The following is a 461,373-nucleotide window of genomic DNA, read 5'->3' on the forward strand; positions in this document are numbered from 1 at the left end:
CCATCGACCCCGCGCTTATCAAGCGCGTGCTCTAACCAACTGAGCTATGAGCCCGAATTGGGAAACTGGCAGTTTATTACCAAATTGGGGTCGCGTTATGCGTGTCGATGGTGGAGCCGACCGGATTCGAACCGGTGACATCCTGCTTGCAAAGCAGGCGCTCTACCAACTGAGCTACGACCCCATCGGTCGAAAATTGTTATATAAAGAACAACACTCTTAAAATTTACTTTGTGCGATCAACCGGGACCCAGAGACGCGAGCGTCTCTTTCGACCATCGGAGGTGCGTTCTCTTTCGAGAAGCCACTCCGTCTCCTTAGAAAGGAGGTGATCCAACCGCAGGTTCCCCTACGGTTACCTTGTTACGACTTCATCCCAATCACCAGCTTCACCTTAGGGCGCCGCCTCCATTGCTGGTTGGCAAACGCACTTCGGGCGAAACCGGCTTTCATGATGTGACGGGCGGTGTGTACAAGGCCCGGGAACGTATTCACGGCGCCGTAGCTGATGCGCCATTACTAGCGATTCCAACTTCATGTAGTCGAGTTGCAGACTACAATCTGAACTGGGCTCGGTTTTTGAGATTTGCATCGCCTCGCGGCGTAGCGTCCCTCTGTACCGAGCATTGTAGTACGTGTGCAGCCCTGGCCGTAAGGGCCATCCTGACTTGACGTCATCCCCACCTTCCCACCCTCAGAGAGGGTTTGTCTCCTTAGAGTGCCCAACTAAATGATGGCAACTAAGGACAGGGGTTGCGCTCGTTGCGCGACTTAACGCAACATCTCACGACACGAGCTGACGACAGCCATGCAGCACCTGTGCTCCGGCTCCGAAGAGAAGGCGCCTTTCAGCGCCGGTCCAAAGCATGTCAAGGCCAGGTAAGGTTCTTCGCGTTGCATCGAATTAAGCCACATACTCCACCGCTTGTGCGGGCCCCCGTCAATTCCTTTGAGTTTTAGCCTTGCGGCCGTAGTCCTCAGGCGGCACACTTAACGCGTTAGCTTGGGCCCTGAAGGGGTCGAATCCTCCAAGACCTAGTGTGCACCGTTTAGGGCGTGGACTACAGGGGTATCTAATCCCTTTCGCTCCCCACGCTTTCGTGCCTGAGCGTCAGTAACTGTCCAGGTAGCTGCCTTCGCCATTGGTGTTCCTCATGATATCTACGCATTTCACTGCTACACCATGAATTCCGCTACCCTCTCCAGTACTCTAGCCATGTAGTTTCCGGCGCAATTTCGGAGTTAAGCCCCGAGATTTCACACCAGACACACATGGCCGCCTGCGCACCCTTTACGCCCAGTGAATCCGAATAACGCTTGCAGTCTCTGTATTACCGCGGCTGCTGGCACAGAGTTAGCCACTGCTTCCTCTCCGGGTTAAGTCAGGCTAAGGGCTATTAACTCTTAGCGTTTCTTCCCCGGTGACAGAGGTTTACAATCCGAAGACCTTCGTCCCTCACGCGGCGTCGCACCATCAGGCTTTCGCCCATTGTGAATGATTCGAAACTGCTGCCACCCGTAGGTGTCTGGACCGTGTCTCAGTTCCAGTGTGGCTGATCGTCCTCTCAGACCAGCTACCCGTCTTAGCCTTGGTGAGCCGTTACCTCGCCAACAAGCTGATAGGCCGCAAACTCCTCTTGAAGCGGCAGGCCTTGCGGTCCCTGCCTTTAGTGAAGCTCTCATGCGAGAGCCTACCACATGCGGTATTAATTCGCCTTTCGACGAGCTATTCCCCACTTCAAGGTAGATTGTTTACGTGTTACGCACCCGTTCGCCACTGAACTTGCAATGTATTGCTACACCGCAAGTCCCGTCCGACTTGCATGTCTTAACCACGCCGCCAGCGTTCATTCTGAGCCAGGATCAAACTCTCCGAAAAGAGTTCTGAACCTAGTGATTCATGAACTACTGACCATGCCGGTTGTGAGAACCGGCATGTCATATGTTTGTATAAGTTGTTGATTGGGGGTCCCAATCAATCGCACAAAGTAAATTTCAAAGAGCTTTAGCGCTTTGCAGCGCGCTTCCCGTTTTTAGAGGGAAAGGGTTCAAAGCAAGTCAGGTTGTTTTGGCTTCGTCAACACCTTTTTAAAAAAATCTTTTAAAAAAGTTTTTGATCAGAAGAACCGGACTCTCAAAGAACTTCCCTTTTCTGGCGGCGTTTTTGACGCGCCCCGTCTGAAGGGAGTGCGGACAATGGCCCTGACGTCCTTTTGCTCAAGAAGTTTTTTTTTAAATCTTCTCATGAATTTCTAAATATTTATAAATCAACGAATTAATATATAAATATTTTTCACACACTGCTCCGACTCACACCCATCGAAATCGCCACAATCGCGCATGTATCCGATTATTGAATACACATTTTCATTCTATGAATGGCCGAAACACATTCAATCGGCAGGTCAGGCGACAGGTTTCCAGGCCGGTATCGTCCGAGAGAGACCATTCGCCCTTGCAGCGTCCACTCGTATACACTGGGAGACACTGCCGCCAACCAAGGGGATTTTTCTTTGCGATACTTGCGTGAAACGATGAGGCGAATCTGCGGTTCGATGCTGGGATCGAGGGACAACATGCCCCACTGTTCGCCTGGAAGCCCCATGGGAAAACGCCCATGTCGCACCCAGCCGTTTCATCTTGAGAGGCGGGGGCATGACGAAGGATTACAGACCACTTGGCCGGCCCAAGTAGAATCACGAAAAACCGCATCGCTGACTCCGAAGCGTTGCGAGCAGCAACGCCCGCCAGTAGCACGTTGCACAACGAGAGAGGATGGGAACATAGAAGCTAGAAGCTAGGAAGCGCGAAGCGTGGGCGAGTTTGTCCAAGTCCAGCTCCGAGCCTTCGCCCAAGACAACTGACATTGGCGCAACCAGCACCCCATCTCGTCGCAGCATAGGCATGTTTTGCAGAGGCGCGATAGATCACTGCGAGAATTGCGATTGGGGAGTGTCTTTCGGTATGGGAATATCACGCGCCGTAAATTTCTCGCGCCCCTCCGAAAATCATGCCCCGCCGTCACGCCCGCACTGGTGTCCGGCCCGTATCAGCACAGCGAATCGCCCCCAAGCTACTCCCCTGCCCCGCTCCACCGAAACATCACACTCACGTTGATTTTTCTACTGGCAAAACGCGCAACTGGGCGCACTTTAGTCCGTAATATGTCCATACATCACTTTCAGAATACCACGCCAACCGCACCAGCCCCGCGCCTCGACGATGAAGACGAAATCGAAGACGCTCTGGCCCGCAAAAATGCCGCTCCCGTGGCCACGCTCATCCAGAAAAAATTCCTCGAGCAGCGCAAAATCTTCCTATGGGGCCCCGTCACCGACGAGTCCGCCAAGGATCTCACCGAAAAACTTCTCTATCTCGAAGCCGACGCCCCGGGCAAGGAAATCACCTTCTATATCAACTCCCCCGGCGGAATCATCACCTCCGGCATGGCCGTCTACGATACGATGAGGCTCATCTCATCGCCCATCACGGTCGTTGTCACGGGCATGGCGGCATCGATGGGCTCAATCCTGTTGTGCGGCGCTCCCAAGGGTCGCCGTTTCATCTATCCGCACGGCCGCGTGCTCATCCATCAGCCGCTCATTTCCGGCCGCATGATCGGCCCGGCCACCGACATCAACATTCAGGCCCAGGAAATGGAAAAGACCCGCGCCGAGCTGAACAAAATCCTCGCTGAGTCCTCCGGCCAATCGCTCGAAAAAATCGACCGCGACACCGACCGCGATTTCTACCTCAACGCCCAGGAAGCCATCGCCTACGGCCTCGTGGATAAAATCGTGGACAAAATCTGATCGGTATAATCCACGGAAATCACTCACGCATTCGCAAAGCGCATCCGAACCGGATGCGCTTTTTTATCAGGCATGCCTCATCTTAACTGAAATGCGATGGGAATGCTCGTCGACGTGCGCACTGGCTCGCCATCATACATTCCCGGATTAAATTTCCACGTGGCGACTCCATCGACGGACTCCTTGGCAAAGTTCCTGGTTGTCGCTCGGATTACATCGATCTGCCTCCGCTCAACAGAGCCGTCTTTAGCCACGATAAACGCAAGAATCGCCAAACCCTGCACATTGGCGCGCTCCTCGGGTTTCGGATAACGCGGCGGGTATTGCCTCACGACGCGCGGCATCACATTTGAGGTCATTTTTGCAGGTATTTCACTTGTGCCAAACGGTTCCTCCACGGCATCAAATAGCACCGGAATAACCGCCCATACGGCGGCTGGCTTGCCATCGGATGTCACCGGGGCCATCCTGCATCTCCCGATGCTATCCATCGCGGTTTTTTGCAAAGCGGGCGGTGCATCAGCGTCGAGCGGCATGCACAAACGCACGATACCTTGCGGATCCACGAGAGCCTTCACACGCACCGTGCATGAAGACCTGGTCTCGAGCGGATTCGCGCACAGTCGCCACGTGGTCTTTTCGATTACCCGCAGCGGGTGATCCAATTCGCCCGACTTGACCACGGGCACTCCGGCATCATTTTGCTTTTTGTCACCGATGTCATTTGAAAACGCGGCAAGGCACGCGCTCGCATTCAACAGCTCGGCGACACGGCGCGCGGACCAATGGTTGTAAGTCGCACTGTTCGCACCCACGCCCATGCGCACAGCGGGAACCGCCACCTCGGGCAAATCAAGACGGATCGCCTCCGTCAGCAACGACTCGGCATGCACGGATGCCGGATCCAATCGCGCCCCGCGCGCCGCCAGCAAACGCGCCATTTCCGCGCAACCATTTGCCAGCGCGACATCCAAAGGTGAAAGCCCGTCATTATCGAGCACATCCACGGCAACCCCCTTTTCGAGCAGGAACCTGGCGGCCTCGGTCGCATTTCCGGCAGCGGCATAATGCAAAGGCCGGCGGCCGCCAAAAAGCGGCGCATCAATCGCACACCCCGCATCCGCAAGTTTGCGCATAAAAACCAGGTTTCCCGCAAGCGCGGCCTCGCCCAATGGCGACGCGTCGCGCCATACCACACTCTCATTGCTTGTTTTCGCTTTCTGTTGCTTGCGCTCGGCCGAGGTTAACTCCGAACACGCTCTAATCAAAAGCCCGGCAAGCCGCTCTTCGTCTTGCCGGGGCGCCATCGCCAGCAGTGCGCGCAAGACAGTGTCCGCCGCAGAAACCGAGTAGGGCAACACGGACGAGGCATACAGATCCTGCTTGTTGCTGACCGGAAGCGCGCGAGCGGAAACCGATGGCATTATCTTGAACCCGCGCTCAAGCATCCATGCGACCATGTCGTAATGTCCCCTGCGCAACAGGAATCGCAGGGGCTCGCCGTTATACAATTCCCCCAGCGTAACGCTATCGATCGATTTTTTGCCGCGCAGCAACGCATCCGCTATTTTCCAATTGCCACCCATGATCGCATAATCGAACGCCATGGGTGATGGGGTTCCCCGTGCACTGGTCCTCGCGCCTCCAGCAAGCAAGATTGAAAGCACCTCCTGGTGCCCGCATTTCACGGCATGCGCTGTCAGGAAAAAATCAGGGTGCCCCGTATCCGCATTCGGATCGGCCCTTGCGGCAAGCAGTCGCTTTGTCGCGCCGACGCGGCCCTTGTCAACAGCCCACCACAGCGGTGTTTCTTTGGGCATGTTGTCGCCGGCTGCGTTTGCCAGTCGAGGGGCCGCGCGCAACAATACATCAAGCGCGCGCAATGAATCCGCCTCCGCCGCAAAATGCGCCAGCGTATAGCCGCCCTTATCACGGGTTTTCAGCGGATTAAATCCCCGCTTCATTAATTCCGACAATGCCTCTGCATCGTCAAAAATCGCCGCAACCATCGCCGCCTGCGCATCCGGCGAATTTGGAAATCGCGGGGCTGGCGGCACAAAGGCGCCTTTTTGCCAAAGCAACAAAACAGCCTGCCCGCGCTGCTCCTCGGTTGTGAGCACGAAATGCGATGTCTTGGAAAAGTTATGCGCGTCTGAAGAGGGAATCACATTGACCTGTGTCTGCACCGCGCGGCCATCCACCATCCAAACCGACACCATCAGCGCGTCCTCTGTGGTGCCCCGCGTCCATGCATCCAAAAACGAACTGGACGGAGGCTTGCCCGGCTGCGAGCTCGCAAGCTCGTGCCTGATTCTCACGCTACCGCGAAATGGCCGCGAAGGATCCCAATCCTTTTGATCAAAACTAGGATGCGCCTCCACGATTAGGTATGAGGGTGAAAGCCAAAGCGCGCTCACATGCGTTCGCAAATCACCCTCCACCCGCCAGCACGCACTCATCGGAGCCTCAACCTCGCGAGCGCCATCGGCAAGCATGACCCTGCCCCGGACGATTCGCACAGGTTCCATTACCCGGCCGTCAACTTCACACACAAGTCTCAATGCAGCGGCTGGCATGTGCGCATAAGCACAGAACACGACGAGCATGATTGCAAACACACCAAGATAGCGGGGATGGTTCATGGGGCTATTTTTCTGATGATCACTTGTATAAGCCTGTATGCATGTTGCTTTCAAGTATTCATCATATCACGATCACTTTATCGCAGGATTGTCGTGTTTTTATCACGTAAAGCCTATCGAAACGCATTCCATTCAGTCGAGGAATACTGCTCGGTCAATCCATCGACCTCGTGCTCCGCGAAATCGGGCCACGGCGTCTCGACGGCCTCCGCGCACATCGTCTTCGCAAGTCTCCCGATAAATTCCATCTCGAACGCATCCCAGTCCAATCCCGCCGATACCGTCGCGCGCGCAATCGACCCTTGAAACAACATGCCCTCCTTCGCGCGCTTTTGCGCCGCGCCCGCGATCTTTGCGCCCGTGTCCAAATGGATCACATCGTAGCGCTCCGGACGCTCGAAGCACACCGTCGGCAGGCCCTCGCCTTCCGCCGCGGCTTCCTTTTTCAGGACAACATTCTCGCCCATCGCCGCCAGCGCATCCGCGATGCACTCGTGGACGACGCGATATGACTCGGGCGCGGGCACCTCGCAAAGCGCGTGCTCGCGCGGAACCACAAGCGCATACGTCCAATCCTCCCGGTGATCGACAACCCCGCCTCCCGTCGCGCGCCGGCAAAGGTCAAACGGCCCCTCTTCCTCCGGCGGCAGTTGCGAGCGCACATATTCGAGCTTCTGGCTGTATCCAAAAGTGAACGCCGCGCTCCGCCAGCCATAATGACGGAACCGCGCATGCCCGCGCTCCGGGTAGCGTTTGAGCAAAAGAAAATCCGCGGCCATGTTTTCGGCCGCGCCGCCCGTGCGCATGGGAAGAATATCCAAGGGAATCGTCATGACGGAATCATGAAAAACTTTTCCCCGGCGTGAAGAGCCAAAACGTCGGGCAACTCGAACAAAAACACATTGCCCAAAACCTCCGTCACGCACACGGTCGTGCCCATGCCTCAACATTTTGCCGTCATCATTGCCGGGGGAAAAGGAGAGCGTTTCTGGCCGCAAAGCCGCGAACGCCGCCCGAAACATCTGCTGCCCATTGTCGGCGACAAGCCCATGCTCGCGCAAACGCTCGATCGCATTCGTCCGGTCGTGCCCCCCAAAAACACGTTCGTCATCACCAGCGCCGCGCAGGAAAAGGCCGTGCGCCAAGTGTGCGGGCAACTGCCCCGGGCAAACATCGTGGCCGAGCCCGTCGGCCGTGACACCGCGCCCGCGGTCGCGCTCGCGGCGGCGCTTGTCGGGGCGCGCGATCCGCGGGGCGTTTTTGCCGTGCTGCCGTCCGACCATGTGATTCCTGACGCGAAGGTGTATCTGCGCGACCTGCGCGCCGCCTTTGCCGCGGCGGAGGCGGAACCCGTCCTTGTGACCATCGGCATCAAGCCGACGATTCCGGAAACAGGCTACGGTTACATTCAGCTCGGCAAGGACTGGAAAAAGTTTGGCGGCGCGAAGTTTTCCCGAGTGAAACAATTCAAGGAAAAACCCCCGCTCAAAACCGCGCGGCGCTACGTCGCGTCGGGCGATTACGCGTGGAACGCGGGCATGTTTGTCTGGAGCGTGCCGGTTGTTGAAACAGCGTTTGAAAAACACGCGCCCGATTATTTCTCCGCGATGAAGCCGGTGCGCGACGCGCTCGCGAAGCGCAAGCCAATCGGCGCCGCGCTGAAAAAAGTTTATTCGAAAATCGAAAAGCTCTCCGTCGATTACGCGCTGCTGGAAAAGGCGGACAACGTCGTCGTGCTGCCCGCGTCGTTTTCGTGGGACGACGTCGGCTCGTGGTCCGCGGTGCAGGCGCACTGCAAGCTCGATGCCGACGGCAACGCCCTGCGCGGCCCCGCGCTCGTTGAGCAGGGGCGCGGCAACATTGTGTTTTCGGAAAGCGGCCACCTCACCGCGTTGCTCGGCGCGGACGACATGATCGTCGTGCACACAAAGGACGCCACGCTCATCGCGCCAAAATCAAAAGCGCAGGAAGTCAAAAAACTGGCCGCCCGCATTGGCAAAATGAAAAACGGCCAAATGTGGCTGTAATCAGATCATGCTTCCTGAAATTCCCGAGAACTGGCGCGACACGCTTGGTGATGTTTCACAAGAGCAGTGGTATCGCGGACTGGATGCGTTTCTTGACGCGGAAACCGCGGCGGGGCGCGCGATTCTGCCCGCGCGCGAGGATGTGTTCAACGCGCTGCGCCTCACGCCCCCCGGCGAGGTAAAGGTGGTGCTGCTCGGGCAGGATCCGTATCCAACTCCCGGGCATGCGCACGGCCTGTGCTTTTCGGTGCGGCCCGACGTGCGCCCGCTGCCTCGCTCACTCAACAATGTCTTCAAGGAACTGCGCTCTGATTTGGGCGGGGAAAATTTTCAGCCGCCCGCGCACGGTTGCCTGGAAAGCTGGGCGAGGCAGGGAGTGCTCATGCTGAACACGGTGCTGACAGTGCGCGCGCGCGAGGCAAACTCACACCAAAAACGCGGCTGGGAAATTTTCACCGATCGTGTGATCGCCGCCGTCAACGCCATGCCAAAAACGGTCGTGTTTGTGCTGTGGGGCAACCAGGCGCGCGCAAAACGAAAGGCGATCACCGGCGCGCAACACCGCATCGTGGAAAGCGCGCACCCATCGCCGCTGTCGGCGAGGCTGTTTTTCGGATGCCGATGTTTTTCAGCGGTCAACCGGCACCTCGCCGAGGCGGGGCGGGCCGCGATTGACTGGCGCCTGCCGGACGCGACGGAAACCGCGAGCAAGGGGTTGCTTCCGGGGTTTTAATGTGCGTGAGATAGCGGACGAAAACCATGCCAAACGAGCCTCACCAGTTCAGCCGCGCCGCACAGGAGTTGATCGGGAGCTTTCGAAAAATTCCCGATGAAACTCCGAGGAGAATGCGCATCCGCCCGACAAAGGACATGGGCGGACTGGTTCAGGACTTGCTCGTGAAATACAAAATCGGAATCGAGTCGGAGGAATCCGTGATCCGCGAGCACTGGGCGGAAGTCGCTGGCCCCGCGAACGCGCACTATTCGCACGTGAGGGATCTCGACCAGCGCGGCTGCCTGACCGTGCTCGCATCGCACGCGGTGGTGCGCAACGAGCTGTTTTTGCATCGCAAGATGCTGCTCCAAAAAATCCAAAAACTGCCCGGCTGCGCGAAAGTGAAGGCACTGACCATCCGCGCGGGCTGACACAATGGCGCGCCCCGCGCCCGCATTCGCCGTCGCGCACTTTTGCGCAAAATCGCAACAGCCGCAGCAAGATCGCGGGCGCGGATTTTTAAATCCGTGTTATTTTGCTGCGCATGAACTCGAACAACATTCACGGCAAAGTCGTTTTAATCACAGGCGCAAGCAGCGGGATCGGTGAAGTCACCGCGCGCCTTCTCGCCAAGCAAGGGGCCGCCGTCGTCCTCGCCGCGCGGCGCAAGGACAAGCTCCAAAAAATCGCGGAGGACATCGCCCGCGACGGCGGCGTTGTCTCCTGCCACGAGGTCGATGTCACACAAAAAGACCAGGTGGAAAAAATGATCGCCGACGCAGCCGCGCAACACGGTCGCATCGACGCGCTCGTCAGCAACGCCGGGCTCATGGCGCTCTCGCCCATCTCGTCGGGCAAGACCGGCGAATGGGACCGCATGATCGACCTCAACATCAAGGGCATGCTCTACGGCATCGCCGCGGTCTGGCCGGTTTTCGAAAAACAAAAATCCGGCCACTTCATAAACATCGCCTCAATCGCCGGCCTCAAGGTCGCGCCCGGCAACACCGCCTATTGCGCGACGAAGCACGCCGTCCGCGCGCTCAGCGAAGGGCTCCGCATGGAGTCGCTCGGGAAGTTCCGCGTCACCGTTGTCTCCCCCGGCTACGTCGAGTCCGAGCTCATGTATGGCACGTCCGATGAGGCCACGCGCAACGGCGTCGTCGAAGCCTACAAACAAAACGCCATTCCCGCCGATTCGATTGCCGGAGCGATCAGCTACGCGATCTCCCAGCCGGACCACACCTCCATCAACGAAATCGTTGTCCGGCCCACCGTGCAGGAATTCTAAAAAACAATTCGACCACCCGCCCGGTTCACCCGCCATGAAACGCACCAGCCGCGTGAAATCGCTCGCGCTCGGAGTCGCCCTAGGCGCGCTCGGGCTCGCGGGCATCACGAAAGCACAAACCATGCAAAACGACGCAACCCATTTGGACGCCAGGCAACGCTCGATCGCCGAAGTCGCCGCGCTCACCGCGAGAGGCGATCTCGAAAAACTGAGCCCCGCCCTCGCCAAGGGACTGGACGCCGGCCTGACCATAAACGAGCTCAAGGAAGTCCTCGTCCAAATGTATGCCTACACCGGATTCCCGCGCAGTTTGAACGGCCTGCAAACGCTCATCACCGTCACGGAAACCCGGCGGCAATCCGGCATCGCGGACAAAACGGGAAAAGACGCCTCGCCCTGCCCGCCGGCTTGGACAGGGACAAATACGGCGAGGCAACCCGTTCGCGACTCTCCGGAAAACCACCCGCGCCCGCGACATCCGGCCCGCAGGCATTCGCGCCGATCATCGACACGTTTCTCAAGGAGCACTTGTTCGCGGACATCTTCGCGCGCGACGTCCTGGGCATGCAAAGCCGCGAAATTGCCACCGTGGCCGCGCTCTGCGCATTGGGCGGCGTGGATTCGCAACTGCAGTTTCACCTCGGCGCCTGCATGAATGTCGGAACAAACCGCGCGCAAATGGAAGACCTGATCGCAACCATCGAGCCCGCCATTGGAAAACCCGCCGCCGACAATGCGCGCCGCATATTGGGCGGCGACACCTCCGGCGGCGTCGCCTCCGGAAACACCGCCGCCATCTTCCCGCCGGGAGACAAGGGCCCGTCGGACTGGTTCACTGGAAACGTCACCGTGCGCCCGCTCGCGAAAGCCGACGGCGCCAACAAATACTCGGCGGGCAACGTCGTGTTTTCGCCCTCCGCGCGCACCAACTGGCACACGCATCCCGACGGGCAAATCCTGCTCGTTACCGCCGGGCGCGGTTGTTACCAGGAACGCGGCAAGCCGGTCCGCTGGCTGAGCGCGGGCGACGTCGTCAACATTCCCGCCGGCGTGGAGCACTGGCACGGCGCCGCGCCCGACAGCGAGTTCACGCACATCGCCCTCAGCAACGAATATCAAAACAGCGTCGTCACTTGGATGAAACCCGTGACAGACGGGGAATACCAAACCGCCACCTCTAAAAAATGAAACGTCTCACAATCCTCATCGCATTTCTTCTTATGACCGCAAGCATTCACGCGCAGGAAAAACCCGCCGAAGACAAAATCCTAATCGCCTACTTCTCATGGAGCGGCAACACGCGCACCGTCGCCGGACAAATCCAAAAAACCGCCGGCGGCGACCTGTTCGAGATAAAAACTACCAAGGCCTACCCGACGGTGTATCGCGAGTGCACCGCCGTCGCCAAAAAGGAGCAGCAGGAAAACGCGCGCCCGGAGTTGTCAACCAAGGTCGCCGGCATGGACGATTACAACATCATCTTCGTCGGTTACCCGAACTGGTGGGGCACCATGCCGATGCCACTGTTCACGTTTTTGGAGTCGTATGATTTTTCCGGAAAAACAATCGTCCCGTTTTGCACGCACGAGGGCGGAAGGCTGGGCCGGAGCGCAAGCGACATTAAAAAACTTTGCCCCAAGGCGACAGTCCACGAGGGCCTCGCCATAAGCGGCAACGTTGCCAGGCGCGCGCAAAAGGAAGTCGACGCATGGCTCCGCAAACTTGAAATAAGCAAATAAGAAACAATGAAACCCTTCATCATCTGCCACATGATCTCGTCCGTTGACGGGAAGATAAACGCCGGCGCCTTCGAAGGCATCGCAAATGACAGCGACTACGAATCAACCGCCGCCAAGCTCAAGGGCGACGCGTGGATTTGCGGGCGCGTCACGATGCAATACTTCGCGCAACGCAAACCCTTCGTCCCCGCGTCGAGCAAACCCGCCGGGCCGCAGCCGGTGTTTGTCGCGCGCCGCGCGAAGTCCCACGCCATCGCCGTCGACACGCGCGGAACGCTGAACTGGCGCGGCGGCGACCTCGACGGCGAGCATCTCATTTGCATCGTGAGCGAGCAGACGCCCGCCGACTACCTCGCCGACCTTCGCAAAAAGAAAATCTCCCACATCGTCGCCGGACGCACGACTGTGGATCTGCCGCGCGCGGTCGGGCTGCTGCGAAAACATTTCGGCATACGCCGCCTGCTCCTCGAAGGCGGCGGCCACATCAACGGCGGATTTCTCGCCGCCGGATTGATTGACGAGCTGAGCCTGCTAGTCGTGCCCGGCATCGACGGCCGCCACGACATACCGACGGTTTTCGACGGCATGAAATCGACAAAAAAGAAAGCCACGCCGCTCAAGTTAAAATCCGTCGAACGCCTCAAACGCGGCACGCTCTGGCTGCGCTACAAAGTCGCGCGCTGACACCCTCGCCGCCGCCCGCGCCAGCGGCTGCGTTGGCTGGATTGTCTTAAAACAGAATCGCCCTCGAAAAGATTATCCGGCGGTCATTTGTATTCTGGACTATTCACGGGGCGAAAATTCGCGCAGTGTTTCAGGTTTCTGAAATGCTGCATCTTTTCATCGTCTCGCTCATCTGGGCGCTGTCCTTCGGCCTCATCAAGGGGCAGCTCGCCGGGCTCGACACGACCGCGCTCGGCGTCGTGCGCACGGGCTTTGCGCTCCTTGTGTTTCTTCCGTTCTGGCGTCCCGGAAAAATCCGCGCGGGCGACGCCGTCCGCCTGGCCTGCATTGGTGCGGTTGAGTTTGGCCTGATGTATGTTTTCTACATGGCCGCGTTTCGGTTTCTGGCAGCCTACGAAGTCGCCATCTTCACCATCTTCACGCCGCTTTGGATTGCGGCGATCGAGTCGTTTCAGCTTCGCCGGATTCCGGCCGGCCTGACCTTCGCGGCGCTGCTCGCAATCGCGGGCGCGGCGGTCATCAGCTGGCAAACGCTCACACCCACGCACAATCTGCTGGCCGGCTTCCTGCTCGTGCAGGGCTCCAATGTCTGCTTCGCCGTCGGCCAGCTCATGTATCGCAAGATCAGGCGGGGCGCGCTCGGCAAAACAAGCGACACCTCGCTGTTTGCCTGGCTCTACATCGGCGCGTTGCTCATCACGCTGCTAGCCTCGGGCGTGACGACAAACTGGTCCGCGTTTCGCCCGGATTTGTCGCAATGGCTCGTGCTCGCCTATCTCGGCGCCATTGCCTCGGGGCTTTGTTTTTTTGGATGGAACCTCGGGGCGATTCGAGTGAGCACGGCCACGCTCGCCGTCTTCAACAATATCAAGATACCGCTCGCCGTCGCCTGCTCGCTGCTGGTTTTCGGCGAGACGGCAAACATTCCCCGCCTGCTCATCGGCGGCGCGTTGCTCATGGTCGCAATCTTTGTTGCGCAACACCGGCCTCGCGGTTGAGTTTGCGGAAATTTCCAGCCCTTCAGCCTTTCCCATGCAACCCATCGCGATACTCACCACCGGCGGCACCATCGACAAAGTGTATTACGACGCGCTCAGCAAATTCTCCGTCGGCGCGCCCACGCTTCCCCGCTGTTTTCAGGAGGCCAATATCAACTACGAAGTTTCCGTGCGGGAAATCTGCCGCAAGGACAGCCTCGACATGACTGACGACGACCGCGCGCGCCTGCGCGCCGCCGCCCTCGCCCGCCCCGAGTCGCGCATCCTCGTCACGCACGGCACCGACACCATGACAAAAAGCGCCGAGGCCTTGCGCGACATTCCCGGCAAAACGATTGTCTTTGTCGGCGCGATGCAACCCGCGCACCTCCGCGAAACCGACGCGCCTTTCAACCTCGGCTTTGCCACCGCCGCCGTGCAACTGCTCCCGCCCGGCGTCTATATCGCGATGAACGGGCAAGTTTTCCCCGCGGGCACCGTCCGCAAAAATCGCGAAGCCAGCCGCTTCGAACCAGCCTGACAAAACAGAACGCTTGCCCCGGGAACGCGGGCATCCTGCCCGCGATCCCTAGAGGGAAAGAGGACGGTTTGCGGTCAGGTTGCCAGTTGATGCGGCAACCATAATGATGAAAACTCATACCGCCTCAAACTTCACGGTCAAACCGTTCAAAAATCGCAATGGCGTCACTTCGTGGCGCGTCAGCGGATGGCTCCACGGCCTCCGCATCCGCAAAAACTTCAAGAACAAGCAGGACGCCTTCGTCGAACGCGGCGCGCTCGACTTGAAACTCATGCAGACCCAATCAAGCCTGCGCCCCGTCACCACCAGCCTGTCCGATGAGCAGGTGCGCGAGGCCGAAATCCTCTTCCAAAAATTCGCCGGCAAGCCGCGCACGCTGGCCTTCTACGCGGACCACGGCCTGACGCACTACAAGGAGCCGGCCTCGCAAATCAGCCTCGCCGACGCGGTGAAGGCCTACCTCGAAATCCGCCGCGACGATGAAAAGCGCAACGTCATCGGCAAACGCCAGCTCAGGACAATCGAAAGCGAGTTCAACGAGCTCCAGCGTCATTTCCCGACGCAAAACCTGTCCGACCTCACCACAGATTTGCTCCGGCCCTACCTCAATCGCGGCAATCTCGCGCGCCCGCAAATCCATCCCGCGCGCAAGACAGTCAATCTGCGCTACGGCCACCTGTTCACCTTTTTCCGGTTCGCCGTCGTCACCAAGGAATGGTTGGTCAAAAATCCGCTCGCGAAAATCAGCCGCCACAAGCTCGAACACAGTCGCGGATCGGCGCCGACGCTCAGCGCGCAGAAGGCCGCCGAGCTGATGGCCCACGTCGAAACCCTCCACGACGGCGCGTTCGTGCCCTATTACGCATTATGCTTGTTCGCCGGCATCCGCCCGAGCGTGCAGGACGGCGAAATCTCCCGCCTGCCCGCGAAGGACGTGCGCCTCGACACGCGCACCATCCACATCGAGCCGGACGTTTCCAAGGTGGACATGAAGCGCAATATCGACATCCAGCCCAATCTCGCCGCGTGGCTCGAAGCCTACCCGCTCGACAAGTTCCCCATCATTCACAAATCGCTCGCGAAATCCCGCGCCACCATCGCCAAGCAATTCGGGCTCTCGCACGACGTGATGCGGCACACGTTCATTTCAATGCACGTCGCAAAGTTCCGCTCGATGGGCGACACGGCGTTGCAGGCTGGCAACTCCGAGCGCATCATCCGCCGTCATTACTTGAACGTGACCACGCCGCAGGAGGCCGAAGCCTTCTTCAATATCATGCCAGCACTGCGCGGCAAACCGCGGACGGAAACCAACGCTGCCATCGCCCCAATAGCCGTTGTTGCTGCGAGCACGCACGGAGCCGAGACACTGCCCGCCGCCGCCTGATCGCAACCGCATCTGTCAACAAGTTGATGCGCAAGCAAGGGCATGAAAACACTCACTAACACACCAATGCAAACGACCACACCGCACACCACGCCCCGCACGATCACCAGCCCGATGACCGACATCACCGGCTTGCGCCTGAGCGGGATTTTTCCCGCCGGGCGCGAGCCTTCCATCCGAACCTTGCGCGAATGGACAAAACGGCGCCGCATCCCCTATCACAAGGTCGGCCACTTTGTTTACTATGACCTCAACGAAGTCATGATGCACATTCGCACCAGGCTAAAAGTTCCCGCCCGCGCCTGACCAGCATGATGATATTCGTCACGCCGTGGCGATTTTCACGAGGCCGCATTTGCGGCCTTTTTTGTCGCTCAAAAACATGATCAAGAAGATCGAAAATGCGGACAAACCACACCGTCTGTCGTCCGCTATTTTGATTCATAAAACGGGAGCATGATGCGCAGCGAACCAAACCACACATCATGAAAACGAATACAAAACACAACAAACCCACCTCCAATAAAGCCGCATCCGTCACGCCTGAAGCCGACGCCTTCTTCGCCGATCCCGTTGACCCGCTTGCCGAGGGCCGTGCGCTTGGGTTGGAAGTCATAACGCATCTGCTTCTCTGGATGTCCGACGCGCCGACACTGGAAAGTCGCGGACTACGCGCCACCGTGGCACTCTATTGCATACGCCCCGACCTGATCGACGGCCTCACGTTCGAACAAATCGGCGAACTCGCCGGCTGCACGCCGCAGGCCGTCCACAAACTCGCGAATGACTTTCGCGAAAACACGGGGATGCAGTCATGACCCCGCCAACATTACCCCCGGATGCCCCCACCAATGCCGTCGTTGCCGCGACATCCGCAGCGAAGGAAATCAATCATTTGCACGCCGAGGCGCAACGCCTCGCGGCAGAGTCCTGTCATTCGCTTGACGGGGCCCTTGCCGCCGCGTGGCACGCGGGCCGGTTGCTCAACGAGGAGAAAAAGCGCGTGCGCCACTCGGCGGGACACGGCGCATGGATGCCGTGGTTGAAGCATTTTTTCACGGGCTCGATGAGCACGGCGCATCGTTACATGCGCCTGGCTCGCGGCACTGGCGACCTCGCGCTTTTGCAGGGACTCAGTTTGCGGCAGGCCTACGCACGACTCGGCATCGCCACCGAGCCGAAACACCACGCGCTTGACGGCAAGCCGTCCCTTCCCAAACCACCGGCGCACGTCTTGCTCGCCGGCAAATTGATCCGGTTCTTGCGGCAGCAAAGCAGACAGCACACCGCGCGCGACGCGACGGATTGCATTCGCGACCTTGCGCCCCTCTACGCGCAACTCCGGCCTTTGTTTGAGCATGCTGCCCGCAATGGGAATTGAGTGAGTCAACGCCCGTGTTTAAACGAGTCCGCGATCGCAACCCTTTCCTTATTTCGGGGTCTGACTGCCTGCAAACACTATACATCCAGCTTGCCTGTTTGTTCAAGGACACTGGTGTGAACGCGCCAGCGGGTTTTGGTCGGATTATTCTCAAATATGGTCCGCCTGTCCAAGACAGGCGGAGGTGTTTTTTGTAAAAACCTTGGCGGGACACCCCGGATTGAAGTCCGCCCGGTCGCCCGCTTCTTTATGCACCCCCTCGCCCCCGCAACACCCCTGCGAAATAAAAAGTGCGCCGCAATACGTGAAAAAGTAGCCGTTGTTTACGGGAAACAACCCGCGTGCCGCCTGCTTGAAAAAGCGGGGGCGCACCACCGGCTTATTGTGATGCCGGAAACCAAATCGGTTGCGCGCATCGACTGGCGCGAGAAACGAGTCGGGGGCAGTTTTCATGTGCGCGGGCAGCATGTGATTTTTGCACGCAAGCAGGCGGACGTTTCCATTTTTTGGAAAAGGGAGGCCGCGCTGCTTTGCCTGTATCTGGATGGGAATTTGTCACAATATCAACCAATTGCCGCGGACAAGCCGCTGGAAACAATGGAGCACAGGGCGCTGTGGAAACTGTCGCGACACGACTGCGGCATCATGGATTTGATACGACTCTTTGTGGATTGCCGCAGTCCCGACTTTGGCACGGCTTATTTCGGGCATCTCGGGTTCGCGCTGGCGTTTCACCTGATCGACGGATTGGCGCGCGACGGGGAAAACGAAACCGCGCCTCCGATGATGGACGAATCACGGCTGCGACGTGTCATTGATTACATCGACGGAAACCTGCACGCCCGCATCGCGGCCCACACGCTAGCGGGCGTCGCCTGTCTTAGCGGAACTCACTTCAACCGACTTTTCAAAAACAGCACCGGCATGACGGCGGGCGAATATGTATTCGAAAAGCGGATACGGTTGGCGCAGGCCCTGATCCGACGGGGCGGAATGCGTATCGCGGAAATCGCGGTGGCGGCGGGTTTCTGTGACCAGAGTCACGTCGACCGGCGCTTCCGTCGCTACTGCCAGTGCTCGCCGGTGGATTTTGCGCAACATGGTTCCTTTGTTCTTGAAAATGGTCGAAACATCCAATCCTCCGAAAACAAAATCGGGCAGAATGGCGGCACACTTTGACCGGATTCCGCATAGCGCGGACCGGGCAAAAACAAAAATCCCGCCATGAAAAAATTATTCACACTTTTCTTTCTGGCGACATCGACCGCGTTAAGCGTGCTCGTTTTTGCCGGTATGCCCGTCATCGACGCAGCCAACATTGCCAACAGCCAGATTTCGCACATCGCAACTATTGCCAAATGGGTTGAAAACATCGCACAGTTGAAGGCGCAGATCACTCAACTCAAGGAACAGGTCAACATTCAAGGCAGTTGCGAAACTGGACTGGCAATCCCGCTGATGCCGTCAAACTCGTTTCGCTGGGGATTCTGACAGAGCGCGATCTGATGCGTGATTTTGGAATGTCGCGCAACGACATCGCCCGCGCCGCGCAAAGCCTCGACACTCTCACGCACACGGACGGCAACACCTACCGTCCCGTTTCCATGCCTGATCTCAATGGCGACGCAGTCCAACACGACCCGCTCACATATCGCCGGCATACGTTAATTGACGCCCGCACGGACAACACACGTCTTGTCACCGATCAAACCCGCGAACGTGAGCGTGAATTGCAGGCGAAAATCGCCCTCACCCTGGCGAACTTCGCAGCGGTTTAACCGACGCACAGGCGCAAAAACTCATTGCCAAGCTCATCGTCCTGAACGGTCAACTCTCGCAGGTTGAAACCGCGCGTCGCCGTCAAGTTGACGAAGTGCTTCTCCAAAAATCGCGAACGACAACCGTCGCGAAATTGAGCAACTTGCCACAGCCGATCTTGCGGCAAAAGACAACTACATCGCCAATCAGCGCGTTGCGACATTCATGCGCTCACTCAATCCACGTAAACGCCTTTAAGGGGGTCCGTTATTTAGATTGGATTGTCTCAGTGTGACAGTTTTTGTGTCCCTTGTGTGCGCCTAAATTAAATAAAATGTCTCGTAATATGCTGATAATAAGTATCTTAAAATACGAATAAGAAGTGTGCCAGAAGCGACGTAAATATTCTTTAAAATGTATTAAGGGCAGTGTGACATTTCTGAATGTCAACGAAACCTAGTAACAGAAAAACAGCCCTTTCCGGCGTGTTGGGCCCTCGTGAAGTTCAAACATCGAGTCAGCTGATAAAGAGCATTGCAGCGTTGGGATACCGGCACCCGCGCAAGGTTTTGGAGCGGCATTTCCGTAGTAAGGATTTTTGGCGTTCTGAACAATTCGTCTTGCCTGCAAAAGCACGTCTGTTTGCACATCGAACCTTTTTGGGGGACGGTGCTTTTTTGGATGCTGTTGAACCGTTAATTCGAAAGTCTAGGCCAGGAATTGCCCGCGTTTTGCACGCCATGAAAAAGTTTGAGGCAATCGACTGCAATACGGTCAAAAAGCTGACAGCCGTTAAATTGGACAAAAAATCAGGTGGTGAAAAATACACCAATGAGATCTCGGCCATCTCTGAAATAAGCATAGGGAATGTTTTGAGCGTTGGCGCGCATTCAATTCTTGCTCGCCTTAAATACAGCGTCAGTGATGTTGAAGCACTCATCAAATTGAGTAATGAATTAGAGGCCGATTCAGAAATCGCCCGGCAGTTTCTAAGTCTGCTAATTAAACATTATCGGCAACAAAGCATCATCGCATGGAATACACCAGAACCAGGTGATGATATTCTCTTTAATGGGCAGCTTTTTTCAGCAGTTGCATATACGCACTTACGTCCGTTGGTGCGATATCAAGGAACAAAACGAATCGCTTGCCCAGTTCTCTTTGAGGTCTTAGCGCGATCCGCCGAATCTTTTGACGTGGAAGGTTTCATTGAGAGACTTCGCCGTGCCGGTGACCATACTCGTTCAAAGCTACGCCTTTTAGGTGTGATGGGAGCAACCTCGCTTAGCCCTGATGCACTTAAGCTTGGTAAAAATCACGGTTTGGTGATGGTCAATTTTCGCGAACTTTTTGGCGAGACTGCCGTTAAGATGATTCAGCAAGCTCGTGAGCTTTTGCTGAGTTTGTCAGCACGTCGCGATGAGGCAAATGCGCAAGACCCTAATGCCTTGGCAGATCAAATGGTGACTTCGATTTCATCCCTTAAGTCCAATCCAATGGTAAATGAGCTCTGTGGCATGGCGTTGGAGATATTTACTGTCGCTGTCTTACGGAGTCGGAACTATGAGGATGTAAAAGCGAGGTTGACGGTGCCTTTTTCAACAAACCGAGAAAACACAGTTCGGGAGATTGATGCGTCGGGACACAATGATGATGTCCATTATATCGTTGAGTGCAAAGCATTGAAAGCAGACAAAGAACTGAAATTGGATCAAATTAAGAAGTTTTTCTGTGAAACAGTTCCCTCATATCTCAAATTTATCGGGAAAGCGGAAATAAGCAAATGCCATGCAGAAATCTGGACAACGGGAAAAGTAACACCAGAAGCATCTGCATATTTGAATAGTTTGAATTTGGATCGCCGGGTGAAACGCGGAATTTTGGCACGCCAGGATATAAAGATTCCAAAAAATATAGCATCGCTATCGCGAATTTTAGAGGTCATTGCGGACTGTTAATATACTATTTGAGATACAGCACACGAAAAACACATACAATGAATAGGGGGCATCAGCGTAATCTTAGAAACTGTCAGTGCAATTATAGCCATTTTAAGCATTGTCGGAATGAGTCGCAGGCAGCACATGAAAGCTTCAAAATTGAATTAATGGCTGCTTTAAGCACATATTGTCACCTTGGATCGGATGAGAGTGCAACCTTTGCGAAAGACAACAACGTAACTAATTATGGCCATATTTAGTCGACGAGAAATCCAAAAACGCCTCGATAAGGCATCATCGCTACTTGCACGCCCGCAACTTGAATCACTAGTTGGTCGGCTAAATCAAACTGGACGTGTTTCAGTTGAAGCAGAATGGGAACTGATTTGGATTACTTCATTAGCAGAAGTTGGACATGTATCGCATGAACCCCGGTTTGACGGCGGCTCTCGCCATCCCGATGTGTATTTTCGATCAGGAACAGTAAAATTTATCGCAGATATAACTGCTGTATCAGATATCGGTTATGATAAGGCAAATCCCATAGATGAATTTGAAGAAGAACTTTATAAACTATATGTGAAGCATGGCCTCTTCGGAGGATTTAGCCTGAATATCGAATCAGAACTTGAAGGACCAAAATATAGAGATCGTCGTGTTCGTCTATTTTTACCAAAACGTAAGGACATTCTTTCTTTTATTCGGAACAATTTTGACAATTTCCTGCGAAATATTGTAGCGAATCCAGAGAAACCATGTTCGCATGTTGCTACTGTTCCAGATGGTGGTAACATTAAGTTGAGTTATGACCCTAAGCAACGACCATATAACCACGGAGGTGGTTATCTTAGCTATAATATTCCGTATTCTCTGCATCGAAATCCGGTTGCGAATACGCTGAAGGGTAAAAAGCGCCAGCTGGCGAAATCTGGATGGACAGGAATGAGCGGCGTAATACTTTGTGATGGAGTTTGTCGCATTCTAACAACTCAGTCAAATGACGGAAGCACGCTTACATTAGATCAGATTGTGCGTGATTTTTTACGCCAGAACCAATCCGTAAGTTTTGTTCTCACGGTCGGTATTAAGACGAAACACAATCTTTATGGTAGTCCAAGAAAGACATTAAGCCTAAGCGCTCGTATCTTTACACAACTATCGTTGAATAAAGATGAAAATAAGACTCTGATTCGTGTTTTTAACGATGCGATAGCTGGGTTTCCCCCTCTGGAAAGAGACGCTTCTCACGCTGTTTGGCTTGCCAATATGACTCGGCCGATACACGTCAATCGCGAGACATTTTGTAGAGGCATGCATATGACCATGGGTAATAAAACACAGACAACTGAGATCAAACTTTCCGCGCGGGCGTTGGCTGCTGTGTTGGGAGGAGAGCTAGATATCGAGGTCTTTCGCAAAAGCTATCAAATCCCGTCGAATACTTATGGGCGTGGCTTCGACGTCTTCCAATCACTTGTTCGAGAGGGGCGAACTATTATTGAAGCTAAAATCGAATCTCTCCCTGACAAAGACGATGATCTCATTGTGTTGCGTTTCGGTTTACCCGATGCTGCCGCGTCGAAATACCGGATGCCTAAAGATATGCATGATAGCGATAGGCCGGGCGGCTAGATATTCGGTGGGCTGGGCATCCCAAACGGTGTCTTTGTGCAATCGCCGCTGTAGGTTCGATCAGTTGGCGAGAGTGTTTATAACAGCGAGCAGACAACCTGAAAAGACATTTGCCAATCTTCTGGGGATAACCAAGAGCGATGAATTGCGGACGCATCATATGAGTGAATCTGACATGTGCCATATTTGATCAGCCCTGCTGTGCGAAATGGTAGCGTCACGATGTGAGTCACCAACAAACTCTTATTCGCGGGACTTTCTTAGAAAGACGACCTAATTTCATTTTTCCGCGTTTTTATTCTCAAAAACACGGAAACGTCCAATACGCGCCCAAACAATCGGGACATACTGGTGGCACGATTTGCCCTGAATTACGATGGCTCGCGTCAACGAGGTTCAGGCATTCGGTAATAAAACCCGAACCATTATGGACCTCGTTCTCCCAGTTCTGGAAAACAAGATCATCGCAATGGTGACGGCGTTCCGCTTCGTCGTCTTCGCAATGCTTGTGGTCGGACTGGTCGCGCACCTCAGCCGGCATCATTATCACAACAGCCAGATCGTGCGACCAATCGCGCGCGCCATCACCATCGTCGCGCTCATCGCCTCGATGCACTGGTGGTTCGCGCTCGCCGAAAACACCATGCTCGCGGCGGCCGATTACATTGATCCGCAATACAACGACAACCCCGCGCGCGCCTCCGAACTGCTGCGCGATGGAACCGCGCAAAACCCGGAGAAAAAGGAATGGTCGTGGCGCAAGCTCAACGAATCGCTCTACAACGCCATCACCGACGTCGTCTCTTGGGTGTTTATACAAATCGGCACGCTCGTCACCGCGCCGATGATAATACTGCAATATATATTGCGCTGGATTTTATATCTGCTCACGCCATTTGCGCTCGCGTGTTTTATGATTCCGGGCGGCTCGCAAATCGGCATTCGATTCTTTCAACAAGTGCTCGCCGTGCTCGCGTGGCCCGTCGGCTTCGCCATCACTAATCTTGTCGCCATCGCCATCTGGCAGGATTTTCGCATGATTGTCGGCGCGGAGGCCGCATCCGCCGACATGGCCGCCTTCTCGCCGTTTCTCACCAATGTCGGCGGCATACTAGCCGCGATCACGCTGCTCATCGGAACGATCAGCACGCCGATCATTTGCCAAAAGATATTCGCGCAGGGCTACGCCTTTACCGGCGAAACCGCAAACCCCGGCGCACTGGGCCGCTCGGGCGTCGATATGCTCTATCGCGCAAATATGATCGGCGGAATGTTGAGCGCGCCATCAGCGGCGACGACAACCGCGATGGCGGCATAGGCAAACGAGGCTCCGCCACCGTCATCTGCTCAGACGACTCCCGGACTTTAACAAATGGAACCCGAGTATACACCAGAACCGCGCGCGCCCTTGCGCGAGACGCCTGTCGATAACGCAAGACAGCTTCCGCCTGCGAAAACGAAACGTGGGTTTTCGCCCGCGCGGCTTTTCGCAGATCATGCCTTTGCCGCGCGCATGTGGATGTTTGTCGCCTGCGGCGCGCTCGTCCTCGTTGTCGCTCAGCCGTTTCTTATTATTGAAGCGTATCGCACTCGCGAGCGCGTCGTCGTTCTTGACGGAGGCGGCAGTTTTTCGATTTCGCCGCTGCTCGGTTTCGAGGAGGCGAAGACACTGCACGAAACACTCTCCATTTGGTCCGCGCTCGCGCTTCTGCAACGCAATCCGAAGAACTTCGACTTTCCTGATTTGCTGCAACGGCTCTTTCTCACCGACGCGGCAACAAAGGCGCAGAACGAATTGCTCGCCTCGCGCGAGGAGTTCGAGGTGAAGCAGATTCACCAGAAACCCGAGGTTTTCAAAATCGACATCCTGCGCACGAGGGAGGATCAGGTGCTTGTGCGCATCGAGGGCCAGCTTGTGCGCACGGGCGTTTTCGAGCGACAGGCTTTCGCTGAATCCCCGCGCTTTTCACTCACACTCACCCTTGTCCGCAACCCGGACATGGTCGCCAACAAACGCTACCCTCTCGCCGCATGGAACTACGAATTCTCACAATATTAAGACAGGAACCGCAGATGAACGCAGATGGACACAGATGGACACAGATTCAATCCACTGTGGCCTCAGTTTATCTGCGTCAATCTGCGTTTATCTGCGGTTAAAATTCTTCTGATTTTCATTTCGATAGCATCCGTGGTTCACGCCCGCGACACCGCTCCCGTCGTGAAACAATTTCCGCTCGATGAGCGCGTCGTCTATGAAATCCCCATCGGCACCAATGTGCCGACGACACTCATGTTTCCTTCCGCACCCTCCGCGCTTGAAAGCGCAGGCATCACCGCAAAACCGGAAACACCCGCGCCCGTGCTTCTCTCGCACGTTCCCGGACGGCATTACCTCAGCGTGCGCGCGCTGAAACCCGATGCGCAAGCAACCCTCAATGTCATCTGGAAAAACCACACTTATATTATTCGTTTCACCGCGTCCGAAAAGCCCTACGGCTCGGTCACGTTTTATGAGGATCGTCTTGCCGGTCGCAGCTCCGCGCTCGCGAAACGTGTCACGCCCGACGCTCTTCTCGGTTTGCTCGACCGTGCGAAAACGTTTCGCCTCGTTCACGAGCAATATCCCGAGGCCGTGCAGCAAATCGAGCACCGCGCGCCGCCTGCTGTTGAGGCCGTCACGCGTTACAAGGATTTTTCCGCGACGGTTGAGGAGGTGTTTCGTTTCGATCCCGAGGACACGTTGGTTTTCAAGCTCCGACTGGAAAACACCGGCGACACCGAGGTTGCCTACCAGCCTCAAAGCCTCGCCGCGCGCATCGGCTCGCGTGTTTACACCGCGTCCATTTCCGACGCGTCCGGCTTGATTCCGCCGCACGCGGTGACGACGGCGTATTTCGCAATCACCGGCACGCCCGACGGCGGACGCGCCAACCTCAGCGTGAAGAATATTTTTAATATCATCGTGCCGCGCGCCACCCGCGACGTGCAGCTCGTCATTCCCCAATGAAGCGTTTGCTGAAATTCATAAAAACACCGGTCGGTAGCCTCACGATGCTCGCCGCGTTCATCGGTGTCGGCGCGCTGCTCATTCACGGCAGCAACAAGCGCGAGCCACGGCCGGAGATTTCCGCGAGCGCGCACGCGGCCACCGCGCCCGTCGAACGTCACACGATTACACGCAGTGGACAGGAATTGAAAATTCCGCAGCCGCACACTCCAACGCCTCAACAAACACGAACGCCGCCTGCCGGTGACGAGGAAGGAATTTCGCGCCCTCGCGCAGCGCGCGTCGAAAAATCAGTCTCACACACAAACGCGCCCGCGCCGTTACCGATCAGTTTGCTATCTGACGAGAACGCGCGCGTGAATGATGTCACGCTCTCGCAAAACTACGCGCCTTATGGCCGGCTTATTTCCTGCGAAACGGTTGTCACGCTTGAGTCCTCGAAAATCGACACGCCAATCATTGGCCTCGTCACCGAGGATGTCTGGCACGACGGACGGCGCATCATTCCAGCCGGCGCGGAGGTTCACGGACGCGCTGCCTCCGATCACGCGCGCGAACGCATCGCCGCCTCCGGCCAGTGGATTGTCGTCTGGCGCGATCACACCACCAACAATGGTGTCGAACTTGTCCTCAATGGCATCGCGCTCGATCGCCAGCGTGACGACACGACCGGCGAATATGGTTTGCGCGATGGCAGCGCAGGACTCGTCGGCGAGATTTTGAAAACCGACGACTGGCAGGAGATAAAACTTTTCGCCTCTACCTTCCTCGCGGGCATGGCGGGTGGTTTGCAGGAAATGCGCGACCAGGCGACCGCATTTGGCGACGTGAGCCAGGTGCCCAAGGCGTCTGCCAAGAACGCCGCGCTGCAAGGCACATCCGACGTGCTCAACGCCTACGCCGCGCGCATCCAGCAAATCATCGCGCAGGACGGCTACTACGTCCGCGTGCCCGCAGGGAAGCAATTCTACATCTACGTCACCCAAACCCTCGATCAGTCCAAGGCCACTCGCGGCAACCTCCGCGCCGACCTGTGGCAAACGAAAGAAACGACATCACAATGAAAACCCGTGCATTTATTATATTCGCAGTCGCTTGCATTCCGCTCGCCGGATGCTCGCTTTTCAAAAAGAAACAACCACTACCCGTTCAAACTATCGCGGCCTCGCCCGTGAGCGGCACCGAACTCGATCCGGCCAACACGGAAAAACTGCGCCACGGCGAAACCATGCGCGCGTATCCGGTAAGCCGATACGTCGATCCCCGCGACCCGAACCTCATGCACGAGGCGCACATCGTTTATCGAAAAGAAAACCCCGCCGCGTGGAACCTCACACCGCACGCGCCGACTGTCGTGCCGCTCGGCCCTGTGCTCGCATTGGCCGATCCCGCCGAGAAACCGCAACTCCTGCCCGCCGAGGTTGAGCAGAAGATGGCCGCGCAAAACCGGCTCATGGCCGCGCTCATCGAGCAAAACGAAACACTCACGGCGGAGCTTTCGCGTCTCAAATCCGAGATCACCAAGTTCCGCGAATCACAAACCACCACATCAAAACCGGAAAAACAATGACCACAGAAACACCTCCTGCACCTCCCGAAACGGACAACAACATCGAAGTCGAACCGCTCGCGATTGGCGTGCATCACCGCGCGAGCTTCGAGCAGGCACACTCGCATCTCGAAAAAACTTACGGTAAGTCACCGCCGCCCGACGACCTCATGCGCCTGTGGCTTGCGTGCGCGACGCCGTGGGACATCACGCGCGAGTTTGAGGAGTCCGTTTTGAACATCGCCGGCAGCGATCTCGTCCCCGACGACAACGGCCACTACGCCCAATCACTCCTCAACCTCTGATTCGTTTTTAACTTTGGGCGGACGTGCCCGAACAAGGTCAATCGCCACTGGCGGCCAGCCGCCTTGCTCAATCAATGGCTGGAGCAACCCAATACAAAAATACCATGTCACTAAAACAAGCTATCGCCGACAAGAAGGCTCGGGAGAACACCGAGCAGCGCATCAACCCCGAGGTCGATGCCAAGCTCACCAAATATATTTCGGACAATCCGAAACTGTATCAATACTACAACGATCTCACGAAGGAGCAGCTTATCCGAAAGCTCATGCTCGGAAAAATGCAGCGCAATGATTACACCCAGCAGCGCGACCAGGAAATTGTCAAATGGGTGGAGCAAAACCCCGACATCAAGGCGAAGGTCGAGGAACGCATCAAAAATGTTCCTGCCGAAAACCGGCAGCGTGCTTTTGTCCGCGTCGCAAAGGATGAGGCTATGCGCCAAACCATGCGCGGCGGCCAAGGTGTGGGAGTCTGACAAACTGACAAACGCGGCGGCAGCCTGTGGATGAGGCTGCCGCCGCAATTTTATATTCCCGAGCAATGCCGGAAACTCCTGATTATTTAAGCGACGAACTATTCGCGCTCTTGGGCGACACGCACGAGACAGCGGCGGTCACGATTTTTCTGCAATTGCTGCGCGAGTCGCCATGTCTGCGCAACTGGCTCGGCACCGCGTTCCTCGAACCGCACACCCGCTCGCGTCTGGCCGCCTATCTGCGAGGCGAGGAACGCCATGCCGGCCGGGGGCGCCATCTGCTCGCATGGTTTGCCCATGCCAGCGATGCGCGCGAATCGTTCATGGCCGCACTCGCGCGCGATCACAGGCCGGCGTCGATTTCAACCTACGGCGGTCTCACTCGCGCGCAGGTAGTCCGGCTCATTCGCCGTTATCAATCGGGCGGTGCAAACGGCACCAATCTGCTCCCGTTTCTGCTCATCCACGCATGGCGGCAGGTTCCAAACACCGCGCGTCCAAACGCCGCGCTCCTGCTCATGGGCGGCATGGTTTTGCAGGAAATGTTTTCCGGAAAACCTTCATCACTGCAACTCATACGACATTTCACGAAAGCAGTGGAGTTTTTCCACGACCAGCCGCGCGGCGCAATTTCCCGGATGCACTTCGGCTACGTCAACTGGTGGAAGCTGTCGGTGCTTCACTACATGCTCAATAATCCCAAGCCGCGCTACCGCACGCGGGATTTTACACGGCACCTCGCCTCAATGAAAATCAACATCGATCCAAAAGACCTGCGCCGCTTTTGCCAGAAGCACGGGATTGTTCGGGATACGCGTCCCGGCAGACCGAAAACATAAGCGTTTCCAACCGAAATTGGTGAAATAGTTATTGCGCCCCATTTCTGCGATTCCGGACGCTTTTTATTCCGGCTGCCGTTTTCTGAGACATGCCCCCCGGACCAACTGATGTTTCGCTTACAAAAGCACCGCCCACGGTATGAACCCGGATGATGTTCACATTGCCGGCACGCGCATATTCATAATGAAAAACGTCATCCTCGCTTAGGACAACCGGAGGGCGGCCAACCGCAATGCCCCGTTTTACAGCGTCACGCGGCATCCACTTATACACTCCCGACGCACCATTGCTCCCAGCCCAACTCGTCAGCAATGCGCCGCCATATTCAAATTGAGTCTGCACGCCAGAGGCATTTTCAATGCGCAAAAGACGATGATCGCGGCTCCATTCAAAACGGCATTCCCTGCCGCCTGAAAACGCCAAGCGTTGAGGCAGTCCGGCCTCGGAGTATTCGACGCCTAACACGGCAACGTGACGACCGCCGCCAACCAGCCTCGACACCTCCAAAATGGCGCCCCTGTCGCTAACGACGGCGAATCGCCCCGCTTGCGCATCAGTGATCATTTCAAGGCTCCCGTCCTTGTAACGCCAAACCGAGCCTTGCCGTGTTTTTATTTCCACACCAGAGCCAAAAACATCCGCCGATGAACCGTCAGACGCCTTGCCAAATTCCGCGTCCTGTCGGGGATATCGCACGCTCTGACCGTTTGGTTTCATCCAAACCAAGTCGCCTTGCCGCTCGAAATAAACGCACGTCCGCAATCCAGTCACGTCCCATTCGCTCTCGGCGCTCCGATCACTGCCTATGCAAATCTTGTGCCCCAGGCGAAAATTAAAACCCAGCCGGGAAATCTCGGATGAGCCGCCCAGCTCCAGCGACAACCGCGGCAGGCCTCTTATGCCAACCTTGCCCATGTTCGACAAGATTTCCGAACGCAAAGCGCGCTGGTCAGCACTAGCCGTCGAAAAAATCACAGGGTTGCTTACAGAAACCGAACGCCCTCCCTGTGACAAATAAACCAATTCCGCTCCCGTCTTTTCCGCCCAAATGCGCCACATGCGATCATATTGGGAGGCATCCGCCAATGGCAGCCAAACCACTACTCCACGGGTGTCCGGCAGGCTTCCCGGAGGGTATGCGGAAGGATACAATACAACGGTTTTCTTCAAACCACCCTCGCCTGCCTGAAGGCGGCTCGCATGAAAACCCGAATAAACACAAACCTCATGCCGCACGCCGGCAGCATGAGTATCCGAACGATACCAAGGCGCATATACAATCAGCGATTCCAACGAAAGAATATCAAGGGATGATGCGGACGTCCGAATGGATTTTCCATAATAGGTGCCAAAGATTGCGCCATCAGCCCACAAGCCTATTGGATTGTCCGGCGATGCGCCGGAGTCACGCCTTGAAACCTTCACCACATCGGCGCCAGCCAGTGGCTTTGCCTGCCAGTCCATTTTTCGAGCCGTGGTATAACCGGCGCCAAGCAAAACTGCCACAATGAACAGCGCCAGGCCGGTGCCGCAGATGAAGCTTCTCAACGCCACCTTGTTTCGGATACCAATAACGAAAAGCGAAATCACCGAAGCACCCGGAAGCACCCACAACGACCATTCATACCAGCAACAAGTCCAGATATTGGCGGTCATCCATGCGATTGCGCACGCGCCGAACGCCACGCACCAACTGCGTTTGCGCATCATAAACGAGATGATTACAGTGGCAAATAAAACGGATAATGACAAAAACAAGGTCAGAACGCCGTGATTGACCGCGAGTTCCAAGTAGCCGTTTACAAAACCTGTCGGCCTAACCGATTGCTCGATGGGCTGATACCAATTGACATACGCCATTCCGCCTTGCTTGAAACCCCACCCCGAAAACGGAGAATCCCAAATCATCGCAAGGCCGCCGCGCCACAGATCCAAACGATTCGACACCGACATGTCCCGGGCCAGATATCCGGGAGACATCCGACCCGCAAATCCAGTGAGCGTGCAAATAAGAAAAATCAACCCCACCCGCACAAGCACATGCAGCCCCCTGCGCCAGAGATCATTCCAATTATCCTGTCTCACTACCGCAAAGAAGCAGAATAATACACACAAGGCTGCAAGCAGCCCGCCCCGCGAGTAAGTTTTCACAAGCACAAACCAGCCGCACAGTTCCAACCCATAAAGCAACGCAAACCCGGCAAAGCGCGCGCGCGGTTTGTTCAAGCGTGCCCAACGAAGTTCCGCCAACCAGAGCCACACAAGCGCGCACGAAATAAAACAAGCCATGAAGTTGGGGTTTTCCCAATACACGCTCCAACGCAAATGACCGTTGTAAAAATACTCGGCGGGCATGTGGCAGACCTTACTAAGTTTCAGCGGACAAAACACAAGTCATGGATTGTGATATGGAGAGCAATGAATTACGGCCGTTGAATATTTATTCCACGAGATATGCCTTTACACGGCATCAGTGCATCGCCAAAAAATGGCTCTAAAGTTTGTTTCACCTCCCGCAACCCCGTTGGTATTCCAAAAGGCGTGGCATAGCAACGTGAACACCCATACGCCGAAGAACCCGACTTATGAACGCTATGAACACTAAAGTTGCAGCCTTTTTGGCCATGTTTTTGACAATATTAGGCCCCCTGTTCGCGGAAATTCAATGGGACCCCAAGGAGCAGTCAATTACGCTGGCCGTCAACCAGCAGCAGGCGGACATTCAATTCGCCTTTAAAAACAATGGAGGGCAGCCAATTGCCATCCTTTCGGCAGTGTCCTCATGCTCATGCCTGAAACTTTCCGAGATTGAAAAAGACTACCAGCCGGGCGAGGAGGGCGTCTTGGCCGCCCGATATACCCGCACCAATCGAGCCGGCCCGCAAAGCTACAAAATTACGATTACCACCACCGATACGGAAAATCCCACGGTCACACTCAGGGTGAACGTGGCGAGCACAACCAGTTATGTTGTCACGCCCAGCAGCGCGCATTGGATCATGGGATCGCAGGCGGGGAGCAAGGCGCTGCTTTTCCGAGACATCAAACAGGCAGGCGTAAGGCCGACGGCCGTGTTTTCGACCGACCCCAATTTTACCGCCGAAATAGGAGAGCCGAACACGGACGGGGCGTATCCGATAGTGATAACGGCGATTTCAACGGAAAAAGCCACCGCTGGTTTTATCTACATTGATGTCACAGCGGAGGACGGCACGGTGGAAAAAGCCCGAATAGTGGCCGCGGTCAGGGATCCCAATTCCCAAAGAGTCATCGTTCGATGATGCGCTCAAGGCGCCCCCCTTCTCCATTAGTTGAATATCTTCAACATCTTGGAAAAGGATCCGAACCCAATCGGCAAAACAAGAACATCACTCAAACAGCATAGCCCCTTACTGACGCGCCAACGCGCAAACATACCGTGTCATCATGAAGCTCCCAAAAACGATTCGGAATCTTTTAATAATCCTCGTCACGGTATTTGTCATCCAGCCTGCGGCGCGATCCGGATATGTCATCCGCTGCCAGACGGATTATGAGGAGTATTGTTGGACCGAATACGATTCCTATATTGTATCATATTACGAGTGCTGGACTGAGTATGAGTGGGTTGAGGATGGAGAGGGCGGCTATTATGTAGCGGATGAGTATTGCGAATGGGTGGAAGAATGGGTCGATGAAGAAAGGGAGGTGTGCGAATTGGTTGAATTTGATGATTGCTGGCAAGAGTGGGTGAACGAACCGCACACGGTTTCGATCAACCCAAATAGCACGGTGACGCTTACGCTTGGGCAGTCGCGCACCTATTCATCGGCGGCGTCAGCAGGATCCTACGAGGCGGAAAACCGCACGCTCACGGCGCATGGCATTGATTGGAAGGCACCGGGAGGGTCATGGGTGTCCGAGTCTGTAAGCATCACTACTCCGGGATCGACAAACTTGGGCGCGCTGACGGGCGGCATGGCAAGAGGCGTTTCCTTGAGCGGAGTGACGCAAAACTCGCGCTCGGTCACGCTCACCCCGACGCAAACGGGCACCTACACGGTGCGGTTCACCGCGCAGGACAACGTCGGCAACATCTGGCATTCAACGTCGCACAATCTGGTGGTGGCCAGTCTTCCCGAGCTTCCCGCTCCCGCAGCGCCTGGGTTTATCGAGCCCCAAGAGGCGAACGATTATGGCTATGTCGATATTCCCTACTCGGAAACGGTCAATTACTTCATCAACGGTCAGGCTGCATCTAGTCACGATCCTCTCATTGCCCCTGGATACACGGTTACTGTCACTGCCGAGCCAGCAGCAGGGTATTCTTTCCCTAGTAACGCCATCACCTCGTGGACGCATACCTTTGGCGCGCTGCCCACCTCCGTTGCACCTCAGTTTATTGAACCTGAAAACGGGAATGCCCATGGCTGCGTCATAATACCGCATTACGCCTCGGAAGCGGGAAGCATTATCTACCGTATCAACGGTAACACGGGCATCTATGAGGGCAACTATTATTTCCCCACTGGCACCACGGTTACCGTTACTGTTGAGCCGGCGCCTGGGTTTTTCTTCCCCGACGGCACCGTCACGACTTGGACGCACACCTTCGGCGCAGGTGAGCCGCCGCCGGCCAATTCCGGCAACAATGCAGTATTCGTCTCCTCAAGTAATATCCCATCAACCATGACGCCAGGGCAAACGGTCACTGTCTCCGTGACTATGCAAAACACCGGGAGCACCACTTGGGGTAATCACTCGTCGCATCCTTACAGCCTTGGCAGTCAAAACCCACAGGACAATACGACATGGAGCTTGAGGCGTGTTAGTGTGGGGGCTTCACCAGTGCCGCCTGGCGACACCAAGACATTCAACTTCGCAATTACCGCGCCTCCCGTGCCGGGCTCTTATAATTTTCAATGGCGCATGGTTCAGGACGGCGTGGAGTGGTTTGGGGCATCGTCAAGCAATGCAACCATAAGCGTGGCCAATGCCGTCGTCGTCCCGCTGCCCGAGCCGCCCGCCAATCTTGCGGCGTCAAACATAACAACCAACTCGGCAACCATAACTTGGACGGCTTCCTCGGGCAGTGTGAGCGTGGCGGATTATCTGGTCTTCCTTGATGGCAGGGAAATCGGTTCGACCGGCAATACATCATATGCGCTCACCGGACTTGAGCCGTCCACGGCGTATGTCATAACCGTGAGGGCGAGGGACGCGGTCGGCAATGTCTCCAACCCAGGCAACAGTCTTACCATTATTACCAATTCAACCGGGGTTACCCTTATGGTAACTTCGTTTTACCTGCCCGCAAGCAATGTGTCATCCTCATTATACAGGCAGCTTGCCAATGCTAGTAATAGTGTTGATGAAATGCATATCGCGACGGCGTGGGAACGGGCAGATGATTTGCCCGGCATGATTGGCAGCGAAGGCGGCTACATCTCCCATTCATTTCAAATGCAGGGAATGACAAAAAACGGGCTGATCCGGGATTTTCTCCTGCAAATTTGGGGAGGCAATCTAACATACGAAGGCATCGTTGACGGCGACCATGGCACAATAACGAAAAATCAGGAGCTTGAGCAGCTTCACAGATGGCTCAAAAACAGCATTCAAAACAGCCTCGAAGGTGACAGCACCGCCGTGGCATACACTGTGTATTATGATTATGTTCGCGACGAGGATTGTGACGAGGATGGGAACTGGTATTACGGGGAGACCACGGCATCTGAGATGGGAATCGACGGATACATGGTGACAATGACGGGATCCGAAATGGTCATTCCGACGCCTCCCCAATTTATTAATCCAGAAACTCCCAACGGCCAGGGTTGCGTTGTCATTCCGTCGGTGGAAAATATCGTTTACAACATTCATATTTCAATTCCGGGGTCTTCAGATGAAGGGGATGATGGATATGACGACTGGTATGAAGATGTGCCGGCTGGCAGTTATTATTATCCCTACGGGACTACTATCACGGTCAGCGCACATCTTCCTTATGATTCTGAAACCGAAAGTTATCATTTCCCCAAAGGGAGTGTCACCACGGAGTGGATAAACACTTTCGTTGTTGACGGCGGTGTTCCGGGGGCACCACAGGAGGTCACGTCATTGAGCATTGTGGCATCGGTGGCGGACGATCTGGTCAAGGCGGCAAATGGCGGAAGTATTACAGTGTATATGGGAGACAGTTTGAAAATAACCAGCGTTGCGACCGCCGCTGGGTGGCTGTCTGCGCATAACATCAAGGGGTATGCGCCCGGCCCCGCGCCTTTCTCCATCCCATACGGAATAAAAACGCTCGCCGCCACGGCCACCACCGCCTCATCCCTGCACGTCACAACGTGGGAGCCGCTTGATCCGGGCACTTATACAATATACACGGAGGCATTCACAGGAACTTCCCCCGGTGATCAGCAACAGGGTGTTTCCGGCTGGCCGGGGTATGAGGGAGGGCCGTTCGGCGGCTCGGCGGACAAGCGGATCACCGTCAACGTCCGCAACAATCCCACCGGCTCCGTCGAACTGCTCGATGCCGGGAAAACCCCCATACCGTTGAAAGACGGCGCGTTTACCGTTACTTATGGGGACACTTTTTATGTTCGTGTCAGCGGCAGTGACTCGGATGGCGACGTGAGCCAATATTATGTATCCTCACCGTTTCCTGCCGGAAGCAGCCCGTGTTACACCGGCGATGGATACAATGGAAGCAAGACGTTTGGCCCTTACACGGCAAAGGCCGACGGCAGCTTTTTGGTGGGAGGACGTGTTTCCGACGCGACGGCATACAACTTGCCGGAGCCAATTCCGTGGGGTGAAAGCCGTTATGGTTGGTATTCGTCGCCACAATATACAGTGCAGGTCACCCCGCCAGTTTTCGATGCAAAATTCGTGTCGCAGAGCGTGCCCTTGGAAATACGGCCCAATGCAAAGGCCGAGGTATGGGTGACGATGAAAAATACAGGCAACCAGCCGTGGGTCGAGGATCACTCTGCCGGTTCCATTTATAGTATCATTCACGGTCTTCGCGCTCAGCCAGCGCATACAACCTGGTCTGTTCAAGGAGTTAGCGTAGGTGACATGCCAGTGATGCCGGGGGAAGAAAGAACCTTTAGGTTCACAATTACCGCGCCGCAAAATCCAGGAAACTATGATTTCCAATGGTGCATGAGTAACAGCCTGAGATCGTGGAACTCCGGAACAAACCCCTACTCCTATTTTGGGGAATCTTCTGATTTTATCTCGATAAATGTGGATCCAAATGCACCTGTTATTCCGCCGCGCGCGCCCAGGGAGCTGGCTGTTTCCGACCTGACAAGCACCACGGCAACAATAACATGGACCGCTCCCCTCGGCGATGTCATTGGCTATGAATTTTTCCGCAACGGCGCGGTTTTTGGCACGACAACCGACACTACAGTTACACTCACGGGACTTGTCCCGTCGACAACCTATGTTATCACTGCGCGAGCGTTGTCTGCGGACGGAACCTTTTCCGAGCTGAGCGCCCCGCTCTCAATCACCACGCTGGATGCCAGCTCAAGTGAGCCACCCATATCTCCACAGGATTGGGCTGCCCAGCATGGCATTATCAGCTACGATCCGCTCGACGGTCCCCTTAATGATGGCCTGACCTACATTACCAAATACAATCTCGATGCCGATCCCAACAACAGCCATGTCGGGAGCAGCGAGACGGGCGGCACGGTTCCCGCCATCATGGATCAAGTTGGAGTCGCCACACAGATTATTGGCTCGGGCACGTATGTTCCCGGATCCACGGCTGGTGAGTTTGCCGTGGATAAGAATGGTTCTGCCACCTATTCCATTCCCATTGCCGTCACGCCCGGCACCGCGGGCGTGCAGCCCTCGATATCACTGGAGTATAGCAGTGCAAACGGATCGGGCATCGCGGGCTTTGGCTGGTCGCTGGCCGGCCTCTCATCCATTGTTCGCGGCGGCCAGTCCGAATTGGTTGACGGGCAGCGTCGCGCGATCGACTTTACCTACGCGGACCGGTATTATTTCGACGGGCAGCGTCTCGTGGCAATTTCCGGGCAGGATGGGCAGAATGGCACGGAATATCGCCTGGAGTCTGATAATTTTACGCGTGTTGTCTCCTACGGCAACGCGGGGCAGGGGCCCGCATGGTTCAAGGCATGGACAAAATCCGGGCTGATTATCGAACTGGGCAATACCACGGATTCCACCCAGAAAATCGGCAACCGCAATGAAATCCTGACGTGGCAGGTGAACAAAATCTCTGACACCGCCGGGAATTATATGACGTTTGAGTATATTTTTGATCCCGTTTCCGGCCAGCAGGTCATTGATAAGATCAAATACACAGGCAATATCAGCGGAGGCGTCACCCCCTATGCTTCCGTGCAGTTTGACTATGGAGACCGTCCGGATGTCAGTTCCGGGTATATCAGGGGCGCAAAGGTGACATCAAACAACCGCCTTGAAACCATCAAGGTGTTCTATGGCTCTGAAATGGTTCGCAAATACGAGCTCGCCTATGTCCAGCGCGATTACAACAACCGCTCGATGCTTGCGTCCGTGACGGAATCGGGCGCCGACGGCATGGCCTACAAGCCGATAACCTTTGAATACTCCAATCCGCCCTATGAATGGGAGGAAATGCCGACGACTAAGCGCCCGCCGGTGATGCTTGGAGACTCCTCGCAGGTTTCGCAAGGAGTGACATTTATAGACCTTGATGGCGACGGGCGGGTGGATTGTGTTCAGAAAACGAAAAGAAAATCGGCAAATCTAAATCTAAGCCAGGCATGGCTCAACAAAGCTGGCAGTTGGATTGAGGCTGACGGTGCCAATGGAGGGCCAGACTATAGGCTGCCAAACGCATGCAATCTTTTTGATGAAACCACGGGCCTGTCCGACACCGGCACGCGTTTTGCCGATTTCAATGGCGATGGATTGATTGATGTGATATCACTCGACGGTAGTGTTTACCTCAATACCGGCAGCAGTTTTGTTTTTAGCACCCGGTATTCTTTGCCCTATAGCACTCCGTATGTTCAGTCGACCCACCTCAAGCGCAGGCGCATTGAGGTGATGGATCTTAACGGCGATGGCAAGCCCGACATCGTTTCGATACTAAATTACAATAGTTCCTATACCAGTGCCACGGACACATGGATCAACAAGGGCGAAGGAACGGATAATGTCCGTGGTTCCGCTTGGCAGTTTACATCCGAGTTTTTTATTCCAGAAAAGAAATATTTTCCGGCAAGTGACGATCCTGGTGTCAGGCATATTGATGTGAACGGAGACGGGCTGGTTGATGTCGTATGCCATACTAGCCGCGACGGAATAATTGAAAAGTATGCATGGATCAATACTGGCAGTCGTTTTGTCAGCGCGCCGGACTACGAGCCGCCCATGCCGCTGGGTGTCGGTAACTTTTTCTATGCCCCCGAACCCAGCAATTCCATTGGGGCGGAATTTGTCGATTTAAATGGCGACGGCCTGCCGGATTATGTCTGCCACTACACCGGCTTTACTGGCCTCAAGAATTTTGTTTATCTCAATACTGGGGCAGGCTGGGTCCAGGGGCCTGATTCGCATCGTGCCCCGGCGGAACTTGCTTATATCAAAGAGACGGGAGGGCTGCACTACTTCACGCAGCGCGGCTGCGCTTTTATCGACATCAACGGTGACGGGCTCCCTGATTTTGTGAACGCGGATAATAACATTCAGGACCAGAACGCGGATAGCACGGTCATGATTAACACAGGCACAAGCTGGACGCCGGCTCCGGCAACCATGAATCTGCCTTACCTTCTTGTCTCCGGGGACAAGAACAATACCGGCGCCACATTAAATGACTTCGACGATGATGGCGCCATCGATCAGGCGTGGCGCTGGGGCACTGGCAACTCAAAAGGCGCCATGTCCAACAAACGGATAAATCCCGACAGGCTCGTCAAGGCCACCAGCAGCCTTGGCGTTTCCGTCCAAGTAACCTACGCCGCGCTGACCGAACGCGACCCGGACACAGATGAACCTGTTGTCTATGACAAAGGCACCGGCGCAGCCTCCCCGCGGATTGATGTCACCATGCCCATGCATGTTGTCAAAACCGTCGCGCATGACGACGGTCGCGGCGGCACCTACGACATTGATTACCGCTACGGCGGTTTGCGTGTGGAACCGAAACGTGGATTGCTTGGTTTCGACCGGATGCAGGTCACCGACATGCGCACCGGTATCAGGACGGAAACCTTCTACAGCCAGGAATACCAGACCGCCGGCATGGTCACCCGCGTCGTTACCACGGCGCCAAACGGCACTCCGGCAGGTGTTGTGCTCAATGAGAGCGCCAATGAGTTCGGTTGTCGCGCTTATGGCCCGGGCGGCAAAGTGTATTTCCCATACGTGGCGAGGACAGACCAGATAACCAACGATCTCACCGGTGCGGAAATATCCACTGTCACGACAAGCTATGAATTTGACGCCTATGGCAACGCCACCTCGATATTTGTCGACACTTCGGATACAACGGGAACCCACACCAAAACCACAACCAGCATTTTTGAGAATTGGACGGGATCGTCACAATCGCCTGACCGCTGGCTGCTCGGACGCCTCATGGTCAGCAGTGTCACCACCGAGGCGCCAGGTGTTCCGAGCCAGACGCGCACCTCCGCATTTGAATACGATCCGGACACCGGCTTGCTCACCAAGGAAATCATCGAGCCGGACAGCATCAATGATCCGTCGCCCGATCCAACGCTGGAGCTTACCACGACCTATGAATATGATGATTTCGGAAACAAAACCAAAGCCACAACCGAAGGCGCCGGCCTTGATGAAGATCGTGTCATCGAGACAACATATGATTCGAAAGGCCGTTTCCCAGAGGAGACTAAGAACGCCAAGGACCACACCGAGACTTACATCTACAATCAAAAACTCGGTGTCATCGAGCAAACCACCGGCCCGAACGACATTAAAACCAGATGGGAATACGATGGCTTTGCCCGCCCTGTGAGGGAAATTCGCGCCTACGGCACTGGCGCCCAAACAGAAACCACCACTGATTACCTGTGGATCACCGACTCCGCCGCCCCCGGATCGACCTATCTGATAAAAACCAAGTCATCCGGCTCCGCGCCTGCCATCACCTTTTACGATTACATGGGGCGCGCCATTGCCAACTGGGCGGTCACCCCCGGTGGTTTGGACAGGCAGCCTCGCGTGTCCGTCACCGAGACAGCCTACGACGAATACGGGCGCGCATGGGCTCAATCCATGCCCCACTACTTCGGCGATTATGTCTCCTGGGCCAAAACCTACTACGATATTCTGAGCCGCCCGGTAACCATTGTCACGCCCGACGAGGACGCGCCCAACCGCGAAGTCATAAGCACGATTGAATACGACGGTCTTGTCACCCGCACCACCAATCCCCTCGGCCAAGTCGAGGAATCGACCAAGAACACCCAGGGGCAGATTGTGAAGCGCATCAACAACGCGGGCGGCATCGGCGTTGAAAAAGGCGAAATCCGCTACACCTACGACGCCTACGGCAATCTCCTCAAAACCGCCGTTCACCGTGAAGGCGGCACACCGGTCGAGACCACTTTCTTTTACGATAATCGAGGGCGCAAAACCAGAATGACCGACCCCGACATGGGCACATGGTCCTATGAATACAACGCCCTCGGCGAACTCATCAAGCAAACCGACGCCAAGAATCAAGTCACCGAAATGGTTTATGATGTGCTCGGGCGCATGACCCGGCGCACCGATGATGACGGCACCGTCACCACGTGGACTTACGACACTGCCGCAAACGGCACGGGCAAACTCGCCTCTCTCTCGGTGACAGACCCCAACGTAACAGATCCCATCTCGACCAATTATTCCGAGTCCTTCACCTACGACACGCTGGGGCGCCTCGCAAGCCACACCAAGACCATAGATGGCATCCCCTACGTTACAGGCCAGGAATATGACCAATACAGCCGCCCGTCCGTGATGACCTATCCGGGCGGTTTCCGTGTGAAAAACTACTATGACACCCTTGGTGTCCTCAGGGAAGTTCGCGCCGACGGCGGCACGATTCCCACAAGCGGCCTCTACCGCGACGTCCTGCCCAACCAGCTCTTCTGGCAGGCCGATTCCCATACCGTTGCCGGCGCCATCGACGGTTCCACCTACGGCAACGGCCTTACCTATGATGCCATTGTCAGCCCGATAACCGGCCGCACAAAAGCCATTGTCGCCAGTGTGAGCGCGGCCGCCGGCGGCCATTATGCCATCAATTACGCCTACCTGCACGACGCCATCGGGCAGGTGACCCTTCGCATGGATTATATTGGCAACCGGAAGGAGTGCTTTGCCTACGACGGGCTCAACCGCCTCGTCTCCCACACTGTGAACGACAACCCCGCGACCGCCGTCTCCTACGACGCCCTAGGCAATATTACCGAAAAGTCCGATGTCGGGAGCTATTATTACACATCAGGCAAACCGCACGCCGTCACCCGGGCGGGCGTGAAAAATTACACCTACGATGCCAACGGAAACCAGACCGCCGGCGCGGATCGCACTCTGGAATGGTCGTCGGCAAACCAAGTCAGGAAAATCACCAAGGGCGGCCTTTCCACCACCTTCCGCTTCGGCGCCGACCGCGAGCGCATCGTGCAGCAGCACAGTGACGGCACAAAAACCGTCTATGTCGGCTCCGCCTACGAGGTTGTCACGCATTCCGGCGGGCTGAAAGAGGAAAAATTCCACATCTTCACCCCGCTTGGCCGCACGGCCACGCGCACCGTGTATAACGACGGCAGGATAGAAACCCGCTATCACCATCAGGACGGCCTCGGCTCCACCGTGGCCGTGAGCGACGAGCACGGTAAAATTGAAAAAAGTTTTGCCTTCGATCCTTGGGGCAACCGCCTGCCGCTGGTCGATCTGCGCACGGAAGCCGGCGGTGAAATCACACGCGGCTTCACCGACCACGAGCATCTGGACGACTTCGGCCTCATCCACATGAACGGGCGTATTTTCGACCCCGTTTTGGCACGCTTCCTCTCGGCGGATCCGTTCATTGGGGATGCGAGCAACGCGCAGACCTTTAATCGTTATAGCTACGTGGAAAACAATCCGCTCAACGCCACCGACCCGAGCGGATATTTTTCGTTTTGGGACGGGTTGCAGATTGTCATGGTTGTGGCTGTTTGTGTCATCGTCTCAATGGCGACATACGGAGCCGCATCCCCATACATGTCCGCATTTGCAGCCACTGTGCTGGCTGGTGCTGCAAGTGGTTTTGCAGGGGCCTATATCAGTGTGAGCATGGCTGGCGGCAGTCCTAGTGCTGCGCTCAAAGCGGGACTGAGAGGCGGAGCTGTAGGTGCGCTGACTGCCGCGGCGACGTTCGGCATAGGCCAATACTTTGATGCCGGACGGGGAATATGGGCAAATGATTATGCAAATTGGACGGGCCGCACGTTGGCCCATGCCACGGTCGGCGGCATATCATCGGAATTGCAGGGGGGTGAATTCCGGCATGGATTCTATTCCTCGGCGGCGTCCAATGGCATCATGCACATGGGCGGACCTCAAAGCGGGAAGCAGGCTGGGTCGGGAGGAGTGATGGGGTTCATGGGCGGAAGCAAGGGAGGTGTGTATGTCGCCGCCAGAACATCCGTTGCCGCCCTTATCGGCGGCACCGCGGCGGCGATAAGCGGAGGGAAATTCGTCAACGGCGCGGTTACCAGCGCGATGCAGCATTTGTTTAACGCGGAGGCAAATAGTGTTGGTGCAGCTAAGAGCGATGATGTAGGAATTGTAAAACAAGAAAAAGACATGGTCGATGTTGCTTTTTATGATGTCACTGCTAAATCTAGACCAGTTACTGATGAATTTGGAGGACCTGTTATGGACTCTAATGGAAACCCAATAATGGAGGCTGGGGCCGAACACTTTAAGCTAGCAGCAGAAAAAAGTGGAAAGAGGGTAGTGGGCGTGAAGTCTGCTTGGGGTATGCGCAAATGGCTGAGAGCCAACAAAGGCACATATGATTCTATCGCATACTTCGGGCATGGCAACAATGAAGGTGCTTATATAAACAATAGACGTATTGGAAACTATACCATAAGGCGAATGTCCTCTAGTCTTTCCAGTAAAGGGAGGTTGTATTTATTTTGTTGCAATGTCTCTATTGTTTCGGTGCGTTATGCTATTGTGATGCAGCCAACGCAAAGATTGTATGCAAACATAGGAATATTAAATATATCGAGCCGAGGCACTATTTACCATACTGACACCATATCTCCGAAAGGGAACATATACATGATGAACTATTACGGGGGAAAAAGAAAATGAAGAAAATAAAAACACTTGTTTTATTGTATACTGTTTTCGTTTTGTGTAAAAGTGTTGGTTTGGGAGGTGCGTCACAGCCGATAAGCTTGCTCGCTGAGGTTGAAGTCAGTCCACAGCCACCTATGCCTGATGACGATATAAATGATCCTTGGGACGACGCTCTTTTGCTAGAATATAGAGTAGAAATAAGGAATATTGGAAAAACAACGGTCAAGTTGCCGACGCGTGGGTTCGAGCGGCATTGGAGTGGAACTGAAAATAGTATTCAATCAGAAATTCAATGGAATCTAGAAAAAACAGGTAGACGGACTATCATTGTGCCTGAATGCGACTACGGTTTTGTTTTATTAAGACCAAACGAAAGCGCTTTTATTCGATGGAAAGAAATTTTATTTAAAGAAGAACGTTTGGCAAAAATCGAAATAATATACCGCGTTGCAAAAGACTTTGGAAAACGATATGAAAGTTGGTATGGAATTAAGCATGTAATATGCGCTGGGACACCCAAGCCTCCGTTAAAAACATGGAGGGCCAAAAAAGAGGGTGCGCTGGAAAAGGAGCCCAAAAGAGAGGGGCAAAAAAAGGGTCAGGTTGATGTTCGTTGATTGTCATTGACGGGGACGAGATTGTTCCCATTGTGCGATGAGCAATGCCCCGCGCCCTGAGAATCCAGCATCCCGGAGCCCGTTACCATGTGATCAATCGTGGCAATTACCGGTTCGGCATCTTCGCAACGGAGGGGGCAGCAAAAGCATTCATCAAGACGCTATTTGAGGCAGTGCGACATTACGGCTGGATACTCCACGCCTACGTGCTGATGAAAAACCATTACCATCTCGCGCTGGAAACGCCACGCCCGAATCTGGTCGAGGGAATGCAATGGCTTCAAGGCACGTTCTCAAACCGGTTCAACCGTTTTCGGAAACAACGCGGGCATGTCTTTCAAGGTCGTTACAAGGCGCTGATTCTTGAGGATACAGCTGTTTTGGCCCGAGTAGTCGATTACATACACCTCAATCCGGTGAGAGCGGGGATTGTCGATCCCGACCACGTGGAGAAATACCCATACAGCAGCTTGGGCGATTTCTTGAAAAAAACGCGCCTGGCTGGCATGGAATGCGAACAATGGCTCCGCGAACGAGGCCAGCACGAAGACAGTGTCAATGCCATCCGCGGCTACATAAAATACTTGAAACAGATGGGCGCTGACAAACAGGAGCAAAAGAGGGCGGGATTGGAAAAACTCTCGCGCGGATGGGCGCTGGGAACCCACGGCTGGAAACAGGCGCTGGCAAGGGAATTGAGCCAGCGAGTGTTTGTGGAGGGCATGAGCGGGGAGGAGGTCGCGGAAATCAAAGAGCACCACCGGCAGGATGAACTGGCAAAGGCGCTTGCTCTCGAAAAAAAGACGCCAATGGATGCGCAAGCCAAGCCGCTTAAGCGGGACTGGAAAATGAGGGTGGCTCGAAAACTAAGGGCTGGGGGAATACCGGTTGGGTGGATATCGAAGAACCTGAATATCGGAAAACCGGCCACACTGCGCAGCTACCTGAGCCGGGACGCGGCAGGCGGACAAACTTACCGACAAGCATCAACCTGATGATTGCCTGCCGCATTTCATTTTTCATAATTATTTTTAATACTAAAAGATGATCACTTGGATACAAAAGACATTTCATGAGCATTTCCGTTTTGTGTTCATCGCGCTGCTTGTTGTTTCAATCATCGCCTTTATATTCATAAATAATACATCAATAGGATTGGGGCTTTTTCGAGCCCAAGTGGAAAAGAGGCCGTTTTTTGGAATTAATTTGGCTGAGAGCAGGGCGCTCGAACGCATCCAGAAGGATGCAATCATAAGCGTTTTTTTTCAATTTGGCAGCATCCCTCCCAAGAACGAGCATCTGCAGCAACTGGCGATGAAGCGCCACGCACTTGTTTATACCGCCAACCAACTGCGCCTGCCGCATCCACCGGGGAACGAAATAAAGAATCGCATCAAAACACTGCGCTACTTCAAGGACGCTCACGGAAAGTATGATGATTCCAGATACCTCCATTTTCAAGTGTCCCCCAAGATCGGCACTGGAATGGATATGACATTTGATGATTTTTTGCGAGTTATGAGCGACGACTTGCGCATCGAACATCTACAAACACTGATTTCTGGGCCGGGCTACGTCATGCCGCGGGAAGTGCGCAACATCATACGACAAAATGAGGCGACATGGACTTTGATTTCAGCCGGTGTCGATTTCAAAAACGCATTGAAACCAGTCGATGCCGATGAAAGCCACATCAAGGGCTACTTCGAGGCAAACCGCCAGAAATACGCCATCGCTCCGCAAGTAAGGGTGGATTACATTGAGTTTCCATCCTCCCTGTTTTTGAGCGCTGTGAGTGTGACCGAGGATGAGGTGCGCGCCTACTACGACGCCAACCCGGCGCGCTTTCCAAAGTCGATGACGATCGCAGGCGCGCCCCAATCCCACGATCAGGGTTACGAACTTGTGCGTCCCAACGCGGAGGCGCTGCTCCGCCAGCAACGCGCCCAAGCGCTTGCGGCCACAAGCGCAAGTGAACTTGCACTCGCACTGGACAGGGGAGGCATTCTTCCCGGCACGCCGGAATTCGACGAGTTTTTGAAAAAGAACCAAGTGTCGGCAAAGCCACTGCCCGCTTTTTCGAGGGAATCCCCGCCCGCGCAGTTTGGCCGTCACGCCGCCGCCATGGCCAAGGAAGGGTTTTCCCTCAACGCGGAAGCCCGGTATTCCAATCCGGTCACAATCAATCAGGGGGCGGCGATTTTAGTGTGGCAGGAATCCATCCCTGGGCGTCCCGCTGAATTCTCCGAAGTCGCTGAAAAGGTTAAGGATGATTACATCAACGAAGAGCAACAAAAACAAATCCAAGTGGTTGGAAAAAGAATAAAACAGCAGGTCGAAACAGACCTCAAGGAGGGATTCCCATTTCAAGTCGCCATCACCAGGGCCGCAGTGGGAGAGGGCGCTGGCGTCACGACAAAAAACCACTCCCCGTTTTCATTACGACAACGTGATGCAAGGCGGCAAGGCGGCCGAAATGCGCCCGGCATTGACCGGGATATCATGAATGCACTCTGGCATTTGGACCAAGGACAATTATCAAACATGACCATCGTTGGTCATGCAGGTAAATTCGTGTATGCTCAAAACGTAAAATACCCTGATCTTACCGAAGCCAACCCTGAATACGTCAGGATTGGAAACGACATGGCCGTCCGCCGCGCCAATTCCGCATTCGATGCCTATGTCCAGGACTTGGTCGATACCGAACTCGAAAAAGCTAACAAGAACTCGAAGCATTAATTACCATGACACTGGGTGTAAAATTGACTACGCTCATTTTGCCCAGTTGGGGCGTTTTTATTTGAGTCCAACAGGAAATTTTCCAAGCATACCGTGCGGTGCCATTTTGCTCCCTCCTCCCTCTCTCCCCGCGACTTCACTGGAAACTAACCCATATACCCGACACCCATGAAACACCCAAATATCACAATCCTCACAGGTTTGCTTCTGGTTCTGCTTGTGGCCTCGTGCTCAAAGGACACAAGCACCGTTGCGCCACCACCAGCGCCCAGTGCTGATGCAAAATTCAAGGAGGCGTTTGCGTTGCCGGTCGCGGATATTTTTTCGGTGGAAAGAGACGGTGAAAAGGTGAAGTGCATTGCGAAAATAGATTTCGCACCGTATAAGGAGGTGAGTTTCATCCGGAACCAAACGGGCGTTGGCACAAAACGGACATTCGTGGCCAGGCTCAAGCCCGGTGTGCTGGCCTCCGAGGATGTCCTTCCCGATGCCAAGCCATATTATTATTGGTTACTCGTGGTTCCGAACAAAGGAAAGCATCACAACTTTGGCCCGATAAGAGTGGCCCCTGACACCGATAACAAGGGAACCTACGTTGACGTGGCGACTGTGTATAAATGGAAAATCGAAAGAACCTATTCGAAAGCAACCATTTCATGGAGTTTCCCGCAGGAAAACATAGAAATAATCAACATTTTCCGCAAGACCAGCATCGCCAATTACGCCAAGCGCAAGTCCGTGTTTCAAACACTGGAGGCGGAAGGCAGCCTGGGCGATCCATTACCTGATCCAGAGGCTGACTATTGGTATTGGATCGAGGTCACGCTTACCAATGGGAGAATCATCGCCCAAGGCCCCATGAGGGCGGAGTTTTCCAGGTAGCGGCGAAGCACGCATGGAACGCGCCTACCGGCGCAAACACCAGCCAGATATAATAAAAATGATCATGCGAAACATGTTCCTCCTCAAATTTTGCGCGGGCATTTTCATGATTTGCTCCGTGTGCTGCACCAAGGCAAACGCCGAATACGACTATGCCATCCCGAAAGACGAAATCCCCGCGTTCGCGCTCAAGGATGAAAGCCGTGATATAAAAAAATATATGAGCTTGGGCGCATGGAGCGCGCCGGGAAGCGCGGACTGGAAAAACACGGTGCGTGTGACGCTCGACTATAACCTGATTCAGGTCGAAGCAAAGGGAAAGCCCCTGGAGGACACCGCAAAGAAATTGATCTCATTGGTGGAGGACATGCGTGCATCCGTCCCGTCCCGAGAAAGTCCCCAAACCTCAATGATCGCATTCGCCGGGATCTCGGAGCGACCCAAGACCATGATATTTGAAATAAACACAAACGCTCGTGTCGCGTTATACAACAACGGGGTGCTTGTGAAAGAACTGCCCGAAGACAACTTGGGCGCATACGACAAAACGGTCAATCTTTACATCCCCGTGCCGCTCGAAAAGGGCGAAAACATCATAGTAATAAAAACGCTATCGAACGGAGCCCCGTCAGCATTGCGAATTACGGCAACGCCCGACTTGGGCAGGGAACTGCAAACGGCGCTGGATGCAAACAAGGGATTGCTATCAAAAAAGGTAACCCGGCAAAACGATCCGCCGCGACTCAAATGGCCGTCCGCATTAAGCCGGCTCTGCGTCACAATAGACGTCGTCGATGCCATGAACGAAAAACCAGTGTTCTCAAAAACGAACATGAGGAACGGATATGCAATCCGAAACACCACAAGCAACCTTGCGAACGGCCTCTACAGAATCACCTACAAGGCGGCGGGAGAATCATTCGAGGAATATTTCCTCATCGGCCCGCCGAGGGCATTGTTTGCAAGTATAAAAAAGCGCATTGGGGAATTGAACATCACCAATGACGATATAAAGCTAAACGTCGATGCCCAGGTCGCACGAGGAGAAATCCTGTTCGACCAAGCCAATTACGATCCGGACGGCGATGAATGGCAGGGAAAGGTTGTTTATACGCTGGGCGCCCTAGCATCCATGAGCAACACGCTGAAAAACAACCAGCAAGACATATTGCATGGCGCTCCCGGACTGCACATCAAGGGGTTCATTTCAAGCGTGGACAAATCAATACAGCACTACCGGCTGTATGTCCCCTCCAATTATAATCCCGATCAAGCCCTCCCATTGATGGTCATTATACCGACTCCCGTTGCGGCCAAGGGAAAACCCTTCATCGAAAGCCCGTTTATTGCAGCCCATCAAAATGCCGTCTTAATAAGCAGAGTCGCGGAGAAGCACGGTTTTGCCGTGCTCTGGCCCGGCTACAAAAGCTCCCTCATGGGCTGGACATACGAATCAGCACATATTGATGAAGCCCTGCGCGCCGTGGAAAAGGACTATGTCATCGATAAAACCAGAACCAGCGTGTATGGATCCTGCGGCGCGGGATTCTTTGCAGGCCGTTTGGTGTCAATATACCCCCAACGCTTTGCCGCAATCGTATTCAACAAGGGCATATTTACCAGAAAGCTCTCAACGCAAGACGATTCGGGGCCGATACGAATGTGGCTTGAAGCCACTAACCCGGATAAACACATCATTGATAACAAGCAAATGAAGGTGCTTCTTATCCATGACGGCTCCCGAAGAATGGGGCACGGAGAGATTGAACTATCAAAGGCTTTTCTCGAAAAAGCCAAAGGAAAAGACGCATCCATCGAAGCGCGCTTGAACCAACCCCTGTATGGAGAACCGGATTGGAACATGATCTTTTCCTGGCTGAAATCATGCCGAAACGCAAATGCGAGCGAAAGGCCGTCCGAGTTTCTCAAGACCGCGGGCTTTGAAGGGCCTGTGTCTGAAATTTTCGCAACCCCCGTCATAATTGTTAGGGGGACGGGAGCCTCGGCAGGCTACATAACCTCGATGGTGGAACACATCAAGACGACCTATGCAAAGCAGTTCTATGGAGCCGAACCGATCGTAAAAAACGACCATGAAGTGACCGACCACGAGATGAACAACTACTCGCTTGTTTTGGTCGGAAATCCGCAAAGCAACCACGTTTGGCACAAGCTTCAAAAGGATATTCCAATCACGACCACGGCATTCGATCTTTTCATAGGCTCCCATACTTTTGATAAAAAATCGGCCTTCGTCTCAATTTTCACACATCCCAAAAATGCGAATAAGTTTATTCTCACAATCGGCGCCTACGATTTGAAAAACCTGGCACTGGCCAAAAAAGCAGACCTGTATAACGCATGGTTTGATGCCCAAATCTTCGAGCCAAGAGGGCGCGGACGCATAATCCCAAAGCTCAACTTGGCCGGCAACTAGGCTGCCAGCCGGTGCGCATCAGGTGCTTATCTCAAACTCCCTTGAGTAGATTCGAGGTAATCTTCTCCTGCAAAAACCGCTCCACCGCGCCGCGCATGGGGCGTGCCCCGAGGGTTTTGTGAACACCCTCGCGTAAGATCGCCTCGATGTCATCCAGCGTGACCTTCAATTCATGCCCGAGTTTTTGCAGGCGTGCCAATTCAGCCGCGATCATTGTTTCGCAAATCTCGCGCTGAACGTCGAAGCCCAAACGGGCGAAAACAATTTTCTCTGTCATACGTCCGACCAATTCGGGGCGGAGTTGCTGGCCGACGCGCGCCATCACCGTGCGTTCGATGCTCGCAAACGGTGCCGACTGCATCCGCATGGCCTCCGACGCGCCGATGTTTGAGGTGAACACCACATAAAACTGCGAAAGATTTTTTCGTTCGCCTGTGGCAAGCGTGATGCTCGCGTCATCGAGTATTTGCAGGAACAAGTCGAGCACGAGCGGATGCGCTTTTTCCACTTCATCGAAGAGCAGCGTTCCGCAGTCCGCTTTCGCGAGCGCACGGCCAAGCAACCCTATGTCGCCGACTTTTTCGCCGATCAATTTTTCGACCGACGATTGGTTCTGGTATTCTGACATGTCGAAGCGGATGGGCTTCGCACCCGCGAAAAGATACCCCGTGAACGCATTTGTGATTTCAGTTTTTCCGACACCAGTCGGTCCGACAAACAGAAACGAACCTTTCGGGCGCCCCGGATGCGCGAGGCCGAGCTCGCCCCGCCGCAGCACGGATTCGACACGCCCAATGACGTGCGCCTGCCCCTTGATATGCTTGTGCAAATGCGCGCCAAGATTGCGAAGTTGTTCGCGGCGCGCCTCAAACCAAGTTTTATCGGTTTCTGTATTCATAGTTTTCATTTTCGAAACCACCCGCTCACGCGCCCATCGGCCTCACGTGGCGGCAGCGTCACCCGCCGGAACCCCATCTCGCAGTGCTGCACGACCGCCTGAAACTTCCGCAACCGCCGAAACTCATGCGGCTCGATGTAATATTTCTCCTCCTCTGAAAACGACGTGGTTCGCTTGCCCGCCGAATATCCATACGTGCGTTTCCGGTATTTCTTTTTGCCAAGCGTGTCGGCGGCGATCTTTGCCGACTCCTCATCGGCGGCCTTGAACATCACGCGGTTTGCCATGTTTGCGATAAACACCTTCGCTTTCTTCTCGTCGCCAATCGGCGGGATGAGCGACGTGTAACTTTGCGTCGCTGCAACGACAGTCGCTTTCGCCTCGCGCATCACGTCCACGACATTGTAATCGCTCGTGCCGTCGTTATTCGCCGTGACGATTTTCTGCGCCTCGTCCGCCCACAGAACGAGCAGGTTGTCGCCCGCGCGCGCCTTCGACGGACGATCAAAACGCAGCAGCACATGCGAATAAAACACGAGCTTGAGCAGCGTGTGAATATATCTCCGCTCCGTTTTGAAGCGTTGCGGAATCGAAATACAAATCACCTTTCCATGGTCGATATCCGAAAACGAAAACGTCGATTTCTTCGAACAAAATACCTTGGCGATGTCCGGCGGCGTGAAGTGTTTCAGTCGGTTCGCGAGCGTGCCGCGCACGCCGCCCAACTGCTCTGCGGGCTGGCTGGCGATTTGCGTGTGGTAATGATCCATCAACTCGCGCGACTCCGGTGTGTTTCTGTCATCCAGCATGTCGATGATGTCCTGCATCTCGTCATCCGATGAGAGCAGATCATAGGCGTTGTTAAGAGTGACGTCCATGCCGGCGCACGCCAGCGCCTGAAACGCAAACCCCATCTGGATTTCCGCCTGCGTCTTGAAAAACGACTGGTCTCCATCCTGCCCGAGCGAGGACGCCACATCGCACACATCCTTCGCCTTCGCGGAGTAGGGCAGCCGCGCATCCTCCAAATAATTAAACGTGTGCGGTGGCTCCCAATCGGCGGGTGCGCCGTCTGGTCGCACTTGCAACAAAATCAAATCCTCCTCGCGTCCCAAATGCCGAAACATCGCCGAGAGGGTTTCCCAATAAAGCCCCTTGTCGTCGATGCAGATACCTCCCCAATTCGGACAATTTTTCGAGACCTGCCAGAGCATCGCGTTGATTGCCGAGAGCGTTTTGCCGCTTCCCGTTTCTCCGGTTACAAGCCACCCGCGGCAAAAATCATTCAGCGACCACGCAAACCCTCCCAGCGTCAAAATCGGTTTCGCGCGCAAACGTCCGGGCCGCGCACTCACGCCGCACGCCACTTGCCAGATTGCAAACACGCCAAACACCGCCGACATTGCCCATGTTGCGCTTGGCGACATGCCGATGCGATGCACGGCAAGCGCGCAACCGAGGCTCACAACAGCGAGGATAAAATGACTCGACATGAATCAAACAATGATGCCCAAAATCGTGATTCCCGGCTTGGATATTTGGCTCATTTTCAGGGACGAACGGCCCATTCGCGTTGTTTCATTGAGTCTTCACATTGATCTCCACGGCTAAAATTACGGGTGTCGTCGCATCGGTGTATTTTTCCGTCGTCTCGCAGAGTTTCCGAAAGGTGTTAGATTCGATGGCGATAACAACACCGACAAGATTGTAACCCCGCACGGCGACTTCATGGCGCGAGAAGACCAGGTGCAGGCGTTCATATTTGGAGTCATCGTCAGCGGACTCGGCACCCGGCGTGAACCCCACTCCGTGAAAGCTCCCCCACGGGAGCTCCCAGCAGCGTTTGTTCATCTTCATAATGCGCAGGAAACGCACCGGCGGTGTTGATGGTTGCTTTTCCGATTTCCCCGGTTTCGCGGACGCGATGCTGCCGTTCGCCGATTGCGCCATGCGGCGTTGTTCGATTTGTTCTCTCAGGCTCATATTCGTATTCCTCTATTTGTTGATTGTTGCTGTTGTTGGGGAAGGGGTGGCGACACCCATTGCCGGACTGATTCGTGCAGGCGTTCCTGCGCTTGCAGCGTCAACCGGTGCTGATGCTCCTCCATAAGTCTTTCGCGCAGGCGCGCAGTGGTCGCCTCGTCGGGCCTGATCGACAGCGCGAGTTCGCGGTCGGATTCGCGCTCCACGTTCAGACGTAGCGCTTCCTTGTCGCCGGTGAACACGACGACTTTCCGACGCCCTCGCGAGATTCCAACATACCATTGCTGGCGGTTGATCGGCGCTTGCTCGGCGTCGTGGGAAACGAGCACGGTGTCGACGGTTTTGCCCTGTGAGGCATACGAAGTCACCGCGTAACCGGGCACGAACATTTTCTGCGCCGACGAGAGTGTTTTTATCGTGCCAACGTCGTCTCGGATACGGATGCTTTTGTCTTTTAACACACGACATATCGTCACCAGTTCGCCGTTCCGTATCGGGGTTCCTTCGATTGAGTATCCATTAAATTTCATCAGCAGCCGATCCCCGCGCGCCAACTCCTGCTGATGCGTCTTCACCACCACAAACCTGTCCGCGTAGCGGTGGCTTACCGTCGTGGTTCGTCCGTCTTTTCTCAAGGCCACGCCGTGCTCATCCGCGCCGGCGACCTCGCAGCAGTCACCGCGTTTGAACCGCCCGTAATCGCGCACAAACCACACCTTCGCATCGGCGGCATAAAACCGGGCATCGCATTTCTGTGCCTCGCTCAAATCAAGTGATTGCAGCGACTCGACTGCCGTGCCCTCACTCAGCTTGCCCTCATTTTTCAAGCGTTCGCGGATCGCCGCATTCGCCGCGCGCACTTCGGCCCAAGTCTGGGCGACGGCGAGCACTTTTTCGCCGCGATAAAGCGCCGCGCAATATTCGCGCGCCAGCTCCGCCATGCGCTCCTTCGCGTCGAGTTCGCGGATGCATCCGAGCGCGTCCAGTTTGTCGAATGAGTCCGACAAACGGCCCTCGGACGTCGCCTTCACAGCCGAGCGGTATTTTTTGATAAACGCCTTTTCTTTTCCCGACTGCGCGGCTTGCGGGTCTTGCCGGCGAATCGAGCGTAGATGCACGGTTTGCAAATTCGTGTGCAGCTCGATTGCGCGCAGCGCGTCCGACGCAGCAACCGCGCCTTGCTGTCGTGTGTCACCCGACAAAATCAGCCGTCCGCCGCACGCCCGCACCCGGTCGGTCAACGCGCGCATGTCGCGCCCGCCGACCTGTCCGGCCTCATCGACAATCACGACCGCGCCGCGCCGCAAATGCGCGTCCGCCCCGCCGACGAGCAACTTCGCAAGCGTGTTTGCCTTTAACCCGTCGCGGCGCAAATCCTCCGCCTGCTGGTGTTGCGGGGTGACAATGAATACCGGATGCCGCGCCGCCTCCAGTCCGCGCACCACCTCGCGCAACGTGAAACTTTTGCCCGTGCCCGCGCCGCCCTGAAACACCGTGATGAAGTCGCGGCTGCGCAAAATGCGCGTGACCGCAGTGCACTGCTCCGCCGAAAGCGCCGGCGCGGCCTGGTGCGTTGTGTTGAACGCGGCGTGTTTACGCATCCCACCTTGCGCGTCGATGACGAGCGACAGTTCGCAGGTCAGCGCCTCGCGCGAGGTCAATTTGCGCGACTTCGCATCGCGGACGTAATCGCGCTCCGACACTTGTTTCTCCAAGTCGGAAAGACCGAAGTTTTCACCGCGACCACGCTCCAGCGCGGCGGACATCAACTCATAGTCGCCGACGACCGAGCGGCGCTCAAACAAGTGTGCGTCCGCCCACGTCACCAATGCGGACAGGTCGGTTTTCTCGGACGGCAGCGGAGGCGGCTGCGCAGTCAACTTTTCCGGGGTGAGATTGGCCAAGGCCGAGCGTTCGGATTCCGGCATTTCCGCGGACCAGCGCGGGCGCAGTTGCTCCGCCGGCAGGTTCTTGATTTTGCGACGTCGCTTGTCGTGCGCCACTTGCTCGCGCAGTGCCTTTTCGTTGCCGCGCAGTCCTTCTTCCTCGATGCGCTTTTTCGTCTCCGCGTCGATCTGTTGATGTCGCTTGGAAAACCGGGCGACCACGCTTTGCGGCACCCCTTGAATTTCAAATCCGGTTGGTGTGTTGGCGATGTCGTAGCCGAGTTGCCGGAGGCCTTTTGCCAACTCGTGATAGTAGAGATTTTCCGCAAACTTTTGCGCGCGATACATGCCCGTCGCATGAAGCGCCTTCCACTTTTCCTCGGCAAAATCATAGGTCGCGTTGAACACCACGCAGTGCGTGTGCAAATGGGGGTCGAGTTCCCGGCTCGTGTCATGCCTGAACAACGCGGCGGCGACTCCGCCGGTCACACGCTCGCCGTTTGCGCCGTCTTTACGCACGCGCGTCTCGGCGAACTTTTCAAGTTCGTCCATCATCACGCGAGTCGCGTGATCGTGGAGTTCAACAATGCGGGCATCTTGATACAGCGCGACAACTGAAACCGACTTCGGCGGACTGATTGTGAAGTCATAAAACACGCGGCGATTCGACACCGTGTGCCCGCTATCGCGGCGCGTCGTATTGTGCCGCATGGTCAGACGCTGGCCCGTGTCGGGATGAAAACCCTGGCACATCGCGAGAAACTTTTCCTCAGTGACAACACCTTTCAAACCGAGCATCGACGCGGCGATGCCACGCCACTGACCGGCGACCACATGACCATCCATGTAGTAATCGCCCGTGGACAAATGCTCGCGAAAATACCCAAGTGCGTTGGCAAGATTTAACTGCGGCTTCGGACTCAGCACGACGGCACCTCCATCGCGACAAGCGCGTGAGTAATGCGGACAGGCCGCGCGCACTCGAAACGCACATGCGTTTTTTGTAGGCAGGACGCCTCTCCCCTTGCGCAAAGGCGCAATGTTTTTTTCAGGGTTTTCATGCACCGCAACATACCGGCGGCGTGCGACGCTAAATAGAGGACGCGCGAGCGGCCGGTTTGTCCTGATTTTTGTATCCTAATTTTGGATGCATCCGACCGACACGAAAACGCGCCTCGTCCCTTCGTCCCAGAGGGACTTGCTTCGCGGCGCGCCATCGTGCGCTGGCGGAATGTGACCACGGCACGCGCGAAGAGATGCGGGCGCGTTCACTCGCACGGCTAACGCCTCCAGTAGCCTCCGCAGTCCGCCTGCGTTCCTTGGCGGCTCTGCTCCGGCCTTCCGGCTCCGCCACGCTCAGAACGACCCGCAACTCCTCGCGGGCCTGATGCGCAATCGCGACCCGCGCCGAAATCAGGACACCGACGCCACGCACCGCCCACTCGCGGTGAGGAAAACCCTCTGCCCTGGGGTTCGTATAGTCTGCCACGCCGTCAAGGTAGTGCGCTCCTTCGTCGCGCCTCCACCACGGCGCGCTTCGACCTGCTCCGCGCGCCTTTGACCTGGCGTGCCCGAGATCGGTGAAATCGGGCAACACCGGATGCCCCGGCACTTCGCCGGAAGCGGACGTTGGACGATTTCGTTTATCATTATGTCAAACGACTCCGCGACCCTGACCCAACCCGAAGTTAAATCCGAACGTGCGAAAGCAATCGAATATCTGCGCAACGACTATCTCAAATCCGGCGACACCGTTTATGTCATCCTCCGGCATGTCAGCCAAAGCGGCATGAGCCGGTTTGTGGATTTGTATGTGGTGAAAAACGGACGCCCGCTCCGCATTACTTGGACTGTCGCGACTGCACTCGCGATGCGCTACAATCGCAAACACGAATCCCTCCATGTGGGAGGCTGTGGATTCGACGCGGCGCACTCCGTGGTTTACGACCTCGCGTGGGCTCTTTTCGGTGATGCCAACGCCCTCAGCCACAGTTGGCTTTGACTTCAATTCATGTCGTTTATCACCAGCGCGGTGGTCATTCCGACTGGCGCGTTTTTTATAGGGAAACTTCAAATGAAAACTCCCTGCCTGCCCTGTGATGCCCGCATTTTACCACACCAGATCAAGGTCGTTCTCGACCTCGACGCGGCTCGGTCTGCGCTCCACCACGGCACGCGTCGCACAGGCTCCATGCGCCTTTGACTTGGTGTGCTCTGCGCGCGGCGAAATCGGGCGGCGCCGAGATCAACCGGCAACGACGCCGGAACCGGACTGCGCCTGATTTCAATTCATAATCATGATCGCAAACGACAATGGTCCATTCGGTGGTGTCATCTATTCCTACACCCGCAAACAAGCCATCAACGACGGTGTGCTTGTTGACTTGAGCAACTACGAAGTCGTCAAACAACATTGGAAACTCCCGATCGCTTGCACCGACACGCTTTGGCAGACGATCGAAGCGGCCATGCGCCAGGATGATTCACAGGACATCAGCGGAATCCTCCATGACATCAGCACAATGGCGAAGCTTCAGATACGCGGAGCCGACACTTCAGACGTGGTGCTCTTCGACGTCAAACTCGGCAAGGAAACCCACAAGCTGAAACTCCACATGGGGCCGGGCGACACGCCCGATCAGGTTCTCACCTTGATGTTCTCTGATGAGGACTGACCGCTGGGGCACACGCCCCTTTTTTGACAATCAGGGATAAATCAGGGCATGCAGCCGTTATGGCTGCCCTCTGTGTGTTCCGTCACGATACCACACCCGTCAATGTAGTCCTGACTCTACATAGCTTGTCAGGCTCCACACCGCCCGCCTCCGCACAGGCTCCGGCGTCCTTTGACTGGGTGTGCTTTCGGAACGGCGTGAATCGGGCATGGCCGAAGACACTCCGACATGTCGCCGGAAACGGACCGCGCCTGATTCCGTCAAACATCATGATTACATGCGAAACGACGTTCGATTTGGAACTTCTCAACCTGCTCAAAGGCTGTAAACGCACGGCACTGCGAATCGAATTGCTCCACAATATCAACCTCGGTGAAACCGCGAATTTTCGCTTTTTGAGAGGCTACCTAACCGCGTCACTTTGGTCGTCAACCGACGACGCGGGCGAACCGCTCGACAATGATTTCGGAATAACCTCAATCGCCACCGAATCCCTCTTGAGCGCATGGGCGAGTGCTCACGGTTCATGCGCGAAAACGAAACCGACCTGACTCATCTCGATGACGAGCACAACGGCCACAACTTCTGGCTTACGAGGTGCCGGCACGGCGCTGGATTTTGGAGCACCTGCACCGACGACGAATCCGCCGAATACGCAATGCAGCAACTCACCCACGCCAGCCACGGCTTTGGGGAGATCGACCTCTACATTGGCGATGACAAGAAACTGCACTTTACGAACGAGCATACCATCGCATAAGGTATCCTGTATGTTTACCGACAAGTTTGGCCCCCACAAACGCGTAACAGCAGACTATTTCCCTAAATTAGGTCAAACACTGATAATGGGGCCCCGTTATTGCCGCACTCGTAGCAAGTTCCCTTGACTACCGTTGACTACCGCAATTCGAACTACACACCTACACCTGCAAGATAATCTGCACCAAAATGTTATTGGCCATTGGCAATCATACGGTTTTTGTGTTGCTTAACCTAAGCTTGATGTATCCGTTTCAATAATTTCATTTGTTAAACCTCAATCCGATCGTAACTATGGAACAGCACAGACTAAAAAGAGACTTCGTCGTGAGTAACGTAAAAATAGTATGAAAACGCCTCCCGGTATTTTCAAAATTTCAGAATTATGGGTAAACCTTTTCGTAGTGAACTAGCCAAACTGCCTGCTAGCATGGAGTGGGCTGCCACCGTTGATACAACTCCAATAGCAGATTTTTTTAATCAAGCACGAGGCCACCTACTTGTAGCAGTTGGGGCAGGAGGATCTTTCACTGCCGCAGAGCTTTTGCGACTTCTCCATGAAAACCGAAATGCCACAGCAGTGGCACATACGCCGTTGTCCTTCATCCAGTCATCAACCGATCTACGGCAAGCTTATGTTGTCATCTACACCGCAAGTGGCAACAATCGTGATGTGTTGGCCACCTACGAAATCGCATTGGCAAAAGAGCCACTCGGTATTCTAATTGTTTGTGGGCGTCGCGGTTCTAAGATCGAAACTAAATCAGCAGACAATGAACGCACTACGATCTTTGCGCACTCGCTTCCATCCGGACGTGATGGTTACTTGGCAACCAACTCACTTGCAATCTTTTGCGCCTTCACTTTACAAGCATTCCAAATTCCGATTGTGGGTCGTATTGACACTCCTAAGTCTGTATTTAAACTACAACAATCAACATCTCATTACATAGTGATCTACAGCGACTGGGCGCGTCCAGCCGCCGTTGACCTAGAATCAAAGTTCAGCGAAGCAGGTTTAGGCGGAGTGATGCTCGCTGACTATCGGCACTTCGCACATGGTCGCCACAACTGGATCGACAAACATAGTAAAGAAACTACGGTAATCGCCCTCATTACGCCTGATAGTGCATGTTTAGCTAAAAAAACCCTCGCCCTTCTCCCGGCGGCGCAAGCCGTTGTAAAACTGGCAACCCAAACAAAAGGGGCTCTGGGTGGATTCGAGCTATTAATGGATGTCTTTAACCTCACTGCGTATGTTGGTACCACAGTGGGTATTGATCCAGGACGCCCAAGCGTGCCGAGTTATGGTAGCAAGATATACCATCTAGGCCCGACAAAAGAAATTGTTGGTCAAGCTATGCCCTCCGACGCTCCAACTCGGCGAAAGCAGGCAGCCCGTGGCACACTTGGTGAGTTACACGATCTTACGATAGTTGAAGCTGCTCAACGGGATTACATCGCAAGTTTAACAGCATCACGGTTTGGTGCCTTAGTTTTGGATTTCGATGGGACGACTATGCGGCCTGGCTCTTCGTCCGAAACAATGCTGCCTCCGCCGGTGCGGGTGTTTCTCGAAAAATTCCTTAAAAACAATATTGTGATTTATTTTGCCACTGGGCGTGGCGATTCGATTCACCAAATAGTTACTAATTCGCTTGTACAATGCCATCACTCGCAAGTGTTCATTTCTTATTACAACGGAGCAGTCACTAGGAAACTGACAGAACCACCACCTGCAAATGGGGACAGCCCCTACCATAGCGAATTTGAGATGCTTCGCGGGCGCATTCTTGCTGATTCATATTTGCGTAAGATTGTCGAACCGAACAACAAAAGCTATCAACTCACAATAAAAACGCCCAAGTCGATAAGCTTTTCGGCAATCGCAACCATCGTGAAGGAACGACTATTCTCCACATTGGATGCGAACAGATTTCGTGTTGTGGAGTCCAGCCACTCACTTGATGTGATTCCATTAGAAAGTACAAAACGTACTGCAATCCGAGCGGCAAAAAAGAGCGTTCCAGATGGCCTGAATGTCCTCGCAATAGGTGATTATGGTGCAATAGGCGGCAATGATTATGAAATGCTGACTCACCCTTATTCGCTCAGTGTAGATACCGTATCGCCCTCGTTAACATCTTGTTGGAACCTTTTGCCTGCCGGCATTCGTAATGTTGCAGGATTACTTACCTACACAAAAAAATGCCATGTTCGCCGCGGCTATTTCACCCTGAAATTACGTTAACCATACAATCCGGACGATTATGAATCAAGGATATGCTCTCCGGCACCTGCGCGATATCATGGGATGGAACTTCGAGGAAGATAATCAAGAAACTCGATGGCTCCGGATGATGGCTGGATTTAAATATGACTCCTATCGTGATTTTTGGGCCGGTGCTCGTTTTGTAGAGTCATTATTGAAATGGCTTCAGCAGTTCGATCCTGATGATCGACGAAAAGCCTATGATCTCATTAGGCATAAACTAATATTTTTGAGCTTTACTGAAATTGAACATCTCGTTCGTCGTACTCGACCGGTCTACGTTCACAATGTTCTCCTAAATAGAGTTTCTCTAAAAACGAGTATTCCAAAATACTTAGTATGGGCAAAACCTGAAACTAAGAAGTATTATGATGACACACTAGCACGAACACTGTTTATTGGTCTTAGCGACGGCGCGAGGATTGACGGTTTCCGGCGGGCAAGTGCTGGTATTATCAGCAATGAACAAGTTGTGTTCAATTATGAGTTATCCGATGACAAATGGAAAGACACGCTTAGTGAGTTGAGAAAACGCACAGGTGATTCCGAAGCAAAATTCGAAGTATTGTTTCTCATAGACGATTTTACTGCTAGCGGGAAAAGTTTATTGCGATGTGAAGAATCCGAATGGAAGGGGAAATTAACAAAATTTGCTGTACGCTTTCGCGAAAAAAATGAAATGTTTTCCGATTCATGTAGTATTGCGGTTCACCATTATATTGGAACTACAAAGGCTAAAGAGAATATTGAGCGTCTACTAAAGGAGGCATCCACGCCTAAAGGTCCTCCAAAATGGTTTCCAACCCCAGTTGTAACAACTTACGATTTGCTTTTAAATCTAGATGTTTCGCTCACACGAACACAAGATAGAGAGCTTGATGCGCTGCTAGATAAATATTATGATCCAGCTATTATAACTAAGAGCCTTGAAGTTGGCGGAACTGACGTAAAATTCGGTTTTGCCAACTGTGGGCTCCCTCTAATATTAGAACACAATACTCCTAATAATTCTATTGGATTACTGTGGGCCGAAACGCCACAAACGTCAGTATCTTCCAACCGAAAAATGCACGCCCTCTTTCGGCGTCGCCAAAGACATTTTTGACATATGGCAAACCCCTTCGCAACACGTGCCACAGAATTCATCCGGACTAACGAAGCGTTTCTTTCAATAGTTGCTCCGGATCCACTCACATATTTTTTTGAGCCCTACGCGAACGATAGTGGTTTGTACCGCCGCCCCATATCGATTCAAGGGCAACCCGGTTCAGGGAAAACTACAATTGCACGATTATTCGAATTTTCGACACTAACTACGTTAATGCGCAGTGGAGATAACGCTTACGCAGAGTTAGTGAATCCATTAAGTAAATGCGGAGCGCTCGCCGATGGGCGAGTACAGGTGCTGGGGTGTAGGCTACCCCTAGAGAGTGACTATCGTGAGCTATCGCAACTACCATATACAGAAAAAATTCGCGCAGAATTGCTTCAGAGACTCATACAGGCTCGCGCTGTGTTAGCGTGGTTTAGCCAATTGAATAAAGCAGAGATAGGGCCAGATGCCGTAACACTACAATTACGAGAAGAGTCTAACGCAGCAATTGCTTTTGTTGGAGGTAAGGAAGGCCACCAAATCTTAAGCCGAGCCAAGAATATTGAATCTGAAATTTATCGGATTGTGGGTGCATTGGTACCGCCTAGCGAGCAAGAGATCGAAGGTGAAATTATCGAGCCGTATAGACTTTTTGACATTATCGATCGTTTTCGTATTAAGACTACAAGTGCAGACCACTCACTCTCGGCAGAACTACTTCGTCCCTTGGTGATTCTTGACGACGCTCACCTTCTGTCTACTGGGCAACTGAATCAACTAAAGACATGGTTAATCAGAAGAGAATTAACACTTGGCCGATGGATACTATCGCGACTTGATGTGCTCCAACCGAAAGAGTTGTTTGATTCGCTCTCGATAATTGACTCTGACGTTAATATGCCAGGCATAACAGCTGAACGCGATCTGATCCGTATTAATCTTCAGAATGCCAAACGTACTGAAGGCCGAAAAACATTCCGGAGCATGGCCAAAGAAATGAGTAGAAAATATCTAAGTCAGATGCCTATTTTTAAACAAAATAACATCACAACATTGGATAGCATGCTCCCAGAAAGTATCACGCCACTACTCCAAACCCAATGTAAAAAATTAAAAGAGGCTGTTGAAAAATTTGCCGACCGTAGCCGAATTTCTGAAACGCGGCTTGCAGAATATGAGAAAATGACTGGGGATTGGCTGGAAAAGCGTCACGAAAATTCCTTTGAGTTACGGTGGGCCATGGTGAGAGTTCTTATTCATCGTCATATCAAGCGTGTCCCTCAAATGAGTCTTCTCCCCGAAGAGGATATTGAGCCAAATCGCCCTATTATACCTGATCTTGGTGTATATGACGGAGCACGAATCCATCTTCTGAGTGAATTTGAGCGCCCCTATTACGTTGGATTGGATGCGTTGAGCGACGCAGCATCTGAAAACGCTGAAACCTTCTTACGTTTAGCATCCCACTTAGTAGATGCATCCGAAAATCTTTTGATTAAACAACGTTCTGGCGCTTTGCAGGCCAAAGACCAACATAAATTGCTAGTTGAACGGGCCAAGCAAATTATAGACTCATGGGCATTTCCTGAACATCGTCGTGTTCGCGCCCTCTCCGAGTGGATTGCTGATCGTTGTATTGGGCGTACCCAAGAACTAAATGCACCACTTGATCATGGAGCTAACGCTTTCGGCATACCACAAGCTGATTTCGACCATATGGACGATAATTATCCCTATCTCGCCACTGTGCTTAAATTCGCTGTAGCCTACAACGCGCTCTCTCTGGTTCCCAACTACGAATGCAAGAAAAAGCAATGGTGCTTAATTGAGCTTGGCGGCGTGTTTATTGTCCGTTCGGGACTGCCTTTCAAACGCGGTGGATTTGTTGAAGGAACTGCTATCGACCTAGAGAAACAATTACAATCAACAAAGCCATGACGCCACGATGGGACCCTTGCGTCGTGCAGGACGGCGCTGACTTTAAGCAATTCATTACGTCACATATCGATCAACCGAGGCGAAAAATTTTATTGATTGGGGGTGCAGGCTTTGACCCACGGGCAACAAAAGGGGCCCATGAATTAGCAACCATACGACGATGCCAGGTGGACGCTGTATTTTTTCGCGAAGAGCGAGTGATGGATCAACCTATCTTACGACCTAGGGCCGACAATACTCAGATTGAATTGTCAAAGTTACTTCCCAATGCAATATTTCCCAAAATAGAGATCATTCCCGATGGGGTAACCGCAGTCGGCGGACGTCGGGCTGTCGAAGAAATCAAACAGAGAGATTTTTCTCAATACACCGACGTTGCTGTCGACATTAGTGCACTCTCCTGTGGGGTATACTTTTCACTAATTGCGTTTTTGATAAATATTTGTCGCCAAAAACATGGCCTTAATCTTCATCTCTTTGTTGTTGAACAACCGCAGATCGATCAAAAAATAAGCGGTATCCCATCCGATCAAGCTTCTATGCTCCATGGATTTAGGGGGACCAAATCATTAGATAGCACGGAGGAACAAGCCCTCCTATGGATTCCGATTCTTTCTCTTGGAAATTCAGACGTTCTCACCAAAATCTATCAATACATACGTAGCAAAAGCAGAAGCACTCCCATTGATGTATGCCCAATTTTGCCGTTTCCTTGCCGAAATCCGAGACTTCCAGACCTTCTATACACGGAATATTTTGAAAATCTTCGCACGTGGGGTGTTGATGATCGCGATTTTCTCTATGCAGCTGAAAGTGACCCCCTCGATTCATATCGCACAATCCATAACCTCGTGTCGGAACGCCACAAATTGTTTGCTGCACTTGGAGGATCCCAAGTGGTGCTTTCACCTCTAGGGAACAAGATGCTCTCTGTTGGAGCAATGTTGGCCGCAATTGATCTGGATTTACCGGTCGTTCTCGTGGAATCCATTGGTTACGATGAACAAATCGATGCAGGAACATCCAGCTATGACCTAGAACTAAGACATGTGTGGTTATGCGGCGAAGCCTATCCCTCGATTTCGATCAAATAGGGCTCGACGCGATTTGATCTTCGGCGCATTAAATGATTCATTCCCCTTTTTTCATGGCTGCTGTAATTCCATCTCGTCCTTCTCCGATATCTGATAACCCGACGCCTACCTCGGTTGGGTCGGGATTCCTTGCCTTGGACTTATTGTTGATTGGTAAGGATCGCATTCGCGCAAATGAACGCTATGCAGGAGGATCGTGTGGAAACGTCTTGAGCATTCTTTCGTATTTTGAGTGGAATTCTTATCCGGTGGCTCGATTAGGAAAAGACCGTTGTGCGCAAAATGTAATTGATGATCTCAGGGAATTTGGGGTCAAAACAGATTTCGTTTTCCGTTCCAGCGCAGCCGTTACACCTGTTGTTATTGTGCGTATCGCACAGCGCCGAGACGGTACCATCGGTCCCCGATTTGAGTGGAAGTATCCCAATTCCGAAAAATGGCTTCCGCGATATCAACCATTCCCTAAGAGGAAGGCCGAAGAAGTTCTTCCTAACTTACCGCACGCAAGCATCTTCTATTTTGACCGTGCAGAAAAAAGCGCATTGGTAATGGCGTCAGCTATGCGTCAAAAAGGAGCCGTTGTCTTTTTCGAGCCATCTTCCTGCAAGCACGATGAACTATTCACAGAATGTCTCGCTGTTTCAGACATTGTTAAATATTCAGCGGATCGAATTGACCGTATCCCGCGTAATCCAGCATCAAAATTGCCAAAATTGGAAATCCAGACACTTGGCCGAGAGGGGCTTCGTTATCGGTTGAAGACAAATTCTACAACGCCAGGCGCATGGCATACAATACCAGCATTTGTGGTAAAGCAATTTGTCGATTCCACTGGATGCGGCGACTGGTGCAGTGCTGGCATTATTCATCAGCTTTGTAAAAACGGTAGAGGCTCTTTCCTCGGGGCGGATCGAACAAAAATCGTTGAATCACTTGAGTATGGACAGGCATTGGCTGCTGTTAATTGCCAGTATCAGGGTGCTCGAGGCCCCATGTATCATTTGTCACTGGATGAACTTAACGAAAAAGTGCGTAGCCTTATCAATGCACAAGACGCATAGTTAAGCTCTGGAAACAGGTATTCAACTGAACGGCAAACGCCGTGACCCGCGCGAGATTGTATCACTGCTGTGCAATCTGTTCTCGGGCTCGACTTTCTCGCCCTGCGCTCCAGATTGACAGCAGTGTTTTTTATGCGCCTATCGGGTCACGCCCGTATGGAATCACAAAGAGGTAGAACTACATGGAGTTACGTCCCGCCCGAAGCCAGCGAATGGTGTTCGCGCGTTTGTGTCCGGCTGTTTTTTTGCGCCTCGTTTTTCGAGAGCCGCGGCGACATGCGCGATGATGCGCAGACGGCGAAGCCGACACGGCGAGCGTGACCGGACACCCCGCCGACGACACCCGAAAATCATTCAGGGCGGAATCGAAAATTTCGCACACCCGGAGGCATTTTGAACAAATTCAAAAATAGGACGTGCAAAACCGGACAAAACACCCATATTGAATGACATGATTAGAGTATTCAATTACTGGATACGCAACGAGATGACTGCCAACCTTGGAAAGAGAGTTTGGTTGCCAGAAAGTTGCCAAAATCGTTGTTTTTAGCTTCACTTCCTGTCCTGTTTATGCTCTTATCTGCATGTTCTAAACCATTAATAATCAACTAAGTCCGTTAAAACTAGCGACTTGATCGTGAACCGAACGCGGGCATCCTGCCCGCAGGTTTTGCGGTTCGCGCGGCGCAGGCACCCTGCGAGCAGGATGCCCTGCGATCCCGGAGGTTTTGTTTTACCAGAGTCTGCGGTAGCCGAGGTTGATGGACCAGGGGCGCTCGTAGGCCTGGGCCTTGGCGTATTCGTAGTCGATGTAGAGTTGCGAGGCAGTGTCGATGCGGTAGCTCGTGCCAAGGCCAAACTCAACGCGGCGGCCGTCGTAGTCGGTGCGGAAGGTTTTGCCGTGCGCCTTGATCGCGCCGCGATCCGAGTCAACCGCCACCCCGGCGAGCTTGCCGTAGGGGTGCCAGCGGCTGTCCTTGATCTGGCGGCCGAAGCGCAACAGCGCGCGGTATTGCGTGTTCATCGAGTCGTTGATCTTCACTTTCATCGCGCGGTGCGTGGCGTTGGCCTCGGTTGTGTAGCTCGCGCCGTCGAGCCAGAGGACGCTCATTTGCACGGTCGGCTCGATCCACCAGCCGTCGGTGCGCTGCAGGCGGCGGCCGGCTTCGAGCGAGAGGCCGAGGGCGTTGTTGTTGTAGCGGCCCTTGGTCGTCGTGCCGTCGTAGGAGCGCGCCTCGAAGCGGTTCGAGTAGCGGTCGGCGCGGGCCGTGATGTCGGCGAACCAGCCGTTGTTTTTGATGAGTGTGAGGTAGGCGCCGATGCCGACGTTGGTGGTGTGGCCGTTGCCGTTGTTGTCGAACTCGCGGTTGATGCCGCCGGCGTCGATGAAGCCGCCGAGCAGGCTGACTCCGGTTTGGGTGCCGAAGGATTTGTCCGCGCCGCCGGTCACTCCCCAGCCATACTGGCGGAAGGACATGCCGGAGAGTTCGTTCGTGGCGTTGAGGCGGTAGCCGCGCGACTTGATCCAGACGCTGCCGAGGGAGGCGTGCTCGAGGCCGAGGCGGATGTCGCCGAGGCGCTGGTGGATCGAGTCGAGCGAGTAGTTCCAGTCGATCGCCAGGGTCGAGGCGGTGTTGATGATCGCGTCGGCGGCGTGGCTGAGGTTGCGGTCGCTCAAATACCACATGTTCGCATTGGGCGTATAGTCGCTGAGGTCGCCACGCACCAGTTCGAAGACAGTGAGGTCATACTCAAGTTTGCCGGCGGCGTTGTTCGCGAGGGTGAAGGTCGCGCTGCTCGCGGCGTCCACGCCGATCAGTTCGATGGAGGCGTTGAGCGCGGAGGGCAGCGTGCCGTTTGTCTCGATGAAGACGTTGTGCGTGCCCGCGCCGGCGTTGGCGATGTCGAGGTAGTTGGCGATGGTGGCGGCGTTGTTGATGCCTTCGCTTAGTGCGGAGAGATCGGCGTTCATCACGATGTTGCCGGTGGAGGCGCCGAGGGTGGCGATGCGGGCGCGGTCGGCGAGGTTGGCGAAGGCGAGCACGCCGTTGTTCATGTTGAGGGTGCCGAAGGCGTAGCCGGTTGCCTCGAGGATGAGCGCGGAGTTCGAGTCGAGCGTGGTGCTGGCGATTGTGTAGTTGAGCGGATCGTTGAGGCGCAGCGTGCTGTTTGTGACCAGGTGCGTGCCTTCGCCGGAGAGGGCGTTTTGCAGCGTGCCGGTGACGTTGAGTTGCTCGAAGCCCGCGCCGGCGGCCACGCCGATCGGCGCGTCGCCGAGCGCGTCGATTTCGGTCGCGGTGAGGCGCCCGGAAGTGACCGTGCCGGTGCCGTGGAAGGAGGCGCTGGAGTTGACCAGGGTGATGTCTCCGCTCGAGGCGTGGAACTGGCCGGAGCCGGCGAGGGTGTTTTGCATCGTGCCGGTGGCGTCAACCTTGAGCACGCCGTCGAGCTGGACGTGCGAGGTGCCAAGCGCCCCGGCGTCGGTGGCGTGCACGGTGGCGGGGGCGCCGATGTTGGTTTGCGCGCTGTAGTCGGCGTTGGCGCTGTTGATGGCGAGGGTGCCCGAGGCGAGGGTGAGCGTGCCCGTGCCGGCGAGGTGGCCGTCGATGCGGCCGCCCTCGGCGATTGTTTGCGCCTTGCCGTTCAGGTCAAAGGTGGCGGGGATTTCCACGAGGATGAGTTTTGTGGAACCGAGCGCGTTGTCCACGCCGGCGACCACCGTGCCGCTGATCAGCGTGCTGGTGCCGGTGTAGGTGTTCGAGCCGGTGAGGGTCATCGCCGAGCCGGTCGTGAAGGTGACGCTGCCGTCGCCGGTGATCGCGGCCGAGAGCGTGTCGTCGGTCGCGCCGGCGTCGGTGAGTTGCAGGGTTTTGTCCTGCTTCACGTTGAGCTCGGTGAGCACGTAGTCGTAGTAGAGGCCGGGGGCGAGGCTGCCGCTGGTGTGGGCGCTGGCGCTGCCGGTGGTTTGCGCGGTGTAGTTGTAGATGGCGTAAACTTCGTCGTGCTCGATTGTCTGGCCGTTGGACAGCGCGGTGCCGTCGGCCTTGTAAATGGCGATTTGGCGCGGCGCGGCCTCGGCGAGCGTGTCGGCGGCGACGAGCAGTGTTGCGTTGTCCGTGAGGTTGTCCTGGTCGAGCCAGTTCTTCTGGACGGTCGAGTCGATGATCGCGGTCGTGCCCCCGGTGTAGTTTTCAAAGACCACCGTGCTGCCGAGGTCGGCGATGGAGAGCGTGCCGACGTTGAGCACCTCGACCGGGTCCACGCCGTTCATCGGCAGCCAGAGCGCGCCGCCGTTGAGCGTCAGCCCGTGGATGCGGCGGGTTTCGCCGTTGGAGTGGAGGATGCCGCCGGTGTTGAGCTGGAGCGTCGCGCTGGCGAGCGCCTCGGTGTTGTGGTTGGTGTTGAGCGTGAGCGCGGTCGCGTCGAGCGTCACCGTGCCCGCGAAGGCGCTGCCGGTTGTCGCCATGAAGTCGAAGGTGCCGCTCACCGAGTTGATGGCGAGGATGCCGTCGCCGGTCAGGTCGTGGATGAAGCTGGTCGCGGTGGTGGCCAGTTTCGCATTGGATGCGATGACGGTGTGCGCGGTGGCGCCGCCGACTTGGTCGTTGTCGGTGATGTCGGCGGTGCCGGTGACGCGCAGCGTTCCGGTGAAGGCGGTGTTGGTTCCGCGCAGGCTCACACTGCCGGAGACGAGGTTCACGCCGGTGCCCGAGATCGTGTTGGCGAAGGTGCCCGTGCCCGCGAGGTCGAGGATCGCGTTGTTGGCGACGGTGCTTGTGCCGACGCCGCCGAGGTCGGCGAGGGTGAGCGTGCCGCTGTCGATTTGCGTCGCTCCGGCGAAGGCGTTCGAGTGGCTGATTGTCAGGTTGCCGGTGTTTTCCTTGGCGAAGGTGCCGCTGCCGCTAAGGTTGTTGGCGAGGGTTTCGTCGGCCGCGTTCTCGAAGCTCAGCAGGCCGTCCAGGAGGATGTCGGCCAGGCCGAGGTTCGCGGTGCTGCTGGCGCGCAGCGCGGTGTCTTGCGCGATGTTCCATTCGCCCGAGAGCGTGTTGGTGCCGGTGAGCGCGACGCTCGAACTGGCGATGAGCGAGACCGTGCCCGTGCCCGCGACTTGCTTGGCGAGCGTGCCGGTGGCGCTGTCGAGGACGAGTTCGCCGGTCACGTTTGCCGTGCCGCTGTTGCCCAGCGCCTGCGTGTTGTTGATTGTCGTCGTGCCGGTGACCCCGACGTTCGCCGCGAAGCCGGCGTTGGTGCTGGTGATGCTCACCAGGCCGCCAAGCCCGAGGCTGCCCGTGATGGCGGCGTGAGTGTGGCTGTTGTAGAGGCCGCCGTCGATTTGCGCGCCATTGGTGATGGTTTGCTTGTGGCCACCCAGGTCGAGCGCGGCGGTGCTGTTGATGTCGAGGCGGCTGGTGTTGCCGAGGGCGTTGTCAACGCCCGCAATGAGCGTGCCGGTGGTGATGGTGCTGGAGCCGTAGTAACTGTTGGAGCCGGTAATGATGAGCGTGCTGCCGGTGGTGTAAACGACGCCGCCCGCGCCGGTGATGTTTGCGCTAAAGGTGTTGTCGTTCGCGCTGGTGGCATCGAGCCAGGCGTGGGTGCCGCTTTTCACGTCGATTTGCGTGAGGACGTAGTCGTAGTAAATGCCGGCCGTGGCGCTGCCGATGTGGGTGAAGGCGGTGCTGCGGGAAACGGTGATGCCAGTGTAGTTGTAGGTGGCGATGACGTTGTCGTAGTCAACAAGCTGGCCGTCGGCGAGCGGACTGCCGTCCTCTTTGACGACGTCGATGTGGAGGTTTTCGTGGCCGTCGACGAGTGTGCCGGTGGCAACGAGGAGAACCGCGGTCGAGGTCGGGCCGTCCTCGTCGAGGAAGTTGACGTGCACCGTCGAGGAGATGACGGGGGTCGTGCCGGTGTAGCCTTCAAATATGATTTTGCTGTCGCTCGGGTTGGTGACGGTGAGCGTGCCGGTTTGCAGCACTTCATGGGGGTGCGTGCCGTCCATCGGGATGGAGATCGCGCCGCCGCCGAGGTCAAGACCGCCGAGGGTGCGCGTTTCGGAGTTGGTCGCGAGGGTCGAGCCGCCGAGGAGTTGCAGGGTGGAGTTGGCGAGCGCCCAGGCGTTGTTTGTGTGCGCCGCGTTTGTCCCGAGGTGCATCGTCGTGTTCGCCAGGCTCACCGTCCCGCTGAAGGCGTTGCCCGCGCTTGCCGCGAAGCCGAAGGTTTTGTTCGCGGTGTCCACGGCGAGCTGGCCGGGGCCGGTCAGCTCGTGGATGAAGCTGGTCGCGCTCGTGGCCAATTTCGCATTGGATGCGATGACGGCTTGCGCCGTGCTTGCGCCGATTTGGTCGTTGTCGGTGATGTCGGCGGTGCCGGTGATGTGGAGCGTTCCGCTGAAGGCGGTGTTGGTTCCGCGCAGGCTCACGGAGCCGGTGACGAGATTCACGCCCGTGCCCGAGATCGTGTTGGCGAAGGTGCCCGTGCCGGCAAGATCGAGAATCGCGTTGTTGGCGACGGTGCTTGTGCCGACGCCGCCGAGGTCGGTAAGGGTGAGCGTGCCGCTGTCAATTTGCGTCGCACCGGTGAAGGCGTTCGAGTGGCTGATTGTCAGGTTGCCGGTGTTTTCCTTGGCGAAGGTGCCGCTGCCGCTGAGGTTGTTGGCGAGGGTTTCGTCTGCCGCGTTCGCGATGGTGATAAGACCGTTGGCGGTGATGTCGGCCGCGCCGAGGTTCGCAGTGCTGCTGGCGCGCAGCGCGGTGTCTTGCGCGATGTTCCATTCGCCCGACAGCGTGTTGGCGCCGGTCAGCGCGACGCTCGAGGTGTTGATGAGCGAGACCGTGCCCGTGCCCGCGACTTGCTTGGCGAGCGCGCCGGTGGCGCTGTCGAGGACGAGTTCGCCGGTTACGTTTGCCGTGCCGCTGTTGCCCAGCGCCTGCGTGTTGTTGATTGTCGTCGTGCCGGTGACCCCGACGCTGGCCGCGAAGGCGGCGTTGGTGCTGGTGATGCTCACGATGCCGCCGAGGCCGAGGCTGCCGGTCGTGCCGAGGAGGTTCCCGGCGATGTTGCCGCCGCCGATGGTTTGGGTGTGGGACGACAGGTCATAGGACCCTTGGGTCCCATAGGACAAGTAGGACGTTTGTCCGAGCGCGTTGCTCGTGCCGCTGATGAGCGTGCCGCTGGTGATAAAGGTCGTGCCGGTGTAGGTGTTGGCGGCGTTGTTGAGCGTGATCGCGTTGGTGGCGTTGATGGCGAGGTTGCCCGCGCCGGTGATTTGGGCGTGCAGTTCCGCGCCGCCGGCGGGTGTCGCAACGTCGCCGGAGAGTGTCGTGGTTTGGTTCGCGACGAGGTCGAGCTGCGTGAGCGCGTAATCGACCGCGAGGCCGCCGGTGTAGTTGAGCGCCTGCGTGTAGGTGGCCGTGGCGGTCGTCACCACGCCGTCGCGGATGTCGGCGGTCGTGGTCGCGCCTCCGGCGAGGGTCAGGTTGGTGTTGCTGACGGTCGTCGCGTTAAGGAGGCGCACGGAGAGGCCCTCGTCCTGCTGCAGGAGCGTGCTTGCGAACAAGCCGGTCGTGCCGGTGGACGGGTTGGTGTTCGAAACGGTGACCGTGCCGCTGATCGCGTCGAACGCGCCGGTGCGGATGATGCCGTCGGCTTGCGTGCCGGTGGCGTAGGTGAAGCCGAGCGCGCCGCCGCTGGCGGTGAGGTTGCCGATGTGCTGCGTGCCGGTGGCCACGGTGGTCGTGTTGCCGGCGTTGAGTTTCGCGGTGGCGTTGGCCAGCGTGTTGTTGTTCAGGAGATACGCGCTGTTGTTGAAGCTCGCCGTGCCGGTGAAGGCGGTGCCGGTGGTGGCGGCGAAGGCAAAGACGTCCGTCGCGTTGGCGAGATCGACTTCAAAGAGACCGGAGCCGGTGAGCGCGTTGGCGAAGGTCATGCTGCCGGTCGCGACGCGCAGCGTGGCGTTGGCGGCGAGGTTCACCGTGTTCGCGCCGAGCGCGTGCTCGTTGGCCATGACGAGCGTGCCGGCGAGAACGCCGGTCGTGCCGGTGTGCGTGTTCGAGCCGGAGAGCACGAGCGTGCCGGTGCCGTCCTTGTTCACGTTGTGCGTGCCGGTGATTTGCGTGGCGATGGTGGCGCTCACATTCAGGTCGGTGTTGAGCACAACCGCGGCGGTGCCGCCGGTCGTGAGCGTGCCGCCGGTGAGCAGGTAGCCGTCCGTGCGGAACTGCGCGCCGGAGAAGGCGATCGTGCCCGAGCCGGAGGTGTTGTCCACCGTCACCGTGCCCGCGGTGCCCTTGAAGATCGCGAAGCCCGCGTCGAGCCATTCGCCGTTGGGAACGCCGGAGTCGTTCCGGGTCCAGGGAAGGTAAACGGCGCTTCCGCTCGACGCGAACCAGGTGCCGCTGCCGCCGTCGATCTTGCCGTTGCTCCAGTTGGTGCCGGTGCCGCCGTCCCAGTAGGTGAAGTAGCCAAAGTCGTAGAGCAGCTTGACGTAGCCGTCCTCGTCGGTGTCGAAGAGATACTTGGCTGGGTCGGTGACCGCGGCGTTGTTGAGCGTGCCCATCGCGAGGTTTGAGGCGTCGCCGGTGAGCGCGCCGGTGTATTTGATCAGGTCATACTCGCCGCGCGCGACGCTTCCAAGGATGTTGAGCGTGCTCGTGCCGACGAGGATCACGTCGCCGGTCACGTCGGTGCGGTCGTTGTTGCCCGCCGCGACTTGGTCGATGTGGCCGGGGTTTGTGTTGGCGTCGAGATCGTATTCGAGCGTGGCGTCGGTGAGTTGGAGCGTGCCGGTGATTGCGGTCAGGCCGGGGCTGTTGCCGGGGGCGAGGACGCCGCCGTTGATGTGGACGTAGCCGGTGATCGCGCCGGTGCCGCTGAGCGTGCCGCCGGAATAGACGTTCAGGCGCGAGGCCGCGGAGCCGAACGCGTTGTTCACGTAGAGGCGGCCCGAGTCGACGCGGGCGAGCCCGCTCCACGCGGAGGCGTTGCCGGTGTAGTTGACGGCGGCGTTGTCAACGACGCGCAGCTCGCCGGAGCCGCTGAGCGCGCTCGAGACCGCGCCGTTGAAGCCGGAGAGCTCGGTCGTGCCGGTGGCGTTGACCGCGAGCTCGGAGGCGCCGAACGCGCCTGCGTTTGTTGCGCGCAGGATGCCCGCGGTGACGAGCGTGGTGCCGCTGTGCGCGCTGCTGCCGGAGAGGGTGAGCGTGGCGTCGGTGGTTTTTTCAAGGTTCGCCGCGCCGTCGAACACGCCGGCGTAGGAGCCGCTTTCAACGGTGAGCGCGCGGGTGAGGCGGGCGGTGCCGCTGCCTTGCAGGGCGCGCAGGCTTTGCGCGTTCGTGCCGGTGTCGAGCACGGCGTTGTTGACGAGCAGCGCGCTCGTGTAAATGGCGTCCGCCGCGCCCAGGAGGAAGGTGCCGCTTGTCGTCGTGGTCGTGCCCGTGTAGGTCGCGCTCGAACTGAGCGTGATCATGTTGCCCGCGATGATTTCGAGGCTGCCGGAGCCGGAGACGAGCGCGTGCAGTTCCGAGCCTTCCGGCGAGCCGTCGTCGCCCGAGAGCGTGCCCGTGCGCCCGAGTTGCAGGACCAGTTCGTCGAGGCCGTAGCGCAGTTCCAGGTTGTTGCCGTTTTGCGCGAGGCTGTTCGAGTAGATTGCGTTTATTGCGCCGGCCTGGATCGCGAGGGTCGATGTCGCGCCGAGGCTCGCCCCGGCGCTGTTCACGAGGCCGAGATTGGAGAGGTTTGCCCCCAGGTGTTGTTGGAGGCGGCGACGAGCGTTTCCGATCGCGCCTCGTCTTGCCGCAGGATTCCGGGCGCGGTGAGCTTGCCCTGGTCCATGAGGACCGAGGCGGGCGCGTCGATGGTGAGGGTTGCCACCGTTGCCGTTCCCGTGAACGCGAGCGTGCCGCCCGCGATGGCGAGGGTGTTTGCGGTTTGCGCGCCCGCGGCGATGTCGGTCCACCCGCCGGTTGTCCGAAGTGTCGCGTTGTTCGCAAGGACGGCGCTCGCGTTGGCGTCCCAGGTGAAGGCGCCTTGGTTTGCGTCCACCTGGCCGGTGAAGGCGGTGCCCATGTTCGCGCCGAGCTTGTGCGTGCCGCTTCCGGCAAATTGCACCGTGCCGCCGCCCGTGAGTGTGTTGGAGAGGGTGATGTTTGCCGTGCCGGTGGTTTGCAGCAGGCCGGCGAGCGCGATATTGCTCGCGGCGCCGGCCGCGTTCGATTCGGCGATGCGCATGGTGTCGTTGACCGCCCAGGTGCCGCTGAAGTCGTCGTTCGCCGCGCCGCCGGTGACAAGCACCGTGCCGGTGACTTCGGCAACGCCCGCGCCGCTTACCGTGTTCGCGAGGCTGCCGGTGTAGGAGAGGTTAACGCGGGCGGCCGAATCGACATGGATTGTCGAGGCGCCGGCGGCGTTGTTCGCGGCGAGCGCGAGCGTGCCCGTGCGCACGAGCATGGTGCCGCTGTGCGTGTTGGCGGCGTTGGTAAGGGTGAGCGCGCCCGTGCCGGCCTTGGTGATGTTGCCCGCGCCGCTGATCACGCCGGCGAGGGTGCCGCTGTGCGCTTGCGTGTCCACCTCTCCGGTGCTGGCGAGGGTGAAATTGTTGGCGAGCGAGAGGTTGTTCGCGTCGAAGCGCAGCGTGCCGCTGGTGAACGGCGCAGAGCCGCTGCCGAGCACCGCCGTGCCGGTGCCGAGTGCGGAGTTGTTGTTGATGCCCGTGATGCCGCCTTGCATTACCACGCCGCCACTGTGCGTGTTTTCCGCGAGCAGCAACAGCGTGCCGGTGCCGGTTTTTATGATCTTTGTCGTGCCGCTGATGACGCCGTCGAGTTCCGTGAGGGAGCCGGAAACGGTCACCTCGGCGAGGTTCAGTTCGGAGACCACCACCGTCTTTCCCTCGCCCTCAAAGACCAGGTTGTTCGTGCCGGAGAGCGTTTGGCCCGCCGCGCCGAGCACAAGCGTGCCGCTCGCCTCAGTCATGTTGACCACGGAGTCCGAGGTTATATTTCCGTTGCCTGACAGCGTCAGTTTCTTTGTGCCCGCGATGCTCACTCCGCCGTCGAGGTTGTAGGTGTTGACGAGCGTGCGTTCCGCATCGATGAGGCCGCTTGCGTCAGTCCCGCGCAGGGTGCCGCTTCTGAATGTCAGCGAGCCCATGCCGAGGGGACCGGCCGCGGCCGTCCCGTCGGCGCCGATGCGCACGTCGCCGGAATTGAGGATGAAGTTGCCGCTGAAGGTGCTGTTTGTTGAGGAAAACACCACCATGCCGGAACCAGCGGAGCCGGACACTTCCACCACAGCCAGGGCCCCTGTTATCTGTCCGCGCATGAACAGGTCTCCCGTGCCGTTTTGTTCGATGGTCAATGTCTTGGGCACACCACCGACGCTGGACGCGAGGCGGATTGGCGTGTCAAGATACACATCCGTGACGCCCGCCTGGGTGATGCGGCCCTTGGCATTCGCGTCGCTTGAGACAAACAGAAGGCCGGCTCCCGAGGTCGCGCTTATGCGGATCGAGCCGCTGGTCGCCGGCGTGCTGCCGCCAAACTCCAGGGCGTTCACCATGTGGAAGGTTTCCGCGGCGGCCACCGGCGTTATCACGACATTGCCCTCGTTATACATGGTGTAATCCGTGTTGAAGCGCACCAAGCCGTCTTTTAGGTTGGGTTCAGTGTTCGGGGCGTGGGTGTGATTGGACAGATTCCAATTCCCCTCTTCCCAGAGTCCGCCGTTGGTGCCGCTCCAGTAAAAGATTCCCTCGAAGGGCAGCAATACGGCGTCACCTTTGTTATTGGTCAGCGAGATCACGGAAGTGGCGGCGTGATCGCCCAGTCGCACTCCCTCGATATAACGGCCCAACTCGATGTCGGTGTAGATGATTGTATTGCCCAGTCCCGTATCAATATTGCCATCCCATCCGGCAAACCACAACGTGCCGCTGTTCACCACGATGTCCTTGATGTTAAGCGTGTAGGCATTGCCCGATGACCCGCCGGAAACATCCACGGTCGAATCGCCGTTCACCAGCAGGTTCAGGCTTTGGTAAGTCGTGCCCAGGGCGAGCGTGCTGCTCGTTGTCAGCGAGATCGTTCCCGCCGAATTGAGCAGGTTGGCTTTCAAGAGGGTCAATGTCTTGCCGGTGTTGATTTCCAGAAGCGGCGCGGAGATTTTGATTCCGAGGGCGTAATTGTTCGACCGAATGTAATCGGCCACCAGCGAGCCTTCCTCCCCCGTATCCGAGGAATAAAAGCGGCCGCCGTCGGCGAGCACCGTGGTGATGTTGGCGCCGGTGATGCGCAAGCGGCCGTTGTCGTTCAGGGTGAAGGGATCGGTGCCCGTGATGGTGACGGTGGCGTCATCATCGGCGGCAATTTCGAAAGCGCCGGCAACGCCCGTGTTGGTCGTCGTCTTGGTGAGCAGTTCGCCGGTGCCGAAGGGTGTGAGCGCCCCGCCGCCTATGGTCACGTTGCTTCCGTGCATCACCGCACGCACCACGCCTGCCTGCGCCTCGATGCCGCCGCTGATTTGGTTTGCCGTGTTGCTCAGGATCAGGGTGCCCGCGCCGGTTTTGGTGAAGCCGCCGGGGTTTCCGTTGTCGTATAGCAGCGACTCGATGGAGAGCGCGTGCGCGGCGGTGCCGATGTTGATCGCCAAGTCCGTTTTGCCGTTGCGCAGGGCAATGCTGCCCGTTTCCAAAATCAAAGTCGTGGCGTTGCCGCCGTTGACAACGATGAGGTCGGATGAGTTCAAGCGAATCTCGTTGCCCACGCGAATCGAGGTTGTCGCCGAATTATCGGAATACGCGCCGATGTAGCCGCCTTGCGAGACAATGATCGTGCCGACGCCAAATGCGCCGCTCACGAGCGTGCCACTGTTCCACACCGAATCGCGCCCCGCCTGAATGCGTCCCTCGGTGATAATGCCGCCCGTGAAGGTATTCTCCCCCAGGAAACGCGCGATGCCGCTAAACCCGTAACTGCCGGCCGATCCAAATCGGAACTGTCCCGAACCCTCAATGACATGGTCCTTGCCAAAAGTAACAAGCGCGCTTCCACCCATGTTGAATGAGCTGCTTGTGATTTGGCTTTTCGCGTTCGTGCCACTGCTATCCAAGTCAAAATTAAACGTCCCTGTCAGAATAATGCCATCACCGGAAAATAAAAACGGATTGGAAAGGGAAACCGTCACATAATTGGAGCCATTATGGCTATATAGATAATTATTATGCCTGGAAGTCGATGAAATTTCGATTGTTCCCGATCCGAGGAAATTATCCCGCGCGCCGTAAATGTGGCCATTGCTCCAGACGTAATTGCCCAGGAATCCCGAATTGTCGCCTAGATAATAAATAGTGCCGTATCCCATTTGCTTGATATTCGCATAACCGGTGATGTTTCCGGTAAAGCGCGTCGTGACATAGGGGCTGCGCACGCCGCTACTTCCGCCGCTCCCGACATTATCAATAATATAAGTGCTGCCGGCCGCGCTCGCATCACCAAAAACACCGTTGCCTGAAAATATAATATTGGACACAACGCCGGCGTATGCATTCGCAACCTTCGAGCCCTTGTCTGTCTGGAACTGGTGATAAAGATTTCCCTGCAATATAAAGTCGGAGCCGATGGTGCGCGTCGTATTGTTCGCCGATGTCGCGCCACCGGTGGCAAGCGCGGCATTATAAGTTTCCAGATAATAATTCGTGTTGCCACCGTTGCCGATGACCAGCGTGCCGGTGCCGAAATAGTTGCCGCCGGTGTTCGCCGTCGATGCGCCGCCGAGCTGGACCACCGAGGAATCCTGCCAAGTGAAGCCGCCGGTGTAATTATTGTTCGCATTATATAATAACAGCGTGCCATCGCCCGTCTTGGTGATGCCGCCGGTGCCGCCGACCGCGCCCGTCCATTTTATATAACTGGTGTTCACCGGCGCGTTGGCCGCGAGCTCTATGCTTGTGTCCAGGCGCGTGGCGTTGCCGATGGTGAGAACGGAGCCGCCCGTGTGCGCGATGCGCGCGCCGGCATAGGTGCCGCTGCGGTTAAACACCAGCGTGCCCGAACCGCCCAGGTTCACCGCGGATTGCGCCGAGTTTACATTCAACCGGCTCAATGTCTGCGCGTCGGTTATGGTGATCGTCCCCGAGGCCAGGCTCTGGTCAATGTCCTTGATGGAGACGCTGATGTCAATGGAGTCGGGCGAGACGCCGCCCAGCCAGTTGGACCCCGTGCCCCAGAGGTTGTTTCCACCCGCGCCCGTCCACTCGATTGTCTTCAAGGCATCCGCGGCAGCGGTCATATAATAATAACTATTTGTATTCGTCACTTGCACCCCGGATTCATAACCGGTCAATGAGATTTGCGCCAGCTGGTCGGTGTGAAAATTGGGGTCGGTCAAAAACCGTATGTATGCGCCGGTGCCATCGGTGAGCCAATCGCCGCTGGTGTTCTGGATGGCAAGCAGTGCGTTGGAATTCCAGTTGGCGCCCGTCCCCGCCGCGCCGAAGGTGATCTGCCCGTTCGCGCCCAAAAGCAGCGAGCCGCCCGCGCCTTGGAGTTGCAACTCGGCAAACTCCTGGCTGGTGCCCGCCACTCCCAGCGCGCCGCCCGAGAGCAGCAAATTGGCCGTGCCGCTGGCGCGGGTGATTTGATTGTCGGCGGTCAGTTGCAAGATGCCGCCGTAGAGACGCACATTCTCGGATATCTCAAAGTTTAGGCCGGAGGCCAGCGTTGTTTGTCCGGAACCCTCCTTGTCGATGTTTCGGAGGCCCTTCACAAGGGCATTGCCATTCGTGCCCAGACTGACGATCGACTCGTCGTCCGTGTTCGTGGTGGTGTCGAAGCGGAGGGTGATATTTTTCGAGAGAGTGGCGCCATTGTCGCCAAATATGCCGCCATCCATCACCAAATCCCCGGACACGTCGAAATGCGCGTTGGCGTTGGAGGCGGTGACGACGCTGTTTGTTCCCAAGGTCACCGCCCCGCCATTCTCGAACGCCATGAAAGCGTCGCCGATGGCGATTGTGGCATTTGATCCGCTTATCGTCGTGGCCTTCCCCCGCGTGTCCACCCGCAGGCTGCCGCCTGTTATGCCAATGGTGCCGGAACCCAGGTAATTATTACCGGCATCAAGTTGCCCGATGGTCAGCCCGCCCGCGCCCACCGTTGTATATAATATTCCGTTGGCAACCTGCAGCCCGCCGGAAAAGGTGTTGTTGCCGCTCAATATTTCCATTTGCGAGCCGCCCGCCTTGATGAGCGCGCCCGTGCCGACAAGGTTGGTGGTGGCGCTAAACGTAACCGAGGCGCGCTCGCCGACCGTGGAAGTGTTGCTGCCGACATTGATTTGTTTTGCGCCCGTGATCTCCACATCCCCCCGTAGTCGAACCAAACCCAATTTGCGCTGAAATTAGAATTAATAACCAGTTTGCTCCGGAGGCTCCGCTTGGCCTGATAGCCGCCCGTTTGTCCGTTAATCGCGCCGCCATTGATAATAAAATTACCACTCCCGAAGCTGGCGGAGGCTCTTTGAATATATATACTACCAGCATTCAAAATAAAGTCGCCCGTAAAACCAGAACTGTTCGAACCCCAGCGAAGATTGCCACCGGGCCTGTTCACTATCATATTATGGCTTCCGGTAATGGCCATCTCCATCACCATGTTGTTGCTGCCGGAAAACAAGAGATTGGATCGTAATGTGCCGGTTCCCGCAATGCTGGGATAATAACCAGTGGTGTTCCTGATTTCCGCAGCCTGGCCGTCCACGCCGCTGTCAAACACCATGACAACGCCCGCCCCGGCGTTAACATTCAGCGCGGAACTGACGACGGTGGAGTAATTGAATATCAGTTTTCCGACAGTCCATGTGCCGCCATCCCCGGCGAAGCCGGCGCCGCTGACGGTTTTGCCGGATATGGAGCCGAAGTTGTCATTAAATGTTATTTCAACACCCGGCGCGTTGGGCAATGCCAGGGGGCCGGTTCTACTCCCCGATGCCGCCAGTGTGCGCCAGTTTTTATAATTGGCCGCGTTCAAGTCGTTATCCGCATTGGTCCACTCGACCTGCAAAAAGTCGGGCGTGTTGGTGCCGCTGCGCAAAGGTGTCAGCAGCTCGCCTGAAACTAAACGCACCCCGGGATTATAGCCGTAAAACCAAACATTATTGCTCAACTGCGCCTGGTTTAGAGAACCACTATAAAAAATCCTGTCGGAGTTTGCCCCCGCCATGTAACCGGCGATGCTGAAAACGCTGCCGGCGCTGCCAAAGCTCAATTCGCCCAAAGCCAGCGTCGTGCTGGTGGTCACGTCCCCGCCCAGTTTTATCAAACCGATCTGGGCCGCGCCGATTGCCACATTGCTGATGGTCTGCGAATAGCCGTTCATCAGCGCAACCCCGCCGCCGGCATAGGTGAGCACTCCCGTGAGTTGATCCGCCTTCCCGAAGGACAACGTGCCGCTGCCAATGGTGACGCCGTCATTGGCGTTCGCCACGAGGTTGCTGGTTCCCAAGTCAAAAACACCGGCGTTCAGTTGCGCGCCCTTGCCAAATGTGAGGCTGGTGAGCGAGCTGTCCAAAACCGTGCGACCCGCGCCCGTCTTGACAACATCCCCGGAGATGACGGTGCCCCCGCTTCCGTTGTGGCTGAGCACTTGCGTGCCGGTGTTGGAAAGCCGGAACAGATGGCTGGCGGTGTCCACGATGCCGGTGTTGTTGGTAAACACGACATCGCCGCCAAGCGCGATACCGTTCGAGGTCAGCGAGGTGCCCTGCAACACGGTGCTGCCCAGCATGACCTTTCCGTCAAACTGGAGCCGCCCGGTCGTCCCGGTGTTGATGGTGCCCGATTGGAGATGCAGCGCGGCGTTGTCCAAGGAGAACAGCGCGCCATTGACCAGCTCGATGTCAGCCCCGGCGCCCAGGGTGAAGATATTCGCGGCGTTGTTGCTGGTGATCCCAAGCACCGTGTCGCCGCCGTCCACGGTCACTTTTCCCGCCCCGAAAATGCTGGAGCCGCCGCCAAGCGTCATGTCCGATCGGATGTCCGCCAGCACGCTGCCCTGCGTGACAACCAGCTCCGCAAACGTGCTGCCCGCCCCGCTCAACCTGAGTATGCCGCCGCCGGTCTTGGCCAGCGTGCCGCCGCTGAAATTCTGGTTCTCGCCAAGCGCCAGGTCGACGAGCTTGCCAACCGTAAGCGTGCCGGACGCGCCGATGTTGCTGGTAAACGCGCTGGAGGGATCCAGCGTCAGCTTGCGGTATGAGGTGGCGCTATCCTCGTCCAGCCGGAACACGTTGAGATCGGTGGTGAGGTCGAGCGCGTTGCGCAGTGAATAATCCGCCGAGCCGGTGATCGCCAATTGCCGCGTGTTGCCGCCCGAGCCAAGCCTGATCACGCCGTCGCCCAGGACATTGTTTCCGTCGATGATAATGCGCCCGGCGTTAAAGTTAATATTGCCAGTCACCGTCGCCGCCGTCGCGGACGAAAAACGAATCGTGCCATCGCCCGTCTTCGTGATGTCGCCGGCGGTCAACGCGCCGTTGACAACAATGCCCGTCCCGTCGGTGAACGCGGTGTTGAAGGTGATGGCGTTGCTCCCCGCATCAAGCGCGCCCAAAAACGAAATGGTCCCCATGTTGTTGCTCCGGTTGTCAACCAGCAGACTGCCGTTCGCGGTGACATTCGCCCCAAAGGCAAGCGACAGCCCCCCGGCAAGGGAAATGGACGCGCCGTTATTGAACGACAGCACTGGCGACACGCCGGAACCGATGGTGAGGAGGCTGCTCACACCCGACCCGCCGGCGGGGCCGACAGCCTGAAACCCGCCGATGGTTTGCGCCGAGCCGAGCGTGATGACGCTCCCCGCAAGAGCGGGATAAGTGCTCGCGTTAAAAACGGCCGTTCCCGTCGGAAGCGCATTGCCGGACCAGTTGCCCGCGGTGCTCCAATTCGAGTCACCGCCGGAACCTGTCCACGTGCGATTTTGCCCGTGGGCGATGGAAACAAACGCGAAGACCGAGGACATGAGCGCGGCCAAAACACGCGGTCTGTTTATGTTTATTTTACGCATGGTGCTTTATGATTAAAATGAATCTCAATTCTGGTGTGAAACGATGCTTGTTGAGCGACAAAAGGGTGCTTCAACAAAAACAGCCGTTGCCCAAAGAAAGTATGTTATCTGACAGGTGAAATGAGCGTCGGTGCGATGGGAAAACTGCCGGGCGAAATGGTCTGGTTCGCGAGCGATGGGCAACAGGGTTTTCATTCATGATTTTTAATGTTAAAATTGTCTCTTTTACTTGATTCACAGCAAATTATAATCTTTTTGAATTCACCCAAAAATGAAGACATGCACTGGCATGAAATGCCAAATCACACTTTCAGGAGTCGTGTTGTGATGACACAATGGTGGGTCATATCATTTCCTGGATTCTCATAAACTGCATATCTTATTGCTGCATATTTAATTACAAATATAACGCGCGATTCTGAATGAATAGTGCCTGCCTAGATTCAGTTTCGTGCCGGAGTTGAGACAGCCATTTGCTGTCATTGATTATGGGGTGTAAGAAATAAAAAGCTAAACCACCTGTCAATTTTATATGTAAATCAACAACAATAAGGACTAGTGTTGTTTTTTAAAATTGACCATCAAAATTATACCTAAATCTATGCTTTAAAGCATGATAGGAAGAAATTGACCATGCAGAAGCATTCGCATCCACATTCATTCATGGTTCAAAGTTTGGTCTCCAAATAAGCTCCAAAGTCGAATTTACGGTTTTTGCAGCACACGCACCGTTCATGATATTCATGCGCGCCTCAACACGCGCGGCGCCATGCGCAGGGTGCGCAGGCGCCGCGTTGATAAAATACCGGCTGTTTTTGGGCATGCCCGCGTTGCCATTTCTGGCCGGGCAGAATCCGCTTACTCCGCGAGCAGCACCGCGTAGCTCTTCTTGCCCTTGCGCAGCAGCACGTATTTGCCGAACAACAAATCCGCGGCGGTCACCACACGGGCGGCCTCGCCGGCGCGGATATTGTTCACATAAATGCCGCCACCCTCGATGTCCTTGCGCGCCTGCCCCTTGGAATTGACGAGCCCGGCGTGCACAAGCAATTCGGTGAGCGGAGCGCCGGCGTCGAGCTTGGCGCGCTCGACCGGCTTGGTCGGAACCTCGCCAACGACATCGCGAAATGTCGCCTCGCTGGTGTCGCCGATCTCCGCGCCGAACAAAATCTCGCTGGCCTTGAGCGCCGCGTCGAGCGCGGCCTGGCCGTGCACCGTGCGTGTGACCTCGCGGGCCAGCGCGCGATGCGCCTCGCGCGCCCCGGGATTGGCGGCGTGCTTCGCCTCGAGTTCCTCGATTTCGGGACGGCTGAGAAACGTGAATCGCCGCAGATATTCGCAAACCTTCACATCCTCGGTGTTGACGAAAAACTGGTAGAATTTGTAGGGGCTCGTTTTTTCGGGATCGAGCCACACCGCGCCGCCCACCGACTTGCCGAACTTGCTGCCGTCGGCCTTCGTGATGAGCGGGAACGTCATGCCGTGGGCGGTGATGCCGAGCTTGCGGCGGATGAAGTCGACGCCCGATGCGATGTTGCCCCACTGGTCGGAGCCGCCGATCTGGAGCTCGCAGTTGTGGTCGCGGCGCAGGATGTAGAAGTCGTGCGCCTGGAGGAGCTGGTAACTGAACTCGGTGTAGCTGATGCCGCCGTCGCCCTCCATGCGCGAGCGCACGGAATCCTTGGCAAGCATCACGTTGAGCGAAAAGTGCTTTCCGACATCGCGCAGGAAATCCAGGAAGGTGATGTTGCGAGTCCAGTCGGCGTTATCAATGATGCGCGCCGGATTCGGGCAGCTCGCCGGGTCAAAATCGAGCAGGCGCATGAGCTGTTTTTTGATGCAGTCCACATTGTGCGCGAGCTGCTCGGGCGTGAGCAAATTGCGCTCGGAGGAACGCCCGGAAGGATCGCCTATCATGCCCGTGGCGCCGCCGGCGAGCGGCAGGACATTGTGGCCGGCGAGCTGGAAACGGCGCAGCGTGAGCTGCCCCATGAGGTGCCCGACGTGGAGCGAATCGCCCGTGGGATCGAAGCCAATATACACCGTGACCGGCCCCTCATTAAGGCGCTTGGTGAGCGCATCAAGGTCGGTGCAGTCGGCCATCAGGCCGCGCCACTTCAGGTCTTCGATCAGATTTGTCATAGCGGTGCGAAGAAAAGCCCCCGCGCGCGCAAGCGCAAGTTTTGCGTTTGGCTCTTTCCCCACTTTTGGGGCGCGGAGGAAGAGTCCGCGGAGTGGTCGCGCCACTTTTTGCAATCTCATGGTTCTCTTATCAGTCCATGTTTTCCCGCTAGTCCCGCCCGCAAAGGCGTCGCAATTTCGCTCCTGCCCTCAACACACCAAAACCATGATCCCGATTTTCAAAACGGCAAAATCCCTGCTCCTCGCGCAATGCGCACTGCTCGCGCTGTTCATCGCGGCCCCCGTCACTTCCGCCCAGCCCAAGGAGCACTACGCGCACATGGAGCATTCCGTGCTCTTCGAAACCGGCAGGGGCAACAAATACAAATCCATCCGCATCCCGTGCGTGCTCGCCCTGCCCGACAACACCGTGCTCGCAGTCGCCTCGGGGCGTAGCAAGGTGTCCGACTGGGCGGACATCGACATGATCATGCGCCGCAGCACCAACGGCGGGAAAAACTGGGAGCCCATGCGGGTGCTGGCCGACCACGGCAACGGAGTCGCCGACAACCCCGTGCTGATTTGGGACGGCCAAACCCAAACCACGCACTTCCTTTATCAAGTGAACTACGAGCGCGTTCTCCACATGACGAGCACCGACAGCGGTAAAACATGGACAAAACCCGCCGATATCACACCCCAGCTCGGCGACTTCAAAAAATGCGTCGACTGGAACGTGATCGCTCCCGGGCCCGGACACGGCATTCAGCTCAAAAACGGCCGGCTCCTCGCGCCCACCTGGCTCGCCCATGGAAAAGTGCGCGCGGACGGGACGCGCGCGCACGGCCCCTCGGTTATCACATCCATCTACAGCGACGACCACGGAAAAACATGGCACTGTGGCGAACTGCTGCCGCGCATCAGCAAGCACATGAACGAAACCACCGCCGTGACCACGGACGACGACCGCGTCATGTTTATCACGCGCACACACAATTCATACAAAACCATCGCCCTCAGCCCCGACGGAGCCACGCAATGGACAAAGCCGGAAATCAACGAGGACCTTTTTACGCCAAATTGTTTTGGCAGTTCGCTGCGCATTTCGGGATCGCCCGACAAAAGCCGCATCCTCTTCTGCAATCCGGACAGCCGCCACAACATGCGCCCCAATAAATCCGGCCAATGGCGCGCTCGCACAAACCTCACTGTGAAACTCAGCTACGACGACGGAAAAACATGGCCCGTCTCGAAGGTGATCGACCCGGGCCGCAGCTCGTATTCCGACCTCGCCATGCTGCCCGACGGCACAATCCTCTGCCTCTACGAACATGGCGACAAATACATTTCCATCGCCCGCTTCAGCCTCGAATGGCTGACCGACTGCAAGGACACCCTGGGCAAGGCCGACGCCGCGCGATGACGGCGCGAGCGGTGCATTCGCCCCACCCTCCTGAGCAGCCTCAGAAACGCGCGGCATTGAAACCCAAGATTGCTGTGGCGAAGCCAAAGCCATTTCAGGCCATGTTGCGGCGCACCTTTGGCGCCTCCACGCCTCCGCTCAATCCGGCTGCTTGAGTTCGCGCGGGATTTCGTTGTTGGTGCGGAGCATGAGCACGGGCACCTTGGTCTTCACCCAAAGCTCGGCCTCCTTGAAGATTTTTGCGGGCACCTGCTCGATCGCCTCGCCGACGGTTTTCACCGGATACTGCCGGCCCTTGCGCGTGTCGTTGTAATCGTAGGCACCGCGAAAGATGCGCTCCTCAACCGTCGCCACGCTTTCGGTCTCGGGAAGCTGAAGCACCCAGCCGGCAAGCTCCTCCTTGGGCAGCACGCCGTTGGGATCGGAAACCAGGATTGCGAATTGTTTTTTCACAGGGGGAAGTTTTTCGCCGTCTTCCTCGGCCTGTGTGATGGCGTTCATCTCCTCGACAATTTGACGGAGGAGTTTCGGGTCCAATTGGTTTTTTTTGAGGATTTCGGCGACTTTGTTGATATCGATTTTGGCCATGATGCGAAATTGGTAAGTGATGCTCGGGTGCGGTTGGATTTGAAAAATTCTGTTTCCACAAGAGCACACACTTCGCCAAGGTGCGACAAGCCAGATATGCAAAAACAAAACACTCCCTCCCCCGGCGCCCCGGCGCAACGCGACGACGAGATTTTCGACGTGGTAAACGAGCACGACGAGGTCGTGGGCCGCGCCATGCGCCGCGAGGTTCACGCGCGAGGCCTCATGCATCGCGCCACGCACGTGATCATCGGCGACGCGCAAGGGCGTGTGTTTTTGCAAAAACGCTCGATGGCAAAGGACATCGCGCCCGGCCGCTGGGATTCCGCCTGCTCCGGCCACGTCGATTCCGGCGAGACCTACGAGGCCGCCGCCGTGCGCGAACTCCGCGAGGAAACCGGGATGGACGCGTTCGCGCTTGGCGGGGCGAATCCGTTCGAAACGCTTTTCACCCTCGACCCCTGCGAGGCGAACGGCTGGGAATTCCTGCGCGTGTTCCGCCTGCGCTCGCACGGGCCGTTCGACTTCAAGCTCAACCCCGCCGAAATCGAGCGCGGCGAATGGTGGACAAAATCCGACCTGTCGCGCGCGCTCGCCGAACACCCGAAAGATTTCACATACGCCCTGCGGATGCTGTGGGAAAAACTAAACGCGTAGAGACGTTCCACGCACCCCCTACGGCCTCGCCATCCGTCGCCGCAGCAACATCACACCAACCGCGCCGAGCCAAAGCAGGCTTGGCGCGCCGCCGCCACCTCCGCCGGAGCTTTCATCGTTGTTGTCATCATTTACGTTTCCGTCGTTATTATTCCCATTACCAGCGCTACTGCCAGCGGTGACGGTAAGCATGGCGGGATAGCTGGTGACTGAACCGTAAACATTGCTCACGATAACCGTGTGACTTCCCGCGTGTGTTTGTTGCACATTTGAGACCGTGTGAGTGGCACCCGAGGCACCGGAAATATCAGCGCCGTTTTTTCGCCATTGATAGGTTAGGTTTGATCCGGTGGCCACAACCCCGAATGTCACAAGGCCTCCGGCGGAGACATTCTGGCTAACGGGTTGCGTGGTGATTGCGGGCGCACCGGTGGGCAGGCTGTCGCCGGCAATATGCACGGACGTGCTTCGGTCCGTATCAGTTCCGTCGCCCAACTGGCTGAATCCGTTCCATCCCGTGCCCCAAAGCGTGCCGTCATTTTTCACAATTAAGCTGTGGGCGGATCCCTCGCCAGCGGACGCGGCAAGGACGCCGGTGGCGACTTGCACGGGCGTGCGTTGATCCGTGGTTGAGCCATTACCCAACTGGCCGCGATAGTTTGCCCCCATGGCCCAAAGCGATCCGTCGCTCTTCACAAACAAACTATGCGTATTCCCAGCGGCCACAGACACAACGCCGGCAGCCACTTGCATGGGGATGTTCCTATATTCAGCAGGAGTTCCATCACCCAACTCACCGTTTAAGTTCGTCCCCATGGTCCAAAGCGTGCCGTCACTCTTAACAAAGAGACTATGCGCATTTCCGGCAGCCACGGCAATGACATCGGCGGCCACTTGCACCGGTGTGCGTCGATAATAGGCGGCAGAGCCATCACCCAACTGGCCAAAATCGTTATTTCCCATGGCCCAAAGTGTGCCGTCGTTTTTTATAAACAGGCTGTGATAACTTCCCGCGGACGCGGCGACAACGCCAGTGGTTATTTTCACGGGAGGGCTTCGGCTTGTGTCTGTGCCGTCACCCAATTGGCCGTGTTTGTTAAATCCCATGGCCCAAAGCGAACCGTCGCTTTTTATAAACAGGCTGTGTCGATCTCCGGCAGTCACGGCTATGACGCCGGTGGCTATTTGCACGGGAATGCTTCGACTTACAATCGTGCCATCGCCCAACTGGCCGGCATAGTTCCCTCCCATGGCCCAAAGCGTGCCGTCATTCTTTATGAAAAAACTATGGCGATTTCCGGCGGCCACGGCACGAACGTCATTGGTTATTTGCGCGGGTGTGCGATGATACATGTCACTGCCGGGATTGCCATCGCCCAACTGGCCATTGTCATTCCACCCCATGACCCAAAGCGCGCCGTCATCAGTCAAATAAAGGCTATGGTATCCGCCTGCGGCGGCTGTGGTAACGCTGGCGGCATCCGCTTGTGGCGCGAGGCCAGTCGCTGACAAAAGACAGAGGATAAACACCGTGTTGCACAGGAGGAAGGAAGCGGTCGGGATGTTGGCGGGCATTGGAGATTTCATATGCGTGCAAGGAATGAGTAGATCGCTTCCGGCTCCCGGCATGTCTTGTTATTTTGTCATTTGTGATTTGCGCATCCTGCGCAACAAAAGCATCGAACCAACGACACCGAGCCAAAGGAGGCTTGGCGCGCCGCCGCCAGCGGCGGAACCGCCGACCATGACAACGCCGCCATCGTCGCCAATACCATCGCTGGTTTTGACGACAAGCGCGGCAGCATGGCTGATGGTGGAGCCGACGGTGTTGCTCACGGTGACGCGATAACTGCCCGCGTGGGATTGCTGCGCATTTGTTATTGTGTAACTGGCGCTCGTGGCCCCGGGGATATCCGTGTCATCCTTATGCCACTGGTAGGTCAGGTTTGAGCCGGTGGCGACGACTCCGAAAGTCACCAGGTCCCCGACATAAAGGGTTTGGCTGGCGGGTTGCGTGGTGATTGCGGGCGCGCCAGTCGGCGAGTTGCCGCCGGCAATATACACGGGGAGGTAGCGATCCGCAGTCGCGCCGTCACCCAACTGGCCGTATCTATTGCGACCCATGGCCCAGAGCGAGCCGTCGGTTTTTATAAACAGACTGTGATCTTCTCCTGCAGCCATGGCAACGACGCCGGAAGTTATTTGAGCGGGAGTCATTCGATAATAAGTGCCGGTGTCATCACCCAACTGGCCGCGGTAATTTAGTCCCGTGCCCCAAAGCGAGCCGTCGCTTTTAATAAGCAGGCTGTGTGATTTTCCGGCAGTTACAGCAATAACGTCGACAGCCATTTGAGCGGGTATTCTTTGATTCATGATAGTGCCACCGTCCCAATAGTAGCCCAACTGACCCCAGTCATTGAAACCCATAGCCCAAAGCGAGCCATCGTTTTTCACAAACAGGCTGTGGTTTCTTCCTGCGGCCACAGCATCAACACCAGTGCCCACCTGCATGGGAAAAACTCGGTTCGCGGCAGAGCCATCTCCCAACTGACCATAGCCGTTCCATCCCATAACCCAAAGTGTGCCGTCGCTTTTTACAAACAAACTATGACTACCACCAGCGGCTATGGTATCAACGTCAGTGGCTATTTGCATGGGTATTCTTCGATTTGCAATGTCGGGATAATCCTCGCTGCCAGATGCGCCATCACCCAATTGGCCGTATCTATTGTTGCCCATGGTCCAAAGCGAACCATCGGTTTTCAAAAACAGGCTGTGCGAATATCCGGCGGCCACAGCGATGACGCCTGTGGCCACTTGCACAGGAACACGGCGATTCGTGGTAGTGCCATCACCCAATTGGCCAAAGTGGTTCGCCCCCACGGCCCAAAGCGAACCATCGCTTTTTATAAACAGGCTGTGCGAAACTCCGGCAGCCATGGCGGTGACGTCGGTGGCCACTCGCGCAGGTGTGATATGATATGTTTGATACCCGGTGCCGGTATAGCCACGCGCATCACCCAACTGGCCATACCAGCTGTGCCCCATACCCCAGAGCGTGCCATCATCGGTCAAAAACAAGCTGTGCTCGCCACCAGCGGCCACTTTGATGACACTGGCCGCGTATGTCCGCGAAGAGATTGCTGCCGCCAACAAAAGGCAGATGATAAATGTTAGAGGATAGCGGAGAGCCGAGAGAAAAAGACGGGAGGCGGAGAACCTGAGCGTCTTGGTTGATACCGGGTGTTTTGTGTGTTTGTGACGCATGGCAGTTGATGTTGGTTGCTGCGCCAGACGGCGAATTGCCTCAAAAGATTCGCGAAAGGTGTGTTTTATGATCAGGAAAAACACCGGCGTTTTAAAATCAAAATGCGGATGAGTGTTTTTCGTCCAATCACGCTTTCACGATGAATCCTAATCTTTCGCGTGTTTAAAAAAACAAAGTATTGAATCGATTTGTAGATGATCCGTCCACGAACCGTTATTTGCGGCCATGCAATGGCGCCTTGAAAAACACCTTCGAATTCGCCGCTTTGTGCGGGCGCCACACGCGCAGTCAGGCGCGCAGATTGACTAGAAAAACATCGCCTCGCCGAGGGCGGCTTCGGGAGTGAGGAGCGAGACGGGGACGCTCACTTGCATGGGACCGTGGCACAGCATGGAGTCAATGCCCGACGTGCCGGCATGCGGATCGCCGCGCCAGCGAAAATGACGCGAGGGTGTTTTGTATTCAAAATTCAATGACAACGGCGGCTCGCCATCGGCGGAGGATGTCAGCTCGGCGGGAGTGTTCTTGTCCATGCCGCAGGCGATGAGGCGGTCGCGCGCCCACTTGAGGAGCGCGGCGGCCTCGGCGGCGTATTGCGGGGCGCGCGCGATGCGGATGGCCGAGATGCCGTCAACCAGCCCGGCGGGCGGGCACGCGCTGAGGAATTGCCCAATGCTTTGGCGGATGGGCAGCGTGCGCGCGTGGGCGAGGTCTCGCACCGCCTCGGGTCGAGGCCAGGCGTAGTCGCCAAATCCCTCCGGCATGACCGCGCTGTCGAGAATGACGCGCTCGGACTTGACGAGGAGGTATTGATAATCGTTGAGGCGGCGCGACGAGGCGAAGCGGTGCACCCAATAATAAAGCGGCAGGTCGGTGGAGAGGCAGATCGAGACCTGGCTTTCCAGGTAGCGTCGCGCGCTCATGGGATACGCGAGCATGACAAACTCGCAGCAGCGCGTGTCGCCCTTGGTTTTGCCGAGGTGGCATTCGCCGTAAATCTTGGCGCGGATTCGGTTGGTCGAGTTGTCGTCGAGCGAATACGGGCAGAGCACAACGACGCGGCAGGGATAGCGGCGCGAAAAATTGATCGTGGTCTGAAACTGCGCAACCGCGTCGTCATGCGTGGTGCCGAAGCCGAGGTGCAGGACGAGGTTGATTTGCGTGGCCTTCGCGTCGTCGCCGGTTGGTGAGGGACGTCCGTCCGCCGCCGCGCTGGTCCACATGTCGGCGAAACTTTTGTTGATGGCATCGGCCGGCACTTCGAGCCCGGGCAGGGAGGAGAATACGGTGGACATGGTGTGAAAGGGTGAAGAGTGAATGGTGAAGAGTGAAAAACGAACCCCGGCGGGGAACGGTGGATTGGTGGTTTGAGTGGTTTGGTTTTCACTCTTCACCATTCACCTTTCACTCTTCTTTAGCTCATGGTTTTCTCCAGGCGTCGCGGGTTTGGGCGATGAGGGCTTCGGCGGATTTCGGCCCCCAGGTGCCGGCGTCGTAGGTGTCGAGTCCTTCGTGTCCGGCCTCGGCCCAGTTTTCGAGGACGGGTGTGTAAAGTTTCCACGACGCCTCGGCCTCGTCGCCGCGGATGAAGAGCGTGCCGTCGCCAACCATGGCGTCGAGCACGAGGCGCTCGTAGGCCTCGGGTGTGTTGGAACCGAACGTCGTGGAATAACGGAAGTTCATTTTCACCGGCTGCGTGCGGGTTTCGAGTCCGGGAACCTTGCCGTTGAGAATGAGGCCGAGCCCCTCGTCGGGTTGGATTTGAAACGCGAGGGTGTTGGGCGCGATGTTGTAGAGCGCGCTGTCGGAGAAGAGCGTGCCGGGAGGGCGTTTAAATTGTATCGCAATTTCGGATACACGATGCGGCATGCGCTTGCCGGAGCGCAGGTAAAAGGGCACGCCCTGCCAGCGCCAGTTGTTGATGGAGAGGCGGATGGCGGCGTGGGTTTCTGTTGATGAGTTTTTATCGATGCCCGGTTCGTCGAGGTAGCCGGGCACTTGTTTGCCGCCGATCATGCCGGAAGTGTATTGCGCGCGGGCGGTGTCGCCCCCGGGACCGAGGCGGAGCGGCTGGATCGCCTTGAGGACTTTCACTTTTTCGTCGCGGACATCCTCGGCGGAAAGCGACACGGGCGGCTCCATCGCGGTGAGCGCGACGAGCTGCATGGTGTGATTCTGGATCATGTCGCGGAGCGCGCCGCTGGTTTCGTAATAACCGCCGCGCGTGCCGACGCCGACCTCCTCGGCGACGGTGATCTGCACATGGTCGATGAAGTTGCGATTCCAAAGCGGCTCGAAAATGGCGTTGCCGAAACGCTGCACGAGCAGGTCCTGCACCGTTTCTTTTCCGAGGTAGTGGTCGATGCGATAAACTTGGTGCTCCTCGAAAACCGAGCGGATGGTGGCGTTGAGTTCGAGCGCGGAGGCGAGGTCGCGTCCAAAGGGTTTTTCGATGACAACCTTGGCGTGATGCGGCTTGCCGAGGTATTTCGACGCGAGCCCCGAGGCGCCAAGATTTTTGAGGATGGGCGCAAACACGGTCGGCGGCGTGGAGATGTAGAACAGCGACTGCATCTCGCGTGAGATTTTTTTCTCGATGCCGGATATGTGCCCTGCGAGGCGGCGAAACGCCTCCGGCTCGTCATAGTCCCCGGCGACGTAGGACACGTTTTGCCTGATGCTCTGCCAGACCGCGGGATCGAACTCGCGCCGGGAAAACTCGCGTATTGCCTTTGCGGCAATGTCGCGAAATTCCTCGTCGGGGATCGCCTTGCGCCCGTAGCCGACGAGATAAAAATCGGCGGGCAGGAGGCTGTCGCAAGCGAGATTGTAAACCGCGGGGATGAGTTTGCGCGCGGTGAGATCGCCCGAGGCCCCGAAGATGACGACCACCGTGGGCGGCGCGCCGCGATGCTTGCTAAGACCCTCGAGAAACGGATGGCGTGCGGTGTCGGCGTTCATGGTTTTGGTGTAACAATGCAACATGTGCGCCGAGGTTGCAAGCGGGCGCGCGCATTTAAACCGGCCGCATTTTCGCGGGTTTATTTTTGCACACCACGAATTTTAAAACACGCCCGGCGCCCAAAACGCGCTTATCTTTTCGTTCGCCCATGCCGGATTTTCCTCTTTGTCTTCCGGTTTTTCACATGACGAGCCACGTTTCATCGAACCCTGACGGGATTCCCATGTTGCGCCACATTCCATTGGAAGGTGCTTATAATTTCCGCGACATCGGCGGGTATGAAACAGCGGACGGGCGCCGCGTGCGCTGGCACCGCATTTACCGCGCGGGGCAAATCGACAAACTCACCGACGCCGACGTGGAGACACTCGCCAGGCGCCGGATTTTGACCGTCGTCGATTTGCGCGAAAAAGTGGAATACGATCACGCACCCGACCGCCTGCCGGCGGGCGCGACGATTGTGAGATGCTCCGGAGGCAAAACCGACCCGATGGAAAACTGGACGCACATGCTGGCCGGCGCCACATCGGGCGTGCCGTTCATGAAGGCGTTTTATTCCGACATCCAGGGGCTGGCCGCGCGCTTCAAGCCGTTTTTTCAAACGCTGCTCGACCTGCCCGACGACCACGCGCTGCTGCTGCATTGCATGGCGGGCAAGGATCGCACGGGCATCGGCATCGCGCTTCTAATGATCGCGCTCGGGGTGCGGCGCGAGACCATCGTCGAGGACTACCTGCTGACCAATCAATACGGCCTGAGGTCGCTCAACGAGGACGTGCGCATGAAACCGCTGGGATTGTCCGAGCCGGTCATGCGCGACTTGCTCGCGGCCAAGGAAGAGTATCTGCAGGCGTTTTTTTCCACACTGGAGGAACACCACGGATCGGACATGCAATTCCTCGCGCAAGCCATCGGACTTTCCCCTGAAAAAATCAGCCGCCTGCGCGAAAAGTTCACCGAATAGGAAACGCGCGCGAGCGAATTAATACGAATGGCGGACAACGACAAACGGATCGAAAACGCCGGGGGCGTCAAACGCCTGCTGCCCATCATGCTCACGCAGGCGGTGGGGCTTGTGTGCGGGGTGGCGGGTATCACGATCACGTCGAGGCTAGTCGCGCCCGAGGCGTATGGCGCCTACGGCATTTTCCTCACGCTCACGCCGTTGGGCATTGCCGTCATTCACGCGGGGCTGGTCAAATTTGTCGCCCGGCACTGGGCGGAGTCGAACAACCGCGCCGCGTTGTTGCGCGAAGTCACCCGGGCCGCCGCGCGCAAACTGCCCTGGCTCGCGGCGGCGACCCTGGCCGCCGTGTGGCTCGTTCCCGGATTACGCGCGAACGGCGCGCCTTGGTGGGGCACCTGGCTGTTGTTGTTTGCGGGCGCGTCGTTGATGACGGCGGCGTGGCTCAGGCAGACGGCGTTGCAGGCCGGGCGCGAGCACTGGCGTGATTGCGGCGTGTCGGCGGCGGGCTCGGTGACGCGGTCGTTCGTGCCACCGCTGTTGTATGCCGCCGCGGGCGGAACGCTGCTGGCGTTGCAAGCCGGCTTTGTCATCCACGCGCTCGTGCTCGCAACCGCCGCGATTCTCGCCGTGCGCAAAAACAGTGCCGCGCAAAATGAATCGCAACCGCCCCCGAAACAACTGAGCGCGATCTACGACGGCCCGCTGTTCGTCGTGCTTGCCGTGGCGGCGTGGATGCTGACCGCGGTCAACCGCTGGGTCGTCGCCGGATTTTTCGGAACCGAAACCGCGGGGTATTTCACACTCGCGGGAAACGTGGCCGTGATCGTGACGAGCATGCTGGCCGTGATGTTCACGCAATACTGGCAGCCGGTGGTTTTTGCGATGCCCTCGCGCACCGCGGAGGAACGGCGCGCGCTCGCCAATTCCGTCGACATCGTGTCGCTCACGTATGCGCTGTGCGGGCTCGCGGGCATCGGTTTTTTGCACGCCTTCGCACCATTTCTCATCGGCTCCGTGATCGACGCGAAATACACGGGCGCGCTCGGCATGATCGCGCCCGTGGGTTGCTTCGGCGTGGCCGTGGCGACGGGACAGTTTTCCCACATGCTCCTGCTCGCCGGCCACAAGGAAAGCGCGTGCGCCCGCGTGGATTTGAGCGGAGCCGCGGTGCTTGTCGCCGGAAGCGTGATCGCCGCGGCCGCCGGAGGCGAAACCTGGTTCTGGCGTTGGCTGCTCGTCTCGCCAATCGTGCCCTGGCTTTTGCAACGCACCCTGGCGCGGCGCGTGTTGCTGGGGTAACGCAAATGCACGCGGCTCACACCGCGCCGACTTCGCGCCATGTTTCCTCGACCAGCGCGCCCGGCACATCGGAGCGCGTGGCCGAGTCGCCAATCGAGTTGAGCACGACAAAACGCAGCGTGCCGGAGCGCACTTTTTTGTCGCGAGCCATCGCGGTCATGAGCGCGTCCAGCGGAAGCGATTCGCGAAGGCGAACCGGCAGCGCGTGCGCCGCGACAACACGCTCCACGCGCGCCGTGTCACCGCCGGAAATATTTCCGAGTTTTTCCGAAAGGCGCGCGGCGGCGGCCAGGCCAATCGCGACCGCCTCGCCGTGCAAATACGCGCCGTAACCCGTGACTTGCTCAATGGCGTGCCCGAAAGTGTGCCCGAGATTGAGAAGCGCGCGGCCGCCCTCGCGGGCGAGCTCGCGTTCATCCGCCTCGACAATCCGCGCCTTGATTTCGCAGCACCGGCGAATCACCGATGCCAGCGGCGGGCTGGAGGCGGTGAGCGGACTGCTTTCGAGCTGGGCAAAAAGTGAGGCGTCGGCGAGCATCCCGTATTTGATGACCTCGGCCATGCCCGCGGCGAATTCGCGCGGCGGCAAAGTCGCCAGCATGTCGGTGGCGATATAAACCGCGCGAGGCTGGTGAAACGCGCCGACGAGGTTTTTACCCGCCTTGAGATTGAGGCCCGTCTTGCCGCCCACGGAGCTGTCCACCATCGCGAGCAGCGTCGTCGGCACCTGCACAAAATCGATGCCGCGTTGATAAGCCGCCGCGGCGAATCCGGCCAGATCGCCAATGACACCGCCGCCGGCGGCAACAAGCACGCTGGTGCGGTCAAGCCGCTGCGCCGCCATGAAATCGAGCACGCGGCCAAACTCGCCGAGCGATTTGGTCTCCTCGCCCGGCGCGAGTTCAAACATGGGAGTGTCGCCAAAAAGAACCTTGAGCACGGGAGCCTGTGCGCGGGCGAGATTGCCATCCGTGATCACGGCCATGGAGCGACCGGCGCGGGCAAACGCCTCGACATCGGCGCGCGCGATCCCGGCGAGATCACCGCCGAAGTGAATTGGATAACTGCGTTCGCCGAGACGGACGGTCAATGAGTCAGTGGTGTCGCTCATGTTGTGTGTTCAAAAGAGTGCGTTGTTGAAAAATCGCCCAAAGTGCAACCCTCCCGCCGCCACAGCGCAACAGTTTTGAAAAATGGAAAAGCACCCACCGCGCCCTCCCGTGCAATGTCGTCACCATCAAGTGCGCCGCGCTTGGCCGCAGAGGTGATTTTTATCCGGCAGGCCCAATCAGGAGCCGCCGGTTTATTTTTTCACAGAGCGCAACAAATCCTTGCGTTTGGTGAGCCATTCCAAATTGAAACGAGCAATCGAGATATAACTGTTGTCGTGCTCGAACAGGCAAAGGATTGTTCCGTCGCCCAGCAGTGTAAGGTCAGAATACGAGCCGCGCAACGGCTCAAGCACGCGCACCACCGGCCAGGTTTTACCCTCGTCGTAACTCATGCGGAGAGTCAGGTTTTCACGGGCACGCCATGGGTTTCCCTTGTTTCTTCTCGGATTTTTGCGGCTGTCGGGATTGCAAAAAAGGATTCGGCTTTTATCCGGCGCACCGGAAAGCCTGAGCACGCTTGAAAAACAAATCGGCTGATAAAGATCATCATGCAGTTCCGCCTTCGTCCAGTTGGTGGCGCCGTCCTTGCTGTAAGCAACGCCGATTTTGAACGCGGGGATTTCCTCGTTGCGAATATACAGCCACACACCGCCATCCTCCGCGGGCACGGCAACGGTTTCGTTCATATTTTTCAGCACATCCGGCAATATGTCACCGCATTGCCAGGTCTTGCCGTGATCGTCGCTATACATGACGGTTGTCACCGAGGGGCGGTGCACGATGCCTTTGCCAGAGGGTTCAGGCGCGCCATTCGCCAGCCAAACGGGAACGATAAGACGCCCGTTCTTCAACTGAATGCCGTGCCCCGGTCCGGGCGCGATGACATTCCACTTGTAGAGCTCCTGAAAACGGGCCAGCTGGGGCGTAATATCAACCGGCTTGGTCCAAGTCTTCCCGCTGTCAGTGCTCGCCATGTGATAGATGCGCTCATAATTAACCTGGTGCAGGAAGTGCACCGTTTTTGCCGGCTCGTCCCAGATCAGCACGGGATTGTCGGCAACATTCTGGCCCCGGTCTATAAGGATGGTGAGCGGCTCCCATGTTTTTCCGCCATCGGTGCTGCGGCGCATTATCATGCGAATATCCGCCCAATCCGAAACACGGCTGCGCCCAGCGGCCACGGCCAGCACGGTGTTGTCTGGCAACGCGAGAACACAGGGAATGCGTATCGACCTGTATTCACAATCCGGCCCGGCCTCAAAGAGAATCTGGCGCTCAAACACCGCCATGCCGTCGCCCGTGCCAGCACGCGCAAATCCGGCGGACATAACAAATGCAACGACAGCCAATAATGCATATATCGGTTTCATATTTTTTATTTTGATGATTTTATTAATAGTTTCTCCAAGTCGCCAGCCTTCAGCTCAAGCTCCGGATTAAATGACTCACCTCCCGCGTATTGCAGCAAACTGTTGCGAAGCTGGCGCGCCACGGGACGCTTCGCCAGGTCCGTTGTTATATCAATGGATACAAACAGAAGGCTTCCGCGCCCCACTTTTGCCTCGAAAATATTCGCGAGCGAATGATTGCGCGCAAAATTGTCGATCACCCGGACAATCGGCGTCACGGGCAGGTTATCAATAATCACGCTCTTTGAACGCAGCGCCGGATCCCACCACTGCCAATCCGAATGCGCGGATGTCGGAAACCGTGCGAGCGCCGGATGCGCCGGATCGCACAAAATACCCATTGTGCCGGGCTGTTTCGGAAAATGAACCGGACTCCAAAAGACCGGCACAAATTTCCCGTCAATGCCGCTCAGTTGTTTTATTGGAGGATTGAACAACACTCGTTTTCCCTCCGCCAGGGCGGGCAGCGCCTCCTCCAATGTTGTTGCAAAAACCACATTATCCGGGATCCGCGCCAGGGGCTTCGGGTAGACCCAAATGTTCCAGTGGTTCTTGTAATCAGTGCCCGCAAAGCCAATCGCCAAACGCCAGCAAGCCGCTTGCCTGGACGCACTCACAGGCACTTCAATCGCACCGCAGGCAATCAGTCGCCCGGAAGGAATATTGCGCGGCCCAAACTGTCCCGAGCCAACCTCGCGGCCATTATTATCCAGCATTCGCCATTCGACGATCGCGGAGGACAAATCCCCGCCGAAATTGGACACCTCGACCTGGGCACGGATTACTTCGCCATGTTCATAAACAACCTTTGGCAGGCGAACCAGGGGCACAGTGGCATTGCAAAACTCGCGCCACTCCTTTGCCTGCATAAAGCCCTTTTCCTCCCAGAACACGTTGAGCATGCCCACAAGCGCGGTGCCCTGGCCTGGAAAATCCTGAAGCTGCAACAACTGGAACCCATCAAGCGAGGGCGTGCGCAACGAGCGTTCGATTTCCTCTTTATAAAGCAACGCCGCGAAACGCCCTGTCGCGGCCGTAAAATCAGGGGCCAGTTGCAACATGCCTTTTCTTTTCAAATCATCACGAATGGCGATGAAATTGAGCGGCGTGAGATTGCCCTTGTATTTGCCTATTTCACTCAAGTCAGGATACACCGCGTATTGTCCGACCTCGTGCGTCACCAGCGGAATATCTATATAGGAACTGACCGCGGTGTAATCTATATCAAACGCGGGAGGCACCTCGTTGAAAATCCCCTGCCCCCTCACCCAGCCGGCTTGTGTGTATTGTGTGATAAAATACTCGTCCGCCGGCTCCGGTTTTCGACCGTGCCCCTTCGCAAAAGTAAAAGTTGTCGTCGTATAAAGATGCCTCGGATCTTTTTCACGCAAACGGGAAACCAATGCGTTGTGCCGCTCAAAATCCCCGCGCAATTCGTTGCCAAGAGAAAGGAGCATAAATGACGGATGGTTGCCGTATTCCTCAACAATGCGATCCGCCTCGGCTTCCAAGTAAGCCCAACTCGCGGCATCGTGGCCCTCGCCCTTTCTAGTTTCCCACCAATGCGGCAGCTCAACCTGATAATAAAAACCCAGCTCGTCCGCCGCCTCAAATGCCGCCTTTGGCGGGCACCATGAGTGAAACCTGAAATGATTCATTCCCCACGCTTTCGCGATTCTTATAATTCTCCGCCAAGCGTTCGTGTCCGCGGGGGATATCCCGTCAGTGGAAACTCGGCGCAGTTAAGTGTTCCTCGCAAAAAAATCCGCCGCCCGTTCAACCAAAACGCTCCATCCTGAGCCGTCAGTTCCCTGAATCCAAAGGTTACCCGCACCGGATCCGCCTTTGAATTCTCCACACCCAGCTCGATTTCATATAGCGCTGGCGAAAATTCATCCCACCGTTCGATCTTCACATGCCCGGGCACTGACCATGAAATACTCTCGTTGCCACTCCCCGGCTTTATATCAATTGGGTGCGAATACCGGGCAATAATCCCGGAATCATTGCGGCGGCGCAACACGGCTTTAATATTTTGTCTTCCCGAAAAATTGTCCGAAAACAATTTTATGCTCACGTTTAATGCCCCGCCCTTTGTCGCAACTGAAACACCGTCTATGCGAACGGCATCCGTCGCATACAGGCGCAGCCCGCCCAAAACGCCATTCCACATGATTTGCGTATGATTCGTGTAGGCATGCCCCACATTCATGTTTTCCGGAAACTGGTAACGCGGAATCTTGTGACTCACATTGCTGTAGATTTCACGATTATCGATTTTCAGCGTCACCGTATGCTTGCCAGGAGTTAGAACTTTGCCCAAGTCGAAGCGATGCGGCGTGGCCAAGCTCTCTTGAGAGCCGCACTCACGACCATCAACAAACACTGTCGATTTCCACAAAACACGTTCCAACTCGAGAATGATCGAACGCCCCGCCCACTCATCCGGAATTACAACCTCCCGGCTATACCACGCCGGACCAACATAATTAACCTTGCGCTGCAAACGCGTGAGCACCCGGAAATTCAGTTCTGGCGTCAGCCCCAACGGCTCGCCAATACTGGCGTCATCAAGCGTTCCTGGCAGCCGAACATCCCGCCACTTGCAGCCGACGGTGTCGGCATAAGGATCATCCAAGCTTACCCGCCAGTCTCCCGCCAGCGAAAGACCGGCGCCGTGAACCCAAGGCTGAAGGATGAAAAACAATAAACAGAGGAAGCAGGTTTTATTGATCATGATTAAGCTGTTTTAAGAGTCTCATTTTAAGCCATCAGGGTGAAGTGACTTTGCATGGATTTTTGCGCATACCAATGCGATGTCCCGTTCCGCATTGGCCCCAGAAAAAAGAATTGCTTCACGGATCCCATGTCGTGTGCGGCGGGGCGAAAAGCCACTCCAGGTTGAAGCGGACAAAGTGTAGCGAATCCCAATATTTGACCGAGCCTTTTTCGCCGCGCTCGTAGATCATCCCGATGCTGCCGTCGGCAAGCACAGTGAGGTCGGTGTAGGAACCGGTGTGGGGATATATCGGACGCCCCGCGCTCCACGTCGCGCCGTTGTCTCGGCTCCAGCGCACCGTGATATTGTAGCGGCCGTAGGGGTGTTTCTCCTGACGAAAGGGCGACGCGGGATTTGCAAACAAAACAAGCCCGTTGTTCGCGGAGTTTTCATGGCGATATGTCAATATGGACGCCTCGCAGGGCAGGCTCACCAAACCCTCGTCCTTATACACAACCGGCCATGTGTTTCCGCCATCACGGCTGATCGCAACAAGCCGCCGATGATTGTCCGGTCCGGAGGCCGCGTGCCCGCTGCGCGCATTTATCATGAGGTCGCCGTTTGCCAATTCAACCAGCCTGCTCTCATTGCCATATTTGATGATATTGGACGCGCCCAACCGCCACGTTTTTCCATGGTCATCCGAATGGAACACATGCGTGAACCCGACAAGCGATTTGCCGACTTGCTCGTTGTGGCGGGCGGGAACAATCAGCCGGCCCTTTAGCGGGCCGGTTCGCAATTGTGTCGCCGCGCTTCCGGGACCGATGCCGTAGCGCTGCATCCAATTGCGCTTCCATTCGGCGGCCTTGGACGTTTTTCCGGTTTTGCGATCCACACTGGAATCGCGCGCCCGGCCGGGTTTTAATCCCACGGTTTCCCATTCCGGTTTGGTCACGGAAGCGTGTATGTCAACCATGCCGGACCACGTTTTTCCGGAATCTTCCGAATATATATAACAAAACCGTTTCTTGTCCCTCAGGAAAAATACATACAAGCGCTTTGTGTCCCAATCCACGCACGGTGTAATGTCGCCGCAGGTGTTCGGACCGTCGTCGAGAATGACTCGAATTCCGGACCATGTTTTCCCCAAGTCGGAACTGGAGCGCATGACAATATCCGTGTTGCCCACGTCGCCGATGCCGTGATTGCGTTTTTCCACAATGGCAAGCGTGTCACCATTCGGCGCGCGGATGATGGATGGAATCCGGTAATTCGGCTTGTTGTCAGGCGCGCTCGGGAAAATCTCCCGCGTCTCAAAACCCGGCGCGGCGACCATACCGTGGATCAGAATCATCCACGATATGAATATGAGCGCTCTGCGTAATCCCGGCATGGTTTATGGACGAACGGAGTCGAAGAATCCGATTTTTTCCAAGTCCGCCTTCATCGCCGCAATCTTGTCTTTCGTTATGGGCGTCATCGGCGGGCGAACGGGGCCGCAATCCATGCCAAGCAGTCCAAGGATGGCTTTGTTTGCGTTCATTCCGCCGTGCTTGCAGAAGGCCTGGATGAATTTCATGGACTCGAGCTGCCATGCCGCCGCGGCCTTCATATCACCCGCATTGTAGGCGGCGATCACGCGATTATATAATGCGGAGGCATAATTATAAGTGCTGCCGACCGCGCCCTTCGCGCCCATTACAAGCGCGGAAAGCAGGATTTCATCGCGGCCAAAAAGAATGTCATACTTGTCCCCGGCGGCGGCCAGCGTGAGCCCGTAGTCCATTATGTTTTCGTGCGTAAACTTGATGCCACCGAATGTCCGGATGTTTTTTGCGGCAAGCGGAAGGAAGTCCGCCGTGGCAACATTCACGCCGGACATCGATGGCATGTGATAATAATAAAATGGCGTCTTGGGCGCGGCAGTCGCGACTTTCTTGCACCACTCTACAAGCCCGTCCACACCCTCGGGGCGGAAAAAAGACGGGGCGATTGTGGCGATGGCGTCCGCGCCGATTTTCTCGGCATGCGCGGCGAGCGCGCAACTTTCCGGCAGGCTGTTGTGCCCCACGTGGACGATCAGCTTGAGCCCCGAGCCCTTCATGGCCGCGCCCCACGCCTCCGCCACCGCGAAGCGCTCCTCGTTGGACATGGAGGCGCCCTCCCCTGTCGTGCCGCAAACAAACGCGCCGCTCACGCCGGTCGCCTTGTAATATTTTACCAGCTTGGGAATGACGCCCAGTTTCAGCCGTCCCTTGGCGTCAAAAGGCGTGAAGGGCGCGGCAATTAATCCGGTTATATGAAATGAGGGATTGTTGTTACTCATGGTTGGAAATTTATATAATGATATTAAGTAATTTTATTAAAACGCCTCTGGAAGCACGGATCGCGCGACCTTGCCGATTTCCCAGGCCATGTCATCCGGCATGCTCTTGTAGGGCCAGCGCAACCGGGTGGTCATCGTGGGGAGCCAGTTGCCTGCGACCGCTGCGGTCTTGTCCGCGGCCATGTTGCTGCGCCCGTATTTCGTGATGACGGGCGCGATGTTTTCCTCCCAGAATTTCATGACACGCGCGCCTAGCGCACTCCCGGCCATGGGGTCCGACACACAAAGTTCATACCAAGACTGCGCGAACTTCGGGCTGAGGCAGGCCACGTTGGAATACGCGCCGTGCGCTCCGCGCGCCAGCCCCATGTGCAAATGATGCCCCGGTATGAATATGGAAAAACGCTCCATGAGCGGCTTCATTTCCGCATACCACGCCTCATCGCCCCCGGGCACCTTCATGCCCGCCACTCCCGGCACTTGCTCCGCGATAATCGCCCACTCGGCGGGCGAGAGTTTTCGTTTTGCGTGCGGCGGATTATAAACAATCAGCGGAATGGGCGCGGCTTCCGCGGCCATCACTTGGATAAAATCTATTACCTCCTCGATTGTAGGCGGAAACCAGTCGGGGAGCGTCACCTGATATGCGGACGGGGCGAGCGATTTCGCGCGGCGGATGCGCTCCCTCGCGATCTGCGCGCATGGATGCGCCGCGCCAATTTGGAAAGGCATCCCGGCGGCATTGCATTTTTCGGCAAGCAGCGCGTTTATCCGATCAAATTCATCCTCCGTTTGTGTATAAAACTCCCCCGCGCTTCCGTTGGAATACACGCCGCTCACCCGCGCGTTTATAAAATAGTCCAGTTCGGCGCCGAGCAAATCATAGTCGATGGAGTCATCAGGCAATATCGGCAGCAACAGCGTCGCCCAGTTGCCTCGAATTTCTTTTGCTGAAAGGGGTTTCATAAGTCGGTTTCGGGTCAGTTGTTTTTCATAACCGTGTTAAGCAACGGCTGCCCCGCCTTGAAGCGTTTGATGTTCTCAATGACAAGGTCCGCCAGTCGCTCGTGCTCCCTCACGGAACGTCCGCTGCAATGCGGCGTGATCAGGCAGTTCGGCGCAGTCCATAGCGGACTGCCTGGATTCAAAGGCTCCTCGGTAAACACATCCAATCCGGCAAAACCGAGCCGGCCGTTTTTCAGCGCCCCGACAACATCATCCACCACGTAATGCGCGCCGCGTGCGAGCGCGTAGAGGCAGGTGCCGGGACGCATCGCGTCGAATATTCTTTTATTAAAACATCCCGTGGTTTGTTCGGTAAGCGGAAGTGTAATAAAAACATGATCGGCCTTTGCGACGGCACGGTCGAGTTGCTCGAGGGGAAAAATCTCCTTTGCAATCGGATGCTCCTTGAGGACATCAACGCCGATTACCCTCATGCCAAGTCCGTTGCAAAGGCGCGCAACCTCGGAGCCGATGCGCCCGAGTCCGCAAACGCAGGCGGTGGCCTCAAAAACCTCCCTGTATGGCGGCTGGCGCTCGAAACGCTTTTGAACAGTGTCAACCGCATGGCGGTGCAGATTGCGCGTGCCCGCGAGCATCATCGCAATGCCGTGCTCGGCGACGGGCACCGACATCGTGCCGGCGGAATTGCACATCACAAAACGCGCCTTCGTCTCAAGTCCCCTGCCCGTATATTTTTCGTAGCCCGTGCTGCCGCATTGAAAATACGCGAGATTGCTTTCCAAAACCCATTCAGGGGCGGGCCAGCCAATGGCAATGGTGCTTTGGTTGAGAACCGCACGGGCCTCACGCTCTGGCGTGTTTTGCGGAAGCCATGTCAACTCGGCGTCAAGCCCGGCGCACACCTTTTCAAAACGCGCGCGCGGAACCGCGTCGTCAAAAAACGCATCGTGGCTGCAGTATATTTTCAGTTTCGAGGACATGTTGCTTATTTATTAAAAGCCCCAAGGTTTTTCTTCGGATAACCAACCGTGCTATAAAATGATCCCGGGCGATACGGATAGCGCTTTTCCACATCCTCGGGCAGCCTCACGCCAAGGCCGGGCTCGGTCGGCGCGCTTATGCGACCATCAACGAGCGTGAGCGGCTTTATTAAAAACTCCTCGCGAAGCGGATACGGATTGTTTGGCAGTTCGAGCAGGGTGCAGTTTGGCGTCGCAAAAGCCGCGTGATAGTTCCCCATGATGCCGACGCCGCCCGCCCATGTGTGCACGGCGATTTTTATAAACTTGCGCTCGCACATTTGGGCCACGCGCCGGAAAGCGCCTAAGCCGCCGATAAGCGCGGCGTCGGGCTGGAACAAGTCGAGCGCGCCGGCCTCAAGATAATTTTCCGCCTCCACCAAACTGGAAACCGTTTCGCCGCCGGCAATGACGCACTCGGTTTCCGCGCGGATTTTGGCGAACCCCTTGTAGTCAGTGACCTCGCAGGGCTCCTCCACAAAGAGAAGATCATAAGGCTCCAGCGAACGCACGATGCCAATGGCCTCCTTATAATTCCAAGCCTTCGGATTAACACCCTGGCATGCGTCAACACCAAGGCCGGTGTCCCTGCCCAGCACCTCGCGGCAGAAGGCGACCTTCTCAACGATCTCATGCGGCTGGAGATAGTTGATGCGGATCTTCACCGCGCCAAAACCGAGCTTTTGATACTCCAGCATCTCGGCCTTCAGCTCGGGAAACGGCTTGTTGTTTCCGCCGCTCGCGTAGGCGGGAATATGATCATGCACCTTGCCGCCAAGCAATTGATGCACGGGAACGCCAAGCGCCTTGCCCTTTATATCCCACAGAGCCATTTCGATTCCGCCCGCAATGCTCGCGGACATGCCAAAACGCCCCCAGTAATAGGTTGCGAGTTTTAATATATTCGCAATGCCGGCGATATTCATCGGATCACGGCCGATAAGATCAACCTCAAGCTGCTGAACAACGGCCCTGGTCGCCTCGGGCGCAAAAACGCCGATATACGTTTCGCCAAGTCCGTAAATGCCCTCGTCCGTTTCAATCTTTATGACCGAAATTGTGCGATACCCGTCGGCAAAGCAAAACTCACGCTCCAAATCGCCCGGAATCGCATACGGCGCGGAAAGCAGCAGGCATTTGACGGACGTGATTTTCATAATGATATAAAATATATTATTATTTCTTCAGCGTCTTAAACGTCAGTCCGTCAATGGGCTTGTTGGAGGGGAATATCAAACTCGCCAGATATCCGACGATGACACAGGTCAGGATACCCGTCGCCGCATAAAGGAAGAAGTGCAGGTTAGTGAGCCGTTGCACGAGGAACAGGACGAGCGCACTGCACACGACCCCGATCGCCGCGCCGGTTCCGCTTGCGCGTTTCGAGAAAATACCCAGCGCGAACAAACCCGCCAGCCCGCTCGCAGTAAGTCCCAGTATGCTGTTATACGCATCCCAGAGCGATGTCAGGTTCAGCTCCGCCAGCACCAGCGCCGTCACGGTGGCAAACACGCCGACAATGGCGGTCAGAACACGCGCAAGACGCAACCCCGCCGCGCCGGTCGCCTTGCCTCCAAGGCGCGTATAAAAATCCGTCATGCCCGCCGTGACGACACTGTTCAGACTGCCGGAAACCGTGGACTGCGCCGCGGCGAAGACGCCGGCGATCACAAGGCCCGCAATCCCAACCGGCAAACTCTGCACAATATACACGGGGAATATGGAGTCCGTGGCCTGCGTGGGATCAAGCTGCGCGGGATTGTTTTTATAATATACAAAGAGCGCCGTGCCGATTGCAAAAAACAGAATGCTCGAGGGCAGCGCGAGGATTGCGTTGAACCAGATGGAACGCGCGGCCTTCTTCTCGCTCTGTGTCGTCATGTAGCGCTGCACGACGGCCTGGTCGCTGGTGTAGGGCACGAGGTTGGCAAAAATATTGCCTATAAAAATAACCCAAAACGCGTTCGCCGTGACCGACGGGCTGAGCGTCCAGTTGAACATGTGGAATTTATTGTTATCAGCCGCCGTCTTGAAGAATCCGGCGACACCGCCATCCGTGCCGCCGATGATCAGCACCAGCGTTATCAATGCCGCGCCGAGGAGAACGACCGTCTGCACGACATCAGTCCAGATGACAGCCTCCATGCCGCCCATCACCGTGTAGACGACGCACAGCACACCCATCAAAATAATACAAGTGGAGACGTTGAGATCGCACACCGCGGAAAGTGCCAGAGCCGGCAGCAGCAAAACCACCGCCTGCCTGCCGAGCTGGAATAATATAAACGCAGCGCTTCCATAAAGACGGACGGGAAGGTTGAAGCGTTTTTCCAAATATTCATAGGCCGACGTCACATTCAAACGCCGGTAGAAAGGCAAATATACTCCGATAAGAATCGGGGCGATTAGCAGAATAGAAACGTTCGCCCACAAAAACGTCCAGTCGGTCGCATAGGACTTCGCGGGAATCGCCATGAATGTCATCGAGCTGAGCATTGTGGCGTATATGGCCATGCCCGCCGCCCACCACGGGATGCGCCCGCCCGCGCGAAAATAATCATCGGTGCTTTTGTTGCGACGCGAGCACCACCACCCGATCAGCACCATGCCGGCCAAGTAGGCAATGACGGTCGCGTAGTTTATCCAGCCGAAAGTCGCCTTTCGCCCGGCGATGGTCGCCTTCCAAACGGCGGGCGAGCGAATACCGGGTTCGCGCTCGCCGCTCGTTATGACAAAACCGCCTTCCCACGGCGTCATGCTCGTCGTCACCAGCGAGAACGGAACCTCCCCCATCGCGACCCAAGTGTCCGTGATTGTGTGATAGGCGAGGATCGTGCGCGGAAAGCCCTTGTGATTTGGCGCGGTGACGCCCCACTGGGAACCGTCGTCGCCGCCCACAAGCAGCAAGTGCGTCTGCCCCACCGGAATCGCCTGCGGCGGCGCGGCCGCGACCGAATGCGGCAAATCGGCGAGCTGTTTCCAGCCGTGATCGTGATGATAAGACCACGCATCGGTCAGCCACACGCGCTTGGCCTGCGTGCCATCGGGACGAACCCCGCCAAACAAATAGAACGTGTCTCCAACCGCCCCGGCCTGCGCAAGAAAACGCCCGCCGCCCGGACAGGGCGCGAGCGTCTCCCAACCGGTGCCGGTGTTGTTCATGTTAAGGCGATACAACACATTCGCAGCCTCGTTGCTTGCTGGCGTTTCGAGACCGCCCGCGACATAAATATAATTTTTCACCACCGCCCCAGCGGGCATGGCCAGCGACTTCGGCAGATCCGGAAGCGGCGCAAATTTCACGGGACCGCCGGCAGGGCGAGTGACGTGCAAAACAGTCTTGAAATTCTGCCGCGCATCACCGCCGCCGATCATGACAAAACCGTCCCTCCACGGCAGCGACAACCCGTAGCCGTTTGCCCGCGGCAAGCGCCCCTCCTCACGCCACTCCGCCGCGCCGGGCTCGAGCACGAAGACCTTGTCATACCACGTTTTGGTGCCGCCCTCCCAAGGACGTTTGTCGGGGAAATTGGCGCCCCCCGCGGCAACGAGCGCCCGGCCTGCCACGCCCGAAAAGCCGCCCGCGAAACCTTCCTTGTCGGGAAGCGCCGGAAGCTGTTCCCAGTCCAGCACGGTGTGCGTCACGGCCCGGCCGTCCGCTGCGCCATCCCCCGCCGCCTGTCCTCTCATCGTCGCGGCAAAAAGGAATGCCAGCAGTCCGGCAAAAAGTGCAAAATGTTTTTTATGAAGGGTCATGTTAAAGAGTATTGATCGCGTGGATGTATGCTTATGGGGCTGCGGGTATTTGGGATGCTGGGCCGCCGACAAGGCCCAGCCAAAATTCGAACGCCCGAAATCACAAGAACAGTGCCATGGTTCGTTTCGTATACCATTTTCGTCGGGTGGTATCCGGCGCAATTGGAGTGCTGAACGTCATATCATTTCATTTGCAAGCCGCGTGAGGGTAAGTGTGCCTCCGTGGAAACAGAAAAAATTGACAAACTTCATGATAGATAAGCCGAGGCGGACACAATGCGCGTCATGGCACTTTTTTTGTAATCATGGCGGCATGACTGCGGACGAGGTCGGCATTACCGGGATGAGCGACAATATTTTCAGTTTCGAAAAGTTGGTCGCCTTTGTATGCGTAAAGCTCGCGCTCCACGACCTCGAGAGTGCCGAATTTTCTCCATTCGACATAGCGATGTGTCGCGGAGCGAACAGCGTAACCCATGACGGACGGAACGCCGTCCTTCCTATATTGCCACGGACGAGGAAACTGGCTGCATGCTCCGTCAAGCCCTTTGGCATTCGGATTGCCGAGATTGGACACAAGGCTGCGCCCTTCAAGTTTATCCCGGGAGGGAAGGTTGCAGAGTTCAATAAGCGTTGGATAAATGTCCAGAAGCTCGACAAGCGCGTCCGTGCGCACACCGCGCGGGCGACCATCCGGCGTGGCAATAATAAAGGGCACGCGGGTGTCGGCTTCGTAGCAGGTGGTCTTGCACCACAAACCATGCTCGCCAAGATGATATCCGTGGTCGCTCCAGAGAACTATGATTGTGTTTTTATCGAGTCCCGTTTGCTTGAGCGCATCCAGCACACGCCCGATTTGCGCATCGGTAAAGCTGGTTGCCGCATAATAACCATGGCGCAAGCGGGCGATTTGTTCCGGAGTGAAGGCATCGACCTTGGGCATGTCGGAATAACCGCGAAGCTCCACGGAATTATGCAAGGCGAGCGTGGGCGCCCCCATGGGCGGGGCCGCCTGTTCCAATGGTGGAATTTTTTTCGGATCGTAGAGATCCCAATAGCGTTTTGGCGCGGTAAAGGGCGCATGGGGCTTGCGGAATCCCACGGCGAGAAAAAACGGAAGCGCGCCCGGCTCGCGCCCGGCCAGTTGTTTCAATGAAGCGACGGCATCCCGCGCCGTCTTGCCATCCGCATATTCTTCATCGGGTGCGTCCACAAACTCCGTGGCGGCCGCCTTCCCTCCCTTGTGTGGTTTGCGATTCTCCTCCAGATGATAGTCGTCGCGCTTTGGCGCGCGCAACTGTTGCTCGACATCGCTCCAAGACTGGGGGTCGCGTTTGCCGTCGTGGTATATTTTTCCAATGCTATGCGTGTAATACCCATTGAGTTTAAAATGCTCCGGCATCGGCACGGCATCGGGCGTGGTTTTGCGGAAATCGGCGCGCAAATCCCACACCCGTAGGGAGTCGGGACGGCGACCCGTGAGCACCGACTGGCGCGAAGGATTGCAAACCGCCTGCTGGGTGTAGGCCCGCGCAAACAGGGTGCCTTGCGTGGCAAGGCGATCTATATTCGGCGTGATGGCCGAGGAATCGCCATAACAACCGAGGTTCAGACGCAGATCGTCGCAAACAATAAAAAGAACATTCGGGCGCGCCACAGGCTGCCTGGTCGCGGGAGAGGAAGGGGCTGCAGCAAAACCCGCGGTGACAGTCAGTGCCGCGAGGGAAGTGAGCGTTTTAGTTTTCATATGAAAATTCAGGATTCATCCGGCAAGCCTTAGGGAGCGGCCAACTCAATCATTGATATTTCGAATATTCCACTTCTATAGGCTCCCTTAACCGGAAAATCCATGCCGATCTCCATCAAGTAACTGCCTTTGAAGTTTCCTTTTACACCCTTTATCCGGTAGGTGGCGTCGGGCAGCAGGTTGCAAAGACGCACCAGCGGACTGCGCTGTTTGTCCGGCACTGTATTGCCTGGGTATTCTGCCAGATTGTATACAAAAACCAGAGCCGCCCTTTTTGTCCTGTCCGTATATTGAAGGACATTTCTGTTCTCGTCGTGAGGCGACACAAGCCGGCTGACATCGCCTTGCTGCACTATATTTCGTATTTTTTTATATTGCGCGATTTTTTCCCGGGCGATTTTTCTCTGCCCGCCGCTCCACTTGGCGATGTCGCAGCCGATGCCCAGCACGCCGGCCATGCTGACATCGAACTTGTATTCGAGCGGAAGGCTGCGCCGGTGCCAGTCCTTTTCGGAAACCCACGAAACCATTGTGTTGGCGGGGAACAGCGCCAAGTATGAATCGTGCATGAATATGCGGTCAACCGGATCGGAAATATCGCTTGGCCAAGTGCAATCGAAACGAGCCATCATGCCCAAATCAAGGCGGCCTCCGCCGCTCGAACAATTTTCGAACCACACATCCGGAAACTCGGAACGCAAGGTTTCCACCAGGCGGTATAGATTTTCCACATAACGAACGCGCACCGCGCGCTGCTCGCCGGCGGGAGCCGACGGGAAGCCGGGATCGCTGAGTGTTTTGTTCGCATCCCATTTAACATATTTTATGTTATGGTTCTTGAGGAGATCATGTATGCTTTTATGCAAATATTGATACACATCCTCGCGGGCCAGGTTTAGCATGCATTGGGGACGTTTTGTCCGGTGGAGTTCACGGTTGGGGAAATGGAAAACCCAGTCGGGATGCGCCCTGTAAAGATCGCTGTCGGGATTGACCATCTCCGGCTCAATCCAAATGCCGAAGTCGAGCCCCATTGCGTTTATCTTTTCTATCATGGGCGAAAGCCCGTTGGGAAATTTTTCCTTGTCCACGGTCCAGTCCCCGAGCCCCGCGTTGGCATTTTTGCGTCCCTTGAACCAACCGTCGTCTATGACAAACATCTCCACGCCCAACTCGGCGGCCACTTTGGCCAGGGCCAGTTGCTGATCCTCGTTGATATCGAATGTGGTGGCATACCAGCTATTATATAAAACCGGCCTTATTTTTTCACGCAAGGGGGCGGGAAGCGTTTTTTCCCTTATATAAGACGCCATGGATGCGGTTGCTCCGTTTGCGCCTTGTTCAGTATATCCAAAAAGCATCTTTGGCGTGGCAAAGGTTTGTCCGGGGCGAAGATTGATCTCCTGATCCCAAAAATTAATGCCTCCGGCAATCTGCACCAAACCGGGGAAAAATTTCTCGAAATCCACCCGCCAATTGCCGCTGTAACACAAAGTGCCGAACCACACCCTTCCATCATTCATTCCCGTTTCTCCCTCGGGGCGAACCATAAACGACGAGGCTCCATGCGATTTGAATGCCTTAACCTGCAGCGTTTTTATTCCCTGCGTAAGTTTTGTGGTATGCGGCACCAGTTCATGGCCCCAAGCTCCCGAGTAATGGGTTAATTCATAGACATCCTTTGGAAGGAACACAGAACCAGAGAGCATATTTTCCACGCGTATATTGTCTTTTGAACCGGTATTTATTGCCTCAACCCATTTCTCGATCACGTCATATTCAGGAAGAACACGAATGTATGAGGCGACTTCCAGGGGGTAATGCTTGTCACGCTGGACGATCTTGAGCACCGGATATCCGTCCATGCTTAATATCTCATGGTCTTTATATTCCAGTTCGATATCGCGAACGCCGTCTGCGAAGACGACTTCGAGCATGGGCATCTCAAACACATTTCCGCCTCGCACGGGAACCTCTTGCCCCTGCATCTTGACTTTATCCATCCGTTGCAGGCGGTTTCCAAAATAGAGGACATTGACGGGTCCCTTGCCCGACACCGCCAGATGATACACCGCGGATCTGGTTTGAATGCTCCAGCTCTTGCCGGAGGGGCCAACAGTTATGGCGCTCTCTTGAGCCGGCAGGCACGCGCCAAGGAACATCGCGCCGCATGCCAGCGCAAAGACAAAATATTTTCCAAAGTTCATAAATCAAAGATCCTGTTGTTTTTTGTTTCCACCAAGACGGACTCCGACGAAGACAAGCATGGTGACGATGAAATACCAGGACAGGCCGCCACCGCCGCCGCCACCGGAATCAGGCGAGGGAGCGGGGGGAGTGTTCGTGCCGGTGTATTCCATAAGCGGAAGTGTGGTAACGTTGTCATCGCCGTCGATGCGACGGATGACTGCATTGCCGGTGTCGGCCACGTAGAGATTGCCATCCTCGGCGAGGACAAGCGCGGTCGGGTTGGCGAACCATGCGTTGGTTCCCGAACCGTCCTTGAACCCGGCGATGCCTGGAGTCTGGCCTGCGATTGTGTATACAGTGCCGGAATGGATTTCCCGAATGAGGGAATTACCCGTGTCGCACACAAAGACATCGCCGTTTGAGTCAACTGCCACGCCCTGCGGCGCCCTGAATGTGGCGGCGGAAACCGCGCCATCAACCGCGCCGGCCGCGTTGGGTTTACCCGCGAGAGTGGTCACGCTGCCAGTGACGGCCGAGAGGTAGCGGATGGCATTATTACCGGTGTCGGCAATATAGAGGTTGCCGGCGACATCGATCGCGATGCCGGACGGGGCGTTGAATAGCACGCCGGGACCGACACCATTGGCGTAACCTGGAATGCCTGCGCCAGCGAGGAGGGTGACAGTGCCATCGGGGGCGATTTTTTTGATGAGGTGATTGCTAGTGTCGGCGATGTAAACATCCCCCGTCGCATCGTGCGCGACAGTCGCGCGGGGATGATTGAATGTTGTGGCAGTGGTTGTCACAACACCATCGGCGGAGATGGTGCGGATGAGGGAGTTGCCCGTGTCCGCGATGATCATGTCGCCCGCAGTATTTATGGCGACGCCTCGGGGGCTGCGAAAGAGCGCTTCAGTGGCGGCACCATCCGCATTGCCAGCCGAGCCAGACTGGCCGGCGAAAGCAGCAACCTGCCAGTCAGTTTGTGTGATTTTTTGGACAGTGTGCGACTGGATGTCGGTGATATAGAGGTCGGGGTTGGCGGTGCCGGAGGTCGCCGTGATGCCGGCGGGAGCGGGAAGCGTCTCGGCGAGGAGCCGCAGCGTCATTTCGTTGCTGTAAACGTCCTCCGTGTGGTTCATCGCGACATAACGATATTGCCAGCCGTTTTTCCCCGCAGTGTTGACAATGGTGAGATGATCGCCGGCCGCACCCTGATAATCTGACGAGCCGCCAACATCGGCCCAGTCAGCGGAACTATTTGGGCGATACTGCCATTTGAAAGAAGGATCGGGAATGCCTGTGCCGGAGGCAACCAGATCAAGAGGATGGTATCCAGTGACGGCAGACTGCGAAGAAACAAGCTCGCCCAGATTGAATGGTTTAACCGCCGCTTTGTATTCGCCATTATTTGGAGGCGTCCCGATGCCACCGGGCGCGCGCACTGAAATGGAACCGTCAGTGACGCCCTCGGGGACAATCACAACGATTTGCCCATCGGTTTGGGAAACAAACGAAGAAACCTCAATGTTACCAAAAAACACCTTGTTTACCGATGTGAGATTAGTGCCGGTAATGGTAACGGTATTCCCGGGCCAGACGGCTTGGCAGGAAACGGAATCAACCACAGGCGCCGGATGGGTCATGCCAGAGGTGGCGGAAGTGATGCCATTGTCAGTGCGCACGATAATTTTGTCACCAACCTTCACTCCTCCACGAATGGAAATTTTGATTTCAGTGTCAGTGCTAGAAGCAATCAGCGCCGGAACATCGGCGATGAGCACCTCCTTGAGATCTGTAAAATTGGAACCAATAATGGTGACATGATTATCGGCGTCGGGTTCGGACACACTTGTGATCACCGGCGCCGGCAGCGCCGGCAAACCACAAGCAACGCGGAAAGCGTAAGTATCAAGCGGACGGCTGATGCGGTAGGCGCTGGCGTATTGCGTGTAAATACCAACATACACAAAGATGTGCTGCTTGCCAGCGGCCTCGTCCACAATGGAACCGCCGGGATGGAAGCCGTCCTTGTTGCCCTTATCACCATATATCGAGGAATCCCATCCTCCGAGAATAATGCCCTGGCGTTCCACGATGTTTCCATCAAAACGCCACGTTGCACCTCCATTAAGCAGATCAACGGGATCAATGCTCCAGATGTTGAGCGAGTTGTTGACGGTGTCCACATTGGACGGATCGGCGGGGAGCGGATCCTCCGCGCCGTTGCCCCAGCGGGAGCTTTGGATCATTTCAATGCGGCCTGTGACGGGATTGTATATAACTTCGGCGGTGTCATGCGCCTCGTATGCATTCTTGCCCTTGGCTGTGGGAGTCTGTCCATTACCCGCAATATTGGTGCGGGCGGTGGTGAACGAAATACTGGAGAAGGCCGCGCCAGGGGTGTGCGCATACACATGCTGCGTATAATAGTATTTTCCAGAGACTGAATCGTAACCGTAGGCGTTGGTGCGTTCGCGCCCGATCATCACCATATGCCCAGATCCCCATGTGGCGAGAGCGGGCTCAATGCTGCGGGAGTCGGCCGTGTTAGCCCAAGATCTGACCTGCCAAGTTTCGCCGGCATTGGAACTGCTCGCGAGATAATTTGCCTTGCCGGTGCCGCTACCCGTTACCTGGCCGAAAGGCACAACAAGACCAAACTCCGGATGGCGAATCATATTCGGGCCGGAATGGACGGCCGCAGTCGGCAAGGCGGAAAGCGCGTCGGTTTGCTCGCGCCAAGTCACGCCGCGATCATCGGAAAGATACACGCGGAAGAGTTTTCCCGCCGTCAATGTGGTGTCATCGCTATCATGCTTTCCCGTGACGGCCACAAGCCGCGGATTATCAGATCCCGTCGGGTAAGCCCAGGACAAGGCATGCATTCCCTTGTAGTCATATTTGCCAAGCGAAGCGACATTCCCCTCCGCGTTGATACCCAATGCGGGCGAAGCGCTCAACACATCAGCGGGCTGCCACGCGACCATGTCATCGGAATATATTACACGACGGGCGTTGTCTGGATAGCTGTCGTATCCCGAGTGGTTCCGGAGGTTTCGGATCAACACCACCGTGCGCCCGTCGGGCAGTCGCGTCGCGACGGGCCAGCCCACGTGGCGATAACCGGTGTCCGGTGCGGCAAGCACGCGCTCCAGCTGCAGCGTGCCGTTGTCTATCAACGCCTGCGTGCGCGCTTTTTGCGCGTCACTAAAATCGAAGTCTGCAAGCGTGGTGCTGTCCATCGGCGCCGCGGTGAGCGAGGAGGCAAGCATGACAATAAATAACAAGGCGTTTAGTTTCATGGCGAATACAGGAATGGTTGTTGGCGGGTTGTTTTTGGTTTTCATAAAAGTTGGGCTTGTCGGTTCTTTTCGTTCGGTAAATTATGCTAATTGGTTTGTTTTCCGGCGTCTTAGTATTCATCAACATGCAGTTTCTCGCGAAGCTCCCCCAATGCGAGGCGCATGCGTTTCTCAATTCCGGCATAGTGTTTGTCTCCAGCCAGATTGCGCATCTCCGCGGGATCACTTTTCAGGTCATATAGCTCGTCGCATCCAGCCTTTGCGCCATCGCCTCCGCCGGTCTCATAAAAATGAATGTATTTGTATCTTCCGTCCGTCACGCCGTCATGTCGTGCCACTTGATGCCCGGATGGATGATCGTAATAATGATAATATAAATATTCGCGCCAGCTTCGCGCATTCCCCCCCTGAAAAGAGGAGTCAGCGAACGCCCTGAGAGATTGCCCGGGAGGGGCGCGCCGGCGGCCTCCAGATAGGTGGGCGCAAAGTCGATGTTCTGCACCAGTGCGTCGCACACGCTTCCCGGCGCGATTTTTCCGCGCCAGGAGACAATCAGCGGGGTGCGGAACGACTCCTCATACATGAAACGCTTGTCGAACCATCCATGTTCCCCCAAATAAAATCCCTGGTCCGATGTGTATACAATGATGGTATTTTCCATCAATCCCTCCTTTTCGAGGTAATCCAGCAAACGCCCCACTTGATCATCAACCGACTTTATGCAACGCAGGTAATCCCTCATGTAGCATTGGTATTTCCACTCCGCCAACTCACGGCCCTTGGGATTTTTTGCCAGAAAATCCCCGGTCCTCGACGCATAGGCTTTGCGCCACGTGTTCCGCTGCGCGTCGGTGAAACGCGCCATGTTCCTACTCCAGCCTTTGCTATGAGCCTCCTTATCGAAAGGGTGCGTCCCTTTCAGGCCGTCCATCTTTAAATCGTAAACCATCGTCATGTCCCCGGCCACGGACATTTTTTGGGTGCGGGCGGCTTTGCCTCGGCTTGCGTAATCGTCAAAATAATTATCCGGAATGGGAAACTCGGTGTTTTTATACAAATCCAGATATTTTTCCTCTGGCATCCAGTTCCGATGCGGGGCTTTGTGGTGAACGAGGAGGCAGAAGGGCTTGGATTTGTTCCTCCTCCTCAAAAATTCGATCGAGTGGTCGCCAATCAAAGTGGTGACATATCCCTCCTCCCTCACAAATGAGCCGTTGCTGTCCCGGGTTTTGAAACCGGGGTTGTAGTATTCTCCCTGGCCGGCAAGCAGGCGATAATAATCAAAGCCTTTGGGCTCGCACGAGAGATGCCATTTCCCGACAACGCCGGTTTGGTAGCCAAGCCCCCGCAGTATCTCGGAAAAAAACGGTTTTGACGCATCAATTCCTCGCCCCAGCCTGCGCTGTCCGTTCTGGTGGCTATACAGTCCCGTCAAAAGCGCGGCGCGGCTTGGTGCGCAAAGGGAATTTTCCACATACGCTTTATTAAAAATCATCCCCTCGCGGGCCAGCCGGTCGATATTCGGCGTCGGGGCGAGTTTCGAGACCGGGTGCCCGTAAGCGCCAATCGCTTGAAATGCGTGATCATCGGCCATGATGTGGATGATATTCGGAGGAGCGAGCGGGGCGGCAGGGACGGCAAATGCACCGCTTGCGGCAACCGCCGCAAACGACACGGCAGCGCATGAAAGTTTTCCACGCGCAATGCCTCCGGGCAACATGATGTTTTCGTTTTTTATATGCATCAATAGCGCGCTATTTTTTCCGGCCCCTTGTCAAAGGCCTCAATCGAGGCATCATAGCTTTGCCTTATCAATTTCATGAGAACTTGCTGGTGCGCGGGATCATCCCACAGGTTGGTGAATTCATCGGGATCGTTTTCCATGTCGAAAAGCTCGCCCTTGGCATGGCCATGATAAAGCGCCAGCTTGTATTTCTTGGTTCGAAACATGGTCCCGCCGGCGATTTTCCCACCCTCATTCGAGCTTTTGTCATAATATTCACAGCGGACATGTTCCTTGTGAAAATCCGCCGAGGCCTCGCCGGTCAATATGGGCAACAAGCTTTTCCCCTGAATCTTCCCCGAAACAGGCAGACCAGCCAGTTCCAACAGCGTCGGCACAACATCAATCAGCTCGACCAATGCGTCGCTCCGCAAGTTTTGCATTAGCTTTTTCGGATGCCAAAACACCAGCGGCACCCTGACCAAACCGTTGTAGAAACGGCATCCCTTGTTGATCAACCCGTGATCCCCAAGCATGTCACCGTGGTCGGACATGAATATAATCAACGTGTTTTCAAGCTGTCCGCTCTCCTCCAACGCTTTCATCAGACGTCCGATGTTTTCATCAATCATGTCGATTTGAGCCAGATATCTGGCCGTGCGCCGCCGGTTCTCAGCTCCCGGGTATTTTTTCGGCCTGGACTGAAAGACCACATTATTGAAGGCGCTTTTTTCCTTCAAGTCCGACTCCTTGAATCGCGGTGCGGGCAGTTCGTCGATATTATAACGATCAATATACTCCTGAGGAGGGTCGAGGGGATTGTGCGGATCGTATACATTCAAGCTGAACTGCCACGGCCACTCCCGCCTCTCTTTTATGAAATCAATGGCCCGATCCACGCACCAAGTCGTCTGATGGTATTTCGCCGGCACGTAGCCATTTTGCTTTTTAAGCGCATTGATATCAATGCCCCGGTCGAGCCAGTATTTTAGATAGTCGTTTTTTGAACCGCCTTGATACGGGCTGTGGCTGTAATGATAGGTTGTGTAACCATCGTCGGCGGGACGAATCTCCGGACGGCGGGCCATGGCGGTTGAAAGATGGAACTTCCCCGCAAGTCCGCACTCATAACCGGCGTCCTTCAGCAATTTGGTCACCAGTGGCGCGGCTTCCGGCCAGACTGCGTTGCCGTTGCGAGTGACCCGGACCGCCGAAGGATACATGCCTGTAAGAAAACTGGCCCGGCTCGGCGCGCTGACAGGCGACTGGCAATGCGCATTGGTGAAGCTGACGCCCTCCCTCACAAGCCGGTCGATGTTCGGGGTTTTCACATATTTGTTTCCCAAAGCGCCAATAGTGTCCCAACGCTGTTGGTCGGTGCATATCCACAGAATGTTGGGCGCGTCACCTCTGGCTTTGATAAACGGCGCTTTCCAGCCCCCGGGTTTCTGCGCGTTTGCGTCCAACACGCCCCCTGCGACCATGACGGCGGGCAGCAAACCAGCAGTCACATACTTTGTAATATGTGCATGCGCCAGTTCGACAACCGGGCTCCTTTTGACCATGTCGCGATTCTTTTTCATATTATGATACTTCGGAACGTTCCATTTGATATTAATTTATATAAAAACTCGGTTTCCATGGAACCGGACCGCCAGGTTTGGGCTGTAAAAAACGAGCTCCGGTTTCTTTATACCAAGCGTGCAACTGCGAACGCATTTTGGCGACACGCTCAGGCTCTTGCGCGGCCAGATCGTTTTTTTCGCCGACGTCTGTGCTTAAATTATACAAGTGCACCCGGCCGTCCTCCAACCGCTCAATCAGTTTCCAGTCGCCCATGCGAATGGCCGAGGCGGGAAACCCTCCTTGGTTACCGTAGTGGGGATAATGCCAGTAAAGCGCATCCCGCTCCGGCACATTGCCGTTTTCCAACAGCGCCATCAGGCTAACACCGTCGATCTCGCGGTCAGCCGGCAACGACACTCCGGCAAACGCAAGCGCGGTTGGCAGCATGTCGATGCTGCTTATCGGCGTGCGACAGACGCGTCCACCATGCACCGCCCCGGGTAGTCTCGCTATACAAGGAACTCTCAACCCGCCTTCATACAGCCACCCCTTGCCTCCGCGATAAGGCAAATTGCACGTGGGATGTCCCTCACTGGTGCTCAGGCCGCCGTTGTCGGACGTAAAAATAACAAGGGTGCTTTCCAGCAGGCCTTGTCTGGCGAGTTCGTCCAGAATCCGCCCAACCGCGGCGTCCATGCTTTCCACCATGGCCGCATAGACGGCATGATTTTGCCGAATACGCACACGACGGGGTTGCGTGCTCTGCCACGCCTGCTCCTCTTCGCCAAAATTTTCCCCGTGATCGAGGCCGAGTTTTATCGCCTTTGCCTTATACTTTTCAACCAGTGCGGCCGGAGCCTGCAACGGCGTGTGCACTTGATAAAAACTATGATACAACAAAAATGGCCGTGTCTTGTCCCTGTTTCGCAATAGCGAAATACTTTCGGTCGCGAGCCTGTCGGTGAGATGCTCGCCCTCGGGACCATCAGGAAGGCGTGGGTTTTTATAAGGAGAAAAATAACTCGCCGGGCTGCCGCGCCGCCAGCCCGCGACATTCTTGTCGAACCCCTGGTGCTCGGGCCAGTATTTTTCGTCCTCGCCCAAGTGCCACTTGCCGACAAAAAACGTCTGATAACCAGTCTCCCGCAAACGCTCGGCAAGGGTAACCTCTTCCGACGGCATGTAATGAATCATTTGCGCCTGCAGAAATCTGCCATTGCGTTTGGCGCCAAACCAATTTGTGGCGCCGGCGCGCGTGGCATAGCGCCCGGTCATCAAACTGAAACGCGAGGGACTGCAAACCGGGCAAGACGCATAACCATCGGTAAATCGCACTCCTTGCGCGGCAAGTTTGTCCAAGTTGGGGGTCTCATAAAAAGTATTTTTATTATAACATCCCAAATCCATGACACCCAGATCGTCGGCCAGAATCACAAGGATATTTTTCGCGACCGGCTCAGCCTGCGCGAACAAGGGAACCGCAAGAACGAACGCGCTTGTTTTTAGCATATTGCGTGTTTTCATGCGGATTTAGTCCTCAAGGTTTTGATAAAATGCCGGCTTTCAACGCGGTTCATTGAAATGCAGCGTGCCTCCAAAATTCCAACTTCACCTCGCCCAGCAAACCGGCGTCCAGCAGTGCTGACTTTTCAGTGAAGTAATTCCATGTCGAAAACGCCTGCCGCTGCGCCGAAGGGCGGGGCTTCCCTTCGATCAACCACGCGGGAAACATTCGCAAGGGGCGCCCCTCCTTGGCGTTTCCCCAGCCCCATTCGCAATCGTCAGGATATTGGCCGTCGCCAATCAACCGGTTGGCCCAAGTGTTGGTCACCGAAATGGAAATTTCGTTCACCCCCGGCTTTATATATTGAGTGACATCAATTTCAAATGGCGCATGCCAAAGCGTTCCCACCTGGCGCCCATTGATTGAGACGGACGCCATTTCCCTGACGTCCCCCAGTTTAAGCAACACGGACAAATCATTAGCGATATTGCCTTTGGGAATGGTGAATGTGTTTGTATAAATTGCCGTTCCGGAAAAATATTTTATGCGCTTGTCCCCGGAGCACGTCCACGACTCAAGCGTGGTCAATTTGCTTGAAAAAGACCCGCCGGCAGGCGGCTCGAACTTCACCTTCCATTCTCCGGAAATCGCCATACTCTCTGGCGCGGATGCAACAGTGGCGCGCAATGTTTTTCCCGCAGCCGTCTGCAATATGTAATCGCCCGCTTCCGGCGCCTTCACAATCCATCCAGCATCCGCTCGCGCCTCCATGGCATACGAGACGCCGGATTCAGGAGAAATGACATTGGCGGCAAAATCCTTCCGCGCGACAGGTTTTCTGAAAACCACAAACAGCGCTTCATTTGCCTTTAGCGGCAGTGACACGCCTACGCCTGCGTCCGTTGGATGCCAGACCGCCAGCGGCGAAACACTGCCGGTTTCAGGATTCCAAATTTCCGGAGTTTTGTTTTCAGACCTTAAAACAAGATTCAAGAGCTTCGGTTTCGCCTCTATATTCGAAAAATAAAAAATGTCCGTGTCACCTGCCTTACGATGCTGCCAGCAAATGGAATCATCGACAGCGCCGTTGAATTTTACACTGGGAGAAACGCCCAATCCCCGCAAAGCCTCCTCGACGGAACCTCCCCACAAGACCTTTCCGCTTCCGCAAATGTTTTCCCCCTTGGAAGAAGGCGTCCCCTCGCCCCAAAGTCGGTCGGCCAGCTTCTTGAATCGCTTTGCGGCGGCTGGAAAATCCCGGCATGGAGCAGGGGTTGTCGGTTTCGGGCCGAAAATAACAGCGCCTTGCTCCACGACTTCCCCGATCTTCTCCAAAGTCTCCAATTCCAGCGTCCCTTGATTGGGCACGGCCAGCAATTTATAAGTCCGCCCGGTTGGACTGACGACATTTCCGTCTTTTATGGTGACGTGATTTAATAATGTTTTTCGGGAAATCACATCTCCACCCGGCATGTAAACATCCAGTGAAACGAAGTCTGATACTTTTTCCCCCTGTTGCAGCAAATATTGCGAGCGCGCCAGATAGGAGAGCCATGCCTTGCCCGGTTCATACCAGGTTTGATTGCGCCCAAAATGCGTGCCCCAAGGACCCATGCACATGCCGGGCTTCAGGTGATCGGGGAAAGGCTGGTGCACCCAATGATGCAATATCATGCGATTCACGCCGCGCGAAAACGCAATGTCGCCGCTAAATTTGAGACGCGCGGGCGTCTCGTTCCAACTACTGTGCTCTCCGCGCCCCGAAAATGCCTCCGCGCTCAAAACAGTTTTCCCAAAAAATGGAAGCGCCGCGTTAACTTGCCATATGTCCAACTCGTCCCTGCGCCTGTGAAACCAAAATTCCGTTGTGGGTCTGTCCACAACCGGGGCTGCATCGAATGTATTAAACGGCTTGGGGTGATGGCCCGGCCCCGTCATATAGGGCTCGCTTTGCATTTCCAGCCCCATCTCATTGATCATTTTCTTTGGAAGCCGGAAACTGTATTCAAGATACATGTCGGCAATTACCGTTTTCAAGTCCCTCTGAAAGCCTTCCGACGCTTCCTTGCTCTCGATAATGCGCCCCGCCAGAACAGGCAGCCACGGAATGATGTCATAACCTTTGCGCGCTTGAAATTCAGTCCGCATCAAGGGAGTCCAGTTTTGTGCGCCAGCCTCATAACTATCGAAGTTAATGATTTTGAATGATCGGCCAAAATAGTCGCCGAGGTTTTTTTTCAGAGGCTTCAGCACATTTTTCATGTGAAGCCGCATGGCATGAGCGCTCATCTTGTCGGCTTCCAGCGCATTGGTGTTTTTCGGCGCGGCACTTGGTTTTGACCCTGTGGGCGTGTGTCCGAAGCGATAGATTGTATACTTCCCCTTGGGAATCTCGCAAATAAGTCTTCCGTCCGGCCGCATCTTGTCGGTTACATCAATAATCTTCCCCGGCGAAGGCTCGCCGCTTCTTGGCACAAGCAGCACCGCGATATCCTTATAGTAATTCAATTTACTCGCGGGTTGTGCGAGAAACTTGTCATACGCAATGGGACCGGTGATGCCCGCCTCGGACCAAACGACCTGCATCATGGTGTTTTCCGGTGTTATCCATGAACCGCCGCTGACCGACCAGCCGATGCAATTATGCAGACCCAGCTCCAGTCCAAGTCGGTCGGCCTCGGCGGCGGCATGCCTTAGCAGGGCGAACCATTTGTCATTATAATATTCGATTCCCGGCGTATAGACATTGGCAAGCGAAGTGAAACGACTCGTGCCGGCGGAGGTGATTTGAAAAATTAGCGCACCCGCAATGCCGGCGTTTTTCATGGATTCCAGATCCTTGGTAATCCCCTCCTTTGTGACATTATATCCGACCCAGTGCCACATGACCTGCGGACGCGCCCATGCCGGCGGCGATAGAAATGCGCCAGCCTTAATGTCATCACCACGCGGCGGGCCTCCAGCGCAAACGCAGCCCAGGAGAGCAACGCTTGCAAGAAATAGAAACCTGCGCCAATATTTTTTCATATACCGCTTTTATAAATTTTATAAGTCCCGAAGCATATAAGGCTTCGTTTTGTTTTCATCCGGAAGGCTCACCAGCTTTGCCGGATTGAGGCCATGAAGGTGTCGCGCCTTGTGGCGTTTTTGTGGTCTCCAAATGGAATATATTCATATTCGTAGGAGAATGCAAAAAGCGTTGTTTTGCTTAGCATCATCCGGAGTCCAATGCGAGCCATGAGGCTATTCTCGTCGTATTTGTCACCGCGGATCCGCAGCTTTGCCGCCGGATATTCTATCAGTGTGGCCTGCACATCGGTGGCGTCATTGAGAAGCTCCTGCCGCCAGCCGATACTGACATCCACCATTCCTGCCCGTCCCTGCTTTTGCAAAAAGCTTCGACTGAGGCCGAGCCGCACTTGGGCGTGGAGAGAATCGGCGCTGAAATCATCCATGCGAACAGCACCCTTGCCAGTCTCCGAATAGTCGCTGAAGGAGATGTTTGTATACTGGAGTCCAATGGAAGGCCTGAGCGTGGCTTTCGTAAAGACAGGCCATACATAGCCCGCCTCAATCCCGCCTCCCAAGCTTCTAAAATCATAAGTGCCCTTCACAAAGTTATTATGCTCCTCGCAACGCTCGGTGTCTGCGCTCCCCGGCGAAAACGAGGCGTTTCCACTTGTGTAGAAATTACCTTTTCGAACCGCTCCGTATGCGCCAAAAACCGGCGCGTCCATCTCGGTGGTGGCGCCATTGGCTGTCTCCAACCTCGTGTTGGTGTAGGCAATACAGGCGCCGAACATGTAGTTTTTGGAGGAGGCCCAATCAAAGCCCACGGCGCCCACGCTGCTGTTGTCCTTGTAGCCGAGGAAGGTTGCGTTGCTTTCATGCTCGGCAAACGAACCCGCCATGCGCAGCCACAGACTGCGCTTCGGGACGGCGCGATCCCGCTCAATCAGGGGAAGAATGAAATCCTCGTTGATGTGCGAGAACACGGCATTGGTGGAGGCCCGCATCGCATCAAGGCCAGCGACAATGTCTTTGCCTGGTTGAAGCGCCTTGTTGTAGGCGGTGATCTGCAATCTGTAACCGTCCACAATATCGACCACCATGAGCATATCGCCTTGATTGGGATCGTAGGTTGGCATGTTCGCGATGCCGCCATAGGCGATCGCAGCAGTATAAATGCCGGTGTAAAGCGCTCCACCCAGGCGGATTTCGCCCCCGTTGGCAAAATTCATCGTCCCTGTGAGGCCAAGCGAACCCATCAAGTAATCGGAACCAAATACGATGGTGCCGCCGTCCACGGTCACATTGTGGGCCAGTGTGGAGGGATTGCTTATTTTCAGCCAACCCCCGTCGCGCACAACGACATCAGCACTGAGACCGCCAAGCGCCTCCGTGGATATGGCCGTGAGGCGTGTTCCCGCTCCGACAACGAAATTTTTCAAGGTATTCTGTCCTGTCAACGACAACGTGCTGTTGGTGAAGAGCACGCGATCTCCGGATATGTTGGACGCCACCTGTCCCAATGCGATATCACGGTATTCCAGCGTGGAGCCAGTGGCGACGTTCACGTCCACTCCGATAGCCCCGCTCCGTGCAATCGTAAGCGGTGTGTTTAAATCCAACCTGCTGATGGAGTTGTTGCCTGCGAGGGTAAACGTGCCGGTGCCTTCGAGTATGAGCGTGCCGGCGCCGCCGATTTTCCCAGGGAGCTCGGCATTATGTCCGGCAGATTCGATGGTGAGCGTTTTTCCCGGCTCCACCTCAATGTCATTGGGCAGAGTCAGATCGTCGACGTTCAAATGGATTTTCCCATTATTGGTGCCAACTCTCACCAAGCTGGAGCCGAATGCGGCATTGCTTGCCAAACCGATCTCTCCGGCCATGAAAACGAATTCGCCTGACATGCTGCTTGATCCGGAAAGTGTCAGTTTGCCCGCACCGTCCTTAATGACCGTGCCGGCGCCGATGAATTTTCCGGCAAACTCAATGCTCTCGCCGGTTGCCACAGCGTAGGCCAGTGTGGCGTCACTAAGATTGACCGCGCCCAATCCGGTCAGGTTGACCACCGATTGGTTGTGGCCACCGAGGTCGAGTATCGCCCCGTCGTCCACTACGATTGCCGCTGGTTTGCCAAATGAAAATGTCTCCTCGGCTCCTGCTTGCAACGTCCCGCGGCGCACGGCCAGCGTGCCGCTATATCCACCGAGGCTGGCATCAAGCAGCAACGTGCCCGCACCGTCCTTGACAAATGTTGTGTTGACCCCGCCGACAAGGCTTCCGCTAAGAATCATGTTATGGCCGTTGCTATCCAGGATGCCGGTTTTGCCCGCGCCAATGGCAACAGTGTCATCAATGACAAGATCGGCCGTCGCTCGCAAGGTGGCATCGCCAGTAAACGTGATGCCTGCGGTGTCGGATGTGGTGAGCTGGTTGCCGTTGCTTATGGCGATCACACCTCCGCCAATTTCGACACCGTTGACGAATGTGTTTTTCCCGTTCTCGAATGTGAGAATACCGTCGCCGGCCTTGGTCAGCTTGCCGCTGCCAGAGAACAGGGTCCCGCCCATGCCGTCATCCTGCACGTTATCAGCGGAAGCGTGAATGCCGCCACCGGTGAACGTATAGTCAGCATCACCGCTCACCGTCATATCGGCAACATGCACCTCGCTTGCGTCGATTAATATAGTCCGGTGGGCAGGAGCCCCGGCATCCGAACTGCTGTCAAAAATCACGCGGTCGCCGTAGCTGTAATTATTTACCGCGCCGGAATCGGTCCAGTTGGTCCCGGTGAGATTCCAAGTGGCGTCAGCACCGCCTGTCCACGCGAGCACACGCGACTGATCCGCCGACATGGTGAGGGACAGGATCCCTCCATCATTTTCGAGCGTTGCCAAAATGCGCCCGCCCGAGGCAAGCGCCATGCCATTGAGCGTGACACGCGAGTTTGCCACGAGGTCTGTGATATCTCCAAGGTTGAACGTGCCTGTAGCAAAGGTTGTAATATCGATAAAATTGGTTCCGCTAATCGACGATGTGCCTGCCTCGTGCAATCGATCGCTTTCCTGGTAGGCGCCATCCGCGGTTTTAAACAAATCGAATTTAAAAATCGCGCCACCACTTGCCGTTAGGTTGTGAACCGTCAGGGTGCCCGACTGCACATTACCCTCGCCCGCTTCCAAGATTCCGCCCGACGCCACTTTAACTTGACCGTAATTGCCTGCCGAGCCCGCGCCGCCAAGCGAGGCGCCTGTTCCCACTGTTATGTTTCCGCCGAGCGCCGAAGAAGGGGTGCCCAGCGTCAACGAGCCCGCCTCGATCTCGATCCCGACGGTGTTGGCTGAGTTATCATTGGTGAGAAGAACGGAGCCCTCTCCGGTCTTGCGCAACACAGCGCCCGCTCCGCCGGCGGCGAGTGTCCCGTCATAAACAAGCGAGCCCCCTTCATTGACCATAAGCTCGGCTGTTTTGCCGGCCGCGACGGTCAGGCGCTCAGCCAGCGTGCCGCTAACGGTTTCCGTTGCGCGCAGCGTGCCTGAATCGGAAAACAGAATGCCCCCGGTTCCCGAGCCAAGCTGCGCCGCGCGATCAAAGGTGATCATGCCGCCCTCCACATCAATACCACTGGCAAATGTATTTGCAGCCGTGTTGGCGAAAATCAATTCGCCCGATCCGCTCTTTTTCAATTTGTCGGTTGGCGTAAAACTGGCGTTGCCGATCGCCCCTGCGTCGGACGTGATTCCGCCCTCCCCTCGAAATTCATAACGGGCGCTTCCCGTGACTTCCATGCCGGATACGACCACGCCGCCGGCGGCGATGTTGATAATACGATTGTCTGGATTTGCCGAATCGGCGTCTCCGTCAAACAACACACTGTCGGCGTTAAAAAATCGATTTTCGGCGCTCCCATCCGCATCCGCCCAATTGCGTTGCACATCGGCGGTGCGGCGTGTCCATACGTTGCCGTTCGCCCCCGTCCACTTCATGATGAGATTGTTGACGGTGCTGGTCACGACGAGTGTCTTTCCGACCACGGACAACGAGGCATTGCTGCGGGCACTCTCGGCCACACCGTCGACAGTGAGGCGGATTTTGGAGTTGGTGCCGGTGAGGTCGAGGTCGCTGGAGGAAAGCCCCGAGCCCGTCCACTCCATCAACGTGAAGCTGCCATTTGCGAGCAGGCCGAGGTTGACGATGACGGCGTCGGCAGAGGTGCCCGTGAGGATAAGATTGCCAGTCACGGAAAGTTTGCTGGCCGAGCCGCTTTCAAACAAATCGTGGTTGAAAATGGCGCCAGCGGTGGCGGTTACATTGCCCCCGACATAAAGTGTTTCCGCCTCCGTGGCCGCATCAGTGCCCAATGAGAGACGCGCGCCGCTTGCGAGTGTGAGACTGGTGCGGCCCGAGGCGATGGAGTCATCTTGTTTGTGTGTGACAAGCGTGCCCGAACCACCAAGCGTCGCGCCTGTATTCACAGTGACCGCGCCGCCCAATGAAGCATTCTGGTTGCCGAGGATCAGCGATCCGCCCTGAACACTAACCGACCCTTGGTAATATGAATTGTCCGCATGCAAAATCAACCGCCCCGCCCCCGACAGCTCCAGCTTCGCCGTGCTCCCCGGACCGGTGGTGCCGACGCGGTCCATGGTGGCGATGGAATCCCATGCGCTGGGATTGCCCGCCTTGCCAATGGACACTGTCACACCCTCCACGATGTCGAAAGCCAGACGGGGGTTTGCGTTGTTGGCAGAAATGGTGCCGGTCCAGTAAAAACCGCCGCCCTTGGCGCTCGGCGTGAAGGGGATGCTTCCGCTCAACAGTGCTGCGATATCGGTTTTTGCCGTCATATAAGCACCGTTCGCCACATTGCCGGAATACACAAAATCGGTGATGCCGGTCGTGCCGGTGTATTTGAAGGTAATGCCATCAACATTTTTCGCAGTCGAGTTGTTGGCGTCGGCAATTGCGCCGCCGAAACTGGCGTAATTGTTGCTGATGTCCTTAATGTCAAATAGCTCCAGTGTATTATTGCCATGAGCCGCGATCGCGCCGCCCGCCCACAGGGCCCGGTTGCCGACAAAAGACGATTCGCGAATGATGGTCAGCTTGGCGCCCTTGGCCTGTATCGCCCCACCCGTCCCGTTTGCGTTGGCGCGCACAAAGTTGCCGGCTGTATTCGAGGAATGCGCGATGTTGTTTACAAACACCGAGTCGGTGATGCGTGCATTGCCGTAGTAGGTGATAGCTCCGCCCGAACGTCCGCTGTTCCCGTCAAAGATGACATTATTCAGCCTGATCTCGGCGGTTGAATTTCCTTTCATCGCGCCGCCGCCCTCGGTGCTTGTCGTGCTTTTATTATTAATAAAGGAGGCGTTGGTGATGTCCCATAGGGTGCCGTTGCCGGGATTGAACACACCGCCGGGCCCAGCGTTGAGATTATTTTCAAACACAACCCACCCCGTTTTATTCAGGGGCGCGATTATGAATTCCACATTGGTGGCTATGGCAAAGGCCCCGCCGTGGTTGCTGTTGTTCACTGTGAAAAACCGGTCTTTCACCGTCACGGTAACTCCGTCTGCGATAAGCCATGAGGTATCCAGATTGACGGCCTGGCGCAGGGGCGCCCCGAATCCCGCATATGTAGTGTCTTGATAAAATGAGAAAGTGCCGTCGACAGGCGCCGCTTCAGGCGCCTGCGCAGGGAGTGCTTGTGGAAATGTCGCGGCGACCAGCGCAAGCGCACCAAAGATGATTCCTGTGCGAGGGGATGTGTAAACAGGGTGTTTCATAAAATCAGAGTGGAGAAGTTCGGTTGGAGTTTTTGCGTCGGAAACGCGGTCAATATTTGATCCGGCTTGGAGGGAATCCTTGTATTATTCCTGCTAGAAGGTGCCTTTTACACCGATTGTAATGTAGGCGGGATTGGAGCGGCGTGTGTATTTTTGGGCATAAGCCGGAGTGTCGGACGCGCGGCGGTAGATTATGAGATCCTTGCCAAACACATCGCTGCAATTTGCGAATATAGTCAGAGCCCTCGAAAAACTATACTCGGCCGTCACGCTCCAGCGGGTGTAGGCTGCCTGATAATTTGCAGCGTAAGGGGGAACGTTCTCATTCGTGCTTGATTTCTCGATCCACGCCTTTGTTTCGCCTTGATAGGCGCAAGCGATGCGAAGCGAGAAACGAGGGCGAATGTAGTTGATGCCGGCGGACAGGCTGTCGGGAGTGAACCCCGTAAACTCATCCGCTTTCTCACCATCAATCGCAATGTGAGTATAGTTCACCCAAAGCTGCACCTTGCGCAACCACGCAGGAAGGAAGAATAAGTCCTGACGATAACTCATTTCGAAACCGGTAAGCTCCGCGTTGCCGATATTTTCCTTGCGGGAAAGAAATATGGCGCCTTCTCCCTCCGCCAGATTTTTGGCCTCGGCTTCAGGGACTCCATAGGCGCGCAAAATCGCCTCATCCGCAAGGAAGCGGTAGTTGCCTATGAATTTGGAGATTTTTTTCTTATATACTCCGATGGAACCGAAGCCGCCCTTTATGTAATAGGAATCAAGCGAGAGGTGGAAACTGTCCGCCGTCCAGGGTTCCAAGCCCGGGTTTGCAACGCTAATGGTCACGCTTGAGGCTATTCCCGCACTGTCGGGAATTCTGAAACCGGCCACGATATCGTTGACATTGGGACGCCCGATAGTGCGCGCGTAGGCGGCGCGGGCCACAAAATTGGGCGTAATGGAAAAATTCATATTCACGCTCGGATAGATGCCATCGTAGCTCTTCTCATCATTAAATCCGCGCTCCTTGTAAATATATCTGGTTTGTTGGGACGGATCGTCGGTCACCATTAGAAAGCCGCCGCCGGGTTTGGGGATGCGGTTTCCATTTTCATCGTATTGATAGACAGCAGTCTGATCCTCAAGCCCTGCCCAGCCCTCAACCCTGGTGCGTTCATAGCGAGCCCCGAAAACCGTGTGCAGACGATTGCCAAAGAGCCGCAAATCGAAGCGCAAATAACCGGCGGTAATATCTTCGACCATCCGCTTGGAGTTATTCGCCTTCATTTGGTAATATTCAGAGCTGCTGTTTAGCTCGAAAAACTCAGGCCGCTGCTTGAAGAGATCATAAACTTTCACCGGGTTGAGCCAGCGAACGGATCTGCCGTTCATCTTGATATCTATGGAGTCGTCGACAAAGTCGTAGAGGGAAACGCTTTGTGCCTGCATTCCCGTGGCACTGGCGAGGGCGGCGTCACCATTAAAATTATATTGAGGCATCATTCGCTGGTTGTCGCGATCCTGCCGGGTGAAGGCTGCGCCGGTCTTAAACGAGAGAAACCGGTTGAATATGCGCTCCGCGTCGATGCGCCCCTCCATATTTTTTGTTTCGTAACGGGCATATTCCTCCCTCAGCCCGGTGAGCCTGTAGGTTTCTCCATCGTAAGGGTCAATCGGTGTTTGATCAGGATGGTAGATGGCTTCATAGGAAGTTGGTAAAATACTGTCGGTTGTATTCATGCCGTAACCGGTCATGTTTAGGTCTCGAAGCTCGGCAATATAGGAGGCGGCGTAACCTCGGACACGACTGTCGCGTTTACGCACGGCGGAGGAATAGACGCCTTGCGCATCGACACGCCACTTGGGACCGGTGTGCTTGTAGCGCAGTGTCAGGTGGGTGGTGTCGGTGCCCTCATAGTAATTTAGCGGAGCGGCTTGCCCCATGGTGATTGTTGCGTTGCCAAACCCAGGGCTTTGAGTGGTTGTCGCGGGATCGGCCCCGGCGGGGACAACGGGATACCGTTGCTGCGCACCGGTAAATTGCCAGCGCATCCGGCTGCTCACCTGCTCGGAGGATACCTCGCGATGCTGGATGGTAAGCGCCAAGGTGTCGTTTCGAGACAAACGGAACTCCATGCCGGCTTGTATGTTTTCCGTGCTGGTGATTTGCGCCAGTTGCGACCATGTTGCGTAGCGAAGCGCGATATCCTTCGGACCCAAGTTCCCTTCGATTTTGGGAGTGCTGTTGCTGATGCCTTCGTGCCGAAGATTCCAATCCGCATACTCAACCGGGGTGTCATCAGCGGGACGCTGCCTCCATGATTTTGAATACCCCACACTGAAAACCACCCGTCTGCTAGCGGGAAGCACCGCGGTGAAACTGTAAGACGGCTGCTTGGCGCTTGGGGAAAGTTGGGGGATGGCCTGTTTGTCTCCCCCCTTAAAGGTAAGACCATCATTGGTGTTGAGCGTCATGTAGAGCTGCCAGTTAAGGCGCGCTTTCTTGATGCCCAGCATCCCCTTGGTCACTAGGTTCATAGAGCCGCCCAAGCCCGAGGCAGGCTTGTCGGGCGTGGGAACTTTGGTTATCTCCACGCGCTCTATGTTAACCATGGGCACATCTCTCAGGGACATTGTGCGCCCGCCGCCTTCTGTCAGGGCGCCGTCAGATGTGCCGCCTGCCCCAGTGCTGGCTATGCCGCCACCATCAAGGGAGATGTTCGACTTGTCCGAGGGGAACCCCCGAGAGCAAGTGTGCCGGGATTCTCTCCGTCATCCATGATGGCCACTCCGGGAAGGAAGCGTATGTAGTCGCCGATATTTTCGGAACCCTGCCCGGGCAATTCATCAAGAGCGATGACGTTTGTGATGCTGGCCGCATGACGCTGCTCGTTCATGGCGATGGCTTGGGCGCTCATCATCTGGTCGGCCACAACCGTAAAACGGTCCAATTCGACCACATCATCATCGCCCGCGCCTCTTTTCACGGATGAACCCTCGCGGCGAATTTTGAATTCAAACGTGGTGCTCTTCCCCGCGGTGACGGGCACCGTGGAGGTTTGCGAATCGAAACCCAGATAGGAAACCTCCAGCGTGGCCGCCCCCGCCGGCAAATCGGCAAAATAAAACCCGCCATTATCGTCGGTGAGCGTTTCCCGTTGAGTGCCCTTGATCGTAACGCGCGCCCTGGCGACAGGAGTGCCGCTGGCGGAATTATACACAGTTCCCTCGACAATGCCGGTGCCCGCCCCGGCCGCGGGGACGGTGTTATCAGCACGCATTGGTGCGAAAACCGGCAAAATAAAAATAAACACGGCAAGCCTGCCTATAAGCGTCTTCATATTGTATAGCATGGGGGTTAATATTTTGGTTGTAGTTATTAAATTATTTACAGCCCTGCTCCATCCACTGCGCATCAGGCGCTTTATTGGCGTCACGAATCTCGGCTTTCCACGCCGACGACATTGACTTATATGGGGAAAGATACAGGGGCATGCTGACGATCCAAAGAAAACAAAGGCTGGAGTATTTTTATAATGATAGGTTTTTCCAAATATGCTTGGTGGAGCTAGAAAACAGGGAGGTGTATAACTGGGCGGATGGTTGATTGGGTTGAATAAAGCCTCAAGGCCAAGGTCATGGTATTTTTGCCATACCTTGTATTGGCGCAACTGAAACAGGGACGCGCCCGCAAACCCGGCACGCATTTCGCCTGCGCAAGAAACCTTCCGCATCAAAAAGATTTTTGCGTTGCCCCTGTTTGCCGCTTGCCTCGCTGCAAAAAACGAACCGGCGCGCCGTAACCAAAGCCAGTCTCAAGGCCCCGGGAGCCGGGGCTGCTAACTTCCCCGTCCCCGAAACAAACGCAAAGATTTGATTGCCTTCCCCCTTCAGCACCGTATTTGATCAACCCTTTTCCACTACGCCTGCCTCCGATTCCCGGGGTGACCAGGGGGAACGAAACCATGAAACAACAATACAAAATAACAGCCGCCACACGCGAGCAAACAGGCCGCAGCGCATCCCGCCGCGTCCGCAAAGAAAACAAGGTGCCCGCCGTCCTCTACGGAAAGCACACCCAGCCCGAAACCATCTCGGTGGACGGTCCCGAATTCACACGCCTGCTCAAGGCCATCGGAGGCTCATCCTCCCTCGTTGAAATCGAACGCAAGGACAAACCCGCCGCGCTTTCCTTCATTCAAGAGGTCCAGCGCGACCCCATCACGGACCGGTTCCTCCACATCGACTTCCAGGAAGTGAAAGCCGACGAAAAGATGGAAATCCACGTGCGCGTTGTCTCGGTCGGCGAGGCCTACGGCGTCAAGACCCAGAACGGCGTTCTCGAAATGCCCAATCCTTACCTGCGCATCCGCTGCCTGCCCAAGGATCTCCCCTCTTTCATCGAAGTGGACGTCACCAATATCAAGATCGGCGAAACTCTCCACGTCGGCGCACTCAAAACCATCTCCGGCGTTGAGTTCCGCGACGACAAGAACCTTCCCGTCTTCTCGTGCGTCGCTCCAGTGGAGGAAGTTGCCTCCGCGACATCCGGTGCCGCAGCCGCCGCTCCCGCAGCCGCCGCCGCTCCCGCCGCGGGCGCAAAACCCGCCGCCGGTGCCGCCGCGCCCGCAGCCGCTCCCGCCAAGAAATAAGTTTTCCCGTTCGGGGCCGCGGCTTGACCGCCACGGCTCCGGGCGATTGTTCTTTGAGACATGTCCATTTTGCTTGTTGCCGGACTCGGCAACCCGGGTCGCGAGTATGCCAATACCCGCCACAACCTGGGCTTCATCATCCTCGACGCGCTTGCCCGCCGGCACGCGCTCTCGTGGAAAATGCAAGCCGCCCGCCACGCCGAGATCACCCGCTGGGACAACCCTCCCGGCGGCACACCGCTCCTGCTCGCCAAACCGCAGACCTACATGAACGAAAGCGGCGTCGCGCTCCAGTCGCTCGCCCGCTATTATAAAATCCCGGTCGCCCAAATCGCCGTCATCTACGACGACATTAACATCGACCTCGGACTTGTGAAAGTCTCGCTCACCGGCTCGGCCGGCGGCCACAACGGCATCGCCAGCATCCTTCAGCACCTCGGCGACGGATTCATCCGCTACCGCATAGGCATCGGCCCGAAACGGCCCCCGAAAATGGACCTCAAAGACTTCGTCCTCGGAAACCTTGACACCGACCAACAGACAATCGTCGCAAACACACTTCCACACTATCTCAAAGGCCTCGACACCCTCCTCGAACACGGAGCCGACCGGGCCATGAACACACTTAACAGAAGAGAAAAAAACACATGACAACGACCAAACGCAACTACCGCGGCACATTCATCATCGACAACCGCGGCCAAGAAGAATCCATCGACAAGCTCATCGAGGACGTGAAAACCGAAATCGCCGCCGTCCAAGGCGAAGTCACCGCCGTCGAAAACCTCGGCAAGCGCGACTTCGTCCGCGTGACCGACAAGAAATTCACCAGCGGCGTCTACGTGCAAATCGCCTTCGACGCCCCCGCCGAAGGCCCGGCGCAGCTCAAGGAACGCTTCCGCCTCAACAACACCGTCTACCGCATCTTCATCGAGACGCTCTAACAAAACTTCGCGCGGTGGCTTGCAGCCCAATCGACTGCAAACCGCAAACTGCAAACCCTCCAACCAGCCCACATCCCCATGGCCTCATTCAATCAAGTCATCCTCATCGGAAACCTCACGCGCGATCCCGAACTCCGGGTCACGCCGAGGGGAACCTCCATCTGCCAGTTTGGCATCGCCGTCAACCGCACCTACAAGGACGAGTCCGGCAACAGCAAGGAAGAGGTCAACTTTTTCGACATCGAAGCCTGGGGCAAGCAGGGCGAAGTCATCTCCAAGTTCATGAGCAAGGGCCGCCCGATCTTCGTGCAAGGCCGGCTCAAACAGGACTCGTGGGAGGACAAGGCGACGGGACAAAAACGCAGCAAAGTCAAAATCGTCCTCGAAGGCTTCCAATTCATCGGCAGCCGCGATGGCGGGCAACAAGGCGGCGGCTCCAGCGAGGAAAATTTCGACCAGGCATCGCCTGTCGAGCGCAACTCGCCCCCTCCCCGTCCGCCCATGCGCAACAACCCGCCTCCCGCGCAGGACAACATCGACGAAGACGTGCCGTTCTAAACCGCGCCACGCACACCACACTCACAACAATTAACATCAAACAAAAAAACCAACATGGCTCACACAGAAGTCCTCCTCCTTAAACCTCTCGAAAACCTCGGCGCCGAAGGCGACCAGGTCAAAGTTCGCACCGGCTACGCGCGCAACTATCTCTTCCCGCAAAAACTCGCGGCTCCGCTCACGCAAGCCAACCGCAAGCACGTCGAGGCGCTCAAGAAACGCCGCGCCGAGCGCGAAATCAAGGAGTTCGAAGGCGCGCAGCAAGTCGCCAAGCAGCTCGAAAAACTCAGCGTCGCGTTTGCCGTCAAGACCGGCGAGGGCGGCAAGATGTTCGGCGCCGTCACCGCGGCCGACCTCCACCAGAAGATCGAGGAGGCCGGCATCATCCTCGACAAGCGCAAGATTCACCTCCACACGCCGGTGAAGACCCTCGGCAAGCACGACGTCAAAATCAAGCTCCACGCCGACGTCTCCATCGACTTCAGCTTCGACGTCGTTTCGGAAAACCCGATCGAGACAGCCGCGGAAGAAGCCCCCGCCGGCGAAGTCCGCAAGACCGAGAAAAAATCAGCCCGCCGCAAAACCGCCGCGGACGAAGAAGCAGCCGGCGAGGAAAAACCCGCCAAGAAGACGGCCAAGAAAAAGGCCGAATAATCACGGCTCATCTTTTCGTTTAACAAAAAACGCCTCCGGTTTCGGAGGCGTTTTTTTTTGCGGCAGGGCGAACCGTCCCGGTGGGCCGCAATATCCCCGGCTCACCGGGACGGTTCGCCCTACCAAAGTATAATTTGGCCCAAATCGAATCATGCCGAGTTTTCGTCAATCACGCAGCGACGAGTTGGGCACGCTCAGGGAGTGAATTGCATTGGGATCACGCCCAGCGCGCGCACTGGAACACCATCTTTTTTGGCGGGCCTGAAACGCCAGAGTTTGACCGCGGCAACTGCCGACGATGCAAAATCCGGCGTGGCCTTGATCACATCGACCATTTCGACACGCCCTTTTTCATTGAGCACAAATGCCAGAAGAACATGGCCCGGTATCTTCTTCTGCTTGGCCAGCAGCGGATATCCGGGCGCGGCTCGCGGCTCTTGAATCACAAACATCTCGTCGATTTCGTCCGTTGAATTAACCGGCGTATCGCCAAGCGCGGGAAACTTGCAGGTAAACGACACCCAATACGCCGGCAGTGATCCACCCGACTGGCCTCGAGGGAATCTGTGTTTTTCCAGCGCGTGTCTTGCCGCGTTTTGCAATGCCAGCGGCGGCATCGATCCGTCAGGAAGCGGCTCCACCGTGCAAAAACGCGCGCGTCCCGATTTGTCCACCACCGCCTTGATTTCAACGGTTGTTTCAGGCCGGACAAGAAAGGGATTGCGCGGATCGTCCACCTCGTCCGGCGAAGCCTTTCCTGCTGTCATGGCAAGCTTATGGGTGTAGTTTTCCGGTTCAATAGAGGTTGGGCGTTTCCGGCGGGTTTTGCCCTTGGCGGCCGGCTGCTCATTGAGCGCCCGCAGGCAGGCCCGCGCCTGATAGTGCTCGGCGGCGCGGCGCAATGTCCACGTGCGATACAGTTTGCCGTCCGAGGGAAACCCAGCGTCAACCATGGGCATGACGATCTCAGTCATATCCATGCGCAGTGCGGCATTGAGGGATTTCTGAGCCGATTTGTATTCGGGATCAAGACGCGCGCCCTTTTCAACAAGCAGGCGCGCGGCATCGATGGCGTCTTCCGCAAGCGCCCGGTCGAGCGCGCTCGCGCCGTTTGAGTCGGTGGCGTTGATTGACGCTCCATGCTCGAGCAGCACGCGCATGGACTCGACCGCATTGGTCGCGGCCGCGGCGTGGAGGGCGGAGGCTCCGATTGAATCGGTTTCGTCGAGCGAAAAACCGGCGGCGACCAGCTCCCGAACAAGCAGCGGATAATCCGCACGGGCGGCCTCAATGAGCGCGTTTGCCGGCCGTGGATTGGGAGTCGATGAGGTTACGGCGAGCGGGGTGTTGAGGAGATCGGGACCAATGGTGGATTGCGCGGTCGCACCCGCATTGCCTCCGGCATCGGACTCCGGCGGTTTCACCACCTTTGTTATCAGCCGGGCAAAAGAAGCGTCGTTTTGGCGGTCCGCCGTTTCGAGCAGTGTTCTGAGTGTCGTCTCGTCGTTGTTTGGCGACAGGCCTTGTTCGATCAACCAGAGCGCCATTTCGACTTGGCCCAAGCGCAGTTGAAAGCGCAGCACGTCGGAATCCTTGTAATCGGCGAGCAATTCCGGCGACGGCGGTTTGCCGCCGAGCAGCGTTTTCATGAGGCCAACATCACCGCCTATCACCGCGGTATCGAAGGCGGAATAACTGGCGCTCCTCGGGCCAAATAGATCCGCGCCCGCTTCGATCAAAGCGCGCACAATGCCAGTGTGTCCCGATGCCACTGCCGCGCTGAGCGGCGTGCTCGCATACGACCGGGTCATCGGCCTGAGATTGACCGAGGCCTTGGCGCGCAAAAGGCGCTCGACGGCTTCGGCGCGGCTTTTCTCGATGGCCAACTCCAGCGGGGTGGCTCTTTGGGATTTTTCATTCGCCTCGGCTCGCACGAGTTTCGGAGCGGCCTTGATCAGCACGTCCATCGCGCGCACCGACCCCGCCCGCGCCGCGAGGTGCATCAGCGTCAGGCCGCCGTCTTTTGCAGCAGTCATCGGCTTGATGCGCCTGGAAGAGATGAGTTTTTGAAGACGCACGGCATCGTCAAAAATCACCGCATGAACCGCCTCCTTGTCGAGACCATGGAACTCGCGCTGCCTTGGTTCGAAAAAGCGCCCGTCCTTCCAAAGAAGCAGCACAGCCTGCCCGGCCGCGGCCTGTTCGCGGGTGAGGTCGAACGTGGCGTTGCGAATGAACGCGCTGCCCTGCGTCGGCGGGACAATGCGCACGCGCGCATCCGCCGCGCGGCCGTCGAGCATCCACACCACGACGAGCAGCGCACGGCTTGTCGAAACACCATCCGGCCATTGCCGCAAAAACTCACTCTCGCCGCCTTGGGAATGCGAAATACCGGCCTTGGCGCGCATGGGATATTTTTCACCGGGCACACGATGGCGAAAACCCCGTTGGTAAATTGTGTAGTTCGGCGACATGCGCAGGAACGCCGCATTTGCCCGCAGATCACCCTCAAGCCGCCAAGTTGCATCGGCCCCGGTCTGGCGCGTTTCGGTTCCGTCGGTGACTTCGATGGTGTTGCCGGAAATCGACCGCGGGGCGAAGGCTTTGCCGTCGATTTCGCAGACTAGCCGAAGGTCGGCGCGCGCGGTCGACATTGCGAACAATACGCACGCAATCACAAACGTGAGCCGTAGCCGCAACGGGAATTTCATGGGGTATGAATATGTGGCAATTTCGACCGGCGTTTATTCTTCCTGCGCGCTTGCCGACCACTTGAAGATCGTCGTGCTCAGCGGGGGAAGTTGCAGCACAATGCTTTGCGGGTGGCCGTCGCAGGGCACGGGGTCGCTCATGCGCCCGCCGTCGTTGCCGAGGCCGTTGCCGCCGTAATAGGTGCTGTTTGTGTTGAGAACTTCCTTCCAGAAGCCCGCGCGCGGCACGCCCATGCGGTAGTCCTTGCGCAACACCGGCGTGAAGTGGCCGACGACCGCAAAGAGATCCTGGCCGTATGCGTCCATGCGCTGGAATGAGAGCACGCTCGCGTCGGAATCGTTGCAATTGATCCAGCGGAAACCTTGCGGGTTGAAGTCGTTCAGGCTGAGCACGGGTTCGTCGCGATAGAGTTTGTTGAGGTCGCGCACGAGCAGGCGGATGCCTTCGTGATCCATGTATTGGCGCAGGTGCCAGTCGAGGCTCGTGGTGTAATTCCATTCGCCGGACTGGCCGAACTCGCTGCCCATGAAGATGAGTTTTTTGCCCGGCCACGTCCACATGTGCGCGTAAAGCGCGCGCAGGTTGGCGGCTTTTTCGGGGATGTGCCACGCGCCCATTTTGAAGAGCATCGAGGCCTTGCCGTGCGTGACTTCGTCGTGCGAAAAAACCGAGATAAAGTTTTCCGCGTATTGGTAGAGCATGCCGAACGTGAGGTCGTTCTGGTGCCACTTGCGGTGCACGGGCTCCTTTTGGAAAAAGCGCAGGGTGTCGTGCATCCAGCCCATGTTCCATTTGTAGTCGAAGCCGAGTCCGCCGTCGCTCGTGGGTTTGCTCACGCCGCCAAACGAGGTCGACTCCTCGGCGATCATCACCGCTCCGGGATAATACTGGTGCACGAGGTCGTTGACCTGGCGGATAAACGCAATGGCCTCGAGGTTTTCGCGCCCGCCGAATTTGTTGGGAATCCATTCGCCCTCCTTGCGCGAGTAGTCGAGGTAGAGCATTGAGGCGACGGCATCCACGCGCAGCCCGTCGATGTGGTAGCGGTCAAGCCACGAGAGGGCGTTGGCGGCGAGGAAACAGCGCACTTCGTTGCGCCCGTAGTTAAAGATGAGCGTGCCCCAGTCCATGTGCGCGCCCTGGCGCGGGTCGGCGTGCTCGTAGAGGTGCGTGCCGTCGAACTCGGCGAGCGCGAACTGGTCGCGCGGGAAGTGCGCGGGCACCCAGTCGAGGATGACGCCGATGCCGTGCTGGTGCATGTAATCGACGAAGTAGGCAAAATCCTCCGGACTGCCGTAGCGGTGCGTGGGCGCAAAAAAACCGGTGACTTGATAACCCCACGAGCCGTCGAACGGATGCTCGGCGAGCGGCATCACCTCGATGTGCGTGAAACCCATGTCGCCCACATATTCGGCAAGCATGGGCGCGAGTTCGCGGTAGCTGAAGATGCGGTTGCCGTCCTCAACCTTGCGTTTCCACGAGCCGAGGTGCACCTCGTAAATCGAAATGGGCTGGTCGCGCTGGCCGGCGTTGGCCTTGCGTTTTTCAAGCCAGGCGTCGTCGCCCCATTTGTGACGGCGCGTGTCGCAAACGATGGAGGCGTTGCCGGGGGCGCCTCGAAATATGTGCCGTAGGGGTCGGTTTTGAGATGGAGGTGCCCCTGCTGGTCGTAGATTTCGTATTTGTAGAGTTCGCCCTCGCGCAGGCCGGGAATAAAAATTTCCCACACGCCTGACGCGCCGAGCGGACGCATCGGGTAGTAGCGCCCGTCCCAGTGGTTGAAGTTGCCGACGAGCGAAACGCGCGCCGCGCTCGGCGCCCACACCGCGAAGGAAACACCGGGCACGCCCTGGTTTTCGATGAGATGCGCGCCGAGTTTTTTGTAGATGAAATGGTCGTTGCCCTCGTTGAAGAGATAAAGGTCGAGGTCTCCGATTGTCGGCGCGAACGAATAGGGATCCCAAAACTGGCGCATCTCGCCGCCGTGCGTCGTGGCGCGCAACTGGTATTTGAAGAGCTCGGTGCGCTTGGGGATGAACAGCTCGAAAAAACCCTCGGGCGCGAGCTGCTCCATCTCGTAGCGAACCGCGGCGGCGCGCTTGCCGGACTTGGCGCGGGTCGGGCTGGAAGCGTCCATGTCGACCACCTCGCATCGCGCGGCCTCGCGGACAAACGCGCGCACCACAATCCCCGACGTCCTGCCTCTCTTGGCGTGATGCATGCCGAGGAACGTATGCGGATTGGCATTCTTTGCGGCGAGGAACGAGTCGAGTTCGGCTTTGGTGAGCAGCATGGAATAAATGGATTGTGCGCGCCAAGATATGTTCCTTTCGCCCAAGGTCGAGAGTAGAGAGTGGGCGTTTTCTAAAACCTCAAGGGGCGGCGTCGGCTAAAAAGCACGCCCGGCTTTTCCACAAGCGAACCGGCGGGCATTTGGCGGGCGGGTATTTCTTTGATTGCAACAACCGCGCGCATTCGCGTGCATGTGCGACTCAAAAAATTCCGAATGATGCGACCCAGAGACATTCCCGTTTGCGGCTCCGCCTCGGTGACGGCGCTTTTTAAGCAAAATCCCGATTCGATCAAACGCCTCTTTTTCGACGCGCCCGCCTCCTCGCGCCTCGGCAAAATGGCGAGCTACCTCGCGCAAAACAAACGCCCCTATCGCATGGTGCAACCCGCCGAACTCCAGAAAATCTCCGGCACCATTCACCACGGCGGCGTTGTCGCCATCATCGCCGCGCCCGAACTCCGCGAACCCACCCTCGACGAAGTCGCCGACTGGGGCAAGGCGCGCGAAGGCGTCCTGGTCCTCGACCGCATCGGCAACGCGCACAACCTCGGCGCGCTCGTGCGCACCGCCGCGTTTTTTGGCATTCGCAAAATCGTCCTCGCCGACGACCAGCAGCAGGCGCTCCCCGGCGAGTCCGCCTACCGCATCGCCGAGGGCGGCATGCAATACGTGGATGTTTTCCGCGTGTGGGATCTGCCCGGCCTGTGCCGCGCGCTCGCCGACACCGGTTACGATGTCGCCGGCGCGGCCGTTGCCTCAAAATCGCCCGTCTCCAAGGCCATGCGCGAAATCGGCCCCAACCGCCCCGTCGCGCTCGTGCTCGGAAACGAGGAAACCGGACTCTCCGCCAATGTTGCCGCCGCGTGCACGCGCTTCGTCACAATTCCCGGCACGGGTAATGTCGAGTCGCTCAACGTCTCCGCCGCCGCGGCAGTCCTCATGTGGGCGCTTTGGCCCGGACGCAAAACCCTCGCCGACGGCGAATAAGGCGCGCATCGACGGCATTGCGTTCACGTTCGCGCGCGCGACAAAATGCGTCAAAATTTGCGCGGACTACATATTCGAATAAATAACCGGAAAACTAAGACTTGCGCGATAGTTGCCCCGTTTTTTTTACTCACCGCTTAATCATGTCTTCAGCAGCCGAAACAGCCTCCGCCTTCACAAAGGACAACCCTTTCCACGCCAAAGTTGTGGAAAACCGGCGGCTTAATCGCGTCGGCTCCGCAAAGGAAACCCGGCATGTCGCCATCAGCATCGAAGGCAGCAACCTCGTGTATAAGGCGGGCGATTCGCTCGGCGTTTACCCGCAAAACCGCCCGCAGGATGTCGCCGAGATCATCAACCTGCTCGGCGCAAACGGCGACGAGCCCGTCTCGCCCGCGCTCCTCAAACTCCCCGCGCCCGTTTCCCTGCACGAGGCGCTGCTCTCGAAACTTTCGCTCACCCGCCCGACAGGCAAAATACTCGAAGCCCTCGCCGCCCGCGTCACCGACGCCGGCGAAAAAACACGCCTCGCCGGGCTGCTCGCCCCGGAAGCCAAGGAACAGCTCGCCGCCTACCTCGCCGAGCGCGAATACGTCGACATCCTCGGCGAGTTCCGCAGCGCCAGGCTCGCGCCGCAAGAGTTTGTCGATCACCTGCGCAAACTCATGCCCAGGCTTTATTCCATCGCGTCCTCGTCAAAACAGCACCCCGACGAAATCCACCTCACCGTCGCAGTCCTTCGCTACATGATGAACAATCGCGAACGTGTCGGCGTGTGCTCCACGTTTCTTGCCGATCGCGCGGGGCTCGGCACGGCGTCCGTCCCCATTTTTATCTCCAACTCGCACTTCGCCCCGCCGCAGGACGCGTCCAAGGACATCATCATGGTCGGCCCCGGCACCGGCATCGCGCCCTTCCGCGCATTCATGCAGGATCGCGTCGCATCCCAGTGCAAGGGCCGCAACTGGCTCTTCTTTGGCGACCAGCACAAAAACACCGACTTCCTCTACGAACTGGAATGGCAGAACTACCTCGCCAAGGGCCTGCTCTCCAAGCTCACACTCGCGTGGTCGCGCGACCAGCAACAAAAAATCTACGTTCAGGACAAAATGCGGGAAAACGCCGCCGAACTCTGGGAGTGGATTAAAAACGGCGCGCATTTCTACATTTGCGGCGACGCCAAGCGCATGGCCAAGGATGTCGAAGCCGCCCTGCTCGAAATCATCGCCCAACAAGGAAACATGGACGCCGCCGCGACCGCCGATTACGTCAAGGAGCTGAAAAAAGACAAACGCTACCAGCGGGATGTCTATTGAGCGCGGACGACGCGCCGCTTAAAAAAATGTCCGCAAAAAAAGCCCTCCCGAGCAGATGGGAGGGCTATTGGAAATTGGGTGCAGGGGTTGGATTTGAACCAACGACCTTCAGGTTATGAGCCTGACGAGCTACCAGGCTGCTCCACCCTGCAACAAATCAAGAGTCGTTAAAGCTGTGAGGCGTGAACGCGGGTGTCAATGGCTTTTTGGGACTTTTCGGCTGAATGATTTCTGACAATTTGCACATATCCTTTGCATGGAGCCGAAGATGTGCCGTGCGGACGGATGGTGTCGCCTCCTTACCCTGCTCGTTTATCATTTTATTTTTGATTCAAGATAACTTGGGTCTTTTTTGGCTTTTCGGCGTATATGGAAAACATTCACAATATCCATAAGTAGTGAGAAGGTGCTGACAGAGAGTAGGAGAATAGTCACCCAATTCGTCCATATGATTGTCACCAGCCCGGCAGCGCCAACAAATAGAAGGGCAACTGGGATGCTGCGTCTACTAGCTTTGAGGGCAGACTTGATTTTCATTTTTCAAGATGCTGTCGGTGGATGGGTTACGATCAGTCAATGGGTTTAATTGGGGCAATCGTTTGTGCGTATGACTTTTTGAGCAGATATGGCACGCTCGCAGTAACGGCGTCCTATTATAAAGCGCCCCGCCCTACCCTTTCTTCTCCGCGACCAGGCCGCGAAGGAAGCTTATGATCGACGGAATCGCCTCGACCATCTCGTCGCGGCTGGCCTCGTAAACCTTGATCGGGCCACCGAAGGGATCGGCGATTTCGCGGCTCGCGCTTCCCGGCAAAAACTCGCGAAACAAATACAGGTGCTTGGGCGGCGGGTCGAAGTTCATCAGAATCGCCGCGCGGTGCGACTCGGTCATGCAAAAGATCGCCAGCGCGTCCTCGACCAGTTCCCGCGTGAGCGGCTGCGCGCGATGCCCCGACAGGTCGATGCCCACTTTTTTGAGCGCGACGACCGAGTTTTCCGAAACCGGCTCGCCCCTGTGCGCCACGATGCCGGCGGAAACGACCTTGAGCGATTTCAACGGCTCGGGCTGTCCGCGCAAGGCGTGTTGCAACAGCGCCTCGGCCATCGGGCTTCGGCAAATATTGGCGGTGCAAATGGTGAGGATGTGGCCGGACATTTGTTTATGTGCGCCGGATTAAGAACATAAATTGCGCGCGGTGCCAGCGTGTTTGCATCGCCTCCCCGCATAAAGCGCCTCGGCGCACGAAGATTTCTTGAAATATCCGGTTAAAATGACTGTTTTGCAAAATGGTTCTTTCCGAGGCTGGCCGGGTGCTGTAACAACGCGCATCCATAGAAATTCAACCGGTATTTTAACCTTCAATTCTTTCTCATCATGTCCAAAGAAGCTCCCAAAAAGAAAAAAAGCCTGCTCGTTAAATTGATCATCGGGCTTGTGTCGTTGCTCGTCGCCGTCGTGGCGGCGGTCGCGATCGTGTGCATCTTCTGCCTGAAGCCGATCGTGCGAAAACAGATCGAGGGGCGCACGGGCTACACGGTCAAAATCGAAAAACTTTCGCTCAATCCGTTCACCGCGAACCTCGTCATCGACGGATTTGTGATCACAAATCCCTCAAGCGATTTCAAGACGCCGGGCTTCGTCGACCTGCATGCGCTGCACGGCAAGGTATCGGTCTTTTCGCTGATGTCGGATCGCATCGTGGTGGAGAGCGCCACGCTCGACCTGCCCACGGTCACGCTCGTGCGCCGCGCCAATGACGCGCCCTCGAACGCCGCGCTTTTTGCCGAGCGGCTCATGGGCGAGTCGACCGCGCCCGCCACCAAGGATCCCGACAAAAAACCCGCCGAGCCCTCGAAGCCGGTAAACTTCCTCATCAAGAAGCTCGACGTGAATGTCGGCAAGGTTGTCGTCGCCACCGAGGCCGCCGACGGCGCGACCTCCAGCCGCGATTACACGATCAACTACAAGCATTCCTACGAAAATATCACCGAGCCGAAGCAGTTCATGACGACCGACCTTGCCAAGAGCCTGCTCGGCGTGGGCAGCCAGCTCAGCGACCTGATTCCGGGCGAGTTTGGCCAGAGCGTGGACTCGGTGCTCAAGGGCGGCATCAAGGTGCTCGACAACCCCGAGGAGGCTGCCAGCGGCGCGGTCCAGAGTTTGCTCGACAAACTCAAGTCGAAGAAAAAGGAATAGCGCGTCACGCATTCAGGCTTGCGCAAAGGGGCTTCGCTTGCGAAGCCCTTATGCTTTGGCAATCTCGCATACTGCCAAAGCAACACGCGGCGGCATGCGTTGCCGCCCATCACCAATTTTAATCATGTCAGAACACAAAGAGACTTCTCAAAACCCAGCCGAAGCCGCCGGGACGGAACCCAACGCCGCCGCCCCCGCTTCGCAAGCGGAACCCGCCGCTGAAAACACAGGCGCGAAAACACAGGCCGCATCGGTTGAGGACCAGGTTGCCGCCGCAAAAAAAGAGGCCGCCGCAAACTACGACCGCTACGTGCGCGCCGTCGCCGACCTCGAAAACTTCCGCCGCCGCACGCTGCGCGAAAAAGACGAGCTCCGCCAATACGCCGCCAGCCGCGTGCTCGAGGACATGTTTCCAATAATAGAAGCCCTTGCGCTTGGCCTCGACGCGGCAAAAAAGCCCGGCACCGAAATCGTGAGCGTGATCGAGGGCATGGACATGGTGCTCAACCAGATCAAGACCACGCTCGGCAAGCACGGCCTCAAGGAAATCAATCCCGGGGCCGGCGCGAAATTTGATCCGCACCAGGAGGAGGCCATCGCCATGCAACCCAGCGCGGACATCGCCGAGGGCCACGTGCTGCAAGTGTTCCGCGCCGGCTACTCGCTCAACGGCCGCGTGCTGCGGCCCGCGTCGGTGGTTGTCTCCAGCGGCAAACCCGACGAAAAAAACGAGCCCGCGCAAAGCAAGGATTGAGGCGCCCTCCGACCGTCACCCACCATTTTTCATTTCACATTATTCACTAGGCGCGAAGCGCCGTCACCATGTCCAAGGAAGATTATTACAGTTTGCTCGGCGTTGAAAAAAGCGCCTCCGAGGAAGACCTGAAAAAGGCCTACCGCAAAAAGGCCGTCCAATATCATCCTGACAAAAACCCGGGAAACAAGGAGGCGGAGGAGATGTTCAAGAAAGTCTCCGAGGCCTACGAAGTGCTCAAGGACCCGCAAAAACGCGCGGCCTACGATCGCTACGGCCACGCCGCGTTCCAGCAGGGCGGCGGAGGCGGAGGAGGCGGGTTTGGCTCGGGCGGCTTCGGCGGATTCCACGACGCGCGCGACATCTTCAACGAAGTTTTCGGCGGCATGGGCGGCGGCATGGGTGGGGATGTGTTCGAGACGTTCTTCGGCGGCGGCGGACGCAGGCGCGGACAGGACGACGGCAGGCGAGACGGCTCCGACCTGCGCTACGAACTCGAAATCACGCTCGAGGACGCAGCGCGCGGCGTTGAAAAAGACATCACATTTCGCAAGGCCATGCGCTGCGAGCATTGCAGCGGCACCGGCGCCGAGCCGGGCTCGAAGCGTGTCACATGCCCGACATGCGGCGGCGCGGGCCAGGTGCGGCGCTCCGGCGGCATCTTCACCTTCACGCAAACCTGCCCGACATGCGGCGGCTCCGGCTCGAAAATCGAAAAACCGTGCAACGTTTGCCGGGGCGAGGGTCGCGTGCCGAAAAACACCACCGTGCACATGAAAATCCCGGCCGGCGTGGACAACGGCACCCGCCTGTGCTCATACGGCCACGGCGAGGATGGAGTCAACGGAGGCAAGCCTGGCGATCTCTACGTGGATATTTCGGTGGCCGAGCACGACCACTTCCAGCGCGAAGGCGACGACCTGTATTGCGAAATTCCGATCAAGTTCACGCTCGCCGCGCTCGGCGGCTCCATCGAGGTGCCGACACTTTTTGGCAAAGTCTCGCTGAAAATCCCCGCCGGCACGCAAACCGGAAAGGTTTTCCGAGTCAGGGGACAGGGCATGCCCAACCTCCGCCACAACAGCAGCCACGGCGACCTGCTCGTGCGCGTGCAAGTGGAAGTGCCCACCTCCCTCAACTCGGAACAGCGCAAAAAGCTGGAGGAATTCGCGCAAGCCATGGGCGACCCGCACGAGCCCTCCAAGAGTTTCTTCGACAAGGCGAAGAAGTTTTTCTGACGGAATGCGCGCCCCGGCAAGTCCCCGAGAAATAGCTTTGCCATCCGCCTTTCCGTCCTGCATCCAAGCTCAAATCACGGCTCCAAAAGAAAAAGCCGTCATCCATTCACTCCTCACAGAATTCAACCTGCATGAAATTAAAACACCTCCTAATCCTCCCCGCGCTGGCCATTGCACTTGCTGCCGGACTCCACGCGCAAGAACCCGCGACTGCCGCTCCGGCCGCCGCCCCTGAAGCCGCCCCCGCGCCGCAATTCACCGATGCGCAAGTATTCGAGATGCTCGGCTGGTATGTGGCCTCGAACATGCCCGTCAACGAGCTCGAGCCCTCGCCCGAACTCGTCGAGGCAATGATCAAGGGCACGCGCAGCGGTTTCGAAGGCAAGCCCGCTCCTTACGACCAGGAAAAAATCCAGGCCGACATGCAGCGCGTCATCATGACCCGCCAAATGGCCTATCAAGCCAAGGCAAAGGCGAAGGCGGACGAAACCGCCGCGAAGTTTTTCGGCGATCTCAAGGCCAAGGCCGGCGTGGTCGCGCTGCCCAGCGGCGTGATGTATGAAGTCGTCAAGCCCGGCGAAGGCGCCTATCCGACCGCCACGGACACCGTGAAGATCAACTATGCGGGCACGCTGGTTGACGGCACCGAGTTCGACAGCTCCTACAAGCGCGGCGAACCCGCCGAGTTTTCACTGGCCGGCGTCATCCCCGGCATGGCCGAGGGGCTTCAAAAAATCAACAAAGGCGGCAAAATCAAAATCTACATCCCATCCGAGCTCGGCTACGGCGAGCGTCCGCCCCCGTCGATTCCCCCGTATGCGATATTGGTTTTCGAAGTCGAGCTGCTCGAAATCACCCCGCCGCAAGCCCCCGAGCCCGCCGCCGCAGTTCCAGCCGCCCCGGCCGCACAGTAAGGCGTGCAAAACACGCGCATTTGAAATTTCAACTGATGCAAAAACCGCCGCGATTTTCGCGGCGGTTTTTTTGACTCAATCATCCCCGGATGCCGTGGCTGCGTTGGCTTGACGGGCTGGTTCTCAACCGGGTTTGGCGTTTCCGTGTTCATTATTTTACCGGCGGCCGTTTTTCTGCGGACGCTGTTTTTTGCTTATTGCGAAACTCAAGACGCGCGCGAGTCATGCGCTCGCGAATGCCCCCTTCCGAGACGAAGGTTTTTTCGAGGCTGCTGATCTGGCGTCCCAGCAAATACCGCGCCTGATGAATGAGGCAGATGAGAATATTGGCGACGACCTCCGAGGAACGGGTTTCAAGAAACCCGCGGTATGTTCCATAGTCGTCGTTGCGAACGCGCCCGAGCTTGCGCACGAAAAGGGCCTCCCTGCTGTTTTTGTCCCAGAGCGTGAGGTCACGGGTGCGAAGGAAGTCTTCGTAATCCTCAAGCAATTCGCGCAAGCTGGCACGCGCAACATTGGTAAGTTTGATTTCAGTTTCCTTGGATGTGCCGGAAGCGTCACTGCCCTCCACGATATTTTGTTTTCCGGAGCGTGCCGCCTGCACCATCTGGTCAGTAGTGCGCCAATCCCTGTCTAGGAAACGCCTGCAAAAAAGCACGGTGCCATCGTAAATGATGACCGTTTTCGAATAACTCTTCAGGTTTTTATAGCCACCGTGTGGCGGCAAAAAGCCATCGGAATCGGCATCGGGGCAAGCGGTCATGGGGAAATGGGATAATAAGACCTCTACGACCAATAAGACCCGTGGGACAACAGAAAACGTGTCACCACCGCATCTTATCGGTCTTATGCGTCCTATTTGTCCTACCCCAAGTCCTATCGTCGCTCTCAAAACAGCGTCAGTGCGCGCACGCTTTCGACGATCACCCATGTGCCGCCCGCGCCCAGCGCCAGATACGCGACCACCTTGGCAAAACGCAACCGCCTCATGCGCGACTCGTGATGATCCGTGCTTTTGCGCGTCACACAGCCGTTTTCCGAGATAAAACTCACAAAGCCCGAATTGCGAATCGCAGTCCTCCGAATCCGCGAATTATCCACACGACCCATGCGGATCGCTGGACGGCGGAAAAGGTTTCTGAGCATTCGGAAAATCATTGCGGCGAAGACCCATTAGTAATGGACGCCTTGAGTTCATTTTTTCAACAGCAAAACTGCAAATTTTTCACTTTTTATTCAGCCTCGCTTTTGCGCATCGCCACGCGCCCGCAAAACAGCCAAACATTCCTTCCTTTTTCACGATTCAAAGGACGCAAATGCACCACTTTTCCTACACCGGATCAAACCTCCACTGCGAGTCCGTCGACCTTGCCGCCGTCGCCCAGCTCTACGGCACGCCCACCTACGTTTACAGCGCCGCCACAATGGCGGACAACTACAACCGCATCATCAACGGCCTCGGCGATCTCGACGTCCATGTGTGCTATGCCGTCAAGGCCAACTCCAGCATCGCCGTGCTCCGCCATTTCGCCAACCTCGGAGCGGGCTTCGACCTCGTCAGCGGGGGCGAACTGCGCCGCGTGCTCGCCGCCGGGGCCGGCCTCACCCACAGCGTCTTCGCCGGCGTCGGCAAATCAGAGGCCGAAATCCGCCTCGCGCTCGAATCGGGCATCCGCGCATTCCACGTTGAAAGCGAACCCGAGCTCATCCGCATCAATCACGTCGCCGGCAAACTCGGCGTAAAGGCGGCGATTTCGTTTCGCATCAATCCCGACGTTGACGCGCTCACCCACGCCAAAACCAACACCGGCAAGGCCGACAATAAATTCGGCATCCCCATCGCGCAAGCCGCGGCCGCCTACGCCGCCGCCGCCGAATATCCCAACATCGCCATCCGCGGCGTGCAAATGCACATCGGCTCGCAGCTCACCTCCATCGCCCCGTTCGTCGAGGCCACCGAAAAGCTCGCCGCGCTCGCCGAAGAACTCAAGGCGCGCCACGACATCGAATACATTTCCGTCGGCGGCGGCATCGGCATCGTCTATCAAGACGCGCTCGAAAGCGGCGCGAGCAAATGGTGGGACGACCAGCCCGAGGCCACGCGCCCCATCACGCCCGAATCCTACGGCGCCGCGCTCGCGCCGATCTTGAAGCCGCTCGGCCTGAAAGTCCTCGTCGAACCCGGGCGCTTCATGGTGGGCAACGCCGGCGTGCTCCTCGCCCAGGTCGAATACCTCAAGCGCGGCCAGGGGAAAAACTTCCTCATCCTCGACGCCGGCATGAACGACCTCATGCGCCCCGCGATGTATGACAGCTACCACCAAGTCGTCCCGCTCCGCCGCAACACATCGCGCCCCGCCATCACCGCCGATATCGTCGGCCCCATTTGCGAAACCGGCGACTGCTTCGCCAAAGACCGCGACATCCAACAACTCGGCGAAGGCGAGCACGTCGCCTTCATGAGCGCCGGCGCCTACGGTTACACGATGGCCAGCCGCTACAACTCGCGCTGCATGCCCGCCGAGGTCCTCGTGCACGGCGCGACGTTCGACCTCATCAACGCCCGCGAAACTTTCGACAACATGATCGCCGGCGAAAACATCCCGGCATTCCTGAAGTAAGCCGCGCACGGCTCCCGCCGCTTGCGTCCTTGTTCGCAATTTGTAATCCGTAGCCTGTAACTTTCACACCGATGCCGAAACTCACCACGCACACACTTCGCAAACTCAAGGGCAAACAACCCATCGTCGCCGTCACTGCCTACGACGCGATCACGGCGCGCTACGCCAGCGAAGCCGGGGTGGACATCATCCTCATCGGCGACTCCGTGGGCAACACCATGCTCGGCTTTGAAACCACGGTGCCGGTGACGCTCGACATGATGTGCCATCACGCCGCCGCCGTCACACGCGCGCGCCCCGAGGCGCTCGTCGCCGTCGACCTCCCCTTCGCCGAGGCGCACTACGGGCACGACCGCCTGCTCGCCTCATGCCAGCGCCTCATGCAGGAAACCGGGGTCGATGCCATAAAAATCGAAGGCGGCGCCGAGCTCGCCCCCGCCGTCGCGCGCATCATCGCAGCCGGCATTCCCGTGTGGGGTCACATCGGCCTCAAGCCGCAGCAAGTCCTCGCGCTTGGCCGCTACAAGAAATTCGGATCCACCCCCGAAGAAACCGAATCGCTAATCGCCGACGCGCGCGCGCTCGAAAAAGCGGGCGCGTTCGCGCTCCTTCTCGAACTCACCGACCACGAAGCCGCGCGCAAAATCACCGAGGCCGTCGGCATCCCCATCATCGGAATCGGAGCCGGGCCGCACTGCGACGGGCAAGTCCTCGTCGCGCCCGATCTCCTCGGGCTCACGCCCGGCTATGTGCCCTCGTTCGCGCATAAATTCGCCGACGCCGCCGCGCAATACCGCCAGGGTTTCGCCGACTACGCCGCCGCCGTCCGCGGGAAAAAATTCCCGCAATAAACATCCCGGGCGGCACCTTTTTGTTGCCGTTTCCATTTCCGCGTCCTGAACTCACGTTTTCACTTTTCTCAATCCGCACGCCGCCCTGTCCCACACGATGTCCTCCACCTACCAAGTCATAGCCCGCAAGTGGCGCCCGCAGACATTCGACGATGTCGTCGGGCAGGACCATGTCGTGCGAACCCTCAAAAACGCCATCGCGCGCAATCGCATCGCGCACGCCTACCTCTTTGTCGGCCCCCGCGGCACGGGCAAGACATCCACCGCGCGCATCTTCGCCAAGGCCCTCAACTGCACCGACGGCCCGAAGGCCGACTTTGATCCCAACGATCCCGCGTGCAAATCCATCGCCGACGGCTCGCACCTCGACGTCATTGAAATCGACGGCGCCTCAAACAACGGCGTGGACCAGGTCCGCGATCTTCGCGAAACCGTGCAATACGCGCCCGCGCAGGGAAAATTCAAAATCTACATCATCGACGAGGTGCACATGCTCTCGACCGCCGCGTTCAACGCGCTGCTCAAAACCCTCGAGGAGCCGCCGCCGCACGTCAAATTTGTCTTTGCCACCACCGACCCGCAAAAAGTTCTCCCCACCATCGTCTCCCGCTGCCAGCGCTTCGACCTGAAGCCCATCCCGAACGACCTCATCATCCAGCGTCTCAAACAAATCGGCGACGAGGAAAAAATTAAAGCCTCCGACGCCGCCTACGAGTGCATCGCCCGCATGGCCGACGGCGGCATGCGCGACGCGCAATCCATCTTTGACCAGATGATTTCCTTTTGCGGCAACGACATCGAGGAATCGGATGTGCTCGACGTTTACGGCCTCGTCTCGGGCGAAAAAATCGCCGCGCTTGCCGCCGCGCTCGCCGCCGGCGACCACCAAAAACTCATCGCCATCATCGACGAGTGCGACCATCAGGGCCGCGACCTCGTGCGCCTCCTCAGCGACCTGCAAGCCGTCGTCCGCAACGCCCTCATCGACGCCATCGCCAAAGGCGGTTACAGCGAGCAACTCGGCGGCGTCAAAATGACCACCGAGCAAATCACCCGCCTCCTCGACGGACTCCGCGAGGGCGAGGGCGCGGTCAAGCTCGGCCTCGCTGAAAAAATCAATTTCGAAGTCACCCTCCTCAAGGCGATCGAGGCGAGCCGCGCGCGCGCAATCGATTCGCTCATCAAGGAACTCACCGAGCTCGCGGGGAAAAGCCCCGCCCCGGAAACGCCCGCCTCAAGCGCGGCCGATTCCAACAGCGAAAAAAAAAAGACCTGATTGAGACGCTTGAGTCGCGCCTCGCCGTCGCGCTCGCGGATTACAACGAAAAGGCGCGCCGCGACCGCGAAAAAAGCGCCGCCATGCCCTTCATCGCCGGCAACCTCGGGGGCGGCACCCTTGCAAACAAAGTCGCAAACCAAATCGAGGAAACCCGCGCCGCGTCCGAACTCGCCGACGCCGAGGACGCCGCGCCGCCCTACGCGCAGGAAAACACCGGCGATTATGCGACCGCGACCGACGCCGGCAATTATGACGACGACGCCCCGCCGTGGCTCGACACCGCGGCCGAGCAAGCCTACCTCGCCGATCAAGCAGCCGCCGCATCCGCGATGTCCTCCGCAAACTCCGGCGAAGACCCTGATGAGCAGGACGCATCCGGACTTCCCTCGCTCGACAGCCTCAAGGCGCGCATTCCCGCCGAAACACTCGAGGTGCTCGAAACATTCTTCCGCGCCAAGTTCACAACCGTGCGCAAAATCCCCAAGAAGCTGATCAAGTGAATTGCGCTTGCGCCCGGGAGCGCGGGCATCCTGCCCGCAATACGCCGCGCCGGACAAAACTCCTTTAAGCCTGCGGGCAAGATGCCCGCGCCCCCGGGCGCAATGCGTTCTTCTAACTCTGCAAAATTCTGGGATGCGTCCCGGTCGCACTCGTGTTTTATTTCCGCATTGCGGCACGGGGCGGATTTGTCAGCATTTCAAATTCTTTTCCCATGAGAACCCTCGCCAAAACACTCTCCCTTGTTGCCGCGCTGTGCGTGTTTGCAGCCACCGCAGCCACGCTCTCCGCGCAGGACATCGCCCTTCCCTCCCCGCAAAAAACCGGCGGCATGCCGCTCATGGACGCGCTCGCGAAGCGCTCCACTTCGCGCAGCTTCGATTCCAAGCGCGAGCTTTCGCAGCAACAACTTTCCAACCTCCTCTGGGCCGCGTGGGGCGTCAACCGCGGTGACGGCAGGCGCACCGCGCCCTCGGCAAACAACAAGCAGGAAATCGACATCTACGTGCTCCTCAAGCAGGGCGCGTATCGCTACGACGCCAAGGCCCACTCGCTCGTCGCCGTCGCCGCCGGCAAGGACGTTCGCGAGCTCGGCGGCTCGCAAGCCTTTGTAAAGGACGCGCCCGTCACGCTCGTGCTCGTCGCCGACCTCTCGAAACTTTCGCAAAAAACCGAGGCCGCGAAACGCGAAGTCGCCGCGGCCAACGCCGGATTCATTTCCCAAAACATCTGCCTCCACTGCGCCTCCGAGGGACTTGCCACCGGGGCGCGCATGTCGATCGACCGCGAAAAACTCGCCCCCGCGATTTCCCTCAAAAAAACGCAATGGGCCGTCATCGCCAACTCTGTCGGCTACGCGAAAAAATAAATCTCAACAAAACAATCCACCCATCATTTCCATGAAAAAAAACTCCGCAAAATCCGCATCCAAAACCCAATCCGCCGCGCCCGCGACGAATGACTCAAACGCCTCGCCAAAGGTAAAGTTCTTCAGCGGCGAGCACATTCCGCTCGAGCTGCACAAGGTGCGCGTCGTGCAAAAGCTCCACCTCGTGCCCGTCGAGCGCCGCCTCGCCGCCATGCAGGAGGCCGGCTTCAACACCTTCCAGCTTCAAACCAAGGACGTCTTCCTCGACATGCTCACCGACTCCGGTGTGAACGCCATGAGCGACAACCAGATCGCCGCCATGATGCAGGCCGACGACGCCTACGCCGGCTCGCAAAGCTTCGCCCGCCTCCAGTCCGCCGTCGAGGAGGTGTTCGGCAAAAAATACCTTCTTCCCGCGCACCAGGGCCGCGCCTGCGAAAACATCCTCGCGCAACATTTCGTGAAACCCAACAGCGTCATCCCGATGAACTACCACTTCACGACGACGCTCGCGCACATCACGCGCAACGGCGGGCGCATCGTGGAAATCCTCAGCGACGACGCGCTCAAAATCAAAAGCACAAACCCGTTCAAGGGAAACATCGACATCGCCAAGCTCGAGGCGTCCATCGCCACGCACGGCGCGGGCAACATCCCCTTCATCCGCATGGAGGCCTCGACCAATCTCATCGGCGGCCAGCCCTTCTCAATCGCCAACATGCGCGCCGTGCGCGCCATCGCGAAGAAGCACGGCATCCTGCTCGTGCTCGACGCGAGCCTCATCGGTGAGAACGCCTATTTCGTCAAGCAGCGCGAGGCGGAGTTCAAGAACGCCAGCGTCGCAAAAATCCTCCTCACAATGTGCGACCTCGCCGACATCGTTTATTTCTCGGCGCGCAAAGTCAGCTCGTCGCGCGGCGGCGGCATCTGCTCGAACAACAAGGAAATCATCGACCAGATGAAAAACCTCGTCGTGCTCTTCGAGGGCTTCCTCACCTACGGCGGCATCTCGGTGCGCGAAATCGAGTCGATGGCGGTCGGCCTGCGCGAGACGACCGACGAGACGGTCATGTCGCAAAGCCCGCTCTTCATCGAGTATCTCGTGGGCCGCCTTGAGAAGCTCGGCATCCCCGTGGTCACGCCCGCCGGCGGCCTCGGCTGCCACGTCGACGCGATGGGTTTCGTGCCGCACATCCCGCAAAAGGATTATCCCGCCGGCGCGCTCGCCACCGCGTTCTACATCGCCTCCGGCGTGCGCGGCATGGAGCGCGGCACGATGTCCAGCGTGCGCGATGTGCACGGCCACGACATCCTCGCCGACGCCGAGCTGCTGCGCCTCGCTATGCCGCGCCGCGTCTTCACGCTCTCGCAAGTGAAGTATGTCGAGGACCGTCTCGCCTGGCTCTACAAGAACCGCAACCTGATCGGCGGAATCCATTTCGTTGAGGAGCCGACGGTGCTGCGTTTCTTCAACGGCCGCCTCGCCGCCAACAGCGACTGGCCGCAAAAACTCGCCGCCAAGTTCCGCCAAGATTTCGGCGACAGCTTGTAACACCTTTTACGAGTGAGTTTCAGGCCTTAGCGGATAAGGCGCGCTCGCCGGGCGCGCCGGGAACCGCGGGAATCAAACACGGCGGTTGGCGACATTCTGCCAGCCGCCCTGCCTAAAAATGCGGCAGAAACTGTTACTCCGCGTAAAACTTATACACGCATTCCTGCGTGTAGATTTCTCCGGGACGCAGCACGGTGGAGGGGAAATTTTTCTGGTTCGGGCTGTCGGGGAAATGTTGCGTTTCAAAACAAAACGCGGTGCGCGCATCATACGTTTTGCCACCCTTGCCCTTGAGCGAGGCGTTCAGAAAATTGCCGCCGTAGAATTGCATGCCGGGCTCGGTCGTGCGCACTTCGAGCACGCGGCCGCTTTTGGGCTCGGTGATTTTGGCCGCGAATTGGAGGCCGTCGCCTGATTTTTTCAGCACCCAGTTGTGGTCGTAACCGGCGCCGTTTTTGAGCTGCTCAAAGTCGGCGTCGACACGCGCGCCGATGACGGTCGGCTGGCGAAAATCCATCGGCGTGCCGGCGACCGAAGCAATCTCCCCCGTGGGAATCAACGCACTGCTCACGGGAGTGTAGTTGTCGGCGTTGATTGTGAGGATGTGGTCGTTGACGCTGCCGTTGCCCGCGCCGTGCAAGTTGAAGAACGAGTGATGCGTGAGGTTGATGACCGTGGGTTTGTCGGTGGTGGCGCGATAGCTGATTTTGAGTTCGTCGTCGTCCGTGAGCGCGTAGGTCATCGTCACGTCGAGATTGCCGGGGAAGCCCTGGTCGCCGTCTTTCGAGAGCAGGCGAAATTCAACCGTGGCCGGATTGACCTGCCGCGCATCCCATACGATGGACTGAAACCCGCCCGGCCCGCCATGGAGGGCGTTGGGGGCGTTGTTGATCGGGATGGTGTATTCGACGCCGTCGAGTGTGAATTTACCGTTGGCAATGCGGTTGCCGAAACGGCCGATGGCCGCGCCGAAATACGGCTCCTTCGAGTCGATGTAATCCTGCACGCTTTCGTAGCCGAGGACGATGTCCTCCATGTTGCCGCCGCGATCGGGCACGAGCCACGACACAATGCGCGCACCGTAATTCATGGCGCATATTTCGACGCCCTTATTGTTGCGCATGACAAACAGGTCCGCCTGTTTGCCGCCGATTTGTTTTTGAAAGTTGGAGCGTTGCAATGCCGGCATGGGAATGAGGGATTAAAGGAAGTGAATGGGCGGCTGGCAGTTGCGCCGGCCGTAAAGAATTATCAGCGGCATGATCGCGTTTTTCATGGTGTCACGGCAATAGCGTTTATGCGTTCACGCGGTTCTGCCGTTTCGGGAAAAACTGTGCGCCCGCTCCGACCGCTGGCTTTCCGATCCGCTCAGTTTTTCAACCCCTCGGCCTTTTTCACTTTGCGGCGGGCGAGTTCGCGCATGTCGACGGCGACGTCGTCTTTTTCGAAAATCTCGTGGCCGAGGATGTGCTCCATGATGTCCTCCATCGTCACGACGCCGGCGGTGGAGCCGAACTCATCAACGACGACGAGAAGTTGCTGGTGGACTTTGAGGATGGTTTGGAGGGCGCTGGAGGCGGTGACGGTTTCGGGGACAAAGTGCGCCTCCTGCATGAGGCGTCCGACGAGTTCGCTGTCCTGGTCGGCGGCCTTGGCCTTGAGGAGGTCGCGGCGGCGGATGATGCCGACGATGTCGTCGATGTTTTTGTCGTAGACGGGCATGCGGCCGAAAGGGATGTTGGAGCGGGTCTTGAAGACTTCGCCAACGGTGGCGTCGCGGGGAAGCATGGCGACGACGGTGCGCGGAGTCATGATTTCGCCGACGCGCACTTCGTCGAGCGAAAGGGTGTTGGCGATGATGTCGGACTCGTGATGGGTGATCGCGCCCTGTTGCGCGCCACGCTCGGCGAGGAGGATGATCTCGTCGTCCGACGTTCTGCTGGGCGCGGGTTTTTTGATAAAGAGCCGGAGGACAAGGTTGCAGAAATAGGTGACGGGGCGCAGCACGCGGCAGAGCGTGAGCAGCGGATAAACCATGACCGGCTGGAGTTTTACGCGATGAATAACGCCGATGTTTTTGGGAATGACCTCGGAAAAGATGAGGATGCAGATGGTGAGGAGGACGGAGACGACGCCGACGACGGTGCTGTTGAAGAGGTGCGCGGCGAGACCGCCCACGATGACGGAACCGAGGGTGTTGGCGATGGTGTTGAGGGAGAGGATTGCGGAGATGGTTTCGTCGGAGTTTTTGAGTTTCTCAAGGGTTTCGCCGTGGCGGGGGCTTTTGGCTTTGAGCGCCTCGATTTCGATGACGTTGGTGCTGAGAATCATCGCTTCAAGCATGGAGCAAAAAAAGGAGATGCCTATGGTGAGAACGATGGCGGTTATAAACCAGATCATGCGGGCAACTGAAACAACCTTGGTGTGCCGCGCCAAGATCGTTTCGGCGCGCCGCGGGTTTATGTTGGGGGACCGTGCGTGAAAATTTGAAAAATCGCGGCGAACGGCCGGCTTGTTTGACTTGTTTGATAGAGTGGCATTTCCTTCCTTTTGAAGCAATGAATCCCGCAATTAACGATGTTTCCAATGTGATCGAGGCAGCCCCTCTTTTCGCCAACGCGCCAGCGGCGTTGGGCGGAACGGGAAGCGAAGAGCCCGGCGAGTTTTTGCCCGCCGCGCTGGAGACCGAAATCCGCAGGATTTACGAACGCAGCCCGCTTTACGGGAGGCGGTTCGCGCTGGGCGGGGACCCGTTGTCGTGGGAGTGGTATCGGGACGTGCCGGCGCTTTCCAAGCAGGAGATCGTGCGGCACGGGCACGAGGCGTTTTTCGAGGACTACCGTGTGATTGAGCGGGGGTTGCAGGAGAAAAAATTTGAATACGAATCGACCTCCGGCACGACCGCCGGGCCGATGACCGTCATCATGGAGGACGGTTGGTGGAACGAGCAGACGCGGCGCGCGTATCGGGCGCATCCGCTGCTCGCGCCGTTCGCCGACACGCCGCATCGCAAGTGCGTGCTGGCGCCGGTTGGATGCTCGTCGAATCTGTGCCCGTATGAGGATCATCCGTTTCCGAACCGGTATTTCGACGGCACGGTTTACCTGAATCTTTCGAGCGATCCGTTTGTGTTTCCCGAGGCGGAATGGGACCGGATCGTCACGGAGTTGCAGGCGGTGAAACCCGACATCATCGAGGGAGAGCCGATTTATTTGTCGCTGCTGGCGCGCGCGGTGAAAAAACGCCAGGTGTCGGTGCCGAGCGTGAAAGTGGTCATCCTCACCTACGGCAAGGCGAGCCTGCAGCACAGTCGCCGCGTCGCGGAGGCGTTTCCCGCGCCGCAGGTCGATCTCTACGGCTCGACTGAGGCGGGTTATATTTTTGTCGGCACGGCGTTCAAGGACGACTCGCGCGTGATCGATGAAAACGCATTCGTGGAGCTGGCGCCGTATCGCGGCACGCCGGATGTTTTCCAGATTTACGTGACGACGCGCGGGCGCGAGGCGATGCCGCTGTTGCGCTACCACACGGGCGACATCGTGCGGCGTTGCGCGCAAGGCTACCGGCTGCTGGGGCGCGAGGGCGGGCTGTATTTCCGCGAAAGCGACGGCGCGATCATTTCGCCGACGGAAATCGACGCGGCCATACCGGCGGATTTCGAGTGCTGGCACTACAGCCTCGTGCAAACGGGCGACGCGCGCTGGGATTTCCACTACGTGGCGGACGGCCACGCGCCGAAAGACCTCGACACGGCGCTCGCGGCGGCGCTGGGCGGCGGTGCTCGAGTGAATTTGTTCCGCCGCCGCACGATAACACCCGCCGCAAGCGGGAAATTCGCCCTGCTGAAACCCCTGGCGAGGTAGGAAAATTTCCAAAACGCAAGATTGACCGCAGTGGGCGGGTGGTCGTTATTCTCGCGCGTCCCGGCTTTTATTTGCAACGACACGACAACACACACATGGATGCGCGCAACACACCTGAAATCATAATCCATGGCATCGCCGCGTCACCAGGCATCGCCCACGGGCAGATACTCCTCCACATCCAAAGCGACTTGGAGCTGCCGGAATACCAGATAAGCCCCGAACAGCGCGCGGAGGAGATGGAGCGTTTCGACAGGGCGCTGGTCGCCACGCGCCAGCAGATCCAGCAAATCAGGAACGAGGTTGAAAAAAACCTGGGGACGGACGAGGCGCGCATATTCGACGCGCACCTGCTCGTGCTCGAGGACGTGGCCCTGATCGGCGAAACCGAGCGCGAGTTCGAGACGAGCTCAAAAAACATCGAGTGGTGCTTCAACAATGTCGTGCAGCGCTACATCAAGGCATTTTCGGAAATCGACGACGAATACCTGGGCGAGCGCGCGGGCGACATACGCGACGTGGCGCAGCGCGTCCTGCAAAACCTGCTCGGCCGCGCGCAACAGACACTGAACAATTTTCCCGGCAACCGCGTCGTGGTTGCCAACGACGTTTCTCCGTCGGACGCCGTCGGCATGGATCGCGACAAAGTCCTCGCCATCGTCACCGACTCGGGCAGCCGCACGAGCCACGCGGTGATCGTGGCCCGCACGATGCGCGTGCCGGCGGTCGTGGCCACGCGCGACCTGACCAAGCGCATCGTCGAGGGCGACTCCGTGCTGGTCGACGGTTATGAGGGCACGGTCATCATCAACCCTTCCGACAAGACGCTGTATCGCTACGGAAAAATCCAGGTCACGCGGAAAAGCGTGGAGCAGCGCATGCTCGACGCGGTCAGCCTTCCGTCGGTCACACAGGACGGCGTGGAAGTGATTTTGCGCGCAAACATCGAGGGCATTAACAGCGCCGAGCTGGACATGGCCCGCCGCTATTCCGCGCAGGGCGTCGGACTTTATCGCACGGAGTTTCTGTATATGCAGGAATCGCGAATGCCCAGCGAGGAGGAGCAATACCGCGCATACAAGGCCGTGGTCGAAAACATGGCCGGCGAGATTGTGACCATCCGCACGCTCGACCTCGGCGGCGACAAGCTGATGAACGGGAAATCGGGGCTGTTTCCGATGGAGGCGAACCCATTCCTCGGGATGCGCGCCATCCGATTCTGCCTCGAGCACAAGGAGATTTTCAAAAATCAGCTGCGCGCGATCCTGCGGGCGAGCGCGCACGGCAGGGTGCTGCTCATGTATCCCATGATCAGCGGCACCGGGGAACTCGACGACGCGAACAAGTTGCTCGACGAATGCCGCGCGGAGCTGCGGGAAAAGGGAGTCGCCTTCGATGAAAAAATGCCCGTCGGCACGATGATCGAGGTTCCGAGCGCGGCGACCACGGCGGACATACTCGCGCCCAAGGCGGACTTTTTCAGCATCGGCACGAACGACCTGATTCAATACCTGCTCGCGATCGACCGCAGCAACGAGCGCATCGCGCACCTATACAAACCCGCGCATCCATCGGTGCTGCGGATGCTGAGCTACGTTGTCGAACAGGCGCACAAGGCGAAAATCAAGGTGAGCGTGTGCGGCGAAATGGCGGGCGACCCCCTTTATGTGCCGCTCCTGCTCGGCATCGGCGTGGACGAATTGAGCATGGCCTCGTCGCTGATCCCGGCGGTGAAATACCTCGTGCGCGCGATGAAAATGTCGGACGCGAAAAAACTCGTCCACGAGGCGTCGAAAATGGACAACGCCGCCAAGATCACCGCGCTCTGCAACGCCTTCTACAACGCGCGCATGGCGGAGGCGTGACGGGGCGGGGCGGCCCGCAAGCACGGAGGATTCCGCCGCCCGGGCGGCATCCGGAGCCCCGGACAGCACCGCTCCCCGCGCCCCCCCGCCCGATTTGGCGCGGCAACTACGCGGTTGTATTATTCGAATGTTTTCAAACAATACCGGTTTCTCACGCTATTTGTTTCGCACTGCAAAGAAAACCTTCGAGCACTATTTGTCATGCCAGAGAACATCACCGATTCCAACCAACTGCACCACGCGATCAATCTGCGGCTCTCGCTGCTCGGCTGCCCGCCCGTTGACGAGGCCGACATTGCCATGACCGATCTCGCCGCGCCGATCGTCGCGCGCTTTCGCGAAACCACGCGCCAAATTTCCGATCCGCTTTCCCCGGTCGACCATCGCATCCAGGCCTGGCTCGACTCGTATCTTTCCGATGTCGGCGGCGTTCCCAAGCTGCCCAACCGCACGTTCATCCTCGACCAGCCCGGCCTCGCGCGCGCGCTTTCGCTGCCGGCCGATGGCGACGAATTCAGCTCCCCGCTCGTCAAAAGCTATCGCGTTCGTCAGGGCGTGCTTCACAACCCGGCCAACGACCGCCGCACCACAAAGGGCGTGTTCCACGTCGCCGAGGGCGGACTGCCGATCCCCGACGACAAGTTTGCCGTGCCGAAAAGCGTCTTTGGCAAAATGCTCGCGCTCGCCTTCGAGCCGCCGCGCGAACTCATGCGCCTGCCGTTCACCGCAAACCGCGTGCGCGAGGCGGGGTGTTTTGTCTCGTTGCACCTGCGCCCGCTCGTGTGCCCCGCCGTGCACGGGTTCATAGACGAGAAACGCATGGAAATGCGCTTCTTCGCGCCCGGCTCGCTCGTCAGCAACCTCGATTTTGTCGAGGGCATTTTCGGCAACGCCGGCGATCCCTACCTTCCCGAAAACGACGCCGGGCTCGATATCGACCACTGGATCGGGCACACCGGCTGCGTCATCCTCGCGCCGCACCTCACGCAAATCCCGAAACACGCCGCCGGTCTGCCGCACTACGACCTCGCCACCGAGCGCCAGCGCCGCGACGGCATGTGCTGGAAGGACGAAAAGGAACTCTACAACAACGGCTCCGCGTTCAAGCTCACCGCTCGCAATCACAAGGGCGTGATGGTCACCATCATCGCCGACAACTACTACGGTTACTGCAAGAAGGAGGTCAAAACGCAGATCAGTTTTTCCTCCAACCTCTACGGCCTCACCGAGGAGGAGCACGCAGGCGGCGCGCTCGTGTTTCCGAGCTACGACCTCGGCGACAGATTCTCATCCTACACCGACGAGCACGCGCAAAACGTGGCCGATGTCATCGCAAAATTCCCGGGCCGCTTCACGCTCCAGCCCGAGGGCCACGCGTTCGATCTCGAGCATCCGGAAATCATCATCATCCCCGAGGTCACCACTTTCGACCTGCGCGCGGGCACGATCACCTGGATTGCCGCCGACGGCGAGCTTCACACCATCAAGCTCCTCGCCGGAAAAATCTACATGCGCCCCAGCGGCTACCGCGTCCACATGGAGCAAATCACCGGCACCGGCGAGCGCTCGACATGGCGGCTCGTGGGCACCCTCGCCGAGGGCGTGCTCTGCCACAAGCCCAGCACGGTTTCAGGCGGCGGAAAATCGGAAATCTCCAAGTCCATCTCCTACGCAATCCTGCCCGGAAATGTTTTTGTGGCCGATTTCGACCGCGACTTCGACCAGGTTTCCACACTGCTCAAGCACGACTACTCGCAACGTTTTCGCGACCCCGCGCGCCGCGGCAAGGACACACGCCCCATCCTCAGCTCGCATCGCTCGCTCGGCTCCGTCATCAAGCTCCTCACTCCCTCGCGCCGCGACTACACCGACGAATACAACAACTGGCTCCGCACGATTCCGCAGCACATCAAGCAGCTCATCTTCGTCCTCAAGCGCTACTACAAACCCGAGTGGAGCGACAAGTGGCTCAGCCATTTCTCGGTGGACACAATCAACGGCATGCCCGGCTACGAGCTCAAACTCGACGGCCATAAAATCGTGACCAACAACATGCGCGTCGGATTCGAGGAGGACGGCTCGTGGCGCGTGTTCGGCCTGCGCAACGACTTCCACCCCGTCGCAAAAGTGCAGGTTGAGGACGACATCACCGCGTCCGTCGTCGCGCCCGCATCCGCGATCAAGGACCTGCCCGAGCAGTGCGCCGGCGCCACTTCGGTGAAGTTTGTCAAAAACTGCGAGGCCCTCCTCTTCCAGCGCCCCGACGACGCCATCCATCGCGGCTACGACCGCCAGGCCGAGGCCGACATCGCCTCGCCCGGCACCTTCCTCTCCAACTACGAGCCGCTCATGCAATCAGACGCGCGCAAGCTCCTGGAGGACGCCATCGGATTCCGCGCCTACACCAAACCCATGCGCGACATCATCCGCGGCGCGATCGCTTCAAACACGCCCGCGTATTTCGTGTCGTCCGCGCACCCGCGCGTCATCGACGGCAAGCCCTCGAAAAACCCGCGCTACCTGCAAGTGCGCCCCGACATCCTGCATCCGCTCGACACCGCGCTCGCCGACCTCGCCGCGCGCCTGCACCGCCGCCTCACCTCCCACGCACCGCTGCCGACACCCGTTGACATCCTCGTGCCCGGCCGCCGCAACAATCCCCCCGACGGCAAAATCCGCCCGCTCGCGGTTTACAATCCCATTCACCACATGGAACTGCCCGAGCTCTTCATGGAGTTCATCAGCTCCATGACCGGCAAGTCGCCTTCGACCACCGGCGCCGGCTCCGAGGGCGCGCTCACCAAGGGCCCGTTCAACACGCTGCGCCCGATCGTCGACCTGAACGCGTCGCTCATCTCGCTCATCCTCACCGGGCACGATGTGTTCCTTTCCGCCGCCGGCTACGTCGGCCCGAAGGCGCGCGTCGACCACGACATATCGATGCTTGTGCCCGAGGTGTTTTCGCGCATGTCGCTCGCCGAGCGCAGCGCCAAGGCGCTCATTGCCGACGGCTGCTTGGAAAAAGTGCCCGACATGGAGCACAACGGCAAACCCGTGCTCTCAAGCCGGCTCGGCTACCGCATCACCACGCGTTTCGTGCGCATTTATTTCGGGCGCGTGTTCAACCATCCGCACTCCGTCTTCACCGACGAAATGCTCCATCCCGAGCAGCAGGACATGGACATCTTTGCCGACGGCATGGACAACATCTGCGTCACCCACAAGCGCGTTGCCGACAGCTATTTCGCCGACGGCGGAATCGACCTTGCCGTCCCGCCGCTCAAGGCGCTCCTGCACATCATGGCGCACGGCCACTACGAGGGCAAGGGGCTCGACGCGCCGGAAGTCCGCGAACTCTTCACAAAAGAGCACATGCTCGAAAGCGACTGGTATGCCGAGCGCCTCACCGCGAAACAGCGCTACGAAGTCGCGCTCTGGCGCCGCCATGTCGCCTACCTCGAGTCGTATCTCGAACGCCCCAACACAAAGGATGTGATCGACGACCTCGACATCAAGGGCCGCCTTGCCCACGCGCTGAAACGCCTGGATCACGTCTATTCCCCCGCGTATCTGGAAAGCATCAAATACACAATCGGCGTGCAACCGATCGCGGAAGCGTAAGGACGCCGCTCAAGATTTCGCAGTTATAAAAAACTCTATTCCGGAAACCAGTTCCGCGCGGCAGCCTGTTTGCCAAGGACGGTGTTTGGACAGCGAATCACCAGCGCCCGATAAAACCGGTTGGCCTCCCCCGGATCGCGTTTTTTGATCCAGCCGCCGGCGGTGTTGAGCATGCGCGCGGTCTCGTCGGAGTCATTCGGCATGAGCGACGCCGCCCACCACCCGAGATCCGCCGCGCGATATCGATAGTGAAAACGCTTCCGCGGAACCGCGTGCGCCTCGACACGCTGGAGCTCATCCGCGGTCGGCGCGCCAAGGCCGCCCTCGCGTCGCAACTTATCACGTCGCGCCCCGGCTATCGGACTCCACTCGAAATTGCCGCCCCAAATGGAATAGTCCGGCGCCAGTTCCGTGCCGAGCAACGCCATGCCATTTTCGTGCAGGCTCGCAGCCGCGTTCCAAAATGCCTTCGCGCGCTCGCCGGGCGCGCGCTCGCCGTTAAACCCGGCGCGCACATCATCCACATAAGCGGCATAGATTTGCCGCAACTTTTCGGGGAAATACGCCCTCGCATCCTCCGGCTTGTTCGCCCGCGCCAGTCGCCGCGCGAGCAGGTGGCGGAGTTCGTTGCGCAGAGCTTTCTCATCCTGTTCCTCGCGCTCTTCGGCGACCGAGAAAAATTGCCGCTCATCTGTTCCGGTTTGTTGCGGACAATGTTTATCCACGAACGCCACCAACTCGTCGAGCACGAGCACGCGCTCGGCGATATAGGCGCAGTCCTGCCAGTGCCCGCCGCGCAAAAACGCATCAAGCGCCCCGGCATATTTGCCCGCGCCCATGCGAACGCGCCCCAAATCCGCCCATGCAACCGGGCGAGCCCCGCCGGTCAGCTCGGGGCTGGACGTGACTTTTTCGAGAAGCCCGCCGGCACGCGCCGCGTCGCCCGAGCGCAACGCGAGCTTGGCGCGTATCCAGTTTGCGGGCACGGAGGAGGCGGAGGCGCTCTTGAGCCATTGCGCGGCAAGATCGAAATAACCGGCCTGATAGGCGAGCCACGCGAGGCGGTCGGTGTCGGGCACATCGCGAAGTTCCGCCTCGTCCAAAATCCCCGCCCAGATGCGGGATTGGCGGTCCAGTTTTTTTCCGGCCTCATCATCGAACCACGGGAAAAGGCCAAAACGGGCGAGCAGATAAAGTGTCAGCACGCGGCGGGATTTTTCGTCCCGCGCGAGCTGGCGAAGATGCTTGGCGCCATCCTCGGATTCCGCGGATTCAAATGCGTCGCGGGCGACGGCGCGCAGGGAAAGCACGGCGCCGCGGCGATCCCCCGCGGCGTGCTGTCGGAGGTAAAGGTGAATGGCCTCGGTGCTGTAACCGTTGAAGAAATGCGCGCGCGCCTCCCAGCCGAGACTCGCTTGAGCGAGATCCGAAATGTCGTCAAATCCGGCTTCGGCGGCATCGCGGGTTTGTTGAAACCACTTCACGCCGTGAAGCATTTCGCGCATGGCCTCCACGGGCATCGACTGGCGCTCGGGAATGCCTTCCCCTTGCGCGTCGGGCACGCAGAGACGTCCAAGCATGTAGGCGGCGTTGACAGTGTAGTGGCGGCGTTCGTCAGCGGGAAGCGCGAGCAGGGTTTTCCAACGGTTATCCGCGGTTTCATGGTCGCCCTTCCAGTATGCGAAAGCGCCGTTCAAATAGAGGGCGAACTCCGCGGGCATGTCGCCGGAAAACACCGGCGGGCTGGCCCAGTCCTTCGCAAAGATGACCGCGCGCGCGGACTCCAGCTCGCCGGCCAGTGCGTCGATGCGTTCCTGCGCGTAACCGCGCCTGGCAAGCTCAATGCGGAGGACACCGGTTTCGGTGAGCTCGTTTTCGCGCTTGGCCTTGTTGGCCGCAATGACAAGGGCGGCTCCCGAGTCGGCGGCGGCGGCTTTTTTGCGCGGCGCGATTTTTTCAATCTCCGCGGCAAAATATCCCTCGGGCGCCGACAGCAGGCTCACGCTGCCCTCGGCGAGATAGGCGTTGGGAAAATCGGGGCCGCAGGCGCGAGCGTGCGGGATGAGGAAGCAGGCGGCGGCAATAACGACGGCCCGCATGCGATGGTGTTGCTCAAGGAATCGTGGCATTGATGGAAATATTGGTGATTGGTTTTTTGTCGGGAGAATCGAAGCGAACCCAGCCGATGACACGACTATGCCCGGGGGCGATTTCTGTCGACGCAAGCGATCTCATGCCGACGAGCGCGCGGGGATCGTCGCGGTCATAATAAAAACTATATCCGCCAAGCCCGTCCCGCGACTCCAGACTGGCATCGCCGCTCCATGTGATTTTCACCCGCTGCGGAAGCGGCTCGGTCGTGTGCCCGCGATTGATGATGACGATTTCCGCAAGGCCGGGTTTGGCGCGATGGATTTCAACTGCGAGATGCGAGATTATCTCCCCGCCTTCAATGACAGCGGAAAATGTTTTCCCGGTCCATGCGAGCCGGTCGTTTTCGGCGGGCAGTCGAAACCAGATGATGCCGGTGGCGCGGGGCAGTTTTTCCGCGGCGAGTGTTTGCGCGAGCGCCTGCATCGCGCGGGGATCGGAACGCACGGTGCGCAGTTGCGCGCCAGGCGGCCAGTCGCGAGGGGTTTCCGCGGCGAGCCCGATGAAGCGGCCCTTGTCATCAAACCCGAGCGTGTAGCCGTAGGTGGGCAGCGCGACGCGAAAGCGGGTGCCTGCGCGCGCCGCGAGCCCGTCGGCGCCACGGCACCAGTGCAGGGCCGCGCCAGGCTCGCAGAGCGTGAATGTGTCGTCGATTGCGCGGGGTTTGTGGAGCGAGTGGACTTGCAGCACAAAGCCGTCCGCCGTCCGTGCGAGGTCGACAAACTCCCGCTCATGCTGGAGCCAGCAGGGCAATGCGGTGAAGGTAAGCGGAGTTTCACCCGCGGCGGTTTTGAGCGCGGCGAGCCAGCCGCGGTAAAGGCCGAGTTTCGACTCGGGGCAATCGAAGTCGATTTGAAGCTCGGACGGCGCGAGTCCGGCGTTGCGCACGGATTCGAGAAGCGCGGAGGCCTCGGCGACAATTTGAGGCAGGGCGTCCGCGAATTGTTTTTCCGAGTTTCGCGTGCCAATGCGAAGCGCGAGGCCGATTGGTTTTCCAAGCGCGGCGAGCCCGGCGTAATCAAAACGAGGACGAACGATTTTCGGGGACGCCTTATCCCACGAAATCTCCGAGGCCAGAACGCAGTAGCCGTTGACCTGGCCGCTTGATGCGCGGAGCGCGTCATCGACTTGGGCGGCCGGCTTGCGCTGCCAGATGTAGGCATCGTGTGTCCACGCCGCCCCGGCCGCGGCGCGGGCGCATGTTGCAAGCAAAAGCAAAACGATGATGCGGCGAAGTTTGTCCATGGGCGGTTGAGGGTGCATTCGGGATGTGAAGCGAGTGTGAAGCGTGCATGAAATCCATGAGAAATAAAAAACGCTCGCGAAGGCGGATTTTTTGCGCGAATTGTTGGGAATTGTGGCTTCCCAGACTTTGCATTTCCCATCGGCGCGGCACCTTCACCAGCTTTTCGGCGGACGTGAGGGCAATCTCACCTACGCCGAGCAAAAGCTGAAGGTCACGCTCGTCTCGCGCGAGGACTGGCTCAAGATCAGCGGGCCGGCGGAGGCGGTCGCGCAAACGGAATCGCTGTTCGGTTTTCTCAATGAGGCGCGGGCGCAGGGGCTCGTGATTCGCACGCCGGATTTTCACCGGTTCGTCGACACGGTGGCGAGGGGCGAGCTCGAGCAGTTGCGAGGCCTGTTTGAAAAGCCGCTCGTCATCTCCACCAACCGCAAAAGCATCGTGCCGAAGACGCTCGGGCAAAAAGTATACTTGCAGGCGATTCAGGAAAACCCGGTCGTGTTCGGCATCGGGCCGGCGGGCACGGGCAAGACTTATCTCGCGATGGCCGCGGCGGTGTCGGCCTTACTGAAAAACAAAGTGGAGCGAATCATCCTGACGCGCCCCGCGGTGGAGGCGGGCGAGGCGCTCGGGTTTTTGCCGGGTGATTTGCGCGAAAAAATCCTGCCTTATTTGCGCCCGCTCTACGACGCGCTGCACGACATGCTCGACAACGACGATGTGGCGAGCCTCACGGAAAAGGGCGTGATCGAAATCGCGCCGCTCGCCTACATGCGCGGCCGCACGCTGAGCAATGCATTTGTCGTTCTCGACGAGGCGCAAAACACGACGCCGGAGCAGATGATGATGTTCCTGACGCGCCTCGGCGAAAACTCACGCATGATCGTGACCGGCGACGTAACCCAGATCGACCTGCCCCGCGTGAAACAATCCGGCTTGGTGGAAGTGTCGCGCATCCTGGAGGGAATCGAGGGAATCGACTTCCACTATTTCAGCGGCGCCGACGTGGTGCGCCACCCGCTTGTGCAAAAAATAATCGAGGCCTACGATCAATACAAAAACCCGATGGGCGGGCAGCAGTGATTCTTTTGCCCCCCGGATTGCCGGGATGAAAGCCCCGATTGCCGGACGGATGCGTCGCGCCAGGTGATCCCGGGCAAAAAAACAAATCGTGAACATTAAGAATTCGCGCTGTCTCACGTATTTGATCAAATAGGTTTCGCTCCCGCCAATAAACCCATTCCCCGCCATGCGCCCCTTGCCCGTCATCCTTGCCCTGTCAATCGCAGCCAATGTTGGATTTGCCGTCGTCTGCATCGTCGCGCCGCGCGATTCCGCCCGGCAATCGCGCGCCACGCAAACGAACGCCCAGGCGGCAAGCAGCATCCCCAAGTCCGATCCCGCGCGCCTCGCGGAGGCGCTCAAGACAAATGACGCAAAAACGATCTTCGACCAGCTCCGCGCGCTCGGGTTCACGGACGCCAACGCGCACGACCTCGCGCGACGGTTCATCTGGATGAAGTATTACAACCGCCAGCGCGAGATCCTCGCCGCCAAGCGCAGCGCAACCGGCCCCTACTGGCGCGGCCCCGACCAAGGCACCAGAAACTACACCGCCGAGGAGCGCAAGGAACTGCGCGAACTCGCCAACCAGGCCAACCGCGAAACAATCGCCATGCTCGGCTCGAACGTGACTGACGAGACCGCCGCGCGCTACGCATTTTTGCCCCAGGAAAAAGTTGCCCAGCTAAGGGATCTCCAACGCGATTACAGCGAAATGGTCAGGGAGATCGGCGAGGAAGCCTCGCGCTTCAGACTCCCCTCCGACTCAAGCAACCAGCGGCTCCTCTACGAGGAATTTCAGAACGACCTGAAAAGCATTTTCACGCCCGAAGAACTGGCCGCCTACGAGCAACGCTATTCCGCCGCCGCCATAAACGTGCGCCGCAGTTTCGCCGGCATCGACGCCACCGAGGCGGAATACCTCGCCGTTTACAACGTCATGAAATCCGTGAGCGACCAGTATCCCATCTCCTCCCCGCGTGATCGTGACGCGATCGCCGCCCGCGCCGAGGCACTCAAGCAGGCCAACGGGGAAATCAAGATGGTGCTCGGCGATGAGCGCTACGCCGATTACATGCGCGCGCAAAACTCCGATTACCGCAGCCTTCAGGCCGCCGCCGACCGCTTTCAAATCCCCGTCGAAACAATCAACAATGTTTACGCCCTGCGCGATGTGGCGTCCAAGGAATACCACAGCATCAACACCGACACCACGCTGTCCGCCGCCGAGAAAAAGCAGGCTCGCATGGATGCCGCCGCAAAAATCCGCGCCCAAGTCTGCGCGCAACTCGGCGAGGAGGTGGGCAACGCCTATCTCGAAAAAAACATGGCCGTGCTCAAGCGCATGTCCACGGGAAGCGCCACGGGGAGAAACTCACCCTCAAAAAGGCGGTAGTTCAACCGTCCGCCGTGCGCAGCTCCCGCAATTCCCCGGCGCGCACGCCCAGCCGGTCTCCCATCTTTGCGAATGTCTCCACACACGCCTCGCTTTGCGCGATCAGGTCGTCGTCAAACTTGATCCGACCTTTTTCGAAAAGCGTGATCACGCACGAGCCGCCGAATTTGAACAGCCCCTTTTCCTCGCCCTTCTTCACGGAAAAATCCTCCGGGTAAGTTTGAATAATCGAGCCGACATTCGTCGCGCCCACCTCGATGCTCGCCATCGTGCCAAACGCATCCGTCTCGACCAGCGTGATCATGCGCTTGTTTTGCACGAGGTATTCAATGCGCCGGCGCAGCGCGATCGGATGCACCGAATACAGCGCGCCCTTGATCAGCCGCGCCTTGCCCGCCTTGCCCGCCGCCGCGAAATGAAACCGGTGGTAATCCACGGGGCACAATCGCGAAATCACCATCGCGCCCCCGGCAAATTTCCGCGTCAGCTCGCGCCGCGCCTCCGGCAAATGCCCCTCGCCCAGCAAATCCTCCAGCGCAAACTTGCTGCCCTTCACATAAAACCCGCCGGCCTTGTCCACATCGGGAAACACCAGGTGCCGCCCGTCCGCCGGAAACACCGCCGTGTCGTCGCCCGGCGCGATCGGCCGCGCCTCGCGTTTCAGCGCGCGCATGAAAAACTCGTTGAACGTCCTGAAATCAAAAACCGACCTCGCAAACTCCCCCTGCTGCTCCTCCAGCCCGTAGTCGATCACAAAGGGCAGCACATACCGCGCGCTGCTGCGCCAGTTCATTTTCCAGCCGTAGTGCCACGAAAAAAACTTCCGCTTCACAAACGCCCACAGAAAAAAACGCCCCACGGGATTCTCATACGTGAAACGCAGCCAGCCCTCCTTGTAGATTTTTTCGGTCTCAAGCTGTTTTGTGTGTCGGTTGTAAAACTGGATCGGTTCGCGTGCCATGAATGCGTCGAACATCCAAAAAACTCGGGCAAAACGGAAGCCTAAGTTTCTTGCGCATTGCGCCACACCCAATGCGAATCATCCTTTTCCCCCCGGGGCTTCATCCTTGCATCCGCCCTCCGCGCGTCGCATGGTTGTCCTCTTTTTCAGCAAAAACAGGCTCATCGATAATGAATCAAAACATCCGAAACATCGCGATCATCGCGCACGTCGACCACGGCAAGACCACGCTCGTTGACAAGCTCCTTCAAACCGGCGGCACCTTCCGCGCCAACCAGCAGGTCGCCGAACGCGCCATGGACTCGATGGACCTCGAACGCGAAAAAGGCATCACTATCAAGGCCAAGAACACCGCCGTCAAATGGCAGGGCAAGACCATCAACATCGTCGACACTCCCGGCCACGCCGATTTCGGCGGCGAAGTCGAGCGCGCCCTGCGCATGGTTGACGGCGTGCTCCTCCTCGTCGACGCCTACGAGGGCACGCAGGCGCAGACGCGCTTCGTCCTCCGCAAGGCCCTCCAGCACGGCCTCAAGGTCGTCATCGTCATCAACAAAATTGACCGCGAAAACGCCGACCCGAAAAAAATCTACGACCAGGTGCTCGAACTCCTCCTCGAGCTCGACGCCAACGAGGAGCAATTCAACGCGCCCGTCGTTTACGGCTCCGCCCGCGACGGCTACATGAAGCGCAAGCTCACCGACGAGAGCAAGGACATGACTCCCCTCTTCGACGTCATCCTCGACCACATCCCGCCGCCTTTCGCCCGCCCCAACCAGCCCTTCCAAATGCTCGTCTCCAACATCGACTGGAGCGACTACGTGGGCCGCATCGCCGTCGGCAAAATCCTCGCCGGCAAAATCGCCGTCGGCGACAATGTCTGGGTCATTCGCAGCCAAAGCAAGCAGCGCACCCGCGCCAAAATCACCAAGCTCTTCGAATACGCCGGCCTCGGCACCGAGGACGCCACCGCGGCCGCCGCGGGCGACATCGTCGGCCTCTCAGGTTTCGAGGATGTTGATATCGGCGACACGCTCGCCGCGCTCGAGGACGCGCACGCCCTGCCCTTCACCGACATCGACCCGCCCACGCTCGAAATGCAGCTCGCCGTCAACGACGGCCCGCTTGTCGGACGCGACGGCAAACTCGTCACCTCGCGCCAAATCCGCGACCGCCTCTACAAGGAGGCCAAGACAAACATCTCCATCCAAGTCAGCGATGCCGACGCCGCGGGCGTCTTCAACATCAAGGCCCGTGGCGCCATGCAAATCGCCGTGCTCGTCGAGACAATGCGCCGCGAAGGTTACGAAGTCCTTGTCTCCCGCCCCACCGTGATCGAGCGCCATGAAAACGGCCAGCGGCTCGAACCCTACGAAAACGTCTGGATCGAAATTCCCGAGGAATGCGTCGGCGCGATCATGCAAAACCTCGCCAACCGCAAGGGCCAGATCACGAACATGGAGAAGCATCCGCACTATACGCTGATCGAGGCCACCATCACCACACGCGGACTCATCGGCCTGGAAATCGATCTCGTCAACGCCACCAGCGGACGCGGCGTGATGAGCCACCTCTTCAAGGAATACGGCCCCTGGGCCGGCGATCTCACCACGCGCCTCACCGGCACGCTCGTCGCCACCGAGGCCGGCGCCACAACCGCCTACGCGCTCGACTCGATCCAGGAGCGCGGACGCCTCTTCGTCGGTCCCGGCGAGGAAGTTTACGAAGGCATGATCGTCGGCGAAAACCCGCGTCAGGAGGACATCCCCGTCAACGCGACCAAGGCCAAGCAGCTCACCAATTTCCGCTCCCAAGGCGAAGGCAAGGGCATCCAGCTCACGCCGCCGGTGAGACTCTCGCTGGAGCGCGCAATCGAATACATCGCGCCCGACGAATACGTGGAAGTGACGCCGAAAAACTTGCGCCTCCGCAAACGGATTCTGAGCGCCCTCGAGCGCCGCAAACAAGAACGCGCCGCCCGCAGCGCAAGCTGAACGCGCGGGGCGTGCCTGGCGCGTGCCTACGATTTGATCGTGCCCGCGTTGCGCCACCGTTTCAGCGCGGCGCCGGTTAATGAGCGCGCGGTGTTTTCCGGTTTTTCGATTTCACTGCGCGCGCCCGCGAAGACGATCTCGCCGCCCGCGGAGCCTCCTCCGGGGCCGAGGTCGATAATCCAGTCGGCGAGATTGATCACGTCGAGGTTGTGCTCGATCACGATGATTGTGTTGCCCGCGTCGCGCAGCTTGAAGAGCAGGTCCATCAGGTTCTGGATGTCCGCCCAGTGCAGGCCCGTCGTCGGCTCGTCGAGAATATACAGCGTGTCGCCCTGCTGGCGGCGGCTCAGTTCGAGCGACAATTTTATGCGCTGCGCCTCGCCGCCGGAGAGCGTCGTGGCCGATTGCCCGAGCGTCAGGTAACCGAGCCCCACGGCATTGAGCGTCTCCAGCTTGTCCATGATGCGCGGGATGTTTTTGAACAGCGCCATCGCCTCGCGCACCGTCATGTCGAGCACATCGGCGATTGATTTTCCGTGAAACAAAATCTCCAGCGTCTCGCGGTTGAAGCGCCGCCCGCCGCAGCTCGGGCACGGCGCGTAGGCGTCGGCCATGAACTGCATGTCGAGCTTGATCACGCCGTCGCCCTGGCAGCGCTCGCAGCGTCCGCCGCGCACGTTGAACGAAAAACGGCTCGCCTTGTAGCCGCGCACCTTGGCGAGCGGCGCTTGCGCAAACAGGTCGCGCAGCGAATCCAGCAGCTTCGTGTAGGTGGCGGGGTTCGAGCGCGGGCTGCGCCCGATCGGCTCCTGGTCCACTTGCACGAGTTTTTCAAATGTATCCAAATTTTCGATACCCTTGTGCCTGCCGGGGAAAATTTTTGTCGCGCCGTTCAGCTTGCGCGCGGCCGCCGCGGCGAGGATGTCGTTCACCAGCGTGCTTTTGCCCGAGCCCGAAACGCCCGTCACGCACGTGAGCAGGCCGGCGGGGAACTTTGCGTCGATGTTGCGCAGATTGTGCTCGCTTGCGCCGCGCACGGTCAGCCACGCGCCGGGGCCGGACGCGGACGTTTTTGTCTTAGCGTCCTTCTCGACAAAACGCCTTCGCGACAAATACGCGCCGGTGAGCGACACGCGCTCCGGCAGCGCGACGCACTGCGCCGGCGTTCCCTGAAACAAAATCCGCCCGCCCTCGACGCCCGCCTCGGGGCCGAGCTCGATGATTTCGTCGGCGATGCGCATCGTCTCCTCGTCGTGCTCGACCACGAGCACGGTATTGCCGCGGTCGCGCAGCTCGCGCAGTTGCGAGAGCAGCCGTTCGTTGTCCGCCGGATGCAGGCCGATGCTCGGCTCGTCGAGCACATAGATGACGCCCATCAGTCCCATGCCGAGTTGCGTGGCGAGCCGCACGCGCTGCGCCTCGCCGCCGGAGAGCGTGTCGTAATCGCGGTCGAGCGTCAGGTAGCCGAGTCCGGTGTGCGCGAGAAAATGCAGCCGTTGCTCGATGCCCGTCACGATTTCGCGCAACGCTTCGTTGCCCGCCAGCGTGTCGCAAAGTTCGCGAGCAACAGCATGCGCGGCGTTGACGTCGAGTGTGAGAAATTCCGGGAAAGTCAGCCAAGGTAGCACAGACATTCCTGTCTGTGCCGTTTGGGATTTGTCCCTCGCATTCTCATCAGAGGGCACAGACAAGAATGTCTGTGCTACCTTGATCCGCACCGCGCTGCTCCTCGCGTTCAGGCGTCCGCCGTGGCAGGCGGGGCACTCGCCGCTCACCATGAATGTCGTCAGGCGCGCGCGGAAGCCGTCGCTGTCGGTGCCGCGCCAGCTTTCGTCCAAGTCGGCGATCACGCCCGGGAATGGCATCGCGCGCGGCTCGCGCATGCGTTTCAACTTGAACGCAAACAAACGCTCGCCCGCGCCGTTCAGAATCACATCGCGCGTTTCCTCCGGCAGGTCCTTCCACGGCGCGTCGGCGTCGAACGGCAGTTGTTCGGCGAGTTGTTTCAGCAGCGCGTTGTGCTTGATGATTAAATTTTTTCCGCCGATGCGCCACGGTTTGATCGCGCCGCCGCGCACGGATTTTTCCGGGTCCGGCACGATCAGTTCCGGCACGAAACGCATCTTGCGCCCCAATCCGCCGCACTCTGGGCACGCGCCCTCGGTGTGGTTGAATGAAAAGTGCCGCGGCGTGAGTTTCTCAAAAACATCGCCGCAAATCTCGCATGCGAGCGACTGGCTCAGGTTGATTTCGCGCCACGGCGCGTCGGCGGTTTTTTGCGCGAGCACGATGGCGCGGTCGCCGCCCTCTCGAAACGCCAGCTCCAGCGAGTCCGCCAGGCGGCTGCGCTGGTCCTCGTTTGCGACCAAGCGGTCGATCACCAAATCGACGACAAGCTCTTTCGCGCCCGTCGGCACGATGCGCGCGTCGTCGAGGTTTTTTATTTCGCCGTCGAGGCGCACGCGCTGAAACCCGCGCTGGCGCAGGCGCGGCAATTCCTCGCGCAGCACGCTCGGCTTCGCGCGCATGAGCGGCGAGAGCAGTATGATCCGCTCGCCCGGCGCGAGCGCGAGCACGCGCGCCACGTTGTCGTCGAGCGAGCGTTGCGTGACGCGCCCGCCGTCCTTCGGGCATATTTGCTCGCCGTGCAACGCCCACAACAGCCGCGCGTAGTCGGCGATCTCCGTGACGGTGGCGATGGTGCTGCGCGGCGAGCCGCCGCCCGTGCGCTGCTCGATGGCGAGCACCGGCGAGAGGCCGTGGATAAAATCGACGTCGGGCCGCTTCAATTGCTCGAGCACCTGGCGCGCCTGCGTCGAGAGCGACTCCATGTATTTGCGGTAGCCCTCGGCGTAGATCGTGTCGAATGCGAGCGACGATTTTCCCGAGCCACTCACGCCCGTGATCACGACGAGTTTGCCGCGCGGAATGCGCACCTCGATATTCTTGAGGTTGTGCTCGCGGGCGCCTTTTACGTGGATGTGTGTCGCTACGGCTTGCATGAACTGGCCCGCAATCTCGCCGGAAGTCGCCGCAACGTCAAAGTAGAAGAACGCGCAAGCGAACATCCCGGTGCGACCAAAGATGCCGGCGCCGCCAACGGAGCCAACGGGCTCCCGCGATTTGCAAAACACTCTTCAAAATATCAATTCGTTCGCCGCGAAACTCTTTTGATGTTGGAAACACCCCGGGACCTCGCCTAGCTTTTGCGGCCATGAAAATCGTTCAAGTTGCGAGCGAACTCTTTCCATACGTCAAAACGGGCGGCCTCGCCGATGCCGCGGGCTCGCTGTCCGCCACGCTCGCAAAGCACGGCCACCAAGTGTGCGTGTTTCTTCCCGGCTACCGCGCGGTGCTCGATCACCCCGACGCCTCCGGCGCGGAACGGCTCCTGCGCCTCAAAATCGAAATGGGCGACGTTTTCATGAGCGGCGAGGTGCGCGTTTTCTCGCCACGGCCAAATCAAAAAATCTACCTCATTTGCCGCGACGAACTCTTCGACCGCAGGGGCGTTTACGGCAACGGCGAGCGCGATTACGAGGACAATTACCACCGCTACATTTTTTCTGCAAGGGCGTCGTCGAAACACTCCGCCAACTCAACCTCCAAGCCGACATCGTCCACGCGCACGACTGGCAGGCCGCGATGCTCCCGCTCCTCCTCCGCTACACCGAGCGCCGCACCGCCACCGCCCTCGCGCTCAAAACCGTCTTCACCATTCACAACATCGCATTCCAGGGTCTCTACCCGATGCGCTCGTTCTACCGCACCAACCTCCCCGACGAACTCAAGGGCGTGGACGGCCTCGAATACTACGGCCAGATGAATTTCCTCAAGGGCGGCATCCTCTTCGCCGACCAGGTAACCACGGTCAGTCCGCGTTACGCGCAAGAAATCCAAACGCCCGAGTTCGGCTGCGGGCTCGACGGCGTCATCGCCACGCGCGCCGAGGATCTTGTCGGCCTCATCAACGGCATCGACACCACCGTCTGGAACCCCGCCACCGACGCGCACATCCCCGCCAATTACACCGCGGCCGATCTCTCCGGAAAAGCAGCCTGCCGCGCCGAGCTCCTGAAAAAAATGGAGCTCGATCCCGCGCCCGCCGATGTTCCCGTTTACGGAATGGTCTGCCGCCTGACCGAGCAGAAGGGCGTGCAGCTCCTCCTCGCCAACCGCGATTTTTTCCTCAACCACGACTGCCGCCTCGTCATCCTCGGCTCCGGCGACAAACGCCTTGAGCAAGCCGTGCGCGACCTCGCCGCCGCCGCGCCGGGCAAGATCGGCCTCGCCATGCGCCTCGACGAAAGCATGAGCCATCTCATCGAGGCCGGCAGCGACTTCTTTCTGATGCCCTCGCTCTTCGAGCCCTGCGGCCTCAACCAAATGTATTCGCTCGCCTACGGCACGCCGCCGCTCGTCACGCAAGTCGGCGGACTCCACGACACGGTGACTGACGCCGACGCGTCGCCCGACGCGGGCACCGGCATCACCTTCGCGCCCGACGCCGACGCGCTGCGCGAAGGCCTGCAACGCTCGCTCAAACTCTTCGCCGACAAACCCCGCTACGCGGCCGTGCAGGCTCGCGGCATGGCGACCGACAACAGTTGGGACAACGCCGCCCGCGCCTACGAACGCCTCTACACGGAATTGTTATAGAAGCGCGCCTTGCGAGCCTTGGTTTTCGTTCGCTTTATGAACAAGCACATCAATAATTTTTAGCACACACGGACGCGCGCAAGGCGCGCCCTCACGGCGCTAACGCCACAAGCATGACCACGCACACACTCACCACCCGCATCGAACGCCCCGCCGAGGAAGTCACCGCATGGCTTGCGCGTCCGGGCGCGGAAACACGCCTCACGCCCCACTGGGCCGCCGCGAACACACCCCTGAAAATTTTTTCAACCGCAATCAAATCGCTCGACACCTCCTCCTGCACCGTAACCGAGGAGCTGCGCCCGCCCGAATCGCTCGAACTCGCCCCCGCCACGATCGAACACTACCTCGCCTGCCGCCATGCCACGCTGCGCAACGACATTGAGCAAACCGCCGCCTACGGAGCCGTCCGCCGGCTGCGCATTGCCGTCGCCGGCGCCTCGGGCGTGATCGGCCGCGCGCTCACACCTTTTCTCCAGGCACAAAACCACGAGGTCATCCCCCTCGCGCGCGACCCCAAGACGGGCGGATTCAATCCCGACCAGCTGGCGCAAGCGCTCCCCGGCATCGACGCCGTCATCAACCTCGCCGGCGCGAGCCTCGCCGCCGCAAAATGGGACCAGACTCAACGCGACCTCATCTGGGAAAGTCGCGCCGGCGCGACCCGCGCCCTCGTCGCCGCGCTCGCCACGCTCAAGCAGCGTCCCTTCGCCCTCCTCAGCGCATCCGCCACCGGCTACTACGGATCCCAGGGCGACAAGCTTCTCGACGAAACTGCCCCGAGAGGCGACGGATTTCTCGCGGACGTCTGCCACGGGTGGGAATACGAGGCGAACGCCGCCGGCGAGTTCGGTTTGCGCGTCGCCTGCCTGCGCTTCGGCACGGTGCTCACGCCCGATGGCGACGCATTTGCAACCCGGCTCCCCTACTTCGAAAAAAAGCTCGGCGCCATGCTCGGCCACGGACGCCAGTGGATCAGCTGGATCAGCATCGACGACGCCATCGCCGCCATCTACCATTCCATCCTTACGCACGCCTGCGCCGGCCCTGTCAACATCACCGCGCCCAACCCCGTGCCCAACGCCGAATTGGTTGACACGCTTGCCGCCGCGCTCGGCAAAAAACGCCGCTCGCGCACACCCCGCTGGCTGCTGCGACTGCGCTACGGAATCGATTTCGCCAACGAAACCATGCTCGCCAGCACCCGCGCCATCCCCGCCAAGCTGCGCGACAGCGGTTATAATTTCCGCCATCCCGACCTCGAAACGGCGCTGGAGCAGTTGTTGTAACGGCTCCCCCTGCGCGGGGAAATCCCAACCGACAAAATTCCAAACCCCAAAACAATCCTTCGCGAAACGATTGTCTTCCTTTTGGGATTTCGGAATTTGGAATTTAGCCATGCTTCCCCGCATTTTCCTCTTCGACAACCACACACCAACCCCTTTTCCTGCCCTCACAAACAATGAGCAACTTCTACATCACCACCGCCATCGACTACGTGAACGGCTCCCCGCACCTCGGCCACGCTTATGAAAAAGTGCTGACCGACGTCATCGCCCGCTTCCGCCGCCAGATGGGCGACAATGTGTTTTTCCTCACCGGCGTCGACGAGCACGGCCAGAAAGTCCAGCAATCCGCCCGCGCCAAGGGCATCGCCCCGCAACAATTCTGCGACGAAGTTTCGCAGGAATTCCGCGACCTCTGCGCCAAGCTCGAAATCTCCAACGACGACTTCATCCGCACCACCGAGCCCCGCCACAAAAAAGTCGTCTGCGAAATCCTCCAGAAACTCTACGACAAGGGCGAAATCTACAAAGCCGAATACAAGGGCTTCTACTCCACGCGCCAGGAGCAATTTCTTCAGGACAAGGACCGCAACCCCGACGGCACCTGGCCGGAAATCTTCGGCGAAGTCACCGAAATCACCGAAAGCAATTACTTCTTCAAACTCCGCCAGTATCAGGACTGGCTCGTCGACCACCTCAAGACGCACGAGGATTTTGTCTTCCCCCGCTACCGCCAGAAACAAGTCATCGAATTCCTCAAGGAACCGCTCAACGACCTCTGCATCTCGCGCCCCAAGGAACGCCTCGAGTGGGGCATCCCCCTGCCCTTCGACGAAAACTTCGTCACCTACGTCTGGTTCGACGCGCTCACCAACTACTACACCGCCGTCACCGAAAAACCCGGTTTCTGGCCCGCCAACTTCCACGTCATCGGCAAGGACATCCTCGTGCCGCCGCACGCCGTCTACTGGCCCATCATGCTCAAGGCCGCCGGCATCGAGCCCCCGCGCTCGCTGCTCGTGCACGGCTGGTGGTCGATCAACGGCAGCAAAATGTCCAAGAGCACCGGCAACTTCGTCGACCCCGTCGCCTTCGCCGACCAATACGGCACCGACGCGCTGCGCTACTTCGTGATCCGCGAAATGAGCGTCGGCCAGGACAGCGATTTTTCGCAAACGCAATTCCTCGCCCGCTACAACGCCGACCTTGCCAACAACCTCGGCAACCTCGTCAACCGCACGCTAAACATGACCAACCGCTTCGCCGGCGGCGTCATCCCCGAGGCCGACGCGGGCGCGAGCGGCGAACTCGAAACCGAGCTGAAAACCCTCTGGGAAAAAACGCGCGACGAAGTCATCACGCTCAACGAAGGCTTCCAATTCCACATCGCGCTCGAGCGCACCTTCTCCTTCGTCACCGCGACCAACGCCTACATTGAAAAACGCGCCCCGTGGAAACTCGGCAAATCGGCCGAGCCCGCCGACCAGGCCGCGTTAAAAACCTCGCTCGCCACAATGGCCGAGTCCCTGCGCCTCGCCAATGCGCTCCTCTACGCGGTGATCCCCGGCGCCACAGCGAAAATCCGCGATGTGATCGGCGCCAAAACCGAGTCCAACTGGCGCGACGAACTCGTCTGGGGCGCCCGCCTGACCGGCAACAAAGTCGCCGAGTCGGCGATCCTGTTCCCGAGGCCGCAAACAAAAACCTCGTAAGAAGGAGTGCCGATTCGCGTCGGCGGTTCGTTTCCGAGCGCGGCGATTCATCACCGCCACGCCCTCGCATTTGCACATCCCGACATGTTCGCCGGCGCGCACACGCACCGTGCAACGCGGCACCGTCGGAAATTTTTTGCATCCCCGCAACTTCTTGTAACCATTCCGTTCTAACACGCGTCAACTGCCGCCCGCCGATCATTTTCCGCTCGCTCTTATCCGTTCCGTCTTTCCGACTTCAGCTCCTCAGTCCTTCAGCCCTTTTCCACATGCCCATCGTCAAACCCACATGCCTGCGCGACCTGAAGTTTCGCGTGAACATCGTGGATGTGGTGGGTCGCGTGGCGACGCTCAAGCGCGCCGGTTCGCGTTTCAAGGGGCTGTGCCCTTTCCACAACGAAAAAACGCCCTCCTTCACCGTCGATCCCGACAAGGGTTTCTACAAATGCTTCGGCTGCGGCAAGGCCGGCGACATCATCTCTTTCGTGCGCGAGACCGAGGGGCTCGATTTCACCGAGGCCATTGAGACGCTCGGCCGCCGCTACAACGTCGCCATCGAATACGAGGAGGGCTCCGGCCCCACGCGCGAGGAGCGCTCGCTGCGCCAGGAACTCTTCGCCATCCACGAAATCGCCGCCGACCATTTCCACCAGGTTTTCAAAATCGCCGACACGAAAAACACCACCGGCGAATGGATGCGCGAGTATTGGAAAAACAAACGCCGCTTCACGCCCGAGCTTGCCGAGGAGTTCAAGATCGGCGCCGTCGCGCCCGACGGCAGCGCGCTTTTCTCGCGCCTGCACAAGGAGCGTTTCTCCGAGGATGCGTTTCGCCGCTGCGGACTTTTTTTCATCAACGAAAACGCCCCGGTCAACCTCCACTCGGTCAAGTCCCGCTTCCGCGGCCGCCTCATGATTCCCATTCGCGACCATCAGGGCCGCGTGGTCGCGTTCACCGCGCGCCAGACCGATCTCACTCCGCAGGACGATCCCGCGCGCGAGGCCAAATACGTCAACTCACCCGAGACCCCCATCTTCACCAAAGGCCACCTCCTCTTCAATCTCGACCGCGCCCGCACCGCCGTCGGCCCCGACGCGCCCTTTGTCCTCGTCGAGGGCCAGCTCGACGCGCTCCGCTGCTGGTCCGTCGGCCTCAAAACCGCCATCGCCCCGCAGGGCACCGCGATCACCGAAAGCCAGCTCACGCTCCTCCGCCGTTATCACCCGCAAGTCGAGTGTCTCTTCGACGGCGATTCCGCGGGCCAAAACGCCGCGCTCCGCTATCTGCCCCTCGCGCTCAAGGCCGGCCTCGAGACGCGCTTCCTCGCCCTCGCGGGCGACGAAAAAATCGACCCCGACGACCTTTTTCGCGAACGCGGCATCGCCGCCTACGCCGAGCTCAAGAGACACGCCCAGAGCGCGATGACCTTCGCCTGCCGCAGTCACCTCCCCGACCCCGCAGCGGCCTCCGCCGAGCAAAAACACGCCACCGCCCGCGCCCTTTTTGATATCATCCTCGCAACCGATTCCGAGATCACGCGCGCCGAGTATCTCAACGAAATTGCCTCCCGCCTCCGCATCCCCATCAACGCCCTATCCCGCGATTTCGAGGCCTATCGCGCCCAAGCCCAAACCCGAGCCTCCTACACGGCGCAGCCCGAAACGCCCTCCTCTGATTTGGATCCCGTTCTGCTTCCTCATAATGTCACCAATGAGTATCAATTACTCCTTATCTGCTTAAATTATGAATACTTGGGTGAACCTATCGCGCGATTACTCCCACACCATTGGATTGACACAACACATACTGCCGGAAAACTTCTCAATACGGTTCTCAGTCATTTTGAACAAAACGATTGGCCTGGTCGCGATCATCTTGATGGAATCGTAGAGGACGATGAACAACGTGCGCTCGCCACAACTCTTAGCACTATAACACTTAATAACGACAATCCAATCCGGATCGCCAACACAACACTTATCGATATCCGTAACCGCGCGTTGGAGCCAGAACTCCGAAAAATCGAACTTGCGCTCTCAACCCTTCAGGCGAACAGTGAAGTTGACGCAATTTCTCTGATCAAACAACGCACCGACATCCAACGTCAACTGCGCCAGCCATTCGGGCTGCCTGCCGTTGACTAGTTTATTTTACTCGCATCACACACCATGCCGCGCAAAGCCAAGAAAAAAACCGCCACCTCATCCGTCCACTCCGACGCAGTCGAATCCGCCATTGAGCGCGCCGAGGCTGCCGCCGCCGAGCATTCCTCAAATCCCGGCGCCAATGAAAAAATCCGCGCACTCATCCGCCAGGCCAAGGAGCAGGGTTATCTCACCACCGAGGACATCAGCGAAGCGCTTCCCGACACTCACGAGGGCCAGGAGGAATACGAAAACGTCCTCAACATCCTCGGCAACCTTGAGATCGAGGTCATCGACCCCGACCAGGTCGAGGAATACAAACAGCAAAAGGAAGACGCCGAGGAGGAGGAATCGCGCACCTCGAACAACGACATCCTCGACGATCCCGTCCGCATGTATCTCAAGCAGATGGGCCAGGTCCCCCTGCTCACCCGCGAACAGGAAGTCGAAATCTCCAAGCGCATCGAAACCGCCGAGCTCAAGGCGCAAAACGTCCTCTTCGAGGTCGCCATCATCGGCCGCCACATCGCCGAGCTCGGCGCCAAGCTCATCACACGCGAGGAGCGTTTCGACCGCATCGTCATCGACAAAAAAATCGAGAGCCGCGAATCCTACTTCAAGCACCTCCCCAAGCTCGTCGAGACCACGCAGAAAAACGAGGAGTCCGTCGCCCAGGGCTGGGAGGAACTCAGGAAGGCCAAAACCGAGGCCGACAAAAAACGCGTCGGCACCAAATACAAAAAACGCGAGAACACTCTCCGCGCCAATTTCAGCAAATACTTCTTCAAGCTCAAAGTTTACGAGGAATACCTTGAGAGCAAGAAGGCCGTCTTTGCAGAAATCGAGGAACTCTACGCCAAGCTCGACCGCGCCAAAAAACCCAAGACCAAAAAAGACGCCGGCATCGACACCAAGCCCATCAACGCCCGCCTGAAACAAATCGAGCAGGAGTGGCGCATCAATCCCGCGCGCTTCCTTGAGGTCATCAAGCAGACCAACGTCCACGTCCGCGAGGCCCACAAGGCAAAAACCGAAATGGTTGAGGCTAACCTGCGCCTCGTCATCTCCATCGCGAAAAAATACACCAACCGCGGCCTCTCCTTCCTCGACCTCATCCAGGAGGGCAACATGGGACTCATGAAGGCCGTCGAGAAATTCGAATATCGTCGCGGCTACAAATTCTCCACCTACGCCACCTGGTGGATCCGCCAGGCCATCACCCGCTCCATCGCCGACCAGGCTCGCACCATCCGCATCCCGGTCCACATGATCGAGACGCTCAACAAGGTCATGCAGGTTCAAAAACAACTCCTTCAGGAATTCGGACACGAACCGACCCCGGATGAAGTTGCCGACGAAATGAACCTCCCCGTCGAGCGCGTGCAGCAAATCATGAAGATGGCCCAGCAACCCATCTCGCTCCAGTCGCCCGTCGGCGACGGCGACGACACCAGCTTCGGTGATTTCATCGAGGACAAGTCCGCCGAGAATCCCTACGACATGACGGCATTCTCGCTCCTCCGCGAAAAAATCATCGACGTTCTGGACTCGCTCACCGAGCGCGAACGCCGCGTGCTCTCGCTGCGCTTCGGCCTCATCGACGGCTACAGCCGCACGCTTGAGGAAGTCGGCAAACAATTCCGCGTCACCCGCGAGCGCATCCGTCAGATCGAGGCCAAGGCACTGCGCAAAATGCGCCATCCCACGCGCATTCGCCAGCTCCACGGCTTCTTCGACGCCGAGCAAATCGACAACGCGCAAAACCTTCTCCAGCAAGTTGCCCGCGAGAAAAAAGCCGGCGAGTCGATCATCCCGCCCTCCGGAATCCAAAGCGCCTTCAACCCCTTTGGAAAAAGGTAAGCCCTTCCTGACAAACACAAAAACAAAGGGCGAAACCCTTTTCGCCCTTTACTCATCATCCAATAAACAACACCTTCCCCGAAAATCACCATGAATAGCGACCCAAGTTTGATCCTCGCCGTCTTCGGCCTCGGCGCCACCGAGCTGGTAATTATCTTCGCCGTATTACTCCTCCTTTTCGGCGGCGCGAAGCTCCCCTCCCTCGCCAAGGGCCTTGGCCAGTCCATCCGTGAATTCAAAAAGGCCTCTGCTGAAAATGATAAGGACGAGGATGAGGACGACGAACCCGAGGCCAAGAAAACGGTTAAGAAAAAAGCCGACGACAACGTCAAAACCAACGGCTCGAACTGAGCCTATTATTCTCTCATTCTCTTTTCAGCGAAAGACGACCCGCCCGGTCGTCTTTTTTGTATCAAACAAGCTGTTTCCTTAGCGTTGTTCAAATCCGGCGTGTCCGTCGACCGCACCCGTCCGAACCGCAGTCTTGTTAATCATCGCATTTATTTTGTCTGACGAAACAGTTAGTTCGTATTGTGAAATATAAAGGCACTAATAAACCTGCCTTGAGCACGCTCGATTTTCGCAGATCCCTCCGAACCTAATCCACCCTTATGTCACCACAAAACCGCCCTCTCCTCCTCAGCGTCCTCGTGCTCGCCATCGCACTTGCCGGTTGTAACGACAACTCCAAGCACTCGCACGCATCCTGGCAGAAAGCCGCCGACACTCCGCCGAAGGCCAACTACGATTTCGGCGCGTGGGACAAGGGCACCTCGCCCGGCGAGGTCGGCGCGCGCCTCGTCGAGACGTTCCTCTCGAAGCCCCTTCGCATTCACAAAGGCAGCAACATGATTCACTACGTGGAAACCTGCACATGGCAGGGCGCGCTGCGCTACGCGAAACAAACCCACGACGACGCGCTTCTCCAGCGACTCGTGAAACGCTTCGATCCCGTCTTCACCGGACAGCCGCCCTACAACAACCAGCCGCTCAATGTTGACACCACCGTCTTCGGTTCCGTGCCGCTCGAACTCTACATGCGCACGGGCGACGAACGCTTCCTGAAAATCGGCCTCACCCTCGCCGACGCGCAATGGAACAAGCCTTCCGGAAAACTTCCCGGCGGCATGTCGATCTCCGCCGAGGAAAAGGCCAAGCTCGACGCCACCGCCGCCGAGGCCGTCAAGCACGGACTGAGCTGGCACACCCGCTACTGGATCGACGACATGTATATGATCACGATGCTCCAGACGCAGGCCTACCGCGCCACCGGCGACAAAAAATACCTCGATCGCGCCGCCCTCGAAGCCGTCTCCTACCTCGACGTGCTCCAGCAGCCCAACGGCCTCTTTTTCCATGCCGAAAACGCCCCATTCTTCTGGGGCCGAGGCAACGGCTGGTTCGCCGCCGGCATGTCCGAACTCCTCCGCGCCCTCCCGAAAAACCACACCCACCGCGCCCGCATCATGGACGGCTACAAAAAAATGATGGCCACGCTCCTCAAGCACCAGGACTCCGAGGGCAAATGGCGCCAGCTCATCGACGATCCCTCCTCCTGGCAGGAATCCTCCAGCACTGGCATGTTCACCTACGCCATTGCGACCGGCGTGCGCCACGGCTGGCTCGACGCCGCCACCTACGGCCCCGCCGCCCGCAAAGGCTGGCTCGCCCTCGTGGGCTGGCTCGAGCCCGACGGACGCATCCGCGATGTCTGCGAAGGCACCAATGCCAAAAACGACCGCCAGCACTATCTCAAACGCAGACGCATCACCGGCGATCTCCACGGCCTGGCTCCCGTCCTCTGGTGCGCCAACGCGTTCATGGAATAAGCCGGCAACGACGCTGATGCCTTGGAGTGCGGAGGCAAAGCGCAGCGACGACACCGCGTTGAGCGACATTCAAGACTACCTTGTCCCGCCCGCGCCCGCGCCGAACACGAATTGCTGCCGCGCATTGACGACGGTCGGACGCCCCTTTTTCAACGGCGGCTCGAAACGCCATTGCAGGATCGCCTCCACCGCCGAATTCGCGAACCACGGATGCGTCTCGCCCTCCACCACCGGCAAACGCACCCTTCCCTCGCCGTCCACAAAAAAATCAACCGTCACCGCTCCCGTCCGTCCGTTCTCCGCGAACTGTGCCGGATAAAGCGGCGCGACCGTGTGCGCGACGACAAGCGGCCCGTCCAGCTCCGACTGCCGAGTCAACACCCGCACGCGATTCGCCTGCTCCAGCATGCTGCCCGTGAGCATGGTGACGCCGTCAAGCGCCGCACGCGTGATCACCACGCCCTGCGCCTCGAACGAAAAACTCAGCATCGCCCGCGTCCACACCGGCGCGCCGTCAACCCGTGTCGGCTCGAAGCGCCACCGCCCCAAAACCGCGGCGATCTCGTCCGCAAACGCCTGCTTCGAATACATCGTGACGAGGTAGTCATCCAGCCGCCCCTCCGCGTCGACGCCGATGATCACATCGACCGCCCCGCGCACCACGCCGTCGACTGTCAGCTTCATGGGAAAAGCCGGTTCGACCATTTCCACGATCTTCAACAACTCGACACGCGGAGCCTTTCCCTTTCCGGCCGCCGTCGTCGGCAAAAACAACACCGTCACGCACGCCGCCAAAAGCGCGAATGCCGTCCGTTTTTTTAACATGGGTATCATGGGATGAACTCCTTTCCAATAGCTCCAAAAGCTTTCGAACACCGGGATATTAATCCCAAAATCACTCGTCGCGCAAGCCGCATCGTCTCTTGCCCGCGCAAACGTGCAAACCAAATGCAAAGGCGCGCCTCATCGACCACCCCGTAATCGATTCCGAAGGAGGCACGCATTGGTCACCCGGCGCAACCGCCACAAACGGCGTGAACCAGTATCATTATGTGACCATCAAAAATTGCTACCCCGAACCTCTCCGGAAAATAATCGCCGACCTCCAATCCGCCCCGACGAAAGCAAGATAAGCAAGGATCGCCTCGACAAAAATCGTCGTGTCGCTCGTGAAGGAGCGTTTCGGGAGACCAAAAAGGCGAGGATAAAGCCATTCTGCACTCGGCAACGACAAGACGCGGCTGAGGCATGTGGCCGGCAGCCAGTGGGGCCAGAAACGTTACATGGACATGGGCCATCTGAAAGCCATGAGCATAATCGAAAAGCACGCGATGTGAACTTTGTGTTGAAGGCCACGCTGCGGCCCGCCAAGCCGGGCCTACGCGCGGCTCTCAACCCTCACGAAAGAACCAACAACAAAACAACACATAACCTTCCTCCGCCGACTATATACTTTTTAAAATGTGCGAAACTTGGGGGCTGTTGCCCAAATCAAAAAAGATGAAACATGTTGCATGTTAACATGTAATATAATACATCATGATGGGAATCAAAGACAAGCAGGGAGCTCTGTTTAGCTATAATATAAATCTGGAAGAGCGAGTGAGGGAGGACAATCCGCTGCGAGTAATCAGCAGGCAGGGCGATTTCAATTGGGTGCGTGATGAAGTGGTGGGTTTATATGGCTGCAATGGCAATGAGTCGGTCGATCCAGTGGTCATCATCAAGCTTTTGATCCTGTTGTTTTGGGATAATATTAAAAGTGAGCGCGAGTTGATGCGCATCGTGCCGGAGCGATTGGATTACCTGTGGTTTTTGGGCTACGGGCTCGACGAGCAAACACCAAACCACAGCGTGCTGTCGAAGGCGCGCAAGCGATGGGGCAAAGAGCTCTTTGAGCATTTTTTCGTCCGCACGGTATGGAAGTGCGTCAAATTGGGACTCGTCGATGGGAGGAAAATCCACCTGGACAGCAGCCTGATCGATGCCGATGCCGCCAGGGCATCCATGATAACCACATCCAAGGAAGTGGTCGCGGCATTGCGCAAAGCCTATGAGGTGGAAGAGTCTAAATTTGAAATGGAAGAAGAAAGACGACGCGTCATCCCGATGCACCGTCGCAATTTTAGCAAAACTGATCCGGATGCAACCTTGGTGGCCCGCGATCCGAGGAGTGCGTATGCCACAGCCAAACCACGCTACAAAAGCCATCGTGCAGTCGATGACCGGTGCGGGGTGATCACTGCCGTGCAAACCACACCGGGACACATCAGGGACGGGTTTTGCCTGCCGGAGATGGTCAAACAGCACCAGGACAACAGCGGGGCTCTCACCGAGACAGTAATTGGCGACCAGCACTATGGCACGCGCGAGAACTTCATACATCTGCAGTCACTTGGAATAGCCACCCATATGAAGCCGCTCCGCTCAAAGGGAATGGCCGAAAAACACGAGGTTTTTCATGTTTCGGAGTTTATATACAATGCCCAGTCGGACACCTTCCGGTGCCCCGGGGGTAAAAATCTGAGCAGGCGCGGTTACAACAAAAACGAGCAGGGCTGGTATTATCGCGCAGACACGAGGGATTGTGCCGGTTGTCCACTGCGCACCCAGTGCACGAAAACGGCGCCCCCGACACATACGCGGCTTATCGTAAGGCCTGATGGCCATGAGGCGCTTCTCAAAGGATGGGCGCAGGCCTGCGGCGAGGAAGCCAGGCAGGACAGACGCACACTACCCCTTGCTGCGATGGCTTTTATAAATCTGCGCAAGTTACCGGACGTTATCACCAATCAGGACGACCTGACGCCGCTCCGTCCCGCGGGCAAGGCTTCGGGCTAACGCACAAATATTGATGCAAATGGTCACCATTGATACCTACAAATGGTGACCATTGTTATCCATTACCGCCATCCGGCAATGTCGTGCCGGTAGGTGCTCGGATTGTCACTTACCAATCAGCGACAACTCTAATACTTCAATATCAGCACTAGTTTCATCGAAATATTTTTAAAATCAAAATGAATTTATCAATAATTCTGCAATTTCATCAAATGAATCATATCCAGATCTAGTATTAAAATGCCCCGCGTTTGTTCTTATGAATTTCGTTGAACCAATCGCTTTTGAGAAACTTTCTAATACACCAAAGGGCAAATAAGGATCATCGTTTGAAAAATAAGAATATTTTTTATCAAAATGCCTCGAAGCTAATAGCAACTCTTGGGTTTCCTGGTAAAACTCACTATTTATTTTATCAAATTCCTCATCACCTGAATAAAAATTATTAAAACCTGAAACAGTGACCAGTCCCCTAAAATTCAATTGTTTTCTGACTGCATACTTCAATACAAAAGGAGACGCTGAGCTATGGCATATAAAAACAGATTTATCGGTCAATATCCGCGCTTGCCGATAACTATCTAGAATAGCGCACCAACTTAGAAAAGTTTGGCCTTGCGGACTCGGAAAATGTGGGACTATAGCAGTCCAATCATTAGCACATAGTCGCTTATGTAGTGACGGAAACCAATTTTCAAATGGAGAACCAAACGAACCATGTATTACGAATGCATTGTTTTTCATATTTATTATTGTTATTTATGACGACTAAGAAACTCGAGCACCTGTTTGCTTTGTATTATGTAAAAGGGGAAATCCTCACTCCAAAAATAACAACTAGCATATTCTATTATATAATTGTCAAATACTGACTTCAATTTAAACTCCCATAAATCTTTTGGCATCATATAAAATTCCGTGTTAAGAGCCTCCTCCCACCCCAGCTCCTTATATCTGTTTAATGTTTTTTCTGTTATAAAACCATCGAAGAAAGACTTTAGCACAACATCAAACATTTCTGTAAATTTCAGAACAAAACTATTTCGATTCATACTATATACAGATAAGTTATATGCATTGAATGGAAATGGATCATAATATGAATATTTGTCTTCATAGGTTTTAAAAAAACTTGACGGGTGAAGTATTTCTCTATCGCGGTTGTAGAAAAAACTTTTAGTTATAAATATGCCATTGCGTGTAAGCGCACGTCGAATATTTTCAAGAAAATTATCAATTTCGCGTGCGTGCATATTGCCTATGACTAAATCTCCTACAATCATATCAAATTCATTAAAAAATTTCATGTTTTGCCAATTGCTTATAACAATAGTTTCTTTTGCTCGTAAATACTTCAACTCTTTTGATATAGCTGAGTGATACTCAATACTATTATCAATGATAGTTACATCGCAATTTTCTTCGACTCCAAGTGTGCGATACTCCGTAGTCGACCCTAATACTAATAACCTCGGCTTTCTTTTTATTGTTCTCCTTATTTCAGTGATATAGCGTGCGCACACCGCTAACTCATAATTAGACGGTCTATTAGGTGGAAAATAATTATTCCAAGCATTTGCTGTGTTTTTTGTCCACATGCTTCATATATCCTCAGTAGCGAATAAACTATATGCCATTATCTGGGGGATTGTGCAAAATTGGTTTTTCGATATATCCTCGCGCTCTTCGAGCCAGTGCATAACGGACTGACAATATTCATAATATTTTCTTTCATCCTCTGTTGACAAAAAATTTTCTATGTAAGTATTATTCATACGGAGAAAAACTGAAATCATAATTACATTGTCAAGAATACACGTATCCTGGGATAAATCATTTGTAGTCGAGATATTCCATTTTTTATTTTTCAAGATATTATTAACTATAGATTCTATTATGATTTTGTATTTCTTTTCAGTGCCATCGACACACAAAAACGCCTCTAAGCACAGCGCCGTGGATTCCCACTGGGACATCCAATCGCCTACACCACTTCGCCAATATCCTTCCTTAGTAACCCGATTTAATAAAGACTCCAAGCCCGAGGACATCACATTTTTAATATTAATTGCATCTGGGCGTTTTGTTGTGTCAATAGCAGACATACTTATCAACACGCGAGCTGTTACCCAAGGCATCCGATAGGGATACCAACCACCATGATGATCCAAAGATGAAGGCGTTTTTCTGTAAATTAAATAATTTATGGCAGAGTCGCTAACAGCAGTCATAAAAATCGATGGATTCAATGATGATATTCCAAGTGCCACAGCGTATAGATAGTTTTCCTCCAGACGTTTCGCATTGATATTTGACGCTATAGTTTTTTGAGAAACTCTGTAATACGGATCAAGTTCATCCTCTCTAAGCATATACTTATATATTTTCTCTGTTTCCTCGGGGTTATGGCCACACGCTCCTGAATTATTTTCAACGAATCGTCAGCTCGTGGTGTAAAAAACTTAAAGAACGCATTGAGTAAATCTTCATGTTCTTCACTTTCTGTAAGGATCAAGGATTTAGCGATATAAGATAAAAACAATTGAGATGAAGGGGCTTTTATCCAATCAGCATCATTCAATCCATGTTTAGCCATCAATTTTTCCACACTATGCCGTATAGTTTGTTTAATATATAGCATCTGCGTTTTTCTCATTGAATCAATATTAGTCTCTGGATCATTTTGCGTAGAAATTGGATCCAGAACACGAACATTTGATTTAGCAGTCACATTCTTACCCAAACGGGGACGTTTCTCGTCAATATCAATCTCGAGGGTAAGGAAATCTGTATTTTCAGGGAATTCGAGTATTTTAGTCGAATGAGTAGTCTTGGCCAATCCTTTTCTGTGAAAGTGTCCCTTGAAAAGATTATCCATAACGCAAAATAATGACGATTTTCCATCAGCCATGCCATCCATGACACTGTTAACATAAATAATATAAATTCCGTTTTTTGAGTTGTCGCAATCTACATGCATTCGATCGTGATATTTTGATGAATTCTTTTGAAAGGCCGGAACTATTAAAAAATCTAAATCTTTTTCATATAATGTTTCTTTTATTTGCTTAGTTGTGTCTAAATAGTCAGCGCAAATAAGTATCGAGAAATTCCCTATATGTGAGTTTTTAAATATAAATATGTTTTTTCCAGATTGCAATCCTTCACGATCTCCAAGAAAAGGCGAATTTTCTATTGGCGCGGGAACTATTTTTTCAGTGTAATACACATTGTTATCAAAAATTAGTGGCGCCCTAGAGATATAACCATGTTCCGTATTAGCATAATGGCTTCCCGCTAAAACCATGCAATCGTTTTGAAAAGCCCAAGCTCTTATAATATTTATTAGAGTGTCGGGCACACTTAATTCAGGAAATACAACTAATGAGGCTTTTTTGATGCGAGCCTGCTCTAGGACATTATCGATGAATATTTGAATTTTGTTTATATTTTTGGGGAAATAAAGGCCATCTATGATATCCCAATCCTCTTGCACCCAAGAAGGTTGAGCAAGCAGAACCCTAGCGCATTCTTTTCGTTCTTTTTGAAAATCTATCGTTTTTATAGAGAAACTCATGTTGTGTGAATATCGAAATACCCTGTAGGCTCTGCTTTGATTATTTGAATTAATTCACCTCCAGCATCCGCTCGCGTTCCGCAGCGGAGGCGTCTTCGAGCATGACGACCAAAAATCCGTCGCCTTGCTTTATGAGCTGGGCTTGGGCTGGGTTGATTTCGCGGTCAATTTGGGAGGGGGATAGGTTCCACATCGCGCCGGTCACGGGATCGACGACAAGCATTCCGATAACGCCGCCGAAGATTATGTTGCCAAAATACCAGCCGGAGATTTTTGGACTCACCACAACCTCGGCGGTCGTGTAGCCGGGGAGCTCGATTTTCAGGTTGTAACTCTGCCCCTTGAAATATCCCCGCTTGGGCGACAGGAAAACCGACATCGGAGTCGTCCCCTTCATGACGACAACGCCCGTGTCCGCTTTGGCGATGGTCACATTTGCGCCTTCCGGCTGCGATCGTATGCTGATGTCGCGGGATCCACTGTTTAAGATCGACGCGCAGCCGCTTGCCACGAGTGCGAGGACAATGAGTGCGCTTGTTCCGAGAATCCGGACGGTGGGGTTTTTCATGAGTGCTGAGGAGGAGAAGATAGGGATGGTAGGGTTGGTTTTGACCGGGGCAAAACAGCTTCGTGGAGAGAACAATTAACGAACGTTATGCTTTACAGTTATTTTGCATTTTCATGTCAACGCTGCAGATGCGTTTAAACTGAAAAAGTATGATAACCACGGAGAACACAGAGAGGCACGGAGGAGGTGCAATTCAATCCAAAAGCAGTGATTCATGAATAAACGCAACCACAGCTGAGCACAGATATAAGCAGATACAAACAGGTTAAGTAAAAAGTCATAGCAATTTACCTTACCCTAAAAAGTGCGCTGGGATTTCGACGTATATCTCTGATTATCCATGTCTATCTATGTTCATCTGCGGTTCAAAAGCGTTTTTTCAGGTTCAAAGTGATGTCAGTATGGGGTTTCGTTTTTCAAACCGGATGAGGTTCCGCCTCGGCGGGCTGCGATTTCGATTGAAACAACAATCCGACAAGCAGCCCCTCACTGTCGCGCACGTGGTTTCGTGATATCACTTCGAATTACACCCGCACAGAAGAACAAAGATCCCATCGGCGACACTCCACAAATTTCTCCGTGCTCCTCAGTGCCCTCCGTGGTTAAAAATCAGAACGTTTTAATTCAGGTCGGGCGCGCCAGCACGGGCTGACGCCTCCAAGTATATGCCGATGTTGGAGCCGACGGAGCGTTCGTGGGATTTGGCGGTGGGGCGGTTGGCGAGGATTGCTGTTTGGCGCTTCGCATCCCAGTAGCAGAGGGTGGTTGAGCCGCCGCCGTCCATGTTGATTGCATCGGAGCTGCCGGCGTCCTTGAGGAAACGGGCGGTTTCGTGTGTGTTCGCGCCGAGGCTCCAGCCTTTCTGGCGTCCGTCGATGGTTATAATGTAGAAATAATTGCGATCCCGAGAAAGGCCGTAGGCAATGCGGGGGTGCAGCGAGGTTCCGACGGGGCCTTCCTGCCCTTGGAGTTCTCCTTTGCGAAGGATGATGGCGAAACCGGCCACGGTCATGCGGATTTTTTTGTAGTCCGCCTCGGGAACGGATGTGACGATGTCCGCGCGGCCGTCCTCATAGATGACGAATTGCGCGCGGTGGGGCTTGGTGTCGCAAATGATTTCGCCGTCGGTGATGCAGAGCCCGTGGGGATGCCCGTATTTGTGGGTGTATGGTTTGACCCAGGGTTTCCACGGAGCGGCGTTGGCGGCGACGACCATGTCGAGCTCGAGTCCGCCCTCGCTTTTTGGCGCGCGGGCGTTGAGGAGGAAATCGCGGGTGCGGACGCGCTTGGTGCGAATCACCATTTTCTCGTAGTCGGGCATGGGCTTTCCCCAGTCGGCGTCGCGGGGCGTGCCGGTGAACTTGAGCCCCGGCGTCCGCAGATCGATGCGCATCAGATTGATTTTCAAAAGCCGGGGCTGGTCGGTATCCAGCTTGAGCAATTTGATTCCAGGTCGGATGTCCTCCGCCTTGGTCCAGTCGATTGCCGGCGCGCCGGACAAGGCATGGTAGAAGAGAAGGGAAAGGCAAAACAGGGCGGCGGTCGCAACGTGTCGGGTTTTCATCGGGGAAGTTTCTGAATGCAAACAAGTGCGCGCAAAATTTCCAAATCCCAAAATTGCAAAAAGACGCGCTCCCGGGGTTGTTTGCGCGGTTTTCCATTTGCTCGACTTCGCTCATAAAGATGCGCACATTTTTGCCCACGATTTTGTTTTTCTCATGACCAGCGACCACGAATGTCCCGACCGACCGACCGGCAAACACATCCAGCTCATGGCCACCTGCCTGTGCGACGCGCTTTTCGACGATGTGGGCGCGGCCACTGTCGAGATACTCGAGCACCTCGGCTGCGCGATTGATTTTCCCGAGGCGCAAACCTGCTGCGGCCAGCCGGCGTTCAACAGCGGTGACTGGAACGCCTCGCGCAAAGTGCTCCGCCATGTGCTCGACACGTTCACCGGCGACGCCCCGTTGATCATTCCCTCGGCCTCGTGCGCCGCGATGATTCGCCACGGCGCGTTGATCGCCTTCGAAAAGGAGCCGCAAACGCTTCCCGCCGCTCGGAAACTCGCCGGGCGCACATGGGAGCTTGTCGATTACATTGTGAACGGGCTCGGCGTCACCAAGTGGCCGGGACGCGTGGACGCGCCCGCCTCCGTTGTTTTTCACCGCTCATGTCACTCGCGCGGCACGGCGACTGGCGCGGCCGCGCTCATGCTTCTGCGATCCATTGAGGGTTTGCGCGTGCTCGAGTTCGACGAGTCCGAGCAATGCTGTGGTTTTGGCGGCACGTTCTCCGTGACGTTTCCGCACATTTCAAAATCGATGGGCGAACTCAAGCTCGACCACCTGCTCGCGGGCAATCCCGACATGATTGTCTCCATCGACCAAAGCTGCCTGATGAGTCTCGGCGGTCTTGCCGCAAAAGGCGGGCGTCCGGTGAAAACGATGCACATTGCGCAACTGCTACGCGATTCGTTGCGCGGTGTTGTTGCGAACAGTTCGACTTAAATCGTCGTGACCCGACTCAAATCGAATTGAGTCGATTTATGTCGCGCCAGGATGCGCCGGCTGAACCTATAATTTTTTCACGGCGTAAGCCATCGCGTCGGCGATGCGCTCGAGCTGTTCGTCGGTGTGCTGGGCCGAAATCGCGGTGCGGATCAAGTCCTTGCCGGGAGGCACCGCCGGAGCGATCGACATGACTGTGAAGACGCCTTTTTCGAGAAGCGCCTGCCAGAAACGGTAAACGCGCTCCTTCGAGCCGAGCACGACGGGGATGGCGGGCGCTTCGCTGCCCCAAGTGTCGAGTTTGAGCGAGTGGAGCATGTCGCGATAACGCCTGGTGTTTTGCCAGAGACGCTCGTGATGCTGCGGTTCGGTTTGCAGGACTTCGAGCGCGGCCTGCGCGGCGGCGGTTTGGCCGGGACTGAGCGCGGCGCTGAAAATAGTCTGCTTGGAATGGGTGCGGAGATACTCGATCACCGCGCGGCTGCCGACGATAAAACCGCCCGTGCTCGAGAGCGATTTCGAAAGGCTGCCGCAGAGAACATCGACGCGGTCGTTGAGGCCAAAATGATCGACCGTGCCGCGCCCCTGCCGTCCGAGCACGCCGAAGCCGTGCGCATCATCGATCACGTTGAACGTGTTGTAACGGTCGGCGACGTCGAGAAGCGCGGGGAGCGCCGCGATGTGGCCCTCCATCGAATAAACGCCCTCGGCGACAAACATTTTCGGCGTCGCGGGCGGAAGCGATTCCGCGAGGTCGGCGAGATCGGCGGTGTTGTTGTGCGAAAAGCGCTCCACTTGCGCGTGCGAGAGACGAGTTCCGTCCCAGAGGCTCGAGTGGTTGTTTTTGTCGGCGAGAATGATGTCCCCTTTCTGCGCAAAACAGGCGACTGCGCTCACGCAGGAAAGATAACCGGCGGCGTGCACATGGCAGGCCTCGCGACCGAGAAACGCCGCGAGTTTTTCCTCGAGCTCCAGATGGTATGCGCGCGAGCCGTTGGAAATGCGCGCGCCGGTGGAACTGGTTCCCCATTTGCGCGTCGCGGCGCAGGCGGCCTCGATGACCTTGGGGTGGAAGGAGAGCCCGAGGTAGTCGTTGCTCGCGAGCATGATCGCGGGACGCCCGTCGATGGTGATTTCGGTGCCACGCTGCGACTGCATGGCGTGATAATAGGGATTGTATTTCAGGCGCATTTTTGTGACCTGGTCGTCATGGCAGCGCGCGAGAATGGGCTTCTTTGATTTCTGGAAAAATGGAAACGGCATTGATTGGTTTCGTTGTGGAAAAGGCGCAGGCTCGCGAATCCGCGGCGATTAATCAAAGGCTAATTTGCGAAAGCTCCGCACGCAGCGACCGGCCATAAAAAACCCGCCCTTCATAAAGGGCGGGTTCGCTTGAGATTGATTTTGCGCTAGCGGCTCTCCGGTCCGGATTAGAAGCCAATCGACAGGCCGAGGGTGACCCAGAAACGGTTGTCCGGCGTGTTGAGAGGCGTGTTTTCGTTGTTCGCGTAGTGCAGGCCGAGGGTGACGGTCGCATTGTCGCGGATGCGATAGGGAATGCTCACGTCGAAGCCGTAGTAGTTGTAGGAATTCTTCTGGCTGGCACCAATCGTGTCGGGAGCCCAGTCGTTGGCGCCGACGGTGCCGAGATAGAACGCAACGTCAACCGACGTGCCCAGCTTCTCGATCGGGAAGCTGTAGCCGACGGAGCCGACCACCGTGCTGGCCTCCTTGCGGAAGTCGTAATAATAGTAGGCGCTCGCCGACAGGCGGTTCTTTGACCATGTTGCGCCAACACCGAGCTCATACGTCTTCGAGGTTTCATCTCCGGTGGCGTCGGGATACCAGTAGTAGGTTGCGATGCCCTCGAGGGAAATCGTCTCGGTCAGGTTGTGTTTATAACCGGCGTAAATATCGACCTCGTTTTGGGGCCTTTCACCGCGCCAGTCGGAGACGGGCTGCATCGTCCACAAGCCGGCGTAAAAATCATCAACCGCGACTTCGACCGATGGTGTGAACGCGTCGCTCGCGGCCTTCAAACCGCGAAACACATACTGGGATGTATAGCTAAAATCCGTCGTAACTTTATACGAGGTCGCTGACTGTTGCGCGGAAGCCGTAAGCCCGGCAATACCCGCGAGCATGGTGATAAGGATGGCAATTTTTTTCATTGTCTTGATTGTCTGTAGTTAAGTGGAGCAGTCCGCCTGTGCGGGTTTTCGTTGATAGAAAGATATGCACACATGGCAACACAAGTCTTTATTTAATCGACCCGTTTGACTCTGCGTGCGAAATATCCGACACAGCATCGCCGCAATCGTTCCGCCCCGCGCGACGGTTTTTTCCCGGCGCCATTTACAAGCCAGTTTTCATCAATCCACCCGCAAGCAGAAACGCCCGCAATCCGATGATGCGCATTCCGCAAAAACTTCTCGCCGTCATGCAAGCGCTCCGCGCCGTCGGACGCCCGCGCCTCGTCGGCGGCTGCGTGCGCGACTGGCTGCTCGGGATCGAGCCAAAGGATTTCGATATCGAAGTGCCCGGCGCGACCTTCGAGCAAATGCACGCCATCCTCGCGCCCTTCGGCTCGACCGACATCGTCGGCCGCAGCTTCGGCGTGATCAAACTCCGCATCGACGGCGTCGAATACGATTTCTCCCTGCCCCGCCGCGAATCAAAAACCGGCGCAGGGCATCGCGGTTTCGCCGTCGCCCCCGAACCCAACCTCAGCGACGACGACGCCGCCGCGCGCCGCGACTTCACCGTCAACGCCATCGCCTACGATCCCTTCGCCGCCGCCGAAAAAAACGATCCCCGCGCCGGCCTCATCGACCCGCATCACGGCGAGCGCGACCTGCGCGCCCGCGTGCTCCGCCACACAAGCGCCGCGTTCACCGAGGACCCGCTGCGCGTCCTGCGCGCCTTCCAGCTCGCCGCGCGCTTCGACTTCACGCTCGCCCCCGAAACCGTCGCGCTCTGCCGCGCCATCGCGCATGCCTTCGCCGAGCTTCCCGTCGAGCGCATCTGGGGCGAATGGCAGAAGTGGGCCGAAAAATCCGAGAAACCGTCGCGCGGCCTCGAAGTGCTCGAGCAAACCGGCTGGCTCGCGCACTTCCCCGAACTCGCCGCGCTGCGCGGCACCCCGCAGGACCCGAGCTGGCATCCCGAAGGCGACGTTTTCACGCACACCGCGCATTGCTGCGACGCCCTCGCGCGCCTCGACGACTGGCGCGCCGCCGCCCCGCCCCGCCGCCGGGCGCTTCTCCTCGCCGTGCTCGCGCACGATTTTGGCAAGCCCTCCACCACGCAATACGCCGAGCGCCGCGGCAAACTCCGCTGGATCAGCCCCGGCCACGAAGCCGCGGGCGGCCCGCCGGCGGAAACATTTCTCCAGCGCATCGGCGCGCCCCGCGAGACGATTGATCGCATCGTCCCCCTCGTGCTCAACCACCTCGCGCACCACAACGGCCAAAGCGGCAACGGCGCCATTTTCTCCGACACCGCCGTGCGCCGCCTCGCGCGCCGCCTGCTCCCGGCGACAATCGACGACCTTTGCCTCGTGATGCGCGCCGACCACGACGGACGCCCGCCAAAACACTCGCCCGAAACGCTCAACCTTATCGAACTCCTGCGCGAAACCGCGCACCGCCTCGAAATCGCCGACTCCGCCCCGCGCCCCATCTTGCAAGGCCGCCACCTGATCGCCGCCGGCATGGCCCCCGGCAAACAATTCAAATCCATCCTCACCGCCGCCTTCGAGGCGCAACTCGAAGGCGCGTTCACCGACGAAGCCGGCGCGCTCGAATGGCTGAATGCACATTTGAATCCCCAATAGTCGCACTGTTCATTCCGCCTCCCGCCAAGCTCTTCCCCCCTCCGTAAACCGAACATTACATTTATGTCATAAAGCGACATTTCATTTGCATGCCCGCAGTGTGCGCACATACTCTGCACCTGTCAGATCAACCACGTCACACCATGAACATCGGCGCACAAACCATCGGAAAAACACTGGTAGCCTCGCCCGACCGCCAGATGGAAGCCGACTCCGACTGGCAGCTCGTCCAGCGCGTCCAATCAGGCGAAGTCACCGCCTTCGACCGCCTCGTCCTCAAATACCGCGAACGCGTGCTCGGCGTCATCTACAACATGACCTCAAACCGCGAGGACGCCGCGGATCTCGCCCAGGACACTTTTATCAAGGCCTTCCAATCCATCAACCGCTTCCAAGGCCAGTCGTCCTTCTTCACCTGGCTTTATCGCATCGCGGTCAACTCCACCCTCACCCACCTGCGCAAAAACCGCCTCCGCTCCTTCTTCAGCTTCGAGAAAATCCACGACGAGGGGCAAAACGCGGAACTCATTTCCAAACTGACGGATAAACACGGGGCCGATCGCGAGCTCTACGTGAAGGAACTCCAGACAAAATTGAACGAAGCGTTGCAAAAATTGTCTATCAAGCATCGCACCGTGGTAACTTTATTTGAAATCGACAACCTGAGTCACGAGGAGATCGCCGAGATTATGGAATGCTCGGTGGGCACCGTGCGTTCGCGTTTGCACTACGCGAAACAACTCCTCCAAGCCGAGCTTCAGGCCTACACTCGCGCATAATGTTTCGACGCAAACGCAACACCACCCCGCCCGCCCAACCGCGCACGGAAAGCACGGTTACCGTCGAGGACTTGCTGCAATTCAAAAAACGCGCCGAACAACCATCGCCCGAATTTTGGGCGGACTTTAGCCATCAGCTGAAACAACGCCAGATCGCAGCCGCCATCCAGGAAAAGCAATCTTGGTGGCATGCGCTTCCGCGCATCGCCATCGCGATTCCCGCCGGGGCCACCGCCGCCATCGCAATCGGCTTCATCGTCTGGCGCAACGCCCCCCCGGCCGCCGCGCCCGCCGTCACCGCCGAGCAAACCCTTCCCGAGGCAAAAGTCGCCGCGCCCGCCATCGCGACACTCGCCCCCGTCAAAAAAGCGCCCGCGATCCGGCAGGCGAAAGTGACGCACCAACCCGTCGTCGTAACCGCGCAACCGCAAAAACCCGCCCGGCAAACCGCCGCCGAGGCCGCCGTCGAAAAACCCGTCGCGCCCGAACACCTCGAAACCGCGCGCACCGTTTTCACCGCAAACGCAGCCCCCCTTCCCAACGACGACTCGCCGGCCCGGTTCACGCTCTTCGGCGCAAAGTCGCAAACAACCAAGACTGCCTCTTCCGCCGCGTTCTTCTCAACACCCGTCGCGATCACCGGCGAGCTGCTCCACGCAACCGTCGAATACGCAACCGCAAACGCCGAGCCCGCAGCATCCGTTTCGCAGGAAACCGCCGACCCGCGCCGCGCGCGTCTCCTCACCTATGCCGACAACACCATTCCCGTCGCAAACGCCGCGACGGACAATCCGCGTGTTGCGCGCCTCCGCGAACGCGTCACAAGCCGCTTCGACGACAAAGCCCTTTCCGATTCGATCAGCCGCATCGCCACCACTGGCGACTCCCTGACGATCAAGTTTTAACAATCGGAAAACAAACAACTTGTGTAAAACAGAAGCGACGCCCGCGTCGCTTTTTTGTTTTTCGGCGAACCCCCGCCCGCAATAACCCCATGTTTTTGCAGTTGCGCAACCCGATCAGCATCATGACACTTTTCAGCTTCGACTGTTGAGCGCACCCATTAACCGCGCTCCGGTCGCCTCACACAAAACCCGGCGCACCCGCTAATGGAGAGCGCCTTAACAACACAACAAACACACACCACATGTCAGAACCAGCAACGTCCGGCGACAACGCCACGGTGGCAACCGCCGCGACAGTTAGCGCAACACCCGCACCCGCCCAGCCCGCAACCGAGCAGGCTGCCGCCACAGCACAAGCCCCCGCCTTCGGCAGCAGCCGGGGCTCCGGCCTGGCCCGCGGCAAACGCGCAACCCACACCGCCACCGCAACCGGCGAAACCGCCGGTGAATACAAACCCACCGCGATCCAAATCGTAACCACCGCCCGCGAATACAAAAACCCGTTCGCCCCCGAGGAGGAACAACCCGCCGCCCCCGAAGCGGCGCAAGAACCCGCACAGGAAACGACGGACGCCAACCCGGCACCCGTCGAGCCGACCGCCGCGCAAGCTCCCGAGCAACCCGCGGAAACCACCACGCCAACCGCCGAGGCTCCCGCCGAAACGCAAGCCGTGGCGGCTCCGGAAACAACGCCCGAAACCGCCACCGCGGAAACCGGCGAACCCGAGGCCAAGGCCGAGCTCAACATCCTCCCTCCCGAGCAAAAACAAAGGCGCGCCCAAAGCTGGCAGAGCGATTCCTTCGCCCCCGAGCAAAAGGAACGCCCGACCTTCCAGCCCCGCACGGACCGCGGTGATCGCGAACGCGGACGCCGCCGTGAACGGCGCGACTCCGTCAGCGAACGCCCCGCGACACAACCTGCGCCGGCGCCCGCTCCTGAAAAGAAAAAATCCACCGGCTTCTTCGGATGGATCAAGGGACTCTTCGGAGGCTCCTCCGACGAGCCCACCGGCCAGCCCGCCCAGACTGAAGGCGAACGCAACGGACGCCGCAACCGCGAAGGCGGACGCCGTCATCGCGGCGGACGCAACCGCAACCCTCGCGGCGAATATCGCGGCAACGAAAACCGCGACAGCAACGGCGAGCGCCGTTTCGACCGCGGTGATCGTGGAGACCGCGGTGACCGCAACCGCCGCCGCGGCGGACGCAACCGCAACCGGGGAGGCAACCGCGACAACAACGCCGGCCCCTCGTCATAATTCCACAACGGCAAACAAAACCTTGCAAAGGCGTCCATTTCGGACGCCTTTTTTATTTTGGATTTTCGATTTTGGATTTTCGATTGCGCGCTTCCGCGCGAAAATGAATTTGGAGCCGCAGCTCCCAATCCAAAACCCAAAATCGAAAATCCAAAATTTAACCATGGATCTCATCGTCAACGGCGGCAAACCGCTCTCCGGCACCATCATCCCCTCGGGCAACAAAAACTCCGCGCTCCCCCTCGTCTGCGCCACGCTGCTGACCGACGAACCCGTCACGCTCCACAACGTCCCCGACATCACCGACATTGCCAAAATCGTCGCCTTCATGACGCGCCAGGGCTCGCGCATCGACTGGGACAAGGCCGCCGGCACCATGCGCCTCGACCACGGCGCGTTCAAAAACGAACTCGTCAACCACGAGCTTCCGCAGGACATGCGCTCCACCGTGCTCCTCTACCCCGCCCTCCTGCGCCGCGTCAAAAAAATCGTCATCCCCGCCAACGCCACCGGCTGCTCGCTCGGCGTCCGCGAAATCGACCCCCACCTCGAAATCCTCGCCAAGCTCGGCGCCGTGATCGACGAAAGCGAACCGCTCGTCATCGCCCTGCCCGACGGCTTCCGCGCCGCGCGCCACTGGGGCGATTACATGTCCGTCACCGTCACGGAAAACTTTCTCATGGCCGCCGCGCTCGCCGACGGCGAGTCCACGCTCATCAACGCCGCCAGCGAACCCCACGTGCAGGACCTCTGCGCCGCGCTCACCCTCATGGGCGCGCAAATCGAAGGCGCGGGCACGAGCATGCTCCGCGTGCGCGGCGTCAAAAAACTCAACGGCTGCACCGCGCGCATATCGAGCGACTACCACGAAATCGTCACCTTCCTCGCGCTCGGCGCGATCACCGGCGGCGAAATCCGCGTCGAGAAATCCCTGCCGCAACACTTCGACCTCATCACCCGCGCCTTTGCCAAGCTCGGCGTCACCATCGAGCACGAAGGCACGACCGCCATCGTCCGCCGCAACCAGTCGCTCGTCATTGAGGAGCCCTACACCACCAACCTCCTCGCCAAAATCGAAGCCGCGCCCTGGCCGTATTTCTCCGTCGATCTCCTCCCGCTCATGGTCGCCCTCGCCACGCGCGCCCGCGGCACGGTTCACTTCTGGAACAAGGTCTATGAAAACGGATTCTCGTGGATCCCCGAGCTCGCGAAATTCGGCGCGCACATCCTTGTGAGCGACCCGCACCGCATCACGCTCTTCGGCAGCAAACCCCTGCGCCCGGCGATTGTTGACGCCCCCTACATCATCCGCGCCACGATCGCGCTCTACATGGTCGCCGCGAGCATCCCGGGGCGCAGCATGGTGAAAAACGCCGACACCATCCGCCGCGCCCACCCGCGCTTCGTCGAAAATCTCCAAACCCTCGGCGCCGAGGTGGAGTGGAAATAAAAAAAGGCGCGCTCATCAGAGCGCGCCTTGTGCGTTTGAGGAAATGTTTCCGTTTGCTTACCAGACCCGGTGGAAGCCGAGGTTGACGGCCCAGGGGCGCTCGATCGAGGAGGACTTGCTGTATTCATAATCCAAATACAACTGGCTCCTCGAATTGATCAGGTAGCCGACACCCACGCCGGTCTCGAAACGCGCGCCGTCGAAATCCGCGGTGTAGGTTCTGTCGTTGGCATCGGTGCGAACCTTGCCGCCGTCGGTGTCCAGCCCGGCACCGGCAAACTTCACGTAGGGAATCCATTTGCCATAGTTGGCGCCGGCGCGCACTTGGGCGCGATACTGCCAGGCGGTCGAGCTGCCAATGTCAACGCGCAGGCCGTCGTTTGTCGTGTAGTTGGCGGAATCGATCCAGACCGTGGCAACCTGCACGGAGGGCTCGACCCAGTAGCGTTTGTCGGTGCTCAGGGTGATGCGACGACCGGCTTCGAGCGATATGCCGAAGGCGCTGTTGTTGTAATCGGCCGTGGTGCGAACGGCGCCGGCGCCGCGGGCGTCGAGGTCGTTTTTGTAGCGGTCGTATTTGAGCGTGGCATCGATGAACCAGCCGTCGCCAAGAAGCGCGGTGCCGTAGACGCCGAACGCGAAGGTGTCGGTATCGCTCTTGCCGGAGTGATCGTAGGTGCGGTCGCTGCGTCCCGCCTGGACGAATCCGCCGAGGAGAATCGCGTTGCCGGACTCGGCGGCGGTGATGGCGGCGTCGGCGCCGGCGGTCACGCCCCAAGTGGTCTGGCGGAAGGTGTCACCCGGGGCTCCGGGGGCGCCGTTGAGACGGTAGGCGTTGGTGCGCACCCAAACGTCGCCGCGCGCGGCGGGCGTGGCGCGAAGATCGCCCAGGCGCAGGTTCACGCTGTCCAATCCGTAGAGCCAGTCGCTGCTCAACACGGCGGCGGTCGAGAGAACGACATCGCCCGCGGTGCTGTTGCCAGCAAGGCCGAGCTGCCAGCCGGAGTTGGTTTTTTCGAGCGTGTAGGCATCGAGACCATATTCGGCGGTGCCGGTGAAGATGACGCTTGGCGCGGTCGTTTCGATGACTTGCAACGAGTCGGTGATGGCGCTGTCGAGCGCGACGCTGACTTGGTAATTGCCCGTGCTGGCCGCGTCGGTGATCGCGAGCGTATCGTGCGCGGCGGCTCCCGCGGCGGGATCGGCGCGCATGGCAAACGAGCCGCTGCCGCTGAGTGTGCCGACGGTGAGCGTGGCGTAATCGGCATCGACGCTGTTGAAGTTGACGAGCGAGCCGTTCGCGAGCGAGAGCGCATTGAGGCTTTGATTGAAGCCGCCGAGATCGAGCGTGGTGTTGGCGGCGAGATCAACAAGGGCGCTCGATGCGAGAGCGTTGGCCGCGCCGAGGACGAGCGTGCCGTTGCCCACGCTGGTGTTGCCGGTGTGGGACTGCGCGACGGCGATGATTAGATCGCCCGCGCCGGTCTTGTTGAGCGAGCCGCCGCCGCTGACAACCTGGTCGAGCGTGTAGGCGTCGTCGTTGGCAAAGGTGAGCGCGCCTTCGTTCGCGACCGGAGCGGCGAGGCTGCCGGAGTTGAAGAGGAGCGTGCCGTCCGCGCCAATGGTTGTGGCGGCGGCAACAACGCCGTTGTTGGCGAGCGTGCCGCCGTTGATCGCGACCGCGGTTGCGAGCACGCCGTCGTTGGTGACGAGGCCCGCGGATTGCTCGAGCGAATCGAGCGTGCCCGAGTTTGTCAGGCCGCCGCTTGTGATCGCGCTCGCAATGAAACCGGCGTTCGTAACCACACCCCCGGTTTGGTCGAGCGCGGTGATTGTCGCGCCACTGTTGTTTTTCAATTCACCGCCGGAGATGACGGCATTGCTGATGAGTCCGTCGTTGCTCACAGTGCCGGAAGCTTCAGCAGCAAGGGCCGTGGCCCGCGCGAGAGCCGGGATTGCAACGGGACTGGCGGCATCAGTGACGGCGAGGTTGTCGATGGTGCCGGTGTTGACGAGTTCGCCGCCGGAAACGGTGGCCTCGGTGACGAGACCCGCGTTGCCGGTCGCGCCCGCGATTTGGTTGAGGGCGGCGAGTGTGGCGTCGGCGTTATTGGTGAGCGCTCCACTGTTGGTGACCTCTCCGCTGATGAGCCCGGAGTTGGTGGCGGTGGCGGCGTTCGAGACGTCGGCGGTGATGGTGCCGGTGTTGAGCAACACGGCGGCGTTGTCAACGAGCGCGCCCGCGATGATGCCTGTGTTCTCAAGCGTGCCGGCGCTGACGGTGGTGGTGCCGGTGTAAGTGTTTTCACCCGAGAGGACGAGTGTGCCCTCGCCGAGTTTGGTGAGCGAAGCGCCATCCCAGCCGGCGGACGCGACGGTGTTGTCGGCGAGCGCGCTGCTGACGGTGAAGGTCTGGTCCTCGGCGATGGTGAAGTTGCCGTGCGCGGTGCCGTCGGTGAGGTTCCAACTGAGAACGGTGTCAACAACGAGGTCGGTGTCGATGATGCCTGCGGTGGCCTTCATGTAATCGACCGTGGATTGCGAGGCGATGGTGACGTTGCTCGAACTGAAACCGGTGATGCCTCCGGTGGTGTGGATGACGGTGCGCCCGGCGTTGGCATCGGAGTAGCCGGTGATGTCGAGTTTGCCGGTTTCGTTGAAGTTGGCGGTGTCGGCGATGACGGATGTGCCCGTGCCGATGGTGATGCCGAGCGTGGAGTCCGCGCCAACATTGAGCGCGCCAGTGAGCGTGAGTGTGCCGGTGTCGGCGATGGTGAGTTTGCCCGTGGCGATATCGAGCGTGGCGGCGCTCACACCGGCCCCGATCGTGAGGTCTCCCGCGCCGGTTTTGGCAATTCTGCCGCTGCCCGTGATCTCGCTCGATTGCGTGTGGGCGTCGGCGTTCGCATAAGTGAGCACGCCGTTGTTGACGAGGGCGTTCGCGATTGCGCCGCTTTCAAAGATCAGCGTGCCCGCGGTGTCGATTGTGGCCGCGCCAAGAATGCTGCCGCCGGTGTTGGAGAGCGTGCCGCCGGTGATCGTGGCCGCGGTTGTGATCTCCCCGCTGTTGGTGAGAAGCCCGCCGGCCAATGTCGCCGAGTCGATGGTGCCGCTGTTTGCAAGCGAGGCGGCATCGGAAAGCGCGGCGTCCGAGATGAACGCGTTGTTCGTGGCAACGCCGCTCGTTTGAGAGAGTGTTGTGATCGTGCCGGTGTTGGTGGTTTCGCCGCCGGTAACAGTGGCCGTGGTGACAAGCCCCCCGTTCGAAACAAAGCCCGCGGATTGCAGCAGTGTGTCGAGCGTGCCGGCGGAGTTATTGGCAAATGAGCCGGCGGCGATTGTCACGATACCCGTGATCGCCGCGTCGTTGGCCGCCTCGCCGCCGTTGTTCACGAACGCACCGGAAATCGTCCCCGCGTTTGCAAAGGTGCCGGTGTTGGTGACGTCGCCGGTGATCAGCCCGTTGTTTTCGGCAAGCGCGGCGTTGGTGACCGAGTTGCCAACTTCGCCGTCGTTGCGGAAAAGCCCGGCGTCAACCTTGACCGTGCTGTCGAGCGTGCCCGTGTTGATGAGCGCGCCTGCCTCGACAAACGTGGTGCCGGTGTAGGTGTTGTGCGCGGTGAGGACGAGCGTGCCCGCGCCGGTTTTCTTGAGCGATTCGCCATCCCAAAGCGCCATGCGCGCGCCGGCCGTGAAGTTGTCGGCAAGCGTGGCGCTAAGGGTGAAGACGCCCGCGTCGATGAGGAACGTGCCGTGCGCGGAATTGACAGCGGTGTTGTTCCACACAAGGCCGTTTGCGTTGATGCGGATTTGGTTCGCGTCGCTGGTGTCCTCCTGCATCGCAATGAACACGTCCTCGGTCACCGCGGTGGAAAGCTCGGCGCCGCCGACGGTGAGCTTGTAGTCGCGCGCGATGGCGTTGCTCGCGCTGACAAGCGTGTAGACTCCGGTGGAGCCGTCATAACCATCAACGTCAATAATCGAACCCGCGGCGGCGTTGAGATTGCCCGTTGTGACCGAGGGATTTTCCGAGACGGCGACACCGAGCGTGGCGCCGGCGGCGATTTCAAGCACTGAGTCCGCGCCGTCGAGCCGGAGGGCCGAGTCCTCGCCGACAGCGAGCACGCCCGATTGCACGCTGAGGATGGTTTTGCCCGTGCCGTCCTGTGTGAATGTGTTCGCTCCGCCAAGGTTCCAGGCGCCTTCGCCCGCTTTTGTAATTATGAGTGTGTTGCCGCTGGCCGCGTTGCCACTGACCGGATCGCGCGTGTCGAGCGTGGCGCCGGCCCCGGTGTTGACGGCAAGTGTGCCGGCGGCGGCGAGGCGAATGCTGTTGGCGACACCGGCGGATGTGTTGCCCTCGAAGAGGCTGTTGTTTCCGGCGGTGACATTGAGCTCAACAAGACCGCTCTCGACATAGATCGCGCCGCCGCTGTCGGCGAAGTGCGCGCTGTTACCGATGAAGCTGGCATCGGTGAGCGAGAGCGTGCCCGCGGTGTAGATCGCGCCGCCGCCGCCCGTGGTGGCCTGGTTGTTCGAGAACGTGGCGCTGGTGAGGGCGACATAGGCGTTGTTGTTGCGAAGCGCGCCGGCGCTGGACGCGGTGTTGTTCGAGAAGACGACGTTGGTGCCGGTGATTACGTTCGGATAGGAGGCTTCGTTGAAGATCGCCCCGCCACCGCCCGCGGAGAGTTCGTCGCTGGCCGCGTTGCCGTCGAAAAGAACATCGACGAAGGTCATCGTGCCGCTGCCGTAATTATAGATCGCGCCACCCGCGGCGCCGGCGGTGTTGTTCGCGAAAGTCGCGCTGGTAATCGTGATGGCTCCGGCCTTGTTGGAGATTGCCGCGCCGTAGGCCGCGGTGTTGCCGTCGAAGAGCGCGTTTGAAACGTCGGCGCGCACATTGGCGTTTTCATTGTGAATCGCGCCGCCCGCACCGTTGGAACCGAGCACGGTATTGTTGCTGAATGTGACTTGGTCGAATGCGATCTCGCCGCCATAGTTGTAAACCGCGCCGCCCTTGCCCGTGGCTGTGTTGCTGCTGAAGAGCGCGTCGGTGACGGTGAGGCGGGCCTCGCCGAGGAGGTTGTAGATGGCGCCGCCTTCCGCGGAGGAAGTGTTTTCGGCGAAGGTGCCGCTTTCGAGCGTGGTGCTGTAGCCGTTGTGAATCGCGCCGCCCTGGGCGTTGGAGCGGTTGCCTGTGAACTCGAATTGCGAGAGGCTGAGTTCGCCGCCGTTGTTGCGAATCGCGCCGCCGATGCCCTCGGCGTAATTGTTTTCAAAGCGAACGCCGCTGCCGTTGACGCGGGTGTCCGAGCCCTCCGTGATCATCGCGCCGCCGCCGCCGTTGCCGTTGGTGGTGTTGCTCGCAAAGAGCACGTCGTCCAGCGTGAGCGTGCCGCCGGAATAAACATAGAGCGCGCCGCCCGCGAGCTGGTCGCCGGTGTTGTTGGAAAGCGTGGAGCTCGTGATCGTGGCGACACCGGCCCTGTTGGTCATGCCGCCCGCGCCTTGGTCGGCGTAGTTGTCGTGGATGTTGGCGTTGGCAAGGGTGAGCGTGCCGGTGTTGTGGATTGCGCCACCGTAGCGGTTGGCGGTGTTGCTGAAAATTTCAACCGCGGTGAGCGTGGCCTCGCCGCTGTTGGAAAGCGCCGCGCCGTAGGTGCCCGTGGAGACGTTGTGCGAAAGGGCGGCGTTGGAAATATTGACCCGGCCCTCATTCTGAATCGCGCCGCCGCCGAACGCAGTGTTGCTGGTGATCGCGAGCGTGGCGCCATCGGCTGCGGAGATGTCGAAGCGCGCACCGGCGCCGACGTTAATCGCGCCGCCGCTGTTCGCGCCCGCGTCGTTGCCGGCAATGGTGAGAGTCGAACCGGCCTCGGCGTGAAGTGCGCCGGATTTGCCGGTGGTGATGTCGATGCGGTTGCCGCCGGCGCCGCCCTCGTTGTCGAAGAGGACGTTTGAGTTTGCGGCGGCGATGAGCGTGCCGGAAGTGGTTTCAGGCGTGCCGGCAAAGTTTACATTGGAGAGTTTCGTGCCGAGGCTTTCGGCGGAGGTGATGCGGAGGCCGCCCCGGGCGAGGTCGATGCCACCGCTGAGATTATTGGCGGCGTTTCCAAGCTGGAGCACACCGTCGCCCGCGAGCGTGAGTTTTCCGCCGCCCGTGATGACACCGGTAAGTGTCGACTCGAGACCGTTGGTGTCGAAGACCGCGGTGCCGGCAGTGAGGTTGATGTTTGCCTCGCTGCTCATGCCTTCGCCCGCGGCTTGCATCGTGCCGCTGCCGAAATTAAATTCATAGAGCACTCCGTTGAGAGCCTTGAGGCCGTTGCCCGCGATTTGAAGGACGCCGCCGTCGAGGTTGTATTTGCTCGTGGTGGTTGTCGACTTGCCCTGGAAATAAATGCGCGAGCCGTCATCGACCGTGACAACGCCGCCGGTCTGGTTGACGATGCCTTGCGAGGCGTCGTCCTTGTTGTAATTGCCAACGATGAACTCGGCTCCGTTTTGCAACGCGAGCGTGCCGCCGCTGATATTCACAGTGCCGTGGCTGGCGGCATTCGAGCCTGCGGAGCGACCGATATTGTGGAGATCCTGGTTGAGGACGAGCTCGCCGCCGCTGAGATTGTATACGCCGGTGCCGCCCTGGTTGCCGATATTGAACGCGCCCGTGCTGCTGACGATGACACTGCCGCCGGTCTGGTTGAACGTGCCGCTGCCCCCGAAATCACCAACACGGAACGAACCCGCCTGGAATGAGACGCCGTCGGCCTTGACGCTTTGGACGACGTTGATCGTGCCGCTGCTAAGTTCGTAAGTGGCGGTTTTGCCCGCGCCGGTGCCGATCGCCAACTCCGAGGCCTGGGTGAGTCCGGCCGTTTGACTCACACCGCCGCCGGCGATCATGAGGGTGTTGAACTCGCGGCTTTCTCCGGAGAGCGTCAAGCGGCCTTCGCCTGTTTTAAGAAAACCATTGCCGCCCGAACCGTAGTTGCCGGTGGCGTCGGTCGTGATGTTGTTTGTGATGGAGGCGTTGTAACTTGCCGTGTCAAAAACGAACGGCCCCGCGGTGCTTTCGTGCAACACAATCGCCGGGGCAATTGTCAGGTCGGAGCCATCGACAACAAGCGAGCCCTGGCTGATGTTATACACGCCGTCTCCCGTGATACCCTCAGCGCCCCCGACAAAAAGCGTGCCGCCGGTATGAATGATGGCGTCGCCCTCGTTCAGATGCAGCCCGGATGGATAGGCGGTCGTGCCGCTGCTGATTTCATAATCAACAGCGCGCGCGAGCGGCGTGAGTGCGGCGATCAAGCCGAGCAGGAATAGATAAAACAAATTCCCGCTGTTTATGTGCGGAGTGGTCTTACTGGTGTGCGAGTTCATGGATACGATAGATGCTTGAGTGTTTGGTTTGCTAATAGTTGCCGCCCGGAGTGCTCTCTTGGAGAGCGAGCTTTCCCCCTGGCAGTCCGGAAATAACCGGCCTTACCGCCACACTCCGCGGGCGGAGCGACAAAATCCTTTGGCCGACGGTTCAGCGGCAATTTCGGTGCGAAGAGATTTTACAGGCGAAGGCTTCATGGGATTCTGCAAATGGTGTTCTTGGACGAACGGGAACATACACCACGCCTTCGGCTTTGCACAGCCGGCCCCAGCTTTTGCCACTTAATATATAAGTTTTCTACATATTTCAATTATTCGTAAAATCGAATGTTTTTTGCGAAAACCAATTTCCTTGTTATCAATTTATAAAATTGAAAACCAATGACTTGCACAATTAATATTGTGACAAAAACAAACTTAAGAAAGCCCTAATATGATCACGATTCTAAGACTTTTCGTGGGATGACGCCCCCTCCGGGCAAGCCCAAATAGCAAGCGAACTCACCCGGAAAGTTCGCTTTGTCACGAAATGCGAATGTATAAACCGGGTATTTTTTAATCAAAAAGGGCATCGTTTATTATTAAACGACGCCCTTGGATTTTTGTCTAAACCGGTTCGAAATGCGCAATCAGTGAACGCTTTTCCTCTGTTACGGGGTTGTGAGCTTGGAGTTTTTCCCTTGGGAGGAAATCCAGGCATCATGAAACTCCTTTACGGCAAGGTCGATTGGGGGAAACGCGCAGGCGGAATGCAGGATGTCGGATGTCACCGTGATTGTGTTGGCGCCGGCGGCGAGGGCGTCGGTCGCTTGGGTTATGTTTTTAAAACTCGCGGCGACAATTTTTGCCGGTGAAGCGGTGCGCTCCAGCACATCGGATATCTCGGCAATGATTGCCCTGAAGTCGATGCCCATCTGCTCCATCCGGTTGCAATAGGGCGCCAAATAGTCCGCGCCCGCGGCTATGGCTAGATATGCCTGCATGCGCGTGTAGATGCACGTTGCCGTAATGTGCGCGCCCTCGCGGGACAACTGTTTCATCGCCTTCAAGCCCTGCTCGGTCACCGGGATTTTTATATAAACCTGATCGTCGATTTTATTCAGGATCGCCCGGGCCTCCGCGATCATCTCATCCGCCGTGGACGCCAGCGTCTGGATGTGCAAGGTTTTGTTTTTGCCGATGACTTTCCGGATTTTTGAAAAGTGGGAGTAAAAATTTATCTTTCCCTCGTTTTTTATGATCAAGGGATTTGAGGTCACCCCCGCCAGCTCAAACAGATCATTGCATTTTTTGATCTCGGAAACATTTGTCGAATCCAAAAGAATCTCCAGTGCGGGAGCGGCCGGGTTTTGGTGCGTGGTTTTCATTTTTATTAATCGAATTTGTTGATTTTGAAGTTTTATATAAAAAATACAGTCAATTTATCATGACCTGCCCGCCGGTAACGGGCAAAGCCTGTCCAGTTTCGTAAAGTTGCTCAACGAGATAATAGACCGCGCGGATAACATCAGGGCCGGTGCAGCCGCGCCCCATCGGAACCTTCGCCTCATAAAACGACTTCACATCGGCGACACTTTTGGCGCCGGGCACCTTGCCGGCGCGGAGGTATTGCATAAAAAGGCCCCTCTCGGGATCGGACCAGAGCGGGGTGTCAAAAAAATTGCCGGGGCAAATCGCGTTCACCTTAATGCCCCATTCGACGAGTTCCTTTGCAAAACTCTGAACCAAGCCAATGCCGCCAAATTTGCTCCCCGCGTAAGAGGCGTTTTTGTTCGAGCCCTCAAGGCCGGACTTCGAGTTGATTTGTATAATATCCGCCGTCCAGGGAGAATCATTTCGCACGACACGGGAGGCGACGTGCTGGGTTTTCATCATGCCGGCCACGTGTTTTGTAACAATGGCGAAAGCAACATAATTGACGTCGGCGACGAGCCTGAAGTCGTCGATATCCTGATCCATTATGCTGCTCACGGACTTGACGATTCCGGCGTTGCTGATGCAGAGATCAACTCCCCCGCTTTGAAGGGCGATTGTCTCGCACATCTTTGCGACGGAGCCCTCGTCACTTACATTCACCCCGACGGCAAACGCCACCGGACCGCCATTATTATATTCTTTGTTTAATATTTCGGCCAGTTTGTATGCGCCGTCATAATTCATGTCGGCGATGTAAACAATGGCGCCGTCGGCGACGAGCCCGCGCGCGATCTCCGCGCCAAAACCCTGCGCGCCGCCCGTGACCACGGCAACGCGGTTCTTCACGACCGTCGCGCGGCTTTCGGCAAAAATTTCGCTCGTTATTTTGTAGGTGTAGCTCTGCTGGCGGTGGCAAAGCGTCAGCGCAACGGGAACGGGCGCCTCAGCCAGTGCTTCGTGAATCTCCCGGGCGATTGCCCCGGCATCCTCTCCCTGGATTTCGATTGCGCGGGCTTGATCCTGAAAATCGCCCCCGACAAGCGAAACGCTGGCGGGGCGTTGTGTCCTTCCGAGGATCACACCGCGCAGAATCTGGGCAAGGTCGGCTTCTGCTTTCATGCGGACAGGTTTGTAATAATTTAATGGATTGGATTCTAAAATTGGAGTCCCCAAAAAACAAGGGGCCTCAAGGCTGAATGGAAACCAGTAGGGAATTTGAAATTTGCAAGCAACCCCAAATGCCGGGTGCGCTGCGATTCAAAATGAAGTTGGTGCAACAGGCAGGGCGAGATCCGCCTTGAAAACCGCCACGGCTGCCGCCCTAGGCATCGAAGCAAGCGGCAGCGACACAATCGCGGCATTCATTCGCGTAAATTCACGCGACACGCTCCCCATGGACGAGTGTTTTCAATTTTTAACCGCAACTCCGCATCAAAATGAATACAGAAAAATCGTGTGACAGCCACGCCGGATTCACGTCGGCCAGTCATTAATATTTCTTCGCCTTTTGCACACATCGCACATGCATGACAAACTCGGAAAAAATGATTCCCCGAAAATTTAAAAAAATATAAAAAACAAGAATGCAAGCGCGTTCGCGTCTTATCACAATCATGCATAATATTTTGCTTTCTATTTATTAATGCAACATTCGGCATTATTCATGGACGCCACACAAACATGATGCGCGGGATTATCTGGTCAACGGGCGCAGTTTCTGCACTTTCTCAGATATTCTTTAAAGACGCGCAAAGCAGCAGTGTTTTTGTCGTAAATATTATATGCAATTTTAAAATACTGGCCACACGCGGCCTTTCCGCCGCAGGCATAGCTGGACGAACCTAGGGCAATTACCCTCACACCCTGATTAACCCGGGCAAACTGTCGCTGAAAAAACAGGCAAACCCTCCCATGAAAAACCAAATCAAGTATCACGACCGTTTCAACACAACCGGGTTGCTTCGCGCCCTGCTGTTTCTCGCATGCGCCGCATTCACGCTTCTAACGCAGCTCCGCGCGGACGAGCTCGTATGGGACAACACCGACGGCTCAAACACATGGCTCGGCTCCAGTGTGAACGCGAACTGGTGGCACGCCGGCAATGCCGCCACGGCCGCTTTCGCGGACGGCGACGCGGTTGTCTTTGGTCGTGCGGGCTCCGGCGCGGCGGTCACCACCGGCACCATCTCCATCGCAAATGCCGTGATGCTTGGCGTGAGCGGCACGAACGAGGGCATCATTTTTAACGGTGGCACATGGGCGTTCACCGGAGCCGATATCAGCGGCGGCTCAATTCGCTTCGCGGGCAATACCGACCTCGCCTTCGACACGCGCACCGTCTCCCAGCGCATGAGCATCGACGCCGGCCGGACCGTCACGCTCGGTGCGCTTGCCGGCTCCACCGTCACGATCACCACAGGCGCGTTCACGGGCAACGGCGGCGCGGTGCAAGTGGACACCGGCGCGACACTCACCGTCAACAGCACCGATTCCGCGAAGCTCGTCTTCGCCGACAACAAGGCAACGCTCGCCGGCGCCGTCATCGCCTCGACAGGCGGCACGGTCAGCGTCAACGGCGGCCTCTTTGCCAGCAACACCGCCGGGGCCACCTCCAGATACCAGGGCGGCGGCGCCATTTTTGCCCGCAGCGGAGGTCGCCTCGATGTCACTGGCGCCGTTTTCACAAACAATAACACCACCGGCTCGGTCGACGGCACGGGCGGCGGCGCCATCTATGCTTTCGGCACCCCGTTGACTGTTGTTTCCAGCACCTTTCTCCAAAACACGACCTCCAGCAACGGCGGCGCGATTTTCACGGAAAACACCACCGTTTCGATCCGCGACACACTCTTCGAGGGCAACCGCGCCACGGGTCGCAATGGCGGCGCGCTCACCGTCTGGAACTCGTCCACCACCATCCTCGTCGACGTCGATTTCACCAACAACAAAGCCAGCGGACTTGGCGCGACCGCGGGGGCCGTCTATATCAACGCCGCCAATCGCAGCAACCACGTCAGCAATGTCACCGTGGGCGTTTCCCCGGGGAGGACGTCCACCTATTCCGGCAACGCCTTCGGCAGCACCGCCAACGGCATCGCCTTTGGCGGCTGGGGCAACCACAAGGTTTATCTCACGGCGACCGTCGGCGCCGGCGGCATGCTCGACATGCAAGACCCGATGCGGATCCGACCCAATCTTCTCAGCAAATATGACAGCATTTATATGGGTGTCACAAAAACCGGCTCCGGCGTCTGGCGGCTCGGCGGCGCGACCATCCTCACCGGCACCGTCGGCAACGACTTTGCCGTCGATGAAGGCGGGCTCGCCCTCTACGCCGGCGCAAGCATAACGCTCAACAACCAGGGCAGCACGCCCGCCTCCGCCGCCATCGAGGACACCTTCATGCTCGGCGCAAACACCACGCTCTCCACCCTCGGCGTAACCACGACCGGCGCGGCGGCCCCGGTCACCGCCACCGGCACCATCCGCGCCGACACCATCACGCTCGCCGACAACTCCGCCATCACCATCGGCAGCAGCCTCGTGCTCACGGCCACCACGCTCAACTACGGCGATGCGCGCGTCACCGCCGACGCCACCGCCAGGCTCGTCCTCGACCAAAAATCCGGCCCCCTCGAGCTCACCGGATCGCGCACCTTCGAGGTTGCCGACGGAAAAAATCTCACTGTCTCCGCCCGCTTCGCCACTCCCGCCGACGGCGAGTTTTCGCTCGTCGCCCTCAACACCACCGGAACCCACTCCGGCAGCACCACCTTCACCGCGCCCGCGCTCGCGACGGGCAACGGCGGCGTCGTGCAAGCCGGCTCCGGCGCCACCTTCACCGCCACCACGACCGGCGGCGCGGTGATCGCCTTCTCCGGCAACAGCGCGCAACAAGGCGGCGCGATCGCCGCCGACGCGGCAACGCTCGACCTCTCCAACGTTTTTTTCACCAGCAACACCGCGGCCAACAACGGCGGCGCGATCCACATCGCCAACCCTGCCTCCGCTCCCATCTCGATTACCGACGCCTCGTTCACCAACAACAAGGCTGACGCCGGTCACGGCGGCGCCGTTTACATCGAAACAGCGAACGCCGCCGGAAGCACCGCGAACCTCAATCTCCGCGTCACCGACGGCGGCACCTCAACCTACTCCGGCAACGCCGACTCCACCGGCGCAAACAGCCTCTCGCTCGGCGGCGTCGAAAATAACACCATCAACATCGACATCGACACCGGCGCAAACGCCCTCATCGACATGCGCGACCCCATAAACACCCGCGCCGATTCCCCCAACATCAACATCATCACCACCAAAACCGGTTCCGGCGAATGGCGTCTCGGCGGTGCAAGCACTCTCACCGGCACTGGCGGCAACATCGTCGCTGTGGACGAAGGCGCGCTCACTCTCTACGCCGGCGCGTCGCTCACGCTCGACAACCAAGGCACGACCCCCGCCGCCGCCGATGCGGTGGACGCCTTCGCGCTCGCCACCGGCGCCACGCTCGCCGTCCTCACCGGCACGAGCCCCGACGACACCGGCGTCTCCTATGCCGGCGCCACCATCCGCGCCGACGACATTACCCTCGCCGCCGGCAGCACGTTGAAACTCTTCAGCGGAGCCGACGCCGCCAGCATCACAGGCACCGGCGCGCACCCGATCGACGGCACGCCCGTCACCGCCGACGACGACGCCTCGGCCTCCACGCTCACCCTCGTCGGCAACACTCTCGCGATCGGCGACCGCGTCAACATCGACCTCACCGTCACCAGCTTCGCCGCCGGCAACCAAACCGTCACGCTTCTCGACGCCACCGGCGTCACAGGCGTCACCGGCACATTCGACCCGAAAACCTTCAGCCTCCACATCAACGGCATCGACACCGAAACCCTGGACAACAACCGCCTCGACGTTCACCAACTCCAAAGCACCGACACCGGCAAACTCGACTTCCACTACCACAGCACCGGCAACCACCTCGTCACCTGGACCGGCTCCAGCGGCGCCGGCTGGAACAACGCCGACCGCAACTGGCATCTCGATTACAACGGCACCGACTACGACCAGTTCCTCAACGGCGACGCCGTCCTCTTCGACGACACCGCCGCCGCCAACGCGAACAACATCACGCTCGCCGACACCATCTACATCGCCCCCGTCGGCGCCAACCCCGCCATGCGCGTCACCGGCACCGGCAGTTGGAGCTTCGCCGGCGCGGGCATCGCCGACGCCAACCCCGACGCCCCGGCCAGCCTCCTCATGGAAAGCACCGGCACCCTCGCGCTCTCCAACACCAACACCTACTCCGGCGGCACGCGCATCACCGCCGGCACCCTCGTCGCCAAAAACGCGCGCGCCCTCGGCACGGGCGACATCGACAACACCGCGCTCCTCGTCCTCGACATCGCCACCGACGCCGAGGGCGGCCGCCTCGCGCAATCCATCGCCGGCACCGGCACCACAATCAAAACCGGCGCGGGAACCATCACCACCTCCGGCGACATCGCCACCGACATCATCGCCGCCGGCGGCATCCTCGCCAACGCCGGCGCCATCACCGGCGCGACCACCATCGACAGCGGCACCCTCCTCAACACCGGCACCCTCGCAGCGCTCAACCTCAACGCCGGCCTCGGGGCAAACGCTGGACTCGTCACCGGAGCCGTCACGCAATCCGCCGGACTTCTCATCAACGAAACCGACGGCACCCTCGCAGCCACGCTCGCCGTGAACGGCGGCACATTCGCCAACAACGGCGGTGCCGTCACCGGGGTCGCCACCATCGCGCCCGCGGGCACGCTCGCCTTCCATGGCGGCACCCTCGCCGCAATCACCGCCGACGGCGCGCTCAACTTCGAAAACACCGGCGACTACACGCACGCCGCCATCATCAGCGGCTCCACCGGCGCAATCACAAAAACCGGCGCGGGCGACCTCGTCCTCGCCGCCGTCAACACCTTCTCCGGGGCCACCGACATTCAAGCCGGCACGCTCCGTCTTGCCGTCGCCAACGCCCTCGCGCAAAGCGCCACCGTCTCGCTCGCCTCCGAAACCCGACTCGACCTCGCCGGCCTCGCCCAAACACTCAGAACACTCGCCGTCGCCCCCGGCGCGCGCATCGCGTTCAACACCACCGGCGCAAACCAACGCACCCTCGCCCTCGACAGCCTTGCCGGTGACGGCGCCGTCTTCGAAATGCGCACCGACCTCGCCGCCGCTGCCGGTGACAAAATCACCATCGCCGGCGCAAGCACCGGCGCGCACCGCATCGAAATCGACAATGCCAACGGCTCCGAAATCCAGCCCGACACCGCGATCCCCCTCGTCATCATGAACCAGGCCGGCGCGACCTTCAGCGGCACCACCGAGTCCGGCATTTACACGCTCACCGTGCAGCAAGGCGACGGCGGCGCCATCATGCCCTCGACCAACACCTGGTATCTCGGCAGCGGCGACCGCCCCAGCCGCGCCGTTGACGCCATCCTCGCCACCGCCGCCGCCGCGGGGCAGGACTGGCACTACGAACTCGACTCGCTCCACAAACGCATGGGCGACCTCCGCGCCGCCCCGGACGCCGCCGGCTCCGGAAACATCTGGCTCCGCGCCAGCAGCCACCGCCTCAACGGCGCGCTCGAACTCACCGGCCGCTCCTTCCACCAATACGCCCACGGCCTGACCTTCGGCGCCGACAAAGCCCTCGCCGCAAACGCCGCCTCCTCCGCGTGGTATCTCGGCGGCTTCGCCAGCATCAACTACATTGACCGCTCGTTCGACTCCGCCGGCGGCGACGGCGAAACCAACGGCATCGGCGGCGGCCTCTACGCCACCTGGCTCCACAAGGACGGCTGGTTCGCCGACATCGTCGCGCGCTTCGACCGCCGCCAAAACAAGTTCAACGCCCGCTCCATCGACAACTTCATCACGCGCGGCAAATACAACACGATCTCCGAAGGCGCGTCGCTCGAGTTTGGCCGCCGCCTCGCCCGCGAGACCGGCGGCTGGTGGGTGGAGCCCCTCGCGCAATTTGCCATCGTCCACATCGGCGACGCCGACTACGACGCCACCTCGCCCGGCGCGGAGCCGATCCGCGTGGCCGTTGACAGCGTCACCTCCTCGCAAAGCCGCGCGCAAATCCGCTTTGGTGGCGACATCGCCCGCGCCCCCGGCCTGCACCCCTACGCAAAAGCCGGCGTGGTTTACACGGCGAGCGGCGGCGGCGAAATCACCGCCGGCGGCAAACGCATGAAAGTGAACTACGACGGATGGCGCGTCGAGTTCGGCATCGGCGCGGCCTACGAAATCGACGCGAAAAGCCAGGTGTATTTGGATTATGAATACGCCAGGGCCACGCTCTACGAGCGCCCTTGGTCAATCAATCTCGGCTACCGCCGCGCGTGGTGAAATCACTTCATACTCACTCTGAACGAGTCCGGATGGATATGATCGCGTCGCCCTGTGTTTCAAATGGACATCACGTGTCAGCGGACCGAACAACGGAATCCCCCGTCCAATGAGGACGGGAATCCATGTGATAATTAATCGATTGACCAGTCCATCGGAAAGGAACCGCTGAATCGTAACGCCTCCATCAACATAAAGATGCCGGTAACCGCGCCCGGTCAGGCGTGCGATGATCTCATTTGGCGATCCCGTCATGGACTCAACATGCGCCGAAATCCGATCAGGTATGACCACCGGCTTGCTGCTGAGAACCACGATTCGCTTGTCGCCGTAAAACCACTCGTCGAAGGTCAGCATCTTTTCGAAGGTGTGCCGTCCCATCACCAAGGCATCAACGGAACGCATCAACGCTTCGTAACCATGATCTTCACCGGAAGGAGAAGGGAGCCAGTCAATGTCTCCATTTTTTCGAGCGATGAAACCATCCAGACTGGCGGCGATAAAAACAGTCACTTTCATGGGTGCGGGAGTCATGATATTTTTATGCGCGGCAGTGTCAGTAAGCGGTTCGGAAAACCAACAGATTAACAGAACGCCGATTACATGTTACCTGCAAACAATCAACCTCGGCTACCGCCGCGCGTGGTAGCCGGGCGGATGGCCGCGCCCGCTCACACCATCGCGTATAAAATCGCGAGGTAGTGGGTGATGCTGCCCGCCAGTATAAAACCGTGCCAGATGGCGTGGTGAAAACGCAGTTTTTTTTGAATATAAAAAAGCGCGCCGCCGGTGTAGCAAAGCCCGCCCGCCAAAAGCAGCCAGAGCGAAATCGCGGGCACCCCGGCGATCATCGGCTTGGCGGCGATCACGATGAGCCAGCCCATCGCTATGTATATCGCCGTCGAAAGTTTTATATAACGCCCGGTGAACCAAAATTTCATTATGATGCCCGCGAGCGCCAGCCCCCACACAATGCCGAAAAACGTCCATCCCCACGGGCCGCGCAGGTTGACGAGCATGAAGGGCGTGTATGTGCCCGCTATGAGCGTGAAAATCGCGGCGTGGTCGACCTTGCGCAGCACATGCTTGCGCCGCGGATTTTTAACCGCGTGATAAAGCGTCGATGAAGCGTAACCGAGCACCAGCGTCGTGCCATAAATGGCCGATGCAGTGACGGCCCACGCGTCCGCATAAACCGCGGCGAGCGTGACGAGCACGGCAAGCCCCGCCACGCTGAGCAGCAGACCGAGCCCGCCGGTGATGATGTTGGCGAGTTCCTCCCCGGGCGAGTATTGTGGATGGATGTTGGTGGCGGTCATTGGTCGGATCAGTTGGCGGCAAATATACACAAACTATTTGGAAAAAACAGCGTGTTATTGAGGGACCCGTTCAAATCCCCCCGCAGCCGGACGCGGACGGAATCCGCGCGTTGCACTACGAGCGGCGAACGCGGTCTTTTTCGGCTTCGCGCTCCTCCTCGAGACGGGTGCGCTCGGTGGCAAGTTGTCTCTGAACCTTTTCGATTTCCTCGTAATTCTGCTCGGCTTGCGCGGCGGCGAGGCTCTGTTTGAGGAAGATTTCACGCTCGGCAATTTTGCCCGCGTAAACCTTGTCGATGTCGGCAAGGCGGTTTTTTTGCTCGTCGCTCAATGGAGCCGTCGACGGCTCCGATTGCGCAAGGCGTTCCATGGCGAGTTCGTAGGCACTTTTCATTTTGGACGGGATGATTTTTTGGACAGGATTAACGGGATTTGCAGGATGAGGACTCACGCATTGTTTGCGAATCCGGAGTTCTGAATTCTGCGCATCTTATTCATTCTGTCCAATTCAGGTTTGAAGAAAATCGACCAAGATGTCGCCAGCGACTTTGGCGACGTGCTCCTGCACGGCAACACGCGCGAGACCGGGACAGTCCACGCGGCGGGTGGCGAAATTGCTTCCATCTCCGACGGCGATCCACGCGTAGGGAACGGGCGCGGCGGGCGAAGGTTCGGCATAACCGGTGGTCGCGATGGCGATGTTGGCGCCGAAAAGCGTGCGCGCGCCTTGAGTCATCGCAACAGCGACGGCCTCGGAGACACAATCGACCGGCTCGGCAAGCTCGCGCGGCACGCCAAGGAGTTTTTCTTTTTCCTCGAGCGTGTAGGCGGTGAGCCCGCCGAGAAAAAACCGCGAGGCTCCGGAGATCGCGCCGATGCGCGCCTGAAGATGCCCGCAGGTGAGGCTTTCGGCGACGGCGAGTGTGAGCCGCTTTTGAAGCATGAGGTCTTTCAGGTTTGGCATGCGGGTTTCGGAATTGGAGGCAAGTGTCTCGCGCAACGCAGTGGCGGCGCAATGAAAACATGGGGGCGCGTTTGCGTTTTTCTTTTTTAGCCGCATCTCTTTCCGCTGGCATGCGGAGACTGTGTCAGAAATATGTGGGGCTCATTTTTGCATGAATGAAATAGAAATCATCATTTGCCTGCTGCTGCTGTTCATGGGCGTGCCGGACTTGTGCCGGTGGCTCAAGCGGCCGGCGCTCGTGTATCCGGTTTTTGTCGTGTTCGGGTTGCTGATCGCGCCGCTGGTGGACGGACCGGTGAAGACGATGCTCGTGCAGGCGGGCCAGGTGGGCTTTCTGCTGCTGCTGTTTGAGGTGGGAATGGAAATCGAACTGCCGAGGTTTCGTGAATTTCGCGGACCGCTGGCGAAGGCGTTCGGGTGGGCGCTGCTGCAATATCCGGTGATTTTTGCGCTGGGCTGGCTGGCGGGCTTGAATTGGATCGGCTGCCTGATCGCCTGCGCGGCGTTCACGGGGTGCTCGGTGGGCATGGGCTATCCGGGATGGAAACAATATCCGGGGCTGGATTTTCAGGAGCGGCGAAAAATCCTGATGATGATGATCGCACTGGAAATTTTCGCGATCGTGCTGCTCTCGGTTGAGACGACTTTCTACGAACACGCGCCTACTTGGGAGGTGGTGCTAAAACTGGGCGGAATTGTGCTGGTGCTGGTGTTGATCAGCATGTTTGCGCGCCGCATCAAGTTGATCTTGGAGCATCTGCTCAAGCAGGCGATGCACTGGCGCGTGCATTTGATCGTGCTGTTCGTGCTGCTTGTGTGCGCGGTGGGCGAGCGACTCGGATTGTCGGCGATCAAGACGGCGTTTTTCCTCGGCTTGTTCCTGAGCCGGATCGAGCACGAAGGGCAGTCGCTGGAGGCATACATCGCGCCGGTGAGCCAGCGGTTTTTGATCCCGATATTTTTCTTCGCGCTGGGATTGCAGATTCCGGCGGAGTATTTGGTTTCGTGGGCCGGATTGATCGCACTGGGCTCGGCGGCGCTCATCCTGGCAATGCGCTGGACGATTCAGCGCTGGATACTGCCCGTGGGAGGAAAGCGGGGCGAGCGGATGAACGCGTTTCTGCTGCTGTGCCCCAACTTGACCATCACCGCGCTGGCCGCGGGCGTGCTCGTGCAGGACCCGACAACCGTGCGCGCGGCGTCGCTGGTGCTGCTGGTGGGCTTGTTCATGACCGTGCCGTCAATTTTGCTGCTGCCAACACCGCCCTCCACCAAGGAACTGGCGCCCGGTGACGCGACGGACGCGCATTGAGCGCGGCGGCATCCCGGGCGCGAACACATTCTTTTTTTCACTTAGTATTTGATTTTTCAGGCGCGTTGATTGTTAAGCTCATTCTGTGAAATCAAAAACATCTCACATAATCCTCACTTTGATTGTCGCGTCTTCCGCGCCGATGTTGTCCGCGCAAGAACCGCGGACGCATGACGATGTGCTCACGCTTCCGCGCATGGCGGTCTACTCGCAGCGCGTGGCGTTGCAGGAGCCGTCGGCGGGCGCGTTTGCCATGCCCGTGTCGGCGCTTTCGTTCGAGCCGCTGGTGGACGTGCATGCGCGCAACATGGGCGAGTCGCAGGCCGACGTGACGATTCGCGGCGGCATTTTTGAAAACACCGGCTACCGCGCCGGGGCCGCGCCGCTCCATGATCCGCAAACCGGGCACTACTCCGCCGAAATCCCCATCGCGCCCGCGATGCTCACCGCGCCCGCCGTGCTGACCGGCGCCGAAAACGCCATCGGCGGCTGGAACGCGAACGCCGGCACCGTGGCGTATCAATGGCGGCGCATCACAACTTCCGGCATGGCGGGTTTCGCCGCTGGCAACTACGACACCGTGCGCGGTGAAATCTATCAAGGCTGGGTTGCGCCGGAAAACACGAGCGTGCGCGGGCGGCGCCTCGCATTCGACGTGTCCGCCGCGCGGGCTGAATCGGACGGATCGCGTCCGTGGGGCGAGTCGCGCTTCACGCGTTACAACGCGCGCGCGCAGCTTGCCGGCGAGCGCGGGCAAACGGATTTATTTTTCGGCCGCCAGGACAAGTTCATCGGCTGGCCCAACCTCTACACGCCATACGCGAATGTTTTCGAAACCGACGACCTGCGAACCACGCTCATCGCGCTCAACCACGTTGAGAAAATCGGCGACGGTGGCGACCGTCTCGCGCTCGGCGGCGCGTGGCGGCGAAATGAGGACCATTACGTTTTTAATCGCGCCGACCCCGGCGCCCACAATCCCGCCTTCGCCACCGGCCCCGCCTGGCACACGGCGGAAACATGGAGCGCGGGCGCCGAGGCGCTTGTATCCACAAACAGGATACGCTGGCGCGCGTCGGCCGGATTCGTCGCGGACAAGATCGAGTCAACCTCGCTGACATTCGGGCGCTTCAACTCGCGCAGTTATTACAAGCTGATGCTCGCGCCGGAGCGCACTTGGGAGCTCGGCGATTCGCGCGAGTTGACGGTCCGCGCCGGCGTGGCGCTTGACGACACCAACCGTGACCAGTCGGCATGGTCGCCCGTGGTCGCGGTCGAGCTCCGCGGAATCGGAAGGCGCATCGAGCGTGTCTATGCCTCGTGGGCCGCGTCGTCGCAGGTGCCGAACTACACCGCGCTCAATTCAAACCCCTCCGCCGGATTGTTTCGCGGCAACGCCGGGCTCGGGCGCGAACGCTCGGACAACTTTGAAATTGGCGCGCGCGGCGTGCTGGGCGCGTGGACGTTTGACACGGCGGTGTTCTACCGGCGCGACAAGGACTTGGTTGACTGGGTTTACAGCATGAGCCTGCCAAACGCGCGCGCGGCAAGTCCCGTCGATGTGGACACGCTCGGCTTCGAATTAACCGCTCGGTTCTCGGCGAACTGGGGTGACTTGGTTTTTGGATACACGGCGCTGACAAAGGATTCGGATTATGGCGACGCGACGGGGATGGTTGACGCGAGCTTTTACGCGCTCAACTACGCGAAGCACCGGCTCACGGCGGCGGTGGTTGCGCGTCCGTGGCGGGGTTGGGAAATCCGCCTCGACAACGAGGCGCGCCTGCAAACCGGGAACGCGCTCCGCAACTCGCGCGACGACGCGCTGCTCACCTCGGCGGGCGTGTTTTTCGCGCCGTCAATCGCGGGCTGGCGCGGGCTGCGTTTTTTCGCGCAGGCAACCAATGTGTGGAATTGCGGTTTCGAGGAAGTGCCATCCGTGCCCGCCGCGCGCCGCCAGTGGTGCGCGGGCGTGATGTGTTCATGGTAACGCCGGCATTTTGCCCCGCGTAAAAAGCATAAAGACCGCCCATTTAAGGGCGGCCTTCATGACCTAACACCAAGCAAACCGTAAGAACTACAAACTAGTATCGTTCCTGTCCGAACGATGCTGACTATGCTGAGATAGACGCGACGCCCCCGATTGCGCTCAAAAATTGGGCAAAGATTTTGCCCTTTTTTTCGCGAAGCGCGGAATATCTTTAACTCCAGCAAATTACTATCGGGATTGTTTTTTGTTGATCGCCGAAAACTCCGTGCTGAGCCAGTTGTTGATCAGGTTTTTCTCGTGCCTCAACGAGTCATTCGAGGGAATTCCGGGCGTCATCATCATGAAGTTCAGGTCGCGCAGCTGGCGCGTGCCCTCGCTCAGCACGGCACCCTTGGAATCCGTGAGTTTGAACTCCAAGTCGATGCGGGGCGGGTAGATATCCTTGATGATGCGGACGTCCTGCATGTGCAGACCGCGCCAGGGCTCATAGTCGCCCGCCATGTCGAAGTCGTTGATTGTGATGCTTAACGTCTGTCCCTCGGCCATGTGCCGGGGGGCGCGTTCTTGGATATATTCCTTGATTTGCTCGAGAAGGGATTCGCGGTCCTTTTCCGAGTCCATGGACGAGGTTTTTACATCCGTGAACTTTTCGGGTTTGTTGAAAACGACGTTTACCGTCTTGTTCGCGTCGGCGGCAGTTTGCGTTTTTTCGGACGTCGTGGTGCAGGCGGCAAATAGAAAACTGAGAACGAAAGGGATCAGTAATTTTGTTTTCATGATGTGATAACAGACATGATGGCTCGTGTGTTGTGCCAAGACAAGCGATCACGCCATTTGCCGCGATTGGGCGGCGGCGATTTTAGTTTTTTTGACAAAAAAGCGCGCCCTTGCGAGCGCGCCTTGCTTAGGCGCCGGCACTGACGACCCAGTTGCGAAACTCGCGCAGCTCCACAATCGTGCCGACGACAAGCAGGCAGTCGCCCGCGAGCAACCGCGTGCTGCTGATCGGGTTGACAATCTGCTCGGTGCCGCGGCGGATGCCCGCCACGCGCACGCCGGTCGCCTGCGAAATGCGCAATTCGGCGAGCGTTTTTCCGGCGCGCTCGCACTCGGGCATCACAAACGTCTCCAGCACCGAGCCGCCAAACACACCGTCGGCCTCCTCGTTGTCATCCGGCGAATCGTCCCCGGACCGGCCTTGCGCCTCGGCGACGCGCTCGAAAAATGCGCGCGCGCTGTCGATCTGCTCCTGCTGGCCGAGCAGGAGGAGCTTGTCGCCCGGGTAAAGGCGCAGCCCCGAATCCGTCGCGGTGATCACGTGGCCGTTGCGCTCCACCTCCAGAATCGAGCAGCCGAAACGCGTGGGTATCGCGAGCTCGGCGAGCGTTCGGCCGGTGTATTCGGCGCCGCGCGGCACCACGCAATCATCGAGGCCCACATCCCATTCCCCGAGGCTGCGGTCGAGCGCGACACGCGCCTCCTCGCGCACTTGCGAAGGCGCGCGCGAATCCTCCGCGAGCACTTCCTGCACGGAGCTTTCCCAGGAGCTATACCAATAGATGAGCTTGTTGGAAAAAACGACCATCACCGCGACCGCGCCGACGCCGATGATCGCCCAACCCCAGCCCGGCAGCGTCTTGAGCGGCAGCAACGCATACAGCCAATACGCCACGCCGACCGCCGCCGCTGCCTTGAGCACTCCGGTGAGCGCGCGCGATTGCAGCCGCGCGGGCGTGTCGGGACTGCCGCCGAGCCCCTCGCCGATGATCATGGCGATTGCCGAAAGATTGCGCCACACCGCGACGAGCGGAATCAGCACCAGCACGCCCACCACGCACCAGAAAATATAACCCAGCGTCTCGGGGCTTATCGTGTCGGCAAACGACACCTCGAGCTCGGTCAATATCCGCCCCGAAAAAATCAGCAGCCCGCTCACCAGCAAAATCTCGATGACCAGCGTGGGCAGGCGACCGCGAATCAACTGAAACATCGGCCTGCCCGAACGGCGCGTCTGGATGTCCTGCAACCAGCCGTGATACGCGGCGATGGCGCGCGTCACGAAACGCGGTTCCACCTTGTCCATGAAATTTAAAATCGGGTCCGCAAAACGGTTCAGAATCGGCGTCGCCAGCACGGTCAAAATCGAAAGCCCCACCGCCACCGGATAAAACGAAGCCGGCAAAATCGCCGCCGTCACGCCCGCCTGCGCGATGATAAACGTGAACTCGCCCAGCGGCGTGAGCAGCAGCCCGCCGCGCCGCGCCTGCCTTGGCGGAATGCCCACAATCACCAGCGCAAAACCGCACGCGATCGGACGCACAAACAGCGAAAACGCGCCCAGCAGCACCACCGTCAGCCACACCTCGCCGAGCATTCGCAAATCGATCAACATGCCGATCGACACAAAAAACACGCTGCTGAAAATATATTTAATTCCCCCAAAATCTTTCTCGATCGCGATCTTCTGCTTGATCTCCGCCACGACCGCGCCGAACAAAAACGCGCCCATCGCCATCGAGTAGCCCGCCTTCACAGTCAGGAACGCGCACAAAAGCAGCAGCCCCACGACGATGATCGTCTGGATCTCGGGATCGTTTTTCTTTTCCAGCTTTCGCAGCACGCGCGGCATGAGCAGCAGCCCCGCCATGATCAGCAGCACCACAAACGCGCCCATCACCCCGAGCACCATGCCCACCCCGCCGCCGCCCTCGCCGCCGGAGGTCACGCTCGCGCTGAGCACCGTCAGCATGATCACCGCGACCACGTCCTCCACGACTGTTATGGCCAGCGCCATTTGCGCCGCGCGATCGTGATTGAGTTTCAACTCCTGCATGATCTTGGAAATCACCGCCGAGCTCGACACCATCAGCATCGCCGCCACGAACAGGCTCATCATCGTCGACCAGTTCAAAAACCACCCGAGCAGCAGCGTGAATTGCAGCATAAAAAATGCCCCCAGCGCGGTCGCCGCAAGCGTCGCAAACCCCATCCTGCCGATCTTCGACAAACTCAACTCAAGCCCGATCGAAAACATCACGAACACAAGGCCCAGCTCCGAGAGTTCCTTGATGCGCGCCTCGTCATGAATGAACACAACAGGCGAGGTGTGCGGCCCGATGATAATGCCCGCGATCAAATACCCGACAATCACCGACAAACCAAACCGCTTGCACACAATGCCCGCGACCCCCGCCGCAAGCAAAAGAACCCCCAGATCCTGAATGATGGTATTATGCACGAAACCAATGATGAATCGCGAAGCCCAAGAAGTGAAAGCCGGAAAACCGTCCGCGCCCCATTTTTTTGGGCCGCGCCACTTCCGCTATTTGCCATTCACCATTCGGACAACCTGCGCGTGCAACCCCGGCCCCGCCGCGATGATCGAATCCGCGTTCACCGGGTCTCCGCCGCGCCAGTCCGTGATCACGCCGCCCGCGCCGCGCACCACCGGAATCAACGCCTGGATGTCCCACGGGTTCATGATCGGGTCGAGCATCACGTCCGCCCATCCGCCCGCGAGCAACAGGTAGCCGTAACAATCGCCCCAGGTTCGCGCGAGCCGCGCCTTCGCAAGCAGCTCATCGTATGCCGGGCCGTTTTGATATTTGCTCACGTTCAACGGGTCGCTCGTCAGCACCGTCGCCTCCTCGATGCGCGCGCACTCGCGCACTCGCACCGCGCGGCCGTTGAGCATCGTCTCGACGCCGTCACCAACCATCAACTGCCCGAGCACCGGCTGGTGAATCGCGCCCAGCACCGGCTCGCCGCGATGCTTCAGCGCGATCAAAGTCCCCCACAACGGCACGCCCGAGATGAACGACTTCGTGCCGTCGATCGGGTCTAGCACCCAGACCCATTCCGCGTCCGCGCGCTCGTTGCCAAACTCCTCGCCAACGATTCCGTGCGCGGGAAATTTTTTCGCAATCATATCGCGCATCAATTCCTCCGCGCCGCGATCCGCCGCCGTCACGGGCGACGCGTCGCCTTTCATCTCGACCGCCAGCCCCGGATTGCCGAAGTGCGGCGTGATGAATTCACCGCTGCGCCGCGCCAGCTCGATCATGAAATCGCGATACTCGGAAAGCTCTGGAAAATTGCTCATGGTGTTTCGCGTCACCTTGCCCGCTCCCGCTTTCCAAATCGATTCAAATCGACTCAGGCCGAATTATGTCGATTTATGCCGCGCCCGCCCTTGCCACGGGCCGCCATTCCGCGCAAATTCGCCCGCATTCATGATTCCGCCCAAGACATTGGTCTTCGCCCTCGCCGCATTCCTGATGGTCGCAAACGCGACCGGCACAGCGCGCGCGCAGGAATCGCTGGCGCCGCCGGTGCCCTTCCCCGCCGAACAAACCCCGCCCGTCGCACCCGGCCCCGGCGTGCTCACCGAGCTCGCCGCGCAACGCGCCCTCGAAACCGGCCTGCCCTCCATCGCCGCCGAAATCTACCGACAGCTTCTCAACGACCCCGCAACCATCGCCACCCCGCAAACACACAACCGCGTCACTCTCGCCTTCGCCACCGCGCTGATTGAGGACGACCGCATCGAGGAAGCGGCCGGAGCCCTGCAACAATTCTCCGGCGCGCCTACTCCCGCGGTTATTCTCCGGCAGGCATTGATCGACGCGCGCGCGCGCCGTTTCGAAAACGCCCGCTCCGCCATTGCCTCGCTCCAGCCGGAAGACCTGCCCCAATCGGACCGCCCGTGGCTCTTTTTCATGCGCGGCATGCTCGCGGAGGAAGCGGGCGACTACACGCAGGCCTCCCAGCAATACCAGCAAGCCGAAACCTCGACCGCCACCGATGCGCAGCGCTCCTGGTTCATGCTCTCGCGCAGACGCGTTCAGCTCTTCCTCGGCCAGGCAGGCGAAAACACCATCGCCAGCCTCCGCCAGACAGTCGACCGCAACCCCGGACGCCGCGACAGTTACGGCGCCATCAGCCAGCTCGCCGTCGCGCTCAACGCCGCCAACCGCCGCAGCGAGGCCGTCACCCTTCTCCAGACACAACTCCAGTTTCTCCCCCAGCAGGAAACCGCGATTCGCGACGAGTGGCGGCTCCTCCTGGGGCTCATCGCCGGGGCCGACGACAACTCCGGACGCGACGCCTTGCGCAAACTCCTCGCCGATTCCAGCGACCACGACAAACAACGCGCCGCCCTCCGCCTCCTCGCCAACGCATCCCAAACCAAGGAACGCGCCACCGAGTTTCACAACTGGCTCAACCAATTCATCGCGGCCACCCCGCCCCATCCGATCCTCGACGACCTGCTCCTTTTCCGCGCCCAACTCGCCCTCGCCGGACAAACCGGCAAGGACTTCGACTCCGCGGAAGCCGACGCCAGCCGGCTCCTCGCCGAGTTTCCCGGCTCGCCGCTTCGCGCCGCCGCGCTCGGCGTGCAAACCGCCATCGCATGGGAACAAGGCCGCTATCGCGCCGCCGCCGACTGGGCCGCGCGCGCGCGCACCGAGTTGAAATTCGGCCCCGTCCACGCCCGGCTCGGCGTGCTCATTGCCGAGGCTTATTTTCGCGCCAAGGATTTCCGCAACGCTTCCGGCGCCTACGGCTCCGCCCTCGCCGATGTTCCCGAGGGAGTCGAGCCCGGCATGCTCATGTTCCAACGGGTGCTCTCCGAAATCCAAGCCCACTCCAACGGCGGCCCCCTCGCCTCCGCGCAAAAAGTTCTCGACGATTATTCCAACGACGAACGCTTCGACCCAGTCAATCGCTGGCAGGCCGAGTGGAACCTCTCCCGCGCGCTTCAAGCCGCCGGCGAAACCGCGCAAGCCTATGCCCGCGTCAGCCGACTGCTCGCCGAACCGACGGGCGACGGAACATTGCCCGCCGGACTTCGCGCCCGCATGGCATGGCTCCAAATGCGCCTTGCCTACGATTCCGGCAACTACGAGCAGGCAATCGCCCATGCCGAAAAAATAAAAAACTCCCTCGATGACGTGGACCCTGAATTGCGCGCCGACATCATCAGCATGGCGCTCCTCCTGGAAGTCGAGGCCGGTTACGCCCTCGCCCAACCCGGGCAGTCGCCCTCCGACAAGATCGCCTCGACCCTCCGCCTGCTCCGCGGCGAATACCCGAAAACCGCCGCCGCCATCCGCTCCTACATTATCGAGGCCGACCAAGCAGCCAGGCGCGGCCAGATCGTCGAGGCGCAGGGACTTCTCCGCAAACTCGCCGACGATTATAAAGGCACCCCCTACGCCTCCTACGCGCTTTACCAAGCCGCCATCTACGCCGAAAGCCGCGCGCAGGATCAGTATTACCGCGAAGCCTACCGCCTCCTCGAGGACCTTGTGTTAAACGAGGAAAACACCAACCCCGGCGCGCAAGGCGAGCTCGTCTTTTACGCGCGCCTCAGGCAAGGCAACCTCCTTCGCACCATCAACGAATACGGGCACGCCATCGAAACCTATCGCGACCTCATCAACCGCTACAAATTCCCCGAATTCCGCGACGCCCTGATCGCCGAGCTCGCCCTCGCCGACTGCTACGCCGCCATCGCCAGTTCGGACGCATCCCGCGCCGAAAGCGCCGCCGCCATCTATGAACGCCTCCTCGATCTTCCCGCCGCGCCGGTGGATCTTCGCGTCGAAGCCGGTTACAAGTTCGGCCTCAACCTCATCGCCCGCAACACCCCCGCCCGGCTTGAAACCATCTGGTGGCAGATGATAAACGACTTCCTCCTCGACGACACCCAAGCCGCCAAGCTCGGCCCCAAGGGCCGCTACTGGATGTCGCGCACACTGCTCCGCCTTGGCGAAATGCTCGAGCAGCAGTCAAAATTCACCCAAGCCCGCGAAGCCTACTCCCTCATCATCCGCAAGGACCTCCCCGGCGCCACCCTCGCCCAAAATCGCATCACGAGAGGGAACGGTTGAAACACGAAAAAGGCGCCGGAAGTTTCGGCGAACGCCGCCGGCTTGTTGCACAATAGTCAGGTGGCGTTCCGGATTGTCTCCAACTCCTCCCAGCGGGCGTAGGCGGTGGCGAGGGTTGACTCCAATTCCTCAAGACGGGCGTGAACAACCGGGGCGGCGGCGGAATCACTTTTATAGAAATCGGGATCGGAAAGCTTGGCCGTGAGCCCGGCTTGCTCGGCTTCGAGCGCCTCGATTTTGGCGGGAAGTTCGTCGAGCTCGCGGTTTTCCTTGTTGGTGAGCTTTCGGGGGCGGGCGGACTTGGCGGGCGTGGACGATGTTTTTTTGCCAAGGGCCGGCGAGGCTTGTTGCGCGCGCAATGCCGCCGCTGAGTCGAGCGCGGCGCGCTGGCGGATGTAATCGGCGTAACCGCCGACGTATTCGGCAACGCGACCATCGCCCTCCATGACCATCGTGCTCGTGACGACGTTGTCGAGAAAGTCGCGGTCGTGGCTCACGAGAAGCAGCGTGCCCTGATATTCAACGAGCAGGTTTTCGAGGAGGTCGAGCGTCTCGGCGTCGAGGTCGTTGGTGGGCTCGTCGAGCACAAGGACGTTGGCGGGTTTTGTGAAGAGACGCGCGAGAAGCAAGCGGTTGCGCTCGCCTCCGGAAAGCACGCGCGCGGGTGTGCGGGCGCGTTGCGACGAGAAAAGAAAATCCTGAAGGTAGGTGATCACGTGGCGCTGGCGTCCGTCGATGGTGACGGTTGTGTTTCCGTCGGCGATATTGTCGGCCACGGTTTTGTCGTCGTCGATTTGCGCGCGGAACTGGTCAAAATAAACAACCTCTAGGTTTGTGCCGTGCTTGATCGTGCCGGCGGTTGGCGCGAGTTCGCCGAGCAGGAGTTTTATGAGCGTGGTTTTGCCCGAGCCGTTCGGACCGATGATGCCGATTTTATCACCGCGAGTGATCGTGGTTGTGAGATCGCGGATGATGCATTTGCCGTTTGGATACGCGAACGACATCTCCTCCGCCTCCACAACCTTCACGCCAGAGCGGTCGGCCTCGGCGAGGCGCATGCTGGCATTGCCGGTGCGCTCACGGCGGGCGAGGCGTTCGGCGCGCATGGCGGCGAGCGCTTCGAGGCGGGCGCCGGAGCGCTTGCGCTGCGCGCTGGGTTTGCGACGCGCCCACTCCTCCTCCTGCGCGAGTTTTTTGTCGGCGGCGGCCATCTGGCGCTCCTCGGCCTCAAGGCGTTCCTGGCGGCGCGCGAGGTAGGTGTCGTAGGGGCAGTCCCAGTTTGTGATGATGCCGCGGTCGAGCTCGACAATGCGCGTGGCGAGCCGGCGCAGGAACGCACGGTCGTGCGTCACGAAGAAGAGCGAGATTTTTTCGTTAAGGAGAAAATTTTCCAGCCACAGGATTGACTCGAGGTCGAGGTGGTTGGTCGGCTCGTCAAGGAGGAGTAGGTCGGGTTGCGAGGCGAGCGCGCGCGCAAGCAGCACGCGGCGTTTCAAGCCGCCGGAGAGCGCGGCGAAATCCGCCCGCGGGTTGATCGACATGCGTTCGAGGAGTTTTTCGAGACGCAGCTCGCGCTCCCAAGATTCCTCGTGCGCGACCTCCGCGAGTCCCGACGAAACGATATCGTGAATAATGCCGCGCACATCCGCCGGGATTTCTTGCGTGAGCCGCGCAAACCGCGCCCCGGGCTGGCGCGAGACGACGCCGGTGTCGGATTGCATCTCGCCCGCGATCACGCGCATGAGCGTGGTCTTGCCCGAGCCGTTGCGCCCGACCAGGCAGACGCGCTCTCCGGGATCGATCTGGAAGTTGACGTTTTCCAGAACCGCCGGTCCGCCAAAGGCGAGGTTGATGTCGAGTAAGTTTACGAGAGCCATGCGAAGGAACGCGGATTTCGAGGCGGAGAATGAGGAATGGGAAGAAAAATCGTCTCGCGAACCCGACAAGGCGCGCGGCATCGTCCGGCGCCTGTTTGAGGGTGGAGGTGTTTTTCTCCTCGCCGCCGCGGATGTCGCGTTGCAAATCTGTGCGCATCCACTAAATGCTAATACTCGGAATGTCCGGATTCGATTTCAGTCTCTTCTCAAAAGGCGGCCCGATGATGCTGGTCATCGTCTTCATGGCGGCGGTCGCAATCGTGCTGTTCATAGAACGCGCGCTCTATCTTCATCGCGGACAAATCAAGTCCAAGGCGTTTCTCGACGGCATCAAAAACACGCTCAACAACCGCCGCCTCGTCGAGGCCGCGACCATTTGCGAGGAAACGCCCGGCCCCGTGGCCTCGATTGTGAAGGCCGCGCTCATGCACGCCGGAAAGCCGCCGGAAAAACTTCGCTACGCCGTGCAGGAGGCGGCCATCGTGGAAATCCCCTCGCTCGAACGCCGCCTCGGCGCGTTTGCCGCCATCGGCCAGGTCGCGCCGCTCGTCGGATTGCTCGGCACGCTCTTCGGCATGATCATGACGTTTCACGCCTTCATGCAAGGCGCCGAGTTTGCCACCGCCACCGCCCTCTCCAACGGCCTCTGGCAGGCGCTCACAGTCACCGCCGCCAGCCTCCTGCTCGCGATTCCCGTGCACCTCGGGCACCATTTTCTCCGGGGCCGCGTGCGCGCGCTCACCCGCGACATGGAGTGGGCCGCCAACGAAATCATGGAGTATTTGATTAATGAATACGAAGGCGAGGGCATTGACGGCGGCGCGCCGGCCCCGAAAGGCAAGACAGCAAAGGGCAAAGAGTGAAAACAAAACGAACAGCCCGCCTTCCATACAATCGCCCGGTTCGCCGCGAGATATCGCCACTCGCGAGTGCGTCCGGCGTTCACCATTCACGCGTCATCCCCCACCATTCTTCAACGCGATGATCACCCGCCCGCTCGACCTCAATTCCAAGCTGAGCCCGCCTCCGCGCAGCTACGACTGGGTGCATTTTGTGAACCTCACGCTCATCGCGATGTTCTTTTTGTTTTTCGGATCTCGCTTCATTCTTTCGCCGGCCATTGTCGTGAAGAGCAGCGATTTTCAGCTGCCCTCGCGCCCGGCCGACAGGGTTTCATACGTGCCCGGCACGACTGTCGTCAGCATCAAGGCCAACGGGCAAATCTTCGCCGACACGGGCATTGTCAGCCACGCGCAACTTGAGGCCTGGCTCGCTGAAAAAATAAAAAACTCGCCCGACGCGTCGCTTCTTGTTCGAGCCGACGCCGCAGTGACAATCGAGGAGGTGTCGCGCATCGCCGACCTTGCCGGCGAAATCGGATTCAAGGTTTCGATACTCGCCAACCCTGAAAAACAATCGCCCCCCTCGTTTCGCCCCTCCGGCCCGCAGGCGGGACAATGATTGCCCATGAAAATCAAGGTCGGCCTGTTTCAATGGAGCTCGCGCGCTGAACATCGCCGCATGTTGGGTTTGATGGTCGTGGCGCTTGTCGCATTGGTGGCGGGCATTTCCGTGCTCGTGGGGATCGTGCGCCTGCCGGTCGCCGTTCCGCGCGCGACTTCCGCCGATCCCGCCACGCTAAACATCGCGCACATGGGGGACAAGCAGCGCAACCGAATCCTCGACGAGGAGGCGTTCCTGCTCGACCCCGCGCCGCTCTTCCTGCCCACGTCGCACAATTACACGCAGGCCGACCTCGCGAGCATCTCCCACAGGGAGCCGGAGCAGGCGTTTCGCGCCTTTCCGCCGAGCTACGCCTATTCCGACGACGCCTTCACAATCAGGTATCCCGACCCCGTCCAAATCCCCGCGCGCCCCGTCGAGGCGCTGGGCTACGGACACACACAGACTCCCTACGCGACCCTCGGGCGCGCCGAGTTTCCGCTCGCACCGCTCCCCGCGCGCCAGGCCAGCGTCGAGGTAGTTCATGCCGGAACCGGGCGGGTCGTGCTCGAACTCCCCGTCCCCCGGCCCGAAACCCGGCCTGCCGACATGCCGGACGCGCTCGCGACAGGCGACTGGTCCCCGCTCGAATTTTTGGCCGCAATCGACGTCACCGGCCTCGCCGCCCCGCCAACGCTCATAAAAGGCACCGGCGCCCCCGCGGTCGTGCAGTATCTCTCCAAGTATCTCGATAAAAACCTGCACATTGGCTTCCGCCTCGAACTCGCCCCCGGCCTTTACATAGTGCGGATCGGACCGTGACGCGTTTCATGTGGTTTTGCGAAACCTCCGCAAAGGGCCGCGCGTCAAATGATGCCGCCGGGCACATTTTGCCGGCTCAAAAAACAACACACCATGAAATCATTCAAATATGTTATCGTTTCCCTCGTGCTTGCCCTCGGCCTTGCCGCTCCCGCGATGTTCGCGCAGGACGCGGGGCCCAAGGGAAAACAGGGTCAGCGTGGCGACATGAACGCCGCGCTTCTTAAAGACATTACCTTGACCGCCGACCAGAAGACCAAGGTTGACGCAATCAGGGCGGAGGCCCGCAAACAAACACAGGCGCTTCCAAAGGAGGAACGCCGCAGTGCGAAAGGCCGGAAAATCATGCAGGACGCCAACGGCAAGATCCGCGAAGTCCTCACGCCGGAACAGCAAAAAACATTTGATGCGAATCAAAAAGCCATGCAGGAGCGGCGCGGAGGCGGAAAAAACAGGGACAAGGGCGCCAGGCCAAAGAGCGCCAAGTAGGCATCACAGCCGGTTTCCAAATACACAACGCCGCCCGTCAAGCCGCCGCCCGCGCGCCAAGCGCCCGCGGCGGTTTTTTATGGCATGGTAATCCCGGGGCGGCGCGACCGCCACTCACGCGATGCTTGCGTGCGCGCCGCGATTTTCAGACACTTCGCGTTTTTCCAATTCCGAACCAGATGAGCGCCAGCCCGCCAGACGAAGCAAAACCTGATCCGTATGTCGCATTCCGCAACGCGGGATTCCGCCGTTTTCTGCTGAGCAATTTTGCGTTCAACCTCGGGCGCCAGGCGATGAGCATCACCATCGCGCTCCAGGTGCTGCATTGGACAAACTCCGCCGCCGCCATCGGTTTCATCGGCCTGGTCAACGTCATCCCGCTCATCTTTCTTGTCCTGCCCTCCGGCGTGCTCGCCGACAAATACGACCGCCGCAAAATCATCACCATCACCATGAGCGCCTCGTGCGCGCTCTCGATCATGCTCGTCATGGTCACGCATTTTCACGACTGCATCCCCTACGTCGGCGTCCTGCGCGGGGCGAATCATCTCATTGAAACAGTCGCTCACTTTTTCACCAGCAAGGACAATCTCGGCGCGATCCATTTCGACAACCCCGCGCTGCCCATCGTTTACCTGCTTCAACTTTTGCACGCCACCGTGCGCGTGGTCGGCGCGCCGGCGCGCGGCTCGATCATCCCCGTCCTCGTGCCGCCGTCGCAACTCACCAACGCCCTCACATGGAACTCCAGCACGTTTGAACTCTCCGCGGTGCTCGGCCCGGTGCTCGGCGGGTTTGTCGCCGTGTGGAGTTACACGGCGGTGTATGCGGCGGATGCCGTGTTCTCCATCGTGCTCGCCGTCTCGCTCGTCGGCATCGCGCTCCAGCCGCGCAAGCCGCGCGACGCTTCGCTGCCCGTGCCCAAGGCCTCCGCCGGCGCGACCTTTATCTGGAGGCAAAAACCAGTGCTCGCCGCCATCACGCTCGATTTGTTCGCCGTGCTCCTCGGCGGGCTCACGGCGATGTATCCGCTCTACGCGAAAAACGTTTTTCATTTTGAAAACTACGAGTTCTGGGCGGGCTGCATGCGCGCCGCGCCCTCGGTCGGCGCGATCATGATGGCGGTTTTCGTGGCGCACTCGCGCCCCTTCAAGCGCCCCGGCATCACGCTGCTCTGGTCGGTCGTGTGCTTCGGCGCGGCGATCGTGATCTTCGCGCTCTCGCGCAACATCTTCCTCTCGCTCTTCGCGCTTTTCCTCACCGGCATTTGCGACAACGTCAGCGTCGTGATCCGCCACACGCTCGTGCAAATGCTCACGCCCGATTACCTGCGCGGACGCGTAACGTCGGTCAACCAGCTCTTCATCGGCTGCTCCAACGAAATCTCCGAGTTCCGCGGCGGCCTGATGGCGGCGCGTTTCGGCCCCGTGGCCGCGGCGACCTTCGGCGGCATTTGCACAATCATGGTCGTGGTCAGCGTCGCCCTCTCGCTCCCCGCCATCCGCACCGTCCCGCCGCTCAACGAAATCAAGCCAGTGGACCCCGAGCCCGAGTCCGGGGCGGACACGGAAAATTCCAATGCTCAGTGAGCAAATTCCAACGACTTATCCCGGTTATTTACCGCCTTCATTTTCCTCCAATGCCTCCACGTAACCAAGCGCATCGCAAAAAATCTCATTCGCGTTTGGCTTGATCGATTTCGCTATAATCGAAGCATCGAGTTTGTTTCTCACGCAAAAAACCGCCAAGGCAAAGGCAATCTCCTCCTCGGACAAATAACCGCTTCGCTGCCAGCTCCATCCCTGCTGGTCGTAACTTGTCCACTGCGTAAATTGAAACGCCGCGTTGCAGAGAAACACGCCGAACCCTTCCGTAATCGCGCACAAATCCGTAAGAGGTTCCAGCGCCTCCCATGTCGCAGGCGGTTCCGTCTCAACTGTTGTGAGCAAATAGTGGCACAATTCGTGCGCAAATGTCGCCACCAGCCCGACCGGGTTTTGCAACAATGAGGACGAATAAGTGATCACGACCCCGTCCTCCTGTGACGCGGAGAACAAACCCGCCGCGCCGGATTGCGAGGTTTGTCCAAGCATGCCGCTCGCGCGCAGGTCGGATTGCATCGCACGTCCTTCATCATCTCCGCATTCCAATCTGCACACCCAGTTGGATAATCCCATCAAATCCCTTACTCTTTGAAACACGCATTCCGCCGAGGCATGATCGTTTGCATAGGTGTCCGGAAAAAAATCTTTGGTCGCCAACACAATGCGCGCTGGCTCCGGCTCTATTTTTGGCGGCAAATTTTTTTCAAGCCACAGATAATGTTGATACAGCCAGAGCGCGCGTTCTTCGGTGAATTCCGTTTGCATGCGAAATATTCTTATTGAAGCAAACACTTGATGCGTCGCCTGTTTTGTCAACCTGTCTGCGGCATTTCTAAACCACTGGGAAATGACGCCCTGCTATATTTTGGATTTTGGATGTTGAAGTTTTTAGCCTGCGCGCTTGCGAGTGGTCTGACATCCGGGATTTTGATTTTTTAATTTTTGTCCATCCGATTTCTCAACATGGCCAAATCTACAAAGAGCGGCCACGCCCCACAACAAACATGGGGCGGCCGTTTTGTGCGCGGTTTTGCGGTTGTGGTTTTACTGCTGGGCACGCCGGTCGCCGCGCGCCTTGCGGCTTCTAACGGCATTGACGCCGTTGGAGAAAATATCGTCGAAATGGAGCGGATGGAGGTATCCGCCAACAGATACTGTTGGAGTTGTGCGGGGAGACGCTTGCGACCGTGTCGGGGTTGGGTTTTGTCAGTAAGTCGCCGGACCGAGATCGTCGCGCATGCGCATTTTTGCCTGTGTGCGCACCGGCGCGGCCTTGTCATTGACGAGGCGCCCGATCACATCCATCGGGGTTTTGGAGTGGTTGACCACTTCGGCGCGGACCTCCGCGATCTCATCGTTGGCAAGGTTGCGCAGCACAAATTCGGGACAGTCGGGGTTTTCGCGCACGAGGCGTCCGCGAAACTCGGGGTCCTCGTGTATGATGGCTTCGCGATAATACGCATTGCGCCACTCGGCAGGGACGTTGGGGTTGAGCATGAGATTGCGGCGCACCTCGATATTGTTATCCGTGTCGAGTTGCCGGAGCAGGTTGTCGGGCAGGTAGGGGTTGCTCGCGAGGCGCGCGCGAACCGAGGGGTCGGGATCGCTGGCGAGGCTGACCATCTGCGGATAGGAAATATTGACGATGCCGGCGGCAATGCGACGGCTTTGCGGCGACGGATCCGAAAGAAGTATGTCGAGATATTTTTGGCGAAAGGCGACCGAGTTTCCATAGTGCTGTCCGATCGCGACGCGCACAGCGGGATCATTGGTGTGCCGGACAATGTCGCAGGCCAGGGTCTCGTTTGCCTCGGGGTGTGTGGCGATGCTTACGAGCAAGCGGCGCAGCGACGCATCGTGAAACCCGGCGGCCTCCGAACGGTGATTGGTCCAGAGGATGTTGAGCACGCGGGTGGACGCGCTAATTTGGTCGACGATTTTTTGCGCAATGGGAATGTTGCCGGGGAAATTTTCCGCAAGTTCAATGAGCTTGGGTTCGTGCACGCCAAAACTTTCGCCGAGCCAGCGTTCCACTTGGGCCGACACCTTGTCGTTGTCAGCGGGTATCGCGGTCCATGTGGCGGCGTTCGGTGCCGGGGCGCGAAGGGCTTGATCCACGGTTTCGCGAAGGCGGTTGTTGCTGTTGTAACGGATCAGGAGGAGGGATGATAACGCCAGGGCGGCCACGAAAAAACATGCGGGCGGGATGATCGCGGGAACCGGGAAAAGCGGGATTTTGCGGCGGTCGAACCTGTGGCGCAGGAGAAGGCGGGAAATGATGAAAACCGGCAGCCAAACGAGCCCGAAAATCGCAGTGATGCCGGGCACAAAAAGCAACCCGGCGATCATGATGCGAGCGATGACCGACTCGGGTGACTGGTCAAAATTGATGATGACGAGCGAGGCGGTTGTTATAAGCGCGAGGCTCGCGATGATAATAAGGATTGTGCGGAAAAAGGTGTTTGAGACTTGAAACGTATTCACTGTTTTTTGTGCAAGACAGGTGGTGGCAGTGTTTTTCGGAGTGTCTTGAAAACACCGAAACCATCACGTGTGGACGTATTTTATATATGCTGAACAATGCACGTATTAGAAGTTACATAAAAAATAGTCAATATGTAAGTATCTACACACCTTGATATTGCAACTTTATTGAAAAAGGTGCATTTGCGGGAATTCCGCTCCCGCGACAAAAGCGTCCAATTTCCGCTACTTTGATTTGAGCGTGATAGTGCGGTTGAAGACAAGGGCGCCGGGTTTGCTATCCTTGCCATCAATGGTGAAATAACCGAGGCGTTCGAATTGGTAGCGCGCATCGGGCGCGGCGTCGGCAAGGGAAGGCTCGAGCTTGGCGGTGACGGTTTCGACGGAGCTCGGGTTGAGGTGGTCGAGGTAGTTGTCGTCCGCGCCGGGTTCGGGGACGGTGAAGAGGCGGTCGTAGAGGCGCACTTCGGCGTCGATGGCGCTGGCCGCGCTGACCCAGTGAATCGTGCCCTTGACCTTGCGGTTCACGTTGGGCTGGCCGGCGCGGGTGGTGAGGTCGGCGGTGCAGCGGAGTTCGACGAGGCGTCCGTCCGCGTCCTTGATGATTTCGTCGAGCTTGATGATGCAGGCGTATTTGAGGCGGACTTCACCGCCGGGTTTCAGGCGGAAGTATTTCGGCGGCGGCACCTCGGCAAAATCGTCGGCCTCGATGAATACTTCGCGGGTGAGCTCGACGGGGCGCGTGCCGAGATCGGGGTTGCCGGGGTGGTTGGTGGCGCGGCACTCGATGGTTTCGCCGGGGGCGATGTTGGTGAGAACGATTTTGATCGGTTTCAAGACGGCCATGCGACGGTGCGCGGTGGCGTTGAGTTCGTCGCGGATGGCGTTTTCGTAAACGGCAAGCTCGGTGAGGGAGTCGTATTTTGTGACGCCGATGTTGTAGGCGAAATTGCGAATGGCGGCGGACGGGATGCCCCGGCGTCGAATGCCGGCAATGGTGGGCATGCGCGGATCGTCCCAACCGTTGACAACATTTTCCTTAACGAGGCGCATGAGGCGGCGCTTGCTGAAAAGGGTGTAGGCGAGGTTGAGCTTGGCGAATTCGTATTGGTGCGGGAGCGGACGGGGAAGGTCGAGCGCTTCGAGAATCCAGTCGTAGAGCGGACGATGGGCCACGAACTCAAGCGTGCAGATGGAGTGGGTGATGCCCTCAATGTAGTCGGAAATGCAATGCGCGTAGTCGTAGAGCGGATACACGCACCATTTGTCGCCGGCGTGATGATGGGCGGTGTGGCGGATGCGGTAGAGGAGCGGGTCGCGCAGCCAGACATTGGGCGAGGCCATGTCGATGCGAGCGCGAAGCGTGCGCGCGCCATCGGGGAACTCGCCCGCCTTCATGCGGCGGAAGAGATCGAGCGACTCCTCAATGGTGCGGTCGCGCCAGGGGCTGGGCTTGCCGGGTTTGTCGGGCGCGCCGCGATATTCGTCGGTTTGCTCGGGGGAGAGATCGCAAACGTAGGCCTTGCCCTTGAGGATGAGCTGCTCGGCATAGGCGTAAAGCGCGTCAAAGTAGTCGGAGGCGAAGAACGGGGAAAATGCGCCGGGCTGGGATTCGGCGTTTCCAGAAATGTTGGCGGCGGGAAGGTGATAGTCGAGTTTGCCGTCGATCGTGGCGGGCGCGGGATGGGCGTGCGGGGTGGTAAGGCCGATTCTTTTGTCGGCCCAGCCGGAAATGAGCCAATTGATGTCGTCGGTGATGGCCTCAACGTATTCGACTTCCTCCTTGGCGGGGTTGGTGTCGTCCATGCGGAGGTTGCAGACGCCGCCGTTTTCGAGGGCGATGCCGAAGTTCAGGCAGATGGACTTGGCGTGGCCGAGATGAAGGTAGCCGTTGGGCTCGGGCGGAAATCGGGTGATGATTTTGGGGTAGCGTTTTTGCGCGACGTCCGCGGCGACGATATCGCGGATGAAATCGGTGGGCGCGGTGCTGGCGTTCTCGGCTGTGTTTTCGGCGGACATGATTCGTAGGGACTGAGTGACTGGATAAACGTGGCTTGTGAAATTGGAAAAGCGAAAAGGGAACCAAGAGACTCAGACGGTGGCAAGTGGGTTTGTCGGGGCGGCCATGCGGCGCTGTCAACTGCGGCGGGACCGCGACTTGAAATAAATTTTGCGCGTGCCATTAATGCCATGCGTGGCATTTTGTTCCGGAACCTTTCGCCTCAAAACAACTCTTTCACTTAATCCATGCAAAAAATCACAACGGTTTCTGAAATGCAGGCGTATGCAAACGACCTGTGCGCCCGGGGAAAAACAATCGGCCTCGTGCCCACGATGGGCGCGTTGCACGAAGGGCATCTCAGCCTGATCCGGCTCGCGGCGGAAAAAGCCGACGTGGTGATCGTCTCGGTTTTTGTGAACCCCACGCAGTTCGGACCGAGCGAGGATTTCAACAAATACCCGCGCGACTTGGACCACGATTTGGAGCTTTGCGAAAAAACGGGAGCACATGTGGTTTTTGCCCCGGCGAACGAGGAAATGTATCCGAAGGGTTACTCGACCTATGTGAACGAGGAACGCGTGGCCAAGCCCCTTGAGGGAATTTCGCGCCCGACGCATTTCCGCGGCGTCACGACCGTGGTCGCAAAGCTGTTCAATATTGTCCGCCCCACGTTTGCCGTGTTCGGCCAAAAGGACGCCCAGCAAGCCGCCGTGCTCATGAAAATGACGGCTGACTTGAACTTCCAAGTGGAAATCCTCGTGGCCCCGACAATGCGCGAGGAAGGCGGGCTGGCGATGAGTTCGCGCAACCGCTACCTGACGAACACGCAACGGCAGGAGGCGCTTGCCATCAACGAGGCGCTGGCCAACGCGAAGACGATGGTTGAAAAAGGCGAGCGGCGAGTTGACCGCCTCGTCGCGGAAGTCACTCACATGATCGGCGAAAAGCGGAGGCTCCGCGTTATTTACGCGGCGATTGTCGACCGGCGCACAATGGAGCCGGCGCGCGAAGTCGTTCCCGGCGAGGTGCTCATGGTGATCGCCGTGTGGGTGGACGAGGTGCGACTGATCGACAACATGATTTTGTGAGTGAACCGGTTGCGACGCCGGTTGCGGGGCAAAAAACCGGGCATTCGGGATTTTTTGTTTTTGCGCTTCACATTCCGCGCTCCGCAATCCGAAATCCGCATCCAATGAAAGTCACCGGTCTCGCCATTGTTCCGCCGCCATCCGCATCCGACCAGCCGAAAGTCACGCCCGAGCTGCTTGCCTCAGTTCTCGCGCGTTACTCGCGCAGCAATGACGGGCTCGCAAACATCCTCGCCAAGGTCGACCTCGCCAACCCCGACGCGTCGATCGACCGCATCCTGAAATTCGTCGATTACGGGCACGCCTCGATCGGCGGGCTCACGGGCGGGCTGGCCATCGCGCTCGACAATGTATCGATGTGGCTTGCGTATAAAATTTTCGAACTCGCGCAAATGGCCGACGGCCAGGAATCCAGCACGCGCTACATCACCATGGCGCCAACGAGCCTGCCGGCCCCGGCTGAGCTCGGCATTCCCGACGATCTCGCCGCGCGCTGGCAGGACGTGATGGCGCGCGCCTTTGCCGCCTACAACACCGAGTATGCGCGCCTCGACGCACTCGCCCTCGCCAAGCCGGAACTCGTGCGCATCCCCGCCGGAGCGAAGGAGGCGGTCGTCACGCGACTGCGCAAAAATTACGCGCTCGATCGCGCCCGTTATTTCATCCCCTTTGCCACGCGCACCAATCTAGCGCTTGTGCAAAGCTCGCGCATGTGGGCGCAACTGGTCAAACAACTCGACTCGCTGCCCCACCCCGAGGCGCGCGCCGCGGCGAAGCTGCTGCGCGACGAATTGATGAAACAATCACCGCGCCTCATGCGCCACAGCAACGCCGACGCGGCGTGCCAGGCCCAGGCCGCCGCGGAGTTGGAAGCGAGCTGCGCGCTCGGATTGGAACAACTCTCAACCGACGGCCTCGCCGATGAAACGTGGGTGCATGTGGACCGCGCCACGCCGCCATTTCTGCCGGAGAGCCAGTCGATTGCCGAGGCGCTGCGACACCGTGCGAATCGTTACGGCCAGCAAGGCAGCGCAACACGGCGCATGCGCGTGACGTTTGCGTTCAACAACATCGCCATCGCCGAGCTGCGCGACCTGAACCGTCACCGCACGGGCAACCGCTACACGCCGCTGATTCAGGCGGGGTTTTATCTGCCGCCGGAAATCGACCGCGCCGCGCACGCGCAGTTGCTCGACGACCAGGCGGAGCTGACGCGCGAGCTGATGCGACGCGGCTCGGCGGCGTATGTGCACGGCATGCTGCTCGGCGCGCAAACGCCCTTCGAGCACGGCACCCATGCGGACAAGTTCATCTACGAAGCCGAACTGCGCACGGGAATGGGCGCGCATTTCCGTTACGCGGAGCACTTGAGCGCGGCGCTGCGGGAGTTTTTCAAACAAGTGCCGGAGGCAAAACAGTGGGTTGTCGAAGGCACGGCCGAGCCGGAATAAAACGCCCCCATTCCGACCGCGGGATTTTTATTAATTAATATCATTCATATATGTGGGTTTCGACTTTAAAGAGATACGCCGGGATTGTCTTTTATAGGACACTGGCCGGCATCAAATCCGAGGGGCGCCAGAATTACCTGGGATATTTGTGGTTTTTGCTGGAGCCAATGTTGAGCACGCTTGTGCTTTATATAGCGTTCTCCCAAATCACCGGCAAGGGCGGCCCCGAGTATGTGGTTTTTCTTATTTTGGGCATGATCACATGGCAGTGGTTCGAAAGCTCGTGCATGCTCGGCGCCACGGCAATCAAGGCCAAATACGGCGTCCTCACGCAATTTAACCTTCCGAAATACATATTCCCGATTGTGTCCATCATGGTCAACACGTGGAAATTCCTGTGCGTGTTTGTGGTAATTCTGGTGACGGCCGCTGTGTTTGGTTATTCACCCAACTTTCATTATGTATATTTGCCGGGCCTGATGCTGTTGCAGTTGTTGCTGATTATCGGCGTGACACTGCCGCTGACCATCGGCGCCACGCTCATGAACGATCTTCTCACGGTGGTGAGCTCCATATTCCGGCTGTTGTTCTTCATGTCGGGGATATTCTTTGACGCCTCACTCGTGCCGGAGAATTTAAAATCACTCTTTTATGCAAATCCGATGGCTGTCTTTATAGAATCCTATCGCGCGGTCGTAATCCACAACCAGCCCCCGCAAATGACGCATCTGGCCGAGGCGGGCCTGGTCAGCGTGGCGTTCCTCGTCCTCGGCATGATTCTTCATGCCTATTACGATAAAAAAATACTCAAACTGACCAATGCCTGATCCTGCGATGACGCCTCTTATTACACTGGACAATGTCGGTTTGTGCTACCGGCCGCAAAGGACTATTTTCTCAAGGACAAAAAAGGAAATATGGGCCTTGCGCGGTTTGAACCTGCAAATTTTTGAGGGTGAAAAACTCGGTATCATAGGCCGCAATGGATGCGGCAAAAGCACATTGATGCGCGTGCTCGCCGGCATATATGGCATAGACGAGGGAAAGATGTTGTTTTCCCGGCCCAATGTTCATGTCGAGCTGCTCTCCCTCGGCGTGGGATTTGAGGGCAACCTGACCGGGGAGGAAAATGCCATTCTCAACGGCATGCTCATGGGAAAATCGAGGGGGCACATGCTGGAACGAATAGATAAAATACGCGAATTCTCCGGCCTTGGTGATTTTTTTGATTATCCAGTATATACATATTCATCCGGCATGAACCTGCGCCTGGGCTTTTCCGTCGCAATGGAAACGGACCCCGACGTTTTATTGATAGACGAGGTGCTTGGCGTGGGCGACGAAGTGTTTGCCGCCAAATCGGAGGCCGCCATAAAGGAAAAATTCTCCTCAAACCGCACGGTGGTGTTGATTTCGCACGACGCGGAAACAATAAAACGCATGTGCGGACGGGCCATCTGGCTGGAGAAAGGCCAAATCCTTGCTGAAGGCGATCCCGGCGAGGTCGCGGAAAAATATCACACAGGCGCGCATCAATATAAAATTTAGCCATCAGATGAGCCAAGTATTATATGATGTCACGCACACCTCGCATTGCCATGCGAACACTGGAATCCAACGTGTGACACGCCGGCTGCTGGCGGAGTGGCGCGAGTCCGTGCCGGTTCAGCCCGTTGTATATGATCATCTGGCCGCCACGTGGCGAATACCGGACGCCAAGGAGATGGCGCTGGCAAAATTCTCAAATATACGGAAACCGGGAGAGAAACGAGGGGCATCGTGGACGTGGTGGCAGCGAACCAGGGGAAAACTGGCGCGCATGAGCTTGGCCAATGTTGCGGAAATATCAGGTGTTCAAAAAGGATTTATCACATGCGAACTGTTTGGCCCCAAAATAACCGCTGGCGTTCTTGAGACGATGAAGCGGCGCGTCGAGGGACCCATGGTTGCGGTGTTCCATGACATGATTGCGCTGGAAAAACCTGAAATCTCCCCGTCAAAAACGGTGATGTTTTATGAGGACTATTTGGAACGATTGTTACGTTTTGATATTATCGCGGCCAATTCCGAATATAGTCGCGATGTGCTGGTAAATTATTGGAAAAAGAAAAAGGTGGCACAATCGCCCGAAGTTATTGCCATGCCTCTGGGAGTTGACATTCCGAATTCACAGATTCCGGGAAATCACGCGCATAAGGCCGGAGACCCCGATGGAAATAAACCGCCACTAATCTTATGTGTGGGAACCCTTGAAGGGCGAAAAAATCACATTTCGTTGCTCTCGGCGTGTGAAAAACTTTGGGAACAAGGACTCCAATTTCGGCTGCGATTGATTGGGATGCTTAATACAGAAACCGGCACGCAAGCGGCAAACGAAGTGCAACGACTGCGAAATGAGGGATTTCCGATAGAATGGAACAGCGGCGCAAGTGACCACGACTTGGCGGCAGCTTATGGGGAGTGCAAATTCACCGTGTATCCTTCGTTGATTGAAGGCTTCGGTCTGCCGGTTTTGGAAAGCATCGCGCATGGACGCCCCTGTGTCTGCTCCGGATTGACAGCCATGGCTGAAATCGCCCGCGACGGCGGTTGTCTTGCGGTGGGCGAGCCGTCGGCTGAAAATCTGGCGAGCGGGATAGCGAGACTGTTGGGTGATTCGCCCTTGTATGAAAAATTTTTCCAAGAAGCGGCGACACGAAAGATCCGCACTTGGTCTGATTACGCCACGGCAATCTGCGGCTTGTTCGAAAAGAGAGAGCAAGGATTATAGGGCAGTTTGAAGAATCGAAAAAATAGCGAAAGCATCCTGCTTCGGTCATGGCGAGCAGGATGCTCTCCTTGCCATGACTATAGTTTGTCGTATTCCGACTGCACCAAGCGTTTAACCATCTCGTCGAAGGGAATCGAATTTTTTCAACCCAACAATCTGGTCGCTTTTGATGGGTTTCCGCATGGGGAACCGGTTCGGCTTGCGTGATAAGCGCCGGATCCTGGCGAACGTGATCGCGCCAATTCAGGTCAACGCATTTGAACGCGGATTCAACCAGTTCTTCGACACCGTGGAGGCGGCCTGTCGCGAGAACAAAATCATCAACAGTCTCGGCCTGAAACATCCGCCACATGCCCTCCACGTATTCCTCGGCGTAAACCCAGTCGCGTTTGGCCGACGGCTGCGCAGGCTGCCAAAAATAAGTGTTGCAGCAATCTTAAAAATCTTGGAGTGAAGTGTTCATGTTGAGAAAATTTATAATGCCGACCGTAATCATGTGCAATATATCATATTGCGCAGTAACATGTTGCGATTGTTTTAAAAACAGCCTTCATTATTTCAAATGAATCCACAGGGCTTGCCCAACTCGGCGGATGATGTGAGCGACCTAATGCAAATTTTGTTTGCGAAACTGGAGGAGCGCAAAGCCGCGGGCGATGAATTACCGAAAATAAACCCCGTGGCACTCGCGAGAAACAGCAACCGCGGGGCAACCGCTCAGAAAATATCCAAAATGACGGCCCAATTGGATAAATTTATAAACAGGGTCTGGCACCAGCGTATTTATGACATGCTGTTCAACCGGGAAAAAAAACGCCGGATCATCCGGCGCACCGTCGATTGTCTTTGTGAGTTGGCCGCCGAAAACAGCACCTTGATCGAGGCATTGGCCGGCGCCGTTGAAACCCAACAGCGCGAATGCGCGGATGCCCTGGCGAAACAAAAACGGCAGATTGAGGAATTGCGGACGGAGTTGGAAAAATGCCGGCGCGCGTAAACAAGACGAGCTATGCAAAATCAAAAACTGGCCATCGTCATCCCCTGGTTCGGACGCAATGTAAAAGGCGGCGCGGAGCAATATGCGTGGAACGTGGCGGCGCGATTGGCCGCGCGCGGGCACGACGTCGATATTTTGACAACATGCTGCCGTTCGCACCAAGATGACTGGGCCTCCAATTTTTTCGAACCGGGCGTGATGCGCGAACCCGAGGGATTTGTGACGAGACGCTTTCGCGTGGTCGCGCGCAACCGGGAAGCCATTGACCGTGTGTGCGGCCGGCTGCAGGCCTTTCCCAAGGAGTGCCTGAGGGTCGAGTGCAGTCCGGTGTCCCGCGAGGACGAGGCCGTCTTTGCCAACGAACTCATTAAAAGCCCGGACTTAATAGAATATATAAGTAAAAAGCAGGATGACTACGCGCACTTTATATTCATTCCCTATTTATACACACCCATTTTGAAAGGGCTTCCGCTGGTCGCGCAAAAGGCGTTTTTACAACCATGCCTTCACGACGAATCCTATGCCTACATGGATTGTGTCGCGGATATCATGGAAAGGGCTCGCGGGATATTATGGAACAGCGAGGGCGAGAACGAGCTCGGATTGAAACTTTACGGCCCGACTGTCGCTGTAAAATCGCACGTGGTGGGCGGCGGAATCGAACTTTTGCCAGCCGTGGTGCGCAACGAGGAAATAGAAAAAATGGAGCAACTCGGCCCCTATTTTTTGATACTGGGGCGAAAGGACGAGGGGAAGGGCACGTTTTTGGCCGCGGATGCGTTCAAACGTTTCAAAAAAGAGTATAAATGCAAAATCAGCCTGGTCATAGCGGGACCGGGGCCGTTCGATTTAACCTCCGCAAAGGACGGCATATTTGACGTGGGTGTGGCGTCCGAAAACCAGAGGTCCTGGTTGTTGCAAAACGCGCTGGCATTAATACAGCCGAGCGCGAACGAGAGTTATTCGCGCGTTCTTTTCGAGGCATGGAAGTGCGGGCGTCCCGTGGTGGCGCGGACGTCGTGCCTGGCCACTGCTACCGCGGTGCGCACCTCGGGCGGAGGCTGGCTTGCCGAAACCGAGGACGAGTGGGTTTCGCGCTATCACGAGCTCGCGACATCAAGCGCCGCCTTGCTCGACGACGCCGGGGCAAAAGGCCGTGCTTACGCAGGCGACTTGGCCGATTGGGATAAGGTCATGGACAGATACGAGCAAATATTTTTCCACGTCGTCGAACCCGCGCCGCTCGCACGAGGAGAGAGCCCGCGCGTGCTGCACCAAGTGCTGTGCAATATTGCGTTCGGCGACGCCATATCGAACCAGACCGTGTGGATTCGGAACGAGTTGAGAAAATTGGGCTATGCGTCGGAGATTTACGCGCGGCATATAAGCGAACAAATGCGCGATGAGGCGGTGTGCATTACGGACATGACTGACATCGCGCCCGGCACGCCACTCATATATCATCATTCCATAGGGACGGAAATAACACCGGGCGTATGCGCGCACTCGGGGCCGAAAGCCATATTGTATCATAATATAACGCCCGCCGAATACATGCCCCCGTATTATCCCTTGCACACAAGACTGTGCCGGGAGGGGCGCGAGCAACTGCCATCGCTTGCGAAATATTTTCCCGTGGCTGTCGCGGATTCGACCTATAACGCGATAGAGCTGGTCGCGACGGGCTATTCGACGCCCGAGGTGCTGCCTATCGCGGTTTCGCCGAAAAAGTTCGGGCGGCGGGCGGACCCCAGCCTGATGGATTCGCTCCAGGACGGGCGAACCAATATATTGTTTGTCGGACGTTATTGCCCCAACAAAAAACAAGAGGACTTGATTTGCGCGTTCGCCCATTATCTCAAGATTGACCCGCAAGCGCGGCTGCACCTGGTGGGAATGCCGATATATGAGGAAAACGATCCATATAAACAGTGCCTGGCGGCGCTGGCAAAACAGCTTGGCGTGTCAGACAGCGTGAACCTGACCGGGCCAGTGAGCGACGGGCAACTGACCGCCTACTATAGAACAGCGCATTTGTTCTGGTGCATGAGCGAGCACGAGGGATTCTGCGTGCCCGTGGTTGAGGCCATGTGGTTTGACATCCCGGTGTTTGCGTATGAATCCACCGCAATTCCCGAGACACTTGCGGACGCGGGACGCATGTTTTCAAGCAAGCGAGATTTCGGGGCGCTCGCGGAGCTTGCGCATTTGTTGATACACGACTCGGGGCTGCGGAGTGATATGATTCGCAAGCAAAGGAAGCGTCGGCTTGCGTTCACTCCTGAAAATGTGGCTCCGAGGCTGGCCGTCATTGCGAAAAAAATATGCGACAGCTCCAATCCATCCCCGGAGAATGTCGAGCGCGCGCTGCCGGCGGCCATGGGCCGCGATATAAACCAAATTGCCGTGGTGAAGCTCGATCATATAGGCGACTTGCTCCTTGCGACGCCCGTGTTTCACAGTTTGCGCAGGCGTTTTCCGGGGGCAAAAATAACGGCTGTCGTCGCGCCGGAGGCAGCGCCCGTGCTGGAGGGAAACCCGAATGTCGACAAAGTGATACAATACAGTGCCCCCTGGTTTTGGCGCGGAACGCGGAGCGAGGCACAAAACAAGGCGACTCTGGCGGCGAACTGGAGCGCAATGAGGGAGATTCTGGACAATCCCGTTCCCTTTGACCTTGTTGTCAATTTGCGATCCGACCACGTCAATGTGCTGCTCTCCGCGTCGATTCCCCACATGCATCTGCTTTCTTATACGAATGACACTATATATTCGAATTTGATAACTCATCCGCTTACCCGGACCCGGGGCATGCACATCACGGAGCAGCACAGGGAATTGCTCGCGAGCATTGGGGCGGACGCATGGGGCAGTCCGCGCATTTATTTCGGGCAGGCGGAGGTGGAGCGCGTTAAAGCAAAATTCGAGCCATCGAAGAACACTGTCGCGCTGGCTTTGGGTGCGGGCGATGAGTTGAAGCGTTGGTCGTCCTTGAAGTATGGCGAGCTGGCCAGAACGCTAAAAGTGCGCGGCTTGGAGGTGGCGCTTGTGGGCTCTGCCTCCGACAGCCGCCTTTCGGACGCCTGGCGCGACGAGTTGGGTGCGCGGGATTTGTGCGGCCAACTCAGCCTCTTGGAGCTGGCCGCCTATTTTTCCCAAATTGGCTGCGTTGTGGCCAATGACAGCCTTGCCATGCACATGGCCGCAGCGGCCGAAACCCCCGTGGTTTGTTTCGTGAGGCCGGCCACCGACGAATTCCTGCCCGCGGGGAAATTTACCAACGCCTGCGAGCGGCGGCTTTGCACGGAAGCGTGCAAGGGTTTTGATCCCAATAATCCGGACAACCAGCCATTTTGCAGGTGCATCCAGGAAGTTTCGGTCTGTGATGTGGCGGACATGGTTGAAAAATCGCTCAACAGAAATGCTTAATAACAAACTACAGAATAATAAACTATGAAAATAAGAGAGACATTGGTGAATGCGGGCTTCCTGGATTTTTATGGAAGCCGCCACAAGTTGATCTGGATATTTGTGTTGGTGCTCCTGGTGACAAATGTATATTTGATATCCTATTTCCAACATCCCGAGGTCCCACAGCATGCCGATGCGAATCAGGGATGGATCGGATGGTTTGATCAGGGCGAATATTATAAGACGGCCAGAGACATAGCGAATGGGGAGATCAAGCCGAGCAACTATTGGTATGGGTATCCGGCCATTGGCGCGCTGACTTATCATTTTTTGCCAAAGCACGCATTTTTGCTGCCGAATCTCGTGATGGTGACCATGATAATGGTTTTCTTTTTCCTCATATGCGCCCGGTATTTGACAACTTGGGAGTCGCTAATTTTGACCGTCCTCGCGTTCATGGTAAACCAGAGGCTGTGGGTCAACTCGCTGATAATCCCTTGGAATACGATTCCGGTTTACCTCGCCGTTTTTGCCTGCGTCTGGCTGCTAATTTTTGAGAACAAAATAAAGGGGCGCTGGTTATACGCGGCGCTTGCGATTGCGCTTGCCTGCTTCAGCAGGCCGCCCGACACGCCGATGCTTTGCATAATATACTATGGTTCGGCATTGTGTTCATGGAGAAATTTAGACGGTAAAATTCGAGTCCTCGCCTATCCGGTCGTATTTATATGCGTAGCGGTGGCCATGCAACTCGGGGCTCATATTTATTTATACAAGAGCCTATGGTCCCCCTATTTGGGGACGATTGCGGATGTCGGCTTTAATTGGGGCTCCCTGCCGCTGAAGCTTTACCAGATGTTTGTCGATCCCACGCTGCTGTGCGGAGCAACCATGCTTCCGCCCGGAAAAACAATGACAGGAATCGTGGCGCAGGCGCCCTATGTCACAATAATAATTCCAGGGATTATTTACGCGTTCCAACGGACTGGCCTGAAAATTTTGCTGCTGCCACTGGCCATCGCGTTTTCGATCACATTTTACGCCGGATTCAACCCGATTTCCTACACACCGTATTTCTGGAGCTATTTGTTGTTTCATTATTTTTGGTGGTTTCTGCCGTGGATGTTCCTTTTCAGCTGGCTCACGATATCACGCGCATGGAGGAGCATGCGTTTGATTCCGTTTGTCGCGTGCTTGCTGGGCATACTGGCGCTCATCTCCCTATTTTCCTACAAGGTGGAAACCCTCTCGGTCGTGCCGGTGCTTGACGCGCGGAGTGCCGGTGATGCTCACGCGGCTACCATCGCCACTGCCAATGACGGGAAATCGACAACGATAAAGGTCCCATTGCCCCAGAATGAGCGCGTTTACAGCTTGCATTTCACAGGGAGGGAGGTTGTGCCTTTTCACGCTTCCGTGGCGGGAAATCATGTGTATTTCAAGGTTAGCAAGGACGGGGTTCCATTGGTTTCCTCGTATGAGTATTTTCCGGTGGGTGATCCTGACAGTTTATATCTTTCATTTATAAATTCGCCAATTCGCGGAAAAACCGCGACTGAAATTGAGGTTGAGATATCTGGAGTGGACTTGAGCCGCGTCGGGCCGGCCAGCTGCGAAATATTGACTGTCCGCTGGCGTCCTTTTTCAAATTGGAGTCAGTGGTTTGCGAGGAAGCCGCCCCGTGTGCATTATGCGCAAAATCTGCAACCGCCTAATAGAATAGGCCTGTTTGCTGGCTGGTCAGGGGGCGGTCCAGACTACATGTGGACTTTGGGAAAGGAGTCCGAGATGGCAATTCTTTGCGAGGCAAAGGATCAGAAAAGTCAGTATTTGGTAATGGAGCTGTCGGCTTTCAGGCCGCAGATGCTCGGTGTTTACATAAACGATATTCATGCTGGGGAGATATCCGTAAATTCCACATCAAAAAAGCCGTATGCGATCAAACTGCCAACCCCATTGGAGTTGGGATATTTTCCACGCATTCGCCTGCTGGTGTCAAATCCAACGAGGCCGAAAGATATTGGCATGAACGATGACACGCGAGAGCTCGGGGTTGCCCTGCACACCGCGAGGTTCGAGGCAAGTTTCAGCCCATGAGTCCGGGGTGTTGGCAATTCGTCCGGTTTTTCACACTCAATGGCGGCAAGCGGACGGTCGGGCTGGGCGTTCGCGTGATGTCACGCCGGCATCGCAACTATAGTCAATGGGGAATTGAGTTCTTCCGGGAGAATTCGAATTTCAATGTCTCCCTGCGGGGGCTGACTGTGCAAAGTGTAGCCAAAATTGATGAGCAGGCTTGCATATTCTTGGGCAGTCACCCGGGAGATTTTTATTAATTGTGTCGGATGGATTTCTGTAAGTATAATAGGGCGTTCTCACCCGAGTAGTTGCAATGCGCCCTGGACGGCTAGTGACTCGACGCCTTCTATGTCCATTTTTATAAAATCGACTTTTGGAAGCTGTCCAACGTGGTGACCGCAATTTCAACTTCAACGTGAGCAGGTGGAACCGGTGAATCGGGAGCAAGATGGGCTCCCCCGAAATTGGTCGTAACAGGAGCATGCCTTAGCTTTAGCGTGCCGTCTCTTGTTTTCCGACGGCCTTGTTGAAGGCGCGGGGATTTACCCATTTTCTTATAAATTCAACTTCAGCAGTATCATAATTATCGTTTAAAATAGAACCGCAGACGGCGGATACACCCAGAGTCTAAATCCATGCGCGGTTTCCTTGATAACCCAGGTGTTGGGCAGTAAAAAATCAGGATTTTTTATCATGAATTTCTCGGTGGTCAAAAAGACCCGCCTTAAATCTTGCGTGCTTGTTAAATTTGTTTGTGCGACTTGTTGGGTTTCAGGATCCCGGTCAAGAAACAATCTATAAGCCCACGTCAGATAATCCGAACGATGCATTATGTTTCATGATGTTGTGTTTATAGAATGATATAGTTATATTTGATAATATAAGGAAAGTAATCGATCCGCACGGATCATTTTTTCAGGATGTGGAACGTGACGAATTTATGAATAGCCGCACAGTGGCCAAATGACGCAAGTTTTTATTTTTATACTTATCAGGACTTGCGTCGAGGGCCATTATGGCGCCGGTTTTTCCAGCTGCGAGACAGGCGTCCGGTTTTGCTTGTAATGTTTGTCGCCCATAAGGACGCGGAGCGCCCGGTAGAGGTGGGTGCCTGTGCTCGCGGAATACAGGAGTTTTCGAAGGCGGTCGATTTCCGCCTGGCGGGCAGTGATCACGGCCTGCATTTGTTCACTTGTTGATGTGGCGTGTCTCCTCAGGTCGGCATGATCCTTTTGGAGTTTTGCGTTCGTAATATTTAACATGCCGATAGTTTTATCTTTTTGTTGGAGTTGTTCCTCAAAATCCTCCTCATGCTGTTTCGCTTGGACGCGGAATCCCTCAATTTTTTTCTCGAGCGTCTGGATTTCGTTTTGCAGTTGTTTTATCGCAGCTTCCGCAGCGCGTTGCGTTTCGGCAAGCGCATGTTGAGCTTCGTCAAGCTCACGCTGCTTTGATTGTTCGGCCTTTAGTTTTTTATAAACTGCGAAGTCATCGAATATACCCGGTGGATATATAAGGTGTTTTTTCAAGACTGATTGTTCAGTTGCGAGATAATACCGGTTTACGCCGTCGAAATATACATATGCGTAGTTTGCCTCGATTATATAGCGCTCCCATTGATCATAGGTGGGGTCCTGCGTGCTGGGTGCGATTGCCTCAATGACCAGTATCCATGGGCGGTATTTTTGAAAATCCATGCCCTCTATTATTTCCGTCTCCATGCCTTCGACATCGATTTTTAGAAAATGAATGTCGCGATTCGCATAGGGGGCGAGAATATCCTTGAGTGGATAGACGGGGACGGTGGTTTTGGTGACAGGCCAGCCGCTTTGCTCGTGCTTTTCGGCAATTTGCGGAACGGCGGTTGAAAGGCCGGTGTTCGGAATGTTGCTAAACTCGATTTCCCCGACGGTTTTGCCGGCGACGCAGCTCAGCGTGATGTCGCGGGGGCGGTCGTTGACGAGTTTGCGGTAATAATCCTGATTCGGCTCGATGTTCACTCCCGACCAGCCGAGATCGTAAAAGGCCTTGGTAACCGAATCAATGACGGGATCGTTGGCGCCGACATCCACATAGAACCCGTTTTTGATGTTTTTTAACGCACGGTGAAGCACCACATCCTCAAGGTTTTGCGCGTAAGAAATGAAGGTCATGGGTAAAAATTAAGGTGAAAGAGAGATCGTTTGGATGCTTGTTTAACAACCCCTTGTCCCTGCACTGAACACCCGCAAAATCGAATTTTGTAATATATTGGTTTTCACTGCGTTAGATTCATTTGTAAATAATGCCTGAAATGCAAACAAAAGTATTATGATAATGCAAGTGCCTGCGTGCAGTTTCCTCTCGCTTGCACGCCGGAACGAAAGAATCGCGGGAGACCGTCATCTCATTGGGGCATCGTGATTCGACGATTTTACCATCCTGTAACTCGCCAACAGACCGTCCGTCGCCAAGCATGGCAACAATCTGCAGATACTTTATGCGCTAACTTTTCAAAAAAAGGTAAAATTTCTTGCATCGGGTGGGTGTTGCCACATCGTGAGCATCCCTCCCGCCAAAAACCTTAAGTAGAGCCTAGCTCCTTAGGGTTTATTCGCCCGGTCTCACCACCGGGCGATTTTTTTTGCACAGCGCGCCGCCGCCTGTTGGGTTCCGTGGCTGTCATGCTGCATATTGTCCTCTTTCAACCGGAAATCCCCCAGAACACGGGCAACATCGGGCGCATGTGCGCGCTTACGAAGTCGAGACTGCACCTGATCCATCCGCTCGGCTTCAAGATCACCGATGCGCAATTGCGGCGCGCGGGCATGGATTACTGGTATTCGCTCGACGTGCATCATCACAACGACTGGCCCGCGTTTCGCGCGAGCCCCGCGGCACCGGGCGGGCGATTGTGGCTGTTCACCACAAAGACAAGGCGTTCGTTTTGGGACGCGGGATTTGCGGATGGCGACGGACTGGTTTTTGGAAACGAGGGCGGAGGCGCGCCCGAATGGCTGCACTCGGAACTCGGCGAGGAGGCGCGAGTGACGATTCCCCATGCGAACCCCGCGTTGCGTTCGCTCAACTTGAGCACGGCGGCGGGCATTGCGTGTTACGAGGCGCTGCGGCAAACACGACTGCTGGGATAAGACGGCGGCGGATTATCAGAGCCGTAGTGTTTTAAATGTCGTGAAGTTTCGGGAGTTGAACGAGGACGCACCGCCAGATGGCGAACGTGAGGTATTTAAGCGTAATTTTGAGCCGGGCGGTGTGGATGTTTTAAAGCTTAAGAGGTTATTTTGAATTAAGGCTTTCTGCTTTTTTAACCACGGAGGGCACAGAGACTCACGGAGTGAGGATTCTATATTACGTGAGCTCAGTGGCTCTCCGTGGTTATGCCGGTTTGTCCATGCAGCATTTTTTGTATTTCTTGCCGGAGCCGCAGAGTCAGGGGTCGTTGCGTCCAATTTCTGGCGCGGTGTTGATGAAGGGGCGGCTGGTCGCGCTCGGCGCAGATGGCGTCTCAAGCCTCGACGCCGAGTTTCGAGAGCAACGCGGCGGTGAAATCAGACATGGGAGGTGTGAATGATTATGAAAGGGATCGGCCGAATTGACGGAGTAGGTTTACCAAGACAAATTTCAGAACAAAGAGGAGGGCTGGATTCATGGTATGGAGTGGTGAAATCAGGCGTTGAGCGGGCTGATAATTGGGAGTCCGAGTTCGGTTAAATATTGATACGTTTTGTCATAATACTCGGGTGATCGCGTTGGGTCATCGGCATCACCTGGCGGAACAAATATGACCATACCTTGGCGAGCGCGAGTAAGGAGAACGCGGTAAGCGTTTAGTAGGTAGTTGCGGTTGTCCTCGTTGGCGATGTTGCACCAGCGATTGCCGCGAAAGTCGTGATGAGTCCAAGAGCGACCGGCATTGCGGAGATCGGCGTCCCATGTGACACAGGCCCAATCGAGTTCTAGGCCTTGCACTTGGAATTCGGTGGCAGCGTCTTCAAGATAGTAACTTGAACGCGTATCGTCTTTGTCGTTCAAAAACCAATGCACTGGATCGATTGGCACACGGATGTCGATTGCGAGGGGTTTTAGGCGAAGTGCTTTGGACGATGCGAGTAGGCCAATACGTTCAGAACCACGTGCATGAGTGCGGAGCCATTTTTTCGCGAGATCAAGTTGGCGAGTGATCACAATAGGATAGCGTGCGCCAAGTTCATTGAGCGTGAGACGAGCTTTTTCTTTTTCTTGTTCGAGTAGAGCTTTGACGAAGTAAGAAACTTTTTCTGAACGAAATGAGCGCATCGAAACAGAGAGGTGCAGGCTGTCGTCGAAGGCGGTCTTCTCGTGATGTTGGATTTTATCTAATGCGTGGCCCGCTGCATATTCTGTATCAGTTAAGCGTGATGAAATATACATCTGCCAATGGGGAAATCTGTCGTTTACTGCATCCAGCCATGCCCCGATGCCTGCTTCGCCGGTGTTGATTTCTTGTCCTCCCCCGACCAAGCAAATGATAACCGCCCAATCGGAATGGCGATCCATGTAAGAGATCAAGAATTCGGGTTCGGATTGAGAGAAATGAGCGCGACCTTTTTTCCTGCGCATGAAGTTAGCGGTTTGGCGCAGATTCCAGGCTCGTTGCGCTTCATCAAAAATCACGACATGTTCTGAGGGTGGCAGATCGTCTTTGAGGCCATCGTCGCGAAAGTGGTGAATATTTTGAATGAACTTTCTAACTGGAATCGCGACTTCGCTTTTTCGGGCGGCCTTGTTTTTTGCTTTTGCGCGAACAAATTCATCGCGCACGAGCACTTCGGTTAGCACTGCGACGAGTGGGCCATTGCCAGAAAGAAAAACGGCGTGTGTTTTCTCTTTTTCGTCGCGGCGTTGTGTCGCGATATTTAGTCCAACAAGTGTTTTTCCCGCACCGGGCACACCAGTGACAAAGCAGATAATTTTGCGTTTATGGTTCTGCGCCTCATCAACGAGTTGCTCGATGCGTTGGGACGTTACGCGTAAGTTTTGTGCGCCCGCATCATGTCGGGCGATATTTTCAACTGAGTGACGCGAGAACAAAGCACGCGCAGCTTCTACAATAGTGGGAGTGGGCCGATAGGGCGCACTCGCCCAGTGGCGCGAGTCGAGTGTTTCGTTTGTAATAGCATGCAGTGATTTATCTATCGCGGCTCGAAAACTATCCCTGCCAACAAGGAGAGGTTTATGAACTTTATCGCTGGCTGGAGACAAATCGCCTGGAGTTGTTTCGGACGCTTCGGTCGCGATGAGGATCGGAACAATCGATGCAGCGTGACTGGCTTCGTGAAAGTTTTTTAAATCCAGCGCATAATCCCAAACTTGGTCTATGGAAGCTCTGTCGAATGTTTTTTCGCCGACCTTAAATTCGACAACAAAAACGACGGAGTTAAGTAGCAAAACAACATCTACGCGTTTACCCATTCGTGGAATCGTGAACTCCAGAAGAATATCACCCGAGAGACCGACGAGATTAGTTTTTAGTAACGCAATTTCTTCGAGCCATGCGTCACGTTGCGTTTGCAGTAGTGCGTATTCGCCGTTTGTGGCAAGCGCGCCGATAACCTCTTCCGATGACGCAGCGAGAAAAGTATCGATTGAGGACTGATACCACGCGCGCGAAACCTTCTGGCCGGGAGATTGATTACCGGATTCTAGCATGAAATCAACGTATTGAGCCGAAGCTGACTGGTTGAGGTAAAAGCTACTCTATGATTCGCACGCCGCCGAGGTCGGCGCTGGCTACGTCGCGGGCGTAGGCGCGGAGCGCCTTGCTGATGATGCGGTCGCGGATCGGCTTGTAGGCGAGTTTGCCGCGGGCTTCTTCCTCGGCGCGACGTTTGGCGAGTTCGGCTTCGGTTACGGCGAGGTGGATTTTGCGCGCGGGGATGTCGATTTCGATCGTGTCACCGTCGCGGACGAGCGCGATGGCGCCGCCGCTGGCCGCCTCGGGCGAGACGTGGCCGATGGAGAGTCCGGAGGTGCCCCCGCTGAAGCGGCCGTCGGTGATGAGGGCGCATTGCTTGCCGAGGTGCTTGGATTTTATGTAGCTCGTCGGGTAGAGCATTTCCTGCATGCCGGGGCCGCCCTTGGGGCCTTCGTAGATGATGACGACGATGTCGCCGGCTTTGATCTGGTCGAGGAGGATGGCGCGGCAGGCGTCGTCTTGCGAATGGAAAACGTGGGCGGTGCCGGTGAACTTGAAGATGCTTTCATCGACGCCGGCGGTTTTTACGACGCAGCCTTTTTCGGCGATGTTGCCTTTGAGAATGGCGAGGCCGCCGTCCTTGGTGTAGGCGTGCGCGATGTCGCGGATGCAGCCGGCGGCACGGTCGGTGTCGAGGGTTTTGTAGTGGCTGTCCTGGCTGCCCATTTTGAGGTTGAAGCGGTTGGCGGGCGCGGAGGTGTAGATGCGCGCGGCTTCGGGGTCGGGCGTCGCGGTGGTGATGTTGTATTTGGCGATGGCTTGGGCGAGGGTGAGGCCGTCGGCGCGGGGTTGGGCGGTGTCGATGAGGTTGGCGGAGGCGAGCTCAGCCATGATGCCGAGAATACCGCCGGCGCGGTTCACGTCCTGGATGTGGTATTTTTCGGTGTTGGGGGCGACTTTGCAGAGGCAGGGGACGCGGCGCGAGAGAGCGTCGATGTCGTCCATCGTGAAGTTGACTTGAGCTTCGTTGGCGATGGCGAGGAGGTGGAGAATCGTGTTGGTGGAGCCGCCCATGGCGATGTCGAGCGACATGGAGTTGAGGAAGGCCTGGCGGGTGGCGATGGAACGGGGGAGGACGGAGTCGTCGCCGTCGCGGTAATATTTGTAGGCGTTTTCGACGATGAGGCGGGCGGCGTCCTTGAAGAGTTGGAGGCGGTTTTTATGGGTGGCGACGATGGTGCCGTTGCCGGGGAGGGCGAGGCCGATGGCTTCGTTGAGGCAGTTCATGGAGTTGGCGGTGAACATGCCGGAGCAGGAGCCGCAGGTGGGGCAGGCGGCGTGCTCGAGTTTTTCGATTTGGGTGTCGGGGATGGAGTCGTCGGCGGACTCAATCATGACGTTGATGAGGTCGAGGTGGCGTTCGCCGAGCTCGCCGGCCTCCATGGGGCCGCCGGAGACGAAGATGGCGGGGATGTTGAGGCGCATGGCGGCCATCAACATGCCGGGGGTGATTTTGTCGCAGTTGGAAATGCAGATCATGGCGTCGGCCTTGTGGGCGTTGACCATGTATTCGACGGAGTCGGCGATGAGGTCGCGCGAGGGGAGCGAGTAGAGCATGCCGTCGTGGCCCATGGCGATGCCGTCGTCGATGGCGATGGTGTTGAACTCGGCGGCGAAACAGCCTTGCGCCTCGATTTCGCGTTTCACGAACTGGCCGACATCGTGGAGGTGGGTGTGGCCGGGGACGAATTGCGTGAAGGAGTTGACGATGGCGACGAGGGGTTTGCCCATTTGCGCGTCGGTCATGCCGTTGGCGCGCCAGAGTGCGCGCGCGCCGGCCATGCGGCGGCCCTGGGTGGTGGTGTCGGAACGGAGTGCGTGTTTCATAAATGCGGAATGTGGAGTGCGGAATGCGGAATTAGGATTTCAAATTTCCTTTGGTTTTCTGATTTCTGAAATCCCTACCTTGTGAGGCGGCGTTCGGCCAACATCAAATAAATCCCAATTTTCAAAAAATCCAAATGTCTGTTTCGACGCAGACGGGACTCGCAAATGCTGGAGTTGCGATGCGACAAAGGATCTGTCGCATCGCCTGAAAAGAGCCGATGGGCATGCGACTGGAAACACGCGCGCCCCACCCTCGCGGGTCGGCCTTTGTCGGCATGGTGTTGATGTGTTGCCGCCGTCAGGCTTTCTTTTTTGCGGACGGCTTTCGGTTGATCACATTGGCCTGGAGCCGGCGGGGCATTTCGACCGGGTCCTTGTTGGTGGGCATCGGCGGATAGTCGGGCTTTTTCAAGCCCTTGACCATATCCGCTATTTTCACCGGCCGACCGGTCACGAAGCTCATGTTGGCCGCCGCGCCGATGAGGATCGACTCGGCGCCGCCGCGCTCGTCGGAATTGCGCTGATATTTGTCGGCGGGCGGGTTCGGAAGGAAAACGTCGTTCAACATGACAACATCGCCACCGCCGTGGCTGCCCGAGCCCTTCCAGGGAGTGTGCTCGGTGGCGGGCTCGCGGAGCGGGATGACGCGCACCACCGTGCCGCCGGCCTTGATCGCGCCTTGCTTGTCGTCACCGTCGGCAGCGTTCATGTAGATTTGCTCGACGATGGAGTGCTCGAGACGGCCCTTGGTGCCGTTGAAGGCGATTTGATAACCTTCCCACGCGTTGAAGGCATTGAGCGAGTAGCTGAGTGTGGCGCCGGTGTCGTATTTAACGATCACGTTCATGGTGTCCTCGATGTCGATGTCTGAACGGAAGACGCAGCGGTCGCGCATGTAGCCGTCGTATTTTTCGTTGTCGAGATACATGGATTTGATGCCGGGGGTGCCGGGGAGGTCGATGTGGAAGCCGCACTTGCCACCCTCGGGGCAGGTCATGCAACGTTCGCCGGGGCCCTTGAGGCCGAAACGCTTGATCATGGCGGGCGTGTAGAATTCGCGCTTGCCGACGGCGGTGACCTCGACGGGCGAGGCGCTGAGCCACCAGTTCACGAGGTCGAAGTGGTGCGTGGCCTTGTGGATCATGAGGCCGCCGGAGTTGATTTTGTTGCTGTGCCAGCGACGGAAATAATCGGCGCCGTGGCGGGTGTTGAGCAACCAGGTGAAATCAACGGAGAGGATGTCGCCGATCGCGCCGGACATGAGCAGATCCTTCACTTGGGTGCGCGGCGGCGAGTAACGATAGTTGAAGGTGACGCGGACTTTTTTGCCGGTGCGTTTTTTCGCGTCGAGGATGCGCTGGCATTTCTCGGCGGTGATCGTCATGGGTTTTTCGGTGATGGTGTCGCAGCCCATTTCCATTGCCTTGACGATGTAGCGATCGTGCGCGCAGTCGGTGGTCGTTACGATGACGATATCGGGCTTGGTTTCCTTGATCATCTGTTCGAACTCTGGGAGCAGTCGGTCGAAATCGGGTTTCGAGGGATTGGATTTCGGGAAATACGCCTTGATCGACACACCGGCCTTGAGTGCGTTTTTTGCCGCGCTCTCGGCGCGCCCCTTGTTCACGTCGCATACGGCGACGATCTCGGCGACGTCCTTGTATTGGTTGAGAATGGAGTTGAGATACATGCGGTGGCGTCCGCCGCAACCGACGATGGCGTAACGGCGGCGCGTGCCTCCGGAGGCTGAGGCGATGGCCGAGGCGGGATCGGCCGCACTGGCAAACGCGGAGCCCATCGCAAGCCCGGCGCCGGCGAGCGCGGCGGTTTTGGCAAAAGTGCGACGGTTAATAACGGTTTTAGGGAAGGCGGAGTCTTGGGTGGTCGTGTTCATGGATTTAGGATCGATAAAAAATCAAATGAAGTTGCGGGAAAACAAGGGTGCGCAAAATCGGAACGGAAGCGTTATTTCGAAATCGGAAGGGTTGGTTTTGCAAAGGGGATCGGTGAAACTAGGACACGAGAAACTTTCATCCGGGAAGTTTCGATGTCGAGCCTTTTTGAGGGCCTCCGCCAGCATCGGGCACCGGTCGCGTCATGCGACTCGCGCCACTGGACGGGGCAAAAGCATCGGCCAATTGCCGCCCCGCCTCCGAGTCCCGCGTGCCCGTCCCATAGTATCCAAAAATCAAATACACAAAGCCCGCGCGCGACGCAAACTCAGTCCCACCAGATGATTCGTCCGCATTGGTCGCACGTCGCGAGAATCTCGCCCTTGCGTGCGTTTGATTCCGACTCGCCGGAAACCTTCAGGTGGCAGCCATCGCACGTCCCGCCGTGCACGGCGGCGACCACCGGCTGCGTGCGCTCCGCAATCCGGCCGTATAGGCGCAAGCTCAACGGGTCCAGCGGCTCGCGCGCCTTCGCCACCTCGGACTGCGCGGCGGCCAGCTCCACGGCCAGGTTTTTCTCGCGCTCGCGCAATGTCGCGATTCGCGATTCGTGCCCGGCAATGTTGTCCTTGAGCACTTTTTCGGCATTGGCAAATTTCACCTTCGCCTCGTCGATCGCGAACATCACGCCCAGTTCCTTTTCCTCCAGCTCGCCGATGGCGGATTCCGTCGATGCAATTTGCTGGCCGAGCGCCTGGTATTCGTCGTTTTTGCGCACGAGTGATTGCTGCGTTTTGTATTTTCCGAGCGTGCCCTGCATCGTGCCGATTTCCGTCTCGATTAATTTTTTTTGGGTTTCGAGATCCATCAACTCCGTTCGCGCCTCCTCGATGGCCTGCTTGTCCGCGAGGATTTTCCCCTCCACGGCGCGAACTAAATCGGGCACCGACTTGATTTCTGTCTCCAGCTGGATTCGTTTGGTGTCACGATTCTGGAGTATGAGGAGATTATCGATGGCAGGATGGCGCATGACCGCCACGTTAGAGAGCCTTGGCCGCAACGCTCAATCACCAATCACGCGCGCACAAAAAAAACCGGCAACCCGCGCGCAAAAACATGGCCGAAAATTGACACGCATGAAAAAAATCGCATTATTTTTACATTTCCCCCACCCCTCGGCATTGCAAATAACCGTATTTAAAAAACGAATACATATTCATTTTCCCATAGTGACTTTGTCCAAAAACGGCGTCAAAAATCACAAAAAAAGAGCCCCGATTTTTGCGCCATTTTTATCCCGAATTTACCCCTGAAAAAATTCCCGACCCTATAATTTTTCTTCTGCATAGCTTTAGTTTTGCTTAAATGTGAACACACTGTGAGTAACATTTTAATTCATTAATAGTTAATTATTTATAAATCAAAAATTTTTCCAAAAAAACTACATTTAAAACTCGCCCAACCTTTCAAACTCATCCACTACATTGGTTTTTCTGTCATGAAGTCTTCCCTCCCTTTTTCCATCTCCAACATCCTTCCAAGCGAACCCGCGGCGACCATCACCAAAGGCGCCCAATTGCTCAACCGCAGCATCCCCGCGGATGCCCGCATGGTCGTCAAACGCGACGGCACCCGCGCCCGCTACGACCAGAACAAGGTTACCCGCGCCATCGCGCTCGCCTTCCACGAAGTGCGCACCAATAACGCCGACAATCCGTCCCGCGACGACTTCCTCGCGCAATACGGCGTGAGCCCCGACATCTTCGCCGAGGCCGCCCGCCTTGGCGAAAGCGTCTCGCAGATGCTCGAACTCTACTACCGCGAGGGCAAACACCCCTCCATCGAGCAAATCCAGGACGCCGTTGAAAAGGCGATCGCCGCCTCCGGAAACTGGGAAGTAGCCCGCTCCTACGTGCTCTACCGCATGCAGCACTCCGCCAACCGCCTCGCCAAATACGAGGAAAACGGACTCGGCGACTACATCGCCATGGCGAAATACGCCCGCTACCGCCCCGACCTCAAGCGTCGCGAAACCTTCACCGAGGCCACCGACCGCGTGCGCGACATGCACCTCACCCATTTCGCGGCCAAGATCGACGCGCGCATCCCCGAAAAACTCCCCGCCGACATCGCCGCGCTCGCCGGCGACGCCGCCCCGCAACTTCTCGCCACCCTCGGCAACAAGCGCCTCTACGACATCATTCAAACGGTGTTCGACAAGGTCGCCGCCAAGCAAGTCCTCCCCTCGATGCGCTCCATGCAATTCGGCGGCGAGGCCATCCTCAAAAACCACTCGCGCATGTTCAACTGCTCCTTCGCAAACGTTGACCGCGTCGAGTTCTTCCGCGAATACCTCTACCTCCTACTCTCCGGCTGCGGCGTCGGCTTCTCGGTGCAAAAGCACCACGTCGCCATGCTTCCCTCGCTGCCCGCCCGCGCCAACGAATACGACCTGCCCGTCTGGCACTACCACATCCCCGACACCATCGAGGGCTGGTCCGACGCCGTGCACATGCTCTTCCAGTCCTTCTACGAAGGCAAAAAAATCGAGTTCAACTACTCGCTCATCCGCTCGCGCGGACTCCCCCTCAAAACCTCCGGCGGCAAGGCCCCCGGCCACCTTCCGCTCAAGCGCGCCCTCACACAAGTCGAGGAAATCCTCTCGCAAGCCGCGGGCCGCGCCCTGCGCCCCATCGAAGTTTACGACATCAACATGTTCCTCGCCAAGGCCGTGCTCGCCGGCGGCATCCGCCGCTCCGCGACCATCTGCCTCTTCTCGCCCGACGACGAGGAAATGATGAACGCCAAGACCGGCAACTGGTTCGAAAAATATCCGCACCGCTCCGCCTCGAACAACTCCGCCGTCCTCGCCCGCACCGAGGACAACCGTGCCCACTTCAAAAAACTCTTCAAGGCGCAAAAGGAATTTGGCGAGCCCGGCTTCTTCTTCTCCGACAACCCCGAGGCCGGCTGCAACCCCTGCGCCGAAATCAACCTCCTCCCCATTGTCGACTGGGAACTCTCCGGCGAGGAAGTCTCGAAGCTCTTCGCCTGGGGTTACAAGGGCGACCTCCCCGGCACCACGCGCCTCTCCGGTTTCCAGATGTGCAATCTGACAACCATCAACGGACGCGCCGCCACCACCGTTGAAAACTTCTTCGACGGCTGCATCGCCGCCACCGCCATCGGCACCCTTCAGGCCGCCTACACCAGCATGCCCTACCTCGGGCCCGTCACCCGCCTCATCAACGAGCACGACTCGCTCCTCGGTGTTTCCATCTGCGGCTTCATGGACAACCCCAACATCCTCTTCGACGCCGAAATCCTCACCCGCGGCGCGCACCTCTGCCGCGCCACCAACCGCCTCATCGCGGCGCTCATCGGCATCCGTCCCGCCGCCAAGCTCACCACCTGCAAACCCGAAGGCACCGCCTCGCTCATCCTCGACGCCGCCTCCGGCATCCACCCTCACCACTCGCGCCACTACTTCCGCCGCGTGCAGGCCAACCGCAAGGAGCCCATCTACACCTTCTTCAAGCAGCACAACCCGCAGATGACCGAGGCGTCCGTTTACAACCCCGACACCGACGACGTCATCACCTTCCCCGTCGAGGCGGCGCCGCAGGCCATCCTTCGCAAGGACATCAACGCGCTGCAATTCCTGCAACTCGTCGAGCTCGTGCAGCAATCCTGGGTCATCCCCGGCGGCGATCCCGAATCGCGCTCGCCGAACCTGCACCACAACGTCTCCAACACCTGCACCGTCAGCCCGACCGAATGGAACGACGTCGAGGAGTTCATCTGGGAGCACCGCGAATCCTTCACCGGCATCTCGCTCCTCCAGGACGCCGGCGACAAGGTTTATGCGCAAGCCCCCCGCGAGGAAGTCGCCACCGAAAGCGACATCATCCGCTGGAACATGCTTCGCCCGAACAAAGTTGACTACACCAAGATGCGCGAGGAAACCGACGAGACCAAACTCGCCGAACACATCGCCTGCGCCGGCGGCGCCTGCGAAATCGTGCACACGTAAAACGCAACGTCACACTTCATGCCAAAAAGGCCGGACTCAATTTGAGTCCGGCCTTTTTTTCGCCACGCGGCTGACCGAAACGTGTAGGAGCAGCGTCACACGCTTCGCACGCATTGGGTTTCCCTCGGCCGCAACAACCGTCGTTCTCAGTCTCGGAGTTTTGGCAGGGCGAACCGTCCCGGTGAGCCGAAACGATTCGCATATCGTGGCGTTTTCAGTGAGCGCGTCCTGTCCGATCAAACAACACGGGCTGGAAGTCCGTGCTACCACTTACCAGAGTCTGCGGTAGCCGAGGTTTAGGGACCAGGGGCGTTCGTAGAACTGGGCCTTCGCATATTCGTAGTCGAAGTAAACTTGGCTGATGTCGTTGATGCGGTAGCTCGTGCCCAAGCCGAACTCGACTCGCTTGCCGTCGTAGTTGGCTTCAAATGTCTTGCCGTGCGCGCTGATCTCGCCGTCGGAGCTTTCCACGGAGACCGCCGCAAACTTGCCATAGGGCGCCCAGCGGCTGCCGGGGATTTGTTTTCCGAAGCGCACAAGAGCGCGGTATTGCCAGGTTTTGGAGCTGTCCACGTGCACGTCGATCGCGCGCTGGTCGGCGGTTGCTTGCGTCGAGTAGTTCGCGCTGTCGAGACTGAGCACCGCCACTTGCACTCCCGGCTCCACCCACCAGCCGTCGGTGCGCTGCAGGCGGCGGCCAAACTCGGCGCTCAGGCTTTGCGCTCCGGTTGTGTATTTGCCGCGTGTCGTGCGACCATCCACCGCCTTGGCCTCAAATTCATTCGAGTAACGGTCCAGGCGCGCCACCACGTCGAGGTGCCAGCCGGTTTGTTTGAGCAGCGTGAGGTAGGCGCCCACGGCCACGTTGCGCGTCTTGCCGTTGCCTCCGTTGTCGAAGTCGCGGTCCACTCCGCCCGTGTCGATGAAGGCGCCGAGCAGGTGCACGCCGGTTTCGGTTTCGAAGATTTTGTCCGCACCACCGGTCATGCCCCAGCCGTATTGGCGGAAGGACATGCCGGAGAGGTCGTTCGCCGCGTTGAGGCGGTAGCCGCGCGCGCGAATCCAGAGGTTTCCGGATTTTGGATTGTCGGAGCGGGTGAGGGTTTCGGCGCGGATGTCGCCCAGGCGCAGGTGGAGGGCGTCGAGGGCGTAGGCCCAGTCGAGCGCGAGTGTCGAGGCGGTGTTGATGATCGCGTCAGCGGCGTGGCTGAGGTTGCGGTCCGAGAGATACCATTTGTTTGTGTCGGGCGTGTAGACGCTGCCGTCGCCCTGGACCAGTTCGATGGTGGTGAGGTCATACTCAAGTTTGCCGCCGGGGTTTGCCATTGCGAAGGTGGCGCTGCCGCTGCCGGTCGTGATCAGTTCGATGGCGAAGTTGATCGCGGCGGGTGGTTCGCTGATGGGGTTGATGTAAACGTCGTGGCGGCCCGCGCCGGCGTCGGCGATTGCGAGGTGATTGGCGACGGTGCCGGCGGGGTTGATGCCGGCGGTGATGTCGGCGAGTTTCGCGTTGAGGATGAAGCGTCCGGTGGTGTCGCCGAGGGTGTCGATTTGCGCGGCGGCGGTCGGGGCGGTGGCGGCGAAGGCGAGGGCGCCGTTGTTCAGCTCGAGGGCGCGGAAGCGGTAGCCGGTGGTTTCGAGGATGAGCGCGCTGGTCGCGTCGAGCGTGGTGGCGGCGATGGTGTAGCCGGCGGGGTTGGCGAGGGTGAGCGTGCTGTTGGTGAGCTGGTGAAGGCCTTCGCCGTGGAGTTCGTTTTGCAGCGTGCCGGTGACGTTGAGTTGCTCGAAGGCCGCGCCGTCGGCGACGGTGATCGCGGCGGTGCCGAGCGCGTCGATCTTGGCGGCGATGAGACGGCCTTCGTCGATGCTCGCGTCGCCGGTGAAGCCGGCGTTCGAGTGGTTGATCGCCACGATGCCGGTGTTGTCCTTGATGAGGGTGCCGGTGCCAGAAAGGGTGTTTTGCAGCGCGCCGGTGCCGGTTGTGTCAACAATGAGGATGCCTTCGAGTTCGATCGCGGCGGAGCCGAGCGCGTCGATATCGGTAATGCGCGCGGTGGCTGGGGCATTGATGTTGGTTTGCGCGGTGAAGCCGGTGTTCGAACTGGTGACGAGCAACGTGCCGGTGGAGAGGGTAAGCGCGCCGGTGCCGGTGAGGAGGCCGTCGATTTGGCCGCCGTTGGCGAGGGTTTGCGTGTTGCCGTTGAGGTCGTAGGTGGCGGGGATTTCCACGACGAGGAAACTGGTTTGCCCGAGTGCCTCGTTCGCGCCGGCGATGAGCGTGCCGGTGGCGAGGGTGGTCGTGCCGGTGTAGGTGTTGGTGTTGTTGAGCGTGATCGACCCGGCCGCCTCGACGCGGAGGTTGCCCGAGCCGCTGACCTTGGCGTGCAGTTCGTCGGCTCCGTTCAGGATTGCGTCGTCGATGTCGCCGGTGAGCAGCGTGGTCTTGCCGGCGAGCAGGTCGAGCGCGGTCAACTCGTAGGAAAGATGGATGCCGGTGTTGCTCGCAACTGCGGCAAAGTCGTAGGTGCCGCTCGCCACGATGTCGCCGGACTGGGCGATGTCGAGTTGCGTGGCGTCGGTGATTTGGTTGCCAAGTTGGTCGACGAGTTGCGTGCCGGTGATGAGCGTCTTGCCGCCGGCCGCGAGGGTGGTCGATTCGACGAGGGTGATGGTGTGCGGCTCGTCCTGCTGAAGCAGCGGGAGTGTGTTGCCGGGGAGGGCGCCGGTGTCGATGACCAGGACGGTGTCGTGGACGGCGAGCGTGCCGGTGCGGATGATGCCGGCCGCCTCCGTGCCGCTCGCGGCGAGCGTGAAGCCGAGTGTGCCGCTGGTGAGCGTGAGGTTGCCGATTTGCTGCGCGCCGCTGCCGGTGGCGACAAAGGCGTTTTCGTCGATTTGCAGGGTCGCTTCGGTGAGAACGGCGGTGTTGGTGCCGGAGAGATCGAAGGCGGCGGAGTGCAATTCGAGGACGCCGCGGAAAGGGCTGAAGGGCTGAAAGACTGAAGGGCTGAAGGAGAAGGCGTTGTTGTTTGTATCCACTTTCAGGATACCGGTGCCGCTGAGCGCGTTTGTGTAGAGCCAGGCGGTCGCGCTGTCGATGTCGAGCAGGCCGTCGATGTGGGTCGCTCCCGCGCCGAGATTGGCGGTCGAGGAGACTTGCGCGGCTCCGGTGATGTGCCAGTCGGTGGAGTTGGTGCCGGTTAGGACTGTGTAGGACCCATAAGACCCTTGGGTCACATGGGACGTGCCGGTGCCGGTGATGTTGTTTGAGAAGGTGCCCGTGGCGGCGAGGTCGAGGTTCGCGTTGTTGATGACGGCACTGGTGCCGACGCCCTGGAGGTTTTCGAGTCGCAGCGTGCCGCCGGTGATTAGCGTCGTGCCGGTGAAGGTGTTGTTGGCGTGGTCGATCGTGAGCGCGGTCGCGGCGTTGATTTTCTCGAAGACGCCAGAGCCGGAGAGCGCGGCGTTGCCGAGGTTCGCATTGGTGGAGGCGGCGAGGCGGCTGGTAGCTGAGATCGCGAAGGTGCCGCTGTAGTTTGTGTTGTCGGCGGTGAGCGTGATCGTGGCACTGTTGACGAGGGAAACCCCGCCCTGCCCTGCCAGCGTCTTGGAGAGGTCGCCGGTCGCTCCGTCCGCGCTGAGTGTCGCGCCGGATGCGATCGCGATGGTGCCGGTGTTGCCGAGGGCTTGAGTGTTGTTGATGATCGTCGTGCCGGTGACGCCGACGTTGGCGGCGAAGGCGGCGTTGGTGCTTGTGATTGTCGCCAGGCCGCCGAGGCCGAGGCTGCCCGAACCGTGGAGCGTGCCGTCGATTTGCGCGCCGTTGGCGATTGTCTGCGTGTGGCCGTTGAGGTTGTAGGCGGCGGTGCCGGTGATGAGCAGGTGGGCGGTTTGGCCGAGCGCATCGTTGGCGGCGGCGATGAGCGTCCCGCTGCTGATCGTGGTTGTGCCGGTGTAGGCGTTCGAGTGGCTGAGGAATATTTGCGTGTCGCGCGCCTGGATTGTCAGGTTGCCGGTGCCGGTGATTTTGGCGCCGAGGACCGTGTCCGTCGCTCCGGCGTTGTCGAGCACGAGGTTGGTGTTCGTCTTGAGTTCGGTGAGCAGGTAGTCGACGTAGATGCCGGGGCCCTCGATGTGGTTGCTGTGCGCGCTGCCGGTGACGTGGGCAGAGCCGCTTGAGAACGCGGCGTAGTTGTAGGTGGCCTCGATGTCGGTGTTGCCGTGCCCGTCGCCGACTATGAGCGTCGTGCCGGTGTTCGAGGGCGCCGCTCCATTGAAGAGCAGGTTCATTTGTTTGCCGGCCTCGTCGAGCGAGGCCGCCTTGACCAGCTGGATGCTGTTCGTGCCGCTGTCCTGGTCGAGGAAGTTGCCCGTGGTCGGCGCGCCGGCGGGCGTGAGGCTCGTGTCGAGGTTGAAGCTCACCGAGTCCGCGTTGGCGACGGTGAGCTCGTTGACTTCGAGCACGTGCGCGGTGTCGGGCGACTGGAGGTGCACGTTGATCGTGCCGCCGATCAGTTCGAGGCCGTTGATTTTCATCGTGCCCGACACGCTGTTGGTGCCGAGGTTGATGATCGATCCGGCTTGCGTGCGCAGCGTCGCGTTGGCGAGGGCGGACTCGTTCGCGGTGTTGTGGAAGAGGTTGTAGGTGGTGTTTTCGAGGGCGAGGACGCCTTCGAAAAAGGCTGAAGAACTGAAGGCTGAAGGGCTGAAGGTGAACGCGGAGCCGGAAAGGTTGACGGCGAGGGTGCCGGTGCCGGTGAGGGTGTTCGAGTAGGCCCACGCGGTGGTGGCGGCAAGGGAGAGCTCGCCGTCGATGTGCGTGTTGCCCGCGCCGAGGTTGGTGGTCGAGGAGACTTGCGCGGCTCCGGTGATGTTCCAGTCGGTGGAGTTGGTGCCGGTTAGGACTGTGTAGGACCCATAAGACCCCGAGGACACATGGGACGTGCCGGTGCCGGTGATGTTGTTGGCGAAGGTGCCCGTGGCGGCGAGGTCGAGGATCGCGTTGTTGATGACAGCACTGGTGCCGACGCCCTGGAGGTTTTCGAGTCGCAGCGTGCCACCGGTGATTAGCGTCGTGCCGGTGAAGGTGGTGTTGGCGTGGTCGATCGTGAGCGCGGTCGCGGCGTCGATTTTCTCGAAGACGCCAGAGCCGGAGAGCGCGGCATTGCCGAGGTTCGCATTGGTAGAGGCGGCGAGGCGGCTGGCGGCGGAGATCGCGAAGGTGCCGCTGTAGGCGGTGTTGTCTCCGGCGAGCGTGATGGTGCTCGTGCCGAGAAGTTCGAAGGCGCCGGAGCCGGCAAGGGTTTTGGTGAAGGCGCCCGTGGCGCTCGCGGTTTGCAGGGCGGCGTTTGCGGCGATGGCGATGGTGCCGGTGGTCGTGCCGAGGGCTTGCGTGCTGGCGATGATCGTCGTGCCGGTGACGCCGATGTTCGCCGCGAAGTTCGCGTTGGTGCTTGTTATTGTCGCCAGGCCGCCGAGCCCGAGGCTGCCCGAACCGTGGAGTGTGCCGTCGATTTGCGCGCCGTTGGCGATTGTTTGGGTGTGGCCGTTGAGGTTGTAGGCGGCGGTGGCGGTGACGGCGAGCCATGCGGTGTTGCCGAGCGCGTTGCTCGTGCCGCTGACGAGTGTGCCGGTGTTCACGAGGGTCGTGCCGGTGTGGGTGTTGGCGGCGTTGTTGAGCGTGATCGCGCTGGTGGCGTCGATTTGCAGGTTGCCCGCTCCGGTGATCAGCGCGTGCAGTTCCGAGCCGCCGGCGGGCGGCTCGGTGTCGTCGGCGAGCGTGGTGGTTTGGTTGGCGAGGAGGTCGAGCTGCGTGAGTTCGTAGGCGACTGAAAGGCCGTTGGTGTAGTCGAGCGTTTGCGCGTAGGTTGCCGTGGCGGTCGTGACTGATGCGGTGTTCTTGATGGCGGCGGTCGTGGTCGTGCCGCCGGCGAGGGTGAGGCTGGTGTTGCTCAGCGCGGTCGCGTCGATGAGCAGCACGCGGTAGCCTTCGTCCTGCTGGAGGAGCGGCTTGGCGAAGAGCCCCGTGCTTCCGCTGTAAGTCGAGGTGACTGTGACCGTGCCGCTGATGGCGTCGAGCGTGCCGGTGCGGATGATGCCGTCGGCTCGCGTGCCGGTCGCGTGGGTGAATACGAGCGTGCCGCCGTCGATGGCGAGGTTGCCGATGGCGTGCGTGCCGGTGGCCACGGTGGTTGTGTTGTTCGCGCCGAGGATCACGTCGGCGTTGGCGAGGGCGTTATTGTTAAGCGTGAACGCGCTTTTCAGGAACTTGGCAGTTCCTGAAAAAAGGGCTGAAGGACTGAAGGACTGAAGGCTGAAAGAGAAGGCGTCGGAGGACGATGCGAGATCGACTTCGAACAGGCCTTCGCCAGTCAGGGTGTTGCTGAATGTCATGCTGCCGGTGGCGACGCGCAGGGTCGCATCCGTGGAGATGGTCGCGGTGTTGTCGCCAATGGCGTGCTCGTTTGTCATCACCAGCGTGCCTGAGAGGATTTGCGTGGGGCCGGCGTAGGTGTTCGAGCCACTGAGAACCAGCGTACCCTCCCCTCCCGCCTTCGTCACGCCGTGCGTGCCCGTGATTTGCGTCGCGATCGTCGTGCTCACCGCCGCCCCGCTCCGATAGTCAAGCGTGTCGATGTTGAGGATTATGTCCGCGTCGCTGCCGCTTGTCGTGAGCGTGCCGCCGGTGAGAAGATAGCCGTCGGTGCGGAATTGCGCACCGGAAAGTTCGATGGTCGTGCCGGAGTTGACGACGGTGACCGTGCCCGAAACGCCCTTGAAGATTGCGAACTCGCCCTGCTCCCACTCGCCGTTCACGGCGGCGTCGGTGCCCGTCCACGCGGTGTGCGTGCCCGAGAGCTGCCCGGGCGCATACCACGTGCCGTTGCCTCCGTTCGGCTCGTCGTTGTTCCACAGGCTCGTATTGTCCCCGTCCCAGATCGCGTAGCCGCCGAGGTCGTAGGCAAGCTTGATCCAATTCGTTTCGCTGGTGACGATGCGGTATTTGCCCAAGTCGGTCCCGGTAAGCACCAGACCGTCCACCAGTCCGATTGCAAAGTTGCCGTGGCCCCCGCTGAGCGCGCCCGCGTAGTTAATCAAGTCGTATTCGCCCTTGGCCAGTGTCGCCGTCGTGGTGATGTTCACGCGGCTCATGCCGCTCGCCGTCACATTGCCGCCCACAATCAAGAGGTCGTTCGTGCCGCTGTGATACATGTGCCCGGGATCGGTGCGCGCCCCGAGCTCCCAGTCGAGCTGCGCGTTGTTTTCGAGCGTCAGGTTGCCGAGGATCGTGAACTGGCCGGGGCTCGCGCCGGGCGAGAGATGGCCGCCGCCTTGAATGGTGACGTGCCCGCCCGCCGTGCCGGTGCCCGCGAGCGTCGCGCCGGAGGCGACGAGGGTGTGCGTGCTGGAGACGTAGCCGCGCAAGTCGAGCTTGCCGGCGTTGACGAATGTCGTGCCCGTGTAGGTGTTGTTCGCCCAGAGCGTCAATGCGCCGGCCCCGGTTTTGGTGAGGGACACGCCCGCGCCCGCCGCGATGCTGTCGGTGGTCGCGGCGATTGAGTTCGTGCCGCCGATTGCCGCACTCGCGTTTGCGCCGATGTCGAAGAGCATCGAACCGCTGTTCGTGTAGAGGAAGCCGCCGGAGGCGTTGTTTGCCGCCATGTTGTTGGTTGCAGTGAAGACGCCTCCCGCGGCTAGGTTGAGCGCGAATCCGGAGCCCGCGTAGATCGCCCCGCCGATGCCGCTCGCCGTGTTGCCGGCAATGGATATGTTTTTCGCGCCACCGCCGATGACGGTGGTTCCGCTGCTGTAGAACGCGCCGCCGTATTGGGCCGCATTATCCGCAATCGCGAGCGTTTCGGCATCGGGCGCAATCACAATGTTTTTGGAAGTGAAAACCGCGCCGCTGTGTGAGCTCGAGGTGTTTCCGGTGATGGAGACGTCGTCGTATTCCCCGGTGATCGAAAAACCGTTGCCCGCATAAATGGCGCCGTAGCTTCCAAGCGCGCAATTATTGGCGATTTGCAGCGAGCCGCTGGCCGTGGCCGAAATCACCACGCTTCCGTTGTAGGTGTAAATGGCGCTGGCGAAACTTTGGGCGGTGTTGCTGTTGATTAGTATGCTGCCGTAATCGCCATTTATGACAATGCCGCCGTGGGCAATAATCACACCGCCGGCATTGCTCGCGTAATTGTCAACGATTCGAAGCTCGCCCGCCGTCGTGGCGCTGAACCGCACGGTGCCGCGGGATGCGTAAAACGCGCCACCGTTCGCCGAGGTGTTCGAGTTGATGAATATGCCGCCGTGGGTTCCGGCTATTATGACATCACCTTGTTCCGCGTAAAACGCGCCGCCGTTTTCGCTCGCGACGTTTGAATTGATGAACACGTCACCGTAGCTTCCGCCTATCATGATGTCGCCCTCCATCGTGTGGAGCGCGCCGCCGTTGACACTCGAGGTGTTGCTGACCAGGGACAGCGTCCCCGTTGCCGCGGGATTTATCACGATGTCGCCGGAACTCGCGCTGAGCGCGCCGCCGCCGCGCCAACTTGATGCCACGGTCACGTTGTCCGCGATTTCAATGACGCCGTAACTTCCGCCGATAGTGATATCGCCCTCGCTTGTGTGAATCGCGCTGCCAAAGGTGCTATCAAGCGATGTGTTGCTCGTGATAATCAGCGCGCCGCTCGTGGCGCTGATGGCAACCGTGCCCGCGCTCCAGATCGCCCCGCCACTGGAAAACGCGACGTTTCCGCTCATCACGATGCGCTCATAGTCTCCCGTGATACTGACGCCGCCGGCATAATCACCGGGGGCATTCGTCTCCGTTCCCGAGGCGATGGCACCCCCGACTTCGTGGGCGTAGTTGTTGAGAAACGCCAGCGTTCCCCCGCCGGTCATGTTAATGGAAAGATCATTGAAAGTGAATACCGCGCCGCCGGCGCTAAGGAACGAGTGCACCTCGTCGACGGCAAAGGCCGTGTTGCTGGCAAACAAAAGGCTGGAGCCGGCGGTATCGATTGAGACGGAATCCTCCGCGAAAATCGCGCCGCCGCGATACGCCTGATTGTCCCGGAAAACGATTTCGCTCTGACTGGCGGTGATGGCGAGGGAGTCCGCCGCATAGATCGCGCCGCCTTGCCCGATTTCGTAGATGAAACCGTTGACGAACGCAACGGTGCCGCTGTTGAAGGAAAGCGCGGCTCCGGCATCGGCGTAAACGGCTGCGCCGTGGCGATTGGCCTCCCAACTGTCGAGGAAGGTGATATTGCCGACACTTGTGAACGAGCCGTTCGCATCAATGTAAAGCGCGGGAGCCGCGGTCGCGGTGATGACGAGCGTGCCGCCGTCGGCAACCCGCACCGTGCCCGACGCGCCCGTGGTGACGCGCTGGGTTTGGTTCAGCGTGCCGGTGCCCGCGAAGCGGAGCGTGGAGCCGAGGGGGTTGGTGTAAACGATGGTGCCGGAACCGAGGGCAAGGGCGGTGTTGCCGCCCGCGGCGGCCGCGACGAGCGTGCCGTTGCGGAGGTATATATTGCCACTGAAACTGTTGCTCGCGCTGAGAACGAGCGTTCCGCTGTTGCCGGTGGTGAGGGTGAGCGTTTTGCCGTCCCAACCGCTGGCGTAGGGGCCGTTGTTTTGGTTCGCGAGGCTCACATCGACATTGAAGCCGGTGCCGCTCGCGATTGTGAAATCGCCGTGGCCGTCGGCCGCGCCGCCGAGCCAGGACAGGTTCACGCCCGCCAGGTATTGCGTGGCCGCGCCGTTTTTATAGACGCCGCCATAAAGGTAATCGGGCAGGCCCGCGCCGTCGAAACCGGCGAGCGTGGCGCTGGCAAACACACCGGCGATCGTGCCGGAGGTCGCGCTGATGAGCACTTGCTTGCCCTCGGCGAGAACCGCGCTGGCCGTCGAAAATGCCGTGCCCGTGGTGAATCCGCTCACGCTAATGGTGCCGCCAACCGTCGCCGACGAGGCGTAAACGAAGGCGTCGCCCGTGCCGCGCGCGGAAGCATCGAGCGTCAGCGTGGAGCGGGCGTTCTGCGAATACACGCCGGCGGCGGTCGCGAACCCGCTGCCGCTGATCGAAAGCGCGCCCGCGCCGGCTCCCCCGACGGTGATGGTTCCCGTGCTTCCGAGATAACCGCTGACGTTGATCGTGCCGCTGTCGGCCGCGGCCGCGCCGATCACGACACCCGCCGTGCTGCCCGTCCAGCCTGTGATGTTGAGCACGCCGCCGCTCACGAACGTCGTGCCCGTGTAGGTGTTGCGAGCCCAGAGTGTGAGCGCGCCCGCGCCGGTTTTTGTGAGTGAGACGTCCGTGGCGGCCGCGATGCTGTCGGTGACCGCGGAGATGGAGTTGGCGTCGCCGATGGTCGCGGTCGCGCCCGCGCCGATGTCGAAGAGCATGGAGCCGCCCGCCGTGTAAAGGAAGCCGCCGGAGGCGTCGTCCGCCGCCTTGTTGTTGGTCGCGGTAAAGACGGCGCCGTCCGCCACGGTCAGCGTAAAGTTGGAGCCGCTATAGAACGCGCCGCCTCGCGCATCAGCGGTGTTGTTGGCGACGCTCATATTCTCCACACCGCCGATGGTCGTGCTTCTCACGCTGTAAAACGCACCGCCGCGGACGGCCGTGTTACTCGTAACCACGAGTGTTTCAGCGGCATCGGGTGAGATGACAATGTCGCCGCCATAAATCGCGCCGCCACGCGAATCCACCGTGTTGCCGGCAATGGATATGTTTTCCACGCCACCGCCAATGATGGTCGTTCCGGTGCTGTAGAACGCGCCGCCGGAGGAGGCGGTGTTACTCGCAATCACGAGCGTTTCAACGGCGCCGGGAGTGATGACAATATTTTTGGTGGTGTAAACCACGCCGCTGTAGGCGCTCGCGGTGTTTCCGGTGATGGAGATGACGTCGTAGTCCCCGGTGATCGAAAAACCCTCGCCCGCATAAATGGCACTGCGGCCGCCGAGCGCGGAATTATTGGCGATCTCCAGCGAACCGCTGGTCGTGGCCGAAATCGCCACACTTCCGCCGTAGGTGTAAATGGCGCTGGCAAAACCCTGGGCGGTGTTGCTGTTGATCAGTATGCTGTCGTAGGCGCCGCCCATGACAACGTCCCCGTAGGCAACAATAGCCCCGCCGGCATTGTCCGCGTAATTGTCAGTGATCCGAAGGTCGCCGCTAGCCGTGGCGCTGAACCGCACGGAGCCGTCGAGCGTGTAAAACGCGCCGCCATCCGTCGCCGTGTTTGATTCGATGAATATGCCGCCATGGGTTCCGCCTATCACGATATTGCCCTCCTCCGCGTAAAATGCGCCGCCGCTCTCGGAGGCGACATTCGAGGTGATGAACATCTCACCATAGCTTCCGCTTATCACAATGTCGCCCGCCTCCGTGTAGAACGCGCCGCCATTGGCGCTCGAGGAGTTGCCGGCAATGGACAACGTCCCCGTGGCGGCGGGATTTATCACAATGTCCCCGGCAAACGCGTGGAACGCGCCGCCACCACGCCAGTTCGTATCCGCGATCACGTTGCCCGCAATTTCAATGATGCCATAGCTGCCGCTGATGATGATGTCGCCATCGCTCGCGTGGAACGCGCCGCCCGAGTTTCCCTTGGCCGAAGTGTTGCTCGTGACCATGAGCGCGGCGCTCGTAGCGCTGATGGCGATCGAGCCCGCGCTCCAGATTGCCCCGGCGCTTCCGTTGAAAGCGATGTTTCCACTCATTTCGATGCGCCCGTAGTCGCCAGTGATGCTGACGTCGCCAATGTGGCCGCCACCCGCAGTCGTGCCCGAGGCGATGGCACCGCCAAAAGAACTCGCGTAATTGTCGAGAAGCGCCAGCGTCCCTCCGCCGGTCATGTTGATGGAGAGTCCTCCAAGGGCGCGCATCGCGCCGCCATTGGTATACGGGTGGATGGGAGAAGCGGGATCGCGAGCCGTGTTGCTGACAAACAGCAGGCTGGAGCCGTCAGTGTCGATGGAGACGGAGCCCTCCGTGTAAATCGCGCTACCGCGATGAGCCTGGTTGTCCTGGAAAATGAGTTCGGACTGGCTGGATGCAATATCCAGTGAACCCTCCGAGTAGATCGCACCGCCGAAAGCGACGCCACTAACAGAGCCGCTGGCGAACGTGGCCGTGCCGCTGTTGAATGAAAGCGAGGCTCCGTCACCGGTGTAAACGGCGGCGCCGTTCCGACCCGAGACATGGTTGTCGAGGAAGGTGATGTTGCCGACGCTTGTGAACGCGCCGTTCTCGCCGACAAAAAGCGCGGGAGACTTGGATGCGGTGATGCCGAGCGTGCCGCCGTTGGCAACCTGCACCGTGCCCGACGCGCCCGCGGCAACATGCTGGCCTTGGCTCAGCGTGCCGCTGCCTTCAAGGCGGAGTGTGGAGCCGAGGGCGTTGGTGTAGAAGATGGTGCCGGAACCGAGGGCGCGCGCGGAGTCGCCTCCCGCAGTGGCGGCGACGAGCGTGCCTTCGTGGATCGTGGTGCTGCCAGTGTGGGTGTTGACGCCTCCGAGCGTGAGCGTGCCGGTGCCGGTTTTGGTGAGCGCACCGTCACCGGTGATGCTGCCGGAGTAGGTCGTGGCGGCGGTGTTCAGCGCGATGACGTGACCAGTGAGGTTGTTGCCATCGGCGCCCGCGATGATGTGGCCGGTGCCGGAGAGATTGGTTAGCGTTTGCTTGATGTCGCCGGTCGCGAGGGTTGCGTTGACGATGACCGCCGTGCTGCTGGCGATGGCGTTCGCTGCGGTGAAGGCGAGCGTGCCCGCGCTCACGGTGGTCGTGCCGGTGTGCGCGCTGGCGGCCGCGAGAGTGAGCGCGCCGTCGCCGGTTTTTTCAAGGGAGGCAACGCCGGAACCGCTCTGAGCGATGCCGCTGGTCAGCGTCGTTTCATTGCCGGAGGCGGCGTCGAGTTTGAGCGTGATGTCCACCGCGTCGGTGCCGTCGAGTTGGGTGTCGAGATTGATGGCGTTGTCGATTGTTTGCGCGCCGGCGGCGGCGAAGGCGAGCGTCGGGGCGAGCGTGCCGGCAACCGTGAGCGTGCCGGTGCCGAGGGGCCCGGCGATCACGGAGCCCGAGGAAACCGACGAGCTGGCGGCCGCGGTCAGCGTGCCGTCGAGCAAGGTGATGCCGCCCGAAAAACTGCCGGCGTTACTGGCCAAAACCAACTCACCCGCGCCGCTTTTGATCATGCCTTGCGTGCCGCTTACGGGCGCGTTGATCGTGAGCGTGCCGCTGCCGACCGTGCTCACGACGAGACGGTTGGACAGGGCAATGCCGGCGTTGGCGATTGTCACGGAGTTGTTGTTTTGCAGCGTCAGGTTCGCGACCTCATCGGAATCCATTTGCTCGAAGGTGATCGACTGTCCATCGAGCGAATAGTTTTCGCCGGTGTTGTTTGTGAACATGAGGCCGCCGAGCTTGAGGTTGGCGACATCGATATGCACCGGATCGCCGCCAAGCTGGAGCGTGTTGGAAAAAACGGCGACCGCGCCCGGGCCGGTCGGCGATATGTTGCCCTTCCAGTTGGCGGTGTTGCCCCAATTGTTGCCGGAGGCGTCGCCCACCCATTCCGCGCTCACGCCAAGCGGGATGATCTCATAAAATTGCTGGGGGTTTTTCAGGATTTTGGCGCCGGGCGCGTAGGTGATGACTCCGCTGCTGTAAAAACTAATCGCGGCGAGGCGCGCGTAGTCGAATGCGTTAAGGACGTCGCTGACAAAGCGCACTTGCGTGGCGCCTCCGCCGTAGGTGCTGTTGCCGTTCCAGTTGATGATGTCGAGCGTGCCGTTCCATGAGCCCAGGTTTTGGAATGTGAGCAACGAGGAGCCGGACGCGCCGTTCATGTTGATGGTGCCCGAACCGGCGAGATTGAAGAGCGTGCCCGCGAAGGTCTGGCTGCCGCTGACGTTGAACGTGGCGGTGCCGAGTGTGAAGCTGCCCAGGCCCGTGCGCGTGCTGTTCGCGCTGCCAAGGTCGAGCGCGCCCTCCCGCAAAATGAAGTTGGGCGTCACGATGTTACCGCCTGTCCAGTGCAGCGTGGCCGTGCCGGTCTTGATAATATCGCCGGCGGTGCGAAGGTAGCCGTAGGCATTGCCGCTGATGGTGGAATTGGTTTCGGTTACGATTTTGGTGTCTATGTTTGCCCCGCTAATCGCGCCGGCGGTGTCGGTGATGTTGATGCTCGCGGTGTTCACGGCGCTGTTGCCAGTGAGGGCGAGGTTGCCGTGGAGGTTCACGCTGGAGCCGTCGGTCGTGACAAGTTCGAGCAGACGCGCGAAGTTGCCGCTAGTGAAGGTGACATGCCCCGTGCCGAGGTAATTGTTGCCGGCGTCGGCCTCGCCGAGCGTGATGTCGCCCGCAGCGTTCACGCGCAGGGTGCCTTGCGTGATCGCCGTGTTGCCAGTGTAGGTGCTGTTGCCGGAATTGATGACAAGCGTGCCCGCGAAGGTTTTGTTGATGCCATAGTCCCCGTTAATCGCAAGATTGGCGCCAAACACGGCCGTGCCGGTGACTGCGATGGTTTTGTTATTATTCAGGGTCACGCCGAGACTCGGATCGAGTGTGAGCAGGCCTGCGTTGCCGTTGAGACCGATGTAGGCACCGGTGAACAAAACGTCGTTTGAAAGTGTGATGGCGTCACCGTAGCTGGCGAGCGTCCCGGCCGAAGCGCCGCCAAAGATGAGCGTGCCGCTGCCTCCAATGGAGAGATTGTCGCCGACGGAAAGCGTGCCGTTGCTTATCGAGGTGTTGCCGGTGTATTCGTGCGCGCCCTCCAGACGGATTGTCCCCTGCTCATTGATTGCAAGTCCACCGGCGCCTGCGAAAGTGTGGCTTGCAGGCACAATCACGGTCACTCCACTTTTGGGATACATTTTGGCAGTCTGCACCAAGGTGCTCGTGCCGCTGTAATCCAATGTAAAATTGCTGGTGCGCCACAGAATTTCACCACTACTGTTAAACACCAGGTTGTTGGAAATAGTGCGGTTTCCTCCCAGCGCCCAAAAATCCGTCGTCCCCAAAATGCTGACAGTGCCCGTGCCGAAAGCCGTGTCGCTGCCGACACCAACGCCCGCCCTAATGATAACACCGCCTGTGAATGTATTGTCGCCATAGAAGGCTGTCGTGCAGGACGAGTTGCTATTGCCGTCACGGCGCGTGTCCTGCAAATCAAAACCGCCCGGCCCTTGGAGGTCGGTCTTTAAAATCAACCGGGCATTACCCGGAAAATAATTATATCCATAAAGAACCCACGTCCCCGATGCGACATAACTCGGCGCGTCACTCTGAATGGTCAATGTATAATAATCAGTGTAATTATCCGCGCCGAAATTTAAGTTTCCGGCAATGCGCACGCTGGCGTCCACAGTGTGCGCGACATTGGTTGTGGCGGAGCGCAGATAATACCATCGCCCCGCCGTGCCATCGCCAATATTCAACGCTTGAAGATTTTTCGACGCATCCCCGCCGTCACCGAATAAAGAGCCCGTTCCGAACACACTACCATGAGAAGCGACAAGGACATAGCGGGTGTTGGCAGCCGCGCCCCGGCTTGTCTGGGTGCTGCCCAACATCCAAAACCCGCCGGTATAATCACTGGCACTGGAGCCGGAGTTTTCAACGGTGCCAAATGTCGTGACACCTTGGTTGCCGCCGGCATACGGCGTATTATATATAATCGCTCCAGTGCCTGTTATATAACCCGTCATAATCAGCCTGTTCGCGCTGGTCGTCTTGATCTCCAAGTCCGAATCAAGCCGCATGTTCGTTCTGATGGTGGCGCTGTGAACGCCTTGGTTGATTAAAAACGCGCTGGTGCCGGAGGCGCTGTTGTCGAATACTAGCGTGCCGGCGGCGGTGCTATCCAATGTGAAGTATTGTGCTCCGGCGCTTTCGAGCAGGAGTTTGCCAACGGTGGCGTCCATGTCCACGGTGATGATATTATTGTTCAGCATGCTGTCCAAGTCGCGCACGGCCGCGACACGGCCGGATGCGTTGGGGACGCCGTTGATCCAGTTGGAACCACTACTCCACAAGCGGTCGGTATCGCCATTGGAACCGTCCGCCGCCCCCGCCCATTCGCCCAACTGCTGTCCGGAGGGCGCGATAAACCAGAGCGTGCCGCTTTGCACAAATTCGGCGCCCTGCTCGTAACCGGTGAAGGCAATGAGTGAAAGGCGCGAGGCAAACGCGGCGGTGCCGCTGTTTGTTATATATACATAAGTGTCGTATTCAGTCGGCTTGGCCGCGGTTGACCAGATGCCGCTGTCGTTGGCGAGGCTGAGCTGATAGGTATTGCCCGTGGTCGCCCATGTGCCGACGCCGTTGAACAGGAGCGATGAATGGTTCGACAGCATGAAGCCCGTGTTACCGGTCACCGACAACGCATTGAATGAATTGGTGCCGGTGGTTGTTTGCAACAGGCCTCCGCTCATGGTCAGCGCGGGCTGGTTCACGCCCGCGCGCGGTTTTATATAATTGTCGCCGTCGATGATAAAGGTGCCGTTGGTGATGGAGAGTGTGGTTATGCCCGCCGTAGAACTCAGGATCGTGGTGCCCACGCCTTGTTTTGTAAGCGTGCCGATTCCCGTGAAGCCATTGCTCATGGTGGATGAAATCGTCTGCGTAATGCCCGCGCCGGGATTGGCATAGAGATTCACAAAACCCGTGAGAAATGACTCATTAATGGTGAGGTTCCGGTTGGCATATAAATTCAAATAATGCGTGGCCGCCGTGCCGATCGTCCATTCCGTGCCTTCACTAATGGTGGTGTCGACAAGATTGAATGTCATTGTGGTTTTGCCTGCCGTGTATAACGCGCCATCAAGAGTCGCCGAATAGAGGGCGTCACCGAGATCGTTGACACTGCCGGTAACGGTGATGCTGCCCGCATTGAGCGCCATGCTGCCGCTGCCGAGGTAGTTGCTCCCCGGAGCCAGCGTGCCTGTGACGAGGTCGTTGTGCAAATACACGTTCAGGCTGCCCGCGCCGGTTTTAACGAGTCCCCCGGAAAATACATTACCATCGCTATAAAGCCCCAGACTGCCGGCGATGTTAAGCGTCAGTTTGCCAGCACCCACAAGATTTACGCCCGAACGGAAGCTGCTGCCACCGCTCACCGCAATGGTGCGGTCGGCGTCCAGCTCCGTGTTTCCGATGCCGGTAAAGTGAACATTTTGGATGGCAAAGTTGCCGGCAATGACGAGCGGGTTGTCCAAACTCGCCGACTGACTGCCGGCATAATTCCGCATGACCGCGCCTTGATACAGAGTCAGCGTGCCAGTGCCCAGCGTCAGGGCCGTGTTGGTGTTGCCCGGGTGGTCAAATGAAAGCGTGCTATGCAAGTCGATTCCACCGTTGAAATTCGGGCGGGCCGTGGCGGCACTGATCGACATGCCCGCGCCTTGCACGATTAGCCTGCCGCTGCCACTGATGACTGAGGTGCCAAACCCGATACCGTTTGAGCTGTTTCCGGGCTGCGAATTCTTGCCCGTGGCAAGAAGGATGAGGTTGTTGTTCAAGACCACGCCCGCGTTTATATTGAGCCCGCCTGTGCCACTGATTGTCGATGGCGCCTTCGAGCCGCTTTCCATGACGCCACTGTCGAAAACCAGTGCGCCAGTGGTGATGTTAAACGAAATGGAATTATATGCCAAATTTTTGTCGGTTATGAAATGACCGATGGTCACAGCTTGGTTTTGAAGGTTAATTGCTCCATTTGGTGCAGTGGCAGCGAGTGTCACTTCACTACCGGCGCCGTTGGCAATATCCACCGACCACGCCGCAAAGTTAAACCAACTGCCACTGCTGTTCAGCGTGGTGCGCAGAAAATCCACCGGCACCAAATTGCCCGAGGCGTCCAGAGTCGCGCCTGGCGCATAACCTCGAAACCAGACTTTGCTCAAATCCACACCGCCAATGGCTTTGACGATGTTGCCGTTGGACACAACGGTGCCGTCCAGCAAATGCGTGTTCGGGTTGCCTTTCCAGTTATAGATGGAAAGGTAGTTCGCGCCTTGTGGATTCGTCGTTGGAGTCGCGACGGAGGAGGTGAGTCCGCCGATTGTCAGGGTCGAGGGCGTGCTCGCGCTCATCCAGATGCCCAGGCGCGCGTCCGTGGCGATGTTGATGGACGAAAAGGTCTGGTCGTAGCCGTTGAGAAGCAGGTTCGTAATGACATTTTGCCCGATATTCAGCGCGGAGGAATTGCTCAGTTGATCGGCGCGCCCAAAACTCACCGAGCCGGTTGGCAGCGTCAGCAGGTTTGTGAAGCGGGCATTGGTGCCGGAAAAAGTGAGCCCGTTCGCCAGATCGAGCGCAGTCTGGTTGAGCGTGACGGCGCCAAGACCGGATTCGATCACAAATTCATCCGCGCGAAACGCGCCCGTGTCACCCGCTGTAAAAGTGAGCGCATTGGTGCCGGTTTTGCGCACCACACCGAAAGCGCCCAGCATGGCGGTGTTGTTCATCTTCACATTCATCGCAGTGGCGTTTCGCGACGTGTCGAAAACCAGCGTGGGCGCGTTTTCAAAAAGCGTGCCGCCCGAGCCGTCGGCGTTGTAAACGAAATCCGCGCCCGCGAGTGTGAGCGTGCCGTGATTCGGGTTTGTGCCGCCGCTGAGCGTGCCGGAGTTGAAATTAAAGCGAAAGGTTGTGCGGGCGTCGTTTTCCGAAATGCGCAAGCCGCCTCCGTTTTCGAGCAGGATCAATCCCCCGCCAAGCGTGACGTGCTGGCCGGCGTAATTATTCGCCGCGGAATTGATCGTCAGCAACGCGTCGCTGTTGGCCACCTTGATGTCACCAATGCCAAGATAGTTGGCCCCGGTCGCGGCAACTCCCGCGCCAAGCACGGTGCCCGCATTGGCGCGGTTGCCGATCGTCGTTGTCACAGCGCCGACAAAAACATCCAAGCCACCGGAAAAGGTATTGTTCGAATTGGAAAGCACCAGCGCGCCGCCGCCGGTCTTGATGAGCTGCGTGCCGGCGCCGGTGATCGCGCCGCTGATGGTGGTGGTGGCGGGCGCGTGCCCGGCATTGACGTAGAGCGTGTTGCCGTTGCCGTCGATGCGCCCGGAAATCGTCAGCTTGCTCGCAAAGGCGGGCAATAACGGGTCGGTGCCGGCCTGAATGGTAAAATCGCTGAGCAAGTTGATCACACTGCTGATGGTGATGTAATTGCTGCCTTGGTAATTAAGGACGGCGTTTTGTCCCCCCGTCGCCTCAAAGCCGAGCGTCGATGACTGGATTATTATCGTGGAAGCCGTGGCATTATTGCCCTCGATGCTGAGTGTGCCGACGATGACTCCGGGGTTGGCGATGGTGATGGTGTGGTTGCCCGCCGAAAGGTCGTTGCTGATGATGGCGGTCGCGTCGGCGGCGTTTGGCACGCCGTTATTCCAATTGGCCGCCGCACCCCAAGCGCCATTGCCGGTGGTCTGCCACGTGGACTGCGCCTCCAAAAATGGTTTAGCCGCACACATGCTCGCAACAACTGCCAGTAAAAACGCTAACTGGTGAATAAAACGAAAAGACCGTAATTGGAGGTTTTTAATCATCCTTTTGGAAGTGAGTGTGAACAATCATGCTCCACCTTGCGGCTGAGCGAATTATGCAAAAAATGTTACTTATTAATAAAATTATTACAAATAATGGCCATTTTCTTGCAATACACTCAACTTTAATTGTGCACATGCGCTGAACAGCCGAGGGTGTGCATCCGAAATAGCCCCCTAAAACCTGTCAGCTATGAATACATTTTGTTTGCAATGCATCGCACTGATTTATTTTGCATCACTTTGCAAATAAACAACAAATAAACTTTCCTTATGACGCCCACCGAGAAGGTTTGAATGATCCGCAACCGCACGGTCACAAGCCGACGAACGTATAAGTTAAAACGAGATAATACTCTGGATCGTCCGCAAGGAATGCACATGGGCGTGACCCGCCAAGGCGCGCTCGCCCCACCCGTGAGGCCGTTTTCCTCGTCTCACTTCTAATCACGCCCCATCGCCGCATGAATCAACATGATTGCTTGGCAGACCGCGCAACACGCATCAAAACAGCTGCCTCATGTCCTGGCTTAACCGCATCGAGCGACGGCTCGAACCTTTCGCAATTCCACACCTCACGCTCATCATCGTGGCGGGGCAGTTGTTAATGCTGGTTGCGATCAGGTTTCTCGGCATTTTCGCTTGGGAGGATTGCGTGCTCATGCCGTCGGCCGTGCTCCGCGGCGAATGGTGGAGGCTGATCACGTTCGCGTTTTTTCCGCCCACGTTCAGCCCGTTCTGGGCCGCGTTCGCGCTCTACATGATTTATTTGTTCGGCTCGGCGCTGGAGCATTATTGGGGCGAGGTGCGCTTCAACTTGTTTTTGCTCTGCGGCTACGTGCTCACGGTGGGCGTCGCGTTCATCACGCCAAACGCCATCGCGACCAACATTTTTATCAGCGGCTCGCTGTTTCTCGCGTTTGCGTATCTGAATCCCGAGTTCGAGATCATGGTGTTTTTCATCCTGCCGGTGAAAATCAAGTGGCTCGCGCTGATCACGTGGATTGGCTACGCGTTCACGTTTTTCACGGGCGGACTATCGGCGAAACTGATGGTCGTGGCGTCGGTGGGAAACTTTCTGATCTTTTTCTCGGGAGACCTGGCGCGACGGATTCGCTCGGGACGGCGGCGCATGGCAACACAGGCCGACCGGATCGCGCAGCAAAGCGACACGCCGATGATGCGCAATCGTTGTCATGTTTGCGGCAAGACGAGCCAGACGCACCCGCAGGAGGATTTTCGCTACTGCTCTAAATGCGAGGGCGAGTATTGCTACTGCTCCGAGCACATCCGCAACCATGAGCACGTGCGCGCCCCAAAAACGCCCGGCCGCGATGAGAAAGAATAACGCATGAAACAATCGTCGCGCAACGCACAGACGCCTCCCGCCTCGCTGCCGGTGACCTCGCAACTGGCGACGCTGCGCGACTGGCTCGCGTTTGCGGAGGACGCGTATGCGCGCGCGGGGCTGGCGCTCGGGCAGATCGCAACCAACGCGCACGACGAGGCGCTGTATCTTTTGCTGCGCACACTCGACTGGCCGCTCGACAGCGATGCCTCGGTTTTGGACAAACGCATCGCGCCCGCGCAACGAACCGCCTTGCGCGCGATGCTCCGGCGGCGGGTGATCGAGCGCGTGCCGGCGGCGTATATCACGCGCGAGGCGTTCCTGGGCGGAAACCGTTATTATGTGGATGAGCGCGTGCTGATTCCGCGATCGTATTTTCTGGAACTCATCCCCGCGCAGCTGGATTGCTGGCTGCCGCAAAACGGCAAGGGTGCGAGGCGCGTCGTGGATGTGTGCACGGGCTCGGGATGCCTGGCGATTGAGCTGGCGCATCATTTTCCAAATGCGCGGGTCGATGCGATCGACCTGTCGGCGGACGCGCTCGATGTTGCAAAAATCAACGTGCGCGAACACCGGCTTTCCAGGCGCGTGAAATTATACCGCAGCGATGTGTTTGACGCGGTGCCCGCGCCAAAATCGCCGGCAGAAAAATACGATGTGATCCTGAGCAATCCGCCCTACGAGCCGTCGCGCATTTGCGATGACCTGCCGGTGGAGTTTCAAAAGGAGCCTCGCCTCGCGCTCGACGGCGGACGCGACGGGCTCGACATCATTCGCAAGCTGCTCGCGCAGGCAAGGGACCGGCTCGCGCCGCACGGAATCGTCGTGATCGAAGTGGGCGGCCTGCGCCGCGCGATGGAAGGCGCGTTTGGCGCGCTCGGGCTGCACTGGCTGCACACCGAAGACGGAAGCGACTGCGTGTGCCTCGTGCAGGCAAAACACCTGCTGACATCGAAGTCGCCCGCAATTTGATGCGTCGAAAAATCAACCCGGAGGCCAGGCCATCTGGCGCCGGGCGAGCATGTGCATGTGGAAATGCGGAACCGTTTCGCAAGCGTCGGGACCGTTGTTGATGACAAGACGGAAACCGCGTTCGAGACCGAGTTTTTTGGCAACGACGCCGGCAGTCGTTATGAGATGCCCGAGGAGTTGCTCGTCCGGCGAATCGGGAATGGATTCCGCGGCGCGCGCGATCACGCGCTTGGGCACGATAAGCAAATGCACGGGAGCCTGCGGCTCGATGTCGTGGAGGACGATGCACTGGTCGTCCTCGTATTCGATTTTCGACGGAATCTCGCGGTCGATGATGCGCTGGAATAAGGTTTTGCTCATGGCGGGGAAGTTGGGTTGATGACAAAATCAACGGCGGAATTGTTCAAGCGCCAATGGCGGCGATTGCGCGCGAACATTTTCGCAAACACCCCGGAAATTCCTTGCCGCGAAAATCGTGGTGCTTGCCATCGGTGACCGTTGTTGGGACAACTCCGCACCGAATATCATGTTCGACTTCATCAAAAATCTTTTCCGCCCGAAGCAAAAACAACTCCTGCCCACGCTCACCGATTCGCTTTTCGGCCCCTTGGTTCATTTTCCCGCCGCCGGACTCTGGGCCGGGCAAATCCAGTTCCCGCCAGTTGAAGGAGAGGTCGAAATTCTAATCGAAGCCGACGACTCCGGACCGGGTGAAACGCAACGCGCCTTTTTTAACGAACTCGTCTCGCGCTGGCCGGAAGTCCAAAGCGCCATCGGCGAAATCCTTTTCCCTCCGATGAAAAAATGGGCCAAGCGCGACTACGACGAAAGCAACCCGTGGGGCTACTTCGACCTGCGCGGCATCCGCATCCCCTCGCTCACCGCGGAACCCGCCGAATGGGCGATTTCCTACTGGTGCCCGTCGGTGAAACACCACTTCGACGTCCAAATGTCCGGCTGGACGCCCGACGGCCTCGACATCAGCCGCAAGTAATTCCGCATTCCGAACTCCGCATTCCGCATTTTCCCAATGCCTTCTGTTCCGCATTTCGAACTCCTCAAAACCGATACGGCCACAGCAGCGCGTCGCGCGCGGCTGACAACGCGCCACGGCGTCGTGCAAACGCCCATCTTCATGCCCGTCGGCACGCAGGGCACAGTGAAAGCCGTCACGCCCGTGCAGCTTCGCGAAATCGGCGCGCAGATTATTCTCGGCAACACGTATCATCTCAACATCCGCCCCACCAGCGAACTCATCCGCGACATGGGCGGCCTGCATAAATTCATGGGCTGGGACGGCCCCATCCTCACCGACAGCGGCGGCTTCCAAGTTTTCTCGCTCGCCAAACTCCGCGACATCCGGCCCGACGGCGTCGCGTTTCAATCGCACCTCGACGGCGCGAAACTTTTCCTCGGCCCGCGCGAGGTCATGACGATCCAGCAAAACCTCGGCAGCGACATCGCCATGGTTTTGGACGAGTGTCCGCCCTTCCCTTGCGAGCGCGACGTGTGCGCGCATTCCGTCGCGCGCACCTTCGAGTGGGCGAAACAATGCAAGCAGATCGCCACCGACAACGGTTTCCTCGCCGCCGGCCACCACGTCTTCGCCATCGCGCAAGGCTCCACCTACGACGACATCCGCCGCGAGGCCGCCGAGGCGCTCGCCTCGCTCGACTTCCCCGGCTACGCCATCGGCGGCGTGAGCGTCGGCGAGCCCGAGCCGGAAATGCTCCAGCAAGTTTCCGCCTCGGTAAAATACCTCCCCGCGCACAAGCCCCGCTACACGATGGGCCTCGGCACCCCGCCGCAAATGCTCAAGATGATCGCGATGGGCGTGGACATGTTTGATTGCGTGATGCCCACGCGCGTCGCCCGCAACGGACTCGTCTTCACGCCCGACGGCCCGATCAACCTGCGCAATGAAAAATACCGCGCCGACCCGCGCCCCATCAGCGACGAAGTGCAAAACTACACGACCAATTTTTCGCGCGCCTACCTGCGCCATCTCACCACGTCGAACGAGATGCTGGCCGGCACGCTCCTCTCGATGCACAACTTGCACTTCTTCCTCGACCTCATGGCGCAAGCCCGCGCGCGCATCGAGGCGGGCGACTACGCGACATGGCACCGCGCATGGATAACACGCTACGAAGCCGGATCCAAGTAGGGGCGCGCCTTGCGCGCGCCCTCGAGTCCGCCCGCTTCATGATTGCGAGCGCCAATAGTCCTTCGCGCACGAGGGCACGCACGAGGAGTGCCCCTACGAAAGCATGATTCCCTACGTCCTTTTCTACCTCGGCTACGACGACGACCGCGGCGGCATCTGCTCGTTTCTCCGCGCGCTCTCGACCGCCGCCGCGCCGCATTTCGAAATGACGCTCGGCGTCAACGAAGCCGCGCAATTCGACCGCCTCGCGCTTCCTGTTATCGAGTTTCCAATCATCAATGGCGAAACGATTTCCCCTCGCACATTTTTGCGCGCCCGCATCATAGCCCGCGCCGCGCGCGAATGGCTCCGCGCCGATCCGCGCCGCGTTTTTCACGGATGTTCGCGCACCGGCCTTCTTGTCGCGCTCTGGCTCGCGCACTGGGGCGAGCGCCGTGTCGCCGCCACCGTGCATCATTACGGACGCCATCGTTGGTTTTACCGTCGTGCCGCGCGCACACTCACCCCCGGCAAACGCCTGTTTTTTCTGAGCCCGGAAATGTCCCGTTACTACGGCCTGCCGCCGCAAAGCTGGGACGACTGCCTGCCGCCATGCATTGTCCCGGGAACGCGGGCATCTTGCCCGCAAAACGAACCGCCCAAATTATTCGAAAATACAAAGCGGGCAGGATTCCCGCGCTCCCGAGGCGAAATCATCCGCGCCGCCGGCATTGGCGCGATTGTGCGCTGGAAGCGCTGGGAATTCGTGCTCGACGCACTCGCGCAACTGCCCGCGTATATTCGCGCGCAATGGCACTTCACGCACATCGGCGCGAACGACGGCACGGAGGATTCCATCCGCTACGAACGCGAACTGCGCGAACGCACGCGCGCGCTCAATCTCGAAACCCGCGTGACGTGGCTCGGCCAGCAACCCTCCTCCGCCCCGCTTCTCCGCGAAACCGACGTGCTCCTTGTCCCATCGGACAACGAACCTTTTTCGATCGCCCGAATCGAGGCGTTCGACGCCGATGTCCCCTCGATTTCAGCGGACTCGGGCGGTGCGCGTGATCTCATCACAACAACGCCCCCGGTAAACGGCTGGTTTTTCCGCACCGGAGACGCCGCGGATCTCGCGCGTGCGCTCGCGCATCTCGCGGAGACAAACGCGCTCGCCCAAGCGCGCATCGACCGCGACAGCCTGCGCCGGTTTTCCGCCGACCACTCCGCCCGGCAACACGCGCAAGTGTATGCCGGATTGCTCGAGTCCTGAACGTCGCACCAAGCTTTGGTGTTGCCGCCCGCGTGTGAAAATTGCTTTGTTTTGCCCAGTCTTTCCCCGCCTCATGCCTTCACTCATCGCCAAGTTGAAAATCCTGATTCTTGCAGTCGTTCTGCTGTTTGCGGGCATTGCAACAAACACAGCGCATGGATCCGGGGAATGGCTTCGTTTGAGCAGCGAGCATTTTGACCTGCTCAGTTGCGCACCGGAACGCGAATCCAAAATACTGTTGATTAGGCTGGAACAGTTTCGAGCGACCTTTTTCGCATTGTTTCCACAAGCGCGCACCTATTACAAGCGGCCCTATATTATCGTCTTTGACTCGCCTGAACAGTTCTCCGCCCATCTTCCATTGTATAAAGGCAAGTCTCGCGAGAATGTGGCGGGGATTTTCATGGAAAGTCCGGTCAGCTCCCGCATCATTTTGCAGAACGCGACGATTTTTGAGGGATTGAGAACAGTTTACCATGAATACGTCCACTCGCTTGTCGCGGCCATGGGGTTGCGTCCTCCGCTTTATATTAACGAGGGGCTTGCCGAGGTTTTTTCCACTTTCTCATCAAGGAGGGAAACCGTGTCGCTTGGCACAGCACCCTCGTGGCACCTCCGCGCCCTCAGAGAGTCGAAATGGCTGCCCTTTGAGACCGTTTTCACTGTTGATACCAATAGCCCCTATTACAATGAGACAAAACATGCCCGGATGTTTTATGCGCAATCGTGGGTGTTCATGCATTATATAATATGCGGCCAGAACACCGGTCTCATGAAAGCCGACCGACTTGATGTGTTCACAAACCTCTGTGAAACGCCGGGCGTTTCGACAGCCGACGCGCTTCAACAAGCATTTGGGCTGAACCAAAAAAAATTGAGCCGGACTCTCAAGTCCTACGCGAGCGGCGGGCGTTATACTGTCGTGAATCGCAAGGTGCCGGTCGGGTCGATTCTAAAACAAATAACATCCAAACCCGCCGATTCGCTTGAGCATGAAATGGAGCTGATTACCGTCAAGGGGCGCACCGATAGGGCGCACGACGCCGAGTTTCAACTTCTGCAACTATCCGAGCGCAATCCGAAAAATCCCCGCATCTACGAATTGCTCGCCGAAGTCAGGGCCGCCGGAAACAATCCCGCCGCGGCCCACGAATACTGGCGCAAAGCGGTGGAAAATAATTCCACAAATCCGCTGGCTTATGTGTGGTTTTTGCGCAGTTCCCGCGAGGTCGAAAATTCATCATTGAAACGCATAATGCCCGGGTTCGTGAGCACCGAGCTGAGAAAACTGGTGGATCGCGCGCTCGAACTCGCGCCGGATTGCATGGAGGCATACGAGTTGCTTGCGATGATCGAATCGCAAAGCCCGGAAATCCGCGTGGAGAAAATAAACAAGGTTCTCGAAGCGCTCTCATCCATGCGCCACAGGTCCAAGACTTACCACGCGCTCGCCATCATTTACTGGCGCCTGAAAAGATACGCCGACGCCGAGGCGGTGATCAAGGTAATGTCCGTCGATCCGAGGACGGACTATAAGGCCAAACGCGCCGCGCGTGAAGTGCTTCGCGAAATCGCAAGGGAAACCGGCAAACCGGTGCCGGCACCCCTGCCTCCCAAAATATAAAAGCGGGGCACGCGGCTGTTTCGCGGGGAACAATTCAACACACTTCATTGAAACCTCGCGTGATTTCGCGCATCTCATATTTTTTCAAAACATGAAACACGCCATTTCCACGCTCGCCCTTGCTTTCGTTTTTGCCGCGTCGCTTTTTGCCGCTCCTCCGGCCAATCCGCTGCCGCAGCTCAAAATCGACGACGCGGCGGTCGGCGACGGTAAATCGCCCGCGCTTGCAAGTTACGCCGACGCCGTGGAACCCGCGAAAAAATCCGTCGTGTCCATCGCCTCGGCGCGCTTTGTGCGGCAGCGGCTGCCGTTCCCGTGGTTCGCGCCGGGGGCGAATCGCGAATACAAGGTCGAGGGCCTCGGCTCGGGCGTGATCGTGTCCGCCGACGGTTACATCCTGACCAATAATCATGTCGTCGAGGACGCGGACGAGTTGACGGTGATACTGTCCGACGATCGCGAGTTCAAGGCGCGCGTCATCGGCACCGACCCGAAAACCGACGTGGCCGTCATCAAGATCGACGCAAAAAACCTTCCCCTCGCCACGCTTGCCGACAGCGACAAGTTGCGCGTCGGCGACATCGTGTTCGCAATCGGCAATCCGCTCGGCATCGGGCAAACCGTGACGATGGGCATCGTCTCCGCCACGGGCCGGCGCGTCGGCATCCTGGCCGAGGTCGAGGGCTACGAGGACTTCATCCAGACGGACGCCTCGATCAACCAGGGCAACAGCGGCGGCGCGCTCATCGACGCGAAGGGGCGCCTCGTGGGCATCAACAGCGCGATCATTTCGCCCACGCGCGGCAATGTGGGCATCGGGTTTGCGATTCCGGCAAACCTCGCCCGCAACATCATGAACAATCTCGTGACAAGCGGCAAAGTCACGCGCGGTTATTTCGGCGCAAGCGGCGAACCCCTCACGCCCGACCTCGCCGAGGCGCTCGACCTGCCGCGCGACACACGGGGCGTAATCCTCAACGACGTGACGCCCGACGGTCCGGCGGACAACGCGGGCCTGCGCCGCTACGACGTGATCACGGCAATCAACAACCGTCCCGTGACAAACGCCGCCGACCTGCGCACGCACGTCGCGCAACTCCCGCCCGACACCGAGGTGACCGTGAGGATTTTCCGCGACGGCAAGGCTGAAACCGCGATCGTGCGCCTTGGCAAATCGGGCGACGCGCTCGCCTACAACGAACTGCTGCCCGGCGTGCAGGTCACGCGCCTGACCGCAAGCCAGCGCCGCTCGCTGCGCATCTCAAGCAGCGTGGACGGCCTGTATGTCGTAAAAGTGGACGGCGACTCGCCCTACAAGGACTGGTTTGCCGAAGGCGCGGTGATTCTGGAAATCAACCGCGCAAGGGCGTCCAGTGTTGAAACCGCGCGCAACTCGCTCGTGCGCGGACGAAACCTGTTTGTCGTTTATTCAAAGGGCGCGGTGCGCACGATGGTGCTCGTGGTGAAGTGACGGAACCGGCGCGCGCGCGCAAAACCATGCCCGGGCGATGAAAAGCCCGGGCTTGCCGTTTCCCGCGATGCGGATTTTTCTAGGCGCATATTCTTCCATGAAAGTTCCGTTCCTCGACCTCTCCATTCAACACAAGGCGATTCGCGAAGACGCGCTGGCCGCGCTGGCGGCCACGTATGACGCGACGCGTTTTTGCCTCGGCAAGGACGTCGAGGATTTTGAAAAAAACTTTTCCGCGACGTTCGGCCATTCGCGCGCCCTCGGCATGAACAGCGGCACGTCGCCGCTTCATGTGGCCGCGATTTGCGGAGGCTTCGGGCCGGGCGACGAGGTGCTCGTGCCGACATTCACGTTCATCTCGTCCGCGTGGTGCATCAGCTACACGGGCGCGACGCCGAGGTTTGTCGATATCGAGGAGGGCACGCTCAACATGGATCCGGAAAAGATCGAGGCGGCAATCACCCCGAAAACAAAAGGCATGGTCGTGGTGCATTTGTTCGGGCAGCCGGCGCGCATGGATGAAATCATGGCGATCGCGCGCAAGCACAACCTGTTCGTGATCGAAGATTGCGCGCAGGCCGTGGGCGCGCGCTACAAGGGCGCGCCCGTGGGAACGATCGGCGACGCGGGCACGTTTAGTTTTTACCCGACAAAAAATCTCGGCGGCTGCGGCGAGGGCGGCCTGTTTGTGTCGGGGCGCGACGATGTTTTTGAAAAGGCGCGCATCCTGCGCGTGCATGGTTCGTCGCGGCGCTATCATCACGACATGGTCGGTTTTAACTATCGCATGGACGGGTTTCAGGGCGCGGTGCTCAATGTGAAACTGCCGCGTCTCGCCGCGTGGAACGCGCGGCGCCAGGCCATCGCGAAACGCTACATGGCCGAAATCAAGCTCGCCGATGTGATCATGCCTCAAGTGGTTGATTACGGCGCGAGCGTGTATCACCAGTTCACGATCCGCCATCCGCGCCGCGACGCGCTGCGCGAACATCTCGCGAAACGCGAGGTGGGCACGGATTTGATTTACCCGGTGGCGCTGCACCAGCAGGCGTGTTACGCGGGGCTCGGTTACAAGGCGGGCTCGCTGCCCGTGGCGGAAAAAGCATGCGCGACCTGCGTGAGCCTGCCGATCTTCCCCGAGCTGACCGACGAACAGGTGGGCCACGTCATCGAGTCGGTGAACACATTCTAACGGACGGCTTCCCGGCGGGCGGAAAGCCGCCGCGAAGTCACTGGAAAAACGCCCGCACGCAAAAATTGACTTTCGCCCGCACGCGACGTCCGTTTGCGTGTGCACACCCAAAACCATGCCGCGCCGGAAATCCGAATCTCCCAATGACAGCGAAAACGCCGGATCGGCCGGCGCGACCGCGTTCATCCAGCACGTCCGCCTCGCCGGACGCGCGCACGGGCTTGTCAAAAACCTGGGCGGCTTCAGCAAAAAGCACCACAGCGTGCCCGATTTCGCGAGCGCGGCGGCAGTGGCGTTTCTCGGCAAACTTTGCGCGGACGAACTCGCCGTCGAAGCCGAGGCATTTTTCCAGAAGGCGCGCGCCGCGTTCGCCTACAAACGCAAGGATATCTCGCTCGATGTCTCCAGCCCCGCCGCCGTGCTCACCTCGCGCCACTTCACGCTCGAATGGAACTACGCGCTCAACGAAGACGACCCCGCCGAGTGGACGCTCACGCGCACACTGCACACGCTCGATTTCTCGCACGAAAACGCCGAACCCGCGTTCGAGGAATTGTTCGCGGGCATGTTCGACTCAATCGTGTTTGCGCTGACCAAGGGCGCGCGCGTCGAGGACGTGATCGACGCCGTGGAATCATTCGACACCGGGGAGGACTGGACAAATCCCGCGCCGCTCACCGTGACGTATCCGTCGGACTGCGCCACGTGCACCCTGCGCGTCGACGGAGTGCCCGCGGAGGTTGTTTTTAGCGGAGGCGAGTTGTCGATGGTGTTTCCACGCGCCGGATCGCCGCGCGAGTTAATCGAGGCGTTCGCCGCGGCTCGCCATGCGTTCGCCCTCACCCGCCACCCGGCGCTGATGGCGCTCCTGTAAAACAATTGTCCATGAATCACCATCCGTTGACATAAGCGGCGAAAAACCTAGCCTACATTTTTCTCTAAAACATCATGGCCTACACTGAAGATCGCGCAGCCTGGTTTGAAGGGCAAGGACTCTGGCAGCACGTCCCGGCGTCCGATTGGAACGACTGGGTCTGGCAGCTCAAGAACCGCATCACCACGCTCGACGAGCTTGAGAAATACATGGTGCTCACGCAGGACGAGCGACGGGGCATCGCCTTCGCGGGGCACAAGCTCTCCCTCGCAATCACGCCCCACTTTTTTAATCTCATCGACCGAAACAACCCCAACTGCCCCGTCCGCCTCCAAGTTATTCCGCGCGAGGGAGAGTCAATCATCAGCCGCGAGGAAATGCTCGACTCGCTCGGCGAGGACGAGCACTCGCCCGTGCCCGGCCTCGTGCACCGCTATCCGGATCGCGTGCTGTTTCTTGTCACGGATCGCTGCGCCTCGTATTGCCGCTATTGCACGCGCAGCCGCCTCGTGAGCAACGCGCAGGATTACAATTTTCATCCCGAATACGAGCAGGGCCTGCGCTACATCGAGTCGCACCCCGAGGTGCGCGACGTGCTTCTCTCCGGCGGCGACCCGCTCCTCCTTTCCGACAAAAAACTGGAGCATCTGCTCAGCCGCCTTCGCGCGATCAAGCACGTCGAGTTCATCCGCATCGGCTCGCGCATCCCGGTGTTTCTTCCACAGCGCATCACGCCCGCGCTCTGCGATATTTTCAAAAAATACGGCCCAATCTGGATGAGCATTCACGTGAACCATCCCAAGGAATGCACCGCCGACCTCCGCGCCGCGTGCGAACGCCTCAGCTTTGCGGGTGTCCCGCTCGGCAACCAAAGCGTGCTGCTGCGCGGCGTGAACGACGATGCCGGGACGATGAAAACGCTTGTTCACCGCCTGCTCCAAATGCGCGTGCGCCCGTATTACCTGTATCAAATGGACCTCATCACGGGCGGCTCGCACTTCAAGGTCGACGTGCGCAAGGGTCTCGAAATCATCCACGCCCTCCGCGGCCACACGACCGGCTACGCCATCCCCCAATACGTAATTGATGCGCCCGGCGGCGGCGGCAAAGTCCCGATCAACCCCGACTACATCGAAAAAATCACCGACGAGGAAGTCGTTTTCAAAAACTACGAAGGCCAAACCTACCGCTATCCGCTGACGAACACACCAGTGACGCGAACGATCAAATCTGCATCTACAACATAAAGATGCCATACCTCATTCACTGGAACAAAGGTCGCCATGCCCCGCTAAACGCGTTCAACTAAAAATGGGAGACCTCATGACAGGCATCTGGGTGACAACCGCCCTTATTGCAATTATCGGATTCATTCCATATGGGACTTGGATCGTTTACACAGCCGTAAAAAAACGCTGGAAGAAACTTGGAATTCAGGTTGCGGCTCCCTTAATCATATATTTGATGCTAATCAGCATAAGTCCGCCTGTAAACAAGTTAGGATATAAGCAATACCTCAAAGGTTTGTATGGCACTAACGTGAATTTTGAGCCGCCGATTTTCGAATATAATTCTGAACGCGCGTTCAATGGAGATGGATACTCGATTTCAGTTTATGAACTACCGCGATCCATCAGAGCGCGCTTTGAATCAGCTGATGAGAAACTTTTCACAGAGCATCCAAAACGCCCAAGTTATCGCAACCATTGGAAAGTGGAGCATTGGAGAGAGGGTCCATTTGAAGAAGAATTCAAACATTATTTAAATTTTGCGCTTAGTGCTTACGGCGAATCCGATGGCTCAGAATTGTTAAAACAATTTGATGCCATTCGTCAGGCAGTGATGCGCAAAGGGACGTATTATGCTTTTTTTTACTACGCCCACGGAGAACACCCCGGCGATATTGATTTATTTATAATAGATATAACAAACAATCGACTTTATTCAATCAACCATAACACATAAACGAAATCAAGGGCTCCGCACAAAACGGAAACGATTTATTGACCCTCAAAGCCGTGTTACTTCCTAGGAAAAACGTCAGCACCATATAGACGAACAATTTTCAAAATCTCAAAAACCTCGCAAGAAATTGCATGATGGTCGTAGAAAACATCACAAGCGGCCCGTCCGCTAACGGGTTTGCGATTATTCTAATCGTTAAAAAACACTGACAATGCACCATGTCCTGAAACAATCCCACACCTCGACATGGCTTCGGAAACACCACAACGCATTGTAATCGCAGGCGGCGGCGCGGCCGGCTACTTTGCCGCGATCACCTGCGCGGAGGCGTGCGCGCGGAACAACACGGACGTCGAAATCACCCTTCTCGAGGCCGCCCCGCAACCGCTCGCCAAGGTTCGCATTTCCGGCGGCGGCCGCTGCAACGTCACCCGCGCCTGCTTTGATACGCGCGAACTCGTCAAGGGCTACCCGCGCGGCGGCCGCGAACTTCTCGGCGCGTTTCACCGCTGGCAGCCGCGCGACACAATCGAGTGGTTTGAATCACGCGGAGTTCCGCTCATCACGCAGCCCGACTTGCGCATGTTTCCCGCGGCCGACACCTCGCAAGCCATTATCGACTGCCTGCAACACGCCGCCGCACGCACAGGGGTAAAAGTGCGAACCAAATGCGGCCTGACAAACGCCGTCGCTTCCGCCGCGCCGCGCTCATTCAATCTCGCCCTCTCCACAGGCGAAACCCTCCCCTGCGACCGCCTCCTCATCGCCACTGGAGGAGGAGCCAAATCCGGCGCCACGCTCGCCATCGCCGAAAAACTCGGCCACACCATCGAGGCGCCCGTCCCCTCGCTTTTCACATTCAATATCGACGATCCGCGACTGCGCGATCTCGCCGGCTTTGCCGTTCCCTGCGCCGCCACCGCAATCCCCGACTCGACGCCAAAGCTCCGCGAAACCGGCCCCATGATAATCACTCATTGGGGGCTCAGCGGCCCCGCCATCCTGAAAATCTCAGCATGGGGCGCGCGCGAACTCCACGCGCGCAATTATCATTTTCCGCTCACGGTTAACTGGCTCGGCCCCATCACCACGGAGCAGGCGCGCGCCACGCTTGCCGCGACGCGCGCCTCGCACGCGCGCCGGCAAATCACCACGAGCAACCCCTTCGCGCTCTCCTCGCGCCTGTGGGAGCGGCTCGCCGCCGCGGCAAACATCCCCGCCGCGACGACCTGGGCCAACCTCTCCAAAACACAACTCGCCGCCCTTGCCGCGCAATGCACCGCGTGCGAATTCACCGTTACGGGCAAAAGCACCAACAAGGACGAATTTGTGACCTGCGGCGGTGTGCGCCTCGGCGAGGTCGATTTCAAAACCATGCAAAGCCGCGTTTGCCCCGGGCTTTATTTTGCCGGCGAAGTGCTCGACATTGACGGCATCACCGGCGGTTACAATTTCCAAGCCGCCTGGACAACCGGCCGCCTTGCCGGGCTTGCGATGGCGGAAAACTAAAAATCATCATCCGGAAACGCCGCGGATTTTGGTAGGGCGGTTTCGCCGAAACCGCCGCGTTTGGCACTCAAACCCCCGACGCCCAACAAGGATGCCGTTTCATTTAAAATGCCCCTGTTTGAAAACATAAGACATTGGCATCACCTGCATGCGTCTGCGGCATCCATGGATTTTCTTCCTTTTTCACATCACCCTTTCGCCTTCGCGCGCCATCTTTTACTTCCTAATTTTCAATTCTTAATTTCTAATTTTTTCTTCCATGATCAAACTCGTAGTCACCGACATCGACGGCACGCTCGTTGATGACAACAAAAACTTGAGCCCGGATTTTTGGGAAACTATCGACCAAATCTCCCAAAAAGGCATCATCTTCGCCGTCGCAAGCGGACGCCAGTATTACACGCTTGCCGCGCAATTCGAACGCATGAAAGACCGGATGCTGTTTATCGCCGAGAACGGCGCCTATGCCTCGTATGAAAACCGGGAGATCCTCACCGTCGCGCTCGAACCCGCCGTCGTGCACAATTTCATAAAAATCGGCCGCGCCATCGCCGACACCTACCCGGTTCTTTGCGGGAAAAATTCGACCTATGTCGAAAACGACAACGAGTATTTCCTGTCCGTGGTGAATCATTATTGCGCAAGGCTGCAACGCGTGGACGACCTCACCCAAGTCGGGGACACGCTGCTGAAATTCAGCATGTTCGACCTCGTCGATTCCGAGACGCACGCATACCCCCACTTCAAACAATTCGAGCGCGACTACAAAGTCGCGCCCGCCGGAAAGCGCTGGCTCGACATGACCGCGCCCGACGCCAACAAGGGCGCCGCCCTCAGGCACGCCCAGCGGCAACTCGGCATCTCGCCCGACGAAACCCTCGTCTTCGGCGACTACCTCAACGACCTCGAAATGATGCGCGAGGCCAAATACAGCTACGCCATGAAAAACGCCCACCCCGAAATAATAAAGGCGGCGAATTTCGTCACCGACCGCGACAACAACAACCACGGCGTCGTTGATATGATTCGGAAACTCTGCCTGAACGCATGACCCGCCGGGCCTCGTCACCCACGATGTGTTATTATGCGACTCATCGGTCGCAATGTCTTGAGTCCAGTTATTACTTTTTAATTCTTACCTTCTAATTCCTAATTTTCGCACCGTGCCGCTGCCTCCCATCATTTACGAAGACGACGCGCTGATCGCTTTTGACAAGCCATCAGGCCTGCTCATCGCGCCTGATCGCTGGGACAAGACGCGCGAAAATTTGATGGGACTCGTTCATGATAAATTTGGCCACACTGTCGCGAATGTCCACCGGCTCGACGCCGACACGAGCGGCATCGTGCTTTGCACAAAAACAAAACCCGCGCTCGATTTTGTGAGCGGACAGTTTCAGTCCAAAACCGTTCGCAAAAAATACCTCGCGCTCACCGTCCTTTTGCCGCCCGAACGCGCGATGAAGTTCCCCTCGCCCATCGTGCCGCGCACCACCGGAGGGATCCTGCCGGAAAACTTCACCGTCGAAACCGGCCTCGACCATGACAATTCGAACCCGGGTCGCATGCGCGTGTTTCGCAAGCGCGGCGGCAAACCCAGCCTCACCGAGTTCACCGCGCTGGAGCATTTCGGGCGTTATGTGCTTTACGAGTGCCGCCCCATCACAGGCCGCACGCATCAAATCCGCGTGCATCTCGCAGCCGCCGGCGCGCCCTGCCTGAACGACCCTTTTTATGGCGACACCACGGAGCTGCTTCTTCTCTCAAACTTGAAGCGCGGCTACAAAGGTCGCGCCGATGAAAAACCCCTCATCGCGCGCCTCGCCCTGCACGCAAGCGAACTCACGATCACGCACCCGCTCACCCGCGAGCCGGTTACGATTCATTGCGAAACCCCCAACGACTTCAAAGTCGCGCTCAAATATCTGCGCAAATTTCCAGGACGCGAAAAACACTGACGCACACCGCACCCGAAGATGCCTCCTGAAATTCAACTCGATTTGTTCGGCCTGTTCACACCCGCGTCCGGTGTGCACAAATCGCCGCCCGACGGACCAGCGCCCTCTTCTTTTGGTGACACGGACGTGTCGTCCGAAATCGTCTATGTGCGCAGCCCTCGCGCGCGCCATTACCGGCTCACGCTCAGGCGCGACGGCTCCGCGGTTGTCACGATTCCATCGCGCGGCAGCGAACGCGAAGCGCGGCGTTTCGCGGCAGACCACGCGGACTGGCTTGCCCGCGCCCGGGCGCGCCAGGAGAAGAAGCCCCGCGCGGCAACAACCTGGGGCGTCGGCACGCGAATTCTCTGGCGCGGCGAAATGACCGCCATTCGCGTCGCCCCCGGATCCGCCGCCGAGCGCCCCGCCGTCGCGCTTGACGCAAACAATTCAGGCGCACCCGACACCTTTCGCGTTGCAAGCCTCACGTCCGACCTGCGCCCCACGCTTGAGGCTCATTTTTTGCGCATTGCCAAAGTGGAGCTCCCCGCGCGCACATGGGAGCTCGCCGCCGAGACGCGCGTGCCCGTCACCCGGGTCACCGTGCGCAATCAACGCACCCGTTGGGGTTCGTGCACGGCCGACGGCATTATCTCGCTCAACTGGCGTCTCGTGCAGGCCCCGATTTTTGTGCGCGACTATATTATTTACCACGAACTCATGCACCTGCGCGAAATGAACCACTCCGCGCGCTTCTGGGCGCGGGTCGCCGAGGTCTGCCCGTGGTGGCAGGACGCCGAGCGCTGGATCAAACAAAACGGCGGCCTGCTCGGACTGTAAGACAATATTGTCAAAACACGCCCCGGCGGCGGCGGCGACGCTGCGCTTGTGCCTTGTCCTGAACAAGCTGCTTGAATCCCCCAAACCGCAAAACCCGCGCAGTTCGCGCCAAAATGCACGCAGCGGCACTAGGCAATCTGTATTACTTTATGCGACACTGGGCTCTAGTTTTTCCTGAAACAACTTTCTTAACTTTATGAAAACATACCTGTATTTCACGCTCGCCCCGGAATCCCTCGTTGCATCGCATCTGCCCCCCGCCGAATTCGGCAACTACATCGCCGTCGGACCGAATCGCAATTCCAGCGGACAGGCACAGTTTTTCGAAATCGATCCCGAATGGCGCACCGACGCGCTCCCCATGCAGGACATCGCCAAGCGATGCGTCCCCCACCCCGACGGCGCCCCGCGCAAGTCAACTTACCTCGCCATCTATCGTGTCCTTGAGCACATTCCCTTTGGCGCCATCGGCGACCTGCACCTCGCCACGGCAAGCGGCATGGTGCTTTCGCTGAAAGCGAAAAACGATATTCCCCCAGAAACCGAGGACCGTTTTCATCTTTACCAGGAATATTGCCCCGCGCAGCCCCGCGTTGTCAGCATTTACGGACCGGCGCGTTTCGGCGCGCACCTCACCGACCCCGCGCAGCCCGTCAGTGTGCCCAAGCTCATTTTTGCGGAACTCAAACTTGGCAACCTCGCCAAGAACCCCGAGGCCACCGGCCTTGGCAACCTGCCTTATCCGAACATTGACCACCTGCGCGACTGCCTGCGCGAGTTTACCTTCAAGCCGGCAAAACCCACCAAGGTTTTCATTCGCAATGTCAGCGATGCCGTCCTCTACCGCACCATTCGCAACGGCTACTACGTGGGCCAGCAAAACGACATCAAGCATTACCCGCTTCCCGCGATCGACGAGCTCGAAACCACCCACCTCGACTGGTGGCGTTCGGCGCAAAATGTCTTCGGCGGCTGATTTCAGAACACACCCATAATGAGCGCATGACAACCATGTGCACCGCCCACGCGGACACGTGCATGCGCAAAAACCAAACCCTCACGCCATAGCTATATCCTCATTTAAAGATCAACAACTTCCGCAAGCCGCACTCCATTTTTTCTTAAACAACAATGATAACACAGTCCCCCATATTCTGGCTCACGCCACTGGCCTCAATTCTCGCACTCGGCTTTGCCGCGTGGTTTTATATGCGCATGAAAAGCGCGCCGGAGGGCACTTCGCGAATGGCGGAAATCGCCTCCCATGTGCGCGCCGGCGCAATGGCGTATCTGAAACAGCAATACAAAATCGTCGGCATTTTCTTTATCATTCTGACCATCACCTTTGCGATCCTCGCCTACGGCTTCGGACTGCAAAACGGCTGGGTGCCCTTCGCCTTCATCACGGGCGGTTTCTTCTCGGGCCTCGCCGGTTTCTTCGGCATGAAGACGGCCACCTACGCCTCCTCGCGCGTCGCGCACGCCGCCAGCCAGTCGCTCAACTCCGGGCTTCGCCTCGCGTTTCGCTCCGGCGCCGTCATGGGGCTTGTTGTCGTCGGCCTCGCGCTTCTCGACATCGCCGTGTGGTTCCTCGTGCTCAACCACTTCATCGATGATCCCGACCAAGGGCACAAGCTCACCATCATCACCACCACCATGCTGACCTTCGGCATGGGCGCGTCGCTGCAAGCGCTCTTCGCACGCGTCGGCGGCGGCATCTTCACCAAGGCGGCCGACGTCGGCGCCGACCTCGTCGGCAAAGTCGAGGCGGGCATCCCCGAGGACGACCCGCGCAATCCCGCCACCATCGCCGACAACGTCGGTGACAACGTCGGCGACGTCGCCGGCATGGGCGCCGACCTCTACGAGTCCTACGCCGGCTCCATCCTCGCCACCGCCGCGCTCGGCGCCGCCGCCTTCGCGGGCAATCCCGCCGCCGTTGCCGACGGCACCGCCTACAAGGCCGTCATCGCCCCCATGATCATCGCCGCAGTCGGCACCATCCTTTCCATCCTCGGCATCTTTGTCGTGCGCACCAAGGAAGGTGCCTCGCAACGCAACCTCCTCGACGCGCTCAGCCGCGGCGTCAACTTCAGCTCCCTTCTCATTGTCATCCTCTCGTGGGTCGTTCTCTACCTCCTCGAAATCCCCAACCACTGGGGCATCTGGGGCGCGATTGTCACCGGCCTGATCGCCGGCATCCTCATCGGCAAGACGACAGAATACTACACCTCGCAAGAATACAAACCCACCAAGCACATCGCGCAAAACGCCACCACCGGCCCCGCCACCGTCATCATCTCCGGGCTCGGCGTCGGCATGCTCTCGACAGCCATCCCCGTCATCACCGTCGTCGTCGGCACCATCCTCGCCTACTGCTTCGCGTCCGGATCGTGGAAATTCACACCCGAGTCCATGTCGATGGGACTTTACGGCATCGGTATCGCCGCAGTCGGCATGCTCTCCACGCTCGGCATCACGCTCGCCACCGACGCCTACGGCCCCATCGCCGACAACGCCGGCGGCAACGCCGAGATGTCCGGCCTCGGGCCCGAGGTGCGCAAACGCACCGACGCGCTCGACTCGCTTGGCAACACCACCGCAGCCACCGGCAAGGGCTTCGCAATCGGCTCCGCCGCCCTCACCGCGCTCGCGCTCCTTGCCTCCTATGTCGAAGAACTCAAAATCGCGGTCGATCACCTGCAAGTGGAGACCATTGAGATCGCCGGGCACGCGGTTGAGTCCGCCAAAATCCTAAAGGCAAACATTCCAGAATTCATGACCATTTTTGAGGTCCATCTCATGAATCCGAAAGTCATCGTCGGCCTCTTCATCGGCGCCATGATGGCGTTTCTCTTCTGCGGCCTGACAATGAACGCCGTCGGTCGCGCCGCCTCGCGCATGGTTGAGGAAGTGCGCCGCCAGTTCCGCGAAAAACCCGGCATCCTTGAAGGCAAGGACATGCCCGATTACGCCCGCTGCGTGGAAATCTCCACCGCCGGCGCGCAACGCGAAATGATCATCCCCTCGATGCTCGCGGTCGTGGTGCCCATCGCCACCGGCCTGCTCTTCGGCGTGCCCGGCGTGTTCGGATTGCTCGGCGGCGGCCTCGCCGGCGGCTTCGTCCTCGCCATCTTCATGGCCAACTCCGGCGGCGCGTGGGACAACGCCAAGAAATACATCGAGGAAGGCCACCTCGGCGGCAAAGGCTCGATCGCGCACAAGGCCGCCGTCATCGGCGACACCGTCGGCGATCCCTTCAAGGACACCTCCGGCCCCAGCCTGAATATCCTCATCAAGCTCATGAGCATGGTCTCGATCGTCACCGCCGGCGTGAACATCGCCTTTACGCTATTCTAAAACCCAGCGGCATCACCGGCCCCGGTTTTCACACGCCGCATCCACGAACTGATGCGGCGTTTTATTTTTAAGTTTCACAAATAAAGCCCGTGCCGTCCGCGCCACAAAAACTCTTGCCCGTTATCATTTTGTATCATAAGAAACCAAATTATTCACAACCAGCCGGAACATTTTTCAGCAAGCCAAACCATCTGACATCTTATCACCAAAGGACACGTTACCCATTGCGCCAAAGCAAAATATCCAAACGCACTGTTCTGAGATCATGACAAGTCAAGCCAGCATCCCCTACCCCTACGCATACTCGCACGCATCAAGCGAAGCCGCTGTCACATTGCTGCTTTGCCTGTTCATATCGGCTTACATTGTCGCCGCCGCCTACACGCTTTTTCACTGCGCCAGCGTAAAAAAAATGCGAGGGAAAAAACTCTACTTGGCCGGAATAACACTCATCCCCTTTCTGGGCACCGTTCTTTACTGGAAAAACCGCGTGGATGCGCTCTCCGAAACGGATGCTGAGACCCCCTCCAGCAACACGCGCCCGCCGATCCCAAGGGCGCCCGACAAATACTCAAGCCCCCCGGCACCAAGCCACCCTCCGCGCTATTCCACGATGCCTCCCTTTGAATTCGCCGCGCAATCAAAGCCGCCCTTTCCCACAAAGTCACCCTTTGGAACCGCTGTCGAAAAGTCGCTCGAAAAATCGGAAACTCCACCGCGCGCGGACGACGACCTGAGAACCGCGTGAGCCATCGAGCGGCTCCACACTCCACCTGCGCGCCATAATTTGGCGGCGAGAGAATGTTGGCGCGCGAATCCGCCCGGCATATATTACACGAAACCTGTTTCGCACGGGATACCCGCGGGCGTGTTTTGTTTATAATATATGAAAAACTCAACGCGGGTTTTCATTTTGCATCCATTGGCGCGAGATTAAAGTCTAACTCAGTGCAGAGCTGAAACGGACTTCCATATAATCACGCATTAAACATGTTTGCACAGGCACATTTCAATATGATCGATGAAACAAGCCGACACTCGTGGCTTCTTTATGTGTTTGTGGCAGCATATATCATAACCACAATTTATACGCTCGCCCACTGCATCGCGACAGACTCCACGCGCAAAAAATGGCCCTTCGTGATCGCGATCCTGTTTCTTCCATTTTTTGGCACGGTGCTTTATTGGAAAAATCGCCCTGACTTTGAAACATCCTATATTCCGGTAACATTGGCTCCGACTGTTTCGCCCCAAACAAAACACCTCAAGCCGCATGACAAATATTGCAGCCCTCCACCGCCCTCTCATATTCCCCGCTATTCCACAAAATCGCCATTTGAACCGCCCAAAGACAAACCCGACACCTCCGAGGACGACAAACCGCTGCCAATTTGAAAAGGGCGTTTTATAATTTTAAATAAACCTACACGAACACTCCTGTTTGTGTTGATTTTTATTATAATACTAATCGCAATTAATATTTATTATATATGCAGCGCCAATGGTAGGGCGGTTTCGCCGAAACCGCCGCATTTGGCATTCAAATTATCCCCGCGCCTCGAACGAACCGTCGGCGCGTTTTACAATAAGGCGCTTTAGTTCCAGCATCATCAATGTGGCGGACAGCGCGCCAGCCGGCTTTTTTGTCTGCGCGGCAATCACATCAATCGTCGGCATCGCGCCTCCGGCAAAACACGCCATCACCGCGGCCTCGTCCGCGGATAGCCTCGCAAGTTCTGACGCGGCCACGCCGGCGTTTGCCGCCCCGGCCGCGTCACCCGCCTTCGGCAAAATCGCATGCGGCTGCAGCCCCTCCAAGTAATTCAACTCCGAAAGCACATCGTCCACGCAGGTGACAAGCGTCGCGCCGTCGCGAATCAGCTGGTGGCATCCCGCGCTCGACGGCTGGTCGACACGCCCCGGCACGGCGAACACCTGCCTCCCTTGCTCGCCGGCGAATTTCGCCGTGATCATCGACCCGCCCGCCTTGTCGGACTCGACCACGATCACGCCCTCGCACATCCCCGCCACGATGCGGTTGCGCATGGCAAAACTCTGCCTGTCCGCGCGCCGCCCGAAGGGGAACTCCGAAAAGACCGCGCCCTCCGCCTCGATGCGGCGATAGACATCCAAGTTTTCCGGCGGATAAATAATGTCGATTCCCGTGCCGAGCACCGCGACCGTCCTGCCGCCGACAAGCAGCGCGCCCTCGTGCGCCGCCGTGTCGATTCCGCGCGCCAGCCCGCTCACAATGCAAAAGCCCAGGCGCGCCAGCTCGGACGCCAGTTTTTTCGCCGTCGCCTGTCCGTAAAGCGTGGTGTGCCGCGTCCCGACAATCGCAATGCAGGGGCGGTCGATTGTGTATTCACCTTTTCGATACAAGCCGATCGGTGGATCGTAAATCTCGCGCAGCAGCCTCGGGTAGCCCGCATCCGATTTTGTCACAAAAACCGCGCCGCTTTTCGCCATGCGATCCTCCTCGCGCGCCAGATCGAAATTCTCCCGCCAGTTGACAATGCTCGCGCTCATCGCGGGGCCGACGCCCTTGACGCGCTCCAGCCGCTGCGCGCCCGCCGACAAAATCGCGCGCGGATCGCCGCCGAACTCCGCCAGTAATCGCGTGCAAGAAACAGGTCCGATATTTGGCAGTCCGTTGAGAACAAGAAACGCCTGTTGCCCGGTGAGGTTCATTGGGAAACCCCGCGCAAAACTTCGGGCAGGAAATCCAGCAACTGCGTTGTTCGCACCGCGTGCTGTCCATGCGCGCGCGCCAGGCAATCCGCCGCCATGCCATGCCACACCGTGCCGCGGCACGCGGCATGCAACAACGCTCCCGGAGCCTGCGCGAGCAGTCCGCCAATCATTCCCGCAAGCAAATCGCCGCTGCCCCCGCGCGCGAGCACAGGACCGCCAAACGGGGAAATGTATTTTCTCCCCGAATGCTCGATCAGCGTAAGAGGCCCCTTGCGCACAACCACCGCGCCGTCCGGAATCGCCGCTTCGACGCGTTGATACTCGCCCGCGTGCGGCGTGAGAATCCGCGGTGCCTTGCCGGACGCGATAATATCCGACTGCAACGCGTCGGCATCGAGCACGACGGGAATGTTTTCATTGATGCGCAAAATTTCTGTCACCAGCGCGAACGATTCGCGGTCACGCGACAACCCGGGGCCGATAACAAGCGCCGTCGCGTTCGCGGTGCCGGATGTTTTTTCGGAAACCCGCTCGCGAAACACCGGCAAATCCTCAAGCGCCAAACCGCCCCCGGGCGATTCGGCCATGCCGTGCCAAATCGCCTCCGGCACTTGCGCGGCAAACACAGGCGCGAGCGATTCGGGCACAAACGCGGTGACAAGCCCCGCGCCGCTGCGAAGCGCCGCCTGCACGCTCATCAAAACCGCGCCCGGATATTTGCGCGAGCCTCCAACGATGAAGAGGTGCCCATAATCGCGCTTGTCGGTGTGCGAGGAACGAAGCGCGCGAAGAGGCGCGAGAGCCGCCGGCGTAAGTGTTGCGGTGTCGCGACACGGGCTGCCGCTGAAAAATCCCAAATCCAGATAGCGCACCCGTCCGCTGTTTGGATTTTCCAGCACCGGTGTTTTCACAATCCCCGTCGCATAAGTGAAATCCGCCCGAAATGAACCGCTCGGCATGTCAACCGCCGCGCGCAAACAAACCGGCAGCGCGTTCACCGAGTCGATCAACTGTGCGACACGCTCATCCACCGACGGGCGAAATTGAAAACCGAAAATTCCATCGAGGCATAAATCAAAACCCGCGCCGTCTTTTTGCACCGCCGCCGCGTCGAATACCGCCACCCGCTCCGGCGCGGCTTGCGCAAGCTCCCTGTGAGCGCGCCATGCCAGCGGACGCAGCGACTGCTCGCCAAAAACAAAACACACCGCCGCCTTTGCGCGCGGATGTTTTTCCAAAATGTGCCGCGCCGCAATCAACGCATCCCCGCCGTTGTGCCCCTTGCCCGCGAGAACAAGCACGCGCGCGTTTTCGGGAAATGCGCCCAGCTCGCGATAATCACGCAGCACGGCATCGGCGATTGCGCGACCGGCGCGTTGCATCGCGGGCCATTCACGCGTCTCGTCCCCGCCAAACAACGCGGCCTCGAACTGCCTCGCCTCGTCAATCGTGAGCACGGGATGCGCGGCGCCGGGTTCAAGCATGTCGTGGGGCGTGTTCATTTTCAGCACACGAGATCATGCACGGCAAAGCGCGAACTGCCAAGCGCGTTTGGCAAGGCGACGGCAAGAAACCCACCGTCTCTATTTCGCCTTTAAAATCAGCGTGTGCTCGGCCGACCCCGGCAGGAACGGCGTGGGTTCGCCGCGCGCCCACGCCTCATGACCGGCCTTGTAGTAGGGCGAATGCGGATGCCCGCTCTGGCCGCATGGCATGTGAAAAATGCCCTCGTCCTCCCTCCCTGGCGAAACCGCGAAGCGCATTGACGCGCCGAATGACGGAGCCTGCACGCGGGGCACGCCAAGGTCCCCCGGCAATTCCTGCGCGGGCATGTTCAAGTTGAGGCAATGCCCCAGCGCGCCCATGAGACCGTCGCCAAGCGGATGCTTGATGCGCGAAACATTAAACGCGCCCCAGCGCGCATCGGCGGGATTTGAAAAACCGGCGGCGGAAAGATCGCGGCGCGCATCCTCGGCGGCGGCGAGCAGCAAGTCGGTCCACGCGGCGTATTCGGGATCAAGCAGGTGCATCGGCTGTTTTTGAAGAAGATTCCAAACCGGCTCCTCGGCGCGGAGATGATTGTAGTTGAAATCTGGATACGAATAGGCGCACGGATAAAAAATGGGGTCGAGAACGCGGGCGATGACATGCCCGCGGAAGCGGCTCACGATCGCATAGGCGGCTGAATCCGCGGCGGCGCGCGCGCCCGGGGTTTCATCGCCCCAAGTTTCTCCGGCGGCGGCGCGAAGGCTCGCGAGTTTTTTGTTTTTTGTCGCGGCAAGCGTGTCGCGCAGGAGCGTGTGCCAGCGGGCGAGATGCGGCGCGCCCTCGTCGAGCGCGATGGCGAGGAGATCGCGCGGCGCGGCATTTTCATCGAGGCGTCCAAGGAGGCTCTGGATGCGCGCGCCGCGTTCGCCGGGGCTGTAACCGCCGTCTCCGAAAAGCGCGAGCGTGTCGCCGCCGAAAAGCCGCTGGTTCGCCGTCGAAATATGTTCGCCCGGGCCGCGAATGATGGACGGCATTTTTTGGGGCGACAGCAAACCGCGCCAGCCGCGATCGCCAAAAGACCAGGTTGCGGGAATGCGCCCGTCGTAGCCGAAACGATCCGGAAGCCGTCCGCAAATCGTCCAGCCGATCTCGCCGGCGACATCGGCGACGAGCATGTTTTGCGCGGGAATTCCCGCGCGGTTGGCGATGCGGATGGCGTCGCGAACCGTGGTTGCGGTTTCCAGATCGACGAGGCCGTAGTTGGCGGCGGCGGGATCGTGAAACACCCATTTCAGCGCGAGCTTTTGCCCTTTCCGGTTTTCACCGATAACCGGGCCCCAAATGCTGCTTTCAACATAGTGAACCGCCGGGTTTTTCCATCCGCGCACATTGATGTTTTCCGTGCGCGTTTCGGTTTGGATGATGTCCCTGTCGGTGTAGTAGAAACTTTTGCCGGCGATATCGGGCGTGAGCACGATCACATCGCTTGTGTCCGCATAGGAATTCGTGAAACCCCATGCGATGCTGCCGTTGCTTCCGGCCACAAAAACGGGCGCGCCGGGGAGTGTGACGCCGGTGACGGTTACCACATGTTTCCACATCATCGAAACGCGATACCATGTGTTGGGCGCGCGAAGCGAAAGGTGCATGTCGTTTTCGATCATGCCGCCCCGCGCGCGTCCGACTGCCATGCTGTTCGAACCCTCGGCATAAACGGGCGAGGCCGCCGCATGGCGCCGGTAGGGCGAAGCCGCCGGCTGAGCCGGAGATGCTTGCGGCTCACCCGATGGGTTCGCCCTACCCAATGCAATGCCCGCGCGAAGGTTGATTGATTGCGGACCGGGAATCGGGGCGAGCGGCGCGGTGGTGCGGTCGATCGCGGAATCATTGGGCGCGATAACCGGCGCGAAATAAACCAGCACTTTGTTGTCATACCAATCGCGGATAATGCCGAGCGAGCGCTCATGCGTCGCCTCGGGATGCTGCATGTCAAACGCCATCGCATGAATGACCAGGATGCTGTCCTCGGGCAGCCACGGACACGGCACCCCGCGCAACACCAAGTATTCGAAAGGCCGCTCGCGAAGTTGCGCGAGCCCGGTGTTCACGCCCTCGGCGTAAGCGTCGAGAAGCGCGCGTTGCGAAACGGGAAGCAGCGCGAGCGATTTTTGCGCTACGGCGCGCAGGCCGTGAACGCGCGCGGATTTGTCGGCGGCCAATGTTTTATCGCCAAACAATTCCGAGAGCTCGCCCGCGGCGCGGCGGCGCGCGAGGTCCATCTGAAAAAAACGATCCTGCGCGTGAAGAAAGCCCAGCGCGCGCGCGGCATCAGTGCGTGTGACCGCCTTGATCGTCGGCACTCCGAGCGCGTCGCGCTCGACGGTCACGTCGGCGGAAAGGCCGGCAACCACGACCGTGCCGTCGAGTTGCGGCAGGCTCGCCTTCATGCGCTGGTGAAAGCGCCACGCAAAAACGATGGCGATGACTACGAAGGCACCAAGCGCAGCAAAAACAGCGCGCGCATACTGGCGCTGGCGGCGCTTCCGAACATCGCGAAGTGTTGTGACAGTTGGGTCGGGCATAGGAAAAATCACGTTGATCCAAACCAGTCCCGGACTCCAGTGCGAGTAAAACGCACGGGGAAAAGAGGCGAAGCGCGGTCTTGCATCGCGGGACAGAATTTGGATAAATGGCGCAGCTTTTTACCGCCATGAAAACATATCGCCACTCCCTTGTTTTTTCCCTGATTGCCCTTGCCTGCCTGTTTCTCGCGGCGTGCTCCGAACCCGCCGATCCGCGCACCGCGCCCATCACCGCGGCCTCTCCCGACGCATTCAAGGAATGGACGGCGAAAGCCGGGCAAAAAATCCCCGCGGCGGAAATGCGTGAGTTTGAGGAATGCGTGAAGGAAATCCGCCTCGGCATCATGCTGCGCAAGGAGGCGTCGGGCGTCGATCCGGTCGCGTGGAAATTGTGCGAATACATCAACGGCAAAACATTCGGCGAAGTGCTGCTTCTCGGCTACGACACCGAGGCCGGTGCCGTAGCCAAGGAGATCGAACTTCAACGCGCCAACATGCAAAAAATCGAGGAGCGCCTAAACGGGCCGGGCAGCGACGCGGCCAAGGCGCCCCTGCGCGACCATTACGCGCAGGTGAAGGACAATGTCGAAAAACTGGAAGCCCGCCTCAAAAAAGCAAAGGCGCGCCTGGCCGAATTGCAGGCGAAAAAATAAAACCGCGCGGGAACGGCGTTCTCGCATTGCGCAGCTTCGACTTTACGAACGGGCCACAAAACGCATACTGTCGCGCCTTATGTCAAATGGCGTCCCGATTATTTCCGGTCCGCGCCCGCGGGCAATCGCGGGAGGACACGCCGTGCGAGGAGTTGGGGTGCGCGCAAATTCGCTCGTGCTCGCACTGGCGCTGGCGATGCCGGTCATCGTGCACATGGCGCCCTGGGGCGGCGGGATGTCGCTGGGGGCGTTTCTGCTGCCGATGTTTTGGGCTGCGTTCGTGGCGGTGTATCTTTACGGAATCTGGCCGGGTTTGCTCGTGGCAGTATTCGGCCCGGTCGTGAATAATTTCCTGACAAATTTTCCCGAGCTGCGCATCAACACGGTGCTGACGTTTGAGGTGGCGGTGTTTGTTGTGTTTTCGTGGCTGGTGCTGCGCAATCCGCGCGGGCGGGCATTCTGGCTGCTGGCGCCGCTGGCGTATGTGGTGGCAAAGGTGTGCTCGTGCGCGCTGATCGCCGCGGGCGTGGAGATTTTCGGCAACATGGGCGTGGCGACAGAATTTTTCGCGAGATCCGTTTCGCGGGGCGCACCGGGATTGGTCGTGCTCGCGGCGATCAACTTCGCATTGGTGCGCGGATGGATCGGAAGCAATGGCGCGGGCGGCGGAGGCCACGGGCCGGAGGCCGCGGCCTAGTTGCCCGCGTTCGCGAGGAATTCCAAATTCAATAATCAAACTCCAACAATCCGACTCATGACACCGCTTGCATTTGAAATGATTTCCGCGCGTTTACGCGCGTGGCAGTTTCCCGGGGGAATTGACGGCGTGGTGGGAATCGCCTCGGGCGGAGTGGTGCCGGCGGCGCTCGCGGCGCACCAACTGGGCGTCGGCATGCGTGTGATCGCGCTCAATTACCGCGACGAAAAAAACGAGCCGCGCCACGCGGAGCCGGTGTTACTCGGAAGCGCGCCGGACTTGGGCGCGTGGAAACGCGTGCTGCTCGTGGACGATGTATGGGTAAGCGGAAAATCATGGCGCGCGGCGCGGGCGCTTCTGCCGGAAACCATCGAAGTGCTGCCGTTTGTAATGAAGGGGAAAGTTGATTTTGCACTGATTAGCGACATCAACGGTTGCGTGATGTGGCCGTGGAAAACATACCCGCAAACTGAATAATAATTCACATAAAAACATGAATATAATGGAGAACGGTTGATTACTTGCGCTTGAAGCCGACGTTTTCCTTGTTAGAAAATTTATCCCTCATGCATCGTCGTCAATTCATTCAAACAATCGGAATTTCCGGAGCTCTTGCGGTTGCTGGCAAGATTTCCGCCCAAACCGCCCCCGCCCCCGGAACAGTAACCCCGTCCGCCGCCCCCGACGCGCTTGTCAAAGGAACGCCGGCAGTCTTTGCGCCGACGCCGGATAGCTTTACCGTTACTGTCCCGCTCGCAGCCGACGCCCTTGTGTGGCTTGAGTATGGCGAGACGGAAAAGCTGGGATCCACGGCCAAGGGCGATTCGTTCGGCTTCGTCCAGCACGACGACACCGTGGTCAAAATCAAAGTTCGCAACCTGAAACCGGGCACCCGTTATTACTGGCGCGTCGTGACCAAGCCCGCGTTTCCCTACATTGGCAGCCAGAAACCCGTGCTGCGGGAACCCGTGCCGGAAACCCGCTCGCAAATCTACACGACCAAGACACTCGCTCCCAACGCGCGCAAAACACAGTTTTCCGTTTGGAACGACACGCATGATCACAACGAAACCATTCGCGCGCTTCACACCGCTCGTCGCGCCGATGACGACTTCATGATTTGGAACGGAGACATGAGCAACAACGTCAACGACCGCGCGCTCCTGCCCGGGCTGTATGTCTGCCCCCAGGGCGTTGACCTCGCCGAGGGTCCGCCGATTTTGGGCACGCGCGGCAATCACGACGTGCGCGGACTCTGGGCCGGCAGAATGTCAGACTACGTGGAATATCCCAACGGCAACCGTCCCTTCTATGCGTTTCGCTCGGGTCCGATCGCCGCCATCGCATTGGACACCGGAGAGGACAAACCCGACAATCACCGCAGCTACCGGGGAGGCGCCGCCTTCGAGCCGATCATTCGCGAGCAAGCCGCGTGGCTGGAGGAAGTCATCCGCCGTCCCGAAATGCGCGACGCGCCCTACCGCGTGGTTTTCTGCCACATCCCGCTGCGCTGGACCGACGAAAGCCCGCAGGATTACGAGGGCAAGGGCTTCGACCGCTACAGCCTGCGCGGGCGGCTCGCGTGGCAAGGCGCCTTGGTCAAATGGGGCGCTCAAATCATCATTTCCGGCCACACGCATCGTCACGCATTGTTGCAGCCAACCAAGGAATTCCCCTACACGCAGATCACCGGCGGCGGCCCGCAACCAAAACGCGCAACCGTCATCCGCGGCCACGCCGACGCCGGCAAGCTCAAGGTAAGCGTGATCCGAATGCACGACGGCGTTTCGCTCAACGACCTGGAGTTCGAGCCGCTGACCAAGGTTGCGTGAGGATGTCCCCGCGTATTGAACAACCGCGGATCGCCCGAATATACACACATGAATATAATCAGAATGATTGTATTCATGTGTGCTTGAGCAATCCGCGGGCATCATACCAACGCCCATCGGCATCATTGGTATATTGACCCGATATTGATACCGTAAAAAAACTTCAAGCGACAGACACCGTCCGCACAGGCACTGGCGTCATGGTTTGAACCTGCCATCGACCTCGAACGTCTTGGCAACGTCGCATCGTCTTCCCCGAGCACTTTCCTTATGACAAATCCCCTGCTTGCAAAAAACCCAACCGCACCCGCTTCCGAAAACCGCGGCCCCAAACGAATCCTCCGCTTTGCGTGCCTGGCCGCCGCATGGCTGGTGCTCGCCGCGGTTTGCGACGCCGCCGGACTGAGGGTCTATTACATCCGCCACATTGAATGCGGCCACAACGTGAAAAAGAAATTCGAAAAAAGTGGCATACCGAAAGACCAGTGGCCCGCCTATGTCGGCGACTCGAAGCAATTCACACCCAAGGGCGCAAAGCAGGTCGGCGAAGCCGCGCAAAAACTCAAGGCCCACCAATTCGATTCCATCGCGTGCAGCCCCGTCTGGCGCTGCCGCCAGACCATTCTTCAATACCTGCGCGAAACAAAGCAGACCGCCGAGATTTGGCCCGAACTCGCCGAGTTCAACGGCGCGATCATTCCGCTGTTTTTTAAGGACAACCTCCCCGCGCCCAACAAAAATTATCTCTGCGGCGAGGCAATCAAACTGCCGGACAACGAAAAGCCATTCTTCACACTTCGCCAAAATCCGGAGGGCGCGCGCCTCTTCAACTCGCCGAAGAAAAACGGCAATGAACAACGCGCCGCCGACACGAAGGCCTCGTTGGAGGCTGTTGTCGCGCTCGTGAAGGAACGTTTCGGCGGCAAAAAAGGCGAGGACAAGTCCATCCTCCTCTCGGGCCACGGCAACAACGGCAAGGCGCTTCTGAGCATTTTTCTCAACGAAGCAGACCGCCCGAAAGAAATTCCGCATCCCCCAAACATCAGCATCTGGATGATCGAGCAGCAGCCCGACGGAAACTTTCAGCTAAAAATTCTGAACGACAAACCCCTCGGCAAATAGTCGCATCCTTATAAATCGCCGTGTCGTTTTTGACAGGGCGATTGCCAAGCTGTCGCGTGCGCTCGAAATGTCGTTGCCGAATGCAAGCGGCATCCGCCGTGTTTGCCTCTCGTAATTTCTTGGCGCGCTCGGCGAGCACGCCCTACCAAAGTCCCAACACCAACGAGCGCTGATGTTATTAGAAACGGGTTCCGAACGAGAAGTTGAACTGGTTGCCGTTGTGGTTCCACTTGTCGGTTGTCAGCGGAATGCCGAAGTCGAGACTGAGCGGCGCGCCGGCAACAAAGAGGCGAAGGCCGAAACCGAAGTTGTCGTTGTAGCTGGACGGATTAAAATCGTAGGACTTTTCATTCACGAAACCGGCGTCGTAGAAAAACGCGAATCGGACGGGACTCACGATGTCGAAAGAATACTCAACACTCAACATGCCATAGGTGTTTCCGCCCATGCTTGAGCCATTTGAGTCCTTCGGGCCGACATCACGATTCTCAAAGCCGCGCAGCGAATAAGGTCCGCCCAAGAAGAAGCGTTGGGCGTATTGGACTTGCGGCGTATCGCCGAAGCCCTCAACCACGCCGGCGCGAAGGAACACGCCGAGGGATTGTTCCTGCGCGCGGAATATGGGGAAAAATTGAGAGCCGCGGAATTCGAGCGCGTAATAATCCATCGTGCCGCCAAGAGGACCGCCGGCGATGTGGTAGGTGAGCTCAATGCGCCCGCCATCGGTAGTGTTGATAATCTTGTTGCGGGTGTCGCGAAGGAGCTGAAAGCCAATGCGGGAGATGCGGTCGTTATCGAATATTTTTACGGAGCCATCCGCGTTGCGGACGTAATCGGTTCCATCCTTATTGATACGGGTGAAGTATTGTTCGTAACCGGACTCGATGTCCTTGTATTCGGCTTCTTCGTAGGTGTAGGAGATCATTCCTTCGAAAAGCTCGAAGAGCCGCTTGCGAAGCGAGACCTGACCGCCGAGGCGCACGTCATCGTAATACGAGTTATCGTAATTCTGGCTGGTGCGATAGAGAGTAAAGCCTAGATGGAGTTCTTTTTGCAGGAACCACGGCTCCTCGAAATTGATGGTGGCCTCCGACGAGCTGGAACCAAGCTGGAGGCGGATGCGGAATTTCTGGCCCGCGCCCTGCCAGAAGGATTTGCGGTTGAAGAGGTCGAAGTTCGACTGGCTGAGCTCGGCGAAAACGACGGCTTTTTCGAGCGAGCTGAAACCGGCGCCGAACTGGAGATTTCCCGTGCGGCCCTCCTGAACTGCGATCTTGAGATTGCGGCGTCCGGGAATGTTGGTGGTTTCGGGGGAAAGATTGGCGTCCTCGAAGAAGCGGGTGTTGTCGAGACGCATTTTGCTGCGCTTCATGCGTATCATGTCGAAAACCTCGCCGGGGCCGAGATTGAGTTCGCGGATAATCACGATGCCCTTGGTCTTGGTGTTGCCCTCGATTTTGATGGATTCGACAAAGTATTGTTCGCTCTCGTTGATCTGATATTCGACGTCGATGTTGCCGGTGGCAATGTTCGGTTTGCGAATCATGCGGACGTAGGTTTCAAGGTAGCCGTCCTTGCCGTAGAAGTCCTGAATTGTCTCAACGTCCTGGTCGAGTTTCGACGGGGTGAAGACCATGCCGGGACGCTGCTGGATAAGAAGCTGGAAAAGCGGCGTGGGATAGAGCTTGTTGCCGGAGAAAGTGATGTCGCCGATGCGATACTGGCGGCCCTCCTCCACGGCGATGGTGACAACAAGCCTGTTTTCCGTAGGATAGGCATAAGTGACCTTGCTGACCGGAATTTCGATATCAAGGAAACCTTGCTCGCGGTAGTAATCGCGAAGCTTGTCGAGGTCGTCCTCAAACTCCTCATCCTTGAACCGGCCCGAGCCGGTGAGCCACGACCACATCCACCAGCGCTTGGTGTCCTTCAACTGACCGCGAAGGGTTTTGGATTTGATGCTGTTGTTGCCGGTGAACTGAATGTCCTTGATTTTGACGCGATTGCCCTCGCGGATTTTAAAAATGACCGTGCCGTAACCAGTGCCGCGGTCGCGCTCGATGTCGTAGCTCACATAAACGCGATTGTAGCCTTTTTTCTGGTAGTATTCGCGAATTTTGTCGCTGTCGGCCTTCACCTGCCGTTCGTCGAGGGACATGTTCTGGCGGCTCTTGGTCTCCTTCTCGAGGGTGTGGCTCTTAACGTTTTTGTTGCCCTCAAAACGGATTTCCTGAATGCGGAATTTCGGAGTGACCTCGACGATGATGTTAATGACGCGGGTGGGCAGAACCTCGCGCTTGACCTCGATAAATTCAAACAGCCCGGTGCGGTAAAGCGAGCGGATGTCGTTGTCGATCATCGTCTCGTCGAGCTCGATGCCGGGGCGCACCTGCATGTTGGCGCGCACGAGCTGCTCGTTGATGTTGGCCGTGCCTACAAAGCGGACGGTCACGGTGCCCACGCGATAGGGTTGCGGTGCGGTGGGGGCGAGCCCCGGCGCGGATATGTGCTGCGCGTGCACGCCCGCCCATGGAGAGATGAGCAGTGAGACAAGGACGACAAGACGCGTGATCCGTTTAAGGCTCGGGTTGGTTACTATGGTTTTCAAAGCGTGTAATGTTACTGACAAAGCGTAGTTTGATTTCTCCTACCGGCCCGTTTCGTTGCTTGGCAATAATTAAGTCCGCCTCGGGCGCGGCAACCTGGAAGGTTTTGTCCGCGGTTTTGGGACGGGAGAGCATGAGCACAACGTCGGCATCCTGTTCGATGGAGCCGGATTCACGGAGGTCGGAGAGTCGGGGGACGCGTTCATCTTTTTCAGCGGCACGATTAAGCTGACTTAATACAAGAACGGGAACATTTAGTTCCTTCGCAAGCGATTTTAACCCGCGCGACGCCTCGGCGACCTGCTGCTCGCGCGGCACCCGCGAATCGGTGGGACTGAGAAGCTGCAAATAATCCACCATGATAAAACCGAGCGGCGTCGGCGTGTCCTTGAGACGGGCGGCGAGGCGGCGCGCCTTGGCGCGCAGTTCCATGATGGTGAGCTGGCTCGAATCGTCGATGAAGATGGGCGCCTTGCTGAGTTCGTCGGCGGTTTGATGAAGCTGGGAAAACTCCTCGCCGCCGGGCGGGTAGAGGCCGTCGCGAAGTTTTTTTGTGTCCACGCGCGCGCGGGAGCAAAGAAGACGCAGGGCGAGTTGCGAGGAGCCCATTTCAAGCGAAAAAATGAGCACGCCCACGCTCTTCCTGTCGTTGCGCGGCGGCGGAAGCGCGGCGGCCTCGGCGAAATTGAGCGCCAGCGAGGTTTTGCCCATCGAGGGGCGCGCCGCGAGGATGATCATTTCCTGCGGTTGGAAGCCGTAGGTAAATTTGTCGAGCGAGGACAACCCGGAGGATATACCCGTGAGCCCGCCCTTGTGCCCCGCCATCTTGGTGATGAGTTCCATCGCCGAGCGCGTGGGGCCGGACATCTGCTGCGCCGCGTCGGAAATGCGATCCTGTGTAACGGCAAAAATATCCTTCTCCACATTGTCGATAAACGACTCAAGCGGACCGGCGTGCGTGTAGCACGCCTCGATGGCATTGGCCGCCACCTTGATGAGCTCGCGAAGCAGGTAAAGCTCGCGGACTTTTTCGATAAAATAAGGAGCCTGCGCGACGGTTGGAATGCGTCCGCTGATCTGGGTGAGATACGCATACCCGCCAACCTCCTCAAGCTGGCGGTTGGTTTTGAGTTCCTCGGCAAGCGTGCCGCCCTCAATGGCCACGCCGTTGTTATACATCTCGACGAGCCGGTCGAAGATGACCTGGTTTGCCGGGGCGTAAAAAGACTTGGCGGTAATCTTGCCCTCGAGACAGCGGGCAACGGTGTCGTTTCCGTCGATCAAACAGCAGGAAAGAAGGTATTCCTCCGCCTCAAGGCTGTGCGGCTGGACGCGACCTGTGGTGAGCCCCGCGGACGCGCCCGCAGCAGCCGTCTTCCGCGAACCGCGCGCACGACGAGACGCGCCCTCGGGGGCGGCATTCAGGTCGGATGCGGATGCGGAATCGTCAGCCATGTTTGAGCAACAAAGAATTGAGCCAAACCGACGTTCGCCGAAACGCAATGCGGCAATCATAAAACCGCGAAAAAATTATTCGCAAAACTGTTCACAGCAGCAACCGAAACGGCGGACGTCGGGGAGGCGGGGCACAACAAAGGGCGCGTTGTTTGGAACGCGCCCTTGGGTTAATCTCGGCTTGATACCTTGATTACCAGGCCCGGCGGTAGCCGAGCGTCAGCGACCAGGGGCGCTCGTAGTCCGAGGCCTTGTTGTATTCATAGTCAAAATACACCTGGCTGCGCGCGTCGATCAGGTAGCCCACGCCCGCTCCGGTCTCAAACCGCCAGCCGTCGAACCAGGGCTGGTAGCTGCGGCCTTCCACATGGACTTTGCCTCCGTGGCTGTCGGTTTTCACCATCGCCACTTTCACGTAGGGCTGCCACCGGCCGTAGTCCGCCCCTGTGCGCACTTGCCCGCGGTATTGCCACGCGTCCGAGTCGCTGATGCGCACTTCGAGATCCCGGCTCACTCCGTTCGACACGGTGTAGTCCGCCCCGTTTATCCAGGCCACCGCCACTTGCGCGGAGGGTTCCACCCAGTAGATCCCGTTCATGAAGCGCCGGCCGGCCTCCACCGAGATGCTTTGCACGTGGTTCGTGTATTTGCCGCGCGAGATGAAGCCGTCCACTCCGCGCGCGTTGAGTTCGTTGGTCGAGCGGCCGACTCGCAGCGTCGCGTCCACGAACCAGGCGTTGTCGTAGAGCCACAGGCCGTAGAGGCCCAGGCCGAGCGTGTTGGTGTCTCCGTCGCCATACTGGTTGCGCGAGTCGTCGAAGGTGCGCTCCGAGCGGCTCATGCCGAAGAACGCTCCCGCAACGAGCATCGCCTTTTCGCGGCGGAAGATCATGTCGCCGCCCGCCGTGATTCCGTAGCTGTCCTGCTCAAAGCTGCTGCCCGCGAGGTCCGGCGCGCCGTTGAGCCGGTAGTTGTTCACTCGCGCCCACACGTTGCCGCTCGAGGTCGGCAGGTTCACCCGGATTTCTCCGAGGCGCTTGTGCACGTTGTCCAGCCCGTAGTGCCAGTCCGCACCCATCACTCCGGCGGTCAGCAGGATCGCGTCGGCCGCGCGGCTGAGCGCGTCGCCGCCGGTCAGGTAATACGAGTCGCCGTTGGGCATGATCAGCCCGCCGTCGCCTTTGTAGAGTTTGTAGGTGTGCATGCCCGACTCCACTCCGTCGGAGTCAAACTCCGCGGTGCTGCCGACTCCGAGCTTGACGACTTCGAGCGCGTATTTGCGCTGCGGGTCGCTGAGCAGCGAGGGGTCGGTGGTCGGGTCGAAGTAAACGTAGTGCGTGCCGCTCGCCAGGCCGGCCACCGTGAGCGTGTCGCTCTTTTTGCCAACGAGGTCCACGTTCATGTAATGCGTTGTCGTGCCGTCGAGCTCGCCCGCAACCGTGAGGTTGGTGTAGGCCGTCGCCGTGCCGTTGTTCGTGCTGTAGCGGATCACGCCGTTGTCGCCGTAGAGGTTTTTGATGCGCTGGTTGTTGTTGTTCAGGTCCAGCGTGCCGTCGAGGAGAAACACGACGTCACTTTTGCTGATCGCGTTGGTGGTGCCGGTGCGCAGCGTGCTTTGAGCCACGATGGTCACGCCTTCGTAGTCTTGCACTTTTTGGATTGCGAGCGTGCCGCTGCCATAGGTCACCACGTTGCCCGAGCCGCTGATCACGCCGTCGTAGATGACTTCGTCACTGCGGTTGAAGCTGAGCCAAGCACCGTCGTCCACACGGGCGTTGGCCGCGATGGTGGAGGAATACCAGCCAGTGGTGTCGCCGCCGCTGGCAGTGCCGCCGATCACCAGTTCGCCGTTTTCAACGACGAGGCCGCCGTCGATTTTGTTCGCGCCGGTGAGGTGGGTCGTGCCGTCGCCACGCTGGATGAACACGCCGGCGCCGGTCACGGTGCCGCCGTAAACGAGGTCGTCGGCACGGTTGATCGTGAGCGTGCCGGAGTTGGCCACAGCGCTGGCGTCGTCGATCATGCCGGAGAGCCCGCCGCTGCCGAGTTGCAATTGCGCGCCGGTGCCGATCGTGGTCACGCCGGTGTAGGTGTTTTCGCCGGTAAGCGTCCACTCGCTGTCGTCGGTGAGGGTCACGTTGCCGGTGCCGTCGATCTCTCCGGAGAGTTCAAGGCCGGTTTCGGTGTTCGCCACGGTGAGCGTTTTGTCTCCGAGGCGGATGTTGCCCAGGCCGTTGAGGTTTTGCAGGCGTTGGTTGTTGCCGCCGAGGTCGAAGCCGGTGTCGACGGTCGCGAGGGTCACCTTCGTGCTGCTCGCGATCACGTCCGTGACGCCGCCGATAATCCAGGCCGACTCGTTGATGAACGTCGAGCCGGTGTAGTCGTTGCCGGTGTGCGCGAGGGTGATCGCCTCGGCGCCGCGGAATTCGAAGCCCGCGCCCGCGCCGGTGAGTTTCGCGCTGAGTGTCTTGTCCAGCGAGCCGGTCGGGTCGAGGATGATCATTTCGGTGGCGTGCACCGACTCGATCGAGATCAAGCCGTAGTTGAGCACGATGTCGCCGCCGCCGCTGCCGTCGGCTTTGTGGATGGCGTTGTAGCCGTAGCTGTTCACGCCAACCGGATTGAGGCCGTTCTGGCCGAAGCTGATCGTGCTGGTGCCGGAAGGCAATGCGTTGCCGTCGCTGTCAACCATGTCGAAGGTCGCGCCATCGTAAATGCTGCTGGTTGCGCCGTGCACGATGGTGCCGGAGAGCAGCGTGTCGGGAGGGATCACGTCCATGTCGAAGACGTTTTGGTTGAGTCCGTCGCCGGGGGGCAGCGGCGGGTTGATGCCCGAGAGTGTTTCGGTGTCCACGCCGATCTTGCTTCCGCCCGCGCTGCTCATGAGGTTGTCCACGTCGAGCCGGTAGGGCGGCAGGCCCGCGGCGGTCGTGTCGGTCTTGGCGAGGAGGGTGCCGCCGGCAAGGTCGAGCCCGCCGATGATGCGGTTGGCGTCGAGCGTGGTTTCGCTGTTGGCGTTGAGTTTGAGCGTCGCGTTTGTGAGCGCGGGTTCCGAGGTGGCGAGGTCGAAGACCGTCTTGTGGCCGTAGGCGCTGCCCACGCCGACCGTGCCGCTGAAGGCCGTGCCCATCGCGGGGTCGAGCGCGAAGGTGACGTCGGGCGCGTTGACGGTCGCCGTGCCGATCAGGTCGAGCAGGCCGTCGCCGGTGAGCGGGTTGACGAGCGTCGTCGTGCCGCTCGTGTTGGCCGTGCGCACTTCGAGGATGGCGTCGGCCTCAATGTTCACATTCGAGCCGTTGAGCTGGTATTGGTCCCAGTCAACGACGAGCTTGCCGGCGTCCACCGTCGTCATTTGCTGCGCCATGTTCAGGGTGAAGCTCTTGTCGAGTGTCCACGTGCCCGCCCCTTGCTTGACGAGCGTGCCGGTAAAGTCCGTGTTGCCGGTCACCGCGTTCGAGTAGAGTTGCTCCGTGCCCGCGTCGCCGTTGAGCGTCAGTAGCGAGGAGGCGCCCGCGATCCGCAGGTTGCCCGCCAGCGTGCTGCTGTTCCACAGGTTCACTTCGTTCGCCGCGTCGGCGTTGAGGTTGACCGCATAGTTGCCGCCGCTGATCACACCGCCGGTCGTGTTCGTAAGCGTGACGGCGGTAGTGCCGATGGAGCTCACACCGGTGGCCGCGCCGGCGATTGTGCCGGAATTCATGATGGTGCCGCCCTTGCTAAGGGCGATTCCGGTGGTGCCTTGGATCAGGCCGGTGGATTCATTGGTGATCGTGGCGAGGTCGCTGGCGACGATGCCTATGCTGTTTGCGCTGATGATCGTGCCGCTGTTCGCAACCGTGCCGCCACTTGACAGGGATACCGCAAAGCTTGTCGCGTTGATGAGCGCACCGGCGGCATTTTCCACCACCGCAAAGCTGTTGTTTGCGGAAACGCCGTAGTTGCCATTGAGCGTGCCGGTGTTTTGCACCGTGCCGCCGTAAACAAGTTCCACTGCGTTATTGACGCCTTCGATGAGGCCGCTGTTCGTCACCATGCCGGAAACCGTGTCGATCTTTACGCCGTCGTTGCCAAGGCCGATGATCGTGCCGGTGTTCGTCACCGTGCCGCCGCCGGAAAGTTCCACGCCGGTGATCCCGCCTTGCACATAACCGCCGGTATTTTCAACCACGGCGAGGGCGACGGCGGTGACGCCGGTTTGTGACGTGCCGATGATCGTGCCGCTGTTGGTGACGGTTCCGCCGCCGGAAAGCTGCACGCCGATGTTGCCGCCCTGGATAAGGCTGGTGGCTGCCGTGTTTTCCACCAGCGCGGTCTGGATGGCAATGACGCCGATTTGCGAGTCGCCGATGATCGCGCCGCTGTTCGTCACCGTGCCACCACCGGCCAAAGTCACGCCGATCTGGCCGCCTTGAATGAGACTGGTCGCGGTCGTGTTTTCCACCAGCGCGGTCTGGGTGGCAATGACGCCGATTTGCGATGTGCCAATGATTGTGCCGCTGTTCGTCACCATGCCGCCGCCGGAAAGCAATATGCCGGAGTTGCCGCCCTCGACATAACCGCCGTTATTGGCGATTTCCGCGAGGTCTTTCGAATAAATGCCGGCGGTGCTCCCGCCGATGATCGTGCCGGTGTTGGTGATCGTGCTCGAGCCTTCAATGTGCACGCCGGTCTGGCCGCCCTGCACATAACCGCCGGTGTTTTCAACTTCCGCATCGGTGTCGGAATAAATGCCGTAGTCGCTCGTGCCGAGAATCGTGCCGGTGTTGCGCACCTTGCCGCCGCCGCCCAGCCACACGCCGTTCATGCCGCCCTGGATTTGGCCGCCGGTGTTTTCCACCACGGTGATGCCGGCGTCGGCGTAGATGCCGCTGTCGCTATCGCCAAGGATCGTGCCACTGTTTGTGACCGTGCCGCCTTGCTTGAGTTGCACGCCGATGTCGCCGTTGATGTAACCGCCGGAATTGTTGGTGATCGTGGCGGTATTATCGGCCTGAATGCCGACGGTGGCACCAAGGATTGTGCCACTGTTGGTGACTGTGCCACCTTGCTTGAGCCACACGGCGATGTCACCGCCCTGAATGAGGCTGCCAGCGGTTGTGTTTTCGACCACAGTCTCTGAGCCAGCTTCGATGCCGAAGTTGCCGCCGTTGATTGTGCCGCTATTCGTGACTGTGCCGCCCGCCGCGAGATTCACAGCGGTGTTGCCGTAGATGAGCCCGCCAGTGTTTTCAACCCAGGCCTCGCCGACGGCATCAATGCCGTAGGTGCCGCCATAGATCGTGCCGCTGTTGACAACCGTGCCGCCTTGCATGAGCTGCACGCCGGTGTCGCCGTCAATTTGCCCGGCATTGATGACGGTGCCGCTTTGCAGCGAGACGCCATACCAATCCCCGTAAATCCAGCCGCCTGCGGCATTGTTGACGAGGGTTGAGATACTGGCGGAGTCTTTCGCCAATATGCCGTTATAGCCCCGAATGAAGCCGCCGGCGAGGTTGTCGACCACGACTCCGTCTTGCTCGATATAAATGGCGGCGCCGTTGAAACCTTCAATGGTGCCGGAGTTGCTGACTGTGCTGTCCCGCCCAACCATGCCCATATCGGCAAGGACCACGCCATCCACGCCGCCCTTGATGAGACCGCCGGTGTTGTTGGTGATATCCACACGGTGCTCGGCATGGAGGCCCACGCCGTCCACGCCGATGATCGTGCCGGAGTTGGTGATTTCGCTGCCATCGGAGCTCATGCCGAGATACACTCCCGTGCCGGTGCCTTGGATGAGGCCGCGGTTGGCGAGATCCGCCCTGCCGTCGGAATAGATGCCGGTGGATTCATTCGTGGCGCTCGTGTCGATGCCGATGATCGTGCCGTCGTTGGCAAGATCGATCGATCCGGAGTTGTCCGTCTTGATTCCGTATTGGTCGCCTTGAATGAGGCCGCCAGTGAGATTGGTGCCCGTGACCGCGCCGCCGGTGGCATGGATGCCTATGCTGTCGGCCCCGGTGCCAATGATCGTGCCGTTGTTTGCGAGGTCGACTCCGGTGGTATGTATGCCGGCTTCATTACCCTGGATGAGGCCGTGGTTGATCACGTTGCCGCCGTTGAATTGCGCGCCGGCTGTCTCGCCCTGAATGAGGCCGCGGGATTCGTTGGTGATGGTAACGGTGCTGCCGTCGACATGCACGCCGTAGCTCGTGGCGGCGTTCGTGCCGAGGATCGTGCCGGAGTTCGCCACCTCGCCGTCGCCGGCGAGGTGCACGCCGGCGTAACCGCCGGTGATGAGGCTTTCGACCGCGGCGTTATTGACGACGGTTTCGCCGCCGACGCCGCCGTAAACACCGATGCCGTTGGCCGTGTCGAGGCCCTCGATGGTGCCGAAGTTGGTGACCGTGCCGCCGGCCTCGAGCGTGACGCCCGTGGTTCCGCCGGTAATGGTGGCGTATTGGTCGTTGCGGATGTCGACCGGGCTGCCTGTCGCATGGATGCCGTGGCTGTCGGCCGCAGTGCCCCGGATGATTGAGTTGTTCGTGTTGTGCACCGTGCCGCCAGCGCCGAGTGTGATTCCCGCGGCGCCGCCCTCGATCAGGGCGTTGTTGGTGATGTCGGCGATGTTGCCGGTCGCATTGATGCCGTGGCCGGTCGTGCCGATGATCGTGCCGGAGTTGGCAATGGTGCCGCCAGCGCCGAGTGAGATCCCCGTGGCGCCGCCCTCGATCAGGGCGTTGTTGGTGATGTCGGCGGAGGCGACGGCATTGATGCCGTGGCCGGACGTGCCGGTGATCGTGCCGCTGTTGGTCACCGTGCCGCCGCTGAACATAGCCACGCCGGTCTGGCCGCCTTGGACGATGGCGCTGTTGATGATCGTGGCGGAGCCGTGAGTCTCAATGCCGGTATTGTTAATACCGACGATCGTGCCGCTATTGGTCACCGTGCCGCCGGACATATACACGCCGATATTGCCACCTTGGACAAGGCTGTCCGCGGTGGTATTTTCGACAACCGTAACGCCGACGTCCGCTGAAATGCCGCGACCGCTGGATGAATGACTGCCGATGATCGTGCCGGAATTGGCCACGGTGCCGCCCTTGGCAAGACTGACGCCGGTGCCGGCGGTGATGGAGCCGCCCGCGTTGTTCGTGATGAGCGTGACGTTGTTGTTGGAATAGACGCCATAATTGGCCCCAGCGGTGCCGCCGGTGATTGAGCCGGAGTTCACAACCGTGCCGCCGGCAGTCAGACTGACGGCGTTGTTGCCGGTGATATAGCCGCCCGCGTTGTTCGTGATGAGAGTGGCGTTGCTGGCGGAATAGACTCCATTATTACTGCCACCAGTGATCGTGCCGGAATTCGCAACCGTGCCGCCGCCGTTCAACCTGACACCGGTGTTAGCACCCTGAATCAGGCCGCCGGCGTTGTTGGTCACCAGTGTGGCGTTTCTGTCGGAAGCAAGTCCATAAGTGCTATTGCCGGTAATCCTGCCGGAGTTCTCGACCGTGCCGCCGGCATACAGCCAGACAGCGGTGTTACCGGAGATCGAGCCGCCAGTGGTGTTGCTCACGAGCGTGGCATTGTTGCCGGACTGAATTCCAGACGTGGTGCCGACGCCGGCGATCGTGCCCGCGTTCGCGACCGTGCCACCTGCGTTCAGTCTGATGCCGGCGCCACCGCCAAGGTAACCGCCCGCGTTGTTCGTAACGAGCGTGGCTTTGTTGTTGGAGGTGATTCCCGCTCCCATATTGCCGCCCTTGATCGAGCCGGAGTTGGTGACGGTGCCGCCTTGGACGAGATTGATGCCGTGGGTGCCGCCGGTGATGAGGGCGCCGGACTCGTTGGTGACGGTGATCACACCGTTTTTCGCCTCCACGCCGGTGTCAGCCGTGCCGATGATGGTGCCGGAATTGCCGAGCGAGCCAGTGCCGACGAAGGAAATGCCGACGAGGCTGCCAACGGGCGCAAGGGTGTTGGTGTAAACATAACCGTTCGCCAGGGTCAGCGCCGTGCCGGTGACATTGATGCTGCCCGTGCCGGTAAGCGTGGAATTGATTTCGAGGTAAACGCCACGGTTGCCGGTGATCGCGCCGTCGTTGCGCAGCGTCGTGGCACCGCCGGCGTAAACACCGCCGTCAATCGTGGCGCCTGCGTTGTTGGTGACCACCGCCGCGCCACCGTTGACGCGCACCGCGTAGTTGTTGGTGCCGGAAATGGTGCCGGCATTGGCGACGGTGCCGCCCGAACGAAGCACGACGCCCGAGTCGCCACCCGAAATCAAGCCGCCGGTGGCATTGTTCATAAGAGTGTTGGCGCTGCCGGAGTAAACGCCCATGCTGTTGGCTCCGATGCCGGTGATGGTGCCGGCATTGTTCACCGTGCCACCGGCTTCGAGACTCACGCCGATTTCGCCGCCCGAGATAAGGCCTCCAGAAATGTTGCTAACGCGCGTGGCGGCGTTGTTGGAATAAACGCCGGCACCACCGGCGTCGGTGGCGCGGATCGTGCCGACGTTGGTGACAATGCCGCCATTCACGAGACTCACGCCGTAGGTGCCGCCGGTGATGACACCAGCCGAAGCATTGTCGATCAGGGTGTTGATGTTATTGGACAGGATGCCAACGCTGCCAGTGCTGGTAATGGCGCCGACATTGCGCACCGTGCCACCGCCATTGAGCCACACGGCCCTGTTAGCGCTTTGAATCACACCACCCGCATTGTTATCGACGCGGATGCTGGTCTGGCCATAGACGGCGCTGGAAGAGCTGATGCTATTACCGATAATCGTGCCGGAATTGAGCACCGTGCCGCCGACGGCAAACGAAATGCCGCCCTCTCCCCGGATCAACCCGGCGCTGTTTATCAAACTGCTGGCGGAAGAATTCACCGCATAGTTGGACAATCCATCCGCAAGGGCGCCTGAGCCGATTTGCAACTCCACGCCGTCAGTCGAAATCCTTATGGCAGCCGTCCCGGACACCCCGGTGGCAGAGCCGGAACTCAGGATATGCGTGCCGGAGGGGGTGGCATCATAGTTGGTGGTTCCACTGACGATGGAATACTCAGCCGCCGACAGTTGCACGGCAAGGGTCGCGAGTGCCGCAGACAGGCAAAGCGCAAGGAGGCCTCGCGCACGGCTGCGAACCAGTTGGTGTGGTTTAACGTGATTTAGCATGTTCATGAAACGAATAAAATATCGGTAAAAATACAATTACCACGGCTCATATTATAGGAAAAATCCATTGGCAATTATCTATTTTAAGAAAATGAAAACCAATTTCATGAAGGAGAGGGGATATCCTGAACGAGTGTCGATAAGAATAAGGAAACCAAGGAAATAGACATAATACCGACATCCGGAACCATCCATGCCGGGCAAATCGCCCGCCCCCGCCCTATTTCCGCGATCCGCGCGCGAATGCGCGACGGAAGAGCGCAAGCATGAGGAGTGCCGAAAAATAATACAGCCCGGGCGCGCCGCCGCCGCCGGAAACATCATCGCCACCCAAATCAGACTCGCCCGTGCCGTAACCCCAGCCCCAGCCGTTGTTACCGCCGACGCCGATCACGGCCTCGTTGCTTGTCATGGATCCTTTGATGTTGGAAACATGCACGGTATAGCGGCCCGCATGCGGTTCTTGAGCGCAATCAATCTTATACTCAGCGTTTGTGGCGTCCTTAATATCCCTGCCATCCTTTCGCCATTGGTAAAACACTTGGTCAATATCCGTCCTTACTCTCAATGTTATTGCACTGGTAACTTGGTAATGCCCCGACCTCGGATGGGTCACAATAAAGGGGGGCTTGCCGGGAACCGATCCATAACTTGCCATAGTCGCCGCTTGCTCGCGAAGAACCCGGGCATTGTCCGCGGCCCTTGGCTCGCCTGCGGGCACACCCGTCGGAACACCATGAAACTCGACCGAGGGATTGCTGAAATAATCCTCTCGCATGGAGCCCTGATACACGTTTGCGTAAGACATCACCGTGCCCACCGTGCCACTCGTGTAAAGGGGTGCCTCGAAAAGGTGTCCATAATGATAGTTTCCATCATCGTCGGTGGCGCTTGTGGCGGACTCATCCCTGTCGTGGCGACAACCAAAGTTGTGAGCCAGTTCGTGCGTCAGCGTTTGATAATCCGCGCCATAATAAACAACCGAATAGCGCCCGTCTATCTGGGCCATCCCGGCATAGGTGGAATCCCTTTTCCCAAAATACAAGAGCATCTGGTCGGCACCGTGGTATTGAGCCCTGCGATAGACATAGGAGCCCACCGTCCCCTGCTGATTCGACATGGCTGAAAGCGCGCCCATGGGGTCGGGATCTTCATCGGAATCATAGGCAGGAATTTGATAAACTCCCGCAAAATTCCACCGAAATGCATCCACGCCACTGTTTTCAAGTATCTTATTGCTACGGGCGATCTGGGTTATTGCCTGCGACTTGATCGTTTCCGCATTGCTGCCAGAACGGGCAAACGCTGTTTGATCATAGAAAAAAACCACATCCACATTGCGCGTAGACGCAGCGGCAACAACTGACTCCGACTCATTTGCCAACACATGCGCTTCCGGTTGCGATTGAGTGTCCGCCACGTGCGATGTCGCCGCGCCCGAAACGACAACATCGCACGCCCCGCGCGTGGGTTCCCTGACAAGGCTGCGCACGGATGCCCCGGTTGCGTAATAAATGACATTATTGCCCGTATGGGGATCGGTTGTTTCAACATACCAAGTGTCCGCTGTCGCCACAGTAACGAGAAACGCCGAGGCGTCATTGGCATCGGAACGTCCACTCCAAATGGTGCGCCCATGCTCCTCGCGCACGGAAGTCATGGCGTAATCAACTGTGCGCCCGCCGGGAAAAGCGAGCGTCAGCAATTCCGGCGTGTAATCGCTCCACTTGGTCACGGGCTGTGATAGATTGGGAAGGATTTCGCGCACATCAACCATGACAGCGTCATCGAACATCGACGGCGGCTGGGAGGAATGTTGTTCGGCGTCCCTATTTTGTCCGGACACGCCATCGTCATAAATCCGTGACAGGCTGGCGGCAGCGGACAATGACATCATTCGCTCGTCGGCCTTCGCATCGACCAGCGACTGCGAAGGCGTTATCGGCATTGCCTGTTTTCCGGCCTGCCATAGTATGCAGAGGGCACTAGCAATGCACAGCGCCATCACGACGCCAGCTGCCAATCGTTGTCTGGTTTTGTTTTTCACAGGCGGAAGCACGGGGCTATCAATACACGTAAGTCGATTCTTCCTTGACCACGGGACGCGGGAGCAGGCCGCTGCCGAACTCGAAGCGGATGCCGCCGATGCCGGGTTCGTCCGCCTTCGCGACGATCTTGAAGGAAACCGAGCCGCGCGCCTTCAGGCTTATGTTTTTGATCGTGATGGTGCGACCGGAAACCTCGGCGCGCATGTTCTTCGTGACCTCGACCACGCTCATGTTGGGCGCAAGCGTAAACACGGCGTCGCTGGTGAGTTCGCGCATGGGGCTCTGGTTGGTGATCTTGATGCTGTAGGTGACGCGGGTGCCGGTCTTGACCGGGTCAACATCGTCCACGATCTCGGTGAGCACGCCGGGCGCGCCTTCCCACTCGGTGGTCGCGGAGGCGTGCGCGGTGCGTCCCGTGGCGAGTTTCGCGCTGGCGACCGCGGTCAGTGTGGCGGGGCGTTGCGCGGAGATCTGAACTTCGCGAATCGTGCTCTCTCCGGGAGCGAGGCGGTCGATGGTCCAGGACACATGGTTGCCACTGACAGCGCCGCCATAGGAGGAGCCGATATAACGCGCGCCCTCGGGGATTTCGTCGGTGAGCTGGATGTTTTCAAGGACGGTGTCGCCCTCGTTGGTGAGCTTGATGGCATAGCCGCCCGTCGAAAAAACGAACGCTCGGTCAGGGCCGGTCTTAGTGATGGAGACCTTGGATTCGACGATGGAAACATGCGCGACGGCGTTGGCCTGCACATGGTGCGTCGAGTAGGCGTTGGCGCGATTGTCCCACTCGCCCTTGATGCCGGCTTTCACGGGGACGTCGATGATGCGGGTTTCACCGGCAGCGAGGGTGCCGACCCTGTGCGTCACGACATTACTGCTGCGATCGGGGCCGTAGAGGCCGGCGGGCAGCGTATCGCTGACGATGACGTCGCGCGCGGGCGCGTTGCCGACGTTGGAAACGGTGAGACGGAAGTTGATGTCGTCGCCGAGCTCGGCCTGCGTGGGGCCAGTCTTGGTGAGCTCGAGTTTCGGAGTGCCCGCGAAGATGGGGAGTCCGAGCGTGGGGACGACGGCGACCTTCGTATTGGTCACAAACCAACCACCTTGCGTCGGGCGCACGGTGATAACGATGTCCTGCGAAGTGCCGCGGGTCATGTTGGGCCATGTCCACATGTAGGATCCGCCCTTGGTTTCGGCGGGCGCGGGCTCGGCGCTGACGTATTCGAGACCGGCGGGAAGATTTTCAAGGACGCGAATCTGCTCGATGTCGCCGAGCGCCTCGACACGGATGCGATAGCGCGCCATCTCGCCCACGACGCTTGTGGATTCGACGAGTATCTTGTCCACCGTGTAGAGATCGGAGCCGAAGCGGGACGGAGCGGTCTCGGGCTCGGGCGGACGTGGATACGATGGCTGGGCAACATCAGCGCGCATCGGCGCAACAAGCGCAAAAAGAACCGCGAGGATCGGGAAAATGGAGCGGAGTTTTGTAGTCATTGTGATTTTTTCGATGAAATGGATGGAGGGCCGAAGGGCGACACAAATTGTCGATTATCGACGGCGTTTGTTATGAATGCGCCACGCATACCATTGGGCAACCCAGAGGTTATAAAAAAACATGCCGATCCAAAATATGATCGCCGCAATGGAGGCCACTGTCACCTCCCTGCGGAATGCCACGATAAAACCCACCATGAACAGCGATATGAGAGCGAGGACGAAGGTGGCCCGCACTTCCCGCCAATAGAGGCTCTTCCAGCGATTATACGGCGTGTTCATGCCAAAGGGCGCTCGGGTGCGGTTGCCCTGCTGGGGGCTGATCGGGTGGGTTTTTTTGAAATGGGACCATTGCAGCCAAACGGCGGCGACGGCGATCAAAAGAGCGATGATCGCAACAACGGCGTCGATGACCCAAGGTTCCACCGGCAGGGCGGAAACGGACTGTGTAGCCAATGTAAGCATATATTATTTTGGACGGTTCCGTTACTCCGTCTATTTACCCTTGAACCTTTTCCCGTCGATAAGGTGCCCGCTGCTCCGGTTTGTCGGAACATCGTCGAGCAGGTTGCCGCCGCCGTCCACGTAGTTTCTTCTTTCGGAAGCTCCAAAATCCTCACCCTTCACAAGGAAAACCTGCACCATGGTGCGCTTGTCTTTAACAAGCACAATGCGCTGCACCCACTGCTTTCCGGATTCGGTATCAATACCCTTGGTTTCCGAATCCTCCTTGAACTGGGAGTTGCTGCCAACGAGTTCCCATTTGTATATTTTGTATTCATCCTCCAATATCACACGAACTGGGAATTCCTGCCCCATAGTGACCACGTCGCCGAGACTGATGCTTCCGCCAACAGAGGTGTAGCTCCGGTCTTTGTGCTCATCGCTCTCTTCATTGATATCCAGCATCTGGATATAGGTTTCAAGTATCGGGTTGATTGATTGAATCAGTCCGCGAATGTCCAGATTCGACCCCACGTAAATGGTATAATTCGGCAACACGGTTGGTTGCATGGCGCTAGGGCTCACATTGGTCCATCCCTCAAAGCTGAAGTTGCCAGAATCATGCAAGGCGTAGCTGGCCGATACATTAGATTTGTGGTCGAAGAATTTCGATATCGCATCCGGCATATGGCCGTATTCCAAGATGGCGTTATCAAGCATGAGCTTGTCATTGCCGGAAGGATGGCATGTCGAATTGCTGTCAAAGGTCATGGTCACCTGCCACGTGCGCACCGTTTCAAAGTTGGCAATGACGTGGCGGTTTTCGTTGAGTGTGATCGTGGTGTCCTCGGATGTTCCCGAAAGATCACCGTCCCAGTTGATGAATTTCTTGCCACTGCCCGGCTTGGCGATGACGCGCACAGACGTGCCCGCCGGGTAGGGGCCGCCTTCCGGATAGGAGCCTTCCGTCGCCACCATTTCGACGGTTCCGCCATCGGTGGGCAGAGCCGACCATGTCAGCCTGTAACTGTCCCGCCCGACATAGAAATAGACCTTCCTGTTCCGATCGGCGGGGATCATCATCGTGTAAGTGTTGGTTACCTCGTCGTAGGTATAGCTGCCGCCATCAGCGATATCATCGCCACCCCAGCCTATTCCTTGATAGTTTGAGTTGGGTCTGGCCGTCAGCGTTACCCACCCGTTTTCATCAGGCGGGGAAGACACATCCGTGTAAGCCGCGGAGCCGACGGTCACATAGCCGCTCCCAGTATCCTCCTGCACGGTAATAGTGACAATGCCCTTCTGGGAAACAGAGCGGAAAATCGCGTATGCAGTGCAGTCGGCGGTGACGACGATAGTCGTGCTGCCCGAAGTCGCGGTCGAACTGCCCGAAGGAACGTCAATAACACCGTCCCCATCCGTGTCCCAGCCAGAGAAGTAATATCCGGCGTTGGCAGTAGCACTCACTGCAACCGACTTATTATAATCATAATTGCCTCCGCCGCTCACCGAACCTCCCACGGAAGGCATCGCTTGAACGTTCAAGGTGTATTTTCGTTTCGTGAATTGCGCGACGACCTCCTTGTCCGCGTCCATGGGAACACCGGTGGAGGGCACGTTGGGATTGTTGACGGTCACCGCGGAAGAGGGGCTCCATCCGGCAAACGCATAACCCGGCTCGGCCGTCGCCGTCAGTTGCGCGGTCTCGCCGTCGTTTATTTGCGCCGTATAGGAAGCGGGTTTTATCGGACCACCCGCGGAATACGCTGCGTTGCCATTGATGGTAACGGTGCCGCCCAGCTGGGGATTCGTGCTGACGGTGAGATTACGATAAACCGTGATCTTGAAGCGGCCGATGACCGCCTGATCGGATTTCAAGACGATGTGGGTATCGAGGGTGTCGGCGTTTGCGACCTCTCCCGCCCAGCCGAGGAACACGGCACTCGCTGCCGGCGTCGCCTTGATAAACACCGTGGCACCGTAATCAAATTCCGTCTTGGTCGTCGAGCCGCCAACGGGACGTCCGTCCGAGGGTGCGGTGACGCTGACACTGCCCAATGATTCATCCGCAGGATCCGAATACAGGTTCAATATGCAGACTTTCGTGAAGATTGCACTAATGGTCTGGTCCGCCGTGACCGTATAAGTGAAGAGTTCCGGCAGGGAACCAGCGGCGGTTTGCTGCACGACGCGGCTTGCCGCCCTATCGTCCCCCCAACCCCAGCCCACAAAGCGGTAAGTCGAATAGACTTGGCCCACCCTTGCTGTGAGCACGGTGCCGTAATAGTATTGGCTCGTGCCCACATTGGACTCCGGCATATGGGTGAGCAGTCCGCCAATATCGGCCATGCCCATACCTTTCTCCCAGCGCTCGAAGTTCACCGTGTAGAGGCGGCGCTCGAAGCGCGGCGTCAGTTCGATGTCGCCCAAGTTGGCAAGCGCGTCGGTGATGTTGAAGGTGATCGTCGCCGTGCTGGCGGTGTCCGTCGTGTTCACGGTCTTGCTTGCCGCGATAGTGTCGTCAAAGCCCGCGCCCCAATCAACAAACTTGAAGCCCGTGGAGGCGACGGCCGTGATCGTGACGGACTGCGGAGTCGTCCGCACGTCGTAACGGTAAACGCCCTCGCCGGGTGTGACGTTGCCCGGGGTTGCCGGGGGTGCCGAGTTGGCGGGAGTCACGTCAGCCGGGGCGTTGACCTTTATCAACACCTGGCGCACGTAGTTCGCGATGATTTCGGTGGTGCGGTCGAACTCAAACGGCAGTGTGGTGCCAGAGCCGAGCGTGGTGTAGTCTTCCTTCCACGAGTCGAAGCGGTAGCGTTCGCCCGGGTTGTCCTTGGGCGAGGTTTCCAGTGTCACGTCCGTGGAATACAGGCGCGACATTGTCGAGGTGACGATGAAGTCATGGTCGGGATTGCCGAGCTGGTGCGCGACCAGCAAATCAGTGCCCGCCGCCGGTATGGGCGTGACGGTGAGCGTGTAGGTCTTGGCCTGGAAGAACGGCGTTGCCGTGACATCCTGAGTTACCGGGAAGCTGATGATCTCAGGCGCGGGATTTGTGCCGGGGTTCGGTGAAACGGATCCCGATATGTCGGGACTGAAAGTCCAGTGATCGAGATAATAATGCTTCGATTCGGGCGTTGCCGTGAGAACGGCCGTCGCGCCCTCAACAAACGTGTAGGTCTTGGAGCCATCGGGATTCTCCACGACCGCCACATAGGGACTGTAACCCGACACGGTGACCGTGCCATGCTCCGCCTTGGGGACGGTAAGGGTGCGAGCGTTGGCAAAGTTGGCCGTAACCTCGTAGTCCTTTGTCAGGACATATGTAATCGAACGCGATTTCATGCCCGCGGCATCGCCGCTCCACCCGGTGAATATCTTCCCTGGCGTGGAATCGTTGGCGGTGAGTGTCACCGAAGTGTTGGGCGCGTAAACTTGGGTGTCGGGATCGGGCGATGTGGGATGCGGGTCAGGCGTGCCGGCGAGTGAGCGGGCAATCGTGCCGCCGCCCACGGGGTCGACATGCGCGGTAAGTTTAAACACGCTGCGCTCAAACAGCGCGACCACGGTCTGGCTGCCGCCCAGCATTGTGTAGGGGAACACGTCGGGGTTTGTGCCAAGGTTTGCGACTCCGGTGCTATCCGTCCAGCGAACGAAGCGATAATACGGCGCGGCGGCTGTGGCGAGTTGCACTCCCGCGTCGAACCTGGCGGAAACCGTGGGCGTGGTGAGGAAGTTGTTCGTCACCACGGGTGCGTCGGGGAACGCGCCAACGCCGGTGAGTGATGTGGCGACGGGCGCGCCGTCATAAGGCGCCGCTTGGCCGCCCGTGGCGCGCGCCTCGACTGTGAGGCTGTAGGCCTTGGGCGAGAAGTTCGCAGTCGCCGTGATCACCTTGGGCGAGGCCTCCATGGTGAAACTGTTTGTGGTGTTGGCCAGCACCACGCCGGCGGGCGTGGACGGGGAGAATGTCCAGGAGTCGAACTGGTGATGCGTCGACGCGGGTGTGGCTTTGATTGTGGCCTGCGTGCCGACCTTGAAGACATAAACCGTCTCACCGCCGTCGGTTTCTGTGCGGCGCGCGCCCGTCACGGTGATCGTGCCGTATGCCGGGTTCGGATTCGCGACCTTGAGGCGCACGATGTTGACAAACTCGGCGCCGACGGAGCGGTCCTGGTTCATCGGGAGGGTGATTGTTGAGTTGGTGGTGACGGCCGCGCCGGTCTCGCCAGTCCACTTTTCAAAGTCAGTGTCGACCGAGCTTGCCGCCGCCACGAGGGTGACGTTCGAGCCCGCGGAATGAGTCGTCGTGGCGGGGTTCGCGCGCGGATTGCCGTCGTTGCTAATCACTCCGGATCCCGAGGGATCAACCGATGTGGTGAGCAGGTATTCGCTGCGGACGAATTCGGCGTGGATGGTCTGGTTGCCCCTGACGGTGAATGTGTAGAGCAGTTCGGTGCCATGAATCGTCGAGTGACCGGCGTCCGTCCACTTGCTAAAGCCATAATGGTCGGCGGGAGTCGTGGAAAGCGTGACGCTCGCGCCGTAAGGCAGCGTCCATGTGCTGTTGGCTCCCTTGGGCAGGAAGTTGTGGTTCTGCGGCGAAACCGCGGAGCAGGTGCCATCAAGCGATGTCGCAATCGGCGTGAGGGAGTTGGCCGAGTAAGGCTCCACGGTAATCGTGTAGTTCTTCGGCTTGAAGACTGCTTCCACCGAAAGTTCGCCGGTGACGGTGAGCGTGAGCGTGGAACCGGTTGGATACGGGCCGGGCTGCTGCACGCCGTCGATGGTGACAATCCAGTGATCCACCTCGAAGTGGGTGCAGGTGGCCGAGAAGGTGACATTTGTGTTTTCGCGGTATTTGCCGGTGGCGTCCATGCCGCCCGCGCTCGAAGTCATGGGTCCGCCCGATATCGGGGCGGGTGACGCGGTGATGGTGGCGTTTTCGGTTATGGACGCAGGCGCCTTGATGGTAACATCAAAGAGTTTTGCGTAGTTGGCTGTCGCCGTGGTGTCGCCGTAGAGGGTGAGTGTGGTGGTCGGCGTGGTTTCGGTGCGGGGACCGTGTCCGTCCACGATTGTCCAGCCCACAAAGTCATACCCGGCATCGGTGCCGGACTGGATGGTGACCACGGAGCCGTCGGTCAGCCGCGCTCCCGCCCATTCTGTGTAGGTGCGCGGGGAACCGTCCGTATTTACATTTGGCGTGACAATCGTGTGGGGCAGCGTCGCGGGGTCGATCGCCATCGTGAGGCTGACGTCCCGCTCGAAGTGCGCAGTCACGGTCTTGGCACCGTCAACATGCACGGAGGTGGCGGCATCCGCATAATACTCCGGCAACGCAAGGCTGTCGGGCGTGACCGTCCAGTATTTGAATGTGTAACCGCTTTCGGGAATGGCCAGTATCGTAGGGGTGCTGCCGTAATCGCGCGATTCGGTGATGCTGGTGGTGCCGCTGGCGGGCATGCCGTCGAGCTTGACAAGGCCGTGCATGTTGTTGTCCGAGATACTGGTGGCGACGTTCACCGTCAGGTCGAACTGTTCCATGGCGAAGACGGCCGTGACCTTGGTCGGATAGTCGAGGGTGATGTCGAGCGTCTTTGTGCCCGTCGTGCCGTCGCCGGGAATTTCGATCGGGGCGTCGAATGTGGCGCCACCATCCGCCGTGGCTTTTTCAATGACCCATTTTTTCAAGACGTGATACTGCTGCGGCACGGCGGTGACGGTAAAGGTGCTGCCGTAGTCGTAGGTCTTGGTCTGCGTCATGATCTCGCGATTGACCTCAAGGCCGCCGCTGGCCGCGTAAATGTAGGCGCGGTCCTCGCTGGAGGCGGGGTTGGGCGTCTCCATGGAAAGGGTGAGGTTGAGCCGGCGGATGTAAACGGGCGCGACGATGAGATCATTGTCCATTTCCTGGGGCCACATCGAGGGCCACGAGTTCCAGTTGAAGCCGGAGGCCGAGAAATCGGCTTTGCCGTCCTGCGTCATGTCCCAGCCGACAAAACGGAAACCTGACAAGCCCGGTGCGTTCAAAACGGGCGCACTGCCACCCCGAACGCGCTTCCATTGCATGATGAGCGTCGAGGGATTCTTTTCCTCAGCGGGCACCTCGCGCGCCAAGAAAATATCGGCCTCGAGTTTGGTTATGCCGTATTTCAGGAAGTCGAACACGCCGACTCCGGAGATGCTTCCGCCGGACCAACCGGAAGGCTGGTTGAGCACGGGTTGATCGAGGCCGACGGTAAACCAACGCACGTCGATGTAGGCGGTGACGGTTTGCCAACGGCCGTTCACGCCCGGCGAACTTGAGAATTGCCTTACCCCCGCGCCAGGGGCGGTGCTATTGACCACCTTGCCGTTGGGATTCTCGTCGGTCCAGTGACTCAAAATAAACGGACCGCCCTCAAACTTTTCGTCCGTGGTGAAATTTTCAACGTGGCCGCCGGGGAAAACGCCATGCTTTTCCTCGACCTGCCGGTTGACCAGAAGGATCGGATAACCCGGAGGTGCATCCGAGTCGCCATAGATGTTGCCGAGTCTGTCGTTTAAATAGTTATGATCCAGAATGATATGCTTGTATTCAGGATCCAAGTCCACGTTGGTTTTATCGAGTTTCCAGCGCAGGCTCAGGCGGAAGGCTTCACCCGAGGTGTAACGGGCGGTGAGGCGCACTTCGTTCCTTTTGATCGGGTAAATAAGATGCGTGCGGGCCGAATAGGGCGCAAACACCCATGAGATAACCGCGCTACTTTCACCGTAGCCGGGTTCCCAACATAGGAAACCTCGACCACCAGAGTCCTTCGGCTGGCCGCTCGCGGAGCCATCGGCTTCGATGTCTATGAATGAATAGGGGTCGTTGATTCCCACATCAGCAACGCAAGCAGGGTGCCCATCCACGATGGTGTAGGTCTGCGTGACGGCGCCGGGCACACGCACGTGGTGAATGTCAACACAATCAGTGCTTGATTCAGTGACATGAGTGTCATCCGGATTCACAAACAGGATCAGCCGGTGCAGGCCATGCGGCAGGAAGTAAGCGGTTACCTGGGTCACGGGGGCGGTCAGCGCCTCAGGATAGACGACTTCCGCCGTCTCGGAGAAGCGGTTGGTGAACTCGGACGAGTAGCCGACGCCCTTGAACCAAGCGACAAAACTGTAGAGGCTCGTCTCGCTGATAGCCTTGAGCGTGGGGCGCTCGCCATAGAAGACCTCGTAAACGCGCGGCTCGGGGCCGCTGGCGAGGCCGCAACCGACTGCTTCGCCGCGCACGTCGGCCCTGCCGGCGGGGATGGTGTAAATTTCGAGCTTAACGCGAGTCCTTTCAAAGATGGCGGTGTAAGTCTTGGGCGCATCCATGGTGACGCTAAGCGATGTGGCCGAACCAAGGGTTGGGACATTGCTGTCGGGATCCAGCGTCCAGCCGACAAAGGTGTAACCGGGCGCAGAGGGAATCGCTTGAATGGTGGCGGTGTAGCCAACGGGCATCGTGCGCACCGAATAATCCATGGCGTTGGGCTCGGGCATGTAAATGCCGGCGCGGTTGCCCTTGCCGTTGGCAACCGTGGTGCGGCTGCCGGTGGCGACTGCGTAAGTCTTGGAATCGCCGGTATTCGTCGTGTTTTCGTATTTCACACGCACTTCGAGCTTGTGGCCCGCGGTGTAATTGGCGGTCAGTGTCTTCTCACGCACGTCGAGCACGACGCTTGTGTTTTCAACGCCGGGTTTCGCGGGCACGGAGCCGTTGTCCGCCGTCCAGCCAATGAACGCATAGGTGTCTATGTATTCGGAACTCGGTGTCACGTTGATGTTGACCGTCTGTCCCTTGTAAAGCACACCCTGGCTTGATGTGGTGTGCGTGCCGAGAGCCGGGGTCGTGGTGCCAAGGCCCACGGGGTTGATCGCCATGGTGAGCGTGACCTTGGTCTTGTAAATCGCGGTGAGCGTTTTCGAGGTGCTCACAGGTTCGGTGCGAACCGGATTGGTGCTGCTGGTGTCTTCCCACCGAATGAAGTCGTAACCCGAAACGATCGCGGCGGAGAGACCAGCGGTGTCGCCAATGTAATACTGTTTGCTTTGCCCACCGGAGAGAACGCTGGCCGAGCCCTCGCCGGGAACGGTGGAGCCGTCCGCCGCAACGGTAAGCGGACACGCCGGATTGGTCGAATCATCCAGCTTGATGTTGATCGTGATATTGATGAGCGCGTCACCGGTCGCGGTGAAGTTGGCGGTGATGGTTTGCGGGCCGGTGACCGTGTAGGCGACGATGGGGTTCGAAGTTGTGTTGTTTACAGCAGGATCGGGGGAGGTCCACTTGCTGAACTCCCAATGCTGAGCGGGCGTGGCGACGATATTGGTGATGATTTCGCCATGATATGCCGTGTAGGAGGAGGGTTTGTTGATCGTGCCGCCGCCGGACGGGGCGCGCTCGAAGGTAATGGTGTATTCCTTCGCATAAACGGCCTTGATGGTCGTGCTCGCGGTAATCTGGAACGAATAATCGAGCGTGGTGCTGTCGATACTGCCGTCGTTGCCGACATCCCAGCCGAGGAAACGGTAGCCGGCGGATGCGTTGGCCGAAAGGGTGACTGTCGAGCCGTTCACATAGGTGTAAACATTGCCGGAAACATTTTCGTAACTGGTGGAAACGATAGGCGAGCCGCCCGTGCCACCAGGCCGCGTTTCGGTAAGCAGCGTGACCGTGTGGAGCGAAGCGTAGCGAGCCGTAACGCTCTTCGCGAGGGCGTTCATCGTAAAGCTGTTCGGATTGACCGCGCCGGTGAGCGAGCCGGACCAGCCGATGAACTTGTAGCCGCTGGCAGTGGAGGCGGTCACATTGACGGTGTCGTTGAAGGAGTAGGCCTTGGTTTGCGTGCTATAGAGCGTGGTGCCGTCCGCGGTAATTGAGAGGTCGGTGAAGGTGCTGGGCTTGGGCGCCCCCCCGTCGACTTCAATATACGCGGTAAGACCCGCGCCGCCCGCGGAGAAATTCGCCGTGGCGGTGGTGTTCCCACCGATCGTGATCTTGGTGGAAGCGGCGCCCGCGTTGGCAAAGGTGCTACCTGCAAGCGAGCTGGTCCAGTTCGCGAAATTGTATCCACTATTGGCGGTGGCGACAATCGATACTTCCTCGCCGTGGTAACGCGTGGAGGGATTGACGGAGCTCGGGCTGGTCGCCACGGACCCGGTTCCGGCGGGGCTGGCCTCGAGTGTGAGCTGGTATTCCAAGGCGTAAATCGCCTTCACGGCGAGCGCGCTGGTAACGGTGATGTTGTAGGTCTCCTCGGTCGAGGTGATGTCGGCGATTCCGTCGTTGTTGGTGTCAATTTCCCAGCCGACAAACTTGAAGCCGGCCATCTTGTTGGCCTCCAGCGTGGCGGTGTTGTTATGCACATAGGTGTAAGTCGAGCCGCTCACGCTTTCGTATTCGTGCGCGGTGGGAGTGCCTCCGATGCCGGCGCTGCCCGGCCTCACCTCCGTGGTGAGGGTGACGTTATGCAGGGACACGTAGGAGGCGGTGACGGTTTGAGGGCCAAGGATTTCAACGGTGCCGACAGGATTCGAACCTCCGGGGGAAACGGGTTTGTCAGCACTCTGCCATTCGATGAACTTGTAGCCGGCGGGCGTGGCCGCGGTTATGTTGGCATAGGTGCCGTAGTTGTAGTCCTTGCTCTGGCCGTGCGTGAGCGTGGTTCCGTCCGCGTTTACGGAGAGGGCGGATGGCACGGGATTGGGCGTGGCACCGTTGACGAGGATGCGGACGTTGAGCGCGTTGGACGCGACCTTGAAGTTGGCTACGATGGAGTGGTCGCCGCTCATGGTGATCGAGTTCACCGACGATGTCGCGCCGCCGGCAAAAACGGCGCCCGTGGTAGTGGTCCACTTGTCGAAGGCCTTGCCCGCGGAGGTATCCGCGTTCAGGTTGAGGTTGCTGTTGTAATCGTAAGTGTGCTCGTAAACACCGGCTGCGGGGCTGGTCGTTCCAGCGTCCACGGGCGCAACCGAAATCGTGAGTGTTTGGAGGCGAATGTAAACGGCCTTGACCGTGGCGTCGCCGGAAATGCTCGAAACTGTATAGGTGGGCGCGGTGTTGTCGGCAATGCCGTCGTTGTTGGTGTCCCAACCGGCAAAGCGGTATTTGGTTGTTCCCGCGGTGGCGGAGGACTGGGCGGAAAGCGTTATGGTTTCACCGCGGCCAACCGCAAACACGGTGGGATTTGTGCCAAGGGTAAGCGTTTTGCCAATGGTAGCATTGGTGGCAGTAATGAGAGATTTGAAATTCAACCCGCTTTCGCCACCTGTCGGGTTTGTGAGCAGGCCGACAGAAAGGTGGTGCTTTGTCTTGTATTGGGCGGTGACAGTCTTGTCGGAAGTGAGCGTGGCTGTGGCGGTGGCCGCGTCGGTCGAGCCACCATCAACATTGCTCCATCCTGAAAACACATAGTTCGTGGCCGAGGCGGTGGCCGCGTTCAGCGTGGCGGGCACATTGTAGGTCACATCCTCGGTGCCGCCCGTGGTCAGGAGCGCCGAATTGACTTGGACCTGAATCGCCGTCGTGCTGGCACCGTCGAGCTTGACGGTGGCGGCAAGCGTGCGCTTGTCGGTGTAGACGGCGGAGATGCCCGCGCCGCCTTCGGAGGGAAGAGTGTAAGAGCAGTTTGGCGAAGTGGAGATCACGGGAGCGTCCCATATCTCCGCCTCGTTCGCAGACCACGCGCTTACCCAGCGGACAAATTCCCATTGCACCCCGGAAACGGTATCGGTGATGTATTGCGGTGCCGTCAACTGAACAGTGGCCCCCGCGGCAATCGCGCCTTCACTGATTGAGTCCGGAGCGACCCCGTATGGAGTCAGGTAAGAATACACCCTGCCACCAAGTGTAAAGTTGCCAATCACACGAATGGCATCGGACTCCGATTTACTCGGATGCCAAGCCGTTGTGCATCCCTTGTCCCTGACTGCGGCAACATTCACACGATTGCCTGCCGAGAGATTGGCGGTAATCGTGCGCGCGCTGTTCATTGTCACCGTGATGGGATTAGTTGTCAGCGCGGTGCCTGTGACCCCAGATGTGTCGCCCGTCCAATTGACGAAGGCATTGTCACCGCCGGGAAGCACGGTGATCGTCACCACGGTGCCCGCGGGATAAACCGCGGTCCACTTGTTGGTGCTTTCCCACACAAGGGTGCCTGCCGACACGGAATACCCGTTGCCGCCCGCCGCAATCGAACAATTCAGTGTGAGTGTATAACGCGGCGAGAAAACCGCCGTAACCGTCCTGTCCGTGCTCATGCTGAGGGAACCGGGATCGACGCTGCCGGTCAGGTCGCCCTCCCAATGATCAAACACCCAAGTTACGCCGCTGCCCATGGCACCGACAGGTTTGAGCGAAAGCGTGGAGCCGATGGCGTGCGTGGAGTTACCGGTGAGGTTGGCGTTGGTCCAGTCGTTATTTTTAACAACGGCCCCGGCAGTCGCGGCCGCGGCGGGCGAGATATTGACAGTGAGATTTGAATGCGTGCGCTGGAATGTGGCCGTAACGGTTTTGGCCGAATCCATGGTGATCGTGGTCGTGCCACTGCTCGCGCTCGTAACACCAGCCCCCGTCCATTGGAGGAACGCATAATTGGTCGCGGGAACGGCTTCCAGCGTAACCACCGTGCCTTCCTGATAACTGCCGGAGCCGTTCGCGATCACATTTACCGTGGAGGTGTCGCTGGTGAATGGATCGGTAAACGAGCCGGATCCCGTGGCCTCGCCACCCGTGGCCTTGTTGAGCGTAAGCACGTATGAGTTCGGAACTTTAAGAAACGCCGCCGTCACTGCGGCGGCATTCGCCGGCATCGTCACACTGGCTGTAACCGCCGCCCCTTGCGATGGATTCGCTGCCGCCAATGCGGCCTTGTCCTCGGCGGACAGTGGGCTGTCCTCGGGAACTACCCAATTCATAAAGCCGTATCCTGCCGCGGGTGTGGCCTTGAGCGCCACATTTGTGCCATATTGCAGGGCTCGTGGGTTCCATCCGCCCGTCACCACCGTGATGGTGCTGCCATCCTCACCCGTGCCGGTGGCCTCCACCTTGCTGCTGCCATAATCCCATCCTCCAGCAGCCGTTGCGCTCACGGTAAAATTATAGGACTTTGGCTTGAATTTTGCCCTGACCGTGGTGGCTTCGGTCACAACGACACTTGTATTTCTAACCGTCGATTTATTTACGGGGCCTTCCCACCCTAAAAACTCATATTTGTTTTGGTCGATCACGGAGGCTTCCAGTTTGACTGATTTTCCAGCGGTCACGCTTATCATTGCACTGCCGCCCGGGTTAATCGTGGTCGGGCTCACATTGGGAGGGGGCTTGGCGTAGCCACAACTTTCCCGCCCGAGCCGGAGCCGACATGAAGTGTGGCCGCAAGCGGATCCGCCACCCTGAAATTGGCCGTGATTTTCCAAGGTCCCGCACCGCTACCCAAGGCTACCGTGGTGCTGGCACTAGCCGGATCGGAGATCGTCACCGATCCCAACGTCACCGTCCATCCATCGAAAAGAAAACCCGCGTTTGGCGTTGCGGTGACAGTTGCCGTGGCACCGGGAACATAATAACCGCCACCGGTCGTCTCGCCGCCAATGCTCTCGGGGCTGTCCAGCACCTCAAGCAAATAGGTTGATTGAGCAAAGACCGGCGTGAGCCTCACGTTCCGGTTCATGTAAACGCTCGCCTGTAACGACGTGAAGGAGGGGCTGAGCACAGTGCCCACGGGATCGGGTTCCCAGCGAACAAAATGATATCCCGTCGCGGGCGTGGCCTTCACCGTCACCAGCGTGCTTGCGGCAATGCTCGACAGGTTCACCGACGCCGGACTCACCACTGACACGGTTCCACCCGGCATCGGGCTGTCCAAGGTCAGCGAATAATAAGCGGGCTCAAACACCAGCGTCACTGCATAGTTCTGGTTCATCGTTAGGCTCACGCTGCCCGTTTGGTTATTGATTGCGGGAGCTGCGGCGCATTCCCAACGATAGGTGTAGCCGGGGCGCGCCTCGGCGGAAAGTGTCACGCTCTCCCCGTTGGTATAAGAATGGGATCCCGAGCCCGGGCTGATGCTGCCTCCGACCGCGTATTGCGAGTTTTGAACACTGATAGTCAGCGTGTGTTGCTGCGCCTGAGCAAGCGCAGGCATCATGCCCAAGCATATTAGGAGTGCAATCCACAAATGCTTTAGGTGAGATTGCGAGCGCATGTTAATCACAGGAAAGGTTGATAATCTCATTAGGCGTTCACCTTATTTGTTCGAAAATCGCCGTGACCACGGACGCCTTGCCTGCCGTGGGAGTGATTGTCGTTTGTGTTTTTGTTCTGTCGGCCACGGGCCCGTCCCAACGCACAAATGCAAATCCGGGCATGGCCACTGCTCGGATGGGAATTGGTTCCCCTACAGGCATTGCTCCAAAACTCCCCTCGACCCTTCCTGCGCCGTCTGGTGATGCTTTGCCGCGCACCAAGGATCGGTTGAGCATGAATTTTGCCGTTACAATTGCATTCTCCGTTACATAAACTGTGGTCTCCGCGCGTCCCTTGGAGGTGACCGGTCCGCTCCAGCCGTTGAATAAGAAACCGCCCTTGGGTTCGGCCTTGATCGTGACAGTCTCGCCACGTTTATAGGTGCCCCCGCCCGACACACCACCGGCGGTTGCCGGTTCGGCCAGCACCGTTATCGTGTAGGTTTCATCAAGCGGTTTAAAATGTGCCGTCAATACCACATCACGATTGAGTGGGCGCGCCAAGGTCGTGTTCGCCGACGTCGGGTCGGAAACCGGTCCTTCCCATCTGTCAAACAAATAACCAGGGGCGGGTTGCGCGTATACCGGCGACTGCGTGCCGATCGGTTGGTAACCTGCCCCATCCACCGCACCCGCGTTGGAGGGCATCACCTTGACATCGACCAAGTGGCGCTTGGGTTCAAAGACAGCGACGACTTGTTGTGAACGCGAACCAATATAGGTTTTGGTCACCGGCGCTGTCCGGTTCGTAACATTTCCCACCCAACGGGAAAATCGATATCCTTCAGCCGGCAATGCCTGCACTTCCACCACTGTGCTTGGCGCATAGCGTCCCCCTCCGGACACACTCCCCCCATCGGCAGGCTGCGCCACCGCAGTCAACTCAGTCAGAGAGTCTTTTTTCAAATTTTCGGTGTTGGCTATCGCAAAATTTCCAAAAAACGCCCCGCATAGAGCTAAAATAGATGCCCATTTCAGTGTCTTATTGCAGTTCATTTGTTTTACATGAGACGTTGTGAACTCTCTCCGCTTTGTCAACCCCTTGGTTTTAGCCAAGCGTTATTGTGCGGTGTAAGTGGTGTTTTCGTTGAGCAGGATCGAGACAACCGTGTCGGCTCCAGAGATATCCGGAGACGTGGCTTTTCTTTTTCTTTTATCACCACGCGCCTGCCTTCGAGGATTCCTTGGTTTCTACTTGGAAAGAACTGCACATTGGGCGTTCTCGACTCCACCGTTTCCGGCGAGGTGAACGCATCGACTCGGGCGGCCAACCCGGGAACATTGGGGGGATCGTTCCACGCATACATATTACTGAACACGAAAACCCGGTCAGGCGCGGCATATACAATATTGCCGCTACCGTCGACTTCTGACGTGGGTGTGTCGGGCGAGAGATTATTAATTGTAACCTTGTAACGCGGTTGCACTATTCTCACGGCGGCCGTGCGTTCCGCATAACTTCGCCCGCGCCCGTCGGTAACGTTCCATTCGCCCTGCAAGGTTCCGTTCCAAGCCGTGGGGGCCTGACTTCCCATGTCGCCCCATGAATTATCGTAAATGGCGTCAAACCATGCCTTATAGTCGGGCACCGCGGCCCCGGAGCTTACTCTATTAACCGTGGGGAATGGCAAACCCGGGCCACCGGGAAACATAAAGGATAGTATAATATAGCGCTGCCTGTCCGCTTCAAAAGGGCCGACAAGCATGACACGGCGTCTTCCGTATATATTATAGGCAATATCATGAATATCACCGCCCGAGTCGGACAATCTCGTGGCTGCGATCGCCTGTCCGCGCAATCTGGCCAAACGCCCATACCAAGCATTCACATAGGTGTCCTCCCCATCAAATGGGAGTATGATCGGAGCAAAATCCTTTTGATAATCAAATATCGTTTGAGAGCTTGGATAGAGGCCGGTGGTAACCGCTGGCATGTCGCCGGCGAGCGCGGACAGGTTCAGATTCAAGTCTTCCTGCCGGAATGATAATTTTACCTCCGAAGCAAGTCCGTCCAAAATTTTTTGTTCCGCCCTGAAACGCACCCTCTCAATAATACCGATGGCGGGCATGGCCATCACTCCAACCAGAATGCCAAGGATGGTGCAGATTGCGATCACCTCGACCAGTGTGAATCCGTTCTTTGCCAGAAATAATTTCGTTTGTTTCATTTTTATAAAAGGGATTGCCATTGTTTTTCAACTCTCACTTTGAGAGTTGCTCAACCATCGACATCATCGGCGTCAGAAGGGCGTATGCCATCATGCCCACCATGACGACCAATACCACGAGCATGACCGGTTCAAATAATTTGAGCGCGCGGTCAACACGCTCGCGTGCCTTACGGTTGTGGTATGCCGCGATTTTTTTCAACGACTCGTCGAGTTTTCCATTTTCCTCGCCGATGCGCACGGTCAGCACGACCATGTTCGGAAACACCTTTGATTCCTTGAGTCCGTCCGAAATTCCCTTCCCCTGCTCCACCGCCTCACGGGTTATTTTGATGCCGCGATTATAAATGGCATTGCCAGCGATCTTCGAACAAATGGTCAACCCCTGCACAATCGGAATTTCCGATTCGTAAAGCGCGCCAAGGTTAGTTGCGAAACGTGCAATGCAAATATCCTTGGTAATCGGCCCGACCACCGCCATCTTAACCAGGCACCAGTCAATCATCGGGCGAAATATTTTTGAGCGAAATGACCACACCATAATAAAAGGTGCGATGGCGGTGCAAATCATCAAAGCCACCATGTTCCCCTTAATGAAATTGGACATCGCCAGAATCGCCCGGGTCATCGGCGGCAATTCCACGCCAATTTCTATAAACACTTTCATCAAAGTCGGCACTGTGAATCCGAAAATGACAAAAACAAATGCCACCATCGCCACCATGATCATCGCCGGATACATGCTCGCGCTTATGATCGTGTTTTTCAACGCATCCGCGCTCTGGAAATACTCAATCAGGCGGTGAAACGCTTGTGCCAGCTTGCCCGTGCTTTCACCGACGGAAATCATCTGCCGGATATGGTCGGGAAATATGCGCGGAAACTGTCCGCACGCGTCGGCCACGCGTCCGGTCGAGTTAATCTCGTCGGAAATATGGGCGATTACAAACTTGGGTTTACCCCGCGGAAACTCATCGACGAGATTGCGAAACGCATCGTCAATATTGATGTTCACCTCGAGCTGAATTTCGATCTGATCCAGAATTGATATGAGATCCTGCGCGCCCAGTTTCGTTTTGTAGGTGCGTGTTTTTCGCTCCTCGATTCTTATCGAAAGCGGCCAGTAGCGCTTTCGCTGCATCATGCCCTGCAGATACGCAATGTCGGGGGCGAACATTCGCTCTTTGCGAACGCGCCCCTTTTCATTGGTGTATCTTACTATGTAAGCAGGCATGCAAAATGTTACATGGCGGAAAGCGGCACGCATACCGTCACCGGGCGTCCGCGCGTTACCTCCACATACCTTTCGGATTGCTCAATGATAATAGAGTCGCGTCCTATGGAATGAATGCGAAAGCCCTCCACAACATCCCCAACTGAATAAACTCTGGGCACTGGTTTTTCCTGTTCGGCCTTGGCTCCTTTTGGATCGGAAGAGGCCGCGCGCACCTTGGGCGGGCGTGTCAAAAGAATGACTGTGTTTTTTTTGCCGTCCACGCTTTCCACGATACCACCAATCTCAACCACAGTTTCCATGACGTCCACAGCCACCTGCACGCGAACCTCAAAGGGATTCTGCAAATCCTCCTCCGAGAGGCGGGCCACGCTGAACAAGAGCACTCGCCCGTCACCAGATGCTTTTAGTAATTCTGACGGGAGCGACACATTAGCGAGCGGATTCTTGATGTTATCAAACGATAATTTCGCCGTTTGCGTGTCGTATGTGTCGGTGTTTGGACGTTCCAATCCAAAAGAATCAATGGCCCTGGGACCAATGCCCGCTTGACTGACGCCCTGAGCTGACGCGCCCAAGCACAATCCCAATGCGCATGACAGCATCGCTACAGCACGCAGAGGCATCGCAAGCGACGCCCCTACAAGAGATGACAGAAAATCGTGTAGTTTCATTTTTTTTCAACCTTCCTCTTGTTGCCGCCCCGGTTAGCCGGTGTTTTGGCTTTTGCCGGTCGTGACACAGGTTTTTTTGTCCGAACCGTTTTCTTTTTCCGGACGGATGCCTTGGTCTTGGTTGATGTCTTTTTCTTCGCGAATACTTTTTCGATCTCCATGATGTCGCCCTCAAAGTTCATCGCCTTGAGTCGGCGCATCATTGTCCGGGCATCGCCAACACTCACAGCGATCGAATCCAAAAGCGCGCGCATGGCCTTCTTTTGTGCAGCTAGACGCTCGCGCATTTCGGAGGAATAGGCGCCCAGCGCGAGGGAAAGCGTTTCAGCTGCGGTATGATAAGACGCTATTTCACTTGGATGAAGGTCCTGTCCATATACTGGAATGTCTGTGCTTCCGGCGGCACTTCCACGAACACTCCCCCCGCCTCGCCCTTCACCAGTTTGAAGCGGAACTGTTCTTGAATCTGCTGCAACTGCGTCACCTGCTGCTGCATCGCGCTGAGATTGGCCGCCAGCGATGACTGGGTCGCCGTTGTCTGCCGGATTTCGGCCTTCAGCGCCTCGCTTTGAGCCGTCAACCGTTTGACCTCCTCCGATCCCTTGGTTTTCTCCGCCTCCAAAGCCTTCACCTCGGCTTGCGCTGCTGCTTTCTGGGCCAAAGCCGTGTCGCGTGCCTTCAAATCCGCCTGACTCACCAGACTCGACCCGCTCAAAAGGCGCAGGGAAGCGACTGCCCCCGCGCATAGCAGGATGCACGCCACTGCCGTAATTGCCACCGCCTTCCAGAGGGTGCTGCGTGAAAGCTGTGCCGACTGGCGGACGTCCTCCTGTATAATGCGGGTCGTCTCGTCCTGTTTCGTGGTCACTTCCTTCGAAATGGCCTCCTGCCCCTTGGTAATCGTTTCCAGCACCTGCGGATCCGAAGCCTGGGGTTGTTCCAGTTTCTTGGCCAGGTTGCGCACTTCCTCGCTCGTCTGCGTAACCGTGGTAAAGAGCTCCATCTGGTTCGTATTGGCGCGCTCCTGCATCTCCGAAATCTTCTGCTCCAAATCCTGCGGATTGTGCATGCTCTCCAGCAACGCCTTCACGACGTCCATCATCTCCTCGCGGCAAATCGTCCGGAAACGCTCGAAAAGCGTCCGGCGCCATTCCACTTCCATCTCCTGCAGGCGCAACTGGGCTTTTTGCTGAAACTGTGTCATCTGTGTGGGTTCGTTCGACATAATAAATTCCTTCCTGTTCTTCAATGATGCAGCTCTCCTGGGTTTCACGATCAATCACCTGCCAGCGGTTTTCGGACAAGGCGGCCACGTCGGCGCCAAGCGCCACAAGCTCCGAGAGAAAATTGTCCCACCGCTCTTGCACCGGTAAATCATCGGACGCGGACAGCACGACGCATTGGTGCATCAGGTGCATCACGGTTTCGATCATTTGGCTGGAACTACTCATTGTTTTTCTGGACTCGTTTTGTATCTAAATGGATTCGGGTGCTTTTTTAGTTGCTGATCGAGCCCAATGCAAAACGGGCTTTTTGAAGGCGGTTGGTCAGGGCCTCGGCCTGTTGCTGCAACGCAATCAATTCATGCTGCGAAGCATCGACCTCGGCGCGAACCTGCTCCTTTTGTTTTTGCAACGCGGCGATCTCGGTGCGAATCGCTTCCATGCGATGAAGCATTTGCACGCGCTTGCGGAGCACTTGCGCCTGCACGGCGTCGTTGGTAAACACTTGGGCGAAAGTCGGGTTTCCGTATTCCGACGCGATTTGCTCAACAGCGCGCTTCATGCGCATGATCATCTCATCGCGCAGTTGAGAGGCCTCGGTTCCTCCGGGACCGGGAATGGACGTTTTCTTTGACTTCATTTTTACCTGAGGATCGGAATAGGGCTTGGCTCCTTTCATGAGCTCTCCCAATCCATCATCGAACTGCATGGGGACAGATGGAGCCGATGTCGGTTGCGCCACGGGTGCGCTTGGCGCAACCATCGAAGTTTGAGGCGCGGGCTTCGCGGGTTGCGGCGCGGCCTGCACAGGCAATTGCACTTGCGCCTCGCGAACGGGTTCCTTGTTTGCAACCGCCTGTTTGGTTACGGGGCCGGCGGGAATGACCATTGGTGCGGCCAAGCGCGGCGTGGCGGTTTGCGCACAAAGGACGCCGGACAACAGAACAACCGGCAGCACCGTCAGCAGGGAGAGTTTCATGGTGTGTGATTTCATGGGTAGTGCGGGTTACTCGGGGTTTTTTACATAAACTGTGAGCGAGAGACTGATCCGGCTAAACTCGCGTTTGCGGCTGTCCCCGATGGTTTGTATATCAACACTGTCCACAGCGAGAGAATCAATTTCTTTTAGCCGGTTGAATAAGGCTAGGACTTCCGGCCAAACTGACACGGGCGCACTACCACGCGCAATTTGATAATGCCGCTTGATAAATTCCTCCGTGGGGTTCTCCGAACGGGCAAGCACGGACCACGTTGGACGCAACCCCGTGATGAAGGCATCCGCTTCCGATCCAGTCATCATTGAGGCGCGCACTTTATTCGCATCAGCACGCGCCTGCTCGGCTTTGTTGTCGGAATAATCGCCCGACAGGCTGGTCACGCTTTTCCGGGTATTGTTGATTGACGAGTTGAGGCGTGTGACCGCGGCCTTGTTGCTCTTGCTGGTTGTATACCAATAATAAATCAACCCCGCGCACAAAATAAAAGCAGCAGCAGCAGCAAACGCCCACACCGGAGTCGCGCGATAGGTTATTTTTTTTGTCTGTTGCATTGGTTTCTGAAAGTGAGGTTCTGATGTTGCATGCCGAGGTTCGGAGCCTAGTGGCCCCCGGCAGACGTTGCGTTTTCAATACTCGGTTTCGGAGTGGTTCCCTCCACGATAAAATCCCCCGTGTTTGTGCTGTATTTGTTTCCGCCCTGATTCACCAGAAGACCTGCAATTGAGCCCTCCAAGGTGCGCTTGATTGCCGTGGTCGGGTCGGTGGAGTCGCTCCCTACCCTTGGTTGGGAAACGCTTTGTTTCCAAAAGATGCCCGCCAATCGGAATGTTTGGTCGCTGATGTTCATGGATGTGAGCGTGGCATCCCGCGGTATCGCCACGGGCAGCATCTGCACCAGTTGCTGGCGTCCGTTAGAATATTCAAAAATTTCTTGCGAATACAATTTCCGCAATGTTTCCATCTCCCGCTTGTTGTTTTCCAAGCGCATTTTTTGCGCGGCAAGCGCGCCTTGCTGCGCATTGAGCTCCCGGATGGTTTTCCTTTCCTTCTGGAGCTGCAAATAGGCAAAAATGCCAAACCCCAAAAATATAACCAGCAGCACGGCCGCCGCAATCTGGAGCCCGAAGTCCAAAACGATGGTCTTGGGCATGTCTTCCATCAGCGAGCTGGGGTGCTTAGAAGGGACACTCAAAAGCAAAAGCTCAAGGGCCGAAAACCCTAGCACTTCGACCTGCGCCTGAGATTGCAGCACATCCCAATAGGGGCACTGGGTCTTCACATCCGTGCCGGGAGCCTGATAAATGCGCATTTGCGGCCGCTGTCCGCCGTCCTCGAAAGTCACCCCGTATTCGCCAAAAATCATACTGATCTCGGACCAGACATCATAGGCTTCCTGACGCTTGCCAGCATACAGTTTGCGACAGGCTTTCATGCCGGACGTGGTGTTGATATAGACAAAGGCTTGGCTGTCCTTGTCCACAATCATAAAAATACTGGTGCGCCCCGGCGTCGACGCGGCGTGCATGGCCAGCGTCGCCAGCGGAAATGCCCGCGGAACGGAATACCCCAAATCCATGAGGCTTGAACAGAGCACGCTCAATGACGGCACGGCCTCATACGAGCAAAATGTGCCAAAACTGCCCCCAGAACCCGGAAGTGGCCACGGCTGCTGGAAACCCCACCCTGTCAGATTGTTTGCAATCGATTCATGGCTGCCTGACAATGCCTCGCGGACAATCGGCCTGCCGCCTCCCGGACACTCGGCAAACTCAGTCTGCATGACATCGGGATCATAAGCTAGCACCAAACTGGACTTCTTCTTATAGTGCTCCTGCACAACTGCCGCCGAATCCTCCAGCCGGACAAGTGGCTTGCGCAGCCAGCCCTTTACCGGATCATTGTAATATACGGTTTTCTCCCAGATAAACAGGCCTTGTGGCTTTGCCATGGTATTGTTTTAAGAAAAGAAGCGGGACGGGGAGGTTGCCTCCACGCCCCGCTGTTGAGTGTTAATCTCTCGTCCGAATATGATTATTTATTAAATAGCATATTCACACAAAAGACCGGTCAGATCCCTTACAGGTTGGCGAGGAAGTAGTAGCCGGTGACGTCGCCGTTTTGGGTAGTAGCACCGTCAACAACAAAGCGGCCCTTCTGCTGCGTGACGAGAGGGGTGGCTGCCTTGAGATCCATCTCATTGAGGGCTCCGTTGATTTCCTCGGATATCTTTTCCGCATCCTTCATGGTCAGGCCGGGAATGACAACATATGCAACGCGCGAGCCTTTGACAAGGTTGCTAAATCCGTCGATTCTGAAGTTTACTTCCTTGTCGGCGTTCATTGTCCCGTTGGCGTTGTAAGTGCCGGGAACCAGTGTGTTAGGACCGGCAGCGGCACATTCCGCGCGCACCCACTGGGTCCAGTTATTGGTGACACCAGCGGCGGTCCCGTCAACATTCAGCTCCGTCCACTTGTTCTTCCTGCGGTTCCACGCACGTTCCTTGTTTAGCTGGGCACCGTTTTGCACACCATCAACGCCTACGCGCCAGTTTGGGTAACGCTCCAGTGTGCCAGCAGCGAGGAAAATGATTTCCAAGTGCAGATCTGTGTCGGCGTTGAGAGCAGTTCCAGCCGCAGCCGCAGCCGTGGTGTCAACTACCGTGTCATGAGTCGCGGCCTTGGTAAGCGGAAGGCGTCCAGAGGACTCCGAAAGAGCGAGATACGCCAAGGTAGCTGTTTCCAAGTTCTTGAAGTTGGAAACAGTCGAGATGATGCGGGCGCGGTTGATGGCTGAGAGAACGCCAACGGAGATGACGCTGATGAGGATCGCGATAATGGCGAGCACACCAAGCATTTCTACGAGCGTGAAACCCTTGCGGGAGTTGATCTTATTATGTTTCATTATGTTTTATTTGGTTTTGTCTATCGGTTGTTGTCTTCGGGATTAATCGGGATCTTCTGATTCCGTTTGCGCAATCACCTCCTCAATGGAGGTCTGCCCCTGCACGGCCTTGAGAAAGCCGTCCTGTCGCAGCGTGCGGAAAATCGAACTTCCCGTTTGTTCAGTTTCGGTTGCACAAAGTTCTCTTGCATGCGCTTCGCATTCGCGCAAGGCATCTTTTCCCTGCCGCACAATAATGTCGGCGAAGGGTTCGACCGGGCGGCACTCATACAGCCCGACTCGCCCCTTGTAACCGCTGCCGCTACATATATTACAGCCGCCGGGTTTGGGACGGTAAAGGGTTTCGTCGGCTTGCAGTTTGATGCCGTGGATTTCCGCCAGCGACGCGCTCTGCGGATGCGGCTCCTTGCAGGCGCACAGGCGCCGGATAAGCCGTTGCGAGACAAAAAGATTGACCGCACCGATGATGATGCTCGGCTCCACCCCGATGTCGATCAGGCGCGTGATGCCGCCGAGCGCGGTGTTGGCGTGGAGCGTGGAAAACCCGGTGTGACCGGTAAGCGCCGCGCGCATGGAAAGCTCGGCGGTCTCCTTGTCGCGGGTCTCGCCCACGAGGATGTAGTCGGGATCCTGACGAAGCAGGGAGCGCAATCCGAGACCAAAGGTCAGCGACTCGGTGACCTCGGTCTGGCGGATATTGCGGAACTCGTATTCGACCGGATCCTCAAGCGTCATCATCGTGTAGTTGGTAACGTCGAGCGTGTTTATGATCGAATATAGCGAAGTCGTTTTTCCCGATCCCGTGGGACCCACAAAATACGTGAAACCAAAGGGCGCGTTGGCCGCGCCTAGAATTGCCGCCTTGGTGTCGTCAAGCATACCGAGTTTTTCGAGCGGCACAATGCCTTTGGACTGGTCAAGGATACGAATGACGACACTCTCGCCATAAAGCGTAGGCAGCGACGAAAAGCGCAAGTTGATTTTCTTTCCGGCAAGCACGAGTTTAGCACGGCCATCCTGCGGAATATGCTTCACCGCGATGTCCAGCCCGCCCTTCATCTTGATGCGCGCGGCCACCGATTCGCGGACGGCATTGTCAATGACCTTGTAGGGCTGCATGGCTCCATCGACGCGGAATTTGATCTGCGTGAGCACCTCCTCGGGCACCACATGGATGTCGGACACGCCCATGTTGACGGCATCGGTCACCAAAAGATCGAAAAAGCGCCCGGGGTCGGAAACATCGGCGCGTGTGGCGTAAAGCTCCTCAAGCTTGGCAAGCACCTCGGCCTCGGGAGCGATGTGATACTCAAAAACCGTGATGCCGTAGCGTCCGAGCGCCTGTGTGGCTTCGGCAAACCCGGGAATCGAGGGATCGCTCACCGCGAGACTGACCATCGAGCCATTGCGACGCATGGGCAGCACACGCAACCGGCGTGCAATCGTCGGCGACAGCAACCGCGCAACCTCCATGCTGATACGCGTGGAACTAAGCGTGATGACGGGCAGCTTGTGATGCTCGGAGATGAGTTTGGTCAGGTTGAACGGCGTTATGATGCCAAGCTCGACCAGCACGCTGCCAAAACTGGAGCGGCGCCCTTGTTGATTGTAATAGTCTGTGGCGATCTTGATGCTCGACGCGCCCACGCCTTTGTCGCGCAGCGCCTGCGGCATCCACAAAAAATCACTCTCGAAACGGGATTGCGGTTTGCCTCCGGGAGTCACGCCTCCGACCACCGCGCCATTGTCCGATTTGGACAGGCCGGGTGCTGGTGTTTTTTTTGTGAGAAGCGTGCTCATTGCTGACCGTTTTTGTTTTTGAAATCTATTTTTCTAATCCAACAGAGAGATGGTTTCCACCGGACGGCTGGAGGTCGAGGCAGCCCCGGACATGGTTCTGGAATAGGCGGAAGGCGACGGCGCATTGGCACCCAAGGCGGAGCGCACGGCACGGCTGTTGCGATCCGCCTCGCCCTGATCCTGCGGTGACAAACTGGAGCCGGGCGTTATGATGCGCGGCGTCAGGAAGATCACCAATTCCGTCTTTGTCGTGTATTTCCCCTCCGAGCGGAAGAGGCGCCCGAGCAGCGGAATCTTGCTCAAGCCCGGAACGCCGCGTGTGGTATCGGCAGTGCTGTCGCTCACAATACCCCCTATAATTGCGGTTTCACCCGAGCGCAAACGGACAATTGTTGATGTGGTCTTCACATACAACGCGGGCGCGTTGAGCGAACCATCCTTCGATGTAATCTCCTCCTTCAGGCGGGTAATGGCTGGAGTGACGTCCAGCGTGATGTCACCATTGTCCGCAATTTGCGGCGTGATCGCAATCATCGTGCCAATGGAGATGCTCTGGATATCATACTGCTTGGTTTGATAAATGTTGTCCGAAAGCGAACCCATTGTCTGCGTGCTCTCCGAGCGCAATTGGAAATAGGGACGATCCTCGGTGTCCTTGATATAGGCTGTCTGGTTGTTGATGGTGATCAGGCGCGGAGAAGTCACGGTATTGAGATTGCCCTGCTCGGAAAGCGCCTGAATCACGGCGCTGATCTTGCCCGCGCTGATCGTGCCCGCAAAGGTGTCGGGGTTAAAACTGAAACCGCCCAGCGAAGTTGCGGTTACGTTGGTGTTGGTGAAGGCCCCGCTGATCGTGGTTTGAGCATCACCACTTCCCGCCTTCACAAGCGGCGTGGCAATCTGGGTGGAACCAATGATGATATTGCCGATACTGGTGGCCGCCTGCGACCAGTCGATACCCAGCTTGTTTTGATCAAGCAACTGCACTTCGACAATTTTGCCGACGATTTCGACCTGCTGCCCGATGCGACTATTCACCGTGCCCAGAAAGCGTTCGAGGTGATCATGCGTATGGCGGGAAGCGGTCGCGATGATCGTGCCCGAAAAACGGTCAAACACTATGCGTTCATCCTTGCCTTTCAACTCCTTGATTTCCGCCTCAAATTTATCCCAAAACGGAGTGTCGTTGGTAGTGTCGAGGGATACACTGGCCTCGTCCTCGTTTTCGCTCCCCCCGCTGCCGCCGCCGCCTCCTCCTCCACCGCTACTGCCGCCGCCGCCACTTTGTGAGGCATCGTAATTGGTCTGTCCGAGGTTGACGGTCGCCTTCGAGGCACCTTTGCGCTCAAGCTTGGGGTATTCAACCTGATAAACAATAGTCTTGAAACGGCGCACGGTGATATACCCCATTTCCTCCAACTGCCAGTAATATCCCTCGGATATGCACAGGGCGTCGAGGATACCGCGCAACGTGATGTTATGGAATTCGACATTCACATCCCCCGTTACGTCCTTGTCGCATATAATGCTTATGCCATAGGAGCGCCCGAGCGATTGAAACACCTTGGCAATCGGTTGCTCGTCCTGACTGAAATAGGGAATCGTGCGCATCAACACTTCCTCGGGCTCAAGAGGCGCATTGTCATCCTGGGCCTGCAGCGCGAGCCCCGTAGAAAAAACGGTCAAAAACGCGGCGAACCGGATGAGAGAGCGTAAACGATGTGCGAACGTGGGAAGCATGTGTGAAATAAAAAATTAGCGGTGCATTAACGCGGAAGGAATAGTGTGCTTCGTGCCGCCGGGCATTGAGGGGGAGGGAATGCCGCCCATGCCAGAGGAGAGGGGGTTGACCTTGGTGCTGATGCCAAGGCGTTTTCGAATTTCATCAGGCCTGTCCGAGGACTCCATGGCGGTTTCTGGTGTAATAAGCTTTTTGCGAACGTAATCCACCAAACATGTGTCAAAGTCAATCATTCCCATGTCTTTTTTCACCGCGATCTCGTTCGCGATTTGACCGGGTTTATTTTCGCGAATCGCCCCTGCTACCGCGGGACAGTTCAACAACAGTTCGAACGCCGCCACGCGACCGCCGCCAACGCGGGTGATCAAACGCTGGCCAATCACCGCCAGCAATGACGACGCCACCATCGTGCGAACTTGGTCGCGCTCGTCGGAGGGCAGCACATCCAAAATGCGGCTAATTGTGCTTCCCGCCGTGCGTGTGTGCAGCGTGCCAAACACCAAGTGACCCGTCTCGGCGGCGGACACCGCCGCCTTCACCGTCTCGGGATCGCGAAGCTCGCCGATAAGAATCACGTCGGGATCCTCGCGCATCGCGTCCACCATGCCATGACCGAAGCTCGGAACATCGCGACCGACTTCGCGCTGGCGAATAATGCTCTGCGCGGCCTTGTAGCGGTATTCAACCGGGTGCTCGAGCGTGACAATGTTCAAGGCCGCGTTGTGGTTGATCCAGTCAAGGCATGCGGCGAGTGTTGTCGATTTGCCGGAGCCCGTGTAACCCGTGACCAAAATAAGCCCGGTCGGGCGGCCCTGACGAATAAGATCCTGAAACGCCTTGGGCAACATCACGTCCTCCATCGACGGGATTTTCCCGCGCATGAAGCGGATCGCTAAAATCGGTTTTGTGTTGGCCCAGTAAAGGTGGCAGCGCATGTCCCAACCCGCGCAGTTTACGGCAAAATCGGCGGCCAGCGCCTGCTCCTTGAACGCCTTGTGCTGGGCTGGGCTCAAGCGTTTGTAAACATCCTCAAAAAACGGCGCGCCCGTGGTCAGTCCGGGACAGGAGACAATGTCGCCATCAAGGCGCAAATAAATGTTTTCATCCAATGCCAAGTGGACGTCGGACGCTTTACGCCCCGTGGCGTATACGACAACCTGTTCCAAAGTATCCATATTTTACCGATTACAAGCAGATACAAGCACTGCAAAAGGCGGGCTTATTAACAAAGCGCGCGCTATTAGGCAAATGAACATCCGTCCTGTGCCCCGCAGCCGTGGGCATCACTTTCTTTTTTGAAAAATATATCAGGAAACCGACCATGTATTTGCAGAATGTTTTAATTAAGTTTTATGGATACATGCAAGTGTGCGGCAATCGAGTCAACCCCTATTTTGAACTTTTTGCACATAACTATCAATAAACGAATCGCGGCCTGTAATACACTAATAATTAGTGCATTAAGAAACCTCCCATTAGGCAATGAAATGCAACTAGTTGCGCCTGATAACAATACCACTTCATTCTTGTTCACACAGTCGTCAAATAAATTTGGCACTTTGTGCCTAATTGAATAAAAAGCAAATAGAACAAGATATCACACAAATAATTACATATTTTTTATTACACATAAAATTCAAACCCAACCAAAATGAAATCGCGCTTACAAAGTAACCTCAAAAACGCTCTTGCGGCTGCCGCGCAAACAACGGGAAGCCCATGCCCTTTTACGAATGAGTTTCATTCTTTGGTCTTCAGGCGCCGTAAATGTCAGGACGGCTATCGCCGTTACGAGCGACATGCTCCGATCGTCAGCGACATCTTGCCAACCGCCGTGTTCGGCGCTCGTCATTCTCGGCGCTCGTTCGCAAATAGAATCGGGTGTTCCACCAGTTTTAACCGCAAGTTTTTGCGCTTTATCCCGCGGATCTTAACTGGCTTATTTTTCCCGCCCTCACCGCAGTTTTCCGAAAAGAATCCCACAACCCCAGCAACACAAAGGATCGCTCATGAACCGCCGCCACTTCCTCCGCACTTCCGCTCTTTTCGCATCGCTGGGTTTGCTATCGCGGGGTGGACTTTTTTCAAGGAGCACATCAACGAAATCAATGCCGGACGGCTTTGTTCATCTGCGCCGTAATGTTGGTATTTTTAACGGACGCGGCGGCACCATCGGCTGGCTCGCATCACCCGGTGCCCTCGCCATCGTGGACACACAGTTTCCCGAAACGACTGCAAAATGCCTGGCCGGAATACCACAACGCGGCGACCGTCAAATCGACGTGCTCATCAACACGCACCATCACGGCGACCACACTTCGGGCAATCCGGTTTTCCGCCCTGTGGTGAAAAAAATAGTTGCGCACAAAAACGTGCCCGGACTTCAACGCGCTGCCGCCGCGCGCGCAAAACCGCCCGCGACCGACAGGCAGGTTTACGCCGACACAACTTTCACCGAAACATGGTCGCTCGCCCTCGGCGGATCGCGCGACGGAGCCGAGACAATTCACGCCCGCCACTTCGGCCCCGCGCACACGAGCGGCGACATCATCGTGCTTTTCGAAAAGGCCAACATTGTGCACATGGGCGACCTTGTTTTCAACCGCCTCCATCCTGTGATCGACCGCGCGGGCGGCGCGAGCATTGCCGGCTGGATTACAATTCTCGAAACCGCGGCGAAAACCTATCCCTCCGACGCAATCTATGTTTTCGGACACGGCAGCGCCGCCCCGCGTTTCGGCGTGACGGGCAGACGCGACGATCTGCTCGCCATGCGCGATTATCTGACCGGCTTGCTTGACCACACCCGCCGCCAAATCGCCGCGGGCAGAAGTCGCGACGAGATCATCACACTCGATAAATTGCCCGGGTTCGGGGATTATCAACAAGCCCGCCGACTTTCCTCAAATTTGGGCGTCGCCCACGACGAAATCATGAACGCTCCGCGAGCTTGAAAGATGATTGCGCGCGCATGCGGCAAACCAGACTGAAAACAGGGGAAATGGCCTGCACAAGAACACCGAGGGCCAACGCAACCAACAAGTTTGCATCTGTCCGGCACCATTTACAAATATCGTAAATGGATATTGACTAATAAATTGCACATTTATCAATCAACAGGCTAACTGTCACCGCCCATAGTTTAAGCTCGACATCCGCAATAAGTCTGTTTGCTTTATACACTTTTACCGCCCCTGCGAAGGGGGCGGATATTTTTTTCTATACACACGCAAGAACGACAATGACCAAACGCATAATTCCATCACGGAGATTTATCAAACCCACATTCGAATTTCTCATCGAAAAAAAACGCGACGGCGGAGAGTTCAACAAGGAAGAAATCCGCTACATTATCGACAGCATTCTCGACAATGAAATGCCCAAGCACCAGCAGGCCGCGCTGGCCATGTCGATTTTCTTCCGGGGCATGTCCGCCCAGGAATCCGCAGACCTCACCGAGGAGATGATGCTTTCCGGCGACGTGATCGACCTTTCCGACATCGCGAAACCCAAGATCGACAAATACTCGACCGGTGGCGTGGGCGACAAAACCGACCTCGTTCTCGTTCCGCTCGCGATGGCCAGCGGCGTTGTTGTTCCCATGATGTGCGGCATCGAGCACGACTACGTCATCAACACACTCACCAAACTCTGCGCGGTGCCCGGCTTCAAGCACACCGTTTCCAAGGACCATTTTGTTTCGCAACTCGCGAAAATCGGCGGCTCCATCGCCAAGCAAGTCGACGACCTCGCGCCCGTTGAAGGCAAGTTCTACCAGCTCCGCAAGGAAACCGGCACCATCCCGAGCCTTCCGCTCATCACCGGCAGCGTGCTATCCAAGAAACTCGCCGAGGGCGCCGAGGGGCTCGTCATTGACGTCAAGTGGGGCAACGGCTCATTTATCAAGGAACTCGAGCAAGCCAAGCAACTCGCACGCTCCATGACCCGCGTCGGCCGCACGCTCAAGCGTCGCTGCGTCGCGCTCGTCACCGACATGAACCAGCCGCTCGGCGACACCGTCGGCACCTCGCTCGAAATCAAGGAAGCCATTCAGCTTCTCAAGGGCGAGGGCCCGGAAGACATCAAGGACCTCGTCATGAAACTCGGCATGGAAATTGTGCGCCTCGCCGGAGTCGCCGGCTCCACGCTCTCCGCCAAGCAAACCGTGCAACGCCACCTCACCGACGGCAGCGCGCTTCAAAAACTCAAGGACCTCGTCAAGGCCCAGGGCGGCGACCCCTCCTACATCGACGATCCGTCGAAATTCGCCACCGCGAAACACGTGCGTAAACTTCCCGCCCCCAAGCGCGGTTACGTGCACATGATCAGCGCGGGCATGATCGCGCACGGCGTGCACATTCTCGGAGCCGGCAAGACCAGCGCGCACGACAAGATCGACTACGCGGTCGGCGTCTCGGAAATTAAAAAAGTCGGCACACAAGTAAAGCAAGGCGAGCCGCTCATGATGATTCACTACAACGACGAGGCGAAACTCGAACAGGCGCTCGAATACTTCAAGAACGCCTATCGTCTCGCGCCCAAGCGCCCCACCCCGCCGCCGCTCGTCGTCGAGCGCGTCGCGTAAGCCCGCGGGCGAATCCCTTCCACACGAAACCGGATGTTTGCAAAGCATCCGGTTTTTTGCATTCTATTCCCTGACACCTCCCCACACCACCATCGCCATGAACCAGGAAATAAACCGTCGGAATTTCATCGGAACCATGGGAATTGCAGCCGCGGGCGTTGCCTGCCTCACACCCCGTTTTGCCTTTGCGGGGGAGCCTGCATCCTCCCGCAAATTGAAGATTGGCGTGGTGGGCGGCGGATTTGGCCGGACTTTTCATTTTCACGAGCACCCCAACTGCACGGTGGAGGCCGTCAGCGATCTGATTGCCAGCAGAAGGCAGCGGCTGATGAAAACCTACCAGTGTGAAAAATCATACGAGTCGCTGGAGCTTTTGCTTCGCGATCCCAAAATCGAGGCGGTGGCCATTTTTACCCCCGCCCCCGATCACGCGCGGCATGTCATCCAAACGCTCAACGCCGGCAAGCATGTGCTTTGCGCCGTGCCCGCGGTGATGAACCTCGACGAGGCTCATCAGGTGCTGGAAACCGTGAAACGCACCGGTCTCACCTACATGATGGCCGAGACAAGCACCTACCGCCACACGGTGATGTCCGCGAAGAAATTTTTCAAGGAGGGGCAGTTCGGCAATATTTTCAGCAGCTACGCGCATTATTATCATCCCGGCCTTGAGGCGCTGTATTTCACAAAAGACGGCAAGCCGACATGGCGGCACGGGCTGCCCCCGATGCTGTATCCCACGCACGCCACGGCAATGATTGTGGCGGTCACCGGGGAAAGGCTCGCAAGCGTCAGTTGCATCGGCTGGGGCGACGGCGACCCGCTTCTGAAAGGCAACGCGTATGGCAATCCCTTCTGGAACGAAACCGCGCTATTCAAGACCGACAAGGGGCATCCCTTCAGGGCCGAGATATGGTGGAGGGGCGCGGTTATTGAAACCGAGCGCGGCGAATGGCATGGCGACAAAATGAGCTATTATTCCGGATACAAGGGCCAGGCCGACCACAGGGTGGTCGCAACCAAAAATCAGGGAACGGAGGAGGGCGGTTTTGCTGTTGCGAAGCCCAAAATGGAACGCGTCCCGCCGGAACATTGGTGGAATCTGCTGCCCGAGGCCATGCGCCACGAAACCGGGCACGGCGGCTCCCATGTTTTCATCACGCACGAGTTTGTTGATTCCGTCATCAACGGCCGCGAACCGGAGGTTAACATCCGCGAGGCGCTGGCCTACACGGTGCCCGGAATCATTGCGCACGAGTCGGCATTGAAGGACGGCGAGCTATTAAAAATACCAGTGTTTGGGTAAGCGGGTTGAGGGTGTCCCTCAGAAAAGTTAAGGTAGGGCGAACCGCGCCCGGTGCGCCGGGACAATGAACCGTCAACCAAAATGAACCTCCCTGCCAACATTCAAAAATCAACGGATGTTGATACGAAGCATTCGCGATTTTCCCGGCGGGAATTCCCTTGGCCAAACAAGAGACGCATCATGAGGTCGCCCCTTGCAACGGGACGTATTTTGCCCGTTGCCGGAACGCATGTTGTCTCGTTTTACGACGACGCGATTCGCTCGCAGGTGCCGCGCCACGCGGCCTGCAACGCCGCAAAATCCTCGTCCCTCGTCGTGCTCTTTATCAAATAGTCAAACTTGCCGGCCTCCTGCACTTCCCGCTCGGCGGTTTTCATTCGGCGTTCGATTTCCGCGTCGGAATCCTGGCCGCGCAATTTCATGCGCTTGCGAAGCTCCTCCATCGGCACGTCGATAAAAACCGTCGCCATGTGCCGCGCAAGAATCGGATTGGTTTTCGCCGCGTTGCGAAAACTTTCCACGCCCTGCACATCAATGTTGATCGCGAGGCTGCGCCCGTTCGCAAGCGGTTCGAGCACCGAGGACGCAAGCGTTCCGTAGCGATGCTTTTGATGCACCCACGCCCATTCCAAAAATTCCCCCGCGGCCAGTTTTGCGTCAAATTGTTCGGGCGTCAGGAAATGATAATGCACGCCGTCGATTTCGCCGGGACGCGGCGGACGCGTGGTGGTTGTCACGACCCTGGAAAACTCCGCTTCCGTTGAAACAAGCCGCTCGCACAAAGTCGACTTGCCCGAACCCGCCGCGCCCGCGATGACCAGCAGCACGGGCGGCGTTGGCGTGGGGTTGGGTTGTTTTGAGCTGGCGTCCGGTTGCGATGACATCGTTGCGACAATGGTGTTTAATACGAAAAGGCGATTCCCGCGACGAGCAGCCCATACGCGACAAGAAACGCACCCAGCGCGCGCGCGCGTTGCACGCGGACAAATAGCCACTGGATAATGTCGCGCGCGCGATACGGCACGCATCCGAAATAAATCGCCAGCACGATCGCCGCATACACGAACCCGACGGCAAACAAACGGCGGCTGTAATCATACTCGCCAAAAAGCCCCATCAAAACTTCCCACGCGGCGAGCAGCGTGAGCGCGCTCAGCCCGCGAATAGCCAGAAAATCGGGCACAAAATAAAACGCCGCCACCGCGACCGCTCCGAAAAACGCCACCCAGGGTTTTGGCGTCTCAAAAAGCACCAAGTCCGCCGGCGACAAATGCCAGACCACGTAGAGGAACCAAACCGCCGCCGCGCCCCAGAACACCGCCGCGGCAAGCGGCGAGCGCGGCATTGCCTTGAGTGATGTCGCGATCAGCGAATTGCCGACAAGTAGCGGCACGCCAATCACGATCAAAAACAAACCCGGCAAAAACGTGGCGGTGAAAAGTGACATATTTTGAAAACCGGCAATGAGAACGATTTTCCCCCGAAGAACGAGAAAGAAAGTGGAACAGGATATCCCGCGGCAAAACACCTGGGCTGATATTTTCCTAAAAATCCGTGCGAAATTGCTATTGACGCGGCCAAACGGCTGCTTACTCATTCACGCCTGCAAATCACTTTTTGCGGGCGTAGCTCAGTTGGTAGAGCACCACCTTGCCAAGGTGGACGTCGAGAGTTCGAACCTCTTCGCCCGCTCCATTTTCAAAGAGCGTCCAATGATGTCATTGGGCGCTTTTTCGTGCCCAATTGCGACAGCATCAACGGATTGCGAGGGTGTCGATTTTTGCCCGTCCGCGCCACCTTGCGCCAGTAAATCACTGGAAACGTCCCCTGCGGGTGAGTCAATAGGTGAGTCATTTTTCGACAACATGAGAGGCGGCAGAGAATTCAATGCCGAGACGGTAGGCGCGTGAGAATTGTCCGCATAAACCTGTTCAGTCAGCTTACGGTAACTATGCCGCATGAGCGCCATGTCTGCCCGGCGTGTGATTAATCATACCCGGCGGCTGTTCGTTGCGCATTTTTCCATTGAGAATGAAGCCCGGGACGCACACATATCAGGTGCAATGCGCGAACGACGTCTCTTACGCACAGTGGTTTTGCTCGGCATGGTTGCCGGTTGCTGCGTTGACGTCCGCGCCGCGGATGTCGCGCACGAAGCCGCAAGCGGCTCGATCATCGACAGCGTTGCCGCATGGGCATCCATCGTATGGGACTACGTGCGTTCGCACACCGGCGCGGTCGTCAGCGTCGCCTACGTCCTCGTCCAAATCGCAGGCGTGCTGACGAGCATCCGCGCGATTCTCACGGCGCGCACTTCGCAAGGCGCGGTCGCGTGGGTCGTCGCGCTCATTTTGATGCCTGTCGTGAGCGTGCCCGCGTATTGGGTTTTTGGGCGGAGCAAATTCCACGGATATGTCACGCTCCGCCGCCAGAGGTCCGCCATCTCCGCGCCCACGATTCAGGCCGCGCTGATCCGCATGCGGGCGAAAAACATGCTTGTCACTCCGCAGTTCGGCGAGCCCTTCGCCATCGAACTGCTCGCGCACCTTCCGCTCACGCGCGGCAACGACGTCGAGCTGCTCATTGATGGCGACGACACGTTCTCGTCAATTTTCGACGGCATCGACCGCGCCAGGGAATACGTGCTGGTGCAGTTCTACATCATTCACGACGACGACACCGGCCGCGAATTGCTTTCGCACCTCGTGGCCAAGGTCAAGGAGGGCGTGCGCTGCCACGTGCTTTTCGACGAGATTGGCAGCAGCGGGCTGACGCGAAAATACGTGCGCGACATGCGCGCCGCCGGCATCAACGTCTCCGCGTTCAACACGAGACGCGGGCGCTGGAATCGTTTTCAAATCAACTTTCGCAATCATCGCAAAATCGTCGTGGTCGACGGACGCGAGGCGTGGGTCGGCGGCCTCAACGTCGGCGACGAATACCGCAGCCGCGACAAGAAGGCCGGCTACTGGCGCGACACGCACACGCGGCTTGCCGGGCCCGTCGTGCAATGCGTGCAGGCGGTTTTTCTTGAGGACTGGCATTGGGCCACCGGCGAGATTCCGAAATTCGAATGGCGCCCGGAAGTCGCGCCAAACGGCGTCTCGCGTGTCGCGCTTTGCCTGCCGTCCGCGCCTTCCGACGAACTCGAAACCGCCACGCTGTTTTTCCTTGATGCGATCAACACCGCGCGCACCCGCATCTGGATCGCGAGCCCATACTTCGTGCCCGACGAACAGTTCATCTCGGCGCTCCAACTCGCGGCGCTGCGCGGGGTCGATGTGCGCATCCTCATTCCCGACAAGGCGGACAACTTTCTCGTGCAGCTTTCCGCGTGGTCCTACATTGAGGAGCTCGAAACGGTCGGCATTAAAACCTTCCGCTACACAAAGGGTTTCATGCACCACAAGGTCGTCGTCGTGGACAACGCCTACAGCACAATCGGCACGGCCAATTTCGACAACCGCTCGTTTCGCCTGAACTTCGAGCTGACGATGGCGTTTGCCGACAGGCAGTTCAACGAGCAGGTGACAAAAATGCTCGAAAACGATTTTGCGTGCTCGCGCCTGGCAACGTCGGCAGAGCTCAACGCGCGCGGCTTTTGGTTCCGCCTCGCCGTGCGCGTGGCCATGCTCCTCGCGCCGGTGCAGTGAGGTTCAGAGCGCCGGCGCGCCGAGCATTGCGAGAGGCAAACGCGGCGGTTTCGGCATTTCGGGCGTTGGCGACAGTCTGCCAACCGCCCTACCCTCACGCTGGCGCTATAGCCCGAGTTCCTTTGCGAGGAAGGTGAACGACAGCGCCCACATGCGGGCGCGTTGTCCGGCGTTGGCGGCGCCGCCGTGGCCGCCCTCGATATTTTCGTAATAGAGCACGTCGTGTCCCTGCGCCTCCATGAGGGCGACCATTTTGCGCGCATGCGCCGGGTGCACGCGGTCGTCGCGCGTCGAGGTGGTGAAAAGCACGCGCGGATATTTCACGCCGGGTTTCACGTTTTGATAGGGCGAGTATTTTTTGATGAATGCCCAGTCCTCCGGCACGTCGGGGTTGCCGTATTCGGCCATCCAGCTCGCGCCGGCGAGGAGCTTGTTGTAGCGGCGCATATCGAGGAGCGGCACCTGGCAGACGACGGCGCGATAGAGGTCGGGACGCTGCGTGAACGCCGCGCCGACGAGCAGCCCGCCATTCGAACCACCCATGATGCCGAGACGCGCGGGCGAGGTGATTTTGCGCGCGATCAGGTCCTCCGCGATGGCGGCGAAATCATCGTAGGCGCGCTGGCGTTTTTCGCGGAGCGCGGCCTGGTGCCACGCGGGGCCGAACTCGCCGCCCCCGCGCAGGTTGGCGAGCACATACACGCCGCCGCGCGCGACCCACGCCCGGCCAAAGTGCGCCTTGTAATCCGGCAGCATCGAAATCTGAAATCCGCCGTAACCGTAAAGCAAGGCGGGCGCGGTGCCGTCGGCGCGAAAGCTCTTTGGCGCCAGCACAAAATACGGAACTCTCATGCCGTCGGCGGAGGTGGCCTCGTATTGGAAAACCTTCATGCCGCCTGCGTCGAAAAAGGCGGGCAGGCGCTTGAGTGTTTCGCGTTTCGATTTGCCGATCGTGCCGAGCACGAGGCTGGGCGGCGTGAGGAAATCCTGCGTCTGAATGAACACGTCGTCGGATTCGTCCTCGTCGATTCCCGAGATGCTCGTGACGCCGAAGTCGGGCGCGGGCACGGGCTGGCGCGTCCACTTGCCGGTCGCGGCGTCGAGAGTCCACGCGAATAGTTTGTTGCGCACGTTTTCGAGCTCGTTGACGACAAGGTGGTTTTTGGTGTCGGCGGTCCCGGCGAGCGATTTGCGCGGGCCGGGCTCGAAGAGCACGGTGAAATCGCGCGCGCCGGCGAGGTAGCGTTTCAGATCGGCGGCGAGGAGCGCGCCGGCGGCGTGGGTGCGCCCGCCGACAGTCCAGTCCTTGCGCAAAACGAGCAGGATTTGCCCGCGATGAACCCCGACGCTGACGTCGTCGGGCTTGTCGAGCCTCACCCACGCGCCGGCGGGGTTGCGAAGTAGGACTTCGTTGGTGAAAAAGGCGGGGCGTCGCAGGATCATGTCGTAATGCGCGCCGTGGTCATGTATCCGAAATGCGGATACAGACATGTCGGTTTTGTCCGCCTCGAAAATCGTCGCGGCGGAGGCGAGCGGCGTGCCGCGCTTCCATTCCTTGACGATGCGCGGGTAGCCGGAATCGGTGAGCGAGCCGGCGCCGAAATCGGTGCCGACGTAGAGCGTGTCGCGGTCGCGCCAGGCAACGCGGCTCTTGGCCTCGGGGAGCGCAAAGCCGCCGGCCCCGGGCGCGACGAAGGTTTTTGTTTTCAGGTCGAACTCGCGCACCACGTCGGCATCGGCGCCGCCGCGCGAGAATTTGACAAGCGCGCGGTCGCGGTCGGGGTAAAGGATGTCGGCACCGTGCCACACCCAGTTTTCATTTTCGGCGGCGGCAAGCGCGTCGAGGTCGATGACGGTTTCCCACGCGGGGGCGGTCTTGCGGTATTCGGCAAAAGTGGTCCGGCGCCAGACGCCGCGCACATGGTTTTCGTCCTGCCAGAAATTGTAATAATGCGCGCCGTGTTTCGCGACGTAGGGAATCTTTTCCCTGGAGTTGTAGATGGCGAGGAGCGCGGCGCGGGTTTGCTCGAAGCCGGGCGAGCTTTCGAGTTCGCGCGTGCTGACGGCGTTGCGCTCGCGCACCCAGGCGAGCTGTTTGTCGCCGGTCACATCCTCAAGCCAGAGGTGGGAATCGTCAGGGGCGTCCGTTGAGGCTCGGGCAGGCATGATTGAGAGCGAGGCAAGGGCGAGGCCGGTGAGGATGAGTTTGCGCATGGGGAAAAGAGAGGCGAAGCATCGGGACATGTCAGGAGTTTTTTGCGGGGACGAAACCTGTCAGGATTTTACCGGCGGTTTCAGTTGCAGCAGAATATTCGCAGCGGTGATAAACGCGCCGCCGGTCAGAAGCGTCCAGGTGAAGGTTTCGTTGGCATAGTTTATTCCGAACGCGGCGGAGAACAGGCCGGGCAGAAACAGGGCGAGGAGCGTGCCGAAGATCGGCTCGAAACAATACACGAGGCCCGCCTCCGTCGCGGTGATTTTGGGCTGCCAGGCGTTCATCAAAAAGAACGCGCCAAACGTGCAGAACACAACGAGAAGCAGCGTGAGCATGATGAAGGCGGGCGAGGCCCACGGCGCGGCGAGCGCGGAGAGATTCGGGGCGGTTGCGAATGCCATGATGGAATAAATCACGGCCTCGGTGGCAAACATCACGAGTGTGATGCGCATGACGCGATTGCCCGCGAATTCGGGCCGGTCGAGCGTGAGGATTTGCCCGGCAAAGAAAAACGCGCCGAGCAGGGTTTCAAATTCGCCGCGCCCGAGGCGGAGTTCGCGCCAGTCAAACTGCCCGAGGATTGCCACGCCGGTGATCACGAGCGCGCAGCAAAACCACACGCGCCAGCCGGGATTCTTGCGCATGCGAAACGCCACGTAGAGCGGAATAAGGATGGCGGTGAGCTGCGTGAGAAACGCGGAGGTGGAGGCCGCGGTGAATTGCAGCCCGTCGTTTTGCAAGATCATGCCGCCGGCGGCGAAGAGGCCGAGGAGCAGGCCCTGCCTCCACTCGGCCGGAGTGGTGCGCCGGCGCGCGCTGCCGCGCAGAAAAAGCAGATGGATTATCAACAACACAACCGTGCCGATAACAAAGCGCGGGCCGACGGTCGCGGATGCGGTGAACCAGTTGCCGCTGCCGGGCTGAATCGCGGCGTGCACGAGCGCGAGCGCCTTCACGGTCGGAAAGCTCAGTCCCCAAAACGCCGTCGCAAGAACAAGCATGCCGATGGCGCGCCAGTGACGGACATTTTGCGTTGGGTTCATGAGCGGGGGTTCAGGCGCGTGCGCTCGGCTTGCCCCGGCGGCATCCGGAGTTTTTTGCACGCGGGGGTTGCGCGTTCGCTGCGATCAAATCAGCGCGCCTGGCCGGCCGCGCCGTCCTCGGACGGCTGGGCCACGGTTGTCGCGGCGAAGCGCTTGCCGAACTCCTCGGTTGCGATGCGTTTCGCCTCGTCCGCGTCGGCGGCCTGCTTGAGCGCCACAAGGTCGGCGGCGCGCTTGGCGATCCAGCGGTCCTTGAAGTTTTGCTCGACCTCGGTTGCGATAAGGGGACTCGGCTTGGGTTTGCTGGAGCAACCCGCGAAAGGCAGGAGCGCAAATAACGGCAGGAGGCAAAGGAGGAGGAGGCGTTTCATTGAAGATTGGAAAAATATCTGACGGATAAAAGCGGCGCGTGTTCCGTTGTCAAAGGGCGAAAAAACAGGGGATTCGTTTTTCAAGCGCTCAAAACAGTCCCTACCTCGGGAGGGGCGGCAGAAGAAGATGCCAGCGCTCCTTGGCGAGGTCGGGCGTGGAAACGGAATAAGTTTCGTAGAGCGCCTTGAATTGCGCGTCGTCCTGACGGGCGAGATAGGCGCGAAGAAGCGGCAGGATGCGGGCGGTTTTTCCGGGCGTGATGTCTTTCTTGGGCCAGGGTTTGGCGGGGTCGAGGTAAGGCGCCACATAGGCGAGGGCGGCGCGCAGGCTGCGTCCATCTTTTGTTGTGTGAGTCCAGCCGCCGGTATAGCCGGCGCGTTCGCCGAGCTGCGCGAGTTCAAAAAGGGGCTCCAGGTTAAAAATCGAATAGTGCAGGGAATTGGTGCGCGCGAGTTCGTGCGGCTGGCGTCCGTCGGGCTCGATCTGCGTGGCGATGTAATGCGGAAGTTGCTTCTCGACGCGGCGGCGCGCGACGGCGGTTTTGCCGAGGGCAAGCTCAAGGTGCGCGGCTTGCACGGCATACCATGTGCCGTGGTTGTTGTTGGCGGCGGCCTCGGCGAGACCGATTTTGCTGGTGGTGAGCCAGGTGTGATACGACTCGAGCCAGGCGCGCATGGCGGTTTGTTTTTCGGCGGGCCATGCGGACGAGGCGGCGATGAGCGCGAGGCCGTCGGTGAGCGCGGTGATGTGACGGCCCTCGAGCACGCCGGCGCCGCGCCCGCTGTTGCGTCCGCGAATGCCTTGCGCGTGATTGAGGTTGGGGTTCATGCGCGTGGCTTCGTCGAGAAACCAGACGCGGGTGAGCATCGCGGCTTTTTCGGCGTAGGTTTCCCTGCCGGTGAGGTAATAGGCGAGGCCGAGCGTTTTGACGGCGTTGCAAATCCGGACGAACTTGAGCGCGTCGTTATCCCGCTTGCTCTCGGGGTTGACCTGGCCGTCGCGGCGAATGTAGGGCAGGCCGTCGGGCTTGGCCGGATCGGGCCACCAATAGGGGGCGAGCGAAAGGTAGTCGTGTTTGTCACCCGAATCGGCGGTGAGCTTTTTGTCGATCACCGACAGGGGCTTGAGGGCGAGCGCCTTGTCCGCCTCGCGAAGCACGCGGTCGTAGGCGGGGCGAAACGCGGGGTCGTTTGCGCGAGCGCGGGCGTTGGAGAGCACGGCGGGATCGCAGCAAAAGATCGCTGGCGGTGGGACCGAGTTCGCGAGCGCGGCGAGCGGGAATAAAATGGCGGCCACGGCAAGGGTGGCGCGACGCAGGCGGGCGGTGGTGTTCATTGGGGCTTCATGACGCGCAAGATGCGCGCGGATTTCAAAAGGGGATGTTTTTTCGGGAAGTTTTTTTGGCGATGCGCGCAAAGGCGCGCCAAAGAGCGCGGCACGAGCGAACTGCCCGTGCCGCCCGGATCATTTCTGACGCGGACTTAATTTGCGGGCGCGGGAACGGCGGGCTTGCCGGACATCTTGGCGCGGTAGCGAAGGAGCGCCTCGAGGAAATAGTAGTCGGCGTAGTTGAGCGGCACGTCGATTTCGCTATTGCCGGGAAGATGGCCGACCGAGTGCATCAGGATGAAGCCGCCGTTTTCACCGACCTTGGCGCGATAGGCGGGAGAGGAAAGCGAGAGGAGCTGCTTGCGCGCGGTGTCGAGATACCACTTGGAGAACTTGGCGTCGGTCGTGTAGTCGCTCAACTCGATGAGCGCGGAGGCGATGATCGCGGCGGCGGACGCGTCGCGCGGCGCGTTCGGAATGTCGGGCGCGTCGAAATCCCAGTAGGGAATTTTGTCCTTCGGGAGCCTGTTGTGATGGAGGATGAACAAGGCGATTCGTTGCGCTTGCTCGAGGTAGGCGGGATTGCGCGTTTCGCGATACATCATGGTGAACCCGTAGAGTCCCCACGCCTGGCCGCGCGCCCATGGCGACCAGTGGGCGTAACCTTGCTTGGTGTGGCGGAACAAAACCTTGCCGGTGCCCGGATCGTAATCGACGACGTGATAGCTGCTGCCGTCCTCGCGGAAATGGTTGGCGAGCGTGGTCTGCGCGTGGCTGATTGCGATTTCGCGGTAGCGTGGATTGCCGGACTCGCGCGAGGCCCAGAAAAGAAATTCGAGATTCATCATGTTGTCGATGATGACGGGGAACGTCCAGTAGCCGTGATCCCACGAACGGATGACACCGGCACAGGGATTGAAGCGACTGGCGAGCGACTCGGCGCCTTTGAGCATGATGTCGCGGTAGGAGGCGTCGCTGGTGAGCCGGAGACCGTTTCCGTAACTGCAACCGATCATGAACCCGAGATCGTGCGTGCCCTTGTAGTCCTTGATGCTTTCGAGGCGCGCGGTGTATTCGCGGGCGGCGTCGCGCCATTTTGCGTCGCCGGTGTATTCGTGAAGGAGCCAGAGCGAGCCGGGGAAAAAGCCGCTGGTCCAGTCGCGCGGGCGGATCGTTACGAGCTTGCCGTTTTCGAACCTGCGGGGCTGGCGGTTTTTCTCGGCGACATCGGCCATCGACTGGAGGAGTTTTGTGTATTGTTGCGCGGCGACGTCGAAGTTTTCGCGCACGAGTTGCTCGGTTTTGCCGTCGGCTTTTTGGGCGAAGGCCGGAATGGCCAAAACAGCACTGACAACGGGGATGAGGAGGGCGTTTCGGAGTGTCATGGTAAGAGGGTGAAAATTAGAAGCCGCAAATGCGGGCAAATGCACGCGAATTAAAGCGGGGGAAACTAGTTTTTCATTCGGCCTTGAGATTGCGGCCCATGAGATCGGTGATGGTTTGATCGAGCGGTTTTTGCTTAAAAAGCACGGCGTGAATTTCATTGAGCACGGGAGTGTCGATGCCGCGTTCGGCGCAGAGGCCGGCGAGTGATTGCGCGGTTCTGTAACCTTCGATGACGCTGTGGCTCGTCGAAATAATTTCCCCAGCCGTGCGCCCCTCGGCGAGGTGCTGCCCGAAGGTGCGGTTGCGACTCCATGAGCCGTAACTGGTGGCGATGAGATCGCCGAATCCGCTCAGGCCGTAGAAGGTTTCGGGGCGCGCGCCGAGGGCCTGGCCGACGCGGATCATTTCGGCGAGGGCGCGGGTGAGGAGCGCGGCCTTGACGTTGTCGCCGCGGCGGAGCCCGTCGCACACGCCGGCGGCGATGGCATAGACATTTTTGAGCGCGCCGCCGAGTTCGACACCGACGATGTCGTCGCTCGTGTAAACGCGCAGGTTGGGGCCGCTGATGGCGGCCTGGATTTCAGCGGTGTCACTGCAGGCGCGCGCGGTGGCGAGCACCATGGCGGCAAGTTTGCCGAGGGCGACCTCCCCGGCGTTGGTGGGGCCGGAGAGGATGCCGGCGCGAACGCCGGGGATTGTGGCGTTGATGATTTCGGAGGGGCGCAGATGAGTGCCGGTTTCAACGCCCTTGGCGAGGCTGATGACGAAGCGGAGTTGCGTGGCGTGCGCACGGTTTTTCTGGATGCGCCCACATGTTTCGCGAAGCGCTTGGGCGGGACAGGCGAGGAGCACAACCTCGGCTTCCATGAGCACGGGGGTGAGCTCGTGGCCGATCTGCACACTGGACGGGATTTCGACGCCCGGCAGATGCTCGGTGTTCTCGTGCCCGGATGCGAGCGCGAGCGCTTGTTCAAAACGACGCGGCACCAGAGTGGCCGGATGTCCGAGTCGGCTGAGATGGATGGCAAACGCAGTGCCCCAGGCACCGGCGCCGATGACGGCAAAATTCATAGGGCCGCAAAACTAGGGATTCGCACGACGCGGTGAAGTGGAAAATTTCACGCAATCTTTTGGCAGCCGACGGGCGGTTGGGCTGGGCCTAAAGGACTAATTTAAAAGACGAGGCCTGCTTGTCTCGGCCCGGCGGGTGGTGCCCAATCGGGGCAGTTTTTTGTCTCCGCCTCCAGCCCCTGCTCATCATGCAAAAACGCAATTCTCGTTTCACACATTTTATCCAGCGATTTATCATTGGCACCGCCATCATTGGCGTGATGTCCGCGGCGGTCGCAAAATCACCCGAGTCAAAAACCGTGCCGCTCTTTGACGGCAAGACGCTTGATGGGTGGATCGATATTCGTGACAACTACGCATCATTTTCCGGAGGCGACATTCTCAACCCCGGATCGTTTGCGCAAAAACTCGCGACAAAATCCGACGCCGTCGCGACGTTCTTGAACGGGCGGTTGAGCGATTCCGTGCGAGCGAGCCTGGCGGATTGCCCGCAGCCCGAAAGCCCGCGGATGAAGCGTTATCGAAACGCGCTTGCGAAGGATTTGAACCGCATCATCTCGGGCGCGGGCATCCACAACGAGTTGCGTTTTCGCGGTGTCGCGCTGAAACAGGAGACGCGCGATTTACTGGCGGCGGGCGCAAAATTAAAAGATGCGGCGTCGCTCGCGCGTCTGAACAAATTGCTAATCGAGGATGCGTTTGCCGGCGATCTCGCGCAAAGTCCGTCGAGGGGCTGGATCGTGAAGGACGGCGTGCTCGCAAGCACCGGCGCGGGGCGCGGCGTGCTCTGCACGGAAAAGGACTATGCGCGCTTTCGGCTCACATTCACAATGCGGCAGGCGCGCGCAAGGCCCGGGCAGGGGCACCAGCCGTGCGTGCTGATTTTTTGCACGCGTCCGAGGGAAGGTGAAAAACCACTCGGCGCGCTCGGCGGGATTCAGCTTCAACCGCCAAACGGAAGCCATTGGGATTATCGTCCGGGCAAAAACAACAACGGGGGCGCGGCGTTCACGAAACTGAACAAAACGCGCTACGACAATAGCGTGTGGTTTCGCGTGGAAATACTCGCGGACGCGACGAAAGGCACGGCGCGCATGGCGGTGGCGCATCCCGCGATGGAAAAACCGCGGGAGGTGCTGCGCTTCTCCGACCCCGCCGCCGGCAAAACCGGCCCGATCGCCCTGCAAATGCACAACGCGGGATTATTCGACGAGTTCAAGGATATCGCGATCGAGATCGACCCGGATGTGAATGAATTGCTGATGCTGCGGGAGTAGGGTTGGCGCGAGTGCCGGGCCTCACACATAGGCAAGCTCGCTTACAACGCCCTGTTTCACATCCACGCGCGCTATTTTAAACATGTTTGTTTCATTTACATAAAGGTAGCACGCCAATATATAAGTGCAGTCTGAGCCTTGTTTGTAGGTTTTTATGGCGGATTTGATGTGTTTAAATAAATCGTTGTATGAATTCTCTTTGCTTTGAAACACCATCACTTTCACCGGTGAATTGGACACAAGTAGTTTTTCAAAATCATACATAATTGCGCGAGTGGTCCGCGCCCACTCAGATTCAAGAACCATTGGGACTGATTGAAGTGCCTCCCACTTTCCTTGTTTACACCAAACCAAGTCATACAGCCATTCTCTGCCGTATCTTCTATTAAGGCCGGAACAGTAAACTCGATATTTGTATTTTTCCCCGAGTTCGCCAATGACCTCCTTCACGGTTTGCGTCCATGCACGATTCCCGTGTTTTTTTACTCTTACGCAAATGACATTTTGAAACGCATTGATTATATCCTTAACGTATTTTTTTGTATTCATTGTTTTAGTGCTCCGTATCTCAGTGGAATGTGCCTTAGCGCACATTGAAAGACGTTTATCGTCACCTCAATATCTTTTCCGACATCAAGCGCACACTTTATCGAATCAGAGTAGACAACAGTTGTCCACGTGGCGTGATATTTTCGAAATCATAAAAATCCGTATTTTAAATTGAATGCTTTTGCAGCACTCCTACCGGGATGCGTTTGACACGGGGCTTGGTCGCACGGCGAGGGCAAGGACTGCGCTGGTCACGGATTTCGGCAAACAGGATGCGCTGCGCTTCAAGATATTTTCGAGCATGATGAGCAATGAGTCCGAACGCGAGGCTGCGCGCGAATGGCTGGCGACACAGCCATTGAGCGACGAGGTGCGCGCCTCGTGGGAGACGCTTGCCGAGGCCGCGGCCAAGAAATGATGCGGATGGCGGCAGGGCGTGGACGCATTTCAAATTTTGATCGAACTACGCTTGCGCCCGGGAACGCGGACATCCTGTCCGCAAGTTTGGAATTTTGGACGGCGCGGCGCGCCGTCTTGCGGGCAGGATGCCCGCGCTCCCAGGAAGACGCTCTACTTTAACACTTCGGCGAGCTTGCCAGCGGCTTTGCCGCCGCCCATGGCAAAGTCGGGTTTGCCGCCGCCTTTGCCGTCCAATTTTGCGCAGAGTTCGGCGACGAGTTTGCCGGCTTGATGACCGGCTTTGTTCGCGGCGGGGGAGCAGAAGACAACCACGGATACTTTTTCAGGGCCGAAGGCGGCGCCGAGTTTCACCACGCCTTCGCCGAGTTTGCTCAGCACTTGGCTGCCGATGCTGCGGAGGGCGTCGGGCGTCGGGGCCTCGACAACGGCGGTGACTTGCTTGAGGCCGTCGGCGAGCCCGGTGGCTTTTGCGGCGAGGTCGGCGGCGAGGCTGGCGGCGGCGCGTTGTTCGTGGAGTTTGAGTTTCTTTTCCGTCTCGGTTTTGTGCGCGAGGAGGGTGTCGAATTTCTGGAGGATGTCTTGCGGGCCGGCTTGGATGCGGGCGCCGATTTCCTTGAGGAGCGTTTCGTGGTCGGAGGCGAGCGCGTAGGCGTGAAGGCCGGTGACGGCTTCGATGCGGCGCGTGCCGGCGGCGATGGCGCTTTCGACGCTGATTTTGAAGAGGCCGAGCTCGCCGGTGGCCGCGGTGTGCGTGCCGCCGCACAGTTCCATCGAGTAGCCGTCGAGTTTGCCGGGCGTGCCGCCGACTTGGACGACGCGGACGCGGTCGCCGTATTTATCGCCAAAGAACTGGTTGATGTCCTTGCGGGCGGCGATGTCGGCGTGCGCGACTTCGGTGGCGCTCACGGTGGCGTTTTCGATGATGCGCTGGTTGACGAGGGTTTCGATTTGGCGGAGCTGGTCGGGCTTGACTTGCTCGAAGTGCGCGAAGTCGAAGCGGAGGTAGCCGGGGTTGACGGAGGAGCCGGCCTGGCGGACGTGCGCGCCGAGCACTTCGCGGAGCGCCCAGTGGAGGAGGTGCGTGGCGGTGTGGTGGCGCTGGATCGCGCGGCGGCGGACGACGTCGGGCGAAAGGCTGAAGGATTGAAGGACCGAGGGGGCGAGCTCGGAGGCTTCGGCGGGGTTGGCGAGTTCGTGGAGGTGGCGACCGGATTTGTCCTTGATGGTGCTGGCGATGGCGTAGGTTTTGCCGTTGATGGAAACGGTGCCGGTGTCGCCGACTTGTCCGCCCATTTCGGCGTAGAAGGGCGTGCGGTCGAAGACGAGGCAGGCGCGTCCGTCGGAGACGGTGATGATTTCTACGAGGCTGGCGGTTTGCGGTTCGGGCTCGGCGTTGTATTGCGTGTGCGTATAATCGAAACCGGTGAAGGGGGTGGGCGCGGCGGTGGCGCTGTCGTTGTCGTTTTCGGTAACGGTGATAATTTCCTTTTTTTGCGCGGCGCGGGCGCGGGCGCGCTGGGCTTCCATTTCTTTTTCGAAGCCGGCGGTGTCGACGGTGACAAGGTATTCAGCAGCGAGAAGTTGCGTCATATCCAGAGGAAAACCATAGGTGTCATAGAGTTCAAAAACTACAGCGCCCGGGATTATTGGCGTATGCAAAATTTTCTGCTGCTGGCCGTTTTTCCCCAATTCTTCATGAGCTAAGTTAGCTGCTCGACTGAAGAGTGCGATGCCGCGGTCGAGCGTTTTGCCGAAGTTTTCCTCTTCGTTGCGGATTACTTTTTCGATGAGCGTTTGTTGCTCTTTCAGTTCGGGGAAGACGGTGCCGAGGGAGGCGACGACGGCGGGGACGAGTTTGGTGAAAAAGCCGGTGGAGAGGCCGAGGTCTTTGCGTCCGTAGAGGATGCCTCGGCGGAGGATGCGGCGGATGACGTAGTTGCGGCCTTCGTTACTCGGCAAAATTCCGTCGGCGATAGCGCATGAGACGGTGCGGGCGTGGTCGGCGAGGACGCGGAAGGCGATGTCGGTGCGTTGTTGTTCGCTGAGGTTTTCGCGGGTGGCGGGGACGGTGCCGGTGTAGGTCTTGCCGGAGAGTTTGGCGATGGCCTCGAAGAGCGAGGTGAAGATGTCGGCGTTGTAGTTGGAGGGCTCGGGCGTGAAATCGGTGAAGGCTTTTGTGGTGGCGTAAATGCCGGCGACGCGTTCGAAGCCCATGCCGGTGTCAACGTGGCGCGCGGGGAGCGGCGAGAAGCTGCCGTCGGCCCCGGCGTTGAACTGGATGAAGACGTGGTTCCAGATTTCGATGCAGCGGGGGGAGCCGGAATTGACGAGTGCGCGGCCGGCGGCTTCGTCGTCGGAGGGAAGGAGGTTGAAGTGGATTTCGGAGCAGGGGCCGCAGGGGCCGGTGTCGCCCATCATCCAGAAGTTGTCTTTTTTGTTGCCGTTGACGATGTGGACGGCGGGGTCGAGTCCGGCGGCGCGGAAGAGGCCGGCCCAGATGTCGTGGGCTTCCTGGTCGAAGTCGGCGGGGTCGTTTTTCGATTTGTCGGGAGAGTAGACGGTGGCGAAGAGGCGCTTGGCGGGGATGCCCCAGACTTTGGTGAGCAGTTCCCAGCCCCAGGCGAGGGATTCTTTTTTGAAGTAATCGCCGAACGACCAGTTGCCGAGCATTTCGAACATGGTGTGGTGGTAGGTGTCGAAGCCGACGTCATCGAGGTCGTTGTGCTTGCCGCCGGCGCGGATGCATTTCTGGGTGTCGGTGGCGCGGGTGTCGAGCGCGGGGCGGAGGGTGTTGGGACGGTGCGCGGCGTCGGGTTTGCGTTCGTTGAGGAAGATGGGGACGAACTGGTTCATGCCGGCGTTGGTGAAGAGCAGGCCGGGCGAGTCGGGCATGAGCGAGGAGGACGCGACGATGCTGTGCTGCTGCGAGGCGAAGTAGTCGAGGAAGGATTGGCGGATTTCGGAGGCGGTCATGTTTTGGAAGATTTTTTTGTTCACCACGGAGACACGGAGGGGCACGGAGATCGGAGGTGAGTTTTTTTAGAGGGAGAGGCGTTTGATGCCGTCGCGGAGGAGCGGGACGTTGAAGTTGATTAGGAGCGCGGTTTTGATGTTGGCGAGGCGCAGGTAGGTGAGCGTTTGCGCCGTGTGGATGGGCATGAGCGTCTCGACGGCTTTTAGCTCGAGGATGAGTTCGTTGTTGATGACAAAGTCGATCCGATAGGCGTCGTTTATGTCTTCGTCGCGATAGGTGATCGGGAGGATTTTTTGCCGTTCAAACGGGATTCCAAGATGGCGGAGCTCAATGGCGAGGCACGTTTCATACGCCGATTCCAGCAAGCCCGGCCCGAGGTGTTTGTGGACGGCGATCGCGGCCCCAATAACACGCCCTGCCAAATCATCCCGATCCAGACTCATATTTGAACTCCGTGCTTCTCCGTGTCTCCGTGGTGAACAAAAAACTCAGAGGTTTTTGATGATCGCGTCGGCCATTTGCCTGGTGCCGACTGTCGGGCGGCCGAAGGCGATGTCGCCGGTGCGGATGCCGTCTTGCGTGACGGTTTTGCGGACGGCGGCTTCGATTTTTTGGGCGAGCGCCTCCTGTCCGAAGCTGTGGCGGAGCATGAGCGCGGCGCTGAGGACTTGGGCGCAGGGGTTGGCGAGGCCTTTGCCGGCGATGTCGGGCGCGGTGCCGCCGGCGGGTTCGTAGAGGCCGAAGAGGAGGCCGAGGGAGTTTTTGCCGGTGCCGAGCGAGGCGGAGGAGAGCATGCCGAGCGAGCCGCAGATCACGGCCATCTCGTCGGAGAGGATGTCGCCAAACATGTTTTCGGTGAAGAGCACGTCGAATTGGTTCGGGTCGCGGGCGAGCTGCATCGCGGCGTTGTCCACATACATGTGCGAGAGGGCGATGTCGGGGTGGTTTTTCGCGAAGTAGTCGGTGACGGTTTTGCGCCAGAGAACGGAGGTTTCGAGGACGTTGGCCTTGTCAACGGAGCAGACTTTTTTGCCGCGCGATTTTGCGGTGGCCGCGGCGGTTTCGGCGATGCGCTCGATTTCGGAGACTTTGTAAACCATCGTGTCGCAGGCTTGGAGTTCGCCGTTGTCGAGGGTGATGGTTTGCTTGGGCTGGCCGAAGTAAATGCCGCCGGTGAGTTCGCGGATGCAGACGATGTCGATGCCGTTGGGGATGCGCTCGGACTTGAGCGGGGAGGCGTCGGCGAGCTCGGGATAGAGGAGGCCGGGGCGGATGTTGGCGAAGAGGTTGAAGGCCTTGCGCAGGGGGAGGAGCGCGGCGCGCTCGGGTTGCTCCTTGGGCGGGAGTTTTTCCCACTTGGGGCCGCCGACGCTGCCGAAGAGGATGGCGTCGGATTCGCGGCAGACTTCGAGTGTGGATTCGGGGAGGGCCTTGCCGTGGTTGTCGATGCCCGCGCCGCCGACGTCGGCGATTTTATAGGAGAGCGCGAGGCCGGCGGGTTTCGTGGCGTGTTCGAGCACACGAAGAGCCTCGGTCATGACCTCGGGTCCGATGTAATCTCCGGGAAGGACTGCGAATTTAAGCGTGGTGTTGGTCGACATGGTAAATGGAAAAGAGGAAATCGGTAGCGGTTGGGGGCGGGGTTGGAAAGAGAGAAGTGCGGGCGGGGGAAATTCCCCTACGAGGCTTGGCGAGTGGTTTGACAATTACGAAATCCCAACTCCAAAAAACCTCGAATCCCGAATTCCAAAAACGAGGCGGCGGCAGACTTGGCAGCCCGCACAACGAATCGAGCGATGAAAATGGCGCGCAGCGCCGATGACTTTTTGAGAATTACCGCGACGATGCCGGCGCGGCTTAGGCCTCGTCGAACTTGCGGGCGAAGAGCTGCTCGAGCTCGACGAGCATTTGCTGGGCGTCGGCGCCACTGGCGGTGAACTTGATCTTCGAGCCTTTGCCCGCGGCAAGCATCATGAGGCCCATGATGCTTTTGCCGTTCACCTGCTCGCCGTCCTTTTCCATGAACACATCGGCCTTATATTTGTTCGTGATACGCACAATCATGGCGGCAGGACGGGCGTGAATGCCCATTTTGTTCTGCACGACGAGCTCTTTTACCAGCGGGCTGGCGGTCGCGGATGATGACGTTTCTGTATTTTCCATTAAGGTGTGTTATGTGCGGAGAGTTGCCCATGGTTGGATTGATGGCGCAGCTTGCAATCTCAAAAACATGTCCCAAAGTGTGCCAACCATGTTCCCTGATGTCGCAATCATCGTCCCCTGCCGACTCGAATCGACGCGGTTTCCGCGCAAGCTTTTGCATGAAATAAAACGTAAACCCTTGATATTGTGGGTCGCGGAACGAATCGCCAGCGAGGCTCCGGAACTGCCCCTCTTTTTTGCCGTGGACGACCCGTTACTCACAAAACCTCTTGAGACATCAGGATTTAAAACAATTCTGACAAGCGTGGAACACCAAAGCGGCACTGACCGCATCGCCGAGGCAAACACCACCGTGCGCGCCAAGCGCATCGTGAATGTGCAGGCCGACGAACCGCTGGTGACGGGCGCGCAGATTCGCACACTGGCGGAGTTGATCGCCGGACCGGTGGACATGGCGACACTTGCGACGCCGTTCACACGCGCGGCGGACTTTGCAAATCCGAACCAAGTGAAGGTCGTGGTGCGCAATGACGGGCGCGCGCTGTATTTTTCACGCTCGCCGATGCCGTATGCGCGAGACCGGGCGGGACAGGTCGATGATGCGTGGGTGGCTGCGAACCCGTGTTACCGGCATCTCGGCCTCTACGCCTACAAGGCGGAATTGCTGGAACGGTTTGCTACCCTGCCTCCGGGCCGGATGGAGCAGATCGAAAAGCTGGAGCAACTGCGCGTGCTCGAAAACGGCTACGAAATCGCGGTCGGTTTCACGAAGGACGCAAGCATCGGCGTGGACACGCCGGAGGACGCGGAAAAGTTCGAGCAGGTTCTCGGCTGATTTGAGGCAGGGCGAACCGCCCCACCAAAAGGCATTTTCTTGCGACAACTTACCGGTCGCAAAACTCCAGCACCGCGTGGCTCAGCCCCGATTTGTTTTTTAGCTGCGTGTATACGCAACCGTTTTCAGTCGCCAGGGTTTGCGGATGCAGGGTTTCGCCGAGCTTGGCGGGGATTTTGTATTCAACCCTGAATCTTTTAATCTCAAACGAAGGCGGCAGCAACTCGGCGGCGATGCGCGCATACTGCGCGTTGTTCATGTGGCGGTTGTAATCGATGTCATCCCTGAGCACCTCCACCGGCGCGTGGCTTGCAGACTCCCCGGCGGGAACGGTTATTTTCCGGTCGAGGTATTCCATGCCGTATTTTGCATCGATAACCAGCGAGTTCACAACCTCCGCCGGTATTTTGGACATGCGCCCCGTGTTGAGGTTTACGAACGCCCCAACACACCATGTGGCATAACAGGGCGCGCCGGATTCATCATATATGATCGTATTGCGATGCCCGAACGCGCCCGCGCAGCCAAACACGCCGGTTGTGATGGTCAGCTTTTCCTTGATGCGGGGAACGCGCAACACATCGACCTGCCTCGAGACGAGCAGCTGCGCGATGTTGTTGGCGCGAAAATAATCCCTGTATGCGGGCTCGGAATCGAGCCACAGTTCCGAGCAATCCTGCATCATTCGGAGCGCGGAAACAAATTTCAGCCGGCAGTCTTCACCCGTCCGGCTCGGAGTCACGGTTTCTGTAATACTAAACATGCGATGTAAAAATTCGAACTGCCTGACAGAAAACAGGCGGTCCGGGTTCCCTCGGACTTTGTCAGTTTTCGCCCGAGAGCGCCTTTTCGAAGGTGCGCAGGGCGGCGCGGATTGCGGAGAGCGTGCGTCCGAGAACCGCGGTGAAGCGCTCGGGTTCCGGCATGAGCAGCTCGGCCACGCACCAAGTGTCATCATCGAGGGTGAAAATTTTCACGACCTTGGTCGAGGCGGTGGCTTCCTGCGCGGCGGTGGTGGCCTTGGCGCGCGCGGCCTCGTCTTCGAGGGGATGAAAATTAATGATCACGATGCGCAGCATCTCGCGGTCCTTCTCAACGGTTTGGAGATAGCAAACCTTGCCCTCGAAATGGAACATGATTTCGCCGTCGGCGTTGATCGAGGGGCGGTAGCCCTCCTCGGACATGTATTCCGTGATGGTGTTGCGAAGCGATGTGAGCGATTCCGGTGTGTGATTTTTCATGGCGTCGTTTCCTTTCCGCGGCGGTTAGCTGAAGTCATCATCGTCGTCGTCATCGTCGGCGCCGGGCAGGGGCGGCGGTTTCGGCTGGCTGCGCATGTGCTCGGTGAAGGTGTTGACGGCGGCGCGGATTGCGATGAGGCAGCGTTGGAGGATGGGGGCGAAAAGCTCCTGTTCGGGCAAAAACAGCTCGACGGCGCACCAGGTGTCGTTGCGCACGATAAAGACCTTGGCGACCTTGATGTCGCTGCAGGTGATGTTGGCCGCCTCGATGATGCGCGCGCGCTCCTTGGGCGATTCGATGTCCCAGAAGTTAGGCATGACGACGCGGAAAAACATCGGGTCATCCTCGCGCACCTCGATAAAGTAGCTGTTGCCCTCGTGGCGAAAACGCACGTCGCCGTCCTGGTCCAGCTCGGGGCGGTAGCCTTGTTGCTCGAGCGCGTCCATGTAGAGCTTCTGGAGTTCCTCACGGGTGCGGCGATGTGGTGTTTGCGAAGACATGGCTTAAAAAGTGTGCGTTGTTGTGATGCGTTTATCTCGGTGAAAAGGACGGTCAAATATGGACGGTTTGCCGGCGCGCGCAAACACGATTATGGATACAGCCATTGCTCCTTGCCCCAAGATACGTCGGTCGAGGGGCGCTCGTAGGCAAAGCGCTGGTGATGGCGGAAGGGTTTTTGCCACCAAAACTCGATGCGCAACGGCTTCACACGAAAACCGGACCAGTTTGCCGGGCGCGGCACCGAGCCGATTGGAAAACGCAGCAGCGTGGCGGCGACCGCTTTTTCAAGCTCCCAATAACCGTCCATCGGCCTCGATTGTTTCGAGGCCCACGCGCCGATCTGGCTGAGCCGCGCGCGAGTGGCGAAATACGCGTCCGCCTCGGCGTCGGTCACCGGCTCGACCGGCCCCTCGACGCGCACCTGCCGGTCGATTGCGTGCCAGTGAAAACAAAGCGCGGCGCGGGGATGCGCGCGCAAGTCGGCGACCTTCGGACTGTCGAGGTTGGTGTAGAAAACAAACCCGCGCTCATCGAGCGCCTTGAGCAGCACCATGCGCACGGACGGGCGACCCTGCGCGTCGGTCGTGGCAACCGCCATGGCCGTCGGGTCGCAGGTTTTGGTCTGCGCGGCGTCGTCCTGCCATTTTTTAAAAAGCGCGATCGGATCGTTGTTGTCGGTGTCGGGCATGATTCAAAACGAAGGCGCGGAGCTCCCAAGCGACAAGCACGAAAGATTTTTTTATAAGGAAAAATGCCGATTCCCGTGCGGGAGCGAACCTTGCGCGCGCCGATTTTGCGCGTCCGCCGGCGGCCAAAACCTCCGGGGAGAAATCCCTACAAAAACAAGAGGTGCAGCTTCGCGTTGCGCGGGGTGCGCGCGGCGGCGAGCTCGCGGATGAAGGCGAGCAACTCCTCGTAGTCGCGCACGCGCTTGGGCGTCTTGCGGCGCTCGGGCGGCAGGAGGGCGGGTCGGATGTTGGTGATCAGGAGTGTCGATTCGTCGTAGGGCGCGAGATGTTTCAGGCCGGCCATGACTTCGTTGCGCGCGAAAAGCGGCGTGGCCGACTCGAGCGACTTGGCGGCGTCCCAATGATAAAAGCCGTGCTTCTCGTGCTCGTGGAAAAACTTCTCCAGCAATTGCGCGGCGGCGGCGGTGAAAGCGGCGTCGTATTTGGCGGCCATCTCGGGATGCTCGGCGGTTTGCTGCTCGAGCTCGGCAAGGCTGAACGCGATGGCGGCCTTGATCTGCTCGGCCAAATAGAGGTCGCGCCCCGTGACGTGCGCGAAAAGGGAATTGATGAAATGAAGGCGGCGGAGTTCGTCGCGAGTGGACATGCGCGTCATATATGGGAACCTCGAAACGGACTGCCAAGTCCCGGCGCAAAAACTTATTCACATTGCTTTTAAACGCATCCCTTTTGTATTTTCCGCCAGTCATGCCCCTGCTGCAAATTGCCATCACCATCCCCGACTCGGTCACACCATACATCGCGGCGTTCATCATTACGGTCACGGCGAGTTATTTTTTCTTCGTCAAAATACTTCCCGCGCTGCAAGGCCGCCCGAGCCCCATTCGCGAAGCCGACGATGAAGAGGATGACGACGAGCATGATGACGGCGAGGAGGACGACGACGAGGATTGCATGATTTATTACAACGATGATCCCGATGTCGCGCTGCCGCCCGAACAGTATAAAAAACTTTCCCTCGGCGCGATTTACAGCGAGCAACAAAAGGCGTGGCTGAACACCCTCGACACCGGCCTTCCCAAAAAAGAAGTCCGGCGCGTTGTCGGCGAATGGTGGGGAATCGCGGGCGTTGATGATGCGGCGTCCACGCTCGATTACCTGCGCGACAAGGGATTTCGCCATTATTTTCCCGTCGTGATGCGCGCCTATCGCGAACCCGCCGCGGAGCAAAAACGCATCGTCGCGGCCGCGTTTCCCGACTGCGAGGAGGATCGCGAAAAAACGCTGGCTCAAATTTCCCACCTCAACGAAACGCTTGATGAGCTCGTGGAGGATGGCGTGATCGACTCGACGGCGAGCGCGAGCATCGAGCGCTACGGAGTCGCCGGATGGGATTGCGGGCGGCTTGTGTATCTGGCGCGACTGTGCCGCGAGATGCGTTACATCAACGACGAGCAAACTTGGAATTACATTGAGGCCGCCCACCAAATTGCGGGACAAACCTTCGGCTCGTGGAAAGAATACGCGAAGAGTTATGTGATCGGCCGCGCGCTCTGGGGCGGCGCCGATTGCGACAACAGCGACATTGCCGAGATCGCCGATTATTTGCTCGAGGACGAGGACAGCCCGTGGGTGCAAATGCCGTGGTGACGAGGCGCAAAATATCCGCGCGCCGCCAATGACGGCTCAAGATCCGGCGCGTCCCGCGGGCGGCGTCATGCGATTTCGGCAAACCGCGGCAAGACCCGCAACAACAACCCAGCTCAGCAACACACCCGCCGCCACATCGCCGGGCCAGTGCATGCCGAGCGCAAGGCGCGTGCTTTCCACAAGCAGCGCCCATGCAACCAGGGCGCAGCAACACACTCGCCCGCCCCACCCTCGCCTCCACAACAACGTCACGCCCAGCAACGCCCATACTGCGACAAAGGCCGTGTGCCCCGAGGGAAACGAATACCCCGTTTTCGCCTCCCAATGTTTGCGCAGCGCTTCAGGCACTCGCGGGTCGGCGGCGATGTTTTCCCGCAACCATTCCGCGCGCCCGCCGCGCATCATCGCGTAAAACTGCTCGCTTTTCAGCCCGTGATTTTGCGCAAGCCATTCGACATACGGACGCGGTTCCTGAAATGAATTCTTCAACACCGTCTTGACGATTTGGCCGCCGCAAACCGCCGCCGCGCACAACAACACAACCATGAGCGCGCCGCGCGGCCACGACGGCTTGATCAACAAGACAAACAATGCCGCCAGCGCCCCGCATGTCGCGATCGCGAAGGGAAACCCCGCGGTGTCCGTCAGAAGCACCGCCGCGGGAACCCACGATTTATTTTCGGGCGTCCACTGCCAGCCGGCAATCCATGCCGCCAGCGCGGGAGCAAGCAGCACGACCGTTGCGATTGCGGTCGCGAGGACGATTCGCGACAAACCGGCGGATCGATTTGCGACACCGTCACGGGCGCGTGATGAGTTGGAAGGCTGGGACACGCCGGAAACTATTGGCGGGCGCGGCGGCATTTGGAAATCCTTTTAACGCGGCGCGATTTTGCACCTCGCAACACACACCGCGCCGTCTTCTCATGGCGCGCATGAACAAACCACGCCGTCCCGAACTCCTCAGCCCCGCCGGTTCGCTGAAAGCCCTGCGCTTCGCCTGCGCCTACGGAGCCGACGCCGTTTACGCGGGCCTGCCGCGCTACAGCCTGCGCGTGCGCAAAAACACCTTTCGCAACGCCGCCGCGCTCGCCGAGGGCATCGCGACCGCGCACACCGCCGGCAAACAATTCTTCCTCGCCGTCAACCTCGTCCCGCACGACCGCAAAGTGCGCACCTTCATCGACGACATGGCGCCCATCCTCGACAACACGCAAAAACCCGACGCGCTCATCATGGCCGATCCCGGGCTCATCATGCTTGTGCGCGAACGCTGGCCCGAAATGCCCGTGCATCTCTCCGTGCAGGCAAGCACGATGAACTCCGCGAGCGTGCGTTTCTGGCAAAAACTCGGGCTGCGCCGAATCATCCTCTCGCGCGAGCTTTCACTCGATGAAATCTCCGAAATCCGCCAGGCGTGCCCCGACATGGAGCTGGAGGTGTTTGTCCACGGCGCGCTCTGCATCGCGCATTCGGGGCGCTGTCTGCTGTCCGGTTATTTCAGCAGTCGCGATTCCAACCAAGGCGCGTGCACCAATTCCTGCCGCTGGAAATACGGCATTGTTCCGGATCCGTCCGCGGAGGCGCACCCACAAAACGCCTTCACCCCCGATCCCGCCTACCATCCGCATCCGCTCGCGCAACAACCCTGGCTCATCGACGAAACCGCCCGCCGCGCCGGCGAATACATGGAAATCTCCGAGGACGAAAACGGCGCCTACATCATGAACTCGCGCGACCTCCGTGCCATCGAGCACGTGCGCCGTCTCGTCGAGATCGGCGTTGACTCGCTCAAGATCGAGGGCCGCACCAAGTCGCACTACTACGCCGCCCGCACCGCACAACTATACAAGCGCGCCATCGACGACGCCGTCGCGGGCCGTCCCTTCGATCCCGCGCTCCTCGCAAAACTCGACGGCCTCGCCAACCGCGGCTACACGGACGGTTTTCTCGGACGCCACGAGGCGCGCGAAACGCAAAACTACGAACGCGGCGAATCACGCACCGACACGCAGGAATTCGTCGCCGAGGTGACTGCCTATGATGCGGCGACAGGCTATTCCACGCTCGACGTGAAAAACCGCTTCGTCGTCGGAGACCGCTTGGAAATCATCTCGCCCGACGGCGACCGCGACATGACGCTTGGCGCACTCGAAAACACCGAAGGCCATCCCGTCGAAACCGCCCCCGGCAACGGCCACACCGTCCGCGCCAAACTCGGCGAAACGCTCCCGGGATTGACGCTGGTGGCGCGATATTTGCAAACAGAGCGGGAAGCGCGCACGGACGCCGGCCCGGCAGGCTCGTGATCCCTATTGTTTCTCCAGCAAATACAAAAACTCCCTGACGTGCTTCGAGCGGTTGCCCAGGTTTCGGCTGGCGCGGAAGGTGTTATATTTTGTTTCGAGAACGGTGAGCTTTCCGCATTTTTCCAGGGCGTTTATAAAACCTTCGCGCGAAATAAATCCCTCCGAATTATATGATATTAATATAAACTTCGCCTTGCAGCGCGCGACAAGGTTCAGGAGCGCGTTCTCGGCTTCCGTTTTCAGATTATACGCGGAGCGTTTCCAATTCGTCGGAATCCCGGAGATTTTGCTGATTTTTGCGGGCCGTTCATAATCCGCCAGCAGGTTCAGCATAAAATAATTCGAACCGTAGGGATGCTGATTGTAAGGCGGGTCGAGGTAGGCGATATCGACTTCCGCAATGTCGTCGATGATCGTGTTCGCATCGCCCTGCATAACGCTGAAATCGCACTCGAAACGCGAAAACACGGGCGTGTCGATTTCGATTTTTCCAAGGATGCGCGAGAGGGCGTTTTTGGCATGGCCGCCGAATTCGCCGACGCGGTTTTTGTTTTTATAAAATCCCTTGAACACGCCCGAGGTGTTTGCGTGCACGGAGGCGCGGGCGATCAACGGGGCGAGAAAATATTTTTGCATGTCCGCCGGTAGCGCGGCGATTTGCTGGCGCGCGGTGTCGAGGAATTGCGCGTTGCGGCGCGTATAAAAACAGCGGTCCTGCGGCGTGATGCTGTCTTCGTCGCGGGGCGCGTAGAGCTCGGTGATGAAACCGGGCGCGAGATTGTTTTCCACGGCGCGGCGCAGTTCGGCGGCGAGCGATTGCAACGCGCCCGGATCGACCGCGGACGCATTCGAGAGATAACATTCGTTTGTGATGCGGCTGTAGTTTTCGAGATCGTTGGCGATTATGTGCGCGGAGTGCTGCTTGAGATAACGCGCTACGATTCCGGTGCCTGAAAACAAATCGAGCGAGCGCAGTTTGTTTTTCCCGAGCCGCCTTTTGACAATGCCAAGCCCCTCGCCGATGAACGGCAGCAACGCGCGCTTGTTGCCGATGTAGGTGATGATCTGCGACTGGAGGTAGGCGGCGTCCTCCAAGGTGGCACGGACATTTCTGTCTGCGCGGATATTCACGCCGCCTTCGGCACAGACAGGAATGTCCGTGCTACCTTGATTGCGCTGTGCCTCGCATTCCACTCGGATCAATCGAACACCACGGTCTTGTTTCCGTAGATGAGCACGCGGTGGTCGAGGTGCCAGCGAACGGCTTGGGCGAGGACGATTTTTTCCAGGTCGCGGCCTTTGCGAATCAGGTCCTCCACGCTGTGGCGGTGCGTGACGCGAGCCACGTCCTGCTGGATGATCGGGCCGTCGTCGAGCACGGGCGTGGCGTAGTGCGCGGTCGCGCCGATGAGTTTTACGCCGCGCGTGTGCGCCTGATGATACGGTTTGCCGCCGGCGAAGGCGGGGAGGAACGAGTGGTGGATGTTGATGACGGGAAACGTCGCCTTGCCCAGAAAATCGGCGGAGAGCACTTGCATGTAACGCGCCATGATCACGAGCTCGACGCCGAGTTTTTCGCAGAGCGCGAGTTGCGCTGCCTCGGCGGCGGGTTTCGTCTCCGCCGTGACGGGGATGTGATGAAAGGGCAGTTCGTAGTTTTGCGCGGCGGCCTCGAGGTCGCGGTGGTTTGATACAATGGCGACAATGTCGCAGTGATAGTCGCCCGATTTCCAGCGGAGGATGAGGTCGTGGAAACAGTGGTCGAACTTCGACACAAAAATGGCGACGCGCGTGCGGTGCGCGGCGTTGGCGACACGGACGTTCATGCCGAGGTTTTCGGCGAAGCGTTTGAAGAGCGTGCCATCGGATGAGAGTCCCTTGCCGGCGGTGGCGGTCCACTCGATGCGCTGGAAAAAGATTTCGGCCTGCATGTCGCGATGCTGGTCGGCATGGAGAATATTGCCGCCGTTTTCGTAAATCCAGCCGGAAGTTTTTGCGACGAGTCCGGGCTGGTCCGGGCCGTGAAGGAGCGCGACGAGGGTTGTCTCAGTATTGTTCGTATTGGCGGATGACATGGATGGTTTGTTCGAAATTTTTATTAACCACGGAGAACACGGAGAAGCACGGAGGTGAAAAAATCGTGTTCTGTCTGTCTCCGTGTCTCTCCGTGTTCTCCGTGGTTAAATAATAATACTAACTGCCGAAGAATTTCAGGATTTTGTGGAGGGATTTTATCAAGGCGTCGATTTCCTCCGGCGTGTTGTAGATATAAAAACTGGCGCGCGTGGTGCTGGACAGGCCGAGTTTGCGCATGAGGGGTTGGTTGCAATGATGGCCGCCGCGCAGGGCGACGCCGTCCTGGTCGGCGAAGGTGACGACGTCGTGCGCGTGCACTTCATTGAACGCAAAACTCACCAAGCCGCCGCGCTTGCTGTTTTGTTCGGGGCCGAGAATGCGAATGCCGGGCAGCTCGGCGAGCGCGGCGCGGGCCTGCGCGGCGAGGCTGTTGTCGTGCCCGGCGATGAGCGGGCGGCCGATGGCATCGAGGTAATCCATCGCGGCGTGCAGGCCGATGGCGCCGGAGACATCGGGCGTGCCGGCCTCGTAGCGCTCGGGCGAGGGTTTGTAGGTGGTGTTGAAATATTCGACGCTGGTGATCATGCCGCCGCCGCCCTGCCACGGCGGCATCGCGTCGAGGAGCGCGCGGCGTCCATAGAGAACGCCGATGCCGGTGGGACCGCACATTTTGTGTCCGGAGAAGGCGAGAAAGTCGCAATCGAGCGCGCGGACATCGAGCGGTTCGTGTCCGATTGATTGCGCGGCGTCGACGAGCGTGAGCGCGCCGACTTTTTTTGCGCGCGCGCAGAGTTCGGCGACGGGATTGATGACGCCGAGGGTGTTGGAGATGTGCGTGAATGCGAACAGCTTCACCTCTGGCGTGAGGAGTTTGTCGAGCGCGTCGAGATCGAGCCCGTGTTGCGCGTTTTCACCGGCGACGGGCACGTAGCGGAGCGTGGCGCCGGTGCGTTGCGCGATTTGCTGCCACGGCACGAGGTTGGAGTGGTGCTCCATTTCCGTGAGGAGGATGACGTCGCCGGCGCGGAGGTTTGCCGCGCCCCAGCTTTGCGCGACGAGATTGACGGACTCGGTGGTGCCGCGCGTGAAAATGATCTCGGCGGGATCGGCGGCGTTGATGAATTGCGCGGTGCGTTTGCGGGCGGCCTCATAGCCATCGGTCGAGCGCATGGAGAGCGCGTGGAGGCCGCGATGGACGTTGCTGTTGTCGCGCTCGTAATAGCGCGAGATCGCGTCGATGACCGCGCGCGGTTTTTGCGAGGTGGCGGCGTTGTCGAGATAGACGAGCGGATGCGCGCCGACGTTTTGGTTGAGCGCGGGAAAATCGGCGCGTGTGTGTGCGAGTGAAGTCATTTTGAAAATAGGAAGGCGGCGGAATCGCGGGTTTATTGCTGGGACTCCGGCGTTTTGTCGGGCTGCTTGAGCGCCTCGAGGGCGGCGTGCCAGGCGAGCGTGGCGCATTTTATGCGCGCGGGGAAGGCGTGCACTCCCGCAAACGCGGCCAGCTCGGAAAACTCCTCGGGGGCGTTGCCGGTTTTCACGATTTCGGCGAACTCGTTAAACGTCGTCTCCGCGTCGGCGGCGGTTTTGCCCTTGAGCTGCGTGGTCATGAGCGAGGCCGACGCCTGCGAAATCGCGCAGCCGGAACCCTCGAAAGTGATCTCGCCGATATGGTCCGCGTCCATGCGCACATACACCGTGCACTGGTCGCCGCAAGTCGGGTTGTCGCCCGTGGCGACGCGCGTGGCGGTGGGCAGCTTGCGGCGGTTGCGCGGGCGCTTGTTGTGATCGAGGATGACCGATTGGTAGAGATCGTTGAGTTCGCTCATGGCGGAAGAAAGAAACCAGTATGGGAAAAAACCTCCGCGTAGCAATAGCGTGAAAATTGCGCAAGCAGCCAAAAAAACTTGGGCTTGCCGCTGTCCGAGTATCAACGTAATCAGTGTATCAACACAGCCCCGCGTTCAGCAAACCCCGCCACCCCTCGACATGCCCGCAACACCCCGACCCTTAGCGGTTTTTATTTGCGCGTTCGCATTCGGCACACTTCGCGCCGACCCGATCCTTATAACAACCGGCACAACAATCGACCCCGCGCCACTCACACTCAACGCCACCGGCACCACATCCTACCTCATCGCCGACGGCGCGACGCTCGCATTCGCCAACGGCCTTGGCGCAAGCGGCACCGACGGCGGTGTGTTCGCATACAACGGCTCCGCGTCGGGCGTGGCGCTCAACTTCGCGCCCGACCCAACCGCCGTCGCCGGCAACGGCGCGACACTTTTTCAACACAACACCGCCAATAAACACGGCGGCGCCATCGGCATCACCAACAGCCGCGTCCTCCTCACACTCGTCAACGTCACCTTCGAGCTCAATTCCACCGGCTCTGGCAATGGCGGCGCACTCATCACAAACGGCACTTCGCGCATTCATAACGCCGTTTTTGCTTCCAACACCGCGGGCGCGAGCGGAGGCGCGTTTTACGGCACCGGTTACGCTACCATCACACAGAGTCATTTCGACGGCAATCGTGCCGCGACACACGGCGGCGCGGTTCACCGAAGCGGCAACACACTCATCCTCACCGGCGGCACATTCTCGAACAACACCGCCGGAACCAATGGCGGCGCCATTTACAACACCGGCGCAAACACCAGTTCCTTTTTGACGGATGTTGTGTTTGCGGACAATTCGGCCAGCGCCGGTGGCGCGCTCTTTGCCAACAGCGGCACGGTCATGGTCGAGCGCGCGCAATTCAAGGGCAACGTCGCGGCCTCGTCGCACGGCGGCGCGATCAACGCCAGCACCGCCGCCTCGGTGGTGCTCACCGACGTCATCTTCGCGAACAACACCGCCGCCGGCAACGGCGGAGCGATCTTCACAAATCGCGGCACGCTCACAATCCGCGCCACCACCTCCGCCACCAGCACCGGAAACAAATCCTCCGGCACCACCGGCGCAAGCGGCGGCTTTCTCTACATCACCGGCACCAACGCCATCGTGAACTTCGACATCACCGGCGCGGACACGCGCTACATCATCGGTGATGCAAATGCCGCAGACCGCACACTCGACACCATTGCCGACGGCGGCTCAAGCGGCGCGGCCATCGGCCATGTTATCAACAAAACCGGCGACGGCACACTTGTCCTCAACGCTGACAACTCCAACTACCGAAGCGCAATCAACATCACCGGTGGCGCGCTCCTCCTCGGTAATTCCGAAGCGAAACTCAACGCCGCAACCCACACCGTCAGCGGCGGCGCGCTCGGCGGTATAGGCACGCTCTCGGGCTCCGTCGCATTTCTCGCAACATCCACGCTGTTCGTCGATGATGGCCTTCTCAACATCGTCACCACAGCGACAACCGGCGTCACTCTCGGCAACGGCGCGTCAATCGGCGACTCTGGCACACTCGCACTCACCGGCGAAAACAACTCGCTCAATCTTGCCGCCGGCACCATCGCCGCGACCGTTGGCGCGGGAAAAACGCTCACCATCGCCGCCGCTCTTAACGGCGACGGCGCGCTCGAAAAACGCGACGCGGGCACTCTCCTTCTTGCGAACACCGACAGCACCTTCTCCGGCGGTGTCACGCTTGCCGGAGGCACGCTCGCCATTACCCGCGCCGCGCAACTCGGCGCGACCACAAACGAAATCCGCTTCACCTCCACGAGTGGGGCCGCACTCCGCATCGACGCGGACGACCAGATTGTGGCAAACGCCATCACGCTCGCGCCGGCCGCCTCGGGCATCATCGATACGCGGGCAAACACGCTCGCGTTTTCCGGCGCGCTCTCCTCCGCCGCCGACGCCACACTCACAAAAACCGGCGCGGGCACGCTCATCTTTCTCGATGCCGACGCCACCGCCTTTCACGGCACGCTCCGCATCGCTCAAGGCGCCATGCGGCTCGCCACCGTCGCCGGCTCCAACTCGCCTGCCACGCTTACGATCGGCGGCGCGCTCGCGCTCGAAAACGCCACGCTCGCGTTCACTCTTTACGACGGCGTCGCGTCCGACGGTTATCTCGAATCCGACCGCATCCTTGCTGCGTCACTCACCGCCACCGGTGCCAACACAATCGACATCCGCGGCCGCATTCAAACCGGCGTTTACAACCTCGGCAACCTCGCCGCGCTCGCATCCGCCGCCATAATCACCGTCGATGGCGCGGAGCAACTCGACGACTTTCGCCGCAAAGCCACGCTCAAAACCAGCGGCAGCCTCCTTCTCGTCGAAACGAAAGTGGACATGTCGCGCTCGCTCGCATGGACGGGCGGCACCGGCGCGACCGCAAATCTCTGGACGGGCGCGCATGCCGGCCAATGGACTGACACGGGCACGGTAACGCGTTTCGCCGACGGCGACAGCGTCACATTTCAAAACACCGTGGCGACGATCGACATTCCAACCGCCGTCATTGTTTCCGATATCATTGTCTCGGGAAGCGCTACGACAACCTTCACCGGCGACACCATCACCGCCGACGCGGCGAGTGTCGTCACGGGCACGCTCACGGGTGCGACCGGACGCCTTCACAAAACCGGAGCGGGCACGCTCGCTTTCGAAAATGTCGCCAACACATTTCACGGCGGTATCACGCTTGAGGACGGCGCAATCGCATTCAACCATTCCGGACAACTCAACACTCCCATCATCACCATCACCGGCAACGGCACCCTCTCGCTCAACGCATCCGCCGAGACGGAACTCGCCACGCCAATCACAATCGCCCCCGGAAAAACCGCCGCCATCGAAACCGCGGACGGCGGCACGCTCATCATTCGAAACACAATCACCGGTTCCGGTGCGCTCACAAAAGCCGGCCCCGGCACGCTCACGCTCGCCGCGCCCGCCGATTACAAAGGGCACACGCTCATTCAATCCGGCACACTCCGAACCGCCGCCGCAAATGTCCTGCCGCACGCCTCGCAATTCACCCTCCAATCCAGCGCCACGCTTGATCTCGACGGGCACGACCAAGTCATTTTCGCGCTCATCAACAACGGCAGCATCAAGCTCGGCGCCGCACGCCTCGCCATCACCGGAAACTACGAGGCGTCCGCACGTGCCAGCCTCCACCTCGCCCTTGTCCTAAGTGACACCGCCGCCCCGCAATTCGGCGCACTTGCCATCGGCGGCCCCGCCTCCGGGCAAACCGCCGTTCGTATTCAATTAACGGATACACGCGCGCGGGCCTCCACCGCCCCGCTGCCCGACGGCGTGCCCGCGCTCATCACAACATCCGCCGCCAGCCCCGGCGGCGCCTTTGCCCTCGCGGACAACCAGCGCCTCGTTGTCGGCGCATACGATTACCTGCTTCTTCCCGACAACGCCGCCGCCGCCCGCGAATGGCGTCTTGTGCTTGATAACTTTTCGCCCGAGATCCCCGCCGTCGCCGGCACGGACGCCATCGCGCTGCAATCCGGACGCGCCGCCTTCGACACGCTCCTCGCGCGCCTCGACAACCTGCGCGTTTCCGGCAATCCCCGCGCCCGCAACGCCGACCTTTGGGCCGACATCGCCTACCGTCGGGACCGCGCCAACCAAACCGTTTACACAGGCGCGTCCATTGCGATCGCCGGTTTGCAGGCCGGCGCGGGACTCGTCCGCAAAACCGGACGCCGCACGTTCAGGCTGGGACTTTTTGCCGATCTCCTCGAAGCCGAAATGGACGTCTCGCGCGGCACAAAGACCGACACCGAGATTCGCGGTGCCGGCCTCTACGCGACACTCGACGGACAGGTCTGGAACGCCGCCATCATCGTGCGCGGAGCCAAGGCCAGTTACGACATCAGCGTTCCCGACGCCGCCACTTTTTCGACCGATGGCGGCGACTTTGGCGCGACCATTCAAATCGGCCGTGTTTTCGACACAAAGTCCGGCTGGCGCATCGAGCCGCTCGCCGCCTTCGCGCACCAGCGACACAGCATCGACGACACAACCGACCGCTTCGGGCGCATGTATGAAGTTGCCGATTTCACGGGCCTGACCGCGCGCCTTGCCGTTGCCTTTGATCGCGCATGGCCGCTCAAGCGCGGGCACCTGATTCCGCGCGTCCGTCTCAGCGCCCTGCACGAATTCGACGGGGAAAGCCGGATGACCATTGCCGGGGACTCAATCAAAACCGATTTTGGCGGCTTGGGCGCCGAGCTTGACGCCGGCCTGATTTGGCGCGGCGGCGGACGCTGGGCAATTTCCGCCTCCGTCGCCGCACGAACCGGCGGCAAATTCGACGGCTACACGCTGCGCCTCGGAGCGGACTGCGCGTGGTGATTAATAATTATATAATTATTATTTTTATACAATTTTCGAGCACCCGCCGCGACAAACCGGAAATCCGTTTATATTATAATATTACTTCCAGATAATCGCGTTTATACTGGAAAGCACCGGGTCAATCCATTTGTGAACAAGAAGAAAATAAACAAGCCCGCCCGCGGCGAGCATCGGGCCGAAGGGAATGTGGGAATGCCTGTTCAGCTCGTCCTCCTTTTCGGGGGACTCGAGCGACTTTACGCGGATTTTCTTCGAGGCGACCGCATTCCACGCGAAGACCAGCGCCACACAAAGCAGGCCCAGGAACGCCCCGCCAAAAATTGAAAAAACCGCCCCCTGCCATCCGCAAAACGCGCCGATGCCGCCGACCAGCAGCACGTCGCCGAAGCCCATGGCCTCTTTCTTGAGCAGCGCCTCCGCGACGAGGGCGATCCACAGAATCACCGCCGAGCCAATCAACAGGCCTTGCAGGCTGAGGAGCCCGGAGCGCAAGGCGGCGACAGCAAAAATCTCGTGCGACTGGCCGTGCAACGACGGCACGAGACAGGAGAGTATTATCCCCGCGATGCCCAACCCTATGGTGAACACGGAGGGCAGCTCAAAATGGTCGATGTCGATAAACGCCCCGCATATCAGAAAACTCACCATAAGCATGCCGCATAGCGCCTTGAGCGGTGGAAACAAAAGCCAGCAGGCGAGAAAAAGCGCGGCCGTGAGCAATTCGACAAAGGGATAACGCGGCGAAACACGGGCCCCGCAACAGCGCGCGCGGCCGCGCAGGATCAACCAGCCGAGAATCGGAATGTTGTCATGCCATGCGATCGGTTTGCCGCAGGCGCAATGCGAGCCGGGCCGCACGACCGACTTGCCGGCGGGAACGCGGTAGATGCACACGTTGAGAAAACTTCCGATGCATGCGCCCACCAAAAACACCAGCGCCGGCGAAAGCCACGGCAGCAGGGTGAAGAGGGATTCATTGTCCAAGTGCATTAAATTGGTTGGATTGTTATTAATAATTATACTTCACACCGAATGAATGTTGTCAATATGCGCAACTCGCTTTGTTGGCGCATAAAGATTATTATTAAGGTGTTTAAAGTTGACAGAAAATTGGTGAAATCTGGAATGCCTCGCGTGTTCCCTGCAATGCTAATCCATGCGATTATTTGCGCAAAAATCCCCAAAAAACAGAACTAATATTTTATAGCGCGGTCAGAGAGCCAAGCGTTTTTTATATTTTGCCCTATGTTCATCATAAAAACCCAAAACGGAACGGATTCCCCTCCACTCACACCCATCGAAATTCGAACAATGATAAAAAGCGGCACCGTGCGACCCGACGCCCTGGCGCGCAGGGACACGGACGGCGGATGGGGCAAACTTTATTCGTTCCCTGAATTTTTCACAGTGGTGCCGGGCAATGTGCCGCCGCCGCCGGGCTCCTACTCGAAGTCGCCCTTCGAGAAAAAAACGCTCAGGCAAATTCAAGAGAGTGACGACGTCTTCATGTATGCGGACGAGGATGGAAATGTGTTCGGCCCGCACAATGTCAGCGAGTTGAAATACATGCTGCGGAATAGCATGATCACGCACCGCACACGCGTCAACCGGGGCGGTAATAGCGCATGGCGCGAGTTGGGGGCGCAGCCGGAATTTTTCGGCTTTCCAGTGCCCAAGTCCAATCCGCCCGCCACAAGCTATTCGCGTCCGGCATTCGCGAGCGAGTGAGCGAACCCCGGGGCCCGCCCTCGCGCGGGTATTGCGCAATTCGGATTACTGTCCGGACAGACAAAAGTCTTCCGCGGTCAGATGAGGCCTAGCTTCATTTTGCCTTCCTCGCTGATCATGGACTGGTTCCAGGGCGGCTCCCAGGTGATGCGGACTTCGGCGTCGCTCACGCCGGGGACGAGGAGGATTTTGCTTTTGGCGTCCTCCGCAATCGCCGGCCCCATGCCGCAACCGGGAGCGGTGAGCGTGATGGCGACACTAACTTTGTAGGCGGGAGGCGCGTCGGGGACGGCATCGGCGGCGGGGTCGATTTTTTCGACGTCCATCGTGTAAACGAGGCCGAGGTCGACGATGTTCACCGGGATTTCCGGGTCGTAAACTTTTTTGAGCTGGTCCCAGATCGCCTCGGGGTTGGGCGCGCCGCCCTCGAGCGTTTCTGTATGCACGCGATGGTCGGCGACGGATTCGCCAATCGCGTCGCCGTCGGCTCCGTCGATGCGGTAGAGGCCGAAATCGGTTTGCACGGTGAAGCTGCCGCCCAGCGTTTGGTGCAGGAAAATTTTCGTGCCGGCGGCGAGGGTTTGCTTGTCCCCGCTGGGGATTTGGGTGGCGGTGATGTCGCGGCTGAGGGTGCGTTCTTTGGACATGGCGGGTGGGTTTGTTGGATTTTATTTTTAACCACGGAGGACACGGAGAGGCACGAAGATTTTTAGGAAACCCGGGCGTCGCAAGCAACGCCCTCAGTATTCTCCGTGTCCTCCGTGGTTAATTCTTATTTTTTAAATTTGCCTTCGATCATCGCGCGCAGGGCGGTTTGGATTTCCTCGTTTTCGAGTTTGGCAAGGACTTCCTCGAAGAAGCCGGCGACGAGGAGTTCGTGGGCGCTCTCCGGATCGATGCCGCGGGATTGGAGGTAGAACTCCTGCTCGGCGGGGATGCGGGCGCTGGTGGCGCCGTGCGTGCAGCGGACGTCGTTGGCCTGGATTTCGAGGCCGGGGAGGCTGTTCGACTCGGCGTCGTCGCTGAGCATGAGGTTGCGGTTCGACTGGTAGGCGTCGGTTTTTTGCGCGTCGGGGTCGACGACAATCAGGCCGGAGAAGATTGTCTTCGCGGTGTCGAGGAGCGCGTTTTTGTAGAGGAGGTTTGAGGAGGTGTTGGGCGCCTGGTGCGTCTGGAGGGTGCGCTGGTCGAATTTTTGCGCGCCGGTGGCGACGGTGAGCGCGAGCATTTCGGAGTGCGCGCCGGGGCCTTGGAGGCGGGAGTGCGATTCGTGGCGCGCGAGGCGTCCGCCGAGGTGGACGTTGAGCGAGAGGATGCGCGCGTCACGTTGCGCGACGATGGAGTTGGTTTGGAACGCGAGGGTGTTCGTTGACCAGGTTTGCGCGCCGATGTAGGTGAGGTGCGCGCCGGGGCCGGCGTGGAGGTCGTTGACGCCGCTGGCGAAGTGGCGGGCCTCGGGTTCGGCGCTGGCGAAGTATTCGACGAGGGTGGCGCGGGCGTTGTCCTCAAGGATGACGAGCGTGTGCGGATAGACGCTGGTGGCGTCGCCGGCGGCGATGTGCTTGAGGAGGAGCGGGGTGGCGATGGTGATGCCTTTCGGGACGTAGAGGAGCGCGCCGCTGGTGGTGAGGGCGGTGTTGAGCGCGGTGAATTTTTCGCTGCCGAGCGCGACGTCGTGTTTTTGCAGGTAGGCCTGGATGTGCTGCGGATATTTTTCGATGGCTTCGTCGAGCGGGCAAAAGATGACGCCCTTGGTGGCGAGGTCGCCGGGGAGCGGCGCGCGGTGCGCGAGGCGGTTGTTCACGAAGGTGAGCGACGCGGCGTATTTGGTTTTGGTGAATGGCGATAGGGCGGCGACGTTGCCGCCGTCCATGGGCTGGCCGCCCGCGCCACTTAGGTCGTAGCCGTCGAGGTCGATGGCGGCGACGTCGGAGAAGCGCCAGCGTTCGTCATCGCGAGCCGGGAGCGGCGTGGTGCTGTAGCGTTCCCATGCGGCGGCTCGGGTTTCCTGCCACCACGCGGGCGCGGCGGCGGTGTTGGTTTGCGGATGAGTGGTCATGTATGCGTGTGCGTTTTAAATTTTCAAAAATGTGATGCGCGAACGGGCCGCGCCGAAGAGTGAAATATGAAGGGTGAAAAGTGTTCCGAGTGAAGTGAGAAGCCTGACAAACCGGACTTCGGAGGAGAGGGCGAGGGATGATGTTTGGAAAAGGTATTTGGTTTTTCTTTTACTCTTCACCCTTCACTTTTCACTCTTCGGCGGCTGAGCCATGCTCAGCCGACGGAGCCTTCCATTTCGAGTTCGATGAGGCGCTTGAGTTCGACGGAGTATTCCATCGGGAACTGGTTCGCGAGGTCGTTGATGAAGCCGTTGACGGCGAGGCTCATCGCCTGCGCCTCGGTGAGTCCGCGTTGCTGCATGTAGAAGATCATTTCCTCGCTGACTTTCGAGACGCTGGCCTCGTGCTGCGTGGCGTGCTTGTCGCCGCGCACGGTGATCGCCGGATAGGTGTCGGTGCGGCTGTTGGTGTTGATGAGGAGCGCGTCGCACTCGGTGTTGTTTTTGCAACCTTTCAAGTGCTTCGGGATGTAAACCTGGCCGCGATAGGTGGCGCGGCCCTGGCCGACGGAGATGGATTTCGACACGATGGTCGAGGTGGTTTCGTCGGCGGCGTGGATCATTTTCGCGCCGGTGTCCTGGTGCTGTCCGTCGTTGGCGAGGGCGATGGAGATGACTTCGCCGCGGGCGCGGCGGCCCTTGAGGACGACGCCGGGATATTTCATGGTGAGGCGGCTGCCGATGTTGCAGTCGATCCATTTGATCTCGGCGTCCTCCTGCGCGAGTCCGCGCTTGGTGACGAGGTTGTAGACGTTGGACGCCCAGTTTTGGACGGTGATGTATTGGATTTTCGCGCCCTTGAGGGCGACGAGTTCGACGACGGCGGAGTGCAGCGTGGCGGTGCTGAACTTCGGCGCGGTGCAGCCTTCCATATAGGTGACTTCGGAGCCCTCGTCGCAGATGATGAGGGTGCGCTCGAACTGGCCGAAGTTTTCCGCGTTGATGCGGAAGTAGGCCTGGAGCGGTTGCGCGACCTTGACGCCGGGCGGGACGTAGATGAACGAGCCGCCGGAAAACACGGCGCTGTTGAGCGCGGAGAATTTGTTGTCGCTGGTCGGGATGACTTTGCCGAACCATTTGCGAAAGATCTCCGGGTGCTCGCGGAGCGCCTCGGTGGAGTTCATGAAGATGACGCCCTGCTTGGCGACGATTTCCTTCACGTTCGAGTAGGCGGCCTCGGAGTCGAATTGCGCCTCGACGCCGGCGAGGTATTTGCGTTCCTGCTCGGGAATGCCGAGGCGTTCGAAGGTTTTTTTGATGTCCTCGGGCACCTCGTCCCAAGTGCGCTTGGGCTTCTGGCCTTGCGCGAGGTAGTAGCGGATTTTTTCGAAGTCGATGTTTTCGAGATCGCGCGTGGCCCAGTGCGTGGGGAGCGGTTTGGCGAGAAATGTTTTGAGCGCGTTGAGGCGGAAATCGAGAATCCAAGGCGCCTCTTTTTTGACGGCGCTGATGTAGCGGACGGTGTTTTCCGTAAGGCCGTTGCCCGCGTCGTAATCGTATTTGATGTCATACGAAAAATCGCCCGCGGACTGGTCGATGCCAATCGCGGCGGCTTGCGCGTCGGGAATGGCTGGTTGTTCTGAAGGTTGCATGATGCGGAAAGGAATAGGACGGATGGAACCGATATGACTGATAAGACGGAGGAATGGATGGGGCTCAGGCGGCGGGAGCGGCGGTTTCCGTCTTGAGCCAGTCGTAACCTTTTTCCTCGAGTTCGAGGGCGAGGGTTTTGTCGCCGCTCTTCACGATGCGGCCGTCATACATGACGTGCACGTGGTCGGGAACGATGTGGTTGAGGAGGCGCTGATAGTGCGTGATGAGGAGGACGCCGAGCTTGGGGCCGCGAAGCTGGTTGACGCCCTCGGCGACGATTTTTAGCGCGTCGATGTCGAGGCCGGAATCGGTTTCGTCCATGAGCGCGAAGGAGGGCTCGAGCATGGCCATCTGGAGGATTTCGCAGCGCTTTTTCTCGCCGCCGGAGAAACCTTCGTTGACGGCGCGCGAGGTGAACTTGCGGTCGATTTTGAGCATGTCCATTTTCGCGTAGAGGCTTTTGTAATAACCAACGGCGTCGAGATCCTCGCCCTCGCCGAGGCGGGCCTGGAGCGCGGCGCGGAGAAAGTTGGCAATGGAAACGCCGGGGATTTCGCTCGGATACTGAAACGCGAGAAAGATGCCCGCGCGGGCGCGTTCGTCGGGCTCCATTTCGAGGATGGATTTGCCGTCGAGGAGGACGTCGCCACTGGTGATCGTGTAATCGGGATGGCCGGCGACTGCCTTGGAGAGCGTGGATTTGCCGGTGCCGTTGGGCCCCATGACGGCGTGAACCTCGCCGGATTTGATCGTGAGGCTGACGCCTTTGACGATGGGCTTGTCGGGTGTTTCAGTGAGGGCGACAACGAGGTCGCGGATTTCGAGCGTGTGCATGATGTGAAAAAAGTAGCGAGTAGTGAGTAGCGGGTAGCGAGTAGTGGAATGCGATTTCAGCCTTTCAGTCCTTTAATTTTTCAGGCTTTTCCGCCCCGCGTCCGTGATAGGTGATGTCGATCATGTCGGCGGTGTAGCCTTCGGGGAGGAGCTTTTTGAGGGCGGTGAGGAGTTCTTCCGGCAGGTCAATGTCGTGCGTGAGGCCGGTTTTGTTGTCGTGAAAATGCGCGTGCGGAACGAGGTTCGGACAATAGCGGGTCGAGGCGCGCTCGAAATGCACGGCGCGCACGAGGCGGCATTCGATGAGCGTTTCGAGGCAGTTGTAAACGGTGGCGAGCGAGATGGTGGGCGTCTCGGCCTTGACGCGCGCGAAAATCTCCTCGGCGGTCGGGTGGTCGCGGCGGGCGAGAATGCTCTGGTAAACGAGTTCACGCTGCGGGGTGTTGCGCAAACCGCTGTCCGCGAGACGTTGCGCGAGGTCGTCAGAATGATGTGTCGTCGAGTGAGCCATTGAAAATGGTAAAGATTCCCATGAACAAATTAGAATGCGTCTAAAATGCAACTAAAACTTAGAATCATTCTAAGAAAGAGGCTGGATTCATGATAATTTACCAAACTCAATCACATCACTAATTTTATAATTTAATAATTTTCAATTATTTAAAACAAAGACGTCTGATTCTGAAGTCTGTTTTGCCCCCGGGGAGAACCTTCATCTTAAGGGTAAAGGGGCAGACGCAGGCAAAGGGATGCGGTTCAGCGTTTTGACTCCAAATCAGACGCTGAACCCCAACAATCGCACGCAGGCGGACTAAAAAATGAAACCCATCCGCGGAGTTTCCCGACCGTCCGGGATCTGGACAAATCGTGCGCAAACACAACCAATACACCAATCGTCACGCCCACAAAATGCGCCAACGGCACAGGTGTAAACGCAACGGTCTCGCCGACAAAAAACGGATTGCCCGTGATCAGCTCGTAACCGCATTTCGCAAGCGCTCCGCCGCACGCCAGCACGCCAAGCGCAAGCGTGGGCGTGTGTCGTTCGCGCCAGCCGTCGCGCAACAAATGCCCCGCCACAACACCGTAAGCCGCGCAATCAAGTCCCGACAAACCGCGATACGTCTCGAAATGCGGCTGGAGAATCCAAACGGCCAGCGTGATCAGCGGCGCGGACACGGCAAGTGTCACAAGCCAGTCGCGCCGCGATTTCCACTCCGCCATCGAGCCGAGGAGCAGCAGCGCAAACACATCCCAACGCAAATGCGCCGCGTCGAAATGTGTGAGGTGCGCCGTGAGCAACCGCCAGATTTCGCTGTGCGCGAAAGTCTCGCGTGTGAACTCGAACGCGTTTGTGAGCGCCGGAAACGCGCTGGTGATCAGCGCGAAGACTGCGAGGGAAAGAGTAATGAATGGAAGGCGTTTCATATAAGAATGAGCCTAATTGCTTCCCCAAAATGTTTCGGCATCGTTTGCAATGTGATTTCTTTGAATATTTTTTATTTCACTGTTCACAGCAGTTGAACCGGAAGCATGTGGAGTCGTGAAATATGCCGCTCCATTTTTAGCCGGCTGAGACAATGATCTGCAACTGGGCGGCATTGAATGAGAGTCGCCTTGAACTCCCTGTCTCTCCGAATCCATGCTAATCAAGGCACCCACAAAAACAAGTGCCACGCCAGCTAAAGCAACTAAAAGCAGAGCTCCATTTGATTTTTTATAACGCATCCGCATGAGATCAACCGATCCGTTTGATTATCCATCGACAATCTTTCCAATCATGGAACAACCGCCGAGCGATATTAATATTAATGATAAAAACACAAAACAACTTACCAGCCAAGTCAGCGCACTCCGCGCGCGAAAAAATAATATTAAATTCCCCGCACCAATTCCTATTGCCAGCAATAACGCAATTGGGAACACCCATGCCGCATTTTTAATAAAAACGCCGCAGACCTTGAAAAATCCAATAAATAAAAAAACAGCGATTGCAAAAGGGGATCTCAGCCCCTCAACACCCAAAAAATACAATGATGCCAAAATATATAATACAAATACTACACCAACAACACATAGCCGGCCGGCAAATGAGGGCTCATACATTTCCTCATTACGCACTGAACCTGTTATTTTGTTTTCTTTGTCATTCATAATATGATTTTATCCGTTTTCATGACGTCGACCTTTCAAATAAAAGGCCGACGTTTCATTTTTGAGCTGGCGAACTATTGTTTTAAATTTCCAGCCTTGCGTGCTTTCCGGCGACTGATGCCAACCGCGGAGACAACAAGCATAAACAGCGCCATCAGCGCCACGTCGCGGAACTCCAGCGCACCGCCACCGCCGCCGCCGAAACCACGCGAGCGACTGACATGCGGGGCGGGCGCGGAGTAAGTGGGTTGTTGCGCGTCCACCTGGTAATTTTTCGCGGGCTGCTGCGCGCGGACGCTTTGCGCGGCGCGCTCGAGGGCGATGCGTTTTTGATTGTTACGCTCGATCCCGCGCGCGGCGTGCGTGGCGTCGTCGAGCACGACCATCGAGGTGTGATCGGTGACGAGTTGATACATCACGCCGAGGTCGGCGATGGCGTCCTTCGACTCGGACGGCGGCATCTGGCCTATGTTTTCGAGCAACTCAATCTGCTCGATTTGCGCGAGCGCCCAGAGGCGTTCGAGTTCGGGATTGTCGGTGTCGACCTCGGGGAAGTTGAACTTGGTCGTGTAGGTTTTGTCCTCACCTGTGAGCTTGGCGTTGAGCGTGAGCGTGGCGGGGCCGGCCTTGTTGTAGCGGCCAAAGATAACGAGTTGCTGCCCGCGGTAGATTTTCTGGGGCAGATCGCCCGTGAGCCCCGAGGTTGCGCCGCCGCTGAACTTGAACGTGGCGTGGTGCAGCGACTCGTGTGTGACCTTGGATTTTGCGAGCAGGATTTGCCCCACAATGTCGTCGGCGTTCGACACGCCCGCGTAGAAGCCGCCCGTCGCCTCGCCCATCACGCGCATGAGCGGCCAGTTCGCGCTGCTGCCCATGAGGAACCCGAAAAAGCGCACGTCGTTTTTCTTAAGCAGCGAATAGAACGCGCGCGGATCAACAATGCCTTCGTTGGTCACGCCGTCGGTGACGAGAATGATGCTCGTCGCCCGATCCGCGTCGAGGCTGTTGAGCGCGAGCTTGAGCCCCGAGTAGATGTTGGTGCTGCCGTTTGCGTGGAGCGATTGCACGACCTCGATTGCCCGCGTCACATTTTCGGGCGTGGCGGCCGTCAGCGGAAACACTTCACGCGAGCCTTGGTTGAAGGTGATGATGCGGAAACGGTCGCCGGGGTTCATCTGGCCGAGCACCTTCACAATGCCGTTGGCGAGCGTGGCTAGTTTTCCCTGCATGGAGCCCGAGATATCGAGAACAAAAATATAATCCGACGAGCTGATCGGCTGCAGGTCCAGGCCCGGTGTGACGACGGCCATGAACGTGCCCGGCTTGTCCGGCGACGCGCGATAGGGAATCACCTCGACGCGCCCGGGAAGGTCGGCGGCGAGCCTGTAGTAGAGCACGAAATCCTGCGCGAGTTGCGCGCGGTCGCGCTCGAGCGTGAGCTTCCAATGGCCTGTATCCAGTTTTTGGATATTCGCCGCGGCTTCGTTGCCCGGGGAGCGCAAGTCCTCGACGGGCCATGCGGATTTCAACTCGACGTTGATCGAAAGACGTCCCTCGACCTGCGCGTTTGCCGGCTGCCAGAACGAGCTCGCGATGTCGTCGGTGCCGCCCTCCTCGAGCGGATACAGATAGCGGCCCACGCCCGTGTCGATTTCGAGCGACTGGTAATACACGAAGCGCAAGTGCACCTCGGCGTTGGCGCGCACGGGGCTCACGCGAAACTCGTAATTCTGGTAGCCGTTTTTAGAGGCGAGCCCGGCATCGTTGCCCTTGGCCTTTTCCTCGCCGTAGATTTTTTCGGCGTCGGCCTTGCGGAGCACCTCGCCGTGCAATGTCTTCTCGCCGGTTTGGATGGTGACCTCGGAAAGGCTCGCGCTCTTCGGAACGGGAAACGCGTAAATCGCCTCGAGGTCGGCGCCGTTGGGATTGAAGAACGTCTGCAACACCTCGGTCTGAGCGAAGCCGTTGTTGATGGTGACGTTGACCTGATGCTCGCGGATTTGAATCCGCGCGTTGACAGAACTGAGCGGCGTTAGCGTGCCCGCCGCCCGCAACGTCCCCGTGAGGACGGCCAGCGACAGGAGCATCGAAAGCATGGCCATTAAGAACGTAGCCCAGCGAAGGGGCCGCGCAAGTGAGAGGTTTTTGATCGTGGTTTTCATGACGCCTTCTCCTTAAGCCAATGGCGTGCCAAGTTTTTTATGATTTGATAATCTATTAAACTACAACTAATTATAAATATATGAATATGGGAGTAATTTCATCAAATAGACATTATATGACTATTAATTGACATTTTTTGTCATACGCGATTGTCTCATTATCACTTTGAAGTGCGGTGGCAAAGCGAAGCGCCAACACCGCTTTGAGAATGTCGCAAAATTTTCCGCCATTCGAAAGCGGTGTCGCCGGTCGCCAACGCTCCCTCTGCCACCGCACTCCAAAGTGGCGCCACCCGATCCGGCAGCCTCTGAAATCCACACACATCCACACCACAAACACCCATGAAACGCTTGTTCTCCCCCGATGAATTGCACTTCGCCCAAGCCGTGGGGCGCATCAGCGCGTCGAATCATTTTCTGCCGGAGCGCGTGGAATTGGAGCGCGAGGCCCTGGGGTCCGCGTTCACCGAATCGGGCGCCGCCTGGAACGAGCACATATCCGATGACAACGCGCTGACGCATCCGAACATCGTCGCGCTTCTCAAGCGCTCCGAGACGCTCGCCGAAAACATCCGCGCACGCTGGCCGAAGGACGGGCGCGGCATCACGCGCGAGGAAATGGTCGCCTACATCAACGTCGCGAGCTTCTGGCTCTACCACGCCTACGCGCTCCAGTTCGACGCGCTCATCCAGGAGTCCGAGGAACGCCGCCACGCCGCCGCGCGAAAGCAGGAGACCTCCCGCGCCGAAACCGCGCCGGACAACAAGCTGACCATCCGCCCCAATTTCTACGGCGCGTTTCGCAACACGCTCGAGCACCTGCTCCGCCTGCCCGGCATTGCGATTCTCGACGAGGAACCCGCGCCGCACCTGTTCGCGTATGCGTTCCAATTGCGCCGCGCCTTTCACTACATTCACCGCGCGCTCGCGGGCGGCTCGAGGCCGATGGTGCGCCTGCGCGCGCAAATATGGGAGTCCATTTTCACACGCGACATCGGGCGCTACCGCCGCGCGCTCTACTCGCGCATGCACGATTACGCCACGCTCATCACCGGCCCCTCCGGCACCGGCAAGGAACTCGTCGCGCGCGCCATCGGCCTCTCGCGCTACATCCCCTTCGACGCGCGGCGCGGCGAATTTGCCGACGACTACACGGGCGCGTTTTTCCCGCTCAACCTCTCCGCGCTCTCCCCCACCCTCATCGAGTCCGAACTCTTCGGCCACCGCCGCGGCGCGTTCACCGGCGCGCTCGCCGACCGCGCCGGATGGCTCGAAATCTGCCCCGCAAACGGAGCCGTGTTTCTCGACGAAATTGGCGACGTTGACACCGCCATCCAGGTAAAACTCCTGCGCACGCTCCAGTCGCGCGCCTTCCAGCGCCTCGGCGACACCGACACGCGCACCTTTCAGGGAAAAATCATCGCCGCCACGCATCGCGACCTCCCCGCCGAAATCCGCGGCGGACGTTTTCGCGAGGATTTTTATTACCGCCTCTGCTCCGACGTCGTGCGCACGCCCTCCCTGCGCGAGCAACTCGACGACGCGCCCACCGAGCTCGAAACACTCGCGGCGCACATCGCGCGCCAGTTGCTCGGCGACGGCGAGGCGCCCGCCTTCGCGCGCGAGTCGGTCGCGTGGATACGCAAGCGCCTCGGCGCCGCTTACGCGTGGCCCGGCAATTTCCGCGAACTCGAGCAGTGCATGCGAAACCTCCTCGTGCGCGGCGAATATCATCCCGCGTCGCTGCACGCGTCCGGCGGCGACACCGGCGACTGGAACGCGCTGCTCGCAAACGGCAGCCTCACCGCCGAGGACCTACTGCGCCGCTACACGCGCCAAGTCCACGCGCAATCGGGACGCAACATCGAGGAAACCGCCCGCCGCCTCGACGTCGACCGCCGCACGGTGAAGGCGCGGTTGTGAGTTTGCGCGCCACAGCACGCGCTATGCGTCGCATGAGTTGGGGCAGTTAAAAAACGAGGACGTTCTGGGCAGGGCGGTTGCCTCTCGTATTTCCCGGCGCGCCCGGCAAGCACTCCCTGCCCAAGGCAGTTACAGAATCGAACCTTTTCCCGGGGAAACAGCCCAAGGTTTGGGCAAACAAATAGCCCCCGGATCAACACATCCGGGGGCTATTTGTTTGAATATTATAATCCCGTCCTTACAGCGCCTTGAAAACCGCGGAGGCGTTTTGGCCGCCGAAGCCGAGGTTATTGCTCATGGCGATTTTTACGGTGGCGGCGCGCTTGGCGTTCGGCACGTAGTCGAGGTCGCACTCGGGGTCGGACGTGGTGAGGTTGATCGTGGGCGCGATCTGGCCGGTCTGGATCGTCTTGACCACAACCACCGCCTCGATGCCACCGGCGGCGCCAAGGAGGTGCCCGGTCATCGACTTGGTCGAGCTGATCGCGAGTTTGCGGGCGTGATCGCCGAAGACTTTCTTGATGGCGAGCGTCTCAAATTTGTCGTTGTAGGGCGTGGAGGTGCCGTGCGCGTTGATGTAATCGACTTGGTCGAGCCCAATGTTGGCGCTGGCAAGAGCGCGTTTCATGGCCATCGAGAGCCCCTTGCCCTCGGGGTCGGGCATCGTGATGTGATGCGCGTCGCATGTGGCCGCGTAGCCCACGAGTTCGCAATAGATGTGCGCGCCGCGAGCCTGCGCGTGGGCGAGCGATTCGAGGACGAGCACGCCCGCGCCCTCGCCCATCACGAAGCCGTCGCGTCCGGCGTCGAAGGGACGGCTGGCGTGCTGCGGGTCGTCGTTGCGCGTGCTCATGGCCTTCATCGAACAGAAGGCCGCGCACGAAAAGGGTGTGATCGTGGCTTCGGCACCGCCGGCAATCATGACTTCCGCGTCGCCGCGGCGAATCATGTGCATGGCCTCGCCGAGGCTGTGCGTGCCCGTGGCGCAAGCCGACACGATGCCAAAGTTCGGGCCGCGCGCGCCGATTTCGATGGCGAACAATCCGCTGCACATGTTGCTGATGAGCGAGGGGATCGTGAAGGGGGAGACTTTGCGCGGGCCAGATTTGAGCAGGCGCTCCATCTGGGTCTCATGCGTGGCCATGCCGCCGATGCCCGAGCCGATGAGCACGCCGACGCGGTCGGGGTCCTCCTTTGTCATGTCGAGCTTGGAGTCGGCAAACGCCTGTTTCGCGGCAACAATGCCGAAATGCGTGTAGCGGTCGTTGCGGCGCGCCTCCTTGGGATCCCAGTGGTCCTCAACATTCCAGTCGCGCACTTCCGACGCGATTTGAGTCGTGTAATTCGTCGCGTCGAACTGCGTGATGCGGTCGATACCGCATTTGCCCGCGAGCAAGTTATTCCAGAACGTATCCACGTCATGGCCGATCGACGTAATTGCGCCGAGACCGGTGACTACGACCCGTTGATGAGCGGAGAGGGGAGCTTGTTGCATAGGTTGGAATTATGGAAAGCCGCCGATTAGATAGAAAAACGCGGCCATGCGAAGCCTCGATTTTCGTTTTGTCGGCATATTATTTTCGCGTTTTTTGTATAAAATTTTGAACGCGCCCGTTTCATTTTTTGAAAAAATCCGCGCACTTGGTTTATCAAGGCCCTCGTGACCGCGGTAAAAAATTCCCGATTGCCGCCATGTCGCGCCTGAATTATTGATTTTCGCCCAATCGACCCGCACATTGTCCGCACAGCCAAGGACAAACCATCCAATCACACACCCGCTCAATGCCTCAGTCTTCCGACAACTCCGCCCCCGCAACAACCTACGTCATCGGCCATCGAAACCCCGACACCGACGCCATTTGCTCCGCCATCGCCTACGCCGCCTACAAAAAGGCACGCGGCGAGCACGGCTACATCCCCGCCCGTTGCGGCAATTCCAACGCCCGCATCGACACCGTCCTGCGCAAGTTCGGCACCCCCCTGCCCCTCTACCTGAGCGACGTCACCCCGCGCGTGCACGACGTCATGGTGCGCGATGTCATTTCGCTTCCAGAAACCGCCACCTGCGCCGAGGCGCTCGAACTGATCGACGAACACGATGTGCGCGTGCTCCCCGTCACCACAGGCGATCAACGCGTGCTCGGCACAATCTCCATTTTTCAACTCGGCGGCTACTTCACCCCGCGCCTGCGCGCGCCGCGCGACATGCGCAAGGTCGAAACCACCCTCGCCCACGTCACCCGCGCCCTCAACGCCAACATCCTCCACCTGCACGACCCCGACCGCATGGAGGACCTCTACGTGCGCATCGGCGCCATGGACATACGCTCCTTCGGCAAGCAAACCGAAAGCGGCAGCATCCCCATCAACAAAACAATCATCATCGTCGGCGACCGCTGGGACATTCAGCAGCGCTCCATCCAGTTCGGGGTCCGCGCGCTCATCGTGACGGGCAACCTCCCCATCGACACCGAGGTGGTCGAGCAAGCCAGGGCCGCCGGCGTCAGCGTCATCAGCAGTCCCTACGATTCCGCAACCACCGCGTGGGTCGTGCGCACCGCCGGCACCATCGAGTCCCTCCTCGACCGCAAATTCGCCTCGGTCTCCGCCGAACTGCCGCTCGGAGAACTGCGCCGCCGCGTGGCCTCGTCGCACATCCCCGCCTATCTGGTCACGGGCGAGGACGGACGCCTCCAAGGCATCATCACCAAGTCCGACGTCATCAAACCCGTGCAAACGCGCCTCGTGCTCGTTGACCACAACGAAATGAACCAGGCGGTTCCCGGCGCGCACGAAGTCACCATCACCGAGATCATCGACCACCACCGGCTCGGCCCGCTCAACACGCAGCAACCCATCCTCTTCATAAACGAACCCGTGGGCTCCACCTGCACGATCATCGCCGACCTCTTCCGCCGCGACAACCTCCGCCCCGCGCCCGACATCGCCGGGCTCATGATGAGCGGCATCATCACCGACACGCTCCATCTCAACAGCCCCACCACCACGCCGAAGGACACCGAGTTGCTCGCCTGGCTCTCCGAAATCGCGGGCGTGGATTCGCGCGCGCTTGCCGATGAGATTTTCAGCTCCGGCTCCGTCATCCTCGCCAACACCCCCGAATCGGTGATTCGCGCCGACCTGAAAATCTACGAGGAAAACGAAATCCAATTTGCTGTCTCGCAAGTCGAGGAGCTCGGTTTCGCCAACTTCTGGAAGCACGCCAAGGAGCTTTCCCTCGCACTCGGCGAATTGATCAAAACCGAGCGCCTCGGCTTCGCCTGCCTGCTCGTGACCGACATCAACTCGCAAAACTCGCTGCTGCTCGTGCGCGGCGACAAGGATTTCATCAGCCGCATTTCCTATCCGCATCTCGAGAAAAACGAAATCTTCGAGCTCGCTGAAATCGTCAGCCGCAAAAAACAACTCCTTCCCTACATCACGTCGATCCTCCGCGAAATGCAGGCCGAGAAGTAGAAACGCGCGCCAAGGATCGACGGCAGAATGCGCGCACTTGGAGGTTTTTTGACATAAGTTGTCGCAAAAACTGCCTTCCGGCAGGGCAAACTTGTTTGTCATTTGCCGCACGCCAACGGCGTGCCACTCGTCAACCCAGGGTCGAGCGTGCGAGACCCTGGGCAAACAACAGAAAACAACGCGCCCTGTCAGGGCGCCACAATCCGCGCCTCTAGAGCCCTTTTATAAATCGTGTTGCCGTTTTTGGCAGGGCGGTCGGCGTTCAACAAACCTCGGCGCGCCCGCATGAAAAATCTTAGCGGTTATATCTTTTTACCAATATAAAACACATAACCGTAATACGCTTTATACTTATTATATAGTTGGGTCTCGTGGCGCTGGTTTGATATAAATTCCTCGGCTATTTTATTGCCGGCGTGCTTCTTCAGGAACGCCTCCCGCGCGGCGACTTGCGGGGCGTAAAAGTGCTCCGTCCAGCAATTCTCCGGAAGGACAAATGTGGCGACGGGGACGTATCCGGCTTTTTGCATCTGGGCGACCTTGGCGGGGATCGTGTTTATCTCGGGATAGGCGTCGTGCCAAAACGCCTGAATCTCGTCAGGCCGCTCATCAGTGAACCACGAGGATTCCGTGACGGCGATGCAGCCGCCGGGCTTCAAAAACCGCCTCCACTCGTTCAGCCCGCGCTCAAAGCCGATGTTGTAAATCGCCCCTTCCGACCAGATCAGATCGAGCTCCACGTCTTGGAACGGAAGGCTATCCATCGAACCCGTGATGCCTTTCACCCGATCCTGAAGATTCAGCCTGGCGGCATTGGCGTTGAACTGATCGACAAAGGCGGGAAACAGATCGACGCCCGTGATGCTCCCCGGCGTGTTTTGCGCAAGCACCATCGTTTGCCCGCCCGTGCCGCAACCGATGTCCGCGATGCGGGATTTTTCGGCGAGGCTGTCGATAAAACTCAGCGCCTTGATCGTCACCTCGGGACTGCCGGGACCCTGCCGCTCCACGCTGGAAAAGTATTCACAGATCAAGTTGAAATCGAATTCGTGGATGGATTTGTTTTCGTCGCTCATGGTTTTATGGTTTCAATGCGGATAAAGACCATAATCGTTCCGCCGTCACGCCTCTTCCGCCATTTGGGGCGGCGTAAACCATCATCCTTTGCTGGCAATTTGCGCCGGGGCAGATTGTGGTTTGTGTTAATATAATCATGCCAAAAAGAATTCAGTTCAACTCATACGGCGGGCCGGAGGTTTTGTGTTATTGCGATTGCGAACCGCCCGCGCTCGGGCCGCGCGATGTGCTCGTGCGCAATCACGCCATCGGCCTCAACTACATTGATACTTATTACCGCGGTGGATTGTATCCGGTGCCCGCGCTGCCATCCGGCCTCGGCACGGAGGGCGCGGGCGTGGTCGAGGCGGTCGGCGCGGAGGTTTCGCGTTTCAAGGCTGGAGATCGCGTCGCCTACGCGTCGGGTCCGCTCGGCGCCTATGCGGAATACCACGCGTTGCCGGAAAGCGCGCCCGTGCGCATTCCCGACACGGTCAGTTTCGAGCAGGCGGCGGCGGTGATGCTCAAGGGGCTCACTGTGCAATACCTGTTGCGCCAGACGTATCCGTTGCGCGGCGGCGAGACGATTCTGTTTCACGCGGCTGCGGGCGGCGTGGGATTGATCGCGTGCCAGTGGGCGAAGACGCTCGGCGTGAAACTCATCGGCACGGCGGGCAATGCCGAGAAGGCCGCGCTCGCCAGGGCGCACGGCGCGTGGGAGGTCGTTGACATGAGTCGCGAGGATTTTGTCGCGCGCGTGCACGAATTGACCGGCGGCGAAAAATGCCCCGTCGTCTATGATTCGGTGGGCCGGGACACTTGGGAACGCTCGCTCGATTGCGTGGCGCCTCGCGGCCTGATGGTCAGCTTCGGCAACGCATCGGGATCGGTGACGGGCGTGGACTTGGGCATCCTCTCGCGCAAGGGATCGCTCTATGTGACGCGCCCCACGCTCGCCCATTACGCAAACACGCCGGAGCGGCTCGCGGAGATGAGCGCGGAGTTGTTTGCATTGATTGGCGCCGGGCTTCTGCGCGTCGAAATCAACCAGCGCTTTCCGCTGGCCGAGGCCGCCGCCGCGCACACCGCGCTCCAGTCACGCCGCACAACCGGCTCGACCGTGCTCGTGCCGTGAGGCAATCACGCGAGTAGTCCGCGCAGGCTTTCCCATACGACAAACAAGGCGAACCCGATCAGGATCACGCCAAACACGCGCGGCAGCCAGCGTTGCGTGCGCGTGAGCTGCCGCGCCACCGGCGGAAACAACAGCGCCCAGGTGATCAGCGACCACATGACGAGCCCGTGAATCACGACCACCACCGGCATGAAAACCCGCCAGCTCATGGGCGAGTCCGCCACCACAAATTGCGAAAACAAACTCGTGAAAAACACGAATACCTTCACGTTGGTGGCGTTGCACAGGAACCCCTCCATGAAGCCGGCGGTCGCCTGTTTGCGCTCGTATTTGTCAGCGTCCATTCCTTCCGATGCCTGCGCCGGCTGGTTCACGACGGGGCGCGCCAGCAGCGTCTTCAAGCCGATCCACATCAGCACCGCGGCGCCCGCGAGCTGCACGATTCGCAGCACGACCGGCGGAGCCATCGCCAGGCCGAGCGACAGGACAATCACCTGAACGCACAATCCCGCCGCGATTCCCCAGCCGGTGGCAAACGCGCGCAGTCGCGAACCGCTCATGCTGTTTTTAACGATGAGAAAAAAATCCGGCCCCGGGGAAATCAGCCCCACGGTCAATATGCCCAAAAGTGTCAATAGTTGCGGATACATAAAAAGCCTTCGAAGTCGCGCACGTTAAAAAAACGCGCCGCAAATCTGCAATGGCAATTCGAGCCGCGGCAATCCCTCTCCAATTGCTCCGTGTATCCCGGTGCCCTCCGTGGTTAAAAATTAGAAAATCTTCATTCAGGACGCCCCTACCTCCCGCCCCTGCCGGAAATCACAACCGGAATCGTCGCGAGCACGATGCGCGCGTCGAGCCACGGCGACCAGTGGTCGATGTAGGCCAGGTCGAGCCGCACCCACTCCGCGAAGTCGTCGATGTCGTTGCGCCCGCTGATTTGCCAGAGGCACGTCAGGCCGGGGCGCATGCTTTGCCGCCGCCTGTGCGCATCGTCGTCAAAACGCCGCACTTCATACAACGGCAGCGGACGCGGCCCCACCAGGCTCATTTCGCCGCGCAGCACATTCCAAATCTGCGGCAGTTCGTCGATCGCGTGCCTGCGAAAAAAACGCCCCGCCGGTGTGACACGGGGATCGTCCTCCATTTTGAAAACCGGCCCGCGCATTTCGTTTTTATCCGCGAGCGCGTCCTGCTCGTTTTCCGCCCCGGCGCGCATCGTCCGAAACTTCACCATTTCAAACGGACGTCCGTTGAGGCCCGCGCGCGTCTGCCTGAACAACACCGGCCCGCGCGATGTGAGTTTGATCGTGAGCGCGGCGAGCGCGAACACCGGCGACAACAACACGAGGGCGGCCGCGGAAAACAAAACATCCGTCGCGCGCTTGAGCGCGAGCGCGGCCGGACCGGCCTTGTGCGCGCGAAAGTGAACGACCATTTCGCCCCCGAGCGAATCGAGGTGCGCGGCGGAATCGAGCGAGGCGGTCAACGGCGCGAGCCCCGTGCAAATGATGACCGCCACGCCTTCGCGCGTGCAGCAGTCAACATACGGTGCGAGTTGCGCGGTGCCGGCGCTGTCAAAAATCGCGGTGTTGACCGCGTGCTTGTGGAGCAATTCCGCGAGGCGCGCCGGCGGCTCGCTCCGCGGGTCGAAATCGCCGACATCCGCGATGTGCGACATCTCCTGGGTCGAGAGCGAGGCGCGCCGGCGTTTGTTCGCGTCCGGGTCGCCGACCCAGAGCACGCGCTCGCACCACTGTTCGCGCGCAAGCCGCGTCGACGCGAGGCGCGCGGAAAAAACCGCGCGCGCATACGCCAAAACCCCGCCCGCAGCGCACCCGAGCAAAATCACCGAGCGCGCCACCTGAGCGCGCACGAGAAACAAAATGATGACAACCGCCAGCGCCGTGAACGCCGCCGCGCGCGCCGCCGCGAAACCCGACGGTCGTTGCCCGGCATAAAAACGCTGCGCGCCCAAAAACACCGGGCCGAGCACGGCGACAAGGGGCAGCACCCACACCAATTCGACAAACGGCTCCAGCGGGGAAAGCCCAAGCGCGTCCACACGCGCCAATCCGTCGCGAAGCAAATACGCGCCCACCAGCGAAAGCGCAAAAAGCGCGCCGTCGCAAATCTGGTGAAACCGGGTGCGAGTCTGCCGGGATTGTTTGAGCATGACAGGAGCGACAATTATTCAGAAAGATGAGAAGTGAAAGATGAATAGTGAAAAACGGGGAAAGGAAAGCGGAAGCATTTTGACATCCGGCTTTGGGCCATTCCGCCCCCGGCTTCTATTCCTCTGTTTTGCGCAGCGCGGACACCAGCGTCGCGAGATGCTTTGAGCGCGTGAAATGTTTTTCGTAATGCGCGCGCATGGTTCCATTCACCGGACCCGCGCCGCGCACGGCGCGAATTGCCGACGCGAGTTTTTCGGCCGACGCATGCACGCCGACGATTTGCGCGTGCGGACACTCCGGCAGCATTCCGGGGATCGCGCGCCAGTGCGTTGTAACGACAGGCAGGTCGTGCGCCATCGCCTCGATTAACACCAGCGGCTGCGCCTCGTGCGCGTAGTGCGTCGGGAAAACAAACACATCGGCCCCGTCGTAAAGCGCGTGCTTTTTCGCATCATCCGCCGGCCCGGTGTAACGCACGCATTTGCGAAGGCTCGCATTGAACTCGCGCTCCTCCTCCTCGCTCGCAAACGCGCCCGCGACGACGAGCTCGAACGCACCCGGTGTTTCGCGCTCCAAAACCGCCATTGCGTCGAGCGCGGCAAACACGCCCTTTTCGCGGCTGCACAGCCCGAGAAACAACAGGCGGCAAACCGCCCGCCCACGTTCGACGTTCTGTTTTTGGGAAGCGGAAACATCAATTCCGTTCGGCACCACGCACACTTTCCGCGGCGCAAACTCCATCGCGTCGTCCGCCAGTTCCGGCGCGAGCACAATCGCGATATCCGCGCGCCCAAGCGCGAGTCGCGCCAGCCAGCGTTCGGGCGCGCGCGCTTTTTTTTCCAGCCACGCGCCCAGTCCGACCGCATGCCAGTGCAGCACCAGCCTCGTGAAAAACGGCCTTAGCGCAAACATCACCATCGAGTCGCGCCAGACGGCGGGGCGCTTGCCCGGCGCGGGCACATAATAAAACGTCATGCCGCCCGCGCCGCGCCCGCGCCAGCGCGCGCGCAACGCCCGCCAGCAGGCGGCCCACAGTGCGAAAATCTTTCCGATGCGCACGCGCCCGACATCCGCGGCGTCGCGCGACAATGCCGGATTGACGTGAACAACCTCGATCTCCGTCCCGCGCGCCGCGCCGCCCAATCCATCGACAAGCGTCCGCACCATGACACTTTGCCCGTGCACGGGCGGCGGGGTTTGTGCGAAGACGAGCAGTTTCATCAACTTTGTGTGTTCCGATAAAAACATTATTTTGCGCGCGCGCCAGACGCAACCACCCCTGTAAAAAAGATTTTCTGTAACCTTTTTTTGCGAGTTCGGTTTCCCTTTGCGCGAAATGACTGTCACTGTTTCCACAAACATTTTTTTCCGACGCCTCTGAACACAGAAATTCCAGCACCAGCCCGCGCCGGCTCCGACAACGCCGCCGCAAACACCGCGCCCGGGGACCATGCGCTCATGCTCGCCGTGCGCGACGGCGACATCGACCGGCTCGGCGAGCTCTTTGAGCGCCATCATCGCCGCCTCTACGCGTTTTGCGCGCAACTCACGCGCCAGCCCGCCGCCGCGGAGGACATTGTGCAAAACGTCTTCCACCGCATCCTCAAATACCGCCACACCTATCGCGACAACGGCAACTTCACCGCGTGGATGTATCACCTCGCGCGCAACTGCGCCGCCGACTTTTTCCAGAAACAATCCACCGCTCCCGTGCCCGTCGATCCCGGCGATCTGCACGCGCACGCCTCGTCCGAGTCGCCGCCCGACGCGCGCGCCGCTCAAACCGACGATCTCGCGCTCCTGCGCGCCGCGCTCGACCGGCTCCCCGTCGAGCACCGTGAAATCATCGTCCTTTCCCGCCTCCAAAACCTCGGACATCGCGAAGCCGCGCGCATCCTCGACTGCTCCGTCGGCGCCGCCAAGGTCCGCGCGCACCGCGCATTAAAAGCCCTGCGCGAAACCTACCTCGCGCTCCGCCAAAACCCGCAACCACTTTAACAACACACCGCCATGAATTGCCAACGCATCCAGGACGAATGCCTCATCGAGGCCCTGCACGACGGCTCGCTCCCGTCCGCGACAGCCGATGCCGTGCGCGCCCACCTCGCCGCCTGCCCGGCCTGCCGCGCTCAACTCGCGGAGCTCGAAACCATCACCGCGCAACTCGACCGCCTTCCGGCTCCCGCCGCGCCCTCGCAGCGCATGCGCGCCAGTTTCGACGCCATGCTCGCCGCCGAAAAAGCGCTCCAGAAAAACAACCGTCTTAACAATCCGCGCCGCGTTTCGCGCCTCGACACCTTTTTCGCGCGCCTTTTTCCGCGCCGCCCCGTGTATCAATTCGGCGCGTCGCTCGCGCTTCTTGCGCTCGGTCTTTTCGTCGGCGCGCGTTTCCTCACACCGGCTTCAACGCCGGGCGCCGGCCCGGAAACGCCCGCGCCCAACTCCACCGCCATGGAGCTGGCCGAGCTTCGCGAGCAAGTGAACAACATGGGCCGCCTCGTCACCTATTCGTTGCTCCAGCAGAAATCCACGAGCGAACGCCTGCAATCCGTGCTTGCCACGCTCCAGCTCAAATCGCCCGACCGCCAGCTTCTCACCGACCTTGTCGGCACGCTTGCGTTCGATCCGTCCGTCAATGTCCGGCTTTCCGCGGTCGAGGCGCTCGCGCCGCACACCGGCGAGGACCTCGTGCGCGCCGGCCTCATCGCCGCGCTCCCGCGCGAAACCGCGCCGCTCGTGCAAGTCGCCATGATCGAACTCCTCGCCTCCGCCCGCGACACCGAGGCCGCGCCCGTTTTTGCCAGGCTCATGCTGGACGACCGCGCCGACCCCTCCGTCCGCGAAACCGCGCGCCGCGCCCTCGCCGTGCTCGACTCGCCGCACGCACCGGCCCTTGAACCGGCGCACGACCACAATCTTTCGCACACATCCACCGACACAAAAACAACCACTTGAAAACCGCAGCCCCGCTGCAATTTGCCATGAAAACAAAAACCGCATTCCTCCGCGCGCCGCTTCTCGCCGCCGCCATCGCCTGTTCCGCAGCCTTGCTTCCCGCGCAGGACGCCTACCGCGAGCTCGGCGCCACGCCGCCGCTCGCCGCTGAAGCCAGCCCCGCGAAAAAAGCCAGCTACAGCAGCCAGCCCGGAAAAAACACCACCACCGCGCGCATTTCCTTCTCCGACCGGAGCAAGCCTGGCACGTTAAAGATCAACATGACCGTCGCCGAAATCGGCATCGAGGGCACGAGCGGAAACGAAATCATCGTCACCTCCTCGCTCGACCAGAAAGGCGCGCCCAAGACCGACGACGATGGTTTCCGCCGCCTCGACCAGGAGCAGGCTTTCGAGCTCGTCGAAAAGGACAATGTCGCCACGCTTCGCATCGCGGGAGGCAGCCCGCGGTCTGCGGCCGGGGCGGAGTTCAAAATCAAGGTTCCGCGCAACACCAACCTTTCCATCAGAACGCAATCCGTCGAGGGTGTTGAAATCGACGACATCGACGGCGATATCGAGGTGAACAGCACCAACGGCGAAATCAGCCTTGAAAACGTCAGCGGCTCCGTTGTCGCCAACACGATGAGCGGAAAAATCGACGCCGAGTTCAAGCGCGCCCCGCAAAAACCCGTTTCGCTCACTTCCATGAGCGGCGCCATCGAGCTTTCCCTGCCGCCAAAAAGCGCGGCCAACCTCCGCATGCGCACCTTGAGCGGCGCCATCCGAACCAACTTTCCAGAAAGCGCGCTCAAGACGACCACCGAAACGCGCGCCGACGCCAAGGCAAGGAAGGTCAGCATGCAAGTCACGCACGACGGCGACAGCGGCGTGACGGTTGTCACGAGCAATTCCGGTGACAGTTACGCTTTCTCGACGACAACCGGCGAGGTGCAAATCCCCCGCCCCCGGCCCCGCCCGCCGCGCCGAGTGATGGCGAGCTCGTCGAAACCATTATCGAAACGCGCAAGGCGCAGGCATTTGATTACGCCGACAAAGGGCTCGCCGCCGCCCAAAAAGGCATCGCCGCCGCAATTCAGGCGATCGATGGAATCAAGGGCCTCAGCGACGAGGAAAAAGAACTCATCAAGCGCAAGATCCAAGCCGGTGGAAACGCCATGCCGCGCACGGTTCGCGTAACCGGCATGCCCTCGGTCGGCGGCAAGACGATCACCGGCGCGCTCAACGGCGGCGGCATCGACATCCAGCTCACCACCATGAGCGGTCCGATCACGCTCAAGCAGGAAAAGTAATTTTTCCAAGGCACCAAAGGTGCGCGAGACGAGATCCCGCAACGTGAAACCTGTCAGAACTGAGCGCGTTGCGCTTTCAAGCAGGTAGGGCGAACCGTCCCCGGTAAGCCGCGCAATTTTGGTTTACCGGGGACGGTTCGCCCTAGCCAAAAGCCCGCTCTCACCGCGCCGCCTCGTCTCGCAAGCCGTAGTTTTCAGGCTTAAAACCGCGCGCTTCCAGCGCCTCCCCGAGCGCCTTCAAGTCGAGTTTTGCGCCGGCGTCCGATGTCATCGACGGGGCCGGTTTCACGCCGTGGCGCTCGAACCAGCCTTGGTTCATTTCGAGCGCGTAGTGGATATCCGTGCGCGCCGAGGTCACCGAGGTTTCGTCGAATGGAAACATCTGGCGCACTTCGCGCAGCACGCCGTCTTTTGTGAAAAATCCTATGTCCAACGGGAGCGGGGTGTTGCGCATGTAGAAGCCCATGCGCTGGGGGTATTGATAGACAAAAATCATCCCCTGGTCCTCCGCGAGATCGCGACGCCCCATTAGGCCGCGACTGAGTTCGCGCATGTTATTCGGTTGCTCCACAGCGAGTTGCATACGCACGGGCTGATCGCCCACGCTTATGGTGAAATATTCCGAGGCCGATTTTATCGCCTTTGGAGCAGCTGCCGTCTTGCCATCCTTGCAGCTTGTTGCCAGAAAAAGGGTCGCTGCTGTCACAACGATCCTCACAATAACAGAAAGCATATTTGCGTTTTTCACGATATTTGTGGGTAATCGGTGTCCCTTTTAAATTCAATTCCCAATCACAAAATCCACATGGCTACTCCCACCTCAAAACTCCTCTACGCGGCTTCCGCCAACAATCCAGACCAGCTTTATTTCGGACGCGTCAGCGTGCCCGATCCGTTTATCGCGTTTTCGATCGCGGGCAAAAAATACGCCATCGTCAACGCGCTCGAATACGCCCGCGTCAAGCGCGACTCCGCCTTTGACGTCGTGCTGCCCCTCGAAACCTACGCCGAGAAGGCGATGGAGCGCTTCGGCAAGTTCGGACGCCTCTCGCCCGCCGAAACCATTGCCGTGATCGCCGCCGAGTTCGGGCAAAAATCCTTTCTCGTGCCCGAGGATTTTCCCGCCAGCCTCTACGCGCGCCTCTCGATTCTGCACGGTATCAAACTCGAGCCCGTCAACGGCCCCATTTTCCCCGAGCGCGAAATCAAGACGCCCGCCGAGGCCGCGAAAATCAAGGAAGGCAACCGTTGCGCCGCGGCAGGCATCGCCGCCGCCGAAAAAGTGCTCAAGGAAAGTAAAATCTCCAACGGAAAACTCACGTGGCAACGCAAGCCGCTCACCTCCGAGCGCCTCAGGACCGCCATCGAAATCGCCTGCCTCGAGGCCGGCTCGCTTTCAATCGACACCATCGCCGCGGGCGGCAACCAGGCCTGCGATCCGCACCACGGCGGCAGCGGCGTGCTCCGCGCCAACCAGCTTATCGTCGTGGACGTGTTCCCGCGCGTGCAGGCGACCGGCTACCATGGCGACATGACGCGCACGTTCCTCAAGGGCCGCGCCAACGACTTCCAGAAAAAACTCGTCGCCACCGTGCGCGAAGCCCAGCTCGCTGCGCTCAAGCTCGTCAAGGCGGGCGTCAACGGACAAGTCGTGCACCAGGCCGTCAACGACACTTTCTCCAAACACGGCTACAAAACCGAGCGCACCGAGAAGGGCGCCACCGGCTTTTTCCACGGCACCGGCCACGGACTCGGCCTCGCCGTGCACGAGGCCCCGCGCGTGAGCACCGTCGATTACGTTTTGAAGGCGGGCTCGGTTGTCACCATCGAGCCGGGTCTCTATTATCCCGGCCACGGCGGCTGCCGCATCGAGGACGTCGTGCAAGTCACCGACGCCAAACCCAAGATGCTCTCCAGCTTCCACTACAACTGGGAAATTAAATAAATGCGGAATGCGGATTTCGAAATGCGGAATGAAAACTGAAATCTGGAAATCCGCGCGCATATAACGCTTGCGTCCGGCAATTCCGCATTCCGAAATCCGCATTCCGCATTCGTATGATCACCACTGCCACCGCCACCGCGCTCCTTAAAAAAATCGCCGGCCTGCGAATCCTCGTCATCGGCGACGTGATGCTCGACCACTATATTTGGGGCGACGCCACGCGCATCTCCCCCGAGGCTCCCGTGCCCGTCGTGGACATCGCGCGCGACACGCACACCGCCGGCGGCGCGGCCAACGTCGCACTCAACATCGCCTCGCTCGGCGCGCGCTGCACCGTGGCCGGATTTTTTGCGGACGACGAGGCGGGCAAAAAACTCACCGAAATCCTCGCCGGTCACGACATCGCCACCATCCGCACACCCGGCGCCGGCGCCACAATCCTCAAGACGCGCGTGCTCGTGCAGCACCAGCAACTCTGCCGCCTCGACCGCGAAAACCCGCCCTCGGCCTACGCAATTCCAACCGGAAAAATCACCGCGCTCTTTCGCGACGCGGTCCGCGCCCACGACGCCGTTGTCCTTTCCGATTACGCCAAGGGCATACTGTCGGACAAACTCGTCGCCACCGTCACCAAGATTGCGCGCCGCGAGGGCAAGATCATCGCACTCGACCCGAAACCCAAGCGCGCGCTCGCCTTCCGCGACCTCGACCTCATCACGCCCAACCGCAAGGAGGCGCTCCAGCTCGCCGGCGTCGAACCCGAGGCGGGCACGCCCTTCCCCGCGGCCGAAGTCTGCGCCCGCCTCTACAAACTCTACCGCACCCGCAACCTCGTCATCACCATGAGCGAGGACGGCATGCTCCTTTCGAGCAAGGGCAAGATCGGCAAAACAATCCCCACCGCCGCGCGCGAAGTGTTCGACGTGTCCGGCGCGGGCGACACCTCGCTCGCCGCGCTCACGCTCGCCCTCGCCGCCGGCAGCTCGCTCGAAACCGCCGCGCAATTTGCCAACATCGCCGCGGGCGTCGTCGTCGGCAAGGTCGGCACCGCCGTCGCCAGCCCCGCCGAAATCCTCGCGCGCGCCGGGAAATAGCCCCGCCATAATTCGCTGGCTCTTTTTTGCCGCGCGCCCCTCACTACCAACACACCGAATGAGAACCGCACTCCTTTTCCTCCTTTCCGCGCTGGCCATTGCCCTCGCGTCCGGCTGCGCCTCCGGCACGTCCAAAAGCGCCGCCTACAACATCATCCCCGCCGGGGCCCACGGACGCGAAACCTCATGGACCCCCACCGAGGGCGACATCGCCACCCTGGAGAAAAAACTCACGCGCCAGTTCAGCATGCCCGACAAAATGGTCATCTCCGGAATCGCCGAGGGCCTGCCCCCGTATTCACTTTCCGAATACAACATTCGCTACACCGGCACCGGCCCCGTCGAAAGCCGCTACATTCTCGGCGAGGCGGTTCACAAAAGCCTCCCGGAGGCAGCCACGCTTCTCACCGACAACCGCTATGTGATGCCCGAAAAAGGCGGCCCGCGCTACTTCACCGTCATGTATAAGCCCGCCGAGGAGCGCATCGTGGCCGTGCGCTTCAATGGAAATTAAATAGTGTGATTTAAGAATATAGAAAGAGACAGCGCCCCCTCCGAAAAACCAACGGCGCGGCTGCGCCCCTCCGACTTCTTAATTCATAATTCTTAATTCTTAATTTTAATGAAGGCCCTGTTTCTCGACCGCGACGGCACGCTTATCATCGACAAGCACTACCTCCACGATCCGGAAGGCGTGGAGCTTTTTCCCGGCGTGGCCGAAAGCATCGCGCACGCGCGCAAACTCGGCTACCGGCTTTACCTTATTACAAACCAGTCCGGCATCGGGCGCGGTTATTACACCGAGGCGGACGCCGTTCGTTGCAACGAACGCATGGAGCAGCTCATCGGGCTCGGCTCCCGGCCGCTCTTCGCCGAAATCTGCATCGCGCCCGAAACACCCGAGCAGCCCCAGCGCTATCGCAAACCCTCGCCGCGTTTCATCCTCGAGATGATCGCGCGCGACAACCTCGACCCCGCGCAATGCTGGATGGTCGGCGACCGCGACGCCGACATCGACGCCGGTCTCAACGCAAAAATCCACCCCGCCGCGCTCTGCACCGGCAAACTCACCCGCGCCGACTGGGCTGCGATTCCCGCCTATCGCGACGTGCCCGTGTTCGACGACTTCCCGGCATTCGTGCGCACGCTGGAATAACCCGGTTTCGCGCGCGAAACCGATTTTCCGAAACCTCACTCGCGCTTGCTGATTTCTCGCGGGGCGGTTTCCACCTGCGAGGGATCGGCCAGTTTCTTCTGCCCCTTCGCGCCAAGCTCCTCGAACTTTCGCGCGCCGGGCAGCACGCTGCCCTCGAGCGAACCGACGGCGGCGTTGTAGCTTTTGGTCGCGGCATCAAGCCCGCGGCCCACTTTGCCCAAATGGTCGGCAAACGTCGCAATGCGGTCATACAACTCGCGACCGAGCCGGCTGACTTCCTCGGCGTTTTTCGACACTGCCTCCTGACGCCATCCATACGCGGCGGCCTTGAGAAGCGCGATCAAAGTCGTGGGCGTGGCGAGCAGCACTTTTTTTGAAATCGCGCGATCCAGCAGCGTGTTGTCCGTCTGCAGCGCGGCCGTCAAAAAGTGATCCCCCGGCACAAACAAAACGACAAACTCGGGCGCGGGCTGGAACTGTTGCCAGTAATTTTTCGCGCCAAGCTGGTCGATGTGTGTGCGCATTTTTTGCGCATGCTCGGCGAGTTTCGACGCGCGCGCGTTTTCGTCCGCCGCATCAAGCGCGTCGCGATAGGCCTGCACCGGCGTCTTCGCATCGACCACGATGCGCTGCCCGCCCGGCAAGCGCACCACAAGGTCGGCGCGCAGTTTCTCGCCGTCGCCCCCGGTGGCGGTTTCCTGCTCGGTGAAATCACAATACGAAAGCATGTCGGCAAGCTCAACCACGCGGCGCAGTTGGAGCTCGCCCCAGCTTCCGGCGTAGGAAGTGGAGCGAAACGCATTCGACAACTTGAGCGTTTCCGCCTGCAGGCGGGTTTGCGCGGTGTTGAGCGATTCGAGCTGCTGGCCGAGCTGCCCGTAGGCGTTTGCGCGCTTTTGCTCAAGCTCGCCGATCTTGGTGTCCACTTTTTCGAGCGATTCCTTGAGCGGCTTGACGAGCGAGTCGATCGCCTGCTGGCGCGCGGCGAGGTCGCCCTCGGCCTTTTGCTGGTATTGCTTGAGCGCTTGCTGGGCGAATTGCACAAACGCGTCGCTGTTGCTCTTCAGCGCGTCGGAGGAAAGCGCCTTGAACTCCGCGGTCAGGCGCGCGTGCGCGTCGTTGAACGCGGCGATTTTTTCCGCGGCGGCGGCGCGCTCGCCCGCGAGCGTTTTTTCAAGCGCGATGCGCTGCGCCTCAACCTCCGCAAGCCGCGCAAGCTCGGCATCGCGCGCGCGCAACCGCTCGACAAGCGCGGCACGCTGTCCGCGCGCATGAAGCCAGGCCAAAAGCGCGCCCGCGATGACGCCCAAGATTGCTGCGAGGATAAGGTATGCGATCACGATCAGCCCAGCGTTGCGCTTCACCGTGTTTTGGCAACCAAGGAACGCGACCGCTCACACCTTTAGCCGCGCGCGCGCCTCGTCCAGCGAAAGCCCGTCAATTTGGACGACCTTCTGGCGGGACTTCCCGCCATGCGCGACCGAAACCGCGCGCTTTGGCAGGTCCAGCGTCTCCGCCAAAAATTCGCACAGCTCCTCGTTGGCGCGCCCCTCAAGCGCGGGCGCGCGCACCTTGACCTTGAGCGCGTCGCCGAGCCACCCCGCCACCTCGTTGCGAGGCGCGTTCGGAATGGCCTTGATCGCGAGTTTGCAGGAGGCAGCGGATGGCGGTTGGGTGGACATTTTTGCGAATCAGTTTCCGCAAATACGAGCAGTCTTCGCACGCCTCGGCAACACGACAAAGACGGTCTGTCGGCATATTTTTGTAAACAGACCGGTAACTTTATGCGGTGTTTTGTATATTAGAATTTATAGCTTACGTCGGCGTAAATGACACGTCCGTAGGCGCCATAGGTTCCAATGTCCGCGTAGCTGTCAAACCATGTCCATGTCGTCGGGGGCATTTTATTGAATGCATTATTACAACCAAGACGAGCAGTCAGTCCTTTCATAACGCCTTTGCGGAATGTATAGCCGACAGCCAGGTCGATGCTCGTGTAGTCATCAACTTTTCCGTATTTTTCGGCACTATAAACCTCGTGCATTTTGGGGATGTAGGTTCCGAACAGAGAGGCATTCCAATCTCCATAGTTCCATGTTACTCCAAAGTTGGCACGCCAGCGCGGGATGGAGCCGGCTTCCTCAAAGCCGTCCGATGTGGTGCCGGCATAATCATATTTCATAACTCCATTATAATAACGGTTATACCATGTGCCGACGACCTGGAACCCAAATTTGCCTGCGGCTTGCGTGTTCAGGTCGTAACGAACGGAGAAATCGACGCCGTCCTGCATCGCATAATTGGTGTTTTCATTCACATTAATGTAATATAAATCGTATAATGACTGACCGTTGGAATGGTATGATCCCGATATCTGGCCCGGATCGGTAACGGGGGTTCCGCTAAAACCGCCAAAATGCACAAATTGGGCATAGCGTGAAGCGGTGCCGTTTAGCTCAACATCCTCAAGAATTTTTTCTAGGGGCATCGCACTGCCTATCAAGTTGGTGCGTTTGATATGAAAATAAGTCGCCTCCAACTCGAGGCCTTTCACCGCCTTGGGTGAATAAACAACGCCGATGTTGAAACTTTTGCTCTTTTCCGGTTCCAAATTCGGATTGCTGCGATCCAACTGAAACGCCTGACACCTGTCATTGCCAATTGAGCCGCCGCCATGCTGCGCCACGTTGCGAATAACACTGGTGAAGCCGACAGAATCGGGCGCGGACAAGTTGTAAAGCGCCGGCGCGTTAAACGATTGCGAATAGGTGGCACGGAAAGCCAGTTCGTTGTTAATCGGAAGGTAACGCAGCAATATTTTCGGAACAACGGGATCATCGGTGTCGTTGTATTTTTCATAGCGCAGGGCGAAGTCCATTTCGAGCGTGTGCAAGCCGGGAATTTTTTGCGCCGGACTGGTTATCGGCACGCGCAGTTGCAGGAAGCTGGAATAAATATCACGGGAGTCCCTGAACGGATTCCCGCCCGTGGCTCCGTCCCATTTGACCGGATTACCGTAGAGAATATCGCTTGTGTCGCTTATTGTATAGCTACCCTCATCGTAATTGCCGTCGAGTGTTTCGTGACGCATCTCAACGCCAACGGCGATTTGTATCGGACCCGCTGGCAGTATATTATGGAAGGTGCCGTTCACACGGAAATCCATTGTGAACAGCGAGCTGTGGGCTCTTTGCCAGGCGGTGCCAAAAATACCTGCCTCCTCGAAGCCACCGTGAGCTTGCTCGACCGCAAACAGATTTATAATTCCGGAGTCAACGGCCGCCGTAAGCGCGTCACGATCAATGACGCCCGTCTGTTTTTGTTTCTGCGAAGCCTTGTTATAGTTGGCGGCGCCTTCCCAGTGCCAGTCGGCGTTGATGCGTCCGCGCGCGCCGCCCAGCAGACGTAGCGAGTTGGTTGTTGTTTTGTAGCCTCGCGAGTAATCCACAAAACGGTTTCTCGGCGCCGCCTCGGTGTCGAACGGGTTTTGGGGATGATTCGCATTGGCAACACCGTAGCCATCGGTATTGGTCGCGCCGTAGGGCATTGAAGTGATCGGCTGACCGGCGAGTTGCGAGTAGGTCTTGACGTTTGAAAACAGAACGTCGCCGAAATAAGTGAGATTGGCGTTATACTTGTGCTCCAGTGAAACCGTGCCTGCGGCCCTTTCACTTCCGTTGATCAGGGTAACATACGGCGACAGGTTGAAGTTCTCTCCCACAGTCACGTCATCTCCATGCGACTCGAGAGTATAGTATCCGGCGGCGATAAGCTGATCCGCCGTCATGTTGCTACCGGTTGGCGGAGTATTTTCCGCAACAGCCTTATACCAATTTCCGGTGGTGGCTGATGTCGCGATATACACCGCGCCAGGCAGACTGTAAGTCATGTTCGACATGTCGGAGGAAAACGGCCTTTCATTCTGATACAGCGGATCGCTCTTCAGCCATTCAAAGGAAACCGTAAGGCTCGTCTTGCTCAACTGCGCGCCGGCGACCGCGCGCACGGAGCGTTCCTCCCAGTGACCGGAGCGCGTCGCGAACTTATAGTTCCCGCCGACTTCGAGGCCGGTGTAGTTTGTCTTGAGTATGACATTTACCACACCCGACACCGCATCCGCGCCGTAGATCGCGGACGCGCCGTCGCTGAGCATTTCGATGCGCTCCACCGCCGAGAGGGGAATGGAGTTCACATCCACAAATGTGAAACCGGTCAGCGCCGCAACGGGCGAATGGGCCGCCCGGCGACCGTTGATAAGCACAAGGGTAGGCTCGCTGCGCAGGCTCAGCATGGAGCCGCCGTTGGTCCAGTTACTGGCTATGTTTGAGTTGTTCGAACCGATGTTGGCGCTACCGACAAACTGCGGTGCCTGTTTGCGCAACAAATCCAGCATGTCTCCGGAGACACCGGTGTTTTCGATATCCACACGGCTTATGATGCGCACCGGCACAGCGGGCGCATCCGCAGCCCAAGGAATGTGGGATCCGACGACATATCTGTCCATCATGATGATATCCCCTTCGGGAACGGCGGAGCCGATTGTCGCGGTCTGCGCCGGCGCCTGTGTCAAAGCCATAAGCAAGGCGCTTCCGGCGGTCAATAATTTGGCAAAACACATGAAGTGGCTGCCTGTGCAGGTGTTCGTTTTCATCGTTGGGTTGCTTGGGACCTGCGCATCAAAAAACACGCGGACAGCACGTGCCCGACGCGCAGAAACAGGGTTGATAGTGTTCAGTTATATGCGGCAAAGGGGATTGGGTGGAGGGGCGAACCGCCAAGCCAGACGATCCGCCCATCGCGGCGACCAAGATTGCCGCTGCTCCGAGTAAATTAACCAGAAGTTACGGGCAAAGCGACAAGTGCAATCACCCGCATTTCTAGAAGCCCAAGAAGTTCAAATCCTTTTTCACACCAGTGGTTGCGCTCGTGAAACATAATTCATTTATAGCACGCCACCCGTGAGCAGTTCCAAGATAGCCGAAACCGTGGGAGTTCATATACCCAAAAATATTGTGCGCATAATCGAGGCGCGCGCGGAGGCTATTGGGCATAAAAAAAGCCGCTATGCGGCCATGATCATCAAGTGGTGGATGGATCAAGGCGCTCCCGCAGTGAGCCATGTTGATCAAACCATGCGTGCCGAAGTCATGACCCGGTTTGTCCCAGTAGGCACATCAGATGAGAGTTGCACGGAAAATAACAATCTCGAGCCAGATACAAAAACGTCCGCTTGTTTTAATAATGAAACCTTGGAATCCGAAATTGAGCTCGGCGTTTTGAAAATTGTGAACGGAGACGTCGTTTTTATCAAATCGAGCCGCGCTTCATCAGGAATCCAAAAACAATAAGCGGGTCGCCAAGCCAAGCGACCCGCTTTGATGAAACGGCGGCCCTCAAGCGGCCGCGGCATCTCAAAATACTTCCGAAATTATCGCGTCTTCACCTCGATATCGCCGCCCGAGGTGCGAACCTTGACCAGCGGTCCGCCGCCGTTGATTCTGCCCGACAGGCGGTTCTTGCCATTGCCACCCGCAAGCAGGGCGATTTGCAGGTTGCCTTCGGTTTTCACACGCCCGCCTTTTGTCACTGCGTCCACCAGCAATCCGGACGATTTGCCCAGCTTCAATTCCACATCGCCGCCGGAAGTGCTCAGCGAGCACTCGCTCGTCACCTCGGAGAGGACGGCCTCAATGTCGCCCCCGCCTGTGCGCGCAGTGATCGCGCCCGAGGCTCCTTTTATCTTGATATCGCCTCCGCTTGTCGTGATCGCCAAATCACCCGCCACGGCGCCCGTCTCGATGTCGCCGCCGCTTGTTTCGAGCGTCGCGTTTTTTGTGCAACCCGCGAGATCCACATCGCCGCCGCTTGTGTGCGCGCTGACAATCCCGTCGATCCGCCCGAGCTTCACATCGCCGCCGCTCGTGCGCACCTTGATCGTGCCGGCAAGGTCGCCCACGAACACATCGCCGCCGGAAGTCGTCACCGTGGCATCGCATGCGCGCGGCACGGTGACATCGAACTCCACGCAAACCGGCGCGCGCCTCAACGTGGCCTTTGTGTATTTCGCCGACGCGCTCACCGAGTTGCCCGACTGCTCCATGACGAGGTCGAGCGATTTCGCAATCTCATCGGCCTCGGCCTCGCTCTTCGCCCGCGGGAAAATTTGCCGGGCGACAATTCGCACACTTTGAACATCGCCCGGCTCGACGCGCACATTGCCGCCCGACGTCGAGACGGAAAGTTTCGCGCCAGATTGAACCGAAAATGTTTTTTCGACAGCGCGCTCGATTCTGGCCGACGCGACAGTGGAAAAGAAAGCGAGGGCGCAGGCCGTCGCGAGAAACAGAGTTGTTTTTTTGGAAGTAAAAAAGTTCATGTCCCATCAAACACGCCGGGCCGCCGGAAAGTTACACGTCTTGTGAAAAAAGTTTTTCCGCCGCCGCCACGCCGCGCATTATTTTCGCGCTCGTTATTGGCTGGAAAAACAATGCCGCCAGTCTTTCATGCGCGCATGAGAAAACCCCTCGCCGCCCTGTTTTCGTTTTTGCTTTGCTCCTTGTTTTTCCCGGCGGTCGCAACCCGCGCGGCAGCCGATGATCCGTTGTTAACGCTGCGCAAGGAGCACCCGCGCCTTCTTTTCACCGCGCGGGACTGGGCGGTGTTCGACCGGCGCGCGCGCAATCGCGCCAACGATCCGCAATTCGACGCGCTTCTTGCGCAACTCGAAAAAAACGCACGCGCAATCCTCGGCGCTCCGGCGCTCGAGCGCAAACTCACCGGACGCCGCCTGCTCGGCGTCTCGCGCGAGGCGTTGCGCCGCGTGCTCACACTCGCCGTCGCCCATCGCTCGACGCAAAACGATGCGTTTCTGCAACGCGCCGAGCAGGAGATGCTCGCCGCCGCGTCGTTCGATGACTGGAACCCGTCGCATTTCCTCGACGTCGCGGAAATGACCGCCGCGCTCGCGCTCGGTTACGACTGGCTCCACGAAAAACTATCCCCCGAAACGCGCGCAATCGTTCGTCGCGCAATCGTCGAAAAGGGACTCCGCGAGGGGATCGATTCGAAGCTCCGGCGAAACAGCTGGCACCGGCAGGAAAACAACTGGAACCAAGTCTGCCTCGGCGGGCTTTCCCTCGGCGCGCTCGCGGTTGCCGAGGACGAGCCCGCGCTTGCCCGCGACATGCTCAAGGCCGCGCGTGCCGGCATCGTGAACGGACTGCGGCCCTACGCGCCCGACGGCGTTTATCCCGAGGGGCCGGGCTATTGGAGCTACGGCACGGCGTATCAAGTGCTCCTCGTCGCCGCGCTCGAATCCGCGCTCGGCACGGATTGGGATCTTTGCGCCAGCCCCGGATTCCTCGCGAGCGCCAACACGCAACTCCACCTCACCGGGCCAACCGGCAAACAATTCAACTTTTCCGACTGCGGGCTCCAAAGTTTTTTCGATCCGATTTTGTATTGGTTCTCCGGAAAACTGAACAACCCCGTCCTCGCCGCGCCGCCAAACTTGAAATCGCGGGAACGGTTTCTCCCGCTCATCGCGCTCTGGTGGCCGGACGCCGGGCTTGCGCCGCCTAACACCGAGCCGGGCCTTCCGCTCGCATGGAAGGGCGAGGGCAAAAATCCCGTCGCGGTGTTTCGCAGTTCGTGGACCGATCCGAACGCGCTCTTCCTCGCCTGCAAAGCCGGCGCGGCCAACGCCTCGCACGGACACATGGACGCCGGCTCGTTCATCCTGGAGGCCGACGGCGTGCGCTGGGCAATCGACCTCGGAATGCAGAACTACGAATCGCTTGAGTCAAAAGGCATGCGCATTTTCGGACGCACACAAGACGCGCAGCGCTGGACGGTTTTTCGCATGAATAATTTTTCGCACAACACGCTCACCATCGACAACCAGCCGCACCGCGTTGGCGGGCGCTCGGAGTTTTTGCGATTTTGGCGTGATGGAATAATCATGGCCAGCGAGGACAAATCCAGCGGAGTGGAAATCGACCTTTCCCCCGTGTTCGCGGGTCAAGTCGGCAGTGTGCGTCGCGAAATCAGCTTTCAGCCGAAGTCGCGCACCGTCTTCATCAAGGACTCAATCGAGGGCGCCGCGCCCGGCGCCGAAATCCGCTGGGCCATGGTGACAAAAGCCCAAATTCAACTCAGTCAGGACAACAGCGGAGGCCACGCCCTTTTGACACAAAACGGAAAGCAGTTGCGCGCGTGGGCGGGCAACGTGGACGGCGAAAAACGCGAGTTCGAAATCATCCCGGCCGGGGCCTCGGTCAAAAACAATTACGACGCGCCAAACCCAGGCACGCGCATCCTGATCGTCCGCGCAAAAGCGTCCGCCGGGGGAAGCGCCGTCATCGCGGTGGAACTGCGCGCGGGCGAGACGCCTCGTTGAGTTTGCAACACTCAATGCGCGCGCGTTTCCGCATCAGGACAGCTTCGCGCCTTGCGACAAAAGACGCTCGCGAATCTCCGCAAATGGCACGCGCGCCGGGGTTGTTTGGCCAAGCGCGGCCAACGCCGCCGCCACTCCCCCGCCCTGCCCGATTGCCATTGCGATTGGCGTGACACGAAACGCCGCCGACGCCTCGTGTGTCGCGCTGATGCAGCGCCCCACGACAACCAGGTTTTCCGGCCGCTCCACGAGAAGGCTGCGCAGCGGTATGCGATACGCGCTGTCGGGGCGCAGGTGCGTGGTGGTCGTGACCGCCGCGCCGTCCGCGGAGTGGATGTCGATTGGATACGCGCCCAGCGCAATCGCGTCCTCAAAATCGCGCGCGCCGAGTATGTCTTCGGCGGTGAGCACATGCAGTCCGCGAATGTGCCGGCTTTCGCGCACGCCGATTTTGGCGGCGGTGTCCATGCGGATGGCCTTCGAAAAACCCACCGCGTGCTTGCGCAAAAAATCAAATATCCGCGCGCACTGGCGGCGGCCGGTCATCCCGGCCTTGCCCAGCGCAAAAGGGTCGGTCGCATCAAGCCCGGTGATGCGCGAAGTGTTCACGATCACAACGCCGGGCTCGGCCGTCTCGAAGAAAAGCACTTGGTCGCGCGGAACATCCACCTCGCCGCGTTCGCGCGCGGCCTTCCACGCGCCGAGGAATCCCGCCAGGCTGATGCGCGGCGAGGTCCGCAAGCGGCGCGCGCCCTCCTCCGGCCCGCGCGGATGCCAGAGAAAATCCTCCGGATGCGCGAGCGCGTAGGCGCGAATCGCGGCGGTATCAACATTGGCGAGCTTGAGGTTCATCGTCATCGGTTGCGCCGCGCCGTCTTTTTCCCGGCCAAGCTGGAACGGCACGCCCGCGCGCGCCGCGAGGTCGCCGTCGCCGGTGGCGTCGACAAACACCTTCGCGCGAATCGCGGTGAGCCCGGCCTTGTTGCACACGATAATGCGCGCGATGCCGCCCGCGGCATCGGTTTCAACCGCGGCGAGTTGCGTGTGATAAAGCATGCCGCAGCCCTCATCGGCCAGCATGGTTTCGAGCTCGATCTTGAGCGCCTCGCTGTCGAACGGCGTGACGGTGCTGCAATAAGTCGTCGTGTCGGCGATGTGCCCCGTGCTCGCGCCGCGCTCGCGAAGCCGCCCGATAATCTCGTCGGGAATCCCGCGCACCACCTGCTCCCCGGCGGGATTGTGAAAACTCATCATCGGCCCCACGCCCATCGCCGTGAGCGAGCCGCCGGGAAATCCCTGCTCCTCGACGACAAGCACCCGCGCGCCACAACGCGCCGCCGCGATTGCCGCGACACTTCCCGACACGCCGCCGCCGACAACAACAACATCAAATGCGGGACCTTCGTTTACTGGTAATTCCATGATGAATATCAAATTTTCAAAAGACGATGCCCCGCGCCCGCCGGAACTTCAACGGCAACCGACTGGATTCCTTTGGCATCCTCAGAACCCCGCGCCGCCCGGACTCCGCCCCCGCGCGCGGAAAAACAAACCTGCCGCATTGACCGGCGATTACAAAAGAGGTTTCTTAAACGCTTCGTTTCTATTGTTACCTGTTGCACCCGACACCCGCCTCATAATCTTTCACTACCAACATCATCCCCATGAGCACCCAACACAACCACTCGCGTCGCGACTTCCTCAAAACAACAGCCCTCGCGGGGCTGGGCATCGGCCTCGCCGGAATGGCACCCTCCCGCGCGGCCGGCGCGGAACCCGGATTCGGCGCCGTGCGCAGCCGCGCCAAAAACATCAGCCAGACACGCCGCCGCCCCGCCGGACAAAAACCCGTCCATTCCCTGACTACCACGCCGATTGAAAAAGTTCGCGTCGGGCTCATCGGCTGCGGGGGCCGGGGCGGCTCGCTGCTCAAGGACCTGTTGAACATCCCCTTTGTTGAAGTCACCGCCATCTGCGACGTCCGCGAGGAACGCGTCGCCATGATGCTCAAGCGCGCCGGGGACAAGGGGCAGACCCCGAGAACCTATTCCGGCGGCGACCGCGCCTGGGAAAACCTCCTGCGGCAGGACAACATCGATGTCGTTTACGTCGCCACGCCCTGGGAATGGCATTGCGAAATGAGCGTCAAGGCGATGGAGGCGGGCAAGCACGCCTTCGTGGAAGTCTCCGCCGCCGTCACTGTTGACGAGTGCTGGAAGCTCGTGGACACCTCGGAAAAAACCCAGCGCCACTGCGCGATTTTGGAAAACTGTTGTTACGGCCGCAACGAACTCTTCGTGCTCAACATGGCCCGCGAGGGTGTTTTCGGCGAACTCACGCACGCCGAGTGCGCCTACATCCACGACCTGCGCGGCATGCTCTTCAAACTGGGCACCGAGGGCGACTGGCGCCGCGAATACCACAAGACCCTCGACGGCAATCTCTATCCCACGCACGGCCTCGGCCCCGTCTGCCAATACATGGGTATCGGGCGCGGCGACCAGATGAAATATCTCGTCTCCATGAGCTCGCCCGAGGCCGGCCTTTCCAAGTGGCTCAGGGAAAAGAATCCAAACGACGGGCGCCACGCCGGCGAGAAATACGTCTGCGGCGACATGAACACCACCCTCGTCAAAACCGAGCTGGGCCGCTCCATCATGATCCAGCACGACGTGATCAGCCCGCGACCCTACAGCCGCATCAACGCCCTCAGCGGCACCGGCGGCACGTTTTTCGGCTACCCAAACCGCCTCGCGCTCGATGATCCGAAAAAATACAACCTCAAGGCCAAGAGCAGCCACGGCTGGCTCAAGGACGACGATTTTAAGGTCATGCGCGAAAGGTTCGACCATCCGCTCTACAAACAATTGCAGGAACGCGCCAAGAACAGCGGCCACGGAGGCATGGATTATGTCATGAGCTACCGCCTGCTTGATTGCATCCGCAAGGGTCTCACGCCCGACATGACGGTTTACGACGCCGCGCTCTGGAGTTGCATCCTCGAACTGTCGGCAAAATCAGTCCAGGAAGGCAGCCTCCCCGTCGGCATCCCCGATTTCACCCGTGGCGATTGGAAAACCATCAAGCCCCTCGGCATCGCGACAACCTGAGCCCCGGTGCCAACCCAAGCCCTAGCCGGCGTTCGCCTTGTCATGGTTCACAAGATTGCGCCGCCATGCGCGCGGCGAAATTCCGTGCACTTGCTTGAAGGTGGCCGACAGGTGAAAGGCGGAGCTGAAGCCGAGCTGGGCCGCCGCCTCATCAAGGGTTGTGTCGGTCGACGCAAGCAGGCGGCGCGCGTGCGCCATGCGCAGATTTATCACATATTGCCAGGGGGCATAATTTGTATGCTGCTTGAAAGCGCGCCGCAAATGCGAGTAGGCCACGCCGAGTTTTTTGGACAGCTCCCGCACATTCACCGCCTCGGTGTAACGCTCGGCAAGGATGCGCTCAAGCTGGCCGACCGAATGGCTCAGGCGCGTGGGGGGCGCATTCTCAATCCGGCCCGCCTGCTCCCACGCGGCGAGGACGGCGTAGGCCGACGCGCTGCGCGCCGGGTCGTGCGACGCGCCGTTTTCCCTTGAGTGCGAGTGCAGGCGTTGCAACGACGCCTCCATTTCAGTCGCGAGCACGTTCGCGCGCACGGATTGGGCGGCATTGATGATTTTTTTCGAAATCAAGCGCGTCACGAGCGGGCCGCGCGCCTCCAGCCAGCTCTCCACCCAGCCGGTCTGCGGGTCGGGCTGGTAGCGGTGCCAGACGCCGGGCAGCAGGGCGAACGCCGCGCCCGGACCGACTTCGACCAGCCCCGTCTGGCGGGTTTCAAACCGTCCGCGCCCCTCCTCAATGAGGACGATTTGAAGCGCGTCAAGGACGCGACCGCGCGTCCAGTTCAGCGCGTGGTCGTCGGGATGCGCGGACATGGGATAACGGGCGCCGGGCGGAATGCGGGTGAACCCCGACGCGGTCACCGCCAGCCCCCATATGTTCATTTCGGGCGGCGTTGCGAAGTAGCGAAAATAATCACGGGCGGTTTTGTCAGGGGTGGACATTTTTTATATGAAAAAAAGCAATAAGACAATTCACAACGCTGTGTCCACACGCTAAGCTTCGCAACCATGAATCCACCGAATGCTCCCCAAAATGCGTCCACGCTTCGAATCGGTTTGTTTGGCATTGGTCTGGACGCCTACTGGCCCCAGTTTTCCGGACTGAAGGAACGGCTTGAGGGTTATTTGGCGCGGGTCGCGCAAAAACTGGCGCGTCCAAATGTCGAGGTGGTGAATGTCGGCCTCGTTGACAATGCCGACCGGGCGCGCGAGGCGGGCGGCGAGTTGCGGCGCGCGGATGTGGACTTGATCTTTTTGCATGTCACCACGTATGCGCTGTCCTCGACGGTGCTGCCGGTCGTGCAGCGTGCGCGGGTGCCCGTGATCGTGCTCAATCTCGCGCCCGAGCCGGCGATCGACTACAAAACTTTCAACAACATGGGCGATCGCACGCGGATGACGGGCGAGTGGCTCGCGCATTGCGCGGCGTGCCCGGTGCCGGAAATCGCCAATGTTTTCAAGCGCGCGGGCGTGCGGTTCCACCAAGTCACGGGCGTGCTTGAGAACGACCCCGTGTGCTGGTCGGAGGTCGACGCGTGGGTGGAGGCCGCGCGCGTGGCCGCCGGCATGGCCGGGAACCGGCTCGGATTGATGGGGCACTATTACGGCGGCATGCTGGACATTTATTCGGACGTCACGCTGCAATGCGCGACGTTTGGCACGCATGTCGAAATGCTCGAAGTCGAGGAGCTGGTTGCGCGCCGGCGCGAGGTCGCCGCGGATAAAATCGCCGCGCGCGTGGCGGAGTTTCGCGAGATATTTGACGTGCAGCCCGACTGCGGCGACGACGCGCTCGCGGAAGCCGCGCGCACATCCGTCGCGCTCGACAAGCTGGTCGCGGATTATCGCCTGGGCTCGATGGCGTATTTCCACAAGGGCTCCGGCGTGAAGGAATGCGAGGACGCGATCAGCTCAATCATACTCGGCACGTCGATGCTGACCGGTCGCGGCGTTCCCGTCGCGGGCGAGTATGAGGTGAAGAACGCGCAAGCGATGAAGATCATGGATTTGTTTGGCGCGGGCGGCTCGTTCACGGAATACTACGCGATGGATTTCGCGGACGATGTCGTGCTCATGGGACACGACGGCCCGGGGCACATAAAAATCGCCGAGGGCAAAACCAAGGTGCGCCCGCTCACGGTTTACCACGGCAAGGTCGGCAGCGGCATTTCGGTCGAGATGGCCGTGCGTCACGGGCCGGTGACAATGCTCGCGGTGGTCGAGACGGGCGACGGCAAAATCGGCCTGCTCTGCGCGGAAGCGGAGTCGGTGCCGGGACCGATTCTCGCCATCGGCAACACAAACAGCCGCTATCGCTTCAAGTGCGGTGCGCGCGAGTTTGTGAATCGCTGGAACAGCCACGGCCCCGCGCATCACTGCGCGGTTGGCGTCGGTCACATCGCGCAAAAGATCGAAAAACTCGGCCAGTTGTTGCAGATGCCCGTGGTGCGGGTCTGCTAAGGGCAGTCCGCGTCACGCCGCCGCCTTCGCGTATTTTGCGATGATGCCGTCGAAGCTGCCGTTGCTGAAAAAGATCACGGCACGCGGATTCGAGGGATCTGCCGGAAGCGTGGCGGCGGTGAGTTTTTCGAGAAGCGCGATGTTGCTCGAAAACGCCCCGGCGCGGATGTCGCGCGCGGCGAGTTGTTGAATCACAGCGGCGGTGTCGAAGCGCTCGTCAGCTGAAAGTTTTTCGGCGCGGTTAACCGGGCCGAGATAAACTTCGTCGGCAAAAACAAGTGTGGCGGCAAAATCGTCTTGCAGTGCGCGCGTGCGCGCGGTGTTGCTGCGCGGTTCAAAAACCGCCGTGAGCGTTGCGCCGGGAAAACGGTTGCGAAATGATTTTAGTGTTTCGGCAATCGCGGTCGGATGATGCCCAAAATCCTCAACCACGGTGAGCGCGGGAGTGGCGACAAGTGTTTCCTGACGGCGTTTCACTCCGCGAAAGCGGGCGAATGGCCCGGCGATGTGAAGACTCTCTTTGGGTGGGGCGAAGCCTCCGGTTAAGCCGAAATTGTTAGGAAAAACTAACGCTTGCGACTCAGCCGGAGGCTTTGCCCCGCCAAGGCTTAGCGCCGTCGCCACGGCCGCCATCGCGGCATTGCGGGCATTGTAAAGGCCGGGCGTGGCCATGCGGATTTTTGTCCACTCGGCACCGTTCCAGAGAAGCGTGAAGGATATGCCGTCCGCGTCCTCCGAAAAGTCGGCGATGCGCACAAAATTATTCTCGCCCGTGCCAACACCGAGGATTTTGCACCAGGTCACTTTTTCGACGACTTCGCAAAGGTTGGCATCGTCTCCATTAAAAACGATGGCGCCATTGCCCGGCACGAGGCGGGTGAGGTGCGTGAACGTGCGTTTCACGTCGGCGAGATCGCGAAAGATGTCGGCGTGGTCGAACTCGAGGTTGTTGAGGATGGCGACGCGCGGCGCGTAATGGATGAACTTGCTGCGCTTGTCGAAGAACGCGCTGTCGTATTCGTCGCCCTCGATCACAAAAGGATCGGCGGGCGCACCGAGGTGGTTGCCGACGGGCGGATCCTGCGGAACGCCGCCGATGAGAAAGCCGGGATCGCATCCGTTTTCCCGAAGGAGAAACGCCGTCATCGCGGTGGTGGTGGTTTTGCCGTGCGTGCCGCAGACGACGATGTTGTCGCGCCGGGCGAGGATGTGATCGTGCAGCAACGCGGGGAGCGACGTGAAGGGAATAGCGCGCCCGGCGAGAAGCCATTCGACCTCGGGATTGCCGCGCGACATCGCGTTGCCGATCACGACGAGATCGGGCGCGAGTTTTTCGAGGCGCGCGGGATCGTAGCCCTCGTGGAGCGAAATGCCCGCCGCCGCGAGCACGGTGCTCATGGGCGGATACACGCCGGAGTCGGCTCCGAGCACCTCGTGCCCGGCGGCGCGCACAAGCAGCGCCGCGTTGCCCATCGCCGTGCCGCAAATGCCCATGAAGTAAATTCGCATGATGCCATGTATGCGCATGGATTTTTCGGGATGTGTCAAAGTGGAAGCGGTGTCCCGTCGCTTGTTTTTATAAAACGGCGGGGGAACGCGCCCGCCTCCACTTTGGTTTGCCCTTGGCGCGCGTTTTGTGATGATTCGCGGCATGATTGAATTGGCTGAGAAATTTCTTAAGGCATTCATTCCGCTTTTTGTCGCGATGGACCCGATCGGGCTTGCGGCGCTGTATCTCGGTTTCACCCCGCTCATCCCCATGGAAAAGCGCAAGCGCATCACGCGCCAGGCCATCCTCACGGGCGCGGGCGTGGCGTTGTTATTTTTGTTTCTCGGACAGGCGATTTTTCGCGCGCTGTATATCACGCCGGGCGATTTTCAAATCGCCGGCGGGCTTATCCTGTTGATCCTGGCCGCCCGCGATCTGCTCACATCGAGCGAGTCGGCGCCGCAAACGCTTTCGGAGGATTTTGGCGTGGTGCCGCTGGGCATGCCGCTCATCGCGGGGCCGGCGGTGATCGCGACTTTGTTCATCTGCGTCGACATGGTCGGTTTTGTGATGACGCTTGCCGCGCTCGCGGCGAATCTCGCGCTCGTCGTGCTCGCGCTGGCGTGGAGTGACAAACTCGGAAAACTGATCGGCATCACGGGCATGAAGGCGATTTCGAAAATCATCTCCATGCTCCTCGCCGCAATCGCCATCTCAATGATTCGCCAAGGGCTCAACTCATGAGCATGCGCACCACGCAATGCGCGCTTCCGGGAAGTGTCATTGGGGCCGTGTGTTTTCAGTAAAACAGCAACCTTCGAATCGGTAAAAAAAGTTGGCCGGTCGCCTACCCCTAAGCGACCGGCCATTTGCTTTCTTAGTTACCCCAAAACTCCCGCTATGCGGGAGAAGTGAAATTGATAAGCAAAGAAGATTAAATTCAGGTGTCTTCGTCAACAAGAAATTGAAATGTTTTTTCAATTAAAAGTTAATTCATTCATTACCAATGAATTAAAGTGTAATTATTTTTGACCCATTTCATGATACTCATGCTGATACAGTCATTTTGGAGGTGCAACGGGCTTCTAATCCAACCTTTTTTCTTATCAGTTACCCGATGATGTCTGCAGAAGTTGGGGTGCCATCTTCGACTGAGACTTCGATACTATGGCCGGCGAATAATCCTGCATCGTCGAAATATACCACGGAGGCCCCGACTTCGTCGAACAGGTGAATGCTTGGGTTGGTCAACATGTGGGCAAATCGCTTCTCATCCACGGTCCCAATGCTCTCATCAAGCCAAGTGTCATTGTAGAGAGAGCACAATTCTTTGGCGGCAAATGCGCGAAGCTCCGGCAATCGTTTGACCAAGCTTTTGTAGTGTTTGACCGCCGTGACTGAAGGTTTTCCGTCTTTCAGATATGGCCCATCCATTATGCGCACGGGAACGTTATCAAAAGTTAACTCGATATTAGGCATCGTATTTTTCTTCTGGTTAGCAGTGACATTAGGCCAAGGCGGTCGAGGGGAAAAGGAGTGGGTTTATGGACGACAACGTTTTTGTTGTCGCTGCGAACGTCAACGGTCGAATTGCATCCGAACACCGGGCGCGACGAAGTCGTCGCCTTGTCCAAGAGACGAAAACTCAAGGACTGCGAGGCTTCGCCTCGTCCGCCGGCAGGAAAGCCGCCACTCCGTTATGCTTACGCGGTCTCCAGCAGCTTGTAGATTCGCGCGACCATTTTGCTGGCGTCGTCGAGGAGGCCAGCGCTGATGAGGGCGTTGTCCAGGATTTGCTCGGCAATCAACGCGGCTTTTTCGGGCGCGGTTTTTTGCGCGTCGGCAAGGCGCTTGATCACGGCGCTGCGCGGGTTGACTTCGAGATTCACCTTGAGCGGGGGCTCGGCGGGGATTTCGCCTTCCTTGCCGTCGGTTCCCGCGGCGGCTTGCTGCTGGCGCATGGCGCGCATCATGCGGCGCATGTGCGCGGGCATGGGGTCGGCGTTGAGCGCGAGCGCGGGCGAATCGGTGAGGCGGTCGCTCGACTTCACCTCGGCGACGCCGCGCGCGGCGAGCGTCGTCTTGAGCCATTCGACGAGGGCGGCGGTGTCGGTTTCGGAGAGCGCGTTTTCATCGGCGGGCGGCTTGGGCGCGTCGGGAAGTTTCAGGTCGGCGCTGTCGGCGGAGACGAGTTTTTTGCCGTCAAATTCGCGGACGTTGCTCATCACGTAATCGTCAACGGCCTCGTAGCAGTAGAGGACTTCGAGGTTGCGCGATTTGAAGCCCTCGATGTAGGGGCCGCTTTCGATCGATTCGCGGGTGGCGCCGATGAGGTAGTAGATCTCGGTTTGGCCTTCCTTCATGCGCGAAACGTAGTCGGCGAGCGAGGTGGTCTTGCCTTTTTCGGTGAGCGAGGATTCGTAGCGGAGGAGCTTGGTGAGTTGCTCCTTGTGCGTGAAGTCGAGCGCGGCGCCCTCCTTGAGGAAGATGCCGAACTGGGCGTAGAGGTCGGCGTAGGCGTCGGCGTTGTTTTGCGCGAGTTCGTCGAGGTGCTTGAGGAAGCGCTTGGTGATGACCTTGCCGAGTTTGTCGATCAGCGCCTTGTCCTGCATGGTTTCGCGCGAGATGTTGAGCGGAAGATCCTCGCAATCGACGACGCCCTTGAGGAAGCGGAGCCATTCGGGGAGGAGGTCTTTCGGGCGCGAGTCGATGAGGACTTTGCGGCAGTAGAGCGCGACGGAGGGCTCGAGGCGCGTCATGCCGAAACGCTCGGGGTTTTCGTTGGGCACGAAGAGGAGGGCGTTGATGGCGAGCGGGGCGTCGGCGGAAAAGTGGAGGTGCGTGCGCGGCTCGTCCCAGGCGTGGGCTTGGAACTTGTAGAACTCGGTGTATTCCTCGGGCTTGATTTCGTTTTTGTTGCGCAGCCAGAGCGCCTGGACGGTGTTGATGCGCTTAGTGTTGAGGTTGACCGGGAAGGAGACGAAGGCGGAGTAGTGCTCGAGGATTTGCTTGATGCGCGACTCGCCGGCGAAGTCGGCGCAATCGTCCTTGAGCGTGATGGCGATGGAGGTGCCGCGCGGGGTGTCGGCGGGCGCGGTTTCGATGGTGTAGGAGCCGGAGCCGTCGCTCGACCAGGTGTGCGCGGGCTCGTCGGCGCGCCATGAGCGCGAGGTGACGCGCACATGCTTGGCGACCATGAACGCGGAATAGAAACCGACGCCGAACTGGCCGATGAGGTTGGCGTTTTTCTGGCCGTTTTCACCGAGCGCCTTGAGGAAGGCCTTGGAGCCGGAATGCGCGATGGTGCCGAGGTTTTCAACAAGCTCGGCGCTGGTCATGCCGAGGCCGTCGTCGGCGATGGTGATGGTTTTTTCGTCAGCCTTGTCGTCGGTGGTGATGTTGACCTCGAGGGGGCGCTGGTCGTCGGGGAGATTTTTTTCGGTGAGCTGGAGGTGGCGGAATTTTTCGAGCGCGTCGGAGGCGTTCGAGACGAGCTCGCGCACGAAGATTTCCTTCTCGGTGTAGAGCGAGTGGATGACGATATCGAGGAGCTGCTTGATCTCGGCCTGGAACTCGAATTTTTGCGGTGCGGTTTGTGCGTCGGTTTTTTTGTCGGACATGATGCGAATAATGCGTGTTGAGTTGTTGTGTGTTTGGTTTGTGAAAGTGTCGAAAGAGAAAAAGGATTTTAGCCGCGCACGGAAAAAATCAAGAGCGGGGTTTGCTGAGAGCACCGGCGCAAAAACGGGAAGGAGGGTGCGCGCATCCGTGAACACACGCGAGCGCGCGCACGGCGTGCTCCCCCTATCGCGTCAGTTTGCGGTATTTAATGCGGTGCGGCTGGTCGGCGTCCTTGCCTTTGCGGCGGCGGTAATCCTCGAGGTAACTCGTGTAATTGCCCGACCACCACGCGACGGCGCTGTCGCCCTCGAAGGCGAGGATGTGAGTCGCCACGCGGTCGAGGAACCAGCGGTCGTGCGAAACAACCACGGCGCATCCGGCGAAATTTTCCAGGCCTTCCTCAAGCGCGCGGATCGAGTTCACGTCGAGGTCGTTGGTCGGCTCGTCGAGCAGGATCAGGTTTGCGCCGCTCTTGAGGAGGCGCGCGAGGTGCACCCGGTTGCGCTCGCCGCCGGAGAGGATGCCAACTTTTTTCTGCTGGTCGGCGCCGGTGAATCCGAATTGCGCGCAGTAGGCGCGGGCGTTCACTTCGCGCCCTCCCGCCCCGCCGAGTTTCAGGATTTCCTGCCCGTCGCTGATGGCTTCGTAAATCGTGGATTCGTCTGGAAGCGAGTCGCGCGATTGATCGACGTGCGCGATCTGCACCGTGTCGCCGATGCGCAGCGCGCCCGAGTCGGGTTTCTCCGCGCCGGTGATGAGGCGGAAGAGCGTCGTCTTGCCCGCGCCGTTGGGCCCGATCACGCCGACGATGCCGCCGGGCGGAAGCGAGAAGGTGAGGTTTTCGAAGAGGAGTTTTTCGCCGTAGCTTTTCGCGAGTTTGTCAGCCTCGACGACAAGTGTGCCGAGGCGCGGGCCGGCGGGAATGAGGACTTCGAATTCGCGCTCCTTTTCGGCCACGTTTTCCTTGAGCATCGACTCGTAGGCGCTGATGCGCGCCTGCGATTTGGCGACGCGCGCCTTCGCTGATTTGCGAATCCATTCGAGCTCGCGCGCCATGGCCTTCTGGCGGCGATCCTCGGTGCGCTGCTCGATGGCGAGGCGGCGCTGTTTTTGCTCGAGCCACGAGGAATAATTTCCCTGCCACGGAATGCCGTGACCGCGGTCGAGTTCGAGAATCCAGCCGGCGACATTGTCGAGAAAGTAGCGGTCGTGCGTGACGGCGATCACGGTGCCCTCGTAACGCGAGAGGTGCTGCTCGAGCCAGTGCACGCTCTCGGCGTCGAGATGGTTGGTCGGTTCGTCGAGCAGGAGGATGTCGGGTTTTTGGAGGAGCAGGCGCGCGAGCGCGACGCGGCGGCGCTCGCCGCCGGAGAGCGTGTCCACGATTGTTTCGGGCGGCGGGCAACGGAGCGCGTCCATGGCCATGTCAACTTGCGAGGCGACATCCCATGCGTTGAGCGCGTCGATTTTTTCCTGAAGCTCGCCCTGTTTTTCGGAGATGGCGTCGCGCGCGGCATCGTCGGCGGCGGAGTCGATTTCGTCCCACGTGGCGTTGTAGGCCTCGACGAGGTCGGCGAGGTGCTTCACTCCCTCCTCGACGCAGGCGCGCACGGTTTTGCCGGCGGCGAGCTGCGGCTCCTGCTCGAGCAGGCCGACGCTGTATCCGGGCTTGAACACGACCTGGCCGTCGAACTCCGTGTCGCGCCCGGCGAGGATGCGCATGAGCGAGGATTTGCCGGAGCCGTTGAAGCCGAGCACGCCGATTTTCGCCCCGTAGAAAAACGAGAGCGAGACGTCGCGGAGGATTTCCTTGCGCTCGATTTTTTTCGAGACGCGCATCATGGAAAAAATGATTTTGGGTTGTTCGTCGGTGGCCATGGCAATTGTCAGAAAACTAATAACCTCAAAGAGGCGCTAGAGTCACAGGAAAAACTACGCCGTCGCGGTGTCTTTCGCGTCTCTTCGCGCTTGTTCTTGTGCTCAGATAATTTCCTCCGTCTCGACGCTCAGCGGTTTCGCCGGGTCGCAATCAACGCGCAGCGTCACGAAGCGGTCGCGGTGGTTGTCGAAGATCGGCCAGAGTGCGGCGCGGTCGGTTTCGGGGATGTAAATGTCGTCCATCGCGGCGCGTGTGAAAAAACCGAACTTGCCCTCGTCGATGTCGGGCGGAAGCGCGGGAATGGGTTTCTTGCAGCGGAAGAGAAACATGAGCCAGTGACCGCTGCCCTCGTAGGATTTTTCCGCGATCATGCAGAACAGGTGCAGGTCGGCGGTTGTGATTTCAAAGCCGGTTTCCTCGCGCGTCTCGCGGATGGCGCACTCGTAGGGTGACTCGCCGGAGGCGGTTTCGAGCTTGCCGCCGACAGGGCTCCACGCGCCGAGGTTCGGAGCTTTTGCGCGGCGGATGAGGAGTTGTTCGCCCCGCGCGTTTTCGATGAAAACAAGAACGGCGAGTTTGTAGGGGATGCTCATTTGAAAGCCGATTTTCTAAGCACGGATTGCGGGGATTTACACGGACAAAAACAAAGCGCCGGCATGCGCAAGCCGCGCGCGACCCAAATGCCCGCGCGCGTGTTTTGCGAAGCGTGTTCAATTTTTTCGGAAATTTTCTGATTGGTTTCTGGCGCGCGATTCATAGCCATTGCGGGCTTCACCATTCACCAATAACAAAAATATGTCACTCGCACTTCTCTTCGCCGGTCAAGGCGCACAAAAAGTCGGCATGGGCAAATCGCTCTACGAAAACTCCGCCGCCGCGCGCGCGCTTTATGACGAGGCAAACAGTGTTCTCGGCTGGGATTTGAAAAAAATCTCGTTCGAGGGCCCCGATGCCGAGCTCACGCAAACGAAGGTCTGCCAGCCCGCGCTGTTCGTGCACGGGCTCGCGCTCCTCGCCGCGCTCAAGGAAAAGGGCGACGCCGGAATCGCGGACGCAAAATACGCGCTCGGCCTCAGCCTCGGCGAAATCACCGCGCTGACCGCCGCGGGCGTGTTCGATTTTGCGACCGGCCTGCGCGTCGTCGCCGAACGCGGACGCCTCATGCAGATGGCGTGCGAGGCGACCCACGGCAGCATGGCGGCGATCATCGGCGAATCGCGCGAAACCGTCGCGGCGCTTTGCGCGAAGTTCGACCTTGAGGCGGCCAACTTCAACTGCCCCGGCCAGATCATCATTTCCGGCGAAAAACAAAAAATCGTCGATGCCGTCGCCGACGCCAAGGCAAACGGCATCCGAAAGGCCATGGAGCTCAATGTGGCCGGTGCCTATCACAGCCGCCTGATGGTTCCGGCGCGCGACGCGTTTGAAAAATTCCTCGAAACCATTCCCTTCGCCGCGCCGCAAATGACCGTGTTCACCAACACCACCGGCAAGGCCGTCAGCGCGCCCGCCGACATCCGCGCCGCGCTCGTGAAGCAGGTCGTCTCGTCCGTGCTCTGGGAGGACTGCCTCGTCAGCGCGCAAGCGGCGGGCGCGACGGCGTTTCTCGAACTCGGGCCCGGCGGCGTGCTCGCCGGCCACGTTAAGCGCACGAACAAGGAGTGGCCCGTCACCAGCAAGTCGGAATACGCCGATTTGTAAGCGACCCGCCCCGCGCTTCCTTTTTGACACGACGTCAGGCAATCCATTGCCTGACGTTTTTCATTTCACATCTCGAATCCCGCACTCCGCATTTTCACCATGTCCAACATCCGCGTCCGTTTCGCACCAAGCCCCACGGGCTTTTTCCACATCGGCAGCGCACGCACCGCGCTCTTCAACTGGCTCTACGCGCGCCACACCGGCGGCACGTTCGTGCTGCGCATCGAGGACACCGACAAGGAGCGCAACAGCGAGGATTTCCTCAATGTCATTTATGACAGCCTCAAGTGGCTCGGCATGAACTGGGACGAGGGACCGGGCGTTGGCGGCGATTACGGCCCCTACCGCCAGAGCGAGCGCGACGCGATCTACAAGGAATACATCCAGAAACTCTTCGACGCCGGACGCGCCTACGAGAAGGACGGCGCCGTGTGGTTCAAGCTCCTCGGCGAGCGCTACGAAACCTACGACGACCATCGCAAAAAGACCGTCGAAAAGGTAAAGGTCGCCCCCACCGTAATCGACGATCTCATCCGCGGACGGGTCGAGCGCGTCGAGGACGAGGACTTCGTGATCGTGCGCTCCGACGGCAGCCCCGTGTTTCACCTCGTCAACGTCATCGACGACATCGCCATGAAAATCACGCACGTGATTCGCGGCGAGGATCACCTTTCAAACACCAGCAAGCACGTCGAGCTCTTCAAGGCCTTCGGCGCGCCCGTGCCGCACTTCGCGCACATACCGCTCATCCTCAAGCAAAATGGGCCCGGCAAAATGTCCAAGCGCGACCAGGGTGCGCTCGTCGAGGAGTATCAGCGCCGCGGATACATTCCCGAGGCGCTCGTCAACTTCCTCAGCCTCCTCGGATGGAATCCCGGCGACGACCGCGAAAAAATGCCCGTCGCGGAAATCATCAGCCTCTTCGACCTTCCCGGCGTGAACCAAAGCAACGCGCGCTTTGACGACAAAAAACTCGCCCACATGAACATGACCTACGTGCTGGAGCTGCCGCCCGACGATTTTGTGGCGCGAGCCAAGGCGTATTTCGCGCGACACGGCACCTTCGCCGCCGGGATGCCCGACGAAAACTATCTGCGCGAAGTCCTCCTGCTCAGCCAGCCCAAGATAAAAGGCATCGAGGACCTGCCCGGCTACACGGAGTATTTCTTCACGGAAAACTTTCCCCTCAACGAAAAAGCCGCCGCGAAAATCATGGGCAAGGGCGAGCCGAAAACCCGCCTGCTCGAACTCGCCGGCGCGCTGAAGACAGTCGATTTTTCGAACGACCTCGTGATTGAGGAGGCGATCAAAAAACTCGCCGCCGACAAGGGCCTCGGTTTCGGCGACTACCAGTCCATCGCGCGCCTCGCCGTTTCCGGCACCAACGTGGGGCCAAACCTCACGGGCATGTTCCGCGTGCTCGGCCGCGACCGCGTGATGGCACGAATCGAGCGGTTTCTGGCACGGCAATAAACAGCCAAAAGTCGCGAGGAGAAAAGGCCCGCCAAACCGCGCGCTTGCGCGCGGGCGCGCGAACGTGTTTCCATTGCGCTCTTCCATGTCCACAAATCACACCGAAAACACCGCGTCGCAGGAACTCCTCTCGCGCATCGAGGCCGGCAAGGCCGCCGTGCTCGCGCAAACCGATCTTATGTTGCGCGAATTCGGCCGCGCCCAAAGCAACTGGAAATCCGACGGCACGCGAGTCACGCCCGTCGATATTGCGATTTCACAAAACATCGAGCGGTTCATTCACGAGCGTTTTGCGGACGACGAGTTTTTCAGCGAGGAGCTCGCCGATCCCGCGCGCTTCGAGCCCGAGCCGCTGCGCGCGCGTTTCGCGTGGATACTCGACCCGATCGACGGCACCAACAACTACGCCACCGGCCTCGCCTGCTGCGCGATCTCGCTCGGCCTCTACGAAAACGGCCTGCCCGTTTACGGCATCGTTTACGACATGGGACGCCGCGCGCTCATCCACGGCGGCCCCGGCCTCGGCGTGTTCGACGGCGACCGCGCGGTTTCCGTTTCACAGGCCGCGCCCACACCGCAAAGCCTGGTCGGCTTTCACAGCCCCCATGACAAAATCTACGCGGCGCAGGCAAAAACCGTCGTTGAAAATTTCAAGATCCGCGGACTCGGCAGCAGCACGCTCCTCCTCTCCTACGTCGCCAACGGAATGCTCGAGGGCGTCGTCGACCACAACGTCAAGATATGGGACATCGCCGCCGCGATCCCGCTCTGCATGGCCGGGGGCGGCGAACTTTATTTCTTCAACAACACCAACCCGCTCCCCGTGCGAACCTTCGACCTGAAGATGAAACGCATCCAATACATCGCCGGCGGCGCGGCCTTTGTCGCCCGCGCGCGCGAGTTGCTCGGCGTTTGAGACGGCGCGATTTTTTCCAACGGCAAACCCGGATTCACCGCATGAAAAAAGCGCTCCTGCTTGTTGACATACAGAACGACTTTGTGCCGGGCGGCGCGCTTGCCGCGCCCGAGGGCGACAAAATCATCCCGCTGGTGAACCGCCTGCAACCGCTGTTTCAACATGTCCTCGCAACACAGGACTGGCATCCCGCCGACCATGGCAGTTTCGCGGCGCAACACGCAGGGCGCTCGCCGGGCGAGGTCATTGATCTCCACGGCATCCGGCAAATCCTCTGGCCCGTGCATTGCGTGCAACAAACACACGGCGCGGCTTTCGCCGACGGCCTCGAAACGCGGCGCATCGAGCACATTTTTCACAAGGGCGCCGATCCGCGCGTCGACAGTTACAGCGCTTTCTTTGACAACGGCCGCAAGCACTCAACCGGCTTGGAAAAATACCTGCGAGAGCACGGACTGACGGATATTTACATCGCCGGGCTCGCAACGGATTACTGCATAAAATACAGCGCGCTTGACGCAGCGCAGCTCGGTTTCAACACACACGTGATCGCCGACGCCTGCCGCGCGGTGAACATGCAACCGGGCGACGACGCGCGCGCCTTCGACGAGATGAGCAAGGCCGGGGTGCGTGTGATCGAAAGCGCGGAACTGGCATCAAGGTAGCACGGGCGCCTCCGGCCCCGCCACCTTCACAGGCCGGCATTCGCGCGGGCCTTGCGGCCGCCGCTCATAATTGCGCGGAGCTTTCGGACGCGTCGGCATCGCCGGTGTTTTTGGCGAGCCTCTCCACCAGCGTTTGGTGTCCCACGGGTTTGTTGAGAACCGTCCGAAAATAAGGCCGCAGCAATCTTCTCTGCTGTTTGTCGATATCAATATCGACAAGGCCAATCACGCGCTCGGCATGCCAGCGTTCGGGCACGGTCGCATAGGTGCGCAACGCCGTCAGCGTGCCGGCGTCGCACTCGACAACGGCGAGATCCCATTCCGTCGCGCCGAGCCGGGGCATTTGGAGTTCGAGCGCGACGGCTCCGGCGAGGGCAAGCTCGCGCTTGAGTTCGCGCCGCAAGCCGTCGTGCGATGTCACAACCGCGATGCGTTTTCCACTGAGAAGCGCCCCCTCCGCGGGCATGGCGGAAACATCCTCGTTGGCGGCGCAGCGTATGGTGAACGAAAACATCGACCCCTTGTCCAACTCGCTGACGACGGTCATGCGCCCGCCCATCAGCCGCACGAGGTCGTAACAAATGGAAAGGCCGAGCCCGGCGCCGTCGTAACGGCGCGAATTGGACGAATCGAGCTGGGTGAACGGCTGGAAGATGCGCGACTGGTTCTCGGGCGCGATTCCAATGCCGGTGTCGCGCACGGAGAACTCAAGGACGACGTCGTTTTCCCTCGATGGGGAAGGCTCCTGCGATTCGTCGGCCGGGGGACTCTCCAGCGGGAATGCGTCCGCGACGGGCTCGGACGGATCGCGCGCCACCAAACGAACGGTCACCTCGACCTCGCCCGCGGGTGTGAATTTGACCGCGTTGCCAATCAGGTTGACGAGCACCTGGCGCAACCGCCCGGTGTCGGTGATGATGCTCGAGGGAACCTCCGGGGCGATTTCATGCAGAAGCTGCAGTTGTTTGCCGGCGGCGCGCGGCGCGGCCAGTTCGAGCGTGTTCTCGACAAGGGTGCGCACATCGCAGGGTTCCGTGGCGAGACTCATGCGCCCGGATTCAATGCGCGAATAATCGAGAATGTCACCCGTGAGCTGCATGAGTGTTTCGCCACCCGCATAAATGGCGTGCACATATTCGCGCTGCTCGGTGCTCAGGTCGGTGTCGAGCAGGAGGTCGGAAAACCCGATGATGCCATTGAGCGGCGTGCGCACCTCGTGGCTCATGGTCGCGAGGAAAACGCTCTTTGCGTGGTCGGCATTTTCGGCGCTCTCCTTGGCAAGGCGAAGCTCGGACGCCTGCCGCTGGATCTCGGTCATGTCCACAATGACAATAATGTAGGCTGCGATTTCGCCGCCGGCGTCGCGGACCGGGGTCGAGGTGACTTTCGCGGGAAAGCGCGCCCCGCTCTTGCGTCCCAGCTCGAAGTCCTCCGTCCACGGTTTGCCTTCGTGGATAAACTTTTTGATTTTCGTAATGTTGTGCTCGGGCATGGCCTGCGCCTTGCCGAGCCAGACTTGGCCGAGCAGTTCCTTGCGATCATAACGAGTGAGCGCGCACAAGCCATGGTTGGCATACTCGATGACGCCGGTGTCGCTGACAATCATCATGGGCGTGGCGCTTTGCTCCATGGCGGCGCTGAGTTTGCGAATGGAAAAGGCCTGCCGCGCGTAGCGGCGCACAATTACGAATGTGGCAAACGGCACGCCGAAGAGCAGCCATGCATAGAGCGCCTGCACGAAGGCCTTTTCATACAA

At 58.6% G+C, this 461,373-nt stretch carries 311 protein-coding genes, 4 tRNA genes, 1 rRNA gene and 5 pseudogenes (2 of these 321 only partly in view); 163 read left to right on the forward strand and 158 right to left on the reverse strand.

Annotated elements, in window-relative coordinates:
- The 3 genes from CKA38_RS02555 to CKA38_RS02565 form a co-directional block, all read right to left on the reverse strand.
- Positions 1-54 (reverse strand) — tRNA-Ile (locus CKA38_RS02555) (it extends 23 nt beyond the left edge of the window).
- 54 nt (positions 55-108) lie between these two features.
- Positions 109-184: transfer RNA gene (locus CKA38_RS02560), tRNA-Ala, on the reverse strand.
- 137 nt (positions 185-321) lie between these two features.
- Positions 322-1,879, reverse strand: a 16S ribosomal RNA gene (locus tag CKA38_RS02565).
- Between the two features lie 1,285 nt (positions 1,880-3,164).
- Here CKA38_RS02565 and CKA38_RS02570 point away from each other — a divergent pair.
- Positions 3,165-3,812, forward strand: coding sequence for a ClpP family protease (locus tag CKA38_RS02570; protein WP_108824096.1), 648 nt, complete (start codon positions 3,165-3,167; stop codon positions 3,810-3,812).
- Between the two features lie 77 nt (positions 3,813-3,889).
- Here the strand turns inward: CKA38_RS02570 and CKA38_RS02575 are convergent, their stop codons facing one another.
- Together CKA38_RS02575 and CKA38_RS02580 are read right to left on the reverse strand one after the other, a co-directional pair.
- Positions 3,890-6,454, reverse strand: coding sequence for a TonB family protein (locus tag CKA38_RS02575; RefSeq protein WP_108824097.1), 2,565 nt, complete (start codon positions 6,452-6,454; stop codon positions 3,890-3,892).
- Positions 6,455-6,567: 113 nt separating this feature from the next.
- Positions 6,568-7,287 (reverse strand): lipoyl protein ligase domain-containing protein, encoded by a 720-nt coding sequence (locus CKA38_RS02580; protein ID WP_236919116.1) that lies wholly within the window; start codon positions 7,285-7,287, stop codon positions 6,568-6,570.
- A gap of 69 nt (positions 7,288-7,356) precedes the next feature.
- Between CKA38_RS02580 and CKA38_RS02585 the strand changes: the two genes are divergently transcribed.
- The 14 genes from CKA38_RS02585 (at position 7,357) to CKA38_RS02645 (ending at position 17,196) form a co-directional block, all read left to right on the forward strand.
- On the forward strand, positions 7,357-8,481 hold the full coding sequence (locus tag CKA38_RS02585; RefSeq protein ID WP_236919117.1) for a mannose-1-phosphate guanylyltransferase: 1,125 nt from the start codon (positions 7,357-7,359) through the stop codon (positions 8,479-8,481).
- Between the two features lie 7 nt (positions 8,482-8,488).
- Entirely contained in the window at positions 8,489-9,214 is a 726-nt protein-coding gene (gene ung / locus CKA38_RS02590; protein ID WP_108824099.1) for a uracil-DNA glycosylase, read from the forward strand.
- Positions 9,215-9,240: 26 nt separating this feature from the next.
- Positions 9,241-9,627 (forward strand): DciA family protein, encoded by a 387-nt coding sequence (locus CKA38_RS02595; RefSeq protein ID WP_108824100.1) that lies wholly within the window; start codon positions 9,241-9,243, stop codon positions 9,625-9,627.
- A gap of 113 nt (positions 9,628-9,740) precedes the next feature.
- On the forward strand, positions 9,741-10,487 hold the full coding sequence (locus tag CKA38_RS02600) for an SDR family oxidoreductase (RefSeq protein ID WP_192881147.1): 747 nt from the start codon (positions 9,741-9,743) through the stop codon (positions 10,485-10,487).
- Positions 10,488-10,521: 34 nt separating this feature from the next.
- Positions 10,522-11,142: a carboxymuconolactone decarboxylase family protein gene (locus CKA38_RS16210; RefSeq protein ID WP_236919118.1), complete on the forward strand. Its 621-nt coding sequence runs from the start codon at positions 10,522-10,524 to the stop codon at positions 11,140-11,142.
- The gene (locus CKA38_RS15920) at positions 11,052-11,675 is read left to right on the forward strand and encodes a (R)-mandelonitrile lyase (protein WP_236919119.1); all 624 of its coding nucleotides are present in this window, start codon (positions 11,052-11,054) and stop codon (positions 11,673-11,675) included. The genes CKA38_RS16210 and CKA38_RS15920 overlap by 91 nt, the downstream gene beginning before the upstream one ends.
- Complete coding sequence (locus CKA38_RS02610) at positions 11,672-12,226, forward strand: flavodoxin (protein ID WP_202863944.1); 555 nt, start codon at positions 11,672-11,674, stop codon at positions 12,224-12,226. The genes CKA38_RS15920 and CKA38_RS02610 overlap by 4 nt, the downstream gene beginning before the upstream one ends.
- 6 nt (positions 12,227-12,232) lie before the next feature.
- Positions 12,233-12,910: a dihydrofolate reductase family protein gene (locus CKA38_RS02615; protein ID WP_108824102.1), complete on the forward strand. Its 678-nt coding sequence runs from the start codon at positions 12,233-12,235 to the stop codon at positions 12,908-12,910.
- A 143-nt stretch (positions 12,911-13,053) separates the two neighbouring features.
- A complete protein-coding gene (locus tag CKA38_RS02620; RefSeq protein ID WP_108824103.1) occupies positions 13,054-13,908 on the forward strand; it encodes an EamA family transporter in 855 nt (284 codons plus the stop codon).
- Between the two features lie 34 nt (positions 13,909-13,942).
- Positions 13,943-14,428, forward strand: a complete 486-nt coding sequence (locus CKA38_RS02625; protein ID WP_108826366.1) for an asparaginase domain-containing protein — start codon at positions 13,943-13,945, stop codon at positions 14,426-14,428.
- A 103-nt stretch (positions 14,429-14,531) separates the two neighbouring features.
- The gene (locus tag CKA38_RS02630; protein WP_236919120.1) at positions 14,532-15,815 is read left to right on the forward strand and encodes a site-specific integrase; all 1,284 of its coding nucleotides are present in this window, start codon (positions 14,532-14,534) and stop codon (positions 15,813-15,815) included.
- A gap of 66 nt (positions 15,816-15,881) precedes the next feature.
- The gene (locus tag CKA38_RS02635; RefSeq protein ID WP_236919121.1) at positions 15,882-16,121 is read left to right on the forward strand and encodes a helix-turn-helix domain-containing protein; all 240 of its coding nucleotides are present in this window, start codon (positions 15,882-15,884) and stop codon (positions 16,119-16,121) included.
- Positions 16,122-16,300: 179 nt separating this feature from the next.
- Positions 16,301-16,633 carry a hypothetical protein gene (locus tag CKA38_RS02640; RefSeq protein ID WP_108824104.1) on the forward strand — a complete coding sequence of 111 codons (333 nt, stop codon included), beginning with the start codon at positions 16,301-16,303 and terminating at the stop codon, positions 16,631-16,633.
- Positions 16,630-17,196: a DUF3102 domain-containing protein gene (locus CKA38_RS02645; RefSeq protein ID WP_108824105.1), complete on the forward strand. Its 567-nt coding sequence runs from the start codon at positions 16,630-16,632 to the stop codon at positions 17,194-17,196. Before CKA38_RS02640 ends, CKA38_RS02645 begins: the two co-directional genes overlap by 4 nt.
- A 150-nt stretch (positions 17,197-17,346) precedes the next feature.
- Here CKA38_RS02645 and CKA38_RS15625 read toward each other — a convergent pair whose 3' ends face one another.
- Positions 17,347-17,649, reverse strand: a complete 303-nt coding sequence (locus tag CKA38_RS15625; RefSeq protein ID WP_236919122.1) for a hypothetical protein — start codon at positions 17,647-17,649, stop codon at positions 17,347-17,349.
- A 192-nt stretch (positions 17,650-17,841) separates the two neighbouring features.
- On the opposite strand from CKA38_RS15625, the gene CKA38_RS15630 reads away from it, so the two are divergent.
- The 13 genes from CKA38_RS15630 (at position 17,842) to CKA38_RS02715 (ending at position 28,705) form a co-directional block, all read left to right on the forward strand.
- Entirely contained in the window at positions 17,842-18,375 is a 534-nt protein-coding gene (locus CKA38_RS15630) for a helix-turn-helix domain-containing protein (RefSeq protein WP_161554684.1), read from the forward strand.
- 45 nt (positions 18,376-18,420) lie between these two features.
- On the forward strand, positions 18,421-18,687 hold the full coding sequence (locus tag CKA38_RS02655) for a type IV secretion system protein (RefSeq protein ID WP_108824107.1): 267 nt from the start codon (positions 18,421-18,423) through the stop codon (positions 18,685-18,687).
- Between the two features lie 29 nt (positions 18,688-18,716).
- The gene (locus tag CKA38_RS02660; RefSeq protein ID WP_108824108.1) at positions 18,717-18,974 is read left to right on the forward strand and encodes a hypothetical protein; all 258 of its coding nucleotides are present in this window, start codon (positions 18,717-18,719) and stop codon (positions 18,972-18,974) included.
- Positions 18,975-19,397: 423 nt separating this feature from the next.
- Positions 19,398-20,912 (forward strand): hypothetical protein, encoded by a 1,515-nt coding sequence (locus CKA38_RS02665; protein ID WP_152032629.1) that lies wholly within the window; start codon positions 19,398-19,400, stop codon positions 20,910-20,912.
- A 228-nt stretch (positions 20,913-21,140) separates the two neighbouring features.
- Complete coding sequence (locus CKA38_RS15215; protein WP_152032630.1) at positions 21,141-22,526, forward strand: hypothetical protein; 1,386 nt, start codon at positions 21,141-21,143, stop codon at positions 22,524-22,526.
- A 427-nt stretch (positions 22,527-22,953) separates the two neighbouring features.
- Positions 22,954-23,844: a hypothetical protein gene (locus CKA38_RS02680; protein WP_108824112.1), complete on the forward strand. Its 891-nt coding sequence runs from the start codon at positions 22,954-22,956 to the stop codon at positions 23,842-23,844.
- A 195-nt stretch (positions 23,845-24,039) separates the two neighbouring features.
- Positions 24,040-24,585, forward strand: a complete 546-nt coding sequence (locus tag CKA38_RS02685) for a hypothetical protein (protein ID WP_236919123.1) — start codon at positions 24,040-24,042, stop codon at positions 24,583-24,585.
- A gap of 132 nt (positions 24,586-24,717) precedes the next feature.
- Positions 24,718-25,536, forward strand: coding sequence for a hypothetical protein (locus tag CKA38_RS02690; protein ID WP_108824114.1), 819 nt, complete (start codon positions 24,718-24,720; stop codon positions 25,534-25,536).
- A complete protein-coding gene (locus CKA38_RS02695) occupies positions 25,533-26,600 on the forward strand; it encodes a TrbI/VirB10 family protein (RefSeq protein WP_108824115.1) in 1,068 nt (355 codons plus the stop codon). The genes CKA38_RS02690 and CKA38_RS02695 overlap by 4 nt, the downstream gene beginning before the upstream one ends.
- Positions 26,597-27,106, forward strand: coding sequence for a hypothetical protein (locus tag CKA38_RS02700; RefSeq protein WP_108824116.1), 510 nt, complete (start codon positions 26,597-26,599; stop codon positions 27,104-27,106). The genes CKA38_RS02695 and CKA38_RS02700 overlap by 4 nt, the downstream gene beginning before the upstream one ends.
- Positions 27,103-27,390 (forward strand): hypothetical protein, encoded by a 288-nt coding sequence (locus CKA38_RS02705; RefSeq protein WP_108824117.1) that lies wholly within the window; start codon positions 27,103-27,105, stop codon positions 27,388-27,390. The genes CKA38_RS02700 and CKA38_RS02705 overlap by 4 nt, the downstream gene beginning before the upstream one ends.
- Before the next feature lie 104 nt (positions 27,391-27,494).
- Positions 27,495-27,866 carry a hypothetical protein gene (locus tag CKA38_RS02710; protein ID WP_108824118.1) on the forward strand — a complete coding sequence of 124 codons (372 nt, stop codon included), beginning with the start codon at positions 27,495-27,497 and terminating at the stop codon, positions 27,864-27,866.
- Positions 27,867-27,931: 65 nt separating this feature from the next.
- A complete protein-coding gene (locus CKA38_RS02715; RefSeq protein ID WP_108824119.1) occupies positions 27,932-28,705 on the forward strand; it encodes a hypothetical protein in 774 nt (257 codons plus the stop codon).
- 28 nt (positions 28,706-28,733) lie between these two features.
- Here CKA38_RS02715 and CKA38_RS02720 read toward each other — a convergent pair whose 3' ends face one another.
- Positions 28,734-31,061: an O-antigen ligase family protein gene (locus CKA38_RS02720; protein ID WP_108824120.1), complete on the reverse strand. Its 2,328-nt coding sequence runs from the start codon at positions 31,059-31,061 to the stop codon at positions 28,734-28,736.
- Between the two features lie 239 nt (positions 31,062-31,300).
- On the opposite strand from CKA38_RS02720, the gene CKA38_RS02725 reads away from it, so the two are divergent.
- The 7 genes from CKA38_RS02725 (at position 31,301) to CKA38_RS02750 (ending at position 49,721) form a co-directional block, all read left to right on the forward strand.
- Entirely contained in the window at positions 31,301-31,987 is a 687-nt protein-coding gene (locus CKA38_RS02725) for a DUF1573 domain-containing protein (protein WP_161554686.1), read from the forward strand.
- Between the two features lie 145 nt (positions 31,988-32,132).
- Positions 32,133-43,055 (forward strand): FG-GAP-like repeat-containing protein, encoded by a 10,923-nt coding sequence (locus tag CKA38_RS02730; RefSeq protein ID WP_108824122.1) that lies wholly within the window; start codon positions 32,133-32,135, stop codon positions 43,053-43,055.
- Positions 43,052-43,660 carry a hypothetical protein gene (locus tag CKA38_RS15220; protein WP_152032631.1) on the forward strand — a complete coding sequence of 203 codons (609 nt, stop codon included), beginning with the start codon at positions 43,052-43,054 and terminating at the stop codon, positions 43,658-43,660. Before CKA38_RS02730 ends, CKA38_RS15220 begins: the two co-directional genes overlap by 4 nt.
- Positions 43,661-43,704: 44 nt before the next feature.
- Positions 43,705-44,655, forward strand: coding sequence for a transposase (locus CKA38_RS02735; protein ID WP_108824123.1), 951 nt, complete (start codon positions 43,705-43,707; stop codon positions 44,653-44,655).
- 49 nt (positions 44,656-44,704) lie between these two features.
- Positions 44,705-46,402, forward strand: coding sequence for a peptidylprolyl isomerase (locus tag CKA38_RS02740; protein ID WP_108824124.1), 1,698 nt, complete (start codon positions 44,705-44,707; stop codon positions 46,400-46,402).
- 168 nt (positions 46,403-46,570) lie between these two features.
- Complete coding sequence (locus CKA38_RS02745) at positions 46,571-47,284, forward strand: hypothetical protein (RefSeq protein ID WP_108824125.1); 714 nt, start codon at positions 46,571-46,573, stop codon at positions 47,282-47,284.
- 13 nt (positions 47,285-47,297) lie between these two features.
- Entirely contained in the window at positions 47,298-49,721 is a 2,424-nt protein-coding gene (locus tag CKA38_RS02750; protein WP_108824126.1) for an alpha/beta hydrolase family protein, read from the forward strand.
- 31 nt (positions 49,722-49,752) lie between these two features.
- Here CKA38_RS02750 and CKA38_RS02755 read toward each other — a convergent pair whose 3' ends face one another.
- The 4 genes from CKA38_RS02755 to mobF all read right to left on the reverse strand — a co-directional run bounded on the left by CKA38_RS02755 (position 49,753) and on the right by mobF (position 55,415).
- Positions 49,753-50,619, reverse strand: a complete 867-nt coding sequence (locus CKA38_RS02755) for an AAA family ATPase (protein ID WP_161554688.1) — start codon at positions 50,617-50,619, stop codon at positions 49,753-49,755.
- Between the two features lie 5 nt (positions 50,620-50,624).
- Entirely contained in the window at positions 50,625-52,112 is a 1,488-nt protein-coding gene (locus tag CKA38_RS02760; protein WP_108824128.1) for a type IV secretory system conjugative DNA transfer family protein, read from the reverse strand.
- An 85-nt stretch (positions 52,113-52,197) separates the two neighbouring features.
- A complete protein-coding gene (locus tag CKA38_RS02765) occupies positions 52,198-52,602 on the reverse strand; it encodes a hypothetical protein (RefSeq protein ID WP_108824129.1) in 405 nt (134 codons plus the stop codon).
- A complete protein-coding gene (mobF, locus tag CKA38_RS02770; RefSeq protein ID WP_152032632.1) occupies positions 52,599-55,415 on the reverse strand; it encodes a MobF family relaxase in 2,817 nt (938 codons plus the stop codon). Before mobF ends, CKA38_RS02765 begins: the two co-directional genes overlap by 4 nt.
- 724 nt (positions 55,416-56,139) lie before the next feature.
- On the opposite strand from mobF, the gene CKA38_RS02775 reads away from it, so the two are divergent.
- From CKA38_RS02775 to CKA38_RS02810, 10 genes are all read left to right on the forward strand, one after another.
- On the forward strand, positions 56,140-56,490 hold the full coding sequence (locus tag CKA38_RS02775; RefSeq protein WP_108824131.1) for a hypothetical protein: 351 nt from the start codon (positions 56,140-56,142) through the stop codon (positions 56,488-56,490).
- 9 nt (positions 56,491-56,499) lie between these two features.
- A complete protein-coding gene (locus tag CKA38_RS02780) occupies positions 56,500-56,691 on the forward strand; it encodes a hypothetical protein (protein ID WP_108824132.1) in 192 nt (63 codons plus the stop codon).
- Positions 56,692-56,785: 94 nt separating this feature from the next.
- Positions 56,786-57,163 carry a DUF6573 family protein gene (locus CKA38_RS02785; RefSeq protein ID WP_108824133.1) on the forward strand — a complete coding sequence of 126 codons (378 nt, stop codon included), beginning with the start codon at positions 56,786-56,788 and terminating at the stop codon, positions 57,161-57,163.
- A 269-nt stretch (positions 57,164-57,432) separates the two neighbouring features.
- Complete coding sequence (locus CKA38_RS02790; protein ID WP_152032633.1) at positions 57,433-57,714, forward strand: hypothetical protein; 282 nt, start codon at positions 57,433-57,435, stop codon at positions 57,712-57,714.
- Entirely contained in the window at positions 57,690-57,923 is a 234-nt protein-coding gene (locus CKA38_RS02795; RefSeq protein ID WP_108824135.1) for a hypothetical protein, read from the forward strand. Before CKA38_RS02790 ends, CKA38_RS02795 begins: the two co-directional genes overlap by 25 nt.
- A 384-nt stretch (positions 57,924-58,307) precedes the next feature.
- Positions 58,308-60,173 carry an HAD family hydrolase gene (locus CKA38_RS15225; protein ID WP_152032634.1) on the forward strand — a complete coding sequence of 622 codons (1,866 nt, stop codon included), beginning with the start codon at positions 58,308-58,310 and terminating at the stop codon, positions 60,171-60,173.
- Between the two features lie 58 nt (positions 60,174-60,231).
- Complete coding sequence (locus tag CKA38_RS15230) at positions 60,232-61,299, forward strand: phosphoribosyltransferase-like protein (RefSeq protein ID WP_152032635.1); 1,068 nt, start codon at positions 60,232-60,234, stop codon at positions 61,297-61,299.
- 3 nt (positions 61,300-61,302) lie between these two features.
- Positions 61,303-63,225, forward strand: a complete 1,923-nt coding sequence (locus tag CKA38_RS02800; RefSeq protein ID WP_152032636.1) for a hypothetical protein — start codon at positions 61,303-61,305, stop codon at positions 63,223-63,225.
- Positions 63,222-64,319 carry a hypothetical protein gene (locus CKA38_RS15235; RefSeq protein ID WP_152032637.1) on the forward strand — a complete coding sequence of 366 codons (1,098 nt, stop codon included), beginning with the start codon at positions 63,222-63,224 and terminating at the stop codon, positions 64,317-64,319. The genes CKA38_RS02800 and CKA38_RS15235 overlap by 4 nt, the downstream gene beginning before the upstream one ends.
- Positions 64,320-64,372: 53 nt before the next feature.
- Entirely contained in the window at positions 64,373-65,380 is a 1,008-nt protein-coding gene (locus CKA38_RS02810; RefSeq protein WP_161554689.1) for a PfkB family carbohydrate kinase, read from the forward strand.
- 733 nt (positions 65,381-66,113) lie between these two features.
- Here the strand turns inward: CKA38_RS02810 and CKA38_RS02815 are convergent.
- From CKA38_RS02815 to tyrS, 4 genes are all read right to left on the reverse strand, one after another.
- Positions 66,114-74,096: an autotransporter outer membrane beta-barrel domain-containing protein gene (locus CKA38_RS02815; RefSeq protein ID WP_108824139.1), complete on the reverse strand. Its 7,983-nt coding sequence runs from the start codon at positions 74,094-74,096 to the stop codon at positions 66,114-66,116.
- A complete protein-coding gene (locus CKA38_RS02820) occupies positions 74,093-79,600 on the reverse strand; it encodes a beta strand repeat-containing protein (RefSeq protein WP_338031104.1) in 5,508 nt (1,835 codons plus the stop codon). Before CKA38_RS02820 ends, CKA38_RS02815 begins: the two co-directional genes overlap by 4 nt.
- Entirely contained in the window at positions 79,588-82,437 is a 2,850-nt protein-coding gene (locus tag CKA38_RS16215; protein ID WP_236919124.1) for a beta strand repeat-containing protein, read from the reverse strand. Before CKA38_RS16215 ends, CKA38_RS02820 begins: the two co-directional genes overlap by 13 nt.
- Before the next feature lie 858 nt (positions 82,438-83,295).
- A complete protein-coding gene (gene tyrS / locus CKA38_RS02825) occupies positions 83,296-84,579 on the reverse strand; it encodes a tyrosine--tRNA ligase (RefSeq protein WP_108824141.1) in 1,284 nt (427 codons plus the stop codon).
- 205 nt (positions 84,580-84,784) lie between these two features.
- Between tyrS and CKA38_RS02830 the strand changes: the two genes are divergently transcribed.
- A complete protein-coding gene (locus CKA38_RS02830) occupies positions 84,785-85,981 on the forward strand; it encodes a sialidase family protein (RefSeq protein ID WP_161554691.1) in 1,197 nt (398 codons plus the stop codon).
- Positions 85,982-86,119: 138 nt separating this feature from the next.
- Here the strand turns inward: CKA38_RS02830 and CKA38_RS02835 are convergent, their stop codons facing one another.
- Positions 86,120-86,569 carry a hypothetical protein gene (locus CKA38_RS02835; protein ID WP_108824143.1) on the reverse strand — a complete coding sequence of 150 codons (450 nt, stop codon included), beginning with the start codon at positions 86,567-86,569 and terminating at the stop codon, positions 86,120-86,122.
- A gap of 96 nt (positions 86,570-86,665) precedes the next feature.
- Here CKA38_RS02835 and CKA38_RS02840 point away from each other — a divergent pair, with 96 nt between their 5' ends.
- Positions 86,666-87,226 (forward strand): NUDIX hydrolase, encoded by a 561-nt coding sequence (locus CKA38_RS02840; RefSeq protein WP_108824144.1) that lies wholly within the window; start codon positions 86,666-86,668, stop codon positions 87,224-87,226.
- Positions 87,227-87,244: 18 nt separating this feature from the next.
- Here CKA38_RS02840 and CKA38_RS02845 read toward each other — a convergent pair whose 3' ends face one another.
- From CKA38_RS02845 to zwf, 4 genes are all read right to left on the reverse strand, one after another.
- Positions 87,245-88,801 (reverse strand): RCC1 domain-containing protein, encoded by a 1,557-nt coding sequence (locus CKA38_RS02845; RefSeq protein ID WP_161554692.1) that lies wholly within the window; start codon positions 88,799-88,801, stop codon positions 87,245-87,247.
- Between the two features lie 60 nt (positions 88,802-88,861).
- A complete protein-coding gene (locus CKA38_RS02850; RefSeq protein WP_108824146.1) occupies positions 88,862-90,577 on the reverse strand; it encodes an RCC1 domain-containing protein in 1,716 nt (571 codons plus the stop codon).
- A 222-nt stretch (positions 90,578-90,799) separates the two neighbouring features.
- On the reverse strand, positions 90,800-91,789 hold the full coding sequence (locus CKA38_RS02860; RefSeq protein ID WP_108824148.1) for a glucose-6-phosphate dehydrogenase assembly protein OpcA: 990 nt from the start codon (positions 91,787-91,789) through the stop codon (positions 90,800-90,802).
- A 124-nt stretch (positions 91,790-91,913) separates the two neighbouring features.
- Positions 91,914-93,455 (reverse strand): glucose-6-phosphate dehydrogenase, encoded by a 1,542-nt coding sequence (zwf, locus tag CKA38_RS02865; protein WP_108824149.1) that lies wholly within the window; start codon positions 93,453-93,455, stop codon positions 91,914-91,916.
- A gap of 185 nt (positions 93,456-93,640) precedes the next feature.
- Between zwf and CKA38_RS02870 the strand changes: the two genes are divergently transcribed.
- Together CKA38_RS02870 and CKA38_RS02875 are read left to right on the forward strand one after the other, a co-directional pair.
- Positions 93,641-94,420 (forward strand): tyrosine-protein phosphatase, encoded by a 780-nt coding sequence (locus CKA38_RS02870; RefSeq protein ID WP_161554693.1) that lies wholly within the window; start codon positions 93,641-93,643, stop codon positions 94,418-94,420.
- Between the two features lie 27 nt (positions 94,421-94,447).
- The gene (locus CKA38_RS02875; protein ID WP_108824151.1) at positions 94,448-95,722 is read left to right on the forward strand and encodes a lipopolysaccharide biosynthesis protein; all 1,275 of its coding nucleotides are present in this window, start codon (positions 94,448-94,450) and stop codon (positions 95,720-95,722) included.
- Positions 95,723-95,738: 16 nt separating this feature from the next.
- On the opposite strand, the gene aroB is transcribed toward CKA38_RS02875, so the two are convergent.
- The 20 genes and pseudogenes from aroB to CKA38_RS15635 form a co-directional block, all read right to left on the reverse strand.
- Positions 95,739-96,833 carry a 3-dehydroquinate synthase gene (gene aroB / locus CKA38_RS02880; RefSeq protein ID WP_108824152.1) on the reverse strand — a complete coding sequence of 365 codons (1,095 nt, stop codon included), beginning with the start codon at positions 96,831-96,833 and terminating at the stop codon, positions 95,739-95,741.
- A 192-nt stretch (positions 96,834-97,025) separates the two neighbouring features.
- Positions 97,026-98,162 (reverse strand): sialidase family protein, encoded by a 1,137-nt coding sequence (locus CKA38_RS02885; RefSeq protein WP_161554694.1) that lies wholly within the window; start codon positions 98,160-98,162, stop codon positions 97,026-97,028.
- A 47-nt stretch (positions 98,163-98,209) separates the two neighbouring features.
- Entirely contained in the window at positions 98,210-99,901 is a 1,692-nt protein-coding gene (locus CKA38_RS02890; RefSeq protein ID WP_108824154.1) for a hypothetical protein, read from the reverse strand.
- A gap of 20 nt (positions 99,902-99,921) precedes the next feature.
- Positions 99,922-100,980 (reverse strand): sugar-binding domain-containing protein, encoded by a 1,059-nt coding sequence (locus CKA38_RS02895; protein WP_108824155.1) that lies wholly within the window; start codon positions 100,978-100,980, stop codon positions 99,922-99,924.
- Between the two features lie 118 nt (positions 100,981-101,098).
- Positions 101,099-102,319 (reverse strand): sialidase family protein, encoded by a 1,221-nt coding sequence (locus CKA38_RS02900; RefSeq protein WP_161554695.1) that lies wholly within the window; start codon positions 102,317-102,319, stop codon positions 101,099-101,101.
- A 42-nt stretch (positions 102,320-102,361) separates the two neighbouring features.
- The gene (locus CKA38_RS02905; protein WP_108824157.1) at positions 102,362-103,291 is read right to left on the reverse strand and encodes a dihydrodipicolinate synthase family protein; all 930 of its coding nucleotides are present in this window, start codon (positions 103,289-103,291) and stop codon (positions 102,362-102,364) included.
- Positions 103,292-103,327: 36 nt separating this feature from the next.
- Positions 103,328-104,257 (reverse strand): dihydrodipicolinate synthase family protein, encoded by a 930-nt coding sequence (locus CKA38_RS02910; protein WP_108824158.1) that lies wholly within the window; start codon positions 104,255-104,257, stop codon positions 103,328-103,330.
- A gap of 14 nt (positions 104,258-104,271) precedes the next feature.
- Entirely contained in the window at positions 104,272-105,237 is a 966-nt protein-coding gene (locus tag CKA38_RS02915) for a D-2-hydroxyacid dehydrogenase (RefSeq protein WP_108824159.1), read from the reverse strand.
- A 5-nt stretch (positions 105,238-105,242) separates the two neighbouring features.
- A complete protein-coding gene (locus tag CKA38_RS02920; protein ID WP_108824160.1) occupies positions 105,243-106,433 on the reverse strand; it encodes a mandelate racemase/muconate lactonizing enzyme family protein in 1,191 nt (396 codons plus the stop codon).
- A gap of 19 nt (positions 106,434-106,452) precedes the next feature.
- Positions 106,453-109,032, reverse strand: coding sequence for a sodium:solute symporter family protein (locus tag CKA38_RS02925; RefSeq protein WP_108824161.1), 2,580 nt, complete (start codon positions 109,030-109,032; stop codon positions 106,453-106,455).
- Between the two features lie 283 nt (positions 109,033-109,315).
- Entirely contained in the window at positions 109,316-110,779 is a 1,464-nt protein-coding gene (locus CKA38_RS02930) for a sulfatase (RefSeq protein ID WP_108824162.1), read from the reverse strand.
- Positions 110,780-110,808: 29 nt separating this feature from the next.
- The gene (locus CKA38_RS02935; protein WP_202863945.1) at positions 110,809-112,986 is read right to left on the reverse strand and encodes an alpha-galactosidase; all 2,178 of its coding nucleotides are present in this window, start codon (positions 112,984-112,986) and stop codon (positions 110,809-110,811) included.
- 3 nt (positions 112,987-112,989) lie between these two features.
- Complete coding sequence (locus CKA38_RS02940; protein ID WP_161554696.1) at positions 112,990-116,274, reverse strand: IPT/TIG domain-containing protein; 3,285 nt, start codon at positions 116,272-116,274, stop codon at positions 112,990-112,992.
- A 110-nt stretch (positions 116,275-116,384) separates the two neighbouring features.
- A pseudogene (locus CKA38_RS02945) lies at positions 116,385-117,991 on the reverse strand (sulfatase family protein).
- Positions 117,992-118,017: 26 nt separating this feature from the next.
- Complete coding sequence (locus tag CKA38_RS02950; protein WP_202863947.1) at positions 118,018-119,580, reverse strand: sulfatase family protein; 1,563 nt, start codon at positions 119,578-119,580, stop codon at positions 118,018-118,020.
- A 31-nt stretch (positions 119,581-119,611) separates the two neighbouring features.
- Positions 119,612-121,087, reverse strand: coding sequence for a sulfatase (locus CKA38_RS02955; RefSeq protein ID WP_202863948.1), 1,476 nt, complete (start codon positions 121,085-121,087; stop codon positions 119,612-119,614).
- Between the two features lie 49 nt (positions 121,088-121,136).
- Positions 121,137-124,094 carry a glycosyl hydrolase gene (locus tag CKA38_RS02960; protein WP_108824164.1) on the reverse strand — a complete coding sequence of 986 codons (2,958 nt, stop codon included), beginning with the start codon at positions 124,092-124,094 and terminating at the stop codon, positions 121,137-121,139.
- Between the two features lie 68 nt (positions 124,095-124,162).
- A complete protein-coding gene (locus CKA38_RS02965; protein WP_108824165.1) occupies positions 124,163-129,862 on the reverse strand; it encodes an autotransporter domain-containing protein in 5,700 nt (1,899 codons plus the stop codon).
- Between the two features lie 93 nt (positions 129,863-129,955).
- A complete protein-coding gene (locus CKA38_RS02970) occupies positions 129,956-132,466 on the reverse strand; it encodes a TonB-dependent receptor domain-containing protein (protein WP_108824166.1) in 2,511 nt (836 codons plus the stop codon).
- Between the two features lie 80 nt (positions 132,467-132,546).
- Positions 132,547-133,134, reverse strand: a complete 588-nt coding sequence (locus tag CKA38_RS15635; RefSeq protein ID WP_161554698.1) for a carboxypeptidase-like regulatory domain-containing protein — start codon at positions 133,132-133,134, stop codon at positions 132,547-132,549.
- Between the two features lie 684 nt (positions 133,135-133,818).
- Between CKA38_RS15635 and CKA38_RS02980 the strand changes: the two genes are divergently transcribed.
- From CKA38_RS02980 to rplI, 5 genes are all read left to right on the forward strand, one after another.
- Positions 133,819-134,505 (forward strand): 50S ribosomal protein L25, encoded by a 687-nt coding sequence (locus tag CKA38_RS02980; protein WP_108826371.1) that lies wholly within the window; start codon positions 133,819-133,821, stop codon positions 134,503-134,505.
- A 60-nt stretch (positions 134,506-134,565) separates the two neighbouring features.
- A complete protein-coding gene (gene pth / locus CKA38_RS02985) occupies positions 134,566-135,156 on the forward strand; it encodes an aminoacyl-tRNA hydrolase (protein ID WP_108824168.1) in 591 nt (196 codons plus the stop codon).
- Complete coding sequence (locus CKA38_RS02990) at positions 135,153-135,449, forward strand: 30S ribosomal protein S6 (protein WP_108824169.1); 297 nt, start codon at positions 135,153-135,155, stop codon at positions 135,447-135,449. The genes pth and CKA38_RS02990 overlap by 4 nt, the downstream gene beginning before the upstream one ends.
- 78 nt (positions 135,450-135,527) lie before the next feature.
- Positions 135,528-136,007: a single-stranded DNA-binding protein gene (locus tag CKA38_RS02995; protein WP_108824170.1), complete on the forward strand. Its 480-nt coding sequence runs from the start codon at positions 135,528-135,530 to the stop codon at positions 136,005-136,007.
- Between the two features lie 54 nt (positions 136,008-136,061).
- Complete coding sequence (rplI, locus tag CKA38_RS03000) at positions 136,062-136,661, forward strand: 50S ribosomal protein L9 (RefSeq protein ID WP_108824171.1); 600 nt, start codon at positions 136,062-136,064, stop codon at positions 136,659-136,661.
- A gap of 194 nt (positions 136,662-136,855) precedes the next feature.
- Here the strand turns inward: rplI and CKA38_RS03005 are convergent, their stop codons facing one another.
- The gene (locus tag CKA38_RS03005) at positions 136,856-139,315 is read right to left on the reverse strand and encodes a TonB family protein (protein WP_161554699.1); all 2,460 of its coding nucleotides are present in this window, start codon (positions 139,313-139,315) and stop codon (positions 136,856-136,858) included.
- Between the two features lie 90 nt (positions 139,316-139,405).
- Positions 139,406-141,666 (reverse strand): annotated as a pseudogene (gene glgB, locus CKA38_RS03010) (1,4-alpha-glucan branching protein GlgB).
- Between the two features lie 213 nt (positions 141,667-141,879).
- On the opposite strand from glgB, the gene CKA38_RS03015 reads away from it, so the two are divergent.
- Both CKA38_RS03015 and CKA38_RS03020 read left to right on the forward strand, forming a co-directional pair.
- Entirely contained in the window at positions 141,880-142,653 is a 774-nt protein-coding gene (locus CKA38_RS03015; protein WP_236919127.1) for a TrmH family RNA methyltransferase, read from the forward strand.
- A 143-nt stretch (positions 142,654-142,796) separates the two neighbouring features.
- Positions 142,797-143,969 carry a sulfite reductase subunit alpha gene (locus CKA38_RS03020; protein ID WP_108824173.1) on the forward strand — a complete coding sequence of 391 codons (1,173 nt, stop codon included), beginning with the start codon at positions 142,797-142,799 and terminating at the stop codon, positions 143,967-143,969.
- A 75-nt stretch (positions 143,970-144,044) separates the two neighbouring features.
- Here CKA38_RS03020 and CKA38_RS03025 read toward each other — a convergent pair.
- Together CKA38_RS03025 and CKA38_RS03030 are read right to left on the reverse strand one after the other, a co-directional pair.
- A tRNA-Met gene (locus CKA38_RS03025) sits at positions 144,045-144,121 on the reverse strand.
- A gap of 518 nt (positions 144,122-144,639) precedes the next feature.
- Complete coding sequence (locus tag CKA38_RS03030; RefSeq protein WP_108824174.1) at positions 144,640-145,125, reverse strand: low molecular weight protein arginine phosphatase; 486 nt, start codon at positions 145,123-145,125, stop codon at positions 144,640-144,642.
- 219 nt (positions 145,126-145,344) lie between these two features.
- Between CKA38_RS03030 and CKA38_RS03035 the strand changes: the two genes are divergently transcribed.
- The 4 genes from CKA38_RS03035 to CKA38_RS03050 all read left to right on the forward strand — a co-directional run bounded on the left by CKA38_RS03035 (position 145,345) and on the right by CKA38_RS03050 (position 149,072).
- The gene (locus CKA38_RS03035; RefSeq protein ID WP_108824175.1) at positions 145,345-146,166 is read left to right on the forward strand and encodes a DUF748 domain-containing protein; all 822 of its coding nucleotides are present in this window, start codon (positions 145,345-145,347) and stop codon (positions 146,164-146,166) included.
- A gap of 124 nt (positions 146,167-146,290) precedes the next feature.
- Complete coding sequence (locus CKA38_RS03040) at positions 146,291-146,920, forward strand: nucleotide exchange factor GrpE (protein WP_108824176.1); 630 nt, start codon at positions 146,291-146,293, stop codon at positions 146,918-146,920.
- Between the two features lie 68 nt (positions 146,921-146,988).
- The gene (gene dnaJ, locus CKA38_RS03045; protein ID WP_108824177.1) at positions 146,989-148,158 is read left to right on the forward strand and encodes a molecular chaperone DnaJ; all 1,170 of its coding nucleotides are present in this window, start codon (positions 146,989-146,991) and stop codon (positions 148,156-148,158) included.
- Between the two features lie 131 nt (positions 148,159-148,289).
- Positions 148,290-149,072, forward strand: coding sequence for an FKBP-type peptidyl-prolyl cis-trans isomerase (locus CKA38_RS03050; protein WP_108824178.1), 783 nt, complete (start codon positions 148,290-148,292; stop codon positions 149,070-149,072).
- A 151-nt stretch (positions 149,073-149,223) separates the two neighbouring features.
- On the opposite strand, the gene CKA38_RS03055 is transcribed toward CKA38_RS03050, so the two are convergent.
- The gene (locus CKA38_RS03055; RefSeq protein WP_108824179.1) at positions 149,224-149,835 is read right to left on the reverse strand and encodes a four helix bundle suffix domain-containing protein; all 612 of its coding nucleotides are present in this window, start codon (positions 149,833-149,835) and stop codon (positions 149,224-149,226) included.
- Between the two features lie 125 nt (positions 149,836-149,960).
- Positions 149,961-150,218 (reverse strand): hypothetical protein, encoded by a 258-nt coding sequence (locus tag CKA38_RS03060; RefSeq protein WP_236919131.1) that lies wholly within the window; start codon positions 150,216-150,218, stop codon positions 149,961-149,963.
- A gap of 170 nt (positions 150,219-150,388) precedes the next feature.
- Between CKA38_RS03060 and lysA the strand changes: the two genes are divergently transcribed.
- The 6 genes from lysA to CKA38_RS03090 all read left to right on the forward strand — a co-directional run bounded on the left by lysA (position 150,389) and on the right by CKA38_RS03090 (position 156,741).
- Positions 150,389-151,693: a diaminopimelate decarboxylase gene (gene lysA, locus CKA38_RS03065; RefSeq protein WP_108826374.1), complete on the forward strand. Its 1,305-nt coding sequence runs from the start codon at positions 150,389-150,391 to the stop codon at positions 151,691-151,693.
- A gap of 71 nt (positions 151,694-151,764) precedes the next feature.
- Complete coding sequence (gene panB, locus CKA38_RS03070; protein ID WP_108824180.1) at positions 151,765-152,544, forward strand: 3-methyl-2-oxobutanoate hydroxymethyltransferase; 780 nt, start codon at positions 151,765-151,767, stop codon at positions 152,542-152,544.
- Positions 152,545-152,641: 97 nt separating this feature from the next.
- Positions 152,642-153,820: a DNA polymerase III subunit gamma/tau gene (dnaX, locus tag CKA38_RS03075; protein ID WP_108824181.1), complete on the forward strand. Its 1,179-nt coding sequence runs from the start codon at positions 152,642-152,644 to the stop codon at positions 153,818-153,820.
- 83 nt (positions 153,821-153,903) lie between these two features.
- Positions 153,904-154,323 (forward strand): hypothetical protein, encoded by a 420-nt coding sequence (locus CKA38_RS03080; RefSeq protein WP_108824182.1) that lies wholly within the window; start codon positions 153,904-153,906, stop codon positions 154,321-154,323.
- A 212-nt stretch (positions 154,324-154,535) separates the two neighbouring features.
- Positions 154,536-155,189, forward strand: a complete 654-nt coding sequence (locus CKA38_RS03085; RefSeq protein ID WP_108826375.1) for a SagB/ThcOx family dehydrogenase — start codon at positions 154,536-154,538, stop codon at positions 155,187-155,189.
- A 31-nt stretch (positions 155,190-155,220) separates the two neighbouring features.
- Positions 155,221-156,741, forward strand: coding sequence for a tryptophanase (locus tag CKA38_RS03090; protein WP_108824183.1), 1,521 nt, complete (start codon positions 155,221-155,223; stop codon positions 156,739-156,741).
- Between the two features lie 133 nt (positions 156,742-156,874).
- Here the strand turns inward: CKA38_RS03090 and CKA38_RS03095 are convergent, their stop codons facing one another.
- Together CKA38_RS03095 and CKA38_RS03100 are read right to left on the reverse strand one after the other, a co-directional pair.
- Positions 156,875-157,930, reverse strand: coding sequence for an aldose epimerase family protein (locus tag CKA38_RS03095; RefSeq protein WP_108824184.1), 1,056 nt, complete (start codon positions 157,928-157,930; stop codon positions 156,875-156,877).
- 179 nt (positions 157,931-158,109) lie between these two features.
- Complete coding sequence (locus CKA38_RS03100) at positions 158,110-159,141, reverse strand: hemolysin family protein (protein ID WP_108826376.1); 1,032 nt, start codon at positions 159,139-159,141, stop codon at positions 158,110-158,112.
- 158 nt (positions 159,142-159,299) lie between these two features.
- Here CKA38_RS03100 and CKA38_RS03105 point away from each other — a divergent pair, with 158 nt between their 5' ends.
- The 3 genes from CKA38_RS03105 (at position 159,300) to CKA38_RS03115 (ending at position 166,090) form a co-directional block, all read left to right on the forward strand.
- Complete coding sequence (locus CKA38_RS03105; RefSeq protein ID WP_236919132.1) at positions 159,300-160,604, forward strand: phenylacetate--CoA ligase family protein; 1,305 nt, start codon at positions 159,300-159,302, stop codon at positions 160,602-160,604.
- Between the two features lie 95 nt (positions 160,605-160,699).
- Complete coding sequence (ptsP, locus tag CKA38_RS03110) at positions 160,700-162,469, forward strand: phosphoenolpyruvate--protein phosphotransferase (protein WP_108826378.1); 1,770 nt, start codon at positions 160,700-160,702, stop codon at positions 162,467-162,469.
- 201 nt (positions 162,470-162,670) lie between these two features.
- Positions 162,671-166,090 carry a PPi-type phosphoenolpyruvate carboxykinase family protein gene (locus CKA38_RS03115; protein WP_108826379.1) on the forward strand — a complete coding sequence of 1,140 codons (3,420 nt, stop codon included), beginning with the start codon at positions 162,671-162,673 and terminating at the stop codon, positions 166,088-166,090.
- A gap of 35 nt (positions 166,091-166,125) precedes the next feature.
- On the opposite strand, the gene CKA38_RS03120 is transcribed toward CKA38_RS03115, so the two are convergent.
- On the reverse strand, positions 166,126-168,219 hold the full coding sequence (locus CKA38_RS03120) for a hypothetical protein (RefSeq protein ID WP_108824185.1): 2,094 nt from the start codon (positions 168,217-168,219) through the stop codon (positions 166,126-166,128).
- Entirely contained in the window at positions 168,203-169,486 is a 1,284-nt protein-coding gene (locus CKA38_RS03125; protein WP_161554700.1) for a DUF3142 domain-containing protein, read from the reverse strand. The genes CKA38_RS03120 and CKA38_RS03125 overlap by 17 nt, the downstream gene beginning before the upstream one ends.
- A gap of 112 nt (positions 169,487-169,598) precedes the next feature.
- On the opposite strand from CKA38_RS03125, the gene CKA38_RS03130 reads away from it, so the two are divergent.
- Positions 169,599-170,567 carry a PhoH family protein gene (locus tag CKA38_RS03130; protein ID WP_108826380.1) on the forward strand — a complete coding sequence of 323 codons (969 nt, stop codon included), beginning with the start codon at positions 169,599-169,601 and terminating at the stop codon, positions 170,565-170,567.
- A 166-nt stretch (positions 170,568-170,733) separates the two neighbouring features.
- Entirely contained in the window at positions 170,734-171,942 is a 1,209-nt protein-coding gene (locus tag CKA38_RS03135) for a hypothetical protein (RefSeq protein ID WP_108824187.1), read from the forward strand.
- 1 nt (position 171,943) lies between these two features.
- Here CKA38_RS03135 and asd read toward each other — a convergent pair whose 3' ends face one another.
- Positions 171,944-172,903: an archaetidylserine decarboxylase gene (gene asd, locus CKA38_RS03140; protein ID WP_108826381.1), complete on the reverse strand. Its 960-nt coding sequence runs from the start codon at positions 172,901-172,903 to the stop codon at positions 171,944-171,946.
- Positions 172,904-173,073: 170 nt separating this feature from the next.
- Between asd and typA the strand changes: the two genes are divergently transcribed.
- Entirely contained in the window at positions 173,074-174,897 is a 1,824-nt protein-coding gene (gene typA / locus CKA38_RS03145; protein ID WP_108824188.1) for a translational GTPase TypA, read from the forward strand.
- A 26-nt stretch (positions 174,898-174,923) separates the two neighbouring features.
- Here the strand turns inward: typA and uvrA are convergent, their stop codons facing one another.
- Positions 174,924-177,899 carry an excinuclease ABC subunit UvrA gene (gene uvrA, locus CKA38_RS03150; protein ID WP_108826382.1) on the reverse strand — a complete coding sequence of 992 codons (2,976 nt, stop codon included), beginning with the start codon at positions 177,897-177,899 and terminating at the stop codon, positions 174,924-174,926.
- Positions 177,900-178,111: 212 nt separating this feature from the next.
- On the opposite strand from uvrA, the pseudogene glgA reads away from it, so the two are divergent.
- The 7 genes and pseudogenes from glgA to CKA38_RS03185 all read left to right on the forward strand — a co-directional run bounded on the left by glgA (position 178,112) and on the right by CKA38_RS03185 (position 188,387).
- Positions 178,112-179,556 (forward strand): annotated as a pseudogene (glgA, locus tag CKA38_RS03155) (glycogen synthase GlgA).
- A 113-nt stretch (positions 179,557-179,669) separates the two neighbouring features.
- Positions 179,670-180,845: a TIGR01777 family oxidoreductase gene (locus CKA38_RS03160; RefSeq protein WP_108824189.1), complete on the forward strand. Its 1,176-nt coding sequence runs from the start codon at positions 179,670-179,672 to the stop codon at positions 180,843-180,845.
- A gap of 173 nt (positions 180,846-181,018) precedes the next feature.
- Positions 181,019-182,554, forward strand: a complete 1,536-nt coding sequence (metG, locus tag CKA38_RS03165) for a methionine--tRNA ligase (protein WP_108824190.1) — start codon at positions 181,019-181,021, stop codon at positions 182,552-182,554.
- Between the two features lie 269 nt (positions 182,555-182,823).
- Entirely contained in the window at positions 182,824-184,698 is a 1,875-nt protein-coding gene (gene dnaG, locus CKA38_RS03170; RefSeq protein WP_108824191.1) for a DNA primase, read from the forward strand.
- 24 nt (positions 184,699-184,722) lie between these two features.
- Positions 184,723-186,558 (forward strand): RNA polymerase sigma factor RpoD, encoded by a 1,836-nt coding sequence (rpoD, locus tag CKA38_RS16820; protein ID WP_108824192.1) that lies wholly within the window; start codon positions 184,723-184,725, stop codon positions 186,556-186,558.
- A gap of 90 nt (positions 186,559-186,648) precedes the next feature.
- Positions 186,649-186,909 carry a Sec-independent protein translocase subunit TatA/TatB gene (locus CKA38_RS03180; protein ID WP_108824193.1) on the forward strand — a complete coding sequence of 87 codons (261 nt, stop codon included), beginning with the start codon at positions 186,649-186,651 and terminating at the stop codon, positions 186,907-186,909.
- A 260-nt stretch (positions 186,910-187,169) separates the two neighbouring features.
- The gene (locus tag CKA38_RS03185; RefSeq protein ID WP_108824194.1) at positions 187,170-188,387 is read left to right on the forward strand and encodes a glycoside hydrolase family 88/105 protein; all 1,218 of its coding nucleotides are present in this window, start codon (positions 187,170-187,172) and stop codon (positions 188,385-188,387) included.
- A gap of 75 nt (positions 188,388-188,462) precedes the next feature.
- Here the strand turns inward: CKA38_RS03185 and CKA38_RS03190 are convergent, their stop codons facing one another.
- The gene (locus CKA38_RS03190) at positions 188,463-189,212 is read right to left on the reverse strand and encodes an energy transducer TonB (RefSeq protein ID WP_161554701.1); all 750 of its coding nucleotides are present in this window, start codon (positions 189,210-189,212) and stop codon (positions 188,463-188,465) included.
- A gap of 714 nt (positions 189,213-189,926) precedes the next feature.
- Between CKA38_RS03190 and CKA38_RS03200 the strand changes: the two genes are divergently transcribed.
- Positions 189,927-191,228 carry a transposase gene (locus tag CKA38_RS03200; RefSeq protein WP_108824197.1) on the forward strand — a complete coding sequence of 434 codons (1,302 nt, stop codon included), beginning with the start codon at positions 189,927-189,929 and terminating at the stop codon, positions 191,226-191,228.
- Between the two features lie 174 nt (positions 191,229-191,402).
- Here CKA38_RS03200 and CKA38_RS03205 read toward each other — a convergent pair whose 3' ends face one another.
- The 6 genes from CKA38_RS03205 to CKA38_RS03230 form a co-directional block, all read right to left on the reverse strand.
- The gene (locus CKA38_RS03205) at positions 191,403-191,972 is read right to left on the reverse strand and encodes an RBBP9/YdeN family alpha/beta hydrolase (protein WP_108824198.1); all 570 of its coding nucleotides are present in this window, start codon (positions 191,970-191,972) and stop codon (positions 191,403-191,405) included.
- An 11-nt stretch (positions 191,973-191,983) separates the two neighbouring features.
- Positions 191,984-192,826 (reverse strand): class I SAM-dependent methyltransferase, encoded by an 843-nt coding sequence (locus CKA38_RS15240; protein WP_152032639.1) that lies wholly within the window; start codon positions 192,824-192,826, stop codon positions 191,984-191,986.
- 3 nt (positions 192,827-192,829) lie between these two features.
- Positions 192,830-193,600, reverse strand: coding sequence for a hypothetical protein (locus CKA38_RS15245; RefSeq protein WP_152032640.1), 771 nt, complete (start codon positions 193,598-193,600; stop codon positions 192,830-192,832).
- Positions 193,546-194,805 carry a carbon-nitrogen hydrolase family protein gene (locus CKA38_RS15250; RefSeq protein WP_152032641.1) on the reverse strand — a complete coding sequence of 420 codons (1,260 nt, stop codon included), beginning with the start codon at positions 194,803-194,805 and terminating at the stop codon, positions 193,546-193,548. The genes CKA38_RS15245 and CKA38_RS15250 overlap by 55 nt, the downstream gene beginning before the upstream one ends.
- Positions 194,806-194,854: 49 nt before the next feature.
- Entirely contained in the window at positions 194,855-195,373 is a 519-nt protein-coding gene (locus CKA38_RS03225) for a PEGA domain-containing protein (protein ID WP_108824202.1), read from the reverse strand.
- 619 nt (positions 195,374-195,992) lie between these two features.
- Positions 195,993-196,937, reverse strand: coding sequence for a phosphodiester glycosidase family protein (locus CKA38_RS03230; RefSeq protein WP_108824203.1), 945 nt, complete (start codon positions 196,935-196,937; stop codon positions 195,993-195,995).
- A gap of 154 nt (positions 196,938-197,091) precedes the next feature.
- Between CKA38_RS03230 and CKA38_RS03235 the strand changes: the two genes are divergently transcribed.
- Positions 197,092-197,883 (forward strand): (Fe-S)-binding protein, encoded by a 792-nt coding sequence (locus CKA38_RS03235; RefSeq protein WP_108826383.1) that lies wholly within the window; start codon positions 197,092-197,094, stop codon positions 197,881-197,883.
- A 66-nt stretch (positions 197,884-197,949) separates the two neighbouring features.
- Here CKA38_RS03235 and CKA38_RS03240 read toward each other — a convergent pair whose 3' ends face one another.
- Together CKA38_RS03240 and CKA38_RS03245 are read right to left on the reverse strand one after the other, a co-directional pair.
- Positions 197,950-199,146 carry an aminotransferase class I/II-fold pyridoxal phosphate-dependent enzyme gene (locus CKA38_RS03240; protein ID WP_108824204.1) on the reverse strand — a complete coding sequence of 399 codons (1,197 nt, stop codon included), beginning with the start codon at positions 199,144-199,146 and terminating at the stop codon, positions 197,950-197,952.
- 167 nt (positions 199,147-199,313) lie between these two features.
- Positions 199,314-200,054 carry a TorF family putative porin gene (locus CKA38_RS03245; protein ID WP_108824205.1) on the reverse strand — a complete coding sequence of 247 codons (741 nt, stop codon included), beginning with the start codon at positions 200,052-200,054 and terminating at the stop codon, positions 199,314-199,316.
- Positions 200,055-200,290: 236 nt separating this feature from the next.
- Between CKA38_RS03245 and CKA38_RS03250 the strand changes: the two genes are divergently transcribed.
- The 5 genes from CKA38_RS03250 to CKA38_RS03270 all read left to right on the forward strand — a co-directional run bounded on the left by CKA38_RS03250 (position 200,291) and on the right by CKA38_RS03270 (position 206,111).
- Positions 200,291-201,718: a CCA tRNA nucleotidyltransferase gene (locus tag CKA38_RS03250; protein ID WP_108824206.1), complete on the forward strand. Its 1,428-nt coding sequence runs from the start codon at positions 200,291-200,293 to the stop codon at positions 201,716-201,718.
- Between the two features lie 143 nt (positions 201,719-201,861).
- Positions 201,862-202,497 (forward strand): sigma-70 family RNA polymerase sigma factor, encoded by a 636-nt coding sequence (locus CKA38_RS03255; RefSeq protein WP_108824207.1) that lies wholly within the window; start codon positions 201,862-201,864, stop codon positions 202,495-202,497.
- Entirely contained in the window at positions 202,497-203,402 is a 906-nt protein-coding gene (locus CKA38_RS03260) for a hypothetical protein (RefSeq protein ID WP_108824208.1), read from the forward strand. The genes CKA38_RS03255 and CKA38_RS03260 overlap by 1 nt, the downstream gene beginning before the upstream one ends.
- A 242-nt stretch (positions 203,403-203,644) precedes the next feature.
- Complete coding sequence (locus tag CKA38_RS03265; RefSeq protein ID WP_152032642.1) at positions 203,645-204,661, forward strand: hypothetical protein; 1,017 nt, start codon at positions 203,645-203,647, stop codon at positions 204,659-204,661.
- Positions 204,662-204,824: 163 nt separating this feature from the next.
- Positions 204,825-206,111 carry a UDP-N-acetylglucosamine 1-carboxyvinyltransferase gene (locus CKA38_RS03270; protein WP_108824210.1) on the forward strand — a complete coding sequence of 429 codons (1,287 nt, stop codon included), beginning with the start codon at positions 204,825-204,827 and terminating at the stop codon, positions 206,109-206,111.
- A 57-nt stretch (positions 206,112-206,168) separates the two neighbouring features.
- Here CKA38_RS03270 and CKA38_RS03275 read toward each other — a convergent pair whose 3' ends face one another.
- The 3 genes from CKA38_RS03275 to CKA38_RS03285 all read right to left on the reverse strand — a co-directional run bounded on the left by CKA38_RS03275 (position 206,169) and on the right by CKA38_RS03285 (position 216,032).
- On the reverse strand, positions 206,169-213,497 hold the full coding sequence (locus tag CKA38_RS03275) for an autotransporter outer membrane beta-barrel domain-containing protein (RefSeq protein ID WP_108824211.1): 7,329 nt from the start codon (positions 213,495-213,497) through the stop codon (positions 206,169-206,171).
- A gap of 650 nt (positions 213,498-214,147) precedes the next feature.
- Positions 214,148-214,864 (reverse strand): fructose-6-phosphate aldolase, encoded by a 717-nt coding sequence (locus CKA38_RS03280; RefSeq protein WP_202863949.1) that lies wholly within the window; start codon positions 214,862-214,864, stop codon positions 214,148-214,150.
- Between the two features lie 49 nt (positions 214,865-214,913).
- The gene (locus CKA38_RS03285) at positions 214,914-216,032 is read right to left on the reverse strand and encodes an SDR family NAD(P)-dependent oxidoreductase (protein ID WP_108824212.1); all 1,119 of its coding nucleotides are present in this window, start codon (positions 216,030-216,032) and stop codon (positions 214,914-214,916) included.
- A 792-nt stretch (positions 216,033-216,824) separates the two neighbouring features.
- On the opposite strand from CKA38_RS03285, the gene CKA38_RS03290 reads away from it, so the two are divergent.
- Positions 216,825-222,317 (forward strand): autotransporter outer membrane beta-barrel domain-containing protein, encoded by a 5,493-nt coding sequence (locus CKA38_RS03290; RefSeq protein ID WP_108824213.1) that lies wholly within the window; start codon positions 216,825-216,827, stop codon positions 222,315-222,317.
- Here the strand turns inward: CKA38_RS03290 and CKA38_RS03295 are convergent.
- The 4 genes from CKA38_RS03295 to CKA38_RS03310 all read right to left on the reverse strand — a co-directional run bounded on the left by CKA38_RS03295 (position 222,285) and on the right by CKA38_RS03310 (position 224,600).
- Positions 222,285-222,836, reverse strand: coding sequence for a dihydrofolate reductase family protein (locus CKA38_RS03295; RefSeq protein ID WP_108824214.1), 552 nt, complete (start codon positions 222,834-222,836; stop codon positions 222,285-222,287). The two genes, CKA38_RS03290 and CKA38_RS03295, sit on opposite strands and share 33 nt — an antisense overlap.
- Positions 222,837-222,988: 152 nt before the next feature.
- Complete coding sequence (gene trhA, locus CKA38_RS03300; protein ID WP_108824215.1) at positions 222,989-223,636, reverse strand: PAQR family membrane homeostasis protein TrhA; 648 nt, start codon at positions 223,634-223,636, stop codon at positions 222,989-222,991.
- A gap of 115 nt (positions 223,637-223,751) precedes the next feature.
- A complete protein-coding gene (locus CKA38_RS03305) occupies positions 223,752-224,030 on the reverse strand; it encodes a hypothetical protein (RefSeq protein ID WP_108824216.1) in 279 nt (92 codons plus the stop codon).
- Positions 224,031-224,144: 114 nt separating this feature from the next.
- On the reverse strand, positions 224,145-224,600 hold the full coding sequence (locus CKA38_RS03310) for a CinA family protein (protein WP_161554702.1): 456 nt from the start codon (positions 224,598-224,600) through the stop codon (positions 224,145-224,147).
- Between the two features lie 151 nt (positions 224,601-224,751).
- Here CKA38_RS03310 and CKA38_RS03315 point away from each other — a divergent pair, with 151 nt between their 5' ends.
- Both CKA38_RS03315 and CKA38_RS03320 read left to right on the forward strand, forming a co-directional pair.
- On the forward strand, positions 224,752-225,912 hold the full coding sequence (locus CKA38_RS03315) for a cation:proton antiporter (RefSeq protein ID WP_108824218.1): 1,161 nt from the start codon (positions 224,752-224,754) through the stop codon (positions 225,910-225,912).
- A 118-nt stretch (positions 225,913-226,030) separates the two neighbouring features.
- Complete coding sequence (locus CKA38_RS03320; RefSeq protein ID WP_152032643.1) at positions 226,031-227,902, forward strand: TonB-dependent receptor domain-containing protein; 1,872 nt, start codon at positions 226,031-226,033, stop codon at positions 227,900-227,902.
- Between the two features lie 228 nt (positions 227,903-228,130).
- Here the strand turns inward: CKA38_RS03320 and CKA38_RS03325 are convergent, their stop codons facing one another.
- From CKA38_RS03325 to hisN, 3 genes are all read right to left on the reverse strand, one after another.
- Positions 228,131-228,679: a DUF3016 domain-containing protein gene (locus CKA38_RS03325; protein ID WP_108824220.1), complete on the reverse strand. Its 549-nt coding sequence runs from the start codon at positions 228,677-228,679 to the stop codon at positions 228,131-228,133.
- Between the two features lie 127 nt (positions 228,680-228,806).
- Positions 228,807-231,140 (reverse strand): cation:proton antiporter domain-containing protein, encoded by a 2,334-nt coding sequence (locus CKA38_RS03330; protein WP_108824221.1) that lies wholly within the window; start codon positions 231,138-231,140, stop codon positions 228,807-228,809.
- Between the two features lie 84 nt (positions 231,141-231,224).
- Entirely contained in the window at positions 231,225-232,004 is a 780-nt protein-coding gene (gene hisN / locus CKA38_RS03335) for a histidinol-phosphatase (protein WP_108824222.1), read from the reverse strand.
- A 130-nt stretch (positions 232,005-232,134) separates the two neighbouring features.
- Here hisN and CKA38_RS03340 point away from each other — a divergent pair, with 130 nt between their 5' ends.
- Positions 232,135-234,798, forward strand: a complete 2,664-nt coding sequence (locus CKA38_RS03340; RefSeq protein WP_152032644.1) for a tetratricopeptide repeat protein — start codon at positions 232,135-232,137, stop codon at positions 234,796-234,798.
- Between the two features lie 56 nt (positions 234,799-234,854).
- Here CKA38_RS03340 and CKA38_RS03345 read toward each other — a convergent pair whose 3' ends face one another.
- Positions 234,855-236,675, reverse strand: a complete 1,821-nt coding sequence (locus CKA38_RS03345; RefSeq protein ID WP_108824224.1) for an ATP-binding cassette domain-containing protein — start codon at positions 236,673-236,675, stop codon at positions 234,855-234,857.
- A gap of 179 nt (positions 236,676-236,854) precedes the next feature.
- Between CKA38_RS03345 and CKA38_RS03350 the strand changes: the two genes are divergently transcribed.
- The 5 genes from CKA38_RS03350 (at position 236,855) to CKA38_RS03370 (ending at position 241,018) form a co-directional block, all read left to right on the forward strand.
- Positions 236,855-237,538 carry a MotA/TolQ/ExbB proton channel family protein gene (locus tag CKA38_RS03350; protein ID WP_108824225.1) on the forward strand — a complete coding sequence of 228 codons (684 nt, stop codon included), beginning with the start codon at positions 236,855-236,857 and terminating at the stop codon, positions 237,536-237,538.
- Positions 237,539-237,656: 118 nt separating this feature from the next.
- The gene (locus tag CKA38_RS03355) at positions 237,657-238,136 is read left to right on the forward strand and encodes an ExbD/TolR family protein (protein ID WP_161554704.1); all 480 of its coding nucleotides are present in this window, start codon (positions 237,657-237,659) and stop codon (positions 238,134-238,136) included.
- Between the two features lie 6 nt (positions 238,137-238,142).
- Complete coding sequence (locus CKA38_RS03360; protein ID WP_108824227.1) at positions 238,143-238,940, forward strand: hypothetical protein; 798 nt, start codon at positions 238,143-238,145, stop codon at positions 238,938-238,940.
- A 93-nt stretch (positions 238,941-239,033) separates the two neighbouring features.
- Positions 239,034-239,429: a hypothetical protein gene (locus CKA38_RS03365; protein WP_152032645.1), complete on the forward strand. Its 396-nt coding sequence runs from the start codon at positions 239,034-239,036 to the stop codon at positions 239,427-239,429.
- Between the two features lie 179 nt (positions 239,430-239,608).
- The gene (locus tag CKA38_RS03370; protein ID WP_108824229.1) at positions 239,609-241,018 is read left to right on the forward strand and encodes an MFS transporter; all 1,410 of its coding nucleotides are present in this window, start codon (positions 239,609-239,611) and stop codon (positions 241,016-241,018) included.
- Between the two features lie 24 nt (positions 241,019-241,042).
- On the opposite strand, the gene CKA38_RS03375 is transcribed toward CKA38_RS03370, so the two are convergent.
- From CKA38_RS03375 to glnS, 3 genes are all read right to left on the reverse strand, one after another.
- Complete coding sequence (locus CKA38_RS03375; protein ID WP_108824230.1) at positions 241,043-241,798, reverse strand: hypothetical protein; 756 nt, start codon at positions 241,796-241,798, stop codon at positions 241,043-241,045.
- A gap of 441 nt (positions 241,799-242,239) precedes the next feature.
- A complete protein-coding gene (locus CKA38_RS03380) occupies positions 242,240-243,517 on the reverse strand; it encodes a hypothetical protein (protein WP_108824231.1) in 1,278 nt (425 codons plus the stop codon).
- 225 nt (positions 243,518-243,742) lie between these two features.
- Entirely contained in the window at positions 243,743-245,536 is a 1,794-nt protein-coding gene (gene glnS / locus CKA38_RS03385) for a glutamine--tRNA ligase (protein WP_108824232.1), read from the reverse strand.
- A 228-nt stretch (positions 245,537-245,764) separates the two neighbouring features.
- On the opposite strand from glnS, the gene panC reads away from it, so the two are divergent.
- The 5 genes from panC to CKA38_RS03410 all read left to right on the forward strand — a co-directional run bounded on the left by panC (position 245,765) and on the right by CKA38_RS03410 (position 250,828).
- A complete protein-coding gene (gene panC, locus CKA38_RS03390) occupies positions 245,765-246,607 on the forward strand; it encodes a pantoate--beta-alanine ligase (RefSeq protein ID WP_108824233.1) in 843 nt (280 codons plus the stop codon).
- A gap of 104 nt (positions 246,608-246,711) precedes the next feature.
- Entirely contained in the window at positions 246,712-248,058 is a 1,347-nt protein-coding gene (locus CKA38_RS03395; protein ID WP_108824234.1) for an FAD-dependent thymidylate synthase, read from the forward strand.
- Between the two features lie 50 nt (positions 248,059-248,108).
- The gene (locus CKA38_RS03400) at positions 248,109-248,885 is read left to right on the forward strand and encodes an ABC transporter permease (protein WP_108824235.1); all 777 of its coding nucleotides are present in this window, start codon (positions 248,109-248,111) and stop codon (positions 248,883-248,885) included.
- 106 nt (positions 248,886-248,991) lie between these two features.
- Positions 248,992-249,606 (forward strand): ABC transporter ATP-binding protein, encoded by a 615-nt coding sequence (locus CKA38_RS03405; RefSeq protein ID WP_202863951.1) that lies wholly within the window; start codon positions 248,992-248,994, stop codon positions 249,604-249,606.
- The gene (locus tag CKA38_RS03410) at positions 249,539-250,828 is read left to right on the forward strand and encodes a glycosyltransferase family 4 protein (protein ID WP_152032646.1); all 1,290 of its coding nucleotides are present in this window, start codon (positions 249,539-249,541) and stop codon (positions 250,826-250,828) included. Before CKA38_RS03405 ends, CKA38_RS03410 begins: the two co-directional genes overlap by 68 nt.
- A gap of 280 nt (positions 250,829-251,108) precedes the next feature.
- On the opposite strand, the pseudogene CKA38_RS16855 reads toward CKA38_RS03410, so the two are convergent.
- Together CKA38_RS16855 and CKA38_RS15255 are read right to left on the reverse strand one after the other, a co-directional pair.
- Positions 251,109-251,180 (reverse strand): annotated as a pseudogene (locus tag CKA38_RS16855) (hypothetical protein); the annotation flags it as partial.
- 309 nt (positions 251,181-251,489) lie between these two features.
- Complete coding sequence (locus CKA38_RS15255; RefSeq protein WP_152032647.1) at positions 251,490-251,843, reverse strand: hypothetical protein; 354 nt, start codon at positions 251,841-251,843, stop codon at positions 251,490-251,492.
- On the opposite strand from CKA38_RS15255, the gene CKA38_RS03425 reads away from it, so the two are divergent.
- Positions 251,838-255,254 carry a glycosyltransferase gene (locus tag CKA38_RS03425; protein WP_108824238.1) on the forward strand — a complete coding sequence of 1,139 codons (3,417 nt, stop codon included), beginning with the start codon at positions 251,838-251,840 and terminating at the stop codon, positions 255,252-255,254. The two genes, CKA38_RS15255 and CKA38_RS03425, sit on opposite strands and share 6 nt — an antisense overlap.
- Before the next feature lie 24 nt (positions 255,255-255,278).
- The gene (locus tag CKA38_RS03430; protein ID WP_108824239.1) at positions 255,279-257,333 is read left to right on the forward strand and encodes a hypothetical protein; all 2,055 of its coding nucleotides are present in this window, start codon (positions 255,279-255,281) and stop codon (positions 257,331-257,333) included.
- Positions 257,334-258,328: 995 nt separating this feature from the next.
- On the opposite strand, the gene CKA38_RS03440 is transcribed toward CKA38_RS03430, so the two are convergent.
- On the reverse strand, positions 258,329-259,468 hold the full coding sequence (locus CKA38_RS03440; protein ID WP_108824241.1) for an FkbM family methyltransferase: 1,140 nt from the start codon (positions 259,466-259,468) through the stop codon (positions 258,329-258,331).
- A 510-nt stretch (positions 259,469-259,978) separates the two neighbouring features.
- Here CKA38_RS03440 and CKA38_RS03445 point away from each other — a divergent pair.
- Positions 259,979-260,446 (forward strand): tRNA (cytidine(34)-2'-O)-methyltransferase, encoded by a 468-nt coding sequence (locus tag CKA38_RS03445; RefSeq protein WP_108826386.1) that lies wholly within the window; start codon positions 259,979-259,981, stop codon positions 260,444-260,446.
- Positions 260,447-260,690: 244 nt separating this feature from the next.
- Here the strand turns inward: CKA38_RS03445 and CKA38_RS16860 are convergent.
- The 5 genes and pseudogenes from CKA38_RS16860 to CKA38_RS03470 form a co-directional block, all read right to left on the reverse strand.
- Positions 260,691-260,741: pseudogene (locus CKA38_RS16860) on the reverse strand (SEC-C metal-binding domain-containing protein); the annotation flags it as partial.
- A gap of 240 nt (positions 260,742-260,981) precedes the next feature.
- Positions 260,982-263,003 (reverse strand): DUF2075 domain-containing protein, encoded by a 2,022-nt coding sequence (locus CKA38_RS03455; protein ID WP_108824242.1) that lies wholly within the window; start codon positions 263,001-263,003, stop codon positions 260,982-260,984.
- 43 nt (positions 263,004-263,046) lie between these two features.
- Complete coding sequence (gene ilvD / locus CKA38_RS03460; protein WP_108824243.1) at positions 263,047-264,876, reverse strand: dihydroxy-acid dehydratase; 1,830 nt, start codon at positions 264,874-264,876, stop codon at positions 263,047-263,049.
- 298 nt (positions 264,877-265,174) lie between these two features.
- Entirely contained in the window at positions 265,175-266,770 is a 1,596-nt protein-coding gene (locus CKA38_RS03465) for a Gfo/Idh/MocA family protein (RefSeq protein WP_202863952.1), read from the reverse strand.
- 326 nt (positions 266,771-267,096) lie between these two features.
- Complete coding sequence (locus CKA38_RS03470; RefSeq protein WP_108824244.1) at positions 267,097-267,798, reverse strand: zinc ribbon domain-containing protein; 702 nt, start codon at positions 267,796-267,798, stop codon at positions 267,097-267,099.
- Between CKA38_RS03470 and CKA38_RS15260 the strand changes: the two genes are divergently transcribed.
- The gene (locus CKA38_RS15260; RefSeq protein WP_152032648.1) at positions 267,797-268,081 is read left to right on the forward strand and encodes a hypothetical protein; all 285 of its coding nucleotides are present in this window, start codon (positions 267,797-267,799) and stop codon (positions 268,079-268,081) included. The genes CKA38_RS03470 and CKA38_RS15260 overlap by 2 nt on opposite strands.
- A 185-nt stretch (positions 268,082-268,266) precedes the next feature.
- Positions 268,267-270,801 carry an ATP cone domain-containing protein gene (locus CKA38_RS03480; protein WP_192881148.1) on the forward strand — a complete coding sequence of 845 codons (2,535 nt, stop codon included), beginning with the start codon at positions 268,267-268,269 and terminating at the stop codon, positions 270,799-270,801.
- A 270-nt stretch (positions 270,802-271,071) separates the two neighbouring features.
- Here CKA38_RS03480 and CKA38_RS03485 read toward each other — a convergent pair whose 3' ends face one another.
- On the reverse strand, positions 271,072-290,274 hold the full coding sequence (locus CKA38_RS03485) for an autotransporter-associated beta strand repeat-containing protein (protein ID WP_161554705.1): 19,203 nt from the start codon (positions 290,272-290,274) through the stop codon (positions 271,072-271,074).
- Between the two features lie 613 nt (positions 290,275-290,887).
- On the opposite strand from CKA38_RS03485, the gene CKA38_RS03490 reads away from it, so the two are divergent.
- A complete protein-coding gene (locus CKA38_RS03490; protein WP_108826389.1) occupies positions 290,888-291,715 on the forward strand; it encodes a rhomboid family intramembrane serine protease in 828 nt (275 codons plus the stop codon).
- Between the two features lie 3 nt (positions 291,716-291,718).
- Complete coding sequence (prmB, locus tag CKA38_RS03495; RefSeq protein ID WP_108824247.1) at positions 291,719-292,687, forward strand: 50S ribosomal protein L3 N(5)-glutamine methyltransferase; 969 nt, start codon at positions 291,719-291,721, stop codon at positions 292,685-292,687.
- A 12-nt stretch (positions 292,688-292,699) separates the two neighbouring features.
- On the opposite strand, the gene CKA38_RS03500 is transcribed toward prmB, so the two are convergent.
- Entirely contained in the window at positions 292,700-293,047 is a 348-nt protein-coding gene (locus CKA38_RS03500) for a histidine triad nucleotide-binding protein (protein WP_108824248.1), read from the reverse strand.
- 166 nt (positions 293,048-293,213) lie between these two features.
- Here CKA38_RS03500 and CKA38_RS03505 point away from each other — a divergent pair, with 166 nt between their 5' ends.
- From CKA38_RS03505 to CKA38_RS03580, 17 genes are all read left to right on the forward strand, one after another.
- A complete protein-coding gene (locus tag CKA38_RS03505) occupies positions 293,214-293,681 on the forward strand; it encodes a hypothetical protein (RefSeq protein ID WP_152032650.1) in 468 nt (155 codons plus the stop codon).
- Between the two features lie 36 nt (positions 293,682-293,717).
- Positions 293,718-294,854: a tRNA guanosine(34) transglycosylase Tgt gene (tgt, locus tag CKA38_RS03510; RefSeq protein ID WP_108824250.1), complete on the forward strand. Its 1,137-nt coding sequence runs from the start codon at positions 293,718-293,720 to the stop codon at positions 294,852-294,854.
- A gap of 103 nt (positions 294,855-294,957) precedes the next feature.
- Positions 294,958-296,106: a glycosyltransferase family 4 protein gene (locus CKA38_RS03515; RefSeq protein ID WP_108824251.1), complete on the forward strand. Its 1,149-nt coding sequence runs from the start codon at positions 294,958-294,960 to the stop codon at positions 296,104-296,106.
- Positions 296,107-296,509: 403 nt separating this feature from the next.
- Positions 296,510-297,730, forward strand: a complete 1,221-nt coding sequence (locus CKA38_RS03520; protein ID WP_161554706.1) for a DUF1570 domain-containing protein — start codon at positions 296,510-296,512, stop codon at positions 297,728-297,730.
- A gap of 91 nt (positions 297,731-297,821) precedes the next feature.
- Positions 297,822-299,201, forward strand: coding sequence for a Do family serine endopeptidase (locus CKA38_RS03525; protein WP_108824253.1), 1,380 nt, complete (start codon positions 297,822-297,824; stop codon positions 299,199-299,201).
- A gap of 97 nt (positions 299,202-299,298) precedes the next feature.
- Positions 299,299-300,393, forward strand: coding sequence for a DegT/DnrJ/EryC1/StrS family aminotransferase (locus CKA38_RS03530; RefSeq protein WP_108824254.1), 1,095 nt, complete (start codon positions 299,299-299,301; stop codon positions 300,391-300,393).
- 115 nt (positions 300,394-300,508) lie between these two features.
- Positions 300,509-301,267 (forward strand): hypothetical protein, encoded by a 759-nt coding sequence (locus tag CKA38_RS03535; RefSeq protein ID WP_108826390.1) that lies wholly within the window; start codon positions 300,509-300,511, stop codon positions 301,265-301,267.
- Positions 301,268-301,341: 74 nt separating this feature from the next.
- Complete coding sequence (locus CKA38_RS03540; protein ID WP_108824255.1) at positions 301,342-302,514, forward strand: KamA family radical SAM protein; 1,173 nt, start codon at positions 301,342-301,344, stop codon at positions 302,512-302,514.
- A gap of 64 nt (positions 302,515-302,578) precedes the next feature.
- Positions 302,579-303,232, forward strand: coding sequence for a hypothetical protein (locus CKA38_RS15265; RefSeq protein ID WP_236919136.1), 654 nt, complete (start codon positions 302,579-302,581; stop codon positions 303,230-303,232).
- A 246-nt stretch (positions 303,233-303,478) separates the two neighbouring features.
- Complete coding sequence (locus CKA38_RS03545) at positions 303,479-304,741, forward strand: BaiN/RdsA family NAD(P)/FAD-dependent oxidoreductase (RefSeq protein WP_108824256.1); 1,263 nt, start codon at positions 303,479-303,481, stop codon at positions 304,739-304,741.
- A 259-nt stretch (positions 304,742-305,000) separates the two neighbouring features.
- Positions 305,001-305,792 (forward strand): HAD family hydrolase, encoded by a 792-nt coding sequence (locus CKA38_RS03550; RefSeq protein ID WP_108824257.1) that lies wholly within the window; start codon positions 305,001-305,003, stop codon positions 305,790-305,792.
- Between the two features lie 112 nt (positions 305,793-305,904).
- Positions 305,905-306,699 (forward strand): RluA family pseudouridine synthase, encoded by a 795-nt coding sequence (locus CKA38_RS03555; protein ID WP_108824258.1) that lies wholly within the window; start codon positions 305,905-305,907, stop codon positions 306,697-306,699.
- A gap of 18 nt (positions 306,700-306,717) precedes the next feature.
- Entirely contained in the window at positions 306,718-307,518 is an 801-nt protein-coding gene (locus CKA38_RS03560; RefSeq protein ID WP_108824259.1) for a M48 family metallopeptidase, read from the forward strand.
- A gap of 196 nt (positions 307,519-307,714) precedes the next feature.
- Positions 307,715-308,494 carry a hypothetical protein gene (locus tag CKA38_RS03565; protein ID WP_108824260.1) on the forward strand — a complete coding sequence of 260 codons (780 nt, stop codon included), beginning with the start codon at positions 307,715-307,717 and terminating at the stop codon, positions 308,492-308,494.
- A 155-nt stretch (positions 308,495-308,649) separates the two neighbouring features.
- On the forward strand, positions 308,650-310,878 hold the full coding sequence (locus tag CKA38_RS03570; protein WP_108824261.1) for a sodium-translocating pyrophosphatase: 2,229 nt from the start codon (positions 308,650-308,652) through the stop codon (positions 310,876-310,878).
- Between the two features lie 265 nt (positions 310,879-311,143).
- Positions 311,144-311,626 carry a hypothetical protein gene (locus CKA38_RS03575; RefSeq protein ID WP_108824262.1) on the forward strand — a complete coding sequence of 161 codons (483 nt, stop codon included), beginning with the start codon at positions 311,144-311,146 and terminating at the stop codon, positions 311,624-311,626.
- Positions 311,627-311,892: 266 nt separating this feature from the next.
- Complete coding sequence (locus CKA38_RS03580; protein ID WP_161554707.1) at positions 311,893-312,273, forward strand: PLD nuclease N-terminal domain-containing protein; 381 nt, start codon at positions 311,893-311,895, stop codon at positions 312,271-312,273.
- Between the two features lie 150 nt (positions 312,274-312,423).
- On the opposite strand, the gene dprA is transcribed toward CKA38_RS03580, so the two are convergent.
- From dprA to CKA38_RS03595, 3 genes are all read right to left on the reverse strand, one after another.
- The gene (dprA, locus tag CKA38_RS03585) at positions 312,424-313,569 is read right to left on the reverse strand and encodes a DNA-processing protein DprA (RefSeq protein ID WP_108824264.1); all 1,146 of its coding nucleotides are present in this window, start codon (positions 313,567-313,569) and stop codon (positions 312,424-312,426) included.
- Positions 313,566-315,074, reverse strand: coding sequence for an NAD(P)H-hydrate dehydratase (locus CKA38_RS03590; protein ID WP_236919137.1), 1,509 nt, complete (start codon positions 315,072-315,074; stop codon positions 313,566-313,568). The genes dprA and CKA38_RS03590 overlap by 4 nt, the downstream gene beginning before the upstream one ends.
- 81 nt (positions 315,075-315,155) lie before the next feature.
- On the reverse strand, positions 315,156-317,642 hold the full coding sequence (locus CKA38_RS03595; RefSeq protein ID WP_108824265.1) for a penicillin acylase family protein: 2,487 nt from the start codon (positions 317,640-317,642) through the stop codon (positions 315,156-315,158).
- Positions 317,643-317,770: 128 nt separating this feature from the next.
- Between CKA38_RS03595 and CKA38_RS03600 the strand changes: the two genes are divergently transcribed.
- The 5 genes from CKA38_RS03600 to CKA38_RS03620 all read left to right on the forward strand — a co-directional run bounded on the left by CKA38_RS03600 (position 317,771) and on the right by CKA38_RS03620 (position 321,946).
- Positions 317,771-318,295, forward strand: coding sequence for a hypothetical protein (locus tag CKA38_RS03600; RefSeq protein ID WP_152032652.1), 525 nt, complete (start codon positions 317,771-317,773; stop codon positions 318,293-318,295).
- A 175-nt stretch (positions 318,296-318,470) separates the two neighbouring features.
- A complete protein-coding gene (locus CKA38_RS03605) occupies positions 318,471-318,992 on the forward strand; it encodes a hypothetical protein (RefSeq protein ID WP_152032653.1) in 522 nt (173 codons plus the stop codon).
- A 57-nt stretch (positions 318,993-319,049) separates the two neighbouring features.
- On the forward strand, positions 319,050-319,469 hold the full coding sequence (locus CKA38_RS03610; RefSeq protein ID WP_108824268.1) for a phosphoribosyltransferase: 420 nt from the start codon (positions 319,050-319,052) through the stop codon (positions 319,467-319,469).
- Positions 319,470-319,558: 89 nt separating this feature from the next.
- Positions 319,559-320,824 (forward strand): metallophosphoesterase, encoded by a 1,266-nt coding sequence (locus tag CKA38_RS03615; protein WP_108824269.1) that lies wholly within the window; start codon positions 319,559-319,561, stop codon positions 320,822-320,824.
- Between the two features lie 270 nt (positions 320,825-321,094).
- Positions 321,095-321,946: a histidine phosphatase family protein gene (locus CKA38_RS03620; protein ID WP_108824270.1), complete on the forward strand. Its 852-nt coding sequence runs from the start codon at positions 321,095-321,097 to the stop codon at positions 321,944-321,946.
- A 178-nt stretch (positions 321,947-322,124) separates the two neighbouring features.
- Here CKA38_RS03620 and bamA read toward each other — a convergent pair whose 3' ends face one another.
- The 21 genes from bamA to CKA38_RS03725 all read right to left on the reverse strand — a co-directional run bounded on the left by bamA (position 322,125) and on the right by CKA38_RS03725 (position 366,348).
- The gene (gene bamA, locus CKA38_RS03625; protein WP_236919138.1) at positions 322,125-324,554 is read right to left on the reverse strand and encodes an outer membrane protein assembly factor BamA; all 2,430 of its coding nucleotides are present in this window, start codon (positions 324,552-324,554) and stop codon (positions 322,125-322,127) included.
- Positions 324,523-326,007 (reverse strand): replicative DNA helicase, encoded by a 1,485-nt coding sequence (gene dnaB, locus CKA38_RS03630; RefSeq protein WP_108826393.1) that lies wholly within the window; start codon positions 326,005-326,007, stop codon positions 324,523-324,525. The genes bamA and dnaB overlap by 32 nt, the downstream gene beginning before the upstream one ends.
- 193 nt (positions 326,008-326,200) lie before the next feature.
- Positions 326,201-335,167 carry a hypothetical protein gene (locus CKA38_RS03635; protein WP_152032654.1) on the reverse strand — a complete coding sequence of 2,989 codons (8,967 nt, stop codon included), beginning with the start codon at positions 335,165-335,167 and terminating at the stop codon, positions 326,201-326,203.
- Between the two features lie 220 nt (positions 335,168-335,387).
- Positions 335,388-337,214, reverse strand: a complete 1,827-nt coding sequence (locus tag CKA38_RS03640) for a M12 family metallo-peptidase (protein WP_152032655.1) — start codon at positions 337,212-337,214, stop codon at positions 335,388-335,390.
- A gap of 19 nt (positions 337,215-337,233) precedes the next feature.
- Positions 337,234-338,712: a DUF11 domain-containing protein gene (locus CKA38_RS03645; protein WP_108824273.1), complete on the reverse strand. Its 1,479-nt coding sequence runs from the start codon at positions 338,710-338,712 to the stop codon at positions 337,234-337,236.
- Between the two features lie 54 nt (positions 338,713-338,766).
- The gene (locus tag CKA38_RS03650) at positions 338,767-339,168 is read right to left on the reverse strand and encodes a hypothetical protein (protein WP_236919139.1); all 402 of its coding nucleotides are present in this window, start codon (positions 339,166-339,168) and stop codon (positions 338,767-338,769) included.
- A 39-nt stretch (positions 339,169-339,207) separates the two neighbouring features.
- Complete coding sequence (locus tag CKA38_RS03655; protein WP_152032656.1) at positions 339,208-351,498, reverse strand: InlB B-repeat-containing protein; 12,291 nt, start codon at positions 351,496-351,498, stop codon at positions 339,208-339,210.
- Positions 351,495-352,337: an InlB B-repeat-containing protein gene (locus CKA38_RS03660; RefSeq protein ID WP_108824276.1), complete on the reverse strand. Its 843-nt coding sequence runs from the start codon at positions 352,335-352,337 to the stop codon at positions 351,495-351,497. Before CKA38_RS03660 ends, CKA38_RS03655 begins: the two co-directional genes overlap by 4 nt.
- A gap of 94 nt (positions 352,338-352,431) precedes the next feature.
- Positions 352,432-353,490, reverse strand: coding sequence for an InlB B-repeat-containing protein (locus CKA38_RS03665; protein ID WP_152032657.1), 1,059 nt, complete (start codon positions 353,488-353,490; stop codon positions 352,432-352,434).
- The gene (locus tag CKA38_RS03670) at positions 353,469-354,602 is read right to left on the reverse strand and encodes a type II secretion system protein (protein ID WP_108824278.1); all 1,134 of its coding nucleotides are present in this window, start codon (positions 354,600-354,602) and stop codon (positions 353,469-353,471) included. Before CKA38_RS03670 ends, CKA38_RS03665 begins: the two co-directional genes overlap by 22 nt.
- Before the next feature lie 34 nt (positions 354,603-354,636).
- Positions 354,637-355,779, reverse strand: coding sequence for a type II secretion system F family protein (locus CKA38_RS03675; protein WP_236919140.1), 1,143 nt, complete (start codon positions 355,777-355,779; stop codon positions 354,637-354,639).
- A 65-nt stretch (positions 355,780-355,844) separates the two neighbouring features.
- Positions 355,845-356,510 carry a hypothetical protein gene (locus tag CKA38_RS03680; RefSeq protein WP_152032658.1) on the reverse strand — a complete coding sequence of 222 codons (666 nt, stop codon included), beginning with the start codon at positions 356,508-356,510 and terminating at the stop codon, positions 355,845-355,847.
- Complete coding sequence (locus tag CKA38_RS03685) at positions 356,507-356,797, reverse strand: hypothetical protein (protein WP_152032659.1); 291 nt, start codon at positions 356,795-356,797, stop codon at positions 356,507-356,509. The genes CKA38_RS03680 and CKA38_RS03685 overlap by 4 nt, the downstream gene beginning before the upstream one ends.
- 59 nt (positions 356,798-356,856) lie before the next feature.
- Entirely contained in the window at positions 356,857-357,735 is an 879-nt protein-coding gene (locus CKA38_RS03690; protein ID WP_108824282.1) for a hypothetical protein, read from the reverse strand.
- A gap of 272 nt (positions 357,736-358,007) precedes the next feature.
- A complete protein-coding gene (locus tag CKA38_RS03695) occupies positions 358,008-358,727 on the reverse strand; it encodes a hypothetical protein (RefSeq protein ID WP_108824283.1) in 720 nt (239 codons plus the stop codon).
- A 12-nt stretch (positions 358,728-358,739) separates the two neighbouring features.
- Positions 358,740-359,282, reverse strand: a complete 543-nt coding sequence (locus CKA38_RS03700) for a hypothetical protein (RefSeq protein WP_108824284.1) — start codon at positions 359,280-359,282, stop codon at positions 358,740-358,742.
- Positions 359,283-359,329: 47 nt separating this feature from the next.
- Positions 359,330-360,679, reverse strand: a complete 1,350-nt coding sequence (locus tag CKA38_RS03705) for a PilN domain-containing protein (RefSeq protein ID WP_108824285.1) — start codon at positions 360,677-360,679, stop codon at positions 359,330-359,332.
- Between the two features lie 128 nt (positions 360,680-360,807).
- Positions 360,808-361,632, reverse strand: a complete 825-nt coding sequence (locus CKA38_RS03710) for a type II secretion system protein (RefSeq protein ID WP_108824286.1) — start codon at positions 361,630-361,632, stop codon at positions 360,808-360,810.
- 42 nt (positions 361,633-361,674) lie between these two features.
- A complete protein-coding gene (locus CKA38_RS03715) occupies positions 361,675-363,432 on the reverse strand; it encodes a GspE/PulE family protein (RefSeq protein ID WP_108824287.1) in 1,758 nt (585 codons plus the stop codon).
- Positions 363,433-363,465: 33 nt separating this feature from the next.
- Complete coding sequence (locus CKA38_RS03720; protein ID WP_108824288.1) at positions 363,466-365,172, reverse strand: type II secretion system protein GspD; 1,707 nt, start codon at positions 365,170-365,172, stop codon at positions 363,466-363,468.
- A 15-nt stretch (positions 365,173-365,187) separates the two neighbouring features.
- Positions 365,188-366,348, reverse strand: a complete 1,161-nt coding sequence (locus CKA38_RS03725; RefSeq protein WP_108824289.1) for a type IV pilus twitching motility protein PilT — start codon at positions 366,346-366,348, stop codon at positions 365,188-365,190.
- 476 nt (positions 366,349-366,824) lie between these two features.
- On the opposite strand from CKA38_RS03725, the gene CKA38_RS16250 reads away from it, so the two are divergent.
- From CKA38_RS16250 to CKA38_RS03740, 4 genes are all read left to right on the forward strand, one after another.
- Positions 366,825-367,313, forward strand: a complete 489-nt coding sequence (locus CKA38_RS16250; RefSeq protein ID WP_236919141.1) for a hypothetical protein — start codon at positions 366,825-366,827, stop codon at positions 367,311-367,313.
- Entirely contained in the window at positions 367,282-368,127 is an 846-nt protein-coding gene (locus tag CKA38_RS03730) for an MBL fold metallo-hydrolase (RefSeq protein ID WP_236919142.1), read from the forward strand. Before CKA38_RS16250 ends, CKA38_RS03730 begins: the two co-directional genes overlap by 32 nt.
- A 287-nt stretch (positions 368,128-368,414) precedes the next feature.
- Positions 368,415-369,758 (forward strand): thymidine phosphorylase, encoded by a 1,344-nt coding sequence (locus CKA38_RS03735; RefSeq protein ID WP_108824291.1) that lies wholly within the window; start codon positions 368,415-368,417, stop codon positions 369,756-369,758.
- Positions 369,759-369,855: 97 nt separating this feature from the next.
- The gene (locus tag CKA38_RS03740; RefSeq protein WP_108824292.1) at positions 369,856-371,064 is read left to right on the forward strand and encodes a Gfo/Idh/MocA family protein; all 1,209 of its coding nucleotides are present in this window, start codon (positions 369,856-369,858) and stop codon (positions 371,062-371,064) included.
- Positions 371,065-371,306: 242 nt separating this feature from the next.
- Here the strand turns inward: CKA38_RS03740 and gmk are convergent, their stop codons facing one another.
- Positions 371,307-371,948 (reverse strand): guanylate kinase, encoded by a 642-nt coding sequence (gene gmk / locus CKA38_RS03745; protein ID WP_108824293.1) that lies wholly within the window; start codon positions 371,946-371,948, stop codon positions 371,307-371,309.
- Between the two features lie 17 nt (positions 371,949-371,965).
- Entirely contained in the window at positions 371,966-372,511 is a 546-nt protein-coding gene (locus tag CKA38_RS03750) for a hypothetical protein (RefSeq protein ID WP_108826394.1), read from the reverse strand.
- Positions 372,512-372,683: 172 nt separating this feature from the next.
- On the opposite strand from CKA38_RS03750, the gene CKA38_RS03755 reads away from it, so the two are divergent.
- Positions 372,684-372,759: transfer RNA gene (locus tag CKA38_RS03755), tRNA-Gly, on the forward strand.
- Between the two features lie 368 nt (positions 372,760-373,127).
- Positions 373,128-374,717 (forward strand): cardiolipin synthase, encoded by a 1,590-nt coding sequence (gene cls / locus CKA38_RS03760; RefSeq protein ID WP_202863954.1) that lies wholly within the window; start codon positions 373,128-373,130, stop codon positions 374,715-374,717.
- 105 nt (positions 374,718-374,822) lie between these two features.
- Here the strand turns inward: cls and CKA38_RS03765 are convergent, their stop codons facing one another.
- From CKA38_RS03765 to CKA38_RS03790, 6 genes are all read right to left on the reverse strand, one after another.
- The gene (locus CKA38_RS03765) at positions 374,823-376,931 is read right to left on the reverse strand and encodes a prolyl oligopeptidase family serine peptidase (RefSeq protein WP_108824295.1); all 2,109 of its coding nucleotides are present in this window, start codon (positions 376,929-376,931) and stop codon (positions 374,823-374,825) included.
- A gap of 60 nt (positions 376,932-376,991) precedes the next feature.
- Entirely contained in the window at positions 376,992-377,975 is a 984-nt protein-coding gene (locus CKA38_RS03770; RefSeq protein WP_152032660.1) for a DMT family transporter, read from the reverse strand.
- An 89-nt stretch (positions 377,976-378,064) separates the two neighbouring features.
- Positions 378,065-378,346 (reverse strand): hypothetical protein, encoded by a 282-nt coding sequence (locus CKA38_RS03775; protein ID WP_108824297.1) that lies wholly within the window; start codon positions 378,344-378,346, stop codon positions 378,065-378,067.
- 100 nt (positions 378,347-378,446) lie between these two features.
- Positions 378,447-379,682: an alginate lyase family protein gene (locus CKA38_RS03780; RefSeq protein ID WP_108824298.1), complete on the reverse strand. Its 1,236-nt coding sequence runs from the start codon at positions 379,680-379,682 to the stop codon at positions 378,447-378,449.
- Between the two features lie 146 nt (positions 379,683-379,828).
- Positions 379,829-381,061, reverse strand: a complete 1,233-nt coding sequence (locus tag CKA38_RS03785; RefSeq protein WP_108824299.1) for a glycoside hydrolase family 88 protein — start codon at positions 381,059-381,061, stop codon at positions 379,829-379,831.
- Between the two features lie 73 nt (positions 381,062-381,134).
- A complete protein-coding gene (locus tag CKA38_RS03790) occupies positions 381,135-382,133 on the reverse strand; it encodes an NAD(P)H-dependent glycerol-3-phosphate dehydrogenase (RefSeq protein ID WP_108824300.1) in 999 nt (332 codons plus the stop codon).
- Between the two features lie 188 nt (positions 382,134-382,321).
- Between CKA38_RS03790 and CKA38_RS03795 the strand changes: the two genes are divergently transcribed.
- Entirely contained in the window at positions 382,322-383,410 is a 1,089-nt protein-coding gene (locus CKA38_RS03795) for a 3-keto-alpha-glucoside-1,2-lyase-like domain-containing protein (RefSeq protein WP_108824301.1), read from the forward strand.
- Between the two features lie 21 nt (positions 383,411-383,431).
- Here CKA38_RS03795 and CKA38_RS15270 read toward each other — a convergent pair whose 3' ends face one another.
- Positions 383,432-383,959 carry a hypothetical protein gene (locus CKA38_RS15270; protein ID WP_152032661.1) on the reverse strand — a complete coding sequence of 176 codons (528 nt, stop codon included), beginning with the start codon at positions 383,957-383,959 and terminating at the stop codon, positions 383,432-383,434.
- Positions 383,960-384,134: 175 nt separating this feature from the next.
- Here CKA38_RS15270 and CKA38_RS03805 point away from each other — a divergent pair, with 175 nt between their 5' ends.
- The gene (locus tag CKA38_RS03805; RefSeq protein WP_108824303.1) at positions 384,135-384,377 is read left to right on the forward strand and encodes a hypothetical protein; all 243 of its coding nucleotides are present in this window, start codon (positions 384,135-384,137) and stop codon (positions 384,375-384,377) included.
- 152 nt (positions 384,378-384,529) lie between these two features.
- Here CKA38_RS03805 and alaS read toward each other — a convergent pair whose 3' ends face one another.
- The 4 genes from alaS to CKA38_RS03825 form a co-directional block, all read right to left on the reverse strand.
- A complete protein-coding gene (gene alaS, locus CKA38_RS03810) occupies positions 384,530-387,352 on the reverse strand; it encodes an alanine--tRNA ligase (RefSeq protein ID WP_108826395.1) in 2,823 nt (940 codons plus the stop codon).
- A 66-nt stretch (positions 387,353-387,418) separates the two neighbouring features.
- Positions 387,419-387,796 (reverse strand): GxxExxY protein, encoded by a 378-nt coding sequence (locus CKA38_RS03815; RefSeq protein WP_236919144.1) that lies wholly within the window; start codon positions 387,794-387,796, stop codon positions 387,419-387,421.
- A 45-nt stretch (positions 387,797-387,841) separates the two neighbouring features.
- A complete protein-coding gene (gene leuB, locus CKA38_RS03820; protein WP_108824304.1) occupies positions 387,842-388,954 on the reverse strand; it encodes a 3-isopropylmalate dehydrogenase in 1,113 nt (370 codons plus the stop codon).
- A gap of 256 nt (positions 388,955-389,210) precedes the next feature.
- On the reverse strand, positions 389,211-389,516 hold the full coding sequence (locus tag CKA38_RS03825; protein WP_108824305.1) for an HPr family phosphocarrier protein: 306 nt from the start codon (positions 389,514-389,516) through the stop codon (positions 389,211-389,213).
- 88 nt (positions 389,517-389,604) lie between these two features.
- Between CKA38_RS03825 and kdsB the strand changes: the two genes are divergently transcribed.
- Positions 389,605-390,351, forward strand: coding sequence for a 3-deoxy-manno-octulosonate cytidylyltransferase (kdsB, locus tag CKA38_RS03830; protein WP_108824306.1), 747 nt, complete (start codon positions 389,605-389,607; stop codon positions 390,349-390,351).
- Between the two features lie 49 nt (positions 390,352-390,400).
- Here the strand turns inward: kdsB and CKA38_RS03835 are convergent, their stop codons facing one another.
- The 5 genes from CKA38_RS03835 to CKA38_RS03850 all read right to left on the reverse strand — a co-directional run bounded on the left by CKA38_RS03835 (position 390,401) and on the right by CKA38_RS03850 (position 393,429).
- Positions 390,401-391,114 (reverse strand): acyl-[acyl-carrier-protein] thioesterase, encoded by a 714-nt coding sequence (locus CKA38_RS03835; RefSeq protein WP_161554708.1) that lies wholly within the window; start codon positions 391,112-391,114, stop codon positions 390,401-390,403.
- Positions 391,115-391,175: 61 nt separating this feature from the next.
- Positions 391,176-391,592, reverse strand: a complete 417-nt coding sequence (locus tag CKA38_RS15640) for a hypothetical protein (protein ID WP_161554709.1) — start codon at positions 391,590-391,592, stop codon at positions 391,176-391,178.
- 24 nt (positions 391,593-391,616) lie between these two features.
- Positions 391,617-392,093, reverse strand: coding sequence for a T3SS (YopN, CesT) and YbjN peptide-binding chaperone 1 (locus CKA38_RS03840; protein WP_108824308.1), 477 nt, complete (start codon positions 392,091-392,093; stop codon positions 391,617-391,619).
- 89 nt (positions 392,094-392,182) lie between these two features.
- Positions 392,183-392,782: a pyridoxamine 5'-phosphate oxidase gene (gene pdxH / locus CKA38_RS03845; protein ID WP_108824309.1), complete on the reverse strand. Its 600-nt coding sequence runs from the start codon at positions 392,780-392,782 to the stop codon at positions 392,183-392,185.
- A gap of 146 nt (positions 392,783-392,928) precedes the next feature.
- Positions 392,929-393,429 (reverse strand): hypothetical protein, encoded by a 501-nt coding sequence (locus CKA38_RS03850; RefSeq protein WP_108826397.1) that lies wholly within the window; start codon positions 393,427-393,429, stop codon positions 392,929-392,931.
- A 101-nt stretch (positions 393,430-393,530) separates the two neighbouring features.
- On the opposite strand from CKA38_RS03850, the gene CKA38_RS03855 reads away from it, so the two are divergent.
- A complete protein-coding gene (locus tag CKA38_RS03855) occupies positions 393,531-394,433 on the forward strand; it encodes a DUF1266 domain-containing protein (RefSeq protein WP_161554710.1) in 903 nt (300 codons plus the stop codon).
- A 36-nt stretch (positions 394,434-394,469) separates the two neighbouring features.
- Here CKA38_RS03855 and CKA38_RS03860 read toward each other — a convergent pair whose 3' ends face one another.
- The gene (locus tag CKA38_RS03860; protein ID WP_161554711.1) at positions 394,470-395,267 is read right to left on the reverse strand and encodes a phosphatase PAP2 family protein; all 798 of its coding nucleotides are present in this window, start codon (positions 395,265-395,267) and stop codon (positions 394,470-394,472) included.
- A 101-nt stretch (positions 395,268-395,368) separates the two neighbouring features.
- Here CKA38_RS03860 and trhP point away from each other — a divergent pair, with 101 nt between their 5' ends.
- A complete protein-coding gene (gene trhP, locus CKA38_RS03865) occupies positions 395,369-396,742 on the forward strand; it encodes a prephenate-dependent tRNA uridine(34) hydroxylase TrhP (RefSeq protein WP_108826398.1) in 1,374 nt (457 codons plus the stop codon).
- A 3-nt stretch (positions 396,743-396,745) separates the two neighbouring features.
- On the opposite strand, the gene CKA38_RS03870 is transcribed toward trhP, so the two are convergent.
- From CKA38_RS03870 to sufU, 4 genes are all read right to left on the reverse strand, one after another.
- A complete protein-coding gene (locus CKA38_RS03870; protein WP_202863955.1) occupies positions 396,746-397,873 on the reverse strand; it encodes a DNA adenine methylase in 1,128 nt (375 codons plus the stop codon).
- A gap of 68 nt (positions 397,874-397,941) precedes the next feature.
- The gene (gene purU / locus CKA38_RS03875) at positions 397,942-398,817 is read right to left on the reverse strand and encodes a formyltetrahydrofolate deformylase (RefSeq protein ID WP_108824313.1); all 876 of its coding nucleotides are present in this window, start codon (positions 398,815-398,817) and stop codon (positions 397,942-397,944) included.
- Between the two features lie 118 nt (positions 398,818-398,935).
- Positions 398,936-400,171 (reverse strand): cysteine desulfurase, encoded by a 1,236-nt coding sequence (locus tag CKA38_RS03880; RefSeq protein WP_108824314.1) that lies wholly within the window; start codon positions 400,169-400,171, stop codon positions 398,936-398,938.
- A 32-nt stretch (positions 400,172-400,203) separates the two neighbouring features.
- Positions 400,204-400,647, reverse strand: a complete 444-nt coding sequence (gene sufU, locus CKA38_RS03885) for a Fe-S cluster assembly sulfur transfer protein SufU (RefSeq protein ID WP_108824315.1) — start codon at positions 400,645-400,647, stop codon at positions 400,204-400,206.
- Positions 400,648-400,807: 160 nt separating this feature from the next.
- Between sufU and CKA38_RS03890 the strand changes: the two genes are divergently transcribed.
- Positions 400,808-405,103 carry a beta strand repeat-containing protein gene (locus tag CKA38_RS03890; protein WP_161554712.1) on the forward strand — a complete coding sequence of 1,432 codons (4,296 nt, stop codon included), beginning with the start codon at positions 400,808-400,810 and terminating at the stop codon, positions 405,101-405,103.
- A gap of 81 nt (positions 405,104-405,184) precedes the next feature.
- Here CKA38_RS03890 and CKA38_RS03895 read toward each other — a convergent pair whose 3' ends face one another.
- Positions 405,185-406,096, reverse strand: a complete 912-nt coding sequence (locus CKA38_RS03895) for a prepilin peptidase (protein WP_108824317.1) — start codon at positions 406,094-406,096, stop codon at positions 405,185-405,187.
- A 321-nt stretch (positions 406,097-406,417) separates the two neighbouring features.
- Between CKA38_RS03895 and CKA38_RS03900 the strand changes: the two genes are divergently transcribed.
- A complete protein-coding gene (locus CKA38_RS03900) occupies positions 406,418-406,834 on the forward strand; it encodes a GYF domain-containing protein (protein WP_152032662.1) in 417 nt (138 codons plus the stop codon).
- Positions 406,835-406,911: 77 nt separating this feature from the next.
- Here the strand turns inward: CKA38_RS03900 and CKA38_RS03905 are convergent, their stop codons facing one another.
- The 6 genes from CKA38_RS03905 to rrtA all read right to left on the reverse strand — a co-directional run bounded on the left by CKA38_RS03905 (position 406,912) and on the right by rrtA (position 412,808).
- Positions 406,912-407,481, reverse strand: coding sequence for an iron-sulfur cluster assembly protein (locus tag CKA38_RS03905; protein WP_108824319.1), 570 nt, complete (start codon positions 407,479-407,481; stop codon positions 406,912-406,914).
- A gap of 125 nt (positions 407,482-407,606) precedes the next feature.
- The gene (gene sufD / locus CKA38_RS03910; protein WP_108824320.1) at positions 407,607-408,893 is read right to left on the reverse strand and encodes a Fe-S cluster assembly protein SufD; all 1,287 of its coding nucleotides are present in this window, start codon (positions 408,891-408,893) and stop codon (positions 407,607-407,609) included.
- Between the two features lie 215 nt (positions 408,894-409,108).
- Positions 409,109-410,545 carry a Fe-S cluster assembly protein SufB gene (gene sufB / locus CKA38_RS03915; RefSeq protein ID WP_108824321.1) on the reverse strand — a complete coding sequence of 479 codons (1,437 nt, stop codon included), beginning with the start codon at positions 410,543-410,545 and terminating at the stop codon, positions 409,109-409,111.
- Positions 410,546-410,609: 64 nt separating this feature from the next.
- Complete coding sequence (gene sufC / locus CKA38_RS03920; protein ID WP_108824322.1) at positions 410,610-411,380, reverse strand: Fe-S cluster assembly ATPase SufC; 771 nt, start codon at positions 411,378-411,380, stop codon at positions 410,610-410,612.
- 64 nt (positions 411,381-411,444) lie between these two features.
- Positions 411,445-411,891 (reverse strand): Fur family transcriptional regulator, encoded by a 447-nt coding sequence (locus CKA38_RS03925; protein WP_108824323.1) that lies wholly within the window; start codon positions 411,889-411,891, stop codon positions 411,445-411,447.
- A gap of 245 nt (positions 411,892-412,136) precedes the next feature.
- Positions 412,137-412,808 carry a rhombosortase gene (rrtA, locus tag CKA38_RS03930; protein WP_108824324.1) on the reverse strand — a complete coding sequence of 224 codons (672 nt, stop codon included), beginning with the start codon at positions 412,806-412,808 and terminating at the stop codon, positions 412,137-412,139.
- Between the two features lie 304 nt (positions 412,809-413,112).
- On the opposite strand from rrtA, the gene CKA38_RS15275 reads away from it, so the two are divergent.
- Entirely contained in the window at positions 413,113-413,541 is a 429-nt protein-coding gene (locus CKA38_RS15275) for a hypothetical protein (protein ID WP_152032663.1), read from the forward strand.
- Positions 413,542-413,608: 67 nt separating this feature from the next.
- Here CKA38_RS15275 and CKA38_RS03935 read toward each other — a convergent pair whose 3' ends face one another.
- The gene (locus tag CKA38_RS03935; RefSeq protein WP_108824325.1) at positions 413,609-415,696 is read right to left on the reverse strand and encodes a VIT and vWA domain-containing protein; all 2,088 of its coding nucleotides are present in this window, start codon (positions 415,694-415,696) and stop codon (positions 413,609-413,611) included.
- Between the two features lie 342 nt (positions 415,697-416,038).
- On the opposite strand from CKA38_RS03935, the gene CKA38_RS03940 reads away from it, so the two are divergent.
- Positions 416,039-417,619, forward strand: coding sequence for a sigma-54-dependent transcriptional regulator (locus CKA38_RS03940; protein ID WP_108824326.1), 1,581 nt, complete (start codon positions 416,039-416,041; stop codon positions 417,617-417,619).
- Between the two features lie 238 nt (positions 417,620-417,857).
- Here CKA38_RS03940 and fabF read toward each other — a convergent pair whose 3' ends face one another.
- Positions 417,858-419,114, reverse strand: a complete 1,257-nt coding sequence (gene fabF / locus CKA38_RS03945) for a beta-ketoacyl-ACP synthase II (RefSeq protein ID WP_108824327.1) — start codon at positions 419,112-419,114, stop codon at positions 417,858-417,860.
- 287 nt (positions 419,115-419,401) lie between these two features.
- Between fabF and CKA38_RS03955 the strand changes: the two genes are divergently transcribed.
- The gene (locus tag CKA38_RS03955; RefSeq protein WP_108824329.1) at positions 419,402-421,096 is read left to right on the forward strand and encodes a putative manganese-dependent inorganic diphosphatase; all 1,695 of its coding nucleotides are present in this window, start codon (positions 419,402-419,404) and stop codon (positions 421,094-421,096) included.
- A gap of 302 nt (positions 421,097-421,398) precedes the next feature.
- Here CKA38_RS03955 and CKA38_RS03960 read toward each other — a convergent pair whose 3' ends face one another.
- Positions 421,399-422,172 carry a class I SAM-dependent methyltransferase gene (locus CKA38_RS03960; RefSeq protein ID WP_108824330.1) on the reverse strand — a complete coding sequence of 258 codons (774 nt, stop codon included), beginning with the start codon at positions 422,170-422,172 and terminating at the stop codon, positions 421,399-421,401.
- Between the two features lie 137 nt (positions 422,173-422,309).
- Between CKA38_RS03960 and CKA38_RS03965 the strand changes: the two genes are divergently transcribed.
- Entirely contained in the window at positions 422,310-423,287 is a 978-nt protein-coding gene (locus tag CKA38_RS03965) for an NADPH:quinone reductase (RefSeq protein WP_108824331.1), read from the forward strand.
- A gap of 5 nt (positions 423,288-423,292) precedes the next feature.
- On the opposite strand, the gene CKA38_RS03970 is transcribed toward CKA38_RS03965, so the two are convergent.
- The 3 genes from CKA38_RS03970 to CKA38_RS03980 all read right to left on the reverse strand — a co-directional run bounded on the left by CKA38_RS03970 (position 423,293) and on the right by CKA38_RS03980 (position 426,685).
- Entirely contained in the window at positions 423,293-423,937 is a 645-nt protein-coding gene (locus CKA38_RS03970) for a LysE family translocator (RefSeq protein WP_108824332.1), read from the reverse strand.
- Between the two features lie 146 nt (positions 423,938-424,083).
- A complete protein-coding gene (locus CKA38_RS03975) occupies positions 424,084-425,463 on the reverse strand; it encodes a sugar transferase (RefSeq protein WP_108824333.1) in 1,380 nt (459 codons plus the stop codon).
- Positions 425,464-425,578: 115 nt separating this feature from the next.
- Positions 425,579-426,685 (reverse strand): glycosyltransferase family 4 protein, encoded by a 1,107-nt coding sequence (locus CKA38_RS03980; protein WP_161554714.1) that lies wholly within the window; start codon positions 426,683-426,685, stop codon positions 425,579-425,581.
- A gap of 237 nt (positions 426,686-426,922) precedes the next feature.
- On the opposite strand from CKA38_RS03980, the gene CKA38_RS15280 reads away from it, so the two are divergent.
- Genes CKA38_RS15280 through CKA38_RS16710 form a run of 4 tightly spaced genes read left to right on the forward strand, consistent with a single transcriptional unit; the run spans position 426,923 to position 429,710 of the window.
- Positions 426,923-427,462: an RNA polymerase sigma factor gene (locus CKA38_RS15280; RefSeq protein ID WP_152032665.1), complete on the forward strand. Its 540-nt coding sequence runs from the start codon at positions 426,923-426,925 to the stop codon at positions 427,460-427,462.
- Positions 427,463-427,474: 12 nt separating this feature from the next.
- Complete coding sequence (locus CKA38_RS03985) at positions 427,475-428,419, forward strand: zf-HC2 domain-containing protein (protein ID WP_108824335.1); 945 nt, start codon at positions 427,475-427,477, stop codon at positions 428,417-428,419.
- A 26-nt stretch (positions 428,420-428,445) separates the two neighbouring features.
- Positions 428,446-429,597 carry a DUF4097 family beta strand repeat-containing protein gene (locus CKA38_RS03990; protein ID WP_152032666.1) on the forward strand — a complete coding sequence of 384 codons (1,152 nt, stop codon included), beginning with the start codon at positions 428,446-428,448 and terminating at the stop codon, positions 429,595-429,597.
- Positions 429,576-429,710, forward strand: a complete 135-nt coding sequence (locus CKA38_RS16710; RefSeq protein ID WP_257791569.1) for a hypothetical protein — start codon at positions 429,576-429,578, stop codon at positions 429,708-429,710. The genes CKA38_RS03990 and CKA38_RS16710 overlap by 22 nt, the downstream gene beginning before the upstream one ends.
- A gap of 160 nt (positions 429,711-429,870) precedes the next feature.
- Here CKA38_RS16710 and CKA38_RS03995 read toward each other — a convergent pair whose 3' ends face one another.
- Positions 429,871-430,458, reverse strand: a complete 588-nt coding sequence (locus CKA38_RS03995) for a DUF192 domain-containing protein (protein ID WP_236919146.1) — start codon at positions 430,456-430,458, stop codon at positions 429,871-429,873.
- 57 nt (positions 430,459-430,515) lie between these two features.
- Here CKA38_RS03995 and CKA38_RS04000 point away from each other — a divergent pair, with 57 nt between their 5' ends.
- The 4 genes from CKA38_RS04000 (at position 430,516) to CKA38_RS04015 (ending at position 433,905) form a co-directional block, all read left to right on the forward strand.
- Positions 430,516-431,655 (forward strand): M24 family metallopeptidase, encoded by a 1,140-nt coding sequence (locus tag CKA38_RS04000; protein WP_108826400.1) that lies wholly within the window; start codon positions 430,516-430,518, stop codon positions 431,653-431,655.
- 113 nt (positions 431,656-431,768) lie between these two features.
- Positions 431,769-432,749 (forward strand): bifunctional heptose 7-phosphate kinase/heptose 1-phosphate adenyltransferase, encoded by a 981-nt coding sequence (locus CKA38_RS04005; RefSeq protein ID WP_108824337.1) that lies wholly within the window; start codon positions 431,769-431,771, stop codon positions 432,747-432,749.
- A 58-nt stretch (positions 432,750-432,807) separates the two neighbouring features.
- Positions 432,808-433,263, forward strand: a complete 456-nt coding sequence (locus tag CKA38_RS04010; protein ID WP_108824338.1) for a hypothetical protein — start codon at positions 432,808-432,810, stop codon at positions 433,261-433,263.
- A gap of 108 nt (positions 433,264-433,371) precedes the next feature.
- Positions 433,372-433,905: a D-glycero-alpha-D-manno-heptose-1,7-bisphosphate 7-phosphatase gene (locus CKA38_RS04015; protein ID WP_108824339.1), complete on the forward strand. Its 534-nt coding sequence runs from the start codon at positions 433,372-433,374 to the stop codon at positions 433,903-433,905.
- Positions 433,906-433,940: 35 nt separating this feature from the next.
- On the opposite strand, the gene CKA38_RS04020 is transcribed toward CKA38_RS04015, so the two are convergent.
- The 3 genes from CKA38_RS04020 to CKA38_RS04030 form a co-directional block, all read right to left on the reverse strand.
- Complete coding sequence (locus tag CKA38_RS04020) at positions 433,941-435,269, reverse strand: DNA recombination protein RmuC (RefSeq protein ID WP_236919147.1); 1,329 nt, start codon at positions 435,267-435,269, stop codon at positions 433,941-433,943.
- A 30-nt stretch (positions 435,270-435,299) separates the two neighbouring features.
- On the reverse strand, positions 435,300-435,587 hold the full coding sequence (locus tag CKA38_RS04025; RefSeq protein WP_108824340.1) for a DUF167 domain-containing protein: 288 nt from the start codon (positions 435,585-435,587) through the stop codon (positions 435,300-435,302).
- Between the two features lie 119 nt (positions 435,588-435,706).
- On the reverse strand, positions 435,707-438,481 hold the full coding sequence (locus CKA38_RS04030) for a TonB-dependent receptor domain-containing protein (protein WP_161554715.1): 2,775 nt from the start codon (positions 438,479-438,481) through the stop codon (positions 435,707-435,709).
- Between the two features lie 382 nt (positions 438,482-438,863).
- On the opposite strand from CKA38_RS04030, the gene CKA38_RS04035 reads away from it, so the two are divergent.
- On the forward strand, positions 438,864-439,253 hold the full coding sequence (locus CKA38_RS04035) for a hypothetical protein (RefSeq protein ID WP_108824342.1): 390 nt from the start codon (positions 438,864-438,866) through the stop codon (positions 439,251-439,253).
- Positions 439,254-439,333: 80 nt separating this feature from the next.
- On the opposite strand, the gene CKA38_RS04040 is transcribed toward CKA38_RS04035, so the two are convergent.
- Positions 439,334-440,281, reverse strand: coding sequence for a DUF4097 family beta strand repeat-containing protein (locus CKA38_RS04040; RefSeq protein ID WP_108824343.1), 948 nt, complete (start codon positions 440,279-440,281; stop codon positions 439,334-439,336).
- 135 nt (positions 440,282-440,416) lie between these two features.
- Between CKA38_RS04040 and CKA38_RS04045 the strand changes: the two genes are divergently transcribed.
- On the forward strand, positions 440,417-442,303 hold the full coding sequence (locus CKA38_RS04045; protein WP_161554716.1) for a heparinase II/III domain-containing protein: 1,887 nt from the start codon (positions 440,417-440,419) through the stop codon (positions 442,301-442,303).
- 33 nt (positions 442,304-442,336) lie between these two features.
- On the opposite strand, the gene CKA38_RS04050 is transcribed toward CKA38_RS04045, so the two are convergent.
- Complete coding sequence (locus CKA38_RS04050; RefSeq protein WP_108824345.1) at positions 442,337-443,725, reverse strand: FAD-dependent oxidoreductase; 1,389 nt, start codon at positions 443,723-443,725, stop codon at positions 442,337-442,339.
- Positions 443,726-443,967: 242 nt separating this feature from the next.
- Between CKA38_RS04050 and CKA38_RS04055 the strand changes: the two genes are divergently transcribed.
- Positions 443,968-445,413 carry a Gfo/Idh/MocA family oxidoreductase gene (locus CKA38_RS04055; RefSeq protein ID WP_108824346.1) on the forward strand — a complete coding sequence of 482 codons (1,446 nt, stop codon included), beginning with the start codon at positions 443,968-443,970 and terminating at the stop codon, positions 445,411-445,413.
- A gap of 21 nt (positions 445,414-445,434) precedes the next feature.
- On the opposite strand, the gene CKA38_RS04060 is transcribed toward CKA38_RS04055, so the two are convergent.
- Complete coding sequence (locus CKA38_RS04060; protein ID WP_108824347.1) at positions 445,435-446,355, reverse strand: AraC family transcriptional regulator; 921 nt, start codon at positions 446,353-446,355, stop codon at positions 445,435-445,437.
- 66 nt (positions 446,356-446,421) lie between these two features.
- On the opposite strand from CKA38_RS04060, the gene CKA38_RS04065 reads away from it, so the two are divergent.
- The gene (locus CKA38_RS04065) at positions 446,422-447,873 is read left to right on the forward strand and encodes an arabinose isomerase (RefSeq protein WP_108824348.1); all 1,452 of its coding nucleotides are present in this window, start codon (positions 446,422-446,424) and stop codon (positions 447,871-447,873) included.
- Between the two features lie 12 nt (positions 447,874-447,885).
- Here the strand turns inward: CKA38_RS04065 and CKA38_RS04070 are convergent, their stop codons facing one another.
- Positions 447,886-449,400 carry a UDP-N-acetylmuramate--L-alanine ligase gene (locus tag CKA38_RS04070; protein WP_236919148.1) on the reverse strand — a complete coding sequence of 505 codons (1,515 nt, stop codon included), beginning with the start codon at positions 449,398-449,400 and terminating at the stop codon, positions 447,886-447,888.
- A gap of 124 nt (positions 449,401-449,524) precedes the next feature.
- Here CKA38_RS04070 and CKA38_RS04075 point away from each other — a divergent pair, with 124 nt between their 5' ends.
- Positions 449,525-450,106, forward strand: a complete 582-nt coding sequence (locus CKA38_RS04075; protein ID WP_108824349.1) for a MarC family protein — start codon at positions 449,525-449,527, stop codon at positions 450,104-450,106.
- A gap of 366 nt (positions 450,107-450,472) precedes the next feature.
- On the opposite strand, the gene CKA38_RS04080 is transcribed toward CKA38_RS04075, so the two are convergent.
- The 4 genes from CKA38_RS04080 to CKA38_RS04095 all read right to left on the reverse strand — a co-directional run bounded on the left by CKA38_RS04080 (position 450,473) and on the right by CKA38_RS04095 (position 455,455).
- Complete coding sequence (locus CKA38_RS04080) at positions 450,473-450,841, reverse strand: DUF2262 domain-containing protein (RefSeq protein WP_108824350.1); 369 nt, start codon at positions 450,839-450,841, stop codon at positions 450,473-450,475.
- 224 nt (positions 450,842-451,065) lie between these two features.
- Positions 451,066-452,982: a molecular chaperone HtpG gene (gene htpG, locus CKA38_RS04085; protein ID WP_108826403.1), complete on the reverse strand. Its 1,917-nt coding sequence runs from the start codon at positions 452,980-452,982 to the stop codon at positions 451,066-451,068.
- A 184-nt stretch (positions 452,983-453,166) separates the two neighbouring features.
- On the reverse strand, positions 453,167-454,861 hold the full coding sequence (gene ettA / locus CKA38_RS04090) for an energy-dependent translational throttle protein EttA (RefSeq protein ID WP_108824351.1): 1,695 nt from the start codon (positions 454,859-454,861) through the stop codon (positions 453,167-453,169).
- 102 nt (positions 454,862-454,963) lie between these two features.
- The gene (locus tag CKA38_RS04095; protein ID WP_108824352.1) at positions 454,964-455,455 is read right to left on the reverse strand and encodes an NUDIX hydrolase; all 492 of its coding nucleotides are present in this window, start codon (positions 455,453-455,455) and stop codon (positions 454,964-454,966) included.
- A 202-nt stretch (positions 455,456-455,657) separates the two neighbouring features.
- On the opposite strand from CKA38_RS04095, the gene fabD reads away from it, so the two are divergent.
- The 4 genes from fabD (at position 455,658) to pncA (ending at position 459,617) form a co-directional block, all read left to right on the forward strand.
- Positions 455,658-456,563, forward strand: a complete 906-nt coding sequence (gene fabD, locus CKA38_RS04100; protein ID WP_108824353.1) for an ACP S-malonyltransferase — start codon at positions 455,658-455,660, stop codon at positions 456,561-456,563.
- A gap of 99 nt (positions 456,564-456,662) precedes the next feature.
- Positions 456,663-458,036 carry a glutamate--tRNA ligase gene (locus CKA38_RS04105; RefSeq protein WP_108824354.1) on the forward strand — a complete coding sequence of 458 codons (1,374 nt, stop codon included), beginning with the start codon at positions 456,663-456,665 and terminating at the stop codon, positions 458,034-458,036.
- A gap of 85 nt (positions 458,037-458,121) precedes the next feature.
- The gene (locus CKA38_RS04110; RefSeq protein WP_108824355.1) at positions 458,122-458,952 is read left to right on the forward strand and encodes an inositol monophosphatase family protein; all 831 of its coding nucleotides are present in this window, start codon (positions 458,122-458,124) and stop codon (positions 458,950-458,952) included.
- Between the two features lie 41 nt (positions 458,953-458,993).
- Entirely contained in the window at positions 458,994-459,617 is a 624-nt protein-coding gene (pncA, locus tag CKA38_RS04115; RefSeq protein ID WP_108824356.1) for a bifunctional nicotinamidase/pyrazinamidase, read from the forward strand.
- Between the two features lie 64 nt (positions 459,618-459,681).
- Here the strand turns inward: pncA and CKA38_RS04120 are convergent, their stop codons facing one another.
- Positions 459,682-461,373, reverse strand: the 3' portion of a protein-coding gene (locus CKA38_RS04120) for a PAS domain-containing hybrid sensor histidine kinase/response regulator (RefSeq protein WP_108824357.1). 552 nt of this gene lie beyond the right edge of the window; 1,692 of the gene's 2,244 nt are visible here — the last part of the coding sequence; its start codon lies off the right edge, out of view; it ends in the stop codon at positions 459,682-459,684.

It is taken from the genome of Ereboglobus luteus (assembly GCF_003096195.1).
Classification (GTDB): Bacteria; Verrucomicrobiota; Verrucomicrobiia; order Opitutales; family Opitutaceae; genus Ereboglobus; species Ereboglobus luteus.

Bases quoted from the DNA above. Each gene is read 5' to 3' on its own strand.
- CKA38_RS02940 (WP_161554696.1), bottom strand. From the start codon at position 116,274: ATGAAACTAAACGCCTTGTTATTTATTGTCATGCTTGCCTCCTCGCTC.
- CKA38_RS04110 (WP_108824355.1), top strand. From the start codon at position 458,122: ATGTCCACAAATCACACCGAAAACACCGCGTCGCAGGAACTCCTCTCG.
- panB (WP_108824180.1), top strand. From the start codon at position 151,765: ATGCCGAAACTCACCACGCACACACTTCGCAAACTCAAGGGCAAACAA.
- tgt (WP_108824250.1), top strand. From the start codon at position 293,718: ATGCCTTCTGTTCCGCATTTCGAACTCCTCAAAACCGATACGGCCACA.
- ptsP (WP_108826378.1), top strand. From the start codon at position 160,700: ATGGATGCGCGCAACACACCTGAAATCATAATCCATGGCATCGCCGCG.
- CKA38_RS03695 (WP_108824283.1), bottom strand. From the start codon at position 358,727: ATGAAATCACACACCATGAAACTCTCCCTGCTGACGGTGCTGCCGGTT.
- CKA38_RS03615 (WP_108824269.1), top strand. From the start codon at position 319,559: ATGCATCGTCGTCAATTCATTCAAACAATCGGAATTTCCGGAGCTCTT.
- CKA38_RS03085 (WP_108826375.1), top strand. From the start codon at position 154,536: ATGAGAACCCTCGCCAAAACACTCTCCCTTGTTGCCGCGCTGTGCGTG.
- CKA38_RS02600 (WP_192881147.1), top strand. From the start codon at position 9,741: ATGAACTCGAACAACATTCACGGCAAAGTCGTTTTAATCACAGGCGCA.
- CKA38_RS03600 (WP_152032652.1), top strand. From the start codon at position 317,771: ATGAAAACATATCGCCACTCCCTTGTTTTTTCCCTGATTGCCCTTGCC.
- CKA38_RS03465 (WP_202863952.1), bottom strand. From the start codon at position 266,770: ATGAACACGACCACCCAAGACTCCGCCTTCCCTAAAACCGTTATTAAC.
- CKA38_RS03060 (WP_236919131.1), bottom strand. From the start codon at position 150,218: ATGCTCAGAAACCTTTTCCGCCGTCCAGCGATCCGCATGGGTCGTGTG.
- CKA38_RS03270 (WP_108824210.1), top strand. From the start codon at position 204,825: ATGGATCTCATCGTCAACGGCGGCAAACCGCTCTCCGGCACCATCATC.
- CKA38_RS03205 (WP_108824198.1), bottom strand. From the start codon at position 191,972: ATGAAAAACAATGCATTCGTAATACATGGTTCGTTTGGTTCTCCATTT.
- CKA38_RS03430 (WP_108824239.1), top strand. From the start codon at position 255,279: ATGAAAATAAGAGAGACATTGGTGAATGCGGGCTTCCTGGATTTTTAT.
- sufB (WP_108824321.1), bottom strand. From the start codon at position 410,545: ATGCAACCTTCAGAACAACCAGCCATTCCCGACGCGCAAGCCGCCGCG.
- CKA38_RS02665 (WP_152032629.1), top strand. From the start codon at position 19,398: ATGTCAACGAAACCTAGTAACAGAAAAACAGCCCTTTCCGGCGTGTTG.
- CKA38_RS03245 (WP_108824205.1), bottom strand. From the start codon at position 200,054: ATGAAAAAAATTGCCATCCTTATCACCATGCTCGCGGGTATTGCCGGG.
- cls (WP_202863954.1), top strand. From the start codon at position 373,128: ATGCGCGAACGACGTCTCTTACGCACAGTGGTTTTGCTCGGCATGGTT.
- zwf (WP_108824149.1), bottom strand. From the start codon at position 93,455: ATGAACGCCGACACCGCACGCCATCCGTTTCTCGAGGGTCTTAGCAAG.
- CKA38_RS03670 (WP_108824278.1), bottom strand. From the start codon at position 354,602: ATGAAACAAACGAAATTATTTCTGGCAAAGAACGGATTCACACTGGTC.
- CKA38_RS03965 (WP_108824331.1), top strand. From the start codon at position 422,310: ATGCCAAAAAGAATTCAGTTCAACTCATACGGCGGGCCGGAGGTTTTG.
- lysA (WP_108826374.1), top strand. From the start codon at position 150,389: ATGCACCACTTTTCCTACACCGGATCAAACCTCCACTGCGAGTCCGTC.
- CKA38_RS02595 (WP_108824100.1), top strand. From the start codon at position 9,241: ATGCCAAACGAGCCTCACCAGTTCAGCCGCGCCGCACAGGAGTTGATC.
- CKA38_RS02960 (WP_108824164.1), bottom strand. From the start codon at position 124,094: ATGAAAAAATATTGGCGCAGGTTTCTATTTCTTGCAAGCGTTGCTCTC.
- CKA38_RS02970 (WP_108824166.1), bottom strand. From the start codon at position 132,466: ATGGTTAACATAGAGCGCGTGGAGATAACCAAAGTTCCCACGCCCGAC.
- kdsB (WP_108824306.1), top strand. From the start codon at position 389,605: ATGTTCCCTGATGTCGCAATCATCGTCCCCTGCCGACTCGAATCGACG.
- CKA38_RS03285 (WP_108824212.1), bottom strand. From the start codon at position 216,032: ATGAAAGCAGAAGCCGACCTTGCCCAGATTCTGCGCGGTGTGATCCTC.
- CKA38_RS03055 (WP_108824179.1), bottom strand. From the start codon at position 149,835: ATGACCGCTTGCCCCGATGCCGATTCCGATGGCTTTTTGCCGCCACAC.
- CKA38_RS03290 (WP_108824213.1), top strand. From the start codon at position 216,825: ATGAAAAACCAAATCAAGTATCACGACCGTTTCAACACAACCGGGTTG.
- CKA38_RS03850 (WP_108826397.1), bottom strand. From the start codon at position 393,429: ATGTCCACTCGCGACGAACTCCGCCGCCTTCATTTCATCAATTCCCTT.
- CKA38_RS03725 (WP_108824289.1), bottom strand. From the start codon at position 366,348: ATGGATACTTTGGAACAGGTTGTCGTATACGCCACGGGGCGTAAAGCG.
- CKA38_RS03265 (WP_152032642.1), top strand. From the start codon at position 203,645: ATGTCAGAACCAGCAACGTCCGGCGACAACGCCACGGTGGCAACCGCC.
- CKA38_RS03440 (WP_108824241.1), bottom strand. From the start codon at position 259,468: ATGACCTTCATTTCTTACGCGCAAAACCTTGAGGATGTGGTGCTTCAC.
- CKA38_RS15250 (WP_152032641.1), bottom strand. From the start codon at position 194,805: ATGAGTTTCTCTATAAAAACGATAGATTTTCAAAAAGAACGAAAAGAA.
- CKA38_RS03560 (WP_108824259.1), top strand. From the start codon at position 306,718: ATGCCTCCTGAAATTCAACTCGATTTGTTCGGCCTGTTCACACCCGCG.
- uvrA (WP_108826382.1), bottom strand. From the start codon at position 177,899: ATGCAAGCCGTAGCGACACACATCCACGTAAAAGGCGCCCGCGAGCAC.
- CKA38_RS04045 (WP_161554716.1), top strand. From the start codon at position 440,417: ATGAGAAAACCCCTCGCCGCCCTGTTTTCGTTTTTGCTTTGCTCCTTG.
- CKA38_RS02695 (WP_108824115.1), top strand. From the start codon at position 25,533: ATGAAGCGTTTGCTGAAATTCATAAAAACACCGGTCGGTAGCCTCACG.
- CKA38_RS04030 (WP_161554715.1), bottom strand. From the start codon at position 438,481: ATGGCTTTGACACAGGCGCCGGCGCAGACCGCGACAATCGGCTCCGCC.
- CKA38_RS02610 (WP_202863944.1), top strand. From the start codon at position 11,672: ATGAAACGTCTCACAATCCTCATCGCATTTCTTCTTATGACCGCAAGC.
- CKA38_RS02730 (WP_108824122.1), top strand. From the start codon at position 32,133: ATGAAGCTCCCAAAAACGATTCGGAATCTTTTAATAATCCTCGTCACG.
- CKA38_RS03700 (WP_108824284.1), bottom strand. From the start codon at position 359,282: ATGCAACAGACAAAAAAAATAACCTATCGCGCGACTCCGGTGTGGGCG.
- CKA38_RS02780 (WP_108824132.1), top strand. From the start codon at position 56,500: ATGTCGTTTATCACCAGCGCGGTGGTCATTCCGACTGGCGCGTTTTTT.
- CKA38_RS03030 (WP_108824174.1), bottom strand. From the start codon at position 145,125: ATGTCCGGCCACATCCTCACCATTTGCACCGCCAATATTTGCCGAAGC.
- pth (WP_108824168.1), top strand. From the start codon at position 134,566: ATGTCCATTTTGCTTGTTGCCGGACTCGGCAACCCGGGTCGCGAGTAT.
- CKA38_RS04000 (WP_108826400.1), top strand. From the start codon at position 430,516: ATGGCTACTCCCACCTCAAAACTCCTCTACGCGGCTTCCGCCAACAAT.
- CKA38_RS03345 (WP_108824224.1), bottom strand. From the start codon at position 236,675: ATGGCTCTCGTAAACTTACTCGACATCAACCTCGCCTTTGGCGGACCG.
- CKA38_RS15920 (WP_236919119.1), top strand. From the start codon at position 11,052: ATGCAAAGCCGCGAAATTGCCACCGTGGCCGCGCTCTGCGCATTGGGC.
- trhA (WP_108824215.1), bottom strand. From the start codon at position 223,636: ATGACCGCCACCAACATCCATCCACAATACTCGCCCGGGGAGGAACTC.
- CKA38_RS03595 (WP_108824265.1), bottom strand. From the start codon at position 317,642: ATGCCCGACCCAACTGTCACAACACTTCGCGATGTTCGGAAGCGCCGC.
- CKA38_RS02660 (WP_108824108.1), top strand. From the start codon at position 18,717: ATGTCGCGCAACGACATCGCCCGCGCCGCGCAAAGCCTCGACACTCTC.
- CKA38_RS02700 (WP_108824116.1), top strand. From the start codon at position 26,597: ATGAAAACCCGTGCATTTATTATATTCGCAGTCGCTTGCATTCCGCTC.
- CKA38_RS03940 (WP_108824326.1), top strand. From the start codon at position 416,039: ATGAAACGCTTGTTCTCCCCCGATGAATTGCACTTCGCCCAAGCCGTG.
- CKA38_RS03680 (WP_152032658.1), bottom strand. From the start codon at position 356,510: ATGAAACTACACGATTTTCTGTCATCTCTTGTAGGGGCGTCGCTTGCG.
- CKA38_RS03710 (WP_108824286.1), bottom strand. From the start codon at position 361,632: ATGAAACATAATAAGATCAACTCCCGCAAGGGTTTCACGCTCGTAGAA.
- CKA38_RS03500 (WP_108824248.1), bottom strand. From the start codon at position 293,047: ATGAGCAAAACCTTATTCCAGCGCATCATCGACCGCGAGATTCCGTCG.
- CKA38_RS02820 (WP_338031104.1), bottom strand. From the start codon at position 79,600: ATGGAAATATTGAGCGGCAACAACACCTTTTCCGGCGGGCTGCAGGTT.
- CKA38_RS02925 (WP_108824161.1), bottom strand. From the start codon at position 109,032: ATGACCCTTCATAAAAAACATTTTGCACTTTTTGCCGGACTGCTGGCA.
- CKA38_RS15215 (WP_152032630.1), top strand. From the start codon at position 21,141: ATGGCCATATTTAGTCGACGAGAAATCCAAAAACGCCTCGATAAGGCA.
- CKA38_RS03730 (WP_236919142.1), top strand. From the start codon at position 367,282: ATGCCGGACGGCTTTGTTCATCTGCGCCGTAATGTTGGTATTTTTAAC.
- CKA38_RS03980 (WP_161554714.1), bottom strand. From the start codon at position 426,685: ATGAAACTGCTCGTCTTCGCACAAACCCCGCCGCCCGTGCACGGGCAA.
- CKA38_RS03660 (WP_108824276.1), bottom strand. From the start codon at position 352,337: ATGATGCCTGCGCTTGCTCAGGCGCAGCAACACACGCTGACTATCAGT.
- CKA38_RS04015 (WP_108824339.1), top strand. From the start codon at position 433,372: ATGAAGGCCCTGTTTCTCGACCGCGACGGCACGCTTATCATCGACAAG.
- CKA38_RS03340 (WP_152032644.1), top strand. From the start codon at position 232,135: ATGATTCCGCCCAAGACATTGGTCTTCGCCCTCGCCGCATTCCTGATG.
- CKA38_RS03685 (WP_152032659.1), bottom strand. From the start codon at position 356,797: ATGCGCGAGCGTCTAGCTGCACAAAAGAAGGCCATGCGCGCGCTTTTG.
- CKA38_RS15220 (WP_152032631.1), top strand. From the start codon at position 43,052: ATGAAGAAAATAAAAACACTTGTTTTATTGTATACTGTTTTCGTTTTG.
- CKA38_RS02915 (WP_108824159.1), bottom strand. From the start codon at position 105,237: ATGTCCTCGAAACTGAAAATATACTGCAGCCACGATGCGTTTTTTGAC.
- hisN (WP_108824222.1), bottom strand. From the start codon at position 232,004: ATGAGCAATTTTCCAGAGCTTTCCGAGTATCGCGATTTCATGATCGAG.
- CKA38_RS04105 (WP_108824354.1), top strand. From the start codon at position 456,663: ATGTCCAACATCCGCGTCCGTTTCGCACCAAGCCCCACGGGCTTTTTC.
- CKA38_RS03880 (WP_108824314.1), bottom strand. From the start codon at position 400,171: ATGACTTCACTCGCACACACACGCGCCGATTTTCCCGCGCTCAACCAA.
- CKA38_RS02885 (WP_161554694.1), bottom strand. From the start codon at position 98,162: ATGTCCGCCGGATTTGCGCGTGCTGGCACGGGCGACGGCATGGCGGTG.
- CKA38_RS02800 (WP_152032636.1), top strand. From the start codon at position 61,303: ATGGCAAACCCCTTCGCAACACGTGCCACAGAATTCATCCGGACTAAC.
- CKA38_RS02580 (WP_236919116.1), bottom strand. From the start codon at position 7,287: ATGACGATTCCCTTGGATATTCTTCCCATGCGCACGGGCGGCGCGGCC.
- CKA38_RS03260 (WP_108824208.1), top strand. From the start codon at position 202,497: ATGTTTCGACGCAAACGCAACACCACCCCGCCCGCCCAACCGCGCACG.
- fabF (WP_108824327.1), bottom strand. From the start codon at position 419,114: ATGCAACAAGCTCCCCTCTCCGCTCATCAACGGGTCGTAGTCACCGGT.
- CKA38_RS02760 (WP_108824128.1), bottom strand. From the start codon at position 52,112: ATGTCGAGTCATTTTATCCTCGCTGTTGTGAGCCTCGGTTGCGCGCTT.
- CKA38_RS03855 (WP_161554710.1), top strand. From the start codon at position 393,531: ATGCCCCTGCTGCAAATTGCCATCACCATCCCCGACTCGGTCACACCA.
- CKA38_RS16710 (WP_257791569.1), top strand. From the start codon at position 429,576: ATGCCGCGCACGGTTCGCGTAACCGGCATGCCCTCGGTCGGCGGCAAG.
- CKA38_RS02990 (WP_108824169.1), top strand. From the start codon at position 135,153: ATGACAACGACCAAACGCAACTACCGCGGCACATTCATCATCGACAAC.
- leuB (WP_108824304.1), bottom strand. From the start codon at position 388,954: ATGTCGACCAACACCACGCTTAAATTCGCAGTCCTTCCCGGAGATTAC.
- CKA38_RS03355 (WP_161554704.1), top strand. From the start codon at position 237,657: ATGATCACCCGCCCGCTCGACCTCAATTCCAAGCTGAGCCCGCCTCCG.
- tyrS (WP_108824141.1), bottom strand. From the start codon at position 84,579: ATGACAAATCTGATCGAAGACCTGAAGTGGCGCGGCCTGATGGCCGAC.
- CKA38_RS03350 (WP_108824225.1), top strand. From the start codon at position 236,855: ATGTCCGGATTCGATTTCAGTCTCTTCTCAAAAGGCGGCCCGATGATG.
- panC (WP_108824233.1), top strand. From the start codon at position 245,765: ATGCAAAAAATCACAACGGTTTCTGAAATGCAGGCGTATGCAAACGAC.
- CKA38_RS03250 (WP_108824206.1), top strand. From the start codon at position 200,291: ATGATGCGCATTCCGCAAAAACTTCTCGCCGTCATGCAAGCGCTCCGC.
- CKA38_RS15225 (WP_152032634.1), top strand. From the start codon at position 58,308: ATGGGTAAACCTTTTCGTAGTGAACTAGCCAAACTGCCTGCTAGCATG.
- CKA38_RS03905 (WP_108824319.1), bottom strand. From the start codon at position 407,481: ATGTCCAAAGAACGCACCCTCAGCCGCGACATCACCGCCACCCAAATC.
- CKA38_RS03550 (WP_108824257.1), top strand. From the start codon at position 305,001: ATGATCAAACTCGTAGTCACCGACATCGACGGCACGCTCGTTGATGAC.
- CKA38_RS03565 (WP_108824260.1), top strand. From the start codon at position 307,715: ATGAAAACATACCTGTATTTCACGCTCGCCCCGGAATCCCTCGTTGCA.
- CKA38_RS03645 (WP_108824273.1), bottom strand. From the start codon at position 338,712: ATGACTACAAAACTCCGCTCCATTTTCCCGATCCTCGCGGTTCTTTTT.
- CKA38_RS02615 (WP_108824102.1), top strand. From the start codon at position 12,233: ATGAAACCCTTCATCATCTGCCACATGATCTCGTCCGTTGACGGGAAG.
- CKA38_RS03365 (WP_152032645.1), top strand. From the start codon at position 239,034: ATGAAATCATTCAAATATGTTATCGTTTCCCTCGTGCTTGCCCTCGGC.
- glnS (WP_108824232.1), bottom strand. From the start codon at position 245,536: ATGTCCGCCGAAAACACAGCCGAGAACGCCAGCACCGCGCCCACCGAT.
- CKA38_RS03325 (WP_108824220.1), bottom strand. From the start codon at position 228,679: ATGAAAACAAAATTACTGATCCCTTTCGTTCTCAGTTTTCTATTTGCC.
- CKA38_RS03570 (WP_108824261.1), top strand. From the start codon at position 308,650: ATGATAACACAGTCCCCCATATTCTGGCTCACGCCACTGGCCTCAATT.
- CKA38_RS03795 (WP_108824301.1), top strand. From the start codon at position 382,322: ATGCAAAAACGCAATTCTCGTTTCACACATTTTATCCAGCGATTTATC.
- dnaG (WP_108824191.1), top strand. From the start codon at position 182,824: ATGCCCATCGTCAAACCCACATGCCTGCGCGACCTGAAGTTTCGCGTG.
- CKA38_RS15230 (WP_152032635.1), top strand. From the start codon at position 60,232: ATGGGATGGAACTTCGAGGAAGATAATCAAGAAACTCGATGGCTCCGG.
- CKA38_RS02840 (WP_108824144.1), top strand. From the start codon at position 86,666: ATGCAAAAACAAAACACTCCCTCCCCCGGCGCCCCGGCGCAACGCGAC.
- CKA38_RS03690 (WP_108824282.1), bottom strand. From the start codon at position 357,735: ATGTCGAACGAACCCACACAGATGACACAGTTTCAGCAAAAAGCCCAG.
- CKA38_RS02710 (WP_108824118.1), top strand. From the start codon at position 27,495: ATGTCACTAAAACAAGCTATCGCCGACAAGAAGGCTCGGGAGAACACC.
- dprA (WP_108824264.1), bottom strand. From the start codon at position 313,569: ATGAACCTCACCGGGCAACAGGCGTTTCTTGTTCTCAACGGACTGCCA.
- gmk (WP_108824293.1), bottom strand. From the start codon at position 371,948: ATGTCATCGCAACCGGACGCCAGCTCAAAACAACCCAACCCCACGCCA.
- CKA38_RS02735 (WP_108824123.1), top strand. From the start codon at position 43,705: ATGCCCCGCGCCCTGAGAATCCAGCATCCCGGAGCCCGTTACCATGTG.
- CKA38_RS03190 (WP_161554701.1), bottom strand. From the start codon at position 189,212: ATGTTAAAAAAACGGACGGCATTCGCGCTTTTGGCGGCGTGCGTGACG.
- CKA38_RS02920 (WP_108824160.1), bottom strand. From the start codon at position 106,433: ATGAAAATCACGTCCGTCAAATGCCTGCTGCTTTCCGCGCCGTATGCG.
- CKA38_RS03160 (WP_108824189.1), top strand. From the start codon at position 179,670: ATGACCACGCACACACTCACCACCCGCATCGAACGCCCCGCCGAGGAA.
- CKA38_RS02935 (WP_202863945.1), bottom strand. From the start codon at position 112,986: ATGAACTTTGGAAAATATTTTGTCTTTGCGCTGGCATGCGGCGCGATG.
- CKA38_RS03115 (WP_108826379.1), top strand. From the start codon at position 162,671: ATGCCAGAGAACATCACCGATTCCAACCAACTGCACCACGCGATCAAT.
- metG (WP_108824190.1), top strand. From the start codon at position 181,019: ATGAGCAACTTCTACATCACCACCGCCATCGACTACGTGAACGGCTCC.
- fabD (WP_108824353.1), top strand. From the start codon at position 455,658: ATGTCACTCGCACTTCTCTTCGCCGGTCAAGGCGCACAAAAAGTCGGC.
- CKA38_RS02890 (WP_108824154.1), bottom strand. From the start codon at position 99,901: ATGAATCATTTCAGGTTTCACTCATGGTGCCCGCCAAAGGCGGCATTT.
- CKA38_RS02785 (WP_108824133.1), top strand. From the start codon at position 56,786: ATGATCGCAAACGACAATGGTCCATTCGGTGGTGTCATCTATTCCTAC.
- prmB (WP_108824247.1), top strand. From the start codon at position 291,719: ATGAAACAATCGTCGCGCAACGCACAGACGCCTCCCGCCTCGCTGCCG.
- asd (WP_108826381.1), bottom strand. From the start codon at position 172,903: ATGGCACGCGAACCGATCCAGTTTTACAACCGACACACAAAACAGCTT.
- CKA38_RS15630 (WP_161554684.1), top strand. From the start codon at position 17,842: ATGGATTTGATACGACTCTTTGTGGATTGCCGCAGTCCCGACTTTGGC.
- CKA38_RS02705 (WP_108824117.1), top strand. From the start codon at position 27,103: ATGACCACAGAAACACCTCCTGCACCTCCCGAAACGGACAACAACATC.
- CKA38_RS02745 (WP_108824125.1), top strand. From the start codon at position 46,571: ATGAAACACCCAAATATCACAATCCTCACAGGTTTGCTTCTGGTTCTG.
- CKA38_RS03305 (WP_108824216.1), bottom strand. From the start codon at position 224,030: ATGAAAAGTGCCTACGAACTCGCCATGGAACGCCTTGCGCAATCGGAG.
- CKA38_RS02810 (WP_161554689.1), top strand. From the start codon at position 64,373: ATGGCTGCTGTAATTCCATCTCGTCCTTCTCCGATATCTGATAACCCG.
- CKA38_RS03985 (WP_108824335.1), top strand. From the start codon at position 427,475: ATGAATTGCCAACGCATCCAGGACGAATGCCTCATCGAGGCCCTGCAC.
- CKA38_RS03425 (WP_108824238.1), top strand. From the start codon at position 251,838: ATGCAAAATCAAAAACTGGCCATCGTCATCCCCTGGTTCGGACGCAAT.
- CKA38_RS03780 (WP_108824298.1), bottom strand. From the start codon at position 379,682: ATGAACACCACCGCCCGCCTGCGTCGCGCCACCCTTGCCGTGGCCGCC.
- CKA38_RS02895 (WP_108824155.1), bottom strand. From the start codon at position 100,980: ATGATCAATAAAACCTGCTTCCTCTGTTTATTGTTTTTCATCCTTCAG.
- CKA38_RS03765 (WP_108824295.1), bottom strand. From the start codon at position 376,931: ATGCGCAAACTCATCCTCACCGGCCTCGCCCTTGCCTCGCTCTCAATC.
- CKA38_RS02870 (WP_161554693.1), top strand. From the start codon at position 93,641: ATGACGAGCCACGTTTCATCGAACCCTGACGGGATTCCCATGTTGCGC.
- CKA38_RS03230 (WP_108824203.1), bottom strand. From the start codon at position 196,937: ATGAAAACCCGACACGTTGCGACCGCCGCCCTGTTTTGCCTTTCCCTT.
- CKA38_RS15280 (WP_152032665.1), top strand. From the start codon at position 426,923: ATGCTCGCCGTGCGCGACGGCGACATCGACCGGCTCGGCGAGCTCTTT.
- CKA38_RS03785 (WP_108824299.1), bottom strand. From the start codon at position 381,061: ATGACACTCCGAAACGCCCTCCTCATCCCCGTTGTCAGTGCTGTTTTG.
- CKA38_RS02835 (WP_108824143.1), bottom strand. From the start codon at position 86,569: ATGGCCAAAATCGATATCAACAAAGTCGCCGAAATCCTCAAAAAAAAC.
- dnaB (WP_108826393.1), bottom strand. From the start codon at position 326,007: ATGGCTGACGATTCCGCATCCGCATCCGACCTGAATGCCGCCCCCGAG.
- CKA38_RS02995 (WP_108824170.1), top strand. From the start codon at position 135,528: ATGGCCTCATTCAATCAAGTCATCCTCATCGGAAACCTCACGCGCGAT.
- sufC (WP_108824322.1), bottom strand. From the start codon at position 411,380: ATGCACACGCTCGAAATCCGCGACCTCGTTGTCGCCCTCACTGAAACA.
- CKA38_RS03200 (WP_108824197.1), top strand. From the start codon at position 189,927: ATGATGGGAATCAAAGACAAGCAGGGAGCTCTGTTTAGCTATAATATA.
- CKA38_RS02950 (WP_202863947.1), bottom strand. From the start codon at position 119,580: ATGAAAAAGAATCGCGACATGGTCAAAAGGAGCCCGGTTGTCGAACTG.
- CKA38_RS16215 (WP_236919124.1), bottom strand. From the start codon at position 82,437: ATGCGTAAAATAAACATAAACAGACCGCGTGTTTTGGCCGCGCTCATG.
- CKA38_RS03840 (WP_108824308.1), bottom strand. From the start codon at position 392,093: ATGTCTTCGCAAACACCACATCGCCGCACCCGTGAGGAACTCCAGAAG.
- CKA38_RS03095 (WP_108824184.1), bottom strand. From the start codon at position 157,930: ATGCCGGCATTGCAACGCTCCAACTTTCAAAAACAAATCGGCGGCAAA.
- CKA38_RS02965 (WP_108824165.1), bottom strand. From the start codon at position 129,862: ATGAAACACCCTGTTTACACATCCCCTCGCACAGGAATCATCTTTGGT.
- CKA38_RS03530 (WP_108824254.1), top strand. From the start codon at position 299,299: ATGAAAGTTCCGTTCCTCGACCTCTCCATTCAACACAAGGCGATTCGC.
- CKA38_RS02860 (WP_108824148.1), bottom strand. From the start codon at position 91,789: ATGTCCACCGTATTCTCCTCCCTGCCCGGGCTCGAAGTGCCGGCCGAT.
- CKA38_RS02570 (WP_108824096.1), top strand. From the start codon at position 3,165: ATGTCCATACATCACTTTCAGAATACCACGCCAACCGCACCAGCCCCG.
- CKA38_RS03135 (WP_108824187.1), top strand. From the start codon at position 170,734: ATGCGCCCCTTGCCCGTCATCCTTGCCCTGTCAATCGCAGCCAATGTT.
- CKA38_RS03480 (WP_192881148.1), top strand. From the start codon at position 268,267: ATGAAGTCTTCCCTCCCTTTTTCCATCTCCAACATCCTTCCAAGCGAA.
- CKA38_RS02645 (WP_108824105.1), top strand. From the start codon at position 16,630: ATGACCCCGCCAACATTACCCCCGGATGCCCCCACCAATGCCGTCGTT.
- CKA38_RS02910 (WP_108824158.1), bottom strand. From the start codon at position 104,257: ATGAAACCCCTTTCAGCAAAAGAAATTCGAGGCAACTGGGCGACGCTG.
- CKA38_RS03890 (WP_161554712.1), top strand. From the start codon at position 400,808: ATGCCCGCAACACCCCGACCCTTAGCGGTTTTTATTTGCGCGTTCGCA.
- CKA38_RS02630 (WP_236919120.1), top strand. From the start codon at position 14,532: ATGATGAAAACTCATACCGCCTCAAACTTCACGGTCAAACCGTTCAAA.
- CKA38_RS03620 (WP_108824270.1), top strand. From the start codon at position 321,095: ATGACAAATCCCCTGCTTGCAAAAAACCCAACCGCACCCGCTTCCGAA.
- CKA38_RS02635 (WP_236919121.1), top strand. From the start codon at position 15,882: ATGCAAACGACCACACCGCACACCACGCCCCGCACGATCACCAGCCCG.
- CKA38_RS02755 (WP_161554688.1), bottom strand. From the start codon at position 50,619: ATGAATACAGAAACCGATAAAACTTGGTTTGAGGCGCGCCGCGAACAA.
- ettA (WP_108824351.1), bottom strand. From the start codon at position 454,861: ATGGCCACCGACGAACAACCCAAAATCATTTTTTCCATGATGCGCGTC.
- CKA38_RS02980 (WP_108826371.1), top strand. From the start codon at position 133,819: ATGAAACAACAATACAAAATAACAGCCGCCACACGCGAGCAAACAGGC.
- CKA38_RS15270 (WP_152032661.1), bottom strand. From the start codon at position 383,959: ATGAATACAAAAAAATACGTTAAGGATATAATCAATGCGTTTCAAAAT.
- CKA38_RS02680 (WP_108824112.1), top strand. From the start codon at position 22,954: ATGGACCTCGTTCTCCCAGTTCTGGAAAACAAGATCATCGCAATGGTG.
- CKA38_RS02830 (WP_161554691.1), top strand. From the start codon at position 84,785: ATGATCCCGATTTTCAAAACGGCAAAATCCCTGCTCCTCGCGCAATGC.
- CKA38_RS03545 (WP_108824256.1), top strand. From the start codon at position 303,479: ATGGCTTCGGAAACACCACAACGCATTGTAATCGCAGGCGGCGGCGCG.
- CKA38_RS02715 (WP_108824119.1), top strand. From the start codon at position 27,932: ATGCCGGAAACTCCTGATTATTTAAGCGACGAACTATTCGCGCTCTTG.
- CKA38_RS03805 (WP_108824303.1), top strand. From the start codon at position 384,135: ATGCTTTTGCAGCACTCCTACCGGGATGCGTTTGACACGGGGCTTGGT.
- CKA38_RS15260 (WP_152032648.1), top strand. From the start codon at position 267,797: ATGACCGCCACGTTAGAGAGCCTTGGCCGCAACGCTCAATCACCAATC.
- pdxH (WP_108824309.1), bottom strand. From the start codon at position 392,782: ATGCCCGACACCGACAACAACGATCCGATCGCGCTTTTTAAAAAATGG.
- CKA38_RS03955 (WP_108824329.1), top strand. From the start codon at position 419,402: ATGCCTCAGTCTTCCGACAACTCCGCCCCCGCAACAACCTACGTCATC.
- CKA38_RS15275 (WP_152032663.1), top strand. From the start codon at position 413,113: ATGAGATCAACCGATCCGTTTGATTATCCATCGACAATCTTTCCAATC.
- CKA38_RS03895 (WP_108824317.1), bottom strand. From the start codon at position 406,096: ATGCACTTGGACAATGAATCCCTCTTCACCCTGCTGCCGTGGCTTTCG.
- CKA38_RS02625 (WP_108826366.1), top strand. From the start codon at position 13,943: ATGCAACCCATCGCGATACTCACCACCGGCGGCACCATCGACAAAGTG.
- CKA38_RS04065 (WP_108824348.1), top strand. From the start codon at position 446,422: ATGAATCCACCGAATGCTCCCCAAAATGCGTCCACGCTTCGAATCGGT.
- sufD (WP_108824320.1), bottom strand. From the start codon at position 408,893: ATGACCACTCATCCGCAAACCAACACCGCCGCCGCGCCCGCGTGGTGG.
- CKA38_RS04010 (WP_108824338.1), top strand. From the start codon at position 432,808: ATGAGAACCGCACTCCTTTTCCTCCTTTCCGCGCTGGCCATTGCCCTC.
- CKA38_RS03240 (WP_108824204.1), bottom strand. From the start codon at position 199,146: ATGCCGTTTCCATTTTTCCAGAAATCAAAGAAGCCCATTCTCGCGCGC.
- CKA38_RS15245 (WP_152032640.1), bottom strand. From the start codon at position 193,600: ATGCTTAGAGAGGATGAACTTGATCCGTATTACAGAGTTTCTCAAAAA.
- CKA38_RS03080 (WP_108824182.1), top strand. From the start codon at position 153,904: ATGCCCTTCATCGCCGGCAACCTCGGGGGCGGCACCCTTGCAAACAAA.
- CKA38_RS03360 (WP_108824227.1), top strand. From the start codon at position 238,143: ATGAAAATCAAGGTCGGCCTGTTTCAATGGAGCTCGCGCGCTGAACAT.
- trhP (WP_108826398.1), top strand. From the start codon at position 395,369: ATGAACAAACCACGCCGTCCCGAACTCCTCAGCCCCGCCGGTTCGCTG.
- CKA38_RS02620 (WP_108824103.1), top strand. From the start codon at position 13,054: ATGCTGCATCTTTTCATCGTCTCGCTCATCTGGGCGCTGTCCTTCGGC.
- CKA38_RS03310 (WP_161554702.1), bottom strand. From the start codon at position 224,600: ATGCCAAACCTGAAAGACCTCATGCTTCAAAAGCGGCTCACACTCGCC.
- CKA38_RS03040 (WP_108824176.1), top strand. From the start codon at position 146,291: ATGTCAGAACACAAAGAGACTTCTCAAAACCCAGCCGAAGCCGCCGGG.
- CKA38_RS04025 (WP_108824340.1), bottom strand. From the start codon at position 435,587: ATGTCCACCCAACCGCCATCCGCTGCCTCCTGCAAACTCGCGATCAAG.
- CKA38_RS03735 (WP_108824291.1), top strand. From the start codon at position 368,415: ATGACCAAACGCATAATTCCATCACGGAGATTTATCAAACCCACATTC.
- CKA38_RS03125 (WP_161554700.1), bottom strand. From the start codon at position 169,486: ATGGACAAACTTCGCCGCATCATCGTTTTGCTTTTGCTTGCAACATGC.
- CKA38_RS04050 (WP_108824345.1), bottom strand. From the start codon at position 443,725: ATGGAATTACCAGTAAACGAAGGTCCCGCATTTGATGTTGTTGTTGTC.
- CKA38_RS03715 (WP_108824287.1), bottom strand. From the start codon at position 363,432: ATGAGCACGCTTCTCACAAAAAAAACACCAGCACCCGGCCTGTCCAAA.
- CKA38_RS03020 (WP_108824173.1), top strand. From the start codon at position 142,797: ATGTCTTCAGCAGCCGAAACAGCCTCCGCCTTCACAAAGGACAACCCT.
- CKA38_RS03540 (WP_108824255.1), top strand. From the start codon at position 301,342: ATGGCCTACACTGAAGATCGCGCAGCCTGGTTTGAAGGGCAAGGACTC.
- CKA38_RS03035 (WP_108824175.1), top strand. From the start codon at position 145,345: ATGTCCAAAGAAGCTCCCAAAAAGAAAAAAAGCCTGCTCGTTAAATTG.
- CKA38_RS03100 (WP_108826376.1), bottom strand. From the start codon at position 159,141: ATGATCTGGTTTATAACCGCCATCGTTCTCACCATAGGCATCTCCTTT.
- dnaX (WP_108824181.1), top strand. From the start codon at position 152,642: ATGTCCTCCACCTACCAAGTCATAGCCCGCAAGTGGCGCCCGCAGACA.
- CKA38_RS03970 (WP_108824332.1), bottom strand. From the start codon at position 423,937: ATGTATCCGCAACTATTGACACTTTTGGGCATATTGACCGTGGGGCTG.
- CKA38_RS03975 (WP_108824333.1), bottom strand. From the start codon at position 425,463: ATGCTCAAACAATCCCGGCAGACTCGCACCCGGTTTCACCAGATTTGC.
- CKA38_RS03705 (WP_108824285.1), bottom strand. From the start codon at position 360,679: ATGGCAAAGCCACAAGGCCTGTTTATCTGGGAGAAAACCGTATATTAC.
- CKA38_RS03490 (WP_108826389.1), top strand. From the start codon at position 290,888: ATGTCCTGGCTTAACCGCATCGAGCGACGGCTCGAACCTTTCGCAATT.
- CKA38_RS02930 (WP_108824162.1), bottom strand. From the start codon at position 110,779: ATGAAAACTAAAACGCTCACTTCCCTCGCGGCACTGACTGTCACCGCG.
- CKA38_RS03775 (WP_108824297.1), bottom strand. From the start codon at position 378,346: ATGAAACGCCTCCTCCTCCTTTGCCTCCTGCCGTTATTTGCGCTCCTG.
- CKA38_RS03675 (WP_236919140.1), bottom strand. From the start codon at position 355,779: ATGTTCGCCCCCGACATTGCGTATCTGCAGGGCATGATGCAGCGAAAG.
- CKA38_RS03520 (WP_161554706.1), top strand. From the start codon at position 296,510: ATGGAAAGTCCGGTCAGCTCCCGCATCATTTTGCAGAACGCGACGATT.
- CKA38_RS03580 (WP_161554707.1), top strand. From the start codon at position 311,893: ATGATCGATGAAACAAGCCGACACTCGTGGCTTCTTTATGTGTTTGTG.
- CKA38_RS03770 (WP_152032660.1), bottom strand. From the start codon at position 377,975: ATGAACCCAACGCAAAATGTCCGTCACTGGCGCGCCATCGGCATGCTT.
- ung (WP_108824099.1), top strand. From the start codon at position 8,489: ATGCTTCCTGAAATTCCCGAGAACTGGCGCGACACGCTTGGTGATGTT.
- CKA38_RS03255 (WP_108824207.1), top strand. From the start codon at position 201,862: ATGAACATCGGCGCACAAACCATCGGAAAAACACTGGTAGCCTCGCCC.
- CKA38_RS02685 (WP_236919123.1), top strand. From the start codon at position 24,040: ATGTGGATGTTTGTCGCCTGCGGCGCGCTCGTCCTCGTTGTCGCTCAG.
- CKA38_RS03815 (WP_236919144.1), bottom strand. From the start codon at position 387,796: ATGAGTCTGGATCGGGATGATTTGGCAGGGCGTGTTATTGGGGCCGCG.
- CKA38_RS16210 (WP_236919118.1), top strand. From the start codon at position 10,522: ATGAAACGCACCAGCCGCGTGAAATCGCTCGCGCTCGGAGTCGCCCTA.
- CKA38_RS04075 (WP_108824349.1), top strand. From the start codon at position 449,525: ATGATTGAATTGGCTGAGAAATTTCTTAAGGCATTCATTCCGCTTTTT.
- CKA38_RS03925 (WP_108824323.1), bottom strand. From the start codon at position 411,891: ATGGCTCACTCGACGACACATCATTCTGACGACCTCGCGCAACGTCTC.
- CKA38_RS03720 (WP_108824288.1), bottom strand. From the start codon at position 365,172: ATGCTTCCCACGTTCGCACATCGTTTACGCTCTCTCATCCGGTTCGCC.
- CKA38_RS02775 (WP_108824131.1), top strand. From the start codon at position 56,140: ATGTCAAACGACTCCGCGACCCTGACCCAACCCGAAGTTAAATCCGAA.
- htpG (WP_108826403.1), bottom strand. From the start codon at position 452,982: ATGTCCGACAAAAAAACCGACGCACAAACCGCACCGCAAAAATTCGAG.
- CKA38_RS03120 (WP_108824185.1), bottom strand. From the start codon at position 168,219: ATGCCACGATTCCTTGAGCAACACCATCGCATGCGGGCCGTCGTTATT.
- CKA38_RS02725 (WP_161554686.1), top strand. From the start codon at position 31,301: ATGAACACTAAAGTTGCAGCCTTTTTGGCCATGTTTTTGACAATATTA.
- CKA38_RS03445 (WP_108826386.1), top strand. From the start codon at position 259,979: ATGCTGCATATTGTCCTCTTTCAACCGGAAATCCCCCAGAACACGGGC.
- purU (WP_108824313.1), bottom strand. From the start codon at position 398,817: ATGTCATCCGCCAATACGAACAATACTGAGACAACCCTCGTCGCGCTC.
- CKA38_RS02790 (WP_152032633.1), top strand. From the start codon at position 57,433: ATGATTACATGCGAAACGACGTTCGATTTGGAACTTCTCAACCTGCTC.
- rplI (WP_108824171.1), top strand. From the start codon at position 136,062: ATGGCTCACACAGAAGTCCTCCTCCTTAAACCTCTCGAAAACCTCGGC.
- CKA38_RS03835 (WP_161554708.1), bottom strand. From the start codon at position 391,114: ATGTTTAGTATTACAGAAACCGTGACTCCGAGCCGGACGGGTGAAGAC.
- rrtA (WP_108824324.1), bottom strand. From the start codon at position 412,808: ATGAAACGCCTTCCATTCATTACTCTTTCCCTCGCAGTCTTCGCGCTG.
- CKA38_RS03525 (WP_108824253.1), top strand. From the start codon at position 297,822: ATGAAACACGCCATTTCCACGCTCGCCCTTGCTTTCGTTTTTGCCGCG.
- CKA38_RS03750 (WP_108826394.1), bottom strand. From the start codon at position 372,511: ATGTCACTTTTCACCGCCACGTTTTTGCCGGGTTTGTTTTTGATCGTG.
- CKA38_RS02795 (WP_108824135.1), top strand. From the start codon at position 57,690: ATGCGCGAAAACGAAACCGACCTGACTCATCTCGATGACGAGCACAAC.
- CKA38_RS15235 (WP_152032637.1), top strand. From the start codon at position 63,222: ATGACGCCACGATGGGACCCTTGCGTCGTGCAGGACGGCGCTGACTTT.
- CKA38_RS03900 (WP_152032662.1), top strand. From the start codon at position 406,418: ATGATAAAAAGCGGCACCGTGCGACCCGACGCCCTGGCGCGCAGGGAC.
- CKA38_RS03375 (WP_108824230.1), bottom strand. From the start codon at position 241,798: ATGCAAACGGAATTCACCGAAGAACGCGCGCTCTGGCTGTATCAACAT.
- sufU (WP_108824315.1), bottom strand. From the start codon at position 400,647: ATGAGCGAACTCAACGATCTCTACCAATCGGTCATCCTCGATCACAAC.
- CKA38_RS04055 (WP_108824346.1), top strand. From the start codon at position 443,968: ATGAGCACCCAACACAACCACTCGCGTCGCGACTTCCTCAAAACAACA.
- CKA38_RS04070 (WP_236919148.1), bottom strand. From the start codon at position 449,400: ATGCGCATACATGGCATCATGCGAATTTACTTCATGGGCATTTGCGGC.
- CKA38_RS04060 (WP_108824347.1), bottom strand. From the start codon at position 446,355: ATGTCCACCCCTGACAAAACCGCCCGTGATTATTTTCGCTACTTCGCA.
- CKA38_RS03515 (WP_108824251.1), top strand. From the start codon at position 294,958: ATGATTCCCTACGTCCTTTTCTACCTCGGCTACGACGACGACCGCGGC.
- CKA38_RS03015 (WP_236919127.1), top strand. From the start codon at position 141,880: ATGATGCGACCCAGAGACATTCCCGTTTGCGGCTCCGCCTCGGTGACG.
- CKA38_RS03505 (WP_152032650.1), top strand. From the start codon at position 293,214: ATGTTCGACTTCATCAAAAATCTTTTCCGCCCGAAGCAAAAACAACTC.
- CKA38_RS02575 (WP_108824097.1), bottom strand. From the start codon at position 6,454: ATGAACCATCCCCGCTATCTTGGTGTGTTTGCAATCATGCTCGTCGTG.
- CKA38_RS03610 (WP_108824268.1), top strand. From the start codon at position 319,050: ATGACACCGCTTGCATTTGAAATGATTTCCGCGCGTTTACGCGCGTGG.
- CKA38_RS03935 (WP_108824325.1), bottom strand. From the start codon at position 415,696: ATGAAAACCACGATCAAAAACCTCTCACTTGCGCGGCCCCTTCGCTGG.
- CKA38_RS02875 (WP_108824151.1), top strand. From the start codon at position 94,448: ATGGCGGACAACGACAAACGGATCGAAAACGCCGGGGGCGTCAAACGC.
- CKA38_RS03315 (WP_108824218.1), top strand. From the start codon at position 224,752: ATGAATGAAATAGAAATCATCATTTGCCTGCTGCTGCTGTTCATGGGC.
- CKA38_RS02750 (WP_108824126.1), top strand. From the start codon at position 47,298: ATGGAACGCGCCTACCGGCGCAAACACCAGCCAGATATAATAAAAATG.
- CKA38_RS03395 (WP_108824234.1), top strand. From the start codon at position 246,712: ATGAAAGTCACCGGTCTCGCCATTGTTCCGCCGCCATCCGCATCCGAC.
- CKA38_RS15635 (WP_161554698.1), bottom strand. From the start codon at position 133,134: ATGCGTGCTGATAACACCGTCCCCGCGGCCGGGGCGGGCACCGGCATT.
- CKA38_RS15265 (WP_236919136.1), top strand. From the start codon at position 302,579: ATGGGAGACCTCATGACAGGCATCTGGGTGACAACCGCCCTTATTGCA.
- CKA38_RS03280 (WP_202863949.1), bottom strand. From the start codon at position 214,864: ATGAAAACCACGCACCAAAACCCGGCCGCTCCCGCACTGGAGATTCTT.
- CKA38_RS03370 (WP_108824229.1), top strand. From the start codon at position 239,609: ATGAGCGCCAGCCCGCCAGACGAAGCAAAACCTGATCCGTATGTCGCA.
- CKA38_RS03960 (WP_108824330.1), bottom strand. From the start codon at position 422,172: ATGAGCGACGAAAACAAATCCATCCACGAATTCGATTTCAACTTGATC.
- CKA38_RS03225 (WP_108824202.1), bottom strand. From the start codon at position 195,373: ATGAAAAACCCCACCGTCCGGATTCTCGGAACAAGCGCACTCATTGTC.
- CKA38_RS02765 (WP_108824129.1), bottom strand. From the start codon at position 52,602: ATGAGCCTGAGAGAACAAATCGAACAACGCCGCATGGCGCAATCGGCG.
- CKA38_RS03740 (WP_108824292.1), top strand. From the start codon at position 369,856: ATGAACCAGGAAATAAACCGTCGGAATTTCATCGGAACCATGGGAATT.
- dnaJ (WP_108824177.1), top strand. From the start codon at position 146,989: ATGTCCAAGGAAGATTATTACAGTTTGCTCGGCGTTGAAAAAAGCGCC.
- CKA38_RS03180 (WP_108824193.1), top strand. From the start codon at position 186,649: ATGAATAGCGACCCAAGTTTGATCCTCGCCGTCTTCGGCCTCGGCGCC.
- CKA38_RS15640 (WP_161554709.1), bottom strand. From the start codon at position 391,592: ATGAAAAATCACACACCGGAATCGCTCACATCGCTTCGCAACACCATC.
- CKA38_RS03090 (WP_108824183.1), top strand. From the start codon at position 155,221: ATGAAAAAAAACTCCGCAAAATCCGCATCCAAAACCCAATCCGCCGCG.
- CKA38_RS15240 (WP_152032639.1), bottom strand. From the start codon at position 192,826: ATGTGGACAAAAAACACAGCAAATGCTTGGAATAATTATTTTCCACCT.
- CKA38_RS02900 (WP_161554695.1), bottom strand. From the start codon at position 102,319: ATGATTCTGATCCACGGTATGGTCGCCGCGCCGGGTTTTGAGACGCGG.
- ilvD (WP_108824243.1), bottom strand. From the start codon at position 264,876: ATGAAACACGCACTCCGTTCCGACACCACCACCCAGGGCCGCCGCATG.
- CKA38_RS03470 (WP_108824244.1), bottom strand. From the start codon at position 267,798: ATGCGCCATCCTGCCATCGATAATCTCCTCATACTCCAGAATCGTGAC.
- CKA38_RS02740 (WP_108824124.1), top strand. From the start codon at position 44,705: ATGATCACTTGGATACAAAAGACATTTCATGAGCATTTCCGTTTTGTG.
- CKA38_RS03275 (WP_108824211.1), bottom strand. From the start codon at position 213,497: ATGAACTCGCACACCAGTAAGACCACTCCGCACATAAACAGCGGGAAT.
- CKA38_RS03790 (WP_108824300.1), bottom strand. From the start codon at position 382,133: ATGAATTTTGCCGTCATCGGCGCCGGTGCCTGGGGCACTGCGTTTGCC.
- CKA38_RS03235 (WP_108826383.1), top strand. From the start codon at position 197,092: ATGACCAGCGACCACGAATGTCCCGACCGACCGACCGGCAAACACATC.
- pncA (WP_108824356.1), top strand. From the start codon at position 458,994: ATGAAAAAAGCGCTCCTGCTTGTTGACATACAGAACGACTTTGTGCCG.
- CKA38_RS03400 (WP_108824235.1), top strand. From the start codon at position 248,109: ATGTGGGTTTCGACTTTAAAGAGATACGCCGGGATTGTCTTTTATAGG.
- CKA38_RS03575 (WP_108824262.1), top strand. From the start codon at position 311,144: ATGACAAGTCAAGCCAGCATCCCCTACCCCTACGCATACTCGCACGCA.
- CKA38_RS02640 (WP_108824104.1), top strand. From the start codon at position 16,301: ATGAAAACGAATACAAAACACAACAAACCCACCTCCAATAAAGCCGCA.
- CKA38_RS02955 (WP_202863948.1), bottom strand. From the start codon at position 121,087: ATGAAAACACGCAATATGCTAAAAACAAGCGCGTTCGTTCTTGCGGTT.
- CKA38_RS03635 (WP_152032654.1), bottom strand. From the start codon at position 335,167: ATGCTAAATCACGTTAAACCACACCAACTGGTTCGCAGCCGTGCGCGA.
- CKA38_RS04005 (WP_108824337.1), top strand. From the start codon at position 431,769: ATGATCACCACTGCCACCGCCACCGCGCTCCTTAAAAAAATCGCCGGC.
- CKA38_RS03050 (WP_108824178.1), top strand. From the start codon at position 148,290: ATGAAATTAAAACACCTCCTAATCCTCCCCGCGCTGGCCATTGCACTT.
- typA (WP_108824188.1), top strand. From the start codon at position 173,074: ATGAATCAAAACATCCGAAACATCGCGATCATCGCGCACGTCGACCAC.
- CKA38_RS03295 (WP_108824214.1), bottom strand. From the start codon at position 222,836: ATGAAAGTGACTGTTTTTATCGCCGCCAGTCTGGATGGTTTCATCGCT.
- CKA38_RS02720 (WP_108824120.1), bottom strand. From the start codon at position 31,061: ATGCCCGCCGAGTATTTTTACAACGGTCATTTGCGTTGGAGCGTGTAT.
- CKA38_RS03455 (WP_108824242.1), bottom strand. From the start codon at position 263,003: ATGCTAGAATCCGGTAATCAATCTCCCGGCCAGAAGGTTTCGCGCGCG.
- CKA38_RS03185 (WP_108824194.1), top strand. From the start codon at position 187,170: ATGTCACCACAAAACCGCCCTCTCCTCCTCAGCGTCCTCGTGCTCGCC.
- CKA38_RS04095 (WP_108824352.1), bottom strand. From the start codon at position 455,455: ATGAGCATCCCCTACAAACTCGCCGTTCTTGTTTTCATCGAAAACGCG.
- aroB (WP_108824152.1), bottom strand. From the start codon at position 96,833: ATGAGCGACACCACTGACTCATTGACCGTCCGTCTCGGCGAACGCAGT.
- CKA38_RS02905 (WP_108824157.1), bottom strand. From the start codon at position 103,291: ATGAGTAACAACAATCCCTCATTTCATATAACCGGATTAATTGCCGCG.
- CKA38_RS02655 (WP_108824107.1), top strand. From the start codon at position 18,421: ATGAAAAAATTATTCACACTTTTCTTTCTGGCGACATCGACCGCGTTA.
- CKA38_RS15625 (WP_236919122.1), bottom strand. From the start codon at position 17,649: ATGAAAACTGCCCCCGACTCGTTTCTCGCGCCAGTCGATGCGCGCAAC.
- alaS (WP_108826395.1), bottom strand. From the start codon at position 387,352: ATGACCGCCTCCGAAATCCGCCAATCCTTCCTCGACTACTTCGCCTCG.
- CKA38_RS02845 (WP_161554692.1), bottom strand. From the start codon at position 88,801: ATGCCCGCCAACATCCCGACCGCTTCCTTCCTCCTGTGCAACACGGTG.
- CKA38_RS03535 (WP_108826390.1), top strand. From the start codon at position 300,509: ATGCCGCGCCGGAAATCCGAATCTCCCAATGACAGCGAAAACGCCGGA.
- CKA38_RS03825 (WP_108824305.1), bottom strand. From the start codon at position 389,516: ATGGAAAATACAGAAACGTCATCATCCGCGACCGCCAGCCCGCTGGTA.
- CKA38_RS03590 (WP_236919137.1), bottom strand. From the start codon at position 315,074: ATGAACACGCCCCACGACATGCTTGAACCCGGCGCCGCGCATCCCGTG.
- CKA38_RS03990 (WP_152032666.1), top strand. From the start codon at position 428,446: ATGAAAACAAAAACCGCATTCCTCCGCGCGCCGCTTCTCGCCGCCGCC.
- CKA38_RS03105 (WP_236919132.1), top strand. From the start codon at position 159,300: ATGAATCCCGCAATTAACGATGTTTCCAATGTGATCGAGGCAGCCCCT.
- CKA38_RS04040 (WP_108824343.1), bottom strand. From the start codon at position 440,281: ATGAACTTTTTTACTTCCAAAAAAACAACTCTGTTTCTCGCGACGGCC.
- CKA38_RS03005 (WP_161554699.1), bottom strand. From the start codon at position 139,315: ATGTCGACCGCGCGCGCCGACCTTCGGCTAGTCTGCGAAATCGACGGC.
- CKA38_RS16250 (WP_236919141.1), top strand. From the start codon at position 366,825: ATGAAATCGCGCTTACAAAGTAACCTCAAAAACGCTCTTGCGGCTGCC.
- CKA38_RS04080 (WP_108824350.1), bottom strand. From the start codon at position 450,841: ATGCCTAATATCGAGTTAACTTTTGATAACGTTCCCGTGCGCATAATG.
- rpoD (WP_108824192.1), top strand. From the start codon at position 184,723: ATGCCGCGCAAAGCCAAGAAAAAAACCGCCACCTCATCCGTCCACTCC.